This is a genomic window from Shewanella oneidensis MR-1 (genome assembly GCF_000146165.2).
GTDB classification, from domain to species: domain Bacteria; phylum Pseudomonadota; class Gammaproteobacteria; order Enterobacterales; family Shewanellaceae; genus Shewanella; species Shewanella oneidensis.
Genome location: NC_004347.2, coordinates 2652891 through 3114263, shown reverse-complemented (window position 1 = coordinate 3114263; position 461373 = coordinate 2652891). Strand labels below are relative to the sequence as shown.

Annotated in this window: 431 protein-coding genes, 13 tRNA genes, 3 rRNA genes, 1 other RNA gene, 11 pseudogenes and 1 riboswitch (1 of these 460 cut by a window edge); of the genes and pseudogenes, 263 read left to right on the top strand and 196 right to left on the bottom strand. The window is 45.4% G+C overall.

Annotated features, from left to right (window positions below):
• Nucleotides 1-600, bottom strand: the 5' portion of a protein-coding gene (locus SO_RS13875) for an XRE family transcriptional regulator (RefSeq protein ID WP_011072895.1). The gene continues 219 nt to the left of window position 1, outside the view; 600 of the gene's 819 nt are visible here — the first part of the coding sequence; its start codon is at nucleotides 598-600; the stop codon falls past the left edge of the window.
• 128 nt (nucleotides 601-728) lie between these two features.
• Between SO_RS13875 and SO_RS13870 the strand changes: the two genes are divergently transcribed.
• The 53 genes from SO_RS13870 to SO_RS13630 all read left to right on the top strand — a co-directional run bounded on the left by SO_RS13870 (nucleotide 729) and on the right by SO_RS13630 (nucleotide 38851).
• Complete coding sequence (locus tag SO_RS13870) at nucleotides 729-956, top strand: helix-turn-helix transcriptional regulator (RefSeq protein WP_011072894.1); 228 nt, start codon at nucleotides 729-731, stop codon at nucleotides 954-956.
• A 27-nt stretch (nucleotides 957-983) separates the two neighbouring features.
• Entirely contained in the window at nucleotides 984-1493 is a 510-nt protein-coding gene (locus tag SO_RS13865) for a phage regulatory CII family protein (protein WP_011072893.1), read from the top strand.
• A complete protein-coding gene (locus tag SO_RS13860; protein WP_011072892.1) occupies nucleotides 1486-1680 on the top strand; it encodes a hypothetical protein in 195 nt (64 codons plus the stop codon). Before SO_RS13865 ends, SO_RS13860 begins: the two co-directional genes overlap by 8 nt.
• Nucleotides 1680-1973 carry a hypothetical protein gene (locus SO_RS13855; RefSeq protein ID WP_011072891.1) on the top strand — a complete coding sequence of 98 codons (294 nt, stop codon included), beginning with the start codon at nucleotides 1680-1682 and terminating at the stop codon, nucleotides 1971-1973. The genes SO_RS13860 and SO_RS13855 overlap by 1 nt, the downstream gene beginning before the upstream one ends.
• A gap of 56 nt (nucleotides 1974-2029) precedes the next feature.
• Nucleotides 2030-3100, top strand: coding sequence for a replication protein (locus tag SO_RS13850; protein WP_011072890.1), 1071 nt, complete (start codon nucleotides 2030-2032; stop codon nucleotides 3098-3100).
• Nucleotides 3072-3632 (top strand): replication protein P, encoded by a 561-nt coding sequence (locus SO_RS13845; protein WP_011072889.1) that lies wholly within the window; start codon nucleotides 3072-3074, stop codon nucleotides 3630-3632. Before SO_RS13850 ends, SO_RS13845 begins: the two co-directional genes overlap by 29 nt.
• Nucleotides 3616-4008: a hypothetical protein gene (locus SO_RS13840; protein WP_011072888.1), complete on the top strand. Its 393-nt coding sequence runs from the start codon at nucleotides 3616-3618 to the stop codon at nucleotides 4006-4008. Before SO_RS13845 ends, SO_RS13840 begins: the two co-directional genes overlap by 17 nt.
• A complete protein-coding gene (locus tag SO_RS13835; protein WP_011072887.1) occupies nucleotides 4005-4520 on the top strand; it encodes a hypothetical protein in 516 nt (171 codons plus the stop codon). The genes SO_RS13840 and SO_RS13835 overlap by 4 nt, the downstream gene beginning before the upstream one ends.
• A complete protein-coding gene (locus tag SO_RS13830; RefSeq protein WP_011072886.1) occupies nucleotides 4511-5095 on the top strand; it encodes a phage protein in 585 nt (194 codons plus the stop codon). The genes SO_RS13835 and SO_RS13830 overlap by 10 nt, the downstream gene beginning before the upstream one ends.
• Nucleotides 5096-5662: a TIGR02642 family protein gene (locus SO_RS13825; protein ID WP_011072885.1), complete on the top strand. Its 567-nt coding sequence runs from the start codon at nucleotides 5096-5098 to the stop codon at nucleotides 5660-5662.
• Nucleotides 5662-6261, top strand: coding sequence for a phage protein (locus tag SO_RS13820; protein ID WP_011072884.1), 600 nt, complete (start codon nucleotides 5662-5664; stop codon nucleotides 6259-6261). Before SO_RS13825 ends, SO_RS13820 begins: the two co-directional genes overlap by 1 nt.
• A complete protein-coding gene (locus SO_RS13815; RefSeq protein WP_011072883.1) occupies nucleotides 6261-7460 on the top strand; it encodes a tyrosine-type recombinase/integrase in 1200 nt (399 codons plus the stop codon). The genes SO_RS13820 and SO_RS13815 overlap by 1 nt, the downstream gene beginning before the upstream one ends.
• 107 nt (nucleotides 7461-7567) lie before the next feature.
• Nucleotides 7568-7819, top strand: a complete 252-nt coding sequence (locus SO_RS13810; protein ID WP_011072882.1) for a phage protein — start codon at nucleotides 7568-7570, stop codon at nucleotides 7817-7819.
• Between the two features lie 256 nt (nucleotides 7820-8075).
• Entirely contained in the window at nucleotides 8076-8399 is a 324-nt protein-coding gene (locus SO_RS13805) for a DUF4406 domain-containing protein (protein ID WP_011072880.1), read from the top strand.
• A 25-nt stretch (nucleotides 8400-8424) separates the two neighbouring features.
• Nucleotides 8425-8760: a phage protein gene (locus SO_RS13800; RefSeq protein WP_011072879.1), complete on the top strand. Its 336-nt coding sequence runs from the start codon at nucleotides 8425-8427 to the stop codon at nucleotides 8758-8760.
• A gap of 28 nt (nucleotides 8761-8788) precedes the next feature.
• Complete coding sequence (locus SO_RS13795; RefSeq protein WP_011072878.1) at nucleotides 8789-9079, top strand: Lambda phage conserved protein; 291 nt, start codon at nucleotides 8789-8791, stop codon at nucleotides 9077-9079.
• Nucleotides 9080-9236: 157 nt separating this feature from the next.
• Complete coding sequence (locus SO_RS13790; protein ID WP_011072877.1) at nucleotides 9237-9500, top strand: Lambda phage pyridoxal phosphate dependent enzyme; 264 nt, start codon at nucleotides 9237-9239, stop codon at nucleotides 9498-9500.
• A 3-nt stretch (nucleotides 9501-9503) separates the two neighbouring features.
• Nucleotides 9504-10016 (top strand): glycoside hydrolase family protein, encoded by a 513-nt coding sequence (locus SO_RS13785; protein WP_011072876.1) that lies wholly within the window; start codon nucleotides 9504-9506, stop codon nucleotides 10014-10016.
• 154 nt (nucleotides 10017-10170) lie between these two features.
• Nucleotides 10171-10695 carry a hypothetical protein gene (locus tag SO_RS13780; RefSeq protein WP_011072875.1) on the top strand — a complete coding sequence of 175 codons (525 nt, stop codon included), beginning with the start codon at nucleotides 10171-10173 and terminating at the stop codon, nucleotides 10693-10695.
• Nucleotides 10610-10798, top strand: coding sequence for a hypothetical protein (locus SO_RS23525; protein WP_420806946.1), 189 nt, complete (start codon nucleotides 10610-10612; stop codon nucleotides 10796-10798). The genes SO_RS13780 and SO_RS23525 overlap by 86 nt, the downstream gene beginning before the upstream one ends.
• A 13-nt stretch (nucleotides 10799-10811) precedes the next feature.
• A complete protein-coding gene (locus SO_RS13775) occupies nucleotides 10812-11081 on the top strand; it encodes an HP1 family phage holin (RefSeq protein ID WP_011072874.1) in 270 nt (89 codons plus the stop codon).
• On the top strand, nucleotides 11074-11433 hold the full coding sequence (locus tag SO_RS13770; protein WP_011072873.1) for a phage protein: 360 nt from the start codon (nucleotides 11074-11076) through the stop codon (nucleotides 11431-11433). Before SO_RS13775 ends, SO_RS13770 begins: the two co-directional genes overlap by 8 nt.
• Nucleotides 11430-11759, top strand: a complete 330-nt coding sequence (locus SO_RS13765; RefSeq protein ID WP_011072872.1) for an HNH endonuclease — start codon at nucleotides 11430-11432, stop codon at nucleotides 11757-11759. Before SO_RS13770 ends, SO_RS13765 begins: the two co-directional genes overlap by 4 nt.
• 11 nt (nucleotides 11760-11770) lie before the next feature.
• Nucleotides 11771-12283, top strand: a complete 513-nt coding sequence (locus SO_RS23030; RefSeq protein ID WP_165443314.1) for a phage terminase small subunit P27 family — start codon at nucleotides 11771-11773, stop codon at nucleotides 12281-12283.
• Nucleotides 12240-13985, top strand: coding sequence for a terminase large subunit (locus SO_RS13760; RefSeq protein ID WP_165443313.1), 1746 nt, complete (start codon nucleotides 12240-12242; stop codon nucleotides 13983-13985). Before SO_RS23030 ends, SO_RS13760 begins: the two co-directional genes overlap by 44 nt.
• On the top strand, nucleotides 13985-14146 hold the full coding sequence (locus SO_RS23025; protein ID WP_011072870.1) for a hypothetical protein: 162 nt from the start codon (nucleotides 13985-13987) through the stop codon (nucleotides 14144-14146). The genes SO_RS13760 and SO_RS23025 overlap by 1 nt, the downstream gene beginning before the upstream one ends.
• Complete coding sequence (locus SO_RS13755) at nucleotides 14143-15441, top strand: phage portal protein (protein WP_011072869.1); 1299 nt, start codon at nucleotides 14143-14145, stop codon at nucleotides 15439-15441. The genes SO_RS23025 and SO_RS13755 overlap by 4 nt, the downstream gene beginning before the upstream one ends.
• 9 nt (nucleotides 15442-15450) lie before the next feature.
• Nucleotides 15451-16305, top strand: coding sequence for a head maturation protease, ClpP-related (locus SO_RS13750; protein ID WP_011072868.1), 855 nt, complete (start codon nucleotides 15451-15453; stop codon nucleotides 16303-16305).
• Between the two features lie 12 nt (nucleotides 16306-16317).
• On the top strand, nucleotides 16318-17508 hold the full coding sequence (locus tag SO_RS13745) for a phage major capsid protein (RefSeq protein WP_011072867.1): 1191 nt from the start codon (nucleotides 16318-16320) through the stop codon (nucleotides 17506-17508).
• An 88-nt stretch (nucleotides 17509-17596) separates the two neighbouring features.
• The gene (locus tag SO_RS13740; RefSeq protein ID WP_011072866.1) at nucleotides 17597-17881 is read left to right on the top strand and encodes a hypothetical protein; all 285 of its coding nucleotides are present in this window, start codon (nucleotides 17597-17599) and stop codon (nucleotides 17879-17881) included.
• A gap of 21 nt (nucleotides 17882-17902) precedes the next feature.
• The gene (locus tag SO_RS13735) at nucleotides 17903-18199 is read left to right on the top strand and encodes a head-tail connector protein (protein WP_011072865.1); all 297 of its coding nucleotides are present in this window, start codon (nucleotides 17903-17905) and stop codon (nucleotides 18197-18199) included.
• Entirely contained in the window at nucleotides 18199-18561 is a 363-nt protein-coding gene (locus tag SO_RS13730) for a phage head closure protein (RefSeq protein WP_011072864.1), read from the top strand. The genes SO_RS13735 and SO_RS13730 overlap by 1 nt, the downstream gene beginning before the upstream one ends.
• A gap of 2 nt (nucleotides 18562-18563) precedes the next feature.
• Nucleotides 18564-18800, top strand: coding sequence for a phage protein (locus SO_RS13725; RefSeq protein WP_011072863.1), 237 nt, complete (start codon nucleotides 18564-18566; stop codon nucleotides 18798-18800).
• A 2-nt stretch (nucleotides 18801-18802) separates the two neighbouring features.
• Complete coding sequence (locus SO_RS13720) at nucleotides 18803-19264, top strand: HK97-gp10 family putative phage morphogenesis protein (RefSeq protein ID WP_011072862.1); 462 nt, start codon at nucleotides 18803-18805, stop codon at nucleotides 19262-19264.
• A complete protein-coding gene (locus SO_RS13715; protein WP_011072861.1) occupies nucleotides 19261-19629 on the top strand; it encodes a DUF3168 domain-containing protein in 369 nt (122 codons plus the stop codon). Before SO_RS13720 ends, SO_RS13715 begins: the two co-directional genes overlap by 4 nt.
• 94 nt (nucleotides 19630-19723) lie before the next feature.
• Entirely contained in the window at nucleotides 19724-20197 is a 474-nt protein-coding gene (locus SO_RS13710; RefSeq protein WP_011072860.1) for a phage tail tube protein, read from the top strand.
• Nucleotides 20198-20284: 87 nt separating this feature from the next.
• Nucleotides 20285-20779, top strand: coding sequence for a phage tail assembly chaperone family protein, TAC (locus tag SO_RS13705; protein ID WP_011072859.1), 495 nt, complete (start codon nucleotides 20285-20287; stop codon nucleotides 20777-20779).
• The gene (locus SO_RS23520) at nucleotides 20701-20970 is read left to right on the top strand and encodes a phage tail assembly protein T (protein ID WP_420806945.1); all 270 of its coding nucleotides are present in this window, start codon (nucleotides 20701-20703) and stop codon (nucleotides 20968-20970) included. Before SO_RS13705 ends, SO_RS23520 begins: the two co-directional genes overlap by 79 nt.
• 71 nt (nucleotides 20971-21041) lie before the next feature.
• Complete coding sequence (locus tag SO_RS13700; protein WP_011072857.1) at nucleotides 21042-23786, top strand: phage tail tape measure protein; 2745 nt, start codon at nucleotides 21042-21044, stop codon at nucleotides 23784-23786.
• A complete protein-coding gene (locus SO_RS13695) occupies nucleotides 23786-24121 on the top strand; it encodes a phage tail protein (protein WP_011072856.1) in 336 nt (111 codons plus the stop codon). The genes SO_RS13700 and SO_RS13695 overlap by 1 nt, the downstream gene beginning before the upstream one ends.
• A 33-nt stretch (nucleotides 24122-24154) precedes the next feature.
• Nucleotides 24155-26269, top strand: a complete 2115-nt coding sequence (locus tag SO_RS13690; RefSeq protein ID WP_011072855.1) for a Lambda phage protein of known function — start codon at nucleotides 24155-24157, stop codon at nucleotides 26267-26269.
• Nucleotides 26270-26271: 2 nt separating this feature from the next.
• The gene (locus SO_RS13685; RefSeq protein ID WP_011072854.1) at nucleotides 26272-26931 is read left to right on the top strand and encodes a DUF4376 domain-containing protein; all 660 of its coding nucleotides are present in this window, start codon (nucleotides 26272-26274) and stop codon (nucleotides 26929-26931) included.
• The gene (locus SO_RS13680; protein WP_011072853.1) at nucleotides 26924-27649 is read left to right on the top strand and encodes a phage minor tail protein L; all 726 of its coding nucleotides are present in this window, start codon (nucleotides 26924-26926) and stop codon (nucleotides 27647-27649) included. The genes SO_RS13685 and SO_RS13680 overlap by 8 nt, the downstream gene beginning before the upstream one ends.
• Before the next feature lie 51 nt (nucleotides 27650-27700).
• Nucleotides 27701-28414, top strand: coding sequence for a C40 family peptidase (locus SO_RS13675; protein WP_011072852.1), 714 nt, complete (start codon nucleotides 27701-27703; stop codon nucleotides 28412-28414).
• Nucleotides 28415-28496: 82 nt separating this feature from the next.
• Nucleotides 28497-28769 carry a Lambda phage protein of known function gene (locus SO_RS13670; protein ID WP_011072851.1) on the top strand — a complete coding sequence of 91 codons (273 nt, stop codon included), beginning with the start codon at nucleotides 28497-28499 and terminating at the stop codon, nucleotides 28767-28769.
• Nucleotides 28770-28771: 2 nt separating this feature from the next.
• The gene (locus SO_RS13665; protein ID WP_011072850.1) at nucleotides 28772-29560 is read left to right on the top strand and encodes a Lambda phage protein with carbohydrate-binding module; all 789 of its coding nucleotides are present in this window, start codon (nucleotides 28772-28774) and stop codon (nucleotides 29558-29560) included.
• Nucleotides 29561-29599: 39 nt separating this feature from the next.
• Nucleotides 29600-30505, top strand: a complete 906-nt coding sequence (locus SO_RS13660; protein WP_011072849.1) for a Lambda phage tail fiber protein — start codon at nucleotides 29600-29602, stop codon at nucleotides 30503-30505.
• Between the two features lie 11 nt (nucleotides 30506-30516).
• The gene (locus SO_RS23090) at nucleotides 30517-32112 is read left to right on the top strand and encodes a Lambda phage structural protein (RefSeq protein WP_011072848.1); all 1596 of its coding nucleotides are present in this window, start codon (nucleotides 30517-30519) and stop codon (nucleotides 32110-32112) included.
• Between the two features lie 67 nt (nucleotides 32113-32179).
• Nucleotides 32180-32437: an NlpC/P60 family protein gene (locus SO_RS13650; RefSeq protein WP_238560487.1), complete on the top strand. Its 258-nt coding sequence runs from the start codon at nucleotides 32180-32182 to the stop codon at nucleotides 32435-32437.
• Nucleotides 32438-32514: 77 nt separating this feature from the next.
• Entirely contained in the window at nucleotides 32515-33081 is a 567-nt protein-coding gene (locus tag SO_RS13645; protein WP_011072847.1) for a Lambda phage transcriptional regulator, read from the top strand.
• Nucleotides 33082-33157: 76 nt separating this feature from the next.
• Entirely contained in the window at nucleotides 33158-33787 is a 630-nt protein-coding gene (locus tag SO_RS13640) for a tail assembly protein (RefSeq protein ID WP_011072846.1), read from the top strand.
• Nucleotides 33788-33791: 4 nt separating this feature from the next.
• Nucleotides 33792-37817: a phage tail tip fiber protein gene (locus tag SO_RS13635; RefSeq protein WP_011072845.1), complete on the top strand. Its 4026-nt coding sequence runs from the start codon at nucleotides 33792-33794 to the stop codon at nucleotides 37815-37817.
• A 323-nt stretch (nucleotides 37818-38140) separates the two neighbouring features.
• The gene (locus SO_RS13630) at nucleotides 38141-38851 is read left to right on the top strand and encodes a hypothetical protein (protein WP_011072843.1); all 711 of its coding nucleotides are present in this window, start codon (nucleotides 38141-38143) and stop codon (nucleotides 38849-38851) included.
• On the opposite strand, the gene SO_RS13625 is transcribed toward SO_RS13630, so the two are convergent.
• Nucleotides 38852-39394: a hypothetical protein gene (locus SO_RS13625; RefSeq protein ID WP_011072842.1), complete on the bottom strand. Its 543-nt coding sequence runs from the start codon at nucleotides 39392-39394 to the stop codon at nucleotides 38852-38854.
• 268 nt (nucleotides 39395-39662) lie between these two features.
• On the opposite strand from SO_RS13625, the gene rluB reads away from it, so the two are divergent.
• Nucleotides 39663-40538 carry a 23S rRNA pseudouridine(2605) synthase RluB gene (rluB, locus tag SO_RS13620; protein WP_011072841.1) on the top strand — a complete coding sequence of 292 codons (876 nt, stop codon included), beginning with the start codon at nucleotides 39663-39665 and terminating at the stop codon, nucleotides 40536-40538.
• A gap of 113 nt (nucleotides 40539-40651) precedes the next feature.
• Entirely contained in the window at nucleotides 40652-41623 is a 972-nt protein-coding gene (locus SO_RS13615) for a sialidase family protein (protein ID WP_011072840.1), read from the top strand.
• 91 nt (nucleotides 41624-41714) lie between these two features.
• On the opposite strand, the gene SO_RS13610 is transcribed toward SO_RS13615, so the two are convergent.
• Nucleotides 41715-42452, bottom strand: a complete 738-nt coding sequence (locus tag SO_RS13610; protein ID WP_011072839.1) for a YciK family oxidoreductase — start codon at nucleotides 42450-42452, stop codon at nucleotides 41715-41717.
• Between the two features lie 260 nt (nucleotides 42453-42712).
• On the opposite strand from SO_RS13610, the gene SO_RS13605 reads away from it, so the two are divergent.
• From SO_RS13605 to SO_RS13595, 3 genes are all read left to right on the top strand, one after another.
• Nucleotides 42713-45196 (top strand): VolA/Pla-1 family phospholipase, encoded by a 2484-nt coding sequence (locus tag SO_RS13605; protein WP_011072838.1) that lies wholly within the window; start codon nucleotides 42713-42715, stop codon nucleotides 45194-45196.
• A gap of 112 nt (nucleotides 45197-45308) precedes the next feature.
• Nucleotides 45309-46325, top strand: coding sequence for a protease SohB (sohB, locus tag SO_RS13600; RefSeq protein WP_164925731.1), 1017 nt, complete (start codon nucleotides 45309-45311; stop codon nucleotides 46323-46325).
• Between the two features lie 193 nt (nucleotides 46326-46518).
• Nucleotides 46519-47580, top strand: coding sequence for an AraC family transcriptional regulator (locus SO_RS13595; protein WP_011072836.1), 1062 nt, complete (start codon nucleotides 46519-46521; stop codon nucleotides 47578-47580).
• 231 nt (nucleotides 47581-47811) lie between these two features.
• On the opposite strand, the gene SO_RS13590 is transcribed toward SO_RS13595, so the two are convergent.
• The 4 genes from SO_RS13590 to SO_RS13575 form a co-directional block, all read right to left on the bottom strand.
• Entirely contained in the window at nucleotides 47812-48984 is a 1173-nt protein-coding gene (locus SO_RS13590) for an SO2930 family diheme c-type cytochrome (RefSeq protein WP_011072835.1), read from the bottom strand.
• 118 nt (nucleotides 48985-49102) lie between these two features.
• Nucleotides 49103-51826, bottom strand: coding sequence for an SO2930 family diheme c-type cytochrome (locus tag SO_RS13585; protein ID WP_011072834.1), 2724 nt, complete (start codon nucleotides 51824-51826; stop codon nucleotides 49103-49105).
• A gap of 256 nt (nucleotides 51827-52082) precedes the next feature.
• Nucleotides 52083-53150: a DUF3083 family protein gene (locus tag SO_RS13580; protein WP_011072833.1), complete on the bottom strand. Its 1068-nt coding sequence runs from the start codon at nucleotides 53148-53150 to the stop codon at nucleotides 52083-52085.
• Nucleotides 53151-53294: 144 nt separating this feature from the next.
• Entirely contained in the window at nucleotides 53295-53894 is a 600-nt protein-coding gene (locus SO_RS13575) for an arylesterase (RefSeq protein WP_011072832.1), read from the bottom strand.
• 52 nt (nucleotides 53895-53946) lie between these two features.
• Between SO_RS13575 and SO_RS13570 the strand changes: the two genes are divergently transcribed.
• The 3 genes from SO_RS13570 (at nucleotide 53947) to lepB (ending at nucleotide 58144) form a co-directional block, all read left to right on the top strand.
• Nucleotides 53947-54708 (top strand): ABC transporter ATP-binding protein, encoded by a 762-nt coding sequence (locus SO_RS13570; protein WP_011072831.1) that lies wholly within the window; start codon nucleotides 53947-53949, stop codon nucleotides 54706-54708.
• Nucleotides 54709-54711: 3 nt separating this feature from the next.
• Complete coding sequence (locus SO_RS13565) at nucleotides 54712-57219, top strand: ABC transporter permease (RefSeq protein WP_011072830.1); 2508 nt, start codon at nucleotides 54712-54714, stop codon at nucleotides 57217-57219.
• Between the two features lie 262 nt (nucleotides 57220-57481).
• A complete protein-coding gene (gene lepB / locus SO_RS13560) occupies nucleotides 57482-58144 on the top strand; it encodes a signal peptidase I (protein ID WP_011072829.1) in 663 nt (220 codons plus the stop codon).
• A 63-nt stretch (nucleotides 58145-58207) separates the two neighbouring features.
• Here the strand turns inward: lepB and gltS are convergent, their stop codons facing one another.
• The 3 genes from gltS to folX form a co-directional block, all read right to left on the bottom strand.
• A complete protein-coding gene (gltS, locus tag SO_RS13555) occupies nucleotides 58208-59431 on the bottom strand; it encodes a sodium/glutamate symporter (protein ID WP_011072828.1) in 1224 nt (407 codons plus the stop codon).
• Nucleotides 59432-59977: 546 nt separating this feature from the next.
• A complete protein-coding gene (locus SO_RS13550; protein WP_011072827.1) occupies nucleotides 59978-60868 on the bottom strand; it encodes a TIGR01777 family oxidoreductase in 891 nt (296 codons plus the stop codon).
• An 81-nt stretch (nucleotides 60869-60949) separates the two neighbouring features.
• Nucleotides 60950-61318, bottom strand: coding sequence for a dihydroneopterin triphosphate 2'-epimerase (gene folX, locus SO_RS13545; protein WP_011072826.1), 369 nt, complete (start codon nucleotides 61316-61318; stop codon nucleotides 60950-60952).
• Between the two features lie 98 nt (nucleotides 61319-61416).
• Here folX and SO_RS13540 point away from each other — a divergent pair, with 98 nt between their 5' ends.
• Together SO_RS13540 and SO_RS13535 are read left to right on the top strand one after the other, a co-directional pair.
• Nucleotides 61417-62523: an AI-2E family transporter gene (locus SO_RS13540; protein ID WP_011072825.1), complete on the top strand. Its 1107-nt coding sequence runs from the start codon at nucleotides 61417-61419 to the stop codon at nucleotides 62521-62523.
• A gap of 6 nt (nucleotides 62524-62529) precedes the next feature.
• The gene (locus SO_RS13535; protein WP_011072824.1) at nucleotides 62530-63441 is read left to right on the top strand and encodes a class I SAM-dependent methyltransferase; all 912 of its coding nucleotides are present in this window, start codon (nucleotides 62530-62532) and stop codon (nucleotides 63439-63441) included.
• A gap of 86 nt (nucleotides 63442-63527) precedes the next feature.
• On the opposite strand, the gene SO_RS13530 is transcribed toward SO_RS13535, so the two are convergent.
• From SO_RS13530 to ackA, 4 genes are all read right to left on the bottom strand, one after another.
• Nucleotides 63528-63779, bottom strand: a complete 252-nt coding sequence (locus tag SO_RS13530; protein ID WP_164925730.1) for a hypothetical protein — start codon at nucleotides 63777-63779, stop codon at nucleotides 63528-63530.
• A gap of 263 nt (nucleotides 63780-64042) precedes the next feature.
• Nucleotides 64043-64474 carry a hypothetical protein gene (locus SO_RS13525; RefSeq protein ID WP_011072822.1) on the bottom strand — a complete coding sequence of 144 codons (432 nt, stop codon included), beginning with the start codon at nucleotides 64472-64474 and terminating at the stop codon, nucleotides 64043-64045.
• Between the two features lie 462 nt (nucleotides 64475-64936).
• Nucleotides 64937-67090 (bottom strand): phosphate acetyltransferase, encoded by a 2154-nt coding sequence (gene pta / locus SO_RS13520; RefSeq protein ID WP_011072821.1) that lies wholly within the window; start codon nucleotides 67088-67090, stop codon nucleotides 64937-64939.
• Nucleotides 67091-67211: 121 nt separating this feature from the next.
• Nucleotides 67212-68411: an acetate kinase gene (gene ackA, locus SO_RS13515; RefSeq protein WP_011072820.1), complete on the bottom strand. Its 1200-nt coding sequence runs from the start codon at nucleotides 68409-68411 to the stop codon at nucleotides 67212-67214.
• Nucleotides 68412-68551: 140 nt separating this feature from the next.
• Here ackA and yfbV point away from each other — a divergent pair, with 140 nt between their 5' ends.
• A complete protein-coding gene (gene yfbV / locus SO_RS13510; protein WP_011072819.1) occupies nucleotides 68552-68995 on the top strand; it encodes a terminus macrodomain insulation protein YfbV in 444 nt (147 codons plus the stop codon).
• A gap of 16 nt (nucleotides 68996-69011) precedes the next feature.
• Here the strand turns inward: yfbV and pflA are convergent, their stop codons facing one another.
• Together pflA and pflB are read right to left on the bottom strand one after the other, a co-directional pair.
• The gene (pflA, locus tag SO_RS13505; protein ID WP_011072818.1) at nucleotides 69012-69752 is read right to left on the bottom strand and encodes a pyruvate formate lyase 1-activating protein; all 741 of its coding nucleotides are present in this window, start codon (nucleotides 69750-69752) and stop codon (nucleotides 69012-69014) included.
• Nucleotides 69753-69815: 63 nt separating this feature from the next.
• Nucleotides 69816-72098: a formate C-acetyltransferase gene (gene pflB, locus SO_RS13500; protein ID WP_011072817.1), complete on the bottom strand. Its 2283-nt coding sequence runs from the start codon at nucleotides 72096-72098 to the stop codon at nucleotides 69816-69818.
• 1034 nt (nucleotides 72099-73132) lie between these two features.
• Here pflB and focA point away from each other — a divergent pair.
• Nucleotides 73133-74107 (top strand): formate transporter FocA, encoded by a 975-nt coding sequence (gene focA / locus SO_RS13495; RefSeq protein ID WP_011072816.1) that lies wholly within the window; start codon nucleotides 73133-73135, stop codon nucleotides 74105-74107.
• Between the two features lie 186 nt (nucleotides 74108-74293).
• Nucleotides 74294-75162 (top strand): annotated as a pseudogene (locus tag SO_RS13490) (transporter permease); the annotation flags it as partial.
• Nucleotides 75163-75188: 26 nt separating this feature from the next.
• On the opposite strand, the gene SO_RS13485 reads toward SO_RS13490, so the two are convergent.
• Nucleotides 75189-75947 carry an IS5-like element ISSod6 family transposase gene (locus SO_RS13485; protein WP_011071731.1) on the bottom strand — a complete coding sequence of 253 codons (759 nt, stop codon included), beginning with the start codon at nucleotides 75945-75947 and terminating at the stop codon, nucleotides 75189-75191.
• 99 nt (nucleotides 75948-76046) lie between these two features.
• On the opposite strand from SO_RS13485, the pseudogene SO_RS13480 reads away from it, so the two are divergent.
• Nucleotides 76047-76709: pseudogene (locus SO_RS13480) on the top strand (transporter permease); the annotation flags it as partial.
• A 103-nt stretch (nucleotides 76710-76812) separates the two neighbouring features.
• Here the strand turns inward: SO_RS13480 and SO_RS13475 are convergent.
• From SO_RS13475 to cysK, 4 genes are all read right to left on the bottom strand, one after another.
• Nucleotides 76813-79467, bottom strand: coding sequence for a TonB-dependent receptor plug domain-containing protein (locus SO_RS13475; RefSeq protein WP_011072815.1), 2655 nt, complete (start codon nucleotides 79465-79467; stop codon nucleotides 76813-76815).
• A 663-nt stretch (nucleotides 79468-80130) separates the two neighbouring features.
• Nucleotides 80131-81129 (bottom strand): TDT family transporter, encoded by a 999-nt coding sequence (locus SO_RS13470; RefSeq protein WP_011072814.1) that lies wholly within the window; start codon nucleotides 81127-81129, stop codon nucleotides 80131-80133.
• 122 nt (nucleotides 81130-81251) lie between these two features.
• Nucleotides 81252-82325 (bottom strand): methyltransferase, encoded by a 1074-nt coding sequence (locus tag SO_RS13465; protein WP_011072813.1) that lies wholly within the window; start codon nucleotides 82323-82325, stop codon nucleotides 81252-81254.
• Nucleotides 82326-82546: 221 nt separating this feature from the next.
• The gene (gene cysK / locus SO_RS13460) at nucleotides 82547-83515 is read right to left on the bottom strand and encodes a cysteine synthase A (RefSeq protein WP_011072812.1); all 969 of its coding nucleotides are present in this window, start codon (nucleotides 83513-83515) and stop codon (nucleotides 82547-82549) included.
• A 248-nt stretch (nucleotides 83516-83763) separates the two neighbouring features.
• Between cysK and SO_RS13455 the strand changes: the two genes are divergently transcribed.
• Together SO_RS13455 and SO_RS13450 are read left to right on the top strand one after the other, a co-directional pair.
• Nucleotides 83764-85017, top strand: a complete 1254-nt coding sequence (locus SO_RS13455; protein WP_011072811.1) for an RDD family protein — start codon at nucleotides 83764-83766, stop codon at nucleotides 85015-85017.
• Entirely contained in the window at nucleotides 85014-86135 is a 1122-nt protein-coding gene (locus SO_RS13450) for a beta-ketoacyl-ACP synthase III (protein WP_011072810.1), read from the top strand. Before SO_RS13455 ends, SO_RS13450 begins: the two co-directional genes overlap by 4 nt.
• A gap of 158 nt (nucleotides 86136-86293) precedes the next feature.
• Here the strand turns inward: SO_RS13450 and SO_RS13445 are convergent, their stop codons facing one another.
• Nucleotides 86294-88675 carry a DUF5916 domain-containing protein gene (locus tag SO_RS13445; RefSeq protein ID WP_011072809.1) on the bottom strand — a complete coding sequence of 794 codons (2382 nt, stop codon included), beginning with the start codon at nucleotides 88673-88675 and terminating at the stop codon, nucleotides 86294-86296.
• A gap of 147 nt (nucleotides 88676-88822) precedes the next feature.
• Entirely contained in the window at nucleotides 88823-89602 is a 780-nt protein-coding gene (cysZ, locus tag SO_RS13440) for a sulfate transporter CysZ (RefSeq protein ID WP_011072808.1), read from the bottom strand.
• Nucleotides 89603-89842: 240 nt separating this feature from the next.
• Between cysZ and smc the strand changes: the two genes are divergently transcribed.
• From smc to SO_RS13400, 8 genes are all read left to right on the top strand, one after another.
• Nucleotides 89843-93280 (top strand): chromosome segregation protein SMC, encoded by a 3438-nt coding sequence (smc, locus tag SO_RS13435; RefSeq protein WP_011072807.1) that lies wholly within the window; start codon nucleotides 89843-89845, stop codon nucleotides 93278-93280.
• A gap of 26 nt (nucleotides 93281-93306) precedes the next feature.
• Nucleotides 93307-94341 (top strand): cell division protein ZipA, encoded by a 1035-nt coding sequence (gene zipA, locus SO_RS13430; protein WP_011072806.1) that lies wholly within the window; start codon nucleotides 93307-93309, stop codon nucleotides 94339-94341.
• Between the two features lie 98 nt (nucleotides 94342-94439).
• Nucleotides 94440-96509 (top strand): NAD-dependent DNA ligase LigA, encoded by a 2070-nt coding sequence (gene ligA / locus SO_RS13425; RefSeq protein ID WP_011072805.1) that lies wholly within the window; start codon nucleotides 94440-94442, stop codon nucleotides 96507-96509.
• A 181-nt stretch (nucleotides 96510-96690) separates the two neighbouring features.
• Nucleotides 96691-97329: a pyridoxamine 5'-phosphate oxidase gene (gene pdxH / locus SO_RS13420; RefSeq protein ID WP_011072804.1), complete on the top strand. Its 639-nt coding sequence runs from the start codon at nucleotides 96691-96693 to the stop codon at nucleotides 97327-97329.
• Between the two features lie 26 nt (nucleotides 97330-97355).
• On the top strand, nucleotides 97356-97811 hold the full coding sequence (locus SO_RS13415) for a YaiI/YqxD family protein (protein WP_011072803.1): 456 nt from the start codon (nucleotides 97356-97358) through the stop codon (nucleotides 97809-97811).
• Between the two features lie 146 nt (nucleotides 97812-97957).
• On the top strand, nucleotides 97958-98533 hold the full coding sequence (locus tag SO_RS13410; protein ID WP_011072802.1) for a YceI family protein: 576 nt from the start codon (nucleotides 97958-97960) through the stop codon (nucleotides 98531-98533).
• 168 nt (nucleotides 98534-98701) lie between these two features.
• Nucleotides 98702-99058 carry a DUF3802 family protein gene (locus SO_RS13405; RefSeq protein ID WP_011072801.1) on the top strand — a complete coding sequence of 119 codons (357 nt, stop codon included), beginning with the start codon at nucleotides 98702-98704 and terminating at the stop codon, nucleotides 99056-99058.
• Between the two features lie 482 nt (nucleotides 99059-99540).
• Nucleotides 99541-99921 carry a SpoIIAA family protein gene (locus SO_RS13400; RefSeq protein WP_011072800.1) on the top strand — a complete coding sequence of 127 codons (381 nt, stop codon included), beginning with the start codon at nucleotides 99541-99543 and terminating at the stop codon, nucleotides 99919-99921.
• Nucleotides 99922-100329: 408 nt separating this feature from the next.
• Here the strand turns inward: SO_RS13400 and SO_RS13395 are convergent, their stop codons facing one another.
• Nucleotides 100330-102939 (bottom strand): cache domain-containing protein, encoded by a 2610-nt coding sequence (locus tag SO_RS13395; RefSeq protein ID WP_011072799.1) that lies wholly within the window; start codon nucleotides 102937-102939, stop codon nucleotides 100330-100332.
• A gap of 320 nt (nucleotides 102940-103259) precedes the next feature.
• Between SO_RS13395 and SO_RS13390 the strand changes: the two genes are divergently transcribed.
• The gene (locus SO_RS13390; RefSeq protein WP_164925581.1) at nucleotides 103260-103529 is read left to right on the top strand and encodes a hypothetical protein; all 270 of its coding nucleotides are present in this window, start codon (nucleotides 103260-103262) and stop codon (nucleotides 103527-103529) included.
• Nucleotides 103530-103552: 23 nt separating this feature from the next.
• On the opposite strand, the gene dsbB is transcribed toward SO_RS13390, so the two are convergent.
• Nucleotides 103553-104080, bottom strand: coding sequence for a disulfide bond formation protein DsbB (gene dsbB / locus SO_RS13385; protein WP_011072798.1), 528 nt, complete (start codon nucleotides 104078-104080; stop codon nucleotides 103553-103555).
• Between the two features lie 97 nt (nucleotides 104081-104177).
• Nucleotides 104178-105779, bottom strand: coding sequence for a sodium/proton antiporter NhaB (nhaB, locus tag SO_RS13380; protein ID WP_011072797.1), 1602 nt, complete (start codon nucleotides 105777-105779; stop codon nucleotides 104178-104180).
• Between the two features lie 302 nt (nucleotides 105780-106081).
• On the opposite strand from nhaB, the gene fadR reads away from it, so the two are divergent.
• Nucleotides 106082-106804, top strand: coding sequence for a fatty acid metabolism transcriptional regulator FadR (fadR, locus tag SO_RS13375; RefSeq protein WP_011072796.1), 723 nt, complete (start codon nucleotides 106082-106084; stop codon nucleotides 106802-106804).
• 346 nt (nucleotides 106805-107150) lie between these two features.
• Here fadR and SO_RS13370 read toward each other — a convergent pair whose 3' ends face one another.
• The 4 genes from SO_RS13370 to sodB all read right to left on the bottom strand — a co-directional run bounded on the left by SO_RS13370 (nucleotide 107151) and on the right by sodB (nucleotide 112789).
• The gene (locus tag SO_RS13370; protein WP_011072795.1) at nucleotides 107151-108677 is read right to left on the bottom strand and encodes a SpoVR family protein; all 1527 of its coding nucleotides are present in this window, start codon (nucleotides 108675-108677) and stop codon (nucleotides 107151-107153) included.
• Nucleotides 108678-108686: 9 nt separating this feature from the next.
• Nucleotides 108687-109955: a YeaH/YhbH family protein gene (locus SO_RS13365; RefSeq protein ID WP_011072794.1), complete on the bottom strand. Its 1269-nt coding sequence runs from the start codon at nucleotides 109953-109955 to the stop codon at nucleotides 108687-108689.
• Between the two features lie 65 nt (nucleotides 109956-110020).
• Complete coding sequence (locus tag SO_RS13360; RefSeq protein WP_011072793.1) at nucleotides 110021-111955, bottom strand: PrkA family serine protein kinase; 1935 nt, start codon at nucleotides 111953-111955, stop codon at nucleotides 110021-110023.
• Nucleotides 111956-112204: 249 nt separating this feature from the next.
• The gene (sodB, locus tag SO_RS13355; RefSeq protein ID WP_011072792.1) at nucleotides 112205-112789 is read right to left on the bottom strand and encodes a superoxide dismutase [Fe]; all 585 of its coding nucleotides are present in this window, start codon (nucleotides 112787-112789) and stop codon (nucleotides 112205-112207) included.
• 226 nt (nucleotides 112790-113015) lie between these two features.
• Here sodB and SO_RS13350 point away from each other — a divergent pair, with 226 nt between their 5' ends.
• The gene (locus SO_RS13350) at nucleotides 113016-113348 is read left to right on the top strand and encodes a Grx4 family monothiol glutaredoxin (protein WP_007649079.1); all 333 of its coding nucleotides are present in this window, start codon (nucleotides 113016-113018) and stop codon (nucleotides 113346-113348) included.
• 132 nt (nucleotides 113349-113480) lie between these two features.
• On the opposite strand, the gene SO_RS13345 is transcribed toward SO_RS13350, so the two are convergent.
• Nucleotides 113481-114719: a uracil-xanthine permease family protein gene (locus SO_RS13345; RefSeq protein ID WP_011072791.1), complete on the bottom strand. Its 1239-nt coding sequence runs from the start codon at nucleotides 114717-114719 to the stop codon at nucleotides 113481-113483.
• 215 nt (nucleotides 114720-114934) lie between these two features.
• On the opposite strand from SO_RS13345, the gene SO_RS13340 reads away from it, so the two are divergent.
• Both SO_RS13340 and hda read left to right on the top strand, forming a co-directional pair.
• Complete coding sequence (locus SO_RS13340) at nucleotides 114935-116017, top strand: DUF2066 domain-containing protein (RefSeq protein WP_011072790.1); 1083 nt, start codon at nucleotides 114935-114937, stop codon at nucleotides 116015-116017.
• A gap of 75 nt (nucleotides 116018-116092) precedes the next feature.
• Nucleotides 116093-116803: a DnaA inactivator Hda gene (hda, locus tag SO_RS13335; protein ID WP_011072789.1), complete on the top strand. Its 711-nt coding sequence runs from the start codon at nucleotides 116093-116095 to the stop codon at nucleotides 116801-116803.
• 114 nt (nucleotides 116804-116917) lie between these two features.
• Here hda and SO_RS13330 read toward each other — a convergent pair whose 3' ends face one another.
• Both SO_RS13330 and SO_RS13325 read right to left on the bottom strand, forming a co-directional pair.
• Entirely contained in the window at nucleotides 116918-118867 is a 1950-nt protein-coding gene (locus SO_RS13330) for a hypothetical protein (protein ID WP_164925887.1), read from the bottom strand.
• A gap of 65 nt (nucleotides 118868-118932) precedes the next feature.
• A protein-coding gene (locus SO_RS13325) for an IS630-like element ISSod10 family transposase (protein WP_238560486.1) occupies nucleotides 118933-119959 on the bottom strand; the annotation gives its coding sequence in 2 pieces (ribosomal slippage) (nucleotides 118933-119509 and nucleotides 119508-119959; 1029 coding nt in all).
• Between the two features lie 56 nt (nucleotides 119960-120015).
• On the opposite strand from SO_RS13325, the gene SO_RS13320 reads away from it, so the two are divergent.
• A complete protein-coding gene (locus SO_RS13320; RefSeq protein ID WP_164925728.1) occupies nucleotides 120016-120165 on the top strand; it encodes a hypothetical protein in 150 nt (49 codons plus the stop codon).
• A gap of 97 nt (nucleotides 120166-120262) precedes the next feature.
• Here SO_RS13320 and SO_RS13315 read toward each other — a convergent pair whose 3' ends face one another.
• The 3 genes from SO_RS13315 to bepA all read right to left on the bottom strand — a co-directional run bounded on the left by SO_RS13315 (nucleotide 120263) and on the right by bepA (nucleotide 122642).
• Nucleotides 120263-120637 carry a DUF2069 domain-containing protein gene (locus SO_RS13315; RefSeq protein WP_011072787.1) on the bottom strand — a complete coding sequence of 125 codons (375 nt, stop codon included), beginning with the start codon at nucleotides 120635-120637 and terminating at the stop codon, nucleotides 120263-120265.
• Between the two features lie 52 nt (nucleotides 120638-120689).
• Nucleotides 120690-121040, bottom strand: coding sequence for an arsenate reductase (glutaredoxin) (gene arsC / locus SO_RS13310; protein ID WP_011072786.1), 351 nt, complete (start codon nucleotides 121038-121040; stop codon nucleotides 120690-120692).
• A gap of 132 nt (nucleotides 121041-121172) precedes the next feature.
• Nucleotides 121173-122642, bottom strand: coding sequence for a beta-barrel assembly-enhancing protease (bepA, locus tag SO_RS13305; protein WP_011072785.1), 1470 nt, complete (start codon nucleotides 122640-122642; stop codon nucleotides 121173-121175).
• A 112-nt stretch (nucleotides 122643-122754) separates the two neighbouring features.
• Here bepA and SO_RS13300 point away from each other — a divergent pair, with 112 nt between their 5' ends.
• Nucleotides 122755-122988 carry a sulfurtransferase TusA family protein gene (locus SO_RS13300; protein ID WP_011072784.1) on the top strand — a complete coding sequence of 78 codons (234 nt, stop codon included), beginning with the start codon at nucleotides 122755-122757 and terminating at the stop codon, nucleotides 122986-122988.
• Nucleotides 122989-123188: 200 nt separating this feature from the next.
• Nucleotides 123189-124274 carry an AI-2E family transporter gene (locus SO_RS13295; RefSeq protein ID WP_011072783.1) on the top strand — a complete coding sequence of 362 codons (1086 nt, stop codon included), beginning with the start codon at nucleotides 123189-123191 and terminating at the stop codon, nucleotides 124272-124274.
• A 70-nt stretch (nucleotides 124275-124344) separates the two neighbouring features.
• On the opposite strand, the gene SO_RS13290 is transcribed toward SO_RS13295, so the two are convergent.
• Entirely contained in the window at nucleotides 124345-125265 is a 921-nt protein-coding gene (locus SO_RS13290; RefSeq protein ID WP_011072782.1) for a LysR family transcriptional regulator ArgP, read from the bottom strand.
• Nucleotides 125266-125377: 112 nt separating this feature from the next.
• On the opposite strand from SO_RS13290, the gene SO_RS13285 reads away from it, so the two are divergent.
• The 10 genes from SO_RS13285 to SO_RS13240 all read left to right on the top strand — a co-directional run bounded on the left by SO_RS13285 (nucleotide 125378) and on the right by SO_RS13240 (nucleotide 136214).
• The gene (locus SO_RS13285; protein WP_011072781.1) at nucleotides 125378-125998 is read left to right on the top strand and encodes a LysE/ArgO family amino acid transporter; all 621 of its coding nucleotides are present in this window, start codon (nucleotides 125378-125380) and stop codon (nucleotides 125996-125998) included.
• A gap of 236 nt (nucleotides 125999-126234) precedes the next feature.
• A complete protein-coding gene (locus SO_RS13280; protein ID WP_011072780.1) occupies nucleotides 126235-126717 on the top strand; it encodes a DUF2919 domain-containing protein in 483 nt (160 codons plus the stop codon).
• Nucleotides 126718-126930: 213 nt separating this feature from the next.
• On the top strand, nucleotides 126931-128136 hold the full coding sequence (locus SO_RS13275; RefSeq protein ID WP_011072779.1) for an HD-GYP domain-containing protein: 1206 nt from the start codon (nucleotides 126931-126933) through the stop codon (nucleotides 128134-128136).
• A 67-nt stretch (nucleotides 128137-128203) separates the two neighbouring features.
• The gene (locus SO_RS13270; RefSeq protein ID WP_011072778.1) at nucleotides 128204-129055 is read left to right on the top strand and encodes an SDR family oxidoreductase; all 852 of its coding nucleotides are present in this window, start codon (nucleotides 128204-128206) and stop codon (nucleotides 129053-129055) included.
• A 119-nt stretch (nucleotides 129056-129174) separates the two neighbouring features.
• The gene (locus SO_RS13265; RefSeq protein ID WP_011072777.1) at nucleotides 129175-129798 is read left to right on the top strand and encodes a thiol:disulfide interchange protein DsbA/DsbL; all 624 of its coding nucleotides are present in this window, start codon (nucleotides 129175-129177) and stop codon (nucleotides 129796-129798) included.
• 919 nt (nucleotides 129799-130717) lie between these two features.
• A complete protein-coding gene (locus SO_RS13260) occupies nucleotides 130718-130984 on the top strand; it encodes a DUF4212 domain-containing protein (RefSeq protein WP_011072776.1) in 267 nt (88 codons plus the stop codon).
• An 11-nt stretch (nucleotides 130985-130995) separates the two neighbouring features.
• Nucleotides 130996-132732, top strand: coding sequence for a sodium:solute symporter family protein (locus SO_RS13255; protein WP_011072775.1), 1737 nt, complete (start codon nucleotides 130996-130998; stop codon nucleotides 132730-132732).
• 134 nt (nucleotides 132733-132866) lie between these two features.
• Entirely contained in the window at nucleotides 132867-134729 is a 1863-nt protein-coding gene (locus SO_RS13250; RefSeq protein ID WP_011072774.1) for a DUF294 nucleotidyltransferase-like domain-containing protein, read from the top strand.
• On the top strand, nucleotides 134729-135406 hold the full coding sequence (locus SO_RS13245; RefSeq protein ID WP_011072773.1) for an exonuclease domain-containing protein: 678 nt from the start codon (nucleotides 134729-134731) through the stop codon (nucleotides 135404-135406). The genes SO_RS13250 and SO_RS13245 overlap by 1 nt, the downstream gene beginning before the upstream one ends.
• Before the next feature lie 208 nt (nucleotides 135407-135614).
• Nucleotides 135615-136214 carry a lecithin retinol acyltransferase family protein gene (locus SO_RS13240; RefSeq protein ID WP_011072772.1) on the top strand — a complete coding sequence of 200 codons (600 nt, stop codon included), beginning with the start codon at nucleotides 135615-135617 and terminating at the stop codon, nucleotides 136212-136214.
• Between the two features lie 35 nt (nucleotides 136215-136249).
• On the opposite strand, the gene SO_RS13235 is transcribed toward SO_RS13240, so the two are convergent.
• Both SO_RS13235 and SO_RS13230 read right to left on the bottom strand, forming a co-directional pair.
• Nucleotides 136250-137314 (bottom strand): ketoacyl-ACP synthase III, encoded by a 1065-nt coding sequence (locus tag SO_RS13235; RefSeq protein ID WP_011072771.1) that lies wholly within the window; start codon nucleotides 137312-137314, stop codon nucleotides 136250-136252.
• 92 nt (nucleotides 137315-137406) lie between these two features.
• On the bottom strand, nucleotides 137407-138078 hold the full coding sequence (locus SO_RS13230; RefSeq protein WP_011072770.1) for a GntR family transcriptional regulator: 672 nt from the start codon (nucleotides 138076-138078) through the stop codon (nucleotides 137407-137409).
• Nucleotides 138079-138611: 533 nt separating this feature from the next.
• Here SO_RS13230 and gmhB point away from each other — a divergent pair.
• The 9 genes from gmhB to SO_RS13185 all read left to right on the top strand — a co-directional run bounded on the left by gmhB (nucleotide 138612) and on the right by SO_RS13185 (nucleotide 147174).
• Nucleotides 138612-139175: a D-glycero-beta-D-manno-heptose 1,7-bisphosphate 7-phosphatase gene (gene gmhB / locus SO_RS13225; RefSeq protein ID WP_011072769.1), complete on the top strand. Its 564-nt coding sequence runs from the start codon at nucleotides 138612-138614 to the stop codon at nucleotides 139173-139175.
• Between the two features lie 498 nt (nucleotides 139176-139673).
• Nucleotides 139674-141216, top strand: a 16S ribosomal RNA gene (locus tag SO_RS13220).
• A gap of 70 nt (nucleotides 141217-141286) precedes the next feature.
• Nucleotides 141287-141363 (top strand) — tRNA-Ile (locus SO_RS13215).
• Between the two features lie 138 nt (nucleotides 141364-141501).
• Nucleotides 141502-141577 (top strand) — tRNA-Ala (locus SO_RS13210).
• Nucleotides 141578-141851: 274 nt separating this feature from the next.
• A 23S ribosomal RNA gene (locus SO_RS13205) occupies nucleotides 141852-144744 on the top strand.
• A gap of 205 nt (nucleotides 144745-144949) precedes the next feature.
• Nucleotides 144950-145065, top strand: a 5S ribosomal RNA gene (rrf, locus tag SO_RS13200).
• Together the 16S, 23S and 5S rRNA genes with 2 tRNA genes alongside form the textbook arrangement of a ribosomal RNA operon.
• Nucleotides 145066-145594: 529 nt before the next feature.
• Entirely contained in the window at nucleotides 145595-146179 is a 585-nt protein-coding gene (locus SO_RS13195) for a GNAT family N-acetyltransferase (protein ID WP_011072768.1), read from the top strand.
• A gap of 98 nt (nucleotides 146180-146277) precedes the next feature.
• Nucleotides 146278-146739, top strand: a complete 462-nt coding sequence (locus SO_RS13190; protein ID WP_011072767.1) for a GNAT family N-acetyltransferase — start codon at nucleotides 146278-146280, stop codon at nucleotides 146737-146739.
• Nucleotides 146740-146778: 39 nt separating this feature from the next.
• A complete protein-coding gene (locus SO_RS13185) occupies nucleotides 146779-147174 on the top strand; it encodes a hypothetical protein (protein WP_011072766.1) in 396 nt (131 codons plus the stop codon).
• 50 nt (nucleotides 147175-147224) lie between these two features.
• Here the strand turns inward: SO_RS13185 and SO_RS13180 are convergent, their stop codons facing one another.
• The gene (locus SO_RS13180) at nucleotides 147225-148118 is read right to left on the bottom strand and encodes a LysR family transcriptional regulator (protein WP_011072765.1); all 894 of its coding nucleotides are present in this window, start codon (nucleotides 148116-148118) and stop codon (nucleotides 147225-147227) included.
• Nucleotides 148119-148284: 166 nt separating this feature from the next.
• Here SO_RS13180 and SO_RS13175 point away from each other — a divergent pair, with 166 nt between their 5' ends.
• The 4 genes from SO_RS13175 (at nucleotide 148285) to SO_RS13160 (ending at nucleotide 155162) form a co-directional block, all read left to right on the top strand.
• The gene (locus SO_RS13175) at nucleotides 148285-149055 is read left to right on the top strand and encodes a TSUP family transporter (protein WP_164925727.1); all 771 of its coding nucleotides are present in this window, start codon (nucleotides 148285-148287) and stop codon (nucleotides 149053-149055) included.
• Between the two features lie 293 nt (nucleotides 149056-149348).
• Nucleotides 149349-150548 (top strand): exonuclease SbcCD subunit D, encoded by a 1200-nt coding sequence (locus SO_RS13170; RefSeq protein WP_011072763.1) that lies wholly within the window; start codon nucleotides 149349-149351, stop codon nucleotides 150546-150548.
• Nucleotides 150545-153601, top strand: a complete 3057-nt coding sequence (locus tag SO_RS13165) for an SbcC/MukB-like Walker B domain-containing protein (protein WP_011072762.1) — start codon at nucleotides 150545-150547, stop codon at nucleotides 153599-153601. Before SO_RS13170 ends, SO_RS13165 begins: the two co-directional genes overlap by 4 nt.
• Nucleotides 153602-153866: 265 nt before the next feature.
• Nucleotides 153867-155162: a peptidoglycan DD-metalloendopeptidase family protein gene (locus tag SO_RS13160; protein WP_011072761.1), complete on the top strand. Its 1296-nt coding sequence runs from the start codon at nucleotides 153867-153869 to the stop codon at nucleotides 155160-155162.
• A gap of 341 nt (nucleotides 155163-155503) precedes the next feature.
• Here SO_RS13160 and SO_RS13155 read toward each other — a convergent pair whose 3' ends face one another.
• From SO_RS13155 to SO_RS13140, 4 genes are all read right to left on the bottom strand, one after another.
• Entirely contained in the window at nucleotides 155504-155971 is a 468-nt protein-coding gene (locus SO_RS13155) for a hypothetical protein (RefSeq protein WP_011072760.1), read from the bottom strand.
• Nucleotides 155972-156062: 91 nt separating this feature from the next.
• Nucleotides 156063-156584, bottom strand: a complete 522-nt coding sequence (locus SO_RS13150) for a M48 metallopeptidase family protein (RefSeq protein ID WP_011072759.1) — start codon at nucleotides 156582-156584, stop codon at nucleotides 156063-156065.
• A 56-nt stretch (nucleotides 156585-156640) separates the two neighbouring features.
• Nucleotides 156641-157078, bottom strand: coding sequence for a DUF3010 family protein (locus tag SO_RS13145; protein ID WP_011072758.1), 438 nt, complete (start codon nucleotides 157076-157078; stop codon nucleotides 156641-156643).
• Nucleotides 157079-157192: 114 nt separating this feature from the next.
• Nucleotides 157193-158542, bottom strand: coding sequence for a DEAD/DEAH box helicase (locus SO_RS13140; RefSeq protein ID WP_011072757.1), 1350 nt, complete (start codon nucleotides 158540-158542; stop codon nucleotides 157193-157195).
• 624 nt (nucleotides 158543-159166) lie between these two features.
• On the opposite strand from SO_RS13140, the gene rssA reads away from it, so the two are divergent.
• The 7 genes from rssA to SO_RS13105 all read left to right on the top strand — a co-directional run bounded on the left by rssA (nucleotide 159167) and on the right by SO_RS13105 (nucleotide 166245).
• Entirely contained in the window at nucleotides 159167-160114 is a 948-nt protein-coding gene (gene rssA, locus SO_RS13135) for a patatin-like phospholipase RssA (RefSeq protein ID WP_011072756.1), read from the top strand.
• 114 nt (nucleotides 160115-160228) lie between these two features.
• Complete coding sequence (locus tag SO_RS13130; RefSeq protein WP_011072755.1) at nucleotides 160229-160909, top strand: hypothetical protein; 681 nt, start codon at nucleotides 160229-160231, stop codon at nucleotides 160907-160909.
• A 304-nt stretch (nucleotides 160910-161213) separates the two neighbouring features.
• Nucleotides 161214-163331, top strand: a complete 2118-nt coding sequence (gene nrdD / locus SO_RS13125) for an anaerobic ribonucleoside-triphosphate reductase (protein ID WP_011072754.1) — start codon at nucleotides 161214-161216, stop codon at nucleotides 163329-163331.
• Between the two features lie 115 nt (nucleotides 163332-163446).
• Complete coding sequence (gene nrdG / locus SO_RS13120) at nucleotides 163447-163908, top strand: anaerobic ribonucleoside-triphosphate reductase-activating protein (RefSeq protein WP_011072753.1); 462 nt, start codon at nucleotides 163447-163449, stop codon at nucleotides 163906-163908.
• A 125-nt stretch (nucleotides 163909-164033) separates the two neighbouring features.
• A complete protein-coding gene (locus tag SO_RS13115) occupies nucleotides 164034-164390 on the top strand; it encodes a YibL family ribosome-associated protein (RefSeq protein WP_011072752.1) in 357 nt (118 codons plus the stop codon).
• Nucleotides 164391-164652: 262 nt separating this feature from the next.
• Nucleotides 164653-165264 (top strand): GTP cyclohydrolase II, encoded by a 612-nt coding sequence (gene ribA, locus SO_RS13110; RefSeq protein WP_011072751.1) that lies wholly within the window; start codon nucleotides 164653-164655, stop codon nucleotides 165262-165264.
• A 216-nt stretch (nucleotides 165265-165480) separates the two neighbouring features.
• The gene (locus SO_RS13105) at nucleotides 165481-166245 is read left to right on the top strand and encodes a hypothetical protein (protein ID WP_238560598.1); all 765 of its coding nucleotides are present in this window, start codon (nucleotides 165481-165483) and stop codon (nucleotides 166243-166245) included.
• A gap of 68 nt (nucleotides 166246-166313) precedes the next feature.
• On the opposite strand, the gene SO_RS13100 is transcribed toward SO_RS13105, so the two are convergent.
• The 5 genes and pseudogenes from SO_RS13100 to SO_RS13080 form a co-directional block, all read right to left on the bottom strand.
• Complete coding sequence (locus SO_RS13100; RefSeq protein WP_011072749.1) at nucleotides 166314-166763, bottom strand: hypothetical protein; 450 nt, start codon at nucleotides 166761-166763, stop codon at nucleotides 166314-166316.
• Between the two features lie 213 nt (nucleotides 166764-166976).
• Complete coding sequence (locus tag SO_RS13095; protein ID WP_011072748.1) at nucleotides 166977-167348, bottom strand: VF530 family protein; 372 nt, start codon at nucleotides 167346-167348, stop codon at nucleotides 166977-166979.
• Between the two features lie 420 nt (nucleotides 167349-167768).
• Nucleotides 167769-169217: pseudogene (locus SO_RS13090) on the bottom strand (carbon starvation CstA family protein).
• A 195-nt stretch (nucleotides 169218-169412) separates the two neighbouring features.
• On the bottom strand, nucleotides 169413-170123 hold the full coding sequence (btsR, locus tag SO_RS13085; protein WP_011072747.1) for a two-component system response regulator BtsR: 711 nt from the start codon (nucleotides 170121-170123) through the stop codon (nucleotides 169413-169415).
• A complete protein-coding gene (locus SO_RS13080) occupies nucleotides 170120-171802 on the bottom strand; it encodes a sensor histidine kinase (protein WP_011072746.1) in 1683 nt (560 codons plus the stop codon). Before SO_RS13080 ends, btsR begins: the two co-directional genes overlap by 4 nt.
• 128 nt (nucleotides 171803-171930) lie before the next feature.
• On the opposite strand from SO_RS13080, the gene SO_RS13075 reads away from it, so the two are divergent.
• The 5 genes and pseudogenes from SO_RS13075 to SO_RS13055 all read left to right on the top strand — a co-directional run bounded on the left by SO_RS13075 (nucleotide 171931) and on the right by SO_RS13055 (nucleotide 176418).
• A complete protein-coding gene (locus SO_RS13075; protein WP_011072745.1) occupies nucleotides 171931-172182 on the top strand; it encodes a YecH family metal-binding protein in 252 nt (83 codons plus the stop codon).
• Between the two features lie 314 nt (nucleotides 172183-172496).
• Nucleotides 172497-173056: pseudogene (locus tag SO_RS13070) on the top strand (IS110-like element ISSod19 family transposase); the annotation flags it as partial.
• A 41-nt stretch (nucleotides 173057-173097) separates the two neighbouring features.
• Nucleotides 173098-174054 carry an IS1595-like element ISSod11 family transposase gene (locus SO_RS13065; protein WP_011071113.1) on the top strand — a complete coding sequence of 319 codons (957 nt, stop codon included), beginning with the start codon at nucleotides 173098-173100 and terminating at the stop codon, nucleotides 174052-174054.
• A gap of 44 nt (nucleotides 174055-174098) precedes the next feature.
• Nucleotides 174099-174560, top strand: a pseudogene (locus tag SO_RS13060) (IS110-like element ISSod19 family transposase); the annotation flags it as partial.
• Between the two features lie 655 nt (nucleotides 174561-175215).
• Complete coding sequence (locus SO_RS13055) at nucleotides 175216-176418, top strand: IS256-like element ISSod4 family transposase (protein WP_005054087.1); 1203 nt, start codon at nucleotides 175216-175218, stop codon at nucleotides 176416-176418.
• Between the two features lie 188 nt (nucleotides 176419-176606).
• On the opposite strand, the gene SO_RS13050 is transcribed toward SO_RS13055, so the two are convergent.
• Together SO_RS13050 and SO_RS13045 are read right to left on the bottom strand one after the other, a co-directional pair.
• Entirely contained in the window at nucleotides 176607-177926 is a 1320-nt protein-coding gene (locus SO_RS13050; protein ID WP_011072744.1) for a hemolysin family protein, read from the bottom strand.
• A 778-nt stretch (nucleotides 177927-178704) separates the two neighbouring features.
• Nucleotides 178705-178866 (bottom strand): annotated as a pseudogene (locus SO_RS13045) (IS256 family transposase); the annotation flags it as partial.
• Between the two features lie 176 nt (nucleotides 178867-179042).
• Between SO_RS13045 and SO_RS13040 the strand changes: the two are divergent.
• On the top strand, nucleotides 179043-179792 hold the full coding sequence (locus tag SO_RS13040; protein WP_011072743.1) for a 3-oxoacyl-ACP reductase family protein: 750 nt from the start codon (nucleotides 179043-179045) through the stop codon (nucleotides 179790-179792).
• 61 nt (nucleotides 179793-179853) lie between these two features.
• Here the strand turns inward: SO_RS13040 and SO_RS13035 are convergent.
• Nucleotides 179854-180689, bottom strand: a pseudogene (locus SO_RS13035) (IS3 family transposase); the annotation flags it as partial.
• Between the two features lie 62 nt (nucleotides 180690-180751).
• Here SO_RS13035 and SO_RS13030 point away from each other — a divergent pair.
• Complete coding sequence (locus tag SO_RS13030; RefSeq protein ID WP_005054087.1) at nucleotides 180752-181954, top strand: IS256-like element ISSod4 family transposase; 1203 nt, start codon at nucleotides 180752-180754, stop codon at nucleotides 181952-181954.
• Between the two features lie 32 nt (nucleotides 181955-181986).
• On the opposite strand, the pseudogene SO_RS13025 reads toward SO_RS13030, so the two are convergent.
• The 7 genes and pseudogenes from SO_RS13025 to SO_RS12995 all read right to left on the bottom strand — a co-directional run.
• Nucleotides 181987-182290: pseudogene (locus SO_RS13025) on the bottom strand (transposase); the annotation flags it as partial.
• 147 nt (nucleotides 182291-182437) lie between these two features.
• Nucleotides 182438-182779 carry a replication protein RepA gene (locus SO_RS13020; RefSeq protein ID WP_011072742.1) on the bottom strand — a complete coding sequence of 114 codons (342 nt, stop codon included), beginning with the start codon at nucleotides 182777-182779 and terminating at the stop codon, nucleotides 182438-182440.
• Entirely contained in the window at nucleotides 182766-183434 is a 669-nt protein-coding gene (locus SO_RS13015) for a nucleotide-binding protein (RefSeq protein WP_011072741.1), read from the bottom strand. Before SO_RS13015 ends, SO_RS13020 begins: the two co-directional genes overlap by 14 nt.
• Nucleotides 183435-183511: 77 nt before the next feature.
• Complete coding sequence (locus SO_RS13010) at nucleotides 183512-183814, bottom strand: PilZ domain-containing protein (RefSeq protein ID WP_011072740.1); 303 nt, start codon at nucleotides 183812-183814, stop codon at nucleotides 183512-183514.
• Nucleotides 183815-183963: 149 nt separating this feature from the next.
• Nucleotides 183964-184368, bottom strand: a complete 405-nt coding sequence (locus SO_RS13005) for a phosphate-starvation-inducible protein PsiE (RefSeq protein ID WP_011072739.1) — start codon at nucleotides 184366-184368, stop codon at nucleotides 183964-183966.
• A 153-nt stretch (nucleotides 184369-184521) separates the two neighbouring features.
• Nucleotides 184522-185694 carry an NnrS family protein gene (locus tag SO_RS13000; RefSeq protein WP_011072738.1) on the bottom strand — a complete coding sequence of 391 codons (1173 nt, stop codon included), beginning with the start codon at nucleotides 185692-185694 and terminating at the stop codon, nucleotides 184522-184524.
• Between the two features lie 297 nt (nucleotides 185695-185991).
• Entirely contained in the window at nucleotides 185992-186501 is a 510-nt protein-coding gene (locus SO_RS12995; RefSeq protein WP_011072737.1) for a DUF2062 domain-containing protein, read from the bottom strand.
• Between the two features lie 32 nt (nucleotides 186502-186533).
• Between SO_RS12995 and SO_RS12990 the strand changes: the two genes are divergently transcribed.
• Genes SO_RS12990 through SO_RS12975 form a run of 4 tightly spaced genes read left to right on the top strand, consistent with a single transcriptional unit; the run spans nucleotide 186534 to nucleotide 191870 of the window.
• Nucleotides 186534-188855: a DNA internalization-related competence protein ComEC/Rec2 gene (locus SO_RS12990; RefSeq protein WP_164925726.1), complete on the top strand. Its 2322-nt coding sequence runs from the start codon at nucleotides 186534-186536 to the stop codon at nucleotides 188853-188855.
• Between the two features lie 32 nt (nucleotides 188856-188887).
• Nucleotides 188888-190693: a lipid A export permease/ATP-binding protein MsbA gene (gene msbA / locus SO_RS12985; protein ID WP_011072735.1), complete on the top strand. Its 1806-nt coding sequence runs from the start codon at nucleotides 188888-188890 to the stop codon at nucleotides 190691-190693.
• A complete protein-coding gene (lpxK, locus tag SO_RS12980) occupies nucleotides 190694-191701 on the top strand; it encodes a tetraacyldisaccharide 4'-kinase (protein WP_011072734.1) in 1008 nt (335 codons plus the stop codon). It abuts the gene before it with no gap.
• Nucleotides 191691-191870 carry a Trm112 family protein gene (locus tag SO_RS12975; protein WP_011072733.1) on the top strand — a complete coding sequence of 60 codons (180 nt, stop codon included), beginning with the start codon at nucleotides 191691-191693 and terminating at the stop codon, nucleotides 191868-191870. The genes lpxK and SO_RS12975 overlap by 11 nt, the downstream gene beginning before the upstream one ends.
• 118 nt (nucleotides 191871-191988) lie before the next feature.
• Here SO_RS12975 and SO_RS12970 read toward each other — a convergent pair whose 3' ends face one another.
• On the bottom strand, nucleotides 191989-192453 hold the full coding sequence (locus SO_RS12970) for a hypothetical protein (protein WP_011072732.1): 465 nt from the start codon (nucleotides 192451-192453) through the stop codon (nucleotides 191989-191991).
• Here SO_RS12970 and SO_RS23410 point away from each other — a divergent pair.
• Complete coding sequence (locus SO_RS23410) at nucleotides 192447-192569, top strand: hypothetical protein (protein ID WP_274544324.1); 123 nt, start codon at nucleotides 192447-192449, stop codon at nucleotides 192567-192569. The genes SO_RS12970 and SO_RS23410 overlap by 7 nt on opposite strands.
• Nucleotides 192570-192616: 47 nt before the next feature.
• The gene (locus SO_RS12965; protein WP_164925885.1) at nucleotides 192617-193306 is read left to right on the top strand and encodes an energy-coupling factor ABC transporter permease; all 690 of its coding nucleotides are present in this window, start codon (nucleotides 192617-192619) and stop codon (nucleotides 193304-193306) included.
• A 29-nt stretch (nucleotides 193307-193335) separates the two neighbouring features.
• Here the strand turns inward: SO_RS12965 and SO_RS12960 are convergent, their stop codons facing one another.
• The 3 genes from SO_RS12960 to SO_RS12950 all read right to left on the bottom strand — a co-directional run bounded on the left by SO_RS12960 (nucleotide 193336) and on the right by SO_RS12950 (nucleotide 197731).
• Nucleotides 193336-193692: a glutathione S-transferase N-terminal domain-containing protein gene (locus SO_RS12960; RefSeq protein ID WP_011072730.1), complete on the bottom strand. Its 357-nt coding sequence runs from the start codon at nucleotides 193690-193692 to the stop codon at nucleotides 193336-193338.
• A 197-nt stretch (nucleotides 193693-193889) separates the two neighbouring features.
• Nucleotides 193890-197099, bottom strand: coding sequence for a DUF748 domain-containing protein (locus tag SO_RS12955; RefSeq protein ID WP_011072729.1), 3210 nt, complete (start codon nucleotides 197097-197099; stop codon nucleotides 193890-193892).
• Between the two features lie 251 nt (nucleotides 197100-197350).
• A complete protein-coding gene (locus SO_RS12950; RefSeq protein WP_011072728.1) occupies nucleotides 197351-197731 on the bottom strand; it encodes a VOC family protein in 381 nt (126 codons plus the stop codon).
• Between the two features lie 352 nt (nucleotides 197732-198083).
• Between SO_RS12950 and SO_RS12945 the strand changes: the two genes are divergently transcribed.
• From SO_RS12945 to SO_RS12935, 3 genes are all read left to right on the top strand, one after another.
• Nucleotides 198084-198788, top strand: a complete 705-nt coding sequence (locus SO_RS12945) for a DUF445 domain-containing protein (protein ID WP_011072727.1) — start codon at nucleotides 198084-198086, stop codon at nucleotides 198786-198788.
• 78 nt (nucleotides 198789-198866) lie between these two features.
• Complete coding sequence (locus SO_RS12940) at nucleotides 198867-199214, top strand: VOC family protein (protein ID WP_011072726.1); 348 nt, start codon at nucleotides 198867-198869, stop codon at nucleotides 199212-199214.
• On the top strand, nucleotides 199189-199404 hold the full coding sequence (locus SO_RS12935) for a DUF1289 domain-containing protein (protein WP_011072725.1): 216 nt from the start codon (nucleotides 199189-199191) through the stop codon (nucleotides 199402-199404). Before SO_RS12940 ends, SO_RS12935 begins: the two co-directional genes overlap by 26 nt.
• Nucleotides 199405-199585: 181 nt before the next feature.
• Here the strand turns inward: SO_RS12935 and cdd are convergent, their stop codons facing one another.
• Together cdd and sbcB are read right to left on the bottom strand one after the other, a co-directional pair.
• A complete protein-coding gene (cdd, locus tag SO_RS12930; RefSeq protein WP_011072724.1) occupies nucleotides 199586-200476 on the bottom strand; it encodes a cytidine deaminase in 891 nt (296 codons plus the stop codon).
• Between the two features lie 173 nt (nucleotides 200477-200649).
• Entirely contained in the window at nucleotides 200650-202062 is a 1413-nt protein-coding gene (gene sbcB, locus SO_RS12925) for an exodeoxyribonuclease I (protein WP_011072723.1), read from the bottom strand.
• Nucleotides 202063-202237: 175 nt separating this feature from the next.
• Between sbcB and SO_RS12920 the strand changes: the two genes are divergently transcribed.
• The 3 genes from SO_RS12920 (at nucleotide 202238) to SO_RS12910 (ending at nucleotide 204409) form a co-directional block, all read left to right on the top strand.
• Nucleotides 202238-203044: a hypothetical protein gene (locus SO_RS12920; RefSeq protein ID WP_011072722.1), complete on the top strand. Its 807-nt coding sequence runs from the start codon at nucleotides 202238-202240 to the stop codon at nucleotides 203042-203044.
• 34 nt (nucleotides 203045-203078) lie between these two features.
• The gene (gene rlmA / locus SO_RS12915; RefSeq protein ID WP_011072721.1) at nucleotides 203079-203894 is read left to right on the top strand and encodes a 23S rRNA (guanine(745)-N(1))-methyltransferase; all 816 of its coding nucleotides are present in this window, start codon (nucleotides 203079-203081) and stop codon (nucleotides 203892-203894) included.
• A 305-nt stretch (nucleotides 203895-204199) separates the two neighbouring features.
• Nucleotides 204200-204409, top strand: a complete 210-nt coding sequence (locus tag SO_RS12910) for a cold-shock protein (protein ID WP_011072720.1) — start codon at nucleotides 204200-204202, stop codon at nucleotides 204407-204409.
• A 176-nt stretch (nucleotides 204410-204585) separates the two neighbouring features.
• On the opposite strand, the gene SO_RS12905 is transcribed toward SO_RS12910, so the two are convergent.
• Entirely contained in the window at nucleotides 204586-204795 is a 210-nt protein-coding gene (locus tag SO_RS12905) for a SulP family inorganic anion transporter (RefSeq protein WP_274544323.1), read from the bottom strand.
• 127 nt (nucleotides 204796-204922) lie between these two features.
• Nucleotides 204923-208189, bottom strand: coding sequence for a ribonuclease E (gene rne / locus SO_RS12900; protein ID WP_011072719.1), 3267 nt, complete (start codon nucleotides 208187-208189; stop codon nucleotides 204923-204925).
• A gap of 596 nt (nucleotides 208190-208785) precedes the next feature.
• Between rne and rluC the strand changes: the two genes are divergently transcribed.
• Both rluC and SO_RS12890 read left to right on the top strand, forming a co-directional pair.
• Nucleotides 208786-209745: a 23S rRNA pseudouridine(955/2504/2580) synthase RluC gene (gene rluC / locus SO_RS12895; RefSeq protein WP_011072718.1), complete on the top strand. Its 960-nt coding sequence runs from the start codon at nucleotides 208786-208788 to the stop codon at nucleotides 209743-209745.
• A 40-nt stretch (nucleotides 209746-209785) separates the two neighbouring features.
• Nucleotides 209786-210537: pseudogene (locus SO_RS12890) on the top strand (HAD-IIIA family hydrolase).
• A gap of 166 nt (nucleotides 210538-210703) precedes the next feature.
• On the opposite strand, the gene SO_RS12885 reads toward SO_RS12890, so the two are convergent.
• A complete protein-coding gene (locus SO_RS12885; protein WP_164925884.1) occupies nucleotides 210704-211288 on the bottom strand; it encodes a Maf family protein in 585 nt (194 codons plus the stop codon).
• Between the two features lie 284 nt (nucleotides 211289-211572).
• On the opposite strand from SO_RS12885, the gene yceD reads away from it, so the two are divergent.
• The 11 genes from yceD to SO_RS12830 all read left to right on the top strand — a co-directional run bounded on the left by yceD (nucleotide 211573) and on the right by SO_RS12830 (nucleotide 220231).
• Nucleotides 211573-212097 carry a 23S rRNA accumulation protein YceD gene (gene yceD / locus SO_RS12880; RefSeq protein ID WP_011072716.1) on the top strand — a complete coding sequence of 175 codons (525 nt, stop codon included), beginning with the start codon at nucleotides 211573-211575 and terminating at the stop codon, nucleotides 212095-212097.
• A 17-nt stretch (nucleotides 212098-212114) separates the two neighbouring features.
• Nucleotides 212115-212285, top strand: coding sequence for a 50S ribosomal protein L32 (rpmF, locus tag SO_RS12875; protein ID WP_011072715.1), 171 nt, complete (start codon nucleotides 212115-212117; stop codon nucleotides 212283-212285).
• Nucleotides 212286-212300: 15 nt separating this feature from the next.
• Nucleotides 212301-213329 carry a phosphate acyltransferase PlsX gene (gene plsX / locus SO_RS12870; protein ID WP_011072714.1) on the top strand — a complete coding sequence of 343 codons (1029 nt, stop codon included), beginning with the start codon at nucleotides 212301-212303 and terminating at the stop codon, nucleotides 213327-213329.
• Nucleotides 213330-213338: 9 nt separating this feature from the next.
• Nucleotides 213339-214298, top strand: a complete 960-nt coding sequence (locus tag SO_RS12865; protein WP_011072713.1) for a beta-ketoacyl-ACP synthase III — start codon at nucleotides 213339-213341, stop codon at nucleotides 214296-214298.
• Between the two features lie 104 nt (nucleotides 214299-214402).
• A complete protein-coding gene (gene fabD / locus SO_RS12860) occupies nucleotides 214403-215329 on the top strand; it encodes an ACP S-malonyltransferase (protein ID WP_011072712.1) in 927 nt (308 codons plus the stop codon).
• Nucleotides 215330-215338: 9 nt separating this feature from the next.
• The gene (gene fabG, locus SO_RS12855; protein ID WP_011072711.1) at nucleotides 215339-216085 is read left to right on the top strand and encodes a 3-oxoacyl-ACP reductase FabG; all 747 of its coding nucleotides are present in this window, start codon (nucleotides 215339-215341) and stop codon (nucleotides 216083-216085) included.
• A gap of 163 nt (nucleotides 216086-216248) precedes the next feature.
• The gene (gene acpP, locus SO_RS12850; protein ID WP_006081231.1) at nucleotides 216249-216482 is read left to right on the top strand and encodes an acyl carrier protein; all 234 of its coding nucleotides are present in this window, start codon (nucleotides 216249-216251) and stop codon (nucleotides 216480-216482) included.
• 209 nt (nucleotides 216483-216691) lie between these two features.
• Nucleotides 216692-217930, top strand: coding sequence for a beta-ketoacyl-ACP synthase II (gene fabF, locus SO_RS12845; protein WP_011072710.1), 1239 nt, complete (start codon nucleotides 216692-216694; stop codon nucleotides 217928-217930).
• A 177-nt stretch (nucleotides 217931-218107) separates the two neighbouring features.
• Entirely contained in the window at nucleotides 218108-218476 is a 369-nt protein-coding gene (locus SO_RS12840; protein ID WP_011072709.1) for a hypothetical protein, read from the top strand.
• A gap of 116 nt (nucleotides 218477-218592) precedes the next feature.
• Nucleotides 218593-219072: an acyl-CoA thioesterase gene (locus tag SO_RS12835; RefSeq protein WP_011072708.1), complete on the top strand. Its 480-nt coding sequence runs from the start codon at nucleotides 218593-218595 to the stop codon at nucleotides 219070-219072.
• A 283-nt stretch (nucleotides 219073-219355) separates the two neighbouring features.
• Complete coding sequence (locus tag SO_RS12830; protein WP_011072707.1) at nucleotides 219356-220231, top strand: NAD(P)-dependent oxidoreductase; 876 nt, start codon at nucleotides 219356-219358, stop codon at nucleotides 220229-220231.
• Between the two features lie 106 nt (nucleotides 220232-220337).
• On the opposite strand, the gene SO_RS12825 is transcribed toward SO_RS12830, so the two are convergent.
• Complete coding sequence (locus tag SO_RS12825; RefSeq protein ID WP_011072706.1) at nucleotides 220338-221186, bottom strand: D-hexose-6-phosphate mutarotase; 849 nt, start codon at nucleotides 221184-221186, stop codon at nucleotides 220338-220340.
• Nucleotides 221187-221413: 227 nt separating this feature from the next.
• On the opposite strand from SO_RS12825, the gene SO_RS12820 reads away from it, so the two are divergent.
• Complete coding sequence (locus SO_RS12820) at nucleotides 221414-223204, top strand: acyl-CoA dehydrogenase C-terminal domain-containing protein (RefSeq protein WP_011072705.1); 1791 nt, start codon at nucleotides 221414-221416, stop codon at nucleotides 223202-223204.
• 73 nt (nucleotides 223205-223277) lie between these two features.
• Here SO_RS12820 and asnB read toward each other — a convergent pair whose 3' ends face one another.
• Both asnB and SO_RS12810 read right to left on the bottom strand, forming a co-directional pair.
• Nucleotides 223278-224942: an asparagine synthase B gene (gene asnB / locus SO_RS12815; RefSeq protein ID WP_011072704.1), complete on the bottom strand. Its 1665-nt coding sequence runs from the start codon at nucleotides 224940-224942 to the stop codon at nucleotides 223278-223280.
• A gap of 472 nt (nucleotides 224943-225414) precedes the next feature.
• A complete protein-coding gene (locus tag SO_RS12810) occupies nucleotides 225415-227088 on the bottom strand; it encodes a M28 family metallopeptidase (protein ID WP_011072703.1) in 1674 nt (557 codons plus the stop codon).
• A 54-nt stretch (nucleotides 227089-227142) separates the two neighbouring features.
• On the opposite strand from SO_RS12810, the gene SO_RS23405 reads away from it, so the two are divergent.
• Entirely contained in the window at nucleotides 227143-227277 is a 135-nt protein-coding gene (locus SO_RS23405) for a hypothetical protein (RefSeq protein WP_274544322.1), read from the top strand.
• Here the strand turns inward: SO_RS23405 and SO_RS12805 are convergent.
• The 5 genes and pseudogenes from SO_RS12805 to purM form a co-directional block, all read right to left on the bottom strand.
• A pseudogene (locus SO_RS12805) lies at nucleotides 227274-227709 on the bottom strand (HAD hydrolase-like protein); the annotation flags it as partial. The gene SO_RS23405 and the pseudogene SO_RS12805 sit on opposite strands and share 4 nt — an antisense overlap.
• Nucleotides 227710-227780: 71 nt before the next feature.
• Nucleotides 227781-228596, bottom strand: a complete 816-nt coding sequence (locus SO_RS12800) for a TIR domain-containing protein (protein ID WP_011072702.1) — start codon at nucleotides 228594-228596, stop codon at nucleotides 227781-227783.
• 316 nt (nucleotides 228597-228912) lie between these two features.
• Nucleotides 228913-229659, bottom strand: coding sequence for an HAD-IIA family hydrolase (locus SO_RS12795; RefSeq protein WP_011072701.1), 747 nt, complete (start codon nucleotides 229657-229659; stop codon nucleotides 228913-228915).
• 140 nt (nucleotides 229660-229799) lie between these two features.
• Nucleotides 229800-230444, bottom strand: a complete 645-nt coding sequence (gene purN, locus SO_RS12790) for a phosphoribosylglycinamide formyltransferase (RefSeq protein ID WP_011072700.1) — start codon at nucleotides 230442-230444, stop codon at nucleotides 229800-229802.
• Entirely contained in the window at nucleotides 230444-231481 is a 1038-nt protein-coding gene (gene purM, locus SO_RS12785) for a phosphoribosylformylglycinamidine cyclo-ligase (protein ID WP_011072699.1), read from the bottom strand. Before purM ends, purN begins: the two co-directional genes overlap by 1 nt.
• A 327-nt stretch (nucleotides 231482-231808) precedes the next feature.
• Between purM and upp the strand changes: the two genes are divergently transcribed.
• The gene (gene upp, locus SO_RS12780; protein WP_011072698.1) at nucleotides 231809-232435 is read left to right on the top strand and encodes a uracil phosphoribosyltransferase; all 627 of its coding nucleotides are present in this window, start codon (nucleotides 231809-231811) and stop codon (nucleotides 232433-232435) included.
• Between the two features lie 189 nt (nucleotides 232436-232624).
• Entirely contained in the window at nucleotides 232625-234028 is a 1404-nt protein-coding gene (locus tag SO_RS12775) for a GGDEF domain-containing protein (protein ID WP_011072697.1), read from the top strand.
• A 76-nt stretch (nucleotides 234029-234104) separates the two neighbouring features.
• Here the strand turns inward: SO_RS12775 and SO_RS12770 are convergent, their stop codons facing one another.
• Nucleotides 234105-235424, bottom strand: coding sequence for a Na+/H+ antiporter family protein (locus SO_RS12770; protein WP_011072696.1), 1320 nt, complete (start codon nucleotides 235422-235424; stop codon nucleotides 234105-234107).
• A gap of 369 nt (nucleotides 235425-235793) precedes the next feature.
• Here SO_RS12770 and SO_RS12765 point away from each other — a divergent pair, with 369 nt between their 5' ends.
• The gene (locus SO_RS12765; protein ID WP_011072695.1) at nucleotides 235794-236399 is read left to right on the top strand and encodes a peroxiredoxin; all 606 of its coding nucleotides are present in this window, start codon (nucleotides 235794-235796) and stop codon (nucleotides 236397-236399) included.
• Nucleotides 236400-236470: 71 nt separating this feature from the next.
• On the opposite strand, the gene rnt is transcribed toward SO_RS12765, so the two are convergent.
• A complete protein-coding gene (rnt, locus tag SO_RS12760) occupies nucleotides 236471-237139 on the bottom strand; it encodes a ribonuclease T (protein ID WP_011072694.1) in 669 nt (222 codons plus the stop codon).
• A gap of 142 nt (nucleotides 237140-237281) precedes the next feature.
• Here rnt and motY point away from each other — a divergent pair, with 142 nt between their 5' ends.
• From motY to SO_RS12670, 18 genes are all read left to right on the top strand, one after another.
• Nucleotides 237282-238151, top strand: coding sequence for a flagellar protein MotY (gene motY, locus SO_RS12755; protein ID WP_011072693.1), 870 nt, complete (start codon nucleotides 237282-237284; stop codon nucleotides 238149-238151).
• Nucleotides 238152-238828: 677 nt separating this feature from the next.
• Nucleotides 238829-241012 carry a prolyl oligopeptidase family serine peptidase gene (locus tag SO_RS12750; protein WP_011072692.1) on the top strand — a complete coding sequence of 728 codons (2184 nt, stop codon included), beginning with the start codon at nucleotides 238829-238831 and terminating at the stop codon, nucleotides 241010-241012.
• A 169-nt stretch (nucleotides 241013-241181) separates the two neighbouring features.
• Complete coding sequence (gene ybgC / locus SO_RS12745; protein WP_011072691.1) at nucleotides 241182-241583, top strand: tol-pal system-associated acyl-CoA thioesterase; 402 nt, start codon at nucleotides 241182-241184, stop codon at nucleotides 241581-241583.
• Nucleotides 241573-242259: a protein TolQ gene (gene tolQ, locus SO_RS12740; protein ID WP_011072690.1), complete on the top strand. Its 687-nt coding sequence runs from the start codon at nucleotides 241573-241575 to the stop codon at nucleotides 242257-242259. Before ybgC ends, tolQ begins: the two co-directional genes overlap by 11 nt.
• Nucleotides 242259-242693 (top strand): protein TolR, encoded by a 435-nt coding sequence (gene tolR / locus SO_RS12735; RefSeq protein WP_011072689.1) that lies wholly within the window; start codon nucleotides 242259-242261, stop codon nucleotides 242691-242693. The genes tolQ and tolR overlap by 1 nt, the downstream gene beginning before the upstream one ends.
• Nucleotides 242694-243731, top strand: coding sequence for a cell envelope integrity protein TolA (tolA, locus tag SO_RS12730; protein ID WP_011072688.1), 1038 nt, complete (start codon nucleotides 242694-242696; stop codon nucleotides 243729-243731).
• A 9-nt stretch (nucleotides 243732-243740) separates the two neighbouring features.
• The gene (gene tolB, locus SO_RS12725) at nucleotides 243741-245069 is read left to right on the top strand and encodes a Tol-Pal system beta propeller repeat protein TolB (protein ID WP_011072687.1); all 1329 of its coding nucleotides are present in this window, start codon (nucleotides 243741-243743) and stop codon (nucleotides 245067-245069) included.
• A gap of 46 nt (nucleotides 245070-245115) precedes the next feature.
• A complete protein-coding gene (gene pal, locus SO_RS12720) occupies nucleotides 245116-245649 on the top strand; it encodes a peptidoglycan-associated lipoprotein Pal (protein ID WP_011072686.1) in 534 nt (177 codons plus the stop codon).
• Nucleotides 245650-245673: 24 nt separating this feature from the next.
• Nucleotides 245674-246426: a tol-pal system protein YbgF gene (gene ybgF / locus SO_RS12715; protein WP_011072685.1), complete on the top strand. Its 753-nt coding sequence runs from the start codon at nucleotides 245674-245676 to the stop codon at nucleotides 246424-246426.
• A 142-nt stretch (nucleotides 246427-246568) separates the two neighbouring features.
• Nucleotides 246569-246644, top strand: a tRNA-Lys gene (locus tag SO_RS12710).
• Between the two features lie 54 nt (nucleotides 246645-246698).
• Nucleotides 246699-246774: transfer RNA gene (locus tag SO_RS12705), tRNA-Lys, on the top strand.
• Nucleotides 246775-246807: 33 nt separating this feature from the next.
• Nucleotides 246808-246898 (top strand) — tRNA-Lys (locus SO_RS12700).
• 33 nt (nucleotides 246899-246931) lie between these two features.
• A tRNA-Lys gene (locus SO_RS12695) sits at nucleotides 246932-247007 on the top strand.
• 33 nt (nucleotides 247008-247040) lie between these two features.
• Nucleotides 247041-247116 (top strand) — tRNA-Lys (locus SO_RS12690).
• 33 nt (nucleotides 247117-247149) lie between these two features.
• Nucleotides 247150-247225, top strand: a tRNA-Lys gene (locus tag SO_RS12685).
• A gap of 33 nt (nucleotides 247226-247258) precedes the next feature.
• Nucleotides 247259-247347: transfer RNA gene (locus tag SO_RS12680), tRNA-Lys, on the top strand.
• A 39-nt stretch (nucleotides 247348-247386) separates the two neighbouring features.
• Nucleotides 247387-247462: transfer RNA gene (locus SO_RS12675), tRNA-Lys, on the top strand.
• 33 nt (nucleotides 247463-247495) lie between these two features.
• Nucleotides 247496-247571, top strand: a tRNA-Lys gene (locus tag SO_RS12670).
• Nucleotides 247572-248101: 530 nt separating this feature from the next.
• Here the strand turns inward: SO_RS12670 and SO_RS12665 are convergent.
• The 3 genes from SO_RS12665 to acs all read right to left on the bottom strand — a co-directional run bounded on the left by SO_RS12665 (nucleotide 248102) and on the right by acs (nucleotide 252356).
• Nucleotides 248102-248362 (bottom strand): GrxA family glutaredoxin, encoded by a 261-nt coding sequence (locus tag SO_RS12665; RefSeq protein ID WP_011072684.1) that lies wholly within the window; start codon nucleotides 248360-248362, stop codon nucleotides 248102-248104.
• Between the two features lie 60 nt (nucleotides 248363-248422).
• Nucleotides 248423-250195 (bottom strand): DNA repair helicase RadD, encoded by a 1773-nt coding sequence (radD, locus tag SO_RS12660; protein ID WP_011072683.1) that lies wholly within the window; start codon nucleotides 250193-250195, stop codon nucleotides 248423-248425.
• Between the two features lie 208 nt (nucleotides 250196-250403).
• Entirely contained in the window at nucleotides 250404-252356 is a 1953-nt protein-coding gene (gene acs / locus SO_RS12655) for an acetate--CoA ligase (RefSeq protein ID WP_011072682.1), read from the bottom strand.
• Between the two features lie 175 nt (nucleotides 252357-252531).
• Here acs and SO_RS12650 point away from each other — a divergent pair, with 175 nt between their 5' ends.
• Nucleotides 252532-255969 carry a hybrid sensor histidine kinase/response regulator gene (locus SO_RS12650; protein WP_011072681.1) on the top strand — a complete coding sequence of 1146 codons (3438 nt, stop codon included), beginning with the start codon at nucleotides 252532-252534 and terminating at the stop codon, nucleotides 255967-255969.
• A gap of 19 nt (nucleotides 255970-255988) precedes the next feature.
• On the opposite strand, the gene bioA is transcribed toward SO_RS12650, so the two are convergent.
• Nucleotides 255989-257374, bottom strand: coding sequence for an adenosylmethionine--8-amino-7-oxononanoate transaminase (gene bioA / locus SO_RS12645; RefSeq protein WP_011072680.1), 1386 nt, complete (start codon nucleotides 257372-257374; stop codon nucleotides 255989-255991).
• Nucleotides 257375-257496: 122 nt separating this feature from the next.
• Between bioA and bioB the strand changes: the two genes are divergently transcribed.
• The 4 genes from bioB to bioD all read left to right on the top strand — a co-directional run bounded on the left by bioB (nucleotide 257497) and on the right by bioD (nucleotide 261674).
• Nucleotides 257497-258549 carry a biotin synthase BioB gene (gene bioB / locus SO_RS12640; RefSeq protein ID WP_011072679.1) on the top strand — a complete coding sequence of 351 codons (1053 nt, stop codon included), beginning with the start codon at nucleotides 257497-257499 and terminating at the stop codon, nucleotides 258547-258549.
• Nucleotides 258550-258770: 221 nt separating this feature from the next.
• Nucleotides 258771-259976, top strand: coding sequence for an aminotransferase class I/II-fold pyridoxal phosphate-dependent enzyme (locus SO_RS12635; protein ID WP_011072678.1), 1206 nt, complete (start codon nucleotides 258771-258773; stop codon nucleotides 259974-259976).
• A gap of 120 nt (nucleotides 259977-260096) precedes the next feature.
• A complete protein-coding gene (bioC, locus tag SO_RS12630; RefSeq protein WP_011072677.1) occupies nucleotides 260097-260924 on the top strand; it encodes a malonyl-ACP O-methyltransferase BioC in 828 nt (275 codons plus the stop codon).
• A 54-nt stretch (nucleotides 260925-260978) separates the two neighbouring features.
• Nucleotides 260979-261674, top strand: coding sequence for a dethiobiotin synthase (gene bioD / locus SO_RS12625; RefSeq protein WP_011072676.1), 696 nt, complete (start codon nucleotides 260979-260981; stop codon nucleotides 261672-261674).
• Nucleotides 261675-261756: 82 nt separating this feature from the next.
• On the opposite strand, the gene SO_RS12620 is transcribed toward bioD, so the two are convergent.
• The 5 genes from SO_RS12620 to pepE all read right to left on the bottom strand — a co-directional run bounded on the left by SO_RS12620 (nucleotide 261757) and on the right by pepE (nucleotide 268461).
• Nucleotides 261757-262725 carry a DUF3187 family protein gene (locus SO_RS12620; protein ID WP_011072675.1) on the bottom strand — a complete coding sequence of 323 codons (969 nt, stop codon included), beginning with the start codon at nucleotides 262723-262725 and terminating at the stop codon, nucleotides 261757-261759.
• A 521-nt stretch (nucleotides 262726-263246) separates the two neighbouring features.
• Nucleotides 263247-264406, bottom strand: a protein-coding gene (locus SO_RS12615; RefSeq protein WP_141135407.1) for an IS3-like element ISSod1 family transposase whose coding sequence is annotated in 2 segments (ribosomal slippage) — nucleotides 263247-264157 and nucleotides 264157-264406 — 1161 coding nt in all. Because the reading frame shifts where the segments join, the coding sequence is not laid out codon by codon here.
• 165 nt (nucleotides 264407-264571) lie between these two features.
• Complete coding sequence (locus SO_RS12610) at nucleotides 264572-265330, bottom strand: IS5-like element ISSod6 family transposase (protein WP_011071076.1); 759 nt, start codon at nucleotides 265328-265330, stop codon at nucleotides 264572-264574.
• A 181-nt stretch (nucleotides 265331-265511) separates the two neighbouring features.
• Nucleotides 265512-267098, bottom strand: a complete 1587-nt coding sequence (locus SO_RS12605) for a glucan biosynthesis protein G (RefSeq protein WP_011072674.1) — start codon at nucleotides 267096-267098, stop codon at nucleotides 265512-265514.
• Between the two features lie 652 nt (nucleotides 267099-267750).
• Complete coding sequence (gene pepE / locus SO_RS12600) at nucleotides 267751-268461, bottom strand: dipeptidase PepE (RefSeq protein ID WP_011072673.1); 711 nt, start codon at nucleotides 268459-268461, stop codon at nucleotides 267751-267753.
• A 287-nt stretch (nucleotides 268462-268748) separates the two neighbouring features.
• Here pepE and htpX point away from each other — a divergent pair, with 287 nt between their 5' ends.
• The gene (gene htpX / locus SO_RS12595) at nucleotides 268749-269612 is read left to right on the top strand and encodes a protease HtpX (protein WP_011072672.1); all 864 of its coding nucleotides are present in this window, start codon (nucleotides 268749-268751) and stop codon (nucleotides 269610-269612) included.
• Between the two features lie 328 nt (nucleotides 269613-269940).
• Nucleotides 269941-270291, top strand: coding sequence for a tetraheme c-type cytochrome CctA (gene cctA, locus SO_RS12590; RefSeq protein ID WP_011072671.1), 351 nt, complete (start codon nucleotides 269941-269943; stop codon nucleotides 270289-270291).
• Nucleotides 270292-270373: 82 nt separating this feature from the next.
• Here the strand turns inward: cctA and SO_RS12585 are convergent, their stop codons facing one another.
• On the bottom strand, nucleotides 270374-271120 hold the full coding sequence (locus SO_RS12585) for a cytochrome b/b6 domain-containing protein (RefSeq protein ID WP_011072670.1): 747 nt from the start codon (nucleotides 271118-271120) through the stop codon (nucleotides 270374-270376).
• Nucleotides 271121-271413: 293 nt separating this feature from the next.
• On the opposite strand from SO_RS12585, the gene SO_RS12580 reads away from it, so the two are divergent.
• Complete coding sequence (locus SO_RS12580) at nucleotides 271414-272049, top strand: LuxR C-terminal-related transcriptional regulator (RefSeq protein WP_011072669.1); 636 nt, start codon at nucleotides 271414-271416, stop codon at nucleotides 272047-272049.
• Nucleotides 272050-272122: 73 nt separating this feature from the next.
• On the opposite strand, the gene SO_RS12575 is transcribed toward SO_RS12580, so the two are convergent.
• Nucleotides 272123-273889, bottom strand: a complete 1767-nt coding sequence (locus SO_RS12575) for a M61 family metallopeptidase (RefSeq protein WP_011072668.1) — start codon at nucleotides 273887-273889, stop codon at nucleotides 272123-272125.
• A gap of 145 nt (nucleotides 273890-274034) precedes the next feature.
• Here SO_RS12575 and hinT point away from each other — a divergent pair, with 145 nt between their 5' ends.
• The 6 genes from hinT (at nucleotide 274035) to tsgA (ending at nucleotide 278354) form a co-directional block, all read left to right on the top strand.
• Nucleotides 274035-274391 carry a purine nucleoside phosphoramidase gene (gene hinT, locus SO_RS12570; protein WP_011072667.1) on the top strand — a complete coding sequence of 119 codons (357 nt, stop codon included), beginning with the start codon at nucleotides 274035-274037 and terminating at the stop codon, nucleotides 274389-274391.
• Nucleotides 274388-274915, top strand: coding sequence for a PaaI family thioesterase (locus tag SO_RS12565; RefSeq protein ID WP_011072666.1), 528 nt, complete (start codon nucleotides 274388-274390; stop codon nucleotides 274913-274915). Before hinT ends, SO_RS12565 begins: the two co-directional genes overlap by 4 nt.
• Nucleotides 274902-275381 (top strand): PaaI family thioesterase, encoded by a 480-nt coding sequence (locus SO_RS12560; RefSeq protein ID WP_011072665.1) that lies wholly within the window; start codon nucleotides 274902-274904, stop codon nucleotides 275379-275381. The genes SO_RS12565 and SO_RS12560 overlap by 14 nt, the downstream gene beginning before the upstream one ends.
• A 117-nt stretch (nucleotides 275382-275498) precedes the next feature.
• Nucleotides 275499-275894 carry a YcfL family putative periplasmic lipoprotein gene (locus SO_RS12555; RefSeq protein ID WP_011072664.1) on the top strand — a complete coding sequence of 132 codons (396 nt, stop codon included), beginning with the start codon at nucleotides 275499-275501 and terminating at the stop codon, nucleotides 275892-275894.
• 550 nt (nucleotides 275895-276444) lie between these two features.
• Nucleotides 276445-277149: a purine-nucleoside phosphorylase gene (deoD, locus tag SO_RS12550; protein WP_011072663.1), complete on the top strand. Its 705-nt coding sequence runs from the start codon at nucleotides 276445-276447 to the stop codon at nucleotides 277147-277149.
• A 50-nt stretch (nucleotides 277150-277199) separates the two neighbouring features.
• Entirely contained in the window at nucleotides 277200-278354 is a 1155-nt protein-coding gene (gene tsgA / locus SO_RS12545) for an MFS transporter TsgA (RefSeq protein ID WP_011072662.1), read from the top strand.
• Between the two features lie 60 nt (nucleotides 278355-278414).
• Here the strand turns inward: tsgA and SO_RS12540 are convergent, their stop codons facing one another.
• The gene (locus SO_RS12540; protein WP_011072661.1) at nucleotides 278415-279095 is read right to left on the bottom strand and encodes a Crp/Fnr family transcriptional regulator; all 681 of its coding nucleotides are present in this window, start codon (nucleotides 279093-279095) and stop codon (nucleotides 278415-278417) included.
• 199 nt (nucleotides 279096-279294) lie between these two features.
• A riboswitch (TPP riboswitch) is annotated at nucleotides 279295-279404 on the top strand.
• Between the two features lie 53 nt (nucleotides 279405-279457).
• On the opposite strand from SO_RS12540, the gene SO_RS12535 reads away from it, so the two are divergent.
• The 8 genes from SO_RS12535 to SO_RS12500 all read left to right on the top strand — a co-directional run bounded on the left by SO_RS12535 (nucleotide 279458) and on the right by SO_RS12500 (nucleotide 286885).
• Nucleotides 279458-281659, top strand: a complete 2202-nt coding sequence (locus SO_RS12535) for a TonB-dependent receptor (protein ID WP_011072660.1) — start codon at nucleotides 279458-279460, stop codon at nucleotides 281657-281659.
• Between the two features lie 101 nt (nucleotides 281660-281760).
• Nucleotides 281761-282021, top strand: coding sequence for a hypothetical protein (locus tag SO_RS12530; protein WP_011072659.1), 261 nt, complete (start codon nucleotides 281761-281763; stop codon nucleotides 282019-282021).
• A 116-nt stretch (nucleotides 282022-282137) separates the two neighbouring features.
• On the top strand, nucleotides 282138-282803 hold the full coding sequence (gene pnuC / locus SO_RS12525) for a nicotinamide riboside transporter PnuC (RefSeq protein WP_011072658.1): 666 nt from the start codon (nucleotides 282138-282140) through the stop codon (nucleotides 282801-282803).
• A gap of 74 nt (nucleotides 282804-282877) precedes the next feature.
• Complete coding sequence (locus tag SO_RS12520; RefSeq protein WP_011072657.1) at nucleotides 282878-284017, top strand: phosphotransferase; 1140 nt, start codon at nucleotides 282878-282880, stop codon at nucleotides 284015-284017.
• 131 nt (nucleotides 284018-284148) lie between these two features.
• On the top strand, nucleotides 284149-285021 hold the full coding sequence (locus SO_RS12515) for a DUF6279 family lipoprotein (protein WP_011072656.1): 873 nt from the start codon (nucleotides 284149-284151) through the stop codon (nucleotides 285019-285021).
• 51 nt (nucleotides 285022-285072) lie between these two features.
• Nucleotides 285073-285666, top strand: a complete 594-nt coding sequence (locus tag SO_RS12510; protein WP_011072655.1) for an HvfX family Cu-binding RiPP maturation protein — start codon at nucleotides 285073-285075, stop codon at nucleotides 285664-285666.
• Nucleotides 285667-285784: 118 nt separating this feature from the next.
• Nucleotides 285785-286333, top strand: a complete 549-nt coding sequence (locus SO_RS12505; RefSeq protein WP_011072654.1) for an NAD(P)H nitroreductase — start codon at nucleotides 285785-285787, stop codon at nucleotides 286331-286333.
• A 51-nt stretch (nucleotides 286334-286384) separates the two neighbouring features.
• Nucleotides 286385-286885, top strand: a complete 501-nt coding sequence (locus tag SO_RS12500) for a GNAT family N-acetyltransferase (RefSeq protein ID WP_164925883.1) — start codon at nucleotides 286385-286387, stop codon at nucleotides 286883-286885.
• A gap of 92 nt (nucleotides 286886-286977) precedes the next feature.
• Here SO_RS12500 and astB read toward each other — a convergent pair whose 3' ends face one another.
• Nucleotides 286978-288312, bottom strand: a complete 1335-nt coding sequence (gene astB / locus SO_RS12495) for an N-succinylarginine dihydrolase (protein ID WP_011072652.1) — start codon at nucleotides 288310-288312, stop codon at nucleotides 286978-286980.
• Between the two features lie 331 nt (nucleotides 288313-288643).
• Between astB and topA the strand changes: the two genes are divergently transcribed.
• The gene (gene topA / locus SO_RS12490; RefSeq protein WP_011072651.1) at nucleotides 288644-291280 is read left to right on the top strand and encodes a type I DNA topoisomerase; all 2637 of its coding nucleotides are present in this window, start codon (nucleotides 288644-288646) and stop codon (nucleotides 291278-291280) included.
• Between the two features lie 143 nt (nucleotides 291281-291423).
• Here topA and SO_RS23085 read toward each other — a convergent pair whose 3' ends face one another.
• The 53 genes from SO_RS23085 to SO_RS12225 all read right to left on the bottom strand — a co-directional run bounded on the left by SO_RS23085 (nucleotide 291424) and on the right by SO_RS12225 (nucleotide 325054).
• The gene (locus SO_RS23085; RefSeq protein ID WP_011072650.1) at nucleotides 291424-293151 is read right to left on the bottom strand and encodes an SGNH/GDSL hydrolase family protein; all 1728 of its coding nucleotides are present in this window, start codon (nucleotides 293149-293151) and stop codon (nucleotides 291424-291426) included.
• 65 nt (nucleotides 293152-293216) lie between these two features.
• Nucleotides 293217-293801, bottom strand: a complete 585-nt coding sequence (locus tag SO_RS12480) for a YmfQ family protein (protein ID WP_011072649.1) — start codon at nucleotides 293799-293801, stop codon at nucleotides 293217-293219.
• Nucleotides 293786-294853: a baseplate J/gp47 family protein gene (locus SO_RS12475; RefSeq protein WP_011072648.1), complete on the bottom strand. Its 1068-nt coding sequence runs from the start codon at nucleotides 294851-294853 to the stop codon at nucleotides 293786-293788. The genes SO_RS12480 and SO_RS12475 overlap by 16 nt, the downstream gene beginning before the upstream one ends.
• Nucleotides 294843-295289 carry a phage GP46 family protein gene (locus SO_RS12470; RefSeq protein ID WP_011072647.1) on the bottom strand — a complete coding sequence of 149 codons (447 nt, stop codon included), beginning with the start codon at nucleotides 295287-295289 and terminating at the stop codon, nucleotides 294843-294845. The genes SO_RS12475 and SO_RS12470 overlap by 11 nt, the downstream gene beginning before the upstream one ends.
• Nucleotides 295290-295300: 11 nt before the next feature.
• Nucleotides 295301-295948 (bottom strand): phage baseplate assembly protein V, encoded by a 648-nt coding sequence (locus tag SO_RS12465; RefSeq protein ID WP_011072646.1) that lies wholly within the window; start codon nucleotides 295946-295948, stop codon nucleotides 295301-295303.
• A complete protein-coding gene (locus SO_RS12460) occupies nucleotides 295942-297021 on the bottom strand; it encodes a phage baseplate assembly protein (protein WP_011072645.1) in 1080 nt (359 codons plus the stop codon). The genes SO_RS12465 and SO_RS12460 overlap by 7 nt, the downstream gene beginning before the upstream one ends.
• A complete protein-coding gene (locus SO_RS12455) occupies nucleotides 297021-298337 on the bottom strand; it encodes a DNA circularization protein (RefSeq protein WP_011072644.1) in 1317 nt (438 codons plus the stop codon). Before SO_RS12455 ends, SO_RS12460 begins: the two co-directional genes overlap by 1 nt.
• Nucleotides 298338-298358: 21 nt before the next feature.
• Complete coding sequence (locus SO_RS12450) at nucleotides 298359-300020, bottom strand: tape measure protein (protein ID WP_011072643.1); 1662 nt, start codon at nucleotides 300018-300020, stop codon at nucleotides 298359-298361.
• A 125-nt stretch (nucleotides 300021-300145) separates the two neighbouring features.
• Nucleotides 300146-300505 carry a phage tail assembly protein gene (locus SO_RS12445; protein ID WP_011072642.1) on the bottom strand — a complete coding sequence of 120 codons (360 nt, stop codon included), beginning with the start codon at nucleotides 300503-300505 and terminating at the stop codon, nucleotides 300146-300148.
• Entirely contained in the window at nucleotides 300505-300858 is a 354-nt protein-coding gene (locus SO_RS12440; RefSeq protein ID WP_011072641.1) for a phage tail tube protein, read from the bottom strand. The genes SO_RS12445 and SO_RS12440 overlap by 1 nt, the downstream gene beginning before the upstream one ends.
• A 16-nt stretch (nucleotides 300859-300874) precedes the next feature.
• Complete coding sequence (locus tag SO_RS12435; protein WP_011072640.1) at nucleotides 300875-302356, bottom strand: phage tail sheath subtilisin-like domain-containing protein; 1482 nt, start codon at nucleotides 302354-302356, stop codon at nucleotides 300875-300877.
• A gap of 2 nt (nucleotides 302357-302358) precedes the next feature.
• Nucleotides 302359-302523, bottom strand: a complete 165-nt coding sequence (locus SO_RS12430) for a DUF2635 domain-containing protein (RefSeq protein WP_011072639.1) — start codon at nucleotides 302521-302523, stop codon at nucleotides 302359-302361.
• 16 nt (nucleotides 302524-302539) lie between these two features.
• A complete protein-coding gene (locus SO_RS12425; RefSeq protein WP_011072638.1) occupies nucleotides 302540-303130 on the bottom strand; it encodes a hypothetical protein in 591 nt (196 codons plus the stop codon).
• Nucleotides 303127-303678: a phage virion morphogenesis protein gene (locus SO_RS12420; protein WP_011072637.1), complete on the bottom strand. Its 552-nt coding sequence runs from the start codon at nucleotides 303676-303678 to the stop codon at nucleotides 303127-303129. The genes SO_RS12425 and SO_RS12420 overlap by 4 nt, the downstream gene beginning before the upstream one ends.
• Nucleotides 303678-304109: a gp436 family protein gene (locus tag SO_RS12415; RefSeq protein WP_011072636.1), complete on the bottom strand. Its 432-nt coding sequence runs from the start codon at nucleotides 304107-304109 to the stop codon at nucleotides 303678-303680. The genes SO_RS12420 and SO_RS12415 overlap by 1 nt, the downstream gene beginning before the upstream one ends.
• Nucleotides 304110-304140: 31 nt before the next feature.
• Nucleotides 304141-304800, bottom strand: coding sequence for a phage protein (locus tag SO_RS12410; protein ID WP_011072635.1), 660 nt, complete (start codon nucleotides 304798-304800; stop codon nucleotides 304141-304143).
• A 38-nt stretch (nucleotides 304801-304838) separates the two neighbouring features.
• Entirely contained in the window at nucleotides 304839-305399 is a 561-nt protein-coding gene (locus tag SO_RS12405; protein ID WP_011072634.1) for a phage protein, read from the bottom strand.
• 3 nt (nucleotides 305400-305402) lie between these two features.
• Nucleotides 305403-305651, bottom strand: coding sequence for a phage protein (locus SO_RS12400; RefSeq protein WP_011072633.1), 249 nt, complete (start codon nucleotides 305649-305651; stop codon nucleotides 305403-305405).
• 57 nt (nucleotides 305652-305708) lie between these two features.
• Nucleotides 305709-306608, bottom strand: coding sequence for a Mu-like prophage major head subunit gpT family protein (locus SO_RS12395; protein WP_011072632.1), 900 nt, complete (start codon nucleotides 306606-306608; stop codon nucleotides 305709-305711).
• Nucleotides 306608-307567, bottom strand: a complete 960-nt coding sequence (locus SO_RS12390) for a phage protease (protein ID WP_011072631.1) — start codon at nucleotides 307565-307567, stop codon at nucleotides 306608-306610. The genes SO_RS12395 and SO_RS12390 overlap by 1 nt, the downstream gene beginning before the upstream one ends.
• A gap of 195 nt (nucleotides 307568-307762) precedes the next feature.
• A complete protein-coding gene (locus SO_RS12385) occupies nucleotides 307763-307990 on the bottom strand; it encodes a phage protein (RefSeq protein ID WP_011072630.1) in 228 nt (75 codons plus the stop codon).
• Nucleotides 307977-308180 (bottom strand): hypothetical protein, encoded by a 204-nt coding sequence (locus SO_RS12380; RefSeq protein ID WP_164925725.1) that lies wholly within the window; start codon nucleotides 308178-308180, stop codon nucleotides 307977-307979. Before SO_RS12380 ends, SO_RS12385 begins: the two co-directional genes overlap by 14 nt.
• 221 nt (nucleotides 308181-308401) lie before the next feature.
• On the bottom strand, nucleotides 308402-309181 hold the full coding sequence (locus SO_RS12375; RefSeq protein WP_011072628.1) for a phage head morphogenesis protein: 780 nt from the start codon (nucleotides 309179-309181) through the stop codon (nucleotides 308402-308404).
• Complete coding sequence (locus SO_RS12370) at nucleotides 309174-310739, bottom strand: DUF935 domain-containing protein (protein WP_011072627.1); 1566 nt, start codon at nucleotides 310737-310739, stop codon at nucleotides 309174-309176. The genes SO_RS12375 and SO_RS12370 overlap by 8 nt, the downstream gene beginning before the upstream one ends.
• Nucleotides 310736-312295: a terminase family protein gene (locus SO_RS12365; protein WP_011072626.1), complete on the bottom strand. Its 1560-nt coding sequence runs from the start codon at nucleotides 312293-312295 to the stop codon at nucleotides 310736-310738. Before SO_RS12365 ends, SO_RS12370 begins: the two co-directional genes overlap by 4 nt.
• 2 nt (nucleotides 312296-312297) lie before the next feature.
• Complete coding sequence (locus SO_RS12360) at nucleotides 312298-312492, bottom strand: hypothetical protein (RefSeq protein ID WP_011072625.1); 195 nt, start codon at nucleotides 312490-312492, stop codon at nucleotides 312298-312300.
• Nucleotides 312492-313073 (bottom strand): DUF3486 family protein, encoded by a 582-nt coding sequence (locus tag SO_RS12355; RefSeq protein WP_011072624.1) that lies wholly within the window; start codon nucleotides 313071-313073, stop codon nucleotides 312492-312494. Before SO_RS12355 ends, SO_RS12360 begins: the two co-directional genes overlap by 1 nt.
• Before the next feature lie 9 nt (nucleotides 313074-313082).
• Entirely contained in the window at nucleotides 313083-313373 is a 291-nt protein-coding gene (locus SO_RS12350) for a VpaChn25_0724 family phage protein (RefSeq protein WP_011072623.1), read from the bottom strand.
• 8 nt (nucleotides 313374-313381) lie between these two features.
• Nucleotides 313382-313684: a DUF2730 domain-containing protein gene (locus tag SO_RS12345; protein ID WP_011072622.1), complete on the bottom strand. Its 303-nt coding sequence runs from the start codon at nucleotides 313682-313684 to the stop codon at nucleotides 313382-313384.
• Nucleotides 313684-313899 (bottom strand): TraR/DksA family transcriptional regulator, encoded by a 216-nt coding sequence (locus SO_RS12340; protein WP_011072621.1) that lies wholly within the window; start codon nucleotides 313897-313899, stop codon nucleotides 313684-313686. Before SO_RS12340 ends, SO_RS12345 begins: the two co-directional genes overlap by 1 nt.
• Nucleotides 313899-314507 (bottom strand): hypothetical protein, encoded by a 609-nt coding sequence (locus SO_RS12335; RefSeq protein WP_011072620.1) that lies wholly within the window; start codon nucleotides 314505-314507, stop codon nucleotides 313899-313901. The genes SO_RS12340 and SO_RS12335 overlap by 1 nt, the downstream gene beginning before the upstream one ends.
• Nucleotides 314492-314752: a phage protein gene (locus SO_RS12330; protein WP_011072619.1), complete on the bottom strand. Its 261-nt coding sequence runs from the start codon at nucleotides 314750-314752 to the stop codon at nucleotides 314492-314494. Before SO_RS12330 ends, SO_RS12335 begins: the two co-directional genes overlap by 16 nt.
• Nucleotides 314752-315342: a glycoside hydrolase family 108 protein gene (locus SO_RS12325; protein ID WP_011072618.1), complete on the bottom strand. Its 591-nt coding sequence runs from the start codon at nucleotides 315340-315342 to the stop codon at nucleotides 314752-314754. Before SO_RS12325 ends, SO_RS12330 begins: the two co-directional genes overlap by 1 nt.
• Nucleotides 315343-315418: 76 nt before the next feature.
• Nucleotides 315419-315865: a hypothetical protein gene (locus SO_RS12320; RefSeq protein ID WP_011072617.1), complete on the bottom strand. Its 447-nt coding sequence runs from the start codon at nucleotides 315863-315865 to the stop codon at nucleotides 315419-315421.
• A gap of 46 nt (nucleotides 315866-315911) precedes the next feature.
• Nucleotides 315912-316106 (bottom strand): DUF6835 domain-containing protein, encoded by a 195-nt coding sequence (locus SO_RS12315; RefSeq protein ID WP_011072616.1) that lies wholly within the window; start codon nucleotides 316104-316106, stop codon nucleotides 315912-315914.
• A gap of 16 nt (nucleotides 316107-316122) precedes the next feature.
• A complete protein-coding gene (locus SO_RS12310; protein ID WP_011072615.1) occupies nucleotides 316123-316560 on the bottom strand; it encodes a Mor transcription activator family protein in 438 nt (145 codons plus the stop codon).
• Between the two features lie 89 nt (nucleotides 316561-316649).
• Nucleotides 316650-316934, bottom strand: a complete 285-nt coding sequence (locus SO_RS12305) for a hypothetical protein (RefSeq protein WP_164925724.1) — start codon at nucleotides 316932-316934, stop codon at nucleotides 316650-316652.
• Nucleotides 316921-317454, bottom strand: coding sequence for a gp16 family protein (locus SO_RS12300; RefSeq protein ID WP_011072613.1), 534 nt, complete (start codon nucleotides 317452-317454; stop codon nucleotides 316921-316923). The genes SO_RS12305 and SO_RS12300 overlap by 14 nt, the downstream gene beginning before the upstream one ends.
• A gap of 8 nt (nucleotides 317455-317462) precedes the next feature.
• The gene (locus SO_RS12295; protein WP_011072612.1) at nucleotides 317463-318029 is read right to left on the bottom strand and encodes a phage protein; all 567 of its coding nucleotides are present in this window, start codon (nucleotides 318027-318029) and stop codon (nucleotides 317463-317465) included.
• Between the two features lie 9 nt (nucleotides 318030-318038).
• Nucleotides 318039-318296 (bottom strand): hypothetical protein, encoded by a 258-nt coding sequence (locus SO_RS12290; protein ID WP_011072611.1) that lies wholly within the window; start codon nucleotides 318294-318296, stop codon nucleotides 318039-318041.
• 35 nt (nucleotides 318297-318331) lie between these two features.
• Complete coding sequence (locus SO_RS12285) at nucleotides 318332-318625, bottom strand: phage protein (protein WP_011072610.1); 294 nt, start codon at nucleotides 318623-318625, stop codon at nucleotides 318332-318334.
• 8 nt (nucleotides 318626-318633) lie between these two features.
• Nucleotides 318634-318710, bottom strand: an RNA gene (locus SO_RS12280) — hammerhead ribozyme type II.
• Nucleotides 318709-319380 (bottom strand): DUF2786 domain-containing protein, encoded by a 672-nt coding sequence (locus tag SO_RS12275; protein ID WP_011072609.1) that lies wholly within the window; start codon nucleotides 319378-319380, stop codon nucleotides 318709-318711. The genes SO_RS12280 and SO_RS12275 overlap by 2 nt, the downstream gene beginning before the upstream one ends.
• A complete protein-coding gene (locus SO_RS12270) occupies nucleotides 319373-319555 on the bottom strand; it encodes a phage protein (protein WP_011072608.1) in 183 nt (60 codons plus the stop codon). Before SO_RS12270 ends, SO_RS12275 begins: the two co-directional genes overlap by 8 nt.
• Nucleotides 319539-319775: a phage protein gene (locus SO_RS12265; protein WP_011072607.1), complete on the bottom strand. Its 237-nt coding sequence runs from the start codon at nucleotides 319773-319775 to the stop codon at nucleotides 319539-319541. The genes SO_RS12270 and SO_RS12265 overlap by 17 nt, the downstream gene beginning before the upstream one ends.
• A 264-nt stretch (nucleotides 319776-320039) precedes the next feature.
• A complete protein-coding gene (locus SO_RS12260; RefSeq protein WP_011072605.1) occupies nucleotides 320040-320660 on the bottom strand; it encodes a DUF3164 family protein in 621 nt (206 codons plus the stop codon).
• Between the two features lie 14 nt (nucleotides 320661-320674).
• Nucleotides 320675-320995 carry a Mu phage protein Kil gene (locus SO_RS12255; RefSeq protein WP_011072604.1) on the bottom strand — a complete coding sequence of 107 codons (321 nt, stop codon included), beginning with the start codon at nucleotides 320993-320995 and terminating at the stop codon, nucleotides 320675-320677.
• 2 nt (nucleotides 320996-320997) lie between these two features.
• Nucleotides 320998-321225, bottom strand: a complete 228-nt coding sequence (locus tag SO_RS12250; protein ID WP_011072603.1) for a phage protein — start codon at nucleotides 321223-321225, stop codon at nucleotides 320998-321000.
• Nucleotides 321226-321228: 3 nt separating this feature from the next.
• Nucleotides 321229-321546: a hypothetical protein gene (locus SO_RS12245; protein WP_164925723.1), complete on the bottom strand. Its 318-nt coding sequence runs from the start codon at nucleotides 321544-321546 to the stop codon at nucleotides 321229-321231.
• On the bottom strand, nucleotides 321546-321800 hold the full coding sequence (locus SO_RS12240) for a phage protein (protein WP_011072601.1): 255 nt from the start codon (nucleotides 321798-321800) through the stop codon (nucleotides 321546-321548). Before SO_RS12240 ends, SO_RS12245 begins: the two co-directional genes overlap by 1 nt.
• Before the next feature lie 7 nt (nucleotides 321801-321807).
• A complete protein-coding gene (locus tag SO_RS12235; RefSeq protein WP_011072600.1) occupies nucleotides 321808-322764 on the bottom strand; it encodes an AAA family ATPase in 957 nt (318 codons plus the stop codon).
• A gap of 44 nt (nucleotides 322765-322808) precedes the next feature.
• Complete coding sequence (locus tag SO_RS12230) at nucleotides 322809-324818, bottom strand: transposase domain-containing protein (protein ID WP_011072599.1); 2010 nt, start codon at nucleotides 324816-324818, stop codon at nucleotides 322809-322811.
• A gap of 11 nt (nucleotides 324819-324829) precedes the next feature.
• Complete coding sequence (locus SO_RS12225; protein WP_011072598.1) at nucleotides 324830-325054, bottom strand: helix-turn-helix domain-containing protein; 225 nt, start codon at nucleotides 325052-325054, stop codon at nucleotides 324830-324832.
• Between the two features lie 227 nt (nucleotides 325055-325281).
• Between SO_RS12225 and SO_RS12220 the strand changes: the two genes are divergently transcribed.
• Nucleotides 325282-325953, top strand: a complete 672-nt coding sequence (locus SO_RS12220; protein WP_202950642.1) for an XRE family transcriptional regulator — start codon at nucleotides 325282-325284, stop codon at nucleotides 325951-325953.
• A gap of 359 nt (nucleotides 325954-326312) precedes the next feature.
• Here SO_RS12220 and zomB read toward each other — a convergent pair whose 3' ends face one another.
• On the bottom strand, nucleotides 326313-327092 hold the full coding sequence (gene zomB / locus SO_RS12215; protein ID WP_011072596.1) for a flagellar motor control protein ZomB: 780 nt from the start codon (nucleotides 327090-327092) through the stop codon (nucleotides 326313-326315).
• A 227-nt stretch (nucleotides 327093-327319) separates the two neighbouring features.
• Here zomB and cysB point away from each other — a divergent pair, with 227 nt between their 5' ends.
• Nucleotides 327320-328294, top strand: coding sequence for an HTH-type transcriptional regulator CysB (gene cysB, locus SO_RS12210; protein ID WP_011072595.1), 975 nt, complete (start codon nucleotides 327320-327322; stop codon nucleotides 328292-328294).
• 87 nt (nucleotides 328295-328381) lie between these two features.
• Here cysB and SO_RS12205 read toward each other — a convergent pair whose 3' ends face one another.
• The 4 genes from SO_RS12205 to ppsR form a co-directional block, all read right to left on the bottom strand.
• Nucleotides 328382-329044 (bottom strand): response regulator transcription factor, encoded by a 663-nt coding sequence (locus SO_RS12205; protein ID WP_011072594.1) that lies wholly within the window; start codon nucleotides 329042-329044, stop codon nucleotides 328382-328384.
• Between the two features lie 209 nt (nucleotides 329045-329253).
• On the bottom strand, nucleotides 329254-329685 hold the full coding sequence (locus tag SO_RS12200) for an acyl-CoA thioesterase (protein WP_011072593.1): 432 nt from the start codon (nucleotides 329683-329685) through the stop codon (nucleotides 329254-329256).
• Between the two features lie 156 nt (nucleotides 329686-329841).
• The gene (locus SO_RS12195) at nucleotides 329842-330906 is read right to left on the bottom strand and encodes a 3-deoxy-7-phosphoheptulonate synthase (protein WP_011072592.1); all 1065 of its coding nucleotides are present in this window, start codon (nucleotides 330904-330906) and stop codon (nucleotides 329842-329844) included.
• A gap of 182 nt (nucleotides 330907-331088) precedes the next feature.
• Nucleotides 331089-331901: a posphoenolpyruvate synthetase regulatory kinase/phosphorylase PpsR gene (ppsR, locus tag SO_RS12190; protein ID WP_011072591.1), complete on the bottom strand. Its 813-nt coding sequence runs from the start codon at nucleotides 331899-331901 to the stop codon at nucleotides 331089-331091.
• 125 nt (nucleotides 331902-332026) lie between these two features.
• Between ppsR and ppsA the strand changes: the two genes are divergently transcribed.
• The 4 genes from ppsA to SO_RS12170 all read left to right on the top strand — a co-directional run bounded on the left by ppsA (nucleotide 332027) and on the right by SO_RS12170 (nucleotide 338673).
• Nucleotides 332027-334396 carry a phosphoenolpyruvate synthase gene (gene ppsA / locus SO_RS12185; protein ID WP_011072590.1) on the top strand — a complete coding sequence of 790 codons (2370 nt, stop codon included), beginning with the start codon at nucleotides 332027-332029 and terminating at the stop codon, nucleotides 334394-334396.
• A 99-nt stretch (nucleotides 334397-334495) separates the two neighbouring features.
• Nucleotides 334496-337537 (top strand): D-2-hydroxyglutarate dehydrogenase YdiJ, encoded by a 3042-nt coding sequence (gene ydiJ / locus SO_RS12180; RefSeq protein ID WP_011072589.1) that lies wholly within the window; start codon nucleotides 334496-334498, stop codon nucleotides 337535-337537.
• Nucleotides 337538-337623: 86 nt separating this feature from the next.
• Nucleotides 337624-338115, top strand: coding sequence for a DUF1285 domain-containing protein (locus tag SO_RS12175; protein WP_011072588.1), 492 nt, complete (start codon nucleotides 337624-337626; stop codon nucleotides 338113-338115).
• A 138-nt stretch (nucleotides 338116-338253) separates the two neighbouring features.
• On the top strand, nucleotides 338254-338673 hold the full coding sequence (locus SO_RS12170) for a MarR family winged helix-turn-helix transcriptional regulator (protein ID WP_011072587.1): 420 nt from the start codon (nucleotides 338254-338256) through the stop codon (nucleotides 338671-338673).
• A 31-nt stretch (nucleotides 338674-338704) separates the two neighbouring features.
• Here the strand turns inward: SO_RS12170 and SO_RS12165 are convergent, their stop codons facing one another.
• Together SO_RS12165 and SO_RS12160 are read right to left on the bottom strand one after the other, a co-directional pair.
• Complete coding sequence (locus SO_RS12165) at nucleotides 338705-339052, bottom strand: hypothetical protein (protein ID WP_011072586.1); 348 nt, start codon at nucleotides 339050-339052, stop codon at nucleotides 338705-338707.
• Between the two features lie 188 nt (nucleotides 339053-339240).
• Nucleotides 339241-340275, bottom strand: a complete 1035-nt coding sequence (locus tag SO_RS12160) for a Glu/Leu/Phe/Val dehydrogenase dimerization domain-containing protein (protein ID WP_011072585.1) — start codon at nucleotides 340273-340275, stop codon at nucleotides 339241-339243.
• A gap of 280 nt (nucleotides 340276-340555) precedes the next feature.
• On the opposite strand from SO_RS12160, the gene SO_RS12155 reads away from it, so the two are divergent.
• Complete coding sequence (locus SO_RS12155; protein WP_011072584.1) at nucleotides 340556-341008, top strand: DUF4826 family protein; 453 nt, start codon at nucleotides 340556-340558, stop codon at nucleotides 341006-341008.
• Between the two features lie 126 nt (nucleotides 341009-341134).
• On the opposite strand, the gene SO_RS12150 is transcribed toward SO_RS12155, so the two are convergent.
• The 6 genes from SO_RS12150 to SO_RS12125 form a co-directional block, all read right to left on the bottom strand.
• Nucleotides 341135-342277, bottom strand: coding sequence for a ribosomal protein uL16 3-hydroxylase (locus SO_RS12150; RefSeq protein WP_011072583.1), 1143 nt, complete (start codon nucleotides 342275-342277; stop codon nucleotides 341135-341137).
• Between the two features lie 126 nt (nucleotides 342278-342403).
• Nucleotides 342404-343774, bottom strand: coding sequence for an adenylosuccinate lyase (purB, locus tag SO_RS12145; protein WP_011072582.1), 1371 nt, complete (start codon nucleotides 343772-343774; stop codon nucleotides 342404-342406).
• A 29-nt stretch (nucleotides 343775-343803) separates the two neighbouring features.
• On the bottom strand, nucleotides 343804-344421 hold the full coding sequence (hflD, locus tag SO_RS12140) for a high frequency lysogenization protein HflD (protein ID WP_011072581.1): 618 nt from the start codon (nucleotides 344419-344421) through the stop codon (nucleotides 343804-343806).
• Between the two features lie 3 nt (nucleotides 344422-344424).
• Nucleotides 344425-345543: a tRNA 2-thiouridine(34) synthase MnmA gene (gene mnmA, locus SO_RS12135; protein ID WP_011072580.1), complete on the bottom strand. Its 1119-nt coding sequence runs from the start codon at nucleotides 345541-345543 to the stop codon at nucleotides 344425-344427.
• A 296-nt stretch (nucleotides 345544-345839) separates the two neighbouring features.
• Nucleotides 345840-346316, bottom strand: a complete 477-nt coding sequence (locus SO_RS12130; RefSeq protein ID WP_011072579.1) for an NUDIX hydrolase — start codon at nucleotides 346314-346316, stop codon at nucleotides 345840-345842.
• A gap of 56 nt (nucleotides 346317-346372) precedes the next feature.
• On the bottom strand, nucleotides 346373-347170 hold the full coding sequence (locus SO_RS12125) for an rRNA large subunit pseudouridine synthase E (RefSeq protein WP_164925722.1): 798 nt from the start codon (nucleotides 347168-347170) through the stop codon (nucleotides 346373-346375).
• A gap of 341 nt (nucleotides 347171-347511) precedes the next feature.
• Between SO_RS12125 and SO_RS12120 the strand changes: the two genes are divergently transcribed.
• Entirely contained in the window at nucleotides 347512-349737 is a 2226-nt protein-coding gene (locus tag SO_RS12120; RefSeq protein ID WP_011072577.1) for an NADP-dependent isocitrate dehydrogenase, read from the top strand.
• A gap of 219 nt (nucleotides 349738-349956) precedes the next feature.
• Here SO_RS12120 and cspD read toward each other — a convergent pair whose 3' ends face one another.
• A complete protein-coding gene (gene cspD, locus SO_RS12115) occupies nucleotides 349957-350163 on the bottom strand; it encodes a cold shock domain-containing protein CspD (RefSeq protein ID WP_011072576.1) in 207 nt (68 codons plus the stop codon).
• 193 nt (nucleotides 350164-350356) lie between these two features.
• On the opposite strand from cspD, the gene clpS reads away from it, so the two are divergent.
• A complete protein-coding gene (gene clpS, locus SO_RS12110; protein ID WP_011072575.1) occupies nucleotides 350357-350665 on the top strand; it encodes an ATP-dependent Clp protease adapter ClpS in 309 nt (102 codons plus the stop codon).
• A gap of 42 nt (nucleotides 350666-350707) precedes the next feature.
• Nucleotides 350708-352975, top strand: a complete 2268-nt coding sequence (gene clpA, locus SO_RS12105; RefSeq protein WP_011072574.1) for an ATP-dependent Clp protease ATP-binding subunit ClpA — start codon at nucleotides 350708-350710, stop codon at nucleotides 352973-352975.
• Nucleotides 352976-353082: 107 nt separating this feature from the next.
• Here clpA and infA read toward each other — a convergent pair whose 3' ends face one another.
• From infA to aat, 3 genes are all read right to left on the bottom strand, one after another.
• The gene (gene infA, locus SO_RS12100) at nucleotides 353083-353301 is read right to left on the bottom strand and encodes a translation initiation factor IF-1 (protein ID WP_006081934.1); all 219 of its coding nucleotides are present in this window, start codon (nucleotides 353299-353301) and stop codon (nucleotides 353083-353085) included.
• A gap of 82 nt (nucleotides 353302-353383) precedes the next feature.
• Complete coding sequence (locus SO_RS12095) at nucleotides 353384-354100, bottom strand: arginyltransferase (protein ID WP_011072573.1); 717 nt, start codon at nucleotides 354098-354100, stop codon at nucleotides 353384-353386.
• Complete coding sequence (gene aat, locus SO_RS12090) at nucleotides 354090-354800, bottom strand: leucyl/phenylalanyl-tRNA--protein transferase (protein WP_011072572.1); 711 nt, start codon at nucleotides 354798-354800, stop codon at nucleotides 354090-354092. Before aat ends, SO_RS12095 begins: the two co-directional genes overlap by 11 nt.
• A gap of 54 nt (nucleotides 354801-354854) precedes the next feature.
• On the opposite strand from aat, the gene SO_RS12085 reads away from it, so the two are divergent.
• Nucleotides 354855-355325: an outer membrane lipoprotein gene (locus SO_RS12085; protein ID WP_011072571.1), complete on the top strand. Its 471-nt coding sequence runs from the start codon at nucleotides 354855-354857 to the stop codon at nucleotides 355323-355325.
• Between the two features lie 51 nt (nucleotides 355326-355376).
• The gene (locus SO_RS12080; RefSeq protein ID WP_011072570.1) at nucleotides 355377-356129 is read left to right on the top strand and encodes a Nif3-like dinuclear metal center hexameric protein; all 753 of its coding nucleotides are present in this window, start codon (nucleotides 355377-355379) and stop codon (nucleotides 356127-356129) included.
• Nucleotides 356130-356361: 232 nt separating this feature from the next.
• Here the strand turns inward: SO_RS12080 and SO_RS12075 are convergent, their stop codons facing one another.
• Both SO_RS12075 and metG read right to left on the bottom strand, forming a co-directional pair.
• A complete protein-coding gene (locus tag SO_RS12075; RefSeq protein ID WP_011072569.1) occupies nucleotides 356362-357318 on the bottom strand; it encodes an AEC family transporter in 957 nt (318 codons plus the stop codon).
• Between the two features lie 198 nt (nucleotides 357319-357516).
• Nucleotides 357517-359547, bottom strand: a complete 2031-nt coding sequence (metG, locus tag SO_RS12070) for a methionine--tRNA ligase (protein WP_011072568.1) — start codon at nucleotides 359545-359547, stop codon at nucleotides 357517-357519.
• 160 nt (nucleotides 359548-359707) lie between these two features.
• On the opposite strand from metG, the gene apbC reads away from it, so the two are divergent.
• The 9 genes from apbC (at nucleotide 359708) to SO_RS12025 (ending at nucleotide 366930) form a co-directional block, all read left to right on the top strand.
• Nucleotides 359708-360823 (top strand): iron-sulfur cluster carrier protein ApbC, encoded by a 1116-nt coding sequence (gene apbC, locus SO_RS12065; protein WP_011072567.1) that lies wholly within the window; start codon nucleotides 359708-359710, stop codon nucleotides 360821-360823.
• 11 nt (nucleotides 360824-360834) lie between these two features.
• On the top strand, nucleotides 360835-361473 hold the full coding sequence (gene udk / locus SO_RS12060) for a uridine kinase (protein ID WP_011072566.1): 639 nt from the start codon (nucleotides 360835-360837) through the stop codon (nucleotides 361471-361473).
• A 29-nt stretch (nucleotides 361474-361502) separates the two neighbouring features.
• Nucleotides 361503-362084 carry a dCTP deaminase gene (dcd, locus tag SO_RS12055; RefSeq protein WP_011072565.1) on the top strand — a complete coding sequence of 194 codons (582 nt, stop codon included), beginning with the start codon at nucleotides 361503-361505 and terminating at the stop codon, nucleotides 362082-362084.
• A gap of 5 nt (nucleotides 362085-362089) precedes the next feature.
• Nucleotides 362090-362899 carry an aminodeoxychorismate lyase gene (gene pabC, locus SO_RS12050; protein WP_011072564.1) on the top strand — a complete coding sequence of 270 codons (810 nt, stop codon included), beginning with the start codon at nucleotides 362090-362092 and terminating at the stop codon, nucleotides 362897-362899.
• Nucleotides 362896-363906 carry an endolytic transglycosylase MltG gene (gene mltG / locus SO_RS12045; protein ID WP_011072563.1) on the top strand — a complete coding sequence of 337 codons (1011 nt, stop codon included), beginning with the start codon at nucleotides 362896-362898 and terminating at the stop codon, nucleotides 363904-363906. The genes pabC and mltG overlap by 4 nt, the downstream gene beginning before the upstream one ends.
• Nucleotides 363903-364532 carry a dTMP kinase gene (tmk, locus tag SO_RS12040; protein WP_011072562.1) on the top strand — a complete coding sequence of 210 codons (630 nt, stop codon included), beginning with the start codon at nucleotides 363903-363905 and terminating at the stop codon, nucleotides 364530-364532. Before mltG ends, tmk begins: the two co-directional genes overlap by 4 nt.
• The gene (holB, locus tag SO_RS12035) at nucleotides 364526-365482 is read left to right on the top strand and encodes a DNA polymerase III subunit delta' (protein ID WP_011072561.1); all 957 of its coding nucleotides are present in this window, start codon (nucleotides 364526-364528) and stop codon (nucleotides 365480-365482) included. The genes tmk and holB overlap by 7 nt, the downstream gene beginning before the upstream one ends.
• 6 nt (nucleotides 365483-365488) lie before the next feature.
• Nucleotides 365489-365815 (top strand): PilZ domain-containing protein, encoded by a 327-nt coding sequence (locus SO_RS12030; RefSeq protein ID WP_011072560.1) that lies wholly within the window; start codon nucleotides 365489-365491, stop codon nucleotides 365813-365815.
• 326 nt (nucleotides 365816-366141) lie between these two features.
• On the top strand, nucleotides 366142-366930 hold the full coding sequence (locus tag SO_RS12025; RefSeq protein WP_011072559.1) for a TatD family hydrolase: 789 nt from the start codon (nucleotides 366142-366144) through the stop codon (nucleotides 366928-366930).
• A 230-nt stretch (nucleotides 366931-367160) separates the two neighbouring features.
• Here the strand turns inward: SO_RS12025 and rsmF are convergent, their stop codons facing one another.
• Nucleotides 367161-368585, bottom strand: a complete 1425-nt coding sequence (gene rsmF, locus SO_RS12020) for a 16S rRNA (cytosine(1407)-C(5))-methyltransferase RsmF (protein ID WP_011072558.1) — start codon at nucleotides 368583-368585, stop codon at nucleotides 367161-367163.
• 182 nt (nucleotides 368586-368767) lie between these two features.
• Here rsmF and SO_RS12015 point away from each other — a divergent pair, with 182 nt between their 5' ends.
• Nucleotides 368768-369994, top strand: coding sequence for a nucleoside recognition domain-containing protein (locus tag SO_RS12015; protein ID WP_011072557.1), 1227 nt, complete (start codon nucleotides 368768-368770; stop codon nucleotides 369992-369994).
• A gap of 143 nt (nucleotides 369995-370137) precedes the next feature.
• Here the strand turns inward: SO_RS12015 and SO_RS12010 are convergent, their stop codons facing one another.
• The 3 genes from SO_RS12010 to SO_RS12000 are packed head-to-tail and all read right to left on the bottom strand — an operon-like array spanning nucleotide 370138 to nucleotide 374015.
• Nucleotides 370138-372774: a PqiB family protein gene (locus tag SO_RS12010; RefSeq protein ID WP_011072556.1), complete on the bottom strand. Its 2637-nt coding sequence runs from the start codon at nucleotides 372772-372774 to the stop codon at nucleotides 370138-370140.
• On the bottom strand, nucleotides 372761-373378 hold the full coding sequence (locus SO_RS12005; RefSeq protein WP_011072555.1) for a paraquat-inducible protein A: 618 nt from the start codon (nucleotides 373376-373378) through the stop codon (nucleotides 372761-372763). The genes SO_RS12010 and SO_RS12005 overlap by 14 nt, the downstream gene beginning before the upstream one ends.
• A gap of 1 nt (nucleotide 373379) precedes the next feature.
• Complete coding sequence (locus SO_RS12000; RefSeq protein ID WP_011072554.1) at nucleotides 373380-374015, bottom strand: paraquat-inducible protein A; 636 nt, start codon at nucleotides 374013-374015, stop codon at nucleotides 373380-373382.
• 205 nt (nucleotides 374016-374220) lie between these two features.
• On the opposite strand from SO_RS12000, the gene SO_RS11995 reads away from it, so the two are divergent.
• From SO_RS11995 to SO_RS11935, 13 genes are all read left to right on the top strand, one after another.
• Nucleotides 374221-374520 (top strand): YebG family protein, encoded by a 300-nt coding sequence (locus tag SO_RS11995; protein ID WP_011072553.1) that lies wholly within the window; start codon nucleotides 374221-374223, stop codon nucleotides 374518-374520.
• Between the two features lie 14 nt (nucleotides 374521-374534).
• Nucleotides 374535-374993 carry a GAF domain-containing protein gene (locus SO_RS11990; RefSeq protein ID WP_011072552.1) on the top strand — a complete coding sequence of 153 codons (459 nt, stop codon included), beginning with the start codon at nucleotides 374535-374537 and terminating at the stop codon, nucleotides 374991-374993.
• A 277-nt stretch (nucleotides 374994-375270) separates the two neighbouring features.
• Nucleotides 375271-375912: an RNA chaperone ProQ gene (gene proQ, locus SO_RS11985; protein WP_011072551.1), complete on the top strand. Its 642-nt coding sequence runs from the start codon at nucleotides 375271-375273 to the stop codon at nucleotides 375910-375912.
• A gap of 28 nt (nucleotides 375913-375940) precedes the next feature.
• Nucleotides 375941-377986 (top strand): carboxy terminal-processing peptidase, encoded by a 2046-nt coding sequence (gene prc / locus SO_RS11980; protein WP_164925720.1) that lies wholly within the window; start codon nucleotides 375941-375943, stop codon nucleotides 377984-377986.
• A gap of 83 nt (nucleotides 377987-378069) precedes the next feature.
• Nucleotides 378070-380619, top strand: coding sequence for an aminopeptidase N (gene pepN, locus SO_RS11975; protein ID WP_011072549.1), 2550 nt, complete (start codon nucleotides 378070-378072; stop codon nucleotides 380617-380619).
• A gap of 272 nt (nucleotides 380620-380891) precedes the next feature.
• Nucleotides 380892-381107, top strand: a complete 216-nt coding sequence (locus SO_RS11970) for a DUF2835 domain-containing protein (RefSeq protein ID WP_011072548.1) — start codon at nucleotides 380892-380894, stop codon at nucleotides 381105-381107.
• A gap of 338 nt (nucleotides 381108-381445) precedes the next feature.
• Nucleotides 381446-383488 (top strand): DUF1302 domain-containing protein, encoded by a 2043-nt coding sequence (locus tag SO_RS11965; RefSeq protein ID WP_011072547.1) that lies wholly within the window; start codon nucleotides 381446-381448, stop codon nucleotides 383486-383488.
• Nucleotides 383489-383500: 12 nt separating this feature from the next.
• Entirely contained in the window at nucleotides 383501-384865 is a 1365-nt protein-coding gene (locus tag SO_RS11960; protein WP_011072546.1) for a DUF1329 domain-containing protein, read from the top strand.
• 55 nt (nucleotides 384866-384920) lie between these two features.
• Nucleotides 384921-385931 carry a WD40/YVTN/BNR-like repeat-containing protein gene (locus tag SO_RS11955; RefSeq protein WP_011072545.1) on the top strand — a complete coding sequence of 337 codons (1011 nt, stop codon included), beginning with the start codon at nucleotides 384921-384923 and terminating at the stop codon, nucleotides 385929-385931.
• Between the two features lie 31 nt (nucleotides 385932-385962).
• Nucleotides 385963-388278 (top strand): efflux RND transporter permease subunit, encoded by a 2316-nt coding sequence (locus SO_RS11950; RefSeq protein ID WP_011072544.1) that lies wholly within the window; start codon nucleotides 385963-385965, stop codon nucleotides 388276-388278.
• 265 nt (nucleotides 388279-388543) lie between these two features.
• A complete protein-coding gene (locus tag SO_RS11945; RefSeq protein ID WP_011072543.1) occupies nucleotides 388544-393388 on the top strand; it encodes an NAD-glutamate dehydrogenase in 4845 nt (1614 codons plus the stop codon).
• 62 nt (nucleotides 393389-393450) lie between these two features.
• Nucleotides 393451-394470, top strand: a complete 1020-nt coding sequence (gene pyrD, locus SO_RS11940) for a quinone-dependent dihydroorotate dehydrogenase (protein ID WP_011072542.1) — start codon at nucleotides 393451-393453, stop codon at nucleotides 394468-394470.
• A 200-nt stretch (nucleotides 394471-394670) separates the two neighbouring features.
• Nucleotides 394671-395204, top strand: a complete 534-nt coding sequence (locus SO_RS11935) for a cell division protein ZapC (RefSeq protein ID WP_011072541.1) — start codon at nucleotides 394671-394673, stop codon at nucleotides 395202-395204.
• Nucleotides 395205-395537: 333 nt separating this feature from the next.
• Here the strand turns inward: SO_RS11935 and ylqF are convergent, their stop codons facing one another.
• Nucleotides 395538-396479, bottom strand: coding sequence for a ribosome biogenesis GTPase YlqF (gene ylqF, locus SO_RS11930; protein ID WP_011072540.1), 942 nt, complete (start codon nucleotides 396477-396479; stop codon nucleotides 395538-395540).
• A gap of 149 nt (nucleotides 396480-396628) precedes the next feature.
• Complete coding sequence (locus tag SO_RS11925) at nucleotides 396629-397468, bottom strand: isopenicillin N synthase family dioxygenase (RefSeq protein WP_011072539.1); 840 nt, start codon at nucleotides 397466-397468, stop codon at nucleotides 396629-396631.
• Between the two features lie 378 nt (nucleotides 397469-397846).
• Here SO_RS11925 and SO_RS11920 point away from each other — a divergent pair, with 378 nt between their 5' ends.
• Together SO_RS11920 and tnpA are read left to right on the top strand one after the other, a co-directional pair.
• Nucleotides 397847-398752 carry a bifunctional methionine sulfoxide reductase B/A protein gene (locus tag SO_RS11920; protein ID WP_011072538.1) on the top strand — a complete coding sequence of 302 codons (906 nt, stop codon included), beginning with the start codon at nucleotides 397847-397849 and terminating at the stop codon, nucleotides 398750-398752.
• Nucleotides 398753-398929: 177 nt separating this feature from the next.
• Nucleotides 398930-399367 carry an IS200/IS605-like element ISSod23 family transposase gene (tnpA, locus tag SO_RS11915; protein ID WP_011072537.1) on the top strand — a complete coding sequence of 146 codons (438 nt, stop codon included), beginning with the start codon at nucleotides 398930-398932 and terminating at the stop codon, nucleotides 399365-399367.
• Between the two features lie 98 nt (nucleotides 399368-399465).
• On the opposite strand, the gene hemB is transcribed toward tnpA, so the two are convergent.
• Entirely contained in the window at nucleotides 399466-400467 is a 1002-nt protein-coding gene (gene hemB, locus SO_RS11910) for a porphobilinogen synthase (RefSeq protein ID WP_011072536.1), read from the bottom strand.
• Nucleotides 400468-400819: 352 nt separating this feature from the next.
• On the opposite strand from hemB, the gene tsaB reads away from it, so the two are divergent.
• From tsaB to rnd, 7 genes are all read left to right on the top strand, one after another.
• Nucleotides 400820-401530: a tRNA (adenosine(37)-N6)-threonylcarbamoyltransferase complex dimerization subunit type 1 TsaB gene (tsaB, locus tag SO_RS11905; RefSeq protein ID WP_011072535.1), complete on the top strand. Its 711-nt coding sequence runs from the start codon at nucleotides 400820-400822 to the stop codon at nucleotides 401528-401530.
• A gap of 125 nt (nucleotides 401531-401655) precedes the next feature.
• On the top strand, nucleotides 401656-401964 hold the full coding sequence (locus SO_RS11900) for a hypothetical protein (RefSeq protein WP_011072534.1): 309 nt from the start codon (nucleotides 401656-401658) through the stop codon (nucleotides 401962-401964).
• Nucleotides 401957-402658, top strand: a complete 702-nt coding sequence (locus tag SO_RS11895) for a M50 family metallopeptidase (protein WP_011072533.1) — start codon at nucleotides 401957-401959, stop codon at nucleotides 402656-402658. Before SO_RS11900 ends, SO_RS11895 begins: the two co-directional genes overlap by 8 nt.
• Before the next feature lie 144 nt (nucleotides 402659-402802).
• Complete coding sequence (locus tag SO_RS11890; RefSeq protein WP_011072532.1) at nucleotides 402803-403615, top strand: class I SAM-dependent methyltransferase; 813 nt, start codon at nucleotides 402803-402805, stop codon at nucleotides 403613-403615.
• A gap of 21 nt (nucleotides 403616-403636) precedes the next feature.
• On the top strand, nucleotides 403637-404503 hold the full coding sequence (locus SO_RS11885) for an alpha/beta fold hydrolase (RefSeq protein ID WP_011072531.1): 867 nt from the start codon (nucleotides 403637-403639) through the stop codon (nucleotides 404501-404503).
• 197 nt (nucleotides 404504-404700) lie between these two features.
• A complete protein-coding gene (gene fadD, locus SO_RS11880) occupies nucleotides 404701-406374 on the top strand; it encodes a long-chain-fatty-acid--CoA ligase FadD (RefSeq protein ID WP_011072530.1) in 1674 nt (557 codons plus the stop codon).
• Between the two features lie 70 nt (nucleotides 406375-406444).
• A complete protein-coding gene (rnd, locus tag SO_RS11875) occupies nucleotides 406445-407554 on the top strand; it encodes a ribonuclease D (RefSeq protein ID WP_164925719.1) in 1110 nt (369 codons plus the stop codon).
• A 238-nt stretch (nucleotides 407555-407792) separates the two neighbouring features.
• Here the strand turns inward: rnd and minE are convergent, their stop codons facing one another.
• From minE to minC, 3 genes are read right to left on the bottom strand one after another with little or no spacing between them, the layout of a single operon-like run.
• On the bottom strand, nucleotides 407793-408050 hold the full coding sequence (gene minE / locus SO_RS11870) for a cell division topological specificity factor MinE (protein ID WP_007648439.1): 258 nt from the start codon (nucleotides 408048-408050) through the stop codon (nucleotides 407793-407795).
• A 2-nt stretch (nucleotides 408051-408052) separates the two neighbouring features.
• Complete coding sequence (minD, locus tag SO_RS11865) at nucleotides 408053-408862, bottom strand: septum site-determining protein MinD (RefSeq protein ID WP_011072528.1); 810 nt, start codon at nucleotides 408860-408862, stop codon at nucleotides 408053-408055.
• A gap of 27 nt (nucleotides 408863-408889) precedes the next feature.
• Nucleotides 408890-409555 carry a septum site-determining protein MinC gene (gene minC, locus SO_RS11860; RefSeq protein ID WP_011072527.1) on the bottom strand — a complete coding sequence of 222 codons (666 nt, stop codon included), beginning with the start codon at nucleotides 409553-409555 and terminating at the stop codon, nucleotides 408890-408892.
• Between the two features lie 123 nt (nucleotides 409556-409678).
• Between minC and SO_RS11855 the strand changes: the two genes are divergently transcribed.
• Entirely contained in the window at nucleotides 409679-409957 is a 279-nt protein-coding gene (locus tag SO_RS11855; RefSeq protein WP_011072526.1) for a YcgL domain-containing protein, read from the top strand.
• A gap of 394 nt (nucleotides 409958-410351) precedes the next feature.
• Nucleotides 410352-410792 (top strand): YcgN family cysteine cluster protein, encoded by a 441-nt coding sequence (locus tag SO_RS11850; RefSeq protein WP_011072525.1) that lies wholly within the window; start codon nucleotides 410352-410354, stop codon nucleotides 410790-410792.
• A gap of 187 nt (nucleotides 410793-410979) precedes the next feature.
• On the opposite strand, the gene SO_RS11845 is transcribed toward SO_RS11850, so the two are convergent.
• Nucleotides 410980-411474, bottom strand: a complete 495-nt coding sequence (locus SO_RS11845; protein ID WP_011072524.1) for a peptidylprolyl isomerase — start codon at nucleotides 411472-411474, stop codon at nucleotides 410980-410982.
• A 24-nt stretch (nucleotides 411475-411498) separates the two neighbouring features.
• Nucleotides 411499-412926, bottom strand: a complete 1428-nt coding sequence (locus SO_RS11840; protein ID WP_011072523.1) for a DEAD/DEAH box helicase — start codon at nucleotides 412924-412926, stop codon at nucleotides 411499-411501.
• 356 nt (nucleotides 412927-413282) lie between these two features.
• On the opposite strand from SO_RS11840, the gene SO_RS11835 reads away from it, so the two are divergent.
• Nucleotides 413283-415061, top strand: a complete 1779-nt coding sequence (locus tag SO_RS11835; protein ID WP_011072522.1) for a DUF885 domain-containing protein — start codon at nucleotides 413283-413285, stop codon at nucleotides 415059-415061.
• 178 nt (nucleotides 415062-415239) lie between these two features.
• Here SO_RS11835 and SO_RS11830 read toward each other — a convergent pair whose 3' ends face one another.
• Nucleotides 415240-415560 carry a hypothetical protein gene (locus tag SO_RS11830; protein ID WP_011072521.1) on the bottom strand — a complete coding sequence of 107 codons (321 nt, stop codon included), beginning with the start codon at nucleotides 415558-415560 and terminating at the stop codon, nucleotides 415240-415242.
• Between the two features lie 227 nt (nucleotides 415561-415787).
• Between SO_RS11830 and SO_RS11825 the strand changes: the two genes are divergently transcribed.
• Genes SO_RS11825 through SO_RS11815 form a run of 3 tightly spaced genes read left to right on the top strand, consistent with a single transcriptional unit; the run spans nucleotide 415788 to nucleotide 418793 of the window.
• Nucleotides 415788-416282 carry a putative 4-hydroxy-4-methyl-2-oxoglutarate aldolase gene (locus SO_RS11825; RefSeq protein WP_011072520.1) on the top strand — a complete coding sequence of 165 codons (495 nt, stop codon included), beginning with the start codon at nucleotides 415788-415790 and terminating at the stop codon, nucleotides 416280-416282.
• Between the two features lie 40 nt (nucleotides 416283-416322).
• Complete coding sequence (locus tag SO_RS11820; RefSeq protein ID WP_011072519.1) at nucleotides 416323-418143, top strand: AsmA family protein; 1821 nt, start codon at nucleotides 416323-416325, stop codon at nucleotides 418141-418143.
• A 2-nt stretch (nucleotides 418144-418145) separates the two neighbouring features.
• On the top strand, nucleotides 418146-418793 hold the full coding sequence (locus SO_RS11815) for a BsuPI-related putative proteinase inhibitor (RefSeq protein WP_011072518.1): 648 nt from the start codon (nucleotides 418146-418148) through the stop codon (nucleotides 418791-418793).
• Nucleotides 418794-419160: 367 nt separating this feature from the next.
• Here SO_RS11815 and SO_RS11810 read toward each other — a convergent pair whose 3' ends face one another.
• Together SO_RS11810 and gloB are read right to left on the bottom strand one after the other, a co-directional pair.
• Entirely contained in the window at nucleotides 419161-420708 is a 1548-nt protein-coding gene (locus SO_RS11810; protein WP_011072517.1) for a lytic transglycosylase, read from the bottom strand.
• A gap of 250 nt (nucleotides 420709-420958) precedes the next feature.
• Nucleotides 420959-421762, bottom strand: coding sequence for a hydroxyacylglutathione hydrolase (gloB, locus tag SO_RS11805; RefSeq protein WP_011072516.1), 804 nt, complete (start codon nucleotides 421760-421762; stop codon nucleotides 420959-420961).
• A 160-nt stretch (nucleotides 421763-421922) separates the two neighbouring features.
• Between gloB and SO_RS11800 the strand changes: the two genes are divergently transcribed.
• Together SO_RS11800 and SO_RS11795 are read left to right on the top strand one after the other, a co-directional pair.
• Complete coding sequence (locus SO_RS11800; RefSeq protein ID WP_011072515.1) at nucleotides 421923-422657, top strand: class I SAM-dependent methyltransferase; 735 nt, start codon at nucleotides 421923-421925, stop codon at nucleotides 422655-422657.
• A 23-nt stretch (nucleotides 422658-422680) separates the two neighbouring features.
• Nucleotides 422681-423580, top strand: coding sequence for a LysR substrate-binding domain-containing protein (locus tag SO_RS11795; RefSeq protein WP_011072514.1), 900 nt, complete (start codon nucleotides 422681-422683; stop codon nucleotides 423578-423580).
• A 28-nt stretch (nucleotides 423581-423608) separates the two neighbouring features.
• Here SO_RS11795 and rnhA read toward each other — a convergent pair whose 3' ends face one another.
• Nucleotides 423609-424085: a ribonuclease HI gene (gene rnhA, locus SO_RS11790; protein ID WP_011072513.1), complete on the bottom strand. Its 477-nt coding sequence runs from the start codon at nucleotides 424083-424085 to the stop codon at nucleotides 423609-423611.
• Nucleotides 424086-424155: 70 nt separating this feature from the next.
• Here rnhA and dnaQ point away from each other — a divergent pair, with 70 nt between their 5' ends.
• The 4 genes from dnaQ (at nucleotide 424156) to SO_RS11770 (ending at nucleotide 426778) form a co-directional block, all read left to right on the top strand.
• Nucleotides 424156-424884 carry a DNA polymerase III subunit epsilon gene (gene dnaQ / locus SO_RS11785; RefSeq protein WP_011072512.1) on the top strand — a complete coding sequence of 243 codons (729 nt, stop codon included), beginning with the start codon at nucleotides 424156-424158 and terminating at the stop codon, nucleotides 424882-424884.
• Nucleotides 424885-424894: 10 nt separating this feature from the next.
• Nucleotides 424895-426400 carry a TIGR03503 family protein gene (locus SO_RS11780; RefSeq protein ID WP_011072511.1) on the top strand — a complete coding sequence of 502 codons (1506 nt, stop codon included), beginning with the start codon at nucleotides 424895-424897 and terminating at the stop codon, nucleotides 426398-426400.
• 167 nt (nucleotides 426401-426567) lie between these two features.
• Nucleotides 426568-426644, top strand: a tRNA-Asp gene (locus SO_RS11775).
• A gap of 57 nt (nucleotides 426645-426701) precedes the next feature.
• Nucleotides 426702-426778 (top strand) — tRNA-Asp (locus SO_RS11770).
• A gap of 285 nt (nucleotides 426779-427063) precedes the next feature.
• Here the strand turns inward: SO_RS11770 and SO_RS23250 are convergent.
• The 9 genes from SO_RS23250 to SO_RS11730 all read right to left on the bottom strand — a co-directional run bounded on the left by SO_RS23250 (nucleotide 427064) and on the right by SO_RS11730 (nucleotide 432610).
• The gene (locus SO_RS23250; protein WP_238560596.1) at nucleotides 427064-427270 is read right to left on the bottom strand and encodes an OmpA family protein; all 207 of its coding nucleotides are present in this window, start codon (nucleotides 427268-427270) and stop codon (nucleotides 427064-427066) included.
• A 159-nt stretch (nucleotides 427271-427429) separates the two neighbouring features.
• Entirely contained in the window at nucleotides 427430-427777 is a 348-nt protein-coding gene (locus SO_RS23245; protein WP_238560484.1) for a hypothetical protein, read from the bottom strand.
• A 103-nt stretch (nucleotides 427778-427880) separates the two neighbouring features.
• Complete coding sequence (locus SO_RS11760) at nucleotides 427881-428237, bottom strand: DUF4398 domain-containing protein (protein WP_238560483.1); 357 nt, start codon at nucleotides 428235-428237, stop codon at nucleotides 427881-427883.
• 179 nt (nucleotides 428238-428416) lie between these two features.
• Nucleotides 428417-429253: a BON domain-containing protein gene (locus SO_RS11755; RefSeq protein ID WP_011072510.1), complete on the bottom strand. Its 837-nt coding sequence runs from the start codon at nucleotides 429251-429253 to the stop codon at nucleotides 428417-428419.
• Nucleotides 429254-429345: 92 nt separating this feature from the next.
• A complete protein-coding gene (locus SO_RS11750) occupies nucleotides 429346-429723 on the bottom strand; it encodes a hypothetical protein (protein ID WP_011072509.1) in 378 nt (125 codons plus the stop codon).
• A gap of 387 nt (nucleotides 429724-430110) precedes the next feature.
• Nucleotides 430111-430878, bottom strand: a complete 768-nt coding sequence (locus SO_RS11745; protein ID WP_011072508.1) for a Crp/Fnr family transcriptional regulator — start codon at nucleotides 430876-430878, stop codon at nucleotides 430111-430113.
• Nucleotides 430879-431003: 125 nt separating this feature from the next.
• On the bottom strand, nucleotides 431004-431696 hold the full coding sequence (locus SO_RS11740; protein WP_011072507.1) for a Crp/Fnr family transcriptional regulator: 693 nt from the start codon (nucleotides 431694-431696) through the stop codon (nucleotides 431004-431006).
• 98 nt (nucleotides 431697-431794) lie between these two features.
• Entirely contained in the window at nucleotides 431795-432136 is a 342-nt protein-coding gene (locus SO_RS11735; RefSeq protein ID WP_011072506.1) for a BON domain-containing protein, read from the bottom strand.
• 312 nt (nucleotides 432137-432448) lie between these two features.
• Entirely contained in the window at nucleotides 432449-432610 is a 162-nt protein-coding gene (locus SO_RS11730) for a DUF3309 family protein (protein WP_011072505.1), read from the bottom strand.
• Nucleotides 432611-432960: 350 nt separating this feature from the next.
• Here SO_RS11730 and SO_RS11725 point away from each other — a divergent pair, with 350 nt between their 5' ends.
• Genes SO_RS11725 through SO_RS11715 form a run of 3 tightly spaced genes read left to right on the top strand, consistent with a single transcriptional unit; the run spans nucleotide 432961 to nucleotide 435187 of the window.
• Nucleotides 432961-433326 carry a response regulator gene (locus SO_RS11725; RefSeq protein WP_011072504.1) on the top strand — a complete coding sequence of 122 codons (366 nt, stop codon included), beginning with the start codon at nucleotides 432961-432963 and terminating at the stop codon, nucleotides 433324-433326.
• Nucleotides 433323-433895 carry a chemotaxis protein CheX gene (locus tag SO_RS11720; protein ID WP_011072503.1) on the top strand — a complete coding sequence of 191 codons (573 nt, stop codon included), beginning with the start codon at nucleotides 433323-433325 and terminating at the stop codon, nucleotides 433893-433895. The genes SO_RS11725 and SO_RS11720 overlap by 4 nt, the downstream gene beginning before the upstream one ends.
• Nucleotides 433895-435187: a sensor histidine kinase gene (locus SO_RS11715; protein WP_165443312.1), complete on the top strand. Its 1293-nt coding sequence runs from the start codon at nucleotides 433895-433897 to the stop codon at nucleotides 435185-435187. The genes SO_RS11720 and SO_RS11715 overlap by 1 nt, the downstream gene beginning before the upstream one ends.
• A 48-nt stretch (nucleotides 435188-435235) precedes the next feature.
• Here SO_RS11715 and SO_RS11710 read toward each other — a convergent pair whose 3' ends face one another.
• Genes SO_RS11710 through nosR form a run of 4 tightly spaced genes read right to left on the bottom strand, consistent with a single transcriptional unit; the run spans nucleotide 435236 to nucleotide 442178 of the window.
• Entirely contained in the window at nucleotides 435236-438295 is a 3060-nt protein-coding gene (locus SO_RS11710; RefSeq protein ID WP_011072501.1) for an ATP-binding protein, read from the bottom strand.
• Nucleotides 438279-439661, bottom strand: a complete 1383-nt coding sequence (locus tag SO_RS11705) for a sensor histidine kinase (RefSeq protein ID WP_011072500.1) — start codon at nucleotides 439659-439661, stop codon at nucleotides 438279-438281. The genes SO_RS11710 and SO_RS11705 overlap by 17 nt, the downstream gene beginning before the upstream one ends.
• A complete protein-coding gene (locus SO_RS11700) occupies nucleotides 439654-440841 on the bottom strand; it encodes an FIST signal transduction protein (protein ID WP_011072499.1) in 1188 nt (395 codons plus the stop codon). The genes SO_RS11705 and SO_RS11700 overlap by 8 nt, the downstream gene beginning before the upstream one ends.
• 11 nt (nucleotides 440842-440852) lie before the next feature.
• On the bottom strand, nucleotides 440853-442178 hold the full coding sequence (gene nosR, locus SO_RS11695; protein WP_011072498.1) for a response regulator c-di-GMP phosphodiesterase, NosR family: 1326 nt from the start codon (nucleotides 442176-442178) through the stop codon (nucleotides 440853-440855).
• Nucleotides 442179-442270: 92 nt separating this feature from the next.
• Here nosR and SO_RS11690 point away from each other — a divergent pair, with 92 nt between their 5' ends.
• The 4 genes from SO_RS11690 to SO_RS11675 all read left to right on the top strand — a co-directional run bounded on the left by SO_RS11690 (nucleotide 442271) and on the right by SO_RS11675 (nucleotide 448287).
• Complete coding sequence (locus SO_RS11690; RefSeq protein ID WP_011072497.1) at nucleotides 442271-442849, top strand: response regulator; 579 nt, start codon at nucleotides 442271-442273, stop codon at nucleotides 442847-442849.
• Between the two features lie 8 nt (nucleotides 442850-442857).
• Nucleotides 442858-444834 (top strand): EAL domain-containing protein, encoded by a 1977-nt coding sequence (locus tag SO_RS11685; RefSeq protein WP_011072496.1) that lies wholly within the window; start codon nucleotides 442858-442860, stop codon nucleotides 444832-444834.
• Nucleotides 444835-444843: 9 nt separating this feature from the next.
• Nucleotides 444844-445956, top strand: coding sequence for an HDOD domain-containing protein (locus SO_RS11680; RefSeq protein ID WP_011072495.1), 1113 nt, complete (start codon nucleotides 444844-444846; stop codon nucleotides 445954-445956).
• 321 nt (nucleotides 445957-446277) lie between these two features.
• Entirely contained in the window at nucleotides 446278-448287 is a 2010-nt protein-coding gene (locus SO_RS11675; protein WP_011072494.1) for a cation:proton antiporter, read from the top strand.
• 138 nt (nucleotides 448288-448425) lie between these two features.
• Here the strand turns inward: SO_RS11675 and fadE are convergent, their stop codons facing one another.
• Nucleotides 448426-450873 carry an acyl-CoA dehydrogenase FadE gene (gene fadE / locus SO_RS11670; RefSeq protein ID WP_011072493.1) on the bottom strand — a complete coding sequence of 816 codons (2448 nt, stop codon included), beginning with the start codon at nucleotides 450871-450873 and terminating at the stop codon, nucleotides 448426-448428.
• Nucleotides 450874-451117: 244 nt separating this feature from the next.
• Here fadE and SO_RS11665 point away from each other — a divergent pair, with 244 nt between their 5' ends.
• Nucleotides 451118-451897: a class II glutamine amidotransferase gene (locus tag SO_RS11665; RefSeq protein WP_011072492.1), complete on the top strand. Its 780-nt coding sequence runs from the start codon at nucleotides 451118-451120 to the stop codon at nucleotides 451895-451897.
• 139 nt (nucleotides 451898-452036) lie between these two features.
• On the opposite strand, the gene SO_RS11660 is transcribed toward SO_RS11665, so the two are convergent.
• Both SO_RS11660 and SO_RS11655 read right to left on the bottom strand, forming a co-directional pair.
• Nucleotides 452037-452837 carry a DUF3108 domain-containing protein gene (locus tag SO_RS11660; RefSeq protein WP_011072491.1) on the bottom strand — a complete coding sequence of 267 codons (801 nt, stop codon included), beginning with the start codon at nucleotides 452835-452837 and terminating at the stop codon, nucleotides 452037-452039.
• A 129-nt stretch (nucleotides 452838-452966) separates the two neighbouring features.
• Nucleotides 452967-453407, bottom strand: coding sequence for an MGMT family protein (locus tag SO_RS11655; RefSeq protein ID WP_164925718.1), 441 nt, complete (start codon nucleotides 453405-453407; stop codon nucleotides 452967-452969).
• Nucleotides 453408-453619: 212 nt separating this feature from the next.
• On the opposite strand from SO_RS11655, the gene def reads away from it, so the two are divergent.
• The 6 genes and pseudogenes from def to SO_RS23515 all read left to right on the top strand — a co-directional run bounded on the left by def (nucleotide 453620) and on the right by SO_RS23515 (nucleotide 459259).
• Nucleotides 453620-454111, top strand: coding sequence for a peptide deformylase (gene def / locus SO_RS11650; protein WP_011072489.1), 492 nt, complete (start codon nucleotides 453620-453622; stop codon nucleotides 454109-454111).
• A 213-nt stretch (nucleotides 454112-454324) separates the two neighbouring features.
• A complete protein-coding gene (rhlP, locus tag SO_RS11645) occupies nucleotides 454325-455173 on the top strand; it encodes a rhombotarget lipoprotein (protein WP_011072488.1) in 849 nt (282 codons plus the stop codon).
• 788 nt (nucleotides 455174-455961) lie between these two features.
• Complete coding sequence (locus SO_RS11640) at nucleotides 455962-456825, top strand: tyrosine-type recombinase/integrase (protein WP_011072487.1); 864 nt, start codon at nucleotides 455962-455964, stop codon at nucleotides 456823-456825.
• Nucleotides 456804-457922: pseudogene (locus SO_RS11635) on the top strand (IS91-like element ISSod25 family transposase). Before SO_RS11640 ends, SO_RS11635 begins: the two are co-directional and overlap by 22 nt.
• 339 nt (nucleotides 457923-458261) lie before the next feature.
• Nucleotides 458262-458642: a hypothetical protein gene (locus SO_RS11630; protein WP_011072486.1), complete on the top strand. Its 381-nt coding sequence runs from the start codon at nucleotides 458262-458264 to the stop codon at nucleotides 458640-458642.
• A gap of 341 nt (nucleotides 458643-458983) precedes the next feature.
• Nucleotides 458984-459259 (top strand): nuclease-related domain-containing protein, encoded by a 276-nt coding sequence (locus SO_RS23515; RefSeq protein WP_164925717.1) that lies wholly within the window; start codon nucleotides 458984-458986, stop codon nucleotides 459257-459259.
• Between the two features lie 311 nt (nucleotides 459260-459570).
• Here SO_RS23515 and SO_RS11620 read toward each other — a convergent pair whose 3' ends face one another.
• Nucleotides 459571-461172 (bottom strand): ABC-F family ATPase, encoded by a 1602-nt coding sequence (locus SO_RS11620; RefSeq protein ID WP_011072485.1) that lies wholly within the window; start codon nucleotides 461170-461172, stop codon nucleotides 459571-459573.
• Nucleotides 461173-461373 lie beyond the last annotated feature (201 nt).

Here is a 461373-nt window from a genome sequence, read left to right as displayed (position 1 = left end):
GGTATCGACACCAACTGTGGTGCCGTGGCGCAGTACTGGCAGCATGCTATTGCCGCTTACGGTCACACAGGCCGCATTGCTTGGTTCTACTCGGCTTTTTTTGAGGGTTGATTTAGCAAAGCGTAGCTTGCATCCGCCGTTTTCTTGCACAAAGGTTGATCCACTGCCTGCGGCTAATTCCACTTCACGGTAAAACGGTAGTGCCACTTCATCATCCCTTAATGGTGTATCGCCATCCCATAGCTCAAATCCTGCATGCCACTCAGCATTTTGTAATTCTTGTTTTGGTTTAAATAGTTGAAACGGATCTTCTTCTTCGTATGGTCCTGATGAATATTGAGCACTTGGCATGCTAACAAAGTCATCATCTTTATTGTTTTCACCATAGAGGATCTCAGCAGGTGTTACGTTGAGTACTTTCGCCAGAGTCTCAGCATCAATAGCGCTTACTGCTCTGGTACCAGCCTCATAGTTACCGACTCTTGATTGTGACTTCCAGCCGCAAAGCTCCGCCAAGGCCGCTTGACTTTTAATGCCAGCTTTTAACCTCAATCGCTTGATGTTTCGGCCAACCTTCTTTTTTGGGTCGTCATAGTTCATCGCAAGTACCAGTAAATAATTTCGAATAAGAATATCACGTAATGTGATATTTGATTTTTTCGTTTTGTGTTTACTTATAAACACGTTTCGTGTTTAATGTGATTAATTCAATGTCGAGAACAGATAACATGAACAACATTTCCATATACCGAAAAAAAGCAGGTCTTTCTCAGACTGAGTTGGGCAAGCAGATAGGCAAAACTCAGGGTGCGGTTGGTAACTATGAGGCAGGTATTCGAAATATCGATCTGACTACCTGCTGGGAAATCGTTAAGGCATTTAATCAGTCCGGTGTTGAGTGTTCTTTTTCTGACGTATTCCCTGAGCCTATCAGCGAATCAAACCAAGTTGCCTAGTTAACTTACGAACAGGATAACAACTCCATGAATAAAAACACATTAAAGCGCGAAGCCCTTTCATGCACTGACCCACTCTATGCCGCCCATGCGCTTGGGCACGATTACGGGGTGGATAAGTTGGCTAAGGATTTATTCCAACAGCCCGGGGTGATGTACAACAAATTAAACCCTGAGAACGACAGCAATCACTTGTATTTGCGCGATGCGATTCATTTGACTGAGCTGGCCGATGATGACCGCATTTTATCGGCATGGTGCCATAGCCGTGGCGGGGTGTTTGTAAAGCTGCCTGAGTCGGTTAACTGCGATGAAGAGTTAAGCGATCAGCTGTTGCTGATTAGTGAGCAAATGGGCATTGCACTGGCTGAGATCCGCGACTCACGCGCTGATGGGGTGATTACGCCTGAAGAGTTTGATTGCATTAGCCGCGAGCTGACCAAAACTGTGCGTGAAGTGCTTTCGCTTAAAGCGGTAGTGAGTAGCCAAGTGCGCACCGTTCATACCATTCCAGCTAAGAGCGCACAGCATGAGTGATGTTATTGATGATGCCGCAATCGAGCATGAAGCGCATATCAAGGCCGCGTTATCTGTTCGCCAACCTACGCTGACTTTTACTGGCAAGTGCCATTACTGCAAGGCACCAGTTTCAACTAATCAGCATTTTTGTGATGCCGACTGCCGCCATGACTATGAGCGGTTAAAAGCGAATGGGAGAGTGTGATGAAAGCTTATGACCCTGTGATTGCGGTAAATGTTGGTCAAAATCAGTTAAGTGATAACTCACGCGCAAAATCTTGTGCAGATATCCCTTACACCCCCGAAGAAGATGCCGAGTTCGCTCGCATTGAGCGTAATCAACAAATGTCTGAGTTTGCTCGCATTGAGCGTAATCAAGAGATTGCGTTATTAGCCAATGTTATTCGCACATCACCTACGACGAGTGCCGAGGCAATTGCTGAAAGGGTGTTAGACGCTGGGTATCAGTTTTCGGGTAGTGCGGTGCGGTTTAAATAAGAAAGCCCACTAGAGCTGTGGCGGCTGTGGGCTTAATACCAAGTGAGGCAAAAACAATGGTACTGGAATCAATTGATAGCGTCAATCATGGCGCTGGTGGCAGTAATGTGGTGCCGTTACGGCCAGTTGCTGAGCACAAACAGCAAACGCGGGGTGGGGTGGTGAAAGCAGATTTGGAAGATGGTTATTTACGACTCTCCAATACGCTGGTGGACGCCCTGTGCCGCACTAAATTAAGCGATCGTGAGAGTCGGGTGGTATTTGCTGTTATCCGTAGAACCTACGGCTATGGCAAGGCCACTGATTGGGTTTGCTTAGAGCAATTAGCCGACATGACTGGCATTACAACGAGCAATATTTGTCATGCGATTAAGTCACTGACTGCACGCGATATCATCATAAAAGACGGTCGTAAAGTTGGCGTTAACCAGATTGTTTCGGCGTGGCAAGACAAGAAATCGCATTCTATTAACGGTAAAAAATCCACTGTTAAAACTGACAATATTATTGTCAATTCTGACAATGCAATTGTCGAAACCGACAGCGTAGATTGTCAGAACCGAGAGATACAAAAGAAAGACAATATTACAAAAGACACAATACAAAAGATCTCTTCGTCGCACATTGCTGACGCAATGGCCGACATGCAGGTTAAACCAGATGCTGCTGTTCAAACTCCCAATGGCAAGCTTTGGGGCACTCAAGACGATTTAAAGTGTGCTGAGTACATCTTCAACAAAGTGCTGATTGTTAACCCAACTGCAAAGCAACCTAACTGGCCTGACTGGGCTAACCAAGTGCGCTTGATGCGCATGCAAGACAACCGCTCTCACCACGACATCTGCAAGCTGTTTAAGTTTGCCAATAGCGACTCATTTTGGGCAAGCAACGTGTTATGCCCAAAAACCCTGCGTAAACAATGGGACAAACTAAACGCCAAACTGCTAGCGAGATCATCACATGAAGCCAATACACCAACTGCTACCGCAAACACTGCACGCTATGAACACTCCACAGCACGAGTCTTCCGCGAACTACGGGAAATGGCAGAGCAGCTCCAGCATTCCGCAGATCACCTCGGTGGTGGCAACACGATTGATGCCGACTATGAACCTGTACAGCCGTGATTTTAGCAATCGCTTTGGTGCTGAGCTTGGCAGTGTAGTAGAGGAATTTGTTAAGCAAATCGGTGAGGCAGGCTTGAGTGTGGCTCAGGTGATGACTGGAATTGAGGCTTTTAAACAACGCGCAGCAACCGCGCCATGGAGCGTTAACCCAGCCGAGTTTGTGGCGATGTGTACGCCTACACCTGAACAACTGGGCTTACCTAACGCTGAGATGGCTTACCGCGAGTGTTGCGCCCATGGCCGCTGGCCGAGTGAGCACAATTGGAGCCATGGCGCTGTATTTGCCGCTGGCCGTGAAACGGGTTGGTATGAGCTGCAAAACCGCACTGAACAGCAAACATGGCCGTTATTTAAACGCAATTATGAAGTGATGTGCCGCCGTGCGGTGAAGGGTGAAAGCTTTGATGCCTGTATTCCAAAAGCGCTTGCCGCCCCAGTAAACAAGCCTGTTGAAAGTCAAAAGGCTTGCTCGATTATCGCTGATTTGCGCCAAAAGTTTGGGCTAAGGACTGCCAATGGCTCTGGCAATTAAACACTTACCAGCTGATGCACCGGATTTTTATCGCGCGATTGTGGCGCCTACGTCTGTTGATACTGCTGCTAGTCAAGTCGTGCAAGAGGCGGTTAACGATGCGGAGTTATTTGTACCTAAAGCGGTGACAGCCACTGAGTTACGGGCCCAAGGTTTGATGCGCGAACGCGAACTACCGCAAATGTGGCATTGCCGCGGTGGTGAGTCTGACATGGAGAAGATTGTAAAGCACATGTCGGTGATCCCAGCTGAGTTTAAGCATTCCGTTTGTATGGAGTATGAGCGCTTATTTGCGCTTGGTGGGCCAGCTTGTCGCAAACAGGCTAATCAGTTTTTGGTAAGGCAGTCAAAGCGGTTTAGAGGGGTGGCGGTGTGATTCGTATTGGTATTGATCCTGATTTGACTAAAAGCGGTGTGGCCACGGTGATAGGCGGACAGATACAGCTGCTTAAGAGCATGGGATTTAGTGAGTTGATTGAGTTTGTGGTTAGCAGTGCTGCCAGTTCGCCTTGCACTGTGCTGCTTGAGGATGTTGATAACAAGAAGCCAGTGTTTGCCAGCAAGTTAAAGCGGACTGCCAAAGGCCAAAACCCATTGCTAGCCTACGTTGGCCATGCCCCAAGCCAAGGCGGTAGTGAATTTAAGATCAATATGAGCAAGGCAGAGGATTTAGGCAAGGTTAAAGCCACCGCCAGATTGATTAAAGAAGTGCTCGAAGGTAAAGGGATTGCCGTCACCTTAGTTAAACCGCTGCGTGGCCCTGTTAAAAAGGCCAAGGATAGTAGTGTGTATTTTAACAAGATCACTGGCTGGACTGGCCGCAGTAATGCAGACACTCGTGATGCAGCGCTTATCGCCTTGTTTGGTAAGGGGGAGTTATGCCGTTAAAAGTCCAATTTGCTGAGCGTTTGGCGCTTGGCGTTGAGTTGTACGTGAACCAAAAGATGACGCTTTTAGAGAGCTCAGCCGCCGCGCCTGTTTGCCGTAAAACGCTATCAAAAGAGCTTAAGGATCGCGGCTTATTGCGCAATGAGCCTAAAAAAGTCAGCGAAAGATTAGAAAAGGCCATCAAATTTTATGTTGATGAAAAGCTATCTGCGTATAACGCAGCAACCAAAGCTGGTGTTGGACAAGTCGGCCTCTTAAAAATATTAAGAGAGCGCAATTTACTGCGCAATTCAACGGATAAAAGTGCTGCCAATTTAGAAAAAGCGATCGCCTTGTATGTTGCTGGTGAATCGATTCTTACCGCATCACGCCAAGCCAAGGTTGGCAACCAAACCTTAGGCAATGCGCTATATGCCCGTGGTTTGATGCGCATTCGTGAAGAACGCAAGCCAAAGAGCACTGTGTCTCGCCAAGATCCGCTTGAAGCTGCCGAAAGTCGTGTATCAAGTATTGCACTAAGCATTATTCATTCCGCTGCCCGCATTGCAGCGAACCACCAAGGAGATGGCAGATAAATGATTTCAATTGAGCGCTTGTTTGAGCTGCTATCTCCACGCGGGTTGTCGATCGGTGCTGCTGGAGGTAAAGGGGTTTTTAGTAAGGAGGATGCTATGGGTGTTGTTGCACAGGTGCAAGGAAAGTACCCCGTTGGGGTGAAGGTGTTAGAGGCGGCCATTTGCGGCGATGTGGATGCCGAGGATGTACTCGTTAAAGCGCTATGTAAGCAATATGAAGTGGATTTTCGGCCAGTTGCGGCCTCTGCATTGGCAAAGCTAGCAGTGAATGAGGTGTGCGGTACCCGCACTTGTCCTAAGTGCAAAGGAACAAAACTTAACTATCACCGCAATGGTGAGTGTAAGCACTGCAACGGCACTGGGAAGCTGTTGAAGACTGTTGAGCAGCTGACTAAATCGTTTTGTGATTTGAGTGGCGCCAAGATCACGCCAGAGCAATTTAGCCAGCATTTTTACGACAAGTATATGGATGGTGTAGATGCACTGCATCAGCACGAACATGATGCAGCACGCTTTGCTAAAAAAGTACTGCGCCTCGTTGGCCAAGAAATGGGGCTAGCGGGTTGATGATTGATACGGTAAGCGACTTAGTTAAACGGCTTAAAGCGGAGGCAGAGCAACTCGAGTCTATGGGCTCGGTTGATCTGGCCTGTGGTGTTGAGGCGGCGGTGAGGGTGATCATCAATGAACTCGATGGACACCTATCCATTGGCAATGCTGATTATCACCGAATTGAGCCATTGGAGCGGATAAATAAGCGCTTAATGGCAGTGTTAGCAACCCAGTCATCGATTAATGAGCGGTTTGATTTGCACTGTAAACAGCAGGTGCTTTCAACGCCTGAGTACAAGGCTTTGGTGAGTGCTAAAACGGCCATCCGCCAGCAGATTAATGCGTTGCCTAAGTGCAATACCTGCCGTGGGGTTGGCAAAGTTAAGCCGATGTTCGAGCTGTATCCGTGCGATAAATGCGCAGGTTCTGGCGTTGATTTAGCGGCGAATAGCGAGCTGATTAAGTTGCAGCAAGCGTTGATATTGGCTGAGTTTGAGCTGATTGAAAAACTGACTGCAGCGCTGTTTAAGGTGGGGTTATCAGCTGCTGATAAAGAGGCGATCTCGGTTGAATATTTTTACGCAGACTGCCGAACTAACCTGAGGTGCGACTGATGGCTATTGCCTGTATTGCCTTAAGTGATGCCGCCATTAAACGGGCTGTTGCCGATGAATCGATTACCGAAATTAGGGACCCGCGCTATCCGCTAAGGTTGCGCCTTGGGAGTTCGCGCAGTCGTGGCAGTTGGTATTTAGTTACCAACAAAGATGGCAAGGCCAGTTGGGCTAAGGTGGCTAACTGGCCGTTGGTGAGTGCTAAGGCGATCATTGATGACTTGCCCACGTTGAGCATTCAGCATCGGCAAGATCAAAGCGTGAAGGTGAACACCTGGTTAAGTTGTGGTGGCTTGCTTAATTGGTATTTAACCAGGTCACAGGCGGATACTAGCTTATCGATTAAACGGCGCCGCAATATCAAATGCACCATTGTTAAGCACTTATTGCCGGTGCTGGGTGAGGTGATGCTGAGTGAGCTAAATCATCATAAAGTCGATGAACTATTAATTTGGCCACTGCAGGCACGTTATTCCATCGGCAGCGTTCGCCAGTATTACGCCGTGCTGCGTAAAGCCTTTAAGCAAGCCACTGTGCTTAAGCTAATTAGTGATGATCCGTTGGCATCGTTAAGCTTTACGGATTTTATTGCTACGCCGATCGCAACTAAACCACCGCAGTTACAGGCAACGGATTTGCCTAAGTTGCTAAGTGACCTTGATACGGCCAGTGATAGCGCGGCGTTGTTGGTGTTTATTATGCTGGCCTACGGTACCCGCATTGGCGAAACCCGCTTGCTTAAGTGGAGCTATTACGATGAACCCAATGCCAAGTTGGTGATCCCCGCAAATATCACCAAAACCCAAGCTCAACTGACTATCCCTATCTCTGGACTGATGGCCGATATATTGCGCTGGCATAAGTCAATGCAAGCCGCTGCAGGTTATCGAGGCGGGTACCTATTTCCGCACCCATGCCGTAACACCGGACTAGATGAACGTGGTGCCAATAGTTTGGTTAAACAGGTGAGTGGTGGTGAATGGACGGCCCATGATTTACGCAAGTTGGCTCGCTCATGTTGGGCTGATTTGGGTATCGATTATATGGTAGCCGAGCAGATGCTAAACCACTCTATGACCAAGCTAGACCAAGCCTATATTCACACCTATTTGGCTGATCAAAAGCGAGAGGCTATCGAGCTTTGGCATAAGCATTTGCTATCGATACATCACCTATTTGCAGAGAGGATTTGCAAATGAGTAGTCAAGACAGTTTCAAGATAGAAAATATTAGCAAAACAGCCTAAAGCCTTGTGGGTCATGGCTTACAAGGCAATTTATGCATCTTCAAAAGAGGAAGATATTTAATGAGTAAGACAGTCGTTTTGATGTGTTTGTGGCTTTATTTGGCGGAGCTTAGAAGAGCATTAATGCAGTTAGAGCTAAGTCATAAAGTGGTGATATCAGAGCCAAATCGCGTGAAGCATGTTGACGGTGTTGTTTCTTGTTCGATGGAAATAGCCTTGCCAGATTGCCTCAAAGAGCATGCTGAAATGCGCCACATCAGTCGCCGTAATAAATCAGATAGAAAGCGCAATCGCGCCGATAGATGGAGATAACCGCAATGGGTAAATGCGTGAAGTGCGGATCCAGTTCGATAGAATTTCAGTTTGTAGAAGATGGCACCAATTTAGGTACATGCAAAGACCAAGGAAAGATGAGTGAGTTTATTCGCTATGTGTCAAGGACATTTGACTATCAAATAATCTGTAAAAAAGAGCATCTATTAAAAACATGCCGGTGCTGTAAATATGCTTGGCGTGAACATACTTTAGATAACGCCACTGCTAATCAATCCCCGCCTGGTGATGATTGATGATAGCCACCTACATCGCTGGCCCAATAAGCGGCAATGTCGAGGCCAATAAGCTGGCGTTCTTTAAAGCGGCCGAGCAGCTAGCTGAAACTGGCAGAGTAGTGCTGCATTCTGCTGGACTGCCGTTCGGCCTAACCGAACCACAGTACATGGATATCTGTTACGCCATGATCCGTGCCTGCAATGAGATTGTGATGTTGCCCGGTTGGCGCAGGTCTGCAGGCGCCACCGCCGAGTATTATTACGCCAAGAAGATAGGGCTTAAGATCGTGTTTGTCCCAACTGGAATAGACATTGAACGCGGTATGAGTTTAGTATCGTGATAGTGAAATTTAAGAGCTAAGAATCATGAATAACGAACGAAATTACACCATTGGCGCAGAAGATATCGTTGCCGTGGATGTGCATTTTGAAAATCAGATTGAAAAACTGATAAATGACGTCCTCGGTGTTGATGTTGGTGATTCTTTTGCTATAAGCATTGACGCCCTTGTTAACACAATGCTTCCTACATCTAAAGAGGATCCTTTTAAGGTGTACTGGCGTGCAGCAAATAAGCTTCTTGCGAGACTAAACCGTACTAGCGGCGGCAGATTTATCGGCTGGAGCTTTTGTTGTGATGAAGGTCGTTCAATCGTTTATTTCGGAATTAAGGATGAGTTTGGCCGAATTAAAATCAGTTAAGTGATAAGTAATTAAACAAGGTTAAATTATGGATAATGAAAAAATAAGAAAGCTCAGGGAACTTATTGATGATGTGGCCAACTCAAGTACCAAGAAGAGCGCAGCGCCTTATGCGCAAAAGCTAGATTCTATGGTTGCAAATATTATTGGCGATTTAAATGGGTATACCGCAGGTAAATTAACAGAAGCTGTTATTTATGCAAAAGAGGCATCTGGCGAAGTAAGTAATCGAGAGAATCTCCTATCAAGCATGAGAAACTCATGGGCAGTATTTGAGAGTGATGTCATAAATGGGGATAGCGGGAAACAAAAAAAGTAGAACAAAATGATTTACCCAAGCCTTATGTTTTACTATCCTGCTATAACAATGCGGGTTATAGCATCTAAAGCCACCAGATAGGTGGCTTTTTGCTATCTAGACCTTTCAGTTTATTCAAGCCTCGGCCATCGCCGGGGCTTTTTGTTTTGGGGCATCTATGAATAAGATTTTGATGAGTGTTACTAATCCAAATGGATTCAAGCTCGAGTTGCTGCTTAAACAACTGCAAGAAGAAGTCGCTGAAAAGACGGCGCGGGTTGCACATGATAAAAGTGAATTAGCAGAGAAGGTTAAGTCAAATAATCTTCAAATCATCAAACTATTATCTGAAGCTGAAGCTTTGCAGGTAGAAAGCTTTAAGCTCATGGCTGCTAAAGCACCAGATACAGGTCCGTTAGGTTATCCAAGGATTGGTAAGTAAATCATGCGCAATAAGGTATTAGTCACAGGCCTGAGCTTATCAGCTGCTGCACTGATCACCTTGGTTTCATCTGAGGGCTTCTCGCCAGTTGCCGAGATCCCTGTTAAAGGTGATCGCCCTACACTAGGATTTGGTTCCACTTATCACGCAGATGGACGGCCAGTAAAGCTAGGCGAAACCACTACCCCAATTAACGCACTTAAAACCGCAAAGGCTCATATCGATAAGGATGAGCAACGCTTTCGAGCAAGCCTGCCTAACGTAGAGCTTAATCAAGCATCTTACGATTTATACATCGATTGGACGTATCAATACGGTATTGGCCGTTGGTTAGCCTCTCCGATGCGTGGCCATCTTATCCAAGGTGAATACCAACAATCATGTGATGCATTGCTGTTGCCAGAGTATCGCACCGTCGCTGGCTATGACTGCTCAACGCCTGGCAACAAGCGCTGCTATGGCGTGTGGCTTCGGGCGCAGCAGCGGCACCGCGACTGCCTCGATGCTCTCAATTAATTTTGTGCAAGTTACTGATAATTAGAGTTTTTTTATCTTTGTTTGGTGGGGCGGGTCAAAACTTCAGGGCTTTTACCTAACTGACCGTGCGCATACAGTTTTATGCAAAACCGCGAAATGAGACCTTTTTTTCTGGCAAATTTAGGCGTTAAAAATGCTCTCGACAATATCAAGTAAAATCATTGCGTTACTTATCGTTTTGCTGATTGTTTTGATAGGCGTATTCACGGCTTTTTTTGTGATCAATAAGGGACAAATTGCGCTATTAAATGCAAATTTGGATAAATCTGAGCTTGCCCGTTCAGAGCTGCAAAAAAATTTATCCTCGGTGACTTCATCACTCGAATCTGCCGAAACAGACAAGCAAACCTTACTCGGCAGTCTTGATTTGCTGGCCAAGGCCTTGAGCGATCGTGAACGGTCACGAAACGAGATTAAGCGCGAGTTCGAGCAATCCACCAAAGAGTTAACTCAGGTATTCGAAAGGTCCAGCGATGAAAAAACGCTATCTTGGGGCGCTACTGGTATCCCTGATGCTGTTAACAGCGTGCTCGAGCAGTCCGCCAGATGTGCGAACCGTTACCGTAACCAAGATTCAGTATGTTTTTCCGCCCAAGGAACTGATAGGCCATTGCATCGTTCCGCCGTATTCCAGCAAGAAAAACCAAGATCTTTCTGAATACACCAACTCGTTGATGAAAGTAATTTCTCTATGCGATCTCGATTGGCTATCGCTAGAAAAATGGATTACAGAGCAAAAATCGAAACTGTCTACCGAGTAATCGGAGGCCAAACATGAATACTAAAGTCACGGCGATGATTATGGATAAAGCAACGACAACTGGAAGCTATGTCGCTTCAATCTCTACGGCAATAGGCGGCTTTTTGTCACTCAACAATATTGCCTTGTTGCTTGGTATCGCATCAACAATCGCACTCTTCCTTGTTCAATATCGTCGAACTCAAGAAAAGCGTAAGCAGGACAATGAATTTCACGAAGCTCGAATGGCTGCGATAAAAGCTGGCAACCTAAACGTAATCAATATGGATGACGGAAATGAATAAAGTCGTCGTTATCTTCAATGGCAAAATCGTTTCCGTGCCAGCTGTCGAATCTTATATCGACAATGGAGAAAAGAAATTAGTGCCACTGGTACCTGCTGATTGGGTTGAAGTAACTGCATTAAATGCCGCATACCCAACATTTCAGGGTAAAACCACTCCGCCAGTTATTAAGCAAAGCAAGCAAGACGATTTAATAGAGTCAATGCAAGCGCTAACCGCGGCCATTACTGCCCAAACCAACGCCATCAGCCACTTGGTAAATAGTAATCTGGAAATCGTTGATCAGATGATGGCTGTAGAGGACGAAGAACAAAAAACATCAGGCTATCTGGACGGCTCCGGTGAGCTATGAGCCAACCAAGCTGGCGCGATGACAAACGCAAAACCGCTGAGCGTGGTTACGGTGGACGCTGGCAAAAAGCCCGTGAAACCTTCTTAAAGCGCAATCCTCTCTGCTGCTTCTGTCAGCAAAAAAATATTATCACCGCCGCAACGGTAGTGGACCACAAGATCCCCCACAAAGGCGACCAATCCCTATTTTGGGATACCAACAACTGGCAACCGCTGTGCAAGCATTGCCACGATAGCACCAAAAAAGTAATGGAGAGCAGAGGGGTAAAGCTTGGCGCCGATGAAAGCGGCAAGCCAACAGACCCAAATCACCATTGGAACAAGTAGTGAGGTAAAACGTGGCAGTAGGACGAAAAACCACGCCGACCGCGCTCAAGCTCGTTACAGGAAACCCCGGCAAAAGGCCGCTCAATAAAAAAGAGCCAAAGCTAGAAGCGGGGATCCCGCGAATGCCGGCATATCTGAGCCCAAGAGCCAAAGCCGCATGGAAAAAGCTAACAAAACTGCTTAAAGACATGGGCGTACTCACACTGGCCGACGGCATGGCCCTTGAGCGTTTATGTGATGTTTATTCCGAAATCCTCGATCTGAGGGACGAAATAAAACAAAACGGCCGAACTTACCAAAGCATCAAAATCATCGGCGAAAACATCGACGAAGAAACCAAAGAATTTACCCAAGTCGAGCAAATGCTAATGAAGGCAAACCCAGCCGTGCAAATGCTGGCCGATGCCGACAGGCGATTTAAAGCCTATCTCGTAGAATTTGGGCTAACTCCATCGGCCCGTAGCAAAGTACAGGTAACTGATGGCGACAAGAAAAAAGACGACATCGACGAGTTCTTCGGCTGATATAGAAGATCGCGTCACTCGTTGGGCAAAACAAGTCGCATCAGGGGAGTTCCTCGCTGGCCCCGATATCCGCAACGCCTGTAAGCGGCACTTAAAAGATTTAGAAACAGGCCATGAACGTGGTCTTACTTGGGATTTAGCCGCCGCCAACCGCGCCATTAGCTTTTTCCCAAAAGTATTGCGCTTAAGTGGCGGTGACCACGAAGGCAAGCCATTCAATCTTCTAGATTGGCAAGCGTTTATCGTCGGTTCGCTGTTCGGCTGGAAGGATGCCGACGGTACCCGCCGTTTTCGCATGTGCTATGTCGAAAGCGGCAAAGGCTCTGGTAAATCACCGTTAGCCGCAGGTATCGGGCTTTACGGTTTAGTGGCCGATGGTGAGGCCTCCGCCGAAATTTATGCCGCGGCGACCAAAAAAGATCAGGCCATGGTGCTATTCCGCGACGCGGTTTCCATGGTTAACCAATCGCCGCAGCTAAGCTCAAGATTAAAAAAATCAGGTACCGGGCAAAGCGTTTGGAACCTTGCCTATCTCGCTAAAAACTCATTTTTTAGACCAATCAGCTCCGACAACGGCCAATCAGGCCCACGTCCACACATGGCGCTGATTGACGAAGTACACGAACACAAAAATAACAACGTCGTAGAGATGATGCGTGCGGGTACCAAGGGCCGCAAGCAAGCGCTGATCTTCATGATCACCAACTCAGGCCACGACCGCACCAGCGTTTGTTACTCGTACCACGAATACGGCAAAGCCATTTGTGCGGGTACCAAAGAAGATGATTCCTTCTTCGCCTTTATCTGTTCGCTCGATGAAGGTGACGATCCAATCAATGACGAAAGTTGCTGGCAAAAAGCCAACCCATCACTAGGTCACACGTTTACGCATAAATACCTGCGCGAACAGGTAACCCAAGCCAAGGGCATGCCAGCCAAAGAGAGCATTGTCAGGCGCTTAAACTTCTGCCAGTGGGTAGATTCTGCCTCACCTTGGCTATCCGCCGACACATGGATGGATTGCGAAGATGATTTTGATATCAGCGAGCTCTACGGCGAAGAATGTTACGGCGGGCTCGACTTATCCGGTACCCGCGACTTAACCGCCTTGGCGCTTTACTTCCCGCGCGTAAAAACGCTGTTAGTAGACCTTTGGACACCAAAAGACACGCTACTGGATCGCGAGCGCACCGATAACGTGCCGTACTCGGCATGGCTCAGGCAAGGTTTTATTCATGCGCCACCAGGTCACGCAGTGGACTACAGCTTTGTGGCCGAACGCATTGCCGAGCTATCAGCACTGTTTGAGATAAAAAGCATCGGCTTCGACCAATACCGGATCCACTACCTCGAGCCAGAGCTCGCCGAGGCAAACGTATTTATCCCGCTAGTTAAACACGGGCAAGGTTACTACAAAGCATCAGAGTCAAACCTCTGGATGCCGCGCTCAATTGAACTGTTTGAAAAGCTGATCACCAGTAAAGAGATCAGAATAAAAACCAACCCATGCCTAAGGTGGAACGCCGCAAGCGCCGTGCTTGAGGCCGACGCCAAAGACAACCGAATTTTTACCAAGAAAAAATCCACAGGTCGTATCGACGGCGTAGTCGCCGCCGCCATGGCCGTGGGAACGGCTTTAGAGTCTGATGGCGTCGATGATACCGAAGATTGGCTAGCAGCAATTAAGGACCCAATTTACTAATGAATACACCACTTGCTCTATTCATCTTCCTGGCACTAACAGGTTCGTTAATGGCTGTCGCTGGTGTTTATATCCTGTTTGGACTTGGTTGGTCGCTGTTATCTGGTTCGATCCTATCGTTTGCAGGCGCTTCATTTTTACGTAAAGGAATGACAGCGTGAAACAAAAAAACTCACTTGCTTTGGTTATTGCTAAAGCAGCAAGTCAGCCGTTTGCGTCACTCGACAGCTTTATGGGTAAAACCTTAAGGCTAACAGACGGTGATTTTTGGTCGCAATTGATGGCAACGTCTAAAAGCGGAAAAACAGTCAATGTGAATACTGCTATGCAGCTTGCTGCAGTATGGGCCTGTGTACGCCGCATTTCAGAAACTGTTGCAATGCTGCCGCTAGGCTTGTACGAGCGCCAAAGTGATGGTGGCCGGATCCAAGTTCAAAACAGTCTTTCTACTGTATTAAGCATTAAGCCCAATGCAGATATGACTGCCATGCAGTTTTGGGAGGCAGTACTCGCATCATTGCTACTTAAAGGAAATGCGTTTATTGAAATCCACCGCTCTGGCGGCGAGATTATCGCCCTCGATTTTCTTATGCCGCACCGCATGGATATCGACTTGGATGATAGCGGTAGCTTGATCTACTGGTACACGCCAAGAAACGGATCGCGCCGTCAAATCAAAAAGCAAAACATGATGCACATTCCTGCATTCTCGTTAGATGGGTTGATTGGTTTATCCACCATCTCTTACGGTGCCAATGTGTTTGGTGGTGCCATGTCTGCCGAGGATGTGAGCGCAAGTACCTTTAAAAACGGCATGACAAAAACGGTCGCTTTTAAAGTTGATCGCGTAATGAATAAAGAGCAACGCGCAGAATTTCGTGAGTATGTAAAAACGATTACTGGCGCAATGAATGCTGGAAAATCACCCGTACTTGAACAAGGCATCACCCCTGAGTTAATCGGCATTAACCCAATTGATGCCCAGTTACTCGAGTCACGAAACTACAGCGTAGAAGAGATTTGCCGCTGGTTTTTGGTGGACCCGTCACTCATAGGATTTGGCGGTAAAGACAGCAATTGGGGCACTGGACTCGAGCAAAAGATGATCGGCTTTGTCACCTTAACCTTATCGTCTTGGATCCGCCGTATCGAGCAATCAATCTCTATTAATCTGCTCACGCCAGCACAACGGCAAACCCAATACGCACAATATAACCTTGAGGCATTACTGCGGGGCGATAGCGCCTCACGCGCCGAGTTCTACAGCAAAATGACTCAAAACGGCATCTACACCCGTGATGATTGCCGGGTTAAAGAAAACTTACCGCGCCGCGGTGGTAATGCCGATGTCTTAACCGTTCAAACCAACTTAGCCCCCATTGATCAGCTGGGTGCTCAATCAGAATCTGCAAAAGTCCAAGCCGCACTAAACAACTGGCTCAATCAAGATAACTAGGGGTAAACCATGCCTTTTCCAAAAAGCTTCTCGCAGAGCGGAGTGCGCTGCGATATTTCTCCGCGCGCGCAAGAGCTGTGGAACCCAGCTATTAAAGCCGCGGTAGAAAACACCGAATCAACCATTACTGTTTACGGCATCATTGGCGAAGATTGGTACGGCGAAGGCGTCACGCTAAAACGTATCGATGCAGCCTTACGCAGCATCGGTAATGAAAAAGACGTCACCGTTTATATCAATTCCCCAGGCGGCGATATGTTCGAAGGTATAGCTATCTATAACCGTTTGCGCGAGCACAAAGGCAAAGTCACCACTAAAGTACTTGGCCTTGCAGCCTCTGCGGCCTCAGTCATTTATATGGCTGGCGAGGATGATGCGCGATTTGTTGCTAGCTCTGCCTTTCTGATGATCCACAACTGCTGGGTATTTGCCATCGGTAACCGCCATGCCCTACGTAACATCGCCGACGACATGGAAGAGTTTGATGCGGCTATGGTGGATCTATACGTAGAAGGTTGCGGCCAAAGTGAAAAAGTCATTGCCACCATGATGGATGAAGAAACCTTTATCCGTGGCAAAAAAGCAGTAGAGCTAGGTTTTGCAGCGGACACACTCTCAGCCGATGAAATTGGTGAGACCACCGAAAATACCAACGCTAACTCACTGCGTAAAGTGGATGCCGCCATGGCTAAAGCAGGCGTACCTCGCAGCGAACGCCGTCAACTACTTCAAGATTTAAAGTCCAGTACGCCGAGCGCTGCTGGCGGCATCACGCTAAATGCTGATGTGTCCGATACGCAAAACGCTATCGCCCCCGATCTAACCGCGTTAATCAACGCATCAAAAATCATTTTATCTAAATAACTGGAGGCGACTATGCCAAACCCAAATTTTGAAAAGCAAATTGAAGAATTAGGCGTCAATCTAACCAAGATTGGTGATCAAATTAAATCAGCAGCTGAAGAAACCAATAAGCAGATCAAGGCTTCTGGTGAAATGCATGCCGAAACTCGCGATAAAGTCGATAAGCTGCTGTCAGAACAAGGAGCATTGCAAGCTCGTTTGCAAGAAGCTGAGCAAAAGCTGCTTAAAGGCGCCCAAAGCAACCAGCAAGAGCGCGAGCAGTCAATCGGTGAGCGTGTGGTTAACGACAAAGAAATGGAAGGTGTTAGCAGTTCATTCCGTGGTAGCCGTCGAGTTGGTATGCCACGTTCGGCAATCACCTCAGCCACAGGTTCAGGTGCTGGTTTAGTTCGTCCTGATCGCATGGCTGGCATTGTTGCTGGTCCAGAGCGTCGTTTAACTATTCGAGACCTAATTGCTCCAGGTGAAACTGAGAGCAACACCATCGAATACGTTAAAGAGACAGGCTTTACCAATAACGCGGCACCAGTAGCTGAAGGTGCAGCTAAACCTTACTCTGAAATCACATTTGGCCTAGTTAGTGCTGGTGTGCGCACCATTGCACATTTATTTAAAGCTAGTCGCCAAATTTTGGATGACTCAAAACAACTGCAAAGCTTTATCAATGCCCGTGCACGTTACGGCTTAATGCTTAAAGAAGAAGTTCAGCTGTTATACGGCAACAACACTGGCGCCAATCTGCACGGAATTATGTTGCAGGCAAGTGCTTACGTTAAGCCAACAGGTGCAACGGTTGATACCGAGCAGCATATTGACCGTATTCGCTTAGCGTTACTGCAAGCGGCGTTAGCAGAATATGCCGCTGATGGCATTGTGCTCAATCCAATTGATTGGGCCGTAATTGAAACGCTGAAGGATAGCAACAAAAACTACCTGATCGGCAAACCACAAGGACAAACCGTCCCCACACTGTGGAACCGCCCAGTAGTTGAAACCCAATCTATCGTGCAAAACGAGTTCTTAGTCGGCGCATTCCAAATGGGCGCACAGATCTATGACCGCATGGATATCGAAGTTTTAATCTCTACCGAGAACGATAAAGACTTTGAAAACAACATGGTCAGTATCCGTGCAGAAGAGCGCTTAGCGCTGGCCGTTTATCGACCAGAGGCATTTGTTAAGGGTAACTTTACTTTTGCCTAACAGCATAAATCGGTTAACTGATAACTAAACGCACCAAAGGCTGAAACTCGGCCTTTGGTTTTAGTCACACAAATTTTGGAGAAATCCCATGGCTAAATTACTCGCCATTGCACTTAAATCCTTTTATTTGGATAACGAAGTAAAAACTACTTCATCTAAACCGTTTGAAGTAGATGAACATCACTTTAACGAACTAAAACACAATGGCTTGGTTGAACTCGCACCAGAACAAGCAACCGAAGCAGACGCTAAGGCCGATGCTGAAGCCAAGGAAAAAGAAGAAGCAGACGCTAAGGCCGCTGCTGAAGCCAAGGAAAAAGAAGAAGCAGACGCTAAGGCCGCTGCTGCCGCTGCAAAAAAAGCAAAAGCTTAAACCGTTATTCAGGAGTTCTCTGTGAGTATCATCACCATAGAACAAGCAAAGCAAAATCTAAATGTGTTTCACGATGAAGATGATGCAAATTTGCAGCTGCTGCTTGATGGGGCAGAGGACGAAGCAAGCCAATATTTGGGAATGGAATCCCTAAATGCTTTGGTTGATCAGGCAACTGGGAAACTGCCTGCAAGCGTTACCACTGGCGTAATGATCTTGCTGCAATCAAGCTATCAAGCATCTCCAGATGATGCGCTCAAGCTGCGTAATGCCGCAGAAATCAAATTAACGCCTTATCGCATTGGCTGGGGGATTTAATGCTCTCCTATCGTTTACGTCATCGAATCCACCTGCAACAGCCAGTAAAGCAGCAAGATCCGCTCACAGGCGAAACATCAACATCTTGGCAAACCTTCACCTTAGGCAATAAGCCGCTTGATAAGGTTGCCGCAGAGGTATTAACAGGGGCTGGCCGTGAATTTTATGCAGCGGATGCAAAACAAGCTGAAACCAGCGCCAGAATCAACCTTAGATGGTTCCCAATTGATCTCAGCTTGTTTTACCAATGCCGAATTTTATGGGACGGCAGAACCTACGATATTCACTCGATAGAAACAGATTTAACAGGCCGTCAAGAGTGGCGCTTACGCTGCAAAGATGGTGTGAATCATGGAATTTAACCATGAATACACCTCACATTTTCACCATTGGCAATACCAGTGAAATTGGTAAACCCGTTGAGGTGTTTTTAAACGGTAAAAAACTAGACCGCTGCATTTATGCCGATACAAAAAAGGGCAAGGTGGTGTTTTGTCCTCAGCCGCTTAAAGTCCATAAGCATAAAAAGAAAGTGATCTGCAAAACGCGTTACGGTCACGTCACAGTTAAGTACTTAAACAGCCAAAGCAAAGTAGGTTAACCATGGCAACCTCAGATTTCAGCATTCTTGGCTTAAAAGAAGTCAAAGCCAAAATGAACAAGGTTAGCCAAACCGTGCTTGATACTGGCACACGAACAGCGCTACGAAAGGCAGCTGGTATTGTAAAAAAAGCAGCGCAACAAAATGCCTTGGCAGTGGATGACCCAAAAACAGGGCGACGGATCCGCGACAACATCACCCTGCAGTTTGCTAGCCGCCTATTTCAACGCGACGGGGTAATCATGTATCGCGTGGGTGTGGCCACCAATCGAGGCAGGATCCCAACACCTAATGCCGACGAAGGCGCGCGCGGAAATACTCCACACTGGCATTTAGTGGAGTTCGGTACCGAACATGCACAAGCGCAACCCTTTATGCGCCCAGCATTGGCTAACAACATTAACCAAGTGATTGGCCGCTTTACCTTTGAATTTGATAAAGAACTTGATAAGGCACTTTCATGAGCACTGCGCCTATTTTTGTGGTTTGCCGCAATAGTCCAGAGGTAACCGCGCTACTCGGTACCAACCCAACAAGATTATTCCCATTTGGCCAAGCACCGCAGGACGTAGTAAAGCCCTACGCAGTGTGGCAAGTGATCGGCGGTAGCCCTGAAAACTATTTAGCCGGCAGACCAGATACCGATGCATTCACCCTGCAGGTAGATGTATATGCCGACTCAGGCAGCACAGCCTCAGCGGTGGGTGATGCTATCCGTCATGCCATCGAGCTGGATGCCTATACCACCAATTACAACGGTGATGACCGAGATAAAGAAACAGGCAATTACCGCCACAGCTTTGATATTGATTGGCTAGTCACACGTTAGCCACTCTCAAAAATCCCGCACTTAAAACCAAAAGCCTCTGCAACCGCAGGGGCTTTTTTGTATCTGCCGCAAGGCTATTGTTAGGAGCAACAACATGAGTATGAAAACGCAGGGCACCCAGCTCTATGCAATCGATCCGGCAGATGATTCCATTTTAGGCGTCATCGCGGTAACGTCCATTGACGGCATCGACAGCCCAGTCGAACCGATCGAAACCACCCCATTAGAAGCCATGGCCCGTGAGTTTGTGGCAGGGTTAAAGTCGCCAGGTGCCGCAACCTTTGGTATCAACATTGATCCACGTATCGCAAGCCACCTGCGCCTGCACCAAATTAAAACCGCTGGCACGACCATTAAATGGGCAATTGGTTTTAGTGATGCAGTGGGCACCGCGCCAACGGTTACAACTAAAAACTTTACTTTGCCAACCACTCGTACGTGGATCACCTTTGAAGGCTTTATGACTGCTTACCCGTTTACCTTTGGGCAAAACGATGTGGTAAAAAGTACCATTGGCATTCAAGTTTCTGGCGATCCTGTGTTAGTGCCTGCTGCAGTCACCCCGTAGTCAATCCGTTAAACCAACATAAAAAGCCCACCTAACAGTGGGCTTTTTGCTTTGTCATCTTAACTAACTTAATCCTAAGGAATAATCATGGAATTAAGTGTTGCAAACCTTCTTAAGACTGGTTCATATTCGCCAGTCAAGCCAGAACGCCGCGAAATTTCGTGGGTAAATCCAGCAGGCGACACCTGTAAAGCCACCGTTTTCATCCGTAAAAAGTCATTCGCTACCGCTAATATCGAAGCCAACAATTACAACAATGGAGTCGATTCGCTTACGTCTCGCATTGTTTCAAGTGTTGTTGATGAGCAGGGAAACCCTCTATTTGAGATTGACGACATTCTTGGTAATAAGGCCCATGGGCCAATTTGCGACTCATTAGGCATGGCATTAATTGGTGCCATTAACGAGGTTAACGGCATTGGGCTAAAACCAGACCCGGAAACCTTACCGCCGACTCAGAATTCTGGCACGAGCTCGTTCTCGCAGGAGTCGGCGGACGAACCATCGAAGAAGCCCAGCAAAACCTCACTCACCGAGAAGTCATCGACTGGATCGCCTACCGAGCAAAGTTCGGCCCCTTAAGTGTTCAGGCGCGGCAAGAGCGCATTGCCGCAGCGCAAATGCATCATCTCAACACCATCCACGGCGGCAAAGCCAAGTTTGAAGATTTTATGCTTTTCAGTCAGTTAGATGAAAATGAGCAGCCAGAAGCCACCGTTGACGATGTGTTAATGATGCTTAAAGCCAGCGCGATTAAAAAGCAAACAGATTAACAGCAATAAGGCCAAGGACGGCCACCCATCAAGCAGCAAAACCAAATTCGTAAAACTAAGCAGGAATTCCCATGGCGAATAAGTCACTCGGCACACTCACGCTAAACATGGTTGCCGAAACAGGCAGCTTTGTTGAAGGCCAAACTAAGGCAGAACGCGCCTTAGCAAAAACCGAAGCGGCCGCAGCTAAACAAAAAGCTGAACTTAACCGCTTACTTGGGCAAATTGATCCGCTAGTTGCTGAGTACAGCAAGCTCGACAAAATGGAGCAGCAGCTCCGCCGCCACCGTGAATCAGGATCATTACAACAAGCCGAATACGACACCTACAGCAAAAAAATTGCGCAGATGCGCACTGAGGTAGGTAAAGCCGGGGTTGAGTACGATAAAACAGGCATGTCAGCCAAGCAAATGGCGTTTGCTACACGCGGCCTTCCTGCTCAATTCACCGATATCGCCGTATCGCTGCAAGCAGGGCAAAACCCGATGACGGTGTTCTTGCAGCAAGGTGGCCAGCTTAAGGATATGTTTGGCGGGGTTGGCCCTGCTGCTAAAGCCATGGGCGGTTATATTATGGGTTTAATCAACCCATTTACCGTTGCCGCCTCTGCCGCTGGTGTAATGGCACTGGCTTATTATCAGGGCAGTATCGAGGCCGACAGGCTACGCAACGCGCTGATATTAACTGGCAACTCAGCAGGTACAACGACTGACCAATTGATGGAAGCCGCCAAGCGCATTGATGCCATTAGCGGTACCCAACGCCAAGCCTCTGCCGCACTGGCAGAAGTTGCCAACACTGGCAAGTTTACCGCCAGCCAAATTGAGCTAGTCGGCCTTGCCGCCGTAAAAATGGAAAATACCACTGGTAAAGCCGTTGCCGATACGGTGGCGGAATTTGTCAAACTGGCAGATGACCCGGTAAAAGCCGCTGAAGAACTTAACAAAAAGTTTAACTTCCTCAGCGCATCGACCTATGAGCAAATTGTCGCCTTAAAAGAAGCGGGTAAATCAACCGCAGCTGCAGAGCTAGCCTTTAGCGCCTATAGCAATGCCATTGATCAGCGCACCAAGGAGATCACCGGCAACCTTGGTTCAATCGAAAAAGCATGGAAGGCAATTAAATCAGGTGCTGTTGAATCGTGGGATCAAATACTCAATATCGGTCGTGCCGATACGCTCGAACAGCAGTATGCCGCATTATCAAAACGTATCGAAGATCTGCGTCCTAAAACAAAGCAAGGTGAATGGGGTTACGGCCTAGCTAGAGAAGAATTAAAGGCACTGGAAGCTGAGCGTGATTCAGTAATGGCACTGATGAAGACTGAACGTGACCGCAGTGCAGAGCAGGCAAAACGCGCCAAACTAAACCAAGACTCAATCGAAGCTCAACGTGCCATTGCCAAAGTTACCGAAGAAACCCTTACCAACGAGCAAAAACGCAATAAGGCGATTAAGGAATACAACGACAATATCGAGAAGGTGCGCAAAGCCGATCCAAATAGCGCATTGCTCAATGCCGATAAAATCAAACGTGATTTGGCATCGATTGAAGAAAAGTTTAAAGACTCTGCCAAAACCACCAAAGCCTTTGCCGATGATGCTGCAACTAGCTACCTTATGCGCCTGCGTGAAACCCAAGCAGGCTTGCAAGGCCAGTTAGATAGAAACACTAAGCTTACGCAATCACAAAAAGAGCTATTGCAGTTTGAGCAGCAAATTGCCGATATCAAAAACAAAGATGTACTCACCGCCCAGCAAAAAAGCCTGCTGGCTGAGCAATCGGTGATCCGCGCCCAGCTTGAAAAAAACGTGGCCCTCGATGAAGAACTTAAAAAACGTAATGAAGCGCTACGCCTGCAAAGCTACAGCGCCAACCTTGCAGCCAACTTAGCCGCAGAACAACAACGCAATGCCGACAAGCTAGCCAGCTTTGGCTTAGGCGATAAAGCACAACAACGCCTAGGTGATCGCCAAAGCATTGAGCGTGACATCGAACGCGCCCAAGGTAAGGCATTGTCTGACAACCTTGCAGGCCGCACCACCGATGAAGAGTATCAAGCCCAGCTGGTCATGCTTAAGCAAAACCTCAGCGACAGATTAGCCGCGCAGAATGAGTACTACATTGCCCTCGATGCCAAGCAAGCTGACTGGACAAATGGTGCCCGTTCATCAATGCAAAACTACATTGATGCCGCAGCGGATATGGCTGGCCAAACTGAAAAACTCTTTGATAGCGCCTTTGGTGGCATGACTGACGCCTTAACCGACTTTGTAACCACAGGTAAGGCCGACTTTGCCTGGTTAACCAAGTCTATCTTGGCTGACATTGCAAAAATCGCCATGCAAAAAGCGATTGCAGGTATCGCCAGCAGTATTTTTGGGGGATTCTCTGAAGGTGGCGCCGTTGGTTATTCATCCGGTGGTTACACAGGCGCAGGCGGTAAATATGAGCCTGCAGGTATTGTTCATCGCGGCGAGGTGGTTTGGTCACAACGAGATGTAGCCCGTGCCGGTGGCGTGGCCACAGTCGAAGCTATGCGCAAAGGTCATAAAGGTTACGACAATGGCGGCATAGTAGGCGGCGCGGCCTATAACGGCGTACCAGCCTCGGCAACAGCTGGCGCTGGCGTGGTGCATGTTGAGGTGAATATCGATCAAAGTGGTAACGCAACCACCACGGCCGATACGCCAGCATTAAGCCAGTTCGGCAGCGAGCTAGGCAAGTTTGTTGAACAAAAATATCGCCAATTGCTCGCCAATGACCTAAAGCCTAACGGCCAAATTGGTCGCACCATGGCTGGAGGGTATCGCTAATGCCGCAAACATTCACATGGGCACCAGACAACGGCGCCACAGGCGACACCCAATATCGTACTCGCTCTGCACAGTTTGGGGATGGCTACAGTCAATCAGCAGGCGATGGCATTAACAGCAAGGTGCAAAGCTGGCCGCTAACATTCACCAAAAAAATAGCCATGGCCGAAGCCATTATCGGCTTTTTTGATGAACATCAAGGCGCTAAGTCATTTATCTGGACACCACCCCTTGGCACTGCATCGCTATGGCAAGTAAAGCAGGTCACTAATACCCCGTTAGGCGGCGGTATGTATCGCATCGCCGCCACTTTCGAACAAGCATTTCATCCTTAATTCGCTATCGGACCTGATATTTAGGAAAATCACATGGCATTTGAAACGATTAATCTAGGCACCCATCCAGCAGGCACGGGTGGCGATACAGCTCGCTCAGCCTTTGAAAAAACCAACCGTAACTTTTTGGCCGTAGAAGTACTCTCCTCAGCCATGTCACAAGCGCAGTTTGAAGCGAATCGTGCACAAAACAAAGAACGCTATGCAGCGAGTGGTTGGGTTAGCTTTGGTAATCATGAATCAGGCAAGCAAGTTAATGAATGCAAGCCTGGGCTTTATACCGCGCTTACTACACCAAACACCTTGCTTATTGGTAAAGCTGGCGGGGTGGGTGGGTCTAAAACAGATAATGCATCGGTACACATTGACGGTATAGTTTTCAACTTAACTAATCAATTTGTATTAACTCTGCCATCACACCCTACATCAACACTTCCAGAACGTATGGATATGTATGGTATTGAGGCAGAAAAGGTTGAGATAAGCGCAGCATCACCCAATGCCTATCAAGGCGGATTGCGTGGTGTTGGTGCAGCAGTAAACCTATTTACCGCGACAGATCAGCAGAAAAAAGATTTCTTCTCGGCCAATGCCAACACCACATATATCGGCACAGATGGAAAAATCTATCAGTGGCAGTTATACAAGGTTTCATTTTCAGGCACGACTGATGGCGTACCATCACCATCAGAACAGGGATATTCACTCAATGCTTTTGGCGATTTATGGCTGAAAGCAGGTAAAAACCTGCTCTATTTTGGCAATGTGCTGCGGTTAAATGATGGTGGTTATCATCCGTCATTTAACCCGCTAGGCGCAGCTAAATTTGTTGGTGATACTTTCTGGTATAACACTGCCGCAAGTATCACATCAAGAGCAGATTGCTTTAATCCTACAAAGCTGCTTGCTGGCTCTGGTTCTATTGCCACCGGAAAATCTGGACGCCCTGAGACTGGAGGACGCTATTTCGATGCTATTTATGCAGATGGTTTTGGCGGCGTATGTCGTGATATGCGCTACTCGGCTAATGGAGTTGAAAGCTTTGATTATGCAGGAGCAGCCCATAAAGTTTATAATGGTACTTATCGAGGTTTTGAATATTTATCATTTACCAAGGTTAATGATCCAGCCACACAATTAAACACCTTAATTAATGATGGTGCATTATATGTAAATGATTCAAATCAATGGAATATTGGTGATTATTTAACTTTTACATCAAGTAATGGTTCAAAAAAAGACGTTAAAATCTGGGCAAAAGGAAGCGGTGTTGGCGCTGGTGAAAATTGGATTAGATGGGATACTGCTTTATATGGATCTATTACAATCAACAAGGATGAAGTCATTTATCCAATTCAGCGGCGTGAGTTGCCTTATTATGCTGGCGGATCATTTTTAGCTACTGAAATAGCAGGAAGTGCTAATAATATATACTCAACACCTCAACTAAAAAATGGGTGGATAGGTGGTTTAGTTGTTAATGCGGCATCTGTATGGGAAATGTCAAGAAAAACCATTAAAGCAAGCGCTATACAGGTGTACTCACTAAACAATGGTTCTACTTGGAGTGTAGCAAATCTAAATATTGAAGGACCGACAAATGGTACTCCTGCTGGATCGGCTGAGTTGGTGTGGATTTCTCAATACCAAGCATTTGCAAAACAAACTGAAATCGCACCAAATGCTGTGTTAGCTGGCATAGTGCCATATAACGTATTTGCATCATCTGACTATCGTCCAGAAAGCGGTGCTTTACTTGGTGAGTCGTTAATCGGCAAGGTACTAAAAAACAATGCAGGCGTATCAGTTAATAATAAGTCGCTATTATCTTGCGCCATCGATGGATCAGGAAAATTAACCTCTGCATTAAATTTTGATGGAGTAACTCACCAAGCATTAACACTTGGAACGCCAGCAAATAATTCACCGGCATTTAAAGTGGTGAGCTATCTTGCCAACATCAACCAGCAAGCCGTTCCTCATTTCGCTTATACCGAGCTAAAACACAATGGCACTAACTGGGGTGACGATGGCAAGCAAGCCATTGTAGATAACCAATCAACCAAACCCAATGATAATGGTGTGACTGTATCAGTGGGAACGGCTCGCCTGCGTGAGCCGATTGGATGGTTTAAAAATAAGGTGTAACCATGGAAATGTTTTATGAAGAAGTCACCGCTGGCGATAACGGCGCGCAAACATTGCCAGAGAAAGTGATTAAGCAACGCCCTTACGCAGTATCACTCTATGATGTACTGCGAGTAGCTAGAATCCATGCCGCTAATCCAGCAATGCACCATGTGATCGATAAGTTTATCGAGTTGTACGCTGTCACGCTGCAATGGGATTGGTTCGAGCAGTATCAAGCATGGATTGCGCGTAAAGCAGATGCCGAGCTTAATGCGCCAGCGTTAACAATAGATGAGCAAGATCAGCAAGCGATTGAGCAGCCTTTATTTGCAGAGCCTGAGCCTGTTCGCCCTGAACTTAAAACGATTGAGCAATATCGCGCTGAGATATTGATAGATGGCATCAGCATTGATGAATACCTATTTCGCACTCAACGTGCCGCGGCAGTTAATTCGATTACTGTTGAGGTTGATGGGCTGGTGTTTGATGGTGACGAACAATCACAACGCCGTATGTTGGCCGCAATACATGCCTCTGAGGATGCTGGGATTAATTCAACCATTTGGCGTTTAGCAGATAACACTGAAACAGCCGTTACCGTTGATCAAATTCGCCAGGCGCACAGCTTAGCGATTATCGAGCAAGGCAAACTATGGACCAAAGGTGCAGCCGATGCTTAGTGCTGATATTCAAACCCTAGAACCGGGCAATGAGATTATTCTCTATGAAATCGACGGTACCGCCTTTGGTGCGGATATCCTGCGCTTTCATGCTCACAATATCCCATACTCAGAAACCGATCTTAATCAGCCCAATTTACCCGCGCGGATTATCCATTGGCAAGGCGAGCAATACAGCGCATGGCCAGCGCAGTTAGAAGGGGTTGAAGTTAACTCCGATGGCTCGCCAAGTACGCCAACCCTAACTGTGGCAAATATCGATGGCAGTATTAGCGCCTTGTGCCTGTATTTTCAGAATATGGAGCAAGCCAAGGTAACAATACACCGCACGTTGGCAAAATATCTCGATGCGGCCAACTTCCACACTGGCAATAGTGAAGCAGATCCAACCCAAGAAGCGGTTGAGATTTGGTATGTAGATAAAAAGGTCAACGAGGATAATGTCGCCGTTACCTTTGAGCTGTCAAACCCAGCCGACCTTTCAGGTTATAAAATCGGTAGGCAAATGACCGCCTATTGTTATTGGTGCCAACGTGGCGAATATCGCGGCGCGGATTGTGGCTACACGGGCGAGGCCATGTTTACCGACGAAGATCAGCCAACTGATAACCCAGCACTAGACCAGTGCTCAGGCACAATCAAAGGCTGCACCTTACGCTTTGGCGAAAATAACGAATTACCCCACGGCGGCTTCCCAAGCGTGCGGCTAATACGTTAAAAGCATTTTCCCGCCGTCAGCAAAATGGTCTAACACACTAAGCAGGTCCCTATGCACCAAACCATTTTACATGCCTTCAGTCAGCATGCGGCCAGTTGCTACCCTAACGAATGTTGTGGGCTGCTTATCCGGCAGGGCAATAAAGCGCAGTATGTGAAGTGCGAAAATAAGGCGACTAACAAGGCCGATGAATTTGTGATTGATCCGCAGCAATATGCTGATATTGAAGAGTTAGGTGCAATCATTGGCATCTGCCACAGCCACCCAGACGCTAGCAGCAAACCCAGTGATCGCGATCGCGCCATGTGTGAAGCCAGTGGCTTACCTTGGCATATCCTCAGTTGGCCTGATGGCGACTTACGCACCATAGTGCCAACGGGTGAGCGTAAATCACTGCTAAACCGTCCGTTTGTCCATGGTGTTTGGGATTGCTATAGCTGCGTGCGCGATTGGTACAGTGAGGTGCAACAAATCCATTTGCCAGACTTCGCACGGCAAGACGGTTGGTGGGAAGGCGAGCAAGAGCTATACCTCGACAACTTTGCCAAGGCTGGATTTGTAGCGCTGCCAAATATCAACCTAGCCGATCTGCAAATCGGCGATGTTTTCTTAATGCAAATCCAAAGTCAGCGGGTAAACCACGCCGCCGTTTATGTTGGCGAAGGCAAAATACTGCATCACCTCTATGGACGCCTTAGCCGTTACGATATTTACGGTGGATACTGGCAGCGCAACACCCGCTTGATTGTGCGCCATTGCCAATAAACTGAATGATTGAATTTAAGCCACCAAATCGGTGGCTTTTTTATTTCTATAAAACTGTTAATCACTTGCTTAAGGAGGCGATATGCCAAGCAAAGAGATAAAAACCATAGGCACCGATGAATATGTATCAGTTAACCAGCTTTACAATATTCCTGTCGGTACCGCCTTTAATATTCAAGTGCAGTTTATGTATGGTGTTCGTGCGCACTTTGGCGCATCAAAGCCGCCAGTTGAAACCGTCGCTTATCGCATCATACCCGCACTATTAACCGAACTCTATTATGTCGAACAAGGCAGCGAAGAGTTGTTTTTACTGGGCCATGCTGCCCCAGCACACATCCAAGTTGAGGTGTGATCATGGGCGGATCATTTGGGAAAAAAGGCGCGAGTAGCGCCACAGCTGCGCAAGTTCCGTTGGCGACAGAAACCACCCCAGGCTTAATGAGCCCATCAGAAAAGTTAAAACTAAGCACTTTAACAACTTCCATAGCCACCTCAGATTTTTACGCCTCGTATGACTTTATGATGCACAGCATAGGTTTGACATCGGCTAACAATATCAGCCTGCTATCAACTGGCAATATCTCATTACAAAACATCCTCAGCGAAGGCAATCATTTCGGTGTGCAACCCATTGTGTCAAGCACCACAGCAAACGCCAGTTTTCTCGCTGGTATGTTAATGGCCATATTCCCAAAGGAGTCCGAACTAGAAGTTACAGTATATTTTAAGACACCTTCGGCATTTAACCCTGCGCAATTAACAGTCATCGGTTCAACAAGTATCGGGTTAGGTATTAGCGACCGCAGTGGGTTGATTATTGAAAACGGTAATGCATTTGGCGGGATAGTAAAAGCAAGTGCTGCAACTGAAACTGGCTCAACTTACGCCCTATCAACATCAACGTGGTACATCTGCAAATTCAAAATGCTCACTGACGATCGCTTTAAAGTGACCTTGTACAGCGACAGTGGCACCCAGCTTTATAGCTACACCAGCACTGCGGCAATGTTCAGGGCAGATAACGCCACTGCGCATATTGGATTCAAAACCCAATGTAAAACAGCAACCGCCGGAATAAGCCTCATATCAATCGATCTTATCGAGTTTAAAGCCAAGGTATCAGCTACAAGAGCCAAGGTTTAACACTTATTTAAATCAAGTCAATGTAACGCAGGGGTAATCATGTTTAAAAGAAATGTAAAACAAACAATCAACGCAGGTGTGAATTATCTCACGCTCCCAGTTGGTACACACAAAACAGCCGATATTGCTGTGCAAAGTGACGGGGAAGGGTTTCCGCTAAAGTTTACGCATAACGCATCAAACCCTCGCAGACTAGATTTTCCTAGCGCATCCCAACAGCGCAAAGTGATAATTTCAATAACACAGGAGTACCCATTCAACCAAGACCATATTCAGAAATTTGCACCACGCCCATTCACCTTCAACCAATCTTATTTAGCTGGTGAAATGGTCACTGCATATGGTGGGTTATATATTTGTGACCGCGATTATGTGATAGGCGGTGTCGGTTCACCTTTCTCAATACGTGACCTTCGCCCGTTATCATACCCTGTGGGTGCAATTCAGTATTCACCATTGGACACATTGGGTGAAGGCTGGCACCGTTGCGATGGTACTACAATCAATGCACCTCAGAGCCTCTTGCATGGCTACGGTTCCCCTGACTTGCGGGATAAATACGCCACTGGCGGTTATTACAATAATAATATTTCCGTTGGTGGTTCCATGGGTCGTTACATTGGTTCCAATAGTGTAATGATGGATGTTCGTCACTTACCAAACAACAACTTCAATGTGAACATTTCTCGTGACCCTTCTAAAGTTGCGTACCTGAATACAAGCTTGCTATTACCGACAGATACAAACGGTGATCCAGATGGCGCAACAGATACCAATGGTAATTACCCTCGCGCATATTGGAGAGGACGTGAGTGGTTCAATAATGCACTCGTACAAATACCGGAACATGGTCACTCGGCATCGGTTCAGCTTAACTCACAAACACAACTAGCCATGGACAACCGTCCATCATCTACCGTACTCAATGCTTTTATTCGTCTATAAGGTCACCAGAAATGAATTACACAACAGAGTTTAAATTGGGTACAGATGGGCTTGATGTTGTACCAGGTGCAACTAATACATTTGAAATGCCAGAAGGTGTAATCCCATCTGCTAATGCAACAGTATATTTTTATTCAGGTGGAATGCCTGAATCAGCAACTGCGAATTACACTGGTGCGGGTAATTTATGGTCGTTTACGTCAACCAATGGTATTGATAGCTCTGCAGGTGCAATCCGTGTTGAGATAACACAGGGTCGAAATTTCGGTGATGACCCCGGTCTAGTTACCGCTACTGCAACAACTAGAGCGTGGAATGAGCCACCCTTGGTGACTGTTGACCAGTCAGTATCAGGTGAAACCAAGTTTGCGTTTAGTATCCCTGTTGGTAAACCCGGTAATGATGGTATTTCCGCCTACGCACAAGCACATGCTCAAGGGTTTAATGGATCGGTTGATGATTGGTTAGAGTCACTTCGCGGTGCTAATGGTAAATCTGCTTACGAATTAGCAGTTACCCAAGGGTTCCAAGGTTCTTCAGCTGATTGGCTCAATAGTCTGAAAGGTGCGACTGGTAAATCAGCATATGAAGTAGCAGTTGCCCAAGGGTTTACTGGGGCACTGGCCGAGTGGGTGGAATCACTAAAAGGTGTGGCTGGTAAATCAGCATATGATATTGCTTTAGATGCAGGATATAAAGGGTCTCATTTAGACTGGCTAAACAGCCTGAAAGGTGGGAAAGGTGATAAAGGCGATCATGGTAAGTCTGCTTATCAGGTTGCATTTGATGCTGGCTTCTCTGGTACAGAAGCCGAATGGCTCGAATCGTTAAAAGCACCATCAGCCCCTGCTGTTGGTGGCTATAAAGAGTTAGCAAACGGGGTACTCTGGTATTGCCGCCCACGTTACAACACAGGTCGTTGCACTGTACCTGATACTGGCTGGGGTGCTTACGACTATGAGACTGCGGAGCATACAACCAAGTTCGTCATTGAAGATGGTTTGTTTGAAGACCATGGCTGCTATGTTGTACCAGATGCATCTAACCTACCCACCGATGATTTACGCCTGCGCATGACCCGTGGAGTTAATCGCGGTATACATCATGCAGGTCGCATGACTAATCGGTCTGACTTAGTACCTCCGTACTCTGCAACGACAAGTTATTTTATAGATCGCTGGGCGGCTAAGTTCTACGGTTGGTATTATGTGATGTTATCACCACAAGAATCAGCACAATTCCTTGCGGATACCGACCTTGAGAAGATTGAAGTTGACGTGCAGCCTGTTACGTTCAGTGGTGTTGATGTTACTAACTGGGCGCCTGGTGGGACGGAAACCTATTTCTTAGCCAAGGAGCAAGGGCTATTGGTTCCTATCTATAAGGGTGCATCTCGTCACACTGTTAGTGCTACAGGTGAGACGATTGTGGCGCTGTGGTTCCGAGTAGGGGTGTATACCCACCGCAGTAATATAGGTTCAGACAATCATTCGTTTGACGGCATTAACGGTGAGCCTGACGGCTGGAATTTACATGATGTTGATGTCAAGTTCTGGTCAACTAATGTGGCTCAAGGTATGAAGTTCAGCGCAAAAATCAGAAATTAGAAATGGATAAGGCCAAGGATGGCCAGCTATTGCATATTTGCCAGACTTTTAGCGCCAAGACGGCTGGTTGGAAGGCGAGCAAGAGCTATACCTCGATAAATTTGCCAAAGCTGGATTTGTGGTGCTGCCAAATATCAACCTAGCAGATCTACAAATTGGCGATGGCATCTTAATGCAAATCCAAAGTCAGCGAGTTAATCACGCCGCAGTTTATGTTGGCGAAGGCAAGATCCTGCATCATCTATATGGACGCCTTAGCCGCCATGATATTTACGGTGGATACTGGCAGCGCAATACCCGCTTGATTGTGCGTTACGCAGGATAAAACGGCTAAAAACTTTACAGTATGTTAGGTCGTTGGCATAGTGGTGATGCTAAGTAATTTATTTAATAAGGAATTATATGAGAATAATTTTATTGTTTATATTGTGTTGCTGCTCATTTTTTCTAAGCTCACAAGAACTATGGAAAGGTGCAATGTACGGTGATAGTGCTGAAAAAATACTTAGTATGTATCCAAACAGCGTTGATCAAAAAATGACCGATGCGTCAGATATTAAAGATTTATCAAGAGTTATTTCTACTAAAATTGAGCTTGCAAAAAAGCCATTCAATGCAAGTTTTTATTTTAATAATTATGGTCTTAAACAAGTAATTCTGCACTCAGAAAGTTTGTTTGAAGATGTAGAAGCAAGTTCAATTGAGGATCTACTAACAAAATCGCTTGTTGAAAAATACGGGTATGCTTCTGAAACTGCAGACCCAATAGAAACATCACAAAAAAACAAGCAATTTTGGGCTAAGTGGGAAAAAGATTATCTAATCATAAAGTTCTTGTTTCAGCATGAAAAAAATAAAATGATGATCGGTTACAATCTGACAGCAGATGAAAGCGATAGGCTTGATAGGATTGCTGCAGAAAGACTACTTGAAGGAACAAGCGTAAGCAAAGAAGCTGAAAAGCTTTAATAAAATACCATTCAAAATAAGCCACCCAATCGGTGGCTTTTTTATTGCCTCAAATTCATGTTTTCGCGGAAACACCATGAGCACACATACCACTATCAAACTATCAGGATCATTAGCTTCTAGGTTTGGCCGAGTTCACCAGCGCTTACTCGAAACGGGGACCACAACCGAAGCTTTTAGCGCGTTAAAAAATACCCTTCAAGGATTTGAGTTATTTATCAAAGAACAGGCAAAGCTAGGCCTTCGCTATGCGATTTTTCGCAATGGACGCAATACCGGAATGGATGAATTTGAGTTAGCCGGTACCAATGAAATTCGCATTGTGCCTGTTATTAGCGGCAGTAAGCGTGGTGGCATTCTGCAGACGATTTTAGGCGCAGTGATGATCGTTGTTGGGGCTTATTTTGGCCAAGGGTGGCTAGTTCAGGCTGGCGTGGGTTTAGTCGCTGGTGGCGTAGTGCAAATGCTATCACCGCAAGCAAAAGGACTAAATGGCAGAGAAGCTGCTGAGAACGCCCCAAGCTATGCCTTTGGTGGTGCGGTAAATACCACTGCTGCTGGTAATCCTGTTGGTATTGGTTACGGCAAGCGCCGCATTGGTGGCGCCATTATTAGTGCAGGCATTTATGCAGAAGACATCGCAACCAGCAAGCGCCCAATTCAATCCGGTGGCGGTAATGGCAACGGCAATCAACAGGAGCCTTAACTGAATGGGTATTCCAGCATTAAATCAAAAACTCGTTATCCATGGCGCGAAAGCAGGTGAGAGCGAGCAGCGTACTCCGGTTGAATCGCCTGATGATCTGCGCTCAATTGCCAAAGCTAAAATCTTGCTGGCGATCGGAGAAGGTGAATTTGAGGGACAATTATCCGGCAAAAATGTATTTTTAGATGGCACTCCATTGCTTGATGCCAATGGCGCTGAAAACTTCCCAGGTGTGATTTGGGACTTTCGTCATGGCTCTGTGCATCAAACTTATATTCCTGGTGTCCCCGCAGTTGAAAACGAGGTTGCCTTAGGGATTGAATTAAAATCAGAGCAGCCTTACACCCGCGCCATCACAAACTCACTGCTCTCTGCTGTGCGGGTTCGCTTTCGCTGGCCAGCGCTGCAACAGCAATTAGATAACGGTGATGTAAACGGCTATCGCATTGAGTACGCCATTGATCTATCTACTAATGGCGGTAGCTATCAAACGGTATTAAGCACGGCGGTTGACGGCAAAACTACCCAGCCCTATGAGCGCAGCCACCGTATTGATTTACCTGCTGGTAACAGCTGGCAAATACGCATTCGCCGCCTCACGCCAAACCAAAACAACAACCGTGTGGCTGACTTAATGCAAATTGCGGCGATCACCGATGTAATTGACCGCAAACTAAAGTATCCAAATACGGCATTGTTGTACGTGGAATTTGATGCCAGCCAATTCCAGAATATCCCCGTGGTATCGTGCGAACCTTTTATGCGAAAAGTAAAGGTGCCAACAAACTACAATCCACTGACCCGCCAATATACTGGCGTGTGGGATGGTAGCTTTAAAATCGCATGGACAGATAACCCTGCTTGGGTGAGTTACGACATTATCCTTGATGATCGCTTTGGCACAGGAAAGCGCATCAATGCGTCGCTGGTGGACAAATGGGAGCTTTACCGGATTGCCCAGTATTGCGATCAGCTTGTACCAAACGGTAAAGGCGGCATGGAGCCTCGCTATATCTGCAATATCTACATTCAGCAAGCAACAGAAGCGTGGCAAGTGCTACGCGATTTGGCGTCTATCTACCGTGGCATGACGTACTGGTCAAACGGACAAATCTATTCTGTGGCCGATATGCCTCGCGATATGGATTTTATCTACACCAATGCCAACGTGATCGACGGCAAATTTAGCTATTCATCCAGTAGCGAAAAAGTGAAGTACACTCGCGCGTTAATTAGCTGGGATAACCCAGATAACGCCTATGAATCCGATGTTACCTCTGTATCAGATCAAGCATTACAGCGCCGATATGGCGACAATGTAGTCGAATTATCGGCATTAGGTTGCACTCGCGAATCAGAAGCGCAGCGCCGCGGTAAGTGGGCACTTTATACCAATAACAATGACCGCGCGGTTAATTTTAAAGTGGGCATGGATGGAAGCATTCCTTTACCTGGCTTTGTGATTGGAATTGCCGACCAATTGATTGCAGGTAGCCGCATTGGTGGGCGTATCTCGGCGGTTAACGGCAAACAAATCACTTTGGACCGCGCGACCACAATCGCAGTTAATGATCGCCTGATTATCAACTTACCCAGCGGCAAGGCTCAGGCGCGTACCATTGAGGCCGTTAATGGCCGAGTGGTAACGGTAACTACTGAATACAGCGAAACGCCATTACCACAGCTGTTATGGTCGGTTGAGTCAGACGAGCTAAAGCTACAGCAATTTAGAGTGCTGCGTGTCGCCAAAGCCAATAGTGATAGCATTGAGTACGAGATCACCGCAGTTGAGCATAACCCAAGCAAGTACCCATACATTGATACAGGCGCACGGCTAGAAGATCGGCCAATTAGCAAATTGCCTGTGGGTGCGCAGCAAGCACCAGCTACAGTGACAATCAGCCAATCAACATTTACTGAGCAAACACTGTCAGTCACGACTATGACAATTCAGTGGGCCACAGCCAAAAATGCAGTGGCTTACGAAGTGGAATGGCGCAAAGACTCAGGCGAGTGGGTTAAGCTGCCAAAAACTAGCGGCACCTCGGTTGATATTCGTGGCGTTTACACCGGGCAATATATTGCTCGAGTTCGCGCGATCAACTCTGTTGATGTGTCGTCAGTGCCTAAGTCCTCTGATCTGACCAATATCACGGGTAAAACTGGCTTGCCGCCAGCGGTAGCCTCGTTCACCACAACTCCTTTAGTGTTTGGTATTGCGTTAAATTGGTTATTCCCTGCTGGTGCAGAGGATACCTTGCGCACCGAAATTGAGTACGGCCCCAACAATAACGACAACGGTATGATCAAGTTAGGTGATTTTGCCTACCCCATAAACAGCCACACCATGACAGGCCTGAGCGCAGGGGTGAGTTTTTGGTTTAGAGCGCGTTTAGTTGACCGCACAGGCAACGTGGGACCATGGTCTAACTTTGTAAACGGCCAAAGCTCAACCGACCAAACCAAATATGATGAGTACTTCAGCGAGCGCATTACATCATCAGCACTTGGGCAAGAACTACTAGATGAAATTGAGCTAATCCCAGTCATTAAAGCCGAAACCGATAAAATCCCCGATATTGAAAACGATATTGCAGTTGCACAGAGCAAGATCGATCAAATGCAAGCGGATATCGCTGACATCGCTGGGGCGCCAGAGTGGGATAGCAATATCGCCTATTTTAGTGGGCAATTAGTAAAATATCAGGGCAAATTGTACTCGGCTAAGCAAGATGTGCCAGCAGGAACGCTACCAACAAACGCGACTTATTGGGAAAAAATAGGCGAGTACTCAACCATCGGTGAAGCGCTTGCCGCATTAACTGTGCGAGTGGATACAGTTGAAACATCAATTGAAGAGATTGATGGCAAACTGACTGCTGAATCATCACGTATTGATGGAATTTTTGCTCAAGTTAATCCGCCATTGGCTGGCGATACTGGTTGGAATGCCGGATCAACCGTGGTATTTGCTGGCGTTTGGTCGGAGCAATATGCAAGAGCTGCCGCTGATGAGGCATTGGCAAAAAGTATTGAAACTGTTGCCGCTACCATTGATAAAAACGCGGCGGCAATCATCACTGAGCAAATGGCGAGAGCCACTGCAGATGAATCATTGGCAAAACAAATCATCAGTATTTCCGCAACGGTAAACGGCAATGCTGCATTAATTAAACAAGAGCAAACAGCGCGAGCAGATGCTGATAGCGCCTTAGGTCAACGTATCGACACAGTGCAGGCAACAACAGGGGCTAACACTGCCGCAATCCAGCAAGAGCAAACAGCGCGAGCAAATGCTGATAGCGCCTTAGGTCAACGTATCGACACGGTGCAGGCCACAACAGGGGCTAACACTGCCGCAATCCAGCAAGAGCAAACAGCGCGAGCAAATGCTGATAGCGCCTTAGGTCAACGTATCGACACAGTGCAGGCCACAACAGGGGCTAACACTGCAGCAATCCAACAAGAGCAAACCGCCCGTGCTAATGCCGACAGCGCATTAGGCCAACGCATAGATACCGTGCAGGCCACTGCAGGCGCTAACACTGCCGCTGTGCAGCAAACATCAACGGCGTTAGCTGAGTTAGACGGCAAGCTGCAAGCAATGTACTCGATCAAAGTTGGGGTAACTGCAGACGGTAAATATTACGGCGCAGGCATGGCAATCGGTGTGGAGAACACGCCAGAAGGCATGCAATCGCAAGTACTCTTTACTGCAGATAGATTTGCAATTGTGAATAAAATTACTGGAACATCAACTATCACTACGCCTTTTGCTGTCCAAGGTGGTCAGGTATTTATTAACAGCGCTGTTATTGGTGATGGCACAATCACCAACGCTAAGATCGGGGATTATATCGAATCAACAAACTATATTGCACAAAATACTGGCTGGAAACTGGATAAGTCCGGTGTATTTGAAATTAATGGAAACACTGCAGGCGAGGGACGAATGCAAATATCAAATAATCAAATAGATGTTTATGACAATAGCGGTAATTTAGTTTGCAGAATGGGTAAATTAACATGAGTTATGCTCTTGCTGTTTATAACGCTGGCAAAGAGGTGCTTTACGATGCGACACCATACAATTTGTTTTGGTGTTTACGTGTAAAGGACCTTTACCCAGGCGTTCACTCCGTCACGCTGCCATCTAATGGCGTTGGCGGTAAGCTTTCGTTCGTTTGGGGATTAGAGCGTAGCACTCCTGATCAAGAGGTTTCTTTAGGTAGCACTTTCAGAGTAAAAATAAACAGCCTGACTATCACAGGCAATACAGTCACATTTGAACTAGAGCAAGATGCATTTGGGGTAACCATAATCTTGCTTTCATTCTTTTACTCTCGGTGATTTATGTACGGTGTAGAAATTCGCAACAAGGACCTATCGCTATTTTTAGGTACCTATGAAACCACCTTCATGTATTGGGGTTACAAGGACGTAACTCATACCAATGGTACCGATACTTATATCGATCTGTTTGGTATTCCGGTTGGTTACGATATTCAAATTTATACCTACTGCAACACCCAAGGAGAGCAATACCCATATTTAAGAGCATTGCATGTGATCCTTGATGGCACAGGTAGCACATGGAGAGGCTTAGTTAGTTCTTGGATGTATTCCGGTACCGCAAGGATTTATGTCTTTGCCTCGGCTAAAGCAATTAATTTGCCGAAGTATGGCTTAGCCATTTATGACACTGCTGGAAATGTGCGCTTTCACAGCGCAAGGCCTCCGGTATCAATAAAACTGCTTGGAGAAGTAATTTATTCGCAAGGCCAGCACAGAACCAACTGCAGCTTTAAGCCAGCCTGCAAGCCAACCATTGCCAGAGTAGATTCTGAATACGCAGGAACGCCAGGGCAGTACTATGTTGAGTACTCTCGATTTAATGGGTTTTACAACAGTAGTGAGGGCGGCTATCAGCACGGATGGACACTACAAACGCAAGGGCCACGCGGTGGCCCTTCTCGTTATCAACCTGCAGATGTAATGAATTACGCTGTTATTGATGCGTCTTACTATGAGCAGTTCCCAAACTTGGGTAACTTCCCACAGTAGTTATTTACTGATAACGTTCAACTCAGAAATAGGGGTGTTGGGTGGATTATTGTAAATCGTCGCCAAAGCGCTATCAGCCAATGTGCTCTGAGATTTGAGCACTCGATAAGAGTCTTTATCGGTTCGATTTAAACCGAAGATCTTATAGGCCACCAAATCAAAAGTGACATTAGGGCAGGATGCCATGTCACCCACTTCAATTGTATATTGCCAATTACCCATAGGTATCGAAGTCAGACAGCCAACATTTGATGATTTAATGGTGATGTCCGCTTGCTCTATGCCATTTGAATATCGAATTATCTGATAACCGGCTACTTGCTCGATACGTTCTAATGACAACAAGATTTTGTCTATATCAGCAGAGTGAGACTCAACAGCGATAACCAGCGGCAAATCGGCATCACTTGGTCTAACCGTTTTCCCGTCAACTGCATTTGTGCTTGAAATCAAATTTTTGATATCTGCACCAGCATCATCATCCCCGCCACCACCGCATCCTGCGAGTGAAACCATTAAAGCCATCAGCGCTAAACGTTTCATAAAATCCTCACGAAATTTTTCTAATCATTAATTATGCAATTATCAATAAATTACATACCAATCAAACATTAAATTATCACAGTTTTTAATGTTCTGTTGTGTTTCATTTTCATTAAAATAGGGCTCACTGTACGACTAACTGCAATTAACGTATAATTACACCACTTTTGGAACTGTGTACATAGCTGTGTACATGCAAACAAAATATACAGAATGCGAGGTGACAAAATCCTTGTTTTCAAAAAGAATTTTATTGAAGATATAACTAATGAGTGAAAAATTGCAGAAAGTCTTGGCCCGTGCAGGCCATGGCTCCCGTCGTGAGATGGAGGCATGGATTGCTGCAGGCCGAGTTAGTATTGATGGCGTGATTGCCAATCTTGGCGATCGGATCGAAGCCGATGCAAAAGTACGTATCGATGGTCGAGCCATATCGCTTAAGTCCGCCGACGATGTGATTTGCCGCGTGCTGGCCTATCACAAACCCGAAGGTGAGATTTGTAGCCGTAAAGACCCTGAAGGTCGCCCAACTGTGTTTGACCGTTTGCCTAAAGTGCGTGATTCGCGCTGGGTTGCGGTAGGCCGTCTGGATATCAACACTTCAGGCCTATTGCTGTTTACCTCTGATGGTGAATTGGCAAACCGTTTGATGCATCCGTCTAACGAAGTTGAACGTGAATACGCAGTGCGTACCTTTGGTGAAGTGCCAGAGGCTGCGGTACAACGTCTGCGAACTGGCGTAATGTTAGAAGATGGTATGGCGCAATTTGATGCCATTAAAGCTGCGGGTGGTGAAGGCATGAACCAATGGTGGCACGTGTGTTTACGTGAAGGTCGTAACCGCGAAGTACGCCGTTTATGGGAATCACAAGAGGTGCAGGTTAGCCGTCTTATCCGTGTGCGCTACGGTATGGTGGAATTACCTAAATCCTTACCTCGTGGTGGCTGGATTGAATTGCCGATAGAACAAGTTAACTATCTGCGTCAACTGGCGGGCCTTGAGCCTGAAACTCGCACTATGCTGGCTGCTGATAAACACAGCGTGGCCCGTGCACAGGTGAAGAGCGCTAAAATTCGCCGCGCGGTGCGTAAGCATAAAGTCACAGCAACGCCTAAAGCTAAGCCGACACGTCAGCGCAGTTAATATCATTCGAGTGATGTTTAGTTTCTCAGTTAAAAGGCCGCTTGCGGCCTTTTTTGCTTTCTGTAGCTGGTGGTTATGCTATAACAAGCCTATCGATGACGAGGAGATAAGCGATGGAGCTAGTATCAGTCAAGCGAATTTGGGAGCAAGGTGAGCATAATGCCTTTACCGATCTGGTGTTATACCAAGGGACATTATTTTGTGTGTTTCGAGAAGGCTCAGCCCACGTGTCTCCCGATGGTGCATTACGTATTCTTCGCTCCCATGATGCAGGGGAAACTTGGCAAAGTGTGGCGCTGCTGACTTCGGCTCATGCTGATTTACGGGATGGCAAATTAATTGAATTTCGAGGTGAGTTGTTGCTATTGGGTGGCGGTACTCAGCACGATAAATCAGGTTTACAGTCCTATCTTTGGCGCTCAAAGGATGGCGTACATTGGTCCGAACCACAGGCGGTAGCTGATAAAGGTTACTGGTTATGGCGTTTAACTGAGCATCAAGATGCACTCTATGGTGTGGGGTATCGAGCGGGGCCTGATGGGGATACACGCTTATATAAAAGTGATGACAGTGTCGAATTTACGCCTTGGATGCCTGTTTTTAACAATCAGGGCTACGTGAATGAAAGTTCGCTTGTATTTCACCAGGGGAGTTGTTTTTGTTTATTAAGGCGCGATCCCGTGTGGAGTGACGAGTTTTTAGGTTTACTGGGTCACAGCTTGTCACCTTTCAAGCAATGGACTTGGCAAACACTCGATAAACGTATCGGTGGGCCAGTGCTGTTTGTCTATCAATCCCGTTTGATGGCGGTAGTGCGTTTATATGAAGGCGATATCCGCACTGCACTGGTCGAGATTAACCAGGATACAGGCCAGCTCCATGAGTGGCTGACGTTACCTTCCCAAGGGGACACCAGTTATGCAGGTATTGTGCTTGATGGTGACGATCTTTTAGTCAGTTATTACTCCAGCCATGAGCAGGCAATGGTTTCTGATTTGGAGAGAAGTGATACTCAGGACGATAAAGCGCAAGATAAGTTTAAAACCATGATTTACTTTGCCAAAATCAAGCTTGGTCAGAATTAAAAAGAAGGGAGCAATAAGCTCCCTTCTTTTTAGATTAATTCTGTCTCAAAGCTAATGCACTGAAAACGCGATATTTTAAAACAAGCAGCAATTATTGGGCGTTAAATTGTTGACCATTAATCTCGCTAGAATCCTGTCCCATCAAATACAGATAGGTTGGCATAATCTCTTCAGGTGTTTTCAAATCGAATGGATTTTCAGCTGGATAGGCCTTGGCACGCATTTCAGTGCGCGTTGCTCCTGGGTTGATGCTGTTAACGCGTACTGAAGTACCATCGCATTCGTGGGCGAGTACCTGCATCATGCCTTCGGTAGCAAATTTTGAGAAGGCATAAGGGCCCCAGTAGGCGCGGCCCTGACGACCGACACTGCTTGAGGTAAAGATAATCGAGGCGTTAGGGGCTTGACGCAGCACAGGCAGTAATGCCTTGGTCAACATCACTTGCGCGGTGACATTGACTTTAAGAACATCTTCAAGCGAAGGAATATCAATATGTTCAAACGGACCTAGGGCGCCAAGTAAGCTGGCATTATGCAGTAAACCATCTAAATGGCCGAACTGTTCGCTGATTGTGTCAGCCATATCGCGGTAGTTCTGTTCGGTTGCCCCCTTTAAATCCAGCGGCACAATGGCTGGTGTCGGATAACCCGCTAGCTCGATAACATCGTAAACGGCTTCGAGTTTTTTGACCGTTTTACCGAGTAAAATCACGGTGGCACCGTGCTTGGCAAATTCGATAGCTGCCGCACGACCAATGCCAGCTCCTGCGCCAGTGACCAGAATTGTTTTACCTTTGAGTAAATCTTTTGCTGCTTGATATTCCAACATGAGCCTTTTATTCCTCTTGGCGAAAATGCCCGCCACTTCTAGAGTCGCCGAACTGCTAAACGCATGTTTCAAACAAATGAATGAAACTTTGTTATGGGTAGCAAAAATGTTTGTGACAAACTTGTGGCTAACTCAATATTTTTACGTTAACTTGAAATGAGTTAGGGGCTAACATAAGCCCTATTAGTCATAGCTTTGCACTATTGTGACTAATTTCTTGGGGAAAACAAAACTATTACAACAAGATTTGGGGAAAAAAAATGAAAAGACTCATTTTGTGTGTTGCGATTGCATCAGCACTGGGCCTCACAGGATGTGGCGAGGACAGTTATAACGAACTCAAGGATAAGACAGAGCCGCTCATCCCTGAATCCCATATGGTGTTCGACCCAGCGACTTCTAAAGTGCCTTTACCTAATGATCTACTGTTTAGTGGCACTAAGGATGGTACTTTGTCTATTCCGGGTGAAAGCTCGGGGAATTATACCGATCCACAGATTGCACTGGGTGCATTAGATGGTTGGTCGACGACGTCACCTATTTCAATTGATATCGATTTAGCAAAAAATCATGATGGTACCCAACTTAGCTTGCTTGCAGCATCTGTAGCACAACCAGGTGCGGTGAGAATGTTTGAGGCTACCGTGGGGGGCGCCTTGTCCTCTGATCCTGAGTGTAAAGCCAAACCGTCAGTATCGGCTTGTAAGGTCGGTGCAGAGCTTAAGTTTGGCGTCGATTTTGTGTCAACTGCATCGGGTTCAAAAGTCGTTATTCTTCCCCTAAAACCCCTTAAGGCTGGTCAATCTTATATTTATGCGACAACCAATTTGATCCAAGACTCTGAGGGACGCGGCATTGCCTCTTCGACAACCTATGGTACGTTGAAGATGGATATCAATACGTTACCCCTAGAAACGCCAGATCAGCTGATGTTGCAAACCTTAATCAACAGTTATGAAAAGGGCATTGCTGCGGCCCATAATGTTGATACTTCAACCATTTCCTATTCAGGCTTGTTTACCACTCAATCGGTAGCAAACGTCTATGAAACCACAAAGCTGTTGATGGCGCAGGGTGCTCCTTATGCGCCTAGTTTTGCGCAAATGCCGACGCCTACAGGGGTTACAGTGGCACAGGCAGCAGGATTGACACCTACAGATGGTGCTGCTTATGTGGTTTCAAGTTTAGCGGATGTGTATACCGCGAAAATTAAACTGCCGATTTACGGCGAGTGTTCTTCAGTGAGTTGTTTATCTGCTGAAGGTAAACCATTAATCAATGGTCGCTGGAAGGCCCAAGGCGATAGCCCTGTGTCAGTGTTATTAGCACTACAAGCGGGTACCTTGAGTCAGACCAATTTTGGTATGCAAGCTGTTGCCAATGGTATTACTAACCCAGCCGATGCGTTAGCCAATCCCTCGTTAATGGCGGGTAAAACTTGGTTGTTAGACGATGGCACCGCGGTTGATAAAACCAAACATCTAACCAAATTTAACCCTATTCCAGCGGTTAAAGGCTACGAAACGGTTTCTGTGCTGATTTCTATGCCTAATGCGACCAAATTAGCGGCCTTCTATCAGCAGCAAGGTTTGACCTTTACGCCGCCGACGTCAGGCTGGCCAACCACAATTGCACTGCATGGATTAGGTGGCGGTAAGGAAATGTCTTTAGCCTATGCGGGTTCCTATGCCGCTATGGGTGTTGCTACTGTGGCTATCGATATGCCTTTACATGGTGCACGTTCATTTGATGCCAATGGTGATGGTATTTATGAAGTTTCGGCAACCGATCCTTCCTTCGGCGAGGTTATTGGTACACCCGATGCCTTTAAAAATGGTAATCCATTGGTATTTGTGAATATCTCAAGCACGCTGTCCGTGCGCGATAACTTCCGTCAAGCGACCATGGATCACCTAGGCGTGCGTTTAGCCCTAAGCGGATTAGCACAGGGGCTTGCACAGGCTAGTAAACCACAAATTTTTGATGTCACTAAGATTAGCGCGCAGGGCTTAAGCTTAGGTGGCATTGTAGGAACTGACTTTGCGACTTACGCGAGCACGGGTATGAAAAATCCAAGTACGGGCGAAGCGTTACCTAATCCATATGCGATTAATGCGGCCTCTTTGGTTGCCCCTGCGGGTGGTTTAGCAGGTTCTTTCGCGGGTTCTGCCACCTTCGGTCCAGTACTCTTTAATAACGTAACGGCCTCTGCGACGTTCAAAGCCTTAGTGGATAAAGCCAATACCGCGGGATACGAGCCAGGCAGTCCGGAATATGCGGCATTAGTACAAGCGGTGTACGCGCAGTTTATTCCTACCTTTGCCTTTGCGGTCCAAACAGCGGTGGACTCGGCTGACCCAATCAACCATGCAGCTATGTTAAAAGCGACCAAATTACCAGTGCATTTAATTGAAGTTGCAGGTGATGGTAACGGAAACTTGCCAGACCAAGTGCTACCAAATCGCGTGGATAACTTCCCATTGTCGGGCACTGAGCCACTGATCTCTGCAATGGGCTTACCTTGTGTTGATGCAACGACGAAAGGCACTGGTGCCGTGCGTTTTGCTAAAGGTCACCACAGCTCCATTGTTGACCCAAGCGAGAAGAGTTCTACGGACGGTATGGCAGGGGCTGCGACTGTTGAAATGCAAACCCAAGTAGCGACCTATGCATCGACTGCGGGTAAAGGTGAAGCGACTATTTTCGTCACCGATCCAAGCGTGATAGCAACCTGTCCGAACTAATCCAGCGTTAAATCCTAAAAACCCAGCCTGCGCTGGGTTTTTTTATGGCGCTCTAGGCTGTTAGAATAGCGCGCAGTTAACCGGATAAGCTTAGGCCCCAATGGAGAGTACTTTGGAATTTCTATACGAATATGGCATGTTTTTAGCGAAAGCCGTGACGATCGTTGTGGCGATTGTTGCAGTGATTATTGTGGTCTTGGCGTCCACAGTAAAACACAAATCGGATAAGGGTGAGTTAAGGATCACCAATTTTTCTGAAGAATTGGAAGAGCTAAAGCATAGCTTGAAGGAAGAACTGTTGACTAAAAAGCAGTTTAAAGCCTATGAAAAGCAACTCAAAGCAGAAGAGAAGGCGAAGGAAAAGGCAGACGAGGGAGAGAGCAAAGGAAAGGTTTTTGTTGTTGATTTTAAAGGCAGTATTGATGCCGCTGAGGTTGCCTCACTGCGTGAGGAAATTAGCGCAATTTTAACCATTGCTGAAAAGGGCGACGAAGTTGTCGTTAATGTCGAGAGTGGTGGCGGAATGGTGCATGGCTATGGTCTTGCGTCGAGCCAGCTTGACCGTTTACGTCAGGCTGATATTCCTTTAACGGTTTGCGTGGATAAAGTTGCTGCCAGCGGTGGTTACATGATGGCCTGTGTGGCCAATAAAGTGTATGCCGCGCCATTTGCTATAGTTGGTTCTATCGGTGTTGTTGCCCAGTTACCTAACTTCAACCGTTTATTGAAAAAACACGAAATCGATTATGAGCAACATACTGCAGGTGACTTTAAACGCACTTTGACCGTATTTGGTGAAAACACTGACGAGGGCAGACAGAAGTTTCAACAGGAGCTGGAAGAAACCCATGTGCTGTTTAAAGCTTTTGTGAGTAAGTATCGCCCTCAACTCGATTTGGCTAAGGTGGCCACGGGTGAGCATTGGTATGGTCAACAGGCGATTGAACTGGGCCTTATCGATGCGATTTCAACCAGTGATGATGTGTTAATGCATTTAGCTGGCGAACGTACCGTGTATAAGCTGCGTTACCAGGTGCGCAAAAAACTAGCTGATAAAATCGCCCATGGTGCTTCGCTTTCTGTTAATGCCATTTTTAATCGTCTGGTAGAGAAAAATCGTCCTGTGTAGGCGATGATATAGCTTAATACCGCATAAAAACGCCTGCCTTCGAGCAGGCGTTTTTTATTAGATTGGGTATGAAATAAAATAATACATTTTTTAAACATTAAGTTTGGTTTAAGACTATTCAAAATAAGCGAGATCTTATACAACTAATCACCTAGGGAATTAAAAGCTGAACAAATCACATTAAGGATATTCCATGTTACAGCGCGTCGATTACAAGACGAACCTGATGGTAGGTGACCAAACCTACCCTGCATTCGAGCTACGTAATATTCTCGATTTTATTGCCTCGCATTTAGGTGATAAGGCTCTTGAGCAAGTGTGTGCACATATAGGTATTGGACGAGCAGAGCTCACTCATTGCCAGTTTGTGTATGTATGGCAGGTGGAATATGCAATGGAGTTTTTACGTTTACAGGGTGGCGATCCCGATATTGGTACAAAATTAGGGCTGAGTTACCGGGTGAATAGTTTAGATGTCTTATTGCCTCATCTTGCCGAGCTTACCTCATTGCAAGCCTGCTTACAGTTTGTGATTAATCACCCGAGTTTGGTTGGCAGCTTTACTGATTCTCTGATACGCCTAGAAGATGAAAGTGTTTGCATTCGTTGGCTCAATACGGGTCGTATTGATAAAGAACAATATGGTTTTCAGTTCCTCCACAGTATAGGTTCGTTGTTGGGATTGGCGAGGGAGTTAACTGGGGCGGAAATACGCCTGACTCAAATTAATTTAGCCGAGCCCGTACGGGATGGCAGTTTTTTATCGGTGGCAACGGGCGCTAAAGTACAATTTAATTGTGAATATTACGAGTGGAGTATTTCCCTTAATTATCTAGCTCTTGACATCAATTATCCTTTCCCAGAAGGGACTGAGATAACATCTTTAGTCTCTACCACTTCTTTAATTGAAACTGTGCTGAAGGCGATCCGTGCTCAGTTTCCCGATGTGCCACATTTAGATGAAATGGCGGCTCAACTGCATATGAGCGATCGCAGTTTTCGACGAAGGCTCGCGCAATTGGGATCGAGCTATCAGCGTTTAGTCGATCAGGTGCGTTGTCAGCGGGCGGTTGAGTTGATTTTAGCCAATGAGCTAGATATTGAAGCGATTGCTGAAAGCCTAGGTTACAGCGACGTGAGTCATTTTCGTCAATCCTTTAAGCATTGGATAGGCCATCCTCCTGGATATTTTAGCCGACTTAATAGCGGTCAAAGGGGAGATGCAAACAAAGATAAACTGACCATAACAAGTTGATACTGTAATGGAAGATGACAGTATCAACTTATTTTCAACGGCTTCACTTATTTATCCATTAGCCTTGCCTTGTCTAAAGCGCTTAGAACTCCCGCTGCATGAACAGATATTTAATACGATTGGTATAAATCCACCTTGTTACCAGCGCAAACCACAAGTTTGAAGGTCATGACTGGAATTTGCTCTGTGGATTGCATTTATTCATCTCTTAAGCCGAGTTGAGGTTATGTACTAAACACAAGTTCCTAAGCTGGGGGCGAGCGAATCTATCCATTGTCTGATTAATTCAACCCCTTCTTGATGTTCAAGATTACGACCAATGGGTGGCATGCGATCTTTAGGCTCGGAGAGCGTTTGGCGATAGAGTAAAATCGAATGCTCTGCATTGCCGGGGACAATATCGTAATCGAGTCCCTTGGGGCCGCCATCCCACCCTGGAGGCTGCTTGCAGATCCCATATTGATAACTGGTGTGGTCAATATAAAAACCGAGCTGCAATCCAGAGATACTGGCAAAGCCTTTAGCGCTATGGCAGTGGGCGCAGTTTACATCTAAATAGCCCTTAGCGCGGGCGGTTAAATCGGCTTGGCTGTTGTCGATAGCATAGGTTTTGGCCACTAGCTTTACATCAGGTAATTGCGAAAGTTTGCCCTGTTCTGCCCAAAGGCTCAGTTGGTTAACGGTTTGCCCTTGGTAGTCTATCTCGCTGTTCAATAGATGGGCTTTAAGGCCAATCGGAATGATTTGGCTGGTGTTATCTTGGTTTATCTGATGGCAAACTTTACACTCGGCGCGGCTAGGAATGTTGTAATCAAAGCGTTGGCTTTGGCCTTGGTTGATAAGGCTATGGGACACAGTTGCGCCGGCAGTGATTAGTTTTGCCTGACCTTGCTGCCATTGGTAAACCAGACTTGTCCAGCCCTGAGCACGTTTTATCAATAACCGAGTTTCGATTAGCGTTTCATTGGTGGGTCCTGTGATTGCAGTATCCTGTGGCAGCGCAAAGGTTTTGACCAGCACGGCACCGATTGGAAATTCAAATGTTTCCTGCGCTTGGAATTGCATGCTGGTACCCGCGGGCAAGTAGATAAAACGGTATTTATTGGCGTAGTTAGAAAATAGCTGGGTGGCTAACTGATAACTAAACCCCGGTGTTTGAGGTTGTGAGGTAGGGTTAGCTGGATCAACAAATAGTCCGTACTGACTTAACTGTGGGCAGTCTTCAGCCATTAATGCTTGCCAATTGACTTGTCCTGATGTGTTAACACAAAGGCTGGCAGGTGGGGTTGGATCTGTTGGCGGCGGTGTTTGGTTACTATCACTGCTTTGGCTGTCACTACCGCCGCAGGCTGTGAGCAGCGTCGTTAGCAGCAATATAAACGAAAGAGTTTGGCGGTTTTTCATGAGTTATCCGCTCGTGAGTTAATTGAATGAAGCATGAGAAGGCCTTGTGTTGGCCTTCTCTATCTTTAGTTATTATTTATTTCAAACGAGTTTTTACGTCGAGTGACTCGATAAACCACTATTGTGAGCAGTTTGCCGCGGGTAGACGTTTAATCCATTCGCTGATCAGTGCTACACCTTCATCATGGGCTAAGCTACGGCCAATCTCAGGCATACGATCGCCTGGGGACGTGCTTTGCATTCTAAAGTGCATGATGGACTTTGCGGCATTGCCGGGGACCACATCAAAACCGAGGTTTCCACCACCGTAGGCAACGGGTGATTTACAGGTGCCGTGGGAGAAACCCGCATCATCGCTATAACCACGCCAGTATTCGAGTTTTAAGCCAGTATTAGAGGCATTGCCCTCGGGTCTATGGCAGTGGGCACAGTTGATATCTAAGTAACCCTTTGCTGTTTGCATTAAGGCTGAGTCACTTAAACTCGCGACTGTCGTTTCATCCCCATCTTGGTACGCCGGTACTTGTGACACTTGGCTAAGGTTTGGTAATCCTTGCAAAATACCAAGATTTTCCCATTTTAACAGTTGGTTCATCGTGCCATCTTGGTAGCTGTAATTGCGGTTCAAGTGGCGTGCTTTGGGACCAATTGGCACGAACACGGCATTGCTTTTGTCATCGGCTTTAAACTGGTGACACTGTTTACATTGGTTCATGTTGGGAACCACGTAGTTGAAGGTGAGATTTTGACCTTTATGTGTCAGCGTTTGGCTGCTAATGGCTCCAGCTTTTGCCAAGGTAGCATCGGTTCTATCGGCATTCCACACATAGGGCAGGGCACTCCATCCCGTTGGACGATGGATCAGCAGACGCGTTTCTATCAAACTCTCGTTGCTAATACCGCGCTTACTGGTGTCACTGGGTAGGGCAAAGGTTTTTACAATGACGCTTCCCACAGGGAAGTCGAAAGTCTCATTTTCTGAGTAACTGGCTTTTTGTCCAGAAGGCAAATACACAAAGCGATATTTACTGGCGTAGTCGGTAAATAACGGCGTGTTGAGATCATAAGGGACACCACCTGAATTAGCGGCAGCGGTTGGATTTTTAGCATCGCTAAACAGATTGTAATCCGACAGTTTCGGGCAGTTTGCTTTCAATAGTGCATCCCAGCTGACATTTGAGCCAGTGGCTTTGCACAGACTTTGGTCACCATCGCCCACTAGACCGCCTTCGCCTTCACCGATTGTGCCTCCGCCACCGACCAATACGCCGCCATCACAACCTGCAGTATTATCGTCAACTCCACAGCCAAATACTTGGCCTGCAAAGGTGACGGTATGCACTGGTAGACTGACTTGAGTACATTTCAGTAGGGCATTTTGGGTCTTTTCATATTGCACATCGGCGATGCTGATATCCGTGTTGCTGTTGGCATAGAGTCTACCGTAGGACACATCCCCGTTATCGCTAGCACAAACGTTATCGCTACCGTCAGTGGCAAAGGGGGGTTCTTTTAAGCCAAGATAGGCAGCGGTGCCATTATTGGCGAGCATTTCGCCTAGACCGTCATAGAGCACGCCGGGCAAGGTACCGTGGCTTATCACATAGGCGCGAATAATATCTTGAATTAAATAACCTTTTGGCTTAGTGCCATAGTCGGTAATTTTGTTGTCGTGTAAATAAATATTACGCGGTACAGGTCTCCAACCATCGTCAATCGCTTGGCCTGGTTGACCGTAGTTGCCCACAAAGGAGGTCATATCAGGTTCTGCAATAAAGAAGCTGCTGATTGTTACACCTAGGGTGTCGTGGCGGGTAATTTCGTTATTGAAGATTTCCACATCTGCGGTGGATAAAATAATAACTCCAGTGCCCGGCGGCACGATATGCACGCCCGCGGGGTTAGCCGAAGCATTGGCGAAGTTGGGTGTGTTGTTATCATACACTTTGTTGTTGAAAATCCGCACACTAGAGCCGTATCTATGGTTGTTGATGGGTAAGTCGAAGACTAAAATCCCACCGGTATTGCCCATCGCTTCGTTGTTATAAACGTCGGCATATTTAGAGTTTTCGATTTCAATCCCTGCCACGTTTTCTTTGGCGATATTGCGACGTACGACAATATACTGGGATTGGCCGACATAAATCCCCGCATCGGCACTGCCGCGAACATAACTGTCTTCAATCAGAATGTTTTCACATTCAACGGGGTACAGACCGTAGGCGCCATTATCTTTATCGAGTTCGCCTTCCCATACCGCGCCAACACGGCGCAGGATAATGCCGTTAGTATTTTTAAGCTTGATACCGTTGTTTTTCGCTTCATTGACCGACAGATCTTGAATGGTAATGTTGAGTGCGTTTTGAACGAAAATCCCATCTCCCGAGTTGGCTTGAGAGAAATTAAGCACAGTGTCCTTCATCCCATAACCCATGATAGTAACGTTTTTGGCATAGCTGCCATCCCCATCCACGTCACCATCAAACAGCAAGGTCGAGTCAATATTAAAGGTCCCTTTAGGAAGCACTATCACGGCGCCACTTTGCGCATTAATTAAGGCTTCTTGAATGCGAGTCGTGAGGTTATCACCCGCTGGGATTTTTATGGCGCCTTCGGGGAAGGAGGGGCCAGGTTCTGGTGGTTGTACTACGGGTGGCGTGACAACCGGTGCGGGATCATCATCTGAAAAACAACCGGTTAGATTGAAAGCCATCAATAGGGCTACTCCCGTTGGCATCAGCCAATGTGCTCTACGATGAGTCTTGTGATTTTGTTGTGGGGGATGGCCCTGTTTAGCCATCAATCCCTTGCACGTGAGTGGATTTATCGTCTTGTTGAACATAAGTGCTCCTGCTTTTTTGTTATAATTTCGTTAACAGGATGCGCTCCGAGCAGAAAAAGGCAATGTGAAATATGGCCAAAATGGTGCAATGCACTGTGAATAACAGGGATGTGGCCTGCTATGTTCGTTGTGCTTGCATTGGTTTAAGGTATAAAAATGGCCACTTAAGATGTTTATGTTAGTGAGATTTGCGTGGTGAGTATTAAGTGTAATAAAAAAGGGCGCTAGAGCGCCCTTATGCTTTTAATGACAAAACTTAGAGTTGGTAGCTGATATGCTGGTGGAAGCGTGTGACCAGATCTTCGCGCTCGGGATCAAGCCCAATCTCGGCGGCAAAACTTTTCAGTGCGGCTTCAACATTATTCATAAAGCGGCCATAACCTGCATCATCGCAATCCTTCGCGCCAGCGACGATAGTAAAGTGAGCGGCTTCGACTAAATTATCGGCATCCCAGCGGCGGATCACTTGCTGCTCGGTTGCATTGGGGTCAAAACCGATCATTTGAACTTCGGCTTTGCTGTCGAGTTTTTCAAACTTGCTGTTACGCACTAAGGGGGTTAATCCATTGGCAATCATAGCCAACCGCGTCAATTGCTTATTGGCTGCCGCTTTCAGGAAGTTATCCTCCAGGTGTTGATATAAGGGGCTAAAGTCAGTTGCCGACTCAGGTAGTAAACCTTGTTTGAGTTTGCGACTCAGCGGCAGACTGACGGTAACATAGGTCAGTGAACTGACGTTTTCGGGCAGCTCACATTTTCTGGCCTTGTATCGTGGGGCGATGGCTCTGAGTTTATAGCCGTAGGTTTCTTTGTTTCCTTTTGATTTTGCAAATAAATCATAGGATAAATGCTGGTGGTCACGGATCTTCACTTTAAGATCTTTAATCGGCAGCTTCGGCATTAACTCGTTTAAGAATTCTTGCACTCGTGTGTGGAAATTGGCTGAGTTACTGCGGATTTCATCGCCTGTGGCCAAAAATACGATACGTAGTTTACGGGCGCGGTAGTTGTCCGCAGTGAACAGATTTTGTGCCTCGTGATAGGCGGGATTGTAGAAAAATAGAATCTGTTCAGCTGTTTGGAAACAATAGGCCTCTGTATGGTAACGCACGACTGGCAGTTTATCGTTAGTAATTACATGAACATTACGCAGATCGTGTTGTTCTGCCAAGTTAAAAATAATCCGGCTTAAAGTCTGATAACAGCTATGGTAATCGGGGTATTGGTTCAGTAATTCATCCGTGACTTTGATTTCGGCGGTGATGTACTGATTGGTACGAGCTTCCTTGGGTATGTACACTTTTTGCTGATGGCTAAGGGACATATTGACTCCTTGTTGGGTTAACCATTTGCTAACACGAATTTTACTGTTTATCTCAGGTACTAATGTTGAGTTGGAGCATGTTTTTATCGTTTAAATATGAGTTTACATCAGCAAACTGTTTATTAGCTTAAAATTGCAGCGATTTTATTGCGTTAACGCTTTTTCAATCCAAGGTTGCATCCAATTGGCAATTTTATCTTGGGCCTTTTCATTGGGATGAATGCCATCTCTTTGCATCAGTTCAGGGTAGGGAGCGATCTCCTGCATAAAGAAGGGGATCAGCGGGATATCCTCATCCTTGGCAATCTCTTGATACACTTCGGTGAACTTTTGGGTGTAGCGAGGGCCATAGTTAGGCGGTACCATGATTTCGGTCAGTAGCACTTTGGCACCGCTATTTTTGGCTAGGGTAATGATTTGGGTTAGGTTATTTTTAAGTTGCGTCGGGGGGAATCCACGTAAACCATCGTTACCGCCGAGTTCGACTACCACTAAATCGGGTGCAACGGAATCAAGCAGGGCAGGCAAGCGACGCAAACCGCCCGCTGTGGTTTCACCGCTCACCGAACCATTGGTAAAGTCATGCTCGGGTAAGTTTTTTTGCAGCAGCGCCACCCAGCCTAGTTGTTCCGACATGCCGTAGCTTGCACCTAAGCTATCGCCGAGGATCAACACTTTCGCCGCCTGAACTGGCGTGGTAACACACAGACTTAACAGGATGCAGATCACCAAGGCTTTCGCCATTGGCTTGCATCTATGCGATTGACGCAAAAACGATTTGTATAAGAAGGATCCTATGTCTAACGTCGTTTCAAAAAATAGTGCCATCAATGTTGTTAACCTCGAAAAATCGGTGACTACTCAGGAAGGTTCGCTCACTATCCTCAAGGGCATTAACTTAGATGTCAAGCAGGGGGAAAGTGTGGCGATATTAGGGCCATCCGGCTCGGGTAAATCGACGTTACTTGGCTTACTCGCCGCGCTCGACACCCCAACAGCGGGGGAGATTTGGCTCGATGGCGAGGCCCTATCACCGCTCAATGAAGAACAAAAAGCGGCGCTGCGTAAGCAGAAAGTGAGCTTTATTTTTCAATCCTTTATGTTGGTCGACACTTTAACAGCCCTTGAGAATGTGATGCTGCCAGCCGAACTTGCTGGGGTTAAAAATGCTAAGGAAAAGGCCGAGGCTATGCTTGGGCGGGTTGGTTTATCCCACCGTTTGACCCATTTACCCAAGCAGTTGTCCGGTGGCGAGCAGCAAAGGGTCGCGATTGCTCGCGCTTTTATCTGTGAACCCAAAGTGCTGTTTGCCGATGAACCCACGGGCAATTTGGACAGTGTTAATGGCCATAAAATTGCCGATATGTTGTTTGAACTTAACCAAGAGAACCACACAACGCTTATCCTCGTGACCCATGATTTACAACTGGCGAAACGCTGCCAACGGCAACTCGTTATGGATAACGGCCACTTACAGGAGAACGAGCACCCGAATGCGTTGCAATCCAACAGTGCCTGTGAAAGTAACAGCATAACTGCCAGCGCCAAGGAGGCTTAACCCATGGAGCTTAATTTGGCATGGCGCCTGTTTAAGCGAGAGCTGCAACAGGGGCAATTGTTATTAATTATCCTCGCTATTACCTTGGCGGTGCTCTCGGTGAGTGGCCTTGCGCGGGTGAGTGAGCGATTGCAAGTCGCTATCAATGGGCAGGCGACGCAATTTATTGCTGCGGATCGTATTATCGACTCACCCGTGCAAATTGATAGCACTATTCTGGCCAAGGCCGATGAGCTTGGCCTTAAGCATGTCACCAATATGCAATTTAACTCCATGGTGTATGCGGGCGATCAATTTCAGTTAGTCACAGTGCGTGCGGTTGAGTCTGGTTATCCACTTAAGGGAGACATCGAACTTAAAGCGGACAATGGCCAAGATGTAAAAGCCCAAGGCTTGCCCCAGGCCGATGAAATTTGGTTTGAAAGCCGCTTAGGTGGGCTCTTGGGATCCCCCAAAACGCTCGAGCTAGGCAACAGCGAGTTTAGCTTAAGCCAAGAAATCAGCCGCTTACCCGATGCGGGATTTAATCCCTTTGCGTCTTCACCCGTGGTATTAATGCGGATAGAAGATGTTGCCAAGACTGGGGTTATCCAGCCTGGTAGCCGAGTGACTTATCTGTATCAATTTGCCGGTGATGAAACTGCGCTAACTGCCTTTGAAAACAGTGTTAAACCGCTGTTGAATAATACCCAGCGTTGGGTCGATGTACAGTCAGGCGACTCGCCGATTGCTGGTGCGGTAAAGCGGGCGGAGCGATTTTTACTGCTTGCCAGCTTGCTCGGTATTGCCCTTGCTTGCGCTGCCATAGGGATTGCCGCCCAGCGTTATTGTCAGCGTCATTATGATGTGGTGGCGATGCTAAAAACCTTTGGCGCTTCATCGTCACAAATTCGGCGTTTATTCGGGATACATTTATTGCTGGTGACCTTGTTTGGTATTGGACTTGGCTTGATAGGGGGCGCACTGCTCGATTTAGGCATTAATCAGTTGTTACCCCCTGAAATCGCGGCTTATTCGCCACCATTGACGCGTCCGATACTCCTTGGCATCAGCACTGGGCTTATCAGTGCCTTTATGTTTTCCGCTTATCCTTTGATGCGACTGCTCGCCATTCCACCGCTGCGGGTATTGCAACGACAACTCGAAGGGTTACAACTGGGCATGTGGCTGCATTTACTCTTAAGCTTGGGGGCGATGGCGCTCTTGGGATACCTGTATTCCCAAAGTTGGACGCTGACCTTAACCGTTGTGGCGGCGGTATTGTTACTTGGCGTGCTGCTGAGCCTTTTGGGCTTTGTGATGATCCGCCTCGGCCACAGTGTTGGCATGAAAACCACCAATCCCTTGCAACTTGCGCTGGCGGGCTTACGGCGCCGAGCTAGGCAAAATGCGGTGCAATTGGTGGGTTTTAGTGCGGCGCTGGTATTGCTACTGACAATTTTGGCCCTTAGGCAGGATTTACTGAATGAGTGGCAAAAGCAGCTGCCCGAGAATGCCCCTAACTACTTTTTAGTGAATATTGCTCCCGACGATGCTAAGCCATTAAACGACTTTATGGCGCAAAAGGGCATAGCCGCAACAGATATCTACCCCGTTATTCGCGGCCGGCTTACGCAAATTAATGGCGAAACCTTGATCTCCAACGAGCAGGCGGAGGCGGGGGAAAAAGGCCGAGTGGGGATTTCTCGCGAGCTCAATCTCACCTGGCGTAATGCCTTGCCAGCCAATAACGAGTTACTCGAAGGGCAATTTAATCAAGCTGCCGATGAGGTGTCGGTGGAATCGGGTGTCGCCGAGCGTTTAGGAGTTAAATTGGGTGATAAACTGACCTATGTGATTGATAACCAAGAGCTCACGGTTAAGGTCGCCAGTATTCGCGCCGTACACTGGGAAACATTACAACCAAACTTTTTTATGATTTTTACTCAAGAAGCGTTAGCACCGTTTGCCTATACCTCCATGGCAAGTTTCTATTTGGATGAAAAAGGACCTAACAATACGGCGAGCGGCGAGGGTGCACCGAAAAATACGGTGATCCTCGAGTTGATCCAGCAATTTCCAACGGTATCGATTATCGATGTGGGCGCCATGGTGGGACAACTTCGGCAAATTATCGAGCAGGTTTCCCTGTCCTTGACCTTAGTCTTAGTGCTTGTATTGCTGGCAAGTGCATTGGTGCTTATCGCTCAAACTGAAGCGGGGATGGCAACGCGCCAGCGCGAGCTCGCAGTGCTGCGTACCTTTGGTGCTTCTGGTTGGTTATTACGCAGTGCAACTGGGTTTGAGTTTGCTTTGCTTGGCGGGATTGCAGGGGTATTGGCGGTGATCGTTGCCGAATTTGCCTTGTATCTGTTAAAGACCCAAGTATTTGAACTCAATGTGTATATGCACTGGCCTTGGTGGGCCATTGCACCTGTGTCGGGCGCACTGTTAGTCGCATTACTTGGGGTATGGCGCTGCCGCCAATTACTCAATCAATCCTGTGCTGAATTGTTAAAGGCAGGGAGTTAGTCGCTATTGGCTCATGACAAGAACGACATGATGCTAAGTTAACAATAAAAAGCACTGATGCCGCATAAGCTCAGTGCTTTTTTGTTAGGAGTGAGATTATCTGTTTGCGTATTTTTCATCGACTGACCAATGGATGGGAGTTAAGTGTTATCTGATGCGAACTTAGTGCGTTTTAATGAGTCTATCTTAAGTGACTCGCTTATTTTAATTTTCTTACAGATGTTAATGTTAACCTGCTAATGACCGCATAGAGAGGAATCGAATGTTTAAAGGAATAAGAATTTTGCTCAAGGATTACGGCTCTTTTTTGTTGTTTATCAGTTTAATGCTGGTGTTTAGGAGTGCTGTGGCTGATTGGAATACGGTGCCTACTGGTTCAATGTTACCAACCATTGTTGAAGGCGATCGTATCCTCGTTAATAAGATGGCCTACGATGTTAGAGTGCCATTTACGCATATCGCGTTAGTCAAACTGGCAGATCCTGTGCGTGGGGATATTGTCGTATTTGACTCAAAAAATGCGGATAAAAGGCTCATTAAGCGAGTCATAGCTGTCCCCGGAGATACCGTGATGATGCGAGATAATCGCTTGTATTTGAATGGTGAACCGCTTGCCTATAAGCCACAAGCATTAAGTCCTTATGCGCCAGCAGGTGTCGTTGAGATGCAAGAGGATTTACTTGGCATCATGCACAGTATTCGCCTGAATCAGCTACCCTCAAAGCTTGCCAATTTTGGACCTGTCACAGTGCCGGATGAGCATTATTTGGCCCTGGGTGATAATCGCGATAACAGTGCAGATTCTCGGGTAATAGGCTTTGTGCCCCGAGATGAAATTGTGGGCCGTTCAAGTTCGCTGGTTTTCTCACTGGATTATGATAATTATTACTTACCGCGGCCAGAACGTTTAATGCAAGATTTTTAAGTTTTTGCATAGATATAAATAAAAATGGCGCCTCATCTAGGCGCCATTTTTATTATTGTTTGGCTACATGATAAAGCTGAGGTAGCCCTGCAGGACGATTAAATTGACGATATCGATAAAGAACGCGCCCACAATTGGCACCACCATAAAGGCTTGGGGCGATGGGCCGGTGCGCGACACGAGTGCACCCATATTCATTACTGCCGTGGGGGTCGCACCCATACCAAAGCCGCAGTGGCCTCCTGTGATCACCGCCGCATCATAGTTGCTACCCATTACTTTAAAGGTCACAAAGTAGGCAAACACGGCGAGCACAGCGGTTTGTACGACTAGGATGATAAGTAACGGAATGGCGAGATCTAAAATCTCCCACAACTTAAGGTTCATCAAGGCCATAGAGAGGAATAATGACAGTGCCACCGTGCCTATCACATCGATACTCTCAGTATGGGGTTTGTAACCGCGAGTGACTTCAGTGATGTTTGCTATCACTACGCCGAGAAATAACGCATAGACAAAATCCGGCATTTTGAGCCAATTAAGCCCGTATTCGCTGACCAGCACAGTAAACCATTTCGCTCCCGCGACACAAAACAGCAGTACAAACAGGGTTTCAATAATCGTTTTGGCGGTAACTTGGTCTTCTTCGAGCTGATCATAGGTGACCAATTGCGGATGAGTGGCGTGGTGCTTTCGACCAACACCATAGCTTGAAACAAGATTGTGCTTGCTAATTAATCGCTGTGCGACGGGGCCGCCGATGATCCCGCCCATAACGAGTCCAAAGGTTGCCGCCGCCATCGCGAATTCTAAGGTGTTAATGCCATAATTTTCGGCAAAGGTTTGCGACCAAGCGACGCCAGTACCATGCCCGCCTGAAAGGGTAATGGAACCTGCAATAAGGCCAAGAATAGGATCTAACCCTAACAGGCTCGCGAGACTCACGCCGACCGCATTTTGAATAATGATATAAACCGAAGCCACGCCAAGAAAAATAAACACTTTCTTACCGCCACTCAGTAGTAGCTTATAGTTCGCCGATAAACCTATTGTGCTGAAAAACATCAACATTAAAGTATTTTGCATGGGCAAGCTAAAGGCGAGGGTGATGTCTTGGAAATGCAAAAATGCTATGACAGCAGCGACGACAAGCCCACCAACAATAGGCTCTGGAATATTGTATTGTTTAAAAACACGCACATGGCGATTAATGGAATGGCCAATAAACAGCACGAAGATAGCAATTAAGAACGACTCGAGTTCGCCAATTGTGTAAGTGGTGTGCATGATAGTTCCTTACAAATGGTTTGTGTGGGTACATCACTAGACTCAAGGTGAGTTAGGGTGCCCCATCTCGTTATTTAGCACTCGCTAATTCTGAGTGTTAAACGCGCGATCTAAGGACAATCTTAGTCAATCTCCAAGAGTGGAGAAGAAGTATTAAGCGCGAATATGAACCGTATTGGTTAAGTTGATCAGCACTGCCGCTAAGGGCGAATACTGAAGATAATGATCTTGCCAAGGTCGTTAGCCGTGCTTTAATGCGGGCGCTGAGACGACAATATTGACGAGCAAGTGAAGGGGAGTGTAACAGAAAAATGCGTTAATGTCGTCAAATAGTCTTTATAATCATTGTGTTGTGTTTGTGTTTTTAGGCTGTTGTCAAATTGGGTTGATAAATCCGCTTGTAATAAGCTGGCAAATATTCCGTCTCAGTAAGTATTTGTCGCTGATTTTTAAGTCATTTTTGAGCATGCCTACATCGCCTGTTCGTTAGTTTGATAACATTTTTTTGCCAAGCCAGTTACGGGCTATAGCTGGCTCAACATCAAGTTAACTTGCTAGTAGGTCTTTAAGTGCGGGTTCGAGTTGCTCGAAACGGAAGGTAAATCCTGCATCGAGTGCATGTTTGGGGAGCACAAATTGGCCTTCAGTAAGCAGATCCGCCATTTCCCCCATTGCAAGTCGTAAGACTGGTACTGGTGTAGTCATAAAGGCCGGACGATTTAGTACCTTACCAAGGGTTTTAGAAAACTCGGTATTACTGACAGGATAGGGGGCTGTGGCATTAAATATCCCATGGCATTCTTGATGACAAAGCAGAAACTCGATCAGGGCCACCATATCGTGCATGTGTATCCAACTCATCCCTTGACGGCCATGGCCTATTGGCCCACCAATGCCAAGTTTAAAGGGCGGGAGCATTTTGGCCAGCGCGCCACCATGCCCAAGCACAATACCTGTACGTAGAATACAGACGCGGGTTTTGCTCGTAGCTTTAAGGGCTAGTCGTTCCCATTCTTTACAAATGTCATGGCTGAATTCAGAGTGGGGCACGGCGTGCTCATCAATGGGAATGGCGCCTTGACGGCCATAAAAGCCGATAGCAGAGCCACTTATCATCACCTGCGGTGGATTGTTGCTTTGCAAAATAAGTTGGCTAAGTCTTGCGGTGATATTCCAGCGACTATCGCATATGTGCTGTTTTTGCTGTGCACTCCAACGTTTTGCGACTATCGGTTCACCAGCAAGATTGATCACTGCATTGATATGATTTAAATCGTCAATCTCATCTAAGGAGCTCAAATATTGGTGCTGCGGGCCTAATAATTGCCGGATGCTGCCTGGGTGGCGAGTTAGCAATAACAGTTCATGCTGGTTGGCTAAATGGGCCACTAACTGTTGACCGATAAACCCACTTGCTCCTGTTATTAATATCTTCATCGTCAAATCCTTAGCTGAGGTGGTTTTCTTTGATTTCAAACCTTATAAGCAAAATACGATAACGGGCATGTAGGGATCACTTTATTGGTTTTTTTGGTAACACAGTTCCATTGAGACTGAATCGGCAAAACGCAGGGCGTGGGGTTTGTCGATTTCGACACTGGCAAATTCTACCCAAGGATGCTCGCTGGCAATGGCTAAGGTTTGGCTAGTGAGATTTTCAAGCAGTGAAAACCGATTGTTTTCAATTAGCTCGATGATTTTTTTTGTGATAGTACGGTAATTAAGTGCATCATCAACATTATCGCTGTTGCGGGCCTTGGCGGCGCAGTAATGGATGACGACATTGACTATCACGTCCTGCCGATTTTGGATCTCATCGTCTTTTATGCCAATAAAAGTGCGCAGCCTTAAGTTTTTAATGCGTATAATCGCGGTTTCTGGTTTCATAATAACAATCTATTATCTAATACTTAGGTAATTGAGTTTGAGACTTTTCTTGGGCTAGCCTATCAACTTTATCTAAGATCAAGAAGGATTTTTACTCCATGACACGATCCAATACGCCGACTGCCGCCTACAAAGGTTTTGCAGTCATGGCATTTGTGGTGATTATTTTGGCAGGGATAAAGGCCGCAAGCCCGATTGTTGTTCCCTTTGTCTTATCCTGTTTTATTGCGGTGATCTGTAATCCGGCCATTGGCTTGATGACTAAATATCGTGTGCCTAAATGGCTCGCGGTGATTCTATTGATGTGTTTTATCGTGTTGATGGGATTGTGGCTCGCCTCCTTGGTGGGCAGCTCAATCAATGAGTTTTCTAAGCAGTTGCCTCAATACCGAAATCAGCTGGTGGAGCAGTTTTCTTGGGTGTTGCATAAATTACAGGCGCTGAATATTCAAATCTCTAAGGAGCAAGTGCTAGCCTATTTTGACCCCGGCATGGCGCTGTCGATGACCACCAATATGCTGTCCGGTGTAGGCAATGTGATGGCGAATTTATTCCTGATCATTTTGACCATCGTCTTTATGTTATTTGAGGCATCATCTTTACCGAAAAAGTTGCACTTGGCATTGGATGATCCCGATATGCGTTTGCAACAAATTGACCGTTTCCTGCAATCGGTGAATCAATATATGGTGATCAAAACCCTAGTCAGTTTAGCGACGGGTTTAATTGTTGGTGTTGGACTGGCCTTTATCGGCGTGGATTATGCGTTACTTTGGGCGGTAATTGCTTTTTTATTCAACTACATTCCTAATATCGGGTCGATTATTGCCGCCATCCCCGCCGTATTGTTAGCCTTTATTCAGTTAGGCCCTGCGGCCGCTGGTGGGACGACGATGCTATACATAGGCGCTAACATGGTAATGGGTAATGTGGTTGAGCCTAAATTTATGGGCCGAGGATTAGGCCTTTCTACCTTAGTGGTATTTTTATCATTAATTTTTTGGGGGTGGTTACTGGGTTCCGTCGGTATGTTGCTGTCAGTTCCCTTAACTATGGTGGTCAAAATTGCCCTCGAATCGAGTAAAAGTGGTAGTTGGTTAGCGATATTATTATCCGATGATGTGGATGATAAACTGGTCGTTCAATCTTCAAGCGCACATGACTCGACGAATAGGGTCGATACACATTCAACTGATAATAAGTAGTAGATAATGCAGGGTTTTATTGATGCACTGGCGACGATAGAGGTCGGTGAAGATGCGGTTCGATTATTCCATGGCCGCGGTGGACATTACGCTGGTTGCGAACATCTTTGTCTAGATTGGTTCGCGCCAGTATTGTTATTGACTAGCTTCATTCAGCTTGAAGAGGCCGAGTTGGCTGATTGCCAACAGGCTATCACGGCGCGTTGGCAAGCCTTACAGCCAAATCGACCATTAAATTTGGTCTATCAATACCGCTGTGGTGGCGAAACCTTTAGCCAATTACTGACGGGCGAAGTGCCTGAGCAGCATATCGTGACTGAAAACCGTGCCAAGTTTCAGGTGCATTTATTGCGTGGTCAAAACCATGGTTTGTTTCTCGATATGGCCAATGGTCGTGAATGGGTCAGAGCGAATGCACGGCATAAGAAAATACTAAATCTGTTTGCTTATACCTGTGGCTTTTCGGTTGCCGCACTACAGGGCGGCGCCGATGAAGTAGTGAATATGGATATGAGTAAAGGAGCACTAGCGATAGGTAAGCAGAATCATCTGCTTAATGATTTTACGGCTGGCGCGAGGTTTTTAGGGCACGATATTTTTAAATCATGGGGCAAATTACGTAAATTAGGCCCCTATGACATCGTAGTTGCCGATCCACCGAGTAATCAAAAGGGGAGTTTTGTGGCAACTAAGGATTACGTTCGTCTGATCAGACATTTACCCGAGTTGCTGGCCGAGAATGCCGAAGTATTGCTCTGTTTAAATGCGCCTGAACTCGATACTCAATTTTTGCGTCAGCAGGTTGAGGAAGCCGCTCCTGCGCTTGAATACCTCGAACGTTTACCTAACCCCGCAGCCTTTGCAGATGTCTCGCAGGAGAAATCATTAAAGGTACTGCGTTATCGTTTAAAAGCGTAAGCCCAGTTGTCGTCAAGGCCAACTCATTGGCATTGACGACCTTTATGATAGTCTTCATATCGACTTCCTCTTCGCCCCGTTTATGGCTACCAGTTTGCACTCGTCTTACTAGACGCTTTATTTATCAACCACAATTCTTTAGCAGATCCTGCTATACAAATTGAAAGTGTTTCACTTGCTAGTACAGCATTTGGCTTTTTAAGCGGTGAAAGGCTGTTTTTTTCTTTTAAACAGAAACTAAACTGAAAGTTTTCTGTAATTGTTGATTTTGCTTTGGTATACTCGCCGCCACGGAAATTCCCTTTCCTCATGGGCAAAATGTCAGCATAGAACGGCATGCCTTTGCGACCTTACAAAATCGAGCAGGAGTTGTTATGGAAGTTCATGAATACGAAAACGCTTACTACCAAGTAAAAGATGACGTGATGACGTCTTTACCTGAGCAGAGCGAAGAAGAAGCGATCTAAGTGCTGTAAGCGTAATGCTGACAGCACTCATTCTGAGTCGGAAGTAACAAATACAAGCAGAAAAATAGCAACCTTTGGGTTGCTATTTTTCTATTTGCTCTCGAATATCAAACTGATTAAATTGAATTAATCCGTTAACCATTGACCTTACGTTTTTCAGGCAAGATCTCAACAATAATCCATTTGTTTGCTATTTTATGAAGGCGAATGGTTCTGTCATCAATCCAAGGTTGTCCACCCTTTAAGCCCTTCATCTTGACCACAACGATAACGTCTTTGGTGAACTTGCGGAAAAAGTCGATATCAATATCATCAATTTCCATTTCGACATTGGTCATTGAAAGGCTGAGCATATTACGCTGCACTGCGGCGGCGATATGATAATGGCTTAAGACTTCTTGGAGTGGCTTATTTACAAACTGCTTGGCTTTTTCGACATCGCGGTCAACATAAATGGCGCTAAAAAAGCCTAGGCTGACTTCTTCGGGGGTCAACACGGGTTGTGTGTTGGCAGGTTCGCCACAGCCAAACAAAAACAGTAATGAAAGAAAAAATAAGGTTCTCATGGCTTTTAGTTGTCGGAATTTGACATGAGTATCTCGATTTTAGCGACTATGTTCAAGTTTTGTAATAGTGATAAGGGCTGGCGAAAATGGCTTGACTTGAATCTAGCTGCTGTGGCATATCTTAAAGAATTCACCGTTAAGGTTATCCACAGAATCTGTGGAAAAGTATGTTGAAGACTAGATGGATAATTTTTAAGTATATGATATTTTGCTGTTTTATTTGCTGGTTAAAAAGTGACGCCTTTCTGTGAAGCACTAATCCTAGCGTTTACTTGTGGATATTTTACTAAAATTATCCAGTCTATTCACAGCATTTAATTTTTATAAACAGCATTTTATTAGGTTAAGGCGTTAATTTAAGCGTTTAATGCTGTCACATTTTGTGACCATTCCCTCCTGAAAATAAAAAAGCACTGAACCTGTCAGTGCTTTTAGGCTGGGCTTGCGTGTTGTTAGTTTAATCTACGATTTTTTAGCATCGTTTTGTGACGCTTGGATTGCCGTGAGGGCGATAGTGTAGACAATGTCATCCACTAACGCGCCGCGGGATAAGTCGTTCACAGGTTTACGCATGCCTTGCAGCATGGGACCAATACTGATCAAATCAGCACTACGTTGTACAGCCTTGTAAGTAGTGTTACCCGTGTTGAGATCGGGGAAAACAAACACTGTGGCTTGACCCGCTACAGGGCTGTTAGGCGCTTTAGAACGTGCTACATTAGGCATCACTGCGGCGTCGTATTGCAGTGGGCCGTCGATAACGAGATCAGGACGTTTTTCTTTAGCGATACGGGTGGCTTCACGTACTTTATCGACATCAGAGCCTGTACCTGAGTTACCGGTTGAGTAACTGATCATTGCCACTCTTGGTTCGATACCAAAGGCTTTCGCTGATTCCGCTGATTGAATGGCGATATCGGCAAGTTGTTCGGCATTGGGGTCCGGATTAATGGCACAGTCACCGTACACCAGCACTTGATCCGGCATCAACATAAAGAAAATGGAAGAAACAAGGCTTGAACCTGGGGCAGTTTTAATCAGTTGTAGCGGTGGACGAATGGTGTTGGCGGTAGTGTTAACCGCGCCCGAAACAATGCCATCGACTTCGTCTTGTGCCAGCATCATAGTGCCTAGCACCATGTTGTCTTCTAACTGCTCTTTGGCAACGACTTCGGTTAAGCCCTTGCTGCGGCGCAGCTCCAGCATTGGCTCTACATAGCGAGCACGTACTTCATCTGGATCGACAATGACGACGCCTTCACCCAGTACGACGTCTTGCTGAGCCGCAATACGCAGAATTTCATCTTTTTTACCTAAGAGCACGCAACGCGCGATACCACGTTCAGCACAAATGGCTGCGGCTTTGATCGTACGTGGCTCATCACCCTCTGGCAGCACCACGGTCTTGTGGGCGGCACGCGCAAGTTCGGTAAGCTTGTAACGGAATGCTGGCGGTGACAGACGATGTTCCCGCGGAGAGTTTTTAGTGACGCTCTCAATCCACGTTTGGTCGATATGGCTGGCGACATATTCCTGTACTAAATCGATACGTACCGCATCATCGACTGGCACTTCATGGTCGAAGCGTTGGATATTTAAGGAGGTTTGCCAAGTGTTGGTATCAATCAGGAAAACCGGTAAACCCGTCTCAAAAGCTTGCTCACACAGTTTAAGAATTTCAGGCTCAGGCTCGTAACTGCCAGTAAGCAGCAGGGCACCTATCTTCACGCCATTCATGGCGGCAAGACACGCTGACACAATCACATCGGAGCGATCGCCAGAAGTCACCAGTAAAGAGTCTGTTTTAATATGGTTGACCATATTAGGCAAGCTGCGAGCACAGAAGGTCACTTTACGCAAACGGCGAATATTCATCTCACCGGCGTTGAGAATGCGAGCGCGTAAGTGTTTAGCTAAATCAGAGGCGCGTGGTGCGACTAAGTCTAGGTTGTAAGGTACGCTACCTAGAATACGCAGCGGGCTCTTACCCGGCAGTTGGAACATGATAGAGGCATCAGAGCGTTGTACACCTTGATGATCAAACACTTCTGATAAGTCTGGGCGAGCGCGGCCCTCATCGTCAACCGGCGCACCAATCTTGTTGATCACTGCACCAATCAAACGTTTATTATTCTTGCCACCCCAAGAGTTGTAGGCGATTTCGAGGCGGTTCATCAGCCCTGTTGGGGTATCGCTGCCTGGCGTGGCAATAAAAATGACATCGGCATCCATGGCTTTAGCGATAGCGTAGTTAACGTCATCGGCGAAGGGATGGTTACGTGTTGGCACTAAACCTTCAACGATAAGGGTTTCGGTGTTGCTGGCGCATTCTGCGGCGCGCGCAATGATTTGCTCCATCAGCACATCGGTTTGATCTGCGCGGATCAATGCTTCGGCATGGGCCATATCGAAAGGCTCTAACGGATTAACCGTTGGCGATTTGCTTAAAATCGTGGTTGAGCGTTCAGGGCCGTTGTCATTCGGACGAAGTTGTGAAATAGGCTTGAAGAATTGGACTTTCACCCCGTGGCGCTCTAAAGCACGCACCATACCAAGGCTTAGGGAGGTCAGGCCAACTCCGGTGCCGATGGGGATTAACATTATATTTCGGGACATAAAAACCTCTAAGTTCGATGGTTTTTTGCAGAGTAATCTCTGCGGATTTGCTTGTGTTTGTTTAGTTGTAGGTCACGAATAATAAAGCCGTTTGGCAAAGCAAACGGCTTAACGAGTCTGATTATTTAGTAATGAGTTTAATCGAATCTTCAGCGATAACCCATTCTTCATTCGTTGGGATGACCATCGCGACAGTGCTGTTGTCTGCGGTAATAATGCCTTTTTTACCGAAGCGGGCCGCTTTGTTGCGCTCGCTATCAACATGGAAATTGAAGATTTGCAGCATGTTGAGCACTTTTTCACGGATGATATCGGAGTTTTCGCCAATACCGCCAGTAAAAACCACCGCATCTAAACGACCGAGTGGCACAGTATAAGAAGCAATGTATTTCGCCAGACGGTAGCAGAAAATCTCCAGTGCTAAGGTCGCGCCCTTGTGGCCGTCGGCATAACCTTCTTCGATGCCGCGACAATCGTTAGTCAGTTCAGAAATCCCCAGTAGACCACTTTGTTTGTTCATCAGGTTGTTGACTTCTTCAAGCGTGTAACCGAGTTGGTGCACTAAGTGGTAGATGATGGATGGGTCGATATCACCACAGCGTGTGCCCATGACTAAGCCTTCGAGCGGGGTTAGCCCCATTGAAGTGTCAACACTCTTACCGCCTTTAACCGCAGTCACAGAGGCACCGTTGCCTAAATGCGCACAGATCACATTGGTTTCAGCCAAGGGTTTTTTCAGCACTTTGGCAGCTTCGCGGCTGACAAACAGGTGGCTAGTACCGTGCATACCATAACGGCGGATACCATGTTCGCGGTATAGTTTGTAAGGCAGGGCATAGATAAAGGATCTTTCCGGCATACTTTGGTGGAATGCGGTATCAAACACGGCGACTTGTGGCAGTTTAGGGAAAGAAGCCATTGCCGCGCGAATACCGATAAGGTGTGCAGGATTATGCAGTGGCGCTAGGGATGAACACTCTTCAATGCCTTTAATCACGTGCTCATCGATAATCACTGAACGAGTGAATTTTTCACCACCGTGTACGATACGGTGTCCAACGGCTTGAATTTGCGCTGCTAATTCGGGTTGACCTGCGAGGATTTTATTGACGATAAATTCAACGGCTTCACGGTGAGCGGTGAAAGCACCTAAAGAGGACTCATGCTTTTCGCCGTTGATTTTCCATTTGATGCGTGAGTCTTCTAAGCCAAAACACTCGGCTAGGCCAGAGATCTGATCGTCACCTGTTTGCGCGTCAATGACGGCAAATTTGAGTGAAGAGCTACCGCAATTGAGTACTAAAACCAGTTTATTAGACATGTTTAAACCTTTTGCCATTGTGTTTAAGTTAATGATTCGAATTCATGGAAACACTGGAGTATTTGCCATCACAGTCTTGGGGCGCTGTGCCAGATTGTGCTATGGTAAAAGCAGTGTTCCTCTGTTGTAGGTGTCTAAAATTGAGCATCAATATTCTCAAAACCTTAGGTGATGGTCGTCGTTATATGAAGACGTGGCCTATGGTTAGACAACTGGGTTTGTATTTTCCTGAGTATCGGGTGGTACGCGCCACTCAGCTTGCCATTCTGGTGATGCCAGTACTGGCGGTATTGGCGAGTGTGAGCCAGCTCTATACCTATGGCTGGGCTTTTTTACCTCAAGCACTCACGATTGCATTGTTTTTTATTAGCCTGCCGTTGCAGGGCTTGTTGTGGTTAGGTTGGCGTGCGCGCCATCCATTACCGTTATCGCTCTTCGACTGGAGTAATCAGCTGAGTGCGAAATTGACTGCCATGGGCATACATTGCCAATCCCTGGGCGCTAAGGCGTGTTACCTTGATATGGCGCTCATCTTAAAAATAGCCTTTGAGCGCTTAGATGCCAGTTATTGGGAGGAGCTTTAAGATCTCCCTTGGCGTCTTAGTACACCGCATTAATGCCTTGAGAGCTAAATACGGCTTTAATTTTTTCCATAGTTTCGCGGCTGGGAGGCGCGACACCGTCGAGTTGATAGCTTTCTCCCATTGCTTCCCACTTATGTTTGCCAAGTTCGTGGTAAGGCAGGAGTTCCACTTTTTCAATATTCTTCATGGGTTTGATAAACTCGGCGAGCTGTAGAGCTGAGGCCTCATCATCGGTAAACCCACCCACGACCACATAACGTATCCATGTTGGCTGATTGCGCTTGGCGAGATACTCGGCAAATTGCAGCGTTCTGTGGTTACTGACTTTAGTCAGTTCGATGTGTTTATCGTCATTCATTTGCTTGATATCGAGCAAAACCAGATCGGTATGATCGAGTAGCTCATCAATCACAGGCGTATACTTACGCACAAAGCCATTGGTATCTAAACAGGTATGAATGCCTTCTTTTTTACAGGCCTTAAAGAGTTCGGCGACAAACTCAGCTTGTAAAATGGCTTCACCACCGCTGGCGGTAACGCCACCATTGCTGGCATCAAGGAAGGGGCGATAGCTAATGATTTGGCTCATTAACTCATCAACTTGCACTTCCTTACCGCCATCGAGATCCCAGGTATCACGGTTGTGGCAATACTGACAGCGCATTAAACAGCCCTGCATAAAGGCGATAAACCGTATGCCTGGACCATCCACTGTGCCAAAGGATTCCACTGAGTGGATCCGACCGGTAACTGCCATTGTGACTCCTGTTGAAATAAGTGAGGCTGTAGCACATTGTACTACAGCCTTACCTAATTTAGCTTACAGACCTTTTGTGAATGTACGCGTGATCACATCTTGCTGCTGTTCTGGAGTCAGCGAGTTGAAGCGCACTGCATAACCAGAAACACGGATGGTCAGTTGTGGATACTTGTCTGGGTTGACTACCGCATCCTCAAGCATTTCACGGTTCATCACGTTGACGTTCAAGTGTTGACCGCCTTCGTGTCCTTCGTTATGGGCAAAATATCCGTCCATCAGTGCCGCTAAGTTAGTGCGGCGACCATCTTCATCTTTACCTAATGCATTTGGCACGATGGAGAAGGTGTAAGAGATACCGTCCTGTGCGTGGGCGAAAGGCAGCTTAGCCACAGAGGTTAATGAGGCGATTGCACCTTTTTCATCACGGCCATGCATTGGGTTTGCGCCCGGTGCAAATGGTGCACCTGAACGACGACCATCTGGTGTATTACCCGTTTTCTTACCATAAACCACGTTTGAGGTGATGGTGAGAATTGACTGAGTTGGAATCGCGTTGCGGTACATTTTACGGTCGCGAATTTTCGCCATAAAACGTTCAACTAAGTCACAGGCGATATCGTCAACGCGTGGGTCGTTGTTACCAAATTTTGGATAGTCACCACTGATCTCAAAGTCAACGGCGATGCCGTTTTCATCACGTACAGGTTTAACTTGAGCGTACTTGATAGCAGACAGTGAGTCGGCTGCGATTGAAAGTCCAGCAATACCGCAAGCCATAGTACGACGTACGTCTCTGTCGTGCAGCGCCATTAGCGCAGCTTCATAGGAGTACTTGTCGTGCATGTAGTGAATAGCGTTCAGAGAAGTGACATATTGCGTTGCTAACCAATCCATTAAACCGTCTAAGCGATTCATCACATCATCAAAGTTCAGTACTTTGTCAGTGATTGGGTCTGCTTTGGGGGCGATTTGGATCTTCAGTTTTTCGTCCACACCGCCGTTAATCGCGTACAACATGGTTTTGGCGAGGTTGGCACGGGCACCGAAGAACTGCATGTGTTTACCCACAACCATTGGGCTCACGCAGCAAGCGATAGCGTAATCGTCAGATTGGAAATCTGGACGCATTAAGTCATCGTTTTCGTACTGGATTGAGCTGGTGTCGATAGATACTTTTGCGCAGTACTTTTTAAAGCCTACTGGCAGTTTTTCAGACCAGAGCACAGTGATGTTTGGCTCAGGGCTTGGGCCCATGGTGTACAGCGTGTTCAAGAAACGGAAGCTTGATTTAGTCACCAGTGTACGGCCATCTAAGCCCATACCGCCGATAGATTCAGTTGCCCAAATTGGATCGCCTGAGAATAACTCATCGTATTCTGGAGTACGTAGGAAACGCACCATACGCAGTTTCATTACAAAATGGTCAATCATTTCTTGAGCTTGTTGCTCAGTGATGACGCCGTTTTTCAGATCGCGTTCGATATAGATATCAAGGAATGAAGAAGTACGGCCTAAAGACATTGCGGCGCCGTTTTGGCTCTTCACTGCGGCTAAGTAGCCGAAGTAAGTCCACTGGATTGCTTCTTTAGCATTGGATGCTGGGCGAGAAATATCGAAACCATATTTAGCGGCCATTTTCTTCATTTGGCCCAATGCACGGTGCTGCTCAGCAATTTCTTCACGTAGTTGGATAACGTTAGACAAATCTTCACCCGCTTCGAACTGCGCTTGCAGTGAGCTGAATTGAGCGAATTTGTCCTTCATTAAGAAGTCGATACCGTAAAGTGCTACACGGCGATAGTCACCAATGATACGGCCACGGCCATAGGCATCGGGTAAACCGGTTAATACACCGGATTTACGGCAGGCCATGATTTCTGGGGTATAGACGTCGAATACGCCTTGGTTGTGGGTTTTACGCAGTTCTGAATAAATGTATTTAACATCTTCATCTAGCACGCGATCGTAGGCGGCGCATGAGCTTTCCACCATACGAATACCACCGTTAGGTAACATAGCGCGTTTGAGCGGCGCATCAGTTTGTAAACCAACGATAGTTTCTAAATCTTTATTGATATAACCCGCGTCGTGGGAAGTGATGGTAGAAACCATCTTAGTATCGAAATCAACTGGCGCATGGGTACGGTTTTCTTGCTTGATGCCTTCCATCACTTTATCCCACAACTGGGTTGTGGCGTCGGTGGCACCGGCTAGGAATGACTCGTCACCTTCATAGGGAGCGTAGTTTTGTTGAATAAAGTCACGTACATTGACTTCAGATTTCCAATCACCAGGGGTAAAACCTTCCCATGCGTTGGCAAACAGTTCAGTTTTGTCGGTCATCGTACTAATACCTTTTGGTTGAGATAAAGGTCATTGGCGCTCATGGGGCAAACCATGTTGAGTATAGGCCAATCGCTAATTCCTGATTAAAGCTCCCTTCAATATGACGCCCTATGATGGGAACTGGAACTTGGGGATATACATCACGCCAAGTGTCTGTCTATTGATACCCGATAAGATGACAACTATTCGTTTAACGTGGATTATCGGTTATCGATAACTCTTTTATAAATTGGTAAGACCAATTATCCATAAGCATATTAACATAGCTCTTACTGTCTCGCATCTTAAACGGGCGAGTTTGTGCTCAGTTAATCTTAAATTTGCTAGCGAGGTAGCATTTTTTTAGCACAATAAGGATTAAAGCACGCTTTTACTGCTGTTATTCGGCCAGCAATCATCCGTTGTAACCTAGACTGTCGCGCTTTTAACTCACGAAAGCTATCATCGTATCGAATGATTTTTATCGCTCCTTTTGTTTCAGCTCAAAATGCAGCTGTTGTCTTTATTACAGAGGCGTTATTTTAAGGTGTGGCAAGTGATAACAGTCGATCAGTAAAGGACTAAGGTTTCCTTATGTGTTAAATAGTTTTAGGAAGGCGTTATGCAATTAACACTTCACTGTAGTCAAAAAAGCTTCATATAAAAAGGTGATATTTAGCGGTACGTCGAGGTAAAACTAGGTTAAATCTGTTTCATCTTTTGGTAAAACAGGCACGGAACGACGATATTTTAACAGGCTTTACTTTGTAAAAATTGGTATGACCAATTAACCTTTTGTGTTTGTGGCTTCAAAAATTTTACATTTTCCCTGTGAATAGCATCACGCTTTAGTTAACTCTGCATCACAGCTAGCGAGGTTTATATGTTACAAAGCGTGACTTTAGTGAGTCATCATTTAAGCAAATCATAATGTATGTACATTAGTGCGTCATAATGGATGTTTTGATTGGTTTGATTTGCGCTTTGGCGCTGTAGCAGGAGAGACCTATGTTGCAAGTTCGCGTTCGTTTATCTGGTTTAGGAGTTTAGTTATGAAAGACTCACACTCTAACGCCTCACAGGCGTCGGCGAATGGCCATGAGTCAGTGCCGGTTTCTTCACACTTTAGCTGTTATTATCAAGCTGAAATTTATGGCAAAAGCAAAGTGGTTAAAGCGCCTTGGCAATCCTTTGGTTTAGCGGTGTTTGCGGGCGCCTTTATTGCCTTAGCGTTTGTGTTTTACCTGACGGTAACGACGGGCGCAGGTGATAGTGCATGGGGCTTAGTACGTCTTGTGGGCGGGATAGCCTTTAGCTTAGGGTTAATTTTGGTGGTGATTTGCGGCGGTGAGCTGTTTACCAGTTCAGTCTTAAGCAGCGTAGCTTGGGCGCAAAAACAAGTGACCACCAGTGAGTTGCTCAAATGCTGGACGCGAGTTTATCTGGGTAACTTTGTTGGCGCCATGTTGATGGTCGGCTTAATTATGGCTGCGGGGTTATACGAACTCGATGGTGGTAATTGGGGCTTAAATGCATTGAAAGTGGCTCAGCATAAACTGCATCATACTTGGATACAGGCATTTAGCTTAGGTATTTTATGCAACATGCTGGTCTGCCTTGGTATTTGGATGACCTTTGCCAGTCGCGAATCGCTAACCAAAGCGATTTTATTGATCCTTCCTGTGGCCATGTTTGTCAGTAGCGGCTTTGAGCACAGTATTGCAAACCTGTTTATGGTGCCATTTGGGATAACAATTCAAGCTGTGGCAAGTCCTGAGTTTTTTGCCTCCTTGGGTGTTACCCAAGAACAATTTGCCGATTTAACCGTGGCAAACTTCATCTTCAAAAATTTAATTCCGGTGACCTTAGGCAACATCGTCGGCGGTGGGGTGATAGTCGGCCTCGGTTATTGGTGGATTGAGCAGGGTCAAATTGCTTTACCCGATCCGCAAAAATCCCATCAACCCCATTTTTTCGCGTCACCACTGCATACTGAAAAGGTGAAAAAAAGCCAAGAGAGCAAATAGCGACAGCTCTTCACGTTAAAAGCCTAGTGTTTCTTCAATGCCCAGTTTCACTGGGCATTGTTGTTTTATTTTGGCGGGAAGTATTTTGCGTATTTAAGTTGTAAAATTGACTTATTATGCACTGATTTATATAGCACTTTAGTTTATAGTGCGGCCATTTTATGTTGGACAAAAAATGGTGTATCTATGACAACTCCGGCCTCAACAATTCAGTCTTCTAAGGCAGCTCAGACTGCTAACGCACCTTCAATACCTCCCATTCCTTCACAATTCCAAATGTCTGATACTTTAGTTATCATCTTTTTTGTGGCATTGCTTGCGGGATTAATGACTTACATTATTCCTATTGGTTAGTTTCAAGCACTATAAGTGCATTATCTTGCTGAAGGTGTCGATAAAGCTCGCACAGTCGTTGATCCTAATTCCTTTGCCTATCAATTAGATGAATCGGGTGAGCCCCAATTGCAACCCATTGCTTTATTTAAAGGTGAGTGCGGGGTTGGCTTTTTTAACTTTGCGTTTGAAGGCTTAACCTCTGGCTCTAAATGGGGCAGTGCGATTGGTGTCATCATGTTTATGTTTGTAATAGGGGGCTTCGGCGTGGTAATGGCCACAGGCAGTATCGATAACGGCATTTTAAAGTTAATCGATAAAACCCATGGTAATGAAAAGTTATTCATTCCGGTCATCTTTACGCTGTTTTCCTTAGGTGGTGTGGTGTTTGGTATGGGGGAAGAGGCGACTGCTTTTGCTATCATAATCTGCCTATTAATGAGCCGTTTGGGCTATGACGGCATCACTACAGTGATGGTGACCTATGTGGCGACCCAAATTGGTTTTGCCAGTTTTTGAATCCTTTCTGTGTGGCGATTACACAGGGCATTGCGGGAATTTCTGTGCTTTCTGGCAGTGAGTTTCGCTTTCCTATGTGGCTGGGATTCACCTTGCTCTGCATCGTCTTTACCATGCGTTACGCCCATCGCATTCAGCAGCAACCTAGTTATCAGTCCGATGCTTATTTTCGAGAGCATCATGCCAATACGACACTAGGGTCTGTTGATCTTTGCTGTACAAATGTTGTTCAGCAATGCATCGGCAGCCACATTAACATAAACGCCAGTGACACCATACTGGCGTAATTTCTTGCTAGCTTGTCATATCTTGTTGATATTGCTCGATAGTGTTTTATTCTTCCAAAAGCATTCTCCACTAAATGTCGATACCGATATAAGCACCAATCGACTCTTTCTTGAGGTGTATTCTTATAGCGGCGCCTTGGAATAACAGATTTCCCGCCTTTATTGGCGATAAGTTCACGAAAAGCATCGCTGTCATAACCTTTATCTGCAATGACGGTATCAACCTGCTTCAGGTGCTCAATTAAGCTGGGGGCGTGTGTAATATCGTGTTTTTGGCCTTCTGATAATTCGAAATAAATCGGTAATCCTCCGCTGTCGACGGCTAAGTGAATTTTGGTTGAATTACCGCCTCGACTTTTACCAATACTCTCATTACTTAGCGTCGCTGCACCTGCACTGTGCTGGTGAGCTCGCACTATCGAGCCATCAATAAAGACCCATTCTATATCAGCAAGGTTGGCTAAGGCCTTGAATAAATGTGCTAGAACGCCTTTCTTAGACCATAAATGAAACCGTCTAAAGACCGTGCTCCAATGACCGAACTCTTTAGGTAAATCTCGCCAAGGGATACCTGTTCTAAGGCGGTAAAGAATACCTTCGAATGTTTGTCTATGTTCAGGTTTGTCATAAACACGGCCTGTGCTTTTCATTAAATGAAATAGCTTTTCCCAGCGTGCATCGGTTAGCATAAGTCTTGGCATGGCTTGAGGTTATGGTTACTTTTGGCGAAGCAAATTATAACGTCTTGCCATGCTGTCTAAAAATCACTCTCGAAAGATCAACAGACCCTAGAGAGTCGCATACTGGTTTTAGTGTTGTTAGTGCCTACCATGGTGTGGGTGATTTAGGGCGTGGTAATAAACGCGTGGTTTATCCCCGAAATCGCCAGTCAGTTTTTTACCATGGGTATGGTGGCTGGCTTAATTGGTTGCGTATTTAAACTCAATGGATTGACCCTTAACAAGGTGGCCATTAGCTTTAAAGACGACGCTAAAACCATGTTGGGACCTATACTCTTAGTGGGTTGTGCCTCGGGGATTTTACTTTTGCTTGGTGGTGGTTCGCCCACTGAGCCAAGTGTATTGAATACAATTCTTAATCGTGCAGGTGGTCTAATTGGCCATTTGCCTGATGCCTTATCCGCCTGGTTTATGTTGTTATTTCAATCAGTGTTTAATTTTTTTGTGACCTCAGGCTCTGGGCAGGCGGCACTGACTATGCCGCTGATGGCACCATTGTCGGACATCGTTGGTGTGTCACGGCAAGTCGCTGTACTCGCTTTTCAATTAGGTGACGGACTGACCAATATTATTGTGCCTACTTCAGCTTCTGTGATGGCAACCTTTGAGGTGTGTCGTGTTGACTGGGGCAACTGGCTGAAATTTGTTTGGCGTTTTATGTTGCTACTGATGTTGGTATCAAGTGTTTTAGTGATTGGTGCACATTATTTAGGATTTAACTAGGGCGCAGCTAAAATTTGGGAATAACTCTGTTGAGATTTAGCAGAACATAAAAACGGCATCCAAGGATGCCGTTTTTTGAGTTATCTATCTTCCCTGATGGAAATTAGAATTTCACTTTGTATCCTGCGAATACTACGCGACCCAAGATATTGTGGGTATCGGTATCGTATCCTGGGTAACCTAAGCTGTAGTTAACAGCTGGCATAGCATCAAACAGGTTACGAGCACCCACAGTTACGTTGCCGTAGCTGTTGAAGTCGTAGTTAAATGTCAGATCCCAAGTTGTGAACGACGAAAAGTCCTGCTTATTAGTACCGACTTCTTGTTGCTGCGGTGTTTCACCATCATAGGAATCAATGTATTTAGCAATCAAAGATGTAGAGAAGTCATCAATAGCATAGCTAAATGTAGTGTTAAAACGTAGTGGTGGATAACCTTTAGTACCTAACACATCATAACGTTTAGCAATTGGGCTTGCTTGCTCGGTGTATTCCAGAGCATAAGTGCCTTCAACTGCAAATTTAAATGTACCCAAGTCAGCTAAATCAAAGTTTGACGTAAATGATACGTCAAGACCTGAAGTTTGTACGCCATCCATGTTGATGTTGCCAGCACCGATCTCATCGATAGTGCCATCAGCTTTACGTTTAACATAGATGTAGTTAGGGTCATAAGCACCCAAACCACCAATAGCTTCTAGGTCAACGATAGTTTGTGCATCGATGTAGCTTACTTGGTCGGTAATTTCAATGTTGTAGTAATCAACAACGAAATCGATATTCTCAGTAATATTCCACACTGCGCCGAAAGAGTATTGAGCAGATTTCTCTGGTTCTAGCTCTTTATTACCTGAACTCTTACGCAGATATTGGGTATCTTCGCAAGCAGGGTTACCTTTTTGCTGATCTGCTGGCAGACTTTGGCAGAGAGTTGTGTCGGTGACGTAGTCATAGCTGGTTGCTGGTTCACCTAACAAATCATCCAGTGAAGGTGCTCTAAAACCTTGGCCATAAGATGCGCGTAACACTAAGTTATCTAAGGCTTCGTAGCGAACGTTAACGGAGTTAGAAAGCTGGCCTACATCTGGCAAGCTATACTGGTCGTAACGGCTTGCTAGCTTCACATTCAGGTGATCTAATACTGGTAGTTCTAACTCAACGAATGCCGCTTTGTAGCTTCTATCACCTGCAGAATCGCCACCGTAAGTACCTAATACGTTACCTGCTGCTTGTTGCGCGTCACGGGTATCTTTGTATTCAATTTTTTGGTATTCCATACCAACAGCATAACCTAAGTCACCACCAGGTAAGGAAATTGGTGCAAGCGCGGCCCATGACAAGCCAGTACCAGTTGTATTTGAGGTTGCTTTACGAGTTGCTGTGTGTAAGAACGTGTCTAGAGTGGCTTGAGTCGCATTACCACCTTCAACGAATGGGTTATACAAACCTTTATCAACCGCTTCTTGCAGCTTATCTTCGAATACATAAGAGTCAGTTTCAATGTTCACGATTTGATCTGAGTATTGTACATACCAGCTCAGAGAGCCTGCATCTAACTCAAGGTTTAGACCAGTTACTACGTCAACTACATTTGAGTCGAATTCAGTTGTACGATCTGCTACACCTTTCAATCGATGGTAAGCTTGCACTTCTGACGCGTTAGCTGTGCCAAACGTTGGGTTTAATGGGTTATCTGCGGCGATATACAGGTTAGGTGTCCATAATGCGGTAGAAGACGTGATTGATTTGTCACGCATAACAATTGCTTGACCAAACCACTCTAATTCATCAGTAATACGATAAGTCATATTTGAGAAGACAGAATCTTTTGTCTGATCGGGTAAATAGTCTGTTCCGTCAAAGTGATTAAAGCCACAAGCTGAACCTGCTTTGCTGGTGACTATGCGATCCGCAGGACAGTCTTTACCTGGCACTTGTAAACCAGTGTATACAGGATCGCTAAATGTACCATCTGCGCCTTTTATTGGGCGAGAAGCTACTGGACGATATGTTCCTTCAGGTGCATATAAAGCACTGCGACCGTATTTTTCGTCCCAGTTAGCCGTTAAATGAGGACGTTGACCGCCTTCGAGTGGATCAAATTGCTTGTGTTCGATGATTACTAAGCTGCTGCTTTTATCGCTGGTATTACCGAAAGTGACAGAAGCTGATTTTTCATCTCTACCGCCTTGAGTTGGATTACCAAATTTTGCGTCGAATGCTAAACCATCGAAGGTTTTCTTGAGAATAATGTTAATTACACCGCCGATAGCATCTGAACCGTAAATTGCTGATGCACCATCGCGTAATATTTCGATACGCTCAATAGCATCCATTGGGATTAAATTGAGGTTGGTTGCATCGCCACCAAAAGTTGCTGATGGTGCAATTCGACGTCCGTTGATCAGCGTTAAGGTGCGGTTTGAACCTAAACCACGCATACCTGAACTTGCATGGTTACTCGCAGAGCTACCAGCATCACTAATGAAACTACCCGCCGTGTTAAATGGCATCTGCGCTAAAACTGCTGATACATCGCTTAAACCCGTCTTAGCAATATCTTCCGCTGACAACACTGTCACTGGTAGTGCTGATTCCATATCTGTTCTCTGAATACGAGAACCAGTCACTTCAATACGTTCAACCTTAGCGTTATCATCTTCAGCTGCAAAAACTGACATTGTAGATAGAGCCGCTGTAGTGGCACCACCAATTAAAGCAAAGCGAACCGCTTTGGTTAATGTTGAATTAGCGCGCATATCATTCTCCCTTAACACTTGTTATTTGTTTAGTTGTTATTTTAATTAAATACGGAACGTTGTAATAAATAAGTACCTATCTAATTAGTTTTAAGATATAACCACAAGAAAATAACAAGTGCAACAGGCAAAAACATAAGCGTTGCGAGATGCAATACTTTATTGTTAATAAAATGTTTATTATTGGTTTTATTTGTGTATATTTGGAGCGATTTAAGTGGTTTTGAATCGATATCGCTAATGAAAACAGCTTAATATCTAATGCATTGTCAATAAAATGTTTAAAACTTGTAAAAATTGAAAAAGTTTGTAAAAAAATATAATCATACTTTTTTAGTATATCTAAATTTAATTTGAGCAATTTCTATCTTACAGTCTTTTATGCTGTATATAGCATTAGGGTGTTTAGGAAGGTTTTGAAATACAACATGATGTTGTGCGGTTTCGTTGAATTAACTTATTGGGTGTTTTTTACACGGTACATGTTCTTTGGGAATATAAGTTTTTCTTGATGTAACTCGTTTGAAAGTTACTCAGAAAGCTTTTTGGTGTTAAATTTGAATAAATGAAGGAGTGAATATAAATTCACTCCTTCTTCTGGATGATGTGTTGTTTAATTTTAACATTAAGCAATTTAATGAGTTTTACCGAGTTTTATACTCATTATTTAAGTTGAACACTGGTAGTGCTTCCAATATTTTCAACTGGGTTTGGTACATAGTGTGTTAGATAACGAAGTGCTACATAGGCAACTACGATAGTGGCTACGCCGAGTTCAAAATCAGCTAATAATCTTACCCATTCAGTTAGTTCAGCCATTTGACTAAATTGCTCAAGCCAGTGGGCGGTTTTAAAGAGCGCTGTTGCACCGATCACCATTGGGAAGGTAAAAGCCGCATAACCAGGGCTAAAGGGTAATTTTAGTAGATGGAAAAAGGCGAGGTAGATGACGCTAGTCATCAGAATCGCGATGCTCACTAATATCGCCACTACGGCTATGGATGGTTGCTCACACACGGTGAGATAACCTGCAAGGGATAAACTTGCTGGGGCAGCAAGGATTGCAATGGTAGGTTTAGCTGCATCCGGAATAGCTTGGCAGAAGATTAAACGATAGAGCATCAGTGGCAGCATGATTAAATAGGCGAGCATACCGAAGGCTAAAATCGTGTTAACTAACCAAGGCTCACCATTACTAGGGAAAGAAACGGCTGCCACTATGATGCCAATCGGTGGTACGAACCAGCTAGGCACCATATGTTCGAGTTTAAAGTCGATAGCACGGTAGTAGATAAAAGCGCCTAAAAATACAACATGAATTGCAATTGCACCTAACCAAAGAGCTAATCCTGCATGGGGGAAATAGTGACCAAGTAGGTTAGATACCACCATTAATGCCATGGCAAAGGTCGGTATGACGCTGCCGATGACGGGATGGCTAAGTTCATTTTTGAGCACTGTGGGATGCAGTAAAAACTTACCTGTAAGCATCAGTAGCAGGGCTGAGGCAATCATTGCACCGGTTAATTGACCCCAGCCGTTCAATGAAGGCATCACACTTTCCCAGGTCCAACCTAAGCTTGCGATAGCAAGGGCAAGCCCTCCCATGGGGCTAGGTAATTTTGCGGCCTGTGCGGTCCAACGTTTACGTTTTGAAGTCATTTTACTTACCTCTCAATACTGATATTCGTTTGATAGAGAGCCTATTTGATAATCTCAGTGTATGACTAAGTCTAAAGTAAATAAAATTGATTAAATTTATTTAAAGGTTCAAAAAATATTAATCATGGTTTGCGTTTACAACGCAGTAACGTATGCCCGAGCCCAAGGTTGTCTGTGTCCTCATCGACGTATAAACCCGCTTGATGCAGCAAGGCCATTAAGTCCTTAGAGTGATACATTCGGCTATTGCCATTGGCCATAGCGGTAAAGTATAAGCTCGTGGCGTTAACGCAATAAGCAGAGGCGGCTGAAGGTTGTCTATCCCAGAAGGTTTCAACAATGAATAATTGGCTATTTGCTGTCATGGCTTTCGCTGTACGTTGCAAAATGCTTAAAATTTGCGCCTTAGAGAAGCAGTCAAGAAACTGGCTCATCCAATAGGTATCTGCGCCTTCGATAAAGGGGCGCGACTCATCAAGTAGATCGGTAGCAAAGGTGCGGACTCTATCGGTAAAGCCCCGCTTTGCAGCATTTTCTTTCGCAACGGCTAATTGCCCTGGGAAATCCATCAGTGTGACTTCAACCTCTGGATCAAATTCGCAGCAACTCAGGGCCCACTTACCAGTGTTACCACCAATATCGACTAAGTGCTTGGGGCTATGGTCAAAGACTAAGGGCAAGATCTGTGGGAAAGCATGATCAGAATAATAATGGTCGAATGCAAACCAACTCTCTTTCGCATCTTGGGGCAGATCTTTGAGTGCAGGATAGATGGTTTGCCAGTCACCAAATACGCTTAACCCCGCAGGTCGACCATCGAGCAACGCCTTATCGAGTTTAAATAGTCCTTGATAACACACGTCTTGTACAAAATTGAGGTTGATTGCCGCCATATCATCGTGCAGTAAAAAATAACCTGTTTTGTCGAGGACGTAGGCATCTTCGTTGAGCCAGACCAGCCCCATGCTAAGTCCCATATCCAGCAATACACCAAGGGCGTATTCATTCAACATGTTCGTTTGGGCTAATTGCGCTAAGGTCGCCCCTTGGTCACCAGCTTTATCAATGGTGGCTAATACTTCAAATTTGAGTAGACAATGAGCGACTTGAAAACTCACGGGTCCAAAGGCAATTTTCTGTGCCTCAAATTTAGCGTCAAAGGCGCTTAACTCTTTCGGATTTTGGTAGAAGGACATAAAAGACGGACGTTAATCTTGGAGGAGGCTATTTATAGCGAACTGAATTGCTAAAGCTAGTATTGCACGAGAAAACTATGAACTGTGTCCAACTTAATGGATAAATCAGCATCTTGGTTGATGAGTTATCCGTTGGGGAGAGGTTGGATTGCCAACCATTAACTGTCAGGCATAAAAATACCCAGACAGTGCTGGGTATTTTTTATCGATAAGTTATGAGATTACTGGATATTTTCTTCGTCGCCAAATTGGCCTTGGAACAATACTGAAGATAAGTAACGCTCTGCAGCTGAAGGCAGTACTACCACAATGGTTTTATCCGCAAACTCAGGCAGAGCAGCGATACGGTTAGCGGCAACCACGGCAGCTCCTGAAGAAATACCCACTAAAATACCTTCCTCCTGCATCAAGCGGCGCGCCATTTCAATTGCTTCATCGTTGGTGACTGTCTCAACGCGATCGATAAGCTCGATATCAAGGTTACCTGGGATAAAACCTGCGCCAATCCCTTGAATTTTATGTGGGCCAGGTTGTACAGGTAATCCCGCTAAGGTTTGAGTGATAACTGGTGAGTCGGCAGGTTCTACCGCCACCGAGGTAATCGCTTTGCCTGCCACTTTTTTCAAGTAACGGCTGACACCCGTGATAGTACCGCCAGTACCCACACCAGCAACAAACACATCGACAGCGCCATCAGTGTCATTCCAAATTTCTGGACCTGTGGTTTTTTCGTGGATCTCGGGGTTGGCAGGGTTATTAAACTGCTGCAACAAAATATATTTTTCAGGCGCCGATTGACGGATCTCTTCCGCTTTATCAATCGCGCCTTTCATGCCTTTGGCGCCTTCGGTCAGCACCAGATTTGCACCTAAAGCTTTAAGCAACTTACGACGCTCTAAGCTCATAGTATTTGGCATGGTCAGGGTCAGCTTGTAACCACGAGCTGCTGCTACATAGGCTAAAGCGATACCCGTGTTACCGGATGTTGGCTCAATCAGCTCATGATCTTTGGTGAGCAGTCCTTTTTTCTCGGCATCCCAAATCATATTGGCACCGATACGGCATTTGACACTGAAACTGGGATTGCGTGATTCGACTTTCGCCAGCACTTTACCTTGGCTTACTCGGTTTAAACGCACTAACGGGGTGTTGCCAATAGTATATGAATTGTCTTCGAAAATTTTGCTCATGGATTGCTTGCTCCTATGTTTGCACACTTGAATCATAATCACCTGTGGCGCTTTTAGAAGTGATTGTTTGTTCTTCTTTATTCGATTTAGTTATTAAAGCCTGAATGGTTATTCGTAAAGCCCAATTGGCAGTGGGTTTAAGTGTGTTAACCTCTTCCCAACATCAATAAAAAAATTGAAGCATAACAAGAATAACCACTTGATGTTTCAGTGATACAAACGCTTATTGGACTCGGATTTTAACCATTATGAAGCAACAACAAACGGACTTGGGTAAAGATCCAAAAACAATGGTCACCCCTAAGGCATTCACTATTGCTGAATCGGTACTTTATACCCCCCTTGCGACTCCCCTAAAGCGGGCGTTGGCGATGTTAGTCGATGGGTTATTTATCGCACTCTTCGCCGAGCAAATGGATTGGTTGTTTGTGCTGTTGGTGGTGGGGATTATTTATATCGAAAAACGCAGCCGCCAGTTTGGTCGTTTACTTAAATGGGGGCTTTATGCCGCTATGCTAGTGCTAATGTTATTTACCTCTGCAACTAGCTTATGGGATTTCCATATAGCAGAAAAATCCTCCCGAGTTGCATCCAGCTCCCATGAAATTAACGAAGTGATACCGGCTATCCCCGCACTTGTTTCTTTGGGATTGTGCGAAGACGCCAACTGTGCCCGCCAACAAATTCTCTCCTTAACGCGCAGCATGGATAAGGTTGATCCCACTGATATGTCGCCGCTCGAACGTCGCGATATGGTTTTAGCAACGCTTGGTAGCGCAAATGTATCAGAGGTTGATAAGGCGCAGTTACGCAGCGAGACACTTAACGGACCACTTTGGCCTGCGGTTGATGTGTCAATGGTCAAGACGCCGCCCACACTTACTCAAAAAGAGAATATTTCATCGCAGGCGCCGCAGTCTGCCAGTTTGGCATTGCTAAAACCTAACTCTGAACAACAAATTGATAAACAAGGAGAGGAGCAAATAGACGAGCAAGCAATGCTAAGCCAGAGTCAACCGACTCAAATATCCCGAGCATTGAATGACAATCCCGATGAGGATGAAAGTCGCAGTATAGTTGCTTGGATTAAAGGCTTTACGAGCGATATGGGGTTAGGATTTGGTTGGGCAGCATTCTACTTTACGGTGTTTACTGCCAAATTTGATGGTCAGACCTTAGGCAAAAAACTCTTAGGCATTCGCGTTATTCTACTCGATGGCGCTAAAATCAGCCTTTGGGCAGCCTTTGGCCGTTATGGCGGCTATGCAGCGGGCTTTACGACTGGCTTACTTGGCTTTATGCAGATATTTTGGGATGCCAATCGGCAGGGGATCCAAGATAAAATATCTTCCACAGTCGTGATAGACTTAGCGCAAATGCATAAAAAGCAACAATTAGAGCAGCAACAAGCGCAGGCAGAATCAGCATTTGCCGCGGTGTCGACACTGGATAATGCGACGTCTGCTCACCTTACAACAAGTACCCGTTTGGAGCACCTATGAAACAGGTCGTGATTTCTGGCAGCGGTTTATTTACGCCGCCCCATGGTATTTCTAATGAAGCTTTGGTAGAGAGCTTCAATGCCTATGTGGATATGTTTAACCTTGAAAACGCAGGATTGATCGAGCAGGGTCATGTTGAGGCTCTGTCCTATTCCTCCTGCGAATTTATTGAAAAAGCCTCAGGCATCAAGCACAGATATGTGATGGTGAAAGAGGGCATTCTCGATCCTGAAGTTATGATGCCGCTTATTCCGGAGCGCAGCAGTGACGAGTTATCTATGCAGGCCGAAATTGGGGTTGAGGCGGCATTGATGGCACTTAAACAAGCTGAGCTTAAAGCGGAGCAAATCGATTTAGTGATCGTCGCCTGTGCTTATACTCAGCGCGCGTACCCTGCGATGGCAATTGAAATTCAGCGTGCGTTGGGCACCCGTGGCTACGGTTACGATATGCAAGTGGCGTGCTCTTCGGCGACCTTTGCGATTGTGGCTGCAGCGAATGCGATTGCTACAGGTTCGGCCTCACGGGTACTGGTCATTAACCCCGAAATATGTTCAGCGCAGGTAAATTATCGTGACCGTGATAGTCATTTTATCTTTGGTGATGTGGCTACCGCAGTGGTACTTGAAGAGCAAAGTTTAGTGGCGCCTAATAAGGGCTTTACGATTCTCTCAAGCCGCTGCTTTACCGATTATTCGAATAATATCCGCAGTAATTTTGGCTTTTTAAATCGCTGCGATCCGAGCTCGGCACATCAGGCGGATAAGTTGTTCCATCAACAGGGGCGTAAAGTATTTAAAGAGCTGTTGCCGATGATTTATCAGCATTTAGATGAACACTTAGCCGAGCAATCCTTGACGCCGCAGTCCTTTAAGCGTTTATGGTTGCATCAAGCCAACATTAATATGAACCTATTTGTGGTGAAAAAACTGCTGGGGGATGAGGTTGCGCCAGAGCAGGCGCCCGTTGTGCTCGATGAATATGCCAATACGGCTTCGGCAGGTTCTGTGATTGCTTTCCATCAATATTCCGCTGACTTTAACGCGGGAGATTTAGGCCTATTAAGCTCCTTTGGCGCGGGTTACTCTATTGGCAGTGTGATTTTGCAAAAACGCTAAATCGTATCAAAGCTCGATTGCCTGTCGTGGGGTTGAGCTTCCTTGCTCAAGTTTATTGGATCACAGATACGTGCTAATCAGTATCTCTATCTTAAGCCAGCAATCGTTGTTGCGGGCTTAAGTACTAAAGTCTTCAGGTATTATTTGCTGCCTAGAATCTAGAGCAACCAAGCATAGCTTAGCTTCATAAAATAGGTCTTCTCATCCCGAGTGAGCCGCGTGAGCTCATCATCCGAGGATAAACTATCGGAATAGCCCAAATAGAACACACTCTGGGGATTGAGTTTGTAGCCATAGAGGATTTCATTACCTAAGTGTGCCTCTTCGCTGTCGGGTGTCGAATACAAATACTGCGCAAGATTACGCTCGATTTGGGTGTAAATGCTTGATAAGCGAATAAAGCTATGCAAGCTCAACTGCCAGTGGAGGCGCATATCCGTGAGGTTAGCGGTAAATAACGTGTCTTGTTCCACATCCATATGTTGAAATTGGTGAGAAATCTCCATCGATAGACCGTTGGCAATTTTCCAGTTCAATATTGGATTGATTAAGGTGTTTGTGCCTAATCTGTCATTGAGAAAATCAATCTCATCGCCATAGTGGATTTCAAGCTCTAGGCTGAGGGCCGAAATCGGTGTGATGGCACCGTAAAGCCAGCCTTGGGTTTCTTCATATTGATTGCTGTTACCTATCACGGCGAGTTGCGCAGCATCATGGCGAGGGCCAACTCGCTCACGGGTTTCGACCCCAAAGGAAAGCTCACTCTGCTGCGCACCATACATTTCCCAAAAGATTTCAAATTCTTGCTCGAGTTGTTCTCCGGCCTGATTGTGGGTGATATCCCAATCTCCGCCAAATTTTATCTTGTTAAACCACACCTCTGGATACCAAATTAAGCCACCGCCAGCCATAAAGCTGTGATAGTCAATTTTCTCCACAAAGCCTAAATCAGCACGAAAATCGGGGGATACGTCGTGATACTCACTATAGGCGAACCAATCGCGGGTGTTATGCTCATAGGTGAGTTGATACAAGCTGCCGCTAAAATGCTCATCCGATTGGCTACGTAATACTTGCTCATTGACTTGGCATTGACCAAGTTCACAGAGTAATGGCGTCTGGCCACAGGGACGGTTTTCAGTGATTTCCCCTTGCACATCCCCACAAAACTGTCGATACATTGCGGTGGGATAGAGGGTTTGCGAGAGGGCGACCTGAGCTGTAAGGATATCTTGCTCTGTGGGTTGATATTTTGCATCTAAGCTCATGACATAATTATGATCATCATTTTGCGCGGCAACCTCGGTCAGTTGATTATCGGCACTGGCTTTGACCGTTAAAAGGGTGCCCAAAGAGAAGGTTTTATCCATGTCGAAGCGGTAACGTGCTGCCAGATTGAGGCTTTCTTGATTCAATGAGGCCACTTCAGAACTTAAATTACCCGGCATCAAAAAGGTGGTTTGGCTGTCATTGGTTGCCAGCAGTGCTAGGGTATGTTGCTCGGTTTGGCTGGTGAGTTTGAGTCCGTAATTAGGGGAAACAATATTGCGGGTGTGTAGCAGATCCACTTGAGTATCGAAGTAGTCTTTATTATCGAGGAAAAATGGCCGTTTTTCGTCGTAAAACAACGCGAACGTCGTGTTGATATCGAGCTGGCCCTCATCGGATTCCACTTGAGAAAAATCGGGATTAATGGTTGCATTCAGTAAGGTTCGGGCATTAATACCCCAACGTAAATCCAGCCCAGGTTCATAGTCCGTTTCTGCTTGCCAGCCGTTTTCAGTGTTATGTTCATTGCGATTAGCGACAAAAGCGGGAGTGATTTGCAGATCTTGCCCCTGCTTGGCGGACGCTAAACCAGAGGCCACCCCTAACTGGCATAATTGGCAACTGACATTGCGGTCAATTTTATGGGTGGAAATGCGGTGGTTTTCATTGCGTGGATAATAGCGGATCAGTTCAAACCCCCAGGTTTGAATAGACTGCTTATCATCAAAATTAAATAGCCTTAGCGGCAGTTCCACTTCCACCTGATAGCCTTGGTCGGTGATTTTTGCTGCGGTTTTCCAAATACCATCCCAAGCTTCGCTCTCTTCGCCAGTGAGTTCATTCTCCATCGAATCTAATTGCACGCCCAGTGGGTTGATAAAAAACTGGTAGGCTAAACGCGCGTTATTAAAAGTGTCGAGTTTAATCCCCACCAAATCGTCACCCCAAAGATTATCTCTGTCCTTCAGTGTGGCGCGTATTTGCTTGGGCTGGCTATCTTTGGCGATAAAAGCGATAAACAGGCTGGTTTGGGTCGCGTAGATTTTGGCCTCGGTATAAACCGGGGCGGCGGTGTTTTCACCTGGTTGTGTCTCATAGCGTAACTCGGTAAGCGCAGCGTACTGCCAAACTGCCTCATCAAACTCACCATCGATATTCGCAGCGCCATCAAGGGTTGGGATAGTTAACTGAAATTGGCTAGCAAAGCCTGCCATACATGGCGCACTGATAAACACCACACTTGATAACAATAACGGAAGAAACGTCTTCAACGACAAAGCCCCAAATTATGCGAAAATGGTTCGCAGTGTGCCAGAAATGCTGGGTTAACAAGAGTGGGCAATTGTTACAAGAATTGTATTGAATCGAGCGCAAAGGCAAGGTAGCACTGGATGGCTTGCATCCAGTGCCAAAGGTGACTATTCGGGTGACACGAGAGGATTACGGTAAGCTTCGCGGTACTTATCGACCCACATGGCGGTGGCGCCACAAATTGCCACTGGCATCACGATAAAGTTAACCACAGGGATCATCGAAAACAGGGTCACTGTTGCGCCAAAGCTAAAACTGCTGCCTCGGGTTTGGTTTAGGGCAAAGCGCATATCTTTAAAACTGACTTTATGATTATCAAACGGATAGTCGCAATACTGAATCGCCATCATCCAAGCGCTAAATAAAAACCACAAAATAGGCGCTAAGGTTTGCCCAACCATCGGCACTAAAAACAGCAGTAAAAACACCAACGCACGGGGCAGATAGTATTTAAGTTTGATCCATTCACGGCCAAGAATACGAGGGAGGTCTTTAACTACATCCATGCCTGAGCCAGTATTCATCGGCTTACCTGTTAATAGCTGTTCGACCTTTTCGGCAAGTAGTCCATTAAAAGGCGCGGCCAGCCAGTTCATCACCGAACTAAAAACAAAGGCCAACATCACCAGCATCGTTGTGACCGCCAGTGGCCAGAGTAGGAAATTAAGCCAGCTTAAATACTCAGGTAACTGAGCATTCATCCAATTAAACAGCACATCGAGCTGACCTACCGCCACGTAAATTACCGCGGCAAACAATAACAGGTTAATCATTAAGGGAATAAAAACAAAGGTGCGTAGGCCTTTACGTCTGATTAAACCAAAGCCATCGAGAAAATAATTCACACCACTTTTACCCTGTGAGGGCGGGGACAATTTCTGTGTCATATCGTCATTCCAAAAAAGTTGAGATACAGCGTGAGGGACAGATAACTGCGATTGTGATCAACTCATCGCAAGATGACAAGCTAAAAGCCACATGAATTCAATAAAAAGCGTTACAAAATACTGCTCGCTTTGCTAAAGTTGGCCAAGCAATTCTGTTACACCAATAGGGCCGATATAGGCCTGCACTGATATCCGTCAACTTCCCGATGATTTTTAAACTGAGACGCGCTAACTGGCACTATGAGATTAAAACAAATAAAACTTGCCGGCTTTAAGTCGTTTGTCGACCCCACCAAAATTCCGTTTTTACAGGCATTAAGCGCTATTATCGGCCCTAATGGCTGTGGAAAATCAAACGTGATTGATGCCGTGCGTTGGGTGCTGGGCGAAAGCTCGGCTAAACACCTGCGGGGTGACTCCATGAGTGACGTGATTTTTAACGGTTCCAGCGCCCGCAAACCTGTGTCGGTGGCGGGTGTTGAACTGGTGTTTGAAAATAAAGAAGGCCGTCTCGCTGGCCAATATGCCAGTTATGAAGAGATCTCGGTCAAGCGGCAGGTGAGCCGCGATGGCGAATCTTGGTATTTCCTCAATGGGCAAAAATGTCGCCGTAAGGATATTACCGACCTGTTTATGGGCACAGGGCTTGGGCCGCGCAGTTATGCCATTATCGAGCAGGGCACCATCTCGCGACTGATTGAATCAAAACCCCAAGATTTACGCACCTTTATTGAAGAAGCCGCGGGGATTTCTCGCTATAAAGAACGTCGGCGTGAAACTGAAAGTCGCATTCGTCACACCCGTGAAAACTTAGAGCGTCTTGGTGATATTCGCAGTGAATTAGGCAAGCAATTAGACAAACTCAGTCAGCAGGCCAAAGCCGCAACACAATATCGCGAGCTGAAACAGGCGGAGCGCAAAACCCACGCCGAGTTGCTGGTGATGCGCTTCCAAGAATTGCAGAGCCAAATGGCGAGTTTGTCGGAGCAGATTAACTCACTTGAGCTGCAGCAAGCGGCGGCGCAATCCCTAGCGCAAACTAGCGAATTAGAAAGCACTGAGCTGCAAGTTAAACTTTCGCAGTTAGCCGAGCAAGAACAGCACGCGGTGGAGGCCTATTATCTGACGGGCACAGAGATCGCCAAGTTGGAGCAACAATTACAGAGCCAAAAGCAGCGCGATGCCCAGCTGCATACTCAGCTCGAACAGTTGAGCGAGCAGCTCACCCAAAACAAAGCCAAATTAGATACTTATCAGGCAAGTTTTCATGCACTTGAAGCCGAGCTTGGCCAACTTGCACCACAACATGAGTTGCAGCAAGAAATGATGGATGAGCTGCAAGCCCAGTGGGAAATGAGTGTTTCACGTAGTGAAGCTCAGACTGAAGTGGCTAGAACTCAAGCGTCGGCTGTTGCCCAACATAAGCTGCAACTCGAATTACACCGCAGCAAACTTGTTCATCAGCAGCAGTTGAATGCCCATAAAACCCAGTTACACCAAGAACAGCAGCAAGAGTTGTCCTCGCTCACTGAGCATGCTTTGGAGGATACCAGCGCATCCCTTAGTCAAGAAATTGAACTCTTAGAACAAGTAATAACTCAGCAAATTGAAGTGAATCAAGAGCTTGAGTTAGCGCTTGTTGAAAATACTCAAGCGTTAGATCTTGCACGCGGCGAATTTGAGCAGCTGTCACAGCGGTTAACCTCAATGCGAGCACGCTTTGAGCTGGTTGAACAATGGCTGGCAAAGCAAGAAGAATTAAGCGATAAGCCGCAGCTGTGGCAAAGCATTCAAGTGGAAAATGGCTGGGAAGCCGCCGCCGAACTGGCGCTGCAGGGCTTAATGACATTACCCGTTGGCGTTAGTGCAAATGAGCTCGGGTTTTATACAGATGCAAGGTGCTTAGAAAAGATTGATGATCATATCGAAGGCTCGCCCATCAAGTTGCCAGCGGATGTGAATCTTGCACCTTGGCTTAATGGGCTAAAATGGGCAGATAATCTTGCCAGCGCCCAAGCGCAGCTTGCTAGCTTGGCGGCCGATGAGCGGATTGTCACTGCCGATGGTTATCTACTCGGCAAAGGGTTTTTGATTGCTAAACAAGACAATAGCCAATCCCTTGTGCAACTGAGTAAAGAACAAACGCAGTTAAGCGAGGCGATAGCCGAGTGCGTGCAGGCGCGGGCAATACAGCAGTCAAAGCTCGATGAGCTTTCGCAGCAACTCATACAGGTGCGTGACAGCGTAAACCAAGGCACGCAGCGCTTGCATCAGTTACAGCTCGATAAAGCCACTAAATCCACCCAGCTTAATAATGCAGAGGCACTAGCCAAGCAGCGCGAAGCTAAACGGGGACAACTTGAAGACACTGTCGCGCGAACGCATGCTGAGTTAGCAGAGCTTGCCGGGCAGTTAATGCTGCTTGCGGAGCAAGAGGATGAACTCGCTGACGCCTTAGCGCAAAGTATTGATAAACAGCAGCAACAAAGCCAAGACGCCCAAGGGGATTTAGCGCGGCATCAAGCGCTTAAGGCTCAAATAAGCGATACCCAGCGGCGTTTATCAACTCTCAATGCGAGTTTGCAATCGGTGACGACTCGCATGGCGGTCAGCACCGAGCAAATCGAATTACAGCGGGTACGTGTCAATGAATTAGTCCAGTCTCGGGAAACGCTGTCTGCCCAGCTTGCCAGTGTCGCTGAGCTGCATGGCGATCAGCAAACCGCAAAGCTGAGTGAACAATTGGCGCTGTTACTCAATCAACAGCAGAGTCAGCAACAGGCGCTAAAAGCACTTAGGACACAACAAAGTTCGCTCACTGAAACGTTAAACAGTATAGGATTAAAGCAAAAACAAGAGCTTGGTAAGCTTGAGGGCTTGACTCAAAGCCTCAGCACGTTAAAGTTACGTCGTGAGGGATTAAAAGGGCAGGCCGATAGCCAGTTGGCAGCCCTGTCGGAGCAGCAAATTGTGCTCGCTCAGATTATTGATTCTCTGCCTAGCGACGGTCAGCCAGATAAGTGGCAGCGTGATTTAGATCAGATCCGGCAAAAAATTATCCGCTTAGGCGCGATAAACCTCGCGGCGATCGAAGAATTTGAGCAGCAAAGTGAGCGAAAATCCTATTTGGATCATCAGGATGAAGATCTCAATAAAGGACTTGCAACACTCGAAGAAGCCATTCGTAAAATCGATAAGGAGACCCGTACCCGCTTTAAAGCCACATTTGATGCGGTCAATGAGGATTTGGGACGTTTATTCCCCAAGGTGTTCGGTGGTGGACGGGCATACTTAGCGCTGACGGAAGACGATTTATTAGAAACGGGCGTGACCATCATGGCCCAACCCCCAGGTAAGAAGAACAGCACAATCCATCTTCTTTCCGGTGGTGAAAAAGCACTAACCGCTTTATCATTGGTATTTGCGATTTTTAGGTTGAATCCAGCTCCCTTCTGTATGTTAGACGAAGTGGATGCGCCCTTAGACGATGCCAACGTAGAACGTTTCTGTCGATTATTGAAGGAGATGTCGCAGAGCGTACAGTTTATCTATATCAGCCATAACAAAATTACGATGGAGATGGCTGATCAACTTATCGGTGTGACTATGCATGAGCCGGGAGTATCCCGTATAGTCGCAGTAGATTTAGAGCAAGCGGTGGCGATGGCCGACGCGTGATAACTAGAAGAAAGACAGGGTAACCAATGGAAGATTTGCAACTAGTTTTGTTCGTTTTAGGCGCCATAGCCATAGTTGCTGTGCTGGTGCATGGATTTTGGTCTATCAGAAGACAACAACCTAAGTCATTGAAAGATAGTCCAATGGGCAATTTCTACAAAAAGCAGGCCGAGCGAGGTGAAGCTGCACCTGCACCTAAGCGTGTCGATGCCGAAGGGTTCGACTCAGATGGTATTGGCGCCGTAAGAGTCCGTAAGGCGAGTGAATCTCAAACTCCTGAGGCTCCAGCGGTTAATCCTTATTTAAAGCAAGAGGCTAAAGTTGAGCCGCAAATTGAGCCTAAGCCACAGTTTAAGCAAGAACCCAGCATGGCGCAGCCCGACTTTAGTTTGCAATCCCCGAGTGTGGATGAGCCACACCGAGGCACGAAGGCGTCTCGTCAAGAGCCGGTATTGAAAAGCAATACTGCGCACTTAAATCAAGAACACGCAGGTCAATCCCATGCGGCGATGGTGGCGCAAAAGGTGGCTGAAGAGCAACGTGCTCAAGTACAAAAGCCGACACAAACTGCCTTGTTTGATGACGAAGTGTATCAAGAACAGCAGCCTCAAGCGGTTGAAGAAGCTCCGGAAACTGAAGAGAGCTTAGGCGAACCGCGGGATGTATTAGTATTGCATGTCGTTGCTAAAGAAGGTCAGCAACTTAATGGTGCTGAATTATTACCTTGCTTCTTAACGCTGAATTTTAAATATGGCGATATGAATATTTTCCACCGCCATGTCGATAATGCGGGCAATGGTAAGGTGTTGTTCTCGATTGCAAATATGGTTAAACCTGGTGTATTTGACCCTGACAATATGGAGCAATTCAGCACTCTAGGGGTGGTGTTTTTTATGACGCTACCTTGTTATGGCGATGCCTTAATGAATTTTTCTATTATGCTGAACTCGGCGCGGCAACTGGCGGACGATATTGATGCGGTAGTGCTCGATGGTCAGCGCCAACCTTGGGGCGAATTTACCAAACAAGATTATTTGCACCGTATTCGCGCCAACGCCTAATGCAAGCCGCGACACCGCGGTGATAGACAGATGGGGCCGCTAAATGCGGCCTCATTTTTTGCAACTTTTTTATGGCTTAAGAATTCTGGATTATGAATATGCAAGACATTCAACTCGATAAACGCCTTTCTGAACTGCTTTCTCAAGCTGTTACACCACAAACCGCGCAGCCATTGATGCAGGCGCTCAGCCAATCTCTCAATGAACACAATATTCGTTACTATGTGGATGATGCGCCAAGCATTACCGATTCCGAATACGACAGATTAATGCAACAGCTTAAAAAGCTCGAGGCAGAGTATCCTCAGTTTGTCTTAGCCGATTCGCCAACCCAAAGAGTGGGCGGCCTGGCACTGGCCAAGTTTGAGCAGATTACTCATCTTAAACCCATGTTAAGCCTCGATAATGCCTTTGATGAAGCGGACTTTACAGCGTTTCATAAGCGAGTGAGTGATAGAGTGGGTCAAGTGAGCTTTTGCTGTGAGCCTAAACTCGATGGTCTCGCGGTGAGTATTTTATATCGCAACGGTGTGCTTGAGCGCGCCGCTACCCGTGGCGATGGCACTGTGGGCGAGGATATTACCGAAAACGTCAAAACCATTAAATCAATTCCACTTAGGTTGCGTGGCAACAATTATCCCGAATTGGTTGAAGTGCGCGGCGAAGCCTTTATGCCCAAGGCGGCGTTTGAGGCACTAAATGAGCGTGCACGTTTAAAGGATGACAAACAGTTTGTGAATCCACGTAACGCGGCGGCGGGTAGTTTACGCCAGCTCGATAGCAAAATTACCGCCTCGCGAGCGCTGTCGTTTTATGCCTATGCATTAGGTGTAGTTGAACCAAGCTCCCATGAATTAGCCAAGACCCATTATGAGCAATTACAGCAACTTAAATCTTGGGGGCTGCCCGTCAGCAGCGAGATTAAAGTTTGTGATGAACTTAACCAAGTCTTTGCTTATTATAAAGATATTTTGACAAGACGCAGTGATTTACCCTTTGAAATTGACGGCGTGGTGATGAAGGTTAACGATATTGCCCAGCAGCAAACCTTAGGTTTTGTAGCAAAGTCTCCCCGCTGGGCGATTGCCTATAAGTTTCCTGCACAGGAAGAAATGACTCTGCTCGAAGGTGTGGATTTTCAAGTGGGCCGCACCGGCGCCGTTACGCCTGTGGCGCGCTTAAAACCTGTGTTCGTCGGTGGGGTAACTGTGTCTAATGCCACCTTGCACAATGCCGATGAAATCGAGCGTTTAGGCGTAATGGTCGGCGATACTGTGATTATTCGCCGCGCCGGTGATGTGATCCCGCAAATTGTGGCCATTGTACCCGAGCGCCGCTCTGAGGATGCGCAGGCGATTGTGTTTCCACAACATTGCCCTGTGTGTGGCAGCTTGGTCGAGCGTTTAGAGGGGGAAGCGGTAGCCCGTTGCAGTGGCGGCTTATTCTGCGAGGCGCAGCGCAAAGAAGCGATTAAACATTTTGCTTCCCGCAAGGCATTAGATATCGATGGTATGGGCGACAAAATTGTTGAGCAGCTCATTGATAAAGAGCTGGTTCAAAGCCCCGCAGATCTGTTTAAACTCACCGCCTCTATGATGACCATGCTCGACCGTATGGGAATGAAGTCCGCCACCAATTTAGCGCTCGCCATTGAAGCGGCTAAAACCACCACCTTGCCACGTTTCTTGTATGCTTTAGGCATTCGTGAGGTGGGTGAGGCCACTGCGGCAAACCTTGCGGCACACTTTGGTAGCCTAGATGCACTGCGCATCGCCACTATTGAACAATTAATCGAGGTTGAAGATATCGGCGAAGTGGTTGCCCAGCATGTAGCACATTTTTTTGCCCAGCCCCATAACCTTGAGGTAATCGATGCCTTAATTGCGGCGGGGGTAAACTGGCCTGCGATTGAAGCGCCAAGCGCCGACGAGCAACCATTAAAAGGACAAACGTGGGTGTTAACGGGTACCTTAAATCAACTCAACCGTAACGATGCTAAGGCGCAATTACAAGTCTTAGGCGCAAAAGTCGCGGGCAGTGTGTCGAAAAACACCGACTGCTTAGTGGCGGGTGAAGCGGCCGGATCTAAGCTGGCAAAAGCGCAGGAGCTAGGCGTGAAGGTGATTGGCGAAGACGAGCTACTCGCTTTACTTGCGGCTAATCGTTAACAGTTCATTTAATCTCACTGATTAAACGCCTTGCTTAGCAAGGCGTTTTTGTTGGTACTTCAGTTTATTAGGCTCGGTTTTCTGTGATTGGCACGCGGTTTTCTATGTCAGGCATGGTAAACTTTGCCTATTAGCGGATTGCACCGATAGCAATCATTGTGCGCTTGTAAAAGGAAATCCTATGACAGATCTCAGTGATATTCGCCGTGAATATACCCAAGGTGGCCTAAGACGCGCCGATTTACCCAAAAACCCGATGCAGCTATTTGAATTGTGGATGACACAAGCCAGAGATGCACAGCTGAGCGATCCTACTGCTATGTGTGTGGCAACAGTGGATGAGCATGGCCAACCTTTTCAACGAATTGTGTTATTAAAACGCTTCGATGATAGCGGTTTTGTGTTTTTTACTAACTTAGGTAGCCGCAAAGCACTGCAGATTGCGGCCAATAATAAGGTGAGTTTGCATTTTCCTTGGCATCCCATTGAGCGCCAAGTGTCGATTCTGGGTGAAGCGCAGCCGCTTTCTACCGCCGAAGTGCTGAAATACTTTATGACGCGGCCAAAGGAAAGCCAAATTGCGGCTTGGGTATCGCAGCAGTCGAGCAAACTGAGTGCCAGGCAAGTGCTCGAAGGTAAATTTTTTGAAATGAAAGCCAAGTTTGCCAAAGGGGACGTGCCTCTACCTAGCTTTTGGGGAGGGTATTTGGTTAAACCTTCGAGTATTGAATTTTGGCAGGGCGGAGAACACCGATTGCATGATCGTTTTCTCTATACTCGTGAAGCACAAGCATGGCAGATTGATCGTCTAGCACCTTAAGGCGCGAGATGTAAGGAACAAAAGAAGTGGCGAATTATAAAATTTGGGTAGATGCCGATGCCTGCCCAAATCCGATTAAAGAGATTTTATTTCGCGCAGCAGAACGTAAAGCCCTTCCATTGGTGTTGGTGGCAAATCAGATGCTGCGTATTCCGCTTTCACCCTTTATCAGTCAAATTCGCGTTGGTTCGGGCTTTGATGTGGCAGATCAATATATCGTTGACCATGTAGCAGAGAACCATTTAGTGATTACTGCCGATATTCCGCTTGCGGCCCTCGTCATTGAGAAGGGGGCATTAGCCCTTAATCCTCGCGGTGAACTCTATACGACAGACAATATTCGCCAAAAACTCACGATGCGTGATTTTATGGAAGATTTACGTTCATCGGGTGTGCATACAGGCGGGCCTGATGCTTTGTCTGCTGCCGATAAACAGAATTTTGCCAATAGTTTAGACAAATGGCTGGCGCGAGTTAAATGATTGTTCACTGGTCGCTGATCAATTAAAAGAGTATCTTTAGCGAGGGGAGGTGATCTTCGTCACAGTTTCCATGCTAAGAACAGCTGTTAACTCAATGGTTTGGGTTAATGGCCGGATCTTTAATATCAAAATTGAGGATGGATACAATGAATAAATTGATAGGAATCGCGGCATTATCAGTACTGATCAGTTTTAGCAGCTTTGCCCAGTGGCAAGTCACTGAGAAGGGCTCTAGGGTTAGTTTCGTTTCGGTTAAAAAGGGCGATATCGCAGAGGTCCATCATTTTAAGCAACTAAAAGGTATGCTTAATGACAATGGTCAATTTGAACTCACCGTTCCTTTAGTGAGCGTGGCTACGGGTATTGATGTGCGTGATGAGCGTATGCAAAACCTGTTGTTTGAAGTGTCATTGTATCCTGAACTGAAATTGAGCTCCCAAGTGGATAGCAAAATGCTCAAAGAACTTGCTGTTGGTGAGTCAAAGCTTGCTGACATTGACGGCAAAATTGCCCTACATGGAAAACAGCAAACAAAAACTTTTTCGGTAATTGTGACCAAAGTATCTGATAATAAACTGATGGTTAGTAGTTTTCAGCCCATAATAGTCAATGCCAATGAATTTGACTTGGTCGCGGGGGTCGATAAGTTGCGTGATATTGCAGGTTTATCTAGTATTAGCCAAGCCGTTCCTGTGTCGTTTGTACTAACCTTAACAAAGTAACAACGATAAGATTGGTTTAGATCAATACGTCGGCTGCTCTATTTGAGATAGGTTATCGGGTGGCTGACGTTTAATACTCATGTTTACCACTTGATGGGTGGTGTTGAGGATTTTCAGATTTGACAGTGTCCTTGATGGCACTCGATTTAGTTGTTTTAAGGGTTAAAAATGGTCACAGATAAAGACGGTTACATGCATTTGATCCAGTATTTGACTGAGCATCTTGGTTTGTTCGAAACGCCAGATATTCAAAATGTGTCCGACGATACTGTAATGGAATTGTTCGAAGAACAATTATCCGCACAAATTATTATGGTTTGCGGCCAAAATCCCTCACTCTCTTTTGCAGAGCGTAATACCATTATCCGCGAGGTCGATGCGATTGTGTATGACCTCGAGGAAATCCTCGCTTCAGTAGCCAATCATAGGGCAACACCTGAGCAAACCCTGTTTATCACTGAGTTTTCAGGATTAATCAAAAATTTATTCGATCAAGAAATCGCTAAATCTCAAGCCCATGCTTAATGTGACCGCGAAATCTGTGTTTGAGTAAATCGAGTACACCGTCCATACGTGCATAAGTTGTTTTGCCATTGGCTTAGGCATCATCAGAATGTCTCCACTTTGTGTATTTATGGCCATCTAGACATCATGTTCAAGTGGCCGCAGTTTTACTTATTCTCAGCGTTGAGTGCCTCATAGCCTTTTATCTTACTGTTGATGATATGGCTTTGTTTTTAATGTCACTTTTAATATAACCATTCTGCATTGCAGATAAGTCTGGGAACTCCTTAGAAGGTACTTCCTTCTCGATCTGATTCATTGCTTACCATTTTTGGGAGTGCCTCACTTACATCACCGTCTTGCTTGAGGCTGTTTGTCATTCTGTGTCAGGCAAAATCTCACGGTGAGTAAAATAATTTAATGTTTTTCAAGCATATTTATTAACAGAGTGTATCTTTACTCTATAGCCGCATTTTCTGATGCTGTAATAAAGGAGAAGCATAATGTTAACCATCCGTCCTAGTTATGCCGATGATGTGTTGACTATTGTTGTGTCTGGTCAGGTAACCCATGAGGATATCGAAACTTTATTGTTTCCCGCCATTGAAGCAAAGTTACAAGATCATGCCAGTATTCGCTTATGGTACGAGTTTAGCGCTGATTTTATTGGCATTACCGTTGGAGCACTTTGGGATGATGCTTTACTTAGTGTGTTTCATTTTAGTGATTTTTCACGGGTGGTCATGATTGCAGACATGCAAATCCTCGGTGCTATGGTCAATACATTAGCATTTATGTTGCCTTGTCCTGTCAAAGTCTTCGGCGAGAATGAGCGTCAACTGGCCAAGGTATGGTTAGATGAGGCCAAAGTTGTAGAGGCGTAATTGCAGTGAAAAGCACGAATATTGGTACTTTGTTGATTCCTAATGTGCGGGGGAAGTGTGTTTTACACTCGAACTGGTGTTAGGGATGTTTGGAGGGCAAGAGTCCATCAATCGAAATCTTAAGAATCCTTTGGACACGATTTCTGCTGTGTTGTCGTCCGTTTATGCAGAACAACGACACATTACGGACCTTACCTTGCATAAAAGGTAAGCCAAATTGCTGCAAAATAACCCTTAAACGCCAACACGCGCTATTCAAATGACCAATAACGGTTAATTGGTCGCAATCGGATACTGGATACTGTGCTAGTACATGAGCCAAACCGTGGGTTATGTAAAACTCGATAGAGCTAACAAATACTGATTGCATTCAATAGGCAAACATTTATTTAGTCTAAATCCAGTCCTCTAAGCCTTAGATAGCGGCCAATGGCATTCGATACGCGTGCCTTGATTGAGTTCGCTCTTTATATTGAGTTCGCCTTTTAACTCATCCTTTATCCATAGGTTTAGGCTTGATAGCGTGCCTGTGCATTGTTTTTGCTGCATTTCATGTCTTAATTGTTCAAGTTTTGACGCCGATAGTCCAACACCATTGTCCTTAACTAATAGCTGTAGCTCATGACCTTGTTTTTTGAGTTGTAGCAGTAATTCTCGGTGTTGATGATGATCTTTAAATGCATGCTGTAGGGTGTTATTGAGTAATCGATAGAAAAATTGCAGATATTGCCAAGCATCGCCATCGATCACTAATTGTTCATCGCAACTAAGGCTTACTTTGACCTGTGCTTTGAGTAATTGTGGCTGCAACAGGCTCAGTAAATGTTGAAAAAATTGTGCTAAATGAAGCGGTCTTATCTCACTCTGCTGAACAGTAAAGAGTTGCGATATTTGCCTTAGTCTGGCCGCTTGTTGACTCATGAGTTGCACTACGTGGGTATGCTGATCGGCATCTTTGTGTTGGCAAACTTGAGCAAGCAGGCGATCCTGCTCTTGCATCATTTGGTTCATTACGTCAGACAAGAAGTGTTGCATCAGCTTTTGACTTTGTTGCTTATTGCGGTTTAGCTGAGTTTGCAGGTTAATTTCATCATTGGCATCAGTTAACTGCGCCCTTAATTGGGCGATTTCTTGTTGGGCTAACTGGGTTTTATGCTGTTGATCTTTTAGCTGATTCAATTGGTATTGCAGGAGTTTTTCTTGTTCTTTCTCTTGGCGTTTTTTCAGATCCACATTAAATCCAATCGCGCCAACACCGATAGAGTTATCCTCGTCATCTCTGATATCAAACTTAGTCATGTGGTAGATAATTTCGCCACGGGGAGTGGGAATGGGTTCTTCAAAATGCAGAGCATCGTGACTGTTATTTGCCCTTTGATCGTTCTGTTGGTACAGCTCGGCGAGAGGAGGTTGAAAGAGTTCAAAATCCATTGCACCAATAATTTTGCGGCGCTCGATACCAAGCACCTCACAGTATTTGTTGTTGACTAAGGTGTATCTACCATTTAAGTCTTTGATATAAATGATAGTAGATGAATAGTCTAATAAGGATCTTAATTGTTCTTTATGTCTATTTAATTCCTGTTGAAAGTGCTGTTGGCTGAGTAACTGTTGCTCCAGAGCGAGATTGCTGGCATCTAAACTCGACATAGCGATTTCAAGCTGCTGAGTACGTGATAAAAAAGTTTTTGCCAGTAATCCGACTTCATCGTGACGTTCTTTGGCTTTTAGTTCGATGGAGGCTGAGTCATTACGTTTGAGTGCTTTGACCATTTCCATTATGGGCGCCATGATGAGCTTGTGTTGCAGTATAAACAGTAATATAAGGCCAAACATTTGAATGAGTACTAAAGAAAGCCCCACCTTTTCAATCAGTTTTTTCGCTGTATCCTCTAAGGGCGCTACTGGTGTGACGACTAAGATTTTCCAATAGGTATGGGGCATAAGAAAGACTGAGACAAGCGAAGGCCCCTTTAGGATAGGATCCATTGCTAATGACACTAACGCGATACGCTTTGGGGTCGAAAAATGATTTTTGGCATTATCGTTTACTATGGCTGAGAGCATATCCCGCTCGCTATCTTTACTTAAACGAGTGAGATTCTCCATTTGCTCTTGAGTAAATACGCGCTCTGCAATTGCTTGTTCGATAAAGGTGCGATCGGCTAAGTGTAGCGCCGAGGCGATAGGGGTTAATGCTTGCTCGGTTTGAGCAAATGCATCAAAGCTTATTAGGTTATGAGTCGTGTCCGAGTGAGATTGAAGTGTATTATCGCGATTTGGAAAAGCTAGGATTTGATTTTGATGATCGAGTGCCATTACATAGCCACTCACATTCAACATAGCATTACGCAGGAGCTGATTGAGTTTTTCTAGGCTGATATCAGTCGTCGCTGCACCAATGAATTGATGTTCCATCCACATGGCGCTAGATGCTGTGACCATTGGTTCATGGGTTGTAAGGTCAACATAGGATTTAGACCAAAATACTTTACCAGCGGGAAAGAATCGAGTTGGTCGATACCATTCTTCAGTATGGTAACTAGGAAAGTTGTCATCGTTGTAGCTGTCGATGGCCACTAACTCACCGTGAATATTGTGTGACCAAAACAGACTATCACGGAATTTTTGCCGATTAAATGCCCCTGGCTCAGGCCAAATGCCACCACCTGAAATGATGTCTTTTTGACTTTCAATCGAGAGTAATTCGGGAATACTTTTGCTGAGCTGTTCAGGTTCGTGGCGGTAGAGCATGGCGATTTGGCTTATCGCATTGACTTGATTTTCGACTTGAGAGGTCATTTCCTGCAGTTTTGCAATAATAATTTGACCGTGATTTTGATTCAGTAAAGTCTGTTGCTCATTGATTTGTTGTGTCTGAATATTAAGAATGACCCAAGCTGTGCTGAAAATGAGGATGCTGGCGATGAGCAGTTGGATCAACGTGAGTTTGAACGGCAGGCTTTTTTGCCATTGGGTTAACGGGGCTTGTGCCTCAATGTTAGGCCGTTTATCCATGTTATTCAGGTTCCAAGTGCCGCGATAATTGAGCCAGTCTAACGTTTTTTTGCCTATTTGCCATTGGCTTAAATCAAAGTTAAGTCATAGCACTCGCAAAAAAATATCGACAGAGAGAATAAAAAATTAGGCAGATGTTAGGTCTTCTTATTGGAGAGTATTTAGCTTCAACTCGAATTAACCGATGAATAAACACTTATACCCATCCAATCAGTTCATAGCCTCACTGGCATTTCAATCCAAGGCTCGTTACGCAGAAATGGTTACTCCCTTTTACGTTAATACAACACAGGTGTAGGATGTCTTGAGGTTCCCGAAGGGTGGCTGATATTTATCTTCACAGCAGTGCACTTTATACTGGGTTTAAAGCTTTCTATAGTGCACCACTATGCCTTCAAGCCTTCGCCTCAAATGCGTTGCCCCCGCTGAATGAGCAGATATTTAATACTATGGGTATTACACAGCAAAAAATTCACATCCTTAATCTCACTCTTGCATTTTACATTGATACCAAGGCGACGTTAGGCGTCAACAGCGTGTTTATTGCAACTAAATACAATGTCATAGCGCCGCAGCGTGTTGCAAAATAAGCATTTACTATCCCTAAGCTTGGTTATTTATAAAGTGATGGTTTATTTGAACCACTCAGGATTGGCACAATAAAGAGTAATAACACCACGAGGTAACCACTAAAGGCAACGACCATCCATTCAGCCATCGTTACTCCTATAAACTGCCATGGTACATCGGTACACATACCTGTTGGTAACATGATGGCAGGGAACCATTCATGTAGCGGCATCCATGCTGGAAACTCAGGTAAAAACGAGCAAGTTGAAAATGGCGAAGGATTGTTTTGCATATCCACTAAGGCTAACGCCAATTTAAGTCCCCAAGTGGCACTTATCGCCCAGCCAAGTACACCTAAGATGCGAATAATACGGTATTTAGGTGCCGTCATACCGACAAGTCCTGCCGCTAAAATACCGAAGACGGCGAGTCTTTGGTAGATACACATAACGCAGGGATCTAGCTTCATCACATATTGGAAATACAATGCGGCTGCTTCAAGGGCAATCGCAGAGCCTGTCAAAAAAAACCAAGATACACGGGAATGGGCAAAGCGAGTGAATGCTGTCAAAAGTGAACTCCATATCAACAAAAAACGCCCTTGCAGATAGGGCGTTTTTTTGACTGTACTGAACTCATAAAGTTCAGTCAACTCTGATATTTATGTTTTAGTGGCCTGTCGCTGGCGCTAAGGCTTCTTTAACACTGTGGTGTAAAATTGCGTGGGAGTCATAGAAATACTGGGTCATTTGTTCTAAGAATCCGATTTGAATCGCCATGACACCCACAATCGACAGGACGATAGTGTAGGGCAATGCCATCCATACCATTCTGCCATAGGACAAACGGATCAGTGGTGCAAGTGCTGATGTCAATAAGAATAGGAAGGCGGCTTGACCATTGGGGGTTGCAACAGAAGGTAAATTAGTACCTGTGTTAATTGCCACGGCCAGTAGGTCGAATTGATCGCGAGTGATTTGACCATTGAGCAAGGCCGCTTTCACTTCGTTAATGTAGACAGTCCCTACAAACACGTTATCACTGACCATGGAGAGTAAACCGTTAGCAATATAGAAAATCACTAATTGGGTATTACCTTCATGGTTTAGTGCCCATTGGATCACCGGAGCAAACAATTGTTGGTCGATAATCACAGCAACAACGGAAAAGAAAACGGCTAACAGTGCGGTAAAGGGCAGGGCTTCTTCGAAGGCTTTACCCAGCGCATGTTCATCGGTTATGCCGTTAAATGCAGTGGCTAAAATGATGACTGACAGACCAATCAAGCCAACAGAAGCCAAGTGCAGAGCAAGACCAGCAATTAACCAAACTCCAATGAAGGCTTGAACAATAAGCTTCATTTTATCTTTATTGGTTCGACGAGCATCTTCATGCGCATCGTAATCGCACAGAATTTTATGAACAGCATCAGGAAGTTGAGCACCATATCCAAAGATACGGAATTTCTCCACTATGTAGCAGGTTAAGATGCCCGCAATAAAGACTGGTACCGTGACTGGTGACATACGAATCGCAAACTCACCAAACTGCCAGTTAGCTTGTGCCGCAATAATTAAGTTTTGTGGTTCACCCACCATTGTACACACGCCACCTAAAGCAGTACCAACACCGGCGTGCATTAATAAGTTACGTAAGAAGCCACGGAAGGATTCAAGTTCTGCTTCATTGAGTTGGTCTTCACCTTCCTCGTTTTTATTCTCTGAGGTATGGTCATGATCCGCAGAGAAATCTTTACCCGATGCCACTTTGTGATAAATAGAGTAAAAACCAACGGCTACAGTAATAATCACTGCGATAACAGTTAGGGCATCTAAAAAAGCGGATAAGAATGCAGAAGCTAAGCAAAATAACAATGACACTAAGATTTTTGAACGGACTTTGGTGATCATCTTAGTGAACGCGAATAGCAGCAGTTGCTTCATGAAGTAAATGCCAGCAACCATAAATACTAACAATAATAACACTTCAAGGTTGGCTTCAATTTCATGTAGCACCTGACTGGCTGAAGTCATACCAATCGCAACCGCTTCAATGGCTAACAATCCGCCGGGTTGCAATGGATAACATTTTAATGCCATTGCCAAAGTAAAAATAAACTCAAGCACTAATACCCAACCAGCCACAAAGGGGCTGACATAGAAAAAGAGTATTGGATTGATTATTAAAAACGACAGTATTGCGATTTTGTACCACTTAGGAGAGTTCCCTAAGAAGTTTCCAATAAACGCCTGACTCATTGTCATCGGCATGGCATCCTCTCTTCTAATTTTGTTTAAAATTTCACGGGTTATTGTTAGTCACACGTGCCTTAGGATTCAGTCTAGCCTAAAGATAATGCTAATGTAACGAGTTACTGAAACCCAGATTTCAAAAAGCGGAGCTAATCGGCAAAATTGGTACAGTTGCTATTGATTTTTGTCGGTTTATTGAACATTTTTGTGACAATTGTACGCTGATGGTACGGTGAATTTCAGTCAATGGTTTCCATTTTTTACCGCTCTGGTATGATCAGTGACCATTATTAAAGCACAACAACTGGATAAGTGGGCTGATGATTATCAATGCCAAAGGACCTGCAAGTTTTGCAGAGAAGTATATTGTAAGATCGATTTGGGAAAATAAGTTTCCTCCAGGGTCCATTTTACCGGCTGAACGTGAGCTTTCTGAATTGATTGGCGTGACTCGGACTACCTTGCGTGAGGTATTACAGCGCTTAGCCCGTGATGGGTGGTTGAAAATTCAACATGGCAAGCCAACTCGGGTGAATAATTTTTGGGAGACGTCTGGCCTCAATATTCTTGAGACAATCGCCGATCTCAATCCGGAGGGATTCCCTGTACTGGTGGATCAATTACTCTCCGCCCGTACTAATGTCAGTGCGATTTATTTCCGTGGCGCACTGCGTAACAACCCTGACACCGCGATGGAAGTATTAGCGCAAATCCACCAATTAGAGGATACCGCTGAATCTTTTGCTGAGTATGATTATCTGTTACACCACACCTTAGCTTTCTCATCGGGTAATCCACTATATGTATTGATATTGAATGGTTTTAAAGGACTATACAGTCGAGTCGGCCGTTACTATTTTAGTAGCTCAGAGGCGCGTCAGTTAGCACTCAACTTTTATAAAGAGTTAGAATTGCTAGCAAAAGCGAAAAACTATCTCGATGTGCCCGCATTGATGCGTACCTACGGTATCAATAGTGGCAAAATGTGGCTGCAATTGCGCGACGATATGCCGTCTTCAATTGCACAGCAGGACTCCCATTAGTGGTTAACTTTTAGCATTCGTTATCTGAGAGAATTTTGGAATCAGGCGAATAAAATATTAAAGCCGTTTCTTGATGAAACGGCTTTTTTGTAGCTTATCTTGTTATTTAACCTGAACTCGGGGTAACGAGTGTCGAAAAACCTAAATTTAATAAACTAAATCAATGCTATAAATAATTATTTTGAAAAGAAAAATCTATTATCTGGCTGAATGCGCAGATTTTTGCGCATATCAAGGCGCTCTGTCGTATGCCATAGCGAGCTATGGTTAGACAGAGCAACGCAGAGAGGCCCGAAAAGATGCCTATTCAGCGGCTCTGCTTATCCCTAGCTCAGGTTATTTATTATCAGTCAGCTTTAGGCTGCTCAGGGCATTTACTTAACAACGTGACACTGTTATCTGCATTGACTTGCTCTAGGCTGACGCTAAAACCCCAGAGACGGTGCAGATGCTTGAGCACTTCATTGTAGCTGCCAGCAAGAGGGATATCTTTGTTGGGGACGTACCTTAGGGTTAAGGATCGGTCACCGTTTATCTCTACATTATGCACTTGGATATTGGGTTCAATATTAGACAAGTTGTACTGCTGCGATAATAGATTACGAATATCTTGATAGCCCTGTTCATCGTGAATTGCAGACACGGATAAATAGTTCCGCTTTTCATCATCATGGATGCCAAACAGCTTAAATTGACGGATCACCCTCGGCGACAGATATTGGCTAATAAAACTCTCATCCTTAAAATTTTGCATCGCAAAGTGTAAGGTGTCTAACCAGTTACTGCCTGCAATATCAGGAAACCAAATTCGGTCTTCATCGGTAGGCGCTTCACAAATACGTCTAATATCTGTGAACATCGCAAATCCGAGGGCATAGGGATTGATACCACTGTAGTATCGGCTGTTATATTCAGGCTGCGCCACGACGCCCGTATGACTTTGCAAAAACTCCATCATAAAGCGGTCGCTGACTACGCCATCATCGTATAAATGATTCAAAATAGTGTAATGCCAGAAGGTAGCCCAGCCTTCATTCATCACTTGTGTTTGTTTTTGCGGATAAAAATACTGCGCCATTTTACGTACTATTCGAATAATTTCCCGTTGCCAGGGCTCGAGTAGTGGGGCATTTTTTTCGATAAAGTACAGAATGTTTTCCTGCGGCTCAGCAGGAAAGCGCCGTTTAGTCGTTGAGGGTTGCTGTTGTTGATGGGTAGGAATCGTTCGCCACAGGTCGTTTACTTGACTCTGCAGATAGGCTTCGCGATCTTTTTGCCTTGCCTGTTCTTCCCTAAACGAGATTTCTGCAGGTCGTTTATACCTGTCAACGCCATAGTTCATTAAGGCATGGCAGGAGTCAATCACGCTTTCAACTTGCTCAATACCGTATTTTTGCTCGCAATCACTGATATAGTTTTTGGCGAAAACGAGGTAGTCGATAATCGAGCTCGCATCCGTCCATGTTTTAAATAAGTAATTATTTTTAAAGAAGCTATTATGGCCAAAACAGGCGTGAGCCATCACCAGTGCTTGCATGGTAATGGTATTTTCTTCCATTAAATACGCGATACAGGGATTGGAGTTGATCACAATTTCGTAAGCGAGTCCCATTTGCCCGCGCTTGTAGCCTTGCTCGGTTTCAATAAAGCGTTTGCCAAAGGACCAATGGGTGTAACCGATGGGCATCCCAATACCGGCATAGGCATCCATCATCTGTTCTGCGGTGATAATTTCGATTTGATTGGGGTAGGCGTTCAGTTTGTAAATTGCCGCCACCCGTTCAATTTCTTTCAGATAACTTTGTAACAGCTCAAAGCTCCAGTCGGGACCGTCGCTTAAGGCTATGCGTGTTTTTGATTCTTTCATCCCCATAGAGCCCCCTTAAACTGCCTGTTTTTTGAATAATTCTCTAAACACAGGGTAGATATCTTCGGCTTGACGAATGTGTTGCACTGCTATGTTGTCGTAGTGTTGTTGTAGGGATTCGTATTCACGCCACAGGGTTTGATGGGCGCGGTTGGTGATTTCGATATAGCTAAAGTAACGCACTAACGGCAGGATTTTTTGCTCTAATAATTGCTTACAGGTGGGAGAATCATCGGCCCAGTTATCGCCGTCAGAGGCTTGTGCCGCATAGATATTCCACTCATCGGCAGGGTAGCGCGCCTGCTGAATTTCGTGCATTAATTTCAATGCGCTCGAAACGATAGTGCCGCCCGTTTCTTGGGAGTAAAAGAACTCATGTTCATCCACTTCCTTCGCTTGGGTATGGTGACGGATATACACCACTTCAAGGTTTTTGTAGGTGCGGGTGAGGAACAAATACAACAGGATATAAAAACGTTTTGCCATATCTTTTGTGGCTTGATCCATAGAACCTGACACGTCCATTAAGCAGAACATTACCGCTTGGCTTGAAGGCACTTCACGCCTTGAAAAGTTATTGAAGCGTAAGTCAAAGGTATCGATAAACGGTACCTTGGCGATTTTCCGCTTTAACTCTTCAATTTGCGCTTTTAGATCCAAGATAAGCTCAGCTTTTGTCCCTGGAATATTTTCAAGTTCGGCCAGTTCTTGCTCTGACTCTTTGAGTAATTTCTTTTTACTCGCTGACATGGCAATGCGGCGCGCCAATGATGAACGTAAGGAGCGCACAATGTTGATATTGGCGGGAACACCATCATTGGTGAATCCAGCGCGGTAGATTTGATACTCAACGAGCTTGTTGAGGCGATTTTTTTGCAGATTAGGGAGCTCTAAATCCTCAAATAACAATTCAAGGTATTCATCTTTGGATATTTCAAACACAAAGTCATCATTACCTTCACCCGAATCGGAGGCATCACCTTTACCCGCACCGCCGCCAGAGCCTCCCTGAGGCCTATCGATTTTATCGCCGCGGGTGAACTGATCATTTCCAGGGTGAACTCTGTCTCTCACGCCTCCTTTGCCTTGATGGAACATAGGTTCACTGATATCCCGTGTGGGGATACTGATTTTTTCGCCTTTATCTACATCCGTTACACTGCGACGCGTGACGGCATCGCTGACAGCTTTTTTGATTTGTTGCTTGTATCGGTTGATAAAGCGCTGGCGGTTGACTGTGCTTTTTCCTTTCGCATTCAACCGTCTATCGATAAAGTTCGCCATACGCACCTCCCAAACCCCAGCGAAGGCTTTGGCAACACCAAAGCCTCGTTCTTAGTAAGCGCAAGTTAAGAGGATTTACGCACCCGTAAATACCACTCAGACAGGAGTCTGACTTGTTTTTTGGTGTAGCCTTTCTCCATCATTCGATTGACAAAATCATCGTGTTTACGCTGATCATCATTCGAGGTTTTGGCGTTAAAGGAAATGACCGGAAGCAAATCCTCGGTATTAGAGAACATTTTTTTCTCGATCACAGTGCGTAGTTTTTCGTAGCTGGTCCACAGTGGGTTATGTCCCTCATGGCTGGCTCGGGCGCGCAGGACAAAGTTAACGATTTCATTACGAAAATCTTTGGGATTACTGATCCCCGCAGGTTTCTCGATTTTTTCAAGCTCGGCATTAAGTGCTGCGCGGTCAAACAATTGGCCTGTTTCTGGGTCGCGATATTCCTGATCTTGGATCCAAAAATCCGCATAGGTGACATAGCGGTCAAAGATATTTTGACCGTATTCAGAGTAGGACTCTAAATAAGCGGTTTGGATTTCTTTACCGATAAACTCAACGTATTTTGGAATTAAATAGCCTTTTAAAAACTCCAGATAACGTTCGGCGGTATCGCCAGGGAATTGCTCCTGCTCAATTTGACGCTCTAGAACATAGAACAAATGCACTGGGTTGGCGGCAATTTCAGAGTGATCAAAGTTAAATACCCGTGACAGGATCTTAAAGGCAAAACGGGTGGAAAGGCCGTTCATCCCTTCATCGACGCCGGCATAGTCGCGGTACTCTTGATAGGATTTCGCTTTAGGATCGGTATCTTTTAAGCTCTCACCATCGTAGACCCGCATTTTTGAGTAGATAGAAGAGTTTTCAGGAGCTTTGATCCTAGATAGTACGCTAAATTGTGCGAGGGTTTCTATGGTGCCCGGTGCACAAGGGGCTTGAGATAGCTCGGAATTTTGTATGAGTTTTTTATAAATCTGCAATTCTTCCGACACCCGCAAGCAATAGGGCACTTTGACAATATAAACCCTATCGAGGAAGGCTTCGTTGTTCTTGTTGTTTTTGAAGGTTGACCATTCTGACTCGTTTGAGTGCGCCAAAATAATCCCGCTATAGGGCAGGGCAGATAAACCTTCTGTGCCGTTATAGTTACCCTCTTGAGTGGCTGTGAGCAGTGGGTGCAGCACCTTAATCGGGGCCTTAAACATTTCCACAAACTCCATTATACCTTGGTTTGCACGGCATAATGCGCCGGAGTAAGCATAGGCATCGGCATCATCTTGGGAGTAATGTTCCAGTTGACGAATATCGACTTTACCCACTAAGGAGGAAATATCTTGGTTGTTCTCATCCCCTGGTTCGGTTTTGGCAATCGCCAATTGATCGAGAATAGAGGGATAAACTTTGACCACGCGGAATTTGGAAATATCACCACCAAACTCATGCAGGCGTTTTACAGCCCAAGGTGACATGATGGTTTTGAGATAACGACTGGGAATGTTGAACTCATCCCGCAATAGTTGACCATCTTCGTCCACATCGAAGAGACAGAAGGGATGATCATTTACAGGGCTCCTTACCCCATTGGCACTCAGAATATAAATGGGCACTTTTTGCATCAATGATTTAAGTTTTTCTGCCAGTGATGACTTACCGCCACCCACAGGGCCGAGCAAGTACAAAATTTGCTTCGATTCTTCTAAACCTTGAGCTGAATGTTTAAGGTAGGCAACGATTTGTTCAATCGCATCTTCCATACCAAAAAAGTCTTTAAATGCGGGATAGCGAGAGATAAGACGATTCGAAAAGATACGGCTTAGGGTTGGATTTTTAGCCGTATCGATAATTTCGGCTTCGCCGATGGCGAGCAGTAATCGCTCGGATGCTGACATATAAGCACTGCGATCTTCTTTACAGATATCCAGAAATTCCTGCAAAGTGTATTCTTCATCGAGTTTTTGTTCGTAGCGCTTTTGGTAATGCTCGAAAATGCCCATATAAACCCCCTGAAACGCCAGTGATATCATGGAAGGGATAACTGATTTCTCAGCTTCCTACACTAATCTTAGACACAAACTTGTCTGCTGTGTCAAAAAAATATCAAATAAAAACAATAACAAATGATTGCAATTGCAATTGTTGCACTTGTAGATATCGAATTGGATTTATCTCAGCAGTAAGGCGGGGCTTTTTGCATAATAAAAAAGAGCCACTTGGGCTCTTTTCATTATCGACTAAGGAGGTGATTAACCTGCGAAGTTTTGGTTCACGAAGTCCCAGTTTACTAATTGCCAGAAGTGGGCTAAGTAGTCAGGGCGAACATTGCGGTAATCGATGTAGTAAGCGTGTTCCCACACATCCACAGTCAGGATTGGGGTAACAGTGCTGTCAGTCAGAGGTGTTGCAGCATTGCTAGTGTTAACGATAGCGACAGTACCATCGGCTTTTTTCACTAACCAAGTCCAGGCGCTACCGAAGTTGTTGACCGCTGAATCGGTAAATTGGGCTTTGAATGCATCGAATGAACCGAAAGCCGCTTTGATAGCATCAGCCACAGGGCCTGTTGGTTCACCGCCAGCGTTTGGTGCTAAGCAGTTCCAGTAGAAAGTGTGGTTCCAAACTTGAGCTGCGTTGTTAAATACGCCACCTGTAGAAGTTTTGATGATTTCTTCTAAAGATTTACCTGCGAAATCGGTTCCTTCGATTAAACCGTTTAGCTTAACAACGTAGGTGTTGTGATGCTTGCCGTAGTGGTATTCAATGGTTTCTTGAGAAATGTGTGGTTCAAGTGCGTTCTTTGCATATGGTAATGCGGGTAATTCGAAAGCCATTAGTATCTCTCCATGGTCTTAGGTTATCGTTTTTTAAACGTGCTCACTAGGCCCTATTGTACCGATAAAATTTGTGATGTGAATCATTGTTTGGCTAATTGATTAGATAGGCGTCATCGAAAAAATAATTGCAGGCCATAACCTTACAAACTGTGGGATTTTGTTCTGCGCTTAGCTGTCGTACAATAGCGGTATTGAGTCAATGTCATCATACTTAGGAATTAAAATGGAAACAGTAGAGAAAATTAAACAGCAGATCGCTGAAAACCCAATCATTGTATACATGAAGGGTTCTCCTAAATTACCTAGCTGTGGTTTTTCATCTCAGGTAGCCCAAATCATGATTAACTGCGGTGAGCAGTTTGCATTTGTGGATATTCTCCAGCACCCAGATATTCGTGCTGAATTACCTAAGTATGCAAACTGGCCAACCTTCCCCCAACTGTGGATTGAAGGTGAGCTGATTGGCGGCTGTGATATCGTGGTTGATATGTATCAAAAAGGTGAATTACAGCCATTAATCAAAGCGACTGCTGAAAAATATAAAACTGCAGAGTAATCACGGTAAGAGATTGATGAAAGAATAACAAAAAGCCGCTAAGTGAATAACTTAGCGGCTTTTTTATTGGCAAATGCCTACTGAGTAAAAATTTGGCGTTCAGTTCTTGTATGAGCAATTCAAGGGCAAAACTTAGTGTGATGCCACATCTTGTTTGTGGTGTTTGCTCGCAGGTAATAGCAGATTCATGGTAATGGCCACAATACCGCAAAGGCTGATACCTGTCAGGCTGAAGGAGCCAATACCAAAGGCCATACCGCCAATGCCAAAGACTAAGGTGACACCGACAATGCTTAAATTACGCGGCTCGGATAAATCCACGTGGTTGCGGATCAAGGTATTTAGTCCTACAGCTGCGATTGAACCAAATAATAAACACATAATACCGCCCATCACTGGTACTGGAATGGTTTGCATTAATGCACCTAGTTTACCCACAAAGGCTAGCGTAATGGCGGTGATGGCGGTCCATGTCATGATCCTTGGGTCGAAGTTACGGGTTAATGTGACTGCACCAGTGACTTCTGAATAAGTCGTATTTGGTGGTCCACCAAAGGCCGCTGCCGCAATAGTTGCTACACCGTCACCCGTTAACGTGCGATGTAGGCCAGGTTTTTTCATAAAATCCTTACCCGTGACATTGGAAATAGCAAGAATGTCGCCAATATGTTCAACTGCTGGGGCTATGGCTACAGGGATCATAAACGCGATGGCATGCCAGTTAAATTCGGGGGCGACAAATTTTGGAATGGCAATCCAATTCGCAGCTGTCACCACTGAAAAATCAACAATCCCAAAGGCGAGACTCAGGCCATAACCAACGATAATACCAGCTAAAATGGGCATTACCTTAAGTAGCCCCTTGGCAAAAATGGCTACGGCAATAGTAGTACACAGGGATACAAGCGAAATGATTAATGCCGTGTTGGTTGGGACTAAGGCTAAACTGCCGTCGCCACTTTTACCCAGTGCCATATTCACAGCGACTGGCGCTAAACCCAGTCCAATGATAATTATCACAGGACCAACCACCACTGGAGGCAGTAGTTTGTGAATAAAATCGGTGCCGCGTACTTTCACTAAAGCGCCAAGGCACACATACACGACGCCTGCGGCCATAATGCCTCCCATAGTCGATGGGATCCCCCAAGTTTGTACTCCGTAAAGAATAGGGGCGATAAAAGCAAAAGAGGAAGCCAGAAATATGGGCACTTGGCGTTTAGTAATTAATTGAAAGAGTAAAGTACCAATACCTGCGGTAAACAGAGCTACACTAGTGTCGAGTCCGGTTAACAGTGGCATCAGCACGAGGGCACCAAATGCCACAAACAGCATTTGTGCGCCCTGCAGAGGAATGGCAAGTCGTCTCATTTATTATTCTCGTGAATTTAGGGTAAACCGCGAGATGATAACAGTTTGTTGCAGTATGATCTTTATTAAATGGCGTATTTGCAGGCGGCGATCACTGTTTTATGGCCTGCCAGACTGGAGAGCCTCAATCCGAGTGCCGAATAAGGCTAAGACTCGCTAAAGGCGCTAACTATGGTACAATTTGCACTATCTGACGTAACTTCAACTATCCAAAGATGCTGAAATTTCTATTAAAGCCAAGCTTAGTCGCGTTTTTATACTGCCTGTTTACCGTTAATAGCCTGCAAGCTGTTGAAGTGAGCAAATTAGATGAGGCTGACGTACCAGTTACGTCCCGTGCGGTTCCAGAGCGTAATAGCGCACTTAAAACCGCATTAGAAAAAGTGATCATAAAGAATACGGGGACGGCCCGTTCTTTGGATAACAGCGTGATCCAATCGCAATTGGCCAATCCTGAAGCTTTGCTAAGTCAATTTGGTTATGTTGAACAAAATGGCCAGTTGTTGCTGAAAGCAAATTTTGAGCATCGGCGGATTGTGTCTTTACTGCGTCAAGCCCAACTTCCAGTATGGGGCACCCAACGTCCATTAACCCTGTTTTGGGTGGCCATGCCGAGTGAAGGTGACACCATTTTATTGAGTGATTCTTCCTCGTTAGCCGAGCGTAAGGTGTTTAGTACTTTCTCCGATGAACGTGGGATCCCAGTGCTACTCCCTATCCTCGATCTTGATGAATTAATGGGGATTAATCCAAATGATGTCAAAGGGATGTTTGCAGATATCGTTGCCAGTGTCTCAGGTCGTTATCAAGCTGATTTCTTAGCCCTTATGGCCATTGATCCAGAAGGGAGCCGAGTGCGTTATCGTTTAAACCTGTATTCCAAAACCACGATAGATTCATTAACGCCGCCATTATTTACTTTTAATGGTAGCGCCGAAAATAGTGCGCAGGCGATCACAGCAATGATGGCCGCCTTAGGGGATTACTATTTTACTAAGTATGCTATTGCGGATTCCGGTGAGCAGGTTGGGGCCAGCGTAACCTTTGTTAACATTGATAAAATGGCGCAAGTTGTCGAGGTGGAAAAGTATTTAAAGCAACTGAGTGCGGTTAAGAATGCCACTCTGTCGCGTATCCAAGGCAACACAGTGACCTTTACGTTAGATCTATTTGGCTCACAGACTGACTTTGAGCGCTTATTAAGTTTAGAGCCGAGAATTTCGGTGGTGGCGCCTGGAGAGTTTTCCGCCAGCGCGAGCCCAGCTGGTAAAACTGTCTATCAATGGCGTTTACCTTAAACTTCCCTCGTAGAGACAGAGCTATTGTAGCTCAGTCGCGTGGGGTTGATAATTTATTGATATTGAGACGTACGAGTGCCATTAAACTCACCGCTACAACTTTCATTACCGGTTTACCTGCCGGACGATGAAACTTTTAATAGTTATTATCCAGCAGCGGGTAATGATGAACTTATTCAAAAACTGCGCGCCAATGCTGAGGGGCATGGTGAGGCGGCCATTTATGTTTGGGGACCGGTAAAATCGGGTCGCACTCACCTAATGCATGCCGCCTGTGCCCATGCTAATGAACTCGACCGTCGCAGTTTTTATTTGCCACTAGGGATCCATGCGAGTATTTCAACAGCTTTATTGGAAGGCTTGGAACAACTTGATTTGATCTGTATTGATGATGTGGACGACATCGCAGGCCATCCGGTTTGGGAAGAGGCCATTTTTGATCTGTACAATCGCGTTGCCGAAAATAAGCGTTGCGCACTGGTAGTTAGCGGTCGGTCTGCACCAGCGGATGCAGGATTTTTATTGCCCGATTTAGTCTCAAGAATGCAGTGGGGACTTAATTATCAACTGCAGCCGATGGCAGATGATGAAAAACTCGCGGCATTGCAACGCCGTGCCGCCATGCGTGGGCTGCAATTACCAGAAGACGTTGGGCGCTTTTTACTCAATCGTATGGCAAGGGACTTACGTACCTTGTTTGATGTATTAGATAAACTTGATAAGGCATCTTTAGTACATCAGCGTAAACTCACCATTCCTTTTGCAAAAGAAATGCTGCACCTCTGAGCTCATTAGCGGATCCACAAAAAGTCCGTCGAATGATTTCGACGGGCTTTTTGTGTCTTCCAAATGACCTGAAATGCTGAAATCTTGTCCGTCAGATCGCTTAAATTCGAGTGACTACTGCTGCGGATGGCGGTGACGATCGCCACTGAAACGCAGTTCTGGCTCGGTTACGCTATCACCGCTGGCCGTGGTACTTTGTTGTCCTTTCGCGATGGCAGTATTGGGTGACATACCTAAGGTTTGACGCCAGCTTTGGCCTTGGGTCATCTGAATCGGTTCGGGCAAGCGTGTCAGCAAGGTAATACCATCTAACTCCGGTAACATGCCATCGATCACTAAGGCTGCACGGTTTACTAAATCATCCGCACCAATGCGGCCTCTTTGCCCCCAGTTAACGATAATTGTGTCAGCAGTAATTACTTCGGGAGCATTTGTTACTGCCACATCCCGCAGGATTTGATAGCGATAACTCATCATGGCTTCTTCAAATAGCATTGCCGTATCTTCGCGGGTGCTGGAATAGGAATAGAAGTCGTTGGCGATATCGCCGGAGAAAAACGTACTGACATCGGATGGTTGATAGGCTTTTTGGGTAGCAGTGGCTTTCGCACCCAAAAAGCTAACCCCCGCAAGCCCAGTCATTTCAGAGCTAGTCAATGGGTAGCTTCGGCTCACTTGGTCTGAAATCAAACTTTTATTAGCATTTCGGCGACTATAGTCATCCAATAACCTTGGACCGGTGAGCGATGCATGCACGCTTCTTGGGAAGAAGTCATTGGCGTGGGCGAGTTCATGGTACAAAAGTGAGGCGAGGTCAGGATTTATTTGGGCCAGAGTCCGTGTGGCCCGTGTGGTAATGGGGAATCCTTGTGAGGCATATTGGTTATTTTTAACATAGCGCCACGGCATGATGAAATTGAGTTCATTACCAAAGCTGCTGCGATAATCCGGCGCTTCATTGATGGTATCGCGCTGCATCGGTGTGAGCCAGAGATCATTGGGGTCGAGATAAATTGCCCCTGTAACAACCCAATAGAAAGATGGACGCACATCATAACTAATCACCACTGCAGTGACCGATTGTAGCAGTCGAGCAAAGTCACTATTGGGATCCATTTGTTGTAAAAACGCGGCAAAATTATCACCCATCCAATCGTGGGACACTAATACCCGATCAAGAATCGTATCGACATCAAGGTTATCAGAAACTTGGCCTATGAGTGGCAATTGATTGATCGTACAAGCCTCTTTGAGCTGATTGGAATACACACAGCTTGTGAGCGCATTTGCATAAGGAGAGCTTGGATGGTAGGCGTGAGTACGCGCAAGAGGTGTATCAAAGTAACTGGAGCTTATCGCTGGCGCCGCGGTGGTTAATACAAAGGCTTCATCCGTGACCGAGGTGCCGTTAATGCTGGCGCTAGCTCTTAAGCGTATGAGGGTATCTTGCGTAACACTTGGGGCTGTAAACAATGGCCTGAACGGGTCACTAATATCTAAAGTCACCTCTGGGCCTTCGGCAATACACCAATTGATATTGCCGGCACTGAGGCCGGCTTGCTGGCCAATTCGCAAGCTCACATCGTTGCCTTCAACGGCTTGATGATCTTGGCGAATATTCAGCAATCCGCCCATGCTACTATCTGCATTAATGCTGATATCACCGGTAACATTGGTATTGGTGCCAGTGATTTGTAAGCGAAAACGATAGTTACCTGCAGCTGGGGGCTCTAAGGCTAATACTGGACTATTTTGGCTAACGAGTTCAATGCTGGGGCCTTCGAGTTGTTGCCAACGGAAAGTGAGATCCTGCGAATCGCGATTGCTTAGGTTGGCAATAATGGCACTGGATTGTCCCACACTGTATTGAGATTCCGTTTTAAATCGAATTGCACCAGTATCTGTGGTCACTAATGGTGTGACCGACGTGCAGCGTGGCACATTGGTGGTGGGTGGCGTAACTGTACCGCCATCGCTGTTGCTATCACCTCCGCCGCCACAGGCACCCAGTGTTGCTGCTGCTGCGATGATACCTAATCGACGAATTGGACCCCATATTTCCATCATGTCACACTCCAATTAACTCGCTGTTATTGTTTGTTTTTGTCGATTGATACCAATTACATTAATTAACTGTTCATCTTTGCCCACTGCCTAGAGCATAATTGCATTACCCTCAGCGGTTCTTTTATAAATGTATTCCATGCGATGGAGCATTGCTCGACAATATCGTCGTAGCCCTTAAAGCTGCGATTTGCCAGCACATGTTGACGCAGCCATTGCCAGACCTGCTCCATCGGATTCAACTCCGGTGAATATGGGGGGAGTTTGACGATACTTAGGTTATCAAAGTCATCGGCTAAATCTCGTTGATGCCAGCCCGCACCGTCCATGATGACCAGTGCATGTCGTCCAAATTCTGTTGCGGCCGAGATCAATTTTAAGTGTTCATGCATATAATCGCTGTTGGCAAACGGGGCGAGAATGGCTTCCGTGGCGCCTGTTGCCGGACACAGAGCCCCAAATAAATACGCTGATTCAAACTGTTGCTGTTTTACTGCTCGTGGCCGAGTCCCTTTCTCAGCCCAGATACGAGTGGTGGTGTTTTGTTGACCAAATCTGGCTTCATCTTGAAACCAAACATCAATGCGATCGAGTGCAACGTGTCCTGGGGTGTTAAGGATCATTGCCATTGGGAAGTTTTTTAAAAGACTCTTGCACAGCTTCAGATTGCTTCGGATGACGTGCTCTCGTAGTGATCCACGAAAAGCCTAATTGATGTAGTAAACGGTAGAGATTAGTTTGCTTGAAAGTCACGCCAAATTCAGACTGGATAAAGTCGCCGACATCCTTGGCCATTAGTCTGCCACCTTGCTCAGATAGACTTTTGAGCTGGACGAATTCTGCTAGGGTTGCTAGTTGCGAGGAGGACAATTTAGCGGGACGTCCCGGATTTGGCTTGTCATTTAGGCCGGACAGTCCCAAGGAAAGATAAGTGGAGACCCACTTATTCACACTGGTTCTGCTGACCTTCAACATACTGGCGATAGCAGTACGGGAATGACCTTCTGTGAAGTGAAGCAGAGCGAGATAGCGGATCCGTTTACGTGCGCTTTTCTCGGATTTAACTAATGCAGCAATGTCTGGATGGCTCATGAGCTGGAAGCTGAGAACGTGTTGGCTAATTAGATCACATAATTAAGGAGATTGGTATGACTGGCAAAATTCACAGTCATGTACTGGCAAAAAATGACTATAGCACGCTCTTTTGGTTACAAAAAGCGATCAAAGGTAGGTTAAATGTTGTGAATTGTTCGCAAATGATTGCAGTGGATAGGCAGAAAATTCAGTGTGTTGACTAAAAATTGATGCACTAGTGAATATGACTGGTCAGTCTGTTAATAAAAAGCGCGGTGTCATTGAACCGCGCTTTAATATATTGCATTGCAAATATCAGTCTTACTTATCGGATTTTTTCTTCAGGCCAAGCCCTAGTTCACGGCCACGAATACGGGCGTAAAATGGAAAGGCAATCAAGAGTGCGCCAATCAGCAGTACTTCAATAGCGGCAAAGGCCAATGCATCGGTCGTGACATACAGTAAGGTGAGTGCGTGCAGCATGTACAAGCATAAAATAAAGCTGGCCCATGCGTAGGTGTAAGGATTGCCTTTTAAAATACCTTTCATAGGCAGCAACAGAGGTATTACCCATAATAGACTGAATAATAAAGTATATTCCCCATTAATGCCTTGACCAATAAACCAGCCGCCCAGCAGCAGAACAAGGGCAAGGTAGCCTAAGCGGCTGAGGGTCAATAGAGTGTTTGAGGTCATGATTTTCCTAATCTTAACATCTTTGAATGATGATGAAATTGCCTGAACAACATTAGAGAATGTTCAGTACATTTTCCAGTGGCCGACCAATGGCAGCCTGTTGATTTGCCAGTACGATTGGGCGTTCAATTAATTTTGGCGTGTTGACCATTGCTTTTATGAGTGTCTCTTCACTGAGCGTAGGATCGCTAAGACCTAAAGCTTGATACTCGTCTTCCTTAGTGCGTATTAACTCACGGGCACTGAGTTGCAGTTTGGCTAATATCTCGTGGATCTCAGCTGCGCTAGGTGGATTTTCGAGGTATTCCACTACTGTAATATCACAACCTTGTTGTTCGAGTAGGGCTAAGGTTTCGCGGCTTTTTGAACAACGTGGGTTATGGTAAATGGTGACTTTGGTCATAGTGCTCGTGTGGGTCATCGTGCTCATGCTCAATCAGCTAAAATAATGGCGCGGATGATAACAGAAAAAATTGCGCCCCGTCAGAGTGTTTGGGGCGCAATTATTATCGGTTAGCAGACGCGTGAGCCAAGATTACTTCAGCGCATCCATTTCTCTATCCGCTTGTTTAAATTGACGGATCCGCGCTTCAATTCGCGCCAGTTGTAACTGATTACCTTCCGAGGCGCGATAGGCAAAGTTCAGTTGATCGATTGCGCCTTTGTAGTTGGCACCCAAAGCCATCAGCTCGGCATTGGAGAAATACTCCATCCCAGGGTTGCCCAATTTTTTATAGGCCAGGTTAAGCAACTGATAGGGCAATTGATTTTGCTTATCGAGGAAAATCATATCTTCGAGCAGCGGAATGGCTTTGGCGGGTTCACCCGCTTCAATATAAATATTGGCTAAGTTAGCGTTGATCACCTGAGACGTGGGCTTCAAGTTTCGCTGGGCTTCAAGTAACTTAATCGCTTGGGCATAATCCTTGCGCTCATTGAGTAGATCTGTCTTGGTATCGATATAAAACAAGTTGTTATCATCGATTTTTAATAGTTCGTCGACAATCTTTTCGGATTCGTCAAATTTCTTCAATCTAAATAGTGCCAAAGCTTTGCCGTAGAGTGCAGCCTCTTTAAAGCCATAGGTTTGCTTGTTAAGTTGTTTTTCAAACATGCTCAACACTGCATCGTCACTGAAGCTGGAAAAACGCACCTGAATACGGGCTTTGGCAAGCTGGAAGTTCAGATTATCCGGCACATAACGGTGGGGATATTGTTGGGCACGATCCCGCGCCTCGGAGATCCGTGACTCAGGCAAAGGGTGAGTCAATAACATTTGTGGTGGCGTGGTGGTAAAACGGTAGCGACTAGCGAGTTTGCCAAAGAATTCGGCAGAGGCATTAGGATCAAAACCCGCATCGACTAAAATCTGCATGCCGATACGGTCAGCTTCTTTTTCATGCAGGCGGGTGTAGTTGATTTTCGATTGTGTCGCCATGGCTTGGGTCGTTGCCAGCGCAGCCATCCCCGCCTGAGGGACGGCGATTGTTAATAAAATGGCACCGAGTAAACCAGCGACTGTCGCTGGCCCCGTTTTTTGCTGTGCTTCGAGGGAGCGCGCTAAGTGACGTTGGGTCACGTGGGTGATTTCATGGCCTAATACGGAGGCCAGTTCACTTTCGTTATCGGCATTAAGAAATAGCCCTGTGTGCACGGCAACGTGGCCGCCGAAGAAGGCGAAGGCGTTGATTTCATCATTTTGCAGCAAGAAGAAATAAAAGGGCGTTTTTACTCCTGTTGCATGGGCGACCAATTTATTTCCTAATTCAGTAAGATACTGACTCAATACGGGGTCGTTCAACATCGGCGCCGATGATCGAATGACGCGCATATAGGCATCACCATAGATCATTTCTTTTTCTAGGCTGAAGGTATTGACGGCGGCGGTGCCCAAATCGGGCAAGTCGTTGTTGGCAAAACTCTTTGCGGCTCCACCGAGTAACATTAATGCAAGTACACTCGCCGCAAGGGGTTTACATCGGGTCAAAAACGTCAAGTTACGCAAGTGGATCCTTTATTTATTTTAGTTGTTTCAATTAAGGCCCAGAGGGCGCTTAGCTTGTAGTTTGGGTTGCAACTTAGGATAATAGCCCAAGTTTGTTCATAGCAAGTTCATTATGATTTTTATTGATTTAACATCATTTCGCTGCCCAATTCCCTTGGTTAAGGCCAAACTTGCATTAAAGTCCATATCTGTGGGTGACAGCTTGCATATTTTACTCTCAGACCCCGGCTCTCGGCGAGATGTTCCCGCTTTTTTTAAAAATCAGGGGCATCAGGTCATGGCGTTACAAGATGATGCTCGCCAGTTAAGCCTGTTAATCACAAAAGTTGATTTATCACAGCGCTAATTATGCGTAAGCATGGTTCAATGCATAGCTCAAAATACAAGTTAGCAATAAATGACTGCAACAATAAAAATCAATAGTGGTCATAGAAAGCAGTTCGCTGATTTTAAACCATATACACTGTTAATCTGGTGCGATAAGGTTAACTCATAAGTCTCTTTCCGGTGTTTTTGGAAAGCCAACCATCCCTTTGGAATAAATTCATGTTTAGTTTTTTTTCTCGTTGGTATCAAGAGCGGTTTAGTGATCCTCAGGCCGTGACCTTATTGGCTATTTTGGTGGGGTTAGCGCTAGTGCTTTATTTTGCTGGCGGCTTATTAGCGCCACTGCTCGTCGCCCTCGTGTTGGCTTTTTTACTCGAATGGCCAGTAGCGCAAATGCTGAAATTGGGAATTAACCGCACAACTGCGGCTTCCTTAGTGCTAATTATTTTTTTAGGAATAGTCGTGCTGCTCACCTTTGGGCTTATCCCCAGTGTGTGGCGTCAAGGGGTGAGCCTGATGACAGATTTGCCGAGTATGATCGATAAAGGATTGCAAACTGTGCAGGGATTAGCGACCCAATATCCGCAGTTTATCAGTGTCGAGCAGCTCAATTTAATGGTCGCCGAACTCAAAAAACTGCTCGACACCCAACATGTGCTCGATATTGCGAAACAACTGATTGGATACTCTGCGTCGTTACTGGTGCTGATGGTGTACGCGATTTTAGTGCCATTGTTGGTGTTCTTTTTTCTTAAGGATAAAGATCAACTTATCAGTGGCAGTAAACGTTTTTTCCCCACTAATCGACAGTTAGCACGCAAAGTGTGGTTTGAAATGCACCAGCAAATCTTTAACTATATTCGTGGCAAAGTGATCGAAATCGTCATAGTTGGTGTCGCGAGCTATATCTTGTTTGCGTTTATGGGACTGAGCTATTCGGCCTTGTTAGGGGTGTTAACGGGACTGTCGGTGTTAATTCCTTATGTGGGCGCGACGTTAGTGACTTTGCCCATCATGCTGGTGGCGTTTTTCCAATGGGGTTTCAGCTCGGAGTTTGGTTATTTAATGCTAGGTTACGGCATTATTCAGGCCTTGGACGGTAACGTGCTTGTGCCTATCCTGTTTTCCGATGCGGTGGATTTGCATCCGGTGATCATTATTGCTGCCGTGTTGGTCTTTGGCGGTTTATGGGGTGTTTTGGGGGTCTTTTTTGCGATCCCATTAGCGTCTCTAGTTAAAGCCGTGATCAATGCTTGGCCGAAAACCGAGATTGAGCCTAGTGCTTCCGCTCCCCCACAAAAATAATTTTGTTGTAACATGATCGATTAGCGATTAAAAACTGAGCATCACGCTCAGTTTTTGTTTTTCTATAAACTCACTGCTGTAATAAATGATGTTGTGCGGTGGCGGCAAGTGCGCGATAAACCAAGGTCGTTTGTTTGGCTTTGATATTCCAATGTTGCCAATAAAGTGGAACTCGCATGCGTTTTTCTGGGGTGAGCTCAATGAGCACACCTTGATCAATCAAGGGCTTTGCTTGTAAGTGTCCGACTAAGCCATAACCCAGACTTAGGTTAATGGCCTCTAAAAAACTCTCGGATGAAGGAATGGTGTGCTGCCACCATCGGCCTGGTGTCATCTGAAAGTACTGTGCCAGATACTTTTCATGCAGTTTATCTTTGGTTGAAAACACCACGGCGGGAGCCTTTGTTAATTGAGCTTGCGTGAGTTGAGAGCCTGAATCGTTGCTGGTATCTGACCATTCAAAATAGCGCGCCGCAAATTGTGGGGTAGCGACACACATATATTCCATCGTCCCTAAAAACTCACTGCTACAGCCTGCCATCGGATTGGCTGTGGTAGTGACACAGCCCACAGCTTCACCATTTTTAAGCAGGTGATGGGTGTAGGATTCATCATCGACGATCAATTCCAGCAGCCAAGCATGGCGGCTAAACATATCGGCTAGGGCGGGTAAAAACCATGTCGCTAAGCTGTCGGCATTGACTGCAATCCGTACCGTAGTGGGATGGTTTGGGTCATCGGCATCTAATTCGCTCCTGAGCTCACTTTCAAGTAATTGCACCTGCGAATAGTGACGCAATAAACGTTTACCAGTAGGCGTTGCAACCACTGGCGTTGAGCGGATTAATAAGGATTGTCCGACTCTTTCCTCTAATTGCCGCACCCGTTGTGACACCGCCGATTGGGTGATATGTAGCACTTTAGCGGCGCGCTCAAAACCACCTTCTGAGACCACTACGGCCAACGCTTTAAGATTGGCGTATTCCAGCATAATACCCATCCTTATGATTATTAATTTTACTTATGATACATAAAAAACATTAGTTATATTAATTTTATTGTTTTGTCTATGCTAGCACCTTCTTAAGATATGAGAGGTAGTTATGCAAACGGCGTTTATTCAAGGTATGGGCATTGGTGGTAGTTTGATTATTGCCGTAGGGGCGCAAAATGCTTTCGTGCTAAAGCAAGGGATTAAGCGTGCTTACCCTTTGCCGATTGCGCTGCTTTGTTCGATTATCGATGCCTTGATGATTACCGCGGGTGTGGCAGGGCTTGGGCATATTATTGAGACCTTTCCGACCATTAAGCACGTGGCGAGTTTTGGTGGTGCGGCTTTTTTGATTTGGTACGGTGCCAATGCGCTTAAGGCCTCTTTTGTTACCAAGGGGATGGAGATGGATCACGCGCAAAATGCTGATACTCTGCGTAAAGCCATCTTGACCACCCTAGGCATAAGTCTACTCAATCCACACCTTTATTTAGATACTGTGGTGTTGCTTGGTAGTATCAGTACTCAGTTTGAAGATGCTCACCGTCCTTGGTTTGGCGCCGGTGCAGTATTGGCTTCTTTTATTTGGTTCTTTAGCCTAAGTTTTGGTGCACGTTTGTTGGCGCCTATTTTTAGTCGTCCAGCGGCATGGCGTTATTTAGACCGCTTTATTTGGCTGACGATGTGGAGCATTGCTGCGGCCATTATCTGGCCATACCTTGCCGCAATTTAATCAGATTTAGATGAGTTTGGGATTTTTGCTGAAATCAGGTTGAAAATGTTGGAGTATTCGACCTGAGGTTGTTTCAGTTTATGCCCAAGATAGTTTGATAAGGTAAGCAATTAAGGCGTCTATTTAAGCGCCTCGTTGTGGTTTTGTGGCTGGATTAATTTCTCGTTACCATTGAAATTACACTAAGAGACACCATCTAGGATATAAAGGTTACGTTTTTACTAAATGGATTACCGTTGAATTTCAGTCACATCACTTGGCTTGATGATAAAGGCCATATTAAACCGCCGATTTTTTTATATGTGATTTTGGCATTCCTTGCCCGCGGCTGGTGTATTTTTATTGCCTCTCTGACTCAAGCCAATGATAGAGCTGAATTAGTGAGGATCTTTTATCCCGAAAAGTCTGACTTTTTGCTGGCCCTCGCGGCAGGTCTTGGTGCTGTTGTGCTTTATTTCGTGGTACTTGCAGAAAGACGTCGTTCCCCTCAGTGGCTTCGCCCTGTGTTTGTGCGGCTAAAATGGGGATTATGGTTGTTGCTTTTGTTGGATGCGGGCTTACTGACTCAACGCTTAATCCATGGACAATTTCTATTTCATTGGAGCTTGGCTCTTGATGCGCTGGTGTTGTTTTGGTCTTGTTTGTATGTGTATAAGTCAAAAAGGCTTCGTTATTACCTTGCGGATTGGCCAAAGGAGGCAAAAACAGAGATAAAATAGCTGAATTTATCTCTTTGTTATTTCAGTTTTTTATGTGATATTTGACGATGTCGAGGTGATTTTTGTGTTCTATCCCTCAGTTTGATAAGCATTTTTTCGCTGGCAGCTTACTGATTTTATTGAATCATCTATAGTTATGTGTACTTAGCTTAAATGTGCGGCAAAGGGAAGTCATTGTTTGACTTTTTGCGTGCATGAAAGGAGTCGTATTGCGTGGCAAAAGTAGCTCATAAAAAACTATTACTCTCCGAACTTCAGCCTGGTATGCGGGTTAAGTTGCCTTTGTCATGGACGAATCACCCTTTTCTGTTTAACCGAGTGGATATCAATAGTGCGGCACAAATTGAGATGATCCGTGGACTCGGTGTGCCCTTTGTTTATCTTATTTCTGGTAGTAGTGATGATGCCGAAGCGGTAGATGAAGAGGAGGAAATTGAAGAGATTGATGAAATGCCACCTGAGCGGGATCTCAAAGCCGATACCCGTAAATCGATGCGACTAAGCCAAAAACGATTTTTAGAGAGTGTGAATCAATGCCGCAATGTTTTTGGCAAGATAGTGAGCGATCCTGAGGGGGCATATCGTCTGTCAGCAGCTCTAGTTGAAGATTTACTTAGTCATTTACAAGAGGTGCAAAAGCCTTTCTTAACCCTAGTAGGGATGGACGAAAAGGATGTGAGTGTGACTCAGCATGGCGTCTCTGTGGCGGTATTAGCCATGATGATAGGTCATGCTCTTGATTTACCTGCGCGCGAGCTGCGTGATATTGCCCTTGGCAGTTTATTCCATGATATTGGTAAACTAAAAGTCCCCGATGTGATCCGTCGAAAGCGCAGTGCCTTAACTCCCCATGAAGCCAATTACCTACAGATGCACCCTAATTTTGGCTATGACATGCTTAATCGCTCGGGACTTTTCCCTAAAGAAGTGCTGAATATCGTGTTACATCACCATGAGTTTGTTGATGGTTCGGGTTTTCCTGACGGATTAACGGGCCATAAAATCCCTATGGTGACTCAGATTGTTAGCTTAGCGAATGATTACGACCAACAACTCAGTGGCCAGCAAGCGACGTCGCCTCAGGTTGCGCTCGGTTATTTATTTAAAAATAGAGCCAGTAAGCATTCGGAATCGTTAATTTCTGTTTTAGTCAAAATATTAGGTATTTATCCCCCTGGAACCATAGTCAAACTCTCGGATGATAATGTCGCTAAAGTGATTATGACGACCAAAGAGGTAAGCCAGCCACAGGTATGGGCCTGCAAAGAAGATGGCAGCGAAGCGTCGCTCCGCTTTTTAAGTGACGAGGGCGTGACAGTACAAAAGTCCTTGCGAGTCGAGGATTTAACTGAGGGCGCAAAGCGTACATTGCAGGTCGATAAGGGGATTAGTTTTTATTTTAGTTCGTTACAAGCTTGAATCCCTTTGCCTGAGTTCCGTATGCTATTGGCCGAAATATTTTTTAGTGGCAAATAGGTCAAAGAGAATGGAACACACTGAGGCAAATAAAAAGAGTATTGCGGTTGTAGGTTGTGGTTGGTTCGGTTTTGCGCTTGCCAAACAACTTGCTCAAGCAGGTTATCGCGTCACAGGTACTAAAAGGCAGTGTGAGGATCTTCCTGCATTAACGCAATCGGGTATAGGGGCATTCCAACTGCAGCTCGGTGTTGAGGCCGAAGTCGTTCCTGATGCGCAGCTCTTGCAAGCGTTATTTCAGACTGACTTTCTTGTCGTCAATATTCCTCCTCGCCTAAAGCATGGCAATACCGCTTATCTTAAAGAATTGCAGCAACTCATCGAGTTAACTCAAGGTTGGCAATATCAAGGCATAGTGTTTATTAGTTCGACAGGCGTTTATCCTTCCCTTGATAAATCCATGACGGAAGCCGATGCATTGGCAGATTCGCCTTCGGCACAGGTGTTGTTGGATGCTGAAGCTTTGTTTGCTCGTCAATCGAATACGTGTATCGTGCGCTTTGCAGGACTCGTGGGGCCAAAGCGTCATCCGGGACGTTTTTTTGCGGGCAAAACCGATGTGGCGGGCGGGAATGTTGCTGTCAACTTGGTTCATTTACAGGACTGTGTCGATGCGGTGAGATTAATTATCGAAGCTAAAGTTAGAGGAGAGCAGCTTGCGCCTATCTATAACCTCTGCGCGAGCGAGCATCCAAACAGAAGGGATTTTTACACCGCTGCGGCCGAGTCACTCGGATTAACTGCGCCGCAATTTAATTCGCAAACGCAACCGAGTAAAGTCATTTTAGGTGATGCGATAGTAAGAGAACTTGGCTTTCACTATCGGTTTGGCTCACCCCTTGCCATGCTGACCGCCTGTTAGTGTGTTAGCCGTAATCCTTAATAAATATTAAGAATCTACGGGCGTATTTTAAGCTATCTTAATGGTCTGTATTTGTTACAAATAACTTAATATTCAATGTTCTAATAAGAAGAGTAAAAATGAAAAGCCTAATTAATGTTGTTCGACCTTGGGTGGCTATGGCCTGTGGCTTGGTGTTGAGCGCCAGTTTTACGCTGCAAGCGGCAAGTTTTGAGGAAGGTAAAGACTATGTAACGGTGACTGGGATCAGTGAAGCACAAAAACCGATTTTACGAGAGTTTTTTTCCTATAACTGCCCACATTGTTATAAGCAAGAGCCCTTTGTCGCCTCAACGGTGAAACTACTTGGTAAAAATGTTGCCTTTGAGCGCACGCCTGTCGGAGTGGGGCGTCCTGCGTGGGAGTTAAGCCAGTTGGCCTATTATGTGGCGCAAAAGCTTAATATGACCAAACAAGTTCATGAGGCAATTTTTAAACAAATTCATGAAAAGGGTGAACAATTTACTCGCCCTGAGCAGGTGAAGGCCTTTTTTGTTGCTCAAGGTGCTAAAGCTGATGATGTCGATGCGGCGATGAATTCTGTTGACGCTAAATTTTCAATGATGAATTACGATTCTCAAGCTGAGCTAGCGGGGATTAAAGGGGTGCCTTCGTTATTGGTTAATGGCCGTTACTTAGTGACCTCTCAGGTTCATACGCCAGAGGAGTTGGCCGAGCTGGTGAAATACTTAGCTGCAAAATAGTGAGGTTATTTGTGAGGTAAATGTTTTCGCAAAACCAGCCTCACCAATCTTACATAACCCAGCATTGCTGGGTTATTTTTTACAAAATTTCAACTCAGGTTAAGGATGTATAAATCTAACCTACATCGCAAAAATACAACGGCTGCCCCTGAAACTTGCGCTTTGCGCTGATCTCTAGACGCATTGATGTGTCAATAGTGGGGCAGTTGCTAGGGCGTGTTGACGTTTCAGGGTTATTTTTGCAGCAATTTGGCTGGATTTTATGCAAGGCAAAGTCCGTGCAGTGTAGTTATTCTACATAAACGGACGATAACGCGGCAGAAAAGTCAGCCAAATGCTGCCCGAAGGGTTCGTCTGGCCAGCCCTTGCTCTTTGTCACTCGTCATTTGAGTAGAATAACTACACATCATTCCTCGTTTCGCGAGCACAAACTTGCCAGAACGAACAAAATCTAATCTCGAAACGTCAACACGCCCTAGTGTAGTTAACACATTAGATGATATAACATATTGTAAGATAATAATTTATTGTCGGCATTGAGGTGGCTAACCAAAGTATACTTGCTTGGTTCAACATGTCTCTTAAAAATGTCCTGATTGAACTCATGATAATGGCTTAAATCAGCTGCAATTCAGTATTTAGTTTGTACGACAGCCAGTTACTGCTCTCAATTCTGTTCCATCTACCATGAGATTTTGCCTGTTTCTAGCCTGTAGATCTTCGACATTGGTCTAATCCGCTTAAAAATTCACTTTTTTATTACAATGTAAATTCAATGTTAAGTTGTTGATTTTTATTTGTATGCGTTAGTTTTTATTGTGAGTAAGTTCGCAAATTAGACTAAGGTCTTGATTGTGGTCACCCCAGCGATTGCTAGATTTAACAAGACTTAATAATAAAACAGCACAGGGGAGTCGCTATGGCGTTTGAAAATAATGATAAAGCAAAAGGTTACTGGAATGAGAATTTACGTCTTGTTTTAAGCCTATTAGCTATTTGGGCCGCAGTTTCGTTTGGATGCGGCATTCTATTGGTTGATGTACTTAATGAAATCCATTTTATGGGATTTAAATTAGGTTTCTGGTTTGCTCAACAGGGATCGATGTATGTCTTTGTTGCGCTTATTTTTGTCTATGCGGCAAAAGCCAACGCCTTAGATAAAAAATATAACGTACAAGAAGACTAAGGAGCACAGAAATGGGTGTACAAGGATTAACTTATCTGATTGTGGGGCTGTCGTTTGCCCTCTACATTGGGATTGCGCTCTGGACTCGCGCAGGTTCAACTAAAGAGTTTTATGTGGCTGGTGGTGGTGTTCACCCAGTCGTTAACGGTATGGCGACTGCGGCAGACTGGATGTCAGCGGCATCTTTTATTTCGTTGGCGGGCATTGTCTCCTTCGTGGGGTATGACGGCAGTGTTTACCTGATGGGCTGGACAGGTGGCTATGTTTTGTTGGCCCTGTGTATGGCGCCATATTTACGTAAATTTGGTAAGTTTACCGTGCCAGACTTCTTGGGTGAGCGTTATTACTCTCAAGCGGCGCGAACGGTAGCTGTTATCTGTGCGATCTTCATCTGCTTTACCTATATCGCGGGGCAAATGCGTGGCGTGGGCGTGGTGTTTTCACGCTTCCTCGAAGTTGAGGTTGATACTGGCGTGTACATCGGTATGGCCGTGGTGTTCTTTTACTCGGTACTCGGTGGTATGAAGGGCATTACCTATACTCAGGTTGCCCAATACTGCGTGCTGATCTTCGCCTTTATGGTGCCTGCAATTTTCCTCTCTGTGATGATGACTGGCCATATCATTCCTCAAATCGGTTTCGGGGCTCAATTACTCGATGCTGCGGGGAATAACTCTGGCGTTTATCTGTTAGATAAACTGAATAACCTGTCTGTTGATTTAGGCTTTGCACCTTATACCGATGGCTCTAAGAGCATGATTGACGTGCTTTGTATTACCGGCGCTTTAATGGTTGGTACTGCGGGTTTACCTCACGTTATCGTGCGTTTCTTCACTGTACCTAAAGTGAAAGATGCTCGTGTATCAGCAGGTTGGGCACTGGTATTTATCGCCATCATGTATACAACTGTACCTGCATTGGCGGCATTCTCCCGTGTGAATATGATTGAAACCATTAACGGTCCAGATCAAAAAGGGGTTGCCTATGAAACGGCACCTAATTGGATCAAAAACTGGGAAAAAACCGGTCTGATCAAATGGGATGATAAAAATGGTGACGGCAAAATCTACTATGCCACAGGCAAAATAGAAGATGCTGCTAGCACAAACGAAATGAAGATTGACAACGATATTATCGTGTTAGCTACGCCAGAAATCGCAAATCTGCCAGCTTGGGTTATCGCTTTAGTGGCTGCAGGTGGCCTTGCGGCGGCATTATCGACTTCTGCGGGTCTGTTGTTGGTTATCTCAACATCTGTCTCCCATGACTTACTGAAAAAGAACTTGATGCCGAATATTTCTGACAAGAAAGAGCTGATGTATGCCAGACTTGCAGCGGGTATTGGTATCGTGATTGCGGGTTATTTTGGCGTTAACCCTCCAGGATTCGTCGCGGCGGTAGTGGCATTCGCTTTCGGTCTGGCGGCATCATCTCTGTTCCCTGCGATCATCATGGGTATCTTCTCTAAGACCATGAATAAAGAAGGGGCTATTGCCGGTATGATCCTTGGATTATTCTTCACCTCAGGTTATATCGTTTACTTCAAGTTTATCGATCCAACGGCAAACGTGCCTGCAAACTGGTTCCTCGGTATTTCGCCTGAAGGCATTGGTATGGTGGGGATGGTCATTAACTTTGTGGTTGCTGCAATTGTGAGTAAAGTGACTGCTGCAACACCTGTACACGTTCAAGAAATGGTTGAGTCCATCCGTTTCCCGAAAGGTGCTGGTGAGGCCAGCGACCACTAACAAAGACATGCGATTGAGATAAAAGGACGCGCGAGCGTCCTTTTTACTTTTTATGGCTGACTTTAGTCGAATATTGCCAATAAATCGCTCACGTTATAGTGAGTTAAAAATTCACCTAAAAATAAGGTGTTGTTATGAATGCCAGTGAATTACAGCCTGTTGTGCAGTTTTTAACATCCACAGCCCCCTTCGATACTTTTTCTGAAGAGTTTATTCGACGTTGTGCAAAGGCCGTTATTATCGGTTACTACAGTAAAGCCTCAGGTTTTGTGCAATTTGATGCCGAGGCTCCCAAATTGTATTTGGTGCGTAGCGGTGCCTTTGAAGTGCGGGATCCAGAGGGTGTGTTACTCGATAGGGTCGCAGAGGGGGAGTTTTTTGGTTTTTCGACTTTACTGTCAGGGGAAAAAGTCGTTAACCGAGTCGCTATTCTTGAAGATAGTTTGGTGTATCACTTTCCGCAGGCGCTATTTGACCAACTGCGAAGTGAAAGCCGGCATTTCGATAAATTTTTTACCCGAGCTTTTGCTAAGCGTTTACGTCATGAAGCACGTTTTAAGGCTAAAGATCTAGCTACAACGAGCCGCATCAGCACCTTGATGTCATCTTCGCCGATTACGATCGATGCCCATGCCACTGTCACGCAAGCCGCACTCTTGATGCGCAATTCGCGGGTATCTTCTTTATTAGTGACTGATAATCATAAACTTGTTGGCATATTAACCGACAAGGATTTACGCAATCGAGTGCTTGCCTCCGGACTAGATGGCCAAATCGCTGTGCATCAAGCGATGACCACATCGCCGATTTCAATCTCTTCTAATGCACTGATCTTTGAAGCCATGCTATTGATGAGTGAGCACAATATTCATCACCTGCCGATTATTGATGAGCAAAATACCGATGAAGTGAAAGCCATTGGTATGGTGACCAGTACCGATATTCTGCGTGGTCAAGGTTCACAGCCATTACTGCTTATTGGTGAAATCGAGCGCCAACGTGATCTCGCCAGCTTGATTAGTGTCAGTAAACAAATTCCAGTGCTACTACAAAATTTAATCAGTGCCGATGCGAGGGCGGAGGAAATTGGCCGAGTGTTGACCTCGGTGACCGATGCATTAACCCGCCGATTAATCGTACTTAATCAACAGATCCTAGGTGAGGCACCGATGGCCTTTTGTTGGTTAACTTTTGGCTCGCAAGGACGCCAAGATCAGGCCGCGTGTTCAGATCAAGATAATGGTTTGCTGGTGGCAGAAGAAATGGATGATTTTGCAAAGGGCTACTTTGATGCGTTAACCCATGCGGTTTGTGCTGGCCTTGACCAATGTGGCTATATGTTTTGTCCCGGCAATATCATGGCGCAGAATCCTAAGTGGCGAATGTCACTCAACCAATGGCAAAAAGTATTTGAAAAATGGGTCATCACTCCTGAGCCTAAAGCATTGATGCACGCCAGTATTTTCTTCGATATGCGCTCGGTTTATGGTCCGCAATCGTTGTTTGATGCATTGCAGGATAAAGTGCTAGCACAAACCAAAGACAATGATATTTTCCTAGCGGGAATGGCGGGTAACTCACTGATAGAATCACCTCCACTGGGTTTTTTTAGAAAATTTGTATTAGAACGCGATGGTAGCGAGGTTAAAGGCATTGATTTAAAACATAAAGGTAATGCTTTGATCAATGATATCGCCCGAGTGTACGCCTTGTCGGCAGGCATTAGGGAAGTGAATACGGCCAAACGCATTCGCGCGCTAATGGACGCCAATATTCTCAATCGTAAGGATGCACTTAATTTAGCCGATGCCCATGAATTTATTGCCCATATGCGGTTATCGAACCAAGGTTATCAGCATACACAGGGACTGAAGATCAGTAACTATTTATTGCCAGGCCATTTATCCTCTTTAGTGCGTCATCAACTTAGGGATGCCTTTAAGGTTGTCCATGATGCCCAATCGGGCATGAAAATGAAATTTATGCGGAGCTTTTAATGGGAGCTTGGTTGATTCACGCCAAGCTGCAATGGCGAACGCTGCGTTGTCAGCATCAATTATTTAAAGATTACTACCAGTCTTTAATTCCGCTCATTGAGCTGCCTATCAATCAGGCACCTTTGATAGCGATGGATTTGGAGATGACTGGGTTAGATCCTTTTAAGGATCAAATCTTAAGCATTGGCTTAGTCCCTATTGAAAATGGCGCTATTCCATTAAGTCATGCTCAGCAAAAGTTAGTGCAAATTCGGGGCAGTGTTGGTCAAAGTGCCATCATTCATGGGATCCTCGACAACCATTTAACTCAGGCTGTCAGTATTGAGGAGGCTATGGCATGGTTTATGGAGCAAACCCGTGGCCGTGTGTTGGTGGCACATCACTCCCCACTCGATTGTCGTTTTTTACAACAAGATATATTGACTATTTACCATCAAGCGGTTTTGCTCCCCGCCATAGATACCTTAGTGCTTGAGAAACAGCGGTTATTACGCGAGCATTCAGTTCTTAAAGAAGGGAGTTTACGGCTTGGGGCTTGTCGTGAGCGTTATGGCTTACCGATTTACGGTGCCCATAGTGCATTAACCGATGCATTAGCCTGCGCTGAGCTATTATTAGCGCAAGTTGCTGCCATGGGCGGTGGCGCAGATATTTCCGTCGGGGATTTACTTACCTAAGCACATTGAGTTACTTCACAACAAGTATTTTATCGAAGAGGGTGCTTTTCATATTTGATTAATGACCCATTGACTACACTCACTGCTAGCGAGGCATTTGCGGTTGCATAACCTTAACGGTTTACCGTAGCTTCGCATTTGATTAGCTAATTTTTGCCAGAGTGTGTTACCAGCGTAGTTTTGAGCGTTAAGTAAATAGGAGAAGATCATGCCATTACCGTTACTGTGGATTGGCGGCGCAGCGATGGGCGCATTGATGTTGGCCGACGAGCGTGAAAAGCGGCAACAGCTTGAACGCAACCGACTATTAGGCAGAGTTCCTCGCCAAGTAAACGCAAATCAAGCTATGGTTGCCGCGCCGAGTCAATGGCAAAAGGGCTTTAAGCAAGTCACGCCACAACCAGGGAGCATAGTCTGTTGCTATGTGTTTGGGGTGATTGAGCATACAGGAATTTGGTTAGCCGATGATTGCTTAGTTGAGTTGCATGGCTCTGGGCTTGTTCGAGCAGTATCGGTAAAGCGATTCTTAGCGGGCCGTACAGGCAGCCAAATTTTTATTGCCTGTAATCATCTACATCAACCCCTTATCGCAAATACGATTGTTAATCGGGCAGAGCGGGCGATTTATCAGTACCGTGAATATGACCTGTTTGATAATAATTGCCACCGGTTTGTGTGGTCATGTCTTTGCGGTGAAGAGCGAGCGATTAAAAGCTTTAATGAGTTAAATCAAAAACTCGCAGCTTATTTTAAGCAGGGGATTTACTGGGATGAAATGTGTCTCGCGCCAGAGCTTACAGATAAATAAAAGGCCATCCGAGGATGGCCTTCATATGCATAAAGTTACTTACAGAAATAATCCACGGCGCGTTTGACTAACTCAATGCCGGATTGATCGCAAGGCGGTAATTGGGCGTCACTGATTTGCACTGGCGTGACACGCTCACCCCATTGCAATAGCAATGCAGCAGAGGTTAATCCCGCACCAAAGGCGCAAGAAAGAATGGTTTGGTTAGGTTTAATTAACCCTTTTTCGAGTGCATCACAAATCGCGATTGGAATAGTTGCCGCCGATGTATTGCCATAGTTAGCAATATTCACAAAGGCTTTTTCTTTAGGGATCTTCATGCGGCTGACGAGGGTATCAATGATGCGTTCATTCGCTTGGTGTGGGATCACTAAATCGACTTCATCTTTGTCCACACCACATTTTTCGAGCACTTGCGTGCTTAATTTATTCATACCATTAATGGCACGTTTAAAGATTTCTTGGCCATCAAATTGAATATAAAAGTCTAATGAGTCGGCGGAGAATCGATCCATTGCGGTGCCAAACCCCGCTTTTAGGATATCGCGGCCATCGGGATCGTTATTCAGTTCATAGCCTAATACGCCACCTGGGATATCGGTGGCTTCAACCACAACTGCACCAGCACCGTCACCAAACAACACGGCAGTTTCACGGCGTGACCAATCTAGATAAAATGATAAGCGTTCGGCACCCACCACTAATACTTTCTTGCATTGACCACTTTTGATCTGTGAGCTGGCCAGCCCTAAACCATAGAGAAAGCCACTACATGCGGCGTTGATATCAAAGGCTGCGCAGTTTGCGCCAATATTGGCTTGAACGGTCGAGGCGATATTGGGAATTAAGGTGTCAGGGCTGGCACTTGCTAAAATGATCATATCAATTTCGCTACCTTCAATCCCTGCTGCTGCTAGAGCTCGTTTGGCGGCAACTGAGGCTAATTCCGAGGTGTTCACATGGCTGATATGACGTTGACTGATCCCTGTGCGTGATTTAATCCATTCATCGGATGTTTCAATAAAAGTAGCAAGGTCATCGTTAGTCAAAGTGGCGGGTGGAACACATTTTCCCCAGCCAGTGATTGTGGCGTACTGCATGGTGTTTTCTCTCAAATAAAAAAGGCAGAACCTTAAGTGCTGCCTCAAATCGACAACAAAGCTTATCGGTATAACGAATGACAGTCCGTGATCTATACCACCTGTTTGGCGACAAGATCCCGAATTGTCGTTGCGGCATGCAAAATATGATGTCGCAGCAACGCCGTGGCTTTCTCAGTTTCTCTTTGCTTACAATAGTTGAGCAGCTCACGGTGCTCGTGTTCTGCTGCGGGTATCCCTCCTGCGAGCAGCAATTGCAAACGAATATATCTATCGCAGTTGGTATTGAGGCCATGAACAACCTCGAGCGTATGTGGGCGATTAGCTGCTTGGTACAAACAGGTATGAAACTGTGTATTTAGCTCGCTCCAACTGGCAACGGCATCTTCGTGTTTAAAGGCTGATTCCAATTGTTCCAATACGCGTTCAGCTTTTATTAAATCTTCTGCTTGAAGTTGTGGTATGGCTTTAGCGAGCAGATCGGTTTCGATCATTGCACGTAATTCAAACAGCTCGGTGACTTGTGCAACGGATAATTCAGTTGCCGTAGCCCCTTTGTGAGGTTCGAATTTTACCAGCCCTTCAGCTTCAAGTTGCAGCAAGGCCTCCCTTACTGGAATACGGCTAACATGCAAGGCTTCGGCTAAAGCAGTTTGTCTGAGTGGTTCTCCTGCGGCTATCTCACCCGAAAGAATTTTCTCTCTGAGCACTTCTACAACTAATTGGGTGCGGGTTTTATGGACTATAGGCGTAGTTCGACTCATTATGACCGTCTGTTTATAGGTGTATTATTGTTATCCGTGCAAGATTACCGTTAAAAACTGCACAAATAAAGGGAAAGCTCGATTGAACAGCGCATCGATTAGGTTGGAAAAACCGTTATCGGTAGATTCATTCATCTTAAAGTACGCGTTAATAGGTTGTTTATTCGAACCATTACATCCAATGAATAACGAGGGCTGTTTACGTTTCAGAGGATTATTGCAGCAATTTGGCTGGTGTTGATACAAGGCTAAAGTTAGTGCGGTGTAGTGATTCTACATAAAAGGACGATAACGTCTACTCATAAGAGCCGCTCGTCATTTGAGCCAATAACCATACGTCATTCCTTGTGTCGCGAGCACGAGCTTGCCAGTGTGAACATCATTTAATCTCGAAACGTCAACACGCCCTAGAATATGAATTCAGCTCAAATTGCTAAGTGGTATCGCCAACTTCGCGGTGCAATTTCTCGTAATGGATGGAATAATAGTGAAATTACGCATTAAGCGCTGTTTTTCGTGAGTGGAGTAGTACTGTGGGTACAGTCAATCGAGCCGTTTTTTTAGACCGTGATGGTGTGATCAACAAAGATCATGGTTATGTACATCAAGTGGATGACTTTGAATATATCGAAGGTGTATTTGAGGCATGCCTTGCATTGAAGCAACAGGGATATAAGTTGGTGGTGGTTACCAATCAATCGGGTATTGCCCGCGGTATGTATACTGAAGATCAATTCCACAGCCTTACCGAATGGATGGATTGGAACTTTGCCGATAAAGGTGTCGACCTCGATGGCATCTATTATTGTCCACACCATAATGAAAAAGGAATTGGTGAATATAAAGTTGATTGCGACTGCCGCAAGCCAAAACCTGGCATGCTAATCGATGCGGCAAAATTCTTGAAAATTGATTTATCCCAATCAGTAATGGTAGGAGATAAGACTGATGATATGCTCGCGGCAAAAGCGGCAGGTGTGCCAACGCGAATTCTGGTCCGCACGGGCAAAGCTATCGCGGATGAAAGCGACGCATCCGTTGTTTTAGACAGCATCGCCGACGTGCCTGCGTTTTTAAAGAACCATAAGGCCAGTTAATTCGTCTAATTGGATGAAGAATTGCCAAAGGTTGTGTGCGCGAACTTAATCCTGATTAATACCTTTGTACCAGCCTCTGGCTCTTGATATAGTCAAACAGGTGAAAAATACAGCGAAACAACACTAAAAAGGTGGGTTTGGTTTAAAAAATGCGCATCCGATCCACTTTGGGGCATTATTTTACGAAAAGGGCTTGCAGTAAAATCTGACATCCCTATAATGCGCATCCACTGACCCAGCGGGGTCAACGGGTAAAGCTAAATAGCTGATAACCACGCTCTTTAACAATTTATCAAGCAAATCTGTGTGGACACTCACAGGTGTTGAGTTAATCGAAATTACTCTGCCGTTTGGCGAGTAATCAAAGAATTAAATCAATGTTTTCAATCTGCTAAGCAGATGAGTGTTCATAGCAATATGTACAGTTTGTTTTGACTTTTAAGTTGAAACAAAAAAATCAGAATTCATTGAACCGTTTCTTCGGAAACACCAAAACTTTAATTGAAGAGTTTGATCATGGCTCAGATTGAACGCTGGCGGCAGGCCTAACACATGCAAGTCGAGCGGCAGCACAAGTGAGTTTACTCATGAGGTGGCGAGCGGCGGACGGGTGAGTAATGCCTAGGGATCTGCCCAGTCGAGGGGGATAACAGTTGGAAACGACTGCTAATACCGCATACGCCCTACGGGGGAAAGAGGGGGACTTTCGGGCCTCTCGCGATTGGATGAACCTAGGTGGGATTAGCTAGTTGGTGAGGTAATGGCTCACCAAGGCGACGATCCCTAGCTGTTCTGAGAGGATGATCAGCCACACTGGGACTGAGACACGGCCCAGACTCCTACGGGAGGCAGCAGTGGGGAATATTGCACAATGGGGGAAACCCTGATGCAGCCATGCCGCGTGTGTGAAGAAGGCCTTCGGGTTGTAAAGCACTTTCAGTAGGGAGGAAAGGGTAAGTCCTAATACGGCTTATCTGTGACGTTACCTACAGAAGAAGGACCGGCTAACTCCGTGCCAGCAGCCGCGGTAATACGGAGGGTCCGAGCGTTAATCGGAATTACTGGGCGTAAAGCGTGCGCAGGCGGTTTGTTAAGCGAGATGTGAAAGCCCTGGGCTCAACCTAGGAATCGCATTTCGAACTGACCAACTAGAGTCTTGTAGAGGGGGGTAGAATTCCAGGTGTAGCGGTGAAATGCGTAGAGATCTGGAGGAATACCGGTGGCGAAGGCGGCCCCCTGGACAAAGACTGACGCTCATGCACGAAAGCGTGGGGAGCAAACAGGATTAGATACCCTGGTAGTCCACGCCGTAAACGATGTCTACTCGGAGTTTGGTGTCTTGAACACTGGGCTCTCAAGCTAACGCATTAAGTAGACCGCCTGGGGAGTACGGCCGCAAGGTTAAAACTCAAATGAATTGACGGGGGCCCGCACAAGCGGTGGAGCATGTGGTTTAATTCGATGCAACGCGAAGAACCTTACCTACTCTTGACATCCACGGAAGACTGCAGAGATGCGGTTGTGCCTTCGGGAACCGTGAGACAGGTGCTGCATGGCTGTCGTCAGCTCGTGTTGTGAAATGTTGGGTTAAGTCCCGCAACGAGCGCAACCCCTATCCTTATTTGCCAGCACGTAATGGTGGGAACTCTAGGGAGACTGCCGGTGATAAACCGGAGGAAGGTGGGGACGACGTCAAGTCATCATGGCCCTTACGAGTAGGGCTACACACGTGCTACAATGGCGAGTACAGAGGGTTGCAAAGCCGCGAGGTGGAGCTAATCTCACAAAGCTCGTCGTAGTCCGGATTGGAGTCTGCAACTCGACTCCATGAAGTCGGAATCGCTAGTAATCGTGGATCAGAATGCCACGGTGAATACGTTCCCGGGCCTTGTACACACCGCCCGTCACACCATGGGAGTGGGCTGCAAAAGAAGTGGGTAGCTTAACCTTCGGGGGGGCGCTCACCACTTTGTGGTTCATGACTGGGGTGAAGTCGTAACAAGGTAGCCCTAGGGGAACCTGGGGCTGGATCACCTCCTTACCTATACGACTAACTTGATGTTTGTTGAGTGTTCACACAGATTTGCTTGATAGAAGATAGAGTAAAAGATGGGTCTGTAGCTCAGCTGGTTAGAGCGCACCCCTGATAAGGGTGAGGTCGGTGGTTCAAGTCCACTCTGACCCACCAAATCTTCGTTCTCCTTTGTTAAATTAACACTCGTTTAGTGAACTAAACGTCGCGTTAATTTGCCGCGGATAACTCGATTTGGCAAACCAATCCTTTAAGAGGTTTGGAACATCTTATTTACTCGCACTGCATGTAAATGGGGCTATAGCTCAGCTGGGAGAGCGCCTGCCTTGCACGCAGGAGGTCTGCGGTTCGATCCCGCATAGCTCCACCATTTACTGCATTATGGTTAGAGATGCCAAAGATAAACTTAAACATTATCTTTGGCTTTTTTAAGCCCGTTCTTTAACAATTTGGAAAGCTGATAGTAATTAACACAATGATGTCTGTCGTTGTGTTAATACGAAAAAAATTGAGTTCTTAACACACTTTTTAAGTGTCTTGAATATTCAAGTCTAAGGCGAGTCCATCTTCTTGGTCGAAGATGAGACAAGTAAAACCAGCTGGTCGCAACAGCGCAAGTGATGTGAAACTCATTTGGGTTGTATGGTTAAGCGACTAAGCGTATACGGTGGATGCCTTGGCAGTCAGAGGCGATGAAGGACGTAGTAACTTGCGAAAAGCGTTGGCGAGCTAGTAACAAGCATTTGAGCTAACGATGTCCGAATGGGGGAACCCGGCCGCATAAGCGGTCATCATGTGGTGAATACATAGCGACATGAGGCAAACGAGGGGAACTGAAACATCTAAGTACCCTTAGGAAAAGAAATCAACCGAGATTCCCCTAGTAGCGGCGAGCGAACGGGGATTAGCCCTTAAGTCAGAGGGGTGTTAGTGGAATGGTCTGGAAAGTCCAGCGGCACAGGGTGATAGCCCCGTACACGAAAACTAACCTTTGATGAAAACGAGTAAGGCGGGACACGTGATATCCTGTTTGAATATGGGGGGACCATCCTCCAAGGCTAAATACTCCTGACTGACCGATAGTGAACCAGTACCGTGAGGGAAAGGCGAAAAGAACCCCTGTGAGGGGAGTGAAATAGAACCTGAAACCGTATACGTACAAGCAGTGGGAGCGGTACTTGAGACCGTGACTGCGTACCTTTTGTATAATGGGTCAGCGACTTACGTTTTGTAGCGAGGTTAAGCGAATAGCGGAGCCGTAGGGAAACCGAGTGTTAACTGCGCGTTTAGTTGCAAGGCGTAGACCCGAAACCCGGTGATCTAGCCATGGGCAGGTTGAAGGTTGAGTAACATCAACTGGAGGACCGAACCGACTAATGTTGAAAAATTAGCGGATGACTTGTGGCTGGGGGTGAAAGGCCAATCAAACCGGGAGATATCTGGTTCTCCTCGAAAGCTATTTAGGTAGCGCCTCGAGCGAATACCATTGGGGGTAGAGCACTGTTAAGGCTAGGGGGTCATCCCGACTTACCAACCCTTTGCAAACTCCGAATACCAATGAGTACTACTCGGGAGACAGACGGCGGGTGCTAACGTCCGTCGTCAAAAGGGAAACAACCCAGACCGTCAGCTAAGGTCCCAAAGTGTATGTTAAGTGGGAAACGATGTGGGAAGGCTTAGACAGCTAGGATGTTGGCTTAGAAGCAGCCATCATTTAAAGAAAGCGTAATAGCTCACTAGTCGAGTCGGCCTGCGCGGAAGATGTAACGGGGCTAAACATACCACCGAAGCTACGGGTGCAATCCATTAGGGTTGCGCGGTAGAGGAGCGTTCTGTAAGCCGTAGAAGGTGAAGGGGTAACCCACACTGGAGGTATCAGAAGTGCGAATGCTGACATGAGTAACGATAAAGGGGGTGAAAAACCCCCTCGCCGAAAGACCAAGGGTTCCTGTCCAACGTTAATCGGGGCAGGGTGAGTCGACCCCTAAGGTGAGGCCGAAAGGCGTAATCGATGGGAAACAGATTAATATTTCTGTACTTTTGCTAACTGCGATGGAGAGACGGAGAAGGCTAGGCTAGCGCGGCGTTGGTAGTCCGCGTTTAAGGTGGTAGGTGGGTGACTTAGGCAAATCCGGGTCACTATACACTGAGAGCTGATGACGAGTCCCCAAGGGGATGAAGTAGTTGATGCCATGCTTCCAGGAAAATCTTCTAAGCTTCAGGTTAGTAGGAATCGTACCCCAAACCGACACAGGTGGTCGGGTAGAGAATACCAAGGCGCTTGAGAGAACTCGGCTGAAGGAACTAGGCAAAATGGTACCGTAACTTCGGGAGAAGGTACGCTCCTGTTGGTGATGAGACTTGCTCTCTAAGCTGACGGGAGTCGCAGATACCAGGTGGCTGCAACTGTTTATCAAAAACACAGCACTGTGCAAACTCGCAAGAGGAAGTATACGGTGTGACGCCTGCCCGGTGCCGGAAGGTTAATTGATTGGGTTATCGCAAGAGAAGCTCATGATCGAAGCCCCGGTAAACGGCGGCCGTAACTATAACGGTCCTAAGGTAGCGAAATTCCTTGTCGGGTAAGTTCCGACCTGCACGAATGGCGTAATGATGGCCACGCTGTCTCCAGCCGAGACTCAGTGAAGTTGAAATTGCGGTGAAGATGCCGTATACCCGCGGCTAGACGGAAAGACCCCGTGAACCTTTACTATAGCTTGGCACTGAACATTGACCCTACATGTGTAGGATAGGTGGGAGACTTTGAAGTTGGAACGCTAGTTCTGATGGAGTCGTCCTTGAAATACCACCCTTGTAGTGTTGATGTTCTAACTTGGCCCCATTATCTGGGGTAAGGACAGTGCCTGGTGGGTAGTTTGACTGGGGCGGTCTCCTCCCAAAGAGTAACGGAGGAGCACGAAGGTTGGCTAAGTACGGTCGGACATCGTACGGTTAGTGCAATGGCATAAGCCAGCTTAACTGCGAGACAGACACGTCGAGCAGGTACGAAAGTAGGTCATAGTGATCCGGTGGTTCTGAATGGAAGGGCCATCGCTCAACGGATAAAAGGTACTCCGGGGATAACAGGCTGATACCGCCCAAGAGTTCATATCGACGGCGGTGTTTGGCACCTCGATGTCGGCTCATCACATCCTGGGGCTGAAGTCGGTCCCAAGGGTATGGCTGTTCGCCATTTAAAGTGGTACGCGAGCTGGGTTCAGAACGTCGTGAGACAGTTCGGTCCCTATCTGCCGTGGGCGTTGGATGATTGAGGGGAGTTGCTCCTAGTACGAGAGGACCGGAGTGAACGAACCGCTGGTGTTCGGGTTGTCATGCCAATGGCATTGCCCGGTAGCTATGTTCGGAATCGATAACCGCTGAAAGCATCTAAGCGGGAAGCGAGCCCCAAGATGAGTCATCCCTTGGACTTTAAGTCCACTAAAGAGCCGTTCGAGACTAGGACGTTGATAGGTCAGGTGTGTAAGCGTTGTGAGGCGTTGAGCTAACTGATACTAATGACTCGAGAGGCTTAACCATACAACCCAGATGGGTTTTACTGAAAATGTTCCAGACATTTTCCAGTACTTCCTCCTTCCCTGGAGGTCGTACAGTACTTAGACGAATACAAACACTTAAGAAGTGATACTCAATACAGCTTTCTAAATTATTAAATAAGACAAGAGTAGGTTCTAGGACCTAGCAGCACACAGTGCGCTCTCGAGTCTTGTTTAAACCGAATTTGCTTGGTGACAATAGCATTGTGGTCCCACCTGATCCCATCCCGAACTCAGAAGTGAAACGCAATCGCGCCGATGGTAGTGTGGGGTCTCCCCATGTGAGAGTAGGTCATCGCCAAGCGCCTAATTTGATTTCACTTTTAAACGTGAAGACAAACAGTCTCGTAAGAGAGCATAAAGCCAGCTGAATAAGCTGGCTTTTTTGCTTTTGTTATTTCAATTTTTACATTTAAGACTCTTCAACAACACCTTTCCAATCGCCCTAACGCCAAGATGTTGTGGGGTATTCTAGCCCTGTGTCAGTAATGCCAAATCATTTGCTCAAACGATCTGAATAATAGTCATAAGGCCTGTCCAAACACGGATGTACAGAGGCTTCATATCAAACAACTGATGAGAATAACTCAACGGCAGATTTTAATCGTATAGCAATGTACTTGAGGCACAGTCATTATTTAGTCACGAGTCGTTAACTCATTCATGAGCCAGTCATTTTCATCGGTGAAGCTTAAGATAAGCTTAGCTTTATCCTGAACATCAATTTATATAATCACATTGAAAATATGGGTTTTTTTATTTTCTATAAATGTTAGGCTAGTAAAAAATGTGCGCAAGGACACACTTTTTAGAGAGTTAATGGAGATGAGATAATGGGCAATGATGATCTTTCAGCGTGTTTAAATGGTGAATATATCGTTCTAGAGCCTTTGTCGTTATCCCATGTCGCGGCGCTTACCGATGGTGAATTGTGGCGTTTGTGGTTTACCAGTGTGCCTGAGCCGAGTGAGATGAAAGCTTATGTAATGAAAGCCTTAGCGGGCAAATCCCGTGGTGAATGTTTTCCCTTTGCGGTGCGGGACAAAGTTTCTGGTGAGATTGTAGGTTGTACGCGGATTTGCCATTGGGAGAGTGAACATCGCCATTTAGAGATTGGTTACACTTGGTATGCTAAGCGCGCCCAGCGCACAGGTATTAATACCGACGCAAAACTGTTACTGCTCACCTTTGCCTTCGAAACCCTTGAGGCGATCGCGGTGGAGTTTAGAACTCATTGGCACAATCAAGCTTCGCGTCAAGCTATTGCTCGTTTAGGGGCGAAGCAAGATAGGGTTTTACGGAATAATAAAATTCTTAAGGATGGCACCATTCGGGACACAGTAGTCTATTCCATTATTGATTCTGAGTGGGTGACCGTGAAACAGCATTTGCTATTTCGCTTGCAACAGTACCCGTGAGTATATGAGGTCATAGATGTGTAAAGCATATGTGCAATATGAGCAAATGTGGCTTGATAAAACGTCAATACGGATATGGACTGAAGGTTGATTAGGTGATGGCAAATTTAATTCTCCAAGCAAATGAATCCCACTGTCATGATATTGCCCCTCTGTTTAATGAGTATCGGCAGTTTTACGGTTGTAAGGATGATTTAGAGGCGGGCGAGCAATTCATTAGAGCTCGTATGCATGATGGCTCATCGGTGATTTTTTTTGCGCGCTCACCCCAAGGGTTAGGATTGGGTTTTGTGCAGTTATATCCCAGTTTTTCATCACTTCGTTTAGCGCCGATTTTGATTCTTAATGATGTATTTGTCACGCAGCATGCGCGATGTGTCGGGCTTGGTAGGGCACTGGTACAACGGGCTGCAGATTATGCGCGCAGCCAAGAAGCGAGTTATTTAGTGCTTGAAACCCAAAAAGAAAATTTACGAGCTCAGGGCTTTTATGAAGCGTTAGGGTTTATGCGTGAACAACAATTTTTAACCTACGAGCTCGAGCTAACTCCTCAGGCTTAAGTCGCTTACTCTTAATTACCAATAAAAAGGACAATATCAATGTTAAAAGGTTTTGCTATTGCAGGTCTTATGTTGACTGTGAGCCACAGTGTGTTTGCGGATGAAGCCCAAAAAGCTTTGGCTAAAGAAGCCATTGAATGTGCAGCCTATTATCAAATTAGCTCTGAAGCGATTGGCGCCTTGAATGCACCGCAAATGCAAGCGGTAGGTGAACGCTTAAAAGCGTCTAAAGTTGAAGCCGAAACTCTGGCGAAAAAATACCAGTCAGAAGCTGAAGTTACCCAAGCCGTTGCCGATGCAAAAGCTCGCCAAATACAAAGCCTGGGTGGCTCTAGTAATCTCGGGGTATTGATGGGGAAATATAAAGAGGAGTGTAAAAACTTACTGGCTGATCCACAAAAGCGACTCGATTATTGGACAATGGCAACCATGTAACGTGGTTACTATGACTGACCTAAAAACCACCTTCGGGTGGTTTTTAGTTTTTAGCATGCATTGCGATAAGGAGCGAAGAGGTCGAGCATCCACTCGATAAATGCTTGCACTTTTAACGGCAAGCTTGGGGATTTAGGCGTGAGTAGGTAATAAACATATGGGCTGGTAAACGTTGAATGAAAGGGGATGACTAAACTGCCGTTAGCTAATTGTTCTTCAATAAAAAAGCGTGGGATCAGCGCCGCGCCCATGCCACTTGCAGCCGCCTGACTTAACATATAAAAATGCTCAACGCCGAATGTTTGCTCTTGTGTGAGCACTAACCCTACCTTTTCAGCCCAATAATCCCAAAGTTCTGGTCGAGTGGTGTGTTTGAGTAAGGTGACATGATTAATATCCTCAATACATTGCAGTTTTGGGGCTAATGACGGCGCGCAAACTAAGCACAGATCTTCATCCATGAGTTTGATGTAATTGACTCCCTTAGGAAGCTTGGTACTACTGCGGATCGCGATGTCGTAGCGCCCTTGGCTGAAGTCAACGGCAAAGTCACCTATCGAGAGATCCACATATAGATGTGGATAACGCGACTTAAATTGCTCCATACGAGGGATTAACCAGTTAATGGTTAAACTTGGTAATACATTGATGGCTAAGGTTTGTGGCCGGGAACCTTGGCTACGCAAATCGGCGGTTGCGCTCGACAGGGTTTGCAGAGCCGCTTGTACATGGGGAAAGTAACGCTTGGCTTCGTCAGTGAGTTCGACTTTTTTATGGAGCCTAACAAAGAGGGCGAAACCTAAAAAATCTTCTAATACCCTGATTTGTTTACTGATGGCGCCATGGGTGACGTGCAGTTCTTTACTCGCCAGCGTTATACTCTGTAAGCGGGCGGCTGACTCGAATGCCCGTAATGCATTGAGCGGTGGCAAGCTAGTAAACATATTCATATCCAAATCAAGGTGTTTTATTCATATCCAAATCAAGGTGTTTAATAAACGGTTTAGTGTGAGCTTTGCTCACGCTAGCGCGACAATAACTCCTTTGCATTTAAAAGGCAAACGCAGTCTAATGCGAAGCCTTAGCTCCTATAACTCAATTATAAAAATCATGGAATTTGAATTAACTCTACAAGTGGCAGCATTACTGTTTGGCGTGGCGATGGTGGCGGGCTTTATTGACTCCATTGCCGGTGGCGGGGGATTGCTGACCATTCCTGCATTAATGTGGGCAGGGCTGCCGCCAGCGGTCGCCCTTGGTACCAATAAGTTACAGGCCTGTGGCGGCAGCTTTTTTGCCAGTTTGTACTTTGTGCGTAAGGGATTGGTTGATCTTAAAACTGTCAAACTTGCGCTGTTTTGTGCCTTTATCGGCGCGGCATTAGGTACGGTGTTGGTGCAGTTAGTGGATACCAAAATCCTCGAATTAGTATTGCCGTTTTTAATCCTTGCCATTGGTTGTTACTTTTTGTTTTCGAAAAAAGTTTCTGAGGAGGATAGACATCAAGTCTTAACCCCTACCGTCTTTGCTTTTACTGCCGCTTTAGGAGTGGGCTTGTATGATGGCTTTTTTGGTCCGGGGACAGGCAGCTTTTTTGCGCTGGCGTTTGTTACCCTTGCGGGCTTTGGCCTCGCCAAGGCAACGGCTCACGCAAAGGTATTGAATTTTTCAACCAATATTGCCTCGCTGATTTTTTTCGCCCTTGGCGGAAAAGTCATTTGGTTACTCGGCTTAGTGATGTTAGCGGGCCAAGCCATTGGGGCAACCTTGGGATCACGTTTAGTGGTCACTAAGGGCACAAAGATCATTAAACCTCTAGTGGTGACGATGTCGCTGGCCATGAGTTTGAAATTGCTCGCCAGCCAATATCAACTGTTTTGATGATGATTTTTGGTACGGATCAACTTTCTTCAAGCTGAGCACTGACCTAATTTGCGCTAATGGTGAGCTGTTAGCGCAGTCTTCGACCTCTTTGCTGTAAATCTCTTCACTCCCATCGTATTGACTATACTCAGCGGCATTTTTTAGGATAACCTAGCATTTTTTAAAGTGTTTTTAGGGTTTATTGGCGAGCCATTGGGCGACGTTATCCGACAAGCAGCTTCGACAAACAACTTAACGATAAGCATCTCGTGCCATAGAGTTGGCTTAGCATCCATTAAGGTTTAGCAATAATGCGATTTATTCACACCTCAGACTGGCATATTGGCCGTCAGTTACATAATCAATCATTACTGGATGATCAGGCCTATGTACTTGATCAAATTGTTGCATTGGCGCAGCAGCACAGTGTTGATGCGGTGATTATTGCGGGGGACATTTACGATAGATCGATTCCACCCGGCAGTGCCGTCGCTTTGCTTAATGATGTGCTTAATCGCCTTGTTAACCAATTGGGTATACAAGTGCTGATGATTGCTGGTAATCACGATGGCCATGAGCGTTTGGGATTTGCCGCGAAACAAATGGCTGCTAGCGGTTTACATATTATTGGGCCGCTACAAGCCGAATTAGTGCCTATTCGTTTAACCAGTCCCAGTGGCGATGCTTACTTTTATCCGCTTCCTTATGCCGAACCTACCACCGTGCGTCAAGTGTTTGAAACCGATGCCAAGGGCCTTAGCGTATCGAGTCATGAAGAGGCGATGGCGTTATTACTAGAACAGGTCCGCTCCCATGATAGCCAAGGTTTACCTAAAGTAGTGGTGAGTCATTGCTTTTTGGATGGTGGCAGCGAGTCTGAATCCGAACGGCCATTAAGTATCGGCGGTGCGGATAAAATTACCCCACGGCTGTTTAGTGAGTTTGACTATGTCGCTCTTGGGCATTTGCATGGTCCGCAATATAAAGGCTGCGAACAGGTGCGGTACTCAGGCTCAATCCTAAAATATTCCTTTAGTGAGCAACATCAGCATAAGTCTGTCACCTTAGTCGATATCGCTGCGCAATTTCCCGCTCAAATCCAACTCTTACCCTTAACCGCACTGCGCGATCTGCGGATGATTGAAGGGGAATTGGCAAACTTGCTAGAAGAAGGGAGAACCGATGCCAAGCGTGAGGATTATCTGATGGTGAGACTCCTCGATAAACACGCCATTTTAGATGCCATGGGCAAACTGCGCAGTGTTTATCCCAATGTACTGCATTTAGAACGCACCGGATTGATGGCGGGCGATCAAGCGGTTGTGCTCAATCGAGATCATATTAAAAAAGGTGAAATGGCCATGTTCCGTGACTTTTTTGCCCAAGTCTCGGGGGATGAATTAACGCCGGCGCAGCAGGCGGTGATGGAGGATATCCTAACCCAACTTCATCGAGACGGGCTCGAACGCAGCGAAACACATCGTGACGTAAAAGAGGAGCAGGCAGAATGAAGCCACTACAACTTTCCATGTCGGCTTTTGGCCCGTTTGCTTCGACTCAGACAATTGATTTTACTGAACTTGGTGATAATCCGTTATTTTTGATCAACGGGCCAACTGGCGCGGGTAAAACGACTCTGCTCGATGGTATCAGCTTTGCGTTGTATGGAAAAACCACCGGCAATGAACGTGAAGGCAGCCAAATGCGTTGCGATATGGCCGATGACAATCTGCTTACTGAGGTGACCTTTAGTTTTAAATTGGGTAACACCGCGTATCGTATTCGCCGAGTGCCCGAGCAGGACAGACTCAAAAAGAATGGCGAGGGTTCGACAGTCCAAAAGAGCGAGGCGCAGCTGTTTAAGATCGCTCCCGATGGTACTGAAACCCTATTAGTCGCTAGTAAAGTATCAGAGGCAACGGCTGAAATTGAAGCGTTAACGGGCTTAGACGTAGAACAATTTCGTCAGGTTATGGTGCTGCCGCAGGGGAAGTTTCGTGAATTACTCATGGCTGACTCCAAGGCGCGTGAGCAAATTTTTAGTCAATTATTTCAAACCCATATCTATAAACGTATTGAAGATATCTTAAAGGCGAAGGCGGCCGACATCCGCGCCTTGGTAAAAGAGCAGCGTGCGCGTCGCGATGGCATTTTACAAACCGCTGAGCTAGCGAGTGACGACGAACTTGCCGCCGAGTTTAGTCGAATAGAACCCGAATTGGCGGCTGCTATAGTCGCGAAAGAACGTAGCACGGCGGCGCATCTACAGGCGTTAAAACAGCATGACAGTGCGCAGCAACGTTTTGCTGAATTTACCCGTTTAAGTGAATTGGAATCCCAAGCCACTTTGCTTCATGAACAGCAAGCTGATATTGCAGCGCAAACGGCTCGCCTGAATGTGGCAAAGCAAGCGCAGCGTCTAAAGCCCTTATTGGATAATGCGTTATCGAGGGAGCAGGAAGCGACGATTGCTAATGATCAGCGCAGCCGCGCCCAAATGGTACTCGATGCGGCAAAGCTTGCGCTTGCCAAAGCTGAAACCGAAGCGCAAGAGCTTAACGGCCTAGAACCGCGCTTACGAACTCAGGAGCAACTGGCTAACAGCTTAACGTCACTAGCACCGCAATTGGCTGAGTTTGCCGATGTAGAGCAAGCATTGGCTAAGGCAAACATCTTATTGCAACAAACCAAAGTGCAGGGGCAAGAGACTAAGACGGCGCTTGCAAGCTTAGTTGAGCAGCGCAGCACCTATGAAAATCAATTGCCAGCATTACAACAGCAAAGTGAGCGTCAACTCGCGACTGCACAAGCCTTGCAGCAACAGCGCCACTTACTTGAGTTGTTCAAACAATGGCAACAAATCTGCGTCAAAGTCGCCCAAACTGAAGAGGCGCTTGTACTGGCAGGATTACAAGGAAAGACGCTGAACGCGCAGCATCAGGCAGCGCTAAGTGACTATAAGTCTTTACAGCTCAGTTGGTTTCAAGGCCAAGCGGCCATTTTAGCGAGGGAGCTCAAACTCGAAGAACCCTGCCCAGTTTGCGGCAGTATCGAGCATCCTCATCCTGCAACCAGTCATGATAATTTACCAACGGACGCACAGCTACAAGCTGCGCAGAATGCCGAGGTCAATGCACTCGAACAACTCAGCAAAGCGAGGGCGGAGTATCGGGGGTTACAAAAACAGTTAGAAGCACAGCAATTGCAGGCAAATGAACTGGCCTCCTCGCTGGGAGATGCGGTTGAGCTACCACTCGAATCGCATATCCAACAGCTCGAGGAATTAACACGCCACGCAAAACAAGCGGAAGTGGCCACCCAAGCATTGCAGCAGTTACAGCAGCAAATCAAAGCGTTGCAGCAGCAAGAGTTAGGATTGACGCAACAATTAGAGCTTGAGCGTGAGCGGTATCATCAACAAGAAGGCGAAGTGGCGCGTTTATCTGGCCAATTAGCGGAAAAGGCGCTTCGGATCCCTGACGAATACCGCTCGCTTACTGCGTTAAATCAAGCGATTAATGATAATCAGCAGCAGCTTGAGAAGACTCGTGGGCTAATTCATGCCCTTAGAACCGCACAGCAGCAGGCATCCGAGCATTGTGTGGCAGCGCAAACGGCGCTAGAGGCTGCGATACAACGCTGTCATAGCGCAGATGAGCTGCAGGCTCTGGCTTTGGGCGACCTTAACTCACAACTGCATTTAGCGGGTTTTACTGATAGGGACGCATTAGGGGCTGCATTGTTAGCCGATGAGCAAATGCAAGCGCTGGGCGAGCGTATTGAAACCTATCAGCGTCAGTGCGCCCTAAATCAGTCACAGCTTGCTCAGCTAAAAACTCAGCTTAGTGATGTCAGCGTGCCCGATCTCGATGCCCTAGAAGCTATGCTCGCAGAAAAGCGTCAACAACTTAACATCGCGGAAGTGGCATGGAGCCAACTCAATACTCGGTTCTCTTTGCTTAAACAAACTCAAACACAGCTCAGTATCGTCGATCAAAAAGCGAAAGCCCTTGAGGATGAATACGCCATTATTGGCACCTTGGCCGATGTGGCCAATGGGAATACCGGCAACAAGATTTCCCTGCAACGTTTTGTATTAAGTGTCTTACTCGATGATGTATTACTCGCCGCGACGCAGAGATTACACCTGATGAGTAAAGGTCGATATCGATTACTACGCAAAGAAGACAGAGCAAAGGGAAATAAGGCATCAGGGCTTGAACTTGAAGTCGAAGACGCTTACACCGCAAAAGTGCGCCCTGTGGCGACCTTAAGTGGAGGGGAGAGTTTTATGGCAGCCTTATCCATGGCACTGGGTTTATCAGACGTGGTGCAAGCTTACGCGGGGGGCATAAAACTCGATACGTTATTTATCGACGAAGGTTTTGGCAGCCTAGATCAGGACTCCCTCGAGCTGGCAATTCGCACCTTAATGGATTTGCAATCCGCAGGAAGGATGATCGGCGTGATATCTCATGTTTCTGAGATGAAAGAGCAGATAAATACCCGAATTGATCTCTTGAAAACTTCCCATGGGAGTGAAATCAAAGTGATTTTGCCTTAGAAGCATTTATGTGTAGAGTGCGTTTTTTAACTTGTTGTTTTATAAAAATTTTACTTATATTGCTGTAATATTTTACAACTGGATATAGAACGCACAATCAGTTTAAAGTGATAGATGACGCATGTTTTTGCTAAATAGTACTGCAAAAGTGTAAAATAGCGTTTGTCATAATCGGTTTTTTGGGATAAGTTGGGAAAATTCGGGCTTCCCATGTAGGGACTGGTTCAAAAATATAACGCAAAAACGATAACAAAAGGTGAAGGCGTTGCAGACAGGCAAACCCAATTTGGCTAATTTTCCGCAAATCCGTTTGCAGAATTTATCTTCGGCCCATAAAAATATTCTCCTTGTTGGTGGCTTATTAATCGGTGCGGCTATGTTAATGCCGAATACCAATCATGTAGTGCCGACAGCCCAACGCATACCCGTTGCACTCGATATTGAAACCATATTACCTCAGGTTTCTGAAACTGTAGAAACGGCTCCTATTGTTGATAATACCCCTGACTATGAGCGTGTTATCGCATCAGGCGATACCTTAAGCGCTTTGTTTTCTAAGGCGGGTGTCGATCAGCAAACCATGTATAAAGTGTTAGAGGCCGATTTAAACATTCTGGCTCTCGATACTTTATTACCTGGAAACCGTATTCAATTTTGGCTTGATAATGTTGGTCAGCTGCAAAAGTTAGAGCTCTATTTTAACGCCGCACGTCAAGTCGTATTTACCCGTTATGACGATGGTAGCTTTAACGTTGAAGAAATTAACGTTGAGGGCGTTTGGCAAAATCGTATCCTTACGGGTGATATTAAAGGTTCGTTTTACGTCTCGGCTCAAAAGATGGGCCTAGCCGCAGCCGATATTCAGCGGATTGAAGATTTACTCAAAGAAAAAGTGAACTTTGCTCGTGATCTACATGCAGGTGATACATTTTCTGTTTTGGTAAATGATCAATATGTTGAGGGTGAAGCGACAGGTAGTAGCCAAATATTGGGTGTTAGCATTAAAACGGGACGTTCTGAAATTAGCGCCTTTCAACATACCGATGGCAGCTATTACGATGCTAAAGGACGTAGTTTAGTGCGAGCTTTCCAACGTATTCCGTTGGCTAAACAGCCTCGTATGAGTTCTCGCTTCAATCCAGCCCGTAAACATCCTATTACTGGCCGTATTTCTCCCCATAATGGTACTGACTTTTCGGTTCCAATTGGAACTAAAGTTGTTGCTCCTGGTGATGGTGTAGTGAGCTTAGTCACAGATCACCAATTTGCGGGTAAATATATTGTGGTTGAACATGGTGGTAAATATCGCACCCGTTATTTACATCTTTCAAAGGCGTTAGTGCGTAAAGGCCAAAGAGTGACTCGTGGACAAGTGATTGCTTTATCAGGTAATACTGGCCGCTCTACTGGACCGCATTTGCATTATGAATTCCATGTAAACGGTAAGCCCGTAGACCCAATGAGAGCAGATATTCCAATGGCAAACCAGTTAGCAAATCAAGAGTTACGTAGCTTTACTAATATGGTTAAGAGTCGTCAAGCGCTAATGAATTTAGGTTAATTCATTGCCGTAAAAGCATATTGAATATAAAAACGCCGATGAATTATTATTCATCGGCGTTTTTATTTGTATTGATTTTGCCTTCAGGATCGACTCGAGTTGTTGATGTTTTGGCTGATTTGGGTTGTCATACTGTATTTGTATATGAAGTAGATAAGCTGCTTAGAGCAATTTGTTGAAACTTTGCCCTTATGATACGTCTTGAGATAATGGCTCAAGACTATGTAGAGTTTAGCGGTAGCACTGCGATTGATCGCATTAGGCAACTAAGGACGAAAACTCTTTTAGCCATGCTTACTTTGATGTGTCTCTTCAATTTAAAGCAAGATAGCCAAGTAATACTAACTTGCCTGGCGCTTCTGCATTGCTTTTAACGCACATTTACACAGATGTCCCTTTAAGGCCGGACATCCTCCACAGGGGGACTTTTTATAGGGACGAAGTGCAAAGCTTCGCTCTGTTGATAAGGGGGTAATACGTTTGATTACTGCTGAAGATAAAAATTTTGCATCATTTGCGGCATTAAAATGCGCTTTTGCTAATTTTAATTGCTGCTTACGTGAGGCTTTATCGAGATCTTGGATGTGTTGTTTGGCAACATACTCAGCCAATAATTGGCTCAAATGTTTGCGCTGTGCTTTTTTACTTTGAGCACCCATCCTCTGTTTTATTGGTTCCGCGGACAAAGATGATTTAACTGAATATCTCACTGATGTAGCATCAGGCATTTTTGCTTGTTGCTTTTGCAGTTTCTTGGCTTGTTTTTTACACCATTTTTCCAGCTTTTTACCAATATTTTGCTTTTTCATACGACTTAGGTGCGATAACGAATAAGACGAAATTATTCTAAATGAAAACTATTATCAGTCAACTAAAAGTAAAGAAAATAGGTACACAAACTCAGTTTATGGAATTCGTGGCATAGGGGGATTGATTGGCATCGATACATGTCAGCAATAAGCGCAGATCGAATTCAAATTGGTGGTAATCCGGTTCCATATAAGTACACAGATTATAGAAGGCCTTGTTATGATCCTTCTCTTTTAGGTGGGCGAGTTCGTGCACAACTACCATTCGTAGCAAGGGTTCTGGTACACGTTTTAAGCGAGAAGATATGCGAATTTCATTCTTCGCCTTGATTTTGTTCCCTTGCACCCTAGCGACGTAAGAATGTAAGCCAAGTGCATGATGACTCATACTTATTTTGTCATCAAAAATCACTTTTGATAGGGGAGAGGATTGGCGTAAAAATTGATTTTTGATCCCTTGGGTATAGTCGTAAAGGGCCTTATCGCTGCGGATCTCGTGAACTTGGGGATGACGGCGCAGCAATACATCACCTAACTTGCCACTTTCTAAAAGCTGCTGAACCTGACGTTGGATATCTGGGCTATAACCGCTTATATATTTTAAGGTTTGCATGATTCTTGTTGCACAGAAGAGGCTTGGCGCTAAGCGATAGCGCCAAGCAAGAGCGTTTAAGCTTTACCAAAAATATGGCGATTTTGCTGAGCGTAGGCTGCCTCGAAGGCGGGCTGTTGGAAACGTTTTAAATCCAAGGTGTCGAAGTCGACATGTGGTGGATTACGCTTGTTTTGTTCTTTAATCGCAACGGGTGATAACAAGGTCACAGGCACATCGCCCAATTGAATTGCCGCTTCGAGCTTAAAGCTGGTGGCAGAACCTGCCAGCTTGCCTTTTTGCTCACGCTCAATAATCACAATTTCATCGACCTTGTAATCTTCCATTAACTTATGGAAAGCAAAGTGAAATTCACGAATTGCCTCCGTAGATGCCGACTGGGCAATGCTAAAAGACACTTTACGGCAGCTGGGTACATTGAAAGTTTCCCCTTCGTAGCTGAGCAGACTGATGATGGCTTCGCCACCTTTTAATTCAACACCACAAATTCGCATGTTACACCTTTAACTATTTCAAATTGCTTATGTATCGCCGGAAGAATGACTCCAGCGAAACATGGATTTTAAGAGCTCAAGTATGACGGACTTGAGCCATCTTTTGCGTTATTTTCAGATCTCGTCGTCACTCTCTTGCAGCAGCTGTGCCTTAGGTTTTTTGCGCATTGGCGCATCACCGACATCAACACCCGTGATAAAGCGTTTATCACGTGATGGCGCTGCTTTAACGACGTTCGGCTTGGGCTTAGATTTACCCTTTGTGTTTGCCTTGACCACACCTTTAGTCGCGACGGACTTTGGCTTATCTTTTAAACCAGTAAATTTAGCTTCAAGCCCTTTAATTACACTGATTTCAAAGGTTTTTCTTAAGAAAAGTTGTACTTTTTTAAAGCTATCCCAATCTTTTGGACCGACTAAGGATATCGCATCACCTTTTGCGCCTGCACGACCCGTACGGCCAATGCGGTGGACATATTCTTCGGCAAATTTCGGCATGTCGAAGTTGATAACTAAGGAGACATTCAGTAAGTCTAAGCCTCGGGATGCCACATCTGTGGTTACCAGTATTTGCTGTTGGCCACGGGCAAATTGGTCCATGATCTGATTACGTGCCGCTTGTTTTAACTCGCCACTCAAGGCGGCGGTCGCAAAACCTTGAGCCGAGAGTTTTGCGGCTAAACGTTCTGTATCGGCACGGGTGGCGGTAAAAATGATCACTTGTTTGTGTGACTCATCGCTAAGCAAACGACTGAGTAGGGCCTCTTTGTGATCTAAGTGATCGCACAGATAAATCCGCTGCGAAATATCCTGATGTTCAGCGTGAGCAGTGCCAATCGCAACATGTAATGGATTCTTGAGTAACGCTGCCGCAATCTCATTGATTTCACTATGATCTAACGTTGCTGAGAACATTAAGGTCTGACGACGTTTATGATCGGCTGCCTCGTTGATAGCTTTTAACTGTGGCGCAAAGCCTAAATCCAACATGCGGTCGGCTTCATCGAGGATTAATAGTTCTAATCCATTGAGAAATAAATTTTTTTGTTCTAAGTGATCGGCGATTCGCCCTGGCGTTGCCACAATAAAATGCGGCTCTTTTGCTAGCGCTTTGGCTTGATCGTTAAAGTTTTCGCCACCCAATACACTAATTGCCTTATATTGGGTGTTAGCAACCAGTAGACGTAACTGGCTATAAACCTGATGGGCCAATTCGCGGGTCGGTAATAAAATTAATACTCTAGGATCGCGCTTACTGAGGGCGCGGGTGGAGATAACCCTTTGCAATGCGGGCAGCAAAAACGCCAAGGTCTTACCTGACCCGGTCTTTGACGATGCCATTAAATCTTTACCTGCCAAGGCGATAGGTAAGGCTTGTTCCTGGATGGCGGTTGGGGTTGCAATCCCCATATGCTTTAAGCTTTGTAACAGACGCTGGTCCAGAGAAAAATCAGTAAACTGCAAAGGTATATCCCCTAAATCTGAGTGAGGGCAGATTATAGCGCTAAATCACTATGGTCAGCTATCTTGATCAGGCATTATCTTACGGAATCATCTAAATAGCCGCATATTTGTGTGGCATGCATCAATCGATGTATTTGTCCTTGAGATCATCTTTAACTGAATTGACTCTGCACTGAGAGGATAACAAGTGACCTTGTTGTCATTGAACCATGATTTTCAATGCTGATCGTTAAATGTATAAATGAAGGTAATCACTAGGGCGTGTTGATATTTCCAGATTCGGTTGCGTGCGTTAAGACAAGTGCATGCTCGCAAAACGATGAGTGACATGTCGCTATTGCAATCCTATGGCGAGCTGTTGTCGTGAAAGAGAGAATTGACAGATGAACCCTTCGAACTGGTTTTTGGGGCGTTTTACAGTGTTATCTTATCGTTCGTTGATGTCGAATAACCACACAGCACTGACTTTTACTTACATAAACGCTAAAGCCAAATCGCTGTAAAAATACCCTATAAACGTCAATACGTCCTAGTAATAATAATGGATAGTGTTGTCTAATGCCTTCCTGCACTCTGGAAAGTACTTAGTTTCTTCCAATCATCGATTTATTAAGGGAAATTATAATGGGCAAGGGGACTAATCCGACAATCGGCATCGCATTAGGCAGTGGCGCTGCAAAAGGTTGGGCGCATATTGGTGTGCTAAACGGACTTGCGGCGATGGGAATTAAACCTGATAAGGTGGCAGGTTGCTCTGTCGGTGCTTTGGTGGGCGCTGCTTATGCTCATAATCATTTAGCCGAGCTTGAAGAGTGGGTGCGCAGTTTCTCCAGTTGGGATGTATTGGGGCTGATGGATATTCGTTGGCGTAAAGGTGGACTGATTGGCGGTGAAAAAGTGTTCGATGTACTGCAGTCGCGCATTGGTGATGTCAATATTGAGGATTTAGAATATCCCTTTGCTGCAATTGCCACTGATCTTTATTCCGGACAGGAAATCTGGTTCCGTCATGGTGACTTACGCCAAGCTGTTCGGGCTTCTTGCTCTATGCCAGGAATATTAGCGCCAGTTCGCCAAGGTGAACGTTGGTTAGTTGATGGCGCAGTGGTTAACCCTGTTCCCGTTTCAGTGAGCCGAGCAATGGGTGTTGATATTGTGATTGCTGTTGATTTGCATGGTTTTCACTCTGGTCGATTACAGGTTTTACCTGTCAATATGACCAGCCACCGGGCAACAAAAGAAGACACGGAGATGCCCGCGCGCCAAGAAACCGGCTTTATGGATTTATTCGCCCGAGGGCGGGAATATGTCAGTAACTTAACCGACAAGTTTTCCCTCGGGACCAAATCTAACCCAGGCATGATTGCGGTAATGTCACAGTCGATGGGGATTTTAGAACAGCGGCATAAACGTGCGCGTTTAATGGGGGATCCGCCTGATATCTGCATTGTACCTGAAGTCGCGAATATCGGCACAATGGAATTTCACCGAGCTGACGAAGCCATCGCAGCAGGAGAGGCCGCCGTGGCAAAAGTGGCACATTTGATTGAAGCCGCGATTTGGAAAGATTAAATATGGCAGGATGAGTTCATCTGAGAATCACAAAGTATAAAGCTAGCTACTGCTTGATTGGCTTAGTTTTTGCTTTATAAACGCCACTCAGTATTAGACGCCGAATTATTGACGATGAATTCTCTCTTAAATACCCTTAATCTTAATCGCAACAATGCTGCTGAAGCCTATGGCCTTAATAGCAAGAAGACGGATACAGGTAAAACCGAGTCGAGCACGGATGCAAACTCATCCACAAAGGAACCCTCAAAGACTGACACTAAACCGAGTGATGAGATTGCGCTGTCACCTCGGGCAGTGCGGGCACAAAAAATTCAGGCCATGTCGAAGGACTTTTTTGCCGATGGCAAATTTAGTGTGGCGGATATTCCTGCGCTAGTGTCGCGGCTTCAAAAGGACGGCATTCTTTCTGATGCCCAAGTTGAACGCCTTTCGCAAAACGGCATTACTGTGCCGAGTCAAAACCCCAATAAGCAGTCTTTGCAGGATTTTATCGATGATGAGCTAAAGTCCTTGGCTGAAAAGTCGCCAAACAGCCCGATGATTAGTACCTTAGTTGATGCGAAAAATGTGCTAAAAAATATGGATGATGCCCATTCGCCCGTTTTGGCGCAAAAGGCGACTAAAGTGTTTGGTCAATTAACGGATTATTTGAACAGTAATCCCACCATGAGCGACAGCCAAAAACGATTATGGCAAGGTCTCAAATCGACCATGCAAGTGGCTTCATCCATGGGAGTGCAGCAATCGGCGCAGGGCCAATTAAGCAGTTATCTTGCTCTGGCTAAGCGTTAAGCCTATCTATTTTTTCTACGTCAAAACAAAGGGTTTTGATTTTAAGCATCATAGCCCTTTGTGTTGTTAAGTCTCTCCATTTAGCACCGCTATCTTGCTTTCGCGTCGAGGTCAAGGCTTAAAACTGAGATCATTGGGCTTGGCAGCAGTTCTTATTTGTTCTTTTTATCCATCCGATAAATCATGATCTGGATCATGGAATTTTAGGTGTCGATGTCGCCTAATTGCCTACATATTGTGTTTGTTGATTATCAAATCACTATATGTAGTGTTAATTTTAATCAGGATGGAGAGGAACTGAACAATGCCGGTCGTGATCAAGCGGGATGGTTGCCGCACACCTTTTGATGAAACAAGGATAAGAGATGCAGTGATCGCCGCTGCAAACTCGGTTGGGATAGAGGATACAGATTATGCCGCGACGGTAGCTGCTTGTGTGAGCGCGCGAGTGGCGAATATGGCTGAAGTTGAGATCCACCATTTACAGGATGTGGTTGAAAACCTATTGATGGAAGGCCCCTATAAGTCATTGGCACGGGTCTACATTGAATATCGCCACGACAGGGATATTTGCCGCGACGCTACGAGCAAACTCAACTTAGAAATTCGTGGTTTAGTCGAGCAAAGTAATGCCGCACTGTTAAATGAAAACGCCAATAAAGATTCTAAAGTCATCCCTACTCAGCGGGATTTATTAGCGGGTATTGTCGCCAAGCATTACGCCAAGAGCCATATTTTGCCTAAGGATGTCGTGGCCGCCCACGAAATGGGTGAGATCCACTATCACGACCTCGATTACTCGCCGTTTTTCCCGATGTTCAACTGTATGTTGATTGATTTGGCGGGCATGTTGACCCACGGCTTTAAGATGGGCAACGCCGAAATTGAAACCCCTAAATCTATCTCAACGGCCACAGCTGTAACGGCGCAAATTATTGCCCAAGTAGCAAGCCATATTTATGGCGGTACGACCATTAACCGTATTGACGAAGTGTTAGCGCCGTTTGTGGCCAAGAGTTATGACAAGCATTATCAAGTGGCGCTGAATTGGCAGATTAAAGATGCTAAAGCTTACGCCACCGCGCAGACCGAAAAAGAATGCCATGATGCTTTTCAATCCCTTGAATATGAAGTTAATACCTTACATACCGCTAATGGACAAACCCCGTTTGTGACCTTTGGTTTTGGGCTAGGAACCTCGTGGGAGTCGCGTTTAATTCAGCAATCGATGCTGAAAGTACGCATGGCGGGCTTAGGTAAAAATCGTAAGACAGCGGTGTTTCCTAAATTGGTGTTTGCTATCCGTGATGGCATTAACCACAAAGTCGGCGATTGCAATTACGATGTAAAACAACTGGCCCTTAAATGCGCTACGATGCGGATGTATCCGGATATTTTGAACTACGAGCAAGTTGAAAAAGTCACGGGCTCGTTCAAAACCCCTATGGGCTGCCGTAGCTTTTTAGGCTCCTATAAAGAAAACGGTGAACTCGTGCATGAGGGGCGTAATAACCTTGGCGTGGTCAGCTTAAACTTGCCCCGGGTTGCCCTCGAGGCTAAAGGCGATGAGGCTGAGTTTTATCGTATTTTAGATGAGCGCCTATTGCTTGCCCGCCGTGCATTAGACACCCGCATCGAACGGTTAAATGGCGTTAAAGCCAGAGTCGCACCCATTTTATATATGGAAGGCGCCTGTGGCGTGCGCCTGCGTGCCGACGATGATATCGCTCAAATCTTTAAAAATGGTCGTGCATCGATTTCATTAGGCTATATCGGTTTACACGAAACCATTAATGCACTCTATGGCACTGAAACCCATGTGTTTGATAATGCGCAGCTTAGGGAAAAAGCCGTAGCGATAGTTGCGTATCTCAAAGCGGCCACCGACGCATGGAAGGCCGAAACGGGTTATGGTTTTAGCCTTTACAGCACGCCGAGTGAGAGTCTCTGTAGTCGCTTTTGTAAGCTCGATGCACGCCAGTTTGGCGTGGTCACAGGGGTTACCGATAAGGGCTATTACACCAATAGTTTCCACTTGGATGTGGAAAAGCGGGTGAATCCTTACGATAAAATCGATTTTGAGCAGCCATATCCTGCCATCGCCAATGGCGGCTTTATCTGCTACGGCGAATATCCCAATATGCAGCACAATATTGAAGCGCTCGAAAATGTCTGGGATTACAGCTATAGCCGTGTACCTTACTACGGCACTAACACACCGATTGACGAATGTTATGATTGCGGTTTTACCGGTGAATTTAGCTGTACCAGCAAAGGATTTACCTGCCCTAAATGCGGCAACCATGAGCCCAGCCGGGTATCAGTAACCCGCCGTGTGTGTGGTTACTTAGGCAGTCCCGATGCCAGACCCTTTAACCATGGTAAGCAAGAAGAAGTGAAGCGTAGGATCAAACACTTGTAACACTTTTGCCTTGTTACCTTTGTTACACTGATATCAGCACAGTCGCTTATTAGAGGACTGTGCTTTGATTTTTAGCCAGTCTGGCGCTCACTGTATTTTGTATCGGAATTATGCAATGAACTATCAGCAATATTATCCCGTTGATGTGGTTAACGGCCCCGGTACTCGGGCGACCTTGTTTGTTTCTGGTTGTGAACACCAATGCCGTGGTTGCTATAATCAAAGTACTTGGGATGTGCGCTCAGGCCATTTATTTGATAAGGCAATGGAAGATAATATCATTGCGGATTTGCAGGATCTGCGGATTGTGCGCCGTGGTCTATCACTCTCTGGCGGCGATCCACTTTTACCCGCCAATCTTGAGGGGATTTTAGCGCTTGTTAAACGCGTTAAAGCTGAGTGTCCCGGTAAAGATATTTGGCTGTGGACTGGCTATGTATGGGATGAACTGAGCGATGAGCAACGCGCAGTGCTCAAGTATGTTGATGTGCTGGTGGATGGCAAATTTGAGCAAAACCTTGCCGATCCGAGTCTCCCATATCGAGGTAGCAGTAATCAGGTGATCCGTTTCTTATAAAAGCGGTAACGAGGATCGCTAACTTGCTGTTATAATCCCACACCTTGACACAGTGACCCAAACAAACTGACCAAAGAACAGGTTAATATCGACTAGGGTTCACTTTAGTAATTTAAGGTAACATAATGAATTTAAAGCAAGAACTGCAGCAGCTTAACGATAAGTTAGATAAGTTTCGTCGTAAACTGGCGGCGGCAGAGCAACGTGGCGATGTCGTCATTGTGGCGCAGTTTAAACGCGAGATTGAGGCTGTCACTAAGCAAATCAATAGCGTTAAAAACCAGCAGTCACGTTTATTGCAAAAGCAAGGTGTTGATATTCAGCACTTGCCATTTCATCGCGCGTTAACCAAAGCCGAGCAAGCTGATATGGGCCAACTGAAAAAGTCGGTAAAAGGCTTGGTAGTAGTGCACCCAATGACGGCTCTAGGTCGCGAAATGGGCTTAACCGAAGTAACGGGTTTTGCGCCAGCAAAGTTTTAAGTTGTATTGGTAACTCATTCAATAGGTTGCAAAATAGGTCGTTTACCCATTTTGCAGCACTTTGAATCGGCAGATTACAGATTGAGCCAATGTGCTACTTAGCATGATGCTTAGATTTGTAGTTGATTAAATTACTAAAGTATTTCGTGATTGCTGAAAACACTTTAGAATAGGCGCTCCGTAGGCTAAGTGCCTCATCATTGTTTTGTTTATGGATGTTCCTTCCGTCTCATGGAATGAGAGTTGTCGTTAAGGTTAAGTCATGTCGATAAAATATGTCGCGACGTCAAAATTACCCACTCCTTGGGGCGTTTTTGCCATGCACGGTTTTGAAGATACTGAAACAGGCAAAGAGCATGTTGCCCTTACGTTTGGCTCCCTAAGTAGCGATGAACCTGTATTAGGTCGTATTCACTCAGAATGTCTCACCGGCGATGCCTTGTTCAGTTTACGCTGTGATTGTGGATTCCAGCTACAAACCGCAATGCAGAACATTGCTGAAACGGGAAGTGGTTTTATTTTGTATTTACGCCAAGAAGGCCGTGGTATTGGTTTGCTAAACAAGATCCGCGCCTATGAGTTGCAGGATAAAGGTGCCAATACGGTTGAGGCGAATGAGCAGTTAGGTTTTCCGGCGGATATGCGTAAATACGATATGATCCAGCCTATGCTTGAAAAAATTGGTGTGAAGCACGTACGCTTAATGACCAATAATCCTCGCAAAGTCAAAGCGATGAAAGAAATTGGTATTGAGGTAGTTGAACGAGTACCGCTACAAGTGGGTAAAAACCGTTACAATGAAGCTTACCTAAAGACGAAATCCACTGAGCTTGGGCATATGATGTCTGAGTATCATTTTACGGATGAAGAGTAGTTTCAAGGCAATATATTTACCGATTAGGCATAGCAAATTAGGGTGTGTTTGCGTAAATTGAATATCACTTTCAGTCGGTTGCTCGTTAACGTCTATTCCATTTCGGCGCTGTCATTGGGGATTATGTTTCCACTGCTGGCGTCGTCATCTCCTATCTCAAATCAGACCGTATTGGGTACTCAGTCTTCGCAAACGTTTGCGAAGATCAGCCCAGAAATGCCAATTGATGACAAAAATAATCCGAATTCAGTCTATGCCTTTGGCAGCTATCTTGGCACCGGGATATATCGGGCTGCGGAGCAAAATGCCACTATCGTCAGTATTCCTTTAGTATTTGATTTTTTGAAGGAAGAGAGCAGTCAGACCTGGCTGCGCTTACCACTATCCTTTGGTTTTTTTGACTATTTAGCGAAGGATATTACCGATGGTGAATTACCTTCATCGGTTGGCACTATGACGATGACGCCCGGTATTGAACACCATTGGCAGGCAACGATAAATACGCGAATGGAAGCCTATCTTGATGTGGGCTTTGGAACGAATTTTGATACTGACACTAACGTGGCTATTTTAGCTTCAGGTATCAGTACCTTGTATGATTTTACCTTAGCAGGTGAGGACAGTGTTTGGGTTTCAAGACTGCGTTTTGCAGGATATAGCGAGCAAGTCGGTGAGTTAACGGATCAATTTGCCGTGTTGCAAACTGGTGTCGATATTGGGCTCTCGCCACGTTGGCAATGGTTGAATATTCAAATGCAGCCAAGGCTATTTGCCGTCGGCTATTGGTATTTTAATGAGTTGGACTTTAGCCAAGATGCTGAGGATGAAACAATCGTTTCAGGAAGCTATGAGTTTGGTGCCACACTCGCATTTTCTAAGCCCTTGGGCGGTGATTTGCTTGGGGTTGACCGTATCGGGATCAGTTATCGAACTGGCGATGGGTTAAATATCTGGCGTTTGTTGTTTAGTTTCCCTATTTAGTGTGCAGCTTAATGTTAGAGCGGAAATTAAACTTGTTTTAGTGCTAAAGCGATATGATCTTAAGTGTGTTAGCTGGCCGCTTTTTGTGCATCCCGCATTTTATTATCCATTAATACCGCGATTTGATTACCTAGCTGCATAATTTGCTCTTGTAACTGTTTACGTTGCTGTGCTGCAGCTTCGGAATTATCCCCTGCTAGCTTGGTGAGCATTTTTTGCAACGCTTTGATCTCTTCTTTGATACGCTCGATTTGTTCATCAATGATAGATTTGGGTTCCTCATTCTCAGCTCGTTCCGTTTGTTGCCGTTTTTCCGCAGCTTGTCCCCTTAAAGATGCGCCCACTTCGGTGGCGAGCACTTGCTTGCCTTTGCTTGAGATATTGACTGTTTCTTGACTCGTAGACTCTGCAGCTTGATTCGTAGAGCCGTTGATTGCTGGTGTGATTGTGATATGGGCACTGGAAACGGACTTAAAGGCACCACTGATCACGATATTACTCAATCCATTAATATTCACAATAGACTCCTTGAGTGCCTGAATGATCGTTTACAGTGATATCGGCATTGAGATTGAAAACTTAAAAAGATTATGGGTCTATAAAGTTTTTACTAATAATAACAGCCGGTTATTTTCGAGCGTACTAAGGGCTAGCAGATTAGCTTTGCCCTTGGTTGGCGAACCATTATCTGGTGAAGAGCCTGATAGACAGCGCGTATTTATCGTGTGAATTTAGTCGCGCTTTCCCCAAATATGGCTATTGACCTGACCCTCTACAGCTGGCGTTGGTGTAACGACTTTTGTTTGGGTTGGTTTTGAGTTCGGTTTAGGTGCCGACTTTTTTGACGGTTCTTTAGCTGGCGCCTGTATTGATTTTGCAGCTGGCAGCGGCAGTTTATTGGTCTTCAAATATAAATATTCTACTTTTTCCCGGGCCCAATCGGTTTTTCTTAAAAAACGCAGACTTGATTTGATACTTGGAGCTTCGGTAAAACAGCGGATTTTGATGCGAGCGCCAAGTTCTTCCCAGCCATAATGCTCGACGAGTTGCGTGATTATGGTTTCCAGTGTGATGCCATGTAATGGGTTATTGGTTTGAGTCATCTTGTATAAACTGCCGTGAACAATAACGAGATTATACCAGTATTATCGACATTGGCTTAAGGTGATGGATAAAAAAACGGGCACTTATGGGTGCCCGTTGGATTTTTGTCGCGCTAATTCTAGGGCGTGTTGACGTTTCAGGGTTATTTTTGCAGCAATTTGGCTGGCGTTTATGCAAGGCAAAGTCCGTGCTGTGTAGTTATTCTACATAAACGGACGATAACGCAGCAGAAACGTCAGCCAAATGCTGCCCGAAGGGTTCGTCTGGCAAGCCCTTGCTCTTACTTTCTGTCATAAGAGCAGCTCGTCATTTGAGTAGAATAACTACACATCATTCCTCGTTTCGCGAGCACGAGCTTGCCAGAACGAACAAAATTTAATCTCGAAACGTCAGCACGCCCTAGTACATACTGCTAGAAATTAGGCTTCATCAGGTAATTCGCTGTCACTATCAACCTCACCTTTGCCTTTGGTTTTCACAATCAGCAATCCGGTGATCACTAAGGTTGAAATCACGCCTGCAACGGTAGACAAGGTCATAGGTAAGCCTGCGCCTAAGGAGGCAGAGTTCAGCAGGAAGGCGATAACCACAGTCGTCATAAACATGGCTGGAATCGTAGTGATCCAATGCAGTTTATTGTGGCGCAGTAGATAAGCTGAAGCAGTCCAGAGCATTAATACTGCAGTGGCTTAGTTGGCCACACCAAAGTAACGCCAGATCACACCAAAGTCGACTTGAGTGAGTAAGCCACCAATCACAAACAATGGAATAGCCAGCACTAAACGTTTTGGCAAAGTCACCTGTGGCATTTTAAAGAACTCAGCCAAAATCAGACGAGCAGAGCGGAATGCGGTATCGCCAGAGGTAATCGGCAGAATAATCACACCCAGAATCGCCATAAAACCACCCACAGCGCCTAATAAGCCTGTCGATGCTTCATATACCACGTTTGCAGGGTTACCGGCCATGCCTGTGTTTAAACCTTCAACACCATGGAAGTAAGACAGGGCAATAGCACACCACAACAGGGCGATAACGCCTTCACCGATCATGGCGCCAAAGAACACGAAACGGCCGTTCTTTTCATTTTCAACACAACGTGCCATCAGTGGTGATTGTGTAGCGTGAAAGCCTGAAATGGCTCCACAGGCAATGGTGATAAACAGCGCGGGCCAAAGTGGCATATCGTCAGGGTTTAAGTTTTTGAAAAAATCTCCCGCTTGCACATTAGGAAGCAGCGTATGTTCGCTAGAAAACATAATCGCAAAGGCTAAGCCGAATGACATGAAGAATAGCAGTGCGCCGAAGAAGGGGTAGAGGCGGCCAATAATCTTGTCGATAGGCACTACAGTGGCAATCAGGTAGTAAACGAAGATTATACCCACGAAGATACTCACATCTAAGCCCGTCAGCTTACCTAACAAACCTGCTGGTGCAGAGATAAACACTACACCTACCAGCAGCAATAAGACGATAGCGAACACGTTCATAAAGTGTTTAGCACTTTTGCCTAAATACTTGCCCGCAAGGTTTGGGACAGATTGGCCACCATTACGTACTGACAACATACCAGAGAAGTAATCGTGCACCGCTCCGCCGAAGATACAGCCGATCACAATCCAGAGCATAGCTGAAGGGCCGTAGAGCGCACCTAGGATAGGACCGAAGATTGGACCGACACCCGCGATATTCAGTAATTGGATTAAATAGACTTTTCCCTTTGACATCGGAACAAAGTCCACGCCGTCGGTTTGGCTAAATGCCGGTGTTTGACGTTTTTCATTGATACCAAATACTTTTTCAACAAAAGTACCGTAGATAAAGTAGCCGCCGATCAATAGACCGACGCAGAGCAGGAACCACATCATTTTAGTTATCTCCCCATTTTGAGTTGTGCAGAGTGTAAACAAGTTGTTTACATAAAACTGGGCAAACTAGGTGAGAGGTCGATAATGCTGACTCAGCGGCTATAGAATGGGGCAAGCGGTTGCATCCGTCAGTCAATCATCAGTATTAACCGCCTCGAGCGGCCTGTAAGTGACGGTGACTGGTTAACAATCGGACTATTGGAAGCCAAACAATTGTTTAAGGCTTTTGAGATAACGACGGGAAACGGGCACTTTATCCCCGAGTAAGGTGGTCACTTCGGCACCGGTGTCGAGCAGTTCAATTTCGGCAATGGCCTTGGGCGAAATCAAGTATTGGCGATGACAATGCACTAGCGGTGTTTTTTCTTCTAGCACTTTAAGCGTCAGTTGAGTATGAACCTTGCCTTTAGTGCAAGCGACATGAATACCACTTAAATCGCTAAAAACATACTCAACATCTTGAATCGGAATCACTTTTAACTTACTACCGCTGTAACAGGGTAAATGTTCGAGGCTCCTTGGCGCAATCAGATTGACAGCTTGTGGTGTGAGATCCTTGCGAACACGTTTGAGGGTTTTACTTAGGCGGTCGGCATCTATGGGTTTGAGTAGATAATCAAAGGCATGATTGTCAAAAGCTTTGACGGCAAATTCATCAAATGCAGTAACAAACACGATTTTAGGTAAGGTGTCGGGATCGAGCATGGCAATGAGCTCCATGCCCGAAATACGCGGCATTTGGATGTCGAGAAAAACCAATTGAGGTTTCTCTTTGGTGATGGTTTGCAGTGCTTCTATCGCGTTGCTGCATTGGCCAATAATCTCAATATCGGCTTCTTGGCTGAGTGAATCGGCAAGCTCTTCACGGGCAAACAATTCATCATCGACAATTAAACAAGTGATCACGTGCTAGTTTCCGTCTTTTCTATGGGTAAGCGAATGATGACTTTGGTGTATTCATCCGGCTCGCATTCAACTTGGAGCCCGTACTGTTCGCCAAACAGGTTTTGGATCCGTTTATGGACTAGATTCATTCCCAACCCTTCAGAGTCAGTAGAAGGTTGATATAGGCCAGCATTATCAATGACCTCTAACGCCAATACATGTTCATCCAAACGCCCAGTGACCTTGATCTGCCCTTGGTCAATCATATGGGAGGTGCCATGTTTTACCGCATTCTCAATAATAGGCTGTAGGGTAAATGCAGGGACTTTACAGTGATAAAGTGACTCTGGAATGGCAATATTGACTTGTAATTTATTAATAAATCTTGCTTTCTCGATGGTGAGATAGGAGGCGATGTGATCGAGCTCATCCCCAAGTGTGACTAAACCCGTCGTGCGTTTTAAATTGATCCGTAAAAACTGTGATAACTGTTGTAACAGTTGTTTCGACATATCCGGATCGCGCTTAATAATTGCACTAATAGTATTGAGAGCGTTGAATAAAAAGTGTGGATTGACTTGTGCTTGCAGCAATTTTAATTCGGCTTGGGTGAGTAGGTTTTGCTGTTGTTCAAAACGGCCATAAAGAATTTGGTTCGATAATAGCCGAGCGATCCCTTCACCCAAGGTACGGTTAATGTTCAAGAACAGTTTATTTTTAGGTTCGTATAACTTTATGGTGCCAATGACTTCAGTGTCGCTGCGCAGCGGGATAACCAGACTAGAGCCGAGTTTACACTGGCTCGAAATCGAGCAGGAATAGGGGATTTCGACCCCATCGGCAAACATTACTTTGTTTTGATTGATGGCCTCAAGGGTGATTTGGGAGGAAATCGGCGTGCCAGGGATATGGTGGTCGGCGCCAATCCCGATAAAGGCCAAGAGCTTTTCTCTATCCGTAATGGCCACCGCACCAACATTGGTTTCTTCAATCACAATTTGCGCGACCTTACCGCTACTTTCTTCATTAAATCCCTTGGAAAGTAAACCTACACTGCGTTCAGCGATTTTAAGTGCTTTGGTTGAAAAGCTAGATGAGAGCTTATCGAACATGGTTTTTTGGTCGCGGATCATACTCATAAATAGTGCCGCGCCGATGGAGTTGACCAACAACATCGGTGGAGCAATCTGACGAACTAACTCCCAAGCGGCATCAAAGGGGCAAGCGATGAGCAAAATAAGGCTCATCTGCATTATTTCGGCGTAAAAGGTCACTAGACAAACCAAGAGTGGATTGTAGATAAGCTCACTCTTACCTGCGCGGCGCAGGTAAAAACTGATCATTCCCGCCGAGAGCCCTTCGAGTGTTGTCGAGATAGCACAGGCTAAATCGGTAAAGCCGCCCATACTATAGCGGTGTAATCCACCAGTGAGCCCCACCAAAAAACCTGTAACAGGGCCGCCGAGCAATCCGCCTAATACGGCGCCCATGGCACGAGTATTGGCAATAGCCCCCGAGGTTTGCTCACCAAAGTAGGTCGCCATGATACAAAAGCTAGAAAAAACCAGATAAATAAATATCTTGTGAGGCAGGCGCGGTGACGTTTCTGCAAACAGTTTAAAAAGCGGTGTTTTACTGACTAAATAAACGATCACTAAATAGAGTGACATCTGTTGGGTCAGAAGCAAGATCAAGGACATAGTGGCTCACTTTATTGTCACAGCGGTCTGCATAGCTGTTGAAATTGGCAGAATGTGCACAAGATCAGGGTTAACATTCAACAGTTCGGTTATAAAGCTAAATCTTATTTGCATCTTTTGGAGTTACTATGCCCGATTCTGTTCACGGTCATGATGTTATGGCGCTGATGGTAGCGCAAGCCAACCCCGTTTTAAAGCCTGAGTTAATCGCACAGATAGTCCAAACCTTTGGAGAAGCAACGCGTTATCACACCTGTAGCGCTGAAAATCTTACTGCCGAGGAGTTAATCAGTTTGTTGTTAAGTAAAGGAAAAATAACTGAATCAGCACAAGGGCTCTCGCTTGTTGCTGGGCGGCAGTGTCATCATTCCCATCATTGAGTATGACTTATTGCTTGGTTATTAAATGCAGGCTCATATTGAAGGGCGAACCATGGTATGTGCTCGACGACGCGGTGAATAGAAACCTAAGGTTTCTAAGCTTATGAACGACAGCCAGGGATGGCGAACTAGCCGTTAAACACGGATGTTGTTCAAGTCCATCAGTGGATGCATGGCCGCCCCGTCTGATGTGAATGGATTCACAAATGCCGCGATGGCATGGATAATGGAATGGACCCATCCACTTAAAATCGGCCTCGCAATGGGCCACGATGTAGTCGCTAAAACTCATCAGAAAGAGGACGGGTCCACCTATGAAGATTACTACAATCGGTTTAGATATCGCAAAGTCTGTTTTTCATGCTGTTGGCGTCGATAAAGCAGGCAAGTTACTCAAAAAGAAAATGCTTAGACGTAAAGACTTGCTTCCCTTTCTCGCTCAAATAGAGCCGTGTCTGATTGTGATGGAAGCCTGTGGTGGAGCAAATTACGGGCCAGAGAATTTGAGCTGTTGGGCCATAGCGTCAAGTTAATTGCTCCTCAATTTGTAGTGCCTTTTCGGCAAGGTAACAAAAATGACTACAACGATGCGCTAGCCATTGCGGAGGCTGCGCAGCGACCCAACATGCGTTTTGTAAAGCCAAAAGGCGTTGAGCAACAAGATATACAACTCCTTCATCGCATGCGTGAGCGTTTAAACAAACAATCAACCGCCTTAATCAATCAAGTCAGAGGGATGTTAGCGGAATACGGCATTGTGATGACCAAAAGTAAATCGGCTTTTAAAGTACAGTTCCCTGATATTTTGACTAACGAAACCAATGCGCTAACCACCAAAGGTCGGGCGATTTTTTATCAGTTCTATGAAGAGTTTAAGGGCTATCCATTTAGCGCCACCAGTGTCAATATGTAGTAATGAAAACTTCATCGTATTTATTAAAAGCTGGCGTCGATTACCCTACAAATTGGGACGAATTTGTTGATTGGTTTCATGATGAACAATCTTGCACTAGCTACCTTTACGCACTTCGTTGGCCAAACGGATTCATTTGCCCAAGCTGTTCGAGCCATCAATCACCTTATCAGTTAAGTAATGGCAAGTTAAAATGTCATGCTTGCCGTTTTCAGTGTTCAGTAACATCAAGTACACTTTTTGACAAAACAAGAACCCCCATGAAAAGTTGGTTTGCAGCTGTCTGGTTTATTACAAATCAAAAGAATGGGGTCAGCGCTCTTGGAGTCCAAAGGCTATTAGGTCTTGGGAGTTATCAAACTGCTTGGTCTTTAATGCACAAGTTAAGATATGCCATGGTTGACCCTGAAAGAGATAAACTGTCCGGCATCGTAGAGGTTGACGAAACATTAATAGGTGGGGTCATTCCAAAATCATCTATTAAAAATCAACAGGGTAAGCGTAAAGCTATAGTTTTGGTGGCTGTTGAGCTGCTATCACCCTCTGGATTTGGGCGGATACGTTTAAGGCAAGTAGAAAGTGCAACTAAAGAACATATCCATCAATTCATTCAAGATGTAATAGAGCCTGGTAGCACAATTTGTAGTGATGGTTCTCAAGCATACAAGCAAATAGACAAAAAAGGATATAAGCATAATCGGATGGTGCATTTAGGTTCATCTGTACCTGCACATGAAACAATGGCTGGGGTGCATCGAGTCTCATCATTATGTAAAAGATGGCTTTTAGGTACGTATCAAGGTGCGGTAAAGGCTAAGCAACTTGATTATTATTTAGATGAATTTACATTTCGCTTCAACAGAAGAAAGTCAGATTCTCGGGGATTATTATTCTACAGGTTGCTTGAGCAAGCAGTGCGTTCTAAGCCGATAACGTACCAATCAATTAAAAATCGATAACCACAATATATAGTGGTTGGTCGTGCTAAGTGGATAGCCCTTAAGAGTTTAGTGATATAGAAAAACGGCTTAAGGATTGTGATACCCAAGTGCTCACTGAAACTAAAAACAATGTGATTTACCAGCGTTTAGAGACAATCCCAGGCATTGGTCCCGTCACTGCTACTGCCTTTTATGCGGTCGCCGGAGAGGGTAAAGACTTCACTAATGGCAGGCACTTTTCAGCTTGGTGTGGCTTGGTTCCCAAGCAACACAGCAGCGGAGGTAAAGATAACCTCCTTGGGATAAGCAAGCGGGGAAATGCGTATTTACACACCCTGTTCATCCATGGCGCCAGAGCTGTGTTGCAACACAGCCAGAATAAGCAAGATAAGTTTAGTTGCTGGGCAATCCAGTTAGCAGAGCGCCGAGGTTTTAACCGAGCCTGTGTGGCCGTCGCCAATAAGCTCGACAGAATGGCATGGGCTATCGCGGCGCATGACGAAGAATATCAACTTCCAGTATAGTACTGAATAGATTCAATAAACGTTAATAATTAACCAACCAGCAAGTTGCTAAGACACTTGAATTGATGATGAGACAGTCAGACTGATCTACTGAAAACCTTAGCTCGGCATAGGCTCATAATGAAGCCGCAAGGATGATAAGGACAGTAGAAGCAGATATCCATCAGGGCCAGAGGAATACCTCAACAACAGGCCGGATATATGGGTGCAATGAACTCTTCTCAAAATCGCTATCGAATGTCTTGCAAACCGGATGGGTCCATATATGCCAAAGAGCGGCCATGGGGCAGACGGTCGTCTCGCTAATCACCATGGCTCAACTATTTAGCATCGGTGTAGCCTGTTTGTTTTAAAGAAGATATGTGACTCGTTTTTGGGACTAAACCTTGTTAGATAATTCACTCTTATTAGCCTGGTTCGGATTAACAATTCTATTAGTAACGCCTCTTTTGACTGCAAACTAATCAACGCTCGATATAACTAGCCGTAATGGGTATCACAGGGATATGAATCAGTTCTCTATAGATTTGAAAAAACTGCCCCAGAATAGCCGCAAATGAAGTAATAGGGCGGGTTTTAGAGAGTAGCGTGAATCAGTGGTAGTGTTCATAATTCTGTGTCATTTCAGTAAAATATTCAAAAACAGGAATGACACATGACCCAACCTTTTAACTTCGAACAAGCCCTTAAAGATCTGCAATCAGGTAAAAGCCTCACAGGTAAAGACAGCATTCTTGGCCCACTGATCAAGCAACTCACTGAAGCCGCTCTCCAGGCTGAGCTTGAGCAGCATTTAGCGCATGATCCTCAGCCTAATCGTAAAAATGGCAAAACCCCTAAGACCATTAAGCATCCGTCCGGTAACTTTGAGTTAGACGCGCCTAGAGACCGCAATGGCACCTTTGAGCCTCAGTTGATTAAGAAAAATCAAACGACACTAACCGATGAAATCGAACGTAAAGTGTTATCGATGTTCAGTATAGGTATGAGCTATCGCGATATTAATCAACATGTTGAAGATATGTATGGGCTCAATGTGTCTAACGCAACAGTCAGTGCTATCACTGACAAACTCATCCCCGAACTTAAAGCGTGGCAACAGCGCCCATTAGATAGCCATTATCCTATCGTTTGGCTTGATGCGATACATTATAAAGTCAAAGAGGATGGGCGTTACGTCAGTAAAGCCGTTTACACATTGTTAGCGCTTAATATGAAAGGAAAAAAGGAAATTTTAGGGCTTCACTTATCCGAAAATGAAGGCGCTAATTACTGGCTATCCGTACTGACCGATCTTAATAATCGTGGTGTAAAAGATATTCTTATCGCCTGTGTTGACGGCTTGACCGGTTTCCCTGAGGCCATAGCCAGTATCTTTCCTCATACGGAAACACAGCTATGCGTTATCCACCAGATCCGTAACTCAATGAAGTATGTCGCCTCAAAAAATCAGAAAGCGTTTATGGCTGATTTAAAGCCTGTGTATCGAGCCGTGAGTAAAGAAGCCGCAGAGATGGCATTGGACGAACTGGAGGCCAAATGGGGTGATGCTTATCCGCTGGTAATCAACTCTTGGCGTCGCAAATGGCATAATTTGTCCCATTATTTTAAGTACCCAGAACATATCAGGAAAGTGATTTACACGACCAATGCGGTTGAGGCTGTACATCGCCAATTTAGAAAGCTCACCAAAACCAAAGGTGCATTTCCTAATGAAAATAGCTTGTTGAAGCTACTTTACGCAGGCATATTAAACGCCTCAGATAAATGGACTATGCCAATCCACAATTGGAGCCTTTGTTTATCTCAGTTAGCGATTTATTTTGAAGGACGTTTAGATAGCGTGCTAGAAATTTAAAAATTAGCCTGACACAGAATTTTGAACGCCCTCAATCAGTCTGGTGTAGAGTGATTCACGGGCATGATTTTTAGTTAAACAACCATTAGGAAATCTATGGCTAATGCTCGACTCACCGAGCAGGTTTAGTTGATCGCTCTTTAGAAGTGTTTTTTGTACTAAAGCTGACAACTACTATGCTTCTGAATTTATAAATCAACAAATATAGACTCTTCTGAATCTTCAGCATCGGGTAACTTTTGAGCAAGAACTTTATCAACCCTTTTGCCGTCCATATCCATAATCTCGAGTCGCCAACCCGCCACCTCAACAATATCTGTGGTTTGAGGTATTTTGCCTAATTCATACATTAAAAATCCATTTAGCGTTTGATAACGCCCATCCTCTTCATTTGGCAATTGCTTGATACCTAAAGCGTCTTTTAGGTCAAAAATAGGGATTAGACCATCTAGCAATAATGAGCCATCTTCCCTTTTTATCACCATCTGGTCATTCACATCTTCCTGAAAAAACTCACCAGTCAGTGCATCCATCATATCTTGAAGCGTTACCAGCCCTTTCAAATCACCATATTCATCAACAACAAACACCATCTGCGAGCCTGTAGTACGAAAATGCTCAAGTAGCTCCATTCCAGATAAGCTGTTGGGTACAAAGTTACAATTCTTAACGAGATCCACCAGTTCTAAACGTTCACCCGCGATAGACTCTGAAAGGAGTTGTTTAGCTGAAATAATACCCACCATATCATCGACATTGTTACGACAAACAGGAAATCGTGAGTGAGGAGACTGCATAACAGTTCGCAGATTTGCATCAAGAGGCAGGTTTAAGTCAAGAAATACAATATCAGACCGTGGCACCATCAATGAAGAAATAGTACGTTCATCTAATCGAAAAACGTTTTTAACCATAGCATGTTCATTATGCTCAATCACCCCAGCAGATGAACCTTCCTGCAACATTGCCTGAATATCTTCCTGAGTCACATTGTCGTCAAGTCTATGCGAAAATCCCATTAAACGCATAAGAGCATGAGTTGAACCGGATAACATCCATACAAATGGTTTGGTTGCTATTGCTAGAAATACCATTGGTTTAGCCATTATACAGGCAATACTTTCAGCACTGACTTGACCAATTCGCTTGGGAACTAACTCACCAATGACAATTGACACATAAGTGACAATGATAACCACTAGAACGGTTGAAAAGATGTTGGTCACATCTGGACTTAGACCAAAAGTCTGAAGCCAAAGTGACAAAGGTTCGGCGAGGATGGATTCACCAAATATTCCGTTTAAGATCCCTATTGATGTTATGCCTATTTGCACAGTTGACAAGAATTGCGTTGGATCTTCTGCCAGTTTGAGTGCGGCTTTAGCAGTGCTGCTACCGGCATGAGCAAGGGCCGTTAGCCGTGACTTGCGAGCAGTCACAATGGCGATTTCCGACATAGCAAATAAGCCATTTAACACAATCAAACCAATAAGAATAAAAATTTCCATAGTAGTGGCTCTGGGTTCCGCTTTAAGTTGAACGAGAAAAAATGAATAGACAATTTATACTGAAACTCAATGAACTCAGCAAAATATCGAAAGATGACTTAGATACAACTCATGAAATAATCTTCTTAAAAAACAAAAGAATATAACGAAAAGACCTTTCCCAGAATGAGATTGTGGTATGAATTGAAACTCTCAGAACAAACCATCTACTACCAGCTATCAACTTTTTGATTGGCCGTGTATTTGATTGTGTAGAAAGTTGCCTTAACTCATTGAAATGAATGGAAAGACAATTTTTATTGATAATGGCTGCAACAACTGAAGTTATAGCGTATCGTCGGTGAGGATCCATAATCCTACATAAAAAAGTGATTGTAATTCGCATATTAAACGAAAAGAGAGCGTTGTAAACTATTAGTAATAAACATCATTAGTACGGATACTTAAGTTCTGATATAAAAAATATTAACGCTTAAGTGTATGAGTAGCGTAGATTGGTTAGGTCATCAATTGTACGGAGCACTTACGTTTTCACCTTATTTAAGCTGTACTAGCTCAGACCTGATCTGACAGTCGCCCAGAGACTATAAAGTTTTCTGTGTAAGTGGTTGTTTATTATAATGTAGTGGCATAGTGAATTTGGCCACCTAATAAGAAATGTTATGATCCCCTCATAACCCATTTAGGTGACAACATGAATAAAAGTAAACGTGCACGGTATAGCACTGCAATTAAGCTCGAAACCGGAGGCTGTTCATAATTCTGTGTCAGGTTAATTTCACAGATCGATATGGTTTTCTAAGCGCCCCTCAAAATGGATTGAGAGCTGTGATAGCGTCAAATTCCAGTTTTGGATAGGATGAGTCCAGCGCTCAGAGGCCTTCAATATACCTGCGTAAAGCAGTTTGAGTAAACTGTTCTCGTTAGCAAAACCGCCCTTCGGAGGCAGGACTTCGTGAAGGTCACTTTAGTGACTTAATAAGAGGAAGTGAATCACGTAAGCTACGACTAAAGTATGAAAATGCGTGTTAATCAGCGGGCGGCAGCCATATTGTGATGGATTAACAACGCTGTTCTATACAATCAACCTTAACCTCCCTATTGAGTGAACTAACTATGAAGTCGTCGAATAATCTGCAAGGTAAAGTGGCTTTTGTACAAGGTGGTAGTCGTGGTATTGGTGCCGCTATCGTTAAGCGTTTAGCGAGTGAGGGCGCCGCGGTTGCCTTTACTTATGTGTCATCAGAAGCCCAATCCCAATTACTAGTGGATGAGGTGATAGCACAGGGCGGTAAAGCCATTGCTATTAAGGCTGACAGCACAGAGCCGGAGGCTATTCGCCGTGCCATTCGTGAGACCAAAGCGCATTTAGGTGGCTTAGATATTGTGGTCAATAATGCGGGCATCCTGATTTGGGATAGCATCGAAAATCTGACGCTAGAAGACTGGGAGCGAATCGTTAACACTAATGTGCGCAGTGTTTTTGTGGCGAGCCAAGAAGCTGCGTTGCACATGAATGACGGCGGCCGGATTATTAATATTGGTAGCACTAACGCTGAGCGTATTCCGTTTGTAGGAGGGGCAATTTACGGCATGAGTAAATCGGCTTTAGTCGGTTTAGCCAAAGGACTCGCGCGGGATTTAGGCCCACGAGCCATTACGGTGAACAACATCCAGCCAGGCCCTGTGGATACCGATATGAACCCTGATAATGGTGATTCATCAGAGCCAATTAAAGCGATTGGCGTACTGGGGCGTTATGGTAAAGCCGAAGAGATTGCCAGCTTTGTCGCCTTTATCGCTGGCCCAGAAGCGGGCTACATCACAGGGGCGAGTCTGATGATTGATGGTGGGTTTTCAGCTTAAGCTCAGCCTGTAATATCATTTAGGCAAAAAGTGATCTGTACCTGTAGCAATGGACACTTTGCTAAGCACTATTCTTTAATTCAAAGTTATTAGGGCTAAGATAGCCAAGCGAACTATGCCTTCTCGTTTTGTTGTAATCAACCGCTATATATTCAAATATACGCTGGCGCATGCTTTCTCTCGTCATGCTCGGCTCACCCTGCAACGTTTCCACTTTCAGTGAATGAAAGAAACTCTCTGCACAGGCATTATCCCAGCAATTTCCTTTACGACTCATGCTTTGTATCAACTGATGTTTTTTATCAAATATCCATAATCATGCGAGCAGTATTGGCTGCCACGATCACTATGAAGAATCACTTTTTCCGGGAAGCCTCGGCGGAATAATGCCATTTTAAGCGCATCACAAACCAGTTCAGCGGTCATTCTACTGTTCATTGACCAGCCGATAACTGCACCTGAATGTAGGTTAATAATCATCGCCAAATACAGCCAGCCCTCACTCGTCATCAAGTAGGTAATATCACCGACCCACTTTTGATTTGATCTTGTCGCGGTAAAGTCTTGCTCAAGCACATTGGGAGCGATAGGGGACGGGTGATTACTGTCTGTCGTGACCTTAAACCTGCGGGCAGTCTTAGATACTAACCCTTGACGCTTCATGCCCTTGCGTATTGTTTTTATATCAACCTTGTCACCTTGCTCTGCTAAATCAGCTTGAATACGCTTTGCGCCATAGCGTTCTTTCGACGCCCAGAATGCCGCCTTTATCTTACTATCACGTTCAGATCACTTCAGTGCCCTTGAACTCTGAGTCAGAGCCCCCTTACGCCAAGCATAATACCCACTACGCACCAGCACCATTCGCTTAAGAGTGAACAGGTGCTGATGCTCAAGATAAAGGTAGTGTTCATAATTCTGTGTCATTTCAGTAAAATATTCAAAAACAGGAATGACACATGACCCAACCTTTTAACTTCGAACAAGCCCTTAAAGATCTGCAATCAGGTAAAAGCCTCACAGGTAAAGACAGCATTCTTGGCCCACTGATCAAGCAACTCACTGAAGCGGCTCTCCAGGCTGAGCTTGAGCAGCATTTAGCGCATGATCCTCAGCCTAATCGTAAAAATGGCAAAACCCCTAAGACCATTAAGCATCCGTCCGGTAACTTTGAGTTAGACGCTCCTAGAGACCGCAATGGCACCTTTGAGCCTCAGTTGATTAAGAAAAATCAAACTACACTAACCGATGAAATCGAACGTAAAGTGTTGTCGATGTTCAGTATAGGTATGAGCTATCGCGATATTAATCAACATGTTGAAGATATGTATGGGCTCAATGTGTCTAACGCAACAGTCAGTGCTATCACTGACAAACTCATCCCCGAACTTAAAGCGTGGCAACAGCGCCCATTAGATAGCCATTATCCTATCGTTTGGCTTGATGCGATACATTATAAAGTCAAAGAGGATGGGCGTTACGTCAGTAAAGCCGTTTACACATTGTTAGCGCTTAATATGAAAGGAAAAAAGGAAATTTTAGGGCTTCACTTATCCGAAAATGAAGGCGCTAATTACTGGCTATCCGTACTGACCGATCTTAATAATCGTGGTGTAAAAGATATTCTTATCGCCTGTGTTGACGGCTTGACCGGTTTCCCAGAGGCCATAGCCAGTATCTTCCCTCATACGGAAACACAGCTATGCGTTATCCACCAGATCCGCAACTCAATGAAGTATGTCGCCTCAAAAAATCAGAAAGCGTTTATGGCTGATTTAAAGCCTGTGTATCGAGCCGTGAGTAAAGAAGCCGCAGAGATGGCCTTGGACGAACTGGAGGCCAAATGGGGTGATGCTTATCCGTTGGTAATCAACTCTTGGCGTCGCAAATGGCATAATTTGTCCCATTATTTTAAGTACCCAGAACATATCAGGAAAGTGATTTACACGACCAATGCGGTTGAGGCTGTACATCGCCAATTTAGAAAGCTCACCAAAACCAAAGGTGCATTTCCTAATGAAAATAGCTTGTTGAAGCTACTTTACGCAGGCATATTAAACGCCTCAGATAAATGGACTATGCCAATCCACAATTGGAGCCTTTGTTTATCTCAGTTAGCGATTTATTTTGAAGGACGTTTAGATAGCGTGCTAGAAATTTAAAAATTAGCCTGACACAGAATTTTGAACGCCCTCAGGATAAACTCGAATCTGGCTATTTTTGATTCTTCGCGAAGTAGGTAGCCGCCTTTTTAAGATGGCTAAATCTTCTGTTTGCTCTGCTAATTGACGTTTTAAGCGGGCAACTTCTGCGTCCAACTCAACTTCAAGTTCACTGGAAGTTATTTTATGTTCTGATGCACTGCGCCAGTTATATAGCTGTGAGTTATATAACTTGAGTTCTCTGGCCGCTGCGGCCACTCCAATTTTATCGGCGAGGCTTAATGCTTCTACTTTAAATTCAGCAGTATGGATTTTATGTATTTTGTGTGTTGACATGGTTTCACCTTGTTAAATGATTTTACTCACTTATCAATGTGTCCAAAAGTGTTGGTACGGATCATGTCTGATTCAACCTTGAATCGGTAACGTGACTGATTACCTGTTGATTAATCAACCAAAGTTTATATCGTTGTCCAAAAAAGATTAATGCTCATCTTGCTTACTTTTATTTACCACTTCAAATTGCTCTGCAATGGTTTTTTGACTGAATTCATCAATCAGAATACGCAATAAGCGGGACTTGGCGATTTTGGTTTCTTTGGCGAGTCTATCCAATTGAGCAATACTGGTTTCAGTTAAGGTGAAAGTGGCATGGCGATAAATTTTGGCTGACTTTTTATCTAAGCCTGCTGGCTCAGCAGGGGGGATAGCTAAAATACTCGCCTTGCCTGAAGCGTAGTTATTAGCATCTTCGATAAAATCCTCAACAGAAACCGCTTTGATGACTTGTTTAGGTTTCTTGCGTTTAAGATCAGTTAAGCTCATAACTATTTTCTGGAGGTAAGGTGAATAGCTCATCCACTATGGCGCGGATCTCATCAGCCGCTTTGCCATCCGGCTCAATTTCTATCACGGACGAGCCTTTTTCCTCACTGTCATCGTAGATGTTTCGGCAAAAAGTCACCGAGTTGAGTACGCGTAATCCAAAGGATTGGACAACCTCTTTGGCCTCTAAAATACGTTTTACTTGGGTGGGCAGAGCTGGGCATTGGGTTAATACAATGGTCGCGACCATTTTTGGGTTAACCATTTTACAGGTGCTGAGCATATCTTCCATATGAGGTAAGGTTTTTAGATCGCGCCGTTTTGGCCTGAGTGGGATCACAACGTAAGTGGCCACCGACATGGAGGCGCGCATGGCGAGGTTATCTTGACCGCCACAGTCAACAATCACGTAGTCGAAGCGTTCATTCAGGCTGAGTAAATCGTTACGAATTTTGCCGTAGAGTTGAATGCAGTTGATGGCTGGTAAGCTAGGGTCGTTATTTCGCGCTTGGATCCAATCAGATGTGGTTCGTTGTGGGTCACAGTCGACCATTAGTACATTGGCGGCAAATTTTTGCTTAATATAAACTGCAATGTTTTGTGCAAGACAACTCTTGCCGCTACCACCTTTTTCCCCACCCACCAGCAATATCATAGCAATGTCCTTTGTACTAATAGTTCAACTAATTCAGTGTAGAACAGCTAAATCGACCCTGCGTAGCTGGATTGAAATTAAAGCAATTGCATGGCGACATGATAGCTTTGATCATGGCGTTTAGAGCAGCGACAAACTTGACCTTTTACGCTATTTTGCTGGGATGTATCAGGATTAAAGGTCACTCTAACTAAGTCACCCAGTGCAAATGGTTTTTTATAATCAAACAGAATGCCTCTACGGGCGAGATCGATACATACGCCTTCGTCAGCATGTTCAACGCCATTTTTATCTGTCCAATGTAAGAGTACGCGCTCGGCTTCCATATCCACCCGAAGTGAGTTGCGTTTTTCTTCAAATCCAACTGGATGTTCACCCATAACTCAATTGCCCCGTAAATAATTGATCTCAGTACAACTAGCATAATTGCTTTTTGGCAGAATACCAGTGTGAAGCGAGGTCTTTGGTTGGGATTTAAGCGGGGGAGAGTGGCGCCATTGAGCTTGGTTGGCAATGGCGCGCAATAGGGTTAGTTATCGTATTCCTGATTTTTAGGATAGGGCATTTTTAATTGGCCCCAACGGATTACGATTACCGTTGCTGCGAGGATTAAGGTCGAAAGCGATATCGCGGTGATACGCCAGTCATCCATGCTCTTCATATCTAAGATCAAGTAACGGGCAAGGGCGACAATGGCGATATACAGTGGCATGCGTACGGGTAATTTACCCGATTCCGCATAATTGGCCACCATGGCGAGCACTTCGAGATAAATAAACAATAACAACAGATCGGCAAGTGCGACTGCACCGACATTGAATACATGGACAATTTCTTGGCCAATAGCGACCACAGTCGCAATTGCGATGATGATTAATACCAGATGCTCAACTGCTTTTAAGCCTTTGGCACCGTATTGACGATAAAATGGCATGGGTTCTCCCTACTCAATATTTTTGTAAATAGTAACAGTAAAAATACCTTGGGTAGGGAAAAGAGGCGCGATTCTATGTGACTCAATTCACAAGATAGCAAATGGTCATCAGCCACAAGCATGGAGTGATAAAGATTATTCGCATTACTTTGCTTAAACAGGGCGTCCATCGACTCTAACGCGGCAAAGCATAGGCGCATAACAGTAACAGAAACAACCAAAAGCAAGCATCCAACAAATAATCGCAGCGAGCATTAATTCGATAAACCACGCACTAGGTAAACCCGCTAAAACACGCAGCAGCGCAGCGAACAAGATTAATCCAAAAGCCAATGCCATTGGCCGAGCAGGTTTAAGCGGCCTGCCCGTATGGCCGAGCGATACGCGAGACATCATTGCGAGGATCATTCCACCGAGTCCTCCAACGGTAATGGCATGCATTCCTACAGAAAGCGGCAGTCCAGTCGCAATTAGCCCTAAACCAATGGGGATGCATAAGTAACTTAAATGCAGTGACCATAACAGCGGTACGGACCAACTGGCGTGCCATCCCCACCGCGACCAGCGCAGCAATAATACACAGCCCGCGATACCTGCCAAAGAGCGCGTCAATAATAACTGCGTTAAAAAGAGGCTAGCGATGAGCGCTAATAGGCTGGCAAAGCTTAAAAATTCCAGTAATGGAATGGGCATTGGTTTTTGCCATTGGGCTGCGCGTTCGGTAAAGAATGGGATCACTCTGCCGCCAAGCAGAGCGACTATCACGGCAATGAGAATGATTGCGGCATAAAGGCCATTATGAGTCCAATGCAATTGATCCGAGATTAAGCCGTAATAACTCAACCCATTAAAAAGCGTGAGTAAACTGAGTATTGGGATAAACACAAAGTTGCGCCATTGACGTACTTTAATTACTGAAATTGATAATAAAACCGCAGTTAATGGTAAAAACAGCAAGTCGATGATCATGGTTATCACAAACGGAATATCTAGCGGTAAAATAAATAAGAGCCTTGGAAGTAACCAAACAATAAATAATCCAGCGAGTGGTAAGCCTTTTAACCCTGGTTGCCCCGTCCAGTTTTGAACGGCAGTGAGTAAAAAGCCTGCTACGACGGCACACACAAAACCGAAAATCATCTCATGGCCATGCCACCATAACGGATTTATGCTGTTAGGAAGCAAAGCGTTACCGGCAAGAAATCCTCCCCATATCCCTAAACTTAACAGGCTAAACAGGCTCGCGAATAAGAAAAAAGGTCTAAAACCTAAGCGAAAAAGTGGCAGTTTAGGTTGTAAATATGCAGGTTCATCAATATTGAGCATAATCAAGGCATTGTAGTGAATGACGATAAGGTATTTTAAGCTGCAAATTAAATGAATGTATATATCCCCTTATGAGTAAACTCAAAGTAAGCGTTCGAGTTAGGTTTTAGAGTGGGGTGATAAAGGTGGTTTTATCGGTGTGGTTCAATCTGCAGATAAGGTGTTAAGAGATATAAAGAGGGAAATATTTGACACGATTAACGCTGAAGTAACGAGGGTAAACTTGTGCTTAACCTGTTGAATTAAATAAATATGTATTCAATGAAACAAGTTAAGCCTTTGTGCTGAAAATACAAATTATTTGGTCTTACGCTTTTGCCACTTAAACATGATTGAGTATTTCCAAAGATTACTGATCATCAAATACCCTACAGCGGAAAACCCGACGCCTAATACTAAGCAACCCAGCATGAATGCAGGTCCAATCGTGGCTAATGAGGATTCTATCCACTGCCAGCTTGCTTCAAAGGCAAATTCCTGTGGTGCATGGCCCAGAATTTTTGCACCTAACAGATAAGCTCCATAAAACATCACTGGCATAGTGAGGGGATTAGTGATCCAAACTAAAGCAACGGATACAGGAATATTGACATTAAAAAGGATAGCGAAGGCGGCGGCGACCACCATTTGAAAAGGCATTGGGATCCAAGCGACAAACAAACCGATGGCAAAGGCTCCTGGTGCTGAACGTCGATTAAGCGCCCATAGATTAGGGTTATGTAATAAGCGTCCGAAAATGCGTAGGTGTTTGTGCTCACGCAGGGTTTCAGGCTTAGGCATAAATCTTTTTATTAATTTTTTTGGCATAGGCTGAAATTGCTGTCTTAACTTAATTCACTATGAATGGATTAATGTTTGGCTTTAGTGCCACCTTACTGTCAGCGATGTTATGGCCTTCGCTGCTGCCAATTGGTTGTCTACCCTACTTATGCCTTGGGGCTCTCATCTTATTCAAAAAAGCACCTAGCTTATCAGGCGCACTCTTTGCGATGTTTTGGCTAACAGGGTTTTGCTTAGTGTTATCTCGACAGGATCTTCCTTTACCACAACAGCCTACACAGGTGAGGGGCGAAATCATATCACTAGTTAGTCAAAACAGCGACTGGGTTAGCTTTGATATTGTTGTCGATAAACCAAATTTAATCTTGGGTCCAAGGGCTAAGTTGCGGTTAACGTGGCAATCCGAGGCGGCACTACGAGTTGGGCAAGTTTGGGACTTCACCTTTATGCCTAAAAGTATATCGAGTGTACTGAATCAAGGAGGGTATAACGAACAAAAGCAATTGATTAGTCAACATATTGTAGGTAAAGGCCGCGTCATACATGCAACGCTTCACGCGGAATATTTCTCATTAAGAAATCACTTAATTACACAACTTACTCCCAAACTATCTGGGTTAATGCAGGGTGATATTCTGCTGGCGTTAATTCTTGGCGATGAACAACTTATTTCACCAGCAAAGTGGCAGGCACTAAGGCAAACGGGCACGGGTCATCTGGTGTCGATATCAGGATTACATTTATCGGTGATCACCGCTTGGATTTGTGCCAGTGCCTTGTTTTTACTCACGCGTTTAGCACCGCATCCGAGTCGGCGCAATTTGGTGCTTGCACTTATGTTGGCAGGGAGCAGTGCATTGTTTTATAGCTATTTAGCGGGCTTTGCTGTACCAACCCAGCGTGCGTTAGTGATGATTTTATTGATCATGTTATTGAGTTTATTAAGACGCTATTCGAGTGCATGGGACCGTTTACTGTTTGCCTTGTTTGTCGTGTTATTGATTGATCCACTCGCTTGTCTGAGTGCAGGTTTTTGGCTGTCGTTTAGTGCGCTGGCGATTATTTTATATACCTTAGAAAGTGCACAGGTAGCACGGTCTATTGATAGTAACCAGACCTTGTTTGCAACGTCGTGTGTCAGATTAAGACAGTTTTGGGCAATTCAATGGCGCTTAAGCCTGATACTGGGGTTGGTGCAAGCTATCTTTTTTGGGGGAGTGAGTATTCATAGTTTATGGATGAATATGCTGGTTGTGCCTTGGTTCAGTTTGCTTGTTATTCCACTGTCAATGCTCGCGTTTCTTGTTTGGTGGTTAGGTGAGTTGTTTGGCCAATCGTGGATGGTACCGTTCCAACTTGCAGATTTATCACTGATGCCCTTCGGCAAATTACTTGAGGTCAGTGACGAGTTACCTGGTCATTGGCACAGTGTTTCTGACGGTATGTTGGCTTTATGCCTATGCGTGCTATTGGCGTTGACTTTGTGGAGATATATGCCGCATCGGCGCCAATATTGGCAGTGGCATTTGATGGCTGGTCTACTTTGCGTGCCAATGGCAATATTTGTTTTTCAGCGAATTGCTCAAGTGGAAACGGCGCAATGGACACTGCATTTACTCGATGTGGGACAAGGACTGGCTGCGGTGGTTGAAAAGGATACTAGGGCACTTGTCTATGATACGGGAGCTGCATTTGGCGAGGACTTTAGCTATAGCGAACGGGTGATTATCCCTTTTCTTAATACCCGAGGGTTAGCTGATATCGATTTTATTGTGATCAGCCACGGCGATAACGACCATGCGGGAGGCGCTCAAGCGTTGGCAAAAGCGTATCCTCAAGCAAACTGGATTACCGATGTTGACCACTTAAATGGACAGCCTTGTTTACCACAGCAAATTGAGTGGCAACAACTTACCTTACGCTTTATTTCCCCACAAACCCAAGCTGGTGGCAATAATGCCTCCTGTGTGCTGCGAATCGATGATGGTCAGCAAAGTCTATTACTGAGCGGCGATATTGAAAAGGAAACAGAGAGCGTCTTGATTGAACGGGTGAAAGCAGGGGTTATACTTAAAAGTCAGGTGCTTATAGCGCCGCATCATGGTAGCAGAACCTCTTCGACTCAGGCATTTATCGATTCGGTGGCACCGGAGTTAGTATTGTTTCCTGCAGGGTTGAATAATCGTTATGGCTTCCCAAAAGATGATGTTATCGAGCGCTATCAGGCTCGGCAGATCAGACACTTAACGACGGGGATGGAAGGCCAAATTAGCGTCACCTTCGAGCATGGGACACTTGAAGTAAAAACCTATCGACGAGATTTTGCGCCATTTTGGTATAACCGCTTGTTTAGATTTGGTGACTTGATTAATCCAGAGTAGAATGAGCACTTTGCCATAATTTAGTGTTACCAATGACAGCATCTCCTAAAAACGAAATGTGGACCGTATTCAAGCGATTAATGGGCTATCTCAAACCGATGAAGGGCATGTTTTTGCTTTCAGTTGTCGGCCTAATTGTGTATGGGCTTGTTGACGCGGCTTTTATTTCTTTTATCGGACCGTTTATCGATAAAGGCTTTTCCAGCAGCGCGCCTGCGATCAGTAACGGTATCGCACTCCCCACGAGCCAAGGCTTTCATGCCGATAACCAAGTGTTATTAATGGCGCCCATAGTGGTTATTCTCATGTTTTCCCTGCGTGGCTTTGCAAACTTCGTATCCACCTACGGTATCTCTTACATGAGCGCCCGGTTAATCATGGATATGCGCCAGCAAGTGTTTGAACATTATTTGAGTTTACCCGTAAGCTACATGGATAAAGAAAACACGGGGAATTTGATTTCAAAAGTGACCTTCGATACCGAGCAAATAGCCCGGGCATCGGGCAGCGCCTTGATTTCGATTGTTCGAGACAGTGTGACCATCATCGGTATGTTAGGGTTGATGTTTTACAACTCTTGGAAGCTTTCCCTGTGTATTTTAGTGATTGGTCCGATTATGGGAGTCGTGATCACGATTGTGAGTCGACGTTTTCGTAAGGTATCGAAACAAATCCAAACGGCGATGGGGGATGTCAGTGCTGCGACTGAGCAGATGATCAAAGGCCATAAAAACGTACTGGCTTTTGGTGGGCAAGAGACTGAGACCGCGCGTTTTGCCAAAATTAATGATAGAAACCGCCATCAAAATATGAAGCTTGCAGTTGCGCAGGCCGTTAGCCAGCCACTTATTATGGTGATTGGCTCGTTTGCTTTGGCCTTTGTACTCTATGCGGCGAGTCTGGACAGTATGAAAGCTGATCTGACCGCTGGTACCTTTGCGACAATCCTCGGCGCAATGATGGCCATGTTGCAACCCATCAAAAACTTAACCCGAGTTAATGCGGAGTTTCAGCGCGGTATCGCAGCATGTACCACGGTATTTGAACTTTTAGACACTGTGCCCGAATCCGATACTGGTACTTATACTGTCGCCCGTGCTAAGGGAAATTTACGTTTTGACAATGTCTCTTTTAGTTACGAAGGTCAGGAGCGCCGCGCTTTAGAAAAAATTGACTTTGAAGTATCCCAAGGGCAAACCTTAGCCTTAGTTGGCCGTTCAGGGTCGGGTAAGTCCACTATCGCAAGCTTAGTGACACGTTTCTACACCGGATTAGAGTCTGGCGATATTCTGCTTGATGATGTGAGTATTTATGATTACTCACTGAAATCATTACGTAGCCAAGTGGCTTTGGTGTCGCAGCAAGTCACACTGTTTAACGATACGATTGCGAACAACATCGCCTATGCCTATCCGGGAGAAGTGACTCGCGAGCAGATTATTGAGGCGGCGACCTTAGCTCATGCGATGGAATTTATCGAGCAACTGCCCGATGGCTTAGATACGCAAGTCGGTGAAAACGGTGTGCTACTGTCAGGTGGGCAGAGACAGCGGATTGCGATTGCGCGGGCCATGCTGCGCGATGCACCTGTACTTATTCTTGATGAAGCGACATCGGCCCTCGATACTGAATCAGAAAAAGCGATTCAGCAGGGATTAGACAATTTACGCCAAAACCGCACCTCAGTTGTGATTGCTCACCGTTTATCTACGATTGAAAGTGCCGATCAAATCCTCGTGGTCGATCAAGGTCGTATCGTTGAGCGCGGTACCCACAAATCGTTACTCGAACTTGGTGGCATGTATGCCAAGTTATACCAAATGCAGTTTGGTAGCTAAATGCAGGCGTTAGTTAATAAAATTTGGTATCAAGGCCACCCATTGCGGTGGCTGTTATTGCCATTATCAGCCTTATTTGCCTTTATTACTGCGTTTCGCCGTAGTTTATTTCGCTTAGGGATAAAATCGCAAACCACTCTGCCTGTACCTGTGATAGTGGTGGGTAACATTACCGTCGGTGGTAGTGGTAAAACACCCACAGTGATCTATCTGATTGAATTACTGCGTAACCAGGGGTTTAATCCAGGTGTTATCAGCCGGGGTTATGGTGCGCAGTTTCAAGGAGTCAAAGTCGTTACCGTAAAGGATGCTGCAACCGATGTGGGCGATGAGCCAGCCATGATTGTGGCGCGCACAGGCGTGCCTATGGTGGTGGGCGCTAAGCGGGTCGAGACTGCAAAAGCCTTGCTGACGCAGTTCGCCGTGGATGTCATTATCTGTGACGATGGCCTGCAACATTACGCCCTCGGCCGTGATATTGAGCTGGTCGTCATTGATGGTAAACGTGGCTTAGGCAATAGAAACTTGCTGCCCGCTGGGCCATTGCGTGAAGGCGAGTGGCGTCTTAACCAAGTGGATTTTGTGATCGTAAACGGCGGCCCAGCAGTAGCGAATCAATATGAAATGCAGCTTCGTCCTTGTGCCGTGTTACCTGTCAGTCCCGCTGTTACTGCAGAGTTTGACTCCACTCAGCCGCTGGTGGCCATGGCGGGGATTGGGCATCCCGCACGTTTTTTCGAGACGTTAACGCAGCAAGGCTATCAAGTGGCGTTATCCCATAGTTTTGATGATCATCAAGCCTATGATAAACGACAGCTATGCGAGTTGGCTGCATCTCGGCCCTTGATGATGACTGAAAAAGATGCGGTTAAATGTCGCGATTTTGCACAAGAAAACTGGTGGTATTTGGCTGTCGATGCCAAGCTATCGCCACAATTTGATCAACAGTTGCTGAGCCGATTACGCTCAGTGGCTGCAGCTAAAAAAGGAAAATCCCATGGCGTTTGATAAGAAACTGTTAGATATCGTTGCTTGCCCAGTGTGTAAGGGAAAGTTGGAATATGATAAGGTGGCGCAGCAATTGATTTGTAAGGCGGATAAATTAGCTTACCCCATTACCGATGGTATTCCTGTATTATTGGAAAACCGTGCCTTACCATTAACTGAAAGTGTTTGATTTTTTAGGCATAAAACTCAGCGTTATTGAACTTAACGGCTTGAGCTAAATAGTGTACTTGCGATACAACCGTGCATACGTTTAGAGAACAGGGCGATCATCTCGCCCTTTTCATGACTTAAAAGCGCACAAACTTTTGTTTATCCTCCTCGGTGGCACCTTCTTTACATTCGCCACGAATTTCTCCCCGACCCGATTCAATCATTCGGCTCAACTCAAAATAACCTTCACGGCAATAACCTGTCATTTCTAAGGTTTTCTCGAGCCCCAATTCAACTTGTCTACCCCAAATCTCGAGTTCATCTTCTTGCGCTTGGCGAAAACGACGTTGTTCGCGGGGATCCTGCGCGACTTGACGCATGCGTTCTTCATGGGGGAAGGGGCGTTCAGCGACGTCTCTTGCTGTGTATTCCTCCGCTAAACCTGCCTGATAGGTAAAGAGTTTAAGGCCATCTGCGCGGATATCTGTGGTGAGTTTGTCTTTAAATTTACCAGCAAATTCAGTAGGGTCTATTGGGGCGCTGCTGCAAGCGAGTAGAGTGAAGCAGCTTAATAATGTCAGGCTTATCGATCTCAATGGCATATCAAGGATTACTCTTAGATGATTTACTTAGCGAAGAATACCTTAATATGCCGCCCAATATCATGCAATTATGGGGTTTATTGATTAATGCTGGTAAAGAAGCTTATTCGCCCTAAAATATGGGTTAATTTCTCAATTGGGCATCTACTCAGGATCCTTAATGATGTTGGACTTTTTGGCCAAGCGACTTGCTGAAATTGACTGGAATATCAGCCCATTACAGGGTTTAAGTCTGCTACTGCTGGGACTGTGGATTTATGCTATTTGGCCTAAAGAAGAGTTACTGCAGGTTGTTAAGAATAAAGGTTTACAATGGCGGTTGTTATTAACCCTGATCGCGGTAAATACTCTGTGGCTTCTCAATGCCAGTATTCAAGCGGGGATTCATTTACATTTTTTAGGCATCGTCACTTGTCTATTGATGTTTGGTTGGCGTTTAGCGACGGTTGCCTTACTCCTCCCTAGTGCGTTTTTCAGCGTATTTGTCCTAAAGGTGCCGGCTGAGTTTGGTGCGTTTGGCTTGTTTGCAATAGCACTCCCGTTATTTTGCGCGTTTATGCTCTACAGCCGCAGTTACCATGTATTTCCTAAACATCTTTTTGTGTTTATTTTTGTTGGTGCCTTTATTAATGCAGGGCTATCGACTGTTTTCCATCAATTCAGCTGGGCATTTTGGCTTTGGTTGTCGACGGATTATGACTGGAGTATGTTAGTTGATAACTATCTGATGTTAATTCCGTTATTAGCTTTTCCTGAGGCGTTGCTAAATGGTATGGCGGTGACGCTGTTGGTGGTGTATCAACCCCAATGGTTGTTTGATTATTCTGACCGTGAGTATTTGTGGCGCAAATAACAAGCGCGCCGTTGGGCGCGCTTGTTATGCTAGGCAAAACGTTGATCTAAATAGCTGATGATATCCTTAGATTCATATAACCATTGCACTTGACCATTTTCTTCAATTCGTAAACAGGGCACTTGTTGCTTGCCACCTAGGGTGATGAGTTCGTCTTTATGTGGGGATTTTTTTGCATCCAAGGTTTGGATATTCAGCCCTTGACGGCGCATAGCTCGGCGCACTTTGACGCAGAAAGGACAAGCATTGTACTGATATAGCGCCAGTGCTTGAGTTTGCGCATCAATCTTTTGTTGTTCTGCCAGTGGGCGTTTGAGTTTCTTTGGCGCGAACACAAAGTTAAGCAACAAAATGATCCGGCCTAAAATCCAGCGAATAATGAACATAACTACCTCGAGTAAAAGTGTTTTGCTGTGCGAATGGGGGAGAACGTGAAATGTGATTCTGCTCTCATAAAGCCGCGGAGTGTAACCTAACGCCAACTTTAGGCCAAGTAATACAGAGTGGTGATGTTATCCCAATAACCAAAATAAAATGCCCAGTGAGAACTGGGCATTTTATTTTCTAGAGTCTAAGCGGCATATTATTTTGCTTCAATGCTCATATTCACTTGGGCTGCATCTTGATTGAGGCTGACACGACTTTCGAGGAGGAAAATACGTTCAGGGGCGATGCCTTTACTGTCGACAAGGTAGGCTTTGACAGATTTAGCTCTCTCCTGCGCTAAATCCCCCAACATGCCTTGGCTGACCGTTTGCGCTTTTACCGAGAGGTTATAAAGTGCGATATGCCAACGGGTGGTGAGCTCCTCATTACTGAGTGGGGTGTCTTTGGTTTCACTCGCGATATTGGCCTTCACATCCTCTGGATTGGCTTTGACTTCCTGCTCATAGAGTTTGATAAGTGCATTGGCCAGTGGTCCTTGCGATGGAAACTGACTTGGGCTGAGATCCGCTGGCAATTCCGTCGGCTGCATATTCGCTAAGGCAGCCAGCTTGCGTTTCATCATACGCTCCGCAATCACTTGGCTATCGTTTACTGCGTTGACACTGCCCTCAAGGCTAAGTTGCAGCATGGGTCTATCCCCTAATCCTTTGGCGAGTTTATCTAGGCTTGCTTGCTCGCGGGAAGTGAGGGTAAATTGGCCTGCATTAAAGGGGATCTTATCTAAGGTTTCATCTGAGCCAATAAGACCTGCAAGGAAAGAGAAGGGAGCGGTCACGGCTTTAGTAATCACATTGGTGATGGCTGTCATGATGATGCTACCTACGCTAAAGCTTGGAGAGTCTACATCTCCTGACACTTCCATCCCGAGGTCAATCACGCCGTGGCGATCCTGCAATAGGGCGATTGCTAACGTTACCGGCAAACTGGTGGCCAAATCACTGTTACTGCGTTTACCCAGTTTGAGTTGATCAATGACTAAGTGGTTACTGCCCTTGAGCTGGTTTTGCTCAAGTCTGTAGTTAAGTGCTAACGACAATTGGCCTTTATCGATGTAATAACCTGCATAAGTTCCTGAGTAAGGGTTTACTGAAGTTAGCTCAACACTCTTAAAGACGAGGTCTAAGTCAAGATAAGGTTTATCTAACAGAGGGTTAATATCCCCCTTTAACGTGACTGGCGCATAGCGATCAATTTTGCCTTTAATATCGACCGATGCCTTAGTGTTGGGCTTAGAAGATAAGTGGCTAATATGACCTTCGAGCTGTTCGATGCCTGAGGCAAAGTTTGGCGTTAGGGAATTATCGGCAAAAAATGCCGAGCCTTGGTTAAAGCTGATCTTTTGAATATCTAAGCTTAACTCGGGCTGTTTGGGTGCGGTTTTGGATGGCGCAACAGCATTCGTGCTGGTTTGTGCCGTTTGCTCGACGGCGTTAGATGCGTTTATGGCTTGCTGTTCAACAATCAGATTACTGATATTCGTTGTGCGATCCTTCGCGATAACGACCTTGGCGTAAGGCTTTTCAAAGCGTAAATGATCAATCTTGATTTGATTTTGTTGCTGGTCAAAATCAAGCTGATTAATATGCATTTTTTGCCATTTCACCAATGGTGCTTTACGGATATTGTCGAGGATATTCAAATCATCTAGCTCAACACTACCTTGATAAATGGCTTTACCTTTGCCATCGGCGTGAAGCTCCCCATCGCTACTGAATAGACCGCTTTTGAGCTGCATATTCACATAGGGCTCAAGGTAAGGTTGGAATTGGGCTACGGCCAGTTGCTCCACTTTGAGGTTAGCGCTAATCGCTTGTCCGAGCACATCGACTTGTCCCTTGGAGACAAAATGGCCTTTGTCGTTTAGCCCAAAGGAGAGTTGGTATTCAATTGGGGCTTTTAAATCGCTTACTATGGTTTGGGTTGCAAAATCTAATGGATAGACTCGCCATTGCTGCGCCGTTTTGCTGAGCTTTTGCTCCTCTAGCTGAATGTCATAGTTTTCGATACTTAGCCCATCAAGAGTGACAAGCCATCCATTGGCATTTTCAGTAGCACTGTTATCCGCCACAGCTTGCGAAGTGGTGGGGTTAGCGACTATCGCTTCAGATGCTTCAGGGGCAGTTGCTGTACTAGAGGTCGTTGCCATCGATTTGGGCATCAAGAGTGGCACTAAATCGATGCCTTGCTCATCCAGCTTGGCCTTAAGACTTAAGCCTTCACTGTGGATTTGCTTAATATTGATCCGCTGCTTGGCCAGATTGACGTTGATCCCATCCACCGCCAGCAGGGGTAGGGTGATAACCGATTGGTCGCCATTGAGCAAATTCACTTTTTCAACAATCACTTGCCCACGTTCTGCAGTGAGTTGTAATTCACCTTGTTCGGGTAAATCGACTTGGTAATGGGCCTTGATACTGAGCTCACCTGTCCCCAATTTGACATTGAATTGATCGGCAACAAATTGCCAAAGCGGAGCAAGTTTGAGTTTGGCAAGCTGTACATCCCCAACGAGCTTAAAGGGAAACAGCTGAAATTGTCCGGCAAGGCTCACTTCACCTGCGTGGGCATCCTGCAACTGGGCCACAAATTGGTTATGCACGATAGTCGTAGTGGCATTTGCCGCTGATGTTGCTGGAGTGGTATTCGCCGCCGTTGTTACTGGAGTGGCCTTGTTTGTCACTGCATTTTTGGTTGATGACGTCTTAGCTACGCTGGCAGGATTAGGTAACATCAGGTATTCAGTATCTAATTGACTGAGTTTGAAGTTGATATTGGGATAATCAATCAGCGCTTTTGTTATTTTATCGTCAAATTTGAACTTAGCTGCACTGACGTTTAACTCACCTAAGATAATACGCAAAGGACGTGATTGTTCAGTGTTGGTATCTGACTCACTGGGGGTTTTAGCCTGATTGAGCGTGGTAATGATGTCGTCAAAGTTGAACTGGGTTCCTCCAGGAGTTTGAAATCTACTGATATTGGCGAAGGGCGCCTGCAGCTGGATATGATCAATCACTAAGGCTTGATTGAATACTGACTGCCAAAAATGCACTTCAAATTGGAGCTGTGCTAATCCGGCAAAATCCTGATTATTTTTCTCTTTAACGGCGAGTTGGTTGATATTGACGCGGTAGTTAAAAGGATTGATATGCATACCCTGTAAACTGACTGGGCGCCCCAGCACCTGCGAAATCTTCTCAGGGGCGAAGGCGACTATGGCCTTGGGAAGCACTAAACCGAGGGCGATAAGGTAGCTTAAGTAGATAATCGTTAAATAGACGAGAATTCGTTGGTATCGGGGGCGATTAAAAAACGCGAGTTTTAACCGTGATAGCTGAGTTAACATAGTCAGATTAAGGCTCCAATACGCACGCTGGCGCGAAATCTATCAATAAATGTGGTTATTCTAGCGAATAATGCTTATGCGTGCATGAGTTGTTTTAAGTTTTTTTCAATTAAATCTGAGCGTTACCGTATGGCAACCGATGTAAGCCAGAAACCATATTAAGTCATAACCCTTACTTTACGAGGGCAACATTTTGTATTCAAGATGTATTATTTGATTACCACTAAGCATGCTTACACGAGTGACTTAGCTTAAGCTGTGAGATAACTTATTGCTGCGATAATGGCGCCTTGTGGATCTTTTATCCAACAAAAGCGACCCACTTTAGGAATATCTTCTGGGCCAAATAGAATATCGCCACCGAGCTTTTTAGCATTGATCGCGACCAAATCAACATCCGTTACCGTGACATAGCCTGTCCAATGCGAAGGCAATGCTGGTAGCAGATTATCGGTTATACCGCCAATTCCCACACCTTGGTTTTCAATCAAATGGTAGTGACCGTGAGGCATTTTGACCGTTCTAAATTGCCAACCAAACACTTCGCCATAAAAGCGCATGGCCTCTTCGGTGTTGTGGGTCGTGAGTTCATGCCAACCTAAGGCGCCAGCGGTATTAAATGCAGAGTCCATAAGCGCATCCTTATGTTTTACGTTATTGAGCGTTGTGGTGAGGCTGTTGCCATTTTTAGTGTAGACGATGCTTTTCAATAATTCCTAAGCTAAGCAAAAAATGCGTGATTATTTTTTACTGTAAATCATTAAACTAAGTTAATGTTAATTAATTAAATAACTAAAACGTCTTCTTCGTGTTTGCTTTGTTTTTGTCTTATTGTGGCTACAGCGAGTGTTTGCAGAGTTTGCAGATATTTTTCGGTTTATTGATAGGATTGGCATCATTTTACAGCATTAGACCTTGCTCCCCTTCGCTTGCTAAACTAGCGCTATTGACAATCCATGAGATAGCGTACGAGGGGATTAAAGATTGAATAAGAGTTTAGTGACTAATCTGTTGGCTGGCATTTGTGTGATCTTAGGATATGCACTGAGCTTACCTATTCTGTTTAATGTGGGGCTGTTTGCGTTATCTGGCGCCATTACCAACTGGCTTGCGGTGTATATGTTGTTTGAGAAAGTTCCGGGTTTATATGGTTCGGGAGTGGTGCCCTCACGGTTTGAAGAATTTAAGGTCGGCATTGCCCATTTGATGATGAAACAGTTCTTTACCACAGAAAACATCGATCGTTTTCTGTCCGAAAAAGAAGGTATAAGCCAAATCGATTTGGCGCCTGTGATTGAGAAAGTGGATTTGGCGCCGTCATTTGATGCCTTAGTCAATACCGTTGCGCAATCTTCATTTGGTGGCATGTTAGCCATGTTTGGGGGAACTGAGGCGTTAATGCCGTTAAAAGAACCTTTTATTGAGAAGATGAAAGCCTCGTTGATCGACATGGCCGAGAGCGAACAATTCCGCAATCTATTGAAGCAAGAGCTTGAACAGCCAAATATGATGGCCGATCTGCAAAATAAGATTGCTAATATCGTTGAGCAACGCTTAAATGAATTAACACCACAAATGGTAAAACAGATAGTGCAAGAGATGATCCAAACGCACTTAGGCTGGTTAGTCGTTTGGGGGGGCGTATTTGGTGGCGCCATCGGACTTGTCGCCGCCTTAGTGCAAGGTTAATCTGGCACTAGCCACCATTACGAAGGGAGCATCGGCTCCCTTTTTTATTGATAAATTTTTCATTCTGCAGGGAAGGTTATGAATCATCACACAATCAATTATTTAGAAATTCCAACTGCGGATATTGGCCGTTCTAAAGCGTTCTTCAATACTGTATTTGGTTGGCGTTTTGAGGATTATGGCCCACAGTACAGTTGCTTTATTGATGTGGGGATGACGGGTGGTTTTTATCAAGCCGAGGTCAGTTTTACCCTAGAAAAGGGCTGTCCCCTGATTGTGTTATACAGTCATGCCTTGGAGGAAACCTTAGCCGCAGTCATCGCGGCTGGCGGCAGCATTAGCACTGAGATTTTTAGCTTCCCTGGTGGGCGACGCTTCCATTTTATTGAGCCTGCGGGCAATGAATATGCGGTCTGGTCTGAGTAACAGTATCGAGCAGCCCTGTGTCCGACATTGCTGCCTTGATCAGCAGGATATCTGCATGGGGTGTTTTAGGCATCTAGAGGAAATCTTGGCGTGGCGCAGCATGACAGAGGAGCAGCGAAGCGCGTGTTATCAAAAAATGGCTGAGCGTAAAGCGGTTTTTATCGCAAAACGTTGCAGTCAAGGCGAGTAGCTAAAATAGACCTAAACATCGCGGCGCAACTTAGTTAATACCTAAGTAAAAACAGCTGCGCCGCGTTAACAAATTAGGTCGTGTTGACGTTTCGAGATGAGATGTTGTTATGGCAAGCTCATGCTCGCGAAACCACGCCAGCCAAATTGCGGCAAAAATAACCCTGAACAGTCAACTTATCCTAGATAGGATCAACCACAATGTGTTCAAGCTCTATGGCGGCAACGGCGTGTAATGCATCCATCGCCGCGCCCACTAAGCTGATTTTACCTTGGGATGATTCCACCAATACCGCGCGGCGGATCTCTGCAAAATCACGGTTATGCCGAGTCAGATTCGATAGGGCCATTTGCATTGGGAGCATCGATGGGTTAAACGCGGCGTTTTCAGCGTAGCGACCACAGTAGGTTGCGCCATCCGCGGTTTCTAATACAACCGCCGCATAGCTTTGGGTATAAGGCGCGTAGCTTAAGCCCGCATGATCTAAGGCTTCAATCACCATAGGATCGCTGCTATCGAGTGCAAATTCAGTTTCCTGCTTGACTAACAGCGGTGACTGAACATTTAAGTCCTTTGGTCCAAACGCGTAGGGCAGATAATAGGACAGTAAATGGCTATCTTGTGATGGCAAATGGATCTTGATTTGGCCACCATCGACTAATTCATTCATAAACTGACGACAATGACCGCAGGGGCTGGCGTTCACTATCATATCCACAATCTGGCTTTCGCCACTAAGCCACGCGTGACTAATGGCGCTTTGCTCAGCATGTACTGAATGGAAGAGGGCTTCGCCAGGCAGTTCAAGGTTGGCGCCCATATAAATGTCGCCACTTTTTCCTTTGGCAATCGCACCTACATAAAACTCACTAATCGGTGGTTTGGCCAAGGCGGCGGCAATAGGTAACAAAGCCAGTAACACCTCTGATTCGGTCATATTGCTGCTTTTGACTAACTCTGCCAGATGCTGTGCATCGATATGTCCCGCAAAACCTTGATGTAATAAGGGAATTAATGCGTCAGCCAATGGGGTTGGCAGCTGGGTTATGCTTCGGATAAATCTATCTTGCATTTCCCGACTCCTTGTTTGTTAAGTTCATGGAAGAACATTCTAGTAATTTTGTTACAGTATAAATGCGAGTTAGTTCGCGTTTATGGTTCAATTCTGCGCCTGTTAGTTAACATCTGAAAGAAGTTATCAATGATAGGCGCTAAATAAACAATATGTATGGGCTATTTTGTGCCCTACAACCCACGCAGATAGTGGCACAGGGCGGCGAGTAGCTTTTGTTTATGCTCATCGCCTTCGGTATCCTGCAGTAGATTTTCAAGCTTGAGCAGATAATCCTGATCGGCCAAACGCTGTTGGCAAAAGGTGCGCCAGCGATGAGACTCTTGATCATCAAGTAATTCGGGATAATTGCGTGCCCGATAGCGGAACAGCATTTCGGGAATGCGCCCATCATCAAACTGTAAATCGAGCGCGGCTAAATTTTGAGGCAAGGTATGGCGAATGATCTCCATTTTGGCTTTATCGGCAGGGCTGAAAAATCCACCCGAATACAACATTAAGTCAGGATCTGTGGTTGTTGCTTCGCCGTCATGCTCAAACAGTTGCGCCAGCTTCTCTCGTAATTCAGGGTGAGCCTTTAGGCGTTTGTATTGCCCTCTGGCAAAGGCTTTATCAATACTGAGTCTTTCTGCTTGAGCATCATCTAAAATTTTGGCCGAAGTAATAAAGGGGCATTTATTAAGATGCACCTGCTTGACTGGGATGGGTAACTCATCGTCGGCAAGCTCCGCTCTGGGCGTGTACATACGTGTTTTTATCTGCTCTACATCCAGCTCAAACAGCGGGCTTAAATCCATCGCTAAGTTAACGCAAATAATGGCATTTTTGTTACTTGGGTGATGTGCAACGGGGGCAATCAGGGTGGTACAACCGTGCATTGCACTGATTTTTGAACTCACATGTGCAAGCGGTTGCATATTCAGTACGTCGATTTGCGCGCTGACAGCTTGTTTACGGCGCAATTCAAAATAGTACTGATATAACTTAGGTTGTTTTTCTTTAATCAGTTTTGCCATTGCGATGGTGGCGTAAACATCGGACATTGCATCGTGTGCTTTTTCATGGCTTAAACCATTGGCTTGGGTCAGATGTTCCAGCTTAAAACTGGGTGAACCGTCTTCTTTTAATGGCCAATGGATCCCATCTGGCCTAAAGGCATAACAAGCCCTCACTAAATCAATGATATCCCAGCGCGTATTGCCATTTTGCCATTCGCGGGCATAGGGATCGATAAAGTTACGGTAAAAACCATAGCGGGTGACTTCATCGTCAAATCGTAATGAGTTATAGCCTGCGACACAGGTATTCGCCTGGCTAAAGAGAGTATGGATGCGACCCATAAACTCGGTTTCAGGCAAACCTTTTAAATTCGCTAATTGTGGTGTGATCCCTGTAATTAAAATCGCTTCGGGTGAGGGCAGGTAATCCGTTGATTGTTTGCAGTAAAAGGTCTCTGGCTCACTAATAATGTTAAGATCTAAATCGGTGCGGATCCCGGCAAATTGGGCCGGTCTGTCCTTAGCAGGATTGGCGCCGAATGTTTCATAATCGTGCCAAAAAATGCTTGGCTGAGATGCAGTATACATAATTTCAATCAAATGACGGTTTTGTCGAATGATAGCATCATAGCACTTAAACTCACCCCAATTATCATTAGCAAAAATCCTGATTAAGAAATTATATCTAAAAGATAAGCGCTTAACAGGTGATCTTTGCCACGATTGACAGTTACAATCCCCTCTGAAACAGGAGATCTGTCTTATGCATCATCAATATCTCAATGAACCTATGGTACTGAATGTCGCACAGGCATCATCGCTAATATTAACGTTGCCAAGCAATATCAGTGATTTTATTGTGCTTGAGACGATGGGAGCGCCTTTGCTTGAGCTGATTGTGGTTTCGCAAACCCCACTGCCGCAAATTGCTGTGCGCTTTCAACCTGTATTGGAGTTAAAACTGAACTCAGATTCCTTTGCTGATTCTATGTTTAGTTCAACAATATCAAGGGGTTTAGGTCAAGGCGTTAGGCTTTATCATCGCATGGGCACAGCCCCTAAATTTTGTGCGCAAGAGTTACGAGCGGGAATTTCGATTAAAGTTGATGTGAACGATGGTGTGGTGTTGTCTTTACAAGCGGCATCTAAGTTTGAGTTTGCGACACTCGAATCTGATATCAGAGGCTTACATGACCCTAAAGTGCTGATGATGGCTAAGGCTATTCTTGCAAGGGAATATGATTACAGCGCGACATCGGAATCCCTTGCGGTTTATCTTACTGAAATTGAACAAGTAAGACTGGAGTTACAAGCATTTTTACGGGGTGAACTTGGTCAATGTCATACCAGCTTAGCCGAAGAGGCCGTTCGACTTGATCCTTTATTGCAACAAAAGCGCCAGTGGCTATTTCGAACTTATACTCACATGTTTGAGCGCCCAAGCTTTAGCCGCGCGGCAAATGATAGTCAGAACATCGATAAAGCCTTAAGGAAGCTTGAGTGTTTTGAGCTGCTCGCTTCGCCTGAATTACTGCAAATGGTCGAGCGATTAATGGAAGATGAGGCATAAGCCTGACATCCCCTTTTAGATATAGAGTTAATCAATGCAATATATATGTCCTTTGTGCGCGTTACCTCTCGCCCTAACAGAACGAACTTGGGGATGCCCTCAGTCACATAAGTTTGATATGGCGAAAGAAGGTTATGTCAATCTACTTCCCGTACAGAAAAAAAATTCCAAAGATCCGGGTGACAATCAGCAAATGATGTTTGCTCGCAGGGAGTTCTTAAATGCGGGTTATTATCAAAACTTGAGTGATAGAGTAAACCAATTGGCACTCCAATATGCCAGTAGTGCAAAGCAGATCCTTGATATAGGGTGCGGTGAAGGCTATTACAGTCATCGTTTATACAATGCCCTTGTCGCTCATCATTCATGTCATCTGCAGGGCGTCGACATTTCTAAATCGGCGATAAAATATGCAGCCAAGCGTTATCAAAACTTAAGCTTTTGTGTGGCGAGCGCCTATGAAATACCTATTTCATCGAACAGCGTAGATTTAGCGATTCGAATTTACGCACCGTCAAAAGTTGAAGAACTTCAGCGGATCATGGCGCCAGGCGGTATTCTTATCACGGTATCGCCAGGGCCTTTACATCATTTTGCGCTGAAACAACAAATTTATGACCAGCCTAGATTACATCCTGAATCTGAGGCCCGCATTGAAGGATTTGAAAGCTTACATCAAGAGCGACTTAGATCACAACTCGTACTCAATCACAGCCAAGATATCAGCAATTTCCTCGAAATGACCCCCTATGCATGGAAGTTTACTGCCGAGCAGAAGCAGGCCTTTGCTTTGGGGGGATTAAGTTGTGAATTAGACTTCCAGATTGAGGTTTATCGCATTTCAGTCTAGAGGCTGATTTTAACCTATTGAAATAAGCTATTTAAAATGCTTTACTGTCAATGCTTAAGCCGTACGAACATATTGTTCTACGAGCCGGTAGCAAAACCTTAAAAGGCTTTGTTTAAATAAATTTTTCAAAGTGTCGCAGTATGTTGACTTATCTTTAGAATGGTTTATAGTTTTACTAGCTTGAAGGTTGGGCTTATATTTATGTGTTCAATACGACCAGTTCGTCCTGTAAACATAAGTAATACCGGCATTTTCCAGCTCCACCGCCGTTAAGGCTTTAATTTTTTATTTACAGGATTTATATCATGTCTCAAGTTACTGGTGTAGTTAAGTGGTTCAACTCTGACAAAGGTTTTGGTTTCATCGAACAAGAATCTGGTCCAGACGTATTCGTTCACTTCCGTGCAATCAACTCTGACGGTTTCAAAACTCTTGACGAAGGTCAGAAAGTGTCTTTCACTGTGACTCAAGGTCAAAAAGGTCCTCAAGCTGAAAACGTAACCGTAATCGGTTAATTTTCAGTGCCGTTAGCCTAGGTGCTGACAGCAATGGATTTAAGAGCTGTGGTTTTTACCATGGCTCTTTTTATTTGTGCTGTTTTTATCTTTAATACTTTCCTTCGTTGCACTTTGAACATCGCATTTCCGATAAAACTGCTCCTGTTATTCTCACCACAATTTCTGTTCAATTACTATTGCCATCGTACCGATAGATGCCATCGCGCACCAATTAAGGCTGTGACTAATCCCATAATAAAGGCGGTGTAGAGTCCTATCATAGGTTCTACATTGTTGACAAAGGCAAAGGTGACCGCTTCAGGGAGCAGCGCGAGTGCGACGGTTAGCACCGCAAGTATATCGGCTTTGTAGCTAGATGTTTTGTTGCGGAAGAGATCGAACATGAAATCTCTTTTACAGATGTGTAGGCCAAACTAGTAAATAAGCATTTAGCCAAATTTAAATATGCTCGGATTGGCTAAAAATAAAAAAGCCATGCAAGTGCATGGCTTTTTAGGTTGTGGAGAGGAATTATGGTCGAGCCATATCCGATTCTGCACTATTACTGTGTTTAAGCTTAGTCGCTGCTTCAGAGGCAGGGGTATTCTCGTACTCACGGCCTTTAGGCACTTCTACCTGTGCTCTGACTTCTACTGTTGGTTTGGTCATTTCAGATGACACCATAGCACCAAAACGACTAGCGGCTTTGGGTTTGCTCACAACAGCTTCCGATGGTTGAACCGCTGAAGCTTGAGCAACCACAGGTTTAACCTGAGGTTTGACGATAGCTGCGGGTTTTGCCATCGGTGCTGATGCGACAGATTTTACCACTTCTTTCAGTTCAGCTTTTTCAGTCGCTTGTGTCACTTCTTCAGCTTTTGCATCAAAGGTTCTAACGTCCGTTTGCGCTACTACTGTGGTTTGCACTGTGGGTTCTATTACCACAGATGACTCAGCTATAACGTTAGATACCTTAACCGTTTGTGTAGCATTATCATTGACTACAGGTTCAGATGCGATTTCAGTATCGACAACATCCGCTTTAATATCCGTGAGTTGTTCAACTGCAACTGCTGACGTAGCGTCATCTATCGCTTTACTTTCAGAGAAAGTTGCTTCATAGGATGTAGTGACATCGGCCGTGTGTGCAACAGTTGTTGGCTGCGTTGCTACACTTTTCACCTCAACTTCCACTGCGACTGTTTCAGCCACAGCTTGATCTGCGAAGTTAACCGTTTCAACTATTGCCATTGGTGCAGGGTAGTCTTGGTCTTCCCCTAACGCATCATTTGGAATGAACTGCGCTGGAGCCGCGGTGCTTTGCTCATCTTCATCACGGCGGCGACGTTGGCCAGCAGCTCTCAGATGACGAGGGCTTCTACGACTACGACGTTGTCCATCACGGGATTCGCGTTTGGTTTTGTCATCCACGTCGGTGTTGTCTTCGTCAGTGGTTGCTAATTGAGCCTCTGACTTGGGATCAACTTGTATGTCAGCTTGGCTTTCAACGATAGGAGCATCAGCGATGGCATCAATTGGCTTCGCTTCATCAGCAGCATCTGTTGCTGGAGTGTCTGTAGTCTCATTGGCAACCGCGACCTCTTTACGTGGCTGACGACGTGAACGCGGTGCTTTAGCTTCCGGTTGAGCCTCTACAGCAGCATCTGCATTGATTGCAACGATTTCAGCTAATATTGCTTCTTCCTGAATTGACGTTTCAACAACATCAGTGGTGTTGTCCATACGAACTTTGCGGCGCATATTGCGGCGCTGACGACGTTCACGGACGACTTCTTGCTTTGGCGCTTCGTCTTGAACATCTGCAATCACTTCTTTTGGTGCTTGACTACGGTTCTTAGCCTCAGGCTTAGCGCGCTTCGCACTTTCATCCTTTTCACGGATTGGGCGCTCTTGCGCTTGTGGGGCATCGGCCACTTTCTTGGCATTGCGCGCACGTGGCTCGCGTGAGCCTTCTTTGGCTTTTTCAGTGTCTTGGTTATTGCGAGTACGGCGAGTGTCATTACGACGGTTACGACGGTTCGCATTGGTGGCCTGGCTGTCAGACTTTTTGGTTTCGGCGCTTTTTTCTGTTGCAGCGTTATCGCTTGAGCTAAAGAAGGAACCAATTGCACTGAAGAGTTTACTAAATAAACCTGGCTTTGCGGCTTCTACTTTGGCTACAGGCGCAACATCTTGTTCCACTTTCTGTGGTGCAGTAAACCCTTTTAGCGCAGGTGCAGGTGCCGCAGTGCGTTCCAGTTTACGTGGTTCATACAATTTGGCTTCTGGCTGCTCAATACGCTTGTAGCTGGATTCGTCGATTTCATCATCGGTGCGGTGACGGATCACGCGATAATCAGGGGTCATCATATGTGGATCTGGGATCACATAGACTTCCACATCGTGGCGCTGTTCAGTAATACGAATCGCTTTACGTTTCTCGTTAAGCAGGAATGCAGCCACATCGACAGGTACAATGGCTTCGATTTGTGAGGTGTTTTCTTTGATGGCTTCTTCTTCCATCAAACGCAGAATAGACAGCGCTAAAGATTCAGTACTACGGATTGTGCCTTGGCCATGGCAACGAGGGCAGATATGGGCTGCGGACTCTTCCAATGACGGACGTAAACGCTGGCGTGACATTTCCATTAAACCAAAGCGTGAAATACGGCCTAATTGTACACGGGCACGGTCGTGGTGCACGGCATCGCGTAAACGATTTTCGACTTCACGTTGATGACGAACTGGTGTCATATCAATAAAGTCGATAACCACTAAACCACCTAAGTCACGTAGACGTAATTGACGGGCAATTTCATCGGCGGCTTCAAGGTTAGTATTTAATGCAGTTTCTTCAATATCACCGCCTTTCGTGGCTCGGGCAGAGTTGATATCGATAGAGGTTAAGGCTTCTGTCGGGTCGATAACAATTGAACCGCCTGATGGCAAGCGCACTTCACGTTGGAAGGCTGATTCAATTTGTGACTCGATTTGGTAGTGCGTAAACAATGGTACTTCAGCTTCGTAGAGCTTTACTCGCTCAACAAAGTCTGGGCGCACAAGGGCAATGTGTTGTTTGGCTTCTTCGTAAATACGTGGATGGTCGATTAAAATTTCACCCACATCTCGGCGTAAATAGTCACGAATTGCGCGAACAATGACATTACTTTCTTGGTGAATGAGGAAAGGCGCACCTTTGGTTTGCGCTGCTTCAGTGATGGCAGCCCAATGGTGTTGTAGAACTTTTAAGTCCCACTTTAGTTCGGTCGATTCTTTACCCACACCAGCAGTACGGACGATAAGGCCCATTCCAGCAGGGACTTCTAAATCGGCCATGGCTTCTTTTAATTCAGTGCGCTCATCCCCTTCGATACGGCGAGAAATGCCGCCTGCACGAGGGTTGTTCGGCATTAACACTAAATAAGAGCCAGCAAGGCTGATAAAGGTGGTCAGCGCCGCACCTTTGTTGCCGCGTTCTTCTTTGTCAATTTGAACAATGACTTCTTGTCCTTCACTGACCACTTCTTTGATGTTCGGGCGACCTTGGAAAGAATAGCCTTTAGGGAAATATTCTCTGGCGATTTCTTTAAGTGGTAAAAAGCCGTGGCGCTCAGCACCATAGTCAACGAAAGCGGCTTCTAAAGAGGGTTCTACGCGGGTGATCTTACCCTTGTAAATATTAGATTTTTTTTGCTCATGACCAGGACTTTCAATATCGAGGTCGTACAGTTGTTGCCCGTCAACGAGGGCAACACGCAACTCTTCTGATTGAGTTGCATTGATTAACATACGTTTCATGATGACGTCATTCTTCTTTAAATGGAGGTCATCAAACAATCGCGTTTCGTTGCATTACGGGCCTAGCTGTGGTGAACAAAGCCTCTCGGCTGGTGAGCTAGGCAAGGTGCGCATTGCTGTTAGACGCAGTCGCTGCGTGTCGCATCCTATTTATGGCTTATTTTTTAATGATTACAAAAACAAGGAATTCGTTGTAAAACATCAACCAACCCCATAAATTCTTTAATTTCGTTCCGGTAATGCCCAAGTCGAATCGGTTTGTCTGACGACAAGTTAAAATATATTTCGAAATCGGTGAGAAAAACTTTAGATAAACCTTGTTAAAGTAAGGTGAGATTCTCGATTTAATCGTAAAAAAACGCATTTGTGGTATTTTTACTCAGTATACGATCTGCAAATCAATGAGTTGCTATCAAGAAAATCTTTTTTGATCTATAAAGCTTTTCACTTGGGACAGGGACTTTGTGAACACTTTATTCACGGCTTATCCCTAATCGCTGGTGAAATATAGCAATAATCAAAAAATTCAGCAATGGAAAGGCACAATTCTTGTGAGTTGTTGTACAATGACCGCCGTTATAAGTAGATGGCACATCATGAATACAGAATCTCCACAGCAACAGGTGCAGTTGATCACGATTGACGAAGACCACCTCGACCAACGAATCGACAATTTTTTAATCACTGTGCTCAAGGGCGTACCTAAGAGCATGATTTACCGTATCGTGCGTAAGGGCGAAGTGCGGGTGAATAAAAAACGCATTAAGCCAGAATATAAATTACAAATCGGTGACGTGGTACGTGTACCACCCGTGAGAATGGCTGCTCCTGATAACCGTACTGCACCTTCTGCAAACTTGAGTAAAGTGTCACAGCTCGAAGATCGAATTTTGCATGAAGATAATCATCTTATCGTTCTCAATAAACCTGCCGGTATCGCTGTGCATGGTGGCAGTGGTGTTGATTATGGTGTGATTGAAGCGTTACGCTCCTTACGTCCGCAACAGAAGTTTTTAGAATTAGTTCATCGCCTCGATAAAGATACCTCAGGTGTTCTACTAGTGGCTAAAAAACGCAGTGCCCTTAAGCATATGCATGACCAACTGCGTTATAAAAAGATGCAGAAGGATTACTTAGCTTTAGTCAAAGGTGAGTGGTCGGCGCAGGATAAAGTGGTTAAACAACCACTGTTAAAACTGACACTTAAGTCGGGCGAGCGGATTGTGCGAGTCAATGCTGAAGGCAAGCCCTCTGAAACGCGTTTTAAAATTGTGCAGCGTTATCAAGGTTGTACATTAGTGCAGGCGAGTCCGGTCACGGGGCGTACCCATCAAATTCGCGTACATTGTCAATATGTGGGGCATCCTATTGCCTGTGATGATAAGTACAGCGAGCAAGCTTTTGATGACAGTATGCGTTCCCTTGGCTTGAGCAGATTGTTTTTACATGCGGCAGAATTAATGTTTATCCATCCTGAAAACGATGAAGTGATGCGGGTTTGTGCACCACTGGATGATAATCTGCAGCAACTGTTGAATAAGTTAAAGCGGGTTTAATTCCCGCTCCTCTCTATATACCCGTGGATAACCTTGAAGCATGAAGGCTGCCAACCATTCTACCCTGCGTAAATATGATTTAGTGATTTTTGATTGGGATGGCACTTTGATGGATTCCATCGGCAAGATCATTATTTGCATTGAGAATATGGCTAGGGCACTGGCGCTGCCTGTACCCTCAGAGACGGATATTCGTAATGTGATTGGTCTGTCGATGACGCAAGCACTCCAAGAGTGTTATTCCCTTGTGGATTATTGCCTTCACCGCCGCGATTACCAGCGTCTCCTGAGATGGATATACCCGTTAGTGCATCTTCTATTATATGCACTGGTACTGAAGCGTGTTACATCACGATGCGCGCCGAATTTAAGACGCAGTATTTGCACCTTGATACCACGCCAACACCAATCTTCGACCAAGCACCACAATTGCTCGAATCATTATCTGCAAAGGGTTATCAGCTTGCTGTGGCGACGGGTAAGGCGAGAGCAGGTCTGCTGCGCGTGTGGGAGCAATCTGGATTAGGGCATTTCTTTATTGCCTCCCGCTGCGCCGATGAAGCGCAGAGTAAACCCCATCCTGAGATGATCAAAAGCCTATTGCAGGAATTGGACATTCAGCCCGAGCGTGCATTGATGGTCGGTGATTCTTTGCTGGATTTAACCATGGCCGCGAATGCGGGGATTGATAGTATCGGTGTGACCTATGGCGCCCATAGTGAGGCGGTATTACAACAAGCTAAGCCGCTAGCACTGATTGATTCACCGCAGCAGCTCCTTCTGCATTTATAAGACACGAAAGTTACAAGACAGAAAAGTGGCGAACATAAACGTGCTTTCGGCCAACGCTTAATGGTTGCTCCATAATCCCTTTCAGCTGAAAACCTTGTTACGGTTGTCGTTAATCTTACATCGCTTATTTAAAAGGCCGTTATTTTGATAACGGCTTTTATAATCATTAAGCTAATACATCAATGCCTTGGCTGAGCAACATTTCTGTCAGCAGGATCAAAGGCAATCCTACAAGGGTATTAGGATCTCGTCCCTCTAAACGACTAAAGAGGGCAATGCCTAAACCTTCACTTTTGAAACTGCCAGCACAGTAAAACGGTTGTTCTTTATCCACATAAGCACTGATTTGTGATGCTGCCAGGTGTCTAAAATGCACTGTAAAAGGTTCTACTTGGGCATTTATTTCACCCGTTTGAGCATTATAAAGCGCAAGCCCTGTGTAAAAGGTAATGGTTTTGCCTGAAGCTTGACTGAGCTGCTGAATGGCATTGTCGCGATTTAATGGTTTACCGATGATCTTGCTATCAATCACTGCGACTTGGTCGGAACCAATAATCAGTCCATCGGGAAAATATTTTGCGCCAGCCTCCGCTTTGGCCTGCGCTAACCGTAAAACTAAGGCTTGGGCTGACTCATTTGCTATTGGGGTTTCATCAATATTAGGATCGCAGTATTCAAAGGGTAAGCCTAATTTGCGTAGTAGTGCTTGCCGATATACAGAGGTGGAAGCGAGGATTAACTGTGGCGTCATCATTAATAATCCATTAGAAAACTTCACTTATTGTCGCCAATCTGGATGATTGAATGCAAGCCGTGGTAACAGAAGCAGTTACTTTAGGAAGGTAATTAAGGATTCTTTCGGTGAATGCGGCTATTTTAGACGGCTAGCGCTTGTGTGCCGCCCCCTGCTTGGGTAAAATTTCGCTTCCGTTAATTCAATGTTGGGGCTAGAGAATCGCTTAAGTTGCAAACTGGGACTTAAGTAAGAAATTTTTCTTTGACTCTAGCGTTTTCAAACTATAATATGCGCGCCTTATGCAAACAGTAAAGATACCGGTTTCAATTGATCCTATTCGCGCCGCCTCAAGCCGTTCTACCTATGAGGGGATAGTGCCAGGGCAGCAATTGAAAAGATTAAATGAGTTATGTGCCGGCGACTGTTCCGATGTGGCAGTGTCGCTTGAATGTGGCGTAGATTTGCAGGGGATAGTCTACCTGAAAGGGAAGGCTGTGACGGAGCTCACTCTGGTTTGTCAACGTTGCATGACACTATTTACCACTGAGGTTACGGTCGAGTTTTGCTTCGGTCCATGCCGGACTAAGGCAGAAATCGATGAGCTCCCGGATGCGTATGACCCAATTGAGTGCAATGAGATTGGCGAAGTACGTCTGCATCAATTGATCGAAGATGAATTGATAGTCGCTATGCCTATTATTCCGATGCATGAAGAGACTGATTGCAATATCGGATCCATGGACATAGTTGTAGGCGAGATCGAACCCGCTCAAGAGGAGCGTCCAAATCCGTTTGCAGTGTTAGAAAAACTGAAGAGCAAGTAATCTAGGAGACAGGGCCAATGGCTGTACAACAGAATAAAAAATCTCGTTCAAAGCGCGGTATGCGCCGTTCACATGACGCACTGAGCACTGCTCAGCTGTCTGTAGACGCTACCAGCGGTGAAGTCCATATGCGTCACAACGTGACTGCTGATGGTTTCTATCGCGGTAAAAAGGTAATCAACAAGTAATTTGTTGGTTTCCTAATGACGAGTCTGACGCTCGCGTTAGATGCGATGGGCGGCGATCATGGCCCCCACGTCACAGTGCCTGCAGCTTTGCGGGCACTAAAATCTCATTCTTCCCTTAAAATCATTTTAGTCGGTGATAAGACTGAAATAGATGTCTATCTGCACCAAGCAGAACAAGAGTTACTCTCCCGTATTCAAGTTATTCACACCGATGAAGTGGTGAGCATGTCTGACAGGCCCGTGCATGCTTTGCGCACCCGTAAAAATAGTTCGATGCGCCTATCGATTGAACTGGTGCGAGATGGACGTGCTGCTGCGTGCGTGAGTGCGGGAAATACCGGCGCGTTAATGGCGATGGCTAAGGTGTTGTTAAAAACCTTGCCCGGTGTGGACAGACCTGCATTGGTCAGTTGTTTACCTTCAGTGACGCAAAAGCCAGTTTATTTATTGGACTTAGGTGCCAATATTTCCTGCGATTCAGAAACACTTTTCCAATTTGCCGTGATGGGCTCTGTGCTGTGTGAAGCTGTGGATAAGAAATCCCGTCCGAAAGTGGCGCTGCTAAATGTGGGCACAGAAGAAATCAAAGGCAACGATCAGGTGCAACAAGCGGCGCAAATACTGCAAAACACCGAACAGGTTAATTACACCGGCTTTATTGAAGGTGATGAAATCTATTCAGGAAATGTGGATGTGATCGTTTGTGATGGTTTTGTGGGTAACATCACGCTCAAAACCTCTGAAGGCATTGCCAAACTATTGGTACATCAGTTAAAACGGGGCCTAACCCAAGGTTTCTTCGTGCGTTTTTTGGCAAAACTCATCGCCCCTCGCATTCAGGCGGTCCTCAGCCAGATGAACCCCGACCACTATAATGGTGCAAGTCTGATAGGATTGCGCGGCATAGTTGTAAAGAGCCATGGAAATGCGGATGAAGCTGCTTATTTACAAGCAATTAGTTTGGCAGTGACTGAAGCGCAACGTCGACTCCCCGAAATGATAAAAGATCGTTTGGAGTCGATTCTTTTAGATATAAATAACTGATTCCTCCTTATGCATACAAAAATTCTCGGAACTGGTAGTTACGTACCGGTGCAGGTGCGTAGTAATCAAGATTTGGAAAAAATGGTGGAAACCAGTGACCAATGGATTGTGGAACGCACTGGTATTTCAGAGCGTCGCATTGCGGCGCAAGATGAAACAGTCTCAACTATGGGCTATCTGGCGGCATTAAATGCGCTAGAGATGGCCGGCATAGAAGCATCAGATTTAGATATGATCATTTGTGGCACCACCAGTGCGGCAAATGCATTCCCAGCAGCAGCATGCGAAATTCAAGCGATGCTTGGCGTTCATACCATTCCGGCCTTTGATATTGCGGCGGCCTGTTCCGGTTTTGTCTATGCCTTATCTGTAGCAGACCAATTCGTTAAAAATGGTACCGCGAAAAAAGTGCTCGTCATTGGTGCAGACGTATTGTCCCGCCTATGCGAGCCAGAAGATCGCACCACCATTATTCTGTTTGGTGATGGCGCGGGTGCGGCAATTATCGGTGCCTCCGATGAGCCTGGGATTATCTCTACCCATATTTACGCTGATGGTCGTCAAGGTGACTTGCTGAAATGTGCTTTTCCACCGCGTCAAGGAGAAACTTCCGAAGCGGTAGGGTTTATGACCATGAAAGGTAATGACGTCTTTAAAGTGGCTGTCACGCAGTTATCTCATGTCGTGACTGAAACATTACGCCTTAATAATATCGACAAGTCGGAAATCGACTGGTTGGTGCCGCATCAGGCGAATTTCCGCATTATTAATGCCACGGCGAAAAAGCTCGATATGAGCTTAGATAAAGTGGTATTAACACTGGCTAAGCACGGTAACACGTCAGCGGCATCGGTGCCGATTGCCTTGGATGAAGCCGTTCGTGATGGCCGGATCCAACGTGGCCAGTTGTTGCTGCTCGAAGCCTTTGGTGCTGGTTTTGCGTGGGGCAGTGCGCTCGTCCGTTTTTAACTGTATCTGTATACGAATAAATTCCTGACCATCGTTATCTTGGTTTGCTGTCCAAGATAACGGTTTAGTGTTCAATAAATTAAGTTCGCCATAGGTAATTTAATATGGAAAATGTAGCTTTTGTATTCCCAGGCCAAGGGTCACAGGCCTTAGGCATGTTAGCCGAGCTGGCTGCTGTACAGCCGATTGTGGGACAAACCTTTGCCGAAGCGAGTGAGGTTTTAGGATATGACCTATGGGCGTTAGTGCAAGATGGCCCAGTAGAAACCTTAAACGAAACGGATAAAACCCAACCGGCGTTATTAGCGGCAAGTGTTGCCATTTGGCGCGCTTATCTCGCCTCTGGCAAGGCAATGCCTGCGGTGTTAGCGGGTCACAGCCTTGGTGAATATTCCGCATTAGTCTGTGCTGGTGTCATCGATTTTAAAGATGCAATTAAATTAGTTGAGCTGCGTGGTCAATTGATGCAACAAGCCGTGCCTGCTGGTACTGGTGCTATGTATGCGATTATTGGCCTTGATAATGACGGTATTGCCAATGCTTGTATTGAAGCAGCTCAAGGTGAAGTCGTTAGCCCGGTTAACTTTAACAGCCCTGGTCAAGTGGTGATCGCCGGTCAAAAAGACGCGGTTGAACGTGCTGCTGCTGCGTGTAAAGCATCTGGCGCCAAAATGGCGGTGGCGCTGCCTGTCAGCGTGCCATCACACTGTGCATTAATGAAACCTGCCGCTGATAAATTAGCCCTTGCCTTAAACAATGTGCAGTTTAACGCGCCTAGTATTACTGTTATCAATAACGTAGATGTGGCATCGCCAACTGCGGTAGCCGACATTAAAGATGCGCTGGTGCGTCAACTCTATTGCCCAGTGCGCTGGAGCGAAACCGTTGAATTGATGGCGGAAAAAGGCATTACCCAATTAGTTGAGTGTGGCCCAGGTAAAGTGCTGACGGGTCTTACAAAACGCATTAATAAATCGCTTTCTGCCCAAGCAGTTAACGATGTTGCATCCCTTGCGGCGTTAACTGAATAAGGAGTTTGTATGAGTATCAATCTGAGTTTAGCGGGCAAAGTTGCCTTAGTGACAGGTGCGAGCCGTGGTATTGGCCGCGCGATTGCCGAAACCTTAGTCGAAGCGGGTGCGGTTGTAATAGGAACTGCCACAAGTGAGAAGGGCGCCGCAGCAATCCAAGAATATCTGGGTGACAAAGGTTTTGGTTTAGTGCTTAATGTTACCGATAGTCAATCCGTCACCGATTTATTCGACTCGATCAAAGAAAAAGCGGGAGATGTTGATATTCTAGTCAATAACGCGGGTATCACCCGTGATAACTTGCTGATGCGAATGAAAGATGATGAATGGAACGATATCATTGATACCAACCTGACGTCATTGTTCAGACTATCAAAACCTGTGATGCGTACCATGATGAAAAAGCGCTTTGGCCGGATCATCAATATCGGTTCAGTGGTAGGCACTATGGGCAATGCAGGTCAAGTTAACTACTCGGCAGCAAAGGCGGGTTTGATCGGATTTACAAAATCTCTTGCAAGAGAGGTTGCATCTCGTCAAATTACAGTTAATGCTATCGCTCCTGGATTTATCCAGACCGATATGACTGATGAGCTGACCGAAGATCAGCAAAAAGCTATCATGTCTCAGGTACCGATGGAACGATTAGGGCAAGCGCAAGAAATTGCCAATGCAGTGCTCTTTTTGGCGTCGGATTCTGCCGCATATATCACAGGCGAGACTTTGCATGTGAATGGCGGAATGTACATGGTTTAAGGGCGGATGGCAGGGATACTGTCGCAACTGAGTAGTGATCTGTATCAATTGGTCGCTAAATTTCGTGGTTAGACCACGAAAACTAAGCTTGCATTGTCAGCCAAATCTAATAAACTACTCGCAATCTTACGCAAGTGCGTAATTTGAATAGGAAAGAAAACTAATGAGCAACATCGAAGAACGTGTAAAGAAAATCATTGTAGAGCAACTGGGCGTTAAAGAAGAAGACGTTAAACCAGCGGCATCTTTCGTTGACGATCTGGGTGCAGATTCTCTGGACACTGTTGAGTTGGTTATGGCTCTGGAAGAAGAGTTTGATACCGAGATCCCTGATGAAGAAGCTGAAAAGATCACTACTGTTCAAGCAGCGATCGATTACGTTTCTAAGAATCAGTAATTCTGAATTCTAGAGAACAGGCGGCATATATGCCGCCTGTTTTTGTTTTAGCCCCGCCTCATTCTGCAATCGTGCCATTCAATCGTCTCTGGAAGTTGTGTTGAATTTATCCATGAGATGCTCGCCGCAGATTGGCGAAGACTTTTTAATGATAGAACCGCATTTATCTGTCATAACCATATTTATTTAGCATTCAAAAGGTGACTGCCGTGTCTAAACGTCGTGTAGTGGTAACCGGTTTAGGGTTAGTAACGCCCGTGGGCAATACTGTCGACACAACTTGGAAAGCCCTGCTTTCGGGTAAGAGTGGGATTGCGCCCATAACCAAATTTGATGCCAGCGAATTCACCACTCGTTTCAGTGGTTCTGTAAAAGATTTCGATGTTGAGCAGTACTTAACCAAAAAAGACGCCCGCAAAATGGACCTCTTTATTCAGTATGGTATGGCTGCAGGCATCCAAGCTATCCAAGACTCAGGTCTGGATATGAGCAAAGTAAACCCAGGCCGCGTTGGTACCGCTATCGGTGCTGGTATGGGTGGAATGTGGTTGATTGAGCAAAATCACAGTGCGTTAATGAACGGTGGTCCACGTAAAATTTCGCCTTTCTTCGTGCCGAGCACCATCATTAATATGATTGCAGGCCATTTATCGATTATGTACGGAATGACAGGCCCTAACTTTGCCGTCACTACCGCCTGTACAACCGGTGTGCATAATATCGGTTTTGCGGCGCGCACCATCGCCTATGGTGATGCTGACGTAATGGTTGCCGGTGGGGCGGAAGATGTCACGTGCCCATTAGGTGTAGGTGGTTTTGGTGCAGCAAAAGCCCTCTCAACTCGCAATGATGATCCAACTGCAGCGAGCCGTCCATGGGATAAAGACCGTGATGGTTTTGTGATCGGTGATGGCGCTGGTGTAATGGTGATGGAAGAATACGAGCACGCTAAAGCGCGCGGTGCGACCATTTATGGTGAACTCGTTGGCTTTGGTATGAGCGGTGATGCTTTCCATATGACCTCGCCACCAAGTGATGGTGCGGGTGCCGCAGCGGCTATGGTCAATGCCGTTAATGATGCTAAGCTACCACTTGAGAAAATTGGCTATATCAATGCCCATGGCACTTCAACCCCCGCAGGTGATAAAGCGGAAGCGGCGGCGGTTAAGTCGGTCTTTGGTGATCACGCTTATAATCTGCTTGTGAGTTCGACTAAGTCGATGACGGGTCACCTATTAGGTGCTGCGGGCGCGGTGGAGGCGATTTTCACTTTATTGGCACTACGTGACCAAGCGGTACCACCGACCATTAACCTCGATAATCCTGACGAAGGGTGTGATTTAGACTTTGTGGCACACACTGCCCGCGATGTGAAGTTAGATTACGCTCTATGTAACTCCTTCGGCTTTGGTGGAACTAACGGTTCATTACTGTTTAAGAAAGTCTAAAAGGTTATTATCTTCATAAAAATGCGCCAATTGGCGCATTTTTTTATGTTCATCTTGTGCGGAATGTCTCTTTGTAACCTGCTGATATCATGATGGTTAATGTTTTTTCATCAAGCTTGTTTCATCCTTTTTACCGCCGATAATGACAGACATAACTCGCTTTAAAGGCAATCTGTCATGTTAAACCCTATCGTTATCCCACTCGTACCAATGGTGGGGGCTGTAACCGCTAATTTGACCGAACTTATACGTGGTGAATCCAAAACTTGGCATCCTAATATAGATATCGGCATGAAGACCTTCATTTTTGCCATTGCGGCTTATGTGGTGGTCTGGTTCGCGTTGTTAGTCACCGCCATCATTGTTGGTGGTACCGATCATATATCGTCTGGATTGGAGGTCATTGGACTCTTTCTGTTAGGGCTTGGGTTTTACACTTGGGGTAACGGAAGACGCTTTGTCAGCAGTGAGTTGCAGCTGTGGTTATATCGTTTAGCCTTGCCTGGAGTATTATTGTCCTGCGGGGTTATCAGCTACTTTGGTTAAATCGGTTATCTGCGCAGATGCAATCGCAATTATTTTTACGTTATTGACTATTTCTGTCGTAAACTCAACTTATTGCAAAATCATTGAGCCACAGAGGCTGAATAAGTTGAGGTTATATGGCTGGTATCGATAGACAAATTACCCTGAGATTTTTGTCAGAGCCTGCGGATGTGAATTTTGGTGGTAAGGTTCACGGTGGCGCTGTGATGAAATGGATTGACCTTGCAGCCTATGCCTGTGCTGCGGGGTGGAGTGGTAAATATTGTATTACCGCTTACGCAGGTGGTATTCGATTTGTTCAACCGATTTTAGTGGGCAACATTGTCGAAGTTAGCGCGAAGGTGATTTATACCGGTAAAACCTCTATGCATATTGGTATCGATGTGCGGGCCGGCGATCCTAAGGTTTCAGAGCGGCATCTTACGACTCACTGTATTGTCATCATGGTTGCAGTCGATGAACAAGGTCAGCCCACGCCAGTACCTGAGTGGGTGCCACAGACTGAAAATGATATTCACCTTCGAGATTCTGCACTGCGCTTAATGGAGATGCGTAAGAAAATTGGTGCCGAAATGGAAGCCCATGTACAGAAATAATCGTTCGACAGAAACAACAACGGCGCCGAGTGCGCCGTTGTTGTTTCTGTCGAAAACTGCGTTTGCAGCGCTAGGCATTTTAACTCTGACGCTCAAGCAAGCGAATGCTACACTGCCGCCATTGCTTTAGCCGCTTATTCACTCCTAAATTTGAAACACTTGCTCGCATTTTTTTAGTATGGGCAGGAAAGTTTGAGGAGTAACATAAGCGCGCAAAGATACATTTTATGCAAACCTTTCAACTCGTTTATCAAACACTTTGCTTCAAATAAAGGAATTCCTCATGGCAAAAGTCGCATTTATTGGTTTAGGCGTAATGGGTTATCCCATGGCAAGACACTTACTCAACAAGGGCCATGAGGTCACAGTGTATAACCGGACTTTTGCTAAGGCACAAACTTGGGTCGATACCTATGGCGGTCGGTGTTGCCCAACGCCTAAAGAGGCGGCAATAGGTCAAGATATTGTATTTACTTGTGTGGGTAATGATAACGATCTACGTGAAGTGGTGTTAGGGGATGATGGGGTGATCCATGGTATGGCGCTCGGCACTGTATTGGTAGACCATACCACTGCGTCTGCCGATGTGGCCCGTGAGTTACATAAAGTATTAGGTGAAAAGGGGATCGATTTTCTCGATGCACCTGTATCGGGTGGTCAAGCTGGGGCTGAAAATGGTGTGCTCACGGTTATGGTCGGTGGTGAGCAAGCCGTATTTGAGCGTGTTAAACCTGTTATTGAAGCGTTTGCACGCTGCGCCGAGCGTTTAGGTGAAGTAGGCGCTGGGCAGCTCACTAAGATGGTCAACCAAATTTGTATCGCGGGTGTCGTGCAAGGTCTTGCCGAAGCGCTGCAATTTGCCCGTAAAGCTGGGCTTGACGGTGAAAAAGTGGTGGAAGTTATCAGTAAAGGTGCCGCGCAAAGCTGGCAAATGGAAAATCGCTACAAGACCATGTGGGCACAAAACTATGATTTTGGTTTTGCGGTTGATTGGATGCGTAAGGATTTAGGCATTGCCTTAGAAGAAGCCCGCCGCAATGGTTCGCACTTACCCTTAACCGCGTTAGTGGATCAGTTTTACTCAGAAGTTCAAGCCATGGGCGGTAATCGTTGGGATACCTCAAGCTTGTTAGCGCGTTTTGAGAAAAACACTAAGTAGGTGTAGGTTGTTGCCTAATAGATGGCCATCATAAGTTTGATGACATTAAAAAAGCCCAGTCATTCACTGGGCTTTTGCATTGATGGGGTTATCGATAAGAGTCCAATTAGTCTGCCCAGCGAATATGGGTGATAAGGCTGTGGCTTTCACCAGGAGCGAGAGTGAGCTTATCTTCAAGCACATTGGCGGCTTCTAAACACACCATGGTCAGATAGTCATTGTCATTGAAGCGGGCAAGCCGGGTCGATTTTTCAATCCACGGGTTCCACAGCACCGCCGAGCGGCTATTCTCACGGCTTACTTCAATTATACCTTTTGGCGTATGTAAGTGTTGTACTGGGCCTAGGTTGGTGTAAACGCGGTCGGTTTCACGGTCAAATAACACGTCATCTGTGGTTTGCGGGTATGGGCCTTTAGCAAACTCAATATATTGAGCACCGCTAAATCCTGTCGCTTTAAGCTGGTGAATATCTTCAATCGGAAAATAGCTGTGTAGCGCTTGAGTGAGGCTCACGGGTACATCACCAAGGTTGGTATTAATCAAGCTGATACTTAACGTTTCACCTAAGGTAAAGAGTACGTTGACTTGGGTATTGTGCGGCCAAAAGACCTTATCTTCTTCGCTGATGGTTAAGCTGAAACGCAAATCCACCAATTGATTACGCATCTCAACTGATTCTAGCGCCCAAACTCGGGTGCGAGCAAAACCGTGTTGTGGGAAATTGGCTTCACTGCTCATGCCAAACCATGGCCAACATACAGGTACACCACCACGGATCCCATTTCCGGGTTGATAGTCATCGGCGGAGGAAACCCATAACAATGGGGGCTTACCGACAGGTTGAAAATGGTCGATTTGCGCGCCCTGTAAAAAAATTCTCGCTTGGCATAATGCCGTGTTCACTTCGACATAATCGAGCCCGTTTGCGTGTTTTTTGGTGGTAACAGAACCCATAGCAACAATATCCTCAACCTGATGACGTATCAGCAATACCGACACTTAGCTTACAAACTTTTGCGCTTGAGCATAAGCCTTTGTTGCGATCAATTTACGGTTTTGCTGTTCGACTGGGCAAACAAAAGTCACTCAACCCAAGGAGAGATGCTTTCTTTTTCAACAGATTTAGCTAAAGTGGTCAGAGCACTTAGTACATTGCCATAAAACAAGAAAGGGAAGCCATTATGCCAGTCTATCAAGCACCACTGCGTGACTATCAATTTATCCTCGATGAAATGTTGCATATTTATCAGCAAGATGCCCTAAAAGGCTTCGATGAAATCGATCCCGAACTGGTCGATGCTATCCTGCAAGGTATGGCGGATTTCAGCACAGAGGTGATGTTGCCATTAAATAGTATCGGTGATGTGCAAGGCTGCAAATTAGTGGAGGGTAACGTTGTTACCCCAGAAGGCTTTGCCGACGCCTATCAGCAATTTGTCGATAATGGCTGGCCGACATTGACCTGCGATCCCGCATTTGGTGGTCAAGGGCTACCCGAAGTGGTTGGGATTTTCGTCACCGAAATGCAAACCTCGACCAACATGGCCTTTGCTATGTATCCAGGACTTACCCATGGCGCTTACTCAGCCATTCATGCTCACGGTAGTGAGGCATTAAAACAAAAGTATTTACCTAAATTGGTGAGTGGTGAATGGACCGGCACCATGAATTTGACCGAATCCCATGCGGGAACCGACTTAGCACTGCTGCGCACTAAGGCCGTGCCAGCGGCGGACGGCTACTTTGCTATCACCGGCGAGAAGATTTTTATCTCCTCGGGCGATCATCCATTCACCGATAACATAGTCCACCTAGTCTTAGCGCGCTTACCTGATGCTCCCGAAGGCGTGAAGGGGATTTCACTCTTTGCTGTGCCAAAAGTGTTAGTCAACAGTGATGGCAGTTTAGGTCAAGCTAACAGCCTGTATGCCAGTGGTCTTGAACATAAAATGGGCATCCACGGTAACTCAACCTGTGTGATGGTATTTGATGGCGCACTCGGTGAGTTAGTGGGAGAACCGCACCAAGGGCTGCGCGCCATGTTTACCATGATGAATCAAGCTCGCCTTGGGGTAGGGATGCAGGGATTAGGCGTCTCCGAAATCGCTTATCAAAATGCGTTGGCTTACGCCAAGGACAGATTACAGAGCCGTGCTATTAGTGGGGCGAAAGCCCCTGAAAAAGCGGCTGATCCCATTTTGGTACATGGTGATGTGCGCCGAATGTTGTTATCACAAAAGGCCTTTAATGAGGGCGCCCGCGCACTTGTAGGGCAACAGGCGTTGTGGTTGGATGAAGCTGAGCGCCATAGCGATCCTGCAAAAGCCAAAGCGGCCTCGCAATTAGCGGCCTTGTTTACGCCTGTGGTGAAGGGATTTATCACTAACCGAGGCTTTAATGCCTGTGTGGATGCGCAGCAAGTGTTTGGTGGTCATGGCTATATTCACGAATGGGGCATGGAGCAATTTGTGCGTGATAGCCGTATTGCACTGATTTATGAAGGTACAAATGGTATTCAGGCGCTCGATTTAGTCGGCCGTAAACTGCTGAGCGACCGTGGTGCGGCTATGCAGCAATGGTCAACGCTGGTCACTGAATTTATCCAATCACAAGGCAAAGATGCCCAAATGCAGCCCTATGTGAGTGGACTAATGGATTGCGCTACCGATTTACAAAAGGCAAGTGGCTATTTAGCGACCCATGCGGCCAGCAATCCTGATATTATCGGCGCGGCATCGATGGCGTATCTTGAGTTGTTCGGTATTACCGCTTTAGCGTGGATGTGGGCGCGAATGGCGAATATTGCGCTGACTGCACTCGACAATGGCACTGAAGAAGTGGGTTTCTATCAGGCTAAATTGAAAACCGCTGATTTTTATATGGCGTATTGGGCAGTGCAGAGTCGTAGCCTACGTAAGCAATTGGAGCAGGCAAGTGAGATGTTAACTCAATTGGATGAGACTATCTTTTAAGCCTTACGGCGACTCGTGTTAACTTAGTAATATTAAAGCCATCCTAGGATGGCTTTGTCATTTTAACGGCTAATCAATAACTCGCAGCATGTACAGAGCGTACGGCTCGGCCTGATGGGTCGATAATACCCCGTAAACTTTCATCCCAGGCCAGTGCTTCTGGGGTTGAGCAGGCGACCGACTTGCCCCCAGGAACCGTTTCGGCGGCACTTGGCAATGGATAATGCTCCTCAAAGAAACAACGGTAGAAATAGGCTTCTTTGGTTTCTGGCGTGTTATAGGGGAAGCGGAACTTCGCGTTGGCCAGTTGCAAATCGTCTACTTGCTCTGCGGCATGGGCCTTCAAACCATCGATCCAAGAGTAACCCACGCCATCGCTGAATTGTTCCTTTTGGCGCCAGGCGACTTCTTTGGGCAATTTATGCTCAAAGGCTTGACGCAGAATGTGTTTCTCAATCCGGCCATCCTTAGACATTTTTGCCTCAGGGTTGATTCGCATCGCCACATCCATAAATTCCTTATCGAGGAAGGGCACACGGGCTTCGAGTCCCCATGCGGCCATGGCTTTGTTGGCGCGCAGGCAATCGAACAGATGCAGTTTATCCAGCTTACGGACTAATTCCTCATGGAAAGCCTGTGCGTTTGGCGCCTTGTGGAAGTATAAGTAGCCGCCAAAGAGTTCATCAGCGCCTTCGCCAGAGAGCACCATTTTAATGCCCATCGCCTTGATTTTTCGTGCCATTAAATACATTGGTGTGGCCGCACGAATGGTGGTGACATCATAGGTTTCTAAGTGATAAATCACTTCTTTAATCGCATCTAGCCCTTCTTGGAAGGTAAAGTTGATCTCATGGTGAATCGTTCCAATGGCATCAGCAACCTTTTTGGCAGCGATTAAATCCGGTGCGCCTTTTAAACCGACAGCAAAGGAGTGTAGCTGCGGCCACCAAGCGCCCGTTTCACCGTCATCTTCGATGCGACGTTTAGCAAATGTCTGGGTGATAGCCGAGATCACCGATGAGTCTAAACCGCCGGAGAGTAATACCCCGTAAGGTACATCGGACATCAATTGGCGCTTAACTGCAGCTTCTAGAGCTTCACGCAATTCTTCTTGGCTGGCGCCATTATCTTTAACTGCATCATACTGTTGCCAATCGCGAGTGTAGTATTTCACTGCCGCAGCATCGCTTGAGTATAAGTATTGGCCCGGCTGGAATTCTTCCACGGTTTTACACACTGGCATCAGTGCTTTCATTTCAGAGGCGACATAGAGGTTACCTGCCGCATCACGACCCGTGTAGAGCGGGATGATACCCATATGATCGCGACCAATTAGGTAGGCGTCTTTGGCTTTGTCGTAGAGTACGAAGGCGAAAATACCGTTTAATTTATCAAGAAATTCAGTGCCATATTCCTGATACAGCGCCAGAATAACTTCGCAATCTGAGTTGGTTTGATAGCTGTACTTATCGCCTAACTGGGCTTTGAGTTCTTTGTGGTTATAGATTTCACCATTGACTGCGAGGATAAGGCTGCCGTCTTCGGTTAGCAGTGGCTGCGCGCCATGTTCAATATCGACAATGGCCAAGCGTTCGTGGGCCAAAATAGCTTTATCGCTGGCGTAAATGCCTGACCAATCGGGGCCGCGATGGCGCATCAGTTTGGACATTTCTAGTGCGACTTGACGCAGCTCTTTTGCATCGGATTGAATATCTAAAATTGAAAAAATCGAACACATAATCCCACTCCTAAACCACTGCATTTCATTTGAGGATGTCTCAATTGAGTATCAATGTGCCAGCGATTCGGGATTTTGCCAAATTTTATTTTTGATGATTTATTCGTTTTTTGGTGTTTTAGATGAGTTTGTTCTGTCTTTAAAATGACTTTGATTGAATATTATCTAATTAATTTCGCTTTTTTATACATAAAGTGTTTTTGGTTGTGGATTGCAAAGTGGGATATTGGCAAATATGTAATGTTCACTCAAGAAAAACCGTTTTTGAGAAAATCATCATAAATGTGAGCAAGATAGTGATTTAAGAGTAAGCACTGCTGATTTTATAAGCAGCTTGTTGGCAGTCTTGAGCCTAATGCAGCAGTCAAGGTTAATCGCGTTGGTAAAGTGAGGCGGCTCGGTAAAATAATAAGGCACCTTCATGGTGCCTTATACGACTGTTTTAGCATTAACATCGCTCTGCTAGAGCTGTTTAGTTTGCGGCCTTGGCAAGTGGAGTTTTGGCGGGGCGAAGATTGTTAAACTCAGTGCCTGGATAATACCCAGGCCAATCTTGACTATTACCTAACTCGCGAGTCACTTGATAGTAAACTTCCAGATCTTGAATCGCACCACTCAAATCCCAGTCTTCACGGTATTCATCGCAGACATTGTGATAGCAGCCTTTCATGGTTGCTTGCATTTGAGTCTTATAGTCAGCGGTTGCCGCATCGATAGGCTCACTACCGCCTCCGGCAAAGACCGCAGGTACGCCGAGTTTGGCGAAGCTGAAGTGATCAGAGCGGAAGAAACCGCCCGAAGCTGGATTTTTTTCACCTAAAGCAATGCGGTTTTGTTGTTTGGCGGCATCGATTAGGTAGTTCTCAAGCTCAGATTTGCCTTTACCGACTATGGTAAAGTCCTTGGTTTTTCCATAGATATTGGTGCTATCTAGATTGAGTACCGCCACCGTTTTATCAATCGGATAGATAGGATTAGCGGCATAATAACGTGAGCCAAGCAAACCTTGCTCTTCGCCTGTGGTGGCGATAAACGTTACTGAGCGGGCTAAACCGTGGCCTTGTGTGGCATTGTCGGCAAGTTGTCTGGCGATTTCTAAAATGCCGGCAATACCGGAAGCGTTATCCATTGCGCCATTGTAAATTTTATCGCCTTCTTTACTGTCATCTTTGCCAATATGGTCCCAGTGGCCCGTGAACAGGATATGTTCATCGGCTTGCTGCGAACCGGCAAGAGTGGCAACAACGTTATAGCTATTGGCGTATTCTGCTTTGTTTTTAAAGGCAATATTGGCCGTTTGCTCAAGGGGTAAGTTAATTGGGCTATCGGCGGCGCGAGCCATTAGCGTAGGAAGAGATAGGCCGGCCTTTTCAAACAGTTTTGTGGCGGTATCTAAGGTTAACCAACCTTCAACTTGGACGCGGCTATCTTGCTCGGCTTTACTAAGGACTAAATCCTGCTGCGGTCCTGTCCAACTGTTTTCGACCACTGACCAAGGATAAGATGCAGGTTCAGTATCGTGAATGAGTAGCGCGCCGAGCGCACCTTGGCGGCTAGCTTCTTCAAATTTATAACTCCAGCGACCGTAGTAGGTCATGGCTTTGCCATTAAATTTGCCTGAATCTGGACGGGCAAAACCGGGATCGTTCACTAAGATCACCGCTATTTTGCCTTTCATGTCGAGATCTTGGTAATCGTTCCAAGCATATTCAGGTGCATTAACACCGTAGCCAACAAATACCAGTGGCGCGTTCTCAATGTTAACGCCACCGTTATCATGGCGACTGCTGAGCACCAGATCTTGACGGTATTTAAAGGGTAATCCTGCCAACGTGACTTGCTGCGCTTCATCTGCGGTATAGCTCACCATAGGCACAGGTTGTAAAAAGCTGCCTTGGTAGGCACCTTTAAGTCCCATCTCTGTAAAGGCTTTGGATAAATAATCCAAGGTGAGTTTTTCACCCTGAGTGGTCGGCGCACGGCCTTCAAACTCATCGGAGGAAAGGTTTTTAATATCGTTTCTAAAGCGTGCTTCATTCATTTGCACGGGTTTAAGTGCTGCACTGCTGTTGGCATCGGGCTGGGCCGAATTGGGGCTGCAGGCACTGAGCATGGCTAGCGCGCAGACAGGATACAAACGTCGCATAGGTTAATCCTACTGTTGTTTTTAGGGCGTGTTTAACGCGAATATCAAAGGGGTATGTCGCGGGTTATCATGAAGCAAGCGGCAATGGGGTACAAGGGAAGTACAGCGGCAAAAATGTTACTTAATGTTAAAGTCAGTGGCGCTTCTCAGCACGCTAAGGCGCTGAGAAGCGAGCAGTTTGAGGTTTAAACCACGTCAATATCGCCGGCGCAGGCAAACACATGATTTGGGCGGAAGGGTTCTTTATCGATATCTTCAAGCTTACTTACGCCGCTAGTGACTAGAATGGTCTCAAGTCCGCAGAATATCGGTGCGCATATTGTCGCCGATGATCACAGTGTTTTCCGAGTGACCATCAATATGATTGAGCGCGGAGCGGATAATCCACGAGCTGGGTTTGCCTACGTAGAAGGGTTTTTTACCAGTAATTCGTTCAATGGGCGAACACAGCGCGCCGCAGGCAGGGCTGTAAGCGGGGCCATGGGTGTCGGGATTGGTGGCGATAAAACGGGCGCCACGGGCGACGAATCCGGCGGCCTTATGGATCATATCCCAATTGTAGGAGCGGGTTTCGCCAACAATCACAAAATCGGGATTAATGTCGGTTATGAGCAAGCCTGATAAAATGGGTTAACCCTTACAATAACAACAAAAAACAGATGTGTTTAGCAAGGGCTTTAATCGGTATAAAGCTAAAGATTAGCGGGATTTATAGGGTAACCAGCTTCGTGTAGTTCTCTCAATAGGTCTATTTCCCAGTTACTACTTGGTATGTAAACGACACCGTCAATATCGCTGGGTTTTTCTACATAGCCTTCAACAATAGCTGCAACATTTGGTCTACCAATAAGCCCCATCAAGTAACCGTGTTCAAAAACAACGTTTTGACGCGCTCTGGGTTGTAGCTCATGTTGGACAGCCTTAACCTTTGTTTCACCCATGTCATCAGGAGTATATAGGACAATACCGTAACCAACGCCTTCAGCTAAACGTTCAAGCTTTTTAATGATAGTGTCACCTTTACTTGCATTGAGATGCAAAATAATTGGATCAAAACCATGCTTACGAAGAAATGCTTCAGTGCGATATTTTGCTGCTTCATCATGCCCATGCACGATTAACACTTTTTTTGATTTAGCTTCAGGTATAGTCTTCACGTCTTGAACTTCCTTGTTGATTGGGGTGAAATCATAGTCATCATTTTGTATATCAAGAATTAAACTTTCAAGATAGGCATTCATAGCGCTACCATCAGTTTTCCAGAAAAAATCATGGTATGACATACCGTTACGGCGTAGGAATACACCATATGTAGGGTTTGCTTTCTCATTAAAACGTTGGACTTCGTTAGGGATATATTGGTTTAAGAACTTAGTAACGGATTTTTTCCAAGCATTGTAACGTTCATGACCGTAATCAGATGTATTACGGCTATACGCCTGATAAACATCCTCTATAAGCCTATCTTTAAGTTCAACTAACTTTTCAATGATCTCTTGCTTTTCCATCCATGCCTCACAAAACAATGTTATTAGGAGCATTCTATCGCGTTAGCAAGATATGGCAAGAAGTTGGGAGGTAACTAGCTGTTTTAAAATGAGGTTTGTGATGCCGTTCTAGAGGTGTTACTAGCAACTTGATCCACAATTGGAATTTGACACTGTCACAGATTTCAATCCTTTTTAAGGGGCGCTTAGAAAACCACGTTGATTTGTGAAATTAACCTGACACAGGATTATGAACAGCCTCTATTTAGTTTATGGTGCCCAGCGCTTTAAGCACTGGGCACATATTGGGAAATGAGCTTAATTAAATAGAGAAGAGTTAAACCACATCGATATCGCCAGCGCAGGCAAACACATGGTTCGGGCGGAAAGGCTCTTTATCGATATCTTCAAGCTTACTTACACCGCTGGTGACCAGAATGGTTTCAAGTCCTGCTTGAAAGCCCGCCAGAATATCGGTGCGCATATTGTCGCCGATGATCACCGTATTTTCGGAGTGACCATCAATATGATTGAGAGCGGAACGGATAATCCATGAACTTGGTTTGCCTACATAGAAGGGTTTTTTACCAGTAATTCGTTCAATGGGCGAACACAGGGCGCCGCAGGCGGGACTGTAAGCGGGGCCATGGGTGTCGGGATTGGTGGCGATAAAACGGGCGCCACGGGCGACGAATCCGGCGGCTTTATGGATCATATCCCAGTTATAGGAGCGGGTTTCGCCGACAATCACGAAGTCGGGATTAATGTCGGTAATGGTAAAACCGGCTTTATAGAGTTCATGGGTGAGGGCGCCTTCACCGATCACAAAGGCTTTGCTGCCTTCTTGGTGCTTTAAAAAGTCGGCGGTGGCCATCGCCGAGGTGTAAAAACATTCTTCGGGCACGTCGATTCCTGCGGCGCTGAGGCGATTTTGCAGATCTTTGCCCGTTTGCACCGGATAGTTGGTGAGAATAACAAGGGGATTGCCTTGCTCGAGAATGCGCTGAATAAATTTATCGCTGCCGGGGATCAGTTTATTGTCGTGCAGTAGTACACCATCGATATCGCAGATAATATTTTTCATCTAATAATCTCTTGTATGCCGAACAAAATCACTTTTCGTTAGCTTATCTAATGCCACATTTGTTCATAAAACAATGGTTTTGTGATGTCATTGCGAAAAAAAAAGAGACCTTAAAGGTCTCTTTTTCAAATATTCAGAAATTAATCGGGAGCGTAGCCGCTAGGTCCGATAAGCGTGCCATCAAGATAGGCTTGACCATCTTGCATGTTGAGACGTTGATGGCTGAACCATTTCACCACGAGGGGGTAAATGGCGTGCTCTTGCTCGTGGACACGGGCGGCGAGCATCTCTGCTGTATCGTCTTCATAAACGGGCACTTTTGCCTGTAAAACTACCGGGCCGGCATCCAGCTCTGGCGTGACAAAATGCACGCTTGCGCCATGTTCAGTTTCTTTGGCATCAATGGCGCGCTGGTGGGTGTTTAATCCGGTAAATTTGGGCAGCAATGAAGGATGGATATTGATCATACGACCTAAATAGTGATTTACGAAATCATTGGTTAGAATGCGCATAAATCCGGCCAACACAATAAGATCGGGTTGGTATTGTTCAATCGCTGCCAGTAAACGTGCATCGTAATCAGAGCGAGATTCACCTGGGCGAGCTATCACGCAGCTGGTATCAATTTCACTATGATGGGCGCGAACTAGGCCATAGGCATCGGGATTATTACTGATCACTCCGACAACTTCGGCCTGCAAATTATCGTCACAACCGTCGATAACCGCTTGCAGATTACTGCCATTTCCGGAAATTAACACAACTACACGACAGCTTTGGGGCATTACAGGATCTCCACTTGCTCTTCATTGCCTTCACGCGCGGCGATTGCACCGATAAGCCAAGCTTGTTCGCCTTCGGCTGCAAGCAGAGCAAGGGCGGCATCGACTTTATCAGCTGGCAACGCAACAATCATGCCGACACCACAGTTAAAGGTACGGTACATTTCATATTCTGCAATGTTGCCGTTTTCCATTAACCAACTGAAAACCGCAGGCCATTGCCATGAATCACCTTGGATAACGGCTTTGCAGTTTTCAGGTAGTACGCGGGGGATATTTTCCCAGAAACCGCCGCCAGTGATGTGCGCCATGGCGTGCACGTCTGATGCTTCAATCAGCTTAAGCAATGATTTAACGTAAATTTTGGTTGGTTCTAACAGATGTTGGATCAATGGCTTGCCATTGAGATCCTGTTGAGGGTCCGCTTGGCTGACTTCTAATACTTTACGAACTAATGAATAGCCATTTGAATGAGGACCACTTGAAGCTAAGGCGATCAGTGCATCACCCGCAGCGACTTTACTCCCATCAATAATGTCGGCCTTTTCAACCACACCCACACAGAAACCTGCGAGGTCGTAATCTTCGCCTTCATACATGCCTGGCATTTCAGCGGTTTCACCGCCGATTAACGCACAACCAGATTGGAAACAACCTTCGCCGATGCCATTAACAACAGCGGTTGCTGTTTCAACATCGAGCTTGCCTGTTGCATAGTAATCGAGGAAAAACAACGGCTCTGCGCCTTGAACGATTAAGTCGTTCACACACATGGCTACTAAGTCGATACCGACGGTGTCGTGTTTTTTGTAATCGATAGCTAAACGCAATTTAGTACCAACACCATCGGTGCCTGACACTAAAACAGGTTGTTTGTATTTAGTGGGTAATTCACACAATGCGCCAAAACCACCTAAGTTGCCCATAACTTCTGGACGACGGGTACGTTTAACAGCTGCTTTAATGTTATTTACCAGTGCATTACCAGCATCAATATCAACGCCGGCGTCTTTATAGCTCAGTGGGGTAGGAGTGCTCACGGAGGATCCTCTCGGGTACATCGTTATTGGATTTTTATGCGGCCGTATTCTATCAGCTTGTGCTAGGGGTCGAAAGTCATGATTTGGATTTATCAGTATCTACGGAGTTTTTTTAGCTTCACAGGGGGATATTTCACATTTTCTATCCTGTGATTGGTCATAAAATAGTGCGTCAGTGGGCGTATCTTAAGCGATAGGTAACCTTTCTTGGGATATTGCTCACGATTAGATCGAATGGCAAAACTTTATGTTTTACCAAATAAACAAATCATCTAAAATCTGAAAAATTTGCCTAAGATAATTCGCGAACAATAGTAGGAGAGAAAAATGAAAGTTGTCGAGGTTAAACACCCGTTAGTGCGTCACAAAATCGGCTTAATGCGTGAAGGTGACATTAGCACTAAACGTTTCCGTGAGCTAGCCGCTGAAGTGGGCAGCTTATTAACCTATGAAGCTACCGCAGATTTCGAAACCGAAACTGTTACGATTGAAGGTTGGAATGGTCCGGTTGATGTGGATCAGATCAAGGGTAAAAAAGTCACTGTGGTGCCTATTCTACGTGCGGGCTTAGGCATGATGGATGGTGTACTTGAGCATATTCCAAGTGCGCGTATTTCGGTTGTGGGTATCTATCGCGATGAAGAAACCTTAGAGCCAGTGCCTTACTTTGAAAAGCTTGCCAGCGACATGAACGAACGTATCGCACTTATCGTTGACCCCATGCTCGCGACGGGCGGCTCAATGATTGCGACCATCGACTTACTCAAAAAACGTGGTTGTACTTCGATTAAAGCTTTGGTACTTGTGGCAGCTCCAGAAGGAATAAAGGCGCTTGAAGCGGCTCATCCTGATGTAGAGCTTTATACTGCAGCAATTGATAGATGCTTGAACGAGAAGGGCTATATCCTGCCTGGTTTAGGTGATGCTGGTGATAAGATTTTTGGTACTAAATAATATCCTGATGGCTTGAATGCCATCTCTATGTAATCAGGGAGCTTTGGCTCCCTTTTTGTTTTTGGGTAATACCATTTTTGCCGACACGTTCTAAAGTTAACAATAAGATTTATTTCAACATAAGGCGTCGACGGTGCGCAGTTGGTTGCAGTAAATCGAGTTTAACTATGGTAACCATCGGGGATGCTAATGGGCTCAAAACTCAGTTGGCCTTGTGTTCGTCAATCCTGTTTATTGGCAACCTTGGTATTTATTGTACTGCTACTCACCCTTTTGCCCTTAAAAATTGATAAGGAACATAGGGCATTTACAAACTTTGTACGGGCAAAACATGTGGTGCCAAGCTATGTTGAATTGCTGGGTAAGTCATTGTATCTACATGATATTATTGATTTTGATAGTACCCTACTGGCCCCCGTTAAGCTTGACCCATCACGCTTATTACTGCCACCCGGAGGCACCTTGCTGCCGGAAGAAGAGCAGATTATTCGTTATTTTGACTACCTGTATTCGAGCAAGAAAATCGCAGTTAGGGACGCGTTTATTTATATTGGCCTTTACAAAAGCAATGCATTCTATGTTGCAACACCTCTTCCTGAAGAGGTGAAAAGCCGTTTAATGAATAAGCAAAATTCCGCAAATGAGTTTTGTCAGCGCCTAAAATATTGCAGCAAGGATGCTTCGGCTGAATCCTTAGCGGATGATATTGTGTTATCTACGCCTTATCTTGATGAAATAACTGGGGATATTATTTTATCTATGGCAGCACCCATTTCATCCTCCCATGAGCCTGAACACCTTTTAGGGGATGTTATTGCCGATACATCATTCATGGCATCGGATTTTATGCAAGGAAAAGTATTTGAAATCCAACACTCGGGTTATGGCACTGAAATTGTGATTACGGGAGATAGTCTCTGGACGCGGATCACGCCGGATTTTTTGTTTTACGCTATGAGTGATCATTTAGATAATCTGAGTTTTTTAACCTATAAAATCAGTGTGCTACGTTTTGTTATGTTGTATTTTCCCCTATGGTTGTTACTCAGTACAGTTATCATGATTTATCAAATCAAACTTAATAATATTAAACAGTTGCGAGTTGATCGTCAGCGTTTTAGAGAGGCTATGCTGTTAGACCCTTCAACCAAAATCTACAATAAAAAAGTCTATGAAACGCTGATTTTTAAGGCTGTCATTGCTTCGCAGTATGCGGTGATTTGTATTGATGGCGATAAGATCAAAACCATTAACGATAGTTATGGCCATAAACTGGGTGACATGGCGATTATGCAAATTGTAGAAGCCATGCGAGCCGTTTTTCGAGAAAGCGACATACTTATCCGCACAGGAGGTGATGAGTTTGTAGTGATTTTAGCCAACTGTCCTGTTGCTAAAGCGTTACAACTTGCTGATAAATTAAAGGATAATATTGCACAACGACATTTTTTAAATATGCTGACTGTATCTTGCGGTGTCGCGGATTCGACAGACTACTCATCCTTTGATGCGGTATTACAGGCTGCAGACAAAGCGCTCTATGCGGATAAGGCACAAAAAAGAGGTCATGCTGGCGATGATGTCCTGCGGTAAAGCGAAAAGTGAAATCAATAAAATCCAATCATAAAAAAGCGTGGCTTTACCACGCTTTTGCTTAAATCTTTATGTCTTAGAGCACCATGGCGGCAATCCAACCAAAGACTAACAAGGGAATATTGTAGTGAATAAAGGTTGGGATAACGCTATCGCGGATATGATCGTGTTGGCCATCGGCATTTAAGCCGGATGTTGGGCCAAGTGTCGAGTCTGACGCTGGAGAGCCTGCATCTCCCAAAGCAGCAGCTGTACCTACTAGCGCGATGGTTGCGGGTACTGAAAACCCAAAGCTTAGCGCCAAGGGCACATAAATGGTCGCGATAATCGGAATGGTTGAAAATGAAGACCCAATTCCCATCGTGATTAAGAGACCCACGACTAACATCAAAAAGGCGGCGAGGGCTTTATTGTCGCCAATCAACGAGCTTAATGATGAAACCAGCGTACCGACTTCACCGGTTTCTTTCACAACTGCGGCAAAACCCGCGGCGGAGATCATGATAAAACCGATGTTGGCCATCATGCGCACACCCTGAGTAAAGATATCTTGGTCGGCTACGTGTTTTAGAGCGCCCGAGAAACTAAAGATCATAAAGCCGACTAAGGCGCCGAAGATCATTGAATCTGTCTCTAGCTGCACAAACAAGGTGGCAAGGATGGCTAATGCAGCGATAACGATATTGCGCTTATTCAGTTTTTCTTCTGGCTCGGCACTGAGAACTTTAGTTTCATCATATACCCGTGGCTTGCGATAACTGACAAAAACAGCGATCAATAAACCGACCACCATGCCCGCTGCGGGGATCAACATGGCAGGGGGAATTTGGTCACGCACAGCGACTAAGCCATTACTTGTCAGGTTGGATAACAAAATATCATTTAAGAAAATTCCACCAAAACCCACGGGTAAAATCATATAGGTAGTGACAAGACCAAAGGTCAGCACACAGGCGACCAAGCGGCGGTCGATATTCAGTTTGGTCATCACATGCAAGAGTGGTGGCACTAAAATCGGAATGAAGGCGATATGGATTGGCAGGATATTTTGCGATGCCATCGACATTGCCAGCAATGATAATAATAGCAACCAGCGCACCCAATTGGTGTTTGTTGCATTGGGCTCTCGGCCAAGGCTTTTAATGATCGAGTTTGAAATCAGTGTTGTTAAGCCTGAATGGGATAATGCCACCGCAAACGCACCCAGTAAGGCATAGCTGAGGGCGATTTGTGCGCCGCCACCTAATCCCGTGTTAAAGGCATCAATGGTGCGATGCAGATCCATTCCCCCGACTAAACCTGCAACCAGGGCACTGATAGTGAGCGCAACAACCACATTCACCCTTGCTAAACTGAGGGCTAACATTAAACACACAGCAATAACGACTGCATTCATAGACAATTTCTTAATTCTGTAAACCAAAAGGGTTATTTTTGACTGCAAAGGCCATGTCTGTCCAGTTTACCGAGCCTTAATCTGAAAAATATCTGAGAATGTGAATTGGGTGGGTTTTTGCTGTTAGACGAATGTGGCTTACAACGCCTATCTGTGGCAAAGATTGCTCTATCCTTAAGCAGTAATGTCAAAATACCCTTGAAAAATGTGATATTGGTCTTAAATAGGTTGTAAGGCAGAGCACACGACTTATAATGCCTAAAGATTTGATTGGTAAGCGCTCTCAAAAGCACTTGCGTAAATTTGCGCAAGCGTGTTTGGGAGATGTTTTACTTTATAGTTAGTTCAACTCATAGATGGAGATATAAAATGAGCGTATTAGTAGGCCGTCCGGCTCCTGATTTCACTGCTGCAGCTGTATTAGGTTCTGGCGAAATCGTCGATAGCTTTAACTTAACTGCAGCCATCAAAGGCAAGCCTGCGGTTGTATTTTTCTATCCACTTGACTTCACTTTCGTTTGTCCATCAGAGTTGATCGCGTTCGATCACCGCATGGAAGAGTTCACTAAGCGTGGTGTGGTAGTGATCGGTGTATCTATCGATTCTCAATTTACTCACAATGCATGGCGTAACACCCCAGTTGAAAAGGGTGGTATTGGCCAAGTGAAATACACTTTAGTGGCTGACGTTAAACACGACATCTGTAAAGCATATGATGTTGAACACCCAGAAGCAGGTGTTGCGTTCCGTGGTTCATTCCTGATCGACAAAGAAGGTATGGTACGTCACCAAGTGGTTAACGATCTGCCATTAGGCCGTAACGTTGACGAAATGTTGCGTATGATCGATGCACTGCAATTCCACGAAGAGCATGGTGATGTTTGTCCTGCTGGTTGGGAAAAAGGCGACAAAGGTATGAACGCAAGCACTGCTGGTGTGGCGGCTTACCTTGCTGAAAACGCAAGCTCTCTGTAATTTGCGAACCTTTTGATAAAAAGAAAGCTGCCCAATGGCAGCTTTCTTGTTTTAGGCAATTTTTTGTAAAGCTATTCTTCGCTATCCATATCTTCAGATTCGCTGGTGGCTAATAGTGGCCAACCCCCTAAGGTTTTCCAACGGTTGACGATATAACAAAAGAGTTCTGCGGTGCGCTCAGTATCATAGAGTGCAGAATGGGCTTCTTTATTATCGAAGGGAATGCCCGCCATAATGCACGCTTTGGCCAGTACCGTATGGCCAATCGCTAATCCAGCCAAAGTTGCAGTATCAAAAGTCGCAAACGGATGGAAGGGCGATCGCTTTAAGTCACAGCGTTCGATAGCTTTACTGACAAAGCCATGATCGAATGCGGCATTGTGCGCCACAATAATGCTGCGGTGACAATCGGATGCTTTTTGGGCTTTTTTAACGGCTTTAAAAATCTCTAAAAAAGCGTCTTTTTCGCTGACCGCCCCCCTTAACGGATTCGTGGGATCAATACCATTAAAGGCCAGAGCTTCGGGTTCTAGGTTGGCGCCCTCAAAGGGTTCTATATGAAAATGCAGGGTTTTATCAATCCCTAGCAAGCCTTCATCATCCATTTTCAGCAGCGTGACGGCTATTTCCAGCAACGCATCGGTTTGAGAGTTGAAGCCCGCCGTTTCGACATCTATCACTACCGGAAAGTAGCCTCGAAATCGGTGTTTCAATTTGTTTGCGTCGCAAATATCGCTCATTAAAGTACCCAAGAAAAATCACAGGGCGCTATTATGCTAAATGTACTAGGATGTGTCATGTTTGATTGCTGGTTTTATGAGCTAAAGGAACTAAAAAGTTTGCCGATAAAACCTCGTAACCGAATAAACACGAGTAAGGGCTATGTGGCGAAAACTGATATTAGTATCAATTTTATGCGTTCCAGCAACTGCAATGGCAGAGTTGCGTCACTATGTGGCCTCGTTGGGCGAGTCCCAATGGCGAGTCAGTCAAAACAGTCCCATCGTTTGTCGTCTTGAGCATGATATTCCATCCTATGGTAAGGCGATTTTTACCAGTGAAGCGGGTAAGCAATTAAATCTCAACTTCACTTTGGATATGTGGGTAAAACCTGATCAAGTGACCCAAGCTAAACTAATGAGCAGAGCACCGAAATGGCGACCTGGCGTGGTATCTAAAGAAATCACCTCGTTACGTTACCAAAAGTATTTTAATGGTGAAGTGCCTAAGCGCGCAGCTTGGTCAATGCTAAACGAGTTAAGCCGCGGTATGGAGCCTACTTTTTACTATGCAGATTGGTATGACGAGTCTACTAAAATTGCTGTAGGGCTTTCATCGGCCAATTTTGGTCGAAAATATGCCGAGTTTAAGGCCTGTTTATCCCATTTATTACCTTATAGCTTTGAAGATATTGCGTTTACTGTGCTTAATTATGATGAAGGGGGGACAGACTTAACTCGCTTCTCACAGCAACAGCTTTCGCGGATACAAGAATATCTGTCCTACGATCCAGATGTCGAGTTGGTGTTAGTCGATGCCTATACTGACAGTCATGGTGGCCGTTCAGTTAACCAGAAAGTGTCTGATAAGCGCGCTGAATCGGTAAAAGATTTCTTTGTTTCCAGTGGCATTCCTCAAGATAGGATTGTGACTGTTGGTCACGGCGAGCGACGTCATGTGGCTTCAAATGAAGATATTGAGGAAAGGGCGCTAAACCGCAGGGTTGTTGTCCGAATTAGCAAACCGCTCTAAATCAAACCTGAATTCTATCAATGCCAAGTCTGTTGACTTGGCATTGTCTTTTATTGACGCTGTTTGTACTAGCGTCTACATGCGATGGTGCTCTGTAGGTCTGATGACTAAACCTTGGATAGGCGCTACAGAGATTTTTATGTAACAAAAAATGCTGAATGCCGCTAAGTGTTAGCTTGCTGTTTGAATTGGAGTAAAAAAAAGCCCACTTAATCTAAGCGGGCCGCAAAATAATGCATTTGCAATCAACAAATTGAAGGAAGGAAGTCAAGCATAAGAACCAGGGATGAACTGACGTGTTGGGAACACATCAGCCTAAAAGTTCTTTGTTTTCAATATCCGCTGGCGGATATCTCCTGAAAACAAGCACATTTTAGTGTGTAGCCTCGGGGCAAGCAAACGAGAAAAATTGCCTTGATACATTAGCTAAACTAATGATTGGTTAAGTGATCTGCCTCACTTAAGTCACTATTTAGCTTGATTAATAACTTGTCAGTCATAATTAATGCATAAAAATACACTTCAATAAGCTCATCATTGCTAACAATTTGTTAAATTTGACTCAGACCCTAGATAGCTTCATCTTCTGCAACAGCATTGCCATGAAATTTTTTGCTTGTATAGTACTTGCTGCAAAAGATCGTTAAGCCGGAAATCACCAAAAGGACGATAATAAGATGGCATTAAGATTTCGCCTTGCTCAGCAAGGTTTATTAGTGGCCACATTGGGTATGGCGTTGGCCGCCTGCCAGAGTGGGAATACGCCAGAAGAAGCTGCTGCGCAGCAGATCAGCGCAAACAAATTGGTTTACCCTGAGACGGAAAAAGACGCCTTAGTCGAAACCATCCATGGTGTTGCGGTGGCGGATCCTTACCGTCATCTTGAGGAAAATACCCCAGAAACAGAAAGCTGGGTCAAAGAACAACAGGCTTTTGGTCAAGCTTATTTGGCGAAAATCCCAAATAAGCAAGTTGTCGTTGATCGTATTACGGAACTTTGGAATTACGAGAAGATCTCTGCTCCCTTCGAGAATGGCGATAACCAATTTTATTACCGTAATGATGGTTTGCAAGCGCAATCAGTCCTTTATGTAAAAGGCAAAGATGGGGTTGAGAAAGCCGTGCTCGATCCCAATAGTTTTTCCGCCGACGGCACTGTGGCGTTGTCTGGCGTATCGGTGAGTAATGACGGCAAAATTTTAGCTTATGGCGTGTCTAAGTCGGGCTCTGATTGGCAGCAATGGCAGTTTATTGATATTGCAACAGGTAAAAAGCTCAACGATGAACTGAGCTGGATTAAGTTCTCAAGCGCAGTGTGGGATAAGGAAAACCAAGGTGTTTTCTATGCTCGTTATGATGCGCCTGCGGGGGGGGATTTACTGGCTGATGTGAACTTTAATCAAAAAGTTTACTACCATAAATTAGGTACCGATCAGCGCCAAGATTTATTGATTTACGAGCGCCCACAAAATAAAGATTGGGGATTCGGCATTGATGTATCTGAGAAGGGTGAATATTTACTGCTGTCGATTTCGCAAGGTACGGACAAACGTAATCGTTTCTTCTATAAATCGCTATTTGAGCCTAAAGCCCAAGTGGTTGAATTAATCCTCAAGCTCGAAGCAGAGTATGAGTTTTTAGGCAATGACGGTACGGTTTTTTATTTCAAAACCGATTTAGATGCACCTAACGGTAAAGTGATAGCCATCGATACGCGCAATAGCGACAAATCCCAGTGGCAAACCATTATTCCTGAATCGAAAGATCCCATTAATAAAGTCGCCATTATCAATGACCATTTAGTCGTGAGCTATTTACACGATGTATTAGGGCAATTATCGATTTTCAGTATGGGCGGCCAGAAGCGCCAAGAAGTGACTTTACCGGGTAAGGGCAATGTGGCGGGGCCTTTTGGTAAGGCGAGTAAAGACTATTTCTACTATGTCTTTAACAGCTATATTCAACCTGAAACCACCTATAAGTTTGATTTTAAAACCGCAGAGTCGACTGTTGTGGCTAAACCACAGGTGTCATTTAATCCCGATAACTACGTATCTGAGCAAGTGTTCTACACTAGCAAAGACGGTACCCGCGTCCCGATGATGCTGTCCTATAAAAAGGGCTTAGTCAGGAATGGCCAAAATCCAACCTTGCTTTATGCCTACGGTGGTTTTGCGATTTCGATGACGCCGCGTTTTAGCCCTGCCAACATTGCTTGGTTAGATATGGGCGGTATTTACGCCGTACCAAGTCTACGTGGTGGCGCGGACTACGGTGAAAGCTGGCATCAGGCAGGCATGTTCGATAAAAAGCAAAATGTGTTTGATGACTATTTTGCCGCGGCCGAATACCTTATCAACGAAAAATACACCAATAGCACTAAGTTAGGTGCCTATGGTCGCAGTAATGGCGGTTTGTTGATGGGGGCTGCGCTGACGCAAAGGCCTGAACTGTTCGCTGCAGTATTACCCGCAGTTGGCGTGCTCGATATGCTGCGGTTCCACAAGTTTACCATCGGCTGGGCTTGGACCAGTGAGTACGGTAGCGCTGACAATGCTGAGCAGTTCCCTGCATTATTAGCGTATTCGCCTTACCATAACGTCAAAGCGCAGGCTTATCCTGCTACTATGGTGATGACCGCTGACCATGATGACCGTGTGGTACCATTACACAGCTTTAAGTTTGCAGCCATGATGCAAGAAAAGCAGCAGGGTGATAAACCTGTGATTATGCGTATTGAGTCCAATGCAGGTCACGGCGCTGGTAAACCAACGTCGATGAAGATTGACGAGTTTGCCGATATTTACAGCTTTCTGTGGCAAAGCTTTGGTCTCACATTACCGCAAACGCTCGCAAAATAGCTAACTATGTTAATTTAATGGGGTCGTTTGACCCCATTGTCATTTACAAATCCCTCAATTGCGCTCAAACCCGCGCTAACCCTATCTATATCTTCGTTGGGTCATTCACAAGTGTTGTTTCCCTAGGTATAGTAGCGTCAATTTTTCAACCAAAATTTGCTGATTTCAAATGACGTTTAATTGGCCCATTTCAGTCTATTACGAAGATACTGACGCTGGCGGCGTTGTCTATCATTCGAACTATCTCAATTTTTTTGAGCGGGCACGCACCGAGTGGTTAAAAGCCTTAGGCGTAAGTCAGACTGCACTGTTAGCCGATGATACGGCGTTTGTGGTCAAGCGAGCGGAACTTGATTTTAAAAAAGCCGCACGTTTTGAACAGAACCTTATTGTAGAAACTAAGGTCATAGAGTTGAAAAAGGCCTCGTTGGTATTTCACCAACGTCTGGTTGATCATCTGGGTGACTGTTATTGTGAGGGCACAGTGCTGGTGGCCTGTGTTGCGTTATCACGTATGCGTCCCCGAGCAATTCCCTTAAATATTGTGCAGGAGTTTGACAGTGCAAGCTGATATGTCGTTTATCGGGTTATTTTTACAAGCCAGTTTATTAGTGAAATTCGTGATGTTCACTTTACTTGGATTGTCGATTATGTCTTGGACGGTGATTTTGCAACGCCGTAGCTTATTGACAGGTGCAAAAAATAAATCGGCAAAGTTTGAGGATAAATTTTGGTCAGGCGTCGACTTAAACCGCCTGTATAAAGAATTATCGGCGCGCCCAGATAATACGGGCTTAGAGTCATTATTTGTAACGGGCTTTAAAGAATATTCACGTTTAAATAAATTAAACAGCAAAGTGCCTGATGCGGTGATGGATGGAACTTCGCGGGCGATGCGCGTGACTTTATCCCGTGAATTAGAAAAGTTAGAAGCCAACTTACCGTTATTGGCAACCATTGGTTCCACTAGTCCTTATATCGGTTTGTTTGGTACGGTATGGGGGATTATGAATTCATTTATCGCGATTGGTTCAATGGAAAACGCAACCCTAGCCATGGTGGCTCCCGGTATTGCAGAAGCTCTGATCGCAACGGCAATGGGTCTGTTTGCCGCAATCCCAGCTGTTATTGCCTATAACCGTTTTGCGACACAAGTTGAAAAGCTAGAAATTGCCTACGCTAACTTTATGGAAGAGTTTTCTAGCATCCTGCACCGCCAAGCATATAGTGAGAAGGAAGGGGCATAATGCAAGTCGGTTATCAGCGTAAACGTCGTCGCCCCGTTGCTGAAATCAACGTGGTACCCTATATCGACGTCATGCTCGTGCTACTGATCATTTTTATGGTAACAGCACCGATAGTGACACAAGGGGTTAAAGTGGAGCTGCCTCAAGGGGCGGCCGAAGTGTTGCCTGCAGACAGTAAGCCACCAGTTGTGGCGTCTATCGATGCAGATGGTGCTTATTTCCTCAATCAAGGCGGCTCCAATAATGAAGAGATGGAATTGGAAGAGTTAGCGACTGCCGTGGCGGCGATTATGGTGACTGAACCTCAGCGCCCAGTGGTCGTGAAAGCCGATAGAACCATTCCTTATGATAACGTGATCCAATTGATGGTGACCTTGCAACAGGCAGGTGTTCCCTCAGTCGGTTTGATGACGGATTCACCCAAGGAGAAATAGGTGGCGGATAATTCAAATGTTGCATTACCTCTGTCAATTTCAGCAGGTATTCATATTGGCGTGATAATTATTCTGGCCATTGGCATAGATTTCACCCATAAACCTGAACCTGTGCAACAAGTTAGCGCCCCTGCAGTAAAAGCTGTTATGGTTGATCAGCAACAAGTGGCTAATCAAGTTGAAAAGCTTAAGCAGGAAAAGCGCGATACCGAGCGTCGTGAACGTGAACGCCAAGCTGAACTTGAGCGCAAAGCACAGGAAGCGAAGCAGGCTCGCGAGCGTGAACAAGCTCAGCTTAAACAGCTAGCCGAAGAGCGTAAACAGCAGGAAATTGAGACCCAAAAGGCTAATGAAGCTGCAAAAGCCGCTCAATTAAAACAGCAACAGGAAAAGGAAAAAGCGCAAAAAGCCGAAGCCGATCGCAAGCTGAAAGAGCAAGAGCGTAAGCTTGCTGAAGACGCTGCCCAAAAAGCGGCGGAAAAACGCAAAGTAGAAGAAGCTGCTGTTGCAAAAGCCGAGGCTGACCGTAAGCAGAAGGAAGCAGAAGCCAAGGCGAAAGCAGAGGCAGATGCTAAGGCCAAAGCTGATAAAGCCAAGGCTGATGCAGAGGCGAAAGCAAAAGCTGAAGCTAAGGCAAAAGCGGATGCTAAGGCGAAAGCGGATGCTGAAGCTAAAGCACTTGCTCAACAGGAGCAAGAAATGGCCGATGCATTAGCAGCAGAGCAGGCTGCCTTATCGCAAACCATGAATAAGCAAATGCAGACAGAAGTGGGCAAATATACCGCTATGATTAAATCAACGATTCAACGTAACCTGGTGGTTGATGAGTCGATGCGTGGTAAAACTTGTACCGTTTCAGTGCGTTTAGCTAATGATGGTTTTGTGATCAGCAGCCAGACTCAGGGCGGTGATCCTAATGTTTGCCGAGCAACCAAAGCGGCGATTTTAAAAGCAGGCAAGTTACCCGTGTCTCCGGATCCTGCGGTTTATAACTTGATGAAAGAAATTAACTTAATCGTTGAACCAACGTTTAATTAAAGGAGTCCCATGAAAATTTTGGCAAAATGGTTAACATTGGTGGTACTGCTTTGTACCACCCCCGCAAAAGCGGCACTGGATATTGTGATCACTGAAGGTGTGGATGCGGCCCGTCCTATCGCTGTGATGCCATTCCAATGGCAAGGCGCAGGTGCGCCACCGCAGGCAATCGCCGATGTGGTCATGTCTGACTTAGTGCGCAGTGGTACGTTTAAACCCTTAGATGAATTAGGTTTACCGCAACGCGGTATTGGTGCATTAGCGCAGTTTGATGCGAATGCTTGGACTAACGTGAGTGCAGAAGCGTTGGTGGTTGGTTCAGTCAAACCTTATGGTGCGGATCAGTTTCTGGTGAGCTTTGAGCTTATCGATCTGGTTAAAGCGCAAAACCAAGCCCTAAAGGGCTCCGCAAATCCAACGGAATTGTTGATGGATAGTCGCCAGACCGTGATTTCTGCGACGCAGTTTCGTCAATATGGCCATAGGATCAGTGATATTGTCTATGAAAAGCTGACGGGTATTCGTGGTGCCTTCTTGACCCGTATTTCCTACGTGGTGGTGAATCATAGCCAGAAAGCGGCTTATTCACTGATGATCGCTGACTATGACGGTTACAACGAGCAAATGTTACTGCGCTCTCCAGAGCCTTTAATGTCACCCGCTTGGTCACCCGATGGTCGCCGTTTAGCGTATGTGAGTTTTGAAAACAAAAAGGCTGAAATTTTTGTTCAGGATCTTTACACCCAAGTCCGTACTAAGGTGAGTAGTTTCTCTGGCATTAACGGTGCGCCTTCTTTTTCACCTGACGGTAAATCATTGGCCGTGACTCTCTCTAAGGATGGTCAACCCGAAATTTACGTCATTGATATTGCCACTAAGGCAATTAAACGAATTACCAACCACTATTCCATCGATACTGAGCCTTCATGGTATCCCGATGGTAAGTCATTGTTGTTTACCTCCGAGCGTGGTGGTAGACCACAGTTATATCGTGTAGATTTAAATTCAGGCAAAGTGACCCGTGAAACCTTTGAAGGTGAATGGAATTTAGGTGGTTCTATTACCCCTGATGGTCGCAGCATGATTTTTGTGAATCGCACAAATGGTAAATTTAATATTGCACGTATGGATTTAAGTACGCGCTTTATGCAGGTGCTGACATCGACGCGTTTGGATGAATCTCCAAGTGTGGCCCCCAATGGTACTATGGTGATTTATGGCACTACGCATCAAGGCAAACAAGTTTTAGCTGCTGTCTCTACGGACGGACGCTTTAAAGCGAGATTACCGGCAGGTCAGGGCGAGGTGAAATCACCTTCTTGGTCTCCGTTTCTCTAATGTATTAGCTTGATTTATTAACATTTAATTTTATAAGGAACAAGTAATGGATCTGAACAAGTTGTTAAAAGCTATGTTGGTAGCACTTCCAATTATGGCTATTAGTGCGTGTAGCTCAACTTCTGAATCAGAAACTGATGCTATGGGCTCGACTAGCGGTTCTGGTAGTGAACTCAATGGTGGTGTTCAAACCGGCGGTATTGGTGGAATGTTGTCACCTGAAGAGCAACAACGTCAGGAACTCGAGCAGTTGAGAAAAGAGCATATCATTTACTTCGATTTCGACCGCAGTGAAGTTCAAACTGAATATGCAGCGGTACTCGAAGCTCACGGTACTTACTTAGTAGAGCACCCAAGTGTACGAGTATTGATTGAAGGTCATGCCGACGAGCGTGGTACGCCAGAATACAACATCGCACTAGGTGAGCGTCGTGCTAAAGCTGTTGCTAAATACTTACAAGGTATGGGTGTACAACCAAGCCAAATGAGCATCGTAAGCTACGGCGAAGAGAAGCCACTTGACTTTACTCGTACCGATGAAGGTTTTGCTAAAAACCGTCGTGCAGTTTTAGTTTACTAAGATTGAATTACGGAGAGTAACGAGATGAAACGTGCCGTCTTAATTACGGCAATGTTCTTCGGCGCAGGGGCTGCAGTTGCAGCTCCTGCTCCTGTTGAAGACCTTGCTGGTGGTTCAGGTGATGACAGACTCGCTCGTTTAGAGCGCATTGTAAAATCGAGACAACAAAGCGAAATTGATATGCAGCGCCGTCTGGATACTTTGCAGCAAGAAGTTCTCGACTTACGTGGTTTGACTGAACAACAGAATTATCAAATAGAGCAGATGCAGCAACGTCAGCGTCAGCTTTACGATGAAATCGCTAATTTATCCTCTAAAGCGACTGCCACACCAGCCGCTTCTGTCCCCGCAACGCCAGCTGCTGTTGCAGCAACCGCTAATGCGGCCGCAAGTAGCTTAAGTGAAACGGCGAGCTACGAAAGTGCGGTTAACTTAGTGCTGAAAGAGCGCAAGTATGATGATGCTATTCCTGCCTTTCGTGCTTTCATTAAACAGTACCCAGACTCAGTCTATGCGGCCAATGCAAACTATTGGTTAGGACAGTTGTTGTTTAATAAGAGTGAGTTTGCTGAAGCTAAGCAAGTATTCAATACGGTCGTGACCCGTTTTAGTGATTCCAATAAACGTGGCGACAGTTTAGTTAAGCTTGGCATGATCGCAGAGAAAACGGGCGATAAAGCTGGCGCGACTCAATATTACCAACAAGTGGTGAAAGACTACGCCAACAGTGCCGCAGCGCGCATTGCCCAACAACAATTGGCTGCAATTAAAGCGTAATTAACTAAAAAACATACTCTTAGTCTGTTTTTCATGCAAACGACAAAAAATTGGGAATTTACGCTTGCATGGGGAAATGAAAAAGGTATTATAGGCGCCCTCGGAACGGCGAGGTCGTTCGGGGCGCAAAATACCTGTATGTGGGTCGTTAGCTCAGTCGGTAGAGCAGTTGGCTTTTAACCAATTGGTCGAAGGTTCGAATCCTTCACGACCCACCACTTATTTTAATAAATAGAATAAGTTAGCGGTATTTGAAGTGTAGTAAATTAGTTGGGTCGTTAGCTCAGTCGGTAGAGCAGTTGGCTTTTAACCAATTGGTCGAAGGTTCGAATCCTTCACGACCCACCACTTTCTGAAGTGTAAAATCAGAGTCTAATAGATGGGTCGTTAGCTCAGTCGCTTTTTTTATAAAGCTAGGGCAGTTGGCTTTTAACCAATCAGTCGAATGGTTTAAATACTTCACGACCCACCACTTACTGAAGTGTAAAATCAGCATTCACTAGATGGGTCGTTAGCTCAGTCGGTAGAGCAGTTGGCTTTTAACCAATTGGTCGAAGGTTCGAATCCTTCACGACCCACCACTTACTGAAGTGTAAAATCAGCGTTCACTAGATGGGTCGTTAGCTCAGTCGGTAGAGCAGTTGGCTTTTAACCAATTGGTCGAAGGTTCGAATCCTTCACGACCCACCACTTACTGAAGTGTAAAATCAGCATTCACTAGATGGGTCGTTAGCTCAGTCGGTAGAGCAGTTGGCTTTTAACCAATTGGTCGAAGGTTCGAATCCTTCACGACCCACCACTTTCTGAAGTGTAAAATCAGAGTCCAATAGATGGGTCGTTAGCTCAGTCGCTTATGTTATAAAAGCTAGGGCAGTTGGCTTTTAACCAATCAGTCGAATGGTTTTAACCCTTCATGATTCAGCACTTTTCTGAAAGTGTAAAATTCAGAGTTCACCAGATGGGTCGTTAGCTCAGTCGGTAGAGCAGTTGGCTTTTAACCAATTGGTCGAAGGTTCGAATCCTTCACGACCCACCACTTACTGAAGTGTAAAATCAGAGTCCAATAGATGGGTCGTTAGCTCAGTCGGTAGAGCAGTTGGCTTTTAACCAATTGGTCGAAGGTTCGAATCCTTCACGACCCACCAATCTCTTTTACCTGTAAAAATTCCAAATAATTCATACTTTTTGTTAATTCATACTCCTTGTACTGAAAATCTTTTTATGTCGTTCTTCATTTGTACCATAGATTTTTTACTAATGCTTACATCATTAATTGATGGCTTATTAAAACGGACATTTTTCAGCGATCATAGTGATGGTTTGCAAGTTATCGGTAATCCCCCCTCAATTGACCTGTAACAGAGACTGCTCTTTGATTTGGGTGCCAGTATGAAGTGGATTATTCCTATCACGTGACCGTATCTTGTATGTTGACGGCTGATGCAGTTGTATCAATAGGTAATGAAGTCAATATGGTCGTCTATTGTTGCTATATGCTTTATTCGTCCTACAAACCGCTGACTTTGGGGCGATATTGGAATGCGCAGATTAGTCAAAAAAAGGGTGATGATGGTGATTTATGCCGGATTATGTTCTCGGCGAAATACATACTTTAACGGCTGACTTAAATAATGAAAAAGGAGACCTCAGGTCTCCTTTTTATTTCGTATTAGGATTAACCTAATAGATTGTTATCACGAACATATTGTTCGAAATCGGTGCAGCCGCCAACGTGTTTTTCATCCACGAAAATCTGTGGCACAGTTTCAACTGGCTTACCGACGGTTTTTTCGAGATCCGCTTTAGAAATCCCTTCAGCGTGGATATCTACATATCTAAATTTAAAGTCATCACGTTTTTCAACGAGTTGTTCTGACAGTTGTACTGCGCGCACACAATAAGGACAGCCAGGACGGCCAAAAATAACAACGTACATAATAGCTCCTTAGATTTTCTTTAAGCGTTTTATACCATAGCGCTAACCGAATTGATAATGTCAGATGTGTTTATTTTCAGTTTGATAGCGCCCTTGGTAATCGAAATAGCTTTCGAGCAAATCCCAGCCTTTTTTGTGCTTTTTCAGCAGTAAGAGATCCGGCATTTTAAAGGTGGCGCTATCGGCAATCAGCTCTGATACTTGTTTGTATTGCTTAGGTTTAAGGCCCGGTGTGCGACTATGGGGAAAAATAAACAGCGCATATAAGGCACGCCATTGGGCGGGCGTTTGCAGCTTAAAGTGCCGATTAAACTCATTTCCGTCAATGTCTAGATATTGCACCTTAAGATCGCCCGCATCGTCCATTAAGGTCATGTGTTGGCAACGAAATAGATGATGGTGCTGCTTATTCAGCACTTGCTTAAGGCGTTTATCGGGGTCGATTAAGGTTGATTGGCAATGCTGGCAAATGCGTGCGGCAATGTCATTTTCTTGTCCGCAATCAGGGCAGGATTTAGCGCGAAATCGAAAATCACATTGCTGTTTTTTCCCGTGATGCTCAACTATACCCTGACAACGACGGCCAAAGTGCTCGATAATATCGCCGTCATCGTCCGTCAATCCCCAAAAAATATTGGCAAATTGGCAGACAGGGCAGTGTACTTGTACCGGAACCGATTTGCTATTTGGTTTGGCTTGACCGACTTCTGGAAAATACAAATCATAGCCATTAGCCGCGTAATCAATCACTAAGCAATCTTTTTTGCCCTCGCAAATCCTAAGACCACGGCCAATCATTTGCTGAAACAAGCTCACCGATGCGGTGGGGCGTAAAATTGCAATCAAATCCACATGGGGCGCATCGAACCCTGTGGTTAATACCGCTACGTTGACGAGGAACTTAAGCTCTCTTGCCTTAAATCGTTCGATAAGCTCATCACGTTCATTATCTGGGGTTTGTGCGGTGACTATCGCAGTTTGCTCGCGGTGCTCCTTATTAAGTTGACTGACGATTTCTTCTGCATGGCGCACCGTTGCCGCAAAAATAATGATCCCTTGGCGATGATGACTTAGCTCAATCAGTTGTTTAACAATGGCCGTGGTTGCGCGTCCTGCGTGGTTCAGTAAATCATTGACTTGGGCTTCAGGGTATTCACCATTCTTATTGGCTTTTATTTGGCTAAAGTCATATTGGGCACTTAAGCCGTCAAATAAGGTTGGCGCGGTTAAGTAGCCTTGTTTAATTAGCGGCCTAATGGGAAGCTCAAAAATACATTGTTCGAATATTCCAAGCTCGGGGGAGCCGACTTTACCATGGTAGTGGCGTTTGTAAATCCAGCCTGTGCCGAGCCGATAGGGAGTGGCAGTAAGGCCTAATAATTTCAATTGGGGATTACGTTGCTGCAAGTGGCTTAATAGCTGCTGATATTGACTGGTTTTTTCGAGGCTGACCCTGTGGCATTCATCGATAATCACTAGCGAGAAGGGCTCATTGAATTGGCCTAAGGCGCGAGCGGCAGATTGGATACTGGCGACAACGGTTTTGCCGACACTTGATTTTTTATTAAGCCCTGCGGAATAAATACTGGCCTCAGTGGTCAGTAATCCTACCTTTTGTGCGTTTTGCGCCACCAATTCTTTCACATGGGTTAAGACGAGCACTCGTCCTCTTGCAATACGAGCCAGTTCGGCGATGACGATACTTTTCCCCGCCCCAGTAGGCAGGACTAACACGGCGGAATCGGTGCTTTTTTTAAAGTGTACGATGGCGGCATCAACGGCTTGTTGCTGATAGTCCCTGAGGATAACGCTTGGGCTAGAATTAACTGACACGTTATTAGATATCTTGGTTGACCTAAACGAGTCGGCAAGCTTAACACAGAACCAAAAAAATGCCCCTTGGTTGGTGGGGCAAGTAAGAGAAAGGGCAATCGGGTTCTTTCTCAAGATGTCCTAATTCAAACGAAAATATGATCAAATGAATAGGAGATAACGCTGCGCTTAATCGTGACTGTTGACGACTAAGCGCGGGTACTTGGAGTTACTCGTTGCGATTTAAGCGAGTCTCAATCAAGGTTTCAATCACGGCTGGGTCTGCCAGTGTTGATGCATCCCCTAAATTGGTCACTTCGTTAGCGGCAATCTTACGCAGGAAGCGGCGCATGATTTTGCCAGAACGGGTCTTAGGCAATCCTGTCGCCCACTGGATAAGATCCGGTGTGGCTAAGGCGCCAATTTCCTTACGAACCCATTGGCGCAGTTCTTGGCGAAGTTCTTCACTTTCTTCTGTGCCGCGGGTTAAGGTGACATAGGCATAAATCCCTTGGCCTTTAATATCATGGGGATAGCCCACAACTGCGGCCTCAGCGACCAGCTCGTGTGAAACCAGCGCACTTTCGACTTCGGCGGTACCTAATCTGTGGCCAGAGACGTTAATCACATCGTCCACACGGCCTGTGATCCAGTAATAACCATCTTCATCGCGGCGAGCGCCGTCACCAGTGAAATACATGCCGCGGAAGGTTTTAAAATAGGTGAGTACGAATCTTTCATGGTCGCCATACACGGTACGCATTTGGCCTGGCCATGAGTCGAGCAGCACTAAGTTACCTTCGGTTGCACCTTCTAAAATGTTACCCATGTTGTCCACAAGCGCGGGTTGCACGCCAAAGAAGGGGCGAGTCGCCGAGCCTGGTTTGGTATCGGTTGCGCCTGGCAGTGGGGTGATCAAAATACCGCCAGTTTCGGTTTGCCACCAAGTATCGACAATCGGGCAATGCTCGTGGCCGATGACTTCATGGTACCAACGCCAAGCTTCTGGGTTGATTGGTTCACCTACAGAGCCCATGATGCGCAGTGAGCTGCCATTGTACTTATCAAAATGTTGCTTACCTTCGGCCATCAGTGCGCGAATAAGCGTAGGTGCAGTATAGAGAATATTGACTTTATGGCGGTCAATCATCTCGCCTAAACGCGCTGGGCTTGGGTGATTGGGTACCCCTTCGTGGATAAGCACAGTTGCGCCGTTCGCAAGAGGACCATAAACCATGTAAGAGTGACCGGTGATCCAACCTACATCGGCCGTACACCAGTAAATCTCACCGGGTTTGTAATCGAACACATATTCGTGGGTCATGGAGGCATACACCATATAACCGCCAGTAGTGTGCAATACGCCCTTTGGATTACCCGTTGAACCTGAGGTATAGAGTAAGAACAGCGGATCTTCGGCGCCCATTTCTTCGACAGCGCAATGTTCGGATGCGGTTTCAACCAGTGAATGCCACCACACATCCCGACCTTCTACCCAGTCAATCTTGCCGCCAGTACGTTTAAGTACAATGACTTTCTCAACACTGGTTACATCGGGATGTTTTAACGCATCGTCGATGTTGCGTTTGAGCGGAATGGCGCGGCCACCACGCATACCTTCATCGGAGGTGATGACGATTTTGGATTTACCATCGATAACCCGTGAGGCGATAGAATCGGGTGAGAAACCACCAAAAACAACGGAATGCACAGCACCAATGCGAGCACAGGCCAGCATCGCGACGGCGGCTTCTGGCACCATCGGCATATAAATCGTGACGATATCGCCACGGCGTACGCCTTGGCTGCGTAACGCGTTGGCAAACTTACATACTTGAGTGTGCAGCTCACCGTAGGTAATTTTACGTTGTTCGTTGGCGTTATCGCCTTCCCAAATAATGGCGACGCGATCGCTGTGCGCAGCTAGATGGCGATCTAAGCAGTTAGCTGAGGCGTTTAGGGTGCCGTCATAGAACCAGTTAATCGATAAGTTATGATCGTCAAAAGTGGTTTTTTTGATTTTAGTGTATGGCTTTATCCAATCGATCCGTTTGCCGTGCTCTCTCCAGAAACCCTCTGGATTGACAATCGACTCTTGGTACATTGTTTTATATTGATCGTTATTTACAAGTGCATTGGCAGCGATATTGCCGGAGACTTTGTAGAGAGACTGCGAGCTCATAGGGCTTCCCTTTTGAAAAATTGCGTGGCCTGAGTATGGTATGCAAGGGGGCGTCAACTCCATTAGACCTTGGTCTAGTGTTAAAATTTCCTTTATATTTAGGCTGTTGCACTCGAAAGTCTGGCTAGATTTCAGCCATTATTTATCGCACAATAATGGAAAAAAGAGCAAAAATATGAATCTCACCTTAGTCGTCGCCGTTATTGCTATTTGTTATGTATCACTTTTATTCCTTTTAGCGTGGGGAGCAGAGCGCTGGTTTAGCGGCGTCACCAAGAAGCTGCAAGTGGTCATTTATGGCTTAAGTCTGGCGGTTTATTGTTCTTCTTGGAGTTTTTTGGGCACAGTTGGACAATCAGCTAAGGATTTTTGGTCGTTCATTCCGATTTTTGTTGGCCCGATCCTTATCTTCACCTTAGGGTTTGGCATGTTGCGCAAGATGGTTTTAGTGTCAAAAGCGCAAAATATTACCTCTGTCGCCGACTTTATTGCCGCCCGTTACGGCAAGTCGCAAACCTTAGCGGCCATTGTCACCTTAATCGCAATGTTTGGCATTATGCCTTACATTGCCCTGCAACTTAAGGCGATGGTGTTTAGCCTTAACCTGTTTCAACCCGCGGATGACCCCTTAAATGGCGTTACGATTGCGCTACTTATCACCGCGCTATTAGCCATTTTTGCCATTCTTTTTGGCACTCGTAAGCTCGATGCTACCGAGCATAATCCTGGGATGATGCTGGCGATTGCTTTCGAATCCTTAGTTAAACTCGCGGCATTTTTGCTGGTGGGGATTGTGATTAGCTTTGGCGTATTTGACGGGTTTGGCGATATTTGGCAGCAGGCGAGTGATAAATCGTTAATTCATCACCCAAATCCCCGTATTGAAACCTTGATGCCCGAACTGCTTGTCGGTATGGCGGCTTTTTTGTGTATGCCGCGGCAATTCCATGTGATGGTGGTGGAGTGTGCCGATGAGTCGGTGTTGTCTAAGGGACGTTGGTTGTTTCCGCTGTATTTGGCCTTATTTGGCCTATTTGTCGGGCCATTGGCCTTAGCGGGCAAATTGATCTTGGGCGATAGCGTTGCCGCTGACACCTATGTGATTAATTTACCGCTTGCGTTAGATCATCCGCTGCTGGCGGTGATTGCGCTGTTAGGTACCTTATCTGCGGCAACCGGTATGGTGATTGTGGCTGTAGTGACAATAAGTGTCATGGTCAGTAACGAATGGCTCGTCCCTGTGGTGCTGCGTACAGGTAATATCCGCGAGAAAAACTTCAGTCAGTTTTCGCAGATGCTACTAAATGCCCGCCGCCTCGCGATTGTCATCATCCTTGGGCTGGGTTATGGCAGTTATCTGGCGTTGGCCGATAGTGATTCGCTATCACACCTTGGGATGCTGTCCTTTGGCGCATTTGCCCAACTAGCACCGGCGCTCGTCGGTGGGCTTTACTGGAAGCACGGCAATCGTGCGGGGGTGTTTTTAGGCTTAAGTGTCGGTTTTAGCTTGTGGTTTTACATCATGCTCAGTGGCATGACGGGTAACCAAAGCCCTGCGGCATTAATGTCGAGTAATATCGACCTGTTAGATGCCATCACGCCGAATGTGCGCGATGCGCTTACGGCATTATTTGCCAATATTGCCTGTTATGTGTTGGGTTCAATTTGGTTCAGGGCTGGGGTGGCTGAGCGTATTCAGGCCAGTGCTTTTGTTAGCCCGGGAAAGCTTAAAAATAATGCCAGTAAGAAAAGCGGCCCTATCTCGCAGCAGGATTTACTGATCTTAGCCAGTCGCTTTGTGAGTCCAACCCGCGCCTATGAAAGCTTTAGTCGATTCTCTACCGAAGCTGTTAAAAGTGACAGTTGGCATAAGGCTGCGACCCCTGAACTCATCGCCCATACTGAGCGCTTACTCGCTGGTGTGTTAGGCGCTTCGAGTGCTTCTTTAGTGATGGATTCTGTCTTACAAGGGCGTGACTTGGCCTTAGATGAAGTCTTTAGCCTTGTGGATGAGGCTTCATCTAAAATCATGCTCAGCCAAGATATGCTGCGTGGAGCGATTGAGCATGCCTACGAAGGGATGAGTGTTATCGATAGCGATCTTAACTTAGTGGCATGGAACTATAAATATGTTGAGTTATATCAATATCCCGAGGGATTTTTACAGCAAGGTATGCCTATCAGTGAAGTGATCCGCTTTAATGCTGCAAGGGGATATTGCGGCAGCGGCGCTATCGAGCAACAGGTTGAAAAACGTGTGCAGCATATGCGTAATGGCACACCGCATACCTCAGAGCGTCAGCGTAAAGATGGTAAAGTGATTAAAATTCAAGGTAATCCCATGCCCGATGGTGGTTTTGTGATGACTTTTACCGATATTACCCAATATCGCCAGCAGGAACGGGCGTTACTCGAAGCCAATGAAACGCTCGAATCGCGAGTAAAAGAGCGTACTTTTGAATTAGCGATGTTAAACAGTGAGCTGCTTGAGGCCAAAGCACAGGAGGAAATGGCTAACGCCTCTAAGAGCCGCTTTTTAGCGGCGGTGGGGCACGATTTAATGCAGCCACTGAATGCGGCAAGGTTGTTTACCGCCTCTTTATCCCAATATCCGAATTTAGATCGTGAGGCGCGCACCACCTTATCCCATGTGAATAGCTCGCTTAAAACCGCTGGTGAGTTGCTCACCGACTTATTGGATATTTCGAAGTTGGATTCCGGCATGGTGGACGTGAACCGCCGCGACTTTGCGATTTCAGAGCTGCTCAATGGGCTGTCGGTCGAATTTGAGGCGATGGCGGCGGACAATCAAATTCGCTTCAAGATGATCCCCTGTAGCGCGACGGTGAACTCCGATCCTTCTTTGCTTAGGCGTGTGCTGCAAAACTTTTTAACCAATGCCTACCGTTATGCCCGCGGAGGGCGAGTACTTTTTGGTTGCCGTCATCGCGGCAGTGAATTGGAGATCCAAGTGCTTGATACTGGCTGTGGGATTGATGAGCATGAAACACATGAAATCTTTAAAGAATTTAAACGCTTAAATAATCCTCGGAGTAAAAGTGTCAGCGGTTTAGGCTTAGGGTTGGCGATTGCCGATAGGATAAGCCGCGTGCTAAACCACGGTATTCAAGTGTCTTCGCAATTGGGGCGCGGCTCGGTGTTTTCTATTACTGTACCCTTAGGTGAAACCGTGCGTCAGCCGCAGGTGAAGGCATTGCCATCGTTATTACAACCGTTATCCGGGATTAAAGTGCTGTGTATCGACAATGAGGAGGCCATTCTAGCGGGGCTTGAAAGTCTACTGAGTCGTTGGCAATGCGAGGTGATTTGTGCCAAAGACTTAGCCGATGCACGGATTAAATTAGGCCTTAAAGGGGTGGCGCCCGATATCGTGTTAGCAGATTTTCACTTGGATGATGGTCAAAACGGTGTTGATGCGATGGATGGGATCCGCTCACTCTATGGCAAGGATTTACCGGGTATTTTGATTACAGCCAATACCCGCAAAGAGCTGGTGGAAGATGTGCAGCGCCGCGGTTATCACTATATGGCGAAAATGATTAAACCGGCGGCGCTGCGGGCATTGATATCAAGCCTGGTCAAAAAGGCTTAATAACTCACGCCAACGGCGATTAGCCATGGCTGATACTGATGTTTTGATCCGTGTGCCAGCCTTGACTTGCAAGCTCAGGAGTCGTGTTTGGCGGGGTAATGTTTGGCGGGGTAATAGTGGCCGCGACTTGCTTCATCGCTTGGGTGAGTTGGCTGAGCTGCGCCGAACTTATCACATAGGGCGGCATAATATAAATTAGGTTGGCAAAGGGGCGAACCCATACGCCTAGGTCGACAAATTGCTGTTGCAGCGCCGCGGTATTGACCGCTTGGTGCATTTCTAACACCCCAACCGCGCCAAGCACGCGCACTGCTTTTACGCTGGGAATATCGATGGCATCGGCAAGCTCGCGCTGCATTTGCTGCTCGATGGCAGCAACCTGTGCAGGCCACTCCTGCTGATTGATCAAATCTAAGCTGGCGCAGGCGGCGGCGCAGGCGAGGGGATTACCCATAAATGTCGGGCCATGCATAAAGACGCCTGCGGGCGATTGGCTAATGCCTTGGGCGACGTTATCCGTGCACAAGGTGGCGGCAAGGCTAATATAACCACCCGTTAAGGCTTTGCCTAGGCAGAGAATGTCGGGCGTGATGTCGGTATGTTCATAGGCAAATAATTTACCGGTTCGGCCAAAACCCGTGGCGATTTCATCGAGGATAAGCAGCACATTATATTCATCACACAGGGCACGCAGGCCACGTAAATATTCGCTACTGTAGAAGCGCATTCCCCCGGCGCCCTGCATAATCGGTTCGATAATCACGGCGGCAATGTCTTGATGTTGCTCGCGTAAAATACGCTGCATGGGCGCTAAATCGTCTTGGTGTAACGATTCACCAAAGGGCGTTTGCGGCGCGTCGACAAAACACTGTTTAATGACTGCTTCGCCAAACATGGTATGCATGCCACCTTCGGGATCGCAGACACTCATGGCAGCAAAAGTATCGCCATGGTAGCCCTTCTTTACCGTGAGAATGCGCTGTTTTTGGGCCTTTTGCGCTAAAGGTAAATCTTGCCCCTGCCAATATTGCAGCGCCATTTTGATGGCAACCTCAACGGCAATGGATCCTGAGTCGCAGAGGAAGACTTTCGTTAATGGCTCGCAGGTCATCGCCAGTAGTTTTTTGCAAAGTTCAATGGCGGGCTCGTGGGTAATACCACCAAACATGACATGGCTGAGTTGGTGCAATTGCTGCTCCATCGCCGTTAATATCGCCGGATGACCATAGCCATGCACGCAGGCCCACCAAGAACTGGTGCCATCAATAAGTTTACGGCCATCGACCAATTCCAGCTCGCAGCCTTGGGCACTGTGTACCCCGAAAACAGGAAGTGCACGAGTCATGGAGGTATAAGGGTGCCAAATATGGGCGCTATCAAAGTCAAAATCGAGTAAATTGCGCATAAAAGCTCACAGCGTTGATTGAAAATTAATCAGTGGTAAACCTGTATCACTGGTTGGCGTTGACAGTTTAAGGGCTGAGGTTATCCTAGCCAAGGTAAAATACAAAAATAAAAGGGTGTTCAATGTCGCAGTTGCAAGTTCGTCATGATTGGAAGCGGGAAGAAATCGAAGCCTTATTTGCGCTGCCGATGAATGACTTATTATTTAAAGCCCACAGTATCCACCGTGAAGAGTACGATCCTAACGAAGTGCAGATCAGCCGCTTATTGTCGATCAAAACTGGGGCTTGTCCTGAGGATTGTAAATATTGTCCGCAGAGTGCGCGTTACGACACTGGCCTTGAAAAAGAGCGTCTCTTAGCGATGGAAACCGTGCTCACCGAAGCGCGTAGCGCGAAAGCGGCGGGCGCTTCGCGTTTCTGTATGGGCGCCGCTTGGCGTAACCCGAAAGATAAAGATATGCCATACCTCAAGCAAATGGTGCAAGAGGTGAAAGCCCTCGGCATGGAAACCTGTATGACCTTAGGGATGTTAAGTGCCGAGCAAGCCAATGAGTTGGCCGAAGCAGGCCTTGACTATTACAACCACAATTTAGATACCTCGCCTGAATACTACGGCGATGTGATCACCACCCGTACCTATCAAAACCGCTTAGATACCTTAAGCCATGTGCGCGCATCGGGCATGAAAGTTTGCTCTGGCGGCATTGTCGGCATGGGCGAGAAGGCTACTGACAGAGCCGGTTTATTACAACAACTGGCTAATTTACCCCAGCATCCGGATTCTGTGCCGATCAATATGTTAGTCAAAGTAGCGGGTACCCCCTTTGAAAAACTTGATGATTTAGATCCACTCGAGTTTGTCCGAACCATCGCCGTGGCGCGTATTTTAATGCCACTGTCGCGGGTGCGTTTATCCGCAGGCCGTGAAAATATGAGCGATGAACTGCAGGCCATGTGTTTCTTTGCGGGCGCGAACTCGATTTTTTACGGCTGTAAGTTACTGACCACGCCCAACCCCGAAGAAAGTGATGATATGGGGTTGTTCCGTCGCCTGGGTTTACGCCCTGAGCAGGGCGCAGCCGCCTCTATTGATGATGAGCAAGCGGTATTAGCTAAAGCTGCGGCTTATCAAGATAAAGCTTCAGCTCAGTTTTATGATGCGGCGGCACTATAACCAAAACTTATTGCCACAGTTAAACTCGCATCTTTGGACTTGTGCTTCGTTAAGCTGTGAAGCACAAATCCCAAAGTATGATGCGGGTAGTGAGGCTCCGCGAGAATTTGAGCCATCGTTATGCCAAAGACTGAGCGAAAAATGAGTCAAGACGCCGAGTAAGCCAGCAAAGTAAAATGCAGAGCAAGACAAGTTGAGCAAGACAAGTTGAGTAAGAAAAAATGAGTTCATCACTCGAGTCAAAACTGGCTTCAAAAATCCGCGCTCGTCAGCAAGCCTTAGCAGAGCAAGGTTTGCTAAGGCAGCGTCAAGCATTATCAATCGATGCCGTGCTAAGTGACGCTGAGCCGCAGTTTTGCTTTGAGGGGCAAACTTATCTTAATTTCAGCAGTAACGACTACTTAGGGCTTTCTCGTGCGCCCGAATTGATTGCGGCGCTACACCGCGGCGCACAGCAATACGGCGTAGGCAGCGGGGCATCGCCACTGGTGACGGGTTACAGTGAGGCGCATTTAGCGCTAGAAACCAAACTGTGTAAGATAACCGGATTTGAGGCAGCGTTACTGTTTAGCTCAGGGTTTAGCGCTAATACCACGCTCTGTAAAACCCTGTTCGATAAGCAAGATGTCGTGCTGGCGGATAAACTCGTCCATGCATCGATTATTGATGGTTTGCGCGATAGTGGCGCAGATTTTAAACGCTTTTTGCACAACTCAACTGAGAGTGCGGAGCGGCTGTTAGCCAAAAACACGGTTTCAGCGCTGATCACTGAAAGTGTATTTAGCATGGATGGTGATATTGCGCCGATTAAGGCCTTATCTAGCCTTTGCCGCGCGCATAATGTGTGGTTGATTGTCGATGATGCCCATGGCTTTGGCGTGTCTGATATTTTTAATCAGCCAGCAGCCAACCTTATCGATATCCAGATAGTGACTTTTGGCAAGGCATTAGGCTGTCAAGGCGCAGCAATTCTGGGTAGTCGAGAGTTGATTGCGTTTTTAGTGAGTAATGCGCGGGAATATATTTATTCCACTGCACTGTCACCGGCCAATGCTGCGCTAGCTTTGGCCGCAGTTGAACACTGTGAAGCTCAACCTGAACTTAGGCAAAAGTTGCAGCGTAATATCTCGCTGTTCAAACAGTTATGCCAAGATGCTGATATTCCACTTCTTGGTAGTGACACCCCGATTCAACCTCTGATCATTGGCGATGCCAAGCAAACCTTATTGGTTGCGCAAAAGCTAAAAGCCATGGGGATTTGGGTTGGGGCAATTCGTCCGCCAACCGTGCCCGTAGGCTCAGCAAGATTACGTATTACCTTAAGTGCATCCCATAGCGAGGCGGCAATTCGGCGCTGCGTTAACGGCATTACGCAAGTGCTGGCCGAGTGTGTGCTGCCGAGGGTGTCTGAGCGGCCTGAACGGTAAGCCAGTGTTTGATTCAGAATATCCGGTGAATTGCAGAGCACTTCAATGCTCGGGTATTGAGTTGTTGAAAGTGAAGGGCTTGAACCTAAAAGCTCGATGTTAAAGTGAGAATAATCTGTGATGTCTATGCCGCTTGGCGTGAGTGTTAATTCCCATCAATCTGCCAGTCAGGTCGAGCATATTGCCGATCGGTTTTCTGCTGCTGCCAAGCACTATCAAGAGCATAACTGTTTACAGCGTTTAAGCGGTGCGAGTTTGTTGCAGGGATTTGTTGCCAAAGGCGCAATTCTCGATATTGGCGCAGGGCCGGGGACTGATTTCGCTAACCGAGCAATGGGCGAGGAGATGAGGGTTTATGCACTCGATATCGCTTTGGGCATGCTGCAACAGCTTAAAACGATTTACCCTGAGCACCAGTGTGTTTGCGGCAATGCCGAGCAATTACCCTTTGTAGATAGGAGTATCGATTGTATTTACTCCAATTTGGCTCTGCAGTGGTGCCATGATTTTTCAGCGGCAACCAGCGAAATGGCCAGAGTCTTAAAATCGGGTGGAGAAGCTCACCTGAGTATCGTGGCAGCAGGCAGCCTGGCTCAGTTATCTAATCTTGGTTTGAGGGTAAATGGTTTCTTATCTCTTGAAAGCTTACAAGCGGCATTTGACGACACAGATTGGCAATTTCTTGATGTGAAGCTCATGCCAATGACCGTCTATTTTCAAGATCTTAAAGCCTTACTCTATTCCATTAAAGGCGTGGGCGCATCGGTGCAATCCTCAGTACAGACAGTAACTTCTTCTGAATCCGATGCCCATTTTGGTAAATTGCGTGGCCGCCACGATTGGCAGGCTTTACAACAACGAGCAGAGCAATTTCGTGAGGCACAGGGCTTGCCTTTAACCTATCAGATCGCCCAATTTCGTGTGCGTCGCCAAGGCGGCTCGGTATAAATCTCTAGCAACGGTTTGGCGCATAGTTGGCCAACAGATTAACAGGTAAAAGGCATGTTTTTTGTAACAGGAACAGATACCGATAGCGGTAAAACCTTAGTATCGACTGCACTCTTGACCGCATTCAATCGTGACGTTCTGCGCGCAGGGTCTTCGCGCTTAAGTCTTGGGGTGAAGCCTGTTGCCTCAGGCTGTGAAATCACTGAAAAGGGTTTGCGTAACAGTGATGCATTAAAACTGATGTCGGCTTCATCCCTTAAACTGAGCTATGAGCAGGTGAATCCGATTAGTTTTGAACCTGCGATTGCACCGCATATTGCAGCAAAACAGCAGAGAGTTAATTTATCCCCCGAGGCGATTTTAGCTAAGTTGGATAGACAGGCGTGGGCACAAGCTGATTTTTGTTTGATCGAAGGAGCGGGCGGTTGGCGTTTGCCTTTAGGGGAAGGGCGCTACTTATCTGAGTTGGTACAACAGCTTAATTTACCCGTCATTCTTGTGGTGGGAATGAAACTCGGTTGTCTAAATCATGCGTTATTAACTCAAGAAGCGATATTAGCCGATGGCTTAACGGTCGCAGGTTGGGTGGCAAACTGTGTCGATCCCAATATGAGTGTGTTCGATGAAAACTTAGCGTCGCTTAAAGAGATGATGGTATCGCCTTTTCTCGGGTGTATTCCACATCTTAAGCAGGCGGATGCGGAGCATGCCGCCAATTTTATGAATATTCAGCCCTTATTGATGAAATAAGCTTATTCAAATAATAAGTTTGATATAAAAACAGAGGCTATGTCGCCTCTGTTTTTGTTTGCATAGTTTCAAAATATTGTGATTATAACTTAACGCGATAGCCAATATTAAAGGCAATATCGGTGCTGTTATCCATATTGAAATAGTTTTCAACAATAGAGAACTCTATTGCACTGGTATCTAAATAGTAACGGTAGCCGAGTAATATTTCGTTAGAGGCTTTTGAAAAATCATTTTCAGTTTCGAGTAAGCCCTGATAGTGATGTAACTCAAGCAACCAGCCATGGCGACCCGTTAAATATTCATAACCGAGATTGACGGAATAAGCATGATTATCGTAGCTTATCCCCGAAAGAACCTCATTACCCTGCCTAAAACTAACAGCTGCGGTAGAATGAATATGATGTTTTTCATAACGAAAGCTGTAATTAAGCTGTAACGCTTGTTCAAAGCTTTCATCTTCAAAGGGGCCTGAGTCGACATAGTTATAATATAGGCTGCCTCCTAAAGATAAGCCCTGATATTGGTTTTCAAACAATTGGTAGCCAACATAAAGTATGACGACATTGTTGAGGTTTTCGCCTGAGATATTTTGCTGATTAACGCCATCTTTAGAAAATATTTGATTTTGATGTTTAGCGGCATCTTCACGACCATTTTGACTAAAACCAAATGCATCATGAAACCACATAGTTACTGAGTCTAAGTGATTATCGCCACTAAAACGCCAGTGATAACTGGTATCTATCATCCATTTATCATTGACTTGCCAAGTCAGTCCTCCTTCAAGGGTGTTGTGATAGTAATCGGCAAAATAGTCATCGGTTTCAGCCCAAACACTGGCTGCACTTGCGGATAAGTGCAGCTCTTTTTGACCTTCAGGTAACGAAAACCCTGATCTTAACATCGGTGTTAAACTGCCTGCTTGGGCCGGTGATTGCGCATAGGTGCGTAAAGGACCATAGTCACTAAAATCGACGGCAGTTGCCAAGACATTCGGGGGAAACAGTAACGAAAGCGTGAGAACTGATTTCAAGTGTGAAAATGGCATAACATAAATATCCGTCTAGATGATGAGTCAGCTAGATTTGATAGGTTGAAGAAACTTAGCATGATCAAGCGAGATTAATGGATAACATTAAGATAAATGTTAACCTTTATCGCCATATTAGCATCTTGTTTACAAGTTAAATCAGCAAATAGCTGAGTAACACTAAGGCTAGCCAAAATGCTCGTCCAATCATTGGTAATAAATAATATAAGATAAGTAACGTACTTATAATTAAGAATATTGTCGTTGGCTTACGAAAATACGCAGCATTTAATGTAGGTAACTTCATTTTTTCTCTAACATATTGATGATGCGAAAAATAACTAAACACTGAATAGGATGAGCACAACAGGTAGATATCTTATAAAAACGTAGCTTGTGTGAATATTCAGCTTTTTTTGAGAGGCTAATATAACGCCGTAGGATTGGGTTGTAAATGTTATGAGACGCTAAATAGGATTCAAAAACTGGAACTGAAAATCCCTATTTTTGTTAGAGAAAAATAATCCTACTTGTACTGGTCAACCCAAACTGGACACTTTTACTTGAGAATTCTCAAACTCTACAGGTGACAGATCGTTATTAGCAGAATGAAGTCGCTCCAAGTTGTAATATTTGATGTAAGCCGTCACATCTTGCTTCATAAACTCCCTTGTTGGTTGAGCAACTTTAAAAATCCAATCGTGTTTCAAGCTACCAAAGAATCGCTCAACAACGGCATTATCCCAACACGCACCCACATCACCCATGCTGGCTCGGATACCATAGCTCGATAGCAGCCTACCGAATTGTTTACTGGTATATTGCGAGCCTCGGTCACTGTGAAATACCAGCCCTCGCGCTGGTTGTCGCAGGTTGTAGGCTTTTATTAATGCCTTGGATATCAAATCTGTGGTCATGCGTTTGTCTATGCGCCATCCCACAATCCGGCGTGAATATAAATCCATCACCACAGCTAAGTACATCCAGCCTTCACCCGTCTTTAAATAGGTCACGTCACCCGCCCAGACCTGATTAGCCGATACTGGATTAAAGTTCATGTTTAACAGGTTATCAGCCACTGCATCTGAGTGTTTTCGCTGTGTCGTCACCTTGTAAGCACATCGCTGGGTTGCTTTGAGTCGAAGGCGGTGCATAATTTTACGAACGAGATAGCGACCAACCTGGTAGCCTTCCTTGCGCAATTTCTTCACCATTTCACGATTCCCTAAGCTGCCTCGACTTTGCTTAAATAGCTGTCGAACAAGGCGATAAAGCTTCAGTGTTTCAACGCTTATCACGTTTGCAGGGCGTTTATGCCAATCGTAATAGCCTGACTTACTGACACTCATTACTCGACATAACAGTGTTATGGGAAACAGGTGAGATTGCAGTTTGATGAAACGAAATCTTACTTCATTTCTCTCGCAAAGAAGGCGCTTGCCTTTTTTAGAATTTCTTTCTCCATGCGTAATTCTTTGTTTTCTCTACGCAATCGCTTCAACTCATCACGCTCAGACTCTTCTAAGGTGATGCCTTGTTGCAGGGCTTCGTGTTTTTCCTTCCAGTTGTAAAGCAGGCTCGTGCTAACTCCAAGAGACTTTGCCGCATCGGCAACGCTATAACCTTGCTCCAGCACCATCAAGACGGCTTCATCTTTAAATGCCTGCGGATAACTCTTATGTGATTTTTTCAGACTCATATAGACCTCTTAATTTATTGACCATACTGTCTCAAAATTAAGTGTCCGATGGGATTAGACCAGAACAACTTATTCCGAAAAATACTGTGGTAAGTCATCGGAAATATTAAACTGCTTAACTGTAAGGTTATTAGGGTCTGTTGATCTTTGCTGTACAAATGTTCTTCAGCAATACATCGGCAGCCACATTAACATAAACGCCAGTGACACCATACTGGCGTAATTTCTTGCTAGCTTGTCATATCTTGTTGATATTGCTCGATAGTGCTTAATTCTTCCAAAAGCATTCTCCACTAAATGTCGATACCGATATAAGCACCAATCGACTCTTTCTTGAGGTGTATTCTTATAGCGGCGCCTTGGAATAACAGATTTCCCGCCTTTATTGGCGATAAGTTCACGAAAAGCATCGCTGTCATAACCTTTATCTGCAATGACGGTATCAACCTGCTTCAGGTGCTCAATTAAGCTGGGGGCGTGTGTAATATCGTGTTTTTGGCCTTCTGATAATTCGAAATAAATCGGTAATCCTCCGCTGTCGACGGCTAAGTGAATTTTGGTTGAATTACCGCCTCGACTTTTACCAATACTCTCATTACTTAGCGTCGCGGCACCTGCACTGTGCTGGTGAGCCCGCACTATCGAGCCATCAATAAAGACCCATTCTATATCAGCAAGGTTGGCTAAGGCCTTGAATAAATGTGCTAGAACGCCTTTCTTAGACCATAAATGAAACCGTCTAAAGACCGTGCTCCAATGACCGAACTCTTTAGGTAAATCTCGCCAAGGGATACCTGTTCTAAGGCGGTAAAGAATACCTTCGAATGTTTGTCTATGTTCAGGTTTGTCATAAACACGGCCTGTGCTTTTCATTAAATGAAATAGCTTTTCCCAGCGTGCATCGGTTAGCATAAGTCTTGGCATGGCTTGAGGTTATGGTTACTTTTGGCGAAGCAAATTATAACGTCTTGGCATGCTGTCTAAAAATCACTCTCGAAAGATCAACAGACCCTAATGTGAGTGTGGAAATATTGATTTTACCCATAAAAAACGCCGGATTTCCGGCGATTTTTATGGTGTTAAGCAAAAGTCTTAGTTTATCGGCCTAGGGCCAATCATCACTGTTCCAGCGATATAACCAAGTAGCGGCGACAGGTTTTTCATCTTTACGCAATTGAATGCGCAATTCTGCCACATTGGTACTTTCAGGCTCAAACGTAATGAAGATCCGAGCACCATTAATTTCAGGGTGAGCTACTATCCGAGATGAGAGGATTTTACCCTTACTGATACTGGCATCAATTGTAATTTTTTCAATATCTTGTGGCTTGATATTGCTGTAGTCGATAAGGAGTTCTTTACCTTTGGCCTGTTTTTGTCCCTTAGAGCTACGAATTACCCGTGCTTTGTTTGTAAAACTTGGGCTGTCATTAGACGCTGTAATGCGGTAGGAATAGCGATAGGGCTCAGCCTGCTTTAATCCCCCCTGAGGTTCCCAATAGGCGACGATATTATCATTGGTTTCGGCGTTTGATGGAATTTCAAGCAGTATTAATTGCCCTTTACCCCAATCGTTTAATGGTTCAATCCATGCAGAAGGACGTTGTTGGTAGTTCGCACCAAGATCTTGATAGTAGTCGAAGTTACGATGGCGTTGGATTAAGCCAAAACCCTTAATATCTTCGTCACCAAAGGCACTGATTTGCAGTTTGTTTGGGTTATTGAGTGGTCGCCATAAACGCTCACCGTTACCTCGATCAATTTGTAATCCTTCAGAGTTATGTACAGCAGGACGATAATCGGGTTTGTCAGGCGTATCTAAACCACCATAAAGAAACATGGAGGTCAGTGGTGCTAGGCCTACGTGGGCGATATCTCGGCGCGGAAAGAGGGTGACATCGACATCAACACGTGTCGGTGCTCCGGGATAAATACCAAAGCGATAGGCACCTGTAACACTCTGACTATCTAGCAATGCGTGTACCACAATCGCTGTTTGATATTTAGAGGGCCGCTCTATCCAAAAACGTTTAAATAAGGGATATTCTTCACCTTTAGGTTGGGCAACATCAATGGCTAGCCCGCGGTTTGATAATCCATAGGTTTGGCCTTTGGATAATGCACGAAAATAGCTTGCCCCTTGAAACATAATAAACTCGTCTTTGACTTCATCGTCATTGATAGGGTAATGAAGTCGAACGCCTGCATATTGTCCTACCTGCGTGAGCAATTTCTCAATGGTATCATTGGGCACACTAAAGGAAGATTCTGTTAACTCGATAGGAAAAGCTCGGCTGTTTTCAACGACATCAATATCCACCAAATTTTTGTATAAAAAACCGGGCGCAAAAAGTTGCACTGAAAACTTAGTGGGTGTTCCGCCCCAAATCGCAGCGTTTTCTTGATAATTGATCTTGCCATAAGTGGCGTAATCTAAGTCGATCAGTTCCTTCGGAGCCTTTCTAGCTTCTTTGAAGGGTTTTTGAGCCAGTTGCATTGCTAAGTCAATGACGTTGTCATGGGTGAAAGGCTTGGCTTTTTTCTCGTCGCTTACGTTAGCGCCATAGGCGGGCACTACTAAACTGATTATGCTTATAATGCAGGCAAGCATAGAACCAAAAAATAATGTATGTTTGGTGTTTTTTCGACCTGTAGCAGGGGTTGAATGATTGAATGTTAAATGCAGTCGCAAAACGAAAACTCCTCACTTGAATGGACCAAGGGTTAAAAAATACTCCTGTACTTTAGTTAAAACTCCCTAATTTTAAATAACTTAGAAAATTTGTTTCAGAATGTAGCTAGGGGTAAATGCAAAAATTAATCTTGTTTATCAAGGTGTTCGACAACGAAATTAGTGCAGATACTTAAGTGGTGCAAGTTTTTTCTCCCAAGGGTTTTGTGAAGACTTCCGTACTCCGCAAGGATTTTGATATCTGAAGTTGTCAATTATTAGGGCGTGTTGACGTTTCAGGGTTATTTTTGCAGCAATTTGGCTGGCTTTTATGCAAGGCAAAGTCCGTGCAGTGTAGTTATTCTACATAAACGGACGATCACGCGGCAGAAAAGCCAGCCAAATGCTGCCCGAAGGGTTCGTCTGGCAAGCCCTTGCTCTTTGTCGCTCGTCATTTGAGTAGAATAACTACACATCATTCCTCGTTTCGCGAGCACGTACTTGCCAGAGCGAACAAAATCTAATCTCGAAACGTCAACACGCCCTAGTCTTGATATGTTGCAAAATTGACTTACTAAAGGGAGCGACATGTTCACTCCCTATCCGCACTTTTCATCGTTTGTTTGAGTATTGATTTTACCTCATCGCGACAGTCCATGCCGTAAAGCAGATCTTATTTCAATAAATGGGATAAATCGCTGCCCACTGGAATGGGGATCTCTTGTTGTTCACCGCAAAATAAATAAGCCGGATTCTCACCCAATAGTGAAAGTGTCTCACCCTGACGCCATAGTGCACTGCCTTCGACAATACCGATAACCGGCGTGATAGGATCGACACGGGTAAATTCGAGTAATCGTTGGGCACGGGTTTCACCATTATGACCTGGTGCGCGGTAGTTAGAATAATGCGGATTTAATTGAAACGGCAGTATATTTAAGGCTGCAAATGAAGGCGGTTCAATGATCGGCATATCATTCGTAGTGCGAATGCTTAATCCAGAAACGTTTGAACCTGCGCTCCAACCAATGTAAGGCTTACCTTTTAGTACTTCTTCGCGGATAAGTTGCACAAGATCATATTTATAAAGCTCGTGTAATAGATGGAAAGTATTTCCTCCCCCGATAAGTATGCCATCGGCATCTTTGAGCGCTTGGCGTGGATCAGGATGCTGATGAATACCACTGATATCGAGCTTAAGTTCACTTAATCCCGTCACCACAGAGGCTAAATAGGTGTCGTAATTCATACTGACCCCTGCATAAGGAATAAAAATCCATTTCTGTGCATCAGCAGTGAGTGGTTTGATAAAAGGAATCGCATGGGATAGGTAGGGCGTGTCACCAACACGGGAACTACTCAGTAGTAGGGCATTGACTGTCATTTTTTTATCCTGAAATCACGGAATGTGCTGGCATATTAACAAAGTTTAATCGCGATAAACATACAGAAATCCACATGATTTTGGCTGTAACGTCCATAGCTGCTAGATTTAAGTTTGGCTTAATAGACTGTCCCTAGACTCACGAACCATAAAAGGCAGTGTCTAAATTGAGAGGAAAATTAGCGAGTAGAAAAACTCTTATCTTTACCCCTTGAATTTCGATTAATTGGACATATTATGTCTTTGAGCAAAAATAAATGGCATGTTTATGCCGTAAAGGAGCTGATATGAAGCGTATATTTTTATTGATAGTGACCAACCTAGCGGTGTTGCTGGTCGCCTCAATTGTGATGTCAATTTTGGGCGTGAATACGTCTACTATGGGTGGACTCTTAGTGTTCGCTGCGATTTTTGGATTTGGCGGAGCTTTCATCAGCTTAGCGATTTCAAAATGGATGGCGAAAAAAACCATGGGCTGTGAAGTGATCACTACTCCCCGTGATAGCACTGAGCGTTGGTTATTGGATACGGTTGCCCGCCAAGCACAGCAAGCAGGTATTAAAATGCCAGAAGTGGCGATTTATCAGTCGCCAGAGATGAATGCCTTTGCCACAGGTCCAAGCAAAGACAACTCGTTAGTTGCCGTGAGTACCGGTTTGTTGTATGGAATGAGCCAAGATGAAATAGAAGGCGTACTCGCCCATGAAGTCAGCCACGTCGCTAACGGCGATATGGTGACCTTGACCTTAATCCAAGGCGTGGTAAACACCTTTGTGATCTTTGCGGCTCGTGTGGTGGCGGGTATCATCAACAATTTCGTATCGAGCAACGATGAAGAAGGCGAAGGTTTAGGTATGTTTGCCTACATGGCTGTGGTGTTTGTTCTCGATATGTTGTTTGGTATTTTGGCTTCTATTATTGTGGCTTACTTCTCACGCATTCGTGAATATCGCGCCGACGAGGGTGCTGCTCGTTTAGCGGGCAAGAATAAGATGATTGCTGCGCTTGAGCGTTTACGTCAAGGCCCAGAAAGCTCGGCGATGCCAGCGCAAATGTCTGCTTTTGGTATTAACGGTAAGCGTTCAATGGCTGAGCTAATGATGAGCCACCCGCCATTAGAAAAGCGTATTGCGGCACTGCAGTCTCGCTAATCCAATTTATTAGACAGTATGTAAAAGGAGGCTTTGGCCTCCTTTTGTATTTCAGGGCTTTTCTTTTGTGCCGAATTACGCTAGGAGTTTTTTGTGTGTAAGCCTTTGGTTATTCAAATGTAAAACTCTTATATAAGCATGTGGTTACATGATGCAGCGCACATTTTACCTCAGCGTATATTGATAAAGTTACTTTGCATAAGTTTGGGTTGCTTATTACTCAAACCTTAGCTAAGTTAGATCGAGTCGTGCTATTTATATTGGTTGCAAGATGGAAGTCACCCCTGACAAGAATTTCCACTGTCAATCACCATTGGAGGATACAATTGTGAGCAAAAAACTATTAAGTGTGCTTTTCGGGGCAAGTCTTGCAGCGTTAGCGCTGTCGCCAACCGCATTTGCCGCGGATCAAAAATTATCAGACTTCCATGCTGAGTCAGGTGGTTGTGAGAGCTGTCATAAAGATGGTACCCCTTCTGCTGACGGTGCCTTTGAATTTGCACAATGCCAAAGCTGCCACGGTAAGCTTTCTGAAATGGACGCAGTACACAAGCCACACGATGGCAACTTAGTGTGCGCTGACTGCCATGCGGTACATGATATGAATGTAGGCCAAAAACCTACTTGTGAAAGCTGCCATGACGATGGCCGTACTTCTGCGTCTGTTCTGAAGAAGTAATTGCCAAGTCTATTTAGATTAAGCATTGAGCTTTATAAAAAACGCCAGCGAATGCTGGCGTTTTTTATATCTATTGTATTGCTTACTCGTCTTTTGGTTGCCCTTGAATAAGCTTTTTGCCAGAAAACATGGCCGAAATGATACCCGGTTGGCGTTTGACTTCGGTATAAACCACTGCAAAAACGTGCAGCACTATCAGCAACATCAATAAATAAACTGCGTAAACATGTACTTTGCCTGCGAGTCCCTTCATGGATTTCATCGAGTTGGCCTTATCGGTATCGATACCGGTAGCATCGTAGGGCTTTAAACTACTTGGCTCGACATTCGGTGCTGCTAAGTAACTTTGTACAGAATTACCAAAAGGGGGATAGTAAATATCTGTGCCTGCACGGATAAGACCTGTCGACATGATCGTTACTAATAAGAGCATAATGGCTAGTACAGCGAATTTTCCTTTAGGGTTGTGACCTAGGTATTGGGGATTTTTGCCCGCGGCAACTTCAGCTTGATAAGCCTGCAACTCGTTTTTACTGTGGGCATTGGGGAACATATGGTTAAAGCGCGCGTATTTATTGCCGACAAAGCCCCAAACTAGGCGAATGAGTAAATTAATTGCAAATCCATAGCCAATCAAGACGTGCAGTGTCTTGAGGCCAATTTTACCTGAGAGTTCAGATATGCCTAATTCACTTCGAAACATCATCACTCCACCGATGATGAGTAGGGCGAACACGAGCATGACATTGATCCAATGAAATAGGCGAGTGGGTTTGTCCCAAACGGTATAAGATTTCATTTCAGCAGGTAGTGGTTGATGGTTGGACATAGTATTTCCTTATCGTTTTTGTTGCCTAATCTTACGCTTTTGCTTAAAACAATTGCATTAATTTCAGTTAAAATTCAGCCTTCTGATTAATGATGTGGGATCATCAGGTTGTAGAAGCTTTTGATTTGCGTACGGTAAATTTTTTGTCGTAAGTCTTTTGAATATGTTTTATCTAATGCTAATATCGTGTGCAAAGTAGACTTGGATGTCTATTGAACGGATGTTGAAGTGGTATTGAGAGGTATTTCTTCTCTCAAAATAAATAATCGTTAACCAGACAGGGAGTGAGCAGGATGTTCAAAATATTACATTGGATCGTTGTGTCAAGATCGCAAGTATTAATGGAATTGCTTGCAGGACGCTGGCCACAGGAGTTTCTCGTTAAGCTGTCGCAAGTCAGTCCCGATGAGATGTGTGATCAAATCAAAGATAATCAAGCCTCTATGGTGGTGATTGATCTTTCCACCGTTGACCTACAAAAAGCCTATCAATTTCAACGCTTGCTTGCCCGTCAACACCCGAGTGTGCGAGTTGTTTATATTCAATTTCCCAAATTGGTTGATGCCCGTTTCTTGATGCAAGCGCCGACAACGGCAGGGGTGTTCTATTTGGATGCAGGTTTGACTGAAATCAGTCTTGGACTCTCTAATATTTTGCGCGGGCACAGAGTGATCCCGATCCAGTTGGTAAACGGTGTCAATGATGACTTTGGGCTTTATGAAGACACTGAGCCTTTGACCATACGTGAACGTGAAGTATTGCAAGCCTTACTGTCCGGCAGCACTAACCTCGATATCGCGAATCAGTTATTTGTGAGTGAAAGTACCATCAAAACCCACTTGTATCGTGTATTCCGCAAGATTGGGGTATCGAGTCGTGGTCAGGCGATTGCGTGGGCACAAACTTATTTGCATGATGTCGTTGTGTAAGTCGATAAGCCAAATCCAAGCAAAAAGGGCAATCGCTATGTGCAATTGCCTTTTTGTTTTGAGTCGTTAAGGCCTAGCGCCCTAACCAAGCCTTCAGTTTCGTTTTATCGGTGATAGTTAACGCAACGGTATCTTTGGGTGCTGCGGCAATAGTTAGTTCGCCCGTCATGAGTTCATCTCGTCTAAACCAATGTAGGGTCAAGCTTTGTCCGAGCGGATATTGTTGAAGCTGGGCTTCAAATTGGCTTGTCACTTGTAGATTATCTGCAGCAATTAAGATATCTCCGGCGCTTAACCCCGCAAGGTGCGCCGGACTGCCTTGGGCAACTGTGGTGATTTTTAGACCCATTGGTGTCGCTTGTGTTTTAGCACCAAAGGCAATCTCATAACCTTTGATTGTGCCACCGCCCACATCCTGTGCCCCATTGCTCGTGCGTAAGGTAAACTCCACACCAAACTCGGCGAGCAGCGTAGCGAGAGGGATATCGTCGGTATTGTCTAAATAGGCGAACAGGTCCTGACAATCACGCTCCAGTAAGCGCTCAACAATTTTTTGATGACATTCGTCTGTGGTGCCACGATTTTGCAGCGCATATTCCTGCCATAGAATCGTCATCAGATCATCGAGATTGTGCTTACCCAGCGTCTCGCTTCTTAGGGTTAAGTCGAGATACAGGGCAAACAGGGCCCCCTTAGTGTAATAACTGATAATGGCGTTTTGGGCGTTTTCATCCTGCTTGTAGAACTTAGTCCAAGCGTTAAAGCTTGAATCTTTAATACTTTGCTTAAAGCGGCCTTGACTGCGATACACCCTAGTAAAGGTTTCACTTAACATATCCAAGTAGCTTTGCTCATCCACTAATCCTGCGCGGTAGGTGAGGAAGTCATCGTAATAGGAGGTGATACCCTCATAGGCCCATAGCTGTGGGGTATAGGTTTCCGCCTCGAGTTGGTAGGGTAAGAAGCATTCGGGCTTGATGCGCTTGACATTCCAGCTATGGAAATACTCATGGCTGCAGAGCGATAAATAGGTGCGATAGTCGTTATTGAACGGCGCATCCATCGACAGCGGTAAGTCCTTGCGCGAACACATTAATGCGGTCGATGATCGATGTTCTAAACCGCCAAAGCCATTGTCGAGCACTGTGGTCATAAACAGATAACGCTCAAAGGGCGCAGGCGTACCAAACAGCTTGATTTGATATTCGCAAATCGCTTTTAAATCTTGGCAAAGTCTAGGCATATGAGCGCGGTGGCGACCGTTTAACACGATATCGTGTCTGACGCCGCAGGCTTCAAAACTGGCGTGTGTGAACAGACCCATTTCGACTGGATGGTCGATAAGATCGTCATAGCTTTCGGCACAAAAGTCCCCAAAGGCAAATTCATCACCGCTTTGACGTGTCATGCTGGTGGCAAGGCGCCACTCGTTTAAGGCGTGTTCTGTGGGCGCTTGCATTGTGACTCTGTGTAGGCTTGCTTCAAATCCATGGGCGGCCAAAAACACACTGCTGCCGTTAAAGAAGCCGTGGGTCATATCCAGATGCGCGGTGCGAACCGATAAGTCCCAAGCATAGACTTGATAGGTCAGGGTAATTTGCTCGCAGTGCTGGTCGACTGACCAGGTTTGTTTATCAAGCTGAGTGAGTTTAAGCGCCTCTCCATCATTGCCTGTGGCTTTGAGCTCGATAATATTCTTGGCAAAATCCCGCACCATATAACTGCCAGGAAGCCAAGCGGGCAGGCTGAATACTTGGGTGGGTAGGGGCTTTTGCACCGTCATGGTGACGGCAAATAAATGCGCCTTAGGATCGACGGGGATGATGTGATAGTGGATCATAATTTATCCTGTAAAACCGATGCGTTTTAATGGGCGTCATGCTGCCAAAAATACCGACAACAGGCAAATGAAACACAAAATATCTGGAGACACAACGCATTGAATTGCTAGTATACTATCCCAATTAACCCAAGGAGGACTCCCCATGGCCGAAGAAACCATTTTCAGCAAAATTATCCGCCGCGAAATTCCCGCCGACATTCTGTATCAAGACGAGCTGGTGACCGCCTTTAGAGATATTTCACCGAAGGCGCCAACCCATATTCTAATTGTGCCGAATCATTTGATCCCAACCGCAAATGACATGAAAGCCTCGGATGAACCAGCACTTGGCCGGATGATGACAGTGGCAGCCAAACTGGCAACAGAGGCGGGGATTGCTAAAGACGGTTATCGTTTAATCATGAACTGCAACAAACATGGCGGACAGGAAGTGTACCATATCCATATTCACCTCGTCGGCGGAGAGCCGCTGGGACCCATGCTGAGCCAAGGTCAATGAAGGTTAATCCCGATTTTTTTCCGCTAACCCAAATGGCACAGCGGTTTGTCGATCAGTTAGCTCAATGTCGTCGTTTAGGTTTAACCGTGCTCGAAGCCAGTGAGCACCATGTGCTAATTGAGTTACCCTATAGTACTGAGTTAATTGGTTATCCCGATACTGGCGTTATCCACGGCGGTGTGATCACCACCTTGATGGACACCGCCTGTGGTAGTGCCGTAGTGAGTGCGATTTTTCAAAAGTATCAATCCTTAGAGATTTCGCCTACCCTCGATCTACGGGTAGATTATATGAAACCCGCGCAGCCACATAAATCAGTGTATGGCTTTGCAGAGTGCTATAAGTTGTCATCCAATATCGCTTTTACCCGCGCCATTGCCTATCAGGACAGTATCGATGATCCTATCGCACATGCGGTGGGCTCCTTTATGCGGATTAGCCCTGAAATGGTAGGCGATGCCTTTAGACAAGCTTTGATTGGAGAAGCTGTGCCGCCCTTAGGAGAGACAAATGAGCTCAAATAAGACGACCGATGCTATACCAACGGAGTCTAAAATCCTTGATGTACAAGGGATTGTTAAACGGGCGACCGAGCTGAACGACTTTGGTCATCTGCTCGAACATGTGCCTTATGCTAAGTTTATTGGCATGAAGGTGGAGCGGTTTGGCGATGAGTTGATTTTTAAACTTCCCGCCAAGGATGACAATATTGGTAATCCCATTCTGCCCGCCATTCATGGTGGAGTGATTGCTGGTTTTATGGAAATGTCAGCTATCGTGCAGTTAATGGTATTTATGCAAACCGCCAAAGTACCTAAGGTGGTTGATTTCTCGATTGATTACCTGCGTGCGGGCTTACATAAAGACAGCTTTGCCGAGTGCAGGATTACCCGCCAAGGTCGACGGGTCGCTAACGTGAGTATCAATTGCTGGCAAACCAATCGTAAACAGTTGATTGCCACCGCGCGGGCGCATTTTTTAATTGATTAACAACTGCTTTGAGCTGGACTTGCGTGCTCGCGTTAAGCCTAAGTTCAGCTCGATTCGATTAGTGTCATTGCCCATAAGTCGTTTGTCGCTAAGGTTTTTTGAGTGAGGGAAAACAACATGAAATCAATTTACAGTGGATTAATGCTAGCAGCGGCACTGACACTTGGTGCCTGCTCTTCTAATACAGCGGGTATTTCAGTGAGTTCATTGGGTGAAAATCGCGTCGATAGCAAGAGCTTTGCCCGTGATATCAGTGTGCAAGGGGTTGAGGCGCGCCGGGTAGGGGATCTTATCCAAGGTTCGGCGCTGATCGTCAGTAAATCTTCTAGCGATATGCGAGTGCAATACAAGTTTACTTGGTATGACGCCAGCGGTTTTACTATTGAAGATGAAGGTAGCAGTTGGAAATCGGTTAAATTGCACGGTAAACAACAGTTACAAGTGTCGGCAGTCGCGCCTAATGCCCAAGTGGTGAAATTCGACGTTTATGTGCGCAAGACCTATTCAAACTAGTTTACTGCTAGGGCGTGTTGACGTTTCAGGGTTATTTTTGCAGCAATTTGGCTGGCTTTTATGCAAGGCAAAGTCCGTGCAGTGTAGTTATTCTACATAAACGGACGATAACGCAGCAGAAACGTCAGCCAAATGCTGCCCGAAGGGTTCGTCTGGCAAGCCCTTGCTCTTTGTCACTCGTCATTTGAGTAGAATAACTACACATCATTCCTCGTTTCGCGAGCACGAGCTTGCCAGAACGAACAAAATTTAATCTCGAAACGTCAACACGCCCTAGTGAGTTTGTACTGGTTTTTCTGCATTTTTGATAAAAAATATATTCTAATAAGACTTACTCTATTTGCTGAGTAAGTCTTTTTTATTTGTATCAAATACAATGTGTTAAGCCGCTTTTTGTTACTAGGTTTTATTATGCTAAGTGTAAACGTTGCGACAAATTATCCACTTTTAACAAAAAAGGGGTTAAGCAAGAGAAAATCCGGACTTTAGTCCTAAAAATTTTTCGTGTTTGAGCACTACTATCTGCATATTACCACATGAGGATAGACCTATGACGGCTCATATTAATGCTCAACCCACTGATTTTGCTGAAACTGTTATTATGCCAGGCGATCCACTGCGGGCGAAATATATCGCTGAAACCTATCTTACGGATGCCGTAGAAGTGACTAACGTTCGCAATATGCTGGGTTACACAGGCTATTACCAAGGGCAACGTATTTCGGTGATGGGCCATGGCATGGGTATTTCATCTATGGTGCTTTATGGTCATGAGTTAATTAATTTTTTTGGCGTGAAACGCATTATTCGTATCGGTAGTTTAGGGGCGACCCAACAGCATGTCGAAATGCGCGATGTGATTTTAGCTCAAGCCGCAGGCACAGATTCCCCGACGAATGCTAAACGCAGCAGTGGCTACCATATGGCGACCTCAGCCACCTTTTCCTTACTGCACAAAGCCTATACCAAAGCCAATGAAAAAGGCATTAGCGTGAAAGTTGGCAACGTATTTAGTGGCGATCTTTATTATGATCCTGACGAAGATATGATCCCTGCGCTTGAGCGTTTCGGGGTATTAGGTATTGATATGGAAGTGGCTGGACTTTATGGCTTAGCACACCAACAGGGTATTGAATCGTTAGCCATTCTGACGGTGTCGGACCACTGTTTAACGGGTGAAGAAACCACGGCGCAAGAGCGGCAGTTATCTTTCAATAATATGATTGAACTCGCCTTAGAAACCGCACTTAATTAGGGTTAACGCTATCCTTTGTACCCTTAGCATTTCACTGATGGAATGACAATATGAATAATAAAATCACCTTAACCGCGATTAGTTTTCTCGCTAACTTTATTATGGCGGGTTTTGCAACTCAATTTGGGATGCTGATTGAACCTATTGCGGATAAATTTTCAGCAAACGTAAATGACGTTGCCTCCATATTCTCCTTGCTTAATGGTGGCGCATTGGCGGGAACTATTGCTGCTTTTTTCTTTATTGAAAAATTGGGTATCAAGCGAATTACCTTAATTAGTTACAGCCTAGTGGCATTGTGTGCTGTCGCGTTACATCTTACCCCTTCGCTAAAAGTAGTGATGGTCGCCATGACGTTAATTGGTTTTTGTGGCGGTGTAGGCTTATGTATTGCGGGTACGATAGTGGTATCTGTGTGGCAAGAGAAATTACAAAGCACCATGCTCGTCGTTCAAGATGCCACGTTTAATATTGCTGGGGTTATTTTCCCTTTAATCACAACTTACGCACTCACAAGTTCATTGTCATGGAGTTACAGTTACTTAGCCGTAGGTTTAGTCGCGTTAGGAACCGTGATTATTACCTTGTTCACTAATTTTTCGCTATGTGAGCAATCATCGAATACGGAAGATAAGCAACAATCGGAATGGAATTTCGGCATTATTAGCGGTGGCATAGGGCTGTTTTTAGGCATGCTAGCACTCTATACGTTTTTAACGTGGGCCCCTTTATTTGTTAAGCAAAAATTTGATATTCCATTTGAAGAAGCGGGCAATATTATTACCCAATATTGGTCTGCTGCATTGATTGGTGCGTTAATTTCGACGCTGATTGTGACTCGGGTAAAAATTCACCATTTCTTAGTTGGGATTATCGGCCTTGCCATGGTCATCACTTTCATGATTGTGACGACCGATAAGCTTCATTGGATGAGTTATTTAACCTATGGTTATGGCTTTGTGTGTGCAGCCCTTTACAACGCATTTATTGCTTATGGTGTGTCTTTTGTTAAAAAGGCCAGCAGTAAAAATGTGTCCTATATTCTGATTAGTGGCAGTACCGGCGCCATGTTTAGTCCCGCCATTAGCTCATTCTTTGAACGCATTATTGGTTTGCAAACTGTGATGTATGTCATTCCGCTATTATATGTAGCGATATTTATTATGTTGATTGTTTCAGGTCGAATGAAGTCTGCAACGGCATAAAAATCCTTTTGTTACGTAAATGGATTTTGCCCACTCTCACGAGTGGGCTTTTTTAATTTGTTATATCGCAGCTTCAACAAATTGTTTAAGGGCATTGAGATCTTTAATCCTAATCCCTTCTTTGTTTCGTTCAATCAGGCCAAGTTCTTCAAGCAGTTGTAGTGCTCTTCGGTAGACGCGATCGGTTGTACCAAATCGCTCCGCCTCTAAATAGCGTTTACTAAAGCCATCGACAGGTAAATCATTTAAATATTCATGGTAAATATCGTATGCCACGTTATAGCTGATGGGATACAACAGTCGCCGGGTAAAAATATCGACGGTGTCTTGGTAGTCAATGGCAATAGCACTGGCGAAAAATAACGCTAGCTGCGGATGTTGCCCAAGGGAGTGCTGCAGTTTTTCGGCGCTAATGACCATAATTTCTAAGGGCTCATTGGCAATAATATCCAACTGACAGTGATACTGAGTAAAAAACTCCATTTCACCAAAAAGTTGCGAATCACAATCGATAGTCCCTAATTGAAAGCATCGGCCATTTTTGGCGGTATGGCCAAGTGATACGCGCCCTTGTTTTACCAACACCAATGAGGTTATGGCTTCACCTTGTGTCATGAGGTGAGTGCCTTTTTTAAGCATTTTAACTTCGCTGATACAGCTGAGTATCACCGCTTCAATAAGGGGATAGTCTTGCTCCCATCGCTGGCTATAACGTCCTTTGGCTAACGGTTTTAGCTGCATTGAGTATGATCCTCTTATCCTATGTGCAATGGCGGCCTTCTATAACATTATCGTGATAAGCGGTCAAATGGGCCAAAGAATTTTAGCTGCGATGTTTAACATGATGCTTTCAAAGGGTTCATAGACAATGATTTGAGGGCTATTTCAGGGCATCACAGGCAGAAGTGTGTCTACTTTATTATTTTCGTCATGTATACTAAGCGCCGCCAAGGGGTGTTTGCCAAAATTCGGCAGACTGAGATGTCATCAGACGAACCCTTAGAACCTGATCCGGCTAATACCGGCGTAGGAATGGGCCAATCAACAGCACACTTCTGAATCGCTTATTCGTTGCCGGATCTCAAACGTATATTTGAGGTCCTATGTCTAACAAAAAGTCTAACAACAAATCTTCAATCTTCACGATATCGTTAACTCGTGCACCATTAGCGCTGGCCGTCTCTGCGGCTTTAAGTGCGTCGGCATGGGCGCAAACCGATGCTATCGACAAACCTGATCCCAATAATGATATGGAAATCATGGTGGTTACGGCGGATTTTCGCAGTGCCAGTTTAGAAAAAATGCCTTCAAGCATTACCGTTATCGATGCCCAGCAAATTCAAGATGAAAACGCCCAGCACTTTGAAGATGTGATGAACTCCATCGCCAACTTTAACTGGTCAGGTGGTAGTTCTCGCCCCAAGTATTTCCAGATCCGTGGCGTGGGTGAGCAAGAGCAATATCAAGGCGCACCTAACTCATCAGTTGGTTATATTGTTGATGATATTGATTTATCCGGTATCGGCATGGTGTCGAGCATGTACGATCTGCAGCAGGTTGAAGTGTTGCGCGGCCCGCAAGGGACGCGTTACGGTGCCAATGCGTTAGCGGGCTTAATTTACCTTAAGAGTAATGACCCAACCGATGTGTTTGAACATGGCGCCGAGGTTTCTTTAGGTAATGACGATCTGCAAACCTTCAGTGGCTTTAGCTCTGGTCCCTTAAGCGATTCAGGTAAATTGTTATACCGCGTGGCGCTGCAGCAACATCAGCAAAACGGTTATCGTGACAATCTGTATTTAAATAAAGAGGATACCAATGGCCGCGATGAATTTACCGGCCGCGCGAAATTGCGCTGGTATGCAACTGATGATCTGCAACTGGATTTAACCCTGCTACATGCCGATTTTGATAACGGTTATGATGTGTGGAGTTTAACCAACGATCCGACAAACACCATAACTGATCAACCGGGTGTCGATAGCCAGCGCACCACAGGCGCAGGTTTTAAAGCGACTTATTCGGGGGCAGAGCAGTTTGAGTTGACCTCGCTGACTTCATTTGCCAATACCGATCATCATTATAGTTACGATGGCGATTGGGCCAATTCTGAGTATTGGGCATCTAAACAATGTGAAGAGGGCGGTAATGTATCGCCTTGTCAGTATGATTACTTTTGGGACAAAACCGGTCAGCGTAAAACCTTATCCCAAGAGTTTCGTTTGAGCTCGACCGACCAAGGCCGTATTTTTGCAGACTCAACCGATTGGTTGATTGGGGTTTATGCCATGAACCTCAAAGAAGATAACCAATTGTATTCTGAATATAATACCTGGCCTGATGAAGTGTTAGATTCGCAGTATGAAGCCACAAACTATGCGTTATTTGGCCAGCTGGACACCGATTTAGGTGCTGACTATGTGTTATCAGTTGGGCTACGTGTGGAGCGTCGTAATAGTCACTACTCAGACACCAACAATGATAATTTTGACCCGAGTGAAACCATGTGGGGCGGCCATATCGCACTGAGTAAAGTGCTGAATGAGTCCCACAATGTCTACGCCCGAGTGGCGCGAGGTTACAAGGCGGGTGGTTTTAATATGACCTTGCCAGTCGAACTCAATGATAAAAAAGAGTTTGATACCGAAACCCTATACAACTACGAAATCGGTTTAAAATCCCATTGGTTTGAAGGGCTTATCGACACTAATCTGGCGCTGTTCTATATGGATAGACAGGATCAGCAGGTGGCTGCTTCCCAGCAAGATCCTAATAAGCCACAACGGTTTATTCTCTACACTGAAAATGCGGGTAGCTCAAACAACTACGGTGCTGAGCTAGATGCAACTTGGTACGCCACGGATAATCTCCAGTTTTACTCAAGCCTTGGCTGGTTACAGACCGCTTACGGTAATTACCAATATCAAGATAAATACGGTACTGATGTGGATTTAACGGGGCGCGATCTGGCCCATTCACCACACTTAACCTACAGCCTAGGCGGCACCTATCGTGCGAACTCGGGTTGGTTTGCCAACTTGAATATGAGTGGTAAGAGCGAGTTTTACTACTCAGACAGTAACGATTCCCGCTCCGAGCCATATACTGTTGTGAATGCGCGTTTAGGTTATGAGGCAAGTGCGTGGTCGGCGTATTTATGGGGCCGCAATTTATTTGATGAAGAATATGGCGTTCGTGGCTTCTATTTTGGTAATGAGCCCGATAATGGCTGGGCGGAAAAACAATATATCCGCTACGGCGATCCACGCCAAATTGGGGTAACACTGAACGTTAAGTTTATGTAGTACCCAAGTTAGCCGCGCTGTGGAGTGAGACTTGAGGCTTGATGCTATATCGTTTCACGGTGCGGTTATTTTATGATAAGTATTTGAAATAAGGATTGAAGATGAAACTGACCGCCGAAATTAGCATGTATCCTTTTAATGAAAATTACCTCGATCCAATTAAATGGTTTATTCATCGTTTGGACAGTTATCCAACGATTGAGCGCGTGACGAATGCGATGGCGACCCAAGTGTGCGGCGACTATTCGGACGTGATGGCGATGCTGGCCACCGAAATGCAAGCCGCCCATGAAAAATGGGGCAAAGCCGTGTTTGTGTGTAAGTTTATTGGTGGTGAGCTGAATTTAGCCCACAGTGAGTAATGCTTTTAATGTGCTTGGCCACAGCGCGATTTACTGTGGTCAATCTAAGGCTGGCTTACACAGTTACGGCTCAAGTTAACAGATTTTAGAATGCAGTTTATCGTGAGAGTAAGGCAATGACAGATTTATGGTTAACGCTAGTCAATAGTGTTAATGCGGCTCTAGGGGAAGTCCATGTGATGACCGCATGGGAAGCACTCGCTGTAGTACTTGCCATGGCATATTTGCTTTTGGCGATGAAGGCAAGCGTATGGTGCTGGGCAGCGGCGTTTACCAGCACGGCCATTTACACTGTGTTGTTTTGGAAAGTGGCATTGCTGATGGAGTCGATGCTCAATATCTATTATATGGGCATGGCACTTTATGGCTATTGGCTCTGGACCCAAGGTGGCGATAAACATCAAGGTGTTAAGGTGACCACTTGGCCGCTGAAAACCCATTTAAAGTTAATTGCAGCTACGACGCTAGTCTCACTTGGTATTGGTCATGGTATGGCGACCTTTACTCAAGCTTCTTTTCCTTATCTCGATGCTGCGACCACCTGCTTTGCGGTGATGACCACCTATTTAGTCGCTAAAAAGGTGTTGGAGAACTGGTTGTATTGGGTGGTTATCGATCTGGTGTCGATTTATCTTTACCTGAGTAAAGGGCTAATGCTGACATCATTATTATTTGTGCTTTATGTGGGGTTAGCTGTTGTGGGCTATTTCCTATGGCGCACCGCACTGGCTGAGAGTCGTCTCAATCTTAATGGCGAACGTGCCGCTAAGTTACTTGGTTAAGTGATGACAAATACTGATATGTGCCAACTGCCAACACCTAAGATCTTAACTGCAACATCAGTGGTAAGCCGTTAATGCTGCCGTTATCTGCAGAGGAGTTTGCAAGACTGGTACCTATATTACGCCAGGCAGGGCTAAGCCATGTCACGCACATCCACGAGTTGGCGGGTGGGTTAAGTAATCATAACTATCATATTCAAACGCCTACGACACAATACGCGTTACGCCTTAATGCCGAAGCTGCCGACCGATTTTGCTCACGCGAGCAGGAGTTGTTTTATTGGCGTAACCTGGCTAAGGCAAAGCTTGCGCCTGAGCTGATATGGACAAGTTGCGATCATCGTTACTATTTAAGTGCGTTTATCGAATCACAGGACATCGCCAGTTTACTTAATGCATCGCAGATACCGGACATGCTTGGCGATTGGGCGGATGTTCGTGGTGCGCTTAACTGGAAAAATTTAGCATATCAATGCAGTGCGGCTGAATTCACCCTTGGTGAACAGAGACTACAAACGTGGTTGCAAGCGCATGCTGAAAATTTTGAATGCGCATTACACCAGGCTTGTATGCCTCAGTCTTTTGCCGCACAGTTAACACCGCTCGCCTTACTTGAATCTCAGTGCCCAAATCGCGTGCATTCCTTATTGCTGCAATTATTGCAACGGTTACGTTTGCAATCGGCTGGGCCTTATCACATCAGCGTGACTGAGCAGTGGCAGCAATATCATCAACAGTTATTAGCCTTTGCTGCAACCGATAAAGGCAGCGCTTGGCAGACGCGGCTGGACTTATTATTGGGCTTACAACCGCAAATTCACCGTTGGACAACAGTGTTAGCCGATTGTTTAGTGGCGGCGCAATTTTGTCATCGAGACTTAAACCCACATAATTTGCTGCTAAAGGATAATCAGCTGTATTGTATCGACTTTGAATACGCCACAGCCTCCCATCCTTTATGTGAGTTGGCTGTTGTGCTGGCGACCCATAGATTAACGCCTGTGCAGCGGCATATTTTAGTGCGGCAATATCTTGCCGATCATCCAGGCGTTACATCCACGGCGATAACGGCGGTTCCTGCCGCGATTGACATGTATTGGGTGTTTGCGCTTTACTGGGCGCTACTGATAGCAGCGCAAACCGATGCTGAGCGTCAGCAGGAGTATCTTGCTTGGTTTGATAGCTTTTGGTCACTGGTAAGCCAAGACGCTTAAACACAGTCACCTTAGGAGACACTTTAGCGGCAAACATCAGAACTTGAATGGTGTTCAGAACTATGTTGCTGGCGCAACTTTTTGTTAACCTAGGTGTCGTAGGATGACAAAGAGTGAAAGGATGCGAATTGATGAAAAAAACCATGTTGCTGTTGGTAATGCTGTTAGGATTATCCGCCTGTTCGACTAAGTTCAGTTATCATTTTCTGGACTGGGCCATCGGCTGGGAATTAGATGACTATGTCACTTTAAATAAAACCCAGCAAAAAAGTATGGATAAACTTATCGAAAAGTTTGTGCTTTGGCATCAATCTGAAGAGCTTACTCACTATGTGGCTCAGTTAACCGAAGTTGAACATCTCATTCAAACCAATACCTTAACCCCTGCGCTTTGGGCTGAGCATGTCACACTCGCCAAGCGGCATTGGTTTAGGTTATTTGAATTTGCGCTACCTGACATGTTGCCCATCATTGGGTCCTTAACTGAAGCACAGGTAAAGCAAATTCTCGCCCAGTCTCGAAAAGACGAGCAGGAATTGATTAAGGAGTTTGCTGGTAAAACTCCTGAGCAGCTTCAGCAAGATGCTGATGATAATTTGAACGAACAATTCAATGACTGGCTTGGTAGTGTCAGTGATGAGCAAAAACAGCTTATCCATCAATATAATCAACAGCGGTTATCCACCTTGGATATGTGGCTCGACTATCGCCATGAATGGCTACGCCAGTTTGAGATTGCCCTAGGGCAGCGCAGCGATATTCCGCTGCTGACCGAGCGTTTGACTTTGCTGATGACACAGCCAGACGAGCTTAAATCAGAAAAACACCGCGCCATTTTAAGGCAAAATACCGAGGCCTTTGGTGCTTTATTGCTGGCTATCAATGCCAGCTTGTCACCTAAACAGTCCAAACATTTTTATAAGAAGCTGAACAAACTGATCCAAGATCTAAGGGAGTTAAATCAAGAGGGTATCGAAAAGGCGACTATGGCTGTGAAAGATTAATGCAGGTTATAAGGTCTATTGGGCAACGTCATTTTGTTGAAGAGATTGCCCATGTCCTTCGTTACTTTTTACCAAAAATCACTCAATGTTAGCCATTTGTTTGATGGGCTAGCGCCCTTAGCCCTTAGACTTTATCTTGCGCCCGTACTGATGCAGGCGGGGTATAACAAACTTACCCACTTTGACGATACGGTTGCTTGGTTTGCTAATCCCGACTGGGGGCTGGGTCTACCAATGCCGACATTAATGGCCGCGCTGGCGGCGGGCACTGAGTTTTTTGGGGCGATTTTGTTATTACTCGGATTAGCTACGCGACTGATTTCTATCCCGCTGATGATTACAATGCTGGTGGCCGCTTTTACCGTGCATTGGCCGAATGGTTGGTTGGCGATTGCCGATGGCCGTTCATGGCTTGCTAACGATCGCGTACTGGAAGCGGGCGAAAAACTTGCTCAAGCCAAATCTCTGCTGCAGGAGTATGGCAATTACGATTGGCTAACCAGTTCAGGTAACTTGGTTGTATTGAATAACGGAATTGAGTTTGCGGTGACTTATTTTATTATGCTTTTGGCGTTATTGAGTCTGGGAGGAGGGCGATACACGAGCCTTGATTATCTTATCGCTTCGCGTTATGGCGTAAAGTAAGCTTCGGTATCGATTTGAAATCCCGCCTTAGTGCGGGATTTGTTATTTCCCTTTACGTGCAATTTGCTATGCTTTAGCCAATTTAAACGCACTCATTGATAAGAACAGGGATAATCACTTGGACGCTATCGAACTTTTACTCACTCGCCAATCCACCCCAAGATTAACTTCTCCGGCGCCTAACGAGCGCGAGCTAAAAATCATCTTAGATGCTGCGATACGGGTACCGGATCATGGTGCTTTAGCACCCTGGGAATTCATTATTGCCACGGGGAAGGGATTAGACACCTTAGCGGATATCTATGTTTATGCCGCCAAAGCCAGTGGCGGTGACGAGGATTTTATTCATAAAGCCAAAGGGATGCCGATGCGAGCTCCTATGGTGATAACGGTTGTTGCTAAAACGCAGCAACATCCTAAAGTGCCAGTGCTCGAGCAGCAAATTGCTGCGGGCTGCGCTACGATGGCCATGCAGCAGGCCGCATTTGCTTTAGGATTAGGTGCGGTGTGGCGTACTGGGGATTTTGCCTTTGATGCCAATGTGAATGCGGCATTAGGCTTAGCACCAGAGGATCAAATTGTGGGCTTTTTATATGTAGGCACCCCTGCAGTTGCTGCCCCAATTAAACTCCAAAAAGACGGCAGCCAGTACGCCCGTTATTTATAACGACTGCATATCATCCTTTGAATGGGAGCACTTAGTATGCAAGCACTTGGTATGCAAGTTGCCCAAACCCCAAGATTAATCCTTCGGCAGTTAACTCCTGAGGATGCTTCATTTATTTTGGTGCTACTTAATACCCAAGGTTTTATCGATAATATTGGCGATAAGGGTGTGCGCACGCTGCAGGATGCAAAGGATTATATCGCCAATGGTCCAGCCATCAGTTATCGCGAGCATGGTTTTGGCTTGTTTGCGGTGGAACTTGCCGAAAATCGTTTTCCAATTGGGATCTGCGGGTTAATTAAGAGGCCCACGCTGGCGAATGTGGATTTAGGCTATGCTTTTTTGCCCCAGTATTGGGGTAAGGGTTACGCCTTTGAGGCCGCAGCAGCATCCCTTGAGCTGGGTAAAACCCTTGGCATTGAGCGCATTGTGGCCATTGTGAGCCCGCATAACCAAGCCTCGAAAGCTTTACTGAGTAAATTAGGAATGAAGTTTGAGACCCAGTTGCAGCTCACGCCTAATGATGCTCCAGTTGAATTGTTCGGCCAATAAACGCCTATTTATCAAGTAAATAAGCCCCAAATTTGGGGCTTATTGTTACTGCACAAAACCTGTTTGTCTGTTAATTCATGAGCGATTTCAGTTTATCGTTGGAAGGGATAAACGCTGCCTAATTTCATGATTTGAGTCAGTTCATCTAATGCAGTGCGCGATTCGATAACTAATTGTGGGTCTGCTAAATCTTCAGTCGACAAACGGTCGCGGTAGTGTTTTTCAACCCAAGTATTCAAACGGGTAAATAAGGCATCGGTGAGCAGCGTGTGTTGGTTTACTGCGGCAACTTCGCGCTCATTCATGGCGACTCGTAAGCGTAAACAAGCAGGTCCTCCGCCATTTTGCATGCTTTGTTTCACATCGAAATACAGCACTTGTTTGATGGGGGTATTTAAGCTGAGTAGCTCATTTAAATACGCGTAAACGGCTGGATTTTCTTGGCAGTCTGTCGGCGCAATAATCGCCATTTCCCCTGAAGGAAGGGTGATGATTTGGGTATTAAACAGGTAACTCTTCACCGCATCGTTTATCGAGACTTTTGCCGTAGGGACCTCAATAAAATATAACTCGGTATCCAGTTTGCGTTTTATTTCATCTAATTTTGCCTGCGTATTTAAAAACGCTTGCTCGTGGTAAAACAGCACGTTTTGGTTACCCACAGCAATCACATCATTGTGGAATACGCCTTGATCAATCACTGCGGGATTTTGCTGAATAAAGACACAATTATCTTCTTCGAGTTGATGCAGTCTGGCTATTGCCATTGAGGCTTCGAGGGTTTGTCTTGCCGGAAATTTCAGTGGTTTAGGTGCATGAGGATTTGTTGCCTCTTGCCCATAAACGAAGAGTTCCACTCCAGCATGGCCGTATTCTTGGCATAGGCGAGTGTGGTTGGCGGCGCCTTCATCACCGAAGCTATTATGCTCAGGTAAATGATTATGATGATAAAAATAGTGGGGATCATTGAAAGTTGCTGTTAAGATGCGCCCCGTTGTGATGGGCTCGATGCTGCGATGCAACTTATCGACCAGATTGGCGGGCGTAAAATGTAGTTTACCGTCACGGGTGTCAGCACTGGGTGATACAGTTGCCGCATTGGCCGTCCACATGCTTGAAGCACTGCAACAGGCATTGAGCAGTGCTGGGGCCGTTTTAGCCGCTTGTTGTAAAACTTGGGCATCACTGCCAGAAAAACCAATTCGGCGCAGCGTGTTAAGATCGGGGCGCTCTTGTGGCGCTAACATGCCTTGGATCATCCCTAAATCAGCGAGTGCTTTGGCTTTTTGCAAACCTTGCTTAGCGGCGGCTTTAGGATTTGAGACTAAAGCGGCGTTGTTGAGTGAGGCCACATTGCCAAAAGACAAACCGGCATAATTGTGGGTTGGCCCAACGAGTCCGTCGAAATTCGCTTCAAAGTGCTTCATTGCATATCCTTGTGATAGGGAAGGTTATTATTTATTCAAATGGTCCCTGAAGCGACCCAGTATACTGAAGGTTTTTGTGGGCACAAGCGCACGGTTTTGTGCTCAAAGCGACTTTTTCGCGATAAATGCATAACTATTTCTTGCTTGCTGGCAAATAATGAAATATTAGTTTTTAATTACGCAATATTATTTTTTTACATTTTTTCAACTTTGATTAAAAAGTGACTCGCTGGTACATATAAAAGAGGGATTAGCTTGAAACTCTCAGTGCAACCCTCTATATATGGAGCCAATTTCCACCTTCTTGAGATTTTTTGGCGCAAATCAAACTATGGGTAAATCGCTAGTTATTGTCGAATCACCGGCCAAAGCTAAGACCATCAATAAATATCTTGGCAAAGAATTCATCGTTAAATCGAGCGTGGGTCATATCCGTGATCTACCTACATCTTCTATATCTGACGGCACTGAAAAGGTGAAATCCGCCGCCGAAGTGAAGAAGATGTCGCCAGAAGAAAAGGCGCGATACAAAAAGGTGAAAGACCATCAAGCGCTGGTATCGCGTATGGGCGTTAACCCTGAAAAGGGCTGGGCGGCTAAATATCAAATCCTACCGGGTAAAGAGAAAGTCGTTAAAGAGCTGCAAGCCTTAGCGGATTCTGCTGACCAAATTTATCTCGCAACGGACTTAGACCGTGAAGGGGAAGCAATCGCCTGGCATTTGCAAGAGGTGATTGGTGGCGATCCTTCACGGTATCAGCGTGTGGTGTTTAACGAGATCACCAAATCAGCGATTCAAGAAGCCTTTAGCAAGCCTGCATCCCTCGATACCAATATGGTCAATGCTCAGCAAGCACGGCGCTTTTTAGACCGTGTGGTGGGCTTTATGGTGTCACCTTTGTTGTGGAAAAAGGTCGCCCGCGGTTTATCAGCAGGCCGAGTGCAATCGGTTGCTGTGCGCTTAGTGGTTGAACGCGAAAGTGAAATCAAAGCCTTTGTGCCAGAAGAGTTTTGGGATGTACATGCCCAGCTTAATACCCCTAGCAGCGAAGCGCTGCGGATGGAAGTGGTTAAGTATTTAGATTCGGCCTTTGAGCCCACCAATGAGCAGCAAGCGTTAGCCGCAGTGCAAGCTTTATCTTCGGCAAGCTTTAAAGTGATTGCCCGTGAAGATAAAGCGACTCAAAGTAAACCTTCGGCTCCCTTTATTACCTCCACCTTACAGCAAGCAGCCAGTACTCGTTTAGGCTTTGGGGTGAAGAAAACCATGATGATGGCCCAGCGCTTATACGAAGCTGGCCATATCACGTATATGCGTACTGACTCGACTAACCTAAGCCAAGAAGCCTTAGACAGCGTACGTGAGATGATCGGCAAAGAATACGGCGCCAAGTATTTACCTGCCGAGCCAATCCGCTACGGCTCTAAGGAAGGCGCTCAAGAGGCGCACGAAGCGATTCGCCCATCGAACGTAAAAGTAGAAGCCGCGGCATTAACCGATATGGAACGCGATGCCCAGCGCCTATACGAACTGATTTGGCGTCAATTTGTCTCATGCCAGATGACTCCCGCCCTATACGATGCCACTAAATTGACCGTAAAAGCGGCTGACTACGAGCTTAAAGCAACGGGGCGAATTTTGCGTTTTGACGGTTGGACGCGCGTTCAGACCGCAATCAAGAAGAAAAACGAAGAAGATAATACGCTACCCGCGGTGAATGAAGGCGACGTATTATCCCTCGTTGAACTCGAGCCGAAACAGCATTTTACCAAGCCGCCAGCGCGATACAGTGAAGCGTCATTGGTTAAAGAATTAGAAAAACGCGGTATTGGTCGCCCATCGACTTACGCCACTATTATTTCGACTATCCAAGAACGCGGTTATGTCAAAGTTGAAAACCGTCGCTTTTATGCCGAAAAAATGGGCGAAATTGTCAGTGAACGCTTAGTAAATAGTTTTGCCGAGTTGATGAGTTATGACTTCACCGCCAGTATGGAGCAGACTCTAGACGATGTCGCCAAAGGTGAGCTGGATTGGAAAAAAGTCCTTGATGGTTTCTATGCGGATTTCACTAAACAGTTAGAGAAAGCTGAACTTGCACCAGAAGAAGGCGGTATGCGCCTTAATCAAATGGTGATGACCAATATTAAATGTCCGACTTGCGGGCGTCCAATGGGGATCCGTACCGGCACCACAGGGGTTTTCCTTGGTTGTTCTGGCTATGAGCTACCGCCAAAAGAGCGCTGCAAAACCACCATGAACTTAACGCCAGGCATTGAAGCGATAAGCGACAGCGAAGATGCTGAAACCGATGCGTTACGTGCGAAGCACCGCTGTGGCATATGTGGCACTGCGATGGACAGTTACCTTCTTGACGAGAAACGCAAACTGCATGTTTGTGGTAATAACCCAGTTTGTGAAGGTTATGAGGTCGAAGAAGGACAATTTAAGATTAAAGGTTATGAAGGGCCGTTAATCGAATGTGACCGTTGTGGCCATGATATGGAACTGAAAAACGGTCGTTTCGGCAAGTATTTCGGCTGTACTAACGAGGAATGTAAGAATACCCGTAAGTTACTGAAAAATGGCGAAGCTGCGCCTCCAAAAGAAGATCCCATTTATCTGCCTGAGCTGAAATGCAGTAAATCGGATGCGCACTTTGTACTGCGTGATGGTGCCGCGGGGATTTTCTTAGCGGCGAGTACGTTCCCTAAATCGAGGGAAACCCGTGCGCCATTGGTTGAAGAGTTGGTCAAATACCGAGAATTCTTATGGCCTAAGTATCAGTATCTTGCTGATGCGCCTATCGCCGATGATGACGGTAATAAGGCGGTGGTGAAGTTTAGCCGTAAGACCAAAGACCAATATGTGGCGACCGAGGTTGACGGTAAAGCCACTGGATGGTCCGCCCATTATGTCAATGGCAAGTGGGTAAGCGAATCGTCAGCTAAAAAAGCGAAGAAATAAGCTTGCCCTTAAGGGCATGTTTGCAAGTTATCATTTAGGATGAGCACTATTGCCAATATGCCCGATGAGCCGCGCCGCGAAAAATAAGCAAGAAGGACTATTATTTTGAGCAATATATCTTTGCTCAAAATAATAGTCTGATTTTATTTGTTTCTAGCTACTGCTACTTGGAAATAAAGATCGTTATACACTGATAAGGAAGTGATATTTAGGACTACCTCACCAGAAGCACTAACAACAACACCACCAATAATAGTAGAACCGTCGATTTGCATGACAGGAAAAACTGAGCCTTGTATCCCAGAGAAATCAAACCTATCAGGCCATCCGGAACATAAGACATATTGCCCTACTGGAATTGGCTCTACTGTATTTTTAGTTATATAAAAATTTAACAACAATGCATTTCCACTTCTAACAACCGATGACAGGGTAGTAGTTAGTGAGTTTTTAATTGATACAGCAGGAGACAACTGTAAAGGTACTCGATAATCATGATTTCCCAATGTCTGGACTTTGCTAGTACATGATAGCTTCATAGCTTTACCTATCATCTCAAATACCCAAGCATTTCCTCTCTCATTTGGATGACTACCATCAACCCACATACCTAAAACGTTAATCAAATGGTTAGAATCAGCTGGAGAGCCATCATTTTTCAACAGAGAAGATGGCAGATCCACATAAACACCATTAGTTTGAGTCGCTAATTTTTTAAGCAAAACTCTCATCCAATTGTTTTTATCCGCTGACCAACAAAAATCAGGAACTACTACTAACACCTTGTTAGCATTAACTTGCTCTATCAAAAAATCAATTTTAGCAGATACTGAATTTTGATAAGACAAATCGGTTTCGCCATAATCGTTGTGGCCTAAAGCCATGATAAGAGTGTGTGAATTTTCGCAGACGGTTTGTAACACATTATCACCAACATATCTAAGCCGACGGCCTGAGATGCTAAAATTATGGCATACAGTTTCCAAAGACGAACTAAGGTAAGAAATACCAAAAAAATCAACATCATTAGTGCTTGTTGTGGTGATTAAAACCGTGCATGAACCTAAGCCATTATCGGTTAATGCAAACTCTACAGATGAAAATTCATCTAAAACACCATTTGTATCAACGGTGTTTGTAACTACTCCATTTATCGAAACATCAAAAGTACCACCGGTTGGCTTTTTAACAAAATGCAGCTTACCCCGAGGCATAAAAGTAGGTAAATTGAAAGAAATAGTATTTCCACTTGCCTGCGATCTAAAAAACTGCCCAGTTACTACTGACTCAGCATTATTACTATCAAAATTAACCCAACCGGCAGAGATGGATACATTATGTACATCTATGCTTAAATTTGGACCAGTTCCAAGCGTTAAAAACGGAGTAAATCCATAGCTAGATGAGCCATATTCTGCATTAAGTGCTCTTGCAAAAAGCCTAGCCCATCCATTGCTAAATAAATTGCCTGAAAACGCACCATGGGTAATTGAATCCCCTAAAATTGAAGTAGATTTTTTAGAGTTGAAAAATGAAAGTGCCGCAGCAGTGAATTTTGCAGGGACAACACTTGCTGAAAACAATGTCTGTAGTACCTGCTCATTATCACTTACAGTCATGCCTATCTGTTCAAGATAATCCTTAAAGTATGCAAATATGATTTGTAAATGGTCGTCTTTTGTTGGATCAAACGTAACCCCCATCTCAGCCAAGGCATTCTGAAACTCTGCGATCACATGGTTAAACCAATCTGCACCTGGGTAGCTTGGGACGTTGTTATCACCAGACTCAGTGAACCAACCAGCAGTGCCAATTAAAGGCTTTATTGCTGGTCTTGCTGTTGCTTGCGAACCGTTGCGTAAAGGATGCATGGTCTATCTCCTATCAAACTGGGTTTAAACGCTGTTTAAAGCGATTTTTCTGCTAATAAAATTGCCTAAACGGCGTAATAAAACTCGTAATAAAGCCCACCAACTTTGTAGCGATTAAGTGTGCATTCGAGCACTCTGGCATCTGAAGTTAGCAAAGGCGTTAACACATCATCCAAACAGGTCATATAAGCACCTGGGATGCCGTAAACCGTCACTCTTAAGATGTAACGATATTGCGGTGGCCATAGTGGATATGTGCAGGATCTTAAACAGTGGTGAGGAAACGCCTCATCCACTTCAACAGTAAAACCTAAGTCAGTGGCAAGCTTTTGGATGTTCCACGCTTGCAGACCACCTTTACGGTGATACTTCTCAATTACGGCATAGCGGCGGTACTCAATATTCGATACTGGCTCGGCCGCGCACTCAGGTAAGCCTAAGTACTCTTCCCAATCATCCAATAGCTGCAAGGTAGTTTCAGGGCGCATCTCTAACAGCAAAATATCGGCGCTTTGCTCGGCGCGTTCTAGCCGTGGGGCATAGCCTTGGGCGTACTTATATAAGTCGAGCGAGGTTGCGCGCTGCCACAATACCCCGCGTGGCATTTGCGCTAATAAGGCGTTAGTCCACTGTGCTACGGAGTGCCCCATGTAATGGCTCCTAATGCGTGTAGCTCGGTGGTAGTGGCGGTAACATCTGCGGCTAAATCCAAGGTGTAATCAGTCACACCAATGGTTGAACCTATTGCCGTGCGAACTGCGCTTAGTAATAGAGTTGAACCCGGGCTTAAGGTTTTAAAATAACCTTGAATACTCGCGGTTACGCTATCGCGTAAATCGGCATTATCAGGAGTAATAGTGATCGCAAGATTAGTCGTTTTCAGCGTGAGCGGAATATATACCGCCTCAATGCCACCAGGGCGACCAACATCGTCCCCTGTGGCTGGGTCGGGATGGCGATAGATATAATCAGCCATTGCCACTTGGTCTTGATACGTTGGCAAGATATCCACTCGGTCATCAAAAACAAACGCATAACCAACCGTTGCAGGCCCTTGGTAGTAATCAATCGCCCAAGCGCGATTTACGCCTGCCACTTCACGACACCAGCCCACATAGTCATGCACAGAGGACCCTGTTGGCGGTTTGCGCTTACGGAACAATAAACGCTCGAGTACTTTAGCCGGTGTTTCGAGATCGGCACCGCCAATTAAGCCGCCACTAATGCCATTAGGTTGAATGCCTGGCACTGTCGAAATTAGCGTAAGCGTTTCGCCAGCAACAAGGTTGCCTGCGGCACCTGCTGCTTCCGCTTCAACTTGCACCACCACATTGCCGCCTGACGGCGTATTCGATAGCGTTACGCGATATAAGCGGCCATCTGCATGGGTCATCACAGTATCAACAGGGATTACCACATTACCCGCGAACGTCACGGGGCCAGCTGCGCTACTGGCAAGCTTTTGGATCACGCCTTCATAGCGTGCAGTATCAATAATGGTTTGGTCTTCTGACTCATTCGATGGGATGATCTGCCGCACTATCCAGCTTTGGTAATCATATAGGTCGCGCACTGAGGCGCTTACCGAGGTATTCAGCGCCTGCTCAATACCAAACTTAGGCAGAATGGTATCTAACGACGCTTCAATGTCGATTAAACCGCTTTCAATAAGTGATCGTAGCGTTGGTACGTTATACGGCACTTTGCGTCTCCCAACGTTTTGACACAGTAAAAGTAATCACTTCATCATCTGGCTTGGTGATGGTGATATGTAAAGCCAAGGTTTGAAACTGCGGGATAGAACCTGTCACCACCACGCTCTTAGCGGTTACGCCATAACCGTCATCACGTAGCATCCACGCTAACGCATCTTGGGCGTATTTCACGGCTTTATTGCGGGTATCGGTGGTAAGCTTTTCGCGGTACACCAACCACAACTTAGAACCCCAAGGCGAAGCCGAAAAAGTATCACCTGGCCAGCCGCGTAGGTCGGTTGAATTATCGGGTAAAGTGTCGGAGTCATCGGCGCGGGCATCGGTAAACAGTGATATCAAAGCAAGGGTGGAAATCTCACCATCGATTCCACCCTCAACAATAACGCCTGTGTTTTCCAACATCTTAGAAAAGATGGTGCTCATAGCTGACAAACCTATTCAGGTGCGGTTGTCGGCCTGTTCTCTGCGTCTTTATGGATATGACCTAGATAACTAATGTTATTAGCGCTTAAATCAGAACCAGTGATCACACTGTTTGAAGTAATGCCATTAACTGCTGTTATTCCCAAGTCAGTTGAGATATCACCAGTGACGTGTAACGGGCCGTCGATTAATGTTTCTGGTGAGATGATAGTGAACGAACCTGAGGCGTTAAAAATAACGTCGGTTGTTGATATGGTGAAGGAATTCTCGATTTCGAAGATCACATCCTGCGCGGTGAGGATGATTTTGCCGTCTTTGGTTAAGCGTATCTTATGCCCTTCAAGATGGTATAGAAAAACATCACCGCTTTCACCCTTTGGCCTAAATTTTTTATCTTCAACCGCAATTGCCACTAAACCAGATAACGCGCCACCCAATGCCGCAACAATGGCTTCCGCACCCTCTGGCGGGTACGAACTCATCCCATAGTTTTGAAAGCGCTCAATGTTATCTGCTGATTCATCCGCGTGCATTTTTACTTGCAGATTTTGCCGCTGTAGGTCTTCTACAATGCCACTCACTACGGCACGGGTGAGCATGCCAGTAATGCGGCGTCGGATAGGTGCAAGCAGCTTATTTATATAGGTTTCAGTTACCATGTGCTACCGCCTAACTTGGTATCTTTTACGATCTGCGCTGGGATATCCATCGCGTCAGGCCGTACCACACTAATCACCGCTAAGCGGCCTGCATCGTCTTCACTAAAGAGGATCGAGGCAATTAGCATTTCTTCATCCAGCCCCATAATCTCGTCAATCACCGGCACAAGGGTATTAATATTCCAAAGCTTTCCCGTTTGCGGAATACGCCAACCTGTTACCGTGTACTCGGCCATATTGGATTTGCCAATGCTGCGTTGGCGTTCCCACTGGCCGCGCTTAGCAGCGCCCTCTGCGGTGGTCACTTCTTCATTAACGATAATCAACGGGCGATAGCGGCCAATCTCGCTATCAGTTACATCGGCTTTAATGCCGCCAACTGTGGGCAAACCGGCGCTATCCCATTGGCCATGGGCAGCACCTGCGGCTTTAATGGTGAACTTACTAAAGCGCTGACGCCAACTAAAGCGGCCGCGAGCGGCTTTTACGTTATCACCCAAAATCAACGATACCCCCGCCTTAGTCTTGCTGGCACGGGTGATTACTAAATTGCCAAAGGTATCGCTGGTTAGCAGTACACCACGCTGTTTAGCTAAACGCGCGAGCAGCTCATGCGGTGTTTCGCCTTGCTCGATTTGAATACGTTGGAACGGCTCACCCACATCGGTATTAACGATCACCTTAATGCCGAATGGTTTGCACACGATATCTGCAATTTGGGTGAGGGTTTGATTATTAAACTGGCCGCTTGGGTAGTCGATAGAACAATCAACTAAGTCGGCGGTTTTATCGCGGCCACTCACACTGATCGTAATAGTTGACTCGTCGTAGCTTGGTACCCAGTCATCAACGTAGCCGGTGATCACTCGTTCGCCGCCAATATCCACAGTGCAAGCTTGGCCTTGTTTAATCGGCTCAATAAAAGCTTTGTACTGCGCATCGTTACCTAGAAACTTATAGGTCATCTCTAAATCAAATGCGCCTGACATCGCCTCAAGCGAGCGGGTAATGCCGATCTTCGTCCAACCTTGGTAAATCTTGCCACCGGCTTTTAATACAATCTCTTCACTCATTAGCTGATCACCTCTACGGTATCAGTGGGCAAAATAAACGCAGGGTTAGCAAAGCCATTACGCTGCACTATGCTATCGCGGCGCTCGGTATTACCAGTTTGCTGCCATGCCACCAATGCCACAGGCACCGACTGTTTAGCTTGATATAAGCTTACCTGCGGTAATAGCTCAGCGCGTTCGCGGGTATCAGCAAGCACTGCTTGGCGTAGCTTGCGCATTTGTCGCCACACGGCAGAACTGCCAGCCTCAACCGCATCAGCAGCATAAGTGGCTAGAGTGTCGGCAATGCCATAGCCTAGGCTTTTAAGCTGTTGGCCCGTTAAAATAGCGTTGCGTTCTGCACCCGATAAGCTCTCGACGGTTTGCTCGGTATCATCCAGCTTTTGCACTATGTCAGCACTGGCCAAGGCGTAACATTGCGACACTGCCGAACTATGTAATGCTAGGGTTTTAAATGCCTCAGCATTGGCCGCAATCACGGCATTTTTAGAGGGGTTAGCAAACTTAGGTACGGACGAAGCCACGCCGCCTTCACTGGCGATATTGCGCGATAAGCCGCCCGTAATAGCGAGTTCTGCCCGAGCACCTTGCCAACGGCTTTGAACATTGGCGTAAACATCAAGGGCGCGGATCGGGTCTTTTACTACGCTCTTAACGTCTTCTAATAAGCCCATGGTCTCACGCGCTAAATCGCCAGGGTACGCAAGCAGCTCACCTACGCTGTCTTTAGTGCGCATTAAGCGATCCGTCCACTGGCGTAAGTCATCTGGTAATGATGGCAAGCCGCGGGTGAGTTCATCGAGGTCATCTAAAAACTGATCTACCATATCGCCGGCACCGTCTAGAGTGCCTGTATCAAAGTCCCCCTCAAAAGCGTTATTGACTGCATCCTTTGTAGCATCAGCCTCAGTATTAACTTGGTTAGCGGTATCCGATTTAGCAGTAGGAAATAAGTTTTCACCGACTTCGAACACTTCAAAGCTAATAGTGGCGGTACCATCAACCCGATTAATCAGCTTGTGGCTAACCTTGCCAATTTGAACTTTGCGAATACCAAACCAAGGGTGAACTAATTCACCTGGCCCTTGCTTATTTAATGCCTCAAGCAGTGCTTGCAATTGCTCAAAATAGTCGGCACCCACTACACGGCCACTAATACGCTCTTGGGTGAGTACTTTGCCGTTATCTTCGGTGTAACCAATTTCTTTTTTGGGGTACGCGTGGGGGATCGCACGACGGCCGCTTTCACCATCGGCCTCTTCGAGTAAAAATTCAACGCCTCGAAACGAGGCGGTTAAACGGTCTTCGAATGCCATTTAACGCTCCTTTAATTTCGGTTAGTTGGTGCCGGTGTCGGCATCGATCACAATGCCAGGCGGGATAGACTTAGGCTTAACTTTAATGCGGTCATCCGATACCGAGATATCCAGCGCCAACTTGCTGCCAACGGTATTCATTGCATTTACTACATTGGCGGCATCGGGTGAGGGCGAACCCGCAAACCATCTTTTAAAGTCATCGAGCACATCAAGCAGACCAGGTGCAGCGGGGATGCCATGCAATGCCGTAGGATCAAGCTCTGATTTACGGCGTAGATTAAACGGTAACCAGTCATCAGGATTTTGATAAGTCATATTGGCCGCATATCCAACAGTACCTAGAGCCGCAAGATTTTGAAGATTAAAAATACGGGAAGCTTTTGACGCTCCCTTTTTAGTACCTGTTGGATCAACACCATCAGGTAAGCCACCGCCCATACCACCCGCACCCATATTGACTACATAAACAGGCATTACACCTAGGTCAGAAATACCGCCTTTCCCTTTACCACCTAAACCGCCTGTCGCTTTATCAAATACAAAACCACCCGCACCAATTGCACCTTTTAACAATGGAGCACCGATTCGTAGCGCTTTATTTAGCATGTAAACAGATAACAAAATCTTTGCTAAGTTTTCATAACCACCAACAGCATCAGCAATGGCCGAAGCGCCAGAACCAATAGCCTTAAGAATGGGCAATAAATCACGACCTACGTCCCTTAAACCTCTAGCTGCTTCTGCTGCTGTTTTAAATCCTTCGACTAAATCCTTACCTACTTTTTCAACAAGCTTGTCGTACTCGCCTGTTTTCTTCATTTCATCTAATTGTTTTAAAACACCGCCCAATTCAGTTTTTAATACAGTAAATGCGCCACTACTCATTACATCTTTTTTAAATATTGTCCAAGCGTCACCCATATTTGAAATCATGCCATTCCATGATTCCATTTGTTTTTTAGATGAACCCTGTGAAGCGCTACCCATTTCTTTTATAAGCGACTTAATAGCATCACGAGTCAGTAATCCTTTAGATGCCATATCTTGTAATTGTGCTGCTGTATATCCAACACCATTATTTTTACCTAAATCTTTACTCGCTTTAATTAAATAATCCCAAACAGGAACACCGCGCTCTAATAACTGTAATGCTTCTTCACCTTGTAATTTTCCCTTTGTCCAAGCTTGCCCCAATGCTAGCGCTATACCATCAACCGTTTCAGCGGTACCGCCCATCATTGCCGCTTGGTCAGCAATTGCTTGCAGCGAGCCATCCATTGGGTCTAAGCCAAATGCTTTTAAACGAATAAACGAGTTCATCACCTCGTTTACGCCGTAAGGGGTTTCTTGAGTAAACTTCTCGATCCATTCCATGGCTTTTAAGCCGTTGGCCTCAGAGCCTTGCAGCTTATTAAGCATGATTTGATAACGCTCAAATTCAGCAGCTGTTTTGATAAAGGTTCTTTCAAAGGCTATCGCACCAGCACTAACACCTAAAATTGCTCTATTACCAAAGGTATCAATGCCACGGCTAGCGGCGGCGGCAGAAGAGCTAATCATCCCAAACCCGACTTTGCTCTTTTCGCCTAGATTTTTTATTTGATCGCCGTAACGAATGGCTTTTTCAGATAAATTACCCGATAGGTTTAATACAATATCGGTAACAAGCTTTTTAGACATTGGACGATCCCCTTAGTCGTAAACAGAGCAATAACAAATGGCGAATAGGTTTTACTTGCAGCTCACTGACAGGGAATCGCCCACCAAGATTAAAAAGCATCACTTCAAGTGAGTCAGTGAGCTGCTTAATGCTCCCCCCGTTGAGAAATACCATCCAATACTTCTTGCGGGATCATCATTTTATCTAGCTCTTCAGACTTGGCCTGTAATAACTCAAAATCTTTTATGTCTAGCTTTAAAAGTTCTTTGACTGTAAACGGTCCATTAACAGAGCCAATAAATTCAACTTGGCGACACAATAGTTCCATACCAAATTGAGCATTGCTGATATAGGCATATGGGCGATTATCAAGAATAGTCACATGCTCTGAAGCCATTTGCGCATCAAATACATCTTTTGGCGTAAGCTCACGAAGGCCGACTTCAAAGTGGGTGTTCTCACCCACTTGAAAACCTTTTTGTAATTCAAAGGTAAGAACGGCCATTAGATACGCTCGACCTTGTTACCTTGGAACGTGCCTGTAATATCACCGCTATCGCTAACCGTAAAAGGTGCCTGTGGGGCTGCATCTGTCATCATGTAGTCCACACCGTTATCGCCCTCCCACGTTAGGGTTGCGTTGGTGATGTTGTTGATATCGATAACATCAACATCTTCATCAGCCGCAATCACTACCGCAATGGTTGGCACTGTGTACTCGTTAGACTGGCCCCACACACGACCAGGGCCAACATGTGGGGTGCGAGTGTAACCACCTGGGTTTAACGTAGAGCCTTTTTTCGTTTTAAGCTGTTTGCTGTTGGCACGAATAACCACTTCACCTAGGATTTGTCCCATTGTGATCGCTCCCTAATTAGAGTTTGAACTGCATCAACGCAGCAAAGATACGGAACTGGTTAACGATATCAGGCTTGAACACGCAGTTAAGGCGGTTTTGGTCGCTGCTATCGCGATACACTTCAAGCGTCTCTTTAAAGCCGTCAAAGTCTTCCATTAATCCTTTTGGTACCCAGTCATTGTTTGCCAATTCGAGCATAGCGTTACGCATGATCTTAGGCGTGACGACTGGCTGACCTGGGTCAAGTCGTGCGAGCACATCATCACCGGCTAACTTATGGCGCGGGAAACGATTAGTCACCATTACGCGCAGCGAGTAACGCAGGTATCCCAAGGTCGCTGGCGTGGTGATATCCAAGTAACTTGGGTCTGGATCGCCGTAGCTGTTTTCGCGATACATAGACACTTCGCGCTCAATCGCCACTTCACCGCTTGGCGTTACCATATAAGTGGCAATGCCATCACCTAATAACAGATTGCGCTCGGTTGGGTCCCACTGGATTTCTTTTGCTGGCGGTAACAGGCTTGTCATCACCAGCGTTTGCAGTGGACGAGCAGGATCAATACCCAGTGAGTAAGAGGCTTGGCCAGCGTAGGCAGCAGCCCATTCCCATGGTGAGTGGGGCGCTTTGTTTGTACCCATGCAGGTAAACAGGTAGTCATTGCGAGCCACACCAAACGCGCCAGACTCGGCAAAGGTGCCACGGAACGCAGTGTAAGCAATGCCCTCAATCATCTTGAGCGGCCCCCAACGATTGACTAGTTCATCACGCAGCTTGTTCATACTTTGGGTGTCGTTGTATGGCATTACGATATGGTTGTACCACTCGTTTGGAATAGCGGCGATAACGGCATCCATATCTGGCGTTCCGGCACCGCCCGTCATTTCGACCACGGTTAAGGTCACGCCCTGCGGCAACTGCTCGCCGTCGTAGTAGTTGTAACGAATATCGATATCGTTAGTAGTTTGGCCCTTCCACTTAGCGGTAAGCTCTACCGTTTCAGTGGTGGCCGCTTTAAGTGCAGCAGTAACAGGCAAGTTAGTGTTAGCGTTGATCTTAGCAATCATCGCCGTGGCGATCGTCGCAGCAGTTGCCGCTTCATCCACACCCACTTGCACCGACTCACCCGCAATAAGCAAGGCAATCACGCCCGCCTTGGCTGTGGTAGCAGCAATGGTGATTTCACCCTTGGCGGCACTGCCTGCGCTTAAGTCTGCAACCCCCAAGGCATACACATCGGTATAGTCGTTTGACTTGCGGAACATCTTAAGGCTGCGCGCCAGCATCGAGCCTTTGCCAAACAGCGCATCCATTTGGCTTTCGCTGTTAGTAATGCGGTTAAGGGTTAGTGGGCTGGCTGTGCCGGTTCCAAGTTGCTGACCGATCACTAATACCTTTTGCGCCAGTGCAGGTGTACCGCTCAGCGCGTTTGAGTTGTCGATCTCGATATAAACGAGAGGGACTTTAATATCGTTAGGAATGCTACCGAGTGACATGCTTACGCTCCTGCTTTCGCTTTTTTAAGTTCGACTACATCGCCATCGTTTAAGCGACGTACCCAAAATGATGAACGCTCAACCTTTTCGCCATCGGCTTTTAGGTATTCGCCGTTCGGCTTGCGTACTGGTACCGCAGCTTTTGCGGGTTTAATTAAAATCAACATAGGTCAATCCTGTCGGTTATTGTGGTAAATCAACCAAGCCTTCTAACTCTGGCGCACCATCGGCTAGCTGGGCCTTAATGCCAAAGCGGAGGAAGTCGTCTAAGGTGTCTGGATCGATTGGTACATCCAGATACCATTGTTGCGTCCAACTCACTGACCAAATCGCAAGGCCAAGCTCGTCAATTTGAGCGCTATATAAGTTATCTCCCCGCACACCATCGGCGCGGCCATAGGCTGTTGGTAGCGCACCTTTACGCAATAACAGCCCCGCAATGCGGCCAGCAATCACTTCGGCGCGGGTATCTTTTTGGTAGCCAAATTGGTCAGTGGTAAATACATAGGCAGTAAAATTAACCGTGCCAATTAAGCGGCCACCGACGGTTTCGTACTGCGGCACTCTTACCGCCGCAATGCGCACACCGCCATCTCGATTAGCTATCCAGCGTTTTACGTCCGCTGGTGTATCAAACTTGCCAATGTGGCGTTCAACTGTTTGAACGCGATCAATCTGGCGCTCTGTACCTTCAAGCTCGGGCTTTAGGTAAGTGACTATTTGATCACACGCCCACACGGTTGAGCCTGTCGTGTCAAAATCTGGCTTACTCATTGCGCTGCACCTGCCATTAAGTCACCCCAAAAGCTACCTAGCACCGCATACACTTCTTGCTGATTGTCGCGGCTTAAGCCCAAGAACTCGCGCTGAGGGATGTTCATCATCCGAGTAAAGGCGCTTACTTGCTGATACACCGGAAACGCCAATGCTTTACCAAAGGCTTGTGTAATAAGGCGCGTATGTGCATCCACTTGCACTGCACCGCTAAAGCCGTCTTGATGCACTGCGGCGTAAGGCAGTGGGGAACCAATGCGAACTTGATTTTTTTCCACGATGTACTGAATGGAGTCGAGAAGATCTCCGCCTCCTCGTAGCAGCGATTGATTACCATGGCGGGTCTTGGAATAAGCGTCGGACCAAGCAGGCCAACTAGAACCATCAGGCGCAGACTTTTCATCAGCAATACGTCTCCGAGTTTGGCTTTCAACAATGCCGCCCAGGGCATCCAACAATTCGGCCTTGTGCTTTGGGTCGCCAAGGGTATCCATGAGCTGCTGATAACGTTGCAGCTCAACCCCTGACACCTCAACATTGAGCGACATTACAGCACCCCACTCAGGCTTTTACGGGTAAACAAACGCTCGTTATCCTGAACCAGTTCGACTTTGCCTAAGCTGGTTTCGGTGGGCTTATCTGCCTGTGGTAAACCTAAGTCACGCTTACCTGATCCAATTTCTCTTAATGTGGCCAGTGCGTTTTTATAACGCTCTTCAAGTAAGTTGGTGGCTTGCTGGTCACGATCCGCTAGCCAGTAAAATGCAATAGTGATGGCGAGCTTATTCAACATGCTTGGCACTGTGGCCAAGGGCAGCGCGTAGCGGGTCATAAATGAGTTAATCTCATCGTCCGCTTGCTCTAATGCCTGATTGATATAGGTATCGTTTAACTCGCCTGTGGTGCGATCAATTGCAAAGTTCCACAGCATCGACTCATCACGATCAATCAGGTCTTGTTTAGTTGCATAAACTGCCATCACTGCCGCCCTCTTTATTTGCTAGCTTGAGTTATTTGCTAGCTAGGTCAATAACGCTTGCTGGGTCGATAAGGGTTTCGAGGTCAACGTCTTCCACAACCAAGTTCGGCTCACGGTGGACACGCTCAGCCTTTTCACGAGTAAGACACACAACGTGTTTAGCGTCAGGCTCAAGCGTAGATACGTCGTCCGTGCTGACATGATCTCCATCAACCACGAGCACCAGAGTTTCTGTGAGGCGATGGAACTGCACACCAGAGCGCCAAAAGCCTGCGTCCGCTTTAGCGCGTACTGTAAAGGCTCCAACAATGGCGAGATCATTACCGCCAGCGACATTAAGATAAGATGGATTTTTGGATAATGGCTTTTCATTTGAACCGTCCTGATTAGTGGGGTTTAGTTTGTCCTGTTCATCCGCTTTGGCTTTCGCTTCGGCTTCGTCTTTGGCCTGTTGTTCAGCAGCTTGCTTAGCCGCCTGTTCAGCCTGTTCCTTGGCTAACGTGTCTGCTTCAAGCTTGGCTTTGGCTTCTGCGTCAGCTGTTGCTTTATCAGCATCGCTATTAACTACTGTTTGCGATTCGGTTTTCTGCGTTTGCAGCAGGGGATCTTGTGCCACTGTTGCTGTTGTTGACACGCTTTGTCCTGCGTTTTTGCGCGAACGCGTTTGGGTTTTGGCTTGTGGTTCACTCACGTTGAACTCCTTTTAAATCAGGTTTAAATGGGCAGCGATTAGGGTTTAACGCCCCAAAAACTCATGATTGCCGCCGCTGCGCCAGGCAATACTGCTGTTGCTGCTTTTGCAATTAATGAAACTTGGCGACTAGCATCACTGGTGTAATGTCGCCAGCGAAACTTTGCCCCTGCTTGGAAAGAGACCGCCAATGTGTAATCAATTGGCCTGACTTCGTCTTCGATATCTCGCGATAAAGTCAGCTCACGCAAGCTGTCTTGAGCTTTAACCCACGTACCAGAAGCGCTATCAAACACTTCAACAAACACACCCCACAGCGCATCACTGCCACTGCCGCTTTCGCGAATGACAATGCAGTTGAGGCTGGCCATGCCGACATAATCTTTAACGGCAGTGACTTCACCAGTTACCAAATCAACTATTAAATCGGGAGACGGTAACGACAACTTATTGAATAAGATGGTTTGCGGAACGTTACTTGCTGCAAGTGTTTGCTTTAGTGTCGTACCCGATGAAACATAGCTTGAACGCATTAGCAGCGAGTCTACTGGTAAAGGAGAAGCGCTTTGGCTGATTAGTGGCGCACCCTTAAAAAACATGGCTTAACCCTCTGTCACAATCATTGATCCCTGCCCAACCAGCAAACGGGCATAGATGTTTTTAGCGGTAGCGCGTGACCACCCCAAACCGTCTTCATTTTTAAGTTGATGCCCCATTGAGTCAGTGTTGGCTGGCGGCGTATCTTCAACTCGTATTAACGCAACATTGCCAGTCTGGTTTTCCATAAACCCAGCAGCGGCGCTAGATACCAAAACCCAAGAGGTTGTATTAAGTTGCACTGCGATTGTCATAATGGCTCCTTGGGTGGCGCGTCCATGCGCCAAAGTTATCCATGCTGAGGCTTGGTGTTATGCAGTAACTAAAGGCGAAACCACAATCTCAACATCGTTGTAATAGATGTTGGTATCGCCACCTTCGATCAGCATGCGGCTAATCAGTTTCTTCGCCGCGGCTTCGTTGTCAGGGCCAACAACTAACTTAGTGGCACGGGTACCAATTGGTGTACCGTCGACCTTCTTCATCTTTAACAACAGCTTTTTAGCGGCTGCGTAGTTAGCTTCTGTCAATGCTGCTTTAGAGCCGATAGCTAACTGCGGGAAGGAGAAACCAACGTTACAACGGCCATCAACACCCGCTGCATATTTGTTGTTAAACCAGGTGTACTCTTCATTCGGGTTCATGTTTTTGAACACGAATGGGCGACGGTTCTGGAACACAATCGGCTTTAGCACTTTGGTATCGTCAATCAAGAACCAAGGCTCGCCAGTATCTGTTGCTGGATCACCAATCACGTTAGAGAACGTAGTGGCTGGCGTAGTGGCTAATGGGTGGTCAGTATCAAAAAAGTTTTGACCGTCGTAGCACAGGGTTGTGAACCCTGCCTTGAGCAATGGATAGGCCAAGGTATCTGGGAAGTAAGCAACTTGATCGCCATAGTTTTGCGCAATCACGCTGTACTGACCAATTTGATCATCGTCTACGTTGTCGCGAGAAATAGAGATCGAGCTTTCAAAGGTTTTGTTTTCGATTGAATAGCCATGTTTGCCAAGGTTCGCCAACTGGCGGGCACCTGTCCATTCAACAATCCCAGGCAAGTCTTTTAACCAACCGTAAAAGTTTGCCGCACCCGCGCTAGGGACTTCCGTGGCAATCATGTTCCATTGCGGTTTAGCTGCTGACAAACCGCGGGTGTAGGCCGCTGACATCGTGGCCTGCAGTGCTTCTAATACTTGTGCTTCAGTAGCCATTACTCAGCTCCTACGTTCATTTGTTGTTTAGCCGCAAGGAACTCTTCTTTAGAGATTCCCATTTTGCGACACAGGGATAATTCATGCTCTGCAAGCTCAGGAGCATCCTTGCTTGCTGGCACTTTCTTTTGCGCATTAGTGGCAATAACTGGCGCGGTACCTAAAAAGCCTTTGAACTGCTCGATGCCCGCTTGCGTGCTGCACAGGCCGAGATACATTTCTTTGTCCTTTGGCGCGACTTTGCCAGCATCAACACCGCTTTGAACCAAAGCTTCAATTTCAGCCTTGGCAATCTCGCCAAGCTTGGCTTCGGCGGATTCAGCACGGTTAAGTGCCAGCTGATACGTGTTGGTTGGCACATACAAATTGAGATCAACTTGTTTAGCACTGTTCAGGGCAATTTCTTTGTCTTGCTTGATGGCATTGATCGCCACAACGGCTTGCTCTGCGGTGGCGTCTTCGCCAAGGCCGAGCAGATCGGTTAAAAGCTTTGGCAGCTTCATGGGGTCGTCCTCTTGTCGGTTAAGTGCGGGTACATTTAAATTGGGGGAGTTGGTTAGGCCAGCACTCTCTAGGCTGTAAATAACACCTGTGTCTGGATCATGGGCAAACGCGGGGGAGTAGAATGCGTACTTCTTTTCCTCAATCAGTTCGCGGCCTTCGGCATTCCATTCAACAAAGCCCCAAATCTCACCGGCGCGGTTTTCCACTTGGGTAATCCAACCACTGGCGGGGGCTTCTTCGCCTTTGGGTGCTTTGATATGAGTCGCATGCTCAACGTCGAACGGCCGCTTTTTGGTAAACGCCGCAATAATGCCGTCAGGATTAGGGTTCATCCATGAACGGCCATCGACTCCTTGAAAAGTGCCAGCGGGGATCATCGGCAGCCAAATGCCTGGGGCATTAGCTTCTAGTGCCATCATGTTGAAGCAAAGTGCGGTAAGCGCTTTTACTTGCATGGGTAAGAACTCCGTTAAGGGTTACATAGCAACCTCCTGTGTGGGTTGATATGCGAAACTTTTTGCATAAGAAATATGTCGGAGTTCAGATTAAGCGGATAAACCGAGCGAGCTAAAATAACCTCGGTTGTTGATTTTAAAGGTGTTAGAAGAGTGGATGAGGAGGAATTGATAGTCTAAACAAAAAGCGGATGATTACAATCCGCTTTCATTTTGAAGGTTTGATAAAGCAATGGTTAAGTCGTCAATCATGCACTTGATGTTGTACTCAGTGCCACCGCCTTTGATGGCGCGGTCAATTGCTGACTTACTTGGGGCGGCACCGCGAACTGATTCAATCAGCTGTTCGGCTTTGCGAGCCCCGCCAGCTTGAGCAACCAGCGCGGCTAGTTGCTCGGTTTTATTTTCATTATTGATTAGCACAGGCTGCACTCAACAATGTTTCATAAATTGTATTTAGGCATCCTTGGTGCAAAGTTTTATGTTGAATACCACTCTCCAACTCATAGCAGGCTTTCCCGTTTATGGTCCCTACCTTCTTACTGCGTTTGAATTCGATTTTTTGCTCTTTTGCTAACTTGCGACATTCTTTAATCATTTCATTGCTGTTCATGGTCATTATCTCCATTTCGCTTCGCACCATTGCTTAGCTCATGTGATAAATAATACGTCCCGATACGGGACAAGTCAACAACTAAAACCAATATTTTTTATAAAAAGATAAAAATATTTAATCGTCACTAGAAATACTAAACCAAACCATGTTTAAACCATGTTTAAATCGCGTCAGGTTTGTTTAACCTTTTTTGTGAGTAACATCGTAAGGATTTTAAATTAAGAGCCGTTAGCGAGCGTTTGACGCATTCGCGACTCTTTTAAAGCGAGGTCGGCGGCTAACATCTTTTCACGGTTTTTACCTGGGTTATAGTTCCATCCTGGATCAATTCCTTCCGGCAGTACTTCAACTTCGCCGGTGCGACGGTTTACCCATTGCTTGTTTTTGCTGGCGGGTACTGTGGTTTTAACTGTGCCTGCGGCGATAAGTTTATCGGCTTCATACTGTGATACTTGCCGTATCCAACATTTGCAGCCCCAACCGTTGGGCGTCATATGCACATCCCACCATGGATCATCAGCAGGCAACAAGGTGTTATTCCATTTTAAGTGCTCGATGCGGTGCTGCTCGCTTGGCCCCAGTTGATACAGCAAATAAGGCATAGTGCGCTTAGTGCGCTGGATTCGTTCCCACTGGCCAGCGCTGCGAGCGGTGCGCATGTTGGTTTTATAAATGGTTTTGATGCGGCCTTCGCTACCAAGTTGCACTAGCTTGGTTTCGTCGGTTAATGGATCTTGCATGGTCTGCACGCCCCACCAACCCGACTTAACGAGCAGCGGTTTAAGGATATCGCGGAACTGCTCAAAGGTTTGGCCTTGGCCAATGGCATCTTCAACCAGCTGCTTAACCTCAACCAGTAAATCGGCATTTAGCATCTTGGCCACGGTAAACGCATTGGCTTGTTCTTCCTTCCATACATCGCGGTAGTCGAAGCCAGGCTTAATGCCTTTACTTTTAAACCATTCAAGCGCCTCCTTGGGGACTAATGGATCAGCCATCTTGCGCATCTCCTAGGCCACGTAGCTGAAACATATATTGCGCCATTTGCGCAATAAACTGTTCCGCGCCCAGCTGCTGTTGCAACGCTGGTAAACCTGCGGCGAACTCGTCATAGCTAGCTGACTTGTTGGCAAGGTCAATAATCGGGTTCATAAACTCTTCGGCCACTTGCTCCCATTCGCCCATCGCCTCGTTGGCCAGATTATCAATCTCGCGTTCTGCCGTATTGCGCACTTGGTTAATGGCAATCGTTTGGCTGTTGGCGCGGTTTAATGCGGTGGGCATAGCCTGAATACCAACGGTTTGGAACGGTAGCAAAATATCTTCATCAGCATCAACGGTACCCAAGCCAAGCTTATCTGCCATTTCTGAGGCGCTAACTTTAAGCCCACGGTCAATTAATGGAGTCAGACTATTAACCAGCAGCTGTAGATCTTCTGGCTCTGGTACCTTAATTCGTACCTTGGGATAGCGCAGCTGCTCGCCCCAGTTCAGGATGATATAGGGCTTAATCAAGTACTCGTTGATTGAGGCTTCAAGCTGGCGCGCATCCCACTTAGCAATATCGATCCGCACTTCATTGTGAACTGTAGCTTGCGATTGTGAGCTGCCGTTATCGGCGGTCATGGTTTGGCCAAGGACCGCCTTACTGATTTGCTCATCGCACCAACGGGCCATATTTTCAAATAGGGTATCGCCGCCATTGCCCTTGGCAGTTTCGATCAGTTCCAGTTTCATCGACTCGGGGATTACCGCTCCGGCATCACTGGCGATTCGGCCAATCGCATTAATCAAAGTGCTGATATCTGATTCGCTGGCATTGGCGCCATACTTACCTACACGCACCGGCACGCCAAACACTTCGGCAAAGGCCCACCAATCGCGAACCGTAAATGACTTAAGCATATACATCACTGCCACAAGCCGCGCTAAACCATTGCGCCATACGCTGCCAGACTTTGAACGGGGCGTATGAATGATAAATTTATAAGGCTCAAGCTCCGCGCCCATTGGTGCGTCTTCACTGATTAATAAAATCTGTTCAAGCGTTTGTTGGTCTTGGCGTAGGTAGCGCGGGTCTACCCATTTGTAGTCTTGCGGTTTCCATGGGGTTGATTTGGTATCCCACAGGATTTGCACCACGGCTAAGCCTTTGCCTAGGCCATCAAGCAAGTCGAAAAAAAGCTCAGGGATTTGGTCATCGTTGATGATCTCGCGGGCGCGTTCTGCCATCAGTACATCGATGGCATCATCACTGGCCGCTTCAACCGTTGGCGTTATTGCCGCCACGGCAAACTTGCGGGTGCGCAGCTGGGCGGCATAGTGTAAGTCGCGCTCTTCAATTTCCTCTGCCAGCGTCATATAGGCTTCAGGATCGTTACCATCTATAACTGAGCGCAGCACACCCGCCAAACGCTGTGGCGTGATTGTAGATGCCACGCTTGTAGGCCGTGGGTTACGAATGCCCGTGGTATAAGCGCGGGCAATATCCTCACCCATGATCTGCTTATCGGCTTTAAATGGCTTGCCTGTTGATGGGTCAATAATGGCGCTCATAGTCTTATCCCTTTGCCGCGCATATCGTGCGTGGCCATATCATCAAAACGGTTGTTCTCGGCGGCGGTACCAAAAAAGCGGCAATGGTTTTCGTCAACATCAGCTTTAATCGTGTGCAGTTCGTAGCGGGTGATATCGGCTTTAGATGCCAAAAAGGCTAAGAAGATCGCCACCGCGCTATCACCGTGGCGCTTATTGCCATCGCTGCCAGTGGTGCGGCTATCATCGATACTCGGCACACCGCGATAAAGTTGAATTTGCCCAAGGTCGGTAATCACGTCCTCATGCTTGGGTAGCAGCAACTCATTATCTTCAAAGGCGGCTTTAAAGCGCGGCATGTTCTCGCGGTAGAACGCCACCGACAGCATGACCTCCACTACCTCAGCGCCATATTTATAATGGGCTTGCTCGGCTAAGTACTGGCCGTTACCCCGCGCATCGAGGTAGATACCATCACGCCTAGGCAAGCGATCGCAAATGTAATACAGCGCTTGCTCTTGCTGCTTAAACGGTACGTTTTTAAGTTCAACTAAAAACGGTACCGCACGAGTGGTATTGTCATGCACTGTTATGGGCGCATAAACCGTTAAGTCACCACTGCGGGCAAAGTCTTCCCCAAGCGCATGGCGCAAGTTAGTGGGTAGCTCTGAAAGTACTGGGGCAACTTCACGCTCTAGCCATTCTTGCATCTCACCAATTCGCGCAAATTCGCTCGCCTGATTAAATGTGGTAGAGCCATTAAAACGTAGCACTGGCACATTAAGCACAGCTGCTCGTTCACGTAGGCCGCGTGGGATATAGGCCCCACCGCCGCTTTTGGGTACGCAGTAATATTCCTCTAATGCGTCTTCTTCGGTAGCGGTATCTTTAAGTAAGCCTGCTTTCCATTGGTCTTCTTCTGCTTGTGTCCATGTCTTACCCTTGACTTGGCAAATGCGCTTATATAAGCCGTCACGGCAGGCATCATCAAGGGTGATGGTATGGATCGAGTAACGCTTTTTACCTGCACGGGAATCATTAACCAGCTGATTAAATAGGTTCTCAACGCCGTTATGGGTTGAGATTAAGCGCACCTTTGCGCCCCACATGGTTAACGCTAATGCGGCTTTAAGTACTTCGGCTAAGCGCTCGTGGAATGCGGCTTCGTCGATGGTCACATTACCCTGCATACCCCGTAAGTTTGACGGGTTACTGGATAGCGCTTGCACCTTAAAGCCCGAGGCAAAGTACACAACAAAAGTTAGGATCTCTTTGTTGCCATCTTCATCAAGAAACACTTCTTCTTGCACATCTTGGGCAGCATAGTTAAATGCCTTGGCCCACATGGCCACAGCATCAATAAACTCCCGCGCCATTTCTTTATTAGAGCCAACATAAAAATGGTGAGTCCCGCCAGCAGCTTTAGACTTAGATGCTGTTAATGCAGCGTCCGCAGCCTCTGCCCAAGTGATACCTGTACGTCGGCTTTTTTCAGCGATCTTGAGCGGCGATTCATCAGCAATCCAACGCTTTTGATAGGGCAGCAGTACATCTTGTTCGCGGAACTCGTAGTTCATAACTACCTCACCAACAATGCACGAACAGCACAATCTTTAGCTTCAAGCAACTTTCTCATAGCCATTTGGCTTTCTTCATTTTCTGGCAACTCATTAGCTAAGGTCTCAGCAAGCTCAGCAAAAGGTTTACTTACCGCTTGCAAATGAGCTGGTAAATGTTGGTACTTAAAAAATTCAATTGTTGTTGGTTTAAACATTACGCAATCCCCAAGATTTGGTTTTTAATATCAATAGCGGTTTCAGCTGAGATCCCCGCCTGTTTTACAATCTGCTCAACCTTAGTTGCGGCCTCGGCTGCAAAGGCACTGCGGATTTCTTTTTCAACCTTAATACTCGACATGGCTGCGGCTTCAATCCGTTGCACGACCAGCGCCAGTTGCCCAAGGGCTTTGGGTGATATGGGTTCGGCATCCTCTTGGTCTGCGGCGTCCATCATCTTCATCGATGTTTCAAAGGCCATGGTGCGCACGAACTCTTGCAGCAGCTTGCCCACATCAGATGTCGGCGCTTGGCCTAACTTGGCGGTCCAGACCTCGGCCACTTCACGGCTTTGGCGAATACGTTCGCCCACTTGCTCAAACTTTTTCGCAAAGCGATTAAAGCCGGTGCGGCTAAGTTTGGCATCTTCACCAAGGCCAGCTTCGTCAATCATTTGATTAACGGCTTCGAGGATATCCTTTTGATGCATGGTGCCACTGCGCAGCAACGCATGCAGTTGATCGCGGATTTCCTGCGGCAGTAAATTGACCTTTGACTTACGAGTACTTGACACTTGCATACAGCCCCCTTAAGCCCGCGGGCGTTTAACACCTGGCACGGTAGCTTGGCCTGTGGCCACATCTTCACCACGGCCAGTTAAGCGGGCAATTTTGTAATCGTCTAATTTACGAATAGTGATCAGCCCTTGTTCTTCAAGCCAAGCCAAATGGGTGCGTACTTGGTCGCGGCTAATGTTATGGCCGTAGGACTCAAGGCAACAATCTACAATAGACTCGTTGGCTTCATAGGCTGGCATCTCACGCAAAGAGCGTAAGATCACTAGGCGCTGGTCTTCGATTAATAGCTCTTTAAATGACATATAAACCCCTATTTATCATCCTTTAAACGTTGTTCTAATAGCAGTCTTGCGAGGTGTTCGACTGGCTGAATATTTGCCCTGAGTTCTTTAATTTCACCCCGCGTATTAGCTAATTCGATCATAAGATCAGACATTTGTTTTTGTGTGGGTAAGCTGTCCACCTGCGCTTTGAGTTCATCCACTTTTTTTTCAACCTTGGCCAAGTCTTCACGTTTGGCGTAGGTCTTCGACAACAGCGCAAGTATCACCACGCCCGAGGTCGAAAGCCCCGCCCATACCATTGGCCAATACGTCTTAAGCCAAATTTCCATTAGCGTTCCTTAGCCGTTTGGCATTCAACACAACGCACTGCGGTAGGCATAAAAACTAACCTCCTAGCTTCGATAACAACGCCACAATCAAGGCAACAGCGCTCGCCTTTGTTATTAATATCCGGTTGCTCAACTTTGTGTTTACGCTGGCGCGATAAGGCGTTATCCCTAAATTGCTGCTCGACTTCTTGAGCACGATCAAACTGGTCAATCATTAACGTCTCTTAATTAAGTTGCTGCCTAAGCTCACCAATGCGCCAATGGTCTTTTGTCCGCTGCTTTTGGGGTGCGGCGCAAAGCCGTCGAGGGTACGCAAACCGAGATAGGCCCATGCTGGGCTTGAGAGTAAAGCCGCTACTGATACATCTACGCCAACGCCATAGCCAAAGGCATGTAAGGCTTCCATCAAAAAGCAGTACAGCATTACCGCCCACATGGATTGACGCGCCATCAGCGGCCGAGTGATACGAATGTAAGGATTTTCGGCTTTGTCGCCACCGCGAATGGTCTCTTGGGTTTGTAACTGCTCGGCTTGTTTGTCGTTAAGCGTTAGCTCTTGGCGACGGGTGATTTCCTTTTCCATCTCCACCTTAATGCGCTCAAGCTCTACCATGGACTCGGGTGATAGCGTTTGCATTTTACGAGTCAGCGCAATTTCTTTTTGCTCACTGCTTAAGCCAATTACATCATCAACTTGCTCAACCATACCCGCGATTTTTTCAGCAGTTTCACTGCCACCAAAGAGGGATGAAATACCACGGATTGCAGCAGGGCCAACCTGCATAGCCATTTGTGCAACGGCCATAATTAAAGGGAGTGACATGCTCGTAAGCTCCTAAGTTTGGATAGTTTGTCCGTGCCGGTTGGCACAATGTTTTTATCAAGATGAATGCGGATATCGCACTGCGTTACGCCATGCCAACCGCGATTAAAGTACGATTGCATAGTGCCGCAATGGCTAAAGAACGGTGGTTGAGTGACAGGCTCGCCAGTGTGGTATGCGGCCAGCTCAGCATTAAGGCGCATAGCGCGCCCTTTGGTTTTTGCGTATTCCCAGTTGCTGCCCATTATTGCAGCTCCCATGCGGCATTGGTGAGGTTCACTAAGCGGTTATGCCAGCCCTCAATAAAGCGGGTTTGCGAAGTGTCCTTTTTGATGATACGGGCATAAAAACGCGCACGGCGCAAGCCATAACGGGCACACAAATATTCTTTATCAGCGGAGTTAACGGCGTTGCGAGTGGCGGGGCCAACCTTGCCATCGGCTTTGGTGCCAGCGATTTCTTGCAGCATTAATAGCGCATTGGTTACGCCATGCTGTACTGCGGCATCAAAGGTATATAGCGCCACCGATGCGGGCCAATCTTGACAGTAGGCAGGCTTCCAAAAGTAGCGGTGATACAGCGCAACAATGCCATCGAGTGTCAGTGCAGCAATATCGATATTGGGGAAAGCGCGTTTACTAATGCCGCCCTTGGTTTCGCCGCCTTTATCTTTTGGGTCGTTTACATATCCAAGGTTTGGCTTGGGTGTGCCGTCTTGATTAAGTGCGCCTTCTTCAATCAGCACAAAGCGCACTGCATGGCAGAACTCAGGCGAGTAACCCGCAGTCGAAAAACAAAACCCATTGATATAAGAAAGTGCAGAGGATGAAAACATAAAAGCACAACCTGATTAATAACCTAATCGGATTGTGCTTTAATGGTTGAGCTTTATAAAATAACCTTGATTGTTGTTATTGCTTGCCTGCTGACGCTTTAATTTCTTTTACACCTTTACCTGAAAAGCACATTTTCATTGCTTCGCCCGTGGCGTCAAGCGTAACACAAACATTACCATTATCTATTAATGCATCAATAATCATGCTAGTAACACTTTCATCTGGGAAAATAACGGCTTTATTTTTATCTAAGCATTGCAATTTAAAATCTTGATAAGCACCAACAACAATTAAACTCCCAAATGGCTCAGAATAAGATTCAGCAACATAGCATTTTTCATAAGGAAGAAATAACCCAAATCCTAATGTTCCATTACTGCGGGGTTTTATCATTGCGGTAATGTTACCACTAACAATATCAACAGAGGTAAATGCATTTAACTCTTCGTTTTTAACCCAATCAGTTTCACTTGCAACAACTGGTGCAGATAACAATGCCGCCAATAAAAGTAACTTCTTCATACATTCATCCTTAAAACAATTCAGGCTGTATACATTAAAATACATTTTATGCTATCGGGCTTTCGCCCCATAACCAATCTTCTAGTTCTTTTATGCGATTAGTCCAAATTTCAACCTCTTGCATATCACTACTATCTGAAGAGTCTTCAGCACCACAAAGTTGCCTAATCGCCTTTAGCTTACCTAGTGCTTCTTCAGCCATAGATCGCTGAATTGCTATTCGTTCTTTTTTTGTCATCATCTATATCCTCATAAATTTAAAACAATTCAGGCTGTCTATTTTTTATCTCGCGGCTTCGCATCTTAGCAATAACCCGCCAGATATGCTGCATTGATTTATTGTACTTGCGCGCCAGCTCCTCAACGTTATCGCCTTTGAACTCATGCCAAATAGAGAGATTCATAATCTCTATTTCAAGCTGACAACCACGTGGCAAGTAAAATTGCACCCCGCCAAACTCTTTGCAAATGCTATTGAGCAAGCTGATTGCAATCTTAGTATCAACGTCATGCCGCGCTAGATCGCGTTTAAACAATTGGTAAAGTTGGCTCATGGCCACAGGCCAGCGTGATGAATCCTCATCCTCCACTAAACGGGTTACATCTTCTAAGGTCACATTGTCGTAACCAAAAAAGTCGCCGTTCTCTTCGTTAGCAGCATTATGCTTTGCGCTGGTTGGGGTTGAGTTCGCCATGGCCGTCACCTAGGTTAGTTTAAAAGCTGGATAGAAAAACACCCCGCAAGGCGAGGTGTTGTTAGTATACGGCATAGATGATCCCATCTTCATGGGATTGGGTTATTTGCAACGTTCTCTGCCCATGCATACATTAGCGAAGTTTGTTCATCTTCTGACAATCTAGAATCAAAATAAATAGTATGTTTATAACCACGTGGTGTGATCAACACTCGTCGATTGTATCTAACTTTTTCAGACCAATCCAAACCCTCTGGGTTTTTTGGTATATCACAAAATGATGGGTAATTTTCAAAATCATAAACCGGCATGGTTAATCTTTTACCATCAACTGGACCACCTAAAAACAAAAAGTCTACTTCATACATTGCCACAATAATTCTCCTCATAGTATACCGCTAACTTTTCATAGCCTGCTGGTCCTGTCAATTTATCATTAGCAGGAACGCGGCCACCACGGGCAACAATCGCATCGGCCATACAGCGGTAATGCCACTTCTTTAACCCTTCCAATACCTGTACGGCCTTATCTGATGTTAGCCACTCGATACGATCAACGCCTTGGCCATTACTGGTTTTTGTCATCCGCTTAACGTAAGTGTTTAATGCCACCTCGGTTTTGCTGCGCACAAAGCCTTGTTCAAACATCACCAACCAAATAACACGGATCTTAGCGACCTCAGCCGCCCGCGCTTTTGGCTTGCCCTTAGCATTAGCGGCTTTAGGTTTAAAGCCGCGTTGCTTCATGGCATCCACTACTGCATTGAGCTGCGACTCGCTCAAGCCTTTGGCGCTACGTTCGCCGGTGATCTGCTCTAACAAATTTCGGTACATATCATCGTCAAGTTGCAGATCACGTTTACCGATTTGCACCAGCTTAAGGGCGTTAGACATACTTCCCCCTAAGCGGCTTGGTGTTGACGGGCTGAACGATGCAGCAGTTGCAGGGCTTTGCTATAGCCACGGCTTTCTTTGATTTCTGGTTGATATACATCAGTGACAACTTCTAACGCAGAATCTTCCTCACGTAACAGCTGCTGTTTAATCAATCCAGCAACCAAAGTGCTATGCCCAACACATGCCTTTTTAGCCGCGGCATTAACAGATAAACCCTGTTGATAATACTCAATGGCCTTTTGTAGATTAATTGATCTGGCTTTCCTATTTTCCCTAAGAAGACCACGTTTCTTCAAAGCTTTTCCAAGAGTGTCATTACCAATAGCGACTTCTTTTGATGCAGAAAGAATTGATAAACCAGTATTATATAGCTCAATTGCTTTTTCTAATTTTTGGTCTTTAGCTGTTTTTTTATCACGAAGAAAACCTTGTTGTCTTAGTGATTTTGTCAGTGCAGTTTCTGACACACCTGCTGTACATGCACAATTTTTAATTGATAAGTTTTCGTTTTTTAAATACAGCTGAATAGCGTTGTCTAAACGCTCAACAAACTCTTGATTTACTTTAGACATAATAAACTCCTATGCCGCGTTGCGGCGTTCGTTGTCTTTTACTGTACGTTCGCTGCGGCGTTCGTCTTGGCAGGCTTTGCAATGGCATTGCAGGCCATCAGCCTCCCGTGACGATACCGACCAAAACAGCGTGTCTTGCGGCCAAAACTCATGGCAACTGGGGCAAAGCTTTTGCAGGCCAAGCTCGTCGTCAATGATTGCCGTGCCGCGTTCCATTCGGCGCGCTATTAGCATTGGCTTCATTAATGGCGTGTATTCACCAAACATAGTTCACCCCCGTTTAAACCGCGTTTTAACCATATTCAAATATTTAAATTTGAATTTTTAACATCACTTTTTTGATGTAATTTGTTTAAGTGCTGCCAATCCAGCGCCTTAAGTTCTTCGTAGTCTTTGGCAAATTCATTGAGCGTATTGAGTGCTCTATTGAGGTTTTGCTGTTCTACTCCGTGCTTAATCGCGGCATGCTTTTCACGCATACCAAATTGCAAATGCTCATAAATCGCGGCAATGATTTCTGGACTTCTAATGCCCGTCATCTTAAGCATTAGCGTTATGCGCTCTGGTGACTCTGCACCACGTAGTAACATTTTCATGTAAGTTCCTTTGGCTGCTCATCAGTGCTCGGCAACCACGCCGAGCAGACAGGCAAGGCACCTAAGCGCCTTGCTTGTTTCGCTTAAGATGCAATGCGTTGTTGTGATTGGCCGTTTACGCCATGATTAAGAGTCACATCTTTAGCCGATTTATAGCCTTCATATCTGGCATCATCAGCTAATCGACCTGAACCTTTAGCCTCTCTTGCTCCGCCTTTTTCGAGATCGACTTTGTCTTTAAAGGCAATCAATTCAGTTCGCTCTTGTTCTGTTAAGGCGAACTCCTGAATTTTGCTATGCACACCAAAACACCAGCCCTCACAAAATTGATCTGCGCGTTTGGTTTTATTGATACGTTTCATTCTGTTGCTTAACGTATCGATAAACTCTTTACGTGCTTTGGTGAGTTGACGCTCTAAAACATTGAATACATAACCAGCGACCTCTGGCCGTTCGTTATGACCGATATATACAATCCGCATATTTTTAAATGTGGGTTGAAAATAGAACTCACAGCCAAAGGCTTTGGAGATTGAGTAAGCCAGCGTTAATAAATACTTGGTTGGATGTCTGGCCTTAAATAATGCATCTATGGTTGCATCTCTGACGCCAGCAAGCGCAGGATCATCCGTCTCAACCCCATGCTCTTGCATGAGCTTTTGAGCACGAGAAAGCGCTAATGCTGCTTCATGTGGATTGCTTGATTTAGCTAGTCTTAAAAGCTTTTTGATCTTCTCTATAATTTTGTCACTCATCGTCCCATTCCTTCTCGCCGGTATCTTTCACTACTACTCGTTTTGCCTTTGGCGCTTTGCGGTTTCGCCAGTTAGCGCCAAAGTTATCGATGGCCCATTGTTCCGCCTGTTCAGGCTTTTTAAATCGCCCATAGGCCATCACGCTTTTGATCACATCGTTATGGTGTTTGGCCATTGAGCTTGCCCTCTGCGATTAACGCATCAAACTCTTCGCGCATGCTCGATTGCTCGTTACCCAGTACAAAGTTAAGGGCGGCGATATAACCATCCTCAAAGCTTGAATCGGGGTAGGCGGTGCCTTCGGTTTCAATAATGGCCTCGGCCATTTTGATTTCTTTCTCTAACTCACCTCTGCTGTATGGCGCGGTGAACAGCCATTTAAGATCATGTTGCATCGTTGGTTTTGTCCCATCGTTTGTCGTAAACCGTGACAATGTGCTTGTTCACAATCACAAAGTAGGCGCAGTCACATTCCAATATTCGCTTTGGTTGCCAAGGTGCCCGCTTAATGATCCGTCTTAGTTGGCGCTTGCTTGGCCTAGTGGCGTTAGCGATTGCATGTACCATCTCGGCAAAGCTTTTGCCTGTTCGTTGTCGCCAGCGGATAACCGCGTGGCGACTGACGTTTACCTCTCCATATCGGGTAAACAGCTGCATGGTTACAACTTGGCGATATCTAGCGAGATCTGCTTATAGGTGCCATCGTCTTGGCGTTCGTAAACGCGCAAGTAAGGCGTACTTCCCATCACTTGGATTGAGTCAGCTATCGCGTCCATAGCCGAGCGCCAATCTGTGTCATCTATGTCTAACTGGCGCAGGCTCAGCACTTGGTTAATGTCGATATAACCCTGTTTGTTCACCTTAAATGACAGCTCAACTAAGGCTTTGATATGGTCGTTTGAACCTACAGACCAACGCTTAATGCAGTCATCAATTTTTGACTTGGCCGCTTGGATCCGTTCATCAAAAACACGGTGTTCGCCGATGCTGCGCTGGACCTTGTATTTACCGTCGAATGACACCAGCGAGACATTGCCCTTAGTGCCGCCAAACTTAACGCCAAACTCGCTGGCGCTAAGGTCGATAAAGTCAGCTACCGCGCGCATTGAGGTAGCTTTGTAGGTCGCCATGTGGCCTTGCATTTCTTTGGCAGCAGTGACAATTTGCAGCACTAACTCGTCGCGCAGCTTGTCGATCTCTTTGATTTGGCTTTCTGGTACTGCGTGACCGAGAGCATTTAAGCGGAAGCCCTGTGGGGCGGTTTGGTTTGTGGTGTTCATCTATAAGTTCCTTATTAAAAATTCTTAGGCCACACGCTGATTAACTCAGGCGAATATGGGTTTAGGGTGGTGGTAAGTTGTTCGGGTAAATCCAAGCCATCATCTGGCCAGCGCACTAGGCAACCTTGGCAAGTGGCCACACAAATTTTGTTTACAATGCCGCGGTGTACTTCGGTAATATGCGCGGCCTTGCGGCGTAGCCGATCAAAGGGTTTGTCGATATCAATCACTGGTGTTAAGTGGCTGGTATTGATGGTTAACACATGGCAACCATTGAGCTTTAAAACACCCACAGCAGCGAGGGCGATTGCCTGTTTTTCAATAAGTGATCTCATGGTTAAGCCTCCTTCACTTCACGATGCATTTCACGGTAAATCAGCCCAGGTGCAACGATGATTTCGTCATCGCGCATTTGGTCTAAACAAAAGCCGCCGCGTACTTCTACTGCTACACGATCAAATGCAAATGGCTTTCCGTGGCGATTGGTGATAATTAGGTCAACCTCAATGGCTTTACCTTTAAAAATCACGGTTTTTGTTGCGCCGTTTTGTGCTAGTGCTTGCATGGTTTACCCCTTTACTTGGCAGTAGATTTGGCCGTAAACGCGACCATTATTAGCGATCTGATTTAGGTGGCGGTCAGCATCTGCAAACGACAGCGCCCAGATATCAAACGTCATCGTGCGGCCACGTTGGTCGGTGTATTCCACGCCGTACTTAAACCACTTAACGCCGTTGTCATCGGTGTAGGTTTGCTCGCTATCTGGCTCGTCACTAAACAGATTTAGCATGCGACTAACAAAGCCCGCGAGGCAGTAACAGAGGTAAGCGATTACCGCGACACCCGACCAAAAAACGATAAATTGCATAATTGATTCAGTTGCCATCACTCACCATCCTTAGAGGTATCGCGCAGTTTTCCGCCACAAAATGGGCAGTAGTTGAATACCAAACCTTCAGTCAAATGTTCACCTTGCTTAACCTTTACTAAGGTGCCTTTTGACTCACCAGTCATTAGGTTTACTATCGTGTGCTTGTAAATCCCTTTTGATTTTTTAGTAGGGAATACATCCGCAATAGCTGCCATGTGTTCACATAAAGTGGCGGCATAACCACCTTTTTTTTCAGAGCACAGTTCCATACCCACCTCATTCATTGGTTTCGAGTTCGTTAAACGCGGTGCGCAGCAGCGCCTCAGTAATCGCCGCGCCTTTGGCAAACATGGCGGCGAGCTTGAGCGTTTTACTCAGTAGGCGTAGGCCACCTGGTTTCTCGCTGATTTGGATCATCAGGCTTATCTCTGCGTCGTGCTGGAGGTTCCACGCCTTTGCAATGGCGCGAACGTCGGCTTGTTTGGTTTTATTGATGCTGAGTTTTTTAGCAATGCGCGAGAACAGGCGGGCATAGTCTTCGTTACGACGGCCACCGGTTAACTGGGTGTAAACCTTGTTGTTACCCACTAGCGCCATGCCAATGCCAGTTTCCTCTTGCAGGATCCGCAGTTCTTCAAGCGTGGGGTAATCGAGGTGGTCGGCTTCATCCACGATGATTAAGCCTTCGCTGCCCTTAAGGCGCTGGCGAATAACACGGGCTAATGGGCCTTTGGTACGCGGTGCTTGTGCCATGCCTAGCTCCATGGCGATTTCGTACAGCAGCTCGGTAAGGCTTGAACGTGATGGGCTGGCGATAACCTTCCAAACGTTGTTATTGCTGCGCTGGTACTCTTCTAAAGCTCTGCTTTTGCCCACACCTGACGCACCAATAATCACTACTATTGCTTGCGTAATTTGGGCATAAGAAAGGTTATCCATAACTAAATTGGCGGTGGGCGTTAGCACAAAGCCCGGGTCTAGATTTGGGTTAGCCTCGCGCTGCTCACGCATACGCAGCCAGTTATCTAGCTTTTTAACCACTTGCGTGGTGTTAGCCTTGTATTGACCATTAAGCACTTGGCTTAGGGTGGAGGGGGCAACGCTAATCTCTTGCGCTAAATGCGCCGCGACTACGCGCCCTGCTTCAATTAGGGTATTAATTTGCATTACTACATCCGTTTTACGGATTTCAGCTTTGCTATCTTTGGCCGTTAGGCTGTGTACGTTTGACATATTTCGTCCTTTTATTGCTGGTTTAATAGGGGTTTAAACGGGTGTTAAAGTCGGTTTTTAAGCCGTTGCTGCTTCAATAACGCCACGCTTTCGCTAAAGTTGGCGGCGCATTGGGCGCGGTGTTCGGCTTCGGGTTCGTGCTCAATTTCATAGGCCACGGCTGCGGCGGTATTGCCAAAGCTGGCAGGGCGAACCATTTGCACCACTTTGGTTTCGGGGATCACTTCTTCGGCGGCTGGGCGCATCATCGCTGCCAGTTCCAACATATCCACGCTGAGCTTGGCCTCTGCTGCCTGTTTGTTATTTTTGACAAACTGAGTGCGCTTACGCTTGGTCTCACGGGCGGATTGGGTATCGTTAAAGGCATCCTTCTCAATACATTCGGCGGTGCAAATATGGACGCCGTTAAGGGCATAAACTTCGATAGAGTCGTGCAGCTTTTGCGGGTCAAAACGCGCGACCAGTTTTTTACCGACGTAGTTCATTAGCTGCTCGTTGTAATAGCGGTTTTTACGGCCTTTAATGCTGCCGCCTGCATCAAGGGTTAAAGTGCCGTGTTTAGATACCAGCGCGGCCTCGGCTTGCAGCATCATCATGTAAAGCTGTGCCTTGGTCGCTTTGCGGATTTCAGCGGTTTGATAGCTGGCCTCAAAGGCTTGATCAAAGCTCATAAAGCCTTTGCAAGCTTCGGTAGTGCGGCCCACTTTGGCGTTATACATCTCCACGCCTTTGGCGATGGTTTGTATAAATACCTCAGCATCAATGGCTTTGCTGCCGTAGTTGTCTGGCTTGGCGGTTGGGTTTGAACCCGTATAAGCGCCGTGGTTGCTTGGGTGTTTGTCGATATATTCTTCAAGCCCGCCCACACCAAAGGCGCGTTCGATGGGCTTGGCTTGGCCGTGGCCTTTACCGAGGATCACACTCGACCAATGCAGTTTGATACCCATCATGGGGATAAGCCCCAACGGATCATCTTCCTTCACTTTAAAGCGATAGCGGTTTGCTACGCCTCCGGTCATCCATTTGTTAGCCGCGGCGCGGGTGTTATCGATGGTGAGTTCTTGAGGTATGCCATAGGTGCTAAACACATCCATAAGCGATAGGCGAATAGAGTCTGTGTTTTCGCTAATATCACAGCGCCACCCGATAATTTTGCGGCTGTATACATCCTGCCAAAACCATGTTTTAGGGCGTAGGATCTCGCCGTTAAACCATTTTACAAATACGTTGTGTTGGTAGCCGTCGCCGTTAATCCACTGCATAGCATGCATATCTTCAACGCTACGTTCTTGCGGTGGGTATAACTGGTGCAATGCATGCTCGCCTTGGCGCAATAACACCAATTGCTGTGCTGGCACTTCAAAATCCATGCGGCGGCTTAGGCTTTTAAGGCTTGGGATAGCCCAACCTTTATCCTTGGCGATTTCTTTTAAGCGCTCATAGCACACCGTCATAGTGGGCTGCTCAAAACGTAGGTAATCCGTTTTAAAGGCTTCCCAGGCTTCGGGTGTAATAAACGCAAATTGGTTTTTCTTTTTGGCTTGGGCCACTTCAAAGTGCTTAGGCAACAAGGCTGGCGCCCAATCTGCTTCATCAATGCCTTTAACCATGGCGCAGTGACGGCGCAAAGTGCTTAGGCCAACGCCGTATTCTTCGCAAACTGAGGTGTAAGCATCCATCATGCTGATGCCGTTACGCTTAAGCGCATGCACGGCTTGCACTTCGCGCAGCGCTTGCAAGGCTTTGTTGCGGGCGTCTTCGTGGTTTTGGTTCCAACGAGCCCACAGCGCATCACGGCAATAGCTGTGCTGCGGTTTCTTTTTGGGTAAGTCAAGGATCTGATCACCCAATTGGATTTTGCCTTCACGTTTGTAAATGGCGGTTTGGACAGGCAGCGGGAGAACACTTATATGCCATTCAAAAGCCTTGGTACCTTCGCGCTTTCTATACATATCTGGACGGTCTTTAACCATCTTAAATAGTCTAGTTCTGACGTTATTATGATCTGTTGGTAAACCAGCTAGACCAGCGCACTCTTTTGCAGTAACCCACATATGATCACCTCTCACGCGCATTTTTGGCTGTAACGAGAAGGCCAAATAACCTCAGGTTCAACGCCAATTTTTTGCGCAATGATGCGTTCGCATTTTGGGTACTTAAAACGCAGGGCATTACGTAAAGTTGATCCCGCAATGCCATGTTCCTCGGCTAACTTTTCATAGTTAGTTCCGGCTTTTTCTAAAGCCGCTTTGATATCTGCTTTATGCCAATCTCGATCAAATCTTTCCATCGTGATAACCTCATGTGTTACATACATGCGCAACATTAACCGCTTGCGTATTCGTGTAACACATTCTTGATCAGAAAAATGCGCAGGTCAATAGCGTTGCGCATTTTTATGGTAAAGCGTGCGAATTTAAATAAATAATAGGAACTCTTTAGATGTCATATGGTTACGACAAAAATGCGGACGACATTATGAAAAATGCGGATCACATTTTTGAAATTAAAGGAATAATGCGATTTCCAGATAGATTGAAGGAATCAATAGGTGACATTTCAATACGCAGCTTTGCGAAGAAATGTGGACTTTCAGAAGGCGTGATGCGTAATTATCTAGCGGGTAAAACATACCCATCATTAGACAAGCTGGCATTAATGGCTGAGGTTAGTAACAAACCGCTTGATTGGTTGGTTGCTGGCACTGAACACAACTTCAATGAACTGAATGAACCTGGTTCTAAATATGTGATTGGAATTAATCTAGAAGAGTATGCCTTAATCCCTGGCTATCGTGTGCAAGTATCAGCAGGCCATGGCGCGCTCAATTGCGATCAACAAGATCCAGTAAGATATTTAGCATTTAGACGCAAATGGTTGAAGTACAGAGGGTTTGAAGAACATGAGTTAGCCATTGTATGGGCTAAAGGTGACAGCATGGAACCGACGATCCACAGCAACGATACGCTTGTAGTTCACCTTGGCCGTAATAGCCCCGCCGATGGCCACATCTACATTTTTAGAAATGGTGATGACCTATTTGTAAAGCGGTACCAGAACGCCTTCGGCAGCTGGCGCTTGATAAGTGACAACCCAGTCTATGACAAACTGGATATCCCTAAGCATGAGCAACATCAGTTTGAGGTAGTAGGCCAGGTGGTGCATATTGCCAAAGATATCGGCGACTAGGTTTAAACGTTCAAACGTGTTTCGAACAACCATTAAAGCGGTTTTGCCAGTGCTCATTTTAATAGGCTAAAACGTCCAATTTCAAAAGCATTGCTCAAACCATAATGATTCATCAACGCAGCATTTAAAAAGCAACGGGGCCAAGGTACAATCACCTCAGCCCCGCTCTACGCCTAGTTCTCATCAACACTTCGATCCCGTTTACATCCTACAGATCCAATTTGATCCCTAGTCTATGTTTTTGTTCATACCTCTAGTCTCTGTTCACCCGAAGCGGTTTTCGATTAGATTTTCGACCAATAAAAAGCCAAGTCAGTGACTTGGCTTTTTTGTTTATACCATTCCTTGCTAAAGACGGGTCACCATTTCTTTTTCGGCTGAAACAGCATATCGATATCATCTTCTTCATTCTTGGGTTTGGGCGCACTGGGTGCTGAGAGTTTTTGTGCGCCCATAATTTCATCTAACAGCATTTTGGCTTCATCGACTTTACGGGCAATGAAGGGGTCATTAGGCGTCTGTGCTTTAATTGCATGCAAAGTGGCTAATGCCTTAGTTACCATTTGCTTTGAGGAACCATATTGCTTCATAAAGCTTGCAGCCCGGGCGCGGGATAACATCGAATCAACGTTAATTCTGAGTTGTAGACTATCGATACGATTTTCTTCCTGTCCGAACACTGCAGGGTCGACTCTTCCCTTGTTATGCTCTGCGCGTAAAATGGCTTTTAATTTCTTTAAGGTTTGGACTAACACTAAAATTTGTTTGTCGTTATCAGGCAATCTAAAATTCTCAATCGCCGGGACTTGAGGCGGGCTCGATTGTAGTGAATCAATTTGATTTTTGATATCGGCAAGCCGGCGTTGAAAATCCGCTTGTTGTTGACTCGTACTCAATGTCGTTGCCAATTCTAATGCATCCTGAACGCGGCGATAGAGCACTAAAATAATATGTGTGCTGCAAGGTATCATCCCTGTATTAGATAATACGGTTTCAGTTTCATCAAGAATTGCACGTTGACGGGCAAATTCGACCCGACGTTCTGCCTCTGCACGTTCTTTTTGTTGTTGTATTACGTTAATTCCGATAACAAGCAGTAATAGTGCACCGATGAGGATCAGAACCAAGGTGAAAGTCATAGCTGTTCCATTATTTATCCAATTGAGCTAATGCTACAATAAATCAATAAACTAGCATAGTTATCTTAGCCTAGGTTATCATTTCTGTCGTATGAAACTTAAGACTTGTGCGCTATATTCCTATTTGCTTTAATTTTCACTATATACTATAACGATTGATTATAGCTGATACTGAGTGGTGCTATTTTCACCAATCCATTTCAGCCTGTTTGAGACAAGGAAAGAAGATGAAACTGCAACAGCTCAGGTATATTGCTGAGGTCGTAAAGCATAACCTTAACGTATCGGCCACAGCGGAAAATTTATACACATCGCAGCCTGGGATCAGTAAGCAAGTTCGCATGTTGGAAGATGAATTAGGCATTCAAATTTTTGGTCGCAGCGGTAAACACCTAACCCATGTGACGCCTGCAGGACAACAGGTGATTAATATCGCCAACGACATCTTAGGTAAAGTTGAAAGCATTAAAAAAGTGTCCGAGGAATATACTAAACCTGATCAAGGTGAATTGAATATTGCGACAACGGATACCCAAGCTCGTTATGCTTTACCTAACATTATTCGCCAATTTATCGACCGTTATCCAAAAGTTAACCTACACATGCACCAAGGCACGCCATCGCAGATCAGTGAACAGGCGGCCCGTGGCGATGCTGATTTCGCCATCGCTACTGAAGCGATGCATTTGTATTCAGATTTAATTATGTTGCCTTGTTATCATTGGAATCGCTCTGTCGTTGTGCCTAAAGATCACCCCTTAGCGACGCGAACTCAAATTAGCATTGAAGATTTAGCTCGTTTCCCATTAGTGACTTATGTGTTTGGGTTTGATCGCGCCTCAGAAATTGAGAAAGCGTTTAATCGAGCAAACTTGGAGCCGCGGGTCGTGTTTAGTGCCACCAGTGCCGATGTGCTAAAAACCTATGTACGTTTAGGCTTAGGGGTGGGGGTGATTGCTTCTATGGCCATTGACCCTAACATTGATAAAGACTTAGTCGCCATCGATGCCGGTCATTTGTTTGCCCACAGCACAACCAAAATTGGTTTTAGAAAAGGCAGTTTTTTACGTAGTTATATGTATGATTTTATTCAGCATTTTGCGCCACATTTAACTCGTGATGTGGTTGAAAAGGCCGTCGCATTGCGTGATCAACAATTAATTGATGAAATGTTTGCTGATAAGAATCTGCCAATGCGCTGATTAAGCCACTATCTTGTTGAAATCAATAAAAATGCCGCAATTGATGCGGCATTTTTATTGTGTTGAGATTTGAAATGAAAGTAATGACTACAACAAATCCACTTTATCCATTTCAAGCTGCCCTAAAGCGATAACGGCTTGAGTGCGATTGCGAACGCCTAGTTTTCTAAAAATAGCAGTGGCATGTGCTTTAATGGTCGCTTCTGAGACGCCCAAGTCGTAGGCGATTTGTTTATTGAGCAAGCCCTCGGCAAACATTTGCAGTACTTTATATTGCTGCGGCGTCAAATCTGAGAGCTTACTGGCCATCTTATCAGTGCTGTCATCTTCGATAGGTATAATATCTGCGCCTTTGGGCAGCCATATATCTCCATATAATACGGCGGTTAGGGCTTCCTTTAAGGTTTCCATTGACGCCGATTTAGGAATAAAACCGCTACCACCATAGTGTATCGCACGGCTAATGGTGTTGATATCCTCGTGGGCAGAAATCACGATAACAGGCAGATCTGGATAATGGGAGCGCAGGTGGATGAGCGTTGAATAGCCGTGTGAACCGGGCATTTGCAGATCCAAGAGCACTAAGTCGTAACTCACTGTTGGTGAGTCTAATACCGATTGCAACGCATCAGCACTGTCGGCCTCGAACCACTGAGTGTGCTCAAAGGCGCTACTGAGGGCTTGACGTAGTGCATTTCGAAACAATGGATGGTCGTCGGCAATAATAATATTTAAGTTTTCTAGCTTCATGGCTTTTTTGATTATGTTCGTGGCACGTGAAGATTAAACTCAATGTAACAGAAAAGTAATCGATGTTCCTATCGCTTTATGCAGGAAGAAGGACAAAATTTTTATATGTTTCTGGTTGTTATACTTTTGTCTAGCTTAAATCAGCCAATAAAGTAGCCCTAAAACCTTGCTGTTAAAGGGCTGGAGTACGTTATTGTGTTGTGTAAATTTTATTCAGCCGTCCACACTTGTGTTGGATGGCGTTGTTCGTCAACCGCAACAAAGGTGAACACACCCCGAATGGCATGTTCTCGGTGATCTTGATACATGTCTTCGACAAAAATATTCACTTCGACTTTTAACGATGTATTACCGACGTGGATCACGCGGGCTATGAGTTCGGCTAACGTCCCGGCTGGGATCGGTTTTTTAAAGTCGATTCTATCTGAGCTGACAGTGACTAAGGTTTTACGGCAAAAACGAGTAGCAGCAATAAAGGCAGTTTCATCCATCCACGCTAAGGCTTCACCACCAAATAAGGTATTGTGGTGATTGGTAATGGAAGGAAATACGGCTTTAATCACCCGCGCTTCGGATTGATTTATCCGCTGTTCGATGGCATCTGAAAAAGTTGGGCGGGTAGAGTCGAGTGTATGTGGCATTCGGCAACCTGAGGTTATGCATTTTTAAAGAGGCGCAATTATAGTGAGTTTTCAATTTGAATGATAGAAAACGCCTATACCATTAGGTTTTAAGGCTAAACGAATAGTAAAAAGGCTTCCTTTGGAAGCCTTTACAAATCTAAATCGATTTTGGACTTATTTGCCAAGGAGTTCGCGTCTATCGCGTGAGGCGCTGGCAAGATCTCGCAGTAATTTTTCGGAGTCAGCCCAATGTAAGCAGGCATCCGTGATGCTTTGGCCATAACATAGGGGTTGACCTTCAATCACCTTTTGGTTGCCTTCTTGTAAGAAACTTTCGGCCATGATGCCGGCAATGGCCGTACTACCAGCACGCATTTGCGCCATGATATTTTCAGCAACGACCAGTTGTTTTAGGTGATTTTTTTCACTATTTCCGTGGCTAAAATCAACCACCACACGCGGTGTAACATTGACAGACTCAAGTTTTAATCTTGCTTGTTCAATGTCTTGCTCAAAGTAATTGGGTTTTTTACCGCCACGTAAAATGATGTGTCCGTAAGGATTACCATGGGTGCGATAGACAGACATCGCACCATCTTTATCCGGTGAGTAGAAGATATGCGGCACTTTTGCGGCACGTACCGCATCAACGGCGATATTAATATTGCCATCGGTTCCGTTTTTAAAGCCCACAGGGCAAGAAAGGGCTGAGGCCATTTCACGGTGTACTTGGCTTTCGGTGGTGCGAGCACCAATCGCGCCCCAGGTGATTAAATCGGCAATATATTGCCCGTTCACCATATCTAAAAATTCGGTAGCGATGGGCAGCTTAAGCTCAGTGATTTGCTGTAGAAGCTGGCGTGCAATACGCAATCCTTTATTTGGCTCGAAGCTGCCATCTAAGTCAGGATCGGAAATCAACCCCTTCCAACCCACAATCGTGCGCGGCTTTTCAAAATACACTCGCATTAAAATACAGAGGTCGTCCTTTAACTCTTGATGTAGCACTGCTAAGCGGCGGGCGTAATCGAGGGCGGCTTGCGTATCGTGGATAGAGCAAGGGCCAATGATCACCAACAGGCGTTGGTCTTCGCCCATAATGATGGCTTCAACTTCACGACGTTGTTGAACGAGGTAGTCGGCAGCATCTTGGGTTAAGGGGTACTCAGATGCCAGTTGTGCAGGTGAGATGACTTTAGCTAATAAGGAAGTGCGTAATTCGTCTGTTTTAATGGTCATTCAAAATACCGAGCTTGCATGCGGCGCTTTTCGCCAGATTGCCTCGGATTATAACGAATCGAGCAGCGTTGCACAGTGCCAATTGTGTTAATTGTCGGCAACTGTGCGATGAATTTGATTTAAGTTAGACCCATTTAACCTAAATACAGTCAATCGATTGCGCTGTTCGAAATCGTCCTTCTTCAGAACATATGACGTTCTAACCCTGTCACATCCAAAATCTTCGTCGCGATTTCTTCCACCGAGTGATTGGTGGTATCGATATAGGGGATACGTTCACGCTTGAACATCATCTCGACTTCTTTTACCTCTAAACGGCATTGTTTTAATGAAGAATAGCGGCTGTTCTCCATCCGGCTTTGGCGGATTTCATGCAGTCGCACGGGATCGATGGTTAACCCAAACAACTTCTTCTTATTACGTTTTAAAGCTTCGGGCAGTTTAAGGTTATCCATATCGTCTTCGGTGAAGGGATAGTTTGCCGCTTTAATGCCAAATTGCATGGATAAATAAAGGCTAGAGGGGGTTTTGCCACAACGGGATACACCCAGCAGGATTAAATCGGCCTGATCCATATGCTTCATGGTCTGGCCGTCATCGTTATCCATTGCAAAATTGATAGCATCGATACGGGCTTCATAGCCTTGATTGGCTTTTCCGTGGGTGCGGTGTAACACAGGCGATGCACTTACGCCTAAATGTTGTTCAAGTGGAGCGACGAAAGTATTTAAAAAATCGTAATCGAGACCTTCACTCGAATAAATAATGTCGCGAATTTCAGGTTTTACGATGGAATGGAATACTAACGGCCGCTCGCCTGTTGTAATAAAACAATCATTAATTTGACGTTTCACATTCTCAGCTTTTGCCAAAGTTTCAACAAATGGAATGGTAAGTGACTCAAATTCTAGTGGAAATTGCGAGAGGACCGCATGCCCAAAAACCTCAGCAGTGATTGCCGTCCCGTCGGAGATGTAAAATACCTTTGGCGCCATACTGACCTCTTGTAGTAATAAAATTACAAATAAAATTATAGATTTACGCGTCTTCTGCAGGAGTGTAAAATGCCGCTGCCCTCGTGTGAAGGGGCCACTGAAATAAACTTGCGGAGATAGAAACTGTGCAGCAATACGTACTCTGGTATCAGGAATTAGGCATGGGTGACGTCAACTTGGTTGGCGGTAAAAATGCTTCTCTTGGCGAGATGATTAGCAATCTAGCTAATGCCGGTGTTCAAGTACCTGGCGGATTTGCGACTACTTCTTATGCGTTCAATGAGTTTCTTGAACAAAGTGGCGTAAACCAGAAGATTTATGACATTTTAGCCACTCTGGATGTAGATGATGTCAATGCACTGGCAAAAGTAGGTGCACAGATCAGACAATGGGTTATCGATACTCCGTTCCAACCAGCACTCGAACAAGCAATTCGTGAAGCTTACGAAAAACTTGCCGCTGAAACGAGTGATGCATCATTTGCGGTGCGTTCTTCTGCTACCGCTGAAGATATGCCAGATGCTTCATTTGCTGGTCAGCAAGAAACCTTCTTAAACGTAAAGGGATTTGACTCAGTACTCGTGGCGATTAAACACGTGTTTGCGTCACTCTTTAACGACCGTGCAATTTCATACCGTGTTCACCAAGGTTATGAGCACCACGGTGTAGCCTTGTCTGCCGGCGTACAACGCATGGTTCGCTCAGACAAAGCAGCATCAGGTGTGATGTTTACCATGGACACTGAATCAGGCAACAACGATGTGGTGTTTATTACTTCATCTTTTGGTCTGGGTGAAATGGTCGTGCAAGGTGCGGTAAACCCTGACGAATTCTATGTTCACAAACCGATTTTATCTCAAGGCCATAAAGCTGTTGTTCGCCGTAATATCGGTAGCAAGCTCATCCAGATGGTGTATTCCGATGATGCTGCTCACGGCAAACAAGTGAAGATTGAAGACGTTGCAGCTGACAAACGTCGTCAATTCTCCATCAACGATGCCGAAGTGATGGAACTGGCTAAACAAGCGATGGTTATCGAAAAACACTACGGTCGTCCAATGGACATCGAGTGGGCGAAAGACGGTAACGATGGCAAACTTTACATCGTTCAAGCGCGTCCAGAAACGGTTCGTAGCCGTGAAGACGTACAATTGATTGAACGTTACCACTTAAAGAGCCGTGGCGCAGTGATCTCTGAAGGTCGTGCAATCGGTCATAAAGTGGGCTCAGGTGTGGCTAAGGTATTAACCTCTATCGCCGATATGGATCAAATCCAACCAGGCGATGTGTTAGTGACTGACATGACCGACCCAGATTGGGAACCTATCATGAAGCGCGCGAGTGCCATCGTGACTAACCGTGGCGGTCGTACCTGTCACGCGGCGATTATCGCCCGTGAATTAGGTGTACCTGCCGTTGTAGGTTGTGGTGACGTGACTGACCGTATCAAAAATGGCCAATGGGTGACGGTTTCTTGTGCCGAAGGTGACACTGGTTTTATTTACGAAGGCAAACAAGAGTTTGAAGTGGTTTCAAACCGCGTTGATGCACTGCCTGCGTTACCGATGAAGATCATGATGAACGTAGGTAATCCAGACCGTGCATTTGATTTTGCCCGTTTACCTAACGAAGGTGTGGGTTTAGCGCGTTTAGAGTTTATCATCAACCGCATGATCGGCATTCACCCGAAAGCACTGCTTGAATTCAACCAACAAGATGCGGCTTTACAAGAAGAAATCAACGAGATGATCGCAGGTTACGACTCACCCGTTGAGTTCTATATTGCACGCTTAGTTGAAGGCATAGCATCTATCGGTTCGGCCTTCTATCCGAAGAAAGTGATCGTACGTATGTCAGACTTTAAGTCTAACGAATACGCTAACTTAGTCGGTGGTGACCGTTACGAGCCAGAAGAAGAAAACCCAATGCTCGGCTTCCGTGGTGCGAGCCGTTACATCTCTGAATCATTCCGCGATTGTTTCGCGCTTGAGTGTGAGGCGATTAAACGCGTTCGTAATGAAATGGGTCTGAAAAACGTTGAAGTGATGATCCCATTCGTACGTACCGTTAAAGAAGCCGAGCAAGTGATTGAACTGCTCAAGGAGCAGGGCTTAGAGCGTGGTAAAGATGGTCTACGCGTCATCATGATGTGTGAAGTACCGTCAAACGCATTATTAGCAGATCAGTTCCTTGAGCACTTCGATGGTTTCTCTATCGGCTCAAATGACTTAACGCAGTTAACACTGGGTCTTGACCGTGACTCCGGCATCATCAGCCATCTGTTCGATGAGCGTAACGAAGCGGTGAAGATCCTGCTGTCTATGGCCATTAAAGCGGCTAAAGCGAAAGGCGCTTACATTGGTATCTGTGGTCAAGGACCTTCAGATCACGCCGATTTCGCGGCTTGGTTGGTTGAGCAAGGCATCGATACCGTATCGTTAAACCCTGATACAGTGATTGATACTTGGTTATATTTAGCTGAAGCTCACGCTTGATCTAGACCGTAATTTTATCAAGGTGTTAAAAAAGCCGCTTTTTAGCGGCTTTTTTTTGTTTATAATGGGCCGCATAACAATAATTGACTGAAGCCGCTCATGTTACCTCTGTTATCACACCAACAAACCCTAGAACCTGTGTATCTGGCTTATCTTGATGCTTTAGAACAAAGCGCCTACGCCGGTGATATCGATAAACGCTACAGTGCGCGCTTAGTGCAAGCCACGGATAACTCCGTCTATCAATTTTTACCCCAAGCGGTACTTTATCCCAAGCATCAAAAGGATATTGAGATAGCGCTTAAGCTTGCTGCGAAAGCAGAGTTTGTCGGTGTCACTTTTAGTGCCAGAGGCGGCGGTACGGGCACCAATGGCCAGTCGCTGACCCACGGTTTGATCCTCGATGTTTCCCGTTATATGAATCGGGTGCTGGAAGTGAATCCTGAGCAAGGCTGGGTTAGGGTTGAAGCTGGCGTAATTAAAGATGCGCTAAATGATGCGCTGCGTCCCCATGGATTCTTCTTTAGTCCTGATCTATCCACCTCAAACCGCGCCACTATTGGCGGTATGATCAACACCGACGCCTCGGGCGCGGGCTCCTTGGTATACGGTAAAACATCCGACCATGTGCTGGCGCTGCGCAGTGTATTGATAGATGGCAGTGTGTTAGATACTCGTCCCCTCGATGCGGGTGTGTTAGGTGATCCCGATAATGTCAGTGATAATCCACTTGGACAAAAACTGATTTCATCCATTGCACAAGTTTGCCGTGACAAGCGAGAACAGATTGAAAAACAATTCCCTAAGTTAAACCGTTTTTTAACCGGATACGACTTAAAACATGTCTGGAATGCGGGCTTGACCCAGTTCGATCTCTCGCGGATTTTGACAGGTTCCGAGGGCACGCTTGCGGTGATAACCGAAGCTAAGCTCAACATTACGCCATTGCCGAGCGAGCGTGCGATGGTGAATATTAAGTACGACTCCTTTCAATCGGCGCTGCGCCATGCCCCTTCCTTAGTGGCTGCACGGGCAACGGTTGTCGAAACTGTTGATTCTAAAGTGCTTAATCTTGCCCGCGAGGACATTGTCTGGCATTCGGTTTCTGACTTGATTCAAGAAGTGCCGGGTAAGACGATTGATGGCCTCAATATGGTCGAGTTTGCTGGCGATACGGCTGAGGTTGAGCAAAAGCTTGCGAGTCTTGAAGCGGTTTTGACTGAGCAAATTTCCCGCGGTGAGTGTGGTGTGGTCGGTTATCAAGTGACCCAAGATAAGGCCAGTATTGAGAAAATCTACGGCATGCGTAAAAAGGCCGTTGGTTTACTCGGCGCCACTAAAGGGCGTCGTAAACCCATTGCTTTTGCTGAAGATACGGCGGTGCCGCCTGAAAAACTTGCCGATTATATTATGGAGTTTCGCGCACTACTCGATAGCCATAACTTGCAATACGGTATGTTTGGCCATGTGGATGCGGGCGTGTTACACGTTAGGCCCGCGCTCGATATGTGCGATGTGGAAGATGAAAAACTACTTAGGGTGATTTCCGATCAAGTGGCGGCTCTAACGCTTAAGTATGGCGGCCTAATGTGGGGCGAGCACGGCAAAGGCGTGCGTGGTCAATATGGTCCCGCAGTGTTTGGTGATGAGCTTTATGGTGTGCTGCAGGAGATAAAAGGGCTATTTGATCCTGATAACAGGCTTAATCCCGGTAAGTTAGTTGCGCCAAAACAAGTCGGCAGCTTGGCATTTGATGTGGACAGTACCAAGCGCGGTCAGTTTGACAGGCAAATTCCGGTGGCAGTACGTGATGCTTTTCCCGATGTGATGAATTGTAACGGCAATGGCCTGTGTTTTAATTACAGTAGTTACTCGCCCATGTGTCCGTCATTTAAGGTGACTGGTGATAGGGTGCAATCACCCAAGGGCCGTGCGGGCCTAATGCGTGAGTGGTTGCGTTTGCTTGAATCGGAAGGGGTCGATGTGAACGCGCTGGCGAAAGCCAAACCCTTAGGCATTTTGCAGCGCATGCAAAATACGATTAATGCCAAGCGCGATTATGATTATTCCCACGAAGTGATGGAATCGCTTAAGGGCTGCCTTGCGTGTAAGGCTTGTTCGAGTCAGTGTCCGGTTAAAGTAGATGTGCCGAAGTTTAGGGCGCAATTCTTTAATATTTACTATCAACGCTATCTGCGTCCAGCCAAAGATTATCTGGTTGCGGGTATTGAAGACAGTTTGCCAATTATGGCAGCAGCGCCAAAACTCACTAATTTTGCCTCGCAAAATCCGCTCAGTCAGTGGGTAATCAAAAAGGCTATTGGCTATGTAGATGCGCCAGCGTTATCTGTGCCGACCTTAAAACAACGACTCGATGGTCATGCAAGCCGTGGTTATGATTTAGCGGCATTGCAAGCAATACCGGTGGCTGAGCGTTCAAAATTTGTATTAGTGGTACAAGATCCCTTTAACAGTTTTTACGATGCGGGATTGGTGTATCGCTTTATCCAATTGATTGAAACCTTAGGGCTAAAACCCGTGTTATTGCCCTTTAAGCCCAACGGTAAACCCACTCATATCAAAGGCTTTTTGGATAAATTTGCCAAAACAGCTCAATCGAGCGCGGATTTCTTAAACCAAGTACATAAGTTAGGCATGCCGATGATTGGGATCGACCCCGCCTTAGTGCTCTGCTATCGCGATGAGTATAAAGAGGTTTTAGGTGCTAACCGTGGTTCATTTGAAGTGAAATTAGCTAATGAATGGTTACTTGGCATTTTACACCATATCCCGGCCAAGCCCATGCAAGATAAGCAATTTACTTGGTTTAGTCATTGTACTGAATCTACTGCTAAGCCGAATACGGCCAATGAATGGACGAAAATTTTTAGCCATTTTGGTACGAAATTGACGGCGGTGAATTTAGGCTGCTGTGGTATGGCGGGCACCTACGGCCATGAAGCCGAAAACCTTGAACGGTCTAAGGCTTTGTTTGATATGTCATGGAAAAACACATTAAGTAAGATGGATCAGTCACAGGTGCTTGTCTCGGGCTACTCTTGTCGCAGCCAAGTAAAGCGTTTTGCTGGTTATAAGCCAAAACATCCATTAGAGGCTTTATTGGAGCTCGTTAATTCTTAACGCAATTTTGTACTAGGGATTGGATAATCCCTAAGGCAATGCCACACTAAACCAGTCGTCAGGCTGGTTTTTTATTGAGGGACGCTATGGAAAAGCACATGGACAATGTTATTGACACACTACAGGAATTCACTAGCAAGCCAAAGCTGGATGACGTCGTCACACGGCCAACGGAGCTGTGTAGTGAAGTCGCGCTATTTCGTATCCAACTCTCCGGTGACTGGTTATATCAGGGCAGTCCATTACCGACTAAGTTTGCCAAATTGTTTGCCAGTATTTTACATTGTATTGATGGTGAGCATTTTCTGATCACGCCTGTGGAGAAAGTGCGGCTTGAGGTGGAAGATGCGCCACTGCTGATTGTCGATTATCTAAAGCATGCAGAAGCGCCAATGTTAACCTTGAAAACCAGTATTGGCACTGAACATCACCTTACCGATTTCAATCAGCTCAAGCTAACCGACTTTGGGATTTATCTGCCTTTAGAGCGTGGTCTATGGGCAAAATTAAACCGTGCCTGCTACTACAATTTTGTGAATGAATTCAATTTAACCGATGATGATGGTCTCAATGCTTAGCGATTTTGATTGCAATTAGTTGGGGGGGCTGGCTAGTTTATTACGGGTTAAGTGATAGTATTGAAACTGACCTTAACCAATATTTCTCTGGCAGTGGTCAGTGTTGATGGGGCTAACTGTTGTTTTCGGAGGTGCTGTTTGAACCGCTATGAAAGCTTAGGCTATCTTGTTTCCCATTTAAATATTGAGCTACAAAATGAGCTCGATTTGCATTTGAAACGCTATAAGCTTGACATTAAGTTGTGGCCAGTGTTATTTGCGCTTTGGCAGGAGGAGGGGATTACTCAGACCGAGTTGTCTAAACGCTGTGATGTGGCGAACTATACTATGACGCGACTGCTGGATCAGTTGCAGGTGCAGGGTTTGATTACCCGTCATCAGGAACTCGATAACCGCCGTGCATTTCAGATTTTTCTGACCGATGAGGCCAAAGCCTTAGAGCAGGACCTCATCCGAGAGGCCGAGCGCGTCAATGAAAAGTTTCTTGCTAACCTTACTGAAGATGAACGAGTTAATTTTGTTAAGTTATTGAATAAAATCAATAAACTTTATTTTTAATTCAGTGGTCTTATTTGGCTATTTTTGCTGTTTACAGTGGGATTAGCATAAAAAGTAATACTAAACTCGACCCGAGTAATAACCCTTGCTGAAGTATTCGTTGCCGTTGCATTAAGCTATTTTTTCCCTGCTTTAGACTCGTTAATAACTGATCGCGTCTGTAAATACGGCAGGTTAACTCATTTGTAAATGGATCAATAAACAGCTTAAAGAGACACTGCCCACCATCTTTCAATTTGATCAGATGTTCACTTTGGTGGCCAAAATTGAGTTTGCGCGAAACCATTTCACCATTGATATAGACTTTCTCTAATCCAGACCAATCACTTGCTTGCAATTCAAGTGAGTCTTTCCCCAGCTCATATTTGAAACTGACCATAGTGGCACCTTCTCTGTGACTGACGAGTCGTTAATTCAAGCAGAGGGATATCGGCTTTTCCACTACAGAAACGTGAATTTTACGTGGCGTTTTATTATCTGGTTGGTATTGAGAGGAATTTATTTTATAAGATGTGTGAGAGTGTAAGGGGTGACGGACAACAAACCGTTGTCCGTCACTAAGCCGTGTTAGGCTTTGGCCGCTTGGTAAATTGCACGGGCCATTTCGTCAGCTACTGCACCTGTCGTGCGGTTCTCAGCATCGGCTTTAGCAAAAATCTTCAGCAGCGTGTTGTAGATTTCTCTGACCTTAGCTTCTGATTTCGCCGCATCATAGTCTTTTTCGAATGATACGTTAATAATGCCGCCCGCGTTAATCACATAATCTGGCGCATAAAGAATGCCCATTTCTTTTAACTGCTCGCCATGGCGTACTTCGGCTAATTGGTTGTTGGCACAACCTGCAACAATCTTAGCTTTGAGTAGTGGCAGGGTAACATCGTTTAAGGTCGCACCTAGTGCGCATGGGGCGTACACATCGACGTCTTGGGCGTAGATATCCTGTGGTGCAACAACGGTAGCACCAAAGTCGGTAGCCACTTTATCAAGTGACGCCTGATGAATATCGGTAACAATTAGCTGTGCACCTTCTTCATGTAGATGTTTACACAGATAATAACCCACATGGCCAACACCTTGAACGGCGATCTTAAGGCCCTTTAAGCTGTCTAAATCGAGCTTATGTTTAACCGCGGCCTTGATACCTAAATAAGTACCTAGTGCCGTAAACGGAGAAGGATCGCCACTCTTGCCTTCAAGCCCCGCCATATAGGGCGTTTCTTGATGGGCGATCATAATATCAGCTGTCGTGGTGCCAACGTCTTCTGCGGAATAGTAACGTCCACCGAGACTATTGATAAAACGGCCAAAAGCACGGAAGAGGGCTTCGCGGTCAGGGCGCTTAGGATCGGCAATAATCACTGATTTACCACCGCCCATGGTTAAACCAGCGAGCGCGTTTTTGTAAGTCATACCACGGGAGAGGCGTAATACGTCTGTCAGGGCTTCGTCATCGGATTGGTAGTTCCACATCCGGCATCCACCCACAGCAGGGCCTAAATTGGTATTATGGATGGCAATAATGGCTTTTAAGCCACTTTCTTTATCATGACAGAATACGACCTGTTCATGCTCATCAAAGGATACATGATTAAATACAGCCACGTGAAATTCTCCGCTATACACAATAAAACGTCGATAGAACGACTTCCCATCGACCGCTCGTTATATTTATTGCAGAACCATAGCATTTAGCGATACTCTCAACCATGCATAAAGACCGAATAAATTGATTATTTGTGGCAATCTAGCTTTCCACTTTACGTAAACGTAAGGTTTTAAGTGTGAAACCAGTTTCAACTGGTGAAGTTTTCAGATATTAGTATGATTCGCGTGCTGTCCCAAGAATGAGAGCCGCGCTATAACAATAAGATAGGACGGAAGTATGACTGAACAAGCTGTCGATCAAGCTCAACCAACAATCTCTCCTGAAGAAATGGAGAAATTGCGCCAAGAGTGGGTCAGAACACAATTCCAAAAAGCAAACCGTTTTTTAGCGGAAAAAGGGGTGATCCCAAGTAAGATCTTAGCCGATGAAAGCCGTTATCTCGCACCTTATTTAGCGATTTGGAAAATGGAATCTAAACGTCCTACGACCAAAACCTATTGGGTGATGTCAGGTGATTTGCCGTCGGATTTTGTGGATGTCAAAGTGGCGAAAACGGCGCGTGATGCGGTTCGTCATTTCTCGATGATGTGGCAAATGCAGGCTGAAAATTTGATCCGCTCAGGCGCCACCAGACGCGATGCAACCCAGGCAAAATTTGCCCAGTTATTAGTCTCCCGTGCAGAGAGTTTATATCGTATGCACAATGATGAAAAACTGTGGAATACCTAGGCTTAGCCCTGTGTTAAGTCATAAAACCAAAGGCACTCAATCGAGTGCCTTTGTTGTTAAGTCAGTCTAAATCGTCGTGTTTTACGCTGAGCTTACCGTCGATTTCATTCCATATCGACTTAAGGATTACGCTTCTTCTTCATCACTTAAATAGTATAAGCCTTGATTAATCAGAGCCAGTAACAGCTGTTGTACCTCTGCATGTTCGCATAACGCGAGAGCTGTTTCGCAATCAAAGCTGACATGATCACTTAACTGTGCAAGCATGGTTTCTGGCGTATTAGGCAGATCATAGATTTCGCCATTGATAAACAAGCGTGACTGAGCATCTTTCTCTAAACGCAGTACTTTTAAACCGCCAATGCGATTCACGCCTGCGCCTTGTTCAAAGGCATCTTGCAGATCGTCAATACTATAGGCTTCTTCGCCTTCACAAATATCTAATTCAAATCGGTTTTGGCTTAGCAGTTTACCCAGTACGACCTGATAACTCGCAGGATCTTGGGCAAGTTGGCTTAACAGCGACATAATGCCGAGTTGATGATCTTGGCTAATAATGCCTGGATTTGTTGGTTCTGATGCGGAGGTAAAACGCTGTTGGCCCAAATTTTTGTCGAGTAAATAGTCGGCCACTTCGCTGACTAATTCTTGCTGACTTGGTGCACGGTAACCAATTGAATAGCTCAAGGCTAGCGTTAAGGTTTCGCCGCAGTGTGGGAATCCTGGCGGAATATAAAGCATATCGCCTTTCTCTAACACCATATCAATGATGGGGTCAAAGTCTTCCACTAGAGGTGAATTAGGATTACCACCACGGCATTGTTGTGGTGTGTTGTCACCCACGGTCCAGCGGCGCTGACCTTCACCTTGAATAATAAACACATCGTAGTTGTCGATATGGGGACCGACACCGCCGTTTGGGGTGGCAAATGACACCATCAAATCATCGAATCGCCAATCGGGTAGAAAACGAAAGGCTTCAACGAGGGGTTGGGAGTCGGGATACCAATGGTTAACCGCTTGTACCAATAATTGCCAGTGGGTTTCACCGTAATTGTCGTAATCCTCAAAGGGGCCTTGGATCACTTCCCAGTTATCTTTTTGGGTGACGACGATGCGCGAAGTGATTTCTTCTTCGCAGGCAAGGCCGGCAAGCTCATCGGCACTGATTGGATCTTCAAAGTGAGGAAAAGCGCCTTTGATGACCACAGGTTTTTGTTGCCAGTAATCCTTGAGGAACTGGGCGATATCGAGATTGAGTTTATACATAGTGTCAAAAAAGGCGACTACATCGAATGTAACCGCCTTAATCCTTATTTGTGGCTGATAAACAATATCAGCTCGCGAATGTTTGCTATTGATACTTTGTAAGCAAACTCCGCTGAGCTAAAAATATTAGTTAAGCTCGTCGACGAAGGCTTCAGCACGGCCAATATAGTTGGCTGGCGTCATCTTCTTTAGCTCAGCCTTCACGTCTTCTGGCAGGGCTAAACCGTCGATAAACTCGGCAAGTTGCTTAGCATCAATGCGTTTACCGCGTGTCAATTCTTTTAACTTCTCGTATGGCTTTTCAATGCCATAGCGGCGCATTACTGTTTGTACTGGCTCGGCCAATACTTCCCAGTTTTGATCAAGCTCGGCACGTAAATGCTCTTCATTCACTTGTAACTTACTAATACCTTTCAAGGTGGCTTGGTAGGCGATCAGCGAGTGGGCAATACCCACGCCTAAGTTACGCAGTACAGTAGAATCGGTTAAGTCGCGTTGCCATCTTGAAACGGGCAGTTTAGCGGCTAAATGTTGCATCAGCGCATTGGCAATACCTAAGTTACCCTCTGAGTTTTCAAAGTCGATAGGGTTGACCTTGTGCGGCATGGTTGAGGAGCCAATTTCACCGGCAATGGTACGTTGCTTAAAGTGACCTAAGGCAATATAGCCCCAAACGTCACGGTCGAAATCGAGCAGAATAGTGTTGAAACGCGCAATCGCATCGAAGAGCTCTGCAATGTAATCATGCGGTTCGATTTGAGTAGTATATGCGTTCCAGTGCAGGCCAAGGCTTGTCACAAATCGTTCAGACAGTGCATGCCAGTTCACTTCTGGGTATGCTGATATGTGCGCGTTGTAGTTACCCACGGCGCCGTTAATTTTCCCCATGATTTCAACAGCTGCGATTTGCTTGATTTGACGCTCCAAACGCACCGCCACGTTCGCCATTTCTTTACCAAGCGTAGAAGGCGAGGCTGGCTGACCGTGGGTACGTGACATCAAAGGTACTGAGCGGTATTCAACGGCCAGTTTTTTGATTGCGCTGAGCAGTTCATTGCAATAAGGCAGAACCACTTGCTCGCGAGCTTCAGTTAACATTAAGCCATGGCTTAAGTTGTTGATATCTTCAGAAGTACAGGCAAAGTGAACAAATTCACCTACAGCGGCTAATTCTACATTAGCAGCGATTTTTTCTTTGATGAAATATTCAACCGCTTTCACGTCGTGGTTGGTGGTGCTTTCAATGGCTTTCACACGCAGCGCATCTTGCTCACTGAAATTGTCTTTAATGGCATCGAGAAGCGCGATCGCTGACTCGCTTAATGGCGGCACTTCAGTGATTTCAGGGCAATCGGCGAGTAACTTTAACCAGTTGATTTCAACTTGAACACGGTACTTAGTAAGACCGAACTCGCTGAAAATCCCTCGCAATGACGCTGTTTTACTACCGTAACGGCCGTCTACCGGAGAGATAGCAGTTAGTGCGGAAAGATCCATGTGAAGCTCCTTGATGAAAACTTATTTTATTATAGGGTAAGACTTTTCTTCGCCGTGTCTAAGATGGCTTTGCGGGCAAAGACTAAGTGTCGACGTTTGCCGCCCAGTTGTCGCCATAACACTGCGCTGCGCATGGCTGCGAGCAGCAAGGCGCGAATTTTTTGTTGCACTATTGGACGTTGCAAGCACAGCGGATTGCCTGAGATCTGAATCTTAGGTCCAAGATTACTGATAATATCGCTATAAATACTGGCCAGATTGGCAATCACTTGTTCGTCAGTGATCGCAAAGTGATGTAACTGACGATTCACCTGATTGATGCGCTCGGCAAGCATGGATAAGCCACTGTTTGAACGCGCAAGTTTACGTTCAAGGGCTAAAATTCCCACCAAATAACGGGTAATTTCCACATCTTTTTGACTGCTATCCCCCAGTTGGTTTAAAACCAATTGGTAGCCTTTGTGCAGGCCAGCCTTATCTTGGTAAACATCGGCTGGGGTTTCAGGATCGGTCACTAAAATGGTGTGTAAACTGGCTGCCAGCTCATCGGTGTCACTTTCACCGTGACGGGCTAAATACTGAACTTGCGCAATGGCCTGCAGTATTCCTGCAAAGGCCATTGTGCGATTATGGAGCTGTTCGTTCACTGTTTATCCTCGGATCAGTTGATCGATAATCCCGCCACCGAGGCATACTTCGCCATCGTAAAAGACGGCTGACTGCCCGGGCGTTACGGCTGCAACGGGCTCATCAAACACGACTTTGAGCGTATTGTCATCTAGATAGGTGAGGGTACAGGGGATATCCTGCTGACGATAACGGGTTTTCACCACAATCTGGCTGCCATTGATAGGGCCTTTACGATCGACCCAGTGCAGTTGATTGACTAACATGCCATTGGACATCAAGCGCGGGTGGTGACCACCTTGGCCAACAACAAGCACGTTACGTTTGAGATCTTTATCCACCACGTACCATGGGTCGTCGTTGCTGTTTTTCATGCCGCCAATCCCCAAACCTTTACGTTGGCCTAAAGTGTGGTACATCAAACCTTGGTGCGTGCCAATCACTTCACCATCGGCGGTTTCGATATTGCCGGGCTGTGCGGGTAAGTAATTACCTAAAAATTCAGTAAATTTTCGCTCGCCGATAAAGCAAATGCCGGTGCTATCTTTTTTATCATGGGTAATTAATCCCATTTGTTTGGCGATTTCGCGTACTTCGTGTTTTTCGAGTTCACCCACCGGAAACAGACTGCGCGCCACTTGCTCATGGCTTAAGGTGTACAGGAAATAGCTTTGATCTTTATTGTTGTCGACACCGCGCAGCATTTGCGTCGTGCCATCCTCGTTATCGCGGCGGCGCACATAGTGACCCATGGCGATGTAGTCGGCATCGAGAATATCGTCGGCAAACTCTAAAAAGGCCTTAAATTTGATTTCTTTGTTGCACATGATATCGGGATTGGGGGTACGACCCGCCTTGTATTCGGCAAGGAAATACTCAAATACATTGTCCCAATATTCGGCAGCAAAGTTGACCGTGTGGAGTTTGATCCCAAGCTTATCGCAAACGGCTTGAGCATCTTTTAAATCTTCGGCGGCCGCGCAGTACTCGTCGTTGTCATCTTCTTCCCAGTTCTTCATGAAAAGGCCTTCAACCTGATAGCCTTGCTGCATAAGCAAATAGGCTGAAACGGATGAATCAACACCGCCGGACATGCCGACAATGACTTTTTTACCTGTATGAGTGGGTTCGATTGATGTCATAGATCCTAAAAACCATTGAGTATATGTGTTAGCGAGTTGTGGCTTGAACCATCGTCATTCGCGCATGACTCACTTTTAAATCTGCGTTTATTTAGCTGCGTAGTTAGGGCAGGCTTATCGGTGATTCGTTTAGCATCTGAGTTACATCAGCCCAACATCATTAAGTACCAGATGCATGATGCTAAAATACCCCAAATTTTTAACCAAAAAGCGCAGTTAAATGCCTTATCGAATCGCGCATTTACGCGGGGGCATATTCTATCACGCCTTGTTGCTTGGGGCTATCTTTGACATCCCTACAGACGCTGACTATTGAGTAATTCGAGCGAATGAATCAGCCCTTGTTGCAACTGTTTGCGGTAATCGTTGAGGCAATCGAGCACTAATGGACTGCGCAGCTGATGAGCTTTAGCTGCGATCTGCTCAAAGCTCAACCAATGGGCGGCATGAATATCTGCATCCTGTGGCTTAGGTGTGAGTAGCGTATCGACTTGTACTAAAAAGGTAAAACGCACAAAAGCGAGGTCTTGATTGGCGCTAAATTGATAAATCCCGACCAATCCCTGTGGCTTGAGCTGGAGGCCTGTTTCCTCAAATACTTCGCGTTCACAGGCTTGGATAAGGCTTTCATTCGCTTCCAAATGTCCTGCTGGTTGATTAAAACGCTGTTCACCATCAATCCATTCTTCCACTAATAGATATTTATCTTCACTAACGGCATGGATAATACAAACTACTGTTACATTGGGTTTATATCTTGCTTTTACTGTCACAGTGATTACCTTTTAGCGGCTAGATTAGGGATATTGGATTGCTTGTTGGCGCAAGATTATTCTGTCTTTTGAGTCAATAGAATGCACTTATGCTCACCCGTCGCTAAATCATCTAGGCTCCATTGGCCTATTTTATAACGAATGAGTCTTAAGGTTGGAAAACCAATATGCGCCGTCATGCGCCTGACTTGACGATTACGGCCTTCGTGGATCTGAATTTCAAGCCAAGTGGTTGGGATGTTTTTCCGCTCACGGATAGGTGGGTTACGCGGCCACACATTCGGCGTCGCCATGATGCTGACCTTCGCGGGCAGGGTCATGCCATCTTTTAATTCAACCCCTTGACGCAGTTTGACTAAATCCGCTTCCGACGGCTGACCTTCCACTTGTACCCAATAGGTTTTAAAGGTTTTCTTTTTGGGCTCAGTCAGTTTGGCTTGAAGTTGGCCATCATTAGTTAACAGCAACAGCCCCTCGCTGTCGCGATCTAATCGCCCCGCAGCATAAACGCCTGGAATAGGGATGTAATCTTTTAAGGTTTTACGGCCTTGCTCATCGGTAAATTGGCACAGGACATCGAAGGGCTTATTAAATAAGACGATCATCGGTGTGCCTTGGTTGTTAACACGCGTGGCCGAGAAGCGCCTTTGCGGGCGAGGCTTGGCGCCAGCGCGCTCAGAACTATTTCTATTAGAATTAACCCCTTGCTGTAAACTTGGCTTGGTATTTTTGGCGAAGAGGTTGGTTTTATTGGCGCTATTGCGGTTACCCATCTGATTGGGGCGCGCAGTAGCTGCGCTATGGCCGCGAGAGTGAGGGTTGGATGCTGTAGTTGGCGTGCTGTTTTTGTTCATGCTTTGGCTAATAGTTGCTGTAAGCTGACGACCGAACTTAAAAGTTTGAGGACGTGTATCAATAATTTGTACACAGTGTACTTGGCATTCGCCGTTAGTGGAATTTGAATATTATTGTGAATGCTCTATGATGTCGGCCTGAAAATGTGATCTACACCTAAATGTTCAATGAGTCGATTTACCCACGTTGGCGAACGCAAAGAGGATGTTGCAGCGGGTTTATAGGTTTATAGGGGCGTTTACGATTGCCTCGATAGAGAATTCCTTCGTGCCAATGTTTGTTCGTCATGATATAAAATTATTATAAAAATACTAAATTTTACAATAATGTAGGATGTAACATGAAAGATAACTCACCAACAATTATTTATACCGAAACCGATGAAGCGCCAGCACTGGCAACGCTTTCTCTGTTACCTATCATCAAAACCTTTACCAATGCGGCGGATGTGGCGGTTGAAACCCGTGACATTTCTTTATCTGGCCGTGTGATTGCTAACTTCCCTGAAAAACTAACTGACGCGCAAAAGATTGGCGATCATTTAGCTGAGCTTGGCGATCTGGCTAATCAACCTGAAGCCAATATCATCAAGCTGCCTAATATCAGTGCGTCAATCCCCCAGTTAAAAGCCTGTATTTTAGAGCTGCAACAGAAGGGTTATGACATTCCAAACTATCCTGATGAGCCAAAAACTGACGAAGAAAAGTCAATTAAAGCGCGTTATGACAAGATCAAAGGCAGTGCGGTAAACCCAGTACTGCGTGAAGGTAACTCTGATCGCCGCGCGCCGCTATCAGTGAAAAACTTCGCGAAAAAGAACCCACACTCTATGGGTAAATGGGTGAAAGACTCTAAGTCACACGTTGCTCATATGAGCGAAGGTGATTTTTACGGTAGCGAGCTTTCTGTGACGCTCTCTAATGCTGACACTGTCAACATTGTGCTGGCACAAAAAGACGGTCAAGAAGTCGTCCTTAAATCAGGCCTGAAACTGCTAGCGGGTGAAATCATCGACGCGTCAGTGATGAGCAAAAAAGCCTTAGTCAGCTTCTTTGAGCGTGAAATCGCCAATGCCAAGGCTGAAAATGTGCTGTTATCGCTGCACCTTAAAGCCACCATGATGAAAGTGTCTGATCCCATCATGTTCGGTCATGCAGTGAAAGTGTTCTTCAAACCTGTGTTTGATAAACATGCGGCATTATTTGCTGAGTTAGGCGTTGATGTTAACAACGGTTTTGGCGACGTATATGCGAAAATCGCCAGCTTACCTACCGATGTACGCAGCCAAATTGAAGCCGATATCGCGGCGGTCTACGCTGAGGGTCCTGCGCTGGCGATGGTGGATTCTGACAAAGGCATCACCAACTTACACGTTCCAAGCGACATTATTATCGATGCTTCTATGCCAGCGGCTATTCGTTCATCTGGCCAAATGTGGGGCCCTGATGGCAAGTTGCACGATACTAAAGCCCTGATCCCTGACCGTTGCTACGCCGGTGTGTATCAAGAAACTATCGCGTTCTGTAAAGAGCACGGTGCCTTTGATCCAAGCACTATGGGCAGTGTGCCAAACGTGGGTTTAATGGCACAAAAAGCCGAAGAATACGGTAGCCACGATAAAACCTTCGAAATCCCTGCCGATGGCGTAGTTAACGTGATTGATGCCAGTGGCAAAGTATTAATGAGTCACAATGTGGAAGCGGGCGACATTTGGAGAATGTGCCAAGTTAAAGACGCGCCTATCCGTGACTGGGTCAAACTTGCCGTTCGCCGCGCACGTTTAAGCAATACACCAGCGGTATTCTGGTTAGATGCAAATCGTGCCCACGATGCGCAATTGATTGTTAAAGTGAAGCAATATCTACCTGAACATGACACCAGCGGTTTAGACATCAGCATTATGTCGCCAGAAGAAGCAACACGTTTCTCTTTAGCGCGCATCAAAGAAGGTAAAGACACCATTTCAGTTACTGGTAACGTACTGCGTGACTATTTGACTGACTTGTTCCCAATCCTTGAGCTGGGTACCAGTGCCAAAATGTTATCTATCGTGCCATTAATGAATGGTGGCGGTCTGTTCGAAACGGGTGCGGGTGGCAGTGCGCCTAAACACGTACAACAGGTTGAAAAAGAAGGTCACTTACGTTGGGATTCACTCGGTGAATTCTTGGCATTAGCCGCCTCTTTGGAGCATTTAAGCCAAACAGTGGGTAACCCTAAAGCGCAAGTACTGGCGGATACCTTAGATCAAGCCATTGGTCAGTTCTTAGATAGCAACAAGTCACCATCAAGAAGAGTCGGTGAATTGGATAACCGTGGTAGCCATTTCTATCTGGCCATGTATTGGGCACAGGCATTAGCTGTTCAAACAAAAGACGAGCAGCTACAAGCTCACTTTATCCCATTAGCCCACGCTTTAAGCGCAAATGAGCAAGTGATTGTGGCTGAGCTAAACAATGCGCAAGGTGCACCAGTGGATTTAGGTGGTTACTATCGTTTAGATGCTGTTAAGGCTGAAAAAGCCATGCGCCCAAGCGAAACGCTAAACAAGCTATTGATTGCTTAAACAGTATCGATACGCTAAAGGCCTGCATTGCAGGCCTTTTTATTGCGCTAAATTTAGGAGTGGGTCATTAATCAGCTTGGGGTGTTGACGTTTCGAGATTAAGTTTTTCGTTCTGGCAAGCTTGTGCTCGCGAAACGAAGAAGGACGTGTAGACATTCAACTTAAAATAAAAAGGCAGGGATAAATCCCTGCCTTTTAGATCATTGGCCTCACCAAACGTTATTTTGTTGGTGAAATGGCTGAAGCGTGCATTCCTTTTGGACCTTGTTCTACTTCAAATTGAACGGGTTGGCCTGCTTTTAGAGTTCTATAGCCTTCCATTTCAATGGTAGAATAGTGTGCAAAAACGTCCTCGCCACCTTGATCAGGGCAAATAAACCCGAATCCTTTGGCGTTGTTGAACCATTTAACAGTTCCGCTTGCCATACTTCCACTTCCTTCTGTTGTCTACTTACCAGTAAGATAGTAAAACCTGTGTAGACGGGATTATTTCACCGTCTGAGCTACAGAATGTAAGGAGTAAAAGCGGAAGTCAAGCTAAAATTAACAAAGAGGTAACAACTGATTAATTTGAAGATAGCAATTGGAAGAGGACAACACGAGAGGCTAGTATTAAAAAATGGGTAAGACAGGAAACATAGAGCACGTTGAAGAACGTGTGGAATCAGAGTTAATGCCACCTTCGATGTATAAGGTGATCCTCAATAATGACGATTACACGCCAATGGATTTTGTGATTGAAGTACTGCAAATCTTCTTTCGCAAGAATGAGCAGGAAGCCACCGATATCATGTTGACGATTCATCACCAAGGAAAGGGGATCTGCGGTATTTTTCCATTTGGCATCGCAGAAACTAAGGTGATACAAGTAAATCAATTTGCAAGACAAAACCAACATCCGTTACTGTGTTCGTTAGAGAAGGCTTAACAGCGCTTACTCTGTAGTCAGTTGTTAATTTTGGGGGTGCTTATGCTGAACAAAGATCTGGAAGTCACCTTAAATCTGGCGTTTCAGCAAGCCAGAGAAGCTCGTCACGAGTATATGACGGTTGAACATCTGTTATTAGCGCTGATAGACAATCCTGCTGCTCAAGAAGCGCTCATCGCCTGTGGCGCGAATTTAGATAAACTCAGAGATGAAGTCGCAAGCTTTATCCAACAAACTACCCCAATCATTGCGGATATGGATGATGACAAAGAAACCCAGCCAACACTTGGGTTTCAGCGGGTACTGCAACGCGCCGTATTTCATGTTCAGTCTTCAGGCCGCAATGAAGTCACAGGTGCCAACGTGCTGGTGGCGATTTTTAGTGAGCAGGAATCCCAAGCGGTTTATCTGTTGCGCCGCAGCGATATCAGCCGATTAGATGTGGTGAATTTTATTTCCCATGGTTTTTCAAAAAATGAGGATAGCGACGCTCATCAAGATCAAGAGCGTAGCGAAGAGCAAGCCGAGGCTAGCGAGGAACGTAGCATGTTGTCGCAGTTTGCGACCAACTTAAACCAGCTTGCAAAACAAGGTGTGATTGATCCACTGATCGGTCGTGATCAAGAAATCGAACGTGCCATCCAAACCTTATGTCGTCGCCGTAAAAACAATCCACTATTGGTCGGTGAGGCGGGCGTAGGTAAAACCGCGATCGCTGAAGGTTTGGCCTATCGTATCGTTAATCATCAAGTGCCAGAGGTGATGGCGCAGGCGACAGTGTATTCCCTCGATTTAGGCTCTCTACTTGCGGGCACTAAATACCGTGGCGATTTTGAAAAACGCTTTAAAAATTTGCTAAAAGAACTCAGTGCGGACAAACACGCCATTTTATTTATCGATGAAATCCACACCATTATTGGTGCGGGGGCGGCATCGGGTGGGGTGATGGATGCCTCCAATTTGCTTAAGCCTTTATTATCGAGTGGCAATTTACGTTGTATGGGCTCAACCACTTTCCAAGAATACCAAAGTATTTTTGAGAAAGACCGCGCATTGGCTCGTCGTTTCCAAAAGGTCGATATCAACGAACCTTCCGTGGCTGAAACCACTAAAATTCTGATGGGCTTAAAGTCCAAGTACGAAGAATACCACGGTGTGCGTTACACCCAAGCAGCAATCAACAGTGCGGCAGTGCTGTCGGCTAAACATATTAATGACAGACACTTGCCCGATAAAGCTATTGATGTGATCGATGAGGCGGGCGCTCGGATGGCTATGTTGCCACAGAGCAAGCGCAAAAAGACCATAGGTCAGGCTGAAATCGAAACCATAGTGGCAAAAATTGCCCGTATTCCTGAAAAGTCAGTTTCTGCAACCGATAAGGATTTACTGCGTAATCTTGAGCGCAATCTTAAGATGGTGGTGTTTGGTCAAGATAAAGCGATTGAGACCTTAAGCTCGGCGATCCGATTATCACGAAGTGGTTTAGGGACAGATAAGAAACCCGTTGGTAGCTTTTTGTTTGCAGGCCCGACAGGAGTCGGTAAGACAGAAGTGACAAACCAGTTAGCCAATTGCCTTGGTATGAAACTGGTACGTTTTGATATGTCTGAATACATGGAAAGCCATACGGTTTCTCGCTTGATAGGCGCGCCTCCTGGTTATGTAGGATACGATCAAGGTGGTCTATTGACCGATGCTGTGATTAAGAATCCCCATTGTGTTGTGCTGCTCGATGAAATCGAAAAAGCGCATCCTGATGTCTATAACCTGCTGCTGCAGGTGATGGATCACGGCACGCTGACGGATAACAATGGCCGTAAAGCTGACTTTAGACATGTCACCTTAGTGATGACAACAAACGCTGGGGTACAGGAAACGATTCGTAAATCCATTGGATTTACCCAACAGGATCATACCCAAGATGCCCTGTCGGAAATTAATCGGGTGTTTTCACCTGAGTTTCGTAATCGCCTTGACTCCATCATTTGGTTCAACCATTTAGATATGACCATCATTGCCAAAGTGGTGGATAAATTCTTAGTTGAACTTCAGGCACAGCTTGATGCGAAACATGTGGTGTTAGAAGTCAGTGATGAAGCCAGAACGTTACTCGCCCAGAAAGGTTACGATAAGAGCATGGGCGCTCGCCCAATGGCACGAGTGGTGACTGAGCTTATCAAACGCCCATTAGCGGATGAGCTCCTCTTTGGTGAGCTAGAACATGGTGGCATCGCCCATGTGGATGCGAAAGATGGTGAAATCGTTATCCACGCTGAACGCAATGAAAAAACCACCAGCAAGGCTTAACGCCAAGCTAATTTACCCCAATAAAAATGGCTGCAATTGCAGCCATTTTTTCTCTTTCGCCAACAAAAAAACCCGGCCTTGCCGGGTTTTTCAACTAAAGGGGAATATTAGCGTGCGCGGAAGACAATACGACCTTTGGTCAGATCATAAGGGGTCAACTGAACTGTGACTTTGTCACCAGTCAGGATCCGGATGTAGTTTTTGCGCATTTTGCCAGAAATGTGGGCTATCACCACATGACCATTTTCAAGCTCTACGCGAAACATTGTGTTTGGCAAGGTTTCAAGGATAGTGCCTTGCATTTCAATGTTATCTTCTTTCGCCATTAATTGTTTATCCCATTAGCTTTCGAATATAAAAAACGGGCGTATCATGCCGCAAATTCATCTTACTGTAAAGGGGAACTACCTAGCAAACTTGGGAATACTCCCAGCCTTGATGAGTTAAAATCTGGTAAGGGCGGTATAAGCGCTTGTAAGACATTTTGCGATTGGCATCTATTTGATATCCGAGATAAAGGAATGCTTTACCCTGTAATTTAGCTAATCTGCACTGGAGTAAGATCAACAAAACGCCTAGGGAACGTCGTTCTTCATCGGGGTCAAAATAACTGTAAATGGCCGAAAAGCTATTTGGCAGAGTGTCGGTAACTGCAACGGCTACAAGTCGATTATCATCATAGACTTCGATAAATGTGGGTGGCAGCCAATGGCAGAATAAAAATTGCTCATATTGGGCTTTGCTTGGCGGATACATTGGACCATCAAAGTGCCGCTCGCGAATGTATTTCTCATATAAAGCGTATTGGGTTTCGGTATGTTCAGTGGTGATACGCCAAGTTAAATCGCGGTTATGGGCTAAGGTGCGTTTTTGCCGTTTCGAAGGCACAAATTCTTGAATGGGGACTCTAATTGGTTGACAGGCGCTGCAACGAGGGCAGCGGGGTTTATAAATGGCGCTGCCACTGCGGCGAAAGCCTATGGCTAATAGGCGTTCAAATAAAATGGGGTCGAGTGTTTCTTCTTGGATCACTAATAATTGTTCTTGCTGTCCATCAAGGTAACTGCAGGGGAACACTTGGCTGATCCCGATAGCGATCGGGGTGTTATTGGCGTTAGAGTTCAAGAAAGACCTCGCTTGGTATCCAAGCCGCTGGGTTGACTGCGTCATCCCTAAATTGGGTTAAAAGCTGAATAAAATCAGCACGTTTAAGCGCCTTTGCACCGAGGCTTTCGAGGTGGGGGTTCATTACTTGTGCATCGATAAGTTTAAAGTTCATCTTTATTAAATGTTGTTGTAAAACGGCCATGGCGGCTTTAGAAGCATTGGTTTCGCGGTGGAACATGGATTCGCCACAAAACACTTGGCCGATGGCTAAGCCATAAAGTCCACCGATTAACCGTTCGCCTTGCCAAACTTCGATTGAGTGGGCGTGACCATTGTGGTGTAGTTCGCGGTAAGCCATTTGAATCTCATGGGTTATCCAAGTACCTGCTTGTTTACGCCTTGGTTGTGCACAACCCGCCATCACGTCGGTAAAGGCATGATTAATCGTAAAGCGCCAAGGCTGTTTTTTTAAATATTTACGTAGGCTGGTACTGATATTCACTTGCCCAGGAATAAAAATGGCGCGGGGATCGGGTGACCACCACAAAATGGGATCCTCGGCGTTAAACCAAGGAAAAATCCCATGATAATAAGCGGTCAATAAACGGTCTGGGCGTAGGTCACCTCCTATCGCCAGTAAGCCGTTTGGATCGGTTAAGGCGAGTTCGGGTGAAGGAAAAGCTTCAAACTCGTGATTCAGAAAAGACAGTGACTTCACAATTGCGTATGATTCAGTAATAGACCCTTATATTAAGTTAGCGGAAATTCGGATATGTGGAAACCTACACTAGCAAGCTTTATGTTTATTTGTGCTTTTGTGATATCTCCTGTACAGGCGGGGTACGATCGCAATCAGGCCGTGCCAGTTGAAAAAGTGCTTTATGGAGATATTAATTCAGTGCGTAATATCACCGAAACACAATTGATTGAAGACCGAAATCAAGGCTGGAAAACTTTTGGTGGTGCCTTGGCTGGTGGTGTTATCGGTCATCAGTTTGGTGGTGGCTCAGGCCAAGATATCGCGACAGTATTGGGCGCCTTAATTGGTGCTGGCGTTGGTAATCGTTACGGTAGTGGTACGACGGTGCAAACACTCAAGCTGGTGGAGCTGATGATCACGCAGGAAGACGGCAGTCAAGTCATGGTGATCCAAGATTATGATCCCGGCATGATATTTAATGCGGGGGATAGGGTAAGGGTGGTGTACTTGCAAGGTGGTGTGCGCATTGATTTAGCGATGTAATCAAACCTAACTGCCAAAAATCAACAAAGTAAGACGTTAAACGGTGATGGAATGACACGGACAGAACTAACCCAATATTTAGCCGATTTTTTGCGAGTCTCGGCTTTTAAAGATTACGCCCCCAATGGTTTACAGGTTGAAGGCAAGGCTGAGATCCGCACCATAGTGACAGGGGTCACCGCCTGCCAAGCGTTAATTGATGAAGCGATTCGCCTGAAAGCCGATGCTATTTTGGTACACCATGGGTTCTTTTGGAAGAGCGAACCTGAAGTGATCACTGGTATGAAGCAGCGCCGTATCAAAGCGCTGCTCGCCCACGATATCAATCTTTTTGGCTATCACTTACCTTTAGATGCCCACCCAATGTTAGGTAACAATGCGACCTTAGGCCGTAAACTGGGAATTTTAGATGCCGAAGCAGTAGAAGATGTGGCGCAGGGATTAGTGTGGCGTGGCAAGCTTGATTTGCCAATGAGTGCCAGCGAATTTGCGGCGATGTTAGCTGAGGTGCTTGGCAGAGACCCATTGCATATTGGTGAAAGTTCAGATGAAATTCAATACTTAGCTTGGTGTACAGGCGGTGCGCAAGATTATATCGATGTTGCAGCAAGCCTTGGTGTGGATGCGTTTATCAGCGGTGAAGTGTCAGAGCGTACTTACCACAGCGCGGTGGAGCAGGGGATACATTACTATGCTGCGGGTCACCATGCCACTGAGCGTTTTGGTATTGAGGCGCTAGGACGACATCTGGCTCGCGAATTTAATTTAGTGCACCATTTTGTGGATATCACTAACCCAGTGTGACGAGCCTTGTTTAGCGTAAGGGGGTCGACTTAAAACGTGCGTTATTCTCAATAAAATTCATCAGTAAAGGCGAGCGAAGCTCGCCTTTATGTTTTGATGTAATCCTAGCCTTGTTGTTTTTTAAGCTGTATTACCTCAGAGTATTGCTGGATTAGGCAAGGTCTTTAATGGATAAAATCTTTATATATCAATTTTTTAATGGTTTTTTCAGTCTTCCTCATTTTTACCCGCCTTAGATTAATCCAAAAATTGTCAGGATAAAAATACCTAAGGTGCAAGTGAACAGTGAGCAAACAGTGGTCAAGGCGATAATATTGGCCGCAAGCGTGGCATTGGCACCCATGGCCCGCGCCATCACATAACTGGCGGCCGCAGTGGGCGCAGAACTCATTAAAAAGACTAAGGCAAGTTCCACCCCGCGATAGCCAAAAATCAAGGCACCTAAGCTGATAAATAGCGGAGCAAAGATAAGTTTTAAGGCGGTTGAGAACCAAGTGGCATACTTTTCATGCTTAAGCGATCCAATATTGAGTGAACCGCCAGTGCAGAGCAGTGCTAATGGGAGCGTCATATTGGCAAAGTATTGTCCCGCATCGAGGACCATTTTCGGTACAGGTATTGCTAGCAGGTAAAACAACATGCCAAGGATAATGGCAATGATCAGCGGATTTTTGGTGATGGTTTTTATGATCACAGTAAAAGCGTGGCGGCTTGATTCCTCATCCCTCGGACTTAAGCAAACCACGGCTTGAATATTATAGAGCAGCGTCATGGCGGCCACATAAACCGCGGCTAAGGCAACACCTGATTCTCCATAGGCATTAGACACATAGGCTAAGCCGATAATGGCGGTATTGGCCCTAAATCCCCCTTGAATAATAACGCCTTGATCCTTTGGCGCAGGGAAAAATCGTTTCGTCGCGTAGGTCGAGAGGATAAAAAACAGCAGATTAGCCAATAGACCATAGCCTATTAACGGTGCACTGGCGGCAAGATCGTGATGCGAACTAATAATGCTTAAAAACAACAACGCAGGCAGCGTGACATTAAAAACCAGTTTGGAGGCGACATCAATAAAGTGCTCGTCGATCACTTGAGTGCGTTTAAGTATCACGCCTAGGGCTAACATTAAACAGATGGGGCCGGTTATCGAGGCAGAAAACAACAACTGCTCAATGATATTGCCCATAAGGTCTCCTTAAATGATCTCACCGTGTGTTATTGCTTAGCCACAGCCGCGATAGTGTCGCAGTGTGAGCTGCTTGTCGAGACCACCTCAGCTTACGCTCCCTGATAAAGCCTAAAGGGATGTGTACCAATAAATAAGGCCGCATTTAATGCGGCCTTATGTCGATTTACCAGTAGCTTGACTTGTGCGTAGTGTCGATTACTTCACCCGCATACCAGGCTGTGCGCCTTCATGGGGTTCTAAAATCCACAAATCGCTACCACCAGGGCCTGCTGCCAGTACCATGCCTTCTGACATGCCAAAACGCATTTTACGCGGTGCAAGGTTGGCAACCATCACCGTCAGCTTGCCTTCGAGATCCTCTGGCGAGTAGGCCGATTTGATCCCTGCAAACACCTGACGGGTTTCGCCACCGATATCCAATTGTAGTTTTAACAGTTTGTCGGCTTCGGCTACATGTTCAGCTTTGACAATACGCGCAATTCGCAGATCGATTTTAGCGAAATCTTCATAGTTGATAGTGTCGCTAATTGGATCGGTCGCTAATGGGCCTTTAGGTGCTTCCGGCTCGGTTGTGGCTTGCAGGTTTTCCTTAGAGTCAGCCACCATAGCATTGACTTTGTCCAACTCAACACGTTGCATCATGGCTTTAAATGGCGCAATTTCATGGCCAGCCATATCTTGGCCTAACCCATCCCAAGTTAACGTCTGTTGGAAGAAGGCTTCAACGTCTTGTGCTAAGCGTGGTAACACAGGTTTTAAGTACGTCACCAAAATGCGGAACAGGTTCAGGGCGTTCGAGCACACTTGGTGGGCCGCTTCCTGTTGATCGTCATGTTTCACCATTTGCCAAGGCGCAGCATCGGCGACAAAACCGTTGGCGATGTCTGCTAGTGCCATGATTTCACGCATCGCTTTACCGTATTCGCGGGTTTCATAGAACTCAGCGATTTGTTCTTGCTTGGCTAAAAATACCTCGGTTAGCGTGGTATCAGTAATTTTCGCGAGTTTGCCATCGAACCGCTTAGTGATAAAACCTGCGGTGCGCGAGGCTAAATTCACTAGCTTACCGACTAGATCTGAGTTCACGCGCTGGGCGAAATCTTCTAAATTCAGATCTAAATCGTCGATACGGCTACTGAGTTTGGCCGCATAGTAGTAACGTAAATATTCAGGATCTAAGTGATCTAAGTAAGTGCGAGCCTTAATAAAGGTGCCCTTAGATTTGGACATCTTAGCGCCATTGACTGTCACATAGCCGTGGGCGTAAACGCTATTTGGCTGACGATAACCAGAGCCATAAAGCATTGCTGGCCAAAACAGGCTGTGGAAGTAGACAATGTCTTTACCGATAAAGTGGTAAACCTCGGCTTTAGAATCCTTCGCCCAAAATTCATCGAAGCTTAGCTCTGGGCGTTTGTCACACAGATTTTTGAATGAACCCATGTAACCGATAGGCGCATCTAACCACACGTAGAAGTATTTGCCCGGTGCATCAGGGATCTCAAAGCCAAAGTAAGGTGCATCACGGGTGATATCCCACTGCTGCAGGCCTTGCTCGAACCATTCGTCGAGTTTGTTGGCCATTTCGGTTTGCAGTGCGCCGGAGCGAGTCCACTCTTTTAGCATGTCTTCGAAGGCAGGTAAGTCGAAGAAGAAGTGCTCAGTGTCCTTCATCACAGGCGTCGCGCCAGAGACGGCCGATTTGGGGTTAATCAGCTCCGTTGGGCTGTAGGTCGCGCCGCAGGCATCACAGTTATCGCCATATTGATCGGGCGATTTACACTTAGGGCAGGTGCCTTTTACGAAGCGGTCCGGCAAGAACATCGACTGTTCAGGGTCAAATAGCTGAGAAATGCTCTTGCTTTTGATATAGCCGTTTGCGCGCAGTTTTAAGTAAATATCGCTCGCCAGCACGCGGTTCTCTTCACTGTGGGTGCTGTGATAATTATCGAAGGCGATATTAAAATCGGCGAAATCCTGCTGATGCTCTTTGTTGACTTGCGCGATCATTTCTTCAGGCGCCATGCCTAATTGCTGGGCTTTAAGCATGATCGGTGTGCCGTGGGCGTCATCGGCACAAATATAGTGGCACTCATGTCCACGAAGCTTTTGATAACGCGACCAGATATCCGTCTGGATGTATTCCAGCATATGACCTAAATGAATCGGTCCGTTCGCATAGGGAAGTGCGCTGGTCACGAGAATTTTACGTTGTGAAGTTGCCATCTTGTCTCAAATATCGTGGTGGGCCAAAAATAATGGTTGAGATACTAACCGATTACAGGATGATTTTCATCAAAACCTGAGTCAATTGGGTTAAAACTGCGCTAATGTTTTTGTCATTATCTGGTACACTTGGGCAAATTTATTGGTGGGGGTAATTCTTTTGTCTTCAACTCAAACTGATTATCGTCTGAGTGACGATCTTCTCGGGCCAGTTCTGGCCATTCTCGATGCATATATCGACCCGTATTTAGCTAAAGGGTTAGTGAGCGCAGGATGCGTGAATAAATTAGCGATAGAAGGTAAGCGGTTACAGCTTGGCTTAGTCTATCCATATCCTTGTATGACCCAGTATCGCGATACTGTAATGGCGCTGACCAACAAGTTAGCGGTACTCGATGCTATCGATGAAGTCGAATGTGAAATCGATTTCCAACCTAAGGTGTATTCGGCTATTGCCTCTATCGCACCGATTGCCAATGTGAAGCAAGTGATTGCCGTCGCGTCTGGCAAAGGCGGTGTGGGTAAATCGACCACGGCGGTTAACCTTGCCTTAGCGCTGGCCGCTGAGGGCGCGCAGGTCGGGATTTTAGATGCCGATATTTATGGCCCATCAGTCCCATTAATGCTCGGGATCCCTAACTTCAGACCTGTTTCACCCGATGGCAAACATATGACTGCGGCCAGTGCCTATGGCATTGCTGCACAATCGATTGGGTTTATGTTGAGTGGTGATGAAGCCGCCGTGTGGCGTGGTCCAATGGCGGCGGGCGCCTTGGCTCAGCTCCTGAATGAAACCCAATGGCCAGAGCTAGATTATTTAGTCGTCGATATGCCACCTGGCACAGGGGATATTCAATTAACCCTGTCGCAAAAAGTGCCTGTGAGCGGCGCGGTGATTGTCACCACTCCGCAGGATATCGCTCTGGCCGATGCCAAGAAAGGCATCACTATGTTCCAGAAAGTGAACATCCCCGTCCTCGGTATTGTTGAGAATATGAGTTTCCATTTATGCCCAGAATGTGGTCATAAAGAGCACCCCTTTGGTACGCACGGTGGCAGTAAAATGGCCGAGCGTTATCAAGTTCCCCTGTTAGGAGCCTTACCGCTGCATATCAATATCCGTGAAGCCATGGATGTCGGTGCGCCAACGGTGGTAGCCGAGCCAGACAGTGAAGTGGCTGCACTTTATCGGGAAATTGCCCGTAAAGTGGGTGCCGAATTGGCGCTCAAGCAGAGCCAAAAAACAGTTTCTATTAGCGTATCAGATGACGAGTAAGGTTTAAGGGTATGAATTCTCAGCAGTGTGTCATTATAGCAATTGCTGGCGCGTCAGCATCTGGCAAGAGTTTAATTGCCAAGACGATTTTTGACGAACTTCGCCGCGATTTAGGCACAGATCAGATTGGGGTAATTAACGAAGACGCGTACTATCGCGATCAGAGTCATTTATCCATGGATGAGCGGGTGTTAACAAACTACGACCATCCCAAAGCGTTAGACCATCAACTGTTATGCACGCACTTGCAGTTACTTAAGTCTGGCGAAGCTGTTGATATTCCTTGCTATAGCTATACCGAACATACGCGTATGGCCGAAACCGTTAAAATGACACCGAAAAAAGTGATCATTTTAGAGGGCATTCTGCTGTTAACTGATCCTAAATTGCGTGAATTGATGGATGCCAGCGTGTTTATGGATACGCCGCTGGACATTTGTTTCCTGCGCCGTTTAACCCGCGATGTGGCTGAACGTGGCCGTACGATGGAATCGGTGATTTCACAGTACAAGAAAACCGTCCGTCCTATGTTCCTGCAATTTATTGAACCTTCAAAACAATACGCTGATATTATCGTGCCCCGCGGTGGCAAAAACCGTATCGCGACCGATATTTTGAAGACTCGAATCCAACATCTACTGGCAAAATAACGACCAATACTTAGGGAGTAAAAGGCAAGATGCGCTTAACCGATATCGAAATTGAACAGGCCCTTGATAATGGCACAATTGTGATTGAACCTCGCCCAAACAACGATGCAATATCTGGTGTGAGTGTCGATGTGCGATTAGGGGGGCAATTTCGCGTCTTTAAAGATCATACCGCGCCTTTTATCGATCTCAGTGGTCCAAGTGGCGAAGTCCAGGCTGCGCTCGATCGGGTGATGAGTGAAATCATCGAAATCCCCGACGGCGAAGCCTTCTTCCTGCATCCTGGAGAGCTGGCCTTAGCCGTGACCTATGAGAGCGTGACGCTGCCTGCTGATATTGTCGGTTGGCTCGATGGCCGCTCCTCTCTGGCGCGTTTAGGCTTGATGGTACACGTGACCGCGCATCGTATTGATCCGGGCTGGCAGGGTAAAATTGTGCTCGAGTTTTACAACAGTGGTAAGTTGCCTTTAGCACTGCGCCCACGGATGACAATTGGTGCGTTAAATTTTGAACGTTTAAGTGGCCCAGTTGCGCGTCCGTACAACAAGCGCAAAAATGCCAAGTATAAAGATCAACAGGATGCGGTTGCCAGCCGTATTAGCCAGGATTAATACCCTTGATTTGGGTTAATGGGGTATTACAAGCAAGCATTGCCCCAACGGATAGGGGGCTTGCCTATGGTGATGGCCTCTTTGCCACGATGCGAAGTAGCAAGCGTGGCATTTTATTTTTTCAGCAGCACCAAGCACGTTTAGAGACTGGTGCAGCAAGGCTTGGGTTTGACTGGCAAATGAGTCCAGCCCTTGCCGAGCAGCTCGATACACTCGCCGCGCAGTATCCACAGCACTGTATTAAATTGATGGTTACACGTGGGGTTGGGGGCCGAGGCTATGCGCCGCCTGAGCAAGTAAACGTCACGGAAGTCGTTTCTGTTCATCCCATTCCTGCCCATTATGCCGCGTGGCAGCAACAGGGGATTCGTCTTAAAACCTCCGCCGTACAATTGGGGCATCAACCCTTATTGGCAGGGATAAAACACCTTAATCGCCTCGAGCAAGTGCTGATTAAATCCCTGCCCTTGCCGCAGGGGTATGATGATTGGCTTGTACTCGATTGTATGGGTAAGGTGATTGAGTCCTCCATGGCAAATATCTTTTTTATTAAGGATAATCAGGTTGTTACTCCGTCATTGGAGCACTGCGGTGTCGCGGGTGTTATGCGTGAGCAAGTTATGTTAGCCTTACTTGCACTGCAGATGGATATCGATTGTTTGCCGTTTGGCGCCGAGCGTTTAGTGGAGTTTGACTCGGCATTTATCACTAACAGTGTCTTAGGCGTAGTGGATGTACTCGCGATCGATTCGCACAGCTTCAAGCCTTCTCCTTTGACCGCAGATCTTAGACAAACACTTTCACTCTCACTATGAAAAAACTCATTCTGATCGCAAGCTCTACCTTATTGGCCTTGCTGACCTTAGCTTGCTTAGTTGGTTATTGGGGTTACCGTACGATTATTGATTACAGCCAAACGCCTCTAGTCTTAACCGAAGCCAAAGAATTAACCATTGCCCGTGGTACGAGTGTCCACCAGTTGGCACAGCAGCTAGAAACCGATGGCGTGATCCAAGATAAATGGAAACTCAAATGGCTGCTCAAATTACGCCCTGAGCTGGCCAAGATCCGCACCGGTCTTTATGAGATGACCCCTTCGCAGACGCTTGCCGATCTACTCAATGATTTAGTCAATGGCAAGGTGAAAATCTTTAGCGTGACACTCGTTGAAGGCAAAACCATTGCGGAGTGGGAACAACAACTCGCAAACGCGCCCCATTTACAATTGACCTCAGAGGTTTTCAGTGCCGTATTGATGGATCAGGGGGATGATTCGGCGTTGCCGGAAGGCAAGTTTTTCCCTGATACTTATCACTACACCGCAGACAGTGATGCTAGGGAACTGCTTACCCAAAGTTACAAAATGATGGAGCAGGAGCTCGCCAAAGCGTGGGCGGAGCGAGTGCCCGGTTTACCCCTAAAATCGCGTTATCAGATGCTGATCTTGGCTTCGATTGTTGAAAAGGAAACTGGCCAAGCCTTTGAGCGCGATCAAATCGCCGGTGTCTTTATCAATAGACTGAATCTTGGGATGAAGTTGCAAACCGATCCCACGGTGATTTACGGTATGGGAGACAGATTTAAAGGCAATATCACTCGCAAGGATTTAGTCGAAGATACGCCGTTTAATACCTACCGAATTTTCGGTTTACCACCAACGCCGATTGCTGCTCCGAGCAAGGCCTCATTACAGGCTGTATCGAAACCCGCCAAGGTCAGTTATTTGTATTTTGTGTCGCGTAACGACGGCACCCATGTGTTTTCAACCACCTTGGAAGAGCATAACCGCGCCGTGGATATTTATCAGAGAAAGAAAAAATGACCCAAGCATCCGCCAAATTCATCGTAGTTGAAGGACTGGAAGGCGCTGGCAAATCGAGTGCGATTGCCCTTATTCGTGATTTTATTGAAAAACATACCGGCCATGCACCAGTATGCACCCGTGAGCCTGGTGGCACGCCGCTGGCCGAGCGCATTCGTGATTTAGTGAAAATTGCCGACCCAAGCGATCCTTTATGTGACGAGTCCGAATGTTTACTTATCTATGCCGCCAGAGCGCAACTGGTTGCTAATGTGATCAAGCCTGCCTTAGCCCAAGGAAACTGGGTACTTGGAGATAGGCACAATCTATCATCCCTTGCATATCAAGGCGGTGGACGCGGCTTAATGCCTTTAGTGGAGGCCGTAAGTAACGCAACACTAAAAGGGTTTAAACCCGATCTAACCCTCTATCTTGACCTTGACCCTAAACTTGGGCTGCAACGTGCGGCAAAGCGGGGTGAACTTGATAGAATTGAGCAACAAGCCATCGACTTTTTTGAGCGGGCACGAGCAACTTACCTCAAACTTGCCAGTGAAGATGAGTGTATCGTGGTGATTGATGCCAGCCAAACGATGGCCGAAGTGCATAAAGATATTCTGGCCGTGTTACAGGCGATGGCATGGTAGAGCACCGTGGATTTGATGTGTTAAGCCTGCCTTGGCTCGATGTGCCAAGACAGGCGTTTTTAACCCAGTTACAAACCCAAAAAGTCCCCCATGCGCAACTAGTGGGTATCGATTCCGCCTATGGTGGGGAACTCTTGAGTGTGTTTATGGCGCGCGCTGCCATGTGTTCACAACCCACTCACACAGGAGGATGCGGTTTTTGTAAGTCCTGCCAGTTATTTGATGCGGGTAATCATCCTGATTTTTATCAAATCGAGGCCGATGGCCATCAAATCAAAGTCGATCAAATTCGTGAGCTTTGTAGCCGCTTAAGTGCGACTGCCCAGCAAAGTGGCCGCCGTGTAGCCATTATCCACCATAGCGAGCGTTTAAACTCAGCATCTGCGAATGCGCTACTTAAGACACTCGAAGAGCCAGGTAAAGATACTTTACTGCTATTACATTCCGATACGCCTGCACGTTTAATGGCCACGATCAGCAGCCGTTGTCAAAGACTTCCCTTTGTGGCTCCGTCTAAGACCTTGATCAAAAATTGGCTAATTCAGCAATGCCAGATCCAAGAGGATGTGACTTGGTGCTTGAGTGTGGTCGGCGGCCCATTAAAGTTGGCAGAGAGTTTGCAATCAAATAGCACGCAGCCTAGTCGTTATCAAACCTTATTAGGTTTTCGCAAAGATTGGGCGCAAAGTTTGTCGTCGGGCCATCTGTGTGCTAGCTTGTTAATAATAAGTGAACAGCAAATTATTGATGCTCTTAAGGTTTTATACTTACTTTTGAGACAAATTTTATTGAAGAATGGCAACCAAGATGCGTATGTTCAGGCGCAAATAGGGAACTTGGCGGCGAAAGTCATGGGAATGTGTCATAGCTTAAGTGCCATGCCAAGTGTCAATTATTTGGGCTTGTGTCAAAGTTATGTTTTAGAATATAGAGATATAACAAATAAGTAACATGCCATGGTCGATCTTGTCGTTAATTTTGATACCTTACATCAGCTTTATCGAGCCTATATGCCGTTCATTAAGCCGGCAGGGTTGTTTGTTGCCACAGGAGAAACACATTATCTCGGCGAGACCTTAACCATCGCCTATCGTTTACCTGGCGCGACAACGTCTAACGAATTTCGTGGTGTCGTGGTGTGGATTAACCCTTTGGGCGCGTCAGGTGGGCGCCCTGTAGGGATTGGTATCAAGATAGTTTCAGAGCCAGACAGCCACAAACATCATATTGAAAAACTGTTGTCCCGTGAGCTTTCCTCAGGCGATTTAACCTGCACGATGTAACTGTAACGCATAGATCCGCCATCTCAGACTACACTTAGCGATTTAACCTCAACTTGGGTTAAGAGATGGATAAATGCAATCAACACCACAAAAATTTCAATTACTTAATCTCAAATTTGCGCTTTGTGCTGATACAAGGCTTATTTACGCGTTAATAGCGCGCCTTTTCAAGTCAAATAACCCTGTAAGCGTTGCACAACGCTGTTTGATATGTTTTATCCAGATCTGAAGTTATTTTGTACCAAGTGAAACCTTAGCGATATTTGACCTCGATCCCATCGCTGAGTATCCTTGTGCTCCTTTTGTTTCACTGCTTGGAAATTGCTGTGCTTATCGATTCACATTGCCATCTCGATCGCCTTAAAGCGGCGCCTGATCAACCCACCTTAGAACTCATCCTCGCCAACGCTAAAGCGCGTGGTGTCGACTATATGCTCTGTGTGAATGTTCGCCAGCAAGGATTTGAATCGATGCGCGATAAGGTTGCGGGTTTCGAGCAAGTATTTTTATCTTCGGGTGTACACCCATTGGATGTAAAAGAAGGACTCGATGTGGAGCAAATCCGCCGTTTTGCGATGGAGCCTAAAGTGGTCGCGATTGGTGAAACTGGCCTAGATTATTTTTATGCCGATGAAACCAAATCCTTGCAACAACAATGTTTTGAGCAGCAGATTGCCTTAGCCGTTGAGGTCAATAAACCACTTATTGTGCATACCCGCGATGCCCGTGAAGACACCATCAATATGCTAAAAACGGGTCAGGCAGAAAAAGTTGGTGGCGTATTGCACTGCTTTACTGAAAACTGGGAAATGGCTAAAGCTGCGATTGATTTAGGTTTTTATATTTCAGTGTCGGGTATTGTGACCTTTAAAAATGCCGGCGAACTCAGAACGGTGATCCGTAAAGTACCGAAGGAGCGGTTATTGGTGGAAACCGATTCGCCTTATCTTGCGCCTATTCCACATCGCGGGCAGGAAAACCAACCTGCCTATGTGCGTGATGTTGCGGAGTTTGTGGCAGAGCTTAGGGGAGAGCGTTACGAAGATCTTGCACAGTACACGAGTGAGAACTTCTTTAACTTGTTTAAGGATGCGGCACGTCTTATCGGACGTTGATACCTTATTCACCCGCTAAATCTGTAAAAAGCCCATAAAAAAAGGCCCAAAACGAGTCTAGCTGTTTGGGCCTAGGGGAATGGCTCGTTAAAGAGCCGTGCGCTACAGATGAAAGCGCCATATAGCGCGCTTTACAATAGACTCAGTGTAGTTGAGTTTTGAGTGAGTGACACTTTCTCCTTCCCCTTTTTTAGGTTATTTCTCGCTAAAAAATCGCCGAATTATAACCATTATGCCTGCGATGGTAACAATAAGACCTTATCTTTCACTAAGTCTCTGGGTAGATTGTTTTTTAATTTATTGCCTAAATGTTTGGCCATACCTAAGGGAGCACCACCATAACAGACAATGATTTCGCCTTGGGCTTTTGTGGCGGTATCGAGGGCAATATCTCGCCCCATCAAGTATTCTTTGGCCTGTTCATCATTAATCTCGATAATGTTGGCTTGGGTATTTGCTAGTGCAATCACGGCCTCATGGCGGACCTTGAAGCCATGTTTACTGTGATCAGCAAGTTTAAGCCCTATCCTCTGAAAGCGCATTTTGCCAATAAAGTCAGTAAATTCACGCGGGAAGAGCCAAAACTCGTCGTCGCGCACCATGATAAGTTCATCGGGCAGTTCGATACCCAGATCATCGGCAAAATACGCTTGAATGGCTTTCGCTTGTTTAGGACTCGCCTCGGTAAAAGGGAAGTTTTTTTGTAGCTTAGGTTCAAGCTGAAGACGAGGTACCGAGCGGGTTTTAGTCAGTTTCGCGACAAAAAAGCCTTCGCTGTCGTAAATCTGCGGCCAAACGTGTAAAAAGCCCTCAGGTGTGGTGGCTTTGTCAGCACCATCAAACAGTTGGCTTAAGGATTCAAATTGTACTGCATTACCATAAGTTTGCTGCAAATATTCGCACACACCTTGGTTTTCGTGCCGATTGAGGGTGCAAGTGGAATACACCAAACTGCCACCCGGCTTTAACGCTAAAAAGGCCGATTCGATAAGTGCTTTTTGGGTTTCACTAATGGCGATAACCTCATCCAGCGACCAAGATTTTAAGGCGTCAACATCTTTACGGACTGTGCCTTCACCGCCACAGGGCGCATCAATTAATACCGCATCAAAGCTTTCATAGAGATATTCGCCAAATACCCGGCCATCGAAGTGGGTTAGGGCGCAGTGGCTCGCTCCCATGCGCAGCACATTGGCATGAAGCACTTTAACGCGACTTGCGGAATATTCATTGGCAACCAATAAGCCCTGATTGTTCATCAAGGCGGCCATTTGCGTGGTTTTAGAACCGGGGGCTGCTGCTAAGTCCAACACACATTGCCAATCTGCATTGGGGGTAAATAGTGCGGTCGGTGGCAGCATGGAGCTGGCTTCTTGGATATAGAATAAGCCCTGAATATGTTCTAGGGCGTTGCCTAGCTGTTCTTCTTCATCGTAACTTATCCAGAAACCATCCTTACACCAAGGAATGGGCTCAAATGTCCATCCTTTAGGCTGCATTAAACGCTTAAAATCCTCGCTGCTGATCTTTAAGGTATTGACGCGAATAGAACGCCTAAGTGGCCTCGCGCAAGCAGCAATAAATTCGTCCATTGAGAGATGAGCAGGTAATTCTTGGGAAATTGTATTGATAAAATTTGGATTTAATTGAACCATAACGGGATTAGGCTGTGTATCAACTGTGGCAAGTATATCATAATCCCTTACTGGGGCAGGGATTTTATCCTGCGTTTTATGCCGCGCTGTTGGGGTATTTAGTGGCTGGCGTAACCGCTTTGCATTAAGTAAGAGAACGTGTAAAACGAAGGCAAAATAATAAAAAATAAGGTAGGGGCAGAGTGCTGAATCGGGTGTGGTTAGTGTTTTTCCTCATATCGCTGTTGGCGATAGGGGTACAACTCGCGAATGGGCATATCGAAGTGCTCGCTAATGCTGTTGAGGCGCTATTTGCCAGCGCAAAACTGTCAGCCGAAATCGCCTTAGGCTTAGTCGGGGTTTTATCCCTGTGGATGGGCTTGATGCGCATTGGTGAAAAAGCGGGGGTGGTTGGAGCCATAGCATTTATATTTGAGCCATTGCTACGCCGCTTAATGCCCGAAGTGCCTAAGGGGCATCCTGCTTTTGGCAGTATGACCATGAACTTAACGGCTAATGTGTTTGGGCTGGATAATGCCGCAACCCCCTTAGGTTTAAAGGCTATGCAGGATTTGCAGAGTCTTAATCCGGTGACAACCGTTGCTACCAACGCACAAATTCTATTCTTAGTGCTCAATACCTCCTCGGTGACTTTAGTGCCTGTCACGGTGTTTTTGTACCGTGCCCAGCAGGGGGCTGCGGCTCCTGCGGATATTTTTTTGCCGATACTCCTAGCTACCTCAGCATCAACATTAGCGGGATTGCTAACCGTTGCATTTGTCCAGCGACTGTCACTGCTTAATGCCGTGGTACTAGGATATGGCGCGGTGATCCTCTCGGCATTAGTCGCCAGCGGCTTTTATCTGATGACCCTAACGGCCGAAGCGATTGGCACTGTGTCGACCGCCATGGGTAACGGGATATTATTGCTACTGGTATTTAGTTTTGTGCTGGTGGCAGGTGTTCGTAAAGTACCCATTTATGATGAGTTTATTGAAGGGGCGAAGGCGGGTTTTAATCAATCCATTCAACTTATTCCGTACTTGCTAGCTATGCTGCTGGCCATTGGTTTACTGAGGGCTTCGGGGGCATTGGATTACCTACTGCAACTCATCGCTGGCGGAGTGAGCCTTTTCGGGTTGGATACCCGTTTTGTCGATGCTATGCCAACGGCGCTAATGAAACCCTTTAGTGGCTCAGGCGCGCGGGCGATGATGCTCGAAACCATGGCGCATCATGGTGTGGACTCTTTTGCAGGTCGACTGGCAGCGATTTTCCAAGGTAGTACTGAAACCACATTCTATGTGCTGGCGGTCTATTTTGGTTCAGTGGGCATTCGCCACGGCCGTCATGCACTTGCCTGTGGTTTAACGGCGGATTTTGCAGGGATCAGTGCCGCCATTGCGGTTTGTTACTGGTTCTATGGATAAGCAGTATAAGACTGTAAGATGATAAAAAATCAGGCGCATTAGGATTTACCTAGTGCGCCTGATTTTAAAGAGTTAACTATCGCGTTTAGAGACTTTAGCTGTTTTAGCTTAAATCGATAGCACAATTATTTATTGCACAGGAGCTATTGCGCGGGTGCCCATTCCTGCCATTCAGTCTGGGCTTTATGCTGCAGTGTAATCACAGCACCTTGGCTTAAGCGATTGTTTGCTTGTGTTGTTTCCTTGGTAGCGACATTAATGCCGCCCGCCAGTAGGGTTTCAAGTGAACCCGCTTCTATCTGCGCGCCTGAGAAAATCCCTACATCCACTTTGATACCAGAAGCATCCCAGAACTGACTCGTCTTATTTACTAAGTGACGGTATTGCGGCTCAATGTGTGCTTGCATTAACACACTGTTACCTTGAGAAGACAGGCTGTAGCCGTCGATTTGGCCAACCTTAAGACCACGGAAGAAAATAGGCGTGCCGACTTTCATCGAGCCTAGGTTGCTATCCTCTAGGGTAAACTTGAGCGCATCTTCGGCCACATTGGCATAGCTGCTCTCAACGAGTTTAGCTTGGAATTGCGTGGCCTTTTGTTTGCTCTTACCTGGTAACACCCCAATATAAGGCCCTGTGATTAAGGTTTCTGGGGCTTTAATGCCCGCTAAAGAAATTTGTGCTTCGACCATATGATACTCGGCGTCACTGCTGCTGAAATGATCCGCATATTCGCCATAGAGATAGGCGGTGGCCGAGAGGGTATTGAGGTCTGCATTAAGCTTAACCTGAGTCACTTCACCCACTTGGTGCCCTTGATAACGAATCGCTGCTTTAGCGGCCAATTTAGCCGAGGCGGATAGGGTGAGCCTAATAGCTTGCGCTTGGGCTAAGGCTAACTGTTTATTTTCATAAAGTTTGAGCGAAGCAGTAGGATCTGCGAGGGGATTCTCCAATAAGCCTAGGCTGATACTGCCTTTTAGTGCGCCCTGAAGCGGCGCAACGGCGACGTCAATACCCGCTAGGCTGGCGCTGACATCCAGTGCGCTATTACGCCAAAATACTTTCGGTTTTTGCATTAAGGGCTGGAACTGCTTATCGATGGCGATCTTAATCGCAAAGTCTTCAGTTTTACTTTGCCAATTCACCGACTCAACACGACCGATTTGCATTTTTTTATAGTAAATTGGCGAGCCTTGGCTGACATCTGCGCCATCTTGGCTGGTCAACGTAAAATAAAGACGTTGCTGGCGCTCGAAAAACTGCTTCGCTTCCTCAACAGAGCTAAAGAGTGATAAGCGCGCATTGGCTGCAACAGGCGTGTTATTGCTGCCGGGAATAAGACTCACAGCACCTTTGGTTAATGTCGCCAGATCGCGGGTTTTGACAGATACCCCCTCAATGGATGCATCGACACTCAGCGCCGACTCAGGTATAAAATAGCTATCACTACGGACTAAACTGGCAAATTCAGGTTGTAGTTCAAGCTGATATTCTACCGCCGAAAGATCTTTAGTTAACTTCACCGCAAGAACTTGGCCAATAGGCAACTGTTTGTAGCGCACTTCTGCACCAGCGGTTAATCCCATATTTTCTGCTGAGGTGATAGTCAACAGACGTTTTTTGGCTTGCAGTAAATCAGGTGCTGAGGATTGCAGAGCGAAGCTGCTTGGTAGCGCCGTATTGGCATTTGTGCCAGGTAAAAAGTTAATCACGCTACCTGTCAGTAAACGTTCAGGATTTTTGATACCAGACAGTGAAATATCCGCGCCCTCTAACCAAAAACGTCCGTCGCTGGTTAATAAATTGGCATACTCAGGCTCAAACTTGGCAATCGCTGTGACGCCAGTGGTGGTGAGGTTTTTACTTTGAATCGAGCCAACGCTGATACCCCGATATACGATGCGGGTGCCTTTATCAATCCCATTGCCATCGTTCATGGTTAAGCTCACTTCAACTCCGCCTAAAGCACTGGTTTCGGAATCATAGAGGGCAAAACTGTCGCCATTTTGTGCAGCTGCTGCTTTTTCATCGGAACTAAAACTCACCCCACCCGCAAGGATGGAGGCCAAGCTCTCGGTATTGACCTTAATGCCCGCTAAACTGGCGTCGACTTTTACACCAGAGACATTCCAAAAATGGGAATTTTTCTTCACTAAACGCGCGTATTGTTCTTGAATAAACGCACTGATAATGACTCTCGCGTTACCATCTAAGCGGTAACTGACGACACTGCCCACAGGGATCTGGCGAAAGAAAACGGGTGAGCCAACGTCCAATGAACCCAGCTTATCGGCAGTGAGTTCAATCATCACCCCTTCGGAGCCGATTTGCATCGGTGGTGGCTGACGCTCAGCCTCAAAGAACGTTGCGGCATTGCCTTTACCCGGTTGAATGGCAATATAGTTGCCCGAAAACAGCGCATCTAAACCTTCAACGCCTGTGATACTCGCCTTTGGGGTGACTAACCAGAAGAGGGTCTCTTTATTTAAGAAAGGTTTAGCGCGATAGTCCATCATCACTTTCACGTTCACGCCTTTAAGATCATCGTCAATGCCAATGTCTTTCACCTTACCGACGGTTAAACCTTGGTATTTGACTAAGGTTTTGCCCACATCAATTCCCGTTGCACTGGGAAAGTGGATCTGAATTTCAACGCCCGATTCTTTGATGCTTTTAATACCCAGCCAAGCGCCGAGTGCGAGCGCCACAATAGGGAGCAGCCAAATCGGCGAAAAGAGTTTTTTCTTCACAACTTTTGGCGATTCAATTTGTGTCATCTTGATTTTCCAATCGATCCCAGAGTAAACGAGTGTCTAAAACTTTTGCGGCAAGTTGAGTGAGTAAAATCACTAATGCAAACGCCGTGGCCGCAGGAGCCGGCTTCGCATCGAGTAATTGCCCCATATTAACAAGGGCAACCGTTAGTGAGATCACAAACAAATCGAGCATCGACCAGCGGCCGATCCACTCGATAATATGAAATCCCACCATGAGTTTCTTTTTTGAAATGGGCAAATTAAAACTGATTGCACACAGATAAGTAGCAAGACCGATAATTTTCACCCAAGGTACTAAAATACTGGCAATAAACACGATAATGGCGATAGGAAACATATCCGATTGTACTAAATGGATAATACCGGAGAAGATCGTATCGTGACGTACCTTTCCCTGATTGGTGAGCACAGTTATAGGGTAGAGGTTCGCTGGGACCAATAAAATGGCAGCAGTGATCAGCAGCGCCCAGCTTTTTTGTAAGCTGCTATAGTCGCGAACATGTAGTTCTGATCCACAACGACTACAGTGGCTATCATCACTGCCATTGAGTTGCCTGCAAACTGTACATAAACAGAGACCTAAATCTTTTCCTTGCTGCTTCATCTCAGTGACGCTCCTGCATAAGAAGACCCCACATATGCTCAATATCGTATTCACGCTGTAAAAATAGGGTGACTAAAAAAAGCATGGTGAAGCAAAAGGTCCCCATTCCAAAGTAAATATCTGAAAAGTCTGATAATTGAAACGAGGAAACGAGGAAACTAATCACATAAATCTCGAGCATAGTCAGTTGCGACAGGAGTCCCTGAAATTTTAATAATTGTTTGAGGCTATGGCGCCCCAATGGGCTATCAAGCCCCCATTTAACAATTAAGAGTTGGATGAGAATCGACAGGATCAATAAACCTGGGCCTACCACCGCCGCGGCGAGCACGGCTATACCTACAACCCAATACCCTTGGTCGAAGACGGCAAAAGCGCCTTGAAACACAGTCGTAGTGCGAATACTGCCTAGGAAATGAATTTCCAACACAGGGAAAAAATTAGCAGGAAAATAAAATACCAACGCGGTAATGCACAGTGCCAACATGCCATTCACTGAGCAGTATGGTGTGTCATAAAGAGCAGTGTTACAGCGCGGGCACAACGCTCTTACACCCGTCGGTAGGGCGCGTTTCCGAATGGCCAAGTCGCAGGAACGACAGAGGATTACAGAGTTTTCTGCTGTATTTTCATGCATATAAAAATATTATATTAGCCCCAAAGCCATTGAGATAGTGCAAATAATCCGAATTAAACAAATTATAAGGTGAGATACCCAATTTCTTGACTCATCTCGACAACGCAAAACGTTCACATAATATCAGAATAATCAGAACACTTGCATCACTAGTTCACTTTATGTCATTCTGGTTACTGTATATAAAAACAGTGCGAGGGCAGTCATGGCAGTTATTACACAGTTTGTCGTGGTAAGAGAAGGGGTAGAAAAGATGACATTCACATCGAAAAAGGAGGCTGATGCCTACGATAAGATGCTCGATATCGCTGACAACCTCATTCCATTTATTCAAAACGCGCAGCTCGGAATTGATGAAAGTCTGACCGAACAGCTCGCATTCTATTTTGCTAACAATAAAGATGAGCTGACAAACTTGCTTAAAGGCGTCGTTCAAGTTAATAGTACGCCAACAAAACAAAGTGCAGCGAAAAAAGCGTCTAAGAAGGACGACGCTGTCGAATAATTCTTAGGATGCATATGAAACCGCAATTTTATGAATCATTGAATCGTCAAGTGCTGGCGTTACTTGAAGGTGAAGACGATTTAGTGGCTGCCATGGCTAACTTTTCGGCTCTGCTCAACGATAACTTAACTGAGCTAAATTGGGTTGGTTTTTACGTGATGCGCGGCGAACAGTTAGTGTTAGGTCCTTTCCAAGGAAAAGTCGCTTGTACCCGCATTCCTATGGGAAAGGGTGTGTGTGGCACCGCAGCACTGGCTAACCAAACCCAACGTGTTGCCGATGTGCATCAATTTGACGGCCACATTGCCTGTGATGCGGCCAGTAATTCAGAAATTGTTATCCCTGTGCGGGCTGATGGAAAAGTGATCGCTGTGCTGGATATCGATAGTCCTATTTTTGATCACTTCGACGAAGAAGACCAAAAGGGCTTGGAATTATTGGTAAAAAGCTTCGAAAAATGCCTATTTGCTTAATTTGCGTACAATAACGCATAATTCATGGTCGCAATCGGTGGCGTGCGCCTTATAATAGCGCATGTCCTGATAAGGCTTATTTAGGTATGGTCTGAATAAGCCTGATAGGTTTAGCCGTAAAAAATTGTTAACTTATATTTTTTAACTTTAGTTAACTCGGCGAGAATGCTAATTTGTACTTTGGCTCAATTGTGGGCTTAACCAAGATGAACGACACGTAAGAAGCTGATTTATATCACCTCGAATTCGATGTCCCTTTTTAACTGTGGAAGTAATGATGGAATCAACAGATAAGTTGACCGACACCAACGCAATTTTGGCGTATTTGTATGAAACATTTCCTTTGTGCTTTATTGCTGAAGGTGAAACTAAGCCATTAAAAATCGGATTGTTTCAAGATTTGGCTGAAAGGTTGGCTGATGATTCTAAAGTCAGTAAAACGCAACTGCGAGTGGCGTTAAGACGCTACACCAGCAGCTGGCGCTACCTAAAATCGGTAAAGGCCGGTGCACAGCGTGTCGATCTTGATGGTCAGCCTTGTGGTGAGTTAGAGCAAGAGCATATTGATCATGCTCAAGCCATGTTGAAAGAAAGCCAAGAAAAAGCCAAAGCTAAGCGTGCTGCTCAAACACCGAAAGCGGCTCCAGCGGGTAAAGCTCCGGCGAAAAAAGCCCCTAAGAAAGTTGCCGTTCCTGCACGTAAGACTGAGCGCCCAGCAAAAGCGGCTCCAAAGGTCGAACCTGTAGTGAACTTAGTGCAAGCGCAATTGACTGATTTAGCGAAGAAGCAACGTGTCAATGTTAAGTTAGGTATGACGCCAGTAGCCGGCGTGATCACCGACATTAATAAAGAAGACATTCATGTTCAGCTCGATAGCGGCTTAACGATAAAAGTGAAAGCAGAACATATTCTGCTGTAATCATTTAATCTAACGGAGTAACTTGTTGATGCGAAAACTCATTTTGGCTACATCCATCGCCACTGTTTTTGTCGGATTCTCGGCTTGGGCTGTGCCTCCTACAATTCAAATCAGCGAGTTACCCACTCTCAAGCAGGAAGCGCAGCATAAAGTGGCCAGTAAGCGAGTGACGGATTTATATACTCGTTCGCATTACCACCGATTTGCGCTCGATGACGCGTTTTCTGCGCAGATATTTGACCGCTATTTACAGCAACTTGATTACCGTCGCAATGTGCTGACCCAAGCCGATGTCGACAGTTTTAAACCTTATATCAATCAGTTTGACGACATGCTTAGTTCAGGTGAACTCGATCCTGCATACAAAATGTTTGATTTGGTTCAAAAACGTCGCTACGAAGGCTTTGTGTACGCGCTTTCTCTGCTCGATAAAGAAATGGACTTTACCGCCCCTGGTGATGTCTACGATTATGATCGGGAAGATGTTGCTTGGCCGAAAGATCAAGCTGAAATCAATGAACTTTGGCGTCAGCGAGTCAAATATGACGCGTTGAATCTCAAGCTTACTGGCAAAAAATGGCTTGAAATCGTTGATATTCTGCAAAAGCGTTATAACAACGCCATCAAACGTTTGACTCAGACCAATAGCGAAGATGTGTTCCAAGCCGTGATGAACGCGTTTTCACGCAGCATAGAGCCGCACACTAGCTATTTATCCCCCCGTAATGCCGAGCGTTTCCAAATGGAAATGAACTTAAGCCTTGAGGGTATTGGCGCGCAGTTACAGCTCGAAGATGATTACACTGTGATTAAGAGTTTGATCGCGGGTGGTCCTGCGGCTGGCAGTGAGAAACTGTCACCAGAAGATAAGATTGTCGGTGTCGGCCAAGAAGGCGGCGAGATTGTTGATGTTATCGGCTGGCGTTTAGACGATGTGGTCGAACTCATCAAAGGACCTAAGGGCAGTAAAGTCGTTTTGCAGATTTTACCGAAGAAAGGCGGCTCAAATGCTAAGCCGTTTAACGTGACCTTAGTGCGTGACAAAATTCGCTTAGAAGACCGTGCAGCCACTTCAAAGATCATCGAACCTAAAGACGGTGTATACGCCAATCGTAAAGTCGGTGTGATCCAGATCCCTGGATTCTATATGAATTTATCCCAGGATGTTGAAAAGGAACTACTTAAGCTGAATGAAGCCAAAGTCGAAGGTGTGGTTATCGATTTACGTGGTAACGGCGGTGGCGCATTAACTGAAGCTGTGTTACTGACCGGACTCTTTATCGATATGGGACCAGTAGTACAAGTCCGTGATGCCGATGGTCGTGTATCCGCTCACCGTGATAACGATGGTAAGACGACTTACACAGGTCCGTTGACCGTGATGGTTGACCGTTATAGTGCATCAGCTTCTGAGATTTTCGCAGCAGCATTACAGGACTATGACCGTGCACTGATTGTCGGAGAATCCAGTTTCGGTAAGGGTACAGTACAACAGCACAAGAGCCTAGGTCGTATCTACGATATGTACGAGAAGCCAATTGGCCATGTGCAATACACCATTCAGAAGTTTTATCGGATTAACGGTGGTAGTACTCAACTGAAAGGTGTGACACCGAATATTGCTTATCCAAGTGCATTAGAGCCTGGTGAATACGGTGAAGCTGAAGAGAAGAATGCTTTGCCTTGGGACAAAGTCCCGATGGCGCAATATGGCACGCTAAACGATATCACTCCTGAACTGGTGGCGAGTTTAGAGAAAAAGCACCTTGCTCGAATTCAAAACAGTGTTGAATTTAACTATATCAATCAAGATATTGCTGACTTTAAAAAGCATCACAAAGAGAAAACGGTCTCCTTAGTTGAAAGTGAGCGTATTGCATCACGTGAAGCTGATGAGAAGAAAGTGCTCGATAGAACCAATGAGCGTCGTGTTGCCAATGGTTTAGCGCCTGTTAAATCGATGGAAGACATTAAAGACGATGTCGTAGCACCAGATGCATTTTTAGATGAAACGGCGTATATCACCTTAGATATGGTGGATGCGAAAAAGCTAGCTAACGCTGGCACTAAATAGGCGGAGTTTACGCCTGTTTACCTTATCTTAAAACGCGCTTATGGCGCGTTTTTCTTATTTAAATCAGTGTTAAAGGGAACGAAATGACCCAAGCTCAAGCAAAATACCTCAAAGACTACCAAGCTCCCCCGTTCACGATTGAAACCATTGACTTAGATGTTAATCTCGATGGTAAAAACACCCTTGTTAAAGCCGTTAGCAAGGTCAAACGTACCTCAAACCACGCCAATCCTTTAGTGCTCGATGGGGAAAGTTTAACCTTAGTGAGTGTGGTGATTGATGGACAAGCAGCGGTGTATCACGAGAGTGAAGGTCATTTGACTATTGCGACTGGGCTTGATGAGTTTGAGTTATCGATCATCACTCAGCTTGATCCTGAAGCTAACTCGAGTCTTGAAGGGCTTTACATGTCCGATGGTGCCTATTGCACCCAGTGTGAGGCTGAAGGGTTTAGACGTATCACTTATTTCCTTGATCGTCCTGACGTATTGGCTAAATACACAGTGCGTATTGAAGCGGACAAGCTTGCGTTCCCATTCCTGCTGAGTAACGGTAACTTGATTGACAAAGGCGAGCTCGATGGCGGACGCCATTATGTACGCTGGCAAGATCCATTTCCCAAACCTGCCTATCTTTTTGCCCTTGTTGCAGGTGATTTTGACCTGTTACAGGATGAGTTTATTACCCGTAGCCATCGCAAAGTGGTGTTACAGGTCTTTGTTGATAAAGGGAATTTACATAAGGCGCACCACGCGATGGCGTCCCTTAAAAAGTCCATGGCCTGGGATGAATCCCGTTTTGACCTCGAGTATGACTTAGATATCTATATGATCGTTGCCGTCGATTTTTTTAATATGGGTGCGATGGAAAACAAAGGCTTAAATATCTTCAATACTAAATATGTTCTCGCTGATACTTTGACTGCAACAGACGATGATTATCATGGGATTGAATCCGTCGTTGGTCATGAGTACTTCCATAACTGGACTGGAAATAGGGTCACTTGTCGTGATTGGTTCCAACTAAGTCTCAAGGAAGGCTTAACCGTTTTCCGCGATCAAGAATTTAGCTCGGATTTAGACTCTCGCGCTGTGAATCGAATTCACGCAATTAAAGTGATCAAGAATCAGCAATTTGCGGAAGATTCTGGCCCTATGTCCCATCCTATCCGTCCAGAATCTGTCATTGAGATGAATAATTTTTACACTGTGACAGTGTATAACAAGGGCGCTGAAGTCATTCGTATGATGCACACCTTGCTTGGCGAAACGCATTTTCAAGCGGGGATGAAGTTATACTTCAAACGTCACGACGGTCAAGCTGTGACCTGCGATGATTTTGTCGCGGCGATGGAAGATGCCAGTGGTATCGATTTAACCCAATTCCGCTTCTGGTATAGCCAAGCAGGCACCCCGATGGTGACCGCAAGCGATAGTTTCGATGCTGCATCAGGGCGTTATCAGTTAACACTTAAACAGACTTTAGCAGGTTGCTTATCGCCGCTGCATATTCCTTTTAGTCTTGAACTGTTGGATGAGAAGGGGCTGTCGCTGGTTAACCAAGTGCTCAATTTTATCGAAGCCGAACAAGTATTTACTTTTGAAGGACTCAACCATAAACCTGTGGCGTCACTGTTGCAAGATTTCTCTGCGCCGGTTAAATTACATTATCCCTTTGAAGTTGACCAACTTGTTCATCTGATGCGTTTTGCTTCGAGTGAAGTGGCGCGTTGGGAGGCATCAGTCACACTCGTTAGCCAAGCAATTTGGCAAAATGTTGAACATTTACAGCAACATCAGACGATGACCTTAGATGAAAGAGTTAAGGACAGTTTTAAAGGGGCTTTACTCGATGAGAAACTCGATCAAGCACTGAAGGCTGAGATCTTAGCGATTCCATCGGCTTCCGCTTTGGTTGAGCAAACCGATACTGTTGACCTTGATGCATTAGCCTTAGCCCGTGAATTTGTGCTCACCGAGCTTGCAGCATACTGTGAAGATGAGTTAACGGCACTTTATCGCTCATTAGTTAATTTGGATTGCACTAAAGCTCGAGCCCTTAAAAACCAATGTCTAAATTGGCTTAGCCGAGTTAGCAGTGATGCAGAAACCTTTGTGGTTGAACAGTTTGAAAAAGCTAACAACATGACAGACTCTCTTGGTGCCTTGAGTGCAGCCAATACAGGCTCTTTAACTTGCCGTGACCATTTAATGGCTCAGTTTGAGACGCGCTGGCGTGATACGCCGTTAGTCATGGACAAATGGTTTATGTTACAGGCGACCCATGATAGTGATGATGTGATTGATAAGTTACGGCAATTACAACAACATTCGAGTTTTAGTATGGGCAATCCCAATCGCGTTCGCTCGCTTATTGGTAGTTTTGCCGCTGGGAATATTTATCAATTCCACCGTATTGATGGTCAAGGTTATGAGTTTTTAACTGAATGCCTTATCAACTTGAACCAGCTTAACCCACAGGTTGCTGCGCGAATGGTGACACCGCTAATCCAATTCAGTAAATTCGATGAAACACGTCAATCTAAGATTAAAGCCTGTTTAACGCGTTTATTAGACTTGCCTGGACTCTCGAAGGATTTATTCGAGAAAGTGTCTAAAGCCTTAGCGCAGTAGTAATTAACCTGAACTCGAGATAAGCAGAGCCGCTGAATAGGCATCTTTTCGGGCCTCTCTGCGTTGCTCTGTCTAACCATAGCTCGCTATGGTTAGACAGAGCGCCTTGATATGCGCAAAACCTGCGCATTCAGCCAGATAATAGATTTTTCGTTTCACAATAATCATTTATAGCATTGATTTAGTTTATTAAATTTAGGTTTTTCGACACTCGTTACCCCGAGTTTAGGTTAATTAGAGGAGGAGAGCAGCACTTTGCTGCCCTTATCAGTATGGAATTGTATTTTAAGTTAACCCTGAGCTACCAAGATTTTTTACCTTACTATCAGGGGCTGGCCGATAAAGTTGAAGTTCGTGAAAGCCAAGGGCGGATCCTGTGGATTAACGGGCGGCATTTTAGGCGTTTTTTAACTGAAAACGGGATCCATGGGCAATTTAAACTGGTGCTCGATGATAAAGGGCAATTTGTGTCATTAGAGCGATTGTAGAAACAAATTGTTGATTTTAACTTAGAGCAATTACTTTAAACGGTCGACTAATTACAATTCAGAAAATATGATATTTTATCTGTTATTATGTTGATGAAAAATATGATTTTTTATCTTGTTTTTTCCATTCATTCCTATCTTCTACTTTTCTAATTTAAATCCTATCTTTGTACTAGATGACATAAATGTGTCTACGTGCTTAATTCTTTAGAAAATTTTATCTAACTGTGCCTTGCTCATGGGGATTAATTGCTGTAACAATGATGTTACCTGTGAGCTAACAAGATGTTGGTTGTAATTCCTAGAACAAAGAATCCAGCAGGGTACGGAGAGCTAAAATGAAAATTGTTAAAAAAGGTTTTAACAAGTCGGCGCTTGCTTTGGGGGTGGCGTCGGCATTGAGTTTATTGATGGTGTCGAATGTTAATGCAGTTGCATTCGATTGGGGGGCAGTACAAGGTTCTTTTGACTCAACTTGGACCGCTGGTGCCAGTTGGCGTGTGGGTGAGCGCGATTGGGCAGGACAAATCGGTAAGGTTAACCAGCCACAATTTGATTGGTCAAATTATACTGCTTTTGGCAATACCAAATACACTTCTGCTGAGATTTGGGCGCAACCAGGCTCCTATTCAAGCAATAATGACTTAAGTAATTTACTTTATTCTCAAGGTGATACCACTTCAGAGATCGTTAAAGGATTACATGAGCTGTCTCTGAAGTATGAAAACTATGGTTTATTTGCGCGTGGCATGTATTTCTACGATCGTAAATTAAATGATGGTAATTATGACTTCAACGATCCGCTAACAGGGAAAGAATACGATCCTTGTCAAGATAACCGTGCTTCAGAGGTGCAATGTAAGGACATCCGTCTGCTGGATGCCTTCGTCTATGCGAATTTTGATTTGAATGACGGTGCAAATCCTCTGTCTATTCGTGTGGGTAACCAAGTCGTCTCTTGGGGGGAAAGTACGCTTATCGCCCACGGTATCGGTGAGATTAACCCCGTTGATTTGAACATCCTTAATGCTCCCGGTGCTGAACTGAAAGAAGCCTTTAGACCTCAAGGTATGGTTTGGGCCTCTTTAGGGATCACGGAAAATTTATCGGTAGAAGCTTTCTATCAATATGATTGGGAACCAATTTGGGTTCCTACACCCGGTTCAATTTTTGCGACTAACGATTTTGCGGGCTTTGGTGGTTACAACCAAAACGCACAGCTAGGTTTTAACGCCAACCCTGATATTAATTTAGACTTTGTGATGCAAGAATATCAACGTCTTGCAGGAATGATCGCCAGCGGTCAGACAATTCCAACGCAACAGCTCGTTGCGATGGCGTTGGCATATCCAACTAAAGTGACCTTAGTGCAGGATGAGCAATCGCCGAGTAATGATGGGCAATATGGTATCAAGCTAGGTTATTATGCGCCTGAATTGGGCGATACCGAGTTTGGTTTCTACTTTATGAACTACCATAGTCGCCGTCCGCTGATCAGCGGTACTGCAGCCGATTTTAGCACAGGTGCGCTGTTATCCGATTTAGCGGTACTTGGGCAAAATGCCGGGGATATTAATCGCGATTTGCTGCTGAGCTTAAAAAGCTTCTCTAAGGCGCAAATTGTTTATCCTGAAGACATTAAACTCTACGGCTTTAGTTTTAACACTTCACTGGGTGATACCTCAGTCGGTGCTGAAATTGCCCACCGTCAAGATGAACCGTTGCAAATCGATGACGTAGAACTGTTGTTTGCTGGTATGCCACAACAATTAGCTAATGCAGGTATTCGCCCAGATTTCAACGGTATTTCACAAATTGATGGTGTCAAACCTGGTGACACTGTCGACGGTTTTATCCGCCGAGACACCACTCAGGCGCAAGCCACGTTCACTCACTTATTTGGTCCAACACTGGGACTGGATAACTTGACTATGTTGGCTGAAGTCGGTGGGGTGTGGATCCATGATATGCCTGGCTTTGATGAACTGCGTTTAAATGGCCCTGGTACAGCGCGCTCTGGTGGTAATCCTGATATGCCGGGCATTATCCAAGCGTTGCATAACGGCCCTGAAACCAACCCATTCCCAACGGATTTCGCCTGGGGATACCGCCTTGTAGCCAAAGCTGAGTTCAATAACTTGTTTGCCGGTGTGAACATGTCTCCACGAATGATTTTCTCACACGATGTTGATGGTATTACCCCAGATCCTATGTTCCTATTCACTGAAGGACGTAAGTCAGTCGCCTTGGGTCTTAACTTTGAATACCAAAACCGCTGGGGCGCAGATCTGTCCTACAACAATTTCTTTGGTGGTGTAGGTACAACCAACGCGATGGCAGATCGTGATTATATTTCATTCAATATCAAGTATTCGATCTAAAGGACTATAACAATGAAGAAACTGTCGATATTGGCAAGTGCGGTGATTATGGCACTTGTAGCACCAGCAGCGATGGCGAAGATCTCTGAAGCAGAAGCCGCAAAACTGGGTAACGAATTAACTCCATTAGGTGCTGAAAAAGCAGGTAACGCCGATGGTTCAATTCCAGCATGGGATGGTGGTATTACTAAGCCTATAGCGGGTTACACTAAGGGAATGCATCATCCAGATCCTTTCCCTGAGGATAAAATTGAATTCACCATTACCAATGCAAATAAAGCACAATATAAAGATTATTTGACCCCTGGTCAGATGAAACTGTTTGAGCTTTATCCTAATACTTACAAGATGAATGTGTACAAGACTCGTCGTAGTGCGTCTGTACCGCAATTTGTGTACGATGCGACTAAAGTCAATGCAACCCGTGCTGAATTGGTGGCGCAAGGTAATGGAATTTCAGGTGCATCAATTGGTATTCCCTTCCCAATCCCAGCCAATGGCTTAGAAGCAATTTGGAACCATATCCTCCGCTTCCGTGGTATGGATGTAGAGACCTCTCGTAGCCAAGCTGCACCCACAGCAGATGGAAGTTACACCTTAGTGGAAACCGCTGAGGAAATTCGCTTCGAGTACTCTCGCCCAGAGATCACCCTCGATCAGTTAAAAGCCAGTAACACCTTGTTCTACTTCAAACAGGTTGTCACTCAACCCGCGCGCCTCGCAGGAACAGCACTGCTGGTGAAAGAAACCATGGACCAAGAAGCGTTACCGCGCCAAGCATGGACCTATAACACTGGCCAGCGCCGTGTTCGTAAGGCACCAAACGTTGCGTTTGATACACCGGGCACAGTATCCGATGGTCTGCGCACTACGGACGATTTCGACATGTTTAACGGTTCACCCGTGCGTTATAACTGGGAGCTTGTGGGCAAGAAAGAAATCTATATTCCTTACAACGATTACAAATTGCATTCAGATAAGCTGAAATATGATCAGATTTTAAAACCCGGTCATATTAATCCTGAGTTTGTCCGTTGGGAAAAACACCGCGTATGGGAAGTAAAGGCGACACTGAAAGACGGTATGCGCCATATCTACAAAACTCGCGTGATGTATCTTGACGAAGACTCATGGCAAGTATCGATTGCCGATCTGTACGACAACCGTGATGAGCTTTACCGTGTGGCGGTTGCCCATGGTTTGAACTATTACGAAGTTCCAGCGCAGTGGGATACCTTAGAAGTGTTCCACGATCTACAGTCCCGTCGTTACTTGGCCATGGGGTTAGACAACCAGAGCGGCATGTATAACTTTGATGCCAAACTGAGTGAAGCAAACTTTACCCCAGATGCGCTGCGTCGCGAAGGTATCCGTTAATTAGCTACGGTAAAAGGGGCGCTAAGCGCCCCCTCATTAGTTTAAGGAAGTTTGTATGTCGTTTCGCATCCTTCAATGTGTCGCTGCGATAAGTGTTGGTTGTTTATTTTTTTCCCCTTCGTTTTCTGCACAGTCAGAGCATTTCCCTCAAATTCAGCCTCTGGCGGCATCTTCATTAGTGTTAGATATCGCCCATGCTGGCCAGCATTTAGTTGCTGTAGGTGAGCGAGGCCATGTTTTAGTGCTAACGGACAAATGGCAACAAGTCCCGACGCCGACTTCCGTTCAGTTAACAAAGGTTTTCTTTTTAAATGAAAAATTCGGTTGGGCTGTTGGGCACGATGCCACTATTTTGCATACTCAAGATGGCGGCCAGACTTGGTCGTTACAAATGCAGTCGACTGAAATCGAAAAGCCTTTCCTTGATGTATTGTTTTTAAATGAACAAGAAGGTATGGCGATAGGTGCCTACGGACTCTTTTATCGCACCCGCGATGGCGGCGCAAATTGGACTGAGGAATTCCATGAAGAGCTGCTTGCCGAAGAGGACGTCTCCTACCTCGCTGAGTTAAAAAACAGCGATCAAGCAGCCTACCTTACTGAGCGAGCATCTTTATTGCCGCATTTTAATCGGATGATAGCGCTTAAGGATGGGCGTCTATTATTGGTGGGAGAGCTTGGCTTAGTGGCGATGTCGGCAGACAAAGGCCAAAGCTTTACCCGCACGGGGTTTGATTATGATGGCTCTATGTTTAACGCCATTCAGCTGCAGGATGCGGTTTACGTGATGGGGCTAAGAGGGCACGTCTTTAAGGCCGATTTGAGCCTTGCCCAATGGGATGAGATTGATATGCCAGTTAAATCATCTATCAACGGTGTTATGGCAACCTCAGAGACTAGCCTATATCTTGTAGGTAATGCCGGCATTGTTATCCAGTTAAATCAGGATGATAGTTCGAGTATTGTGACTCGTCGCCAAGGGGAAAACTTAGTTTCAATTGCCAAAGATAACCAAGGGAATGTGTGGTTATCGGGTAGCCAAGGGCTACTCACACTTAAGCCATAAATTATAAAACAACAATAACAGGGCCGATAAGATGTTAGAAAAACTGGTCAACGGATTTGAGTCATTTTTGTTCCGCAACCGTGCTTGGGTGGTAAGCATTTTCATTTTGGTAACGGTTTTTTTGGGATACCAAGCCAGCCAATTAAAAATGGATGCGGCATTTATTAAAAATATTCCACTCAACCATAGTTATATGCAAACTTACCTCAAGCACCAAAAGGATTTTGGGGGCGCAAATAGCATTATGGTGGCGGTCGAAGACACCAGCGGTAATATTTTTAATCCTAATTTTTTTGATACCCTTAAAAACGTTCATGATCAGCTGTTTTTTATTCCCGGTGTTGACCGTTCTCAGGTGAAATCGCTGTTTTCTCCTTCGACCCGTTTTACCGAGGTTGTGGAGGATGGTTTTGCTGGCGGTCCTGTGATACCTGCTGATTTTGCTACCACAGAAACAGGGCTGAATACGGTTCGAGATAACATTGAAAAAGCAGGGATTGTTGGCCGATTAATTGCTAACGACTACAGCGCTGCTATGGTATCTGCCCAGTTAATGGATTTTGATCCACAAACGGGTAAACCCTTAGATACCATTGCCTTTGCCGCCCAACTTGAAAAAGAACTGCGTGGCAAATATGAAACCGATAAAGTAAAAATTCATATTATCGGCTTTGCAAAGATGGCTGGTGATGTGGCCGATGGTGCCAAAGGTGTATTACTGTTTTTCGTGATAGCCATTTTAGTCACGGCGGCAATGGTTTATCTGTTCTCTAAATCGATTATTCTGACGCTATTACCTTTAATCTGTAGCTTAGCTGCGGTGATCTGGCAGCTCGGTTTATTGACGGTAATTGGTTTCGGTCTCGATCCGATGTCGATTTTGGTGCCTTTCCTGGTATTTGCGATTGGGGTGAGTCACGGTGTGCAGATCATTAATGCCGTAAAACGCCGTGTCATGGATGGGCAATCTACTAAGGCTGCATCAGCTTCGGCATTTCGTAGCTTACTTGTGCCCGGTGGTGTGGCGTTACTCTCTGATACTGTTGGTTTTATTACGCTATTATTCATTGATATTGGTATTATTCGTGAGCTGGCGATTTCGGCATCCTTGGGCGTAGGTGTGATTATTCTCACCAACCTTATCCTCTTGCCGTTAGTGATTTCCTTTACCGAGATTAACGTTCCACCACAAGGTCAACCAACATCGGATGAAGTGCGTGCCGAGGCGATTTGGCGCTATCTGGCAAAATTTGCCACCCCTAAATACGCGATCGTGGTGATTATAGCGACTATTGCCTTGTATTTTGCTGGGTTAGAAAAGGCAAACCAGATGAAAATTGGTGACCTGCAAGGCGGTGCACCCGCGTTACATCAAGATTCGCGCTATAACTTGGACACTTTCTTTATTACAGATCATTTCTCTATCACGACGGATGTGATGACTGTGATTGTTGAAGCGAGTCCCGAAGCCTGTACTTATCACGATGTGTTGAATCAAATTGATGAGTTTGAATGGTTAGTGCGTAATACTCCTGGTGTTGAATCAACCGTCAGTTTGGCTTCGGTGGCAAAAAAAGTGAACGCTGGCTTTAACGAAGGCAATCCAAGGTGGGAAGTGCTACCGCGTACAACGGCGAGTTTAGTCCAGGCTATTGGTCAAATTCCCACGACTTCAGGTTTATTAAATGGCGATTGTTCGGTCATGCCTGTGTATCTGTTTATGAAAGATCACAAGGCCGAAACCATAGAAACTGTGGTCGCTAAGGTCAAAGCTGTCGCTGCCAAAATGGATAATGATAAGCTGCAATTTAAACTGGCATCGGGTCCTGTTGGTGTGATGGCGGCAACGAATGAAGCCGTAGCCGAAGCGCAATTACCTATGATGATCTATGTGTATGGCGCGGTATTTGTGCTGTGTTTAATCAGCTTCAAATCTTTCAAGGCAACGGTTGCGGTTATCATTCCACTCTATGTGGTATCGACACTGGCACAGGCCTTGATGACAATGCTTAATATTGGCTTAGCTGTCAGTACGTTACCCGTTATTGCTCTGGGTGTGGGAATTGGGGTCGACTATGGTATTTATATCCTGTCGACCATGTCGTCTAAGTTATCAAATGGTATGCCAGTACAGCAGGCTTACTACGAAGCGTTGGTTGAGCGGGGAAGTGCGGTGATTTTTACCGGTTTGACGCTGGCTATCGGAGTAAGCACTTGGTTTTTCTCGGCGCTTAAATTCCAAATGGATATGGGGATCCTGCTCACCTTCATGTTTTTAGTAAATATGTTGGGTGCCATAATTATCCTGCCAGCATTGGCGGCGGTATTCTGGCGACAACCTAAGTAATACCTTGAAATGGGGAGTTTAACTCCCCATTTTTTTTTGCATAGTTAGTCTGTTTTTACGATTGTTTGGTCATTGTTTGCGCTTTAATCGCGCTGCGACTGGATTTCAAGAGGATGTACCACTAAAATTTTCCTCGAAATACAGAGGATTTAGTAATAAACTTCGCGCGACGATCTAGATCACACTCGCTTTTCTCAGATTGTTAAGCCGAAGCATCCAAATAATGAAAAAAAGCGCTGCCATAGACGCTTAAGGAAACAGCAACATGGCCTTGAAAGATGCAATGCCTTCAGTACTACTTGAAAATGTAGTCAGTTTAATTCACGCTAAAGTCCCTAATTCACAAGCCAAGCAAGTTGAACAGTTCGCGACCTGCCTTTATGCCCACATGTCTAAAGACGACCTCAATGCGCGTAATGACAGCGATCTGTACGGTGCCGTCCTCAGTTTATGGAACGCACTGAACAAAACCCCGAAAGGGGAAACTCACCTCAGAGTATTCAATCCAAGTCAGTCAAAACATGGCTGGCAATCAACCCATTCGATCATTGAAGTCATCCAACCAGATATGCCATTTTTGGTAGATTCTGTTGGTATGGCCTTGAATCGTATGGGTATTACGGCTCATGTGATGTTACATACTCCGCTGGCGATTGAGCGTTCAGCGCAAGAAGTGACTAAAGTAACTTATCTGAACCAAAGCCCTGACAGCACTGAACATGTTGCGGTTTTCTTAATTGAAATCGATCGCCAAAGCAGCACTGCGGACATCAAAGCTCTTGAACGCGAAATCCAATCTGTGCTCGCCGATGTTGCCGCATCAGTCAACGATTGGGGTGCGATGTCAGCTAAGTTGAGCGAGACCATTAAAGAGTTACCTAAACGTCCATTTCCCGGTGAGAAGCAAGAGTTAGAAGAAGCGATTAACTTCCTAACTTATCTTAATAATCATCATTTTACCTTACTGGGTTACCGTCAATACGATTTAAAACGTGTTGAAGGGGATGTTGAGCTAGTACCGAATATAGCCTCTAGCTTAGGTTTAATGAACAAACACCATAAGACTCAGCCAGAGCAAGGTTTGTTATTATCAAGCTTCTCTGACAGTGCCCGTAAAGAAGCCTTAGACCACAGTTTACTGATCCTGACGAAGAGCAGTGCCAAGAGCCGCGTGCACCGTCCAGCCTATGTCGACTATATCGGTATTAAACGCTTCGATAAAAAAGGCAATGTGATCGGTGAAGACAGATTTATCGGTTTATACGCCTCAAATGTATATAACCGCAGCCCACGTGAGATCCCGCTGCTGAACGAAAAAGTCCAGCGCGTATTAGACCGTTCAGGTTTAACACCTCGATCTCACGACTATAAAGCCCTACTGAACATTCTCGAAAACTTACCGCGCGATGAGCTAATTCAAGCTAATGTGGATGATTTAGCACACACAGCGCACGGTGTGCTCGAGATGCAAGATAGGGATAAACTGAAGCTCTTTGTTCGCAAAGACGGTTTCGGTCGTTTCTTATCCTGTTTAGTGTATGTATCTAAAGATCGTTACAACACTAAGCTTCGCCAAGATACCCAACGTATTCTGGCTCAACATTTCAACAGTAAAGAAGATGTAGAGTTTACGACGTATTTCTCCGAGTCGACCCTGGCACGTACTCACTACATTGTCAAAGTTGATAACAATAATATGGATGTAGATGTGGCTGCCATAGAGAACAACTTAATAGAAGCGGCACGTTCTTGGGAAGATAAGTTAAATACTGCGCTAAACAACGCCTTAGGTGAAGAAGCCGGTACTCATCTGATGAAGCGTTACGCTAACGCCTTCGAACAAAGCTATAAGGAAGATGTGCTGCCAAGCTCCGCCGTTGTGGATATGCAACAGCTCGAAGCCTTGGACGACGAACACAAACTGGGTATGTTGTTCTATCAACCGCAGGAAGCTGCGCTGAATGACAACAAAGTGCGTTTAAAACTGTTCCATAAAGATGAGCCAATTCATCTTTCTGACGTGCTGCCAATGCTCGAAAACTTTGGTTTGCGTGTGATTAACGAACGCCCTTATGAAGTCACCACCGCAGACGGCTCAACCTTCTGGATTTTAGACTTCTTAATGACAGTGAAAGTTGTCAACACCGACAATATCGCTGATAGCCAAGACAGATTCCAAACAGCACTGTCACAAGTGTGGCAAAAGAAGTTAGAAGATGATGGTTTTAACCGCATTATTCTGGCCTCTGGCTTAACGGGCCGTGAAGTCTCTGTATTGCGCGCGTATGCGAAATATATGCGTCAAATCGATGCGACCTTTAGCCAAGCTTATATTGAAGAAACCTTCGGCCGTTACCCTCAAATCGCTGATTTGTTGGTGAAAATGTTTATTCGTAAGTTCAATCCTAAACTGAAGACCCGTACACTGGGCAAGTTTATGGAGCAAATTAACCTACGTTTAGACGAAGTATCAAGTCTCGATGATGACCGTATCATTCGTCGCTATTTAGACTTGATTAACGCCACACTGCGTACCAACTTTTATCAACTGGATGCCAAAGGCGAATCTAAGAGTTATATCTCGTTTAAATTCATGCCTTCGTTGATCCCTGAAATGCCACGTCCACTGCCGAAATTCGAAATTTTCGTCTATTCGCCACGGGTTGAAGGTGTGCATTTACGTTACGGTAAAGTGGCGCGTGGTGGTCTGCGTTGGTCTGATCGCCGTGAAGACTTCCGTACCGAAGTGCTTGGCTTAGTGAAAGCGCAACAAGTGAAAAACACCGTTATTGTGCCTGTGGGGGCAAAAGGTGGTTTCGTTTGTAAACAACTGCCAACTGAAGGTGGTCGTGAGGCTTTCTTCACCGAAGGCCAAGAATGTTACCGCATCTTCATTCGCGCCTTGCTCGATATTACCGATAACATTTTGAACGGTGAAATCGTGCATCCAGTGGATGTGGTTCGTCACGATGAGGATGACCCTTATTTAGTTGTGGCTGCCGATAAAGGTACTGCGACCTTCTCTGATATCGCGAACTCGATTTCTCTCGAATACAATTTCTGGTTAGGTGATGCGTTCGCATCGGGTGGTAGTAACGGTTACGATCACAAGAAAATGGGTATCACAGCCAAAGGTGGCTGGGAATCTGTTAAGCGCCACTTCCGCGAAGTGGGTATTGATTGTCAAACCACTGACTTTACCTGTTTAGGTATTGGTGACATGGCGGGTGACGTATTCGGTAACGGTATGTTGTTGTCTAAGCACACAAAACTTGTTGCTGCATTCAACCACATGCATATCTTTATCGATCCAAATCCTGATGCTGCTACCAGTTATGAAGAACGTGCTCGTTTATTCGCGCTGCCACGTTCGAGCTGGGAAGACTACAATAGCAAGCTGATTTCTAAGGGCGGCGGTGTTTTCCTGCGTTCATCTAAGTCAATTCCATTGTCTGCTGAAATGAAGCAAATGTTGGGTACTGAGAAAATCTCGATGACCCCAACTGAGATGATGAAAGAACTGCTGAAAATGCCAGTTGATCTGATTTGGAACGGTGGTATTGGTACCTACGTTAAGTCTTCACGGGAAACCAATGCCGAAGTCGGTGACCGCGCTAACGATGCACTGCGCGTCAATGGCCGTGAACTGCGTGCTAAGATCGTCGGTGAGGGTGGTAACTTAGGTTGTACCCAATTAGGTCGTATCGAATATGCTGCTAATGGCGGCCGTATTAACACTGACTTCGTGGATAACGTTGGTGGTGTGGACTGTTCTGATAACGAAGTTAACATCAAGATTTTGCTGAACGCGATGGTGACTGAAGGTGAACTGACGTTGAAACAACGTAACCGTTTACTTGGAGAGATGACCGAAGAAGTCGGCGAAATTGTTCTGCAAGACTGTAAAGACCAAACCCGCACGATTTCTGTTACCCAAGTGCGTGGTGCTGAACAGTTAAAAGAGCAAATCCGCTTCATCCAGTATCTGGAGAAAGAAGGTAAGTTAGACCGCGCGTTAGAATTCTTACCCTCGGAAGAAGAACTGACAGAACGTCTCGCCAATGGCCGTGCATTAACGCGTCCAGAGCTATCAGTCTTGGTTGCTTACGCTAAGATGGTGCTCAAAGAGCAGTTACTGACGCCAGAAATCACTGAAGATACGCTGCTGAGCCAATTGTTGATTGCTTACTTCCCGAAAAAACTTCAGGAACTGTATAGCGCCAGAATGGTTACGCATCCACTGCGTGGTGAAATCATTGCTACCTCACTGGCCAACGAACTGGTCAATGACATGGGTCTGAACTTTGTTCAACGTATGCAAGATGAGACTGGTGCCTCAGTTGCTGATGCGGCAATTTGCTACACTATGGCTCGCGAAGTCTTTGGTTTAGCTGAATTAACTAAATCGATCACTGACTTAAACGGTATTGTACCTGCTGTGGTTCAGGGTGAAATGTTGCACCAGTTACGTCGTAATATGCGTCGTGCATGTCGCTGGTTCTTGCGTCACCGTAACCGTAGTTGGAGTATTGAGCAAACAGTTGCCTTCTTCAAACCGGTATTTGAACAACTCAAAGCGAATGTTCATTCATACTTAGCTGAAGAAGAAGCAGCAGGCATCCAGGCTGAGATCAATGCTCTGATTAAAGAGAATGTGCCTCAGGATGTTGCCTCTACCGTTGCCAATATGAGCACACTGTTCTCTACGCTTGATATTGCGCAAATTGCGCAGGCTGAAGAGAAGACTGTCGCGCTTGTTGCCGAGACTTATTTCAAACTCGGTGCTCGCGTTGAGCTGCACTGGTTCCTAGAACAAATCAGTGCGCAACCAGTGACTAACCATTGGCAAGCACTGGCCCGTGCGGCCTTTAGAGAAGAGCTGGATTGGCAGCAACGTGCGTTAACGTCAGTGGTTTTAAGAACGTGCAGTGCAACCTGTAATGCACAGAGTGTTATTTCCCTGTGGATTGAGACTAATCAAGCCCTGTTGGAAAGATGGTTCCACATGCTAGCTGACTTTAAAACGTCGCAAAATCATGAGTTTGCTAAGTTCTCTGTCGCCCTACGTGAACTTAACCTTCTGATCCTTCACTGTGAAGGGCAAAAGTAAACTTTTATAACAATCAGAAGCCCTGGCGATCGCCGGGGCTTTTTTTAGGTCGAGGAAAGTACATGTTTTATAAAATCGCACAGAAAGTCATGTTTCAGATGGATCCTGAGCGAGCGCATAATTTAGCCATTGGCAGTCTGAGAATGACAGGCAACGGTCCTCTCAATGCTTTTTATGCTCAGAATATTACGCCAGCGCCTGTCAGCTTTATGGGACTGACTTTTCCAAATCCAGTGGGCTTAGCTGCAGGTATGGATAAAGATGGCGAGTCGATAGATGCCTTTCATGCGATGGGATTTGGTCATGTGGAAGTGGGAACGGTTACCCCAAGACCACAACCTGGTAATGATTTACCGCGTTTATTTAGATTAAAACCCGCCAAGGCGATTATCAATCGCATGGGATTTAATAACAAAGGTGTCGATAACCTAGTCAAAAATTTGATCGCGAAAAAGACTGATATTATGGTTGGCGTCAATATTGGTAAAAATAAAGACACCCCAGTAGAACAAGGTAAAGACGATTATTTAATCTGTATGGATAAAGTTTATCTCCATGCGGCTTATATTGCGGTGAATATTTCATCACCTAATACCCCTGGATTACGATCGCTGCAATATGGCGATCTATTAGACGAATTATTAAGTGCCATTAAAGCCAAGCAACTTGAATTGGCCGACAAACATAAAAAATATGTACCTATCGCGCTTAAAATTGCCCCTGATTTAACGATTGAAGAAATCGAAAATATTGCTCAAGCGTTGATTAAAAATCAGTTTGATGGTGCAATTGCGACCAATACCACCTTGACCCGTGACGGTGTTAGTGGGCTTGCCAATGCGAATGAAAGCGGTGGCTTAAGTGGTAAACCTTTAACTGAACTTTCAACAAAAGTGATTAAACAATTAGCCACTTGTTTACAAGGTCAAATTCCAATTATAGGCGTGGGTGGCATTAATAGTGCTGAAGATGCATTAGCGAAGTTTGATGCGGGCGCAACTATGGTGCAGATTTACTCGGGTTTTATTTATCAAGGTCCGAAGTTAATTAAAGAGATTGTTGAAGCTTACCGTTTAAAATAACGATCTTTAGATCTCTCGGAGGATCAAAAAGGAGATCCTCTATGATAACTGCGATCTAAAACGATCATGAGATCGCAGTTATGATCTTAAAACAGATCCACTAAGTAATTGTTAACTAATTTGTATTTTATTATTTTTATTTTGATATTGAATAAAATATCTACTATGATGTGCCAGTGTTCAAATAGTAGGTAAACGTTATGTTATTATTGCCGCAAAAGGATTGGCATTGGAAATATAACGATTCGTATGGTGTATTAAGCGTTTCGTTAGGTTCCGAGATAGAATTTCTGACGGCTTATAAAGCAAAATCATTAATTCCTGATGCCTTATCAAGCATGGAGTTCAATATTTCGCACGCCAAATTCTATATGAGCTTGCTCGATAAGTTACCCAAAACATTAACTCTAACCGATGCTGCGGTAGTGCAAATAGCGCTTAATGCGACAGCGGCGCATTTTATGCTAACACCACAAATGCCAAAATCTTGGTTTTTTGATACCAGTGAAGTGTGTGTTTACAGTGATGTGGGGAAAGTCTTTGAACTTAAATGTCAAAAACAACGTGCATTAGTATTAGTTGTTGAAAATACACTGCAATCGGCGTTAGTGATGTTGTTATCGCCAGAATGTGTTTTATCTGGAGCTAAAACCTTGGGACAGTTTGAGACGATTAAGGTAATGCATAATCGCTTACACCCTCTTCGTGCGCAGCGACATGTCGTTGCGGCCTAGTTGCTAGCCACGATAATAAGTGTAACTTACGCTTAGATACTCTTTATTGCGCTGGCAATGATGAGTCAGTTAATTGTAAAGCTTTGGTCATTGAACGACTATTGATACGCTATTCCTGTTAATTTTTCTAAGCCTGTTAGATAAATCTATAATCCTAAGTTACGTCTTCGTATGAAATCCTATTTCTGTGAATTCAAAAAACAGTCAAATAAAAAGCCAGCCCTGATTAGGACTAGCTTAATGGCTAAAGTTTGAACGAACGAGAGTCAACCAATAAATTGTGAGTTTACTTCTGCGTATTTATCATCTCGATTAGAACTTGATTTACCTGCATTAATCATTATGGCGTTTACCAGAGCGTTTGAGTTTTTCTGCTTCCAACTTCGCGGCCTTCTCGGCCGCTTTTTCGGCAAGAATGCGCTCAACTTCGGCTTTTTCAATCTCTGCCATAGCGGGTGTTTCAAGGGATAATAAGCCGATTTTACCGGAACGATACTCATGCAGCAGTAATTCTGATGCCTTATGTAAATCAATGCGGCCACCGGGGCGAAGTGCGCCGCGTTTACGGCCGATTTCTTCGAGTAACGCCATATCATCTTTAGGTAACTCGCTGATGTTATAACGCTCGCAAATTTCCTTTGGGTAGGCCTTTAAGAAATAGCCCGCGGCAAACAGCGCTACATCTTCGTATTCCATGGCAGTATCTTTAATTGCTCCTGTGACAGCGAGGCGATAGCTGCTGGCTTCGTTGTCAACCTTAGGCCATAAAATCCCTGGAGTGTCCGAGAGCACAATGCCGTTACGTAGATTAATGCGCTGCTGGGTTTTGGTTACGGCGGGTTCGTTACCCGTTTTAGCGATAACGCGACCAGCCAAGGTATTGATAATGGTGGATTTACCGACATTTGGGATCCCCATGATCATCGTGCGAATATCTTTTTCAGTTTTATCTCGACTCGGCACTAATTTACGGCAAAGATCCGGCAGCATCTTCAACATTCCGGGTTGCAGCGTCGTGATTGCAGTGGCTTTAACGCCTTGTTCACGCTCAAGGTATTCAATCCATTGGGCTGTGACTTCAGGATCGGCTAAGTCGGATTTATTCAGCAGCTTAATACAAGGTTTGTCGCCGCGAAGCTTTGACACCATGGGGTTTTCGCTACTGTAGGGAATACGTGCGTCCAGCACCTCAATCACGAGATCGACCTGAGGCATAGCCTCTTCGATCTCTTTGCGTGCCTTGTGCATATGCCCCGGATACCATTGAATTGCCATGATAACGCCTTGTCCTAAATGACTTAAAGACGACTATTCTACCTTGAAGGCGGCGAATGTCATAAAAAAAGCGCCCGAAGGCGCTTAATTGCTCAATCTTGATGCGACTTTGAACTCAACGCTCGTTTCGCTAGCGTAAGCGAAATTAATCAGAGTACGCCAAGTTCGCGCAGTCTTTCCATTAGATAACTGTCAGCTGTATAACGCTCTGACAGTACAACCGAAGGATGTGGGTGCAGGAATAAGGGGAGGGAGATACGAGATTTAGTTTTATCTGTGCCTTCTGGGTTAATCACTCGATGTGAAGTCGATGGGAAATAACCGTCCGAGGCCTCCTGTAACATATCACCAATGTTGATGATAATATTGCCAAAATCACTCGGTACATCTAACCATGAGCCATCTTTCGCCTTAACCTGTAATCCCGGTTCGTTCGCCGTAGGCAGTACAGTGATCAGGTTAATATCCTCATGGGCGGCAGCGCGGATAGCGCCCATTTCTTCATCGCCCGTCATGGGAGGGTAATGCAGAATACGCAGCAGTGTTTTATGGCTGTTGGCGATCATCTCCGGTAGCGGAATGGAAAACTTGGCTTTGATCTCGTCAGGTGAGTAGGTTTCAATCCACTCTAAGAGTTCAGATGCCAGCGTATTAGCTTTTTCATAGTAGGCCAGTATATTGGCGCGCAGTGAGTCAGGGATCCGACCCCAAGGATACACGTGGTAATACTCTTTGATGTCTTTAACTGTGTGGCCTTTTGCGGTTTCTGAAATCGACGCAGGGAAGAAACCATCGTGGGTTTCACGGTTGAACATAAACTCGTTTTTGGCTTCGGAGTTAAAAAATGCTTGCCACTCTGTGTAGATACGCTCAACCAACTCTTTATCAATGGGGTGGTTAGACAGTACCCCAAAGCCTGTTTCGCGTAGGGATTCGACAAAGCGTTTAGCACTATCGGCAGCGCGATAATCAATGGTTTCTAATTTCATATTGTTTCTACTTGTTATAAGTGATTGTTAACCAAACGCTTATCTAAAGATAAAGGTAAGTGGTCATTGCCACTTATCTCATTATTGGTATGGCTTGCTTAGTCCTAGTGTTTAAGCTGGCATATAGAAAGGTTTGGGTAGAGAATTGACCCGCAGCAAGTGTAGCGTTGCGCTGTACTTGGCGCAAACATTCACAACCATGGGTATAAAGCACTGCTGAATTTTCCTTCAGTTATTTAAGCATCTCCTCAATCAGCAGGATTTTATCGCCCAAAGCAGCTACTATGCTAAAAAAGCCAATTCAGGCTGGGGCGAAATAAACCTGAGAGTGAAACGGTCTTATGCAGGCGAATACCTAAGGAGCTAAAGGATACTTTTATGAACAAACTGACTGATTTTGAACGCTATGTCATAGAAGAAAAGGGCACCGAACGCCCCTTTAGTGGCCAGTATTATCAACACGATGCCAAAGGGGTGTATTTGTGCAAAAAATGCCATACGCCTTTGTATCGTTCAGAAGATAAGTTTAATGCCCATTGCGGTTGGCCTGCCTTTGATGATGAAATTCCGGGTGCCGTTAGCCGTCATATCGACGCTGATGGTCGCCGCACCGAAATCGTTTGCAGCCAGTGTGGCGGGCATTTGGGCCATGTTTTTGAAGGGGAGTTTTTAACGCCGAAGAATATTCGCCACTGCGTTAATTCTGTCTCGATGTTGTTTAAAGCCCAGGATGAAGCCGAAGATATTGCCCCAAAACATGCTTTTGCCACCTTTGGCGCTGGCTGTTTTTGGTGTGTTGAAGCGATTTTCAAGAGCCTTAAGGGCGTGCTGAACGTCAGATCAGGTTACTCTGGCGGCGAGGCGAGCGATGCCGACTATAAATCTGTGTGTTCTGGACAAACGGGGCATGCTGAGGTGGTGCACATTGAGTTTGACCCTGAGCAAATCGCCTTTACCACGCTGTTGCAGGTGTTATTTGAGAGTCACGACCCGACCACTTTAAATCGTCAAGGCAATGATAAAGGGCCGCAATATCGCTCCGTGGTTTTTGCCCACGATGCAACTCAGGTTGATGAAGCCAACGCCATGATCGCCAAGTTAACTGAGGCACGGGTATTTGATGCGCCAATCGTCACCCAAGTGGTGGCATTTGAGTCGTTTTATCCTGCTGAAGCGTACCACAATGACTACTTTGCCCTGCATGGCGAGCAGCCCTATTGCCAAATCGTGGTGCGGCCAAAGGTCGAAAAAATCAGAGCATTATTTGCCGAACTGCAAGTTTAACATACTGATTAACTTTCGGATTTTTTGAATTAACCGCCACCGTCAAGGTGGCGTTTTTATTGTCATCCCAAAACCACCGCCTCTGGCGGTGGTGATTGTTCCTTGAGGCTATAGCCTGAATTACGCCCATGCTAAAAGAGACTTCTTATTCACCACAAGTAAGAGGAAACGAAAAGCATGGGCGATTATAGAAGTTCATCACATGTTTATTGGCGTTGCAAATATCATATTGTTTGGACTCCGAAGTACCGTTTTAAAATTTTAAAAGGAAACCTTGGTAAGGAGTTATACAGGTCAATTTATATCCTTTGCAATATGAAGGGTTGTGAGGCTTTAGAATTAAACGTTCAGATCGACCACGTTCACTTGGTAGTCATAATCCCGCCGAAGCTGTCAGTATCAACGTTGATGGGAGTATTGAAAGGAAGAAGTGCGATAAGGCTATTCAATAAATTCCCTCATGTACGTAAAAAGCAATGGGGCAATAGCTTTTGGGCCAGAGGTTATTTTGTAGATACAGTAGGTGTTAATGAAGAAATCATTAGACGATATGTGCGCCACCAAGATAAACAAGATCAGGAACATGAGGCTCAATTGTCGTTGCAGATGATGTAGGTTCTTGGAATAGCCCCTTCCAGGGGCAAGTCAAAGCCGCCTTCTAAGAAGGCGGATTCTTTACTGAATTTCTTAGGTAAAAAGTAGGATACTTAACCTTATTCGCGTAACTCTGCTAACCACTCGGCATATTGTTTAGTGTAATAACTGACAATTAAATCGGCACCAGCCCGTTTTAAACCGATAAAGGTTTCAGTGACAACGGCGCGCTCATCGAGGGCGCCCGCCAGCGCAGCAAATTTAATACCTGCATATTCGCCACCCACTTGATAGGCCGCTAAGGGGAGGTGGGTTTCTTGTCTTAGGCGACTTAATACATCCAAATATGGCGTGCCGGGTTTTACCATCAAAATATCTGCGCCTTCTTCCTCATCGAGCAGTGCTTCGAGCAATGCTTGGCGGCCATTGGCGTAATCGAGCTGATAGCCTTTGCGGTTACCACTGAGTTCACAATCTACAGCGGCCCTAAAAGGCCCGTAGAAAGAGGAGGCGAACTTGGCTGCGTGGGCCAAAATGGCTACGTGTTCAAAGCCTGCTTCATCCAGCCCTTGTCGTATCGCTTTAATTTGACCATCCATCATTGCTGATGGCGCCAACATATCAGCTCCCGCTTTAGCGGCGGTGACGGATTGTTTGACTAAGTTAGCCACGGTTTGGTCGTTACAGACTTCGTCTTGGTGCAACACGCCGCAGTGTCCATGGTCGGTATATTCACAAAAACAAATATCGGGGATCACCATCATCTCTGGCGCGGTGGCTTTTATGGTACGGATCATCCGTGCGAGCAATCCATTGTCATTCCAAGTGTCGCTGCCCTGTGGATCTTTGGTATGGGAAATCCCAAAGGGCATCACATAGCGGATCCCTAAGGCATAGAGCCTTTGGATCTCATCGGCAAGTGCGCTTTCGGGCAGACGGCAAATCCCCGGCAGGGTTGAAATTGGCACAGCTTGGTTAATGTGTTCTTCAATAAAGAGTGGGTGGATCAAGTCGGAGAGTGAGACATGGGTTTCACGTACCAGATCACGCATGGCCTCGGTGCGGCGCAGGCGTCTTAAACGGCGAAGGGGGGCGATGGTATTTTCTCGTGTGCTGCTCATTGAATTTCCTTATTAATACTTTGCAAAGCATAACGCGAAGCTTCGCGCAAAAAGGGGAGACGGAAAAAAATCGATGCTTTGGTATGTGTAGGCAGAATGTTCTGCACTGATTGCTCAGACCTTGAACGCGAGAAAAGTTTCCCACTATTTTGCTAAAGGCTAAGGGAGTTTTTGAGTTAGTGATAGCGATCACAAACTGAGACTCAAGCAAACGTGCCTAATCACTGCCGTTTTTAAGCCTTTGCTTTCGATTATTTGATGTTATCATTTGCGCCAATTTACACTTGGTATGGTGATAGGCATTGCTCGCGATGTCGACCTTTTTCAACCATATCCTCAGCACGGTTTTTATATGACGATACCTCAAGACTCTGTTTGTATTCTCGCCCTAGACACTTGTACCGAAGCCTGTTCGGCAGCCCTGTATTATCAAGGGCAGGTTTATGCTGAGTTAGCTGATGCACCAAGGGAGCATAGCCAGCGCTTGTTACCTATGGTGGAATCCGTGCTAAAACAAGCCGATATCGGCTTAGATAAATTAGATGTCATTGCCTATGGTCGTGGTCCTGGCAGTTTTACCGGTATTCGGATTTGTACTAGCATGACGCAAGGCTTAGCCCTTGGGTTAGATTTGCCCGTGATTGGCATTTCGACCTTAGCGGCCATGGCACAAATGGCGATTGCTGAACATGCTGCCGAGCAAGTGCTTTGCTGTATCGATGCGCGCATGGGGGAAGTCTATTGGGGGCAATTTGTGGCAGTCGATGGTATTGCGACCTTGGTTGGCCAAGAGGTGGTGAGTGCGCCTGAACAGATCCAACTTGCTTTAGAGATGAATAAACCTATTGTGGGCTGCGGTACAGGTTTTGATGCTTATCCTAATTTGTTCAGTTTTGGCAAAGGTATCACCCCATTAGCAGAGGTGAAGTATCCCGATGCACGGGCAATGTTAACGCTGGCTGAAGTGGGGATCAAAGCTGGATTAACGACAAGCGTTGATGAACTTGAGCCAGTATATTTGCGCGATACAGTGACATGGAAAAAGTTACCGGGGCGTGAATAAACTGTTCATTTTTCCCCGTGATACGTTAGAATCTAAAGTAGCTGCATCGCCACTTGAGTTGATGCAAGGCGGTAGGTCTAATCTAGGTACTATCTCAAACAGGGCATTTTAAGCTGAGCATCTCGATGCAGGTAAATTCGCTTCAAACAAGTTTGACACAGGCGGTTGCGAGTAATCGTCCCGCCATCATACAGGGAATGTCGCCCACACAAGCGTCGCGCCCTGTGATTGAGCTTGATGCGGTTTCAGCCTTAGCCTTTGATGATATCGCTGAAGAATCAACACAAAACCTACAATCTAGACTCGGTGCCCAGCTCGAATATGAGCAAAATACCCGAGGCCACCAAGGGGCGATAGCCCAATATCTGCAAACACAACATGCCGCCAAACGTGAAGAAATTCAGCAAATGGTTGGTGTGGATATTTATGCCTGATAAAGCGTCAGTATCGTCCCCATCTCGCTTCGTACCTCATTTAACAGCGGGTCTTCCGAGTCGCGGTTTATTTATTATCGAGCTAATGCTAGCGCTGTTAATTACGCGTATTCCTTATATCAGTGTGCCTTTTAAATGGCTCGAAAGTTATTTTCATGAGTTATCCCATGGGATTGCGACCGTGCTCAGTGGTGGCATCGTCAGCCATATTCAATTATTTCCCAATGGCGCAGGTTTGTGTTTTAGCCAAGGCGGTTCAACAATTATGATTGGATTTGCAGGTTATTTTGGTGCGGCATGTTGGGGGTATATCATTTATTTGTTGGCCACTTGGCCTAGAGGGATTCGTGTCAGTTTTGCTTTTTTAGGAGCATTAGTCGTATTTAGCGGTGTGCTTTGGGGCCGCGATTTGTTAACAATGGCTATCTTAGTCGTGCTGACAATAGTGCTGTTATTGCCTTTGAAACTCAGCAAAAACAAAATACTGACTCAATTTTTACGCATTATCGGCTTGGTGATCATGCTCAATGCACTTGCAAGCCCGACAGTGCTGCTCGGTTTGGATGGTCAGGGCGATGCGGTGTTACTTGCGCAACATTCTTGGATCCCCGCATGGATTTGGGTGGGGATTTGGCTATTTTGCAGCGCCTGTGCCTTGTTTTTTGCATGGCGCCGAATTGATTCTGCTCAGTAACCATAGTGTTAAGGCGCATTTATGCAAATTGCTTAAAACCCATCACAAATATTTACAGCCTTAAACGTTAACTTGTGCGGCTATTTCTTGGATTTTTTAATATAGGCTGTTAGGTTAAGCCTTCGGTATCCAAGGAGAATTATTATGAAAAAAGTTACATTAGTCGCCAGTCTGCTTATTGCTGGTCTCTGCTCAGGTATGGCCAATGCCGATGACGCGTTAGATAAAGCCATTAAGAGCGATTTTCGCCAAGCAAAAAATTCGAGCCGCGATATCTATCGTCACCCCGCTGAAACTCTTACCTTTTTCGGCATTTCCCCAACGCATACCGTCATTGAATTGTGGCCGGGAAATGGTTGGTATAGTGAGATCCTTGCTCCTTACCTTGCACCTAAAGGGCAATATATCGCTGCCAGCTATGAAACTAACCCAAGCACTGACACCCCAGGCAATCGATACCGCGCCAATGCGGGGACTAAGTATGATGCTTGGATGACGGCCAATAAAGCCTTATTGGGAAATGCAAAGGCGGTGACTTTCGATCCTCCACACAAAATGAACTTAGGTGCTGATGCGAGTGCTGATTTAGTGTTAACCTTCCGTAATTTACATAACTGGGCCTCAAGCGATCAGCTCGAAAATGTGTTTTCGGCCTCCTATAAAGTGCTTAAAGATGGTGGGGTATTTGGTGTTGTTGAGCACAGGGCGAATAAAGGTATGAGTATGAGCAGCGGCTATATGGATCAAGCAGAGATGATCGCGCTGGCAGAAAAAGTGGGATTTACCTTAGCTGAGAGCTCAGAAATTAATGCTAACCCAAAAGACACTAAGGATTACGCTAAAGGTGTATGGACACTGCCGCCTTCCTTTGCCTTAGGTGATACAGATAAAGAAAAATACCAAGCAATTGGTGAGAGTGATCGCATGACGCTCAAATTTATCAAAAAATCCCGCTGATCACCTGACATTAGAGGCAATATGTGGCAATCTTTCGCCCCCCAAAATCAAGTCCAGTTTGTGTTACCCCATATCAAGCTGAGTGGTCGATTATGGGGGACGAAAGATAAGCCGTTAATACTCGCGTTGCATGGGTGGTTAGACAATGCCAACAGTTTCGAACCGCTCGCGGACTATTTATCTGATTATCAAATACTTGCTATAGATTGGCCTGGTCATGGTTTTTCTGCGCATCGCCCAGGGCATTACCCATTGCATTGGATTGACTATTTATACGATCTTGATGCGTTATTGGCTGTTTTACCACAAAAGCCACAGGCTATTATGGGGCATTCGTTAGGGGGAATTGTCGCCTCCGCGTATACAGCAGCGTTTCCTGAAAAGGTAAACAAACTGATTTTAATTGAAGCCTTAAGCCCCTTGTTTGAGTCAGCGTCTCAAGCAAAATCACGGTTGAGGAAAAGCTTTTATCAACATGAGAAGTTTTTAGCACAAAAGCATAAGCAGATCAGAGGTTACGATAGTATCAATACCGCGGTTAAGGCCAGAGTGCACTTAACTGGATTGGCCGAGCCTTGGTGCCGCCTGCTACTCGAACGCAATATGCAAGCAACTTCTGATGGAGTTGTTTGGCGCAGTGACCCAAGATTACGACTCGATTCGCCAATGCGACTGACCTTTGAGCAGGTCGATGCCCTTATGCAGAATATTCCAGTGTCAACCTTGCTCATCTGCGGCAAACAAGGCTTTAGCCAATTGCATGCTGCACTGCCTAAGGCTAGGAAATGGTTCAGCAATTTATCTGAGCATATGCTCGAGGGTGACCATCATGTACATATGGATAACGCACAAGCAGTCGGACAATTAATCCAGCGTTTTGTCGATTAATGCTTTTGATCACATAAAAAAGACGCTAGGTTTTTTGTTTTTTTATGTGATGATGATCAAAATTAAAACGCCCGTATGATTTATACGGGTAAATCAATAACAATAACATGTAAGTCGGTATTTTCACTCGTTATTTGTCGAGTATTGACGGTAGTAAGGATACCGTGTCCGCAGTTGTGGGGATTTAGGAGAAAGTAGTGGATCAGCCTTGGATTAGACATTTACCAAAAGATGTGCCTGCTGAGATTAATGTGGATCAGTATTCATCGCTTATCGATATGTTCGAGACCGCGGTGGCTAAGTATGCGGATCAACCTGCATTTATCAACATGGGGGCCACGCTAACTTACCGCAAACTCGAAGAACGCAGTCGCGCGTTTGCTGCTTATTTACAAAATGAATTGAAGCTGCAGAAGGGCGACCGTGTTGCACTCATGATGCCCAATTTATTGCAGTACCCCATTGCGCTCTTCGGTATTTTACGTGCTGGCATGGTGGTGGTTAACGTTAACCCACTATACACCCCTCGCGAATTAAAACACCAGTTAATTGATTCGGGTGCGAAAGCGATTGTGGTGGTGTCGAACTTTGCTCGAACATTAGAAGAAGTGGTCGATCAGACGCCTGTTAAGAGTGTGATTATCACTGGACTTGGGGATCTCTTAAGTGCGCCAAAACGCACTTTAGTGAACTTTGTTGTTAAATACATCAAAAAACTGGTACCAAAATACGATTTACCCCATGCACTTTCAATGCGCGAAACGCTGTCAAGAGGTCGACGTATGCAGTACGTCAAACCTGTTATTACAGGGGATGACCTCGCATTTTTACAGTATACCGGTGGTACGACTGGGGTTTCAAAGGGTGCCATGTTGACCCACAGCAATGTCGTGGCGAACGTATTGCAGGCAAATGGTGCTTATTCGCCTGCGCTGCGAGATGGTAGTGAATTTGTGGTAACAGCATTGCCGCTTTACCATATTTTTGCGTTAACCGTGAACTGCTTGCTGTTTTTACACAAGGGCAGTCAAAACCTATTGATCACTAACCCTCGTGATATCCCTGGTTTTGTGGCTGAACTCAAAAAATACCCCTTTACCGCGCTGACAGGTGTCAACACCTTATTCAATGCTTTAGTTAACAGTAGTGATTTTTCTGAGTTAGATTTCTCTCGTCTAAAACTCTCCATCGGTGGCGGCATGGCAGTGCAAAAAGCCGTGGCCGATAAATGGCAGAACATTACCAAAACTCGTTTACTCGAAGGTTATGGCCTAACAGAAGCTTCACCGTTATTAACCTGTTGTCCATATAATTTAGATGGTTACAACGGTTCTATCGGTTTTCCTGCGCCATCAACCTTGATCCAAGTGCGCGATGATGCGGGTAATGTCTTACCGCAAGGTGAGACTGGTGAGCTGTTCGGTAAAGGCCCACAGATCATGAAAGGGTATTGGCAACGTCCAGAAGAAACCGCCAAAGTGATTGATAATGACGGTTGGCTCGCCACGGGTGATATCGGCTATATGGATGAGCAGGGATTCTTCTATATTGTCGATCGTAAGAAGGACATGATTTTAGTGTCTGGTTTTAACGTATTCCCCAATGAAGTCGAAGAGGTGGTTGCCTTACATCCTAAGGTGATTGAAGTGGCAGCAGTGGGTGTGCCCAATGACGCCAGCGGTGAATTAGTGAAGGTATTTGTGGTGAAAAAAGATAAATCTTTAACCGCTGAAGACATCATTAAGCATTGCCGTGTGCATTTAACGGGATATAAAGTACCGAAGCTGGTAGAATTTAGGGACGAGTTACCTAAAACCAATGTGGGTAAGATCCTGCGACGAGAACTTAGAGACGAAGTTAAGCGTGCGTAAGATTGAAGCCGGCAATAAGCCGGCTTTTGTTTTTATGGATTGTAATTACTCACAGGAACTGGAGAAGAATTTGTCAGTGTTTCAGTATGTGAGTGACGAAGCGAGCCTCAATGCCCTCGTCGCTCAATATCAACAAAGTCCGCTACTTGTGTTAGATACCGAGTTTGTGCGCACTCGTACTTATTACGCTAAGCTTGGCCTCATTCAAGCTTATGATGGTAAAACCTTAGCCTTGATTGACCCTATTGCTTTGCCCGATCTCAGTGCATTTTGGGCTTTGCTGGATAATCCGAATATTATCAAACTGGTGCATTCCTGTAGTGAGGATTTAGAAGTGTTTGCCCACTATGGCCAGCGCCAACCTACTCCCTTATTTGATAGCCAAATCGCCGCTTCGCTATGTGGTATGGGTCATGGCTTAGGTTATGCCAAGTTAGTTGAAACTTGCTTAGGTGAAGTGATTGATAAGGGCGAGTCGCGTACCGACTGGATGCGCCGCCCTTTGACCGATGCCCAGCTCAGTTATGCGGCAAATGATGTGTTATACCTGTACCAACTTTATCCGCAATTAGCTGAAAAGCTTCAAACTCAGGACCGCTTAGACTGGCTCTATGAAGAAGGCGAGCGGATGACCGAAGGGCGTTTAGCCTCGCCTGATGCCGAAACTGCATACCTTAAGGTGAAAAATGCCTTTCAGCTCACCGAGCATCAATTGGCTTACCTTAAAGTGTTAGCCAAATGGCGCTTAGAAAAAGCCTTAGCGCGGGATTTAGCCTTAGGCTTTGTGATTAAAGATCATGGTTTGATTGCGCTAGCGAAAAAACAACCTAAGAGCATGAGTGATTTGCTCAAACTGAACGATTTGACCGAGCAGGAAAAGCGCATCCACGGTAAAGATATTTTACGGGTAATGCAGACTGCCGACTTAAGTAATCCACCAGAGTTAGTTGATGTATTGGCGCTTAAACCCGGTTATAAATCAGCCTTTAAGACCATTAAAACCAGTTTAACAGAACTCTGTGAGCAACATGCCATTCTGATGGAAATGTTAGGTTCAAAGCGTCATATTCATGAGTATTTACAATGGCGTTGGGATAAACAGCAAGGGGAATTGCCGACAGTATTAAGCGGTTGGCGCGGGGAGATTGCGGCCGAGTCATTGGCAAAACTTGAGGTCTAATCTTGAGGGTAATGCTGGCAGAAGGCGATGTTTAAGAGCTTATTTTTAATGAAGTTTAAAAGCAGAGTTGAAAGCTTACATTTAACATCTTAAGGAAAGTCGAGGTCTTGGCAATCGTTGAGGCTGTTATCGAAGCACCAAGGTTTAGCTTATTTAGCTCACCTTATTTCGCCCATGATTCTACAAAACGCACAGCAGAAAACGTCATCCTCACCTGAGGATGACGTCCACGCTCGACTTATCTGTCTGGCAATGTCACGTTAAGTTCGAGTACCGACAAGTTATCGTCGTTCTGATCTAATTGCACTGAAACTTGATCGTCAGAAATCTGCACATATTTGCGGATCACGGCGATGATTTCTTGTTTCATCTGTGGGAAATAGTCAGGAGTGTCCCGTTGTCCACGTTGATGGGCCACAATAATTTGCAGTCGCTCTTTCGCCATTACCGCGGTGCTAGGCTTTTTCTTGCTTTTGAAATAGTCGAGTAAAGACATAATTAGCTACCAAATATCCGTTGTAGGAAACCTTTTTTCTCTTCCGTAATAAAGCGTACTGGGACATCTTCACCCAGTAAACGCGCGACTGTGTCACTGTAAGCGGCACCTGCATCACTTTCTTGATCGATAATCACAGGTACACCAGAGTTAGATGCCTTGAGTACGGATTGTGATTCAGGGATAACGCCAAGTAAATCAATGGCTAAGATTTCTTTCACATCGTCAACACTTAACATTTCGCCTGATTTAACGCGACTTGGAGAATAACGCGTCAACAGTAAGTATTCTTTTATCGGCTCTAAACTAAGTTCTGCGCGACGTGACTTGCTTTGCAGCATACCAAGAATACGGTCAGAGTCACGCACTGAGCTCACTTCTGGGTTGGTTGTCACAATGGCAATATCGGCAAAATACAGTGCCATCATCGCGCCTTGTTCAATGCCAGCAGGCGAGTCACAAATAATAAATTCAAATTCTTTGGCTAAATCGTCAAGGACTCGGCCCACGCCTTCTTTGGTCAGGGCGTCTTTATCGCGGGTTTGAGATGCGGGCAGCACATACAGTTTTTCACAACGTTTGTCTTTGATCAGTGCTTGATTCAGGTTGGCTTCGCCATTGATGACATTGACAAAGTCATAGACCACTCGGCGCTCGCAGCCCATGATAAGATCTAAGTTACGTAAACCTATATCGAAATCGATAACAACAGTTTTATGCCCTTGGATTGCAAGTCCAGTTGCAATCGCCGCACTGGATGTGGTTTTACCAACACCACCTTTACCTGAAGTGACAACAATAATTTGTGCCATGTTTCTCTCTATCCTTTTTGATGCCATTTAGAGGGGCAATGATTCAACGATAAGCGACTCGCCATTTAAGCGAATACAGCCGCTTTTATCTGAGCTATGTTGTTGTAGATTTTCAGCGAGCCAATACTGTCCGGCAATTGAAACCAATTCAGCCTCGAGGGAATGGGCGATGATGACTGCAGTTGTGTCTCCCGCTGCGCCCGCCATGGCTTTTCCCCGTAATGCGCCATAAATATGAATGCTACCATCGGCAATCACTTCTGCGCCATTACCTACCGCACCAAATATGATTAAATCGCCATTTTTTGCATAGACCTGCTGGCCAGAGCGAATATTTTGTTTCAGCACTTTAGTTTGGCGTGGAGCAGGAGGGGGAGACGCAGTTTGTTTACCCGCTTTCACTATGGCTAACCCTAGGGTCTTGGCTTGATTACTCAGGACGGTTGTCGCCCCAGTGATCCCCACGATCACTAACTGACGGGAAAGTAATAATTCTTTTAAGCCACGTAAATTGAAATTGCTATCTTGGATGGCGCTAAGATTGACGACTAAAGGAGCTCCCAGAAAAAATTGGGGGGCTTGTGCCAATTTGCTATCTAATTCAGCCATGACAGCATTTAAATCGCTGCTATTAATATGAAGCACTGAAAGAGTAAAAGTTGCGCCTTTTAACTCTAAGCTAGGTTTTGACATCCCGGCACTATTCTCCAGAAATCATCAGTCGGTTCGCTGATTTTACAATTAAATTACTAGGCGACCATGTTATAGTGTGCCCCATTGACTGGCAAGTTTGAACTATTGGATATTTATACTCTTATGCTATGTGCCGTTTATAAAAGTAGTCGAAAGGCTGACACTTACTTATTTGTAAACAAAAGGGACTGTTTTGATGATGTTCCTCAGGCGTTGTTAGATATGTTTGGGGTTCCTCAGTTAGTGATGGTGTTTCCTATTGTCAAGCGTGAATCTCTCGGTATTGCCGATATTAACAAGGTCAGAGCCGCACTGGAAGAAAAGGGGTTTTATTTACAAATTCCCCCGCCACAAGTGAATTTATTGGCTGAACACAGAGAAAACCTAGGGATTAAGGATTAGCCAAAGCGTTCTTGCATCGCGTAGCAGCATGTACATTGACTCTCTTGCCCTTGATAAGCATTTGTGTGATAGGGCAAGCGATGATTTTCAGCCAAATTCTTCTCAGGCTTAAGCAAGGCAACTTACTCTATGCCGCATTCCCTCAGATGATTGGTTTAAATAAAGCCAATGTTGCAGGTGCTTTGGTTAAATCCTAATCCCCGCGATACCCAATTATGCTGGAGTGTGAATTGAGTTTATCGCAAAGCTGGCGAAGGTGGAGGCAAGATGCCAGTGATCTAGGGCGATTATTTGATGCTATCTGAGGGCATTTATCGGAGAGAATTAAGTATCCCGAGTGAATTGGTGTAAAATGACGGCATGGGCGGTTTTTGATTAGAAGATAAGCGTAAACATGGCATTTTGGCAGAGTAAAACGTTAACAGAGATGACATCCCAAGAGTGGGAGTCCCTCTGTGATGGTTGTGGTAAGTGTTGTTTAAACAAATTAATCGATGATGAAACGGAAGAGCTGTATTACACCAATGCGGCTTGTTTACTGCTCGATCACCAAACAACCAGTTGTCAGCACTACAGTGATCGATTTCGCTATGTACCTCAATGCACTGTGATCACAGCTCAAAATGTCCATGAACTGACATGGCTACCCGATAGCTGCGCCTATCGTCGTTTAGCTGCAGGCAGAGCATTACCGAGCTGGCACCCATTATTGACGGGATCTAAAGATGCCATGCACCTTGCGGGCATGTCGATTCAAGGTAAAGTGGTTGATGAGCGCAGGGTAAAGGATATTGAAGACCATATTGTGCTATGGCCGCTCAAAGATCTGGATTAATGCCATTTAAGCAGCTTTTGTTTGTAATATCAGATAGTAATGAAGAAAAAGGAGCAACTAACCATCTCGGTTGATTGCTCCTTTTTTCTGTTTAGAGTTTAAGACCCAAGATTTATCTATCAAGAATTGAGGCGTTATTGTTGGACCACAACTGAGTAACGCAACACAATACATTGATTAGATAACGTCATTCAATAATCGTCACTTTTTCGATAATGATAGGCTCACGGGGCACATCTTCATGACCTGCTACTCGCGTTGTCTTCACCTCTTCAATTTTTAAAATCACTTCAAGTCCCGCGGTCACCTTACCAAATACCGCATAACCCCAACCGTTATTGGTGGTTGCCGTATGGTCGAGGAATTCATTGTTAGCGGTATTGATAAAAAATTGCGCAGTAGCTGAATGCGGCGCATCTGTGCGCGCCATGGCAATTGTACCAAAGACGTTTGATAACCCTTTGTTAGCTTCGTTAACAATTGGCTCGTGGGTGGGTTTTTCTTTCATTTTAGCGGTAAAGCCACCACCTTGGATCATAAAGCCTTTGATCACACGGTGAAAAATCGTGTGTTCATAAAAACCTTCTTTGCAGTAACGCATAAAGTTTTTGGCGGTCACAGGGGCGTGCTCAACATCAAGTTCGATACTGATATCACCAAAGTTTGTTGTGAAAATAATCATAGTCTGTGCTTCTGTTCAATGATGTTATTTGGTTTTTGGCCCACTGTGCCAAGGATTAAAAGGTTGCGATGTTTCACCTTGTGTGCGCTGCGCTTCCGATCTTTCGTTTACTGGAGGTGGTGTTAACCTTGCCACTTGTTTGGATTGCGGCTTAGCTTTGGCACTGCGGTGCTTTTTAGCCTGAGTTGCCTCAAAGGTGCCGGGTTTCCCACTGGAATAGGGCGATGCTTGATCTTTTACCGCCGCAGTATTGTTGGGCTTATGCGCTGATCTTGAGGCTGATTTAGGCACAAAATCGAGTATTGAAATAGGCACCGCTTTTTTAGGTTCAAACCCCTCGATGTTCTTGCGCTCGATAATATGACCTAAACGGCGCTCAATGGCGCATAGATTTCTAAAATCGTCCTTAGAGACAAAGGATATGGCTTCACCTTGATTGCCGGCACGTCCGGTGCGGCCAATGCGATGGATATAATCATCGGCCTCATCGGGTAAATCGTAGTTAATCACCCGCTCGAGCGCATCGATATCGATACCGCGTGACACAACACCTGTAGCGACTAAAAAGGGCACTTTACCTGCTTTAAAATCGATTAGCAGTTGTTCGCGAATCGCTTGGCTACGACCACTGTGGAAGGCTTCGGCAACAATGCCACGCTTTTCTAATTGGCTAACCAGCTTGGCTGCACCATGTTTGGTTTGGATAAAGATTAATGCCTGCGCCCAGTTATTCTCTTTAATTAAATGGCTTAATAGCGCTGATTTTCGATCTTTATCGACAGTCGTTAACCACTGATCAATTTGCGTTGAAGCGGCATTTTTACGACTGATTTCAATCTCAATGGCATCCGGAATAGCGGTTTTAGCCAGTGCTTTGACCTGTTTTGATAAGGTTGCCGAAAATAACAGGTTTTGCCGCTGCTCAGGCAGCTTTTCAATAATGTTATTAATATCTTCGATAAAACCCATATCTAGCATGCGATCGGCTTCATCCAGCACTAATACGGAGACTTCATCAAAGCGAATGGCTCTTTGAGTATACATATCCAGCAAACGCCCAGGCGTTGCAACGAGCAGATCAACCCCTTCAATCAGACGTTTTTTTTGCGGCGCAGCATCAACGCCGCCGTACATGGCCATGGCCGTTAACGGCAGGTATTTGGCATATTGATTGATGTTTTGTTCAACCTGCAGCGCCAGTTCCCGTGTGGGGGTAAGGATGATGGAGCGCACCCGTTTAGGCCGAATTTTGGGGGCGTCAGCAAATCGATGCAGTAACGGCAATACAAAACTCGCGGTTTTACCCGTACCGGTTTGGGCGGCGGCCAGCACATTTTTCCCCGCCAGAATGCTAGGAATGGCTTGAGTTTGAATTGGCGTAGGGCTTTGGTAACCCAGTTCAGTCACGGCTTTAACAAGCGCGCTGTGTAATCCAAGTTGGGAGAATGGCATTGAGGATCTCAACTAAATGATTTATTGGCAAACTGTTAGCGTGGCGCTAACAGCGAAGCAGGACGCTATTATAGCAGTAGCATTGTTAAAATAGGGGATTATCTCAACCTCTGCGTTGGCTTAGTACAACCCAAACACTGGCTTACAAATTTGTAACTGGGCATGTATTAGACTGCAACATTGCTGCAATTATGCGGCTGATATGATTAACTTAAGTTCTTTTAAATACGCCTGACGAGCTCTATTTCAGGTGTTTATCGTCAAATTAAATAAGCCGCCTAGCATTCGTTTGATCAGGTGCTTAGGTAAAGCCTTACACCAACGCGCTGGTATAAACATAAAAAGGACAATAAAGAATGAAAAAAACCGCCATATCTCTTGCGATCCTGTTATCGCTCACCGGCCTTGCAGGCTGCCAATCTCAATCAAACCAAGCCACGCCAAGTAAAGTGGTCAGTGGTGAAGTTAACGCGGCTTCTTTTGCTCAGTTTAGTAATGCTTTTATCGACGATTTGTGGCAATTATCGCCAACATGGGCGTTATACAGTGGCAAGCATGTTAATGATGGCTATTTAGAAATTCCAGATGAGGCCGGTCGTGTAAAGACACTCGCCTTTGTAAAAGCACAGCAAGCCAAACTTAAGCAGTTTGAGCTTAAGTCGTTGACTTCTAATGAGACCATAGATTATCACTTAATTGATAACTTGCTCAGTAGCATGGCTTGGGATATTACCCGTTTTAAATCTTGGCAATGGGATCCCTCCAGCTATAACGTAGCTGGAGGCTTTGCGCAAATCATCAATGAAAATTTTGCGCCACTCGACGACAGATTACGCTCTGTACTGGCTAGAATGGAGAATATTCCCGCCTATTACGCCGCAGCAAGAGGTAATATTTCACAGCCGACCCTTGAACATACTGAACTTGCTGTGCTGCAAAACCAAGGCGCGTTTTCGGTTTTCTCTGATGATTTATTAAAGCAAGTTGCAGATTCCGGACTGTCTGATGCTGAAAAAGCCTTGTTCAAAACCCGTTTCGATATCGCTAGCAAAGCCATCAATGAGCATATTAGCTGGTTAAATGCACAGGTAAGCCAATTGAAAAAAGAGGGCGCCCGTAGCTTTAGGATCGGTGAAGAATTGTACGAGCAAAAATTTGCCTTTGATATCCAAGCGGGCATGACGGCAAAACAGCTTTATCAAAAGGCCATGGTAGATAAGGACAGAGTCCAAGGTGAAATGGCTAAGATTACCGATAAACTTTGGCCTAAATATTTCACAACGCCAAAACCAAGCGATAATAAAATCGCTATTCGCCAATTAATCGATAAGTTATCTACTAAACACGTTAAACGTGACGATTTTGTTAGTGAAGTTCGCAAACAAATTCCTGAGTTGATTGAGTTTGTGAATCAAAAAAATATAGTAACGTTAGATCCTAAAAAACCGTTAGTGGTTCGTGAAACGCCAGAGTATATGCGCGGTTATGCGGGCGCTTCTATTAGTGCGCCTGGCCCCTATGACAAATTAGGTAATACCTATTATAACGTTACGCCACTCGATGGTATGAGCAATGAATCCGCCGAGAGCTATTTACGTGAATATAATCATTGGATATTACAGATCTTAAATATTCATGAGGCCATTCCAGGGCATTACACTCAATTGGTGTATTCTAATGAATCTCCAAGCCTTGTTAAAAGCTTATTTGGAAATGGTGCGATGGTCGAGGGGTGGGCAGTTTATACCGAACGCATGATGTTAGAAGAAGGCTATGGTAATTTCGAGCCAGAGATGTGGTTAATGTATTACAAGTGGAATTTGCGTGTTATTTGTAACACTATCCTAGACTATAGCATTCATGTAAAAGGTATGACGGAAGAGCAGGCCATCGCGTTGATGATGGATGAGGCCTTCCAACAACGTGCTGAAGCGGAAGGTAAATGGCGCCGAGCAACGCTGAGCCAAGTGCAGCTTACCAGCTATTACTCAGGCTATCGTGAAATTTACGATTTCCGTGAAGAATATAAGCAACTTAAGGGTAAGGATTTTGATCTAAAAGCGTTCCATGAAAAATTCTTAAGCTATGGTAGCGCACCTGTGAAATATATTCGTCAATTAATGCTAGAGAAGTAAAATTGTATAAGTGAAAGGGGGCATTAATTGCCCCTTTATTTAATACGGATTAATTAATTTAATATGTCGTACTAATTAATGGACTGAGATTGAGAATGGCCATTGAACGTTTTGCCATACAGAGTGCTCTGTATGGCCTAATTAAAAGTATGTTTTAATGGGATTAACCCTGTGGTTATTATTTTTTTGCGGGTAACTCTGCCATAACGGCTAATACATCTTCGTAGGAAATGTTAAATTCTCGAGAAAGGTTAATAATTTTGGTTTTATAGGTTTGAATGTTTTCTTGTTGTGAAAGCTGGTGTTTCTTTTCTTCCACTAATTCGTTAACGGTTTCTTGTAATATCAATAGTCGGCGTAAACTGTAATCAAGGGATTTGATATATTTCCCCATTTGTTGCTTATTACGGGCTTGCTCAAGATCCGTTGAGGCTTTTTTCTCATATCCATATTCATCGAGTGCAGCGATAGCGCTTTGCAAATCTAGATCAGTTGTCATTTGGTGTTCACTTTAATTACGAGAAGTTGAGAAGCTAGAAAATGAATCTTTTACCCGACAAAGGTAAAGGGTGTCATAGGCGCTTAACTATCGCAGATTATAATGTCAATGCCAATGCCGACCAAGTATTAAAGTGCTAAAACTAAGTAAAAAGATGGCTTTCTCATAATACTTGTCGACGTCTACAATAATGAGTAGTCTAAACTTTTCACTAAGTGGAGATCCAAATGCTTGATCTATTACCTGATTTGTTTGATCACTATCCATCAAAACTGACCCTGTTGCCGCTAGCATTTCGCGCTTTTGGTGGTAAACGGTTGTTTTGGGGCGAAGTTGTTACAGTCAAATGTTTTGAAGATAACTCCAAAGTGAAAGAAGTATTAGCCCAGCCTGGTCATGGAAAAGTACTTATAGTCGATGGTGGGGGATCATCTCGTCGTGCTCTACTTGGAGATTTAATCGCCCAAAGCGCTATGGATAATGGATGGCAAGGTGTGATTATTAATGGTTATGTTCGTGATGCCGCTAGACTAAGTAGCTTTAATTTAGGGGTTTATGCTTTAGGTGCGATGCCGATGAAGACTGAAAAGTTAGATCAGGGACAAATCAATGTGCCTATTGAGCTTGGCTGTGTGACTGTTAAACCCGGTATGATGGTTTATGTTGACGAGAATGGCATTGCGATCAGTGAGGAATCTTTAAACTTCGCTTTTTTAAACTAAATTTAAAAAAATTCAATATGTTATCGATAAGGATGTTCCCATGACATTCATTAAGTGGCTTCTAGTAATTCTGGTGACCTTCGTTGTTGCTGTCACCTTATATCTCACCGTTTTTTTTGACCCTAATGATTTTAAACCTGAAGTTGTCAACGCCGTTAAAAAACAAACTGGGCGTGAGTTAGTGATAACTGAAGACTTGTCATGGACATTTTTTCCAACGGTAGGGATTAATTTAGGTGGGGTTTCCCTATCTAATCCTGAGGGATTTACGCCTAAGTCGATGCTTGAAGTCCATAAAGCGGTCGCTGAAGTTGAACTTATGCCACTCTTTAGTAAGCAAATTGAAATCGTTCAGCTAAGTCTTGATGGTGCAAAAATCAATTTGGTCACGCGTAAAAACGGTAGCTCAAGCTTCGATGGGTTAACGGGTAGCACGGCTGACAAATCATCGACACCATCTGAGCCAAGTCTCTCACAGGCTAAACTGGCCAGTATTGATGTGGGTGGGGTTTCTATTACCAATACGCAAATCAATTTAATTGATGAAGCCAAGGGGCAAACTCAAACTGTTACCTTAAAGCAGTTTACTTTGGGGGCGTTTTCACTCGATAAATTTGCACCAATTGCCTATGAGTTGACCGCATCTTTGCCCGATATGACACTGAGCAGTAAAGGCGAAGGTCAAATTAAATTAAGTCATGATTTTAATCAGTTGGTGATTGAAAAACTGGATATTGCAACGCAAGTAGAAGGTGACGCCATTCCCCATAAAAAATTGACAGCAGAGGTGAGTGTTAATAGTCAAATCGCGTTAGATAAGAAACAGTTATCGGCGGATATTAATAAGTTTGCGGTGGAAGATATCAGTGCAACGGGTAAGCTGGCCGTTCATTACGCGGGTAAAGTGCCACAAATTAATGCGAATCTACAACTGGGCGATATTGATCTTGATGCCTTGCTGCCAAAATCCGATACGGCAGAAAAACAACCCATTGCATCTACTTCATCCCAAGCCATTGAACCCGATTTAACGGCGCTTAATGGTTTGGATGCGAGGTTAACATTGGCGGTTAAATCCATCAAAGTCGCGAATTTGTCTACGCAAAACTGGTTGATGGATTTAGGCATTAAAAACGGTGTGGTTGATCTTAAGCAGCTCACAGCGGATCTCTATCAAGGTAAGTTGATGCTCAATGCTCAGGTAGATGCTCGCTCAAAAGTAGCTAGTTATCAATTCGATAAGCAAATTTCAGCTGTACAAATCCAACCTTTGCTAAAAGATGCTGCTGAGCTTGAAATCTTGGCTGGGACGGCAAATTTTAGTGTTAAAGGAAAAGGTAAGAGTTTAATTCCTGAACAATTAAAGAAAAATCTCCTCGCCAATGGCCGTTTTGAGATTACCGATGGCGCCCTTTACGGCGTAAATATTCCGCAAATGATCCGTAGTGCTCAGGCAAAATTAAAGGGGGATATGTCAGCTGAAACCCAAGAGGAGCGTAAAACTGACTTCTCAAGTCTGACAGGTAACTTCTCCCTTGAACATGGCGTTGCGGCAAATCCAGATCTAGCCATGTCATCACCTTTGATCAGGCTAGCTGGTAAGGGCAGTGCAAATCTATTGACGGAAACCTTGGATTATCGTTTAACCACCAGTTTAGTGAATTCCCTTAAAGGGCAGGGGGGCAGTGGCAAAGATGCCCTTGCGGGAATTGACATTCCCCTCGCCATAACAGGTACTTTCCAAAAGCCTGAATATGCCTTGGATACACAAGCGTTGTTGAACAATCAGTTGAAGGAAGAGACTGATAAGGCGAAGGAAAAATTAAAGGATTCGTTACTCAAAAAGCTGGGCGGCTTTTAGGAATGGCGAACTTACTTGCTCTGACATTAGCCAAGCCAATATCGACACTGTCACGAATGTGGGGGCATGTAGGTTTAGTACTATTGGCTGGGCAGCTATTGGGCTGTTTTGCTATGGAGGCGCAACCAAGTAATAACGCTGCCGATATTGGCGCTGACGTAGCGAAACACCCCGAAGTTATTTATTCGGCAGATTTGGCCACTAAACTCAAGGGGATAAAGGAGAAACCAAGCTTGAAGGTTGAAAAAGTCTCAACGAATGATTCGAAGAGTCAATTAAAGGGTGAGCTTACCCTCGAATCGTTTGTGGACTTTAAGCAAGCCGTCAACGCCAAGTTGGTGATCCATAATCCAGCGCCTCATGCAATTTCGCTGCGTTATCACTCGGGGATGACGGCGGATTTAGTGCTTACTACAGAACAAGGTCAGCGTCTTTGGGCTTGGTCTGACGATATGATGTTTACCCAAGCACTGCGGGATACACAATTAGCCTCTGGAGAAAGTCTTGTTGTAGCGTTTGCTATTCCGCCAAAAGCTTTAGCGGGTATTCCAATGGAGGGCGCGTACCTAGAGGCGCAATTTTCTGGAATAGCAATACAGAGCGGATTGCCCGTGATGGCGCCAATCGTACTTTTGTTAAAACTCGAATAACTGACGGCGCTAAAACGTGAGGGGCTAAATGAGTGTAGAATAGCTGTGTCATTCATGAGTCTGTTTAGCGTTATAGTGGCGCGTGACAATATATAGCTTAGTATATGATAATAAAACTATATAAAACAGTTGATTGTAATTTTCTGTGTTAAGTTGACTTGCAACAGGCTTGTAACTGACGCGTCAATTCGTTTCGGTATCTGTGCCGATTTGAGGTTACCTAAAGATAAAACAAAAGCTGAGTTAACAAAAAGGCAGCAACCTTTAGTTGCTGCCTTTTTGATACTACGGTTATGACTAACGAGATAATAAAGCCAATTTATCGCTGGTGAAAAACGTTTCACGTTTGAGCATCAGGCAATCAAACTTAAGCATTTAGATTGCTTTCATCCACAACCAACTTTAATACTTGGCCGGGTAGAATGTATTGTGAGGGCGTTAAGCTGTTCCATTCTAGGAGTTCAGCCACGGTCACCTTAAATTTGCTAGCAATTTGAGCAAGTGAATCACCAGACTTCACTTTGTAGCTAACGGTACGGATATGCTCGCTATCGAGTTTTTCCTGTGGTGCAACAATGGTCAGTTTTTGACCCGTTTGCAATTTGCTGTCTTTGCTTAAATGGTTCCAAGCAGTTAACTGTTTGACGCTCACATTATGAGCTTGGGCAATTTGCCACAGAGAATCACCAGATTTCACTTGATAGGTCAGCTTATTACCCGAGGTTGCACCTGCAGCTTTTTTAGGTAATTTTTGACTGGTTGACAGAGCATAGAGCTGCTTATCGTCAGCGGAGACTGGGATAATGAGGTGTCTTCCAGCAACGATATTGTTGCTTTTCATACCATTAGCAGCGCGGATCGCATTCACTGTTGTATGATGTTTTTGGGCAATTGAACCGATACTGTCACCGGATTTTATGGTGTATCTAAGCCAGCTTACTCGAGCTTCGCTTTCGGTTTCTGCGAGTGCTTTTTTAAACTCTTCTGATTTATCAATGGGTAAAACTAATGTGTGCGGTCCCAATGGTGAGGTTGCCCAACGGTTATAACCAGGGTTGAGCTTTGCTAGCTCAGTGGTGGTCATATTGGCGAGACCTGCTGCCATAGCTAAGTCAATTTGACTATCAATATCAACAACTTCGATAGAAGGGCTGTTATTGATCGGTGCCAAAGTGATGCCATATTCATCGGCATGTTTGATCACTTCAGCTAGGGCTAATAACTGTGGCACATAGCGTTTCGTTTCTTTAGGGAGATCGAGTGACCAGAAATCAGTTTTAAGGCCTTTATCTTCATTGCGTTTAATCGCATTGAGTACCTTTGACTCACCCGTATTATAAGCTGCAATCGCATAAAGCCAATTATTATTGGTTTTATTGTACAAATATTCGAGCATATCCAAGGCGGCTGTGGTAGATGCGGGTACATCGCGACGACCGTCGTACCACCAGTTCATTTCTAAACCAAAATGACTCGCCATGGGCGTGGTAAATTGCCAAAGACCAGATGCAGCACTGGCTGATGAGGCGCTCGGATCGAAGGCACTTTCAATAATCGGTAGCAGAGCTATCTCGATCGGTAAATGCCGTTTCTCAAGCTCTTCGACGATCAAATACATGTAAGGCGCCGCACGCTCAGAAATCACTTCGAGGTGTTTAGGGTTGTTAATGTACCAATCGCGATAATAGTTAACGAGTTTTTTGTCAGGAACAGGTAGCTGCATTCCTTGACGAATTCGCTCCCACACATCAGTCACTTGCGCCGATTCAGGTTCGGTTGCGAGATAATACTGTGGGACGGTATTTTCGGTCGTGACGGTTTGTGCTTCAGGTTTGGTCACCTGATGGTTGTCTAACGTCTGGCAACCCGTGAGTAGGGCAAATCCCCCTACTACAACATAAAGTGATACTCTCATGGAAAACGATAGTCCTCTGTTAGTGCATTGCCAACGCACTTTCGTATAATCTAAATTAGCTAATAAATTGATTATTATGTAAATAGTGGCAACACAGAGCGCAAAGTATTCACGCAAAAACGAGCCATTCTATGGGATCTTTTCGATCTTGTCCCTAAAATATCGTACATCAAGTAGGGGGAATTTTGATTTACGTGATCAATACTGGAAAAATCTGTATAAATTTCAGTCACGAATTGATCGTTTTCTTCTAAAAAATATCTTTCCACTGCCTAAGTAGGGTAAAATAAGTGAGTTCATCTACGTTACTCAGATCTTGATCACAAAACTGCTGTTTTATACTGTCCACTATGGTTGGCGTCAGCCCCCGAAGGAAGGGATTAATTGATCGCTCCAATCCTATTGTGGAGGGGATGGTGGCTTTTCCTTGGGCACGAAGGGCTGTTGCTTGTTCATTATAAGCCTTGAGTTTGGCATTGCTTGGGTCGGCCGCTTGGGCAAATTTAAGATTCGCGAGAGTATATTCGTGGGCACAGTACACTCTAGTCTCGGCAGGCAGAGCCGCGAGCAAGCGTAACGAGTGGCACATTTGTGCAGGTGTTCCCTCAAATAGCCGGCCGCATCCTCCACTAAAAAGTGTATCACCACAAAATAGTGCACCATCAACCAGATACGCTATATGCCCCGCCGTATGGCCAGGCACAGACAGTACCTGCACAGGACTATTGAGGAAGGGTAAGTGGAGTATTTGTGTGATTTGTGGCTCAATGGCAATGTTAACACCTTGAATAGCTTCACTTTGTGGACCATAAACTGCTAAGGTGTGGCCTGTTGTTTGTTCAACATAAGCCACAAGTGCGGCAATACCGCCAGTGTGATCCCTATGGTGGTGCGTGATCAAAATTCCAGCAAGCGTCAATTGATGTGCGTTTAAGTAATCGAGTACAACGTTAACATCACCGGGATCAACCACATAAACGGCTTGCTGAGTGTCTTGTTGCAACACCCAGATATAATTGTCATTAAAGGCATTAATCGCTGTTATAGTGAGCATAGTACCGCCAATCGCTGTATTTTGATTTAAAGATAAGGTTATTATCCACAGGTGGATACCCGTTGGCGACTATTGTGATTTTTAAGACACCTAATGACGAATGCTCAATGAAGATCTTAACTCGGTAAAAGTAATAAGATAACGGGACGGGAGGAGACTTGTGTCGTATAACAGTACTGTGCGCAAACCTGAGCAATGGGAAGATTTGCCCAATGGCTGTGCACTCCAGCAAGCTGTTGCCGATAAACTCGCCGATTGGTGGCCAAGGGTTTTTGGTTATCATTTGTTGAAGTTCGGCCCCCTAAGTGCTGAGATTTCAAGTATGGCGTCACCTGTTGCCCATCATTTTTCTTTATGTTCAGCTCCTAATGCTTCGTTAATGGGGGATTTCTGCCATTTGCCCTTACAAAATGGGGTGATTGATGCTGTGGTTATGAGCCTATTGTTGGAATTTGAGGCCGATCCTTACAGGATACTGCGTGAAATTGACCGAGTGTTGATTGCGGGAGGTTACCTGTTTATTGTTGGCTTTAACCCCTTGAGCCCTGTGTTCCTTGGGAAATTATGGCCAAAATATCAAGATGATCTGCCCTGGTGTGGGCGTTTTTTTATGCCATCTCGGGTGCGAGATTGGTTAGGGCTACTCGGATATCAAGTGGTGAGTGATGAGCGTTTGATTTACCACCCACTGATAGGCGAATTGAATAGTGGCCGTTTTTTGCAGCACACCTTAGCTTCATGGCTCCCCAGTGCGGGTAGTTTGTATTTGATTGTGGCACGTAAATTAGAGTCCCCATTAACACCAATCCGCGACAAACGTAAGGTTCGACAACCTAATTGGGCCACCGCGCCAACTGCTGGACGCACGGGGCATTTATCTGAACCTACAAAATAACATTACCCATTAATGAGTCCGTTATGCGAATTACCTTAAGGCAACTTGCTGTTTTTGAAGCCGTCGCACGCAGTGGTCAAGTGGCTAAAGCTGCAGAGCAAGTCAACCTATCCCCCCCTGCAACATCGATGGCATTGGCGGAATTAGAAAAGCAGCTCAACGCCCGCCTGTTTGAAAGAATTGGCAATCGTTTGCAGCTTAATTCGCAGGGCAACCTCTTGTTGCCGCTGGCTGCGGATCTTTTACATCGCGTCGAACAAATTGAGCAAGCCTTTACCCCCCAAGGCGGTGACTTAGTCGGGCAGTTAAGTGTGAGCGCAAGTTCGACGATTGGTAACTATTTACTGGCAAAGGCGGCAGTGGCATTTTGCCAGCAACATACCCAAACCCATGTAGAGGTGGCGATCACTAATACCCAAGATGTGATCCAATCGGTTGCGCAATTTCGTGCCGAAATGGGATTTATTGAAGGGCATTGTACAGATAACCGTCTTCATATCGAGCCATGGCACAAGGATCGATTATTGGTGTTTTGTCACCCCGCCCATCCACTGGCAGGGCAAACGGTTAAATCTTTTGCCGTAAAAGGTCAATCTTGGGTGCTGCGGGAAGAAGGGTCGGGTACGCGGGAATATTTTGTCAATGCAGCCAATGAACTGGGCATGCAACCCGAGTCTAAGTTTTGTTTTACTACACCTGATGCAATTAAATTGGCGGTAAAACAAGGTGCTGGTTTGGGGGTACTTTCAGAGCTAGCACTGGAAAAAGAGATTAGTCGCAAAGAGCTGGCTCTAGTCACTATTGAAGGGTTAGTGCTAGAGCGGCAGTTTTACCGCATCACCCACAAAAGTCGCCAAGCGACCTCATTAGGGCTGGCCTTTGTGCAGTTTTGCAGTAATTTTTTCCATTTATCGCGGGAATGATGAATGACTCTCAGGCGTGAGTTGAGTGTTAAGACTCCGCCTGATAGCCAGTATCTATTTGCGTCGGATTTGCTTCAGCCGCTGCGCGAGCAAGTTGATCACAACGTTCGTTTTCAGCGTGTCCGGCATGGCCTTTTACCCAGCGCCAATCAATTTGGTGGAGTTGGGCGGCTTTGTCTAAACGTTTCCAAAGATCGACATTTTTCACTGGTGTACGATTAGAGGTCATCCAACCTTTTTTCTTCCAGCCGTGGATCCAAGTCATGATCCCTTGGCGCATATATTGGCTATCGCTGGTGAGGATGATTTTACAAGGTTCTTTTAGGGCCTCAAGTGCAACGATTGGGGCTAATAATTCCATACGATTATTGGTCGTCAGGGAAAAACCATCGGACATCTCCTTTGTATGGCCCTTATAATTCATTACAATGCCATAGCCACCGGGGCCAGGATTGCCTAAGCAAGAGCCATCGGTGAAGATGTGGATTAGTTTTAGTTCAGTCATCAAATGGTTACCAAAGGCGTAAATATCGGCCGAGTATAACCAAAAAATGTCATAAGAAGCGCATAAAAGTATGAATATTATCTCAAACGCAAGCCGTCAGGTTATTTTAGATACTGAAACCACGGGTATGAACCAAGGCAGTGGTGCGGTGTATTTAGGGCACAGAATTATTGAGATAGGTTGTGTTGAGGTCATCAACCGCCGTTTAACGGGCCGTTATTATCACCAGTATATAAATCCCGGCCAAGCGATTGATCCAGAAGCGATCGCGGTTCATGGGATCACCGATGAACGTGTTGCGAATGAGCCAAGATTCCATCAAATCGCCCAAGAGTTTATCGATTTTATCAGTGGCGCCGAAATTGTGGCCCATAACGCAAACTTCGACGTGAGCTTTATGGACCATGAGTTTTCCTTACTGCAGCCCTTAGGGCCAAAGACTCGCGACATTTGTGAGATTTTAGACTCCCTCGACATTGCTAAGTTTTTGCACCCCGGACAAAAGAACAACTTAGACGCACTCTGTAAACGTTATGGCATCGACAACTCTCGTCGCCATTACCATGGCGCATTACTCGACGCCGAAATCCTTGCCGATGTCTATTTATCGATGACGGGTGGGCAGACTAAGTTTAATCTCTCTAACGAAGAAGTCGGTCAAGAGGGGGGCGGCATTCAACGCTTTGATCCCACATCACTTAATCTTAAAGTGATCTGCGCATCGGCCGATGAACTCGTTATGCATGAAAAGCGCCTTGATTTAGTCGCAAAATCAGGAAAATGCCTCTGGAGAGGATAATTTATAGCCTATGACGATGTCGCTGCGAAAATCCCTACTGAATACCACGTTAGTGCTCAGCAGCCTTTGGCTGAGCATGCCACTGACTGCGGCCGATACTGAACCCGCAGTAGTTAAGCCCGCAGAGCCGCCCACCAATCTAGCGACTAAGGCTAAAGAGGTGCCGCCGAGTGACGGGAAAGCAAATGAGGCTAAACCAACTGCTGCTGATAACCAAGGTGACGTGAAACCAAGCGTAGATGCTCAGGTAAAATCTCCCAAACCTTCGGCGGGTAAAGTGGTGCCCGTTGATACTGCCTCTGAACTTAAGAACCGTTTTCGGGTGGATCATATGGTCAGCAGCATGACGCTACTGATCCAACGGGAATACGGTTCAGCGCCTGTGGTCATTGTTTTGCCCGATGGCAGTAAGTGGTACGCCAATCGTCATCCAGAAACCGTCAAATGGGTCGATGGTATGACCGGGGATATTATTTATATTGAGTCACCTCAGCCTGGGCCTTGGCAATTGGTGGGTAAAATCGTATCGGGTTCGCAAATCAAACGTGTTTCCAAGCTTGAGATTGAAGTTCAGCATCTACCGCAACCGTTATTTCAAGGCGAGGAGATAAAAGTTGTCGCCCAATTAATGGGGGATGCAGAGCGGGTTCGTATGCCCGGAATGGACTATTTAGTTGAGTGGACAACACATTTTGTGAGTAAACATCGTGCGGGTGATGAAAACTTTGCCGCAGGTGACATTATCGTTGGATCCTACAAAGATAATGGCGAAAAGTTTGATGAAAGACCCGATGATGGCATGTTTACCAGCGATATCAATCTTAAGCAGCCATGGGGTGAGTATGACTTTGTGGTGCTCGCACGTAATAACGTGTTTGAAAGACAAGTTTCATTTCCTTTTACTTTATCCCCACGGCCAGTGAATGCAGAGGTGATAACCCCTGAAGACCCTTTAACGGGTCAATGGAAAATCATGCTTCATGCAGATAGCAGTGTATTACAACTGGCTGAAACCCATTTTTCATTCGAGTTAGTTGGGCCAGCAGGTTTGCAACTACCCCTTGTTCTTCATGGGCTTAGCCAAAGTGATGTTGAATTGGATTTGCCGCCTGTGACTGAATTTGGCAGTTACCGCATTAAGGGTTCTGTCGCAACAACGACAGTATCGGGACGTGAAATTGTGCTCGATTTGCCTGAACTCTTCTTTAACTTAGTGCAACCACCCGAGCCACCACCAAGCGAGGAAGAATTAGCGGCAGTAGCTGCGCAAAAGGCTGCAGAAGAAGAGGCGCTCGCAAAACAGGATGCGATTTTCTGGATCATTACCGTCAACGCCGTGTTGCTACTGTTAGGGATCGTGGGACTGATTGTTTGGCGTAAACGTCAAAGTTTGGCTCAAGCCTTAGCCGCCGCAGAGCAGCGCATAATGGATGACGCTGAGCAGAATAAAGCAGAGGCGCCATCACTCGATGAAATTGATCTAACTATGCCTGATGAGTCCGATAATCGTAGATAAGTAGAGTGATGCAAGCTGGCAACGTTGAGATGAAACTTGCTGATATTTCGTTCATTTATCATAGGGTTTAGTGCATTTTGGCTAAATTTTAACTAAACGATACAATGGAGTGAAAAAAACGGTTGACGCTTCGAACACTCAACCGTATTATTCACCGCAACTTGAGTGGAGCGGTAGTTCAGTTGGTTAGAATACCGGCCTGTCACGCCGGGGGTCGCGGGTTCGAGTCCCGTCCGCTCCGCCAGTCAAGTTGTTGAAAGTTAAAATTATAGTGCTGTTGCAGCGGTATAATAAAAAGTTTGGAGCGGTAGTTCAGTTGGTTAGAATACCGGCCTGTCACGCCGGGGGTCGCGGGTTCGAGTCCCGTCCGCTCCGCCAACATTCAAAAAGCCCCATGCTATTAAATAGCATGGGCTTTTTGTTTTTCTCCGTTTACAATCCCATTCCTCTATTCGTGACTGCGACCATTTCGTGACCACTGCTCACTTTTAACCGAGGGTCAGTTTTTAATGTTTGATAGGTCAACCGCTGGGCCAAGCTATTTCTCCTTTTACTATGTTAGAGACACAATTCATAGTGTCTGTGTTTTTGCCATCGTTAACCACGCATCAAGCGGTTACTTTAATTAATCCTGATGTTAGGCTAACAATTCTCTGGCAGGTTTTATCGTTGTGTCAGCATTTTATCAGTAATTATCACTTCAACTCGACGGTTTTGCTGGCGGCCACTCGCGGATTTATTATTCGCAACTGGGTCGCTTTCACCTTTACCTAGACTAATAAGTCGATTGGATTGAATGCCTTGTCCCTGCAAAAAATAGCTAACACTAGCAGCCCTTCGCTCTGATAAGCCAAGATTGTATACCGCTATACCGACGTTATCGGTATATCCTTCAATGATGGCGCCACGGGGTATTTACCCAGAAAGATAGCTAGGTTCATTAAATGTTGGCTATTAGATGATTTCAAATCTGCTTTACCAGTGTCGAGTAAGATATCGCCCAAGGTTACAACCTAACTGCGTTCTGATTCACAGGCATTGATGCGCAAGCAATGCCTGTGCATCGATTTCCTGGCGAGCATCTGCGGCATCAGCACGGGCTAGACGTGCATCGAGTCGTACATCAGCCCTGGTTTTTGCGAGAACCTTTTGTTGCTCCTCCGCAAAATGACTCTTCGCTTGGACTAAGGCTATGTTGACTTTTCGGTCGGCAACTAAGACAAGATGTCGCGATAGTTGTTCGTTTTTCACTGGTTGCTCAGCGGTAAGTACGGCTTCCTCTGCCTGACTGATTGCTTCAGGTGCAAGGATTGCCAACGCATGGTTTGCTTGCAGTGTGTTCCGTTTTGCACGAATATCGCTAATGCCGTCAGCCATTTTAGGCGCACTGCTACAGGCTGCAACTGTGTGAGCAGTAGGCAGTATGACAGAGATTGACGGCTAAAACAGAAGGATAAAACCGACGAAGCTCTAGGTATTTTCATTGCTGAATTCCTTTTGTACGACGCAACATTTCTTGTTGCAGAATACTGATATTATTCTTCATTTCATCATTGACGCTGTTGGCTTGTGCCAGCTTTGCGCGCGCCTGGGCAAGCTCTGCGTCAAGCGTTGCCTCTATGGCATAACGGTCGGCGCTGACAGTATCTTTTTCTAACAAGGCACTGTTTGCTGCTTGCAGTTTTTGTTTGGCTTGTGATAGTTCATTTGATGCATATTGACCAGCTCTTGCTTGTTCTACGCGGTCGATGGTACGTTCTGCACGCTCCATCTCTGCCGTCTTAGTAAAGGTGAAGAACTGCAGCCGGTCAGCGCTGCGGCAATAACGTTGGCCCACACCACAAGAAGTGCTTGGCTCGAAGTAGACCGGTTGAAGCGCTTGTCATTGATGATATTTGGGGATGTTCATTTGTAACTCCTTTACAAGATACAAACATTACGAATGTGGTCTATCGCCAGTTATTCCACCATTCACCATGTCAGTGAATAGCCTTATTTTTTGGGTGTAGATATTGGCTAGAATGTTAATGATTTTGATATCACACTTTTAACACCACGGATATTTTGTGCAGTTTCGACTGCTAGTGATTGTTCAATTCCGCTGTTAACTTTACCAGTTAGTATCACAACGCCATTGTTGGTGCTAACATCAATGTCAGAACCATTAATATTGTTTGAATACATAAAACTTGATTTTATTTTTGCGGTGATCCAGCTATCTGAGATATTGTGAATTTCTGTTTCATTTTTCCGTTTTTCTTTTTCTTCTTTATTTATCGCAGAGCTCTCAACTTTTAAATTATTGGTGACAGATTTTACGCCACGAGTATTGAGTGCTAGTCGATGAATAACATTTTTTGCATTCTGGTTTTCTGCAATGCCATTTAGGGTGACTCGTCCTGATTTAGTAATAACTTCAGTTACTACATCATCAACATCTTTATTCCATTGCAGTTTTGAACGAATTGCTGCCGTGATATTGGTATCATCAAATTTGTCGCCAAAACTATTTGAATTCGCTTTTGGTATATAATTGGCATCTACGACGATTTTGTTATCGACATCTTTAATGCCTGATACTCCCAGAGCAATTTCACCTGCAAGTTCTTTGCTAATTTTTTCATCTACTTTACCTGTCAACACTGCTTTGCCTTTTTGCACCGTGACTTTTAGATCATTGGCGCGCAAATAGGGACTGAGGGCATAACTTGTCGCAATTTGGCTTTCTTGGCGTACATCATCCATTGCTTTAGTTGCCGTAGCCGCAGTATCAGCGGCCGATACAGGCTGTAGTGCTGAAAGAATGAGTAAGATGGCAGATGTAAAAATAAAGTTGCGATACGAAGAATTCATAATGGTGTTCCCTTTTAGTAAAGTGAGCCAGTGCTGCAATGGCGACACTGGCTTAAGCTAAATACGCTTGCTTTTCAGAACAACCGCAAGGTTTAGCATTTACATTTAGTAATAAAACTCTTTACTTGTTTACTAGACTCTTCATGAGTCAATAAATAATGCTTTTGCACCAGTTCACATAAGTTGGCTTCAATGCCATTTGATTTAGTCAACTCAGTTTCGCTTATTTTACTCCAATTACTTTTGGCGGCATGGATATGGTCTTTCCATTTACCATTAAAAGCGTCTTTGGGCTGTTTTTCTGATTGATGGCTAGAATGAATCTCCGATTTTGATTTATCAGTTGTGCTCGTCTTAGATGCTGGACTATTAGCTGCCGCGACTGGAGAATGGTTTTTGCTGGTTTTAGTATGTTGTGCATCTTTATCGATGGCTTTATTTTGTTCAGTGAATTTATTCATATAATTCATATTGACCTCATTTATAGGTGCAGTGCAGGAATGCATGAACCGTAAATTCAGAATGACCTGTTAAATGTTGTTCGTCTGTGCGTTAGCGCGCATGCGGTCAATGGTTTTAGCATTTATCTGTAGCAGCAGTTTTTACTGGTTTATTTTTAAGTCGTTTATTGAGTAATAAAGAGTAGTGAATCGCTATTATTTTGCTTTGAATGTGTGTTGACAGTATCAGAACTCTCGTAATCCTTGCGTATTGGATTTTGACGACTGCCCACTGTTATTTCAGTGGGACTTAGGCAGCCTTATGATCAGTCATCTGAATGTTGATTCGGTAAATTAAGCTTTATGGCGGTAAAGGTTTATACAGGGTATTTATGACTGAAGTTGCTATGGTATTTGCTATTTTTTCGTGAACTTTTTAAGTGGCATTAAACGTTCTGACTCCTGTTTAACGACCGAGTAACATTCGCAACAGGTTTGTTCAAGCAATTTGCGGTCTAGTACCTCAATATTGCCACGACTGTAATTGATTATTCCTATCCGTTGGAGTTTTCCTGCTGCATCGGTGACACCTTCACGGCGCACGCCAAGCATATTGGCAATTAATTCTTGCGTCATCATGACGCGATCGTCAGGTAGCCTATCGATGGAGAGCAGCAGCCAACGACATAGTTGTTGTTCAATACTGTGGTGGCGATTGCATACTGCTGTTTGGGCCATTTGGGTCAACAATATTTGGCTATAACGAAGCAATAGGTGGAGCAGAGCACCGTGGCGGTTAAATTCATCTTTGAGCCTTTGGCCAAATAACCGATAGGCAACGCCAGCACTTTGTACTATGGCTCGACTTGTAGTGCTTTCTCCGCCCATAAATAATGCGACACCGACCATGCCATCATTACCGACGACTGCAATTTCAGCCGATGCACCATTTTCCATCACATAGAGCAGTGAAATAATGGAGTTCAGTGGAAAATAAACATACCGTACTTTTGAGCCAGCTTCGCAGACTACATCACCAAGCTCTAATTGAACTAGCTCTAGATGAGGAAAAATGCGATGTTTGACTTCATCAGGTAGCTCGTTGAGTAATCTGTTAAATTCGGGAGGAAAATTCGCTTGTTCCTGCACCTGTTGTGACACTACTTTCAGTTGTTGCGTATCCATGACTTAGGGTTGTCCTTGAGCGTGAGTGTCGTGAATGCAGGTTACCGTGCAAAACATCAGAGCTATGTACGATAGCGCACATAATGGCATTTTTGTTGAATTGTGTGGAAGAGATGCTGTTAGGTTTACATTAAATGATAACAACTACAGCAACGGGCTAGCAGGCCTTCTCTGTTGAGTATGTGTATCCATCCTCGGTTATATGAAATGCAGCCGCTGGTCTGCAATTCACCCGCAGCCTCAGTGATACTACTTCGTCTGACCCCCAACATTTCGGATAAAAATTGATGGGTGAGAAACAGCTCATTTGTTTGTATGCGGTCGTGGCTCATTAATAGCCAGCGAGCAAGCCGAGATTCGACGGAGTGAAAATGTGCGCAGACTGCATTTTGTGATAATTGGCATAATAATTGGTAAAGATAAGTTTCCAGTATTCGCCTCAAGTTGTTGCTCCGAGTAAGTAAGTCTTCAAAGCTTGCAATGGGGATACGCCAAGCTTTACCTGAACCTTGGATGATTGCCTCAGAAGGGACTTGCCGTGTATTCAGCAAGATGGTTGCCCCAAGCATGCCTTCAAAACCAATTATGCCCATTTCCAACGCTGGGTGTTTTGGAAGCTTAGCAATCAATGAAATGAACGCGGTTAACGGAAAATAAACGTATTGATATGACTCACCTGACAGGCACAGTAAATCGGCAAAATTAAGTTGGACTAATTTCGCCTGCGATAATAACTCTGCCCGTTCTAGGGCAGGTAGGTGACCGATCAATTTATTCTCAACCTGTGGAACTAGGGCGTTTTGAATGATTGTAGACATTACAATTCCTCGCTCTGGTGGGATTTAACACCAAGAGATCTTGCTGCAAAAAAGAAGAGCCGTAATACCAGAACGGGCTACGGAATGAGTGGTGTGAATTAGCTGCTTATTCGAATACAACGAAGTGCTATATTTAGCTGCTTATCGTTTTTGACTGAAATAACACCAGGAACTTTGGCCGTTAATTTGACTGCAGTATTAATATTTTCACGTAATTTGACAAAGCCGCTTAGCTGAACCACGCCTTTGAATGTTTCAACATTAATCTCAGCTACGCTTAAGCTTTTTTCACTTAGAATTGCTGCTTTAACGTTAGCCGTAACCACGCTGTCGTCGAAATACTCACCAGTACCTTCTTTGTTGTAACTGGGACTACAACTGGCTACGACTACGAGCCCAAGAGTAAGCTGGAATATGCTCAGCACTTTAATGGTTTTCATCTGATTATCCTTTAATAAAAAGCAAAAATAGTAATTGATCATTAGGGCATGTTGACGTTTCGAGATTAGATGTTGTTTTGCACAAGCTTGTGCTCGTGAAACTAGGAATGACGTGTAGAGATTCCTTTATAATGACGAGCGCCTTCGATGAAACAAAGTAAGAGCCGAGGCTTTCGACGACCCCTTCGGGTAGGATTTAATTGTTTTTTAAATGCGTTGTCGTCCTCTTTTATCTTGAATAACGACATCGCACGGGCTTTGCCTTGCATGAACGCTAAGCCAAATCGCTGTAAAAACGAACGTCACCGAGCCTTAGTTGATGCGACCAGTTAACAGCAAAATAATCAACACCAGTAGTGCTATGCCTATTACGCCTCCTGGACGATAGCCCCAGTTGCGACTATGTGGCCAGGTTGGGAGTAGGCCAATAAATAGCAAAAATAAAATAATCAATAAGATAGTGATAATAGACATGGCGAATACTCCTGATGCGGTGCAATTTTTGTAACGGGTAATGCCCAGTTTGGACCGCAACACTGAGTGTGTCGGTACGCTGGCGCACGTTTCAGAAGTGTTGAGCTGGTTAACCTATAACGCTGTTTTAGCTGAACTATGATGGTTTTCACATGGAATGAGTGAGCTTCGTGACTTTTGTTCTGCCTTGGTACCTAAGCGTTTTACTGGTTTATTTCTAGTAAATAGGCATGCCAAATTTAGCTTCTAAATACTTTGCTAAATTTTTATTCTACTTGTCCTTGCCTAACATTGACGCATTCTGAATAACGACTAATATAAGACAAATGAGACATTTTTGAGGTGATGCTATGCCTATCCCGGTCACAATTGCCGATGATTCTTTAATGTCCAGAAAAGCGGTAAGACGTGCATTACCGGAAGACTGGGATGTTGAGATTACTGAAGCATGCAATGGAAAAGAGGCTCTTGAAGCCGCCAATTCTGGCAAGGCTGAAGTATTATTTCTTGACCTTACCATGCCTGAACTTGATGGGTTTGGAGTGCTCAAGTATCTACATGAACAACAGTCAAAAACCGTTGTGATTGTGATCAGTGCAGATATACAGCCAGAAGCTAAATTATTAGTGGATTCCTTAGGTGCCTTTCGTTTCCTTCAAAAACCGTTACAACCCGCACAGTTAAGGGAAGCACTTTTCGATGTGGGGCTAATATGAATATGTTGCTATCTGAAGAACAGCGCGATGCACTGCAGGAATTGATGAATATTTCTATGGGGCAAGCTGCTAATTCACTTGCGCGTTTAATTGAAGCAAAAATTACACTATCCATTCCTAAAATCAGTGATGTCACCCCTGAACAATTTGTGTCTATGTTATCGGACCAGACGATGTGGTATACGCGTCAATCATTCTTAGGCAGCATTAAAGGTGAAGTCATTTCAACCTTATCCAAGCAGGGGTGTGATGCAATTGGTAAATTAATGGATTATCAACCTCCACTAACCCAAGATCGTTTAAATGAATTGTTGTTAGAGCTTGCCAATATTTTAGCTGGCGCATGTTTAACGGGATTTGCTGAGCAACTTTCATTAAATGCAAAGTTAAGTATGCCGACCATGTACAGCGCAACCAGTCAACATTATCACTATAGATGGGCAAGTACCTTGATGATGGAGGTAGAATTTAAAGTGGAAGTGAGTCAGTTTGATTCGAAAATTGTCATTTGTTTGGAGGAAGCATCAGTCCAAACGCTGTTAGCCAAATTGCAGCAATTGTTGGAGTAATGATGAGTCAGTCTCAACTATTACAGAAACTTGCTTCGCGCTTACCGCTAGGAGTCTGTGTGGTTGATGAGCATTATCAAATTATCTACTGGAATGAGTTTTTCACCGATAGATTGCCTACTGCTAAGTCTGATACACAAGAAAATAATTTACTAACATTATTCCCAGAAGCAGCAAAATTTCTTCAGAAGAAGATAAACAGTGTTTTTGTACTTAACAATGCTAGTTTTTCGTATTGGGAACATCGTCCCCACGTGTTTGATTTTAGTAGTAGCAGACCAATTACGGGTGAAGAAACTGCTATGTATCAAAATATTGAGTTTTTTCCGCTCGATATAGAAGATCATCAAGTTAAAACTGTTTGTTTAATTGTACAAGATGTTACAGAGCTTGCTAGTTATTACCAAGCACAAAAATGTCTCTCTGAACAGTTGGAACAAGAGCATACAGCATTAAGCTTACTCAATAAAAAATTAGAAGCTGCTCAAAATCAATTATTACAATCTGAAAAAATGGTTGCCATAGGCCAGTTAGCCGCAGGTGTTGCGCATGAAATCAATAATCCAATTGGATTTGTTAATTCAAATTTACAAAGCTTGCAGGATTACAATAATAAACTATTAAAGTTACTTAATTTTTATCAGAAACTGACCCATAAAATTGGTTCTGTACCTTACTTTACACTTGAACAAGATATGCTCAAACGCTATCAATTTGAATTTATATGTTCAGATCTTCCCGATTTAATTCGTGAATCGATTGAGGGCTTAGATCGCGTTGCTGTAATAGTGAAAAGTCTCAAGTCATTCTCGCATGTCGATAGCAGTGAATGGCAATATGCGAATGTGATAGAGGGTATAGAAAATACATTAAAAATTGCAGCTAACCAAATTAAATACAAAGCAGTTGTTTTACGTAATTTTCAAGATAATTTACCTGAGTTGTATTGTCAGCCTATGCAGCTAAATCAAGTATTCCTTAACTTATTAGTTAATGCTGCACAAGCTATAGAGGAAAGAGGCGAAATTTCGATCGACGTGAGTGCTTCCGACGCTGAATTTATTATCGTGATCCGTGATACGGGTTCAGGTATAGCTGCTAGTGATCTTCGTAAAATATTTGAACCATTTTACACGACTAAACTCGTAGGAACTGGTACCGGTTTAGGCTTGTCGCTGTCCTATAGCATAGTTCAAAAACATAAAGGCGAGATCAAAGTATCTTCAGTATTAGGTGAGGGCACTGCCTTTACGGTTATATTACCTATTCTATCCCCCGAGGATGTTGCTTAGCGGCACTATTAACTCACTCATGCGAAGTGAATAGGTAGCCTAGTCATTTTATTCTTTTTCTTTGAGAGCATTTTTTACAGCCAATGATATGTCATCAAGCTCATTTAGTTTTATCATCCGCTCTTTAAGTAAATTGTGAAGATTTGCAGCACAATGAGAAATAGCAATTAGTCCTAAACAAGCACTTGTTCCTTTCAGTTTATGTAATTCATGTTCTAAATGAGTTCTGTCTTCACATTTAACCAGCTTTTCTAATAATAATAATACATTGGGTAATGTATGTAAGTACTCTATTGTTAACTCATCCTCGTCCTCCTCATTTACCTTTTTTGTAGAGATAGAATTATCAACTATAAAAAGTCTAATTGTCTCTATCAACTGATTTTTAGTGAATGGTTTGGCTATAGTTTTATTAAATGGACTTTTTTGATGGGGTTCTGTATCAAGAATATCGGCACTTAATAGTAATAGTGGGATACTTTTATTAAATTCTCGAATCGCTTTTGCAGCCGTGAATCCATCCATAATAGGCATTTGTTGATCTAAAATGACTAAATCATAATGTGATTTTTCTACTAACTGAATGGCTTGCTGACCATTTTGAGCAAAATCGACAGCAATTTCTGTATCTTTTAGGTAGATATCAATTAACTCTCTAATATCCTCTACATCATCAACAATTAGTACATGGTAATTTTTCCAGTCTGGTGTCGTGTGCTCAATCTTTTTCTCATTTTTAGAAAACTCAGTTAAATTTTTTATGATTTTGCTTTCAGGGAGCGTGACTGAAAAACATGATCCGACTCCTAGCTCGCTTTGCATATGGAGTTTGATAAACATTGCATCAGCTAATTGTTTACTGATGAATAATCCTAAACCTGTACCACCAAAATCTCGACTGGTACTTGAGTCGGCTTGCGTAAAAGCCTCGAATAACGTCGATGCTTGCTGATCTGAAATACCAATTCCTTTATCAATAACAGCTATACATAACTCATCTGCATTCGTTATATTTGCTACCAGTTTTACCGTACCTTTAGGTGTGAATTTTACAGCATTGCTAATAAAGTTTAGCAGTATTTGTTTAAGTCTGAATGGGTCTGTTATTATATGTTCAATATCAGCAATGTCGATATTCAGTTCTGTAGTTAAGTTTTTCGTTCTTGCTAAAAATTTCATAGAATCACTGAGGCTATTCAATAAAGGAATAATGGCAACAGTTTGTTCTGCAATAGTCATTTTCCCTTCATCAATTTTAGCCGCATCCAGAATGTCATTGATAACATTTTGGAGATGTAAAGTATTTTGTTCTATTTTGCAAAGAGCATTATGTACCTCACCTTGAGTGTTGGGTAAAATTTGTTCAGTAAAGCCCTTGATAATAGTAATTGGTGTACGGATTTCATGACTCATATTAGCTAAAAAGCGTGCTTTTACTGCTGCTAGCTGGTTAGCTTTATCGCGTTCTTGTTCTAATTCTTTTGTTCGTTTTTCAACTCTTTCTTCTAATGCTTCATTAAGAAGTTTGACTTCATTCATTGTTGATATAATTGCATGATGAGCACCTGCGACTCTTCGTTGCATGTTGACGAAGCTGTGAGCTAAGGTATCGATTTCGAGTGCTGATTGTGTAAAGTTTAAATTTTTCTTTGTGGTGCTTTTACCATCCCACTGCTGAGTATAATCAACTAATAGTTCTAATGCTTGTGTATAGTGTTTCACAAAGCGCTTTGAAAATTGAACAGATATTTCCAATATTAAAGTAATCAGCAATAATGAAAGTAAATAATAAATTGAAAAGTCTAAAGTTAACTCATCAGTGTCAATAAAAAAATATAGCTTCCAATCTGTTGCACCAACTTGATTACTAATGATAAGATGATGTGCATCTTGGCTAAAAATGATTGGTTCAAGTGGGTTAAATAGACTTTTTTCAAGAAAAGCCTTTTGCATCGGTTCACTGTGTTTTGGGCGAATCCATATACTTCCTACATCTCCGCTGATATTATTTCCCCAAACTTTTTTACCTGAATTATCAATGAGGATTCGGTGAGATATACTATCATTAGGTAAGTTAAATACTTCTAATAGTGAATCTAATTTTATGGCTAATTGTAAAACACCGTTGAACTGATTGTTATCAATAATTGGTGTGCTGACTGCGAATAGTTGGTCCTCTCCTAAGGACCTTCCAGTAAAAGTATCGCTAATATAAGTCGACATTGTTTTCTTTACTTCGTAAAAATAAGCTCTGTCAGCAACGCTCGCCTTGGCAATCCTATCATCGTTAATATCTTTTTTGTAAAATTTATTTACAGTTCCGTTTGTATCGGTGATAAGTGCTGAAATAAATTCTGGCGATTGACTTACAAGTTGCATTAAAATACGTTTAGTTACTTCTATGTCCGTTAGCTTTGCAATGGTTTCAATCTTGTTAGAATAGTTTTTTAATTTTTCTTCTATATTTTTATTGAGTTCGTTAACTTCATTTTGATAATAAGCCATTTGCTTTACTAGATGTAAATTAGTTACTCCATTTAGTCCAAGTGTGATTAATAATGTTGCAGGGATCGCTGTATATAATCCCACTCTATATGATAGTTGGTGCTGTAATGACTGTTTTCTTAATTGCTCATTATTGACATATAAGGAAAGTAGTAAGTTTGTAGCTTTAATGGTCCAAATAAATAATGCAGTTGATAATGATGTAAATGTTAGTAAAGATATTTGATTATCTGTAATAGCTTCTGGTAATAAAAATTTGTTGGCTATAAAGACTATTGCAACGTAAGCTATGGATATTTTAATGATGCTGCTATTTTTTTGATTTATATAGAATCCAAATAGTATTACCTGAACAATAGTAAGAATGATTGCTATATCTGACGGTAGTGGGTACGTTACAAAAGCAAAGCATACTAGAGCCCATAGTGGACCTAAACGGGCTAATATAACCAAGATGGCAACATTACCAACATTTAAAGGGACTGCTATAGGAATAGCTACTACAGATAAATTTGCTAACAAGCCAACAGTAATGCAGTAAAGTAAAAACAATAATCGGTGTCTTTTAATTGATTTGTTATATGTTTTAATCATCGCTAACATGATTAGACTCCGGTAAGCTTATGACAAATTTAGTCCCCTTCAAACCTGTATGAACTAGGGCAATACATCCATTGTGTTGTTCTATTATGGCTCTTGAAATCGATAGGCCTAATCCAGTACCTTGCCCGATTTCTTTTGTTGTAAAAAACGGTTCAAATATATGGGGGATGTCAGTATCGTCAATGCCACAGCCATTGTCCTCGATTTCGATATTTATCCAGTTATTAAACTTGTTGATGCTAATCTCAATTAAACCATGTTGGTGTTTAATGGAGTGATGAGCATTATTTATTAAGTTCAATATAACTTGACTCAGTTGAGTTGCGTTACCTTGAGTGAATGCATGATGCAAATCATGATTTATTTTTATTCTTGCATGTTTTTTAACTTGAGTATTTGCTATCCTTACTGTATCTGTAATAAGCTCTAAAATGTTTATTGTTGATATTGTATTTTCATCTGGATGTGAGAAGTTTCGTAGGTTTTTAATGATGTCTCTTGCTCGTCTTGCACCTGCTAAACTTTCGTTGATAAGTTCGCTGCTGTCTTTTAATATGAAGTCTAAGTTATGTTTATTATAAAGTTTTATTGCATTAGGGTGGGAGTTACATACTTCCATTAAAAAAGTGTTTATATCTTTTAAATACAATTCAAAAGTATTTAAGTTACTGTAAATAAATCCTAATGGGTTATTTAGTTCGTGGGCAACACCCGCTGCAAGTTGTCCTATTGCAGCAAGTTTTCCCTGTCTTGCCATGCTTTGCTCGATGCGTTTTTGTTGCGCAAATAAAGTATCACGCTCAGCGGCAATATGCCGATATTCCATCAGTGTAAGCGTACTCGCGATAAAACTGCTGTAGTTTGACATCACAGATTTAGCTTCGGCATCAAAGCCATTGACTTCATTTATCACTAACACGATGGCATAGCAGCGACTGGCGATCTTCACTGGTTGTATTAATGCAGAGGCAGCATTCGGTAATAATCCTTTTAATGACGCTGGCCACTTTGGTGTTAAATTGAGGTTAAAAAATACTGTTGATTGACTAAATATACTCTGCTCAGGTTTGCTATTAACTGTATCATCTAATTGAAAGTGTCGTCCTATGAGCATTTCATCGGTACTTGATACGATATAAAAACTATCATTTTCATGGTTGCAGGTGATTAACAATTGCACAACGGGTTTTAACTCCTGTGCAATTAATTCAAATAATGAACGAAAGGGCGTTGATTGTTCTTTGTTATTGGTAAATGCTTTCAGGGTTTTTAGCATTAGGTTATTGAGCTTTTTAAACTCTAAAAGCTTTTGATTTTCTACTTTTAATTGCATCAGCAATTCGTGTTGCTGTTCATTTTTACTCATTAGGGTGTCCAAATATGATTGCTGAGATCATCAGATTGCCATGACGATTCACACCGTCGGCAAATCGACCTTGTTCACCGAAGGTGAACCCACCAATAAAGGGGACGTTTCCTAATGCGTTTTCAACACCTTGTCTCACTTGACTCGTTTCATTTTTTATCGCGAGCATGCAACCAGCACAAAAAATCACAATTGCGGCTAACGGTTTACTATCGTATAGATCGTGCAATTGTTGGGTCGCAAAGTGGGTTACCGTTTGCGCGCGTTGGATCAAGAGTGTTTGATTACCATGCATAAATGTCAGTTGCTCCCCTTGGTATACTTCTGAGAACAATTCCATCGTGCCATCCCCATAAATGAAAGCTGGGTGACTGAGTAATGTCATTTGCTCATCATTATCTAAAATAACCCGCCCGAGGGGATTAAAGGTGCTCTGCGCCAGCACTGGACCATTTGCCAGTGTGGGTAATGCCATCATGGTTCGCCATTGATTATAAACACTGGCCGCCGGTTGGTGATTTAATGTGTGTAATTTTCTGCCGCTTGCGGACGTCACAATAGCGGTATGACGGGTTGTTTCATAACCACTGCTAAAAAAATAATTAATCGGTGTTGACGGAAAAAGTACCGCAATAATAAAACCTGTCGTGATAGTTTGTTGACCATCGAACATACACCAGTGGCCAGAAACATCATTATCAGCAGCCGTGCCACCAAATACGGGGACATTGTTGCCAACCAATTGCCGTATTCCTGCAAGTAAACCTTCTTCTAGACCTGGCGATTGGCTACACCAAATAAACGCTGGTAATTCACCGGGTCTGTTTGCGGCGTTTAATGCGAGGGTAAGCGCCTGTTGGCTGTCTTCGATAATGCTATCGATTGAGCTTTGCTTACTTGCAACGCCATAACTTCCTTGTGGATCATAAAATTGCAAAATAGCTAAATGATTTTGGTTGTCTTCAGCAGCGATATCGGAAAATGCTGCAATACAGGAGCTTGTCACTACCCAAGAGGTTGCCAACTGAGTTATTTCAGTTGCCTGTGACAGGTGAACAATGGCGTCTATATTACCGAATGCGATCGCTAAGTTAGCGGGTTCATCCTGTTTAATTGAACGAATGTGTTGCTGCAACATACAAGGATCTGTCGCATTTAAAAAGTGTCGCAGGATTTTCATTCCATGACTCCTTAATGTTTTTCGCCCTCAGTGGTCTCTATTTCCACCAGCAATTGCTCCTTATGTTTTAGCTGATATTTCGATAATTTTTCAAGGGAAGCAGGAGTGAGCACATGGCCTTCTGGTAAGAGAAGGATGTGTTTAAGGTTGTACAGATTTTGCTTTAATTTCATTCCTGCCTTGAGTGCACTGACTTCCAGTCCTCTTCGGGCTCTATTGGCTATGTCTGCATCTTCAGAAGCAACTAAGATAGATAATGCGTTGACTATCGTAGGGTCGTAATAACTCCCTTGATGGAGCTGTATAGCGTCAAATGCATCAATCATACTCATTTTGTTGCCATCGTATCTGCCCTCTACATGTAGCCAAAAATCTCTCGCCACTGCCAATATTCGAGAACCTAGCGGGATATCGTTTCCTGCTTTTTGTGCTGGTTCTCCTCCACCATTGTAACGTTCTAATTGATTGGCAATGATGAGCGACATTTCGCTTAAATGCTGCGCTGGTAATAAAATTTCTTCGGCATGTAGGGGGTGCTCATTAAATAGTCGACGTTCACGATTATAGAGATCGGTATAAGCGGTTTCTGCGATCTTGGTGGGTAGCGCTATTTTGCCTATTTCTGAAAATAGCCCAGCTTTTGTGACGGTATTGACCAGCTCAGAGGGTAATTTCAAGGCTTTTGCGAGATATTCACAGGTGGCACTGATTTTACGGGCCAGTTCACCACTGAGTGGGGGATAACTTACGATGATGTTGTAAAGTACTTCTAAGGTGGCGGCTTCATCCTTTTGCCTTTCACCTGCTAGGTGTTTAAATTTTAAAAGTGTTTGTTTAAGTTGCTCCGTTCGTTTTAGGACAGTTTCCTCGAGGGAACTATTGAGTTCCTTTAACTGCTTATTTTGTGTGGCGACTTTGGCAGTAAGTTGCTTGTTTTGACGAATTAAGTGGCAGAGCGCTAATCCTTCGTCTACCACGGTCAACAACTCTTGATTATCCCAAGGCTTTTGAACGTATCGATGGATCTTTCCAAGATTGATTGCCGAGACAGTGGAGGCAAGGTCGGCATAGCCTGTCATTAAAATGCGGTAGGCATCGGGTTGTAAAATAGCGGCTTTTGCCAGAAATTCTGCACCCGTCATATTCGGCATTCGCATATCGGTGATGATCACATTTACTCTATGCTCTAGCATCAGCTCTAAGGCTTTACTACCGCTATCAGCTAACAAGATCTGCAGATCCTTACCGATAAAGAGTCGCTGTAGCGACTTTAGAATACTGGCTTCATCGTCTACACATAGAATCAATGGCAGAGTGCTTTCAGATGGTGTTGGCATAAAGTCACCTATCGCATTTGTCCTATTTGTCTTATAGATTAAAATTATGCTATAAGTGTTAACTAAGCAAGAATAATCATGAGTACGAGAGCATGAAAACGCTCAAGCCAAGCGATATCGCCCAATATTGCGATGTTCATCAACGCACTGTTAGCCGCTGGATTGCTAAAGGTCAATTAAAGGGGCACAAGTTACCGGGGCGGGGTAATTATCGAGTCTTGGTAGAAGACTTTATTAGTTTCTTACATCAACAAAACATGCCCATGCCAGAGGCATTTTTAGCCTCAAATAATAATGAGTTAACGGTTGATAAAAAGTCTATCCTTATTATTGATGATGAGTTATCAATGAGAAATGCACTTAGGCGGGCATTGCAATCGACGCCTTTTACGATTTTAACGGCACAGGATGGCTTTCAAGCTGGGGTTAAAGTTATTGCTGAAAAACCAGATTTAATCCTTCTTGACTTGTCTTTGCCTGGATTGGATGGTTTTGAGGTAATCCAGTTTATTCGGCAACGACCGGATTTAGCAAAGCTTAAAATTTTAGTGTTATCAGGGCTTTCATCAATTGAGCTAGCGGAGTCAATCAGATTAGGAGCCGATGACGCAATAGCAAAGCCTTTTGATAATCATGATCTATTGGACAGAGTAAATATGCTATTAAGCTAGAGGCCATAATGGATAAATCTTTACTGTTAGTCGATGACGATGTTGGCATTTTAAAGGCTTTAACACGCTTGTTAACTCGTTCAGGCTATTCAGTAAAGACAGCCCAAAGTGGCGAGGAAGCGCTAACCCTATTACTCAATTATGACTGCAAAGTGGTGTTGACCGATTTTAGAATGCCCTATATGGACGGTGGTCAGCTACTTTCTAAAATCAAACGGTTATATCCTGATATAGTGTCGCTGGTGATCAGTGGTTATTCTGATTTTGAGTCGGTTAAATCATTGCTCAATGCGGGAAGCGCATATCGCTTTTTACAAAAACCTTGGGAGGATGATGAACTACTTGGTGAAATCGCCAATGCATTTACCCACTACGCTAAGCACTTGTTTCAACACCAATCTCAAAAAATGCTGCTGGCAAGTCCCGATGCCTTAATCGAAATATCCCATCCTAATCACATTGTGCAAGCCAATATCACGGCCAGAAAACTGTTAGGTTCATCAATGATCGAAGGTCGTTCATTAGATGAGTTTTTGGTTGAAACGGACAGGCAAAGGCTGCAGGAGCAGGCATTGGCTGTTGGCCAAAGTATGTCGATAAGGCTAATAAATCATACTGAATTAGAAGTGAGTTGTCGTTTAGCTGGCCCGTATGGCCTCGTTTTGTGTTTAAATCCCGTGACCGATGGAGAGTTGCTAAACACTGCAGTTGAACTTCCATCTCTATTAAATTATCAACAACTTATCTCTGTTATTGAACAATATCTCGACTCCAACTGTTCTGCAGTGCTTGTTGTCATCAAGATCAGAAGTTTTGAACTTTGGAGTCGAATGATTGGCTATTCGGAAGCACAGCGAACCATTGAAGACATCGCATTGCAGCTACTCAACTCCATGGGCGCGCGAGGGGAGCTTGCGTTACTAGCAAATGAACAATTTGTACTTTGTCTGCCGGATGTTGCATCAGAAATAGATGCTTTACAGAAGGCGGCATCAATCATTGATCCTGTGACAGGCAAAGCCAACCTGATGTCATCTAAGCTGGATTATGCGGTCAGCTATTGCCTTATTCCCGAAGATGGTGATGAGCCTCGTACGGTGTTGAATAATTTATTACTGGGTAATTTGATGATGGCTGAAGACCCAGTGCGAATGTTCATGCGTTATGATCAGCAAGCGATTGAACGGAAAAAACACCAAATCTCTTTAAATCAGGCGTTATTTCATGCGGTGCAACAACGTCAATTGTTCCTCAATTTTCAGCCAAAATTTGATTTTGCCAAATATACTTTGTCTGGGTGCGAAGCCTTGATACGTTGGCAGCATCCTGAATTTGGCATGGTTTCACCGGCGTTATTTATCCCTTTAGCTGAGCAACATGGTCAAATGGTCGACATTGGCTATTGGGTGCTTAAAACGGCTTTTATCACCGCCGCGAAATGGCGTAGTCAAGGCATCCATTTTGGCAAAATGGCCATTAACATCTCTGGCAGACAACTAATGGAGCCCGATTTTATCCACTGGATAAAACACCATATTCAGCTTACGGGTGTTGAGCCAACCGATTTGGAATTTGAGTTAACAGAAACATTTTTGCTAAATAATCTTGATGATTGTGCTATTACCCTTAAAACATTTGCAGAATTAGGCATCAGCATTGCGATAGATGATTTTGGCACAGGTTACTCTTCTTTGAGTTATCTGAATAAACTGCCTATCAATGTGCTAAAAATTGACCGTTCACTCGTGCTCGATATTGAGAGTAACTTGAATACAGAAAGTTTAGTCGCGAATGTGGTTAGGTTGGCACATGATCTGAATATGAAAGTGGTTGTCGAGGGTATTGAAACATTGGATCAACTCAATATTGTCAAAGTCTTAGGTTGTGATGTCGTTCAAGGATACTGCATCTCAAAACCGCAATCTGAAGAGGAGTATTTAGCGCTATTGACTTCTTTTGAAAGTCTTTCAGCAACAATGGGTTAGGGGCGATTTATGTTTAATGTACTCTTTGTTGATGATGACAGTTTTATGCTCAGAGCACTCCTGCGGCTTGCTAAAAGACTCCGACCTGAATGGCAGTTTTGGACTGAGGAAGATGGTTTAAACTGGGCCAAATCCATTCCTCACAACGTAAACATAGATCTTATTGTCTGTGATTATTTAATGCCTGACATCAATGGCGATAGTGTGCTTATTGAGGCGTCAAAGCATTTTCCTTTAGCAATCAGGGCGCTGCTTACGGGTGACACCACGGAGGAGGTAGTATGCAAGGCGGGTAAAGCAGCCCATTTTGTGTTAAGTAAACCATTCAACGAGCAGGATATAGTGCAACTTTTAACCTGTATTGAACGAATTCATAAATTGCCATTCACTCATGAAGTGAGAGCGATGTTAGGTGCAAGTGCTTTGCTTTTGCCGTTGCCCGATATTGTGCAACGTGTCCGTAAGGTGCTGCAGGATGAACAGTCAGAACCTACAGATATTGTTGATCTTATTGCTCATGAGCCCTTAATTACCGCTAAACTACTACAACTGGCAAACTCTGCTTTTCTGGGCTTTAGCCGAGCAACCCTTTCAATTGAAGAAGCGATCATACGCTTAGGGGTAGACTTAATCAGCGCGATTATTAGTTCTATCGCCATTGAGCAGTCGGCTACCTCTATTATCGATAAGTCCGCACAACTTAGAATTAACGAATATGCTTATCAGCTAGCTCTCAACGCTCAAAAAATAGCTAACACGCTGAGTTTACAAAAGAGTAAGCAAGAAGAGTTATTTATTGCAGCATTGATGTCGGTCATCGGGGAATTGATCGTGTCATCACGCATTTGGCAAGATTTGTTTGCGGCTCAATTTGCTGATTGGCCTACAAGAAAACTCATTGTCGCGATATCGGCCTATCTTTTGACATTGTGGGGATATAGCGAATTCTTATGCGATATTATTTTATCCAGTGTTGAGCCTGAGGTCAGTTATACGGATCATAACCTTGCTCTATTACTGTGCTTGGCTAACTACGCCACTAAATATCGCGGTAGTATCCCTGAGGAAATTTTGAATAAATTGCCTGATGAGCAAATAAGGCAAAAATTAGCCCATCTCTAATTCAACGAGTTTGGGGAGTGACAATATCTCCTCATTCACCAACACTATTGAGTGCCACTATTAATTCGACAATTGCTAGTTGGATTGGACAGTTTTTCACTTCAAAGTGTCTTTATATCCATAATTTTAATCAAAATATTACTATTTTTGCTCTTGGATTTGTGTTGCAAAATGAAATTGTCGATGGCTTAAGGTGATTTGTGTAACAGCAGTTCATTTTTTTACTGCTATTGTTATCACCGATAGCTCATTTTTCTGCATGAAAAAAGCGTGTAAGGTTTAATTTCCTATTGCTTATCTTTCCCAACTAAAGGATGTTTTATGGTCGAAAAAATCACTGGGATGCTAGCACTGATCGGCGTGCTATCGTTGTTTTGTCAATGGCTTGGTTGGAAGTTGAGATTGCCGGCAATTCTACCGCTATTAGTCTGTGGTTTGCTGTTAGGCCCTGTATTTGGAATATTAAATCCTGATGCCATATTTGGGGACTTGCTATTTCCCATTATTTCACTAGGTGTTGCAGTTATTTTATTTGAGGGAGCATTAACGCTCAATTTTAAAGAAATAAAAGATCATGGGCGAATGGTGACTCACTTAGTGAGTATCGGCATGCTGATCACATGGGGATGTATCAGTACTGCTACTTATTATCTGTTGGATTTTAGTTGGGAAGTCGCGCTGTTATTCGGGGCATTGGTGGTAGTGACTGGCCCGACTGTGATTGTGCCTATGCTGCGGAGCATTCGACCTAAGTCACAACTGGCGAGTATTTTACGCTGGGAAGGCATAGTGATTGACCCTATTGGCGCACTGTTGGCGGTATTAGTTTTTGAATATATAACTGTCTCAGGTAATCAAACTAGCCACGTGTTGTACGCGTTAGGGTCGATGTTAACGATGGGATTAGGCTTGGGGGCGGCAGCGGGTTATTTGGTTGGCCAAGTGATCAGGCATAATTTGCTCCCCCATTATTTACGTAATACCGCAGTATTAACCCTTATGCTGGGGATCTTCGTCGGCTCAAACCTGCTACAGGAAGAATCGGGATTACTCACGGTCACTGTGATGGGGATTTGGCTGGCGAATATGCGCGGGGTTGATATTGCTGAAATCCTTGAGTTTAAAGAAACTCTCACAGTACTGTTGATTTCCGCATTATTTATCCTACTGGCGGCAAGACTCGACTCCAATGCCATGATGGATTTAGGTTGGGGCGGCGTAGGTGTACTCGCTGTGACCATGCTGATCGCACGGCCGCTCAGTATTTGGGCGTCAGGTATCGGGACGTCACTATCAAAGGCGGATAAATGGTTCCTATGTTGGATTGCCCCGCGGGGCATTGTGGCTGCGGCCGTGTCCTCGTTATTTGCCATAAAGTTAGAAGCGAGTAATGTACAGGGCGCTGATGCGATTGTGCCGTTGGTGTTTTTAATTATCATCGGCACAGTGGTGATCCAAAGTTTAACCGCGGGTCGCTGGGCGAAACACCTTGGCGTCACATCTGGGGCGGCCCAAGGTTTGTTAATTTTCGGCGCCTCTAAGTTTTCCCGTGAGTTGGCAAAAATCTTAAGGGCGAAGGATGTGAAAGTGCTGCTGGCCGATAGTAACTGGGACAACATTCGCCTCGCTCGGATGGATAACATACCTGTCTATTTTGGTAATCCGGCCTCGGAACATGCTGAAACCTATATGGATTTAACCGGTATTGGCCGCGTGCTCATCATGTCCCCCTACAAACAATTAAATCCGTTAGTGACCTTTTATTTTCAAGACGTATTAGGCTCGAAGAAGGTGTTTGGCCTTAACAATGCTGAGCAGGGCAGTGCGCGCCATCAACTGTCAGAGTCTTATAAACAGCGGTTATGTTTATTTGGTGACGCAGTTTCCTATGCCAAAATTGCTAGCCAAATGGCAAAAGGCGCGCAGCTTAAAGTCACTAACTTAACTGAAAACTTCACCTTTGAGCATTTCCGTAAGCGTTATGGTGAAACCGCGTTGCCTTTAGTGTATCTGACTAAAGAAGGTAAAGTTGTCATCGTTTCGGGCAATGAAACCCAATTCCCTAATGGCATCGAGTTAATCAGTTTATTGCCAGTTGAAGCGCTTGAAGAAGCAAAGATTCAACAGATGATTGCCGAGCAAGAGGCGATTGCTGCACAGACCAAGGCGGCAGAAGAAGCAACGCTTGCGAAAGCCAAAGCGGAGGAGAAAGCAGAGGTTGAACGCCAAAGGCTCGATCAACAAGCGCAAATGAAGGCGAAACAATCGCAATCAGAGCATGAACCACAAGACGCTATCGACAGGTCGGATGAAACGCTAGCGAAGGGATAGTGGAGTAGGAATAGTGGAGCAGGGCAAAGAATAGCTAAGGATAAGTTCTTAAAGATGGGACTCGTAGATAAAAAGAGGCACTACATAGGTAGTGCCTCTTTTATTATTTGGATGGGCTTAGCTAGTACAGCTTCGCTATTAAGCGGCGCGTTCCTGTGAAGTGGTAGAAACGACTTCAGGGCGCAGTTCTGCAGGGTCGAAGTCGTCCACATTGATAGACTTCATGCGGCCGATTTCGGCTCTTTCCAACAGTTGTACTTCGCTGTCGCTCAATACGCCTAAGGCTTTACCTTCAGCAGCGACTTTATCTAACCACATGAAAGGTAAACGTTTGCCACTAGCCTTACAGACCTTGTCGAATAAAGGTTCGGCGGCCAGAATATCCTTCAGCGTTTGCTCTTGGATACCCACAGCATTGTGCTCAGAGTTAGTCCAGAACTGACCTTTACCTAAACGATCACGACTTTCACAGGGCGTTTGCATAATCTTGGCGACTTTGTGATCTAACACATCGCTTGGACGTTTTAGTGGACGGCCGAAAGGGAACATGATGGTGCGTAATACGCCGCCCAGACCCATTGGGAAGTTATCCAGTAAATCGTCTAACGAAGCTTGTAACTTATACAGAGCATCTTCAACAGCCCATTGTACCAGTGGTAGATCGTCGGTTTGACGGCCTTCATCTTGATAGCGTTTTAAGGTCGCAGAGGCGAGGTATAACTGGCTTAATAGATCGCCTAAACGGGCTGAAATACGCTCTTTACGTTTTAAGTTACCGCCTAAAGTTGCCATCGCTAAGTCTGACAGCAAGGCAAGGTTAGCACTGAAACGGTTCATATGTTGATAATAACGCTTGGTTTTATCTGAGTAAGGCGCGTTAGAGAAACGGCTTGATGTCAGACCTAACCAGAAGCTACGCACAAAGTTACTGGTCGCAAAACCAATGTGGCCGAAGATGGCCGCATCGAAGTTTGCTAAGCCTTGGCCAGACTGCGTATCAAATGCTGACTCCATTTCGGGCAACACATAAGGATGACAACGGATAGCGCCTTGACCATAGATAATCATCGAGCGAGTCAGAATGTTTGCGCCTTCAACGGTAATCGCAATTGGCGCCGCTTGGTAGCCACGACCTAAGTAGTTGTTAGGGCCTAAGCACACACCTTTACCACCATGAATATCCATGGCGTCGATAACGCATTTCTGCATACGATCGGTCAGGTGATATTTCACGATAGCGGAGATGACAGAAGGTTTTTCTCCTAAGTCGATACCCGTGGTGGTTAATGAGGTCACTGCATCCATTAGGTAGGCGTTACCACCGATGCGTGCCATTGGCTCTTCAATCCCTTCTAACTTACCAATTGGTAGTTTGAATTGACGACGAATACGCGCATAAGCACCCGTTGCCAAAGCTGCGGTTTTCACGCCACCGGCAGAGTTTGATGGCAGAGTAATACCACGACCTACAGACAAACATTCAACCAGCATGCGCCAGCCTTGGCCTGCCATTTTCGGGCCGCCGATGATAAAGCTTAAAGGTACGAATACGTCTTTACCGCGGGTTGGACCGTTTTGGAACATACAGTTCAGCGGGAAGTGGCGACGACCGGTTTCAACACCTTCTACATCCGTTGGGATCAGCGCACAGGTAATCCCCAGCTCTTCTTTATCACCTAATAAATGATCAGGGTCGCGCAATTTAAACGCCAGACCCAATACAGTCGCAACAGGGGCGAGGGTGATGTAACGCTTGTTCCACGTTAATTTCATCCCCAGAACTTCTTCACCTTCCCATTGGCCTTTACACACGATACCAAAGTCAGGGATAGAACCCGCATCGCTACCGGCCTCAGGACTGGTGAGGGCGAAACAGGGAACTTCTAAACCTTTGGCTAAACGGGGTAAATAATAATTTTGTTGCTCTGGTGTACCATAGTGTTGCAGCAGCTCACCAGGGCCTAAAGAGTTAGGAACGCCAACAGTCGAGGCTAATTCACTGCTTAAACCCGCCAGCTTTTGCAGCACGCGGGACTGGGCGTAGGCAGAATACTCTAAACCGCCGTACTTTTTCTTAATGATCATCGCGAAGAAGCCATGATCTTTCAAATATTGCCAAACTTCAGCAGGCAAATCAGCCAGTTGGTGTGACACTTGGTGTTGATTCACCATGCGGCACACTTCTTCAACGGGACCATCTAAGAAGGCTTGTTCATCGGCACTTAAGCGAGCGACTGGGTAGTTGTGCAGTTTTTTCCAGTTTGGGTTCCCCGCAAACAGATCCGCTTCCCACCAAGTAGTACCTGCTTCAATCGCTTCTTTTTCGGTAGAAGACATTTCGGGCATGATGCCACGGTATACCTTCATCAGAGGGCGACTGATTACATTTTGTCTAAAAGCACTAATATTGAGCGGCAGCGCGATCACAAGGAAGATAATCCAAGAGATAGGGCCGACAACATCGAGTGTCCATCCGGCTGTCATCACAACAGCGGGTGCAATAGTGGCAGTGAGCAAAGATACCCGAAGGTAAGCTAGGGCTCCTAGCACTAATATCATGGCGATGAGCCAAAGTAGGGTAGTCACTGTATTTCTCCTTAATCATGACCGAGTGCCAATCACAGGTCATAACGAGTTTTGTTGATTGCGATCACAATTATAGTTTGTGGTCAGACCTGTGTCGCATAGAAAGTTAAACCTAAGGCCGTTTTAATACAAGTATTTTTCAAACAATTGTTTAAATTTTTTGTCACCTTTAGTCATTCCACAAATTTCATCAAATAGTTACAATGCCAAACCGTGGATATTTGGATAAACATAGGCGAGAAATATGTGTGAGTTGCTGGCGATGAGCGCCAATGTGCCAACCGATATAGTGTTTAGTTTTACAGGGTTAGCACAGCGTGGTGGCGTCACGGGTCCCCATGTCGACGGATGGGGTATTACCTTTTACGAAGGCAAAGGCAGTCGAACCTTTAAGGATGCTTGCCCGAGTAGCGAGTCGCATATTGCTAAATTGATCAAATCTTATCCGATTAAAAGCGAGGTGGTGATAAGCCATATTCGTCAGGCCAATCGCGGCTGTGTTTCGCTTGAAAATACCCATCCTTTTACTCGCGAGTTATGGGGGCGCTATTGGACCTATGCCCACAATGGCCAATTGAGTGATTATCTGGCTAAGTTTCAAGTTTCGCGCTATCAGAGCGTTGGCGATACCGACAGCGAACTGGCATTCTGCTGGATTTTAGAGCAGATCGCGGCCAAGTTTGGCGATCGCCGCCCCGACGATATGCAAGCAGTATTTAAATTTGTCGCAACGCTTGCCGAAGAGATCCGCGCCCTTGGGGTGTTTAATATGATCCTAAGCGATGGCGAATATCTGATGAGCTACTGCAGTAATAATCTTTGCTATATCACCCGCAGAGCACCTTTTGGTAAGGCAAAATTAATTGATACCGATGTGGTTATTGATTTTGATAAAGAAACCACACCGCACGACGTTGTAACCGTGATTGCCACTCGGCCACTGACTGAAAATGAAAACTGGCATGTCATGCAACCCGGTAATTGGAAGTTATTCCGCCTTGGCGAGCTAGTTATCGATTTGTAGCTGTTGATTCAATAAGATTGCAAAAGGCCAAACTGAGTTGCTTCAGTTTGGCCTTACTTTTGAAATTACGCTGAATTTGTAAGCGTAATTCATTACTCATCGTGACGAAGGATGAGGCTGTTCAGCATTCTGGGTTAGGTTAATTCGCTCCAGTACCTAAGAGTTTTGGTACTTTTGGCTCAGTGGGTATTTCGCTTTCAAGAGTTGCTGGTGCAACTTCAACAGGCACATTGTCAAAATGATAACTAAGCAGCTTGATATCAAGCTGTTTGCTGCCCTTTTCAAAGTGAGTCAAACGAACGGGTAAGTAAGCCAGATCTGGCGCCATCCAAAAGAAGGTTTGGCGTTTATTATTGTCCCGCACCACCTCGATTTTGACTGTGTCGTAACTGCCGCTTTCGATAGTCATTCGTTCTTTACCAATCACACGGAACTTATATTCATCGAGTTCATTTGATTTAATCATCTTATAATCAAGCACTTCTTTACCCGTGCTGATATCGAGTCGAAACTGTAATTGCACCATCAAAGGATCGAAGATATCGCCCTCGAAGGGGTATTTGCCTTTTTCATCTTTATAACGGGTATGGATAAAGCCCTGTGCCTTAGCAAAGGCGGTTTGCTCGGTAAAAGTCGGGCCGACACCTTGACGGTCATGCAAATAGCGCATCGGCAACAACTGATTACCTTCTTGGCTAAATTCACTCAGTACATGGCGCACGTCGGTCAGTAATAACAGGCTAAGATCGCTATCGAAACGATATTTATAGATACCATCCTCGGCGGCGGGCAAGTGATACTTAGCTTTACCTAGCTCAATATCACCATAATTGACTTGATATTCAGCAGTTTGAGGCGTTAAAGGCGTTGGCGCCGCCATCGCAAATATGCTGTGGGTGAGCGCCGTTAAACTCACTAATAACGTTGGAATTGTGCGCAAGTCATGCTCCTTTATATCGCAAACAGAAAGCGGCTTTTACCACTTATCCTATAGGCTGAGCAATCAACCTTAAGTGTTTATAGCTGAGGTCGTATTGAGTGTAAACAGTCTATAGATCAATATATTAAACTAGAAAGGGATTGACATCACTAAGGTTGCCATATCCGGTTGCCACTCACATTCAGACAAGTCTACCTTGCCACAGTTCACTGTTACGCCCTCAAGGCGCAATAATTCCATCTGTTCCTGAAAGGAGGCTGAATGCTTATCGAAGGAAATTTTCCCTTGACTATTGAGTACCCTATGCCAGGGAAGTGACAAATGTTCAGGTGCTGATTTTAGCGCTTTAGACACATATCTGGCACGACCCGGTAAACCTGCAAAATCGGCAACCTTACCGTAGCTGCTGACTTTACCGAGTGGGATCATCGCGACAATATGCCATATCTTCGCCATCGGCGATAATGCCGCGCCTTGTGTGTGCGGCATATCCAGAGCATCCTCTGGCGAAATGACCAAATCCTGCTCTAAATAACGATAAAGTGGGGATTTATCCTTTGCAAACCGCATGTCAATGCTCAATCAATCTTAAAAAGAGTCAGGCAGTGTAACGTTAAATGTTGTGCTAGTGAAAGTGTGGATTGTTTAAATAGCGGGATTTTAAATCTAAAAAACCGATTGTAATGATTTTTATTAAACTATTTAGTTTTGAATATTGAGAAAACACAGGAATAGTTCATAATAGCGCCAAATTTTTTGACTCACTAAGAGATAAAACAGGCATGGCTGTACTCGATATTCTGACAATTCCCGATGAGCGTCTAAAGCGCAAAGCACAACCCGTAAAAGATATAGAAGCGATTCAGGGATTTATCGACGACTTAATCGAAACCATGTACCACACTGACGATGGTATTGGTCTAGCTTCGACCCAAGTGGGCAGTACAGATGCGGTGATTGTGATCGATTTGTCCGAAACGCGCGATCAACCTCTAGTGCTGGTTAATCCTGAAATTGTTGAAAAATCAGGCGAATACGTGGGTGAAGAAGGCTGTCTTTCAATCCCGGGTTACCGCGCAAAAGTCACTCGTTTTGAAAAGGTCAAAGTCACTGCTTTAGACAGACAGGGTAAAGCGATTGAAATTGAAACCGATGACTTTTTAGCCATTGTTTTACAACACGAAATCGACCATTTACACGGTAAAGTGTTTATCGAGCATCTTTCTACACTCAAGCAGCAAATCGCGCTTAAAAAAGTGCGTAAATACGCTTAAGTGTTTTAATTTGCAACCTTATTAAAGCCGCATTCCGATGCGGCTTTGTTATTTCTAGGCTCCGTTTTATTCCCAATAAAACCAAACAAAAGCTATTTTAAAGGCCGTAATGTGAGGTTAACGGCTTGTTTTTACAGCAATGACTCGCTAAGGTAGCGTCATCAAGCACCGGCTGAATGGGCTGTGCGCAGTAAGGATACGGTAGGGAAACAGATGAAAACAAAGTTAATGATTCTTTTAGGCGCGCTGACATCTATCAGCATGTTGCTTGGCGGTTGCAGTGCGTTTTTTAACGGTAACACCACCGAAAAAAACGTGGTTTCCAGCAGCCTAGTCGAATATCTCTATCCCGACGATAAACAACGTGAGGCGCAGCAGCCCAGTATTCCGGTTTTGCGTCTTCCCATCACGGTCGGCATCGCCTTTTTACCTTCAACTCATTGGCAATATGAAGCCCTCGATAGCAGCTCGCAAATCACTTTGCTCGATAAGGTTAAACAATCCTTTGTTAAATATGACTTTATTGACCGTATCGAATTAATCCCCAGTACTTATCTTAAAAATGGCAAAGGTTTTAGCACCTTGCAGCAGGTTGCCCGCTTACATGATGTCGATGTGATGGCACTGGTGTCTTACGATCAACTGTTACAAAGCAGCGAGAATAAGGCTTCATTACTTTATTGGACCATAGTCGGCATGTATATGGTGCCCGGTAATGAAAACGCAATCCAAACCTTTGTCGATACAGCGGTATTTGATATGCGTAGCCAAAAGATGCTGTTCAGGGCGCCCGGTATCAACCAACTTATCGACAGTTCTACCGCAGTAAGAGTAACGGGTGTACTGCGTGAAAAGTCTGCCGAAGGCTTTGAGCTAGCGGTAAACGATATGATCACTAACTTAGACGCCGAATTAGCCCGCTTTAAAACCCGTGTGAAAGAAGAACATATTGCAACCATCGAACATAAACAAGGCTATAGCGGCGGTGGCAGTTTATCCCTATTAATCCTTTCGCTACTGGGTATATTTGCGCTTCGCCGTTTAACCATCTGCCGAGAATAGTTAAGTTGGGGTTATTTAGTGAGATAGGGAAGGTGAGTTTGTCATCAGGTGAGTAGGATGAATTGTTATTGTTTCCCCAGTGACACCTGCCTCTTTATTTAACAATAAGTATCCCTATAGGCTCGACGGCGGCATCTGCTGTATATGGATATCCGAATGTTGCGATCACATGGCCAATGATGTTCCCGACATCATACTGGCATTTCCCATATCCCTATGGAGCAGATGTGAAGAGCGGTCATGCCACCAACGGTCACTGTTGCAACAATGCCAATCCTAACTAGCCCTCTCGCTGTTCGTTCAGCTAAAAAGATATTGGCTCATTCCGTGTTTTGGCTCGTTAGCTCAATCGAAAATTCCCACTCCTGTTACCATAAAAATTCTTATGTTTTTACCAATGTTTGGTCCTACCATAAATCGGCAAACAATATATGGGTATACAGTCGTATTAAATTTAGGTGTTTTAGTATGATTTTAAGGCAATAACAGTGCGCACTAACTCTAACCGCAATAAATAAAATTCCATAAAATCAATTAACTATAGTGACTTACTTTTAGTTAATAGGTTTGAAAAACGCGCATGCGCGTTTTCCGGGATGGTGTATTTGATAAAAAGCTGATAAGTTCTTTGCATACAGATAGTTAACTGTGCGCGTTTTCACTGGTCTAATGAGGTAAACGCGCATGCGCACGAATAAAATGTTGAACTAAGCCGCTGCGCGGAGCCTAAAGCGAACCGCTGCTCCACACTTACTCCTAGGGATAATCCCTTACCTAGGAGGTCTACCATGTCATCACTTCTGCAACAATTCCATGATGAGATTAGTTTACGTGGTTACTCGGCCCGAACGCGTAACGCTTATTTGTATGCCATCACCCAACTTCAGCACTATGCAAACCAACCGCTCGATAACATTACGGATGAGCAGCTTACGGCTTATTTCCGTTACTTAAATCTTGAGCGGCATCATTCCAGAGCTACTTTAAAGTTACAGCTTAATGGCATTCATTTTTTCTATGAACATGTCCTAAAACGTGACTTTACGATTCAGCTAAGTTTACCGAAACGTCCGCACAAACTGCCGCAATTGCTTAGTTGCCAAGATATCGCGGCACTGCTGTACCACTGTCAAAACCTGAAACAACGCGCTATGTTGGCGCTGTGTTATGGTTGTGGTTTGCGTGTCAGTGAGTTAACCCATATTAAGGTTGCTGATATCGATGGGCAGCGGCAGTTACTCAAAGTGTGTCAAGGCAAGGGTGCCTGCGACCGCTGGGTGATACTCTCACCGACTTTACTCATCCTGTTGCGTCAGTATTGGCAAGCGTATCATCCCGTCGAATGGTTGTTTGCCTCGACCTATCATGATGTGGTTTATCCGCTGCATGAGTCGACCTTTCGTAAAGCGTTAGCGAAGGCGGCCCGCTTAGCGAGTATCACTAAGCCATGCAGTCCACACAGCCTAAGGCATGCTTATGCAACCCATCAATTACAAGCGGGTATGCCACTTCATCAATTACAGGCTCAGCTTGGGCATCACAGTATCAAGTCTACTGAACGCTACTTGCATTGGTCGCCGGAATTAGGTCATCAAGGCTGTGACTTGCTAGCAAGTCTTGGGGGAAATGCATGGCAACCTCCTACCATTTAAGCGATATCCTTCAGCAGCACTTAGCCCACTATCAACAGCAGCATAAACTGACCGAGCAGCAAGCTTTGGTCTGCCAGCATATTCAACAGTGTCGCACGCAAACCTTAGGGATGCAGCACTGGCGTTGTGATACTTGCCAGTATGAGCAGCAGGTGTGTTGCTCCTGTGGTGACCGGCATTGCCCTCGTTGTCAGGGAAGGCAGACGCAAGCGTGGATTGCTACGCAGCAGGCGCAAGTCTTGCCTTGCCGCTATTTCCATTTGGTTTTTACCTTACCCCACGAGTTGAACATCTTGGCGCACTATGCTGCCAAGCCGCTCTATAGCGCGTTGTTTGAATCGGTGTGGCAGACGCTGGCGCAGTTTGGCATGAAACGGAAACACCTTCAGGGTCAATTGGGTTGCACTATGGTGCTGCACACGTGGGGGCAGACCTTGAGTCAACATATCCACTTGCATTGCTTAATCCCTGGTGGGGTGGTGACGTCAGCGGGAGATTGGCATGGCGTGAAAACGGATTATCTGTTTCCGGTTAAAGCCTTGTCCACCGTGTATCGGGCTAAGCTATTACGGGCACTGCGACAACATGAGCTGGCTATTCCAGCGGCTGAAACCTTAATGGCAAAGCCGTGGTGTGTTTACAGCAAAGCGTGTCTAAGCCGCGCCGAAACCGTGGTGGAATACCTTGGGCGTTATACCCGTAAAGGCATGTTGCATGAATCAAGAATTGCAGAAGTGACCGCAGACCATGTCCGTTTTAACTACAAAGACTATCGTGACGGTCAGCAGCATAAGCAAATGTGGCTAAGCTGTGATGAGTTTATCCGCCGTTATTTACTGCATGTGTTGCCCAAAGGGCTGATGCGAGTGAGACATTTTGGTTTTCTTGCCAATGCTTGCCGCCGCAAAAAGCTGGCGCTCATCCTGCGGCAACTACGTAAGCCGCAGGTGGTATTGGCGAGTCCTTTGGTTAAGAAGGACTGTTTGTGGTCATGTCCGCAATGCTAGTTAGGTCATTTGCAGTTTATTGGGTTGATAAGACCGCAGTCGGTAGTGATGATAAACAGCCAAGGTCAGCCAGTACGTATGTCAGGATAACCACGCCCTCAAGACGTAGCGTAACCGACAGCGAAAAGCAGCCAGCCTTATGGGGTTAAGCCGATGAGGGGATAGGGTATGAGTGTCAGCCTGAATCTGGGGCCAAAATGCTGTCAACCAAGGTCAACAATCAGTCAGAAGTGAGTGTAAAAGAATGAGAAAGCAAAAACGATATCAAGTGATTACCCTCCAAACTGTATAAAAAACCGCTACCGCAAAAAAACAAATTCCTATAGCATCATTTATACCAATTGACATGGATGTGGCAGCGGCCAAGTCCAACAAGCGATTTATGCCCTGCAAACAGCGCAGCGCATAAATACTAAGACGTTAGGCATTATGAGAAAACAGTACCACCTCAGAAACAGCAACAAAGGGCTTCAGGCCTGGGATGTTGATAGTCTAATTTGCCTCACAAAAGGACTAGAGGTTACTGAGCATTTACTAAATGACATACGTGAATTAGATGAGCCCTACTGGTATAGCTTGGAAGGTGAGAAGCCAACCTGCAAATCCATTGCAGATCACATCCGTCTAATTGAAGCTACTGACCTTTCCTATCCAATAATTCTCTGCCCTGACGGGCGAGTGATGGACGGTATGCACAGAGTGGTAAAAGCTTTTTTAGAGGGGCGTAAATTCTTACTTGCATATCGTCTGCCAGTTTTGCCAGAACCAGATTATGTGGGGGTTGATCCAGATGACCTACCTTATGAATAAGCCTAACAAATGGTTCAAATCGTTCGCTTCGCTCACTGGGACGGGCTAAAGCCCGCCCCTTAACCAAACGTTAAACCCATAGAAATTTTAATCCGAAACTCAAAAATTAGAGGTGGGAATCTAACGCGTTTTTCTCCCAAATATTGCTGGGTAAGGCTTTTATATCTACTTATTAGCTAATGCCAATTCGTGGTAAATGTGGACTATCATCGTGGTCATATTACCGATACAGTCAATATTTGACTCGCTGAAGACTATGATGATTATTCCTTTATTATTCATTGCATTAGGTATTTTCGCTACTCTTTCGTTCCTTATTTAACGAATACCGTACCAATAGATTGGGTCTGCTAGGTGAAAAGCGGGTCGCTAATTTACTTAAAAAAGGGTTAAAGGGTGAAGAGTATCGACTTTATCGAAACCTCATTTTGCCAATCGAGACTGAGCATCAAAATACGCCGTCTTTAACGGAGGTTGATTTGGTACTATTAACCCATTTCGGGATTTTTGTGATTGAAGTAAAAAATTATTCAGGTTGGATATTTGGTGCTGAGAAACAAGCATTTTGGACGCAGCAGATATTTGCCAAGCGAACGCGTTTTAAAGCAAAACTATAAACATTTTTTAGCCGTAGCTCACTGTTTAGGCGTCGTTGACGGTATCTACTCTGTTATTGTCTTTAGTGATCAGGCTAGCTTTAAAACCCCGCGGCCTGACAATGTGGTGAATGATAGAGCCAACAATTGCAAGTCAATAGTCGCTACAATTATCCCTATCACTTTGGAATGTAATAGCTAAGAGATCTAACTGTAGGTAAGTTGCAGGAAAATACAGCCTGCGCTGCTACCGACACGACAAGTTAACTGACCTAAAGCTAACTTGTCGAGATAATCATGGTCGCAGCGAGAGTGGTGTTATGAGCGTGAGTCTAGATTATTTGTACGCTGGCCAAACTGGCCAAATATTCATCGAACGTCCCTTGGAAATTCACCAGCTTTTTATCCTTAATATCGATAATACGGGTGGCTAAAGAGGAGACAAATTCGCGGTCATGGCTGACAAAAATCAGCGTGCCTTCAAAATCTTTGAGGGCATTATTGAGTGCTTCGATTGCTTCCATATCCATATGGTTAGTCGGTTCGTCCATAATGATGACGTTGATGTCTTGCATCATTAACTTACCGAAAATTAAACGGTTTTTCTCTCCGCCTGAGCAGTTTTTAGCCTTTTTATTGGCATCATCTTCGGTAAACAGCAAACGACCTAACATGGCGCGTACCATCAAATCGTTGTGTTTGGGTTGGCGCCATTGGTCCATCCATTCAATAATAGTCAAGTCATTATCGAAATCGCTGGTGCTGTCCTGAGGACAATAGCCGATAGCGGCATTTTCAGACCACTTAATTGTGCCTTCATTGTGGATTAACTCATTGACTAAACAGCGTAGTAGGGTGGTTTTACCCACTCCGTTCTCGCCGATAATTGCCAGTTTTGCACCTGCTTCGAGAATTAAGTCACCGCCTTCGAATAAGCGTTCGCCATCAAAACCATGGCCAAGATTTTCCAGCACTAGGGCTTGGCGATGCATTTTCTTGCCTGGGGCAAAGCGAATCGACGGGGTAATTCGGCTGGAGGATTTCACTTCATCCAGTTTAATTTTGTCCATGCGTTTGGCACGCGAACTGGCTTGTTTTGCTTTAGAAGCGTTGGCACCAAAGCGGTTAACGAAGTCCTGTAACTCTTCTATCTCGGCGCTCTTTTTAGCGTTGCCGGCTAAGAGTTGTTCACGCAATAACGCCGATTGGGCTAAAAAGTAGTCGTAGTTGCCGGGGTAAATGCGCAGCTCGCCGTAATCGATATCCGCCATATGGGTGCAGACGGCATTAAGGAAATGCCTATCGTGGGAGATGATGATCATGGTGCACTTGCGTTTATTCAGCTCAGTTTCAAGCCAACTAATGGTATGAATATCCAAGTTGTTGGTCGGTTCGTCGAGCAGCAAGATATCAGGGTTAGCAAACAGCGCTTGGGCTAATAACACCCGCAGTTTCCAGCCGGGAGCGACCTGAGACATTGGACCGTAGTGGAAAGACTCTTCGATACCCGCTTCGATCAGGATCTCACCAGCGCGGCTCTCGGCGCTGTAACCATCCATTTCGGCAAATTCGCTTTCAAGATCGCCCACGCGCATACCATCTTCTTCGCTCATATCTGGTTTTGCGTAGATGGCGTCACGTTCTTGTTTAATTTTCCACAGCTGGGTATCACCCATAATCACCGCATCGATAACCGTGTATTGCTCAAAGGCGAATTGATCTTGGCTTAGGGTACCGACCTTTAATCCCGGCGTGATGGACACGTTGCCCGATGTCGGGGCGAGGGCACCACTTAAGATTTTCATAAAGGTGGATTTGCCGCAGCCGTTAGCGCCAATCAAACCATAACGGTTGCCGTTGCCAAATTTTGCCGAGATATTTTCAAATAATGGCTCGGGGCCGAATTGCATGGTGATATTTGCGGTAGAGATCAAGGGTATGTCCTAGGAGTTACGTCTTAATAAAAGGCTTAAACCGGCTGTGTTGCTGACAAATGCCGCTGCAACAATCATGCTGATGTCAGCAAAGTCTTGGCCAGGATAATTTGGCCGCGCAGTATAGCGATTTCACGCAAAAGATGCGAGTTACAAACCAGCATCCTCAAGAATATACCCAAGCTACCTAAAGATACGAGT

Coding starts and splice junctions, on each gene's coding strand:
- lpxK (WP_011072734.1), top strand. CDS start 190,694: ATGCAGGCGTTAGTTAATAAAATTTGGTATCAAGGCCACCCATTGCGG.
- SO_RS12275 (WP_011072609.1), bottom strand. CDS start 319,380: ATGAGTGACAAAATTATAGAGAAGATCAAAAAGCTTTTAAGACTAGCT.
- SO_RS11820 (WP_011072519.1), top strand. CDS start 416,323: ATGACATTCATTAAGTGGCTTCTAGTAATTCTGGTGACCTTCGTTGTT.
- SO_RS13345 (WP_011072791.1), bottom strand. CDS start 114,719: ATGAGACGACTTGCCATTCCTCTGCAGGGCGCACAAATGCTGTTTGTG.
- SO_RS12540 (WP_011072661.1), bottom strand. CDS start 279,095: ATGCAGCTAAAACCGTTAGCCAAAGGACGTTATAGCCAGCGATGGGAG.
- SO_RS12470 (WP_011072647.1), bottom strand. CDS start 295,289: ATGAGCACCATCTTTTCTAAGATGTTGGAAAACACAGGCGTTATTGTT.
- SO_RS13770 (WP_011072873.1), top strand. CDS start 11,074: ATGAATAAAGTCGTCGTTATCTTCAATGGCAAAATCGTTTCCGTGCCA.
- SO_RS12650 (WP_011072681.1), top strand. CDS start 252,532: ATGAATCTCACCTTAGTCGTCGCCGTTATTGCTATTTGTTATGTATCA.
- SO_RS11690 (WP_011072497.1), top strand. CDS start 442,271: ATGAAAACGCTCAAGCCAAGCGATATCGCCCAATATTGCGATGTTCAT.
- SO_RS13015 (WP_011072741.1), bottom strand. CDS start 183,434: ATGATATTGCTGGTGGGTGGGGAAAAAGGTGGTAGCGGCAAGAGTTGT.
- sodB (WP_011072792.1), bottom strand. CDS start 112,789: ATGGCTTTCGAATTACCCGCATTACCATATGCAAAGAACGCACTTGAA.
- SO_RS12530 (WP_011072659.1), top strand. CDS start 281,761: ATGAAACTGACCGCCGAAATTAGCATGTATCCTTTTAATGAAAATTAC.
- SO_RS13185 (WP_011072766.1), top strand. CDS start 146,779: ATGTTAAAAGGTTTTGCTATTGCAGGTCTTATGTTGACTGTGAGCCAC.
- nrdD (WP_011072754.1), top strand. CDS start 161,214: ATGCCGGTCGTGATCAAGCGGGATGGTTGCCGCACACCTTTTGATGAA.
- SO_RS11735 (WP_011072506.1), bottom strand. CDS start 432,136: ATGAAAACCATTAAAGTGCTGAGCATATTCCAGCTTACTCTTGGGCTC.
- SO_RS12395 (WP_011072632.1), bottom strand. CDS start 306,608: ATGGCTACTGAAGCACAAGTATTAGAAGCACTGCAGGCCACGATGTCA.
- proQ (WP_011072551.1), top strand. CDS start 375,271: ATGGAATCAACAGATAAGTTGACCGACACCAACGCAATTTTGGCGTAT.
- yceD (WP_011072716.1), top strand. CDS start 211,573: ATGCAAACAGTAAAGATACCGGTTTCAATTGATCCTATTCGCGCCGCC.
- SO_RS13230 (WP_011072770.1), bottom strand. CDS start 138,078: ATGAGTCGAACTACGCCTATAGTCCATAAAACCCGCACCCAATTAGTT.
- pepN (WP_011072549.1), top strand. CDS start 378,070: ATGACCCAAGCTCAAGCAAAATACCTCAAAGACTACCAAGCTCCCCCG.
- SO_RS12350 (WP_011072623.1), bottom strand. CDS start 313,373: ATGTCATTTAAAGAGCTATTAATCGAAGACCAGCGCCTAGTGATCTTA.
- SO_RS13395 (WP_011072799.1), bottom strand. CDS start 102,939: ATGGATAAACGGCCTAACATTGAGGCACAAGCCCCGTTAACCCAATGG.
- SO_RS13550 (WP_011072827.1), bottom strand. CDS start 60,868: ATGAAGATATTAATAACAGGAGCAAGTGGGTTTATCGGTCAACAGTTA.
- holB (WP_011072561.1), top strand. CDS start 364,526: ATGGTAGAGCACCGTGGATTTGATGTGTTAAGCCTGCCTTGGCTCGAT.
- SO_RS13270 (WP_011072778.1), top strand. CDS start 128,204: ATGGAACACACTGAGGCAAATAAAAAGAGTATTGCGGTTGTAGGTTGT.
- SO_RS13170 (WP_011072763.1), top strand. CDS start 149,349: ATGCGATTTATTCACACCTCAGACTGGCATATTGGCCGTCAGTTACAT.
- SO_RS12830 (WP_011072707.1), top strand. CDS start 219,356: ATGGCAAAAGTCGCATTTATTGGTTTAGGCGTAATGGGTTATCCCATG.
- SO_RS23085 (WP_011072650.1), bottom strand. CDS start 293,151: ATGCATCCTTTACGCAACGGTTCGCAAGCAACAGCAAGACCAGCAATA.
- astB (WP_011072652.1), bottom strand. CDS start 288,312: ATGAAGCACTTTGAAGCGAATTTCGACGGACTCGTTGGGCCAACCCAC.
- SO_RS11815 (WP_011072518.1), top strand. CDS start 418,146: ATGGCGAACTTACTTGCTCTGACATTAGCCAAGCCAATATCGACACTG.
- SO_RS12515 (WP_011072656.1), top strand. CDS start 284,149: ATGAAAAAAACCATGTTGCTGTTGGTAATGCTGTTAGGATTATCCGCC.
- ylqF (WP_011072540.1), bottom strand. CDS start 396,479: ATGGCAATTCAATGGTATCCGGGGCATATGCACAAGGCACGCAAAGAG.
- rluC (WP_011072718.1), top strand. CDS start 208,786: ATGAATACAGAATCTCCACAGCAACAGGTGCAGTTGATCACGATTGAC.
- bioA (WP_011072680.1), bottom strand. CDS start 257,374: ATGCGCAATTTACTCGATTTTGACTTTGATAGCGCCCATATTTGGCAC.
- ybgF (WP_011072685.1), top strand. CDS start 245,674: ATGAAACGTGCCGTCTTAATTACGGCAATGTTCTTCGGCGCAGGGGCT.
- clpS (WP_011072575.1), top strand. CDS start 350,357: ATGGGTAAGACAGGAAACATAGAGCACGTTGAAGAACGTGTGGAATCA.
- SO_RS13485 (WP_011071731.1), bottom strand. CDS start 75,947: ATGCCAAGACTTATGCTAACCGATGCACGCTGGGAAAAGCTATTTCAT.
- tmk (WP_011072562.1), top strand. CDS start 363,903: ATGACCCAAGCATCCGCCAAATTCATCGTAGTTGAAGGACTGGAAGGC.
- smc (WP_011072807.1), top strand. CDS start 89,843: ATGAGATTAAAACAAATAAAACTTGCCGGCTTTAAGTCGTTTGTCGAC.
- mnmA (WP_011072580.1), bottom strand. CDS start 345,543: ATGACATCAATCGAACCCACTCATACAGGTAAAAAAGTCATTGTCGGC.
- deoD (WP_011072663.1), top strand. CDS start 276,445: ATGACGGCTCATATTAATGCTCAACCCACTGATTTTGCTGAAACTGTT.
- SO_RS13635 (WP_011072845.1), top strand. CDS start 33,792: ATGGGTATTCCAGCATTAAATCAAAAACTCGTTATCCATGGCGCGAAA.
- SO_RS12825 (WP_011072706.1), bottom strand. CDS start 221,186: ATGGGTTCTGTTACCACCAAAAAACACGCAAACGGGCTCGATTATGTC.
- SO_RS12795 (WP_011072701.1), bottom strand. CDS start 229,659: ATGAAAAATATTATCTGCGATATCGATGGTGTACTACTGCACGACAAT.
- rnt (WP_011072694.1), bottom strand. CDS start 237,139: ATGAGCGATATTTGCGACGCAAACAAATTGAAACACCGATTTCGAGGC.
- SO_RS13050 (WP_011072744.1), bottom strand. CDS start 177,926: ATGGAAATTTTTATTCTTATTGGTTTGATTGTGTTAAATGGCTTATTT.
- SO_RS13855 (WP_011072891.1), top strand. CDS start 1,680: ATGAAAGCTTATGACCCTGTGATTGCGGTAAATGTTGGTCAAAATCAG.
- topA (WP_011072651.1), top strand. CDS start 288,644: ATGGGTAAATCGCTAGTTATTGTCGAATCACCGGCCAAAGCTAAGACC.
- SO_RS13805 (WP_011072880.1), top strand. CDS start 8,076: ATGATAGCCACCTACATCGCTGGCCCAATAAGCGGCAATGTCGAGGCC.
- SO_RS11665 (WP_011072492.1), top strand. CDS start 451,118: ATGTGTGAGTTGCTGGCGATGAGCGCCAATGTGCCAACCGATATAGTG.
- SO_RS12585 (WP_011072670.1), bottom strand. CDS start 271,120: ATGTCCAACCATCAACCACTACCTGCTGAAATGAAATCTTATACCGTT.
- SO_RS13625 (WP_011072842.1), bottom strand. CDS start 39,394: ATGAAACGTTTAGCGCTGATGGCTTTAATGGTTTCACTCGCAGGATGC.
- SO_RS13450 (WP_011072810.1), top strand. CDS start 85,014: ATGAAACAGGTCGTGATTTCTGGCAGCGGTTTATTTACGCCGCCCCAT.
- cysZ (WP_011072808.1), bottom strand. CDS start 89,602: ATGACACAGAAATTGTCCCCGCCCTCACAGGGTAAAAGTGGTGTGAAT.
- SO_RS12865 (WP_011072713.1), top strand. CDS start 213,339: ATGCATACAAAAATTCTCGGAACTGGTAGTTACGTACCGGTGCAGGTG.
- SO_RS11825 (WP_011072520.1), top strand. CDS start 415,788: ATGCTTGATCTATTACCTGATTTGTTTGATCACTATCCATCAAAACTG.
- SO_RS13240 (WP_011072772.1), top strand. CDS start 135,615: ATGCCATTACCGTTACTGTGGATTGGCGGCGCAGCGATGGGCGCATTG.
- SO_RS11830 (WP_011072521.1), bottom strand. CDS start 415,560: ATGACAACTGATCTAGATTTGCAAAGCGCTATCGCTGCACTCGATGAA.
- SO_RS13850 (WP_011072890.1), top strand. CDS start 2,030: ATGGTACTGGAATCAATTGATAGCGTCAATCATGGCGCTGGTGGCAGT.
- gltS (WP_011072828.1), bottom strand. CDS start 59,431: ATGCACACCACTTACACAATTGGCGAACTCGAGTCGTTCTTAATTGCT.
- SO_RS11630 (WP_011072486.1), top strand. CDS start 458,262: ATGAGAAAACAGTACCACCTCAGAAACAGCAACAAAGGGCTTCAGGCC.
- SO_RS11745 (WP_011072508.1), bottom strand. CDS start 430,878: ATGGATACGCAACAACTGAAAGTAGTGTCACAACAGGTGCAGGAACAA.
- tolR (WP_011072689.1), top strand. CDS start 242,259: ATGCAAGTCGGTTATCAGCGTAAACGTCGTCGCCCCGTTGCTGAAATC.
- SO_RS13705 (WP_011072859.1), top strand. CDS start 20,285: ATGGAATTAAGTGTTGCAAACCTTCTTAAGACTGGTTCATATTCGCCA.
- SO_RS11955 (WP_011072545.1), top strand. CDS start 384,921: ATGTCGTTTCGCATCCTTCAATGTGTCGCTGCGATAAGTGTTGGTTGT.
- pnuC (WP_011072658.1), top strand. CDS start 282,138: ATGACAGATTTATGGTTAACGCTAGTCAATAGTGTTAATGCGGCTCTA.
- ybgC (WP_011072691.1), top strand. CDS start 241,182: ATGACGTTTAATTGGCCCATTTCAGTCTATTACGAAGATACTGACGCT.
- SO_RS13095 (WP_011072748.1), bottom strand. CDS start 167,348: ATGACTCAAACCAATAACCCATTACATGGCATCACACTGGAAACCATA.
- SO_RS13130 (WP_011072755.1), top strand. CDS start 160,229: ATGAATTCTCTCTTAAATACCCTTAATCTTAATCGCAACAATGCTGCT.
- clpA (WP_011072574.1), top strand. CDS start 350,708: ATGCTGAACAAAGATCTGGAAGTCACCTTAAATCTGGCGTTTCAGCAA.
- acpP (WP_006081231.1), top strand. CDS start 216,249: ATGAGCAACATCGAAGAACGTGTAAAGAAAATCATTGTAGAGCAACTG.
- SO_RS12220 (WP_202950642.1), top strand. CDS start 325,282: ATGCGATTTCCAGATAGATTGAAGGAATCAATAGGTGACATTTCAATA.
- SO_RS12155 (WP_011072584.1), top strand. CDS start 340,556: ATGACTGAACAAGCTGTCGATCAAGCTCAACCAACAATCTCTCCTGAA.
- SO_RS12260 (WP_011072605.1), bottom strand. CDS start 320,660: ATGAACACCACAAACCAAACCGCCCCACAGGGCTTCCGCTTAAATGCT.
- SO_RS12450 (WP_011072643.1), bottom strand. CDS start 300,020: ATGTCTAAAAAGCTTGTTACCGATATTGTATTAAACCTATCGGGTAAT.
- cysB (WP_011072595.1), top strand. CDS start 327,320: ATGAAACTGCAACAGCTCAGGTATATTGCTGAGGTCGTAAAGCATAAC.
- SO_RS12620 (WP_011072675.1), bottom strand. CDS start 262,725: ATGCCATTTTCACACTTGAAATCAGTTCTCACGCTTTCGTTACTGTTT.
- SO_RS12230 (WP_011072599.1), bottom strand. CDS start 324,818: ATGTGGGTTACTGCAAAAGAGTGCGCTGGTCTAGCTGGTTTACCAACA.
- SO_RS13180 (WP_011072765.1), bottom strand. CDS start 148,118: ATGTTTACTAGCTTGCCACCGCTCAATGCATTACGGGCATTCGAGTCA.
- SO_RS13725 (WP_011072863.1), top strand. CDS start 18,564: ATGAATACACCTCACATTTTCACCATTGGCAATACCAGTGAAATTGGT.
- SO_RS11835 (WP_011072522.1), top strand. CDS start 413,283: ATGAAAAAAACCGCCATATCTCTTGCGATCCTGTTATCGCTCACCGGC.
- SO_RS12165 (WP_011072586.1), bottom strand. CDS start 339,052: ATGGTCAGTTTCAAATATGAGCTGGGGAAAGACTCACTTGAATTGCAA.
- SO_RS12775 (WP_011072697.1), top strand. CDS start 232,625: ATGGGCTCAAAACTCAGTTGGCCTTGTGTTCGTCAATCCTGTTTATTG.
- hemB (WP_011072536.1), bottom strand. CDS start 400,467: ATGAGCAGCACACGAGAAAATACCATCGCCCCCCTTCGCCGTTTAAGA.
- SO_RS12400 (WP_011072633.1), bottom strand. CDS start 305,651: ATGACAATCGCAGTGCAACTTAATACAACCTCTTGGGTTTTGGTATCT.
- focA (WP_011072816.1), top strand. CDS start 73,133: ATGAAAGACTCACACTCTAACGCCTCACAGGCGTCGGCGAATGGCCAT.
- rssA (WP_011072756.1), top strand. CDS start 159,167: ATGGGCAAGGGGACTAATCCGACAATCGGCATCGCATTAGGCAGTGGC.
- SO_RS13585 (WP_011072834.1), bottom strand. CDS start 51,826: ATGTTCAACAAGACGATAAATCCACTCACGTGCAAGGGATTGATGGCT.
- SO_RS13190 (WP_011072767.1), top strand. CDS start 146,278: ATGGCAAATTTAATTCTCCAAGCAAATGAATCCCACTGTCATGATATT.
- SO_RS12175 (WP_011072588.1), top strand. CDS start 337,624: ATGGAAAAGCACATGGACAATGTTATTGACACACTACAGGAATTCACT.
- SO_RS23090 (WP_011072848.1), top strand. CDS start 30,517: ATGAATTACACAACAGAGTTTAAATTGGGTACAGATGGGCTTGATGTT.
- SO_RS13605 (WP_011072838.1), top strand. CDS start 42,713: ATGAAAAGACTCATTTTGTGTGTTGCGATTGCATCAGCACTGGGCCTC.
- SO_RS12510 (WP_011072655.1), top strand. CDS start 285,073: ATGTCCTTCGTTACTTTTTACCAAAAATCACTCAATGTTAGCCATTTG.
- SO_RS13470 (WP_011072814.1), bottom strand. CDS start 81,129: ATGACTTCAAAACGTAAACGTTGGACCGCACAGGCCGCAAAATTACCT.
- SO_RS13845 (WP_011072889.1), top strand. CDS start 3,072: ATGCCGACTATGAACCTGTACAGCCGTGATTTTAGCAATCGCTTTGGT.
- SO_RS13815 (WP_011072883.1), top strand. CDS start 6,261: ATGGCTATTGCCTGTATTGCCTTAAGTGATGCCGCCATTAAACGGGCT.
- SO_RS13565 (WP_011072830.1), top strand. CDS start 54,712: ATGGAGCTTAATTTGGCATGGCGCCTGTTTAAGCGAGAGCTGCAACAG.
- SO_RS12480 (WP_011072649.1), bottom strand. CDS start 293,801: ATGGGGCACTCCGTAGCACAGTGGACTAACGCCTTATTAGCGCAAATG.
- SO_RS11685 (WP_011072496.1), top strand. CDS start 442,858: ATGGATAAATCTTTACTGTTAGTCGATGACGATGTTGGCATTTTAAAG.
- cspD (WP_011072576.1), bottom strand. CDS start 350,163: ATGGCAAGCGGAACTGTTAAATGGTTCAACAACGCCAAAGGATTCGGG.
- SO_RS13685 (WP_011072854.1), top strand. CDS start 26,272: ATGGAAATGTTTTATGAAGAAGTCACCGCTGGCGATAACGGCGCGCAA.
- SO_RS13175 (WP_164925727.1), top strand. CDS start 148,285: ATGGAATTTGAATTAACTCTACAAGTGGCAGCATTACTGTTTGGCGTG.
- SO_RS13790 (WP_011072877.1), top strand. CDS start 9,237: ATGAATAAGATTTTGATGAGTGTTACTAATCCAAATGGATTCAAGCTC.
- SO_RS11895 (WP_011072533.1), top strand. CDS start 401,957: ATGCCTGATAAAGCGTCAGTATCGTCCCCATCTCGCTTCGTACCTCAT.
- SO_RS12365 (WP_011072626.1), bottom strand. CDS start 312,295: ATGAACTACGAGTTCCGCGAACAAGATGTACTGCTGCCCTATCAAAAG.
- SO_RS13245 (WP_011072773.1), top strand. CDS start 134,729: ATGGGAGCTTGGTTGATTCACGCCAAGCTGCAATGGCGAACGCTGCGT.
- SO_RS11995 (WP_011072553.1), top strand. CDS start 374,221: ATGGCAGTTATTACACAGTTTGTCGTGGTAAGAGAAGGGGTAGAAAAG.
- SO_RS12575 (WP_011072668.1), bottom strand. CDS start 273,889: ATGATCCACTATCACATCATCCCCGTCGATCCTAAGGCGCATTTATTT.
- rsmF (WP_011072558.1), bottom strand. CDS start 368,585: ATGGTTCAATTAAATCCAAATTTTATCAATACAATTTCCCAAGAATTA.
- SO_RS13350 (WP_007649079.1), top strand. CDS start 113,016: ATGGAAACAGTAGAGAAAATTAAACAGCAGATCGCTGAAAACCCAATC.
- SO_RS13000 (WP_011072738.1), bottom strand. CDS start 185,694: ATGCTCAATATTGATGAACCTGCATATTTACAACCTAAACTGCCACTT.
- SO_RS12340 (WP_011072621.1), bottom strand. CDS start 313,899: ATGATTGACCAGTTTGATCGTGCTCAAGAAGTCGAGCAGCAATTTAGG.
- SO_RS13745 (WP_011072867.1), top strand. CDS start 16,318: ATGCCAAACCCAAATTTTGAAAAGCAAATTGAAGAATTAGGCGTCAAT.
- upp (WP_011072698.1), top strand. CDS start 231,809: ATGAAAGTTGTCGAGGTTAAACACCCGTTAGTGCGTCACAAAATCGGC.
- SO_RS12250 (WP_011072603.1), bottom strand. CDS start 321,225: ATGCAAGCACTAGCACAAAACGGCGCAACAAAAACCGTGATTTTTAAA.
- SO_RS12610 (WP_011071076.1), bottom strand. CDS start 265,330: ATGCCAAGACTTATGCTAACCGATGCACGCTGGGAAAAGCTATTTCAT.
- purN (WP_011072700.1), bottom strand. CDS start 230,444: ATGCCCCAAAGCTGTCGTGTAGTTGTGTTAATTTCCGGAAATGGCAGT.
- SO_RS13690 (WP_011072855.1), top strand. CDS start 24,155: ATGGCATTTGAAACGATTAATCTAGGCACCCATCCAGCAGGCACGGGT.
- pta (WP_011072821.1), bottom strand. CDS start 67,090: ATGTCCCGAAATATAATGTTAATCCCCATCGGCACCGGAGTTGGCCTG.
- SO_RS12030 (WP_011072560.1), top strand. CDS start 365,489: ATGGTCGATCTTGTCGTTAATTTTGATACCTTACATCAGCTTTATCGA.
- SO_RS12840 (WP_011072709.1), top strand. CDS start 218,108: ATGTTAAACCCTATCGTTATCCCACTCGTACCAATGGTGGGGGCTGTA.
- SO_RS13540 (WP_011072825.1), top strand. CDS start 61,417: ATGACACGATCCAATACGCCGACTGCCGCCTACAAAGGTTTTGCAGTC.
- SO_RS12635 (WP_011072678.1), top strand. CDS start 258,771: ATGAGTTCATCACTCGAGTCAAAACTGGCTTCAAAAATCCGCGCTCGT.
- SO_RS13010 (WP_011072740.1), bottom strand. CDS start 183,814: ATGGGTGAACATCCAGTTGGATTTGAAGAAAAACGCAACTCACTTCGG.
- pyrD (WP_011072542.1), top strand. CDS start 393,451: ATGTTTTATAAAATCGCACAGAAAGTCATGTTTCAGATGGATCCTGAG.
- nhaB (WP_011072797.1), bottom strand. CDS start 105,779: ATGCCGATGACAATGAGTCAGGCGTTTATTGGAAACTTCTTAGGGAAC.
- SO_RS13330 (WP_164925887.1), bottom strand. CDS start 118,867: ATGGAAATATGGGGTCCAATTCGTCGATTAGGTATCATCGCAGCAGCA.
- SO_RS12970 (WP_011072732.1), bottom strand. CDS start 192,453: ATGCCATTGAGATCGATAAGCCTGACATTATTAAGCTGCTTCACTCTA.
- SO_RS13795 (WP_011072878.1), top strand. CDS start 8,789: ATGGATAATGAAAAAATAAGAAAGCTCAGGGAACTTATTGATGATGTG.
- SO_RS12120 (WP_011072577.1), top strand. CDS start 347,512: ATGAAAGATAACTCACCAACAATTATTTATACCGAAACCGATGAAGCG.
- SO_RS13730 (WP_011072864.1), top strand. CDS start 18,199: ATGCTCTCCTATCGTTTACGTCATCGAATCCACCTGCAACAGCCAGTA.
- SO_RS12005 (WP_011072555.1), bottom strand. CDS start 373,378: ATGAAGCAGCAAGGAAAAGATTTAGGTCTCTGTTTATGTACAGTTTGC.
- SO_RS13775 (WP_011072874.1), top strand. CDS start 10,812: ATGAATACTAAAGTCACGGCGATGATTATGGATAAAGCAACGACAACT.
- SO_RS13765 (WP_011072872.1), top strand. CDS start 11,430: ATGAGCCAACCAAGCTGGCGCGATGACAAACGCAAAACCGCTGAGCGT.
- asnB (WP_011072704.1), bottom strand. CDS start 224,942: ATGTGTTCGATTTTTTCAATTTTAGATATTCAATCCGATGCAAAAGAG.
- SO_RS13535 (WP_011072824.1), top strand. CDS start 62,530: ATGCAGGGTTTTATTGATGCACTGGCGACGATAGAGGTCGGTGAAGAT.
- SO_RS13255 (WP_011072775.1), top strand. CDS start 130,996: ATGGGTGTACAAGGATTAACTTATCTGATTGTGGGGCTGTCGTTTGCC.
- SO_RS12150 (WP_011072583.1), bottom strand. CDS start 342,277: ATGTATAAACTCAATCTCGATATCGCCCAGTTCCTCAAGGATTACTGG.
- SO_RS12075 (WP_011072569.1), bottom strand. CDS start 357,318: ATGGGCAATATCATTGAGCAGTTGTTGTTTTCTGCCTCGATAACCGGC.
- SO_RS13115 (WP_011072752.1), top strand. CDS start 164,034: ATGAATTTAAAGCAAGAACTGCAGCAGCTTAACGATAAGTTAGATAAG.
- minE (WP_007648439.1), bottom strand. CDS start 408,050: ATGTCTTTACTCGACTATTTCAAAAGCAAGAAAAAGCCTAGCACCGCG.
- SO_RS12950 (WP_011072728.1), bottom strand. CDS start 197,731: ATGGACTCTGCATTTAATACCGCTGGCGCCTTAGGTTGGCATGAACTC.
- SO_RS11740 (WP_011072507.1), bottom strand. CDS start 431,696: ATGTCTACAATCATTCAAAACGCCCTAGTTCCACAGGTTGAGAATAAA.
- SO_RS13740 (WP_011072866.1), top strand. CDS start 17,597: ATGGCTAAATTACTCGCCATTGCACTTAAATCCTTTTATTTGGATAAC.
- SO_RS12905 (WP_274544323.1), bottom strand. CDS start 204,795: ATGTTCGATCTCTTCCGCAACAAAACATCTAGCTACAAAGCCGATATA.
- SO_RS12205 (WP_011072594.1), bottom strand. CDS start 329,044: ATGAAGCTAGAAAACTTAAATATTATTATTGCCGACGACCATCCATTG.
- acs (WP_011072682.1), bottom strand. CDS start 252,356: ATGAGCTCGCAGTCTCTCTACAAAGTCTCCGGCAATATCGCTGCCAAT.
- SO_RS12285 (WP_011072610.1), bottom strand. CDS start 318,625: ATGAAAATGTTACTACGTGGTGCAGAGTCACCAGAGCGCATAACGCTA.
- bioC (WP_011072677.1), top strand. CDS start 260,097: ATGTCTATGCCGCTTGGCGTGAGTGTTAATTCCCATCAATCTGCCAGT.
- infA (WP_006081934.1), bottom strand. CDS start 353,301: ATGGCGAAAGAAGATAACATTGAAATGCAAGGCACTATCCTTGAAACC.
- SO_RS13800 (WP_011072879.1), top strand. CDS start 8,425: ATGAATAACGAACGAAATTACACCATTGGCGCAGAAGATATCGTTGCC.
- SO_RS13465 (WP_011072813.1), bottom strand. CDS start 82,325: ATGTCCTTCTACCAAAATCCGAAAGAGTTAAGCGCCTTTGACGCTAAA.
- SO_RS13285 (WP_011072781.1), top strand. CDS start 125,378: ATGCAAACGGCGTTTATTCAAGGTATGGGCATTGGTGGTAGTTTGATT.
- SO_RS11715 (WP_165443312.1), top strand. CDS start 433,895: ATGATGAGTCAGTCTCAACTATTACAGAAACTTGCTTCGCGCTTACCG.
- SO_RS13645 (WP_011072847.1), top strand. CDS start 32,515: ATGAGAATAATTTTATTGTTTATATTGTGTTGCTGCTCATTTTTTCTA.
- SO_RS13615 (WP_011072840.1), top strand. CDS start 40,652: ATGGAGCTAGTATCAGTCAAGCGAATTTGGGAGCAAGGTGAGCATAAT.
- SO_RS13780 (WP_011072875.1), top strand. CDS start 10,171: ATGCTCTCGACAATATCAAGTAAAATCATTGCGTTACTTATCGTTTTG.
- SO_RS12425 (WP_011072638.1), bottom strand. CDS start 303,130: ATGAGTAAGCCAGATTTTGACACGACAGGCTCAACCGTGTGGGCGTGT.
- SO_RS11900 (WP_011072534.1), top strand. CDS start 401,656: ATGCAGGTAAATTCGCTTCAAACAAGTTTGACACAGGCGGTTGCGAGT.
- SO_RS13680 (WP_011072853.1), top strand. CDS start 26,924: ATGCTTAGTGCTGATATTCAAACCCTAGAACCGGGCAATGAGATTATT.
- udk (WP_011072566.1), top strand. CDS start 360,835: ATGAATTCTCAGCAGTGTGTCATTATAGCAATTGCTGGCGCGTCAGCA.
- pdxH (WP_011072804.1), top strand. CDS start 96,691: ATGACAGATCTCAGTGATATTCGCCGTGAATATACCCAAGGTGGCCTA.
- SO_RS12665 (WP_011072684.1), bottom strand. CDS start 248,362: ATGTACGTTGTTATTTTTGGCCGTCCTGGCTGTCCTTATTGTGTGCGC.
- SO_RS12995 (WP_011072737.1), bottom strand. CDS start 186,501: ATGCCAAAAAAATTAATAAAAAGATTTATGCCTAAGCCTGAAACCCTG.
- plsX (WP_011072714.1), top strand. CDS start 212,301: ATGACGAGTCTGACGCTCGCGTTAGATGCGATGGGCGGCGATCATGGC.
- SO_RS13610 (WP_011072839.1), bottom strand. CDS start 42,452: ATGTTGGAATATCAAGCAGCAAAAGATTTACTCAAAGGTAAAACAATT.
- SO_RS11890 (WP_011072532.1), top strand. CDS start 402,803: ATGAAAAAAGTTACATTAGTCGCCAGTCTGCTTATTGCTGGTCTCTGC.
- hinT (WP_011072667.1), top strand. CDS start 274,035: ATGGCCGAAGAAACCATTTTCAGCAAAATTATCCGCCGCGAAATTCCC.
- SO_RS12500 (WP_164925883.1), top strand. CDS start 286,385: ATGCAAGTTGCCCAAACCCCAAGATTAATCCTTCGGCAGTTAACTCCT.
- SO_RS13040 (WP_011072743.1), top strand. CDS start 179,043: ATGAAGTCGTCGAATAATCTGCAAGGTAAAGTGGCTTTTGTACAAGGT.
- SO_RS13250 (WP_011072774.1), top strand. CDS start 132,867: ATGAATGCCAGTGAATTACAGCCTGTTGTGCAGTTTTTAACATCCACA.
- pepE (WP_011072673.1), bottom strand. CDS start 268,461: ATGACAGTCAATGCCCTACTACTGAGTAGTTCCCGTGTTGGTGACACG.
- SO_RS12885 (WP_164925884.1), bottom strand. CDS start 211,288: ATGACGCCACAGTTAATCCTCGCTTCCACCTCTGTATATCGGCAAGCA.
- htpX (WP_011072672.1), top strand. CDS start 268,749: ATGAAGCGTATATTTTTATTGATAGTGACCAACCTAGCGGTGTTGCTG.
- SO_RS11885 (WP_011072531.1), top strand. CDS start 403,637: ATGTGGCAATCTTTCGCCCCCCAAAATCAAGTCCAGTTTGTGTTACCC.
- SO_RS12200 (WP_011072593.1), bottom strand. CDS start 329,685: ATGCCACATACACTCGACTCTACCCGCCCAACTTTTTCAGATGCCATC.
- SO_RS11920 (WP_011072538.1), top strand. CDS start 397,847: ATGAACAAACTGACTGATTTTGAACGCTATGTCATAGAAGAAAAGGGC.
- SO_RS11730 (WP_011072505.1), bottom strand. CDS start 432,610: ATGTCTATTATCACTATCTTATTGATTATTTTATTTTTGCTATTTATT.
- SO_RS13630 (WP_011072843.1), top strand. CDS start 38,141: ATGTACGGTGTAGAAATTCGCAACAAGGACCTATCGCTATTTTTAGGT.
- pflA (WP_011072818.1), bottom strand. CDS start 69,752: ATGGCAGTTACCGGTCGGATCCACTCAGTGGAATCCTTTGGCACAGTG.
- SO_RS13580 (WP_011072833.1), bottom strand. CDS start 53,150: ATGTCCCTTAGCCATCAGCAAAAAGTGTACATACCCAAGGAAGCTCGT.
- SO_RS12560 (WP_011072665.1), top strand. CDS start 274,902: ATGAGCTCAAATAAGACGACCGATGCTATACCAACGGAGTCTAAAATC.
- SO_RS12960 (WP_011072730.1), bottom strand. CDS start 193,692: ATGTTCATTATTCGCTGGATTTTAGGCCGGATCATTTTGTTGCTTAAC.
- minD (WP_011072528.1), bottom strand. CDS start 408,862: ATGGCACAAATTATTGTTGTCACTTCAGGTAAAGGTGGTGTTGGTAAA.
- SO_RS13055 (WP_005054087.1), top strand. CDS start 175,216: ATGACCCAACCTTTTAACTTCGAACAAGCCCTTAAAGATCTGCAATCA.
- SO_RS12080 (WP_011072570.1), top strand. CDS start 355,377: ATGACACGGACAGAACTAACCCAATATTTAGCCGATTTTTTGCGAGTC.
- cdd (WP_011072724.1), bottom strand. CDS start 200,476: ATGCAAGATAGATTTATCCGAAGCATAACCCAGCTGCCAACCCCATTG.
- SO_RS13080 (WP_011072746.1), bottom strand. CDS start 171,802: ATGTCCTTGATCTTGCTTCTGACCCAACAGATGTCACTCTATTTAGTG.
- fabG (WP_011072711.1), top strand. CDS start 215,339: ATGAGTATCAATCTGAGTTTAGCGGGCAAAGTTGCCTTAGTGACAGGT.
- SO_RS12265 (WP_011072607.1), bottom strand. CDS start 319,775: ATGCAACATGATCTTAAATGGCTGTTCACCGCGCCATACAGCAGAGGT.
- SO_RS13640 (WP_011072846.1), top strand. CDS start 33,158: ATGAGCACACATACCACTATCAAACTATCAGGATCATTAGCTTCTAGG.
- SO_RS12955 (WP_011072729.1), bottom strand. CDS start 197,099: ATGTTAACTCAGCTATCACGGTTAAAACTCGCGTTTTTTAATCGCCCC.
- SO_RS13570 (WP_011072831.1), top strand. CDS start 53,947: ATGTCTAACGTCGTTTCAAAAAATAGTGCCATCAATGTTGTTAACCTC.
- zomB (WP_011072596.1), bottom strand. CDS start 327,092: ATGACTTTCACCTTGGTTCTGATCCTCATCGGTGCACTATTACTGCTT.
- SO_RS13370 (WP_011072795.1), bottom strand. CDS start 108,677: ATGGGGATGAAAGAATCAAAAACACGCATAGCCTTAAGCGACGGTCCC.
- SO_RS13105 (WP_238560598.1), top strand. CDS start 165,481: ATGCCAATTGATGACAAAAATAATCCGAATTCAGTCTATGCCTTTGGC.
- motY (WP_011072693.1), top strand. CDS start 237,282: ATGTGGCGAAAACTGATATTAGTATCAATTTTATGCGTTCCAGCAACT.
- SO_RS11655 (WP_164925718.1), bottom strand. CDS start 453,407: ATGCGGTTTGCAAAGGATAAATCCCCACTTTATCGTTATTTAGAGCAG.
- ligA (WP_011072805.1), top strand. CDS start 94,440: ATGCAAGACATTCAACTCGATAAACGCCTTTCTGAACTGCTTTCTCAA.
- SO_RS12555 (WP_011072664.1), top strand. CDS start 275,499: ATGAAATCAATTTACAGTGGATTAATGCTAGCAGCGGCACTGACACTT.
- SO_RS13760 (WP_165443313.1), top strand. CDS start 12,240: ATGGCGACAAGAAAAAAGACGACATCGACGAGTTCTTCGGCTGATATA.
- SO_RS13455 (WP_011072811.1), top strand. CDS start 83,764: ATGAAGCAACAACAAACGGACTTGGGTAAAGATCCAAAAACAATGGTC.
- SO_RS12910 (WP_011072720.1), top strand. CDS start 204,200: ATGTCTCAAGTTACTGGTGTAGTTAAGTGGTTCAACTCTGACAAAGGT.
- SO_RS13075 (WP_011072745.1), top strand. CDS start 171,931: ATGCCCGATTCTGTTCACGGTCATGATGTTATGGCGCTGATGGTAGCG.
- SO_RS11850 (WP_011072525.1), top strand. CDS start 410,352: ATGGCATTTTGGCAGAGTAAAACGTTAACAGAGATGACATCCCAAGAG.
- zipA (WP_011072806.1), top strand. CDS start 93,307: ATGGAAGATTTGCAACTAGTTTTGTTCGTTTTAGGCGCCATAGCCATA.
- pflB (WP_011072817.1), bottom strand. CDS start 72,098: ATGACCGACAAAACTGAACTGTTTGCCAACGCATGGGAAGGTTTTACC.
- SO_RS11710 (WP_011072501.1), bottom strand. CDS start 438,295: ATGTTAGCGATGATTAAAACATATAACAAATCAATTAAAAGACACCGA.
- SO_RS13750 (WP_011072868.1), top strand. CDS start 15,451: ATGCCTTTTCCAAAAAGCTTCTCGCAGAGCGGAGTGCGCTGCGATATT.
- SO_RS12360 (WP_011072625.1), bottom strand. CDS start 312,492: ATGTTTAAACCAACAACAATTGAATTTTTTAAGTACCAACATTTACCA.
- SO_RS13065 (WP_011071113.1), top strand. CDS start 173,098: ATGAAAACTTCATCGTATTTATTAAAAGCTGGCGTCGATTACCCTACA.
- SO_RS12535 (WP_011072660.1), top strand. CDS start 279,458: ATGTCTAACAAAAAGTCTAACAACAAATCTTCAATCTTCACGATATCG.
- SO_RS12770 (WP_011072696.1), bottom strand. CDS start 235,424: ATGAATGCAGTCGTTATTGCTGTGTGTTTAATGTTAGCCCTCAGTTTA.
- SO_RS12405 (WP_011072634.1), bottom strand. CDS start 305,399: ATGTTTTTTAAGGGTGCGCCACTAATCAGCCAAAGCGCTTCTCCTTTA.
- SO_RS23405 (WP_274544322.1), top strand. CDS start 227,143: ATGTCGCGGGTTATCATGAAGCAAGCGGCAATGGGGTACAAGGGAAGT.
- SO_RS13290 (WP_011072782.1), bottom strand. CDS start 125,265: ATGCTGGAATACGCCAATCTTAAAGCGTTGGCCGTAGTGGTCTCAGAA.
- SO_RS13320 (WP_164925728.1), top strand. CDS start 120,016: ATGACTGGCAAAATTCACAGTCATGTACTGGCAAAAAATGACTATAGC.
- mltG (WP_011072563.1), top strand. CDS start 362,896: ATGAAAAAACTCATTCTGATCGCAAGCTCTACCTTATTGGCCTTGCTG.
- SO_RS12330 (WP_011072619.1), bottom strand. CDS start 314,752: ATGGGCAGCAACTGGGAATACGCAAAAACCAAAGGGCGCGCTATGCGC.
- SO_RS13235 (WP_011072771.1), bottom strand. CDS start 137,314: ATGCAGTACGCCACAATCACTGGCTGGGGAAAATGTGTTCCACCCGCC.
- tsaB (WP_011072535.1), top strand. CDS start 400,820: ATGACGATACCTCAAGACTCTGTTTGTATTCTCGCCCTAGACACTTGT.
- SO_RS13675 (WP_011072852.1), top strand. CDS start 27,701: ATGCACCAAACCATTTTACATGCCTTCAGTCAGCATGCGGCCAGTTGC.
- SO_RS11755 (WP_011072510.1), bottom strand. CDS start 429,253: ATGAATTCTTCGTATCGCAACTTTATTTTTACATCTGCCATCTTACTC.
- ribA (WP_011072751.1), top strand. CDS start 164,653: ATGTCGATAAAATATGTCGCGACGTCAAAATTACCCACTCCTTGGGGC.
- SO_RS12335 (WP_011072620.1), bottom strand. CDS start 314,507: ATGTCACTCCCTTTAATTATGGCCGTTGCACAAATGGCTATGCAGGTT.
- ydiJ (WP_011072589.1), top strand. CDS start 334,496: ATGTTACCTCTGTTATCACACCAACAAACCCTAGAACCTGTGTATCTG.
- rhlP (WP_011072488.1), top strand. CDS start 454,325: ATGAAAACAAAGTTAATGATTCTTTTAGGCGCGCTGACATCTATCAGC.
- SO_RS12240 (WP_011072601.1), bottom strand. CDS start 321,800: ATGGAACTGTGCTCTGAAAAAAAAGGTGGTTATGCCGCCACTTTATGT.
- dcd (WP_011072565.1), top strand. CDS start 361,503: ATGCGCTTAACCGATATCGAAATTGAACAGGCCCTTGATAATGGCACA.
- SO_RS13475 (WP_011072815.1), bottom strand. CDS start 79,467: ATGCGCGCTAATTCAACATTAACCAAAGCGGTTCGCTTTGCTTTAATT.
- def (WP_011072489.1), top strand. CDS start 453,620: ATGGCTGTACTCGATATTCTGACAATTCCCGATGAGCGTCTAAAGCGC.
- SO_RS12580 (WP_011072669.1), top strand. CDS start 271,414: ATGTTCAAAATATTACATTGGATCGTTGTGTCAAGATCGCAAGTATTA.
- SO_RS13695 (WP_011072856.1), top strand. CDS start 23,786: ATGCCGCAAACATTCACATGGGCACCAGACAACGGCGCCACAGGCGAC.
- SO_RS12320 (WP_011072617.1), bottom strand. CDS start 315,865: ATGAAGAAGTTACTTTTATTGGCGGCATTGTTATCTGCACCAGTTGTT.
- purB (WP_011072582.1), bottom strand. CDS start 343,774: ATGGATCTTTCCGCACTAACTGCTATCTCTCCGGTAGACGGCCGTTAC.
- SO_RS12430 (WP_011072639.1), bottom strand. CDS start 302,523: ATGTTGATTTTAATTAAACCCGCAAAAGCTGCGGTACCAGTACGCAAG.
- SO_RS13030 (WP_005054087.1), top strand. CDS start 180,752: ATGACCCAACCTTTTAACTTCGAACAAGCCCTTAAAGATCTGCAATCA.
- SO_RS11845 (WP_011072524.1), bottom strand. CDS start 411,474: ATGATTATTTTCACAACAAACTTTGGTGATATCAGTATCGAACTTGAT.
- SO_RS13340 (WP_011072790.1), top strand. CDS start 114,935: ATGCTGAAATTTCTATTAAAGCCAAGCTTAGTCGCGTTTTTATACTGC.
- arsC (WP_011072786.1), bottom strand. CDS start 121,040: ATGACCAAAGTCACCATTTACCATAACCCACGTTGTTCAAAAAGCCGC.
- SO_RS12435 (WP_011072640.1), bottom strand. CDS start 302,356: ATGTCACTCGGTAGCATTCCTAACGATATTAAAGTCCCTCTCGTTTAT.
- SO_RS12390 (WP_011072631.1), bottom strand. CDS start 307,567: ATGCAAGTAAAAGCGCTTACCGCACTTTGCTTCAACATGATGGCACTA.
- SO_RS12810 (WP_011072703.1), bottom strand. CDS start 227,088: ATGCGACGTTTGTATCCTGTCTGCGCGCTAGCCATGCTCAGTGCCTGC.
- SO_RS13005 (WP_011072739.1), bottom strand. CDS start 184,368: ATGCCATTTTATCGTCAATACGGTGCCAAAGGCTTAAAAGCAGTTGAG.
- SO_RS13525 (WP_011072822.1), bottom strand. CDS start 64,474: ATGAGAACCTTATTTTTTCTTTCATTACTGTTTTTGTTTGGCTGTGGC.
- rne (WP_011072719.1), bottom strand. CDS start 208,189: ATGAAACGTATGTTAATCAATGCAACTCAATCAGAAGAGTTGCGTGTT.
- SO_RS11960 (WP_011072546.1), top strand. CDS start 383,501: ATGAAGAAACTGTCGATATTGGCAAGTGCGGTGATTATGGCACTTGTA.
- SO_RS13810 (WP_011072882.1), top strand. CDS start 7,568: ATGAGTAAGACAGTCGTTTTGATGTGTTTGTGGCTTTATTTGGCGGAG.
- SO_RS13860 (WP_011072892.1), top strand. CDS start 1,486: ATGAGTGATGTTATTGATGATGCCGCAATCGAGCATGAAGCGCATATC.
- SO_RS12835 (WP_011072708.1), top strand. CDS start 218,593: ATGGCTGGTATCGATAGACAAATTACCCTGAGATTTTTGTCAGAGCCT.
- SO_RS13155 (WP_011072760.1), bottom strand. CDS start 155,971: ATGAAAAAGCAAAATATTGGTAAAAAGCTGGAAAAATGGTGTAAAAAA.
- SO_RS12380 (WP_164925725.1), bottom strand. CDS start 308,180: ATGAACAGCAATGAAATGATTAAAGAATGTCGCAAGTTAGCAAAAGAG.
- SO_RS12975 (WP_011072733.1), top strand. CDS start 191,691: ATGGCGTTTGATAAGAAACTGTTAGATATCGTTGCTTGCCCAGTGTGT.
- SO_RS11795 (WP_011072514.1), top strand. CDS start 422,681: ATGCGAATTACCTTAAGGCAACTTGCTGTTTTTGAAGCCGTCGCACGC.
- SO_RS12085 (WP_011072571.1), top strand. CDS start 354,855: ATGTGGAAACCTACACTAGCAAGCTTTATGTTTATTTGTGCTTTTGTG.
- SO_RS12440 (WP_011072641.1), bottom strand. CDS start 300,858: ATGGGACAAATCCTAGGTGAAGTGGTTATTCGTGCCAACAGCAAACAG.
- ackA (WP_011072820.1), bottom strand. CDS start 68,411: ATGTCTAATAAACTGGTTTTAGTACTCAATTGCGGTAGCTCTTCACTC.
- rpmF (WP_011072715.1), top strand. CDS start 212,115: ATGGCTGTACAACAGAATAAAAAATCTCGTTCAAAGCGCGGTATGCGC.
- SO_RS13150 (WP_011072759.1), bottom strand. CDS start 156,584: ATGCAAACCTTAAAATATATAAGCGGTTATAGCCCAGATATCCAACGT.
- SO_RS12800 (WP_011072702.1), bottom strand. CDS start 228,596: ATGGAAAAGCAAGAGATCATTGAAAAGTTAGTTGAACTTAAAGATAGG.
- SO_RS13315 (WP_011072787.1), bottom strand. CDS start 120,637: ATGACCTCAAACACTCTATTGACCCTCAGCCGCTTAGGCTACCTTGCC.
- SO_RS13300 (WP_011072784.1), top strand. CDS start 122,755: ATGATTTTTATTGATTTAACATCATTTCGCTGCCCAATTCCCTTGGTT.
- SO_RS11965 (WP_011072547.1), top strand. CDS start 381,446: ATGAAAATTGTTAAAAAAGGTTTTAACAAGTCGGCGCTTGCTTTGGGG.
- SO_RS12465 (WP_011072646.1), bottom strand. CDS start 295,948: ATGGTAACTGAAACCTATATAAATAAGCTGCTTGCACCTATCCGACGC.
- SO_RS13405 (WP_011072801.1), top strand. CDS start 98,702: ATGGTCACAGATAAAGACGGTTACATGCATTTGATCCAGTATTTGACT.
- SO_RS12750 (WP_011072692.1), top strand. CDS start 238,829: ATGGCATTAAGATTTCGCCTTGCTCAGCAAGGTTTATTAGTGGCCACA.
- pal (WP_011072686.1), top strand. CDS start 245,116: ATGGATCTGAACAAGTTGTTAAAAGCTATGTTGGTAGCACTTCCAATT.
- SO_RS12010 (WP_011072556.1), bottom strand. CDS start 372,774: ATGACACAAATTGAATCGCCAAAAGTTGTGAAGAAAAAACTCTTTTCG.
- SO_RS11720 (WP_011072503.1), top strand. CDS start 433,323: ATGAATATGTTGCTATCTGAAGAACAGCGCGATGCACTGCAGGAATTG.
- SO_RS12765 (WP_011072695.1), top strand. CDS start 235,794: ATGAGCGTATTAGTAGGCCGTCCGGCTCCTGATTTCACTGCTGCAGCT.
- SO_RS12290 (WP_011072611.1), bottom strand. CDS start 318,296: ATGTTTGGTGAATACACGCCATTAATGAAGCCAATGCTAATAGCGCGC.
- SO_RS12460 (WP_011072645.1), bottom strand. CDS start 297,021: ATGAGTGAAGAGATTGTATTAAAAGCCGGTGGCAAGATTTACCAAGGT.
- bioD (WP_011072676.1), top strand. CDS start 260,979: ATGTTTTTTGTAACAGGAACAGATACCGATAGCGGTAAAACCTTAGTA.
- SO_RS12420 (WP_011072637.1), bottom strand. CDS start 303,678: ATGTCGCTCAATGTTGAGGTGTCAGGGGTTGAGCTGCAACGTTATCAG.
- SO_RS13785 (WP_011072876.1), top strand. CDS start 9,504: ATGCGCAATAAGGTATTAGTCACAGGCCTGAGCTTATCAGCTGCTGCA.
- SO_RS12415 (WP_011072636.1), bottom strand. CDS start 304,109: ATGGCAGTTTATGCAACTAAACAAGACCTGATTGATCGTGATGAGTCG.
- SO_RS12345 (WP_011072622.1), bottom strand. CDS start 313,684: ATGGAAATTTGGCTTAAGACGTATTGGCCAATGGTATGGGCGGGGCTT.
- dnaQ (WP_011072512.1), top strand. CDS start 424,156: ATGAATATTATCTCAAACGCAAGCCGTCAGGTTATTTTAGATACTGAA.
- gloB (WP_011072516.1), bottom strand. CDS start 421,762: ATGCTCACTATAACAGCGATTAATGCCTTTAATGACAATTATATCTGG.
- SO_RS11750 (WP_011072509.1), bottom strand. CDS start 429,723: ATGAATTATATGAATAAATTCACTGAACAAAATAAAGCCATCGATAAA.
- SO_RS13840 (WP_011072888.1), top strand. CDS start 3,616: ATGGCTCTGGCAATTAAACACTTACCAGCTGATGCACCGGATTTTTAT.
- minC (WP_011072527.1), bottom strand. CDS start 409,555: ATGTCAAAACCTAGCTTAGAGTTAAAAGGCGCAACTTTTACTCTTTCA.
- SO_RS13410 (WP_011072802.1), top strand. CDS start 97,958: ATGAATAAATTGATAGGAATCGCGGCATTATCAGTACTGATCAGTTTT.
- rnhA (WP_011072513.1), bottom strand. CDS start 424,085: ATGACTGAACTAAAACTAATCCACATCTTCACCGATGGCTCTTGCTTA.
- SO_RS12195 (WP_011072592.1), bottom strand. CDS start 330,906: ATGACCATTAAAACAGACGAATTACGCACTTCCTTATTAGCTAAAGTC.
- SO_RS12935 (WP_011072725.1), top strand. CDS start 199,189: ATGAATATGCGGTCTGGTCTGAGTAACAGTATCGAGCAGCCCTGTGTC.
- fabD (WP_011072712.1), top strand. CDS start 214,403: ATGGAAAATGTAGCTTTTGTATTCCCAGGCCAAGGGTCACAGGCCTTA.
- SO_RS13865 (WP_011072893.1), top strand. CDS start 984: ATGAATAAAAACACATTAAAGCGCGAAGCCCTTTCATGCACTGACCCA.
- SO_RS11970 (WP_011072548.1), top strand. CDS start 380,892: ATGGAATTGTATTTTAAGTTAACCCTGAGCTACCAAGATTTTTTACCT.
- SO_RS11640 (WP_011072487.1), top strand. CDS start 455,962: ATGTCATCACTTCTGCAACAATTCCATGATGAGATTAGTTTACGTGGT.
- SO_RS12300 (WP_011072613.1), bottom strand. CDS start 317,454: ATGTCTAACGCCCTTAAGCTGGTGCAAATCGGTAAACGTGATCTGCAA.
- SO_RS11810 (WP_011072517.1), bottom strand. CDS start 420,708: ATGAGAGTATCACTTTATGTTGTAGTAGGGGGATTTGCCCTACTCACG.
- SO_RS23410 (WP_274544324.1), top strand. CDS start 192,447: ATGGCATATCAAGGATTACTCTTAGATGATTTACTTAGCGAAGAATAC.
- SO_RS12315 (WP_011072616.1), bottom strand. CDS start 316,106: ATGATGACAAAAAAAGAACGAATAGCAATTCAGCGATCTATGGCTGAA.
- SO_RS13145 (WP_011072758.1), bottom strand. CDS start 157,078: ATGCGAATTTGTGGTGTTGAATTAAAAGGTGGCGAAGCCATCATCAGT.
- SO_RS13670 (WP_011072851.1), top strand. CDS start 28,497: ATGCCAAGCAAAGAGATAAAAACCATAGGCACCGATGAATATGTATCA.
- tsgA (WP_011072662.1), top strand. CDS start 277,200: ATGAATAATAAAATCACCTTAACCGCGATTAGTTTTCTCGCTAACTTT.
- SO_RS12355 (WP_011072624.1), bottom strand. CDS start 313,073: ATGCAAGTGTCAAGTACTCGTAAGTCAAAGGTCAATTTACTGCCGCAG.
- nosR (WP_011072498.1), bottom strand. CDS start 442,178: ATGCCAACACCATCTGAAAGCACTCTGCCATTGATTCTATGTGTAGAC.
- SO_RS13660 (WP_011072849.1), top strand. CDS start 29,600: ATGTTTAAAAGAAATGTAAAACAAACAATCAACGCAGGTGTGAATTAT.
- SO_RS11675 (WP_011072494.1), top strand. CDS start 446,278: ATGGTCGAAAAAATCACTGGGATGCTAGCACTGATCGGCGTGCTATCG.
- SO_RS12455 (WP_011072644.1), bottom strand. CDS start 298,337: ATGGCATTCGAAGACCGTTTAACCGCCTCGTTTCGAGGCGTTGAATTT.
- SO_RS13020 (WP_011072742.1), bottom strand. CDS start 182,779: ATGAGCTTAACTGATCTTAAACGCAAGAAACCTAAACAAGTCATCAAA.
- SO_RS12295 (WP_011072612.1), bottom strand. CDS start 318,029: ATGTCTAAAGTAAATCAAGAGTTTGTTGAGCGTTTAGACAACGCTATT.
- SO_RS12940 (WP_011072726.1), top strand. CDS start 198,867: ATGAATCATCACACAATCAATTATTTAGAAATTCCAACTGCGGATATT.
- SO_RS12310 (WP_011072615.1), bottom strand. CDS start 316,560: ATGGCGAACTCAACCCCAACCAGCGCAAAGCATAATGCTGCTAACGAA.
- SO_RS13720 (WP_011072862.1), top strand. CDS start 18,803: ATGGCAACCTCAGATTTCAGCATTCTTGGCTTAAAAGAAGTCAAAGCC.
- SO_RS13870 (WP_011072894.1), top strand. CDS start 729: ATGAACAACATTTCCATATACCGAAAAAAAGCAGGTCTTTCTCAGACT.
- SO_RS12565 (WP_011072666.1), top strand. CDS start 274,388: ATGAAGGTTAATCCCGATTTTTTTCCGCTAACCCAAATGGCACAGCGG.
- SO_RS11700 (WP_011072499.1), bottom strand. CDS start 440,841: ATGAAAATCCTGCGACACTTTTTAAATGCGACAGATCCTTGTATGTTG.
- SO_RS12445 (WP_011072642.1), bottom strand. CDS start 300,505: ATGGCCGTTCTTACCTTTGAATTACAAAAAGGTTTTCAAGTGGGTGAG.
- SO_RS12820 (WP_011072705.1), top strand. CDS start 221,414: ATGCCAGTCTATCAAGCACCACTGCGTGACTATCAATTTATCCTCGAT.
- SO_RS11935 (WP_011072541.1), top strand. CDS start 394,671: ATGTTATTATTGCCGCAAAAGGATTGGCATTGGAAATATAACGATTCG.
- SO_RS13700 (WP_011072857.1), top strand. CDS start 21,042: ATGGCGAATAAGTCACTCGGCACACTCACGCTAAACATGGTTGCCGAA.
- SO_RS13365 (WP_011072794.1), bottom strand. CDS start 109,955: ATGGCGAACTTTATCGATAGACGGTTGAATGCGAAAGGAAAAAGCACA.
- SO_RS13260 (WP_011072776.1), top strand. CDS start 130,718: ATGGCGTTTGAAAATAATGATAAAGCAAAAGGTTACTGGAATGAGAAT.
- SO_RS13830 (WP_011072886.1), top strand. CDS start 4,511: ATGCCGTTAAAAGTCCAATTTGCTGAGCGTTTGGCGCTTGGCGTTGAG.
- SO_RS13715 (WP_011072861.1), top strand. CDS start 19,261: ATGAGCACTGCGCCTATTTTTGTGGTTTGCCGCAATAGTCCAGAGGTA.
- lepB (WP_011072829.1), top strand. CDS start 57,482: ATGTTTAAAGGAATAAGAATTTTGCTCAAGGATTACGGCTCTTTTTTG.
- SO_RS12990 (WP_164925726.1), top strand. CDS start 186,534: ATGAATGGATTAATGTTTGGCTTTAGTGCCACCTTACTGTCAGCGATG.
- SO_RS11725 (WP_011072504.1), top strand. CDS start 432,961: ATGCCTATCCCGGTCACAATTGCCGATGATTCTTTAATGTCCAGAAAA.
- SO_RS12325 (WP_011072618.1), bottom strand. CDS start 315,342: ATGTTTTCATCCTCTGCACTTTCTTATATCAATGGGTTTTGTTTTTCG.
- rlmA (WP_011072721.1), top strand. CDS start 203,079: ATGCAATATATATGTCCTTTGTGCGCGTTACCTCTCGCCCTAACAGAA.
- prc (WP_164925720.1), top strand. CDS start 375,941: ATGCGAAAACTCATTTTGGCTACATCCATCGCCACTGTTTTTGTCGGA.
- SO_RS23025 (WP_011072870.1), top strand. CDS start 13,985: ATGAATACACCACTTGCTCTATTCATCTTCCTGGCACTAACAGGTTCG.
- fadR (WP_011072796.1), top strand. CDS start 106,082: ATGATTATCAATGCCAAAGGACCTGCAAGTTTTGCAGAGAAGTATATT.
- SO_RS11705 (WP_011072500.1), bottom strand. CDS start 439,661: ATGAGTAAAAATGAACAGCAACACGAATTGCTGATGCAATTAAAAGTA.
- SO_RS13530 (WP_164925730.1), bottom strand. CDS start 63,779: ATGCCGTTCTATGCTGACATTTTGCCCATGAGGAAAGGGAATTTCCGT.
- SO_RS13595 (WP_011072836.1), top strand. CDS start 46,519: ATGTTACAGCGCGTCGATTACAAGACGAACCTGATGGTAGGTGACCAA.
- SO_RS11855 (WP_011072526.1), top strand. CDS start 409,679: ATGCTATGTGCCGTTTATAAAAGTAGTCGAAAGGCTGACACTTACTTA.
- SO_RS11945 (WP_011072543.1), top strand. CDS start 388,544: ATGGCCTTGAAAGATGCAATGCCTTCAGTACTACTTGAAAATGTAGTC.
- sbcB (WP_011072723.1), bottom strand. CDS start 202,062: ATGTATACTGCATCTCAGCCAAGCATTTTTTGGCACGATTATGAAACA.
- SO_RS12125 (WP_164925722.1), bottom strand. CDS start 347,170: ATGAACAAAAACAGCACGCCAACTACAGCATCCAACCCTCACTCTCGC.
- SO_RS13165 (WP_011072762.1), top strand. CDS start 150,545: ATGAAGCCACTACAACTTTCCATGTCGGCTTTTGGCCCGTTTGCTTCG.
- SO_RS23245 (WP_238560484.1), bottom strand. CDS start 427,777: ATGGCTGACGGCATTAGCGATATTCGTGCAAAACGGAACACACTGCAA.
- SO_RS13195 (WP_011072768.1), top strand. CDS start 145,595: ATGGGCAATGATGATCTTTCAGCGTGTTTAAATGGTGAATATATCGTT.
- SO_RS13590 (WP_011072835.1), bottom strand. CDS start 48,984: ATGAAAAACCGCCAAACTCTTTCGTTTATATTGCTGCTAACGACGCTG.
- SO_RS13665 (WP_011072850.1), top strand. CDS start 28,772: ATGGGCGGATCATTTGGGAAAAAAGGCGCGAGTAGCGCCACAGCTGCG.
- rluB (WP_011072841.1), top strand. CDS start 39,663: ATGAGTGAAAAATTGCAGAAAGTCTTGGCCCGTGCAGGCCATGGCTCC.
- SO_RS13825 (WP_011072885.1), top strand. CDS start 5,096: ATGATTTCAATTGAGCGCTTGTTTGAGCTGCTATCTCCACGCGGGTTG.
- SO_RS13710 (WP_011072860.1), top strand. CDS start 19,724: ATGAGTATGAAAACGCAGGGCACCCAGCTCTATGCAATCGATCCGGCA.
- SO_RS12000 (WP_011072554.1), bottom strand. CDS start 374,015: ATGCATGAAAATACAGCAGAAAACTCTGTAATCCTCTGTCGTTCCTGC.
- SO_RS12245 (WP_164925723.1), bottom strand. CDS start 321,546: ATGGCAACTGAATCAATTATGCAATTTATCGTTTTTTGGTCGGGTGTC.
- SO_RS13265 (WP_011072777.1), top strand. CDS start 129,175: ATGAAAAGCCTAATTAATGTTGTTCGACCTTGGGTGGCTATGGCCTGT.
- SO_RS12270 (WP_011072608.1), bottom strand. CDS start 319,555: ATGGCCAAACACCATAACGATGTGATCAAAAGCGTGATGGCCTATGGG.
- SO_RS13295 (WP_011072783.1), top strand. CDS start 123,189: ATGTTTAGTTTTTTTTCTCGTTGGTATCAAGAGCGGTTTAGTGATCCT.
- cysK (WP_011072812.1), bottom strand. CDS start 83,515: ATGAGCAAAATTTTCGAAGACAATTCATATACTATTGGCAACACCCCG.
- SO_RS12255 (WP_011072604.1), bottom strand. CDS start 320,995: ATGAGATCACTTATTGAAAAACAGGCAATCGCCCTCGCTGCTGTGGGT.
- SO_RS13400 (WP_011072800.1), top strand. CDS start 99,541: ATGTTAACCATCCGTCCTAGTTATGCCGATGATGTGTTGACTATTGTT.
- metG (WP_011072568.1), bottom strand. CDS start 359,547: ATGGCAACTTCACAACGTAAAATTCTCGTGACCAGCGCACTTCCCTAT.
- SO_RS12235 (WP_011072600.1), bottom strand. CDS start 322,764: ATGTCAAACGTACACAGCCTAACGGCCAAAGATAGCAAAGCTGAAATC.
- tolB (WP_011072687.1), top strand. CDS start 243,741: ATGAAAATTTTGGCAAAATGGTTAACATTGGTGGTACTGCTTTGTACC.
- folX (WP_011072826.1), bottom strand. CDS start 61,318: ATGAAACCAGAAACCGCGATTATACGCATTAAAAACTTAAGGCTGCGC.
- tnpA (WP_011072537.1), top strand. CDS start 398,930: ATGGGCGATTATAGAAGTTCATCACATGTTTATTGGCGTTGCAAATAT.
- msbA (WP_011072735.1), top strand. CDS start 188,888: ATGACAGCATCTCCTAAAAACGAAATGTGGACCGTATTCAAGCGATTA.
- SO_RS13575 (WP_011072832.1), bottom strand. CDS start 53,894: ATGGCGAAAGCCTTGGTGATCTGCATCCTGTTAAGTCTGTGTGTTACC.
- SO_RS13360 (WP_011072793.1), bottom strand. CDS start 111,955: ATGGGCATTTTCGAGCATTACCAAAAGCGCTACGAACAAAAACTCGAT.
- ppsR (WP_011072591.1), bottom strand. CDS start 331,901: ATGGCGCCAAAGGTATTTTACATCTCCGACGGGACGGCAATCACTGCT.
- SO_RS11925 (WP_011072539.1), bottom strand. CDS start 397,468: ATGAAATTAGAAACCATTGATTATCGCGCTGCCGATAGTGCTAAACGC.
- SO_RS12520 (WP_011072657.1), top strand. CDS start 282,878: ATGCTGCCGTTATCTGCAGAGGAGTTTGCAAGACTGGTACCTATATTA.
- SO_RS12375 (WP_011072628.1), bottom strand. CDS start 309,181: ATGGCTGATCCATTAGTCCCCAAGGAGGCGCTTGAATGGTTTAAAAGT.
- SO_RS11950 (WP_011072544.1), top strand. CDS start 385,963: ATGTTAGAAAAACTGGTCAACGGATTTGAGTCATTTTTGTTCCGCAAC.
- SO_RS12225 (WP_011072598.1), bottom strand. CDS start 325,054: ATGGAAAGATTTGATCGAGATTGGCATAAAGCAGATATCAAAGCGGCT.
- nrdG (WP_011072753.1), top strand. CDS start 163,447: ATGAACTATCAGCAATATTATCCCGTTGATGTGGTTAACGGCCCCGGT.
- SO_RS11780 (WP_011072511.1), top strand. CDS start 424,895: ATGACGATGTCGCTGCGAAAATCCCTACTGAATACCACGTTAGTGCTC.
- bioB (WP_011072679.1), top strand. CDS start 257,497: ATGTCGCAGTTGCAAGTTCGTCATGATTGGAAGCGGGAAGAAATCGAA.
- SO_RS13820 (WP_011072884.1), top strand. CDS start 5,662: ATGATTGATACGGTAAGCGACTTAGTTAAACGGCTTAAAGCGGAGGCA.
- SO_RS11840 (WP_011072523.1), bottom strand. CDS start 412,926: ATGCCATTCTCCCAACTTGGATTACACAGCGCGCTTGTTAAAGCCGTG.
- SO_RS11680 (WP_011072495.1), top strand. CDS start 444,844: ATGTTTAATGTACTCTTTGTTGATGATGACAGTTTTATGCTCAGAGCA.
- SO_RS12370 (WP_011072627.1), bottom strand. CDS start 310,739: ATGAGCGCCATTATTGACCCATCAACAGGCAAGCCATTTAAAGCCGAT.
- SO_RS12920 (WP_011072722.1), top strand. CDS start 202,238: ATGCATCATCAATATCTCAATGAACCTATGGTACTGAATGTCGCACAG.
- SO_RS12965 (WP_164925885.1), top strand. CDS start 192,617: ATGTTGGACTTTTTGGCCAAGCGACTTGCTGAAATTGACTGGAATATC.
- SO_RS11990 (WP_011072552.1), top strand. CDS start 374,535: ATGAAACCGCAATTTTATGAATCATTGAATCGTCAAGTGCTGGCGTTA.